Origin of the sequence: Cryobacterium lactosi, assembly GCF_004403945.1 — a bacterium.
Lineage (GTDB): Bacteria > Actinomycetota > Actinomycetes > Actinomycetales > Microbacteriaceae > Cryobacterium > Cryobacterium lactosi.
The window spans coordinates 1-461,373 of sequence record NZ_SOHM01000031.1; the positions used below are offsets into that span (position 1 = coordinate 1).

The following is a 461,373-nucleotide window of genomic DNA, read 5'->3' on the forward strand; positions in this document are numbered from 1 at the left end:
AAGACTCTTGGAGCTGACCGGTACTAATAAGCCGATAATTTGATAACACTCAGTTTGAATAAGCTGCTATGCGTCCACTATGTGGTTCTCGATGTACGGTCGAGAACAACGCCCTCCACGAGGGGGGTCTATAACTAAAAATATAGATTCGATTCACCATCACCAGGTGTTTCGGCGGCTATAGCAAGAGGGAAACGCCCGGTCACATTCCGAACCCGGAAGCTAAGACTCTTTGCGCCGATGGTACTGCAGGGGGGACCCTGTGGGAGAGTAGGACACCGCCGGACTTAACTTAGAAACACACAGAAAAGCCACCCCACCGGGGTGGCTTTTCTGCGTTTAACCCCCACCCCCGCCTGCACCGGGCCGAGCATGCGCGGGGAGGGCATCCGCGAACCGTGAGAAAAGCACCTAAAAACGCGGGATTTCGGTGCTTAAGTCACAGTTCGCGGGAGGGGGAAGTGGGGTTCTGGGGGTGCGATATTTGGGGAGCTTGGGTCAGGCCTGGGGAGGCGCGGGAGCGCGTTGTTGTGTAGACTTGAGGGATCGAAGCTTGATGGTTCGAAACGACTTGATGGTCGGCACTCCGGTGCCGGCGCATCGCACATTGTTTCGGCGGCCATAGCAAGAGGGAAACGCCCGGTCACATTCCGAACCCGGAAGCTAAGACTCTTTGCGCCGATGGTACTGCAGGGGGGACCCTGTGGGAGAGTAGGACACCGCCGGACTTAACTTAGTCAAATGGCCACCCATTCGGGTGGCCATTTTGACGTTAACGTACGCTGGAGAAGTAGTCCGGTACGTATAGCCACACCTACAGGAGATAAACAGTGACCCCCACGGAACGCAACGGGAACGACGCACGCGACAACGGGAGCGGCGATCGTCGAACCGGCGGCTACCAGGGTGGTCGCGGAGGGTCGGACCGGCCCCGCCAGGACGGCGCACGTCCGCCGCACCGGGGCAACACCGGCGGCAACGACCGTCCGCAGCAGGGCGGCGAGCGTCCGCCGTATCGGGGCAACTCCGACCGTCCCGCGCGCGATGGTGAGCGTCCGCCGTACCGGGGCAACTCCGACCGTCCGGCGCGCGATGGTGAGCGTCCTCCCTACCGTGGGAACAACGACCGTCCGCAGCGTGATGGTGATCGTCCTCCGTACCGGGGCAACTCTGACCGTCCGCAGGGCGGGGAGCGTGCGCCGTACCGCGGCAACGGCGACCGCCCGGGTTACCAGGGCAACAACGACCGTCCCCAGCGTGATGGCGACCGTCCTCCGTACCGTGGCAACAGCGACCGTCCGGCGTACAACTCGGACCGTCCCGCGTACAAGGGCAACTCGGACCGTCCCCAGCGCGATGGCGATCGTCCTCCCTACCGGGGCAACTCTGACCGTCCGCAGGGCGGGGAGCGTGCGCCGTACCGCGGGAACAGCGACCGCCCCGGGTACCAGGGCAACAACGACCGTCCCCAGCGCGATGGCGATCGTCCTCCGTACCGTGGCAACAGCGACCGTCCGGCGTACAACTCGGACCGTCCCGCGTACAAGGGCAACTCCGATCGTCCGCAGCGCGATGGCGATCGTCCCGCGTACAAGGGCAACAGCGACCGTCCGGCGTACAAGGGCAACTCTGACCGTCCTCAGCGTGACGGTGACCGTCCCGCGTACAAGGGCAACAGCGACCGCCCGGCGTACAACTCGGACCGTCCCGCGTACAAGGGCAATTCCGATCGTCCCCAGCGTGACGGTGACCGCCCCGCATACAAGGGCAACAGCGACCGTCCGGCGTACAAGGGCAACTCCGATCGTCCCCAGCGAGATGGCGATCGTCCCGCGTACAAAGGCAACAGCGATCGTCCGGCATACAAGGGCAACTCTGATCGCCCCCAGCGCGACACGGAGAACAAGCCGTGGCTGAAGGACAGCGCCCGCGGCGGTTCGCCGACCCGCGCAGGTGCCCCGCGCGACGCCGGCAAGAAACTGTGGACCCGCGACGGCGCCCCCGCCCGCAATGACCGCGATGCCCGCGTCGTCGAAGAGGAGATGACCGAAGAGCAGCGCATGCAGCGCGAGCTGCGTTCGGTGCGCCCGCGTCACGACGACCCCGAGCTGCCCGACGACATCACGTCTGAGGACCTGGACCGCATCGCGCGCAACGAGCTCAAGACCCTCACCAAGGACAACGCCGAGGCCGTTGGCCGTCACCTGGCGATGGCCGCCCGGGTCATCGAAGACGACCCCGAACTGGCCCACCGTCACGTGATGAGCGCCGCACGTCGTGCCGGCCGCATCGCCGTGGTGCGCGAGAGCCTCGCCATCACCGCCTACGCCACCGGCGACTTCGCTCTGGCGCTGCGGGAACTGCGCACCTACCGCCGCATCTCGGGCTCCAACGCCCAGCTGCCCCTGATGGTCGACAGCGAACGCGGCGTGGGCCGCCCCGACCGCGCCCTCGAGCTCGGCCGCTCCGTGGACCGCTCAACCCTGCCGGCCGGCGTGCAGGTGGCCCTGGCCATTGCGATGTCCGGTGCCCGCCTGGACCTGGGGGAGACCGAAGCCGCGCTGAGCGAGCTCGAGATCGCCCAGCTCGACCCGAAGACCGCGTTCTCCTACAGCTCCGAGCTGTTCGCCGCCTACGCCGAGGTGCTTGAAGAACTCGGCCGCACCGACGAGGCCGACGTCTGGAACGAACGGGCCTCCCGTGCCGACGCCGCCCTGAACGGCGACGTCGACGAGACCATCGAGATCGTGGAACTTGACGACGAAGAGTTCGATGAAGACGAGGACGACACCGACGACGAGACCGATGAGGTCAGCACCGACGAAGCAGCCGCCGAGGCTGACGACGCCGAGGCCGACAACGCCGATGTGCCCGACGAGCTCGAGACCGCCGACGACACCATCACCATCACCGAGACCGAGGACGCTGCTTCAGCCGATGACGAATCCACCGACGGCGCCGAGGGCGTGGACGAAGATCCTGAAACGACGCCCGTTGACTGAGCCGGCCACACCGCTGGCCGGCATCGACGTCGTCCTGGCTGACCTCGACGGCGTCGTGTACGCCGGACCGCACGCCATCCCGTACGCGATTGACGGCCTCAACAAGGCCGCCGAGAGCATCCGGGTGGGCTACATCACCAACAACGCCTCACGCACGGATGCGTCCGTGGCCGGCCACCTGACCGACCTCGGTCTCACAGTGGCGCCGTCCGACGTCGTCACCTCGCCCCAGGCAGCCATGCGGCTACTCGTGGACCAGGTGCCGGCCGGCTCGCGGATCCTGGTCGTGGGCGGCGACGGGCTCGTCGACGAACTGCAGAAGCATGGCTTCACGGTCACCCGCTCCGCCGAGGACTCCCCGGCCGCCGTGGTGCAGGGCTTCGCGCCCGACGTGGGCTGGACCCAGCTGGCCGAGGCCTGCTTCGCGCTGAACGCCGGCGTCACCCCCGACGGCGACTACCCGGGCATCCCGTGGATCGCGACGAACACCGACTGGACCATTCCGCAGGCCCGCGGCATCGCGCCGGGCAACGGCACCCTGGTGTCGGCGGTGCACACCGCCGTCGGCCGCCTGCCGCTGGTGGCCGGCAAGCCGGAGATCCCGATCTTCCAGGAAGCCGTCAAACGCTTCGAGGCCACCGCGCCGCTGTTCATCGGCGACCGGCTCGACACCGACATTCTCGGCGCCAACCGCGCCGGCATGCCGTCGGTGCTGGTACTCACCGGCATCGACAAGGCCAAGCAGGCCCTGGCGGCCGGCCCCGCCGAGCGACCCACGTTCATCCTGGAGGACCTGCGCCAGCTGCACGAGCCCTACCCGGTGACGGTGTTCTCCAAGGACAAGTCCCAGGCGACCGTCGACGGCGCGAGCGTGCGCATCCACGGCGCCGACGTTCAGATCATGGCCGTGGGCGACGACGGCATCAACCTGCTGCGGGCCGCCTGCGCGGTGATCTGGGCATCCGGACGACCGATCTACGGCCTCAACGTTCCGGAGAGTCTGTATCTCGGACGGTAGCCTAGGAAGCGTGAGTGCAGACGGAGTAGATGCGGTCGGGCCGCCCAGCGTGCCGACCCCGGCTCGTCCGGGGCCGCGCCCCACGCCGTCTGCGCCGGCGCCCACCGGAGACGCACCCGCACCGCCCGTGCTGGACGGTGAGCTCGATGCCCGCCTCGCGGCCGTCGAGGCCCTGCCGCTCGAGGACCGGGCCACGGCATACGTCCAGCTGCACGACAGTCTGCGCGACCACCTCGAAGGTGGCGACGTGCCCCGATCGAAGGCCGAATGACCACCACGAGCACGGAACAGCCAGACCCCGAGATGGGGACCCAGCACGAGCACACTCCAGAGCGGCCGGCGCCACAGCCGACCAGCGTGCCGATCACCACACCGCCGGCGCCCGCCGCTGAACCCCTGATGTCGCCCACGGGGGAGCAGCGCCTGGACTCCGCCCTGTCCGACCGCGGTCTGGTGCGCTCCCGCACCGTCGCCGCCCGGCTCATCGCCGAGGGCTTGGTCACCGTGGACGGCACCGCGGTGGTCAAGGCATCCGCCAAGGTGCGCCCCAACCAGGTCATCGCCGTGGCACCCACCGACCACTACGTGAGCCGCGGCGCGCACAAGCTCGTCGCCGCACTCGACGCGTTCGAGCTGCCGATCACCGGCCGCACCGCGATGGATGCCGGCGCCTCCACCGGCGGCTTCAGCCAGGTGCTGCTCGAACGCGGCATCGGCCGGGTCATCGCGGTGGATGTGGGCCACGGCCAGCTGTCGCCGACCATCAAGGCCGACCCGCGAGTTACCCTCGTCGAGGGCTGCAACCTGCGCTACGCCACCGCGGAGTCCATCGCGGCCGCGTCCGGCGTCACCGAGCGCCCCGACCTCGTCGTCGGCGACCTCTCGTTCATCTCCCTCACCACGGTGCTGCCCGCCCTTGTGGCCACCGCCGCCGAAGGCGCCGACTTCGTGCTGCTGATCAAGCCGCAATTCGAGGTGGGCCGGGGCGGCATCCGCGAGGGTGTCGTGCACAACGCCGGCCTCCGCGCCGACGCCGTGTCCGGCGTGCTCTGGGCGGCCTGGGACCTGGGCCTGGGCGTGAACGGGCTGATCGCGTCGCCGATCGCCGGCGCCGCGGGCAACCACGAATATCTCGTGTGGTTGAGACGTGGAACCGGCACCAATCCGACAGAATGGATCGATCGGATAACCGTCCTGGTGGGAGCGTGACGAGCATGACCGCAACACCCAGGCACATCCTCGTCGTCGCGCACACCGGCCGCCAGGACTCCCTCCAGGCCGCGGCCACGGTGTGTGAGCAGCTCATCGCCGCCGGCGCCGTGCCGGTGCTAGCCGCCGAGGAGCGCGCCGACCTGCTGGCGTCCTGCCCACAGCTGAACGGCAGCACCGCCGTACTCGGCGAAACCGTGCAGGCCACCGACCTCGAACTCGTGATCGTGCTCGGCGGCGACGGCACCATCCTGCGTGCCGCCGAGATCGTGCGCGGCTGCTCCGCCCCGCTGCTGGGTATCAACCTGGGCCACGTCGGGTTCCTCGCCGAAAGCGAGCGCGACGACCTGGGCGAGGCCGTGCGCCGCGCCCTGCTGCGCGACTACCTCGTGGAGGAGCGCATGACGCTCTCGGTGCGGGTGAAGGTGGACCACGAGGTGGTCTACGAAACCTGGGCGCTCAACGAGGCCACCGTTGAAAAGGCCAGCCGGCAACGGATGATCGAGGTCATCATCGAGGTCGACGGCCGTCCGCTCTCCGCCTTCGGCTGCGACGGCGTGGTGCTGTCCACCCCCACCGGGTCCACCGCCTACTCGTTCTCCGCCGGCGGCCCCATCGTGTGGCCGAGCCTGGACGCCCTGCTGCTCGTGCCGCTGAGCGCACACGCCCTGTTCGCCCGCCCGCTCGTGGTGGGACCGGACTCCTCACTCGCTGTGGAGGTCCTCGCCCGCGGCGACAGCACCGCGGTGCTCTGCGCCGACGGCCGCCGGGTCTCCGACCTGCCGCCGGGCGCCCGCGTGATCGTGCGACGCTCACCGGTTCCGGTGCGCCTTGCCCGGCTGCACAGCGGACCGTTCACCGACCGGCTGGTGAACAAGTTCAACCTGCCCATCACGGGCTGGCGCGGCCCGGTCGGACACGAGTGATGACCGCATGATCGAAGAACTCGTCATCAGGGACCTCGGCGTGATCAAGGAGGCCACCCTCCCGCTCGGACCCGGCTTCACCGCCATCACCGGCGAGACCGGCGCGGGCAAGACCATGGTCGTCACCGCCCTGGGCCTGCTGCTGGGCGAACGCGCCGACCCGGGCACCGTGCGGGCCGGCCAAGCCCAGAGCTGGGTCGAGGGCCGCTGGCTGATCGCGCCCGACGGCGCCGTCGCCCAGCGGGTGCGGGATGCCGGGGGAGACCTGGACGGCCCCGAACTGCTGCTCAGCCGCTCGGTCTCGGCCGAGGGCCGCAGCCGCGCCGTCGTCGGCGGCCGCAGCGCCCCCGCCGGGGTGCTCGGCGACCTCGGCGGCGACCTCGTCGTGGTGCACGGCCAGTCCGACCAGGTGCGCCTGCGTTCCACCGCCGCCCAGCGCGACGCGCTGGACCGCTTCGCCGGCACCGACCTCACCGAGGCCCTGAGCGCCTTCCAACACGTCTACCACCGCTGGCACGCCAACCAGGCCGAACTCGACCTGCTCATCGCCGAGCAGGACCGCCGGGCCCGGGAAGCTGAAGACCTGCGCCTGCGGATCGCCGAGATCGAACTCGCCGCCCCGCAGCGCGGCGAAGACGACGAACTCACCAGCCGCGCCGAACGGCTCGGCAACCTCGAAGAACTCCGCCTGGCCGCCGCGTCGTCGCGGGAACTGCTCTCGGCCGAGGAATCCGGCGATGAGTCGCCCGACGTCGTCGCCCTGCTCGAGTCCGCCCGCCGCCAGCTGGAGCGCGCCGCCGAGCACGACCCGACCCTGCCGCCGCTGGCCGAGGCCCTCGCCAACGCCGGATTCCTCGTCGCCGACATCGCCGCGCAGCTCTCCAGCTACCTCGCGGGCCTGGACGCCGACGGCGCCAGGGAACTCGAAGTGGTGCAGGACCGCCGCGCCGAACTGAGCGTGCTGTCCCGCAAATTCGTCGGCGGCCTGGACGAGGCCATTGACTTCCTCGACACCGGCAGCAGCCGGCTGCTCGAACTAGATAGCGACTCCGACCGGATCGACGCGCTGCGCGCGGACACCGTCGCCGACCGGGACCTTGTGCAGCGCCTCGCCGAGGCCGTCACCGGCATCCGCACCGCCGCGGCCGCCGCACTCGGCGCCGCCGTCACCACCGAACTGGCCGCGCTGGCCATGCCCGACGCCCGCCTCGTGGTGGAGATCGACCGGCTCGACGAGGTCTCGGTGACCGGACTCGACCTGGTGCGGATCATGTTGCAGCCCCACGCCGGCGCTGAGCCGCGGGCGTTGGCGCGCGGCGCATCCGGCGGCGAGCTGTCGCGGGTGATGCTGGCCATCGAGGTCGTCATCAACGCCACCGACCCCGTGCCCACCTTCGTGTTCGACGAGGTCGACGCCGGTGTGGGCGGAGCAGCCGCGATCGAGATCGGCCGGCGACTCGCCCGGCTGGCCGAAACCGCGCAGGTGATCGTGGTCACCCACCTCGCCCAAGTGGCCGCCTTCGCCGGCAACCACCTCAGCGTGGTCAAGGACAGCCACGGATCGGTCACCGCGAGCAGCGTGCGCCAGCTCACCGGCGACGATCGCGCCGCCGAGATGGCCCGCCTGCTCTCCGGTCTGCCCGATTCCGCCAGCGGCCTCGAGCACGCTCGCGAGCTCATCGAACTTGCCCACTCAACCAGCTCCAACGGAGAGGCCCCCGCTAGGTGATAGGATCGAAGCCCGTGGTGAACAATATAAACGCGGACAAATCAGACGACATTACGAAGCACATTTTTGTGACCGGTGGTGTCGTTTCTTCATTGGGTAAAGGCCTGACGGCGGCAAGCCTCGGCAACCTGCTCACCGCTCGCGGACTGCGCGTTGTGATGCAGAAACTCGACCCCTACCTCAACGTCGACCCTGGAACGATGAACCCGTTCCAGCACGGCGAAGTCTTCGTCACCGACGACGGCTCCGAGACCGACCTCGACATCGGCCACTACGAGCGCTTCCTCGACATCAACCTCACCCAGGCGGCGAACGTCACCACCGGTCAGGTCTACTCGCAGGTCATCGCCCGCGAACGCCGCGGCGAGTACCTCGGCGACACCGTGCAGGTCATCCCGCACATCACCGACGAGATCAAGCGACGGATGCGCCTGCAGGCCAGCGATGAGCCCCGCCCCGACGTGATCATCACCGAGGTCGGCGGCACGGTCGGCGACATCGAGTCGCAGCCGTTCATCGAGGCCGCCCGCCAGGTGCGCCACGAACTCGGCCGCAAGAACGTCTTCTTCGTGCACGTGTCGCTGGTGCCGTTCATGGCCGCCTCCGGTGAGCAGAAGACCAAGCCCACCCAGCACTCCGTCGCCGCGTTGCGCTCGCTGGGTATCCAGCCGGATGCCCTGGTCCTGCGCAGCGACCGGACCGTGTCCGAGTCGAACAAGCGCAAGATCGCGCTGATGTGCGACGTGGACGAAGACGCCGTGGTGAACTGCAAAGACGTGCCCAGCATCTACGAGATCCCCGCCGTGCTGCACGAGCAGGGCCTGGACAAGTACATCACCGACGCCCTGAACCTGCCGGTGAAGGACGTGGACTGGACCGCCTGGCAGCGAGTGCTCGACGCCGTGCGCGAGCCCAAGCACGAGGTGACCATCGGCCTGGTCGGCAAGTACATCGACCTGCCCGACGCCTACCTCTCGGTGACCGAAGCGCTGCGCGCCGGCGGTTTCGCCCAGCAGACCAAGGTCAAGATCGAGTGGATCGCCTCCGACACCTGCGAGACCCCCGAAGGCGCCGCCGCGATGCTCTCCGAGCTCGACGGCATCTGCGTGCCTGGCGGATTCGGCGTGCGCGGCATCGAGGGCAAGCTCGGCGCCCTCAAGTTCGCCCGCGAGAACGCCATCCCGGTGCTCGGCCTGTGCCTCGGCCTGCAGTGCATGGTCATCGAGTACGCCCGCAACAAGGCCGGCCTCGAGGGCGCCTCGTCGAGCGAGTTCGACCCGGAGACCGAGTTCCCCGTGATCGCGACCATGGAAGAGCAGGTCGAGATCATCGCCGGCGGAGACCTGGGCGGCACCATGCGCCTGGGGCTGTACCCGGCCAACCTCGCCTCCGGTTCCATCGTTGAGGAGCTGTACGGAGCCCCCGTCGCCTCCGAGCGTCACCGTCACCGCTACGAGGTGAACAACAACTACCGTCAGCAGATCGCCGACGCCGGCCTGTGGTTCTCCGGCGTCTCGCCCGACGGCCACCTGGTGGAGTATGTGGAGCTGCCCCGCGCCGAGCACCCGTTCTACGTGGGCACCCAGGCCCACCCCGAACTGCGCTCGCGCCCCAGCCACGCGCACCCGCTGTTCCGCGGCCTGATCGGCGCGGCCCTGGACCGCCAGCAGGCCAGCCGCCTGTTCGAGGTCAAGGAAGATGCCTAAGACCCTCGCCGCGCGCGCCGAGGCCGACGCGCTGCTGCCCCGCATCGAGGATGAGCCGGCACCCACCGCGCTCACCTCGAGCGCGGTGCGCTTCGACGGTCACGTGTGGAACATCCGCCAGGACGCGTTCGACTACAACGGTGCCGAAATCGTGCGTGAGTACGTCGACCACCCCGGTGCGGTCGCCATTCTCGCCCTCGACGACCAGGACCGGGTGCTGCTGATCCAGCAGTACCGGCACCCGGTGCGGATGCGGGAGTGGGAACTGCCCGCCGGACTGCTCGACATCGACGGCGAACACGCCCTTCTCGGCGCCCAGCGTGAGCTGGCCGAGGAGACAGACGTCGTCGCATCCGAGTGGAACGTGCTGACCGAGTTCTACACGTCTCCGGGCGGCAGCAACGAGGTCATCCGCATCTACCTGGCCCGCGGCCTGTCGCCGGCCACCGAGGCGTTCGAGCGCACCGACGAGGAGGCCGACATGGTCACCCGCTGGGTGTCCCTGGACGACGCCGTCGACGCCGCGCTGGAGCGCCGGGTGCAGAACCCGTCGCTGGTCGTGGGTGTGCTGGCCGCCGCCGCCTCCCGCTCACGTGGCTGGGCGTCGCTCGCGCCGGCGGACCTGCCCTGGCCGCGGCATCCGAACAACTGGGACCACACGGTGTGACCGGCCCCGCGTTCGTCGAGGAGACCGTGCACTCGTATCTGCGGCACGTCTCGATTGAACGCGGGCTGAGTGCCAACACCGTCGCCGCCTACCGGCGCGACCTGGTGATCTACGCCGGCTGGCTGACGGATGCCGGTGTCACCGACCTGCGCACCGTCACCGCGGCGCAGGTGAGCGCGTTCGTGCAGTTCCTCAGCGGCCGGGTGGAATCACCGTTGACCGCGGCGTCGGTCGCGCGCATCCTCTCCACCGTGCGCGGTTTTCACCGGTTCCTGCTCGAGGAGTCGGTGGTGGATGTGGACGTGGCGCACGAGACGAAACCGCCCAAGCTGGGCCTTCGGCTGCCCAAGGCCATCTCGATCGAGCAGGTGAACCAGCTGCTGGCCGCCACCGACGGTGACACGCTGCCGCAGCTGCGCGACAAGGCGCTGTTGGAGCTGCTCTACGCGACCGGGGCGCGGGTGTCTGAGGTGGTGAACCTCAACGTGGACGACATGCTCGAAGGCGACGTGGTGCGTCTCACCGGCAAGGGCAACAAACAGCGCATCGTGCCGGTGGGCAGCTTCGCCCGTGCCGCGGTGGATGCCTACCTGGTGCGGGCCCGGCCGGTGCTGTCGGGGCGGGGCAAGGCCACCCCGGCGCTGTTCCTCGGCGTGCGCGGACACCGGGTGAGCCGGCAGAACGCGTGGTTGATCATCCGCGCCGCCGCCGAACGGGCCGAGCTGGGCATCGAGGTGTCGCCGCACACGCTGCGGCACTCCTTCGCCACCCACCTGCTCTCGGGCGGCGCCGATGTGCGTGTGGTGCAGGAGCTGCTCGGCCACTCCTCGGTGGCCACCACCCAGATCTACACCCTCGTGACCATCGACACCCTGCGCGACATGTACACCACGGCGCACCCTCGCGCCCGCTGAGCCGCACCTTCGCAGGTCGAGCCTGTCGAGACCTCCGGAAGTGCCTCGAGGCCTGCTCGCGGGGTCTCGACAGGCTCGACCAACGCAGGGGTGTGCTCCGCGGGCCGCATCCGTGACAATGGGGGAGTGACCCGCACCTCTACGACACCGCCGGCAGCGACGCCGGCCGGCCGCTTCGGCTTCCGCCGCAACCTGCTGCGGCGGGATGACTCGGAGAGCGCCGACCGCGTCACCTACGTGGAACTGTTCTTCGACCTGATCTTCGTCTTCGCGCTCACCCAGCTCTCCCGCTACCTCTACGAGAATCAGTCCTGGGAGGGTGCCCTCGAGTCGGCGATGCTCGTGCTCGCGCTGTGGTGGCTGTGGGTGTACACGACCTGGGTGACCAACTGGCTCGACCCGGCCAAGCTGCCCGTGCGCGGAGCCGTGCTGGTCCTGGCGCTGGTGGGCTTCGTGGTGAGCGTCTCGATCTACGAATCGTTCGGCGACCGGGGCATCGTCTTCGCGCTGGCCTACTCGGTGCTGCAATTGGGCCGCACGTTGTTCATGCTGCTCGCCGTGGCCCGGCACGACCCGGCGCTGCGGCGCACCTTCGTGCGGATCCTGGCCTGGCTGGCCCTCTCCAGCGTGTTCTGGATCGTGGGGGCGCTGTTGCCGCTGCAGTACCGGCTGCCGCTCTGGCTGATCGCCCTGGCCATCGAGTACCTCTCCGCCGGGGTGGGCTTCCGGGTGCCCGGGCTCGGCGCCTCCGGCGTCGACCAGTGGGACCTCTCCGGCCCCCACATCGCCGAGCGCAGCGCCCTGTTCGTGATCATCGCCCTGGGCGAATCGCTGCTGGTCACCGGGTTCGCGTTCGTCGACAAGGAATCGTCGGCGGAGACCATCCTGGGCATGCTGCTCGCGTTCGGCGCGAGCGTGGCGATGTGGTGGTTGTACTTCGACCACAGCGAACGAGCCGGGGCGAAGGCGATCGCCGCGGCGGCCGAGCCCGGCCGGATCGCCCGGCTCGCCTACACCTACGTGCACGCTGTGATCATCGCCGGCATCGTGCTCACCTCGGTGGCCGACAAGGAAGTGCTCTCGCATCCGCACTCGGCGATGACCCTGTCGAGCGCGGTGGTGCTGGTCGGCGGCCCGCTGCTCTACGTGCTGGGGATGCTGCTGTTCCGGCTGGTCGTGGCGCGGGAGCTGCTCGTGTCGTACCTGGTGGGCCTTGGGGCGCTGCTGGCGGCGTTCGCGGCGGCATTCGTGCTCACCCCGCTGCAGCTGGGCGCTGTGACCACCGCGGTGCTCGTGCTCGTGGCCGGCTGGGAGACCGTGGTGCGGGTGCGCGCCGGCACCGACGACGAGAAGGCCGGCTGAGCCGTTGAACCCCCGTCGTTGGTCGAGCGTGTCGAGACCTCGTGACGTGCCTCGAGACCGGCTCACCGGGTCTCGACAGACTCCACCGACGGGAGGGAGCGGCAGCGAGTAGCGGCAGCGAGTGACGGCACACCGGGGATCTTGGCGGGGGCGGGCGTGGCGGCTCGGTACAATCGACCAAGTGAACTGCATGACGGATCGAGGACAGCCCAGTGGCGCGTAAGACGGATAGCCGGACGCAGCTTCCCGGACTCGAAGAGCTGCCGACCGGTGCGACCGGCCGCCCCATCCAGGTGTTCGACGAACCCGCGCCGCTGAAGAGCCACGGCCCGGCCCGCATCGTCTCGCTGTGCAACCAGAAGGGCGGCGTCGGCAAGACGACGACCACCATCAACCTGGGTGCCGCCCTGGCCGGCTACGGCCGCCGCGTGCTCGCCATCGACTTCGACCCGCAGGGCGCCCTGTCGGCCGGTCTCGGCGTGCCCACCCACGACGTCACCACCATCTACGACCTGCTCCTGAGCGGCTCCAAGGACCCGCACGAAGCCATCCAGCAGACCTCGGTGGAGGGCCTGGACATCATCCCGGCCAACATCGACCTCTCCGCCGCGGAGGTGCACCTCGTCAACGAGGTCGCCCGCGAACAGATTCTGGCCCGGGTGCTGCGCAAGGTCTCCAACGACTACGACGTGATCCTCATCGACTGCCAGCCGTCGCTGGGCATCCTCACCGTGAACGCGCTCACCGCCAGCCACGGCGTACTCATCCCGCTGGAGTGCGAGTTCTTCGCCCTGCGCGGCGTGGCCCTGCTCATCGAAACCATCGACAAGGTGCGCGACCGGCTCAACCCGGCCATCGAACTCGACGGCATCCTGGCCACCATGTACGACTCCCGCACCCTGCACTCCCGTGAGGTCCTCGAGCGCGTCGTCGACGCGTTCGGCGACCGGGTGCTCGACACCGTCATCGGCCGTACCGTGAAGTTCCCGGATGCCAGTGTCGCCGGCATCCCGATCACCGAGTTCGCGCCGGAACACGCCGCCGCCAAGGCCTACAAGCAGGCGGCGCGGGAACTGATCCAGCGTGGCGCGGTCGCCTAAGCGGCTTTCGGCTCCGGCCTCCGCCCTGGCGACCACCGCCAGGGCCACAACCGGCACGGCCGGCACCGACTCGCTCGACGACGCCGGCACCGCGGCGCCGGGCTTCTCCGTGGCCCTGCAGAACTTCGAGGGCCCGTTCGACCTGCTGCTCTCGCTGATCGGCAAGCACGAACTCGACATCACCGAGATCTCGTTGAGCCGGGTCACCGACGAGTTCATCTCCTACCTGCGCGGGCTGGATGCCGCGGAGGAGCTCGACCAGGCCACCGAGTTCCTGGTCGTGGCGGCCACGCTACTCGACCTCAAACTGGTGGGCCTGCTGCCGCAGGGCGAGCTGGTGGATGCCGAGGACGTGGCGCTGCTCGAGGCCCGCGACCTGCTCTTCGCCCGGCTGCTGCAGTACCGCGCGTTCAAGACCGCGTCGGCCTGGTTTCTCGAGCACCTCGACCACGAGGCCACCCGGCACGTGCGCTCGGTGCGGCTGGAGGAGAAGTACCGCACCACGACGCCCGAGCTGGTCTGGACGTTGTCGCTCGGTGACTTCGGCGCGTTGGCCGCCCTCGCGCTGACGCCCAGGGAGCTGCCGACCGTGGGGCTGGAGCATCTGCACGCGCCGCTGGTGAGCATCCGGGAGCAGGCGGCGATTGTGGTGGCGATGCTGAAGGCCAACTCGAGCCTGACGTTTCGGGAGCTGATCGTGGACTGCGCCGAGAAGGGGCTTGTGATCGCCCGTTTTCTGGCCGTGCTGGAGCTGTACCGGCACGGCGCCCTCACGTTCGACCAGCTGGAACCGCTCGGCGAGCTCAGTTTGCACTGGGACGCCGAGGGCTGGTCGGACGACAAACTTGCGAACCTCGGAGGCGACTATGACGCTTGATGCCAGCACTGCCGAGGTAGAGACAGAGGCTTTCGGGGTCTCGACAGGCTCGACCAGCGAACTCGGCTCGACCAGCGAACCAGGCTCGGCCAGCGGCGGGGGAGCGACCAGCGTGCCTGACGTGGCGATTGAGCGGCGGCTCGAGGCGATTTTGATGGTGGCGGATGAGCCGCAGAGCCTGGTGCACCTGGCCAGCGCGGTCGGGCATCCGCTGGTCGACGTGCGCGAGGCCATCCTGCGGCTCGTCGCCGACTTCGACGGCGTGCACGGCACCGTGCGGCGGGGCTTCGAACTGCGTGAAGTGGCCGGCGGCTGGCGTATCTACGTGCGCGCCGAGCACGACCCGGTGGTGGCCGATTTCGTCTACACGCAGAACCCCAGCCGGCTCTCGCAGGCGGCCCTGGAGACCCTCGCGGTGATCGCTTACAAGCAACCGATCAGCCGCGGCGCGGTAGCCTCGATCAGGGCCGTTAACGTCGACTCGGTCGTGCGCACCCTCCTGGGCCGCGGATTGATCACCGAGGCCTTCACCGATAGCGAGACCGGCGCGATCAATTACGCCACCACCGACCTGCTGCTTGTGCAGCTGGGAATCAATTCGCTCGACGAGTTGCCACTAATTTCGCCGTTGCTCGCCGACGGTGCGAACGGATTCGAGGATCTACCATGACCGACCACAACGACGGCTACACCGACACCAGCAGCACCAACCCGGACTTCGCCACCAACCCCGAGGCCGCCGTCGACGGCATCCGCCTGCAGAAGGTGCTCTCCGCCGCCGGCGTCGCCTCCCGCCGGGTCAGCGAAGAAATGATCAGCTCCGGCCGGGTGCGGGTCAACGGCAAGGTCGTCACCGAACTCGGCCGCCGGGTGCACCCCGAAACCGACAAGATCGCCGTGGACAACATCGCCGTTCAGTTGGACACCAGCCGTCGCTACGTGATGCTGAACAAGCCCGTCGGCGTGGTCTCCTCCATGCAGGACGAAAGCGGCCGCCCGGACCTGCGCCAGTTCACCGAAGGCTACGAGGAACGCCTGTTCAACGTGGGCCGCCTCGACGCCGCCACCAGCGGCCTGCTGATCCTCACCAACGACGGTGACCTCGCCCACGTGCTCGCGCACCCCTCCTTCGGTGTGGCCAAGACCTACATCGCCAAGGTCGAGGGCCGCGTCTCGGCGCAGACCATCGGCAAGCTGCAGAGCGGCATCGAGCTGGAGGACGGCCCCATCGCCGCCGACAAGGCCCGTATCCTCACCAGCCCTCCCGGCGACGGCTTCACCCTGGTGGAGCTGACCCTGCACTCCGGCCGCAACCGCATCGTGCGCCGGATGATGGACGCCGTCGGCCACCCCGTCGTGGACCTGGTGCGCCGTCAGTTCGGGCCGCTGCAGCTGGGCACCCTGCGGGCCGGCGCGGTGCGCGACCTCACTAAGGTAGAACTCGGTCAGCTGCTCACGGTGTCTCGCGCCGAGGTGCAGAAGTAGCCCCACCAGCATCCGTTTCACCCTGTCAACCGCGCAAGTTTGGAGCCGAACGTGGTCGAGTCTCGCCTGATCGGGCCGGTGCGTGTTGTCGGCGCCGGGCTCCTGGGAACCAGCATCGGCCTGGGCCTGAGCGCCCGGGGGATCGACGTGATCCTCGCCGACGCGTCGCCGACCAACCTGTCGCTGGCCATCGACTACGGCGCCGGCCGCGCCGCCACGCCCGGTGATGCCCCGCAGCTGATCGTGGTGTGTGTGCCGCCGGATGTCACCGCCGACATCGTCGCCCGCGAACTCGAGGCCTTCCCCGACGCGATCGTGACGGATGTGGCCAGCGTCAAGCTGGCCCCGCTCACCGAGCTGCTCCGGCGCGGCGCCGACGTCTCCCGCTACATCGGCTCGCACCCGCTGGCCGGCCGGGAACGCGGCGGACCGCTCGCCGGCCGCGCCGACCTGTTCATCGGCCGGCCCTGGGTGGTCGCCGCGCACGACGACATCAGTTACCAGCGCGCCACCGCGCTCGACGACCTGATCCTCGACCTGGGCGCCACTCTGGTGGAGATGACCCCCGAGGAGCACGACAAGGGCGTCGCCCTGGTCTCCCACGTGCCGCAGGTGGTGAGCACCCTGATGGCCCGCCGTCTCACCGACGCGCCCGGCTCCGCGCTCAACCTCGCCGGCCAGGGCCTGCGCGACGTGACCCGGGTCGCCGCGAGCGACCCCGAACTGTGGGTGCAGATCCTCGGCGCCAACCCGGAACCGGTGCGCCAGATCCTGCTGGCGCTCCGCGACGACCTGGACCGGTTCATCGGCGCCCTGGCCGACCCCACCGCCCCCGGCGCCCGCCGTCAGGTGGCCGAGGAGATCGCCGGCGGCAACACCGGCGTGGCCCGGTTGCCCGGCAAGCACGGCCAGGACCGCCGCTACGCCAGCCTCACCGTGATGGTGGACGACACCCCCGGCCAGCTGGCCCGCCTCTTCAACGAGATCGGCGAGGCCGGCGTCAACCTCGAGGACCTGCGCCTCGAGCACTCCCCGGGAGCCCAGATCGGGCTCGCCGAGATCAGCATCCTCCCCGAGGCGGTCAGCCGCCTCACCACTGAGCTGGCCGCCCGCGGCTGGCGGATTGTCGGTTAGACGTTTGAGCAAGCACTCCTTCCCCCTGTTCGTCGCCATTGACGGGCCTGCCGGCAGCGGCAAGTCCAGCGTGAGCCGCGCCGTGGCCCGCAAGCTCGGCTACGGCTACCTCGACACCGGTGCCGCCTACCGGGCGCTGGCCTGGCATGTCATCGACCAGGAGGTCGACCCGCAGAACGCCGACGCCGTCGCCGCGTTGCTGCCCGACTTCGACTACACGATCGGCACCGAACCGGATGCCTACTTCGTGCGGGTGGGCCAGACCGACGTCACCGACGCCATCCGCGAGCCGGCCATCTCCGCCGCGGTGAGCGCCATCGCCCGGGTGCCCGCGGTGCGCACCCACCTCACCGAGCTGTTCCGCACGATCGCCCGGGCCGTTCCCCAGCCCGGCGTGGTGGTCGAGGGCCGCGACATCACCACCGTCGTGGCACCCGAAGCCGAGGTGCGCATTCTACTCACAGCGACCGAAGAGGCTAGAATGACTAGGCGCTCTGCGGAAATATCAACCCAATCAGCCCACACCGTGGCGGAACAGCTGCGATCCAGGGATCGTGCCGACTCCCAGGTAGTGGAATTCATGAGCGCCGCAGACGGTGTGACCACCGTCGACTCCACCCATCTCGACTTCGACCAGACCATTGACGCGGTTGTAGAGGTCATCAATACCGCGAGGAACTCGCATGACTAATCAATTCGACGACACGACGATCCCCGAACTCGACCCGGAAATCGCTTCGCGCCTGACCGACCTCGACGAGGACGACGCGCTGATCTCCCAGCGCGCCACCGCGTTGCGCACCGGCCTGAACGAATACGACCTCGATGACGAGGACTTCGACGTTCTCGACCACGTCTCCGAGGACCCCGACGCCATCACGTACCTGCCGGCCCTGCCGGTCATCGCGATCGTGGGCCGCCCCAACGTGGGCAAGTCCGCGCTCGTGAACCGCATCCTGGGCCGCCGCGAGGCCGTCGTGGAGGACACCCCCGGCGTGACCCGTGACCGGGTCACCTACAAGGGCGAATGGCACGAACGCCGCTTCAGCCTCGTCGACACCGGCGGCTGGGAGCCCGACGCCAAGGGCATCGACGCATCCGTCGCCATGCAGGCCGAGCTGGCCATCGAGCTGTGCGACGTCGTCATGTTCGTCGTGGACTCCAATGTGGGCCCGACCTCCACCGACGAGGCCGTCGTCAAGCTGCTCCGTCGCAGCGGCAAGCCGGTCTTCCTCATCGCCAACAAGGTCGACGACATCCGCCAGGAGCCCGAAGCGGCCAGCCTGTGGGCGCTCGGCCTCGGCCAGCCCTGGCCGGTCTCGGCGCTGCACGGCCGCGGCGTCGCCGACCTGCTCGACGCGATCCTGGAAGAGCTCCCCGAGATCTCCAACGTCGCCAAGCAGGAAGTCGGCGGACCGCGTCGCGTCGCCATCCTGGGCCGCCCGAACGTGGGCAAGTCCAGCCTGCTGAACAAGGTCGTCGGCGAAGAGCGGGTTGTCGTCAACTCGCTGGCCGGCACCACCCGCGACCCGGTCGACGAGCAGGTTGAGCTCGGCGGCAAGGTCTGGCGCTTCGTCGACACCGCCGGAATCCGCCGTCGCGTGCACCTGTCCCAGGGCGCCGACTTCTACGCGTCGCTGCGCACAAGCGCAGCGCTGGAAAAGGCCGAAGTGGCCGTTGTGCTCATCGATGTGACCGAGGTCATCAGCGAGCAGGACGTGCGCGTCATCGACCTGGTGCTCGAGTCCGGCCGTGCGCTGGTGCTCGCGTTCAACAAGTGGGACCAGATCGACGACGACCGTCGCCGCTACCTGGAGCGTGAGATCGAGCAGGACCTGGCCCACGTGGCCTGGGCCCCGCGCGTGAACATCTCGGCCAAGACCGGCCGCCACATGGAGAAGCTGGTTCCGGCCCTCGAGCTCGCGCTCGAGTCGTGGGACACCCGCGTCGCCACCGGCAAGTTCAACGCGTTCCTCGCCGAACTGGCCGCGGAGCACCCGCACCCGGTGCGCAGTGGCAAGCAGCCGCGCATCCTGTTCGGCACCCAGGCCTCCAGCCGCCCGCCGACCTTCGTGATCTTCACCACCGGGTTCCTCGACCCGGGCTACCGCCGGTTCATCCAGCGCCGCCTGCGCGAGGTCTACGGCTTCGCCGGCAGCCCGATCAACATCAGCATGCGAGTGCGCGAGAAGCGCAAGCGCTAACCCGACCGCCGGTTCAACCGGCCGGTCACCCAGGCCGTATGCCGCCATCTTCGGATGCCGGCATACGGCTTTTGTGTGTCAGAACGACACCTCGCGCCGCAAGGTTTGCGCAAGGTTGGCGCAAGAGCCGCACCAGGTAGGTGCAATCCGAGCCGGCCGATCCCAGCGCTGGCGCGGAACTGCGGTTTCAACCCCCAACAAGAGGTTGAAGGTGCCCCCGACCGAGGGGCTTCACTGGCCGGCGATATTGTTTTAGGTTTTTCTTGCTGGCAGATTCCACCCGGCTCTTCCGGCACCGACACGTCAACGAGCTTCACCCGGCTCGTGAACCACAAAGCAGTGCTCCACTCAGACGTGCCTCCTTTGTCTCGGGCCTAGGCCCCCGCCCAGCACCGCACCATCCGCTGCACCCGCCGGCCCCGAAGCCGGCGGAATACCCGCCAAGTGATACCGCCAGATAGCCGTCGCACCACCCGACCGGTGCGCTACCACCCGCTCGATTCACCTCAGCGTCCGCTTCCTAGAGCCACGCTGAGCTACGCTCCGTAGCCCTTCCGACATTTCCGTGTCCCGCATTTCGTTGATACCTGGTCCTTACGAGAACCCGAAACTCGCGACCGTTGATCCGAGATCCCTGGCCCTACCCAAGGATGTAGTCACTGTGCCTTCGAAGTCCCTCGCTTCGCCTGCCCGCAAACGTCAATTCGGTGCCGAACGCAGCACCCAACCGCTGCCCACCGTGCACGATATTCCCAGCGATTCCAAGATCACCTGGGGCCGCCTGGCCATCATCGCCACCGTCCTCGCCTGGGTCGCGTACATCATCTACACGATCCTGCGCCAGTTCCTCAACAACGGCACCGAAAGCTTCCGGTTCACCACCGAGGCGGTGTCCTACGTGATCGTGGTGACCTTCCTCAGCTTCTCCGCGCTGATGTACCTGATCGCCAGGCAGGGGGCGCTGCAACGGTTCCGCGACCACGTACGCGTGCCCCGCGCCGAGCTGGACAGTCACTTCAGCTCCCACCAGGGCTCCCTGACCGTGCTGGTGCCGTCCTACAGCGAGGAGCCCGGCGTGGTGCGGGCCACCCTCTGGTCGGCGGCACTGCAGGAGTACCCCGACCTGCGCATCGTGCTGCTGCTGGATGACCCGCCGCACCCCACCGACCCGGTGGTGGCCGCGCAGCTGCAGACCTCCCGCAGCATCGCCCGGGACATCGAACGGGCCCTGGCCGAACCCCGGGCCCGGTTCATCGAGGAGCTGCTCATTTGCGAGCTCGAGCTGGACAGCGTGCCCCAGCCCAGCACCCGCGCCGTGCAACGCCTCGCCGACAATTACCAGTGGGCCGCCCGCTGGCTGCAGGCGATGGCCTCCGCCGAGACCATCAACGACCACGTCGACACGTTCTTCGTGGAGCAGGTGCTCGGCGGGCTCGCCGCCGAGCTGTCCCTCACCGGTGCCGCGCTCAGCGCCGCCGCCAAGGAGGGCACCGCGCCCACCGCCCCCCGGATGCTCGAACTGCACCGGCGCCTGGTCTGGACCTTCTCTGCCGAGCTGGACACCTTCGAACGCAAGCTGTACTCGTCGCTGTCGCACGACGCCAACAAGGCGATGAACCTCAACGCCTACATCGGCCTGATGGGCCGCCGGTTCCAGCGCGAGAGCGGACCGGACGGCACCATCCTGCGCCCGGTCGCCGACGATGCACCCGCCGACTTCGTGGTGCGGGACTCCGAGTACCTGCTCACCCTCGACGCCGACTCGTTGCTGCTGCGCGACTACTGCCTGCGCCTGGTCTACCTGCTCGAACAGCCCGACAACGCCCGGGTCGCCGTCACCCAGACGCCGTACTCCTCGTTCCGCGGCGCCCCCACCCGCATCGAGCGGCTCGCCGGCGCCACCACCGACATCCAGCACATCCTGCACCAGGGCATGTCGCACTACGGCGCCACCTTCTGGGTGGGCGCCAACGCGGTGATCCGCAAGGTGGCCCTCGAGGACATCGTGGAGGTCGAAACCGTGGGCGGCTTCGAGGTGCGCCGGTATGTGCAGGACCGGACCGTGATCGAGGACACCGAGTCCAGCATCGACCTGGGCACCCACGGTTGGTCGCTGGTGAACTACCCCGAACGGCTCAGCTACAGCGCCACCCCGCCCGACTTCGGGTCGCTGATCGTGCAACGCCGTCGCTGGGCCAACGGCGGCCTGCTGATCCTGCCCAAGCTGTGGCGCCAGCTGCGCGAACGCCGCCGGGCGGGCCATCCGATCAGCCTGATCGAACTGGCGTTGCGGGTGAACTACATGAGCAGCATCGCCTGGGCCAGCTTCGGTCTGATCTTCCTGCTCGCCTACCCGTACGACAGCCGGCTGCTCAGCCCGGTCGTGGTGCTCGCCGCGCTGCCGTACTTCCTCGCCATGGGCAGCGACCTGCGCTCCTGCGGCTACAAGTTCAGCGACATCTTCCGCATCTACGGGTTCAACCTGATCCTGCTGCCGGTGAACCTCGCCGGGGTGCTCAAGTCGCTGGAGCAGGCGGTGACCAGCAAGAAGATCCCGTTCGCCCGCACCCCCAAGGTGCGCAACCGCACCGCCTCGCCGATCATGTTCGTCCTGGTGCCGTTCCTGATCGTCGCGTTCTCCGCGCTCACCCTGTGGCGGGATGTCTCGAACGAGAACTGGGGCAACGCCGCGTTCGCCGGATTCAACGCCCTGCTGGCCAGCTTCGCGATTCTCGCCTACATCGGCCTGTGGAACTCGGTCGTGGACGTGGTGCTCGGCCTGACCCAGTGGATGTTCATCGAACGGCCCCCGCGCGGCAGCACCCGCACGGCAGCCGTGCCGCCGCAGGCGGCCGAACCCGTGTTGGACTGGCGGGCCGTGATCTACCACGGCCATGCGGTGGGCGCACTGCCGAGCGACGTGGAAGTGATCACCGGCCCGTTCGTGGGCCAGCCCGCGGCCAAGACCGCCAAGCAGGGAGCCCTCAAATGAGCGCCCCTGACACCACACCCGCCGTACCGCTGATGGCCGAACCGGCCGAAATCGCCGGCCGGGTCGCCCCGCCGCGCCGCCGGCTCTCGGTGGTGCGGGTGTTCCTCGGCATCGTGCTGGTGGTGGCGCTCTCCACCGGCGGCTACCTCGGTGTGCAGTGGTGGGGATCCGCGCAGGCGGCCGAGGCCTACAACCCCTGGTTCGCCGGCTACGTCGACGTGACTGCCACCCCCACCTACGACTTCGAGGCCTCGACCGCCCAGGCCGGCAACGACGTGGTGCTCTCCTTCATCGTCGCCGCCACCGACGACGCCTGCACCCCTACCTGGGGCACCCACTACACCCTCGACGAGGCGTCGGACGAGCTGGACCTCGACCGCCGGCTCGCCCGGGTGAAGCAGCTCGGCGGCCAGGTGGTCGTGTCGTTCGGCGGCCTGCTCAACACCGAGCTCGGCACCTCCTGCACCGACAAGGCGGCTCTCGTGACCGCCTACGCCGACGTGCTGGACCGGTACGAGGTCACCACCATCGACCTCGACCTCGAGGGGGACAACCTCACCGACACGGCCGCCGCCACGCGCCGCGCCGCTGCGATCGCCGAGTTGCAGACCGACCGCCGCGCCGCCGGCGACGACCTCGCGGTGTGGCTGACCCTGCCCGTGGCCACCTCCGGCCTCACCGAAGACGGCACCACCATGGTCAGCGCCATGCTCGACGGCGGCGTGGACCTGGCCGGGGTGAACCTGATGACCATGAACTACGGCAGCAGCAGGGACGCCGACGAGACCATGGCCGAAGCATCCGTGCGCGCCGTCACGGCCGCGCACCGGCAGATCGGCACGCTGTATTCGCGGGCCGGCACCGAACTGACGGCTGCCACCGTGTGGGGCAAGATCGGCATCACCCCGATGGCCGGCCAGAACGACGTGCCGGGGGAGGTCTTCGGCCTCGACGACGCCACCGCGTTGAACGCCTTCGCCCGGGAGCAGAAGATCGGCCGGATGTCGGTGTGGTCGCTGAACCGGGACATCACCTGCGGGTCCAACTACGCGGATGTCACCCGGGTGTCCGACTCCTGCAGCGGCATCGACCAGGGCGACACGAAGTTCGTGGACCTGCTGGGCGAGGGCTTCACCGGTCGCCCGGTCGAAGCGGCGGCGACGGTGACCACCGACGAGGCCAAGCAGATCGAATCGGTCGTCGACAACCCGGCGACCAGCCCGTACCCGATCTGGGCGGAGGAGTCCTCCTACCTCGAGGGCACCAAGGTGGTCTGGCACCGCAACGTGTACCAGACCAAGTGGTGGAGCCGAGGCGACCTGCCCGACAACCCGGTGCTCAACGAGTGGGAGACGCCGTGGGTGCTGATCGGCCCGGTGCTGCCGGGGGAGACCCCGATTCCCAAGCCCACCCTGCCTGCCGGCACCTACCCCGACTGGGACGGTACCGCCATCTACGAAAAGGGCGACCAGATCCTCTTCGACGGGGTGCCGTACGAGAGCAAGTGGTGGAACCAGGGCGAGAGCCCGGATGCCGCGGCGGGGAACCCCGACGGGTCGCCGTGGACGGCGCTCTCCGACGCCGAGGTGAAGAAGCTCCTCGACGCGCTTCCCGAGTAGGTTTTTGGGCGGGGGAGGCCCAAACATAGATATGCCCGGGGGCGGTTGTTAGGGCACCGCCCCCGGGCATTCCTCTGTGCGCTTGCGCGCGGGAGGTGTTAGCGAGCGGTCTTGGGCTCGTCGGTGGGCTCGTCGCCCGTGCCGGTTTCGGCGGGAGCGGCGGGCGCCTGCTCATCGGCCGGCACGGAGGCCGCCGGGGTGAGGTCGGCCGGAGCGGTACCGGCGGCGGCCGTGACGGTGCCGGCCTCGGCAGCGCGCGCCTGCACCGGGGCGGTCTCCTCGGCGTCGAAGTCGGTGTCATCGTCGAAGTCGAAGTCCGGCTCGTCGGTGGCGTTCACCGGCGAAGTGACCACAGCGTTCTTGCTGATCGACCAGGACACGGCGTGCGCGGCGAGGGTGATGATGAAACCGATCACGCCGGCACCGAGCAGGGTGGCGCCCAGGTTGCTGCCGGACTGGGCCGTGAAGTACGCGACGTAGTCGGAGGACTGCGACGTGTAGAACTCGGCCTGGGTGGCGTTCGAGGAAGTGAGGACCAGGTACCCCGCAACGGTCACGACCACGTCGACCAGCCACAGCAGAGCCAGGGCGAGGTTGAACTTGGACAGGGGGCCTGAGCTTTTCTGGGACATAACTTCCTTCGTTGTGGGTGCGGCCGAGAACGACCTCGCGTCACGCTACGCACCGTTCCTATGGACAACCTATGTGTGAGCAGGGAATCGTCGCTGTCCCGCCTGTGCTTGTCTCGCTACTCGAGCCCCGTTCGGTGGTCGAGCTCGTCGAGACCTCGCAACCTCTCGACACCCAACGCACCCGCCGATCGAGCCCTTCTCGCTGGTCGCGCCCATCTCGCTGGTCGCGCTTGTCGAGACCCCGTGACCTCTCGATGACCAACCCGCCCACCCGCTGATCGAGCCTGTCGAGATCCGGTGCCCCGTCTCCGGTAGACACTAAAACCCTCTCAGCCGTTGTCAACCTCTCGCCAACCTCCAAAAGTGAACGCGAGCACTCTCCCGACGCGGTAAGCTAGTCCAGTTGTCTCCGGTAGATGCCCTCACGGGAATCCACCGGGAAACGGCGGGCTGTAGCGCAGCTTGGTAGCGCACCTGACTGGGGGTCAGGGGGTCGCAGGTTCAAATCCTGTCAGCCCGACCAAATGTCCCGGAAACTCAAGGGTTTCCGGGACTTTTTTGGTTAAGAGATTTGATTGTGTCATCACTACGTCATCACTTTCAGCCCATTCCCGCCGCTGAGCCGGCCTTGTCGTGCGAGGTACTGAGGTCGGTTTCGGTTCCTCCCGATCGTCCGGGATTCTCGTGCACACCTTCTGGGTATGAGCATTCACAACGAGAACCCAACCTCTCCTTCCACGGACGACTGGGGCCTGGAGCCCCTGATGGACGTCCACGAACTGGCCGCCTACCTAGGCATCCCGATCTCCACCGTCTACGACTGGAGGGTGCACGGCAAAGGCCCCAGCGCGTACCGGTTCGGCAAACACCTCAAGTTCGCCATCTCCGATGTGCGAGCCTGGATCGCCCAACAGCGAGAGCCCACCAGCGAGCCCAGGCGCCACGATCGGCGGTGAGCTGAGATGCCCCGGCAACGGTTGACCATCGGCACCTTCGGTGACATCACCACCCGCAAGCTACCGTCCGGCCGATTCGCAGCGCGAACCCGCTATCGAGACTGGGACGGTCACGCGCGTCTGGTGCAGGCCAGCGGCGCCACAGCCAAGGCCGCCGAACGGGCACTGAAGGCCAAGATCGCCGACCGGGACCTGTTCCAACCCGCCGACACGTCGCTCACGCCGGACAGCCTGTTCAGCGACCTGGTGACTTACTGGCTGGAGGACATCGACCTGGAGGACCGGATCTCCCGGACCACCCGGAACCTCTACGAGCGCAACATGCGCACCCTCGTCTCACCCGCCTTCGATCACCTGGCGCTGCGGGAGATCGGCGTGGCTCGCTGCGACAAGTTCATCAAGCAGCTGGCGAAGATCTCCTACAATCGCGCTAAGCAGGCCCGGGTGGTGCTGCGGCTCGCTCTCGAGCTGGCGGTGCGGCACGAGGTCCTGCCGCGCAACCCCATGGACCACGTGGCCCGCCTGCACCGCGAGCCGCACATCCCCGCCGCGCTCATGGCCCCGGAGGTCAACGTGATCCGCGCGGCGATCGCCCAGTGGGAAAGCGCCGTCAACCACACGTCCGGCCCCAAACCTGACGGCCAGCTCGGCGCGATCATCGAGGTGATGCTCGGCACCTCCGCCCGGATCGGCGAGGTGCTCGCCATCCGCCGCCGGGACGTCGACATGACCAGCCCCGTGCCCTCCATCCGCTTGGCCGGCACGATCGTCAGCCGAAAGGGGGAGCAGACTTTCCGGCAGGACCACCCCAAAACCGCCAAGTCCACGCGCGTTGTCGCCATTCCTACCTTTACCTCCGACGCGGTCCGCCGGCGGCTCGCCAAGGTCGGGAGCATGGGCTTGGATGACCTGCTGTTCCAGTCCCGGGACGGCACGCCGCTGACGACGGCGAACGTGCGCCGGCAACTGCGACAGGTGCTCGAGGGCGCCGGAATCAACGGGGTGACCCCGCACATGTTCCGCCGCACGGTAGCAACTGCGGTCAACACGAACGCCAGTATCGAACTCGCCGCAGAGCTGCTCGGTCACACGGACACCAGGGTCACGGTGATGCACTACATCCAACGCAGTGAGCTGGTGAACCCGGCCACCGCCGCGCTCCTCGATCGGGCGTTCGCGAAGGACGAAGGCTGAGCACGGTGCTGCCGATGCGGCAGCACCGTGCCATCTGGTCTTTTACTGCTTCGAAGAGAATCTGCGACCCGATCGACGCAGCTGTCCTGACCGGCCGTTCGCGGTACATGCCGACTTGTCACGGTGCCGCCACGGTGGCGGCACCGCCTTATCTGGGGTTTTGTGCTGCAGAAGCAAATCTCACTCCGTCGTCCGCAAACGAGGTTTCGTAGGATCGCGACTGTACGCGGTGATGCCGCCGCGGCCACACCGTGCCATCTGGGGTTATGCCGCTTCGCAGGGAATCCTCGGTTTGAACCGCCGCACACATCGACCGGCGTTGGCGAGAGATGACCACCGTTCACGGTTGTGCCACGGTGGCCCCACCGTTCCATCTGGAGTTTTACAAAAAGCCCGAGAATCAGGTCGTCGATGCAACGCGCGGGCCTTCTAAGATCTACCGTCCATCTTGCGCCGAGGATCGAGCGTTTGCAATCGTTCCATTCTCGAAACCGGAAGCTACGGAGAATCGGGAGACCAGAAAGAGCGAGTTTCGGAAACCGGCTACGGACACGGCCGTGCAACGCCGGCTGAACCCTCCCAGCCGCCATAACGGGCCGCGCAGCCCCTGCGAAAGCTGTTTTCGGCGACGAATCGGTCTTCGCATAGATCGCCAGCCTGCAGCCCCAGCGCGGCATCGCCGAAGCCGTCGACGCTCTGGCGGCCACGACGCTGCCGGAGGTGTGCAAGGTCATTTTGAGGTCCGAGAACGGTCAACTCGGAGTGTGGTACATCTGCATGAGCGCCAGTAAGTTCTCCAAGTTGGAAACACGACTCTCGAGCGCCGACAAATGCGGATGTTCAGCGAGACTCAGATGACTGCCTACTCGTAGGCTACGTTGACCTTCGAGATGAGCAAAGGCGATCAGTGCAGGAGAATTGAATCCCTCCCGCACGCCCGTCACCACACAATCCAATGACAGCTCGCATTCGGGTGTTAGTTCTCGGTCGATTCCCTTTGCAACGAGCGCGATAACACTGACTGCAAAGGTGATCGAAAGAGGGATAGCCTTCGTCACTAAGTTTCGGGCGCGTAGGCAGTTCACATTCTTTCCAGAGGCGTCCGATCCAAGCGCGAGTTCGATGGCATTGAGTGGATCGCCTGATATCCAGGCCTGAACTCCGGACTCGAGCCGCAGCAGGTCCTCCCGGGTGAGCTCGTGTGCGAGCGATTGCCCGGCTGCCTGCGCGAGTGCTCCTGTTTCGCCGCCAAACAGTTGGCGTCGAGTGCGTTCGCTGGCAGCCAACCAGGTGAATGTTAGCGCCACCCACGCGGAAATTGACTGGGGCCAGTCAGGCGCAGCCAAAAGGTCGGTTTCCAGCTCTCGCAGTAGTTCCCCCGTTAAACCGGTTTGAGCAGCAATGACACTTAAGTTCTCATCGAGGGGGGACTCTTCGGCCCGACGTTCCAACAGCGATTTCAGCTGTTGAACCTGTTGAGCAAACGCCCCTTCAATCCCGGCGTGCCTCGCCTGAAAGCCAGCGAGGCTGCGGTCGACAAAACCGATAGAAAGCGCGCTATCGGGTAGGTTCTCGAGGCGAAGCCGATTGAGTAAGTACTCGACGTCCGGGTCCTCAACCATTCCAGTGGTGAGACGATCCAAGATGGACTGAAGCGGGTCCGAGAGTTCGATACTCCGATCATCGATTGGTAAAATGGCCTTCAAGCGTCCTATCAAGTCCGCTCCCAAGGGAGATTCGGGTTCGAAGGTAAGCACGGTTTCGGAGACGAGAACGACCAGACCGTTTGCAACATGTCCGGCTCTTCCAGCGCGTGCGGCTGCATTCATCAGTTCGTGTGCAGCGAGTGGCTCTCGCCCACGAGACATTCCCGCTCGCTTCTCGCTCGCCAGGATTGCAATGTCCGCGGGCAGGTTCATTCCTTGAGCGAGCGTCGGGGTCGCGACAATGATTTGAGCGCCGTCTGGTCGTCTGAAGGACCGCTCTGCCAACATCCGTTCTACGCGTAACATCAGGCCGTTGTGGCATACAACCCCGCCACCCGGAGCATTTAGAGAGTGTTCCAATCCTCCAAGCTCCACCGCGAGGTCATCCCAGAGTTCTTGATCAGCATCCGATACTGTCGCGTTGACCGCAAGAATGCTCCGGAGATCCCTAGCCATTGAGATCGTGTGGCTTTTCACATTGGCAAAGACAATGGATTTGAGACCACTCATTGCGGCAGCGTGAGCGATAGAGACCGCTACGCGGTTCACGCTCGGCGTCGGTAGAACCCGGCGACCTTTGAGCTTTCCAACAATGTTCACCTTTCCGCTAATCATCTGCTGGATGGTGACGTCTGCGGTCGTCTCGTTGAGCCAGTTGTTCTCCAAGCCGAACAGACCGAACGGCGTCAACTGCAACTCAGCCTGGGCCACTGATCGAACTGTCGCGGACCTTGAGCCTACGCGGTCATCTTCCGCGAGATGCGCGGTTGTGGCAGCTTGAAGCGCAGAGTCCAGCTCGGACGATTGATACATGACGACACCCCGAGCTTGCCGACTCGGCTTCCATAGCGGCTCGAAAAAAAGGCAAGGTCGTCCAGTGATTTCCTCAATCCATCCGGCAAGTTGCGAGCCGTTTCGGAGCATTGCAGAAAGCATTAGCAGGTCTGCGTTGGGTACTAGACGTGTCAACATGAGAACGGCCAACATGGCGTCCATGGATCGTCGGGTTCCCGACTCGTTACTTAGCAGGTGAGCCTCATCGAAAACGATCAGCGACACGTCCTCAAACGAATTCGGTTGGAATGACAACAGCGCCAGGCAACGTTCAGGAGTCATAACCGAGATCGACGCGGATCCGACATCACCGGAGGGCGTCGTATCCAGCTCCGGAAAGATCCTCGAAAAGTCCGCCGTGAGCTGTTCTACGAGGGAATGAGTGGGTGCTAGTACCAGAACCCGAGCAGACTGCCCGATAGCAGCGGCAATTTTCATGCTCGCAAGGGTTGTCTTGCCCGCTCCAGTAGGAAGAACCAGTACTGCCGAGACGCCCGGATTCTGAAATCCTCGCCCGATTGCTTCTTCGTGGTTTGGCCAGACGAAGGGTGCCGTCGTGGCCCGATGGCGAACCCAAGAACTCCAATATCGGTCATCTGTCCCCGGTGGAGATGGCACGTTTACGAGCGCGTTGCCATCGAGCGCGTTGAACCCCAGCAAGAGCAACCTCGCTGCTTGCTGATAACCCGGGAAGGTCGAGACCGCTTGCCCTGCCGCCAGCGCCGGTCCGTCGCATAAGTCGATAATTTGAGTTAGCACAGGGCGAGGATCCTCCTCACCGCCGAGTAGCCTGGCCGCCATCGTTTTGACGGCGCGAAGCAGGGCTAGCTTCAGTGTCTCTTCAGACCGGCGGCCTAGGTCCGTAGACGCAACGGCATCTACGTCTTCAAGTCCCACCACCCTTGCGAGCTTTCCACGGGCGAGGAGGCTCACGCTCCTAAGAAGCTGACGTCCAAACGGGTCGATCGCGAACCGAGGAGGGACGATGCTCGTCGCGGCATCGGCCGCATCGGCGAACTGTTTGGATATCAAGAATAGAAGCGGAGCGGCTACTTCGGGAGCCATCGCATCACGACTCACGATCGAAGCGACCCGTGTGCTATTCGGAGAGAGTCGACTCGCTTGCGCCAGTAGCTGTTGCGCAGTACCCGCTACGAATGCCGCGGGCTCGCGCACGCGAGAGTCGTTTGAAGTTGCTGCGATCAATTCGTAAACATCAGCGATCCCGGATAGCGACCAAGTGTCTCCGTCCGGAGCAGGTGCAGATGCTTCGCCGCGCACCCTCGCCGCGATCAACTGGGCGTATGCAGCGGTGAACCGCTCTGGGAGCACCTGAGGGTCGAGTCCCTCGATCGCCGGGGCGCTTCGAAGAAACGCCTCAGACTCGCTGTCAAACATCATCACTCAACTCGGTGGTAGCGAGCTCATGACAGACACGAGCTGCGAATTGTTCGAACCACGGGCGCAGCTCGGCTCCGACGACGAACGCACCGCCCTCACGATTCGCCGGAATCATCCCGGTCAACGCGTCATATCCCTTAAACAGGTTGTGCCGCTTGGGAGAGGAATCGAACCCGGTTTCGATTGCGAGGGACGCCCTGTATCCCCGACGGCCAATGTCCAGGACGGCGGACGCACGCTGGACGGCTCGACTCGGGTCAGGTAGACGACTGAGCAGGCTCGCGGCGGTTGCGACCAAATCCGGCGCTCGGCGGTTGCTGTGATGGTCGAGAAAAGCGGGCACTACGAGCGATTGAAAGGTGCGTCTGGGCCTCTCGGAGCACTTGTCTTCAATGATCACAGTCCGCGTCACCTCATCTCGAGTCGCGTTAAGCTCCAGGAGCAGGCCATCCAACCCTTGGGTAGTCGAACCCAGGTGAGGGTCCCGAACAAGGAACTGACTTCCGGAATGCGTCTCGATCAAGGCGACCCAAGAAATCACTTCAAAGAGGAGACCATCTCTTTGCCAACGTCGGGCATCCACTTGCGCCTGAGTGCCAGGCTGGATCACGATGCTCGATAGCGCCGCATCCCGGAGCTGCTCGGTGTTGAATGCCGGCGCAATAGGATCGAGCGCAGAGATCAGTTCAGCGGCGTGCCTGGCTTGGCCCAAAGCTACTACCGCCACAACACGAGCGAGATGCTCTTCGTCTTCGATCGTCCATCGAACGTCCTCATGGGTCGAAGTGGACGTTCGAACAGGCATGAATCCAACCAAGGCACCTCCAAGATCGTCTCTAGCTTAGGGGGGAGAATCACCCGTTTTTGCCCTCTCATCAGCCTAGGACGTGGTTTCTTGAACAGTCGGGGCATCGAATCGATCGACCTGGTGTCCAATCTCACCCAGCTTGAGAGCTTCTCGCCGATGCTAGCGGCACACCAAGAACTTACGAGTGCAGCAGCCGATGCGCCCCGACCTAAGGCAGGCGGCTGCCGCATGCTTTCCCAAGGCTGTTCTTGCTCCAAAAATCAGTCGCAGATCCGGTTCACGCTTACCTTCGCGCCCAGCCCAGAAGTGCTTCCGATGGAAAGGGCTGCTGGTACTTCCATCAGATTCCCGTCGCCTGAATGTCGGGTTGTCGACGGTCGGTGGATTGCCGGGCCAGTAGCGTTATCAGCGCCGAGCAAAGTGAAACAGGAGACCTACGAGATGGGGCATGCCAGTGCTAGAACCTGAATACTCTTTGAGATGGCCGCGCGAACTCTTCAAGTGGGAAGCCGAACGATTATTGGCCCTGGGGGACGAGGGCTTGGTAATGAGCGCCGTGGGGCAACTTGTCAATGAAGCGTTCGAAGAAGACGATGCTCAGGACAATTTCTTTCGCTCAATGGCGACTGTTCGGAATGTTTTCGACACCCAGAGCGACGTTGCCTCTCGACCTCGGATTGAGAAATGGCTCGCCGCTTTGTTCGCTGACGAGAAGATTGCCAATCAACGTGGAGAGCCGGAGTATTGGGCTCAACGGCATGGGTACAGCGATCCCGTTACGAAGGAAGCAGGTACGTCAGCGGTGGACAGCTTCTCGTCATTTATCGAGGAGATGAGCTATCTGGGATACTTTCCACGAGTGCTTCCCAAACAGTGTGTTGATGATCGTGACTGGAGTGGCGACGCCGCTGGAACAAAGATCTCCCGCAGTGTGCGACTCAAGATCACTTGGCCCATCCCAGCCGACGAGGCCGCGAGTTATCCGGTCGAGAAGCTGTTCAGCCTGATCGAGTATTTCCACGACCAGGCATACCGGCCCCGCCTACCCGGAGAACTTCACCCTTTTGGGGGCTGTGGACCGCACTATTCCGACTGGAATAAGGAATCCGGAACGGCTGTCTATAGGTGGCGGGTCAACGAATTACTTGAGGCACACGGACTTGACGTACGACTAAGTAAAAATCCTGGCGAACAAGGCCGACTAACGAGCGTCCTTCCACAGCCGCTTGAGAAAGTTGTCGAGAAGCAATTGGAATCGCGCCGAGATGACCCTGCGGACGAAGTGGCTCACGCATTGAGGGACTTTCGTGCTCGATCGGCTGGGCGACCGCAAAAAGTCGCAGCACTTGGACTGCTCGCCGGCCAACTAGAACGGCGCCGAGATCTGCTTAAATCATCCCTTCAGAGGGGAGACGAGGCCAGCCTTTTTGACATTGCTAATAACTACGCCATCCGGCACCGCAACGATCGTCAGAAGAGTGAATATGGCGATGAATATCTCAACTGGATCTTCAACCTATACGTCTCCAGCATTCAACTGATCGACGACCTGGATCATCGCCAGTCCGCACGCCCCCACTCTTAGGCAATGGAATGCGATCATTGGCGGCGGTTGGGAAGCGCCGAACATCCCTCATGGACCGAGGTGCCTAGCAAAAGACGACGCTCAGAGAGATCTAGCTCGCGGTCCTGTGCGCGTGACCGGCGTGCGGGTGCCCGTGCTTCTAGGCGGCTGGCGCCTCGTCGGGACCGTCGACCGGCGGCCTGACGCTAAAGTCAGAGCCCTGCGAAATCAGGGTGTTCGACGGCCCGGACCCGTCCCACAAACCCGCAGAGATGAAGGAATCCTTGAAACTCACACCGGCGGGAAATCGCATCCGCACCTGGAACTCGTCGCCCGGCGACAACCTCGTGTTAGCGAGTGCATAGACGAGGAAGTGATCGCCAGCCTCGTTAGAAAGCGGGGCGTCGTGAGCCGTAAAGCCACCGCGAAAACCGCCCTTGATCCAAACGTGGTCATAGGTGAAGACGGGGACGGTGGTACGCATGTAAAAGGAGAGGTTCTCCGCCCAGCTTGCGACCGAGAAGGTCACGGCGCCGACGTTGGGCCTACCAGTCGTGGTGTGCCACTTCGCCCTTAAATTGGCGTTCGGTTCCAATCGGAGTAAAGCGTCCTTGCCGTCGATCGAGGCCTTCATCTCGGCGGTCCACTCTGCGACTGTCTGGCGATGAAGGTCGATGTACTTCTTCTCCTCCAAAAAGGGCGGGACCCTGTCGATATTGCCAAGAAGTACCGGGACGACGTAGTCGGGTTTAGTGCCTTTTATCTCCTGGGTCAGCGCTCGGTTTAGCTCCCGCTGAACCCACGGCTTAGTAACGGAGATTGGCGAGAGGAATACGAAGAATTTGTCGGCGTTATCCATACCTTCGGCGATCTTGTCGAGCAAGCTGTCGCCGCCAACGATCTCATACGTGTCGATCCACGCGTCGAGGTCGGGAAAGTGAGCGATGAGCTCGGAGTGCACGGCTAAAACAGTCGCCTTATCTTCCGAGGCGTGGCTAAAGAAGATCCTTTTGGTCGGCACTTGTATCCAGTCGCTTGGTGTATTGAATATTGGTAGTTCTCAGTCTGGACCCTGAACCGAGTGGGTTGGCTGCGGCACTAAGGCGTCGTTGTGCCCACTAGGCCTATGCGCGTTACACCATAGGCACGGCCCGGCCAATCACTCACAGCTGGACTGTCTTAGCCTCGATCAACCGTTGGTCGGCCGGGATCTCCATGGGCCGGCAGGCAGATCGCCGCACCGGCTTGACTGCGCACATTGGTCCCGAGCGACCCTCGTGCCCGTCGGCTAAGTTGCCACGCCTCTTGCAGATAGAGGACATGCCAGTTTCGTCGGTGACGAAACGGGGCCGCTTGGCGCACCTTTCGACTGTGAATGACGTGAAGAAGACCAGCACCCGACGGATCCCTCCGACCTTGTGCATCCGGTGCGGCGCGACGCTGCCGCCGGCCGCGATCACAGGGCGACCGCGTGTCTTCTGCGGACCTCGCTGCCGCAAAGCAGCGCACGACGACAGACGAGCTCGTAAGCCGGAGGCATTTCAGGTCCGAATTGTCGATCGTGCTGTCGTGAAGACAGTCCAGATCGTCCGGACCGTCAATGAAGGCCACGACATCGCAGAGTGCGTCCGGCGGGTTTGCGGATCACCCCGGGCGATTGCCAACGTCCTCACCGCCTTGAGCGGCCTGGTCCGATCGCGCACAGTGCTCATGGACGGTAAGTGGGCGCCCGTCGTGCGTTCGATTGTCGACCTCAACCGCGCTATTCGGAATGGTGCTGATCGCGATGGTAGGAGCCAGCGTCGCTGAATCCGTCGCAGGACGTATTAGCTACGGGGAGACATCTCACTAAAAGGAATTCGGGGACGATAAGTCCACATTCAGCAATACACAAAACTCGGACTCTCACCTCACGACTCCAAACTTTGGGGCACCGTCGTAGAAACCCCTATGAAGGCGCCCTGAGTCCAACCGATCAAGTAACGGGGCAGTGCCCGTATGGCGATCGCTATTCGCGCATACTCAATGGCCGGTCGGCAAGACCTAAGTCACTTAGCTTCAGAGCGAGCACGTAGCCGTAGCGACAATGTCGACGACGGCTCTCTCTCACAGCGTTCACGACTCAGCGTGCCCACGTAGATGACATCGCCTTGGACGCAACCCTCAGTGCCCACTACTGGCAGTTGGGCGACACCAGGAAGTCCATCGGACAGCAGTTCCGTCGCTTCACGAAGATTGATGTTCTTGAATGATGCTGCGAATAGTCTTCGACATGGATTGCGGGTGTCCTTTTGCCGCCAATATGACGCTAGGTGATTCTGGCCAAAAGACCGGAGTAATGCCCACTGATACAGTCTCGATGTGGCTACTCCCTCACCTTCTCCCACTCCGATCCTTATTGAGCTCGTCAACAATGACGCAGGGTCTTTCGACTGGATCGCAACGCTCTTGCCGTTCGTCACGCTGGCTGTCGGTGCCTACGCTACTTACTTCTTCACCGGGCGCGCAGACCGACTCAAGGCTAAGAGAGATAACGCGATCAGGTGGCACGATGAGGTGCGCACATTTGTGGCGGAAGCAGTTACGTCAGCGCGGGCGATTCACCAGGAGTCTGCGGACCGAGAAGGTCTCGTGAGCGTACCCGATCCTGATGATCAAGATGAAGCAGATCACCTCTACGCGTTGAGCGTGACGCGAGCACAAGAAGAGCATGACAACCTATTGGAGCTTCAGGGTGGTCTGAGTCTGGTCGCACCAGGAACGATCACCGATGCGCTATTCGGAGTCATAAAGGCCAGTACGCAGCTGCGGCTCGCCAGTGATGATCAGGCGGACGAATACCGAGCAAAGCTACGTCCTGCCATTACCGTGCTGGTGGACGCGACTCGAGAGTATCTGGGCATCGAAGAGGTCAAGAAATGATCGACGCGGCTCTGTGGGCAGCAGCCGCTATCACTCCAGATCCAGCCCCTTGGTGGGGTGTCCCCATGGTGGCCGGCTCCTTCCTGCTTGGTGGTGCGGTCTTAGGTTTTCTTTTCAACCGCGCCAACGACAAAAGAAAAGCGAAGCTAGAAGCGGACATCCGCTGGCACGAGCTAGTGAGAACCCTTACTGCGGGCATTCTTGCCCACTCACCGCGTTTGTACGATCTCGCTCAATATAACTATGAACTCGACGGCGAAGGCTTCGATGATTCGGTTCCGGCCAAGGCTCGGGCGAACAAAGCAGTCGCGGACGAGAAGGCCTCAATGTACGACAAGGCCAATGAGATAGCGATCATTGCGCCCGCTTCACTTTCAAGGGCGGTGTTCCAATACGTGTCTGACGTCAATCTGAGTATCCAGCCAAGCGCCAAGGTGGCCGCGAAGGGGATTGCTGGGCAACTCGAGTCGCGAAGAATCATGTTGCAGGAGGTTCGCAAATATCTCGGGTTGTCACCGGATTTCTTTAGATGATGAAGCTATAGATGTTGCCCATACTTGCCCTGAATATCAATGAACGGATAGGAAATGTAGAGCCTACTCAAGCTTGTAACTTACGTTCTTGTCTTCGAGTGCTTCGGCGGCTCTAGCCGCTGCGTTGATGTTGCGAACAACGAACCCTTCAGCCTCAATCAATACCCTTTGAGAGCCCCTAACTTCCATTTCTGTCGGCATGTCCGTCAATACTTCTCGCACTAGCGGCTCCAACAGCTTCAGCATGGCTGCTTTTTCTTCCTCCGCGAGCCGCCTAAGTTCCTCCCCAGTGGGCTCGGCGAGTATCCTCGTATTGGCATTCCTAGCGCGTTTCATACGATCTCTCAGCAATTTGTTTTTGCGTCGTGTATTCGTAACTTCTTGAAGGTTTTTCCAACTCGTCGTTCCGTCCACAAAAATCTTTGCGAGAACGCCGAGGAATATTAGGTAGCCTCCATTAGTCAAGAAGTCGATGACTGGCTTCAGATCAATGACGATTTGAACAGGACTGCCATATCCCATACGACGAACTCGAATTGATTCGCGGAATCGGCTTTCGCGGCTCGGTGACTTTGAGTTGTAGACCTGCTTCAGGGCGTCCTGCGCAGTAGATGCGCTGAACTCAAAAGCGAAAACGACCGCGTTGATGATTTCGATCAGGTCGTCAGCCGTGATGCTCGAAGCGACATTGTCGACGGTCACCACGATCTTCGTTGCAGAACTCGTGCCGACTGCGCTGTCTATGGTCATAAACGCACGATATCGCAAGTGCAGCGAGACGCATCCAATCACCATGAACGTGTCGAACTGTTCGGGTGTCGATCTGCTGCGGCGCTTGGCGGGACGGAGACCCCCGACCCGCTGCTAAGGTCACGACATGACGCCGACCCCTTCTCCCAATTTGGATGTGATTGTGGCAGCGTCTACCCAGCCATGGTGGGGTATTCCGGTGTGACGCACTTGCGGACAAACCCCTGACCGACCTGCAGCGCTCTGTGAAGTGGGTATGGCGTACTAACGTGTCGTCGACGGCTGGTGCTTCAGCCGCGGTGACTTTGCCGGCCACGTCAAGAGCATGTTTATTGACGGTGCCGCGCTGGACCCGGTACCGCCAGCGACGCCGGTGGGGATGGGCAAGTCGACGCGGGGTGTGGAGCTGGTCGTTTCTGACCCTGTTGGCGTGTGTCTAGTCGACAGATGACTTGGCTACTTCGAGGAAACCAGTTGCAAGTTTCCGTCCTGGTCAAATTCAATGTTGTCCTTGAACCATCGGCGCGCTCGGCGACGATCCGAGTGCCAGAACAACAAGCGCGAGTTAGTCGCGGCGGCGACCCTCACACGCTCGGTTCGGTCTGCCCTCGCCAGCGCGTCACTCTGAAGTGCAAGCCAAAACACCATCGGTTTGTCCTTTCGCGGGAGCACCGCGAACAGCCTCATGGCCGAGCTAGCGATCTCGATATCAGGCCGAGAATACATCCGAACGATCACCGGTCGCGCCTCAACGACAGGCACACGCTCGAGCGCATCCTGCACCCGACTCACGGCCTGCGCAACTCGCTCGCGGCGCGCATGGGCACTCTTCACAAACTCTGCCGCGGCGTAAGTCACGGCAGCACCCAACGCGGGTATGCCGGCGGCGATGAGTGCGACAGCAGCAGTATCCATGCCCCGATGCTAGCGGCCGCCAAAATGACTCCCAGCCCGTGCCTGACACCGGCTCACCTTCGAATGGCTAGGCGGCGGGCAAGTACAGCGCCCAGACGCTCGCGATCGTCGAGGCAACAAGGCCAATTCCGACGATCATTGCGTTCCCACCATTCCCTTTGGCAGCGAATCGAAGCGCCCGAATAACGGCACGATCGCCAGTCGGATCCGCATTGAGGCCATTCGGCGTGATGAGCCCCTCAGCCTTGAAAAGTGCATCAAACTTCTCATTCACCTCATTGCGACGCCGGTTTACTTTCTCATTGCGGCTCCCCGCAAGCTCGTAGTGCGACGCTTCTTCGAGCCATTCATCAAACAACCGCGCGCTTGTTGCAAGCCCAGCCTCTTGAACTCGGATAGTTTGATTCGCGCGTCGGACCAACAAGAAGGCGCCGAGCACGGGCAAAACGAGCCCCGCTGCGTAGAGGATGATCACGACAATTCGGGCAAAGTCCATCCCTGGATCATTCCACAGGCGTGGACGCTGAAGCAGCCCCAGAGCGGTGGTCCTCGATCGGGATCTGATGTCTGGCCTGGTCCAGGCCGGCGCCGGGGCGAAAGCACGCGGGCCCGGCCGCAGAGCTCTTACTCCGCCCGTGTCTTAATCTCACTTACCGAATCGAATTAGCACGCGATTAGGGCCTTCAGCGGCAACAGCATCATCCACAAACTTGCGGGTGTCGGCAGAGCCTGCAATTCGTTGCATTTTCCTGGTTGCCAGCGTACCGGCGATAAGCAAGATCAAGGATGTGCCCATGCATAGGACGGAGAGCACAGTGCTCTGCATTGTGCTGAATTCGACACCGCTGATTTTTTCGCCGAACCCACCGATCAGCGTCAAACAAGGCTAGCCGCGAGCATGATTCGTACTGTTTGCAGCCGCAATGGCTTGAGATACCAAAAATAGATCTCCTCAGTCACATCCTCGATGAAGCTGTCCGCGAGCTTCTGGGCACGGGATACATCTGCCATGCCTGCGCGAGTTGCGACGAGTCGTTCGAGAACACGAAGCCACGACCGCTCGCCCACACTGTGGCGCCTGCTGCAAGCGGAAGTCCGAGTACTGCTGCTGATCCTTGCCAATCCATTCGGTCAACCTAGAGGGTCGCCGCCAACAGTCAGCCGCTCGCCAGCACCAACCCTCAAGGTCGACGCAGCGGTCGGCACGGTGTGAACACACCGCGACGCCGGCAACGCACTGCACACGTTGCAAGCGGACGAGTGGCTCCCTACTTCACAAGCGAGATGACCAAGGCGGCCGCGGCAAACGCCAGCGAGGCCACTGTGCACCACAGCGTCCAGACAGCCAGCCTTTGCGTGCGCCTTTCAGACTCAGCTGAACGCACTTCGGCTCGCTCCGCGCTGAGCCGCGTCTGTTCTGCAAGTTCCAAACTCTTGCTCATCGCATCCACAAGCTCTTCAATTCCGGATGCGGTCACCTCAGACGCAAGCGCTGTGCGGCCCTGTGTTGCCAGGCCCTCCTTCCGCTGTGCAGCTGCAGCGCGCTCTCGTGCTACACGCTGGAGGTTGGCAAGGCTTTCGTTACCTAGCCGCATTGCCTCTGCTGCAGCATTTGCTGCCGACTGTCCCGCATTTGTCATGCTTCAAGTCTGCCAATCCCCGGCGCACGATCAAGGCCCAGAAACGGGGGCGCGTAAGAGTGAGCCTGCAGAACAAATCGACCAGAGGAATGACGAAGCTCAGCGCCGAACTCTTTGAAGGCGACTCGAAGCTGAGCGTTGCTCGTTGGTCCAGCAACAAGACAACGTTCGAGTTTTCGCTTGGCCCCTTCGGCGTAGACGTCGACAGCGGCACTATCGGACCACTCGAGGTCGCTGTAGGTTTGAGAGCTTCGTTGCGCAGCTGTACTCGCGGCTCAATCGGACCCGAGCATCATCGTGCTCAACATCGATGAACAACTCCTCGTGGAGCCATGGCAGCGGCCGTTGAACCTCCACCCCGACTGTGGAGGACTCGCGGAGCCACTCGTGTCATCGCCGCCCATATGGGCGCTCTCTCGCAGTGTCGTCAAGGCCGCAGACTGCCTCGATTGACTGCGCGTTGATCCTCAAGCCTGACGGAGGCCGAAGCTACGCTTAGGCCCATGGCCGAGAACAAAGAGATTGAAAATGCTGGATCAAAGTTCACACAGTTACTCGACGCTGCGGCAAGATTGCCAGGCGTGCGCATCAACAGGGCCTCCTACCTGCGTGCCGCGCTAAAGCGGCATTGTTCCGAAGAACAGATCGAGAGGGCGATCGCCGAGAGCCCAGCGGCCGCGGGCATTCCATTCGGAGTCATCACATCGGCAGCCAACGACTCGATCGGGTACGAAACAGCAAAGGTCACCGCGCTCTCAGCCGCTGCCGGGATACCCGGCGGGTTTGCCATGATCGGCACTGTGCCAGCGGACCTTGCGCAGTACTTCGGCCACGTGCTCCGCATCGCCCAGAAACTTGCCTATATCTACAGCTGGCCCAACTTATTTGCCGACGACGGCGAGGGCGACGAACTCGACGACGCCACGGAGGGCATTCTCACGCTCTTCGTAGGGGTGATGTTTGGGCTCCAGATGGCCCAGGGTGGCGTGGCGAAAGTGGCGAACATGATGGCCGCTCAGGCGCTGAAGAAGTTGCCGCAGCAAGCTCTCACCAAGGGGGCTATCTACCCAGTGGTCAAGAAAGTTGCGGCGTACCTTGGAGTCAGAATGACGAAGCAGATCTTTGCTGGCGGTGTAGCCAAGATCATTCCCGTCCTTGGGGCCGTGCTCTCGGGGGGCCTCACCCTTGCAACCTTCTTGCCCATGTCCAAGCGGCTCCAAAAGCACCTTGCCACCTTGGAACTTACGAAGCCAGGCCATCGAGCTGAAGAGGAAGATATCATTGACGCGACAGTTGTCGACGACGTTCCGCAGGACGAATTCGATCAGTCAGAGCTGACAGGCACCGCTGACTCCTCGGAACTGGTGGAACAGCCCTAACGAAGGACTTGCCGGCTGAGCGTTCGAACAGGGCGGCGCCGATGAGCGCGGTCGCTTCCGCCTCTTGATCAGCACGCTGTGAGACATCCTGTCCACGATGTCATGAGATCGTGTGTCCACGAGGTGTTGAGACAGGACACTCAAAACTTGTGAGTGCTTCAGCAGGGTCCATTGGTACACAGTAGGTGCCGACGCCGGGGGTGGTGTCTCATCCTCGTTGGCGTTGTAGCGATAGTCGCGTGGTATTTCTCCTGCAGGAGCTACACGGCCCTGGATGGGAGGCCGCATCGACGGGTACCGCGGGGCGATTCCCGCCCCGGCTTGGGGGTGATGAGTCCGTTGCGGGTGGTGGATGCGCACTGCAATAGTACGGATATGACTTTCACGTTGGCAAAGCAATACGGTACAAAGCATGGGCTCATCGAGCAATCCTCGCGCTTTCCACAAGGCGTGCAAGCGCTCAAAACCTTGGTAGGTGCTGATGTATGGGCAGAGTTTGACTGGAAGGCGCACGACCACAGCGCCTTCGATCACACACGCGTATTCGTAAAGAGTCCCAACGCAAGATTCAAGGCGTGGCGGGTGGGCTTCGGACCGTACCCGCCTACAGCTGACCGGACGGTCCTTCAAGAAGTTGCTGACCTTCTCCATATCAGTGTCTCCCTAGGAGACGAAGCACACCGAACATACTCCGTACCCGCGACCATGCCAGTGATGTACTTTCGCCGGAGTTGACGTTCTCGGGTCCAGCCCGCCAGTATCTCGCTTAGAGGAGCCGGGGTGGACGATCTGCGACGAGTCAAACGAGCGAGAGAACATCCCGGTCGACCACAACGCGGTGAGCTCTACGAAGCCGATCCATGTCTGCTCGCCCTGGGGCACGGCCAGCGCGGGGCAACCTGAACCCGAGCCGTCGTTCCGTCGCGAGGGAGCGGCCACCGGGCCAGGACAATCACGTCAAGCCGCAACTCGCGTGGGCCGGTACCTCAAAGCGACTGCCCCCGACCGGAACTCATGGCGGTCCACTAGTTCGAGTTGGATGTGCTCACGCAGTCCGGCGAGCAACGTCGGCCCGTGTCCGGCCAGGACCGGCTGCACAAGGAATTCGTACTCGTCGATCAACCCCAGATTTGCCAACGCTAGGGGGAGCGTCACGCCACCGACCCACAGGCCCTCGCCTGGCTCCTGTTTGAGCTGCCGAACCGCGTGCCCCAGGTCAACCTCGCACCAGCTCGGCATTCCAATCGACCTCGCTCAGTGTGCTCGACACGACGTACTTCTTCGCCCCGTCGATGGTCTCGGAGAACGGTTTCTGCCATTCATCCATCCAATCAGGCCACGCGCCCGTGGCCGGCTTCTGCCACGCCGATGCCATCATCTCGTAGGTCACCCGGCCGAACAGCAGGGCATCGGCTCGCGCCAGCTGAGCGGTCCAGTAGCGCATCGACTCCTCGTCCGGAGGGAGTCCTGCCTCTTGATGGCAGCAGCCGTCCAGCGTGACGTTGATCGAGTATCGGAGCGGTCTCATCTCGTTGCCCTCCCTTAATGCGCACAGACGGTCAGCCAGGCCACGTCCCAGCTTGAACTGCTCATGGCGAGCGTAATCTGCCCCGCCGTTTAAGGGCAGCGTCAGCGCTGCTCATTGAGGTTCCTTCCGTGGGCAGAAGGCCCAGCTTAGATGGCGGGTTGCCCGAGCTCGGGGTTCTCCCCAGCGGCGGCGAGCCGAGAGTGTTTGAGGAAACGGCTCGGCCGGCAACAATCGTGTGGCGGTATGTGCGACGCGGCCTATCTCAGCGATTTGAGCCCTCGGCCCATGTCGCAAGGCACGAGGGCGCTCGGTGCCACTCTTCAACCGGCGATCCGAATGGAGTCCCCAACCGGGCTCCAGAGCTATGTTGCATATTCAGGTAAAGCGGCAGCGCTGCGCCTATTCATAGCCATATCGACAGGGGCGCTTTGCGGCCAGTAAGTCGCGCCCAGTACGCGTGCCCCAGTGCTAGGCCTACGGATGTGAGGGTCAGGTTTCGGAATCCCGTGGCGTCAGAATCCCACATTTCTACAAGCGGTTTGAGTGCCGGAACGTGCGAGACGGCCTCTGTTGCAATTTCATCTTCCGACATCCGACCAATGCTCATGAGGGGACGCACCATTTCGAGATCCGACTCAAGCCCTGCTCCCTTCAGCCGGTCCGGAAGCTCCTCTTCGGCTATAAGGTTTAGCTGAATATTCTCGGGATTGCGGATGCAAGGCACCACAAGGTTGGCTCCCTGGAGTCTCGCCAACAACTCACCTTCAACAGTTGTCTCTGGGAATCCGTTCGTGAACAAGCCTTCGCTGCCCGAACAGGTCGCCGCACCGAAGCTCACCGAGCTGATCGAAATAGTTCCGACTCCTACGTACTCCATGTGCTGATAGTCCGCGTGACGGTTTGGGACATTAGTCCCAAGCGCCACCACCACCTCTTCGAACCGGGTGTAGAACATTTCAGGAGTCCCGGAGCCAACGTCTCTGGTGTACCGCAAGAAGAACACCCACGCGACCGCTCTTCGTTGTTGCTCTGTCAACTTGGGTGCCGATAGAATCGCCTCGTTAAGGGCGAGCGTCCGAAGGTCACGATCGGTCTGGCCAGCACGTGTCGCCAAGAGATCAATCAGGGCTTCCTTCAAGTCCTCCTCACCTGAGCGGGCGTACTCCTTCTGCGCCTCGAACAGAACGCTCTGCATATCTGGTTCGGCGAGGCTTTCCGCGCTTTTCGGATTGGTGATGCTCAGCTTGTCGAGGAAGTCGTTGGTTATTTCTTCAGCGCGGCTAACGGCTACGGCCTGCGCAAGTCCGCGCAGTTCAAGGGCGTTTGCCGTGAAGACGTCTAGAGCTACTTGGCGCGCCTCCGCCATGGTGAGGCCGTGCAGGTGAACGTCCCTACCGGCCTGTAGGTTCGTTGATCCCTCGCCGCCGGTCTGATCTAGCGGTACTTTACTCATCGTCGCCTCTGACTCCCATGTTAATGTCCCGTCCAGCCTGGTAATTTCTGGACCGACGCCCAGACTTCTGGCGTTGCGTGCCAACAAAACCGTCGTTCGTAAGGGGAAGGACTAGTCCGATCACGACGACCAACAGGCCGCTCCCAGTTATCGCGATCCCCAACCAACCGGGCCAGGTCCAAAAGTCTCCGTCCGCTTCTCTGGTGAGTAGGAAGAATCCAATTGCAAGGGCGCCACCCAGGCTAGCGATGACTCCTCCCACCTGCAGGAGACGATCTGACCACGACATCCCTCCACCATACTGGTGCTGATTAGGACAATTTCAGGATTGACCCCGTTCACGGTTTTGTGTGTGTGTGCTTCTGTGTATGTCTGTCGACTTTGTCGAGGGGGGGACGGCAACTAGGCTCCCAGGGCGATTGGCCAACAGTTTGTTGGCCGATTTGGCTCTGTCATTTCCAGGCTTGCGCGATGCCTGCACGTATTCCTCAATCGGGAGAAACCTTTCATGCCTTGGAATTCGGCTCGCAAGGCATCAGCCAGTTGGTTGAGGGCGGCTGTGCCTGAGCCGCCTCGTGCTTAGCGTAGGTTGCGGGCGTTGCTGATGTTCCAGTACAAGCCGAGGAGGTCTGTGTTTATGCGGCGTTGAGCACGGAGACGGGCGCCGCGGGCGCAGTTGTCTGGAGACGGTCGCATGCTGCCACTGCTGGGTGTGGGATGGTAAGCATATGCACTCTTCAGAGCAGAAGATTGAGCTCTAAACCGATGATTTCCGTGTTGTAGTTTGCTTCGCCGCGGCGGGCCCTCTCGAAGCCCTGTTATTTGTTCCAGCGGAGCCGTCCATGCGATCCGCGACCGGCAGTGGCCGCAGTGAAGGCATTTGCCAATGGCGGACGTCGGTCGAACGTCATCGGGATTGGGGTCAGATGCGATGGAGCGCCAGAAGGATGCCGCTGGTTCGGTCGCGTCTTGGAATGCCACGGCTCACGGCCCGAAATGCTCTCGCGTGATGGATCGCACTGCCGTTTTGACCGATCCAGTAGCGCGTCGATTCTTCGTCCGGGGGAGTCCTTGCCTCGTGATGTCAGCAGCCGTCGAGCGTGACGTTGATCGAGTATCGGAGTGGTCTCATCGCGTTGCTCTCTTTTGATGCGCACCCCGCGTTCGTCGGGCCGTTCTTGACCGATTGTCGGTGCTGTGTCTCAAAATCGCGCCTAGCTCATAGTGCCGCCGTAATGCGAGCCAGACCGAGACCGAGCGCACGACCGATCGCCATCACCGGCGATGCTCGTCACATGCGGCGGCACATGGGGGAAGAGGTTGAGAGGGGGCTCGTGATAGCGCTCAATACGGGGTTCACAAGGTCATCATTTACTCATCTAATTCATCTCTATTTGACCCAAAACGATGACCTACAATTGGAGACAGTGAACCGCCCGGTTCCCTGTAAACACAGGGGAATCCGCGAGTATCCGGACAATTTCGGCTTCAACCGAATTAAGGCTGCAGCCTTCCGGGGGTCGCAGGTTCAAATCCTGTCAGCCCGACATTTAGCCCCGGATTTACGCGCAAGTAACGTAGTCCGGGGCTTTGTCGTTTCAGGCCAGTCAGGATTTAGTCAGGATGACTTCAGGCGGTCAGGACAAACCCTGACCGAGTACTTCGGCTTGCTTGGCTTCCACGGCCCTAGAGGTCGTGAGGATTACAAGAGAAGGTGGCGATCAAGCTGGCTCATGCGGCGTTGATTTGCCGGGTTCGCGTGGCACCTCATTCTCCCTCGCCTTCGACAGCGTAAATATCCCGTAGCGCATCGCACCGGTGCGGTAGGCCAGGATCAGGCGGGGGAAGCTCAGAACGAAGATGCGATTGCGTGCGCCAAAGGCGAGACGACGGGTCTCGCGATCGACGAGCAAGGCCTTCACAAGTAGACGGCCGCAGATCGTCCATGTGCGCGCGACGCGGCGACTGACATCCTCATAGCCAGCGATCGCAAAGCCCGCCGCCATTGCCATCGCCTCATACTCCTCGCGCGTGCCCATCGATGGCAGGCGCCCTTCGCGGCAGATCGGCTCGAGCAGGTGGCGAACCTTCCAACCGCTAGCATCAGTCTCGGCGAGCCACGCGCAGACGACGAAGCGACCGCCGGGCGTGAGCATGCGATGCGCCTCGGCGAAGAACCTGGGTTTGTCGACCATGTGCTCGCTCGACTCGATCGCCCATGCGGCATTGGCCGAGGCATCGGCCAGCCCGTTGACAAGCCAGTCGCGGAGATGGATGTCCACCTCGGGTTCGGGATGCGCGGCAGCATAGTGGGCCTGCTCAGCGGAAAGCGTGAAGCCGGTAACGCGGACCCTGCGCGTTACCGCGAGCTGCCTCGCGGTGGAACCATAGCCGCAACCGATGTCGACGCACGCCTCGCCGGGCATAAGGCGCAACCGATCGCCGACGGTGTCGACAAGCGCCTTGACGGCCTCGGCGGGCGTCTCGCGACCCGTCGCCCAGAGCCCGTGATGAACATGCTCACCCCACACCCGACGATAAATCGGATCGAGCTCGTCGTAGTGATCCGCGACCGCCATGGCGCTCTGGGAAACATTGGGGACGATCACGCCATCAGATTACAACGCCGATCCATGGCATCGGAAGGTCTCATCTCTCGACTCCATAGCTACTAGCGTCGTTGCTGTGAAACGCGGGCGCCGGTGCCCGTGGGGTGTCCGTGCTTGGAAGTGAAACGAAGCCCGAGGGCAGCGTGCCATCGAAGAGGTCACTGTTTTTTGGAGCCACCCTGCGAGCAAGGTGGTGATGGACCGGTCGTCGCTCGTGACGTGGGCAACAGTAAGGCCACCGGTGTCGCCCAATTCGGTCAGTTCAGTGTCAAGGTGCGCGGAAAGAGCCGTCGCCCGGTTCGAGTTCGCGGGGGCACCCGTGGGAAGTGCCGCTGAGTGGCCACTGACGGGTTTCGGCCCTGCTGACATAACCGGTCCTATCGGTCAGTTTGGCTGTGGGAGGACGCCGCTGTCTCTCACGGGGAATGATCGTGCCGCTCATGTGCTCGGCGTTGGCACCTCGTATTGGGGCCTGTACGAGACTAGGGCGAAGCCCGTACGCTCACGACGAACCTTCTCTTCGCGCTTACCCGCATGGGCACCTTTACCCGCTCGTCGACCCTTGGAGCCCCGCCTTCCGATGAATCTCCGCACCGCCGTCGCCTGCGTTTCTCTCGCTCTCGCCCTTACGGGATGTAGCTCGTACTCCGACCTTCAACCCGGTTACCAGGACCACCTCGACAGCCGCGACGACTACGAGCAGTCCGAAGAATACCTGGCGGCAGAGGGTGAGTATTACGCCGACCAGCAGGTGGCCGACGACTTCACCGCGAGCGGGTGGCGGTGCTACTGGGACCCCACCATGAACGACGACTGGCACGACGACTACATGTGTTCCAACGGCGTAGACAACGACCGCCCATACCTCATCCCGGACGACTCGTTCGTGGAGGGGTGGGAGATCGACGCAGCCGCAGCCGACTACGAAGCGACCCTGAACCAGTAGGCGAGGGAGCGCACGGACCAAAGCATGGCCGGGGCGCCATCGGTGGTCTGGATGCGCAGGCCAACGCTGTGTGAGTCTCCGCCTTCAGCCCCGCTCGTCCGCTGACCCCTGACCGATGGCCAACTTGACCGAGATGGAAGGTCGGGCCGCCGGCCGGATCCGGCGCTGGCACCCGGGGCCTGGAGCTCCTGGGTGTCTGCGCCTGCGGGGCAGCTTCGGCTGGCCTATGTGCGGCAGCACCCGGACCGCCGCTAAGCCCACAACGGAATCGAACCTGAGAGCTGAGGAGTGACATTGGTAGACGGCGAGCCTCCAATGGTTCCGACCCGAGGGTCGAACCCCGCCCCGGCTGGCGGGTGGTCGTGGAACCTCACCGACTACGAGGTCGGGTACCTGCGCGCATTCAACGTCCGCCCCGTCCGCGACGGGTAGCCGGGCACAGCGGAAGAAAACTCCCGACTGGACCAGGAAGCGGACGGGGTCCGGCTCCGGCCACTACCGCCGACGCTGCTGCCGCCGCCTCTGATGCGTCCGTGGCGCCGACACCAGTTGGTTCTTTGGGCGTCGGTGGCCGGGGTCATCGTGCTCAGCGGCGCAGCAGCCGCGGTGCTCGGCCAAGCGCGACTGCGCCGGTTGGCGCTTCCCCGATCGTAGCCAACGAGGCAAATCAGGGGAGGCGCGCCGCTACTCGTTGTTACCAAGACTTGATACCGGTGGGATATGACGGTGGCCCCGCGCCGTCCGCGCGGGGCCACCGGATCCTTGCTGGTGCTCGGCTATTCCGCTGAATTCTGCTTCTTCGGACGCATCAGAATGATCCCTATGGCGAATATTGCAGTAACACCGCCGAGAATCATGGTCAGCGCTGCTTGGCTCGATTCGTGCGGACCGAATATTGCAGGGAGCGTCAGGACAAGAGCGGCTCCCGACACGACCAGTCCGATGAACAGTGCAAAGAATGTGCGGGACGGTTTCCAACTCATGGTGACTCCTTAGAAGCAGGTTGCGACGGCTGTGATGGACGCGCCACCGACGGTTGCGAAACCGGCAATGCAGGCGATGCAAAAGGGGACTCCGACACCGACCGCTGCAGCGGCGCAAGCCCCTGCACAGCCGTATGCAATGATGGCTCCAACCACGCCGGTTACGCCGAGCACCGTCGCGATGCAGGCGCCGGTGTTCTTCTCGGCTAGCGGAGCAGGAGCTGCATCCGCTGCCACGCTGCCGCTCTTGGCCTGCGAGGCAACGAGATCAGCCTTAAGCTCGGCGTCCGTCAGGTACACCAGGTCGGTATCCTGGTTGTTCGTCATGACCCCATCGACGTAGGTCTTCACGTTGAAGAAGCCATCGGCGTTCTCGCTGACCAGCATTTCACTGGACTGCAACCGATTACCCGCGCTGTCGAAGACCATGGAGACATTGCTGGTGAAGCTGTAGGAACCGTCAATGGGTATGGTCACCGTAGTGAACGCACCCCCCTCGGCTAAAATCGTATTCACCTTGGTCTCGGCCTCGACCACTGCGCTCAGCGGTGCCTGCAGCGGCATCGCGCCACTGGCAAGGGCGGACATGGCGATTTCGGTCTTCAATGCCGCCTCCTGGTCGCTGACGGCGATCATGGTCAGGGGGTCTGCAGTTGGGGCAACCGACACCGCATTGGCAGCGCCGGAGGAGCTAATCAGTAGCATCAACCCCACCAGGGAAGTTAACAAAGCGGTTGATTTTCTCGTCATGCGCATAGGACTCACATCTTTCTTCATTAACTTTGTGGACTTCATTGTCAAGAAAATCTTTCTTTTTTGGTTAGCAGGAAATGCAGTAGCTTTTTGGGCCTGTCGCAGGGCATAACGTTCCCTGTTCAACGCCCGAACCTTCTTCTGCATGCGCGGCAGCCAACACCAGAACGGAATAGCCCCCAAAAGAAAACCCAGATAGCTGAGACTCTCTGTCAGCAAAGAGACGGCGCCTGCGACGAATTTGGTTTGAGTTCTTGTTTCTCCCCCTATTGGTTGTGCGTGACGAACTGTGGCATTCCAGAGCTACGCGGATGCCTTTGCGGCTCGGTTCGCCGCCCTCATGGCCAGGATGGCAACTGCGACGACAATCAGGAAGCCGCTGACGGCGAGAATGTGGCCGAGAGCTTCCGAGTAGCTACTGAGCTGGACTGTCAGGAGTGCGACTGCGTGGCTACCGGCGATTAGCGCTATGGCGATTAGGTATGGAACGGCAGAGACCTGCGCGGATGACCAAGCCTGGTCGGATGCCGACGTGTACTTTGTCCTGATACCAATGGCCAGATTCCTGCCTAGACCGCCTCGGTGTTGATTGATCACCCAACCGATCATTGCCAGCGATACCACCGCGTAACCTGCGATTGGAGGGTAGAAGATGTCGGGTCCTTTCTAGCGTGGGACTGATCCGAGTCGGTGATTGTTTCCAGCGGGAAACGACCAACTTGACTCAGACCCGCTCTCCTCCGGTTCACCGGAGCTGGATCCTGCAGTAACAAGCATGGGGACACGAGACTTAGGTCACAAGTCGGCATTTGTGCCCCTTGTGCGCATCCAGCCTGTCTGATACCAGCAGAAATGCAGGTTGATCAGCCTGAACAATATAGGACGTCGAGGGGTTCGATCATGAGCGCGATGATGCCTGCCGTGACGCGACCAGTGCGGCCTATACGAGGTCGCGCCGAGACGGCCAGCCACTGTTGCCGGCAATGACGCTAATGGAGGCCCAGGCCTCGGCCGCTGGCCGTGGTCGGCTGCAGCTGCCGTCCGCGGGAACGGACCTAGTGAGAAACGTCCCTAAACCAATGTCACGGATGAGAGGCCGGACCGTACGGGCCGGTAACGCAGGGCGACTGCCCCCGACCGGAACTCGTGGCGGTTCACGACTTCGAGCTGGATGCGCTCGCGCAGACCGGCGAGCAACGTCGGGCCGTGTCCGGCAAGGACCGGCTGCACAAGGAACTCGTACTCGTCGATCAGTCCCAGATCTGCCAACGCCAGGGGGAGCGTCACGCCACCCACCCACAGGCCCTCGCCGGGCTCCTGCTTCAGCCGCTGAACCGCTTGCCCCACGTCGCCTCGCACCAGCTCGGCGTTCCAATCGACCCCGCTCAGTGTGCTCGACACAACGTACTTTTTCGCCCGGTCGATGGTTTCGGCGAACGGTTTCTGCCAGTCACCCAGCCAGCCCGGCCACGTGCCCGTGGCCGGTTTCTGCCACGCCGACGCCATCATCTCGTAGGTCACCCGGCCGAAGAGCAAGGCATCGGCTCGCTCCAGCTGAGCGGTCCAGTAGCGCATCGACTCCTCGTCCGGGGGAAGTCCTGCCTCGTGATGGCAGCAGCCGTCGAGCGTGACGTTGATCGAGTATCGAAGTGGTCTCATCTCGTTGCTCTCCTTTGATGGGTGCCCCACGTTCGTTGCACCACTCTCAGTCGATTGCCGGGTCCGTTTCTGATCGACGCCCTAAATCGCGCCCAGTGTATAGCGCCGTCCCTGATGCGAACCAGACCGCAGCCCCCGAGCGCACGACCGATCGCCAGCACCGCCCGTGCACGATCACTTGCGGCGGCATCCGGAGGAGGGGATGAGAGGGCCCATGGGACCGCCCAAGGCAGCTCACAAGGCCATCATTTACCCATCTAGTTCATCTCTATATATCCCAAAACGATGGGCTACGATCGGAGGCAGCGAATCGCCTGGCTCCCTGTAAACACAATGGAATCCGAGGGTTTTCGGAGACATTCGGTAGCGACTAAATTCAGGCCAGAACCTTCAGGGGATCGCAAGTTCAAATTATGTGAGCCCGACATAACAGAGAGTCTCGGTGGGAGCACTTTTTGCACCGGGACGTTTAATTCTGCTGGTCTTCCAGTGCGGGACGGATCTCGGGTTCCGGATGAATAACCGGTAACAACCGGCGCTTTGCGGGCTGACTCTCCCATGGCTCAGAAACGGCTATCGAGCTGTGCAACGCGGCGCAGATCGACGTGCTTGGGCGCGCGAGCATCGTCGCGCACGCGCAGCCGAACGCGGGTCCCTGAACCCGGTGGGGATCAGGAACCCGCGTCGACTACGGATGCGGCGAAGCCGTCAGCGTCGGATACTCGACCGTCGCTTCGGAGTTGCTACTTTCCGAGCGTGAGCTCGAAGCTGCCGTCTGCAGGTTCGAACTCCGCCGCGGCGAACTGGAGATACAGGTCGAGATACGCGGCGCGGTCGCCCTGGGTTGGAGTGTCATCTGATGGGTTGTCGAGCGGTACCGTCAGCGAGGTGTGGGACAGACGGATCTCCTCGCCGCTCGGGGAATCGATCCAGTCGTTGCTTCGGTGCGGGTTCGCTCCTGAAGGCGCGATCGTGCCGATCTCGATGGCGAGCTGGTGGCCTTCGGCCAGCGTCCAGTCGGTCGACCTCAGTTCGATGGTTCCATCTCCGGGGCGAATGACGGTGGCCTGTTCGTTGATCCAGGTGGCGGTGCCATCGGGGGCCACGTCGTAGAGCCGGATCATCGCGTTGCCGTGTCCCTCGGCGGTGAATTTCAATTCAGGTGTGCCGGTCACTCGCGTCGGCTTCGTGACAGGTTCCGACCAGGTGAGGTAGCTGTTTGAATCCTTGCCAGCGTCGGCCTTCCGTTCGGCGCCGTCATCGATGTAACTGGCGTCGTCGATCTTGACCTCCTGCACACGATCCGTGGACGGCCATGTTTCCTCCCCGCGCCAGGTGCCGGTGTTGTCCTGCACAGCGAACGCCGGCAGGTCGGTTGTTGGCTCGGCGTCTTTGAGGTGCTCGTCGTAGAACGCGAAGACCTCGTCGTACCAGCCCGCCCGGCCCATCTTGAGCGCGCCGGTTGCCGGATCGACATCGTTGCCACGCACGTGGTCCCACGGCCCGACCCAGCCACGCTCCGGTCCCTCATGGTTTTCGAGGTACTCCTGGATTGCTTCGGGCTCGGTGTTCCACTCCGTGAGGCCCTGCGTCAGGAAAAGGGGAGTATCGGTTCCCTTCGCGAGAGTCGCAAAATCGCGCTCGTCCCAGTACGCGGCGTCGGTCGAGCGCAAGTCGCTCTGATATTGGAGAGTGCAGAGGTAGTCGATGTCGGCAGCGTTGTCCTTGTAGCGCTGTTCGTCATCCGGCATGCCCTGTAGGAACGACATCGTCATGTAGATCGTTCCGATGCTGGTGATGGTCTCCCGAGGAATGCCACCTGACCAGAAGTTTCGTTCCATGTCCCAGATGGGCTCCTGGGCGACGACTGCACCGAGCTGGTCGAGATTGAGGTTGTTGCCGATAAGCCCGGTGATCGCGTCATAGGACTTGCCGTACATGCCCACTTTCCCCGTCGACCATGGCTGAGCGGCAGCCCATTCAACTGCGGCGGTTACGTCGGCTCGCTCGCCGGGGCCGCCGAGATCCTGGCAGCCTGTCGAACCGCCGAAACCGCGGCCGTCGACGAGCACCACAGCGTATCCCCGATCGAGAGCTCCACCTTCTGTGATCAGGTCGTTGAACCGGTCGTTTGGTCCCGCTTGCGCGAAGTCACCGTCCTCGAGCGAGCCGATGTGGGCAAAGTACGGCCCGACAGAGATGAGGGGCGTGACCTGGTCGCCCTCTTGAAATCCCTCGGGGAGGAGGACGTCGGCATGCAGTTCGGTCCCCGAGTCGTCGGCAGACGGGAAGTAGTGTTGCGTCCACGACGCGCCCTCCGGAACGCGCGGGTTTTCGTCGTGCGTCACGCCCTCCCCGCCGGTGACCTCGGTGGCCAGCGTGGATCGGCTGGCGTTCGAGCCAGTGGAGATCATCGTGGTAGCGATTTTCTGGTTGGCGAGCGTTGCCAGTCCACGATCCGCAGCCTGTGTCGGGCTGGAGGTACAGCCCGCGATGAATAAGAGGGAAGCTACGGCCGTGACGGCGATCACCGGCCTCCTCCATCGTTTACGGGTGTCGTTGCTGCGTTGACTCTGCTCGATGTCCTCGCTGCGAGTGATCAACGTGCGGCGTCGATCGGGTCGGTGGTGATTTCGACGGTTTCTGTTGGGGGTAGGGCAAGGGTGGCGGGGTCGATCAGCCCTGGGCGGTCCGCATTCATGGTGCACCTTTTGTGTAGGCCCTCGGACGAGCTGCTGGGTTCGCGGCCGTACCGGAAAGGGCGATGACATTGCTTCTGATGTGTCGATGGTTCTTGCGATCCATGACAACTGAATGCAACGCCATGTTGCTGGCACAGGGTCAAGCGATTGAAAGACTCCCACGCCCGCTGCGCGAGGAATATGATCTCGCCATGGACAGCAAGGACATCGGCAAGACCGAAGGCCGGCCACCTGCGACAGGCGCTCCTGCGCAGCGCGACACCGCCTGGACACTGCCAGAAGCCATGACCGGCCGAGCCAGCCCCGCGAAAGCGGCCGTCGGCGACAAGCCGGTCTTCGCCTACATCGCAAGCCTCCCGCAGCCGCAACGCGGCATCGCGCAAGCAGTCGATGCTCTCGCGGCCGAGACCCTGCCCGACCTCCAGCGCTCCGTGAAGTGGGGCATGGCGTACTACGGCGTCGGCGACGGCTGGTGCTTCAGCTGCGGCGGTTTCGCCGGCCACGTCAAGCTCATGTTCATCAATGGCATGGCGCTCGAGCCGGTGCCGCCGGTGACGCCAATCGGGATGGGCAAGTCGACGAGGGGCGTGGAACTCGAGTCCGTGGAGGACATCGACGAACGCCAGATATCCGCGTGGATGACGCAGATCGCATCCGTGCCGGGTGTCGGCGGGAAGAAGCGTTGAGCTCCGGCCCAGCGCATTGAGCACCCTAATCCGAAGCCCCTCGCTCACCTCCAGGTGTGGGGCACTTTGCGTCGGAGGTGAAGCCGGCGGGCTGTTGGAAGGAAACGTGCGCCTGCAATGCTCGCACTCGAACAAAAAAACTTTGCCCGGTGTGTCGAATTCACTCGAACTCGAACGTCCTCTCTCTGTACCGTCTAACAAAGGGAGAACAGATGCGATACATGATGTTTGTGGCAACGGACCCCGAGGGCGACCCGTATTCCGCTGAGGACGACCGGATTGAAGACTGGGGCAAGGAGGTCCAAGAGCGCGGCGTGTGGATCGACGGCAACCGGCTTCGGCCGGTCGAGGATGCCACAACGGTTCGCGTGCGTAACGGCGAACTACTGGTGACCGACGGGCCGTTCACCGAGTCGAAGGAGTGGATTGCCGGATACGACGTGCTCGAATGCGCGGATCTCGACGAGGCGATCGAAGTGGCGTCGAAGCATCCGATGGCTCGATTCGGTCGACTTGAGCTGCGCCCGATCTGGCCGTTCGATTGACGTCACCTCCGCTGGGCGCGGTCCTCGACGACCTGCACCGTGCAGAGTGGGGCGGGCTGGTCGGCGGTCTTGTCAGCATGACCGGCGACTGGGCTCTGGCTGAAGACTGTGTGCAGGACGCGTTCGCCTCCGCACTGGTGGCCTGGCGGTCCGGCGGAGTGCCGGACCGCCCGGCCGCGTGGCTGTATACAGTTGCCCGCAACAAGGCTCGTGACCGCCTTCGTCGCACCATCGTCGAGCGCGAAAAGCTCCGTGACCTTGCCGATCTCGCAGCGCAGGCCGATGAGCTTCCCGAGATCGATGAAAAAACGCTGCCCGACGAGCAGCTGCGGCTGTTGTTCACCTGCTGCCACCCGGCCCTCGCACTGCCGAACCGGGTCGCATTGACCCTAAGGGCAGTCGCCGGACTCACGACCGGCGAGATCGCATCCGCGTTCTTTGTGCAGGAATCCACCATGGCCCAACGTCTCGTGCGAGCGCGCCAGAAGATCACCAATGCGGGCATCCCCTACCGGATTCCGACGGCGGATCTGCTCCCCGAACGCCTCGAGGGAGTACTCGCGGTGCTCTACCTGCTCTTCAACCAGGGCTACAGCGATGCGAGCCGAACCGACCTTGCGGATGCCGCGATCCGGATGACCCGCAACGTGGTGCGTTTCGCGCCCTCCACCGACGAGGCACGCTGCCTTCTCTCGCTCATGCTGCTGCAGTCATCGCGCCGCGCCGCGCGCCGCGACAAGGACGGCCAGCAACTCACGCTGGAGAATCAGGATCGATCGCGCTGGGACCGTCAGTCGATCGACGAAGCCCTGACGCTTCTCACGCCGCTGACGCAGGGCAATAAGCGAGGGTTCTATCGGATCCAGGCCGAAATAGCGGCCTGTCATGCGCAAGCGCCGTCCCCCGGCGCGACCGATTGGCGGCAGATCGTGCACCTCTACGACATGCTCGTCACGATGTCGCCCTCGCCGGTCGTCGAGCTGAGCCGTGCCATTGCCGTCGGGATGGCGACCGGCCCCGAAGCGGCCCTTGAGATTCTCGAACACCTTGACGCTGATCCGCGACTCTCCACCTCGCATCTCCTGCCGGCGGCCCGCGCCGACATGCTCGTTCGGGCGGGGCGCCATCTCGAGGCCGCCACCGCATTCGGGTTCGCCGCCCAACGTGCAACCTCAGACCTCGATCGGCAGCAGCTGCTCCGCGAGGCGGCCGCAGCAATGCGACACAGCGGCACGGCGAAGCCGGCTCAACCAGAAACTGACACTTCGACAAGGAAGAAGGATGACGATGACCCACGCACCCGCTGAACGAAGCTTCACCCTGAGCCGCACACTGCCGGAACCGCGCAGCGTCGTCTTCGATGCCTGGACGATACCGGAACACCTCGACTGGTTCTATAACCCCGCTATGCCCACGCCCACGACACCCATCCACGTCGACCTCAAAGTCGGCGGTATCTGGCGACAACAGATGGTGGTCAATGACGATCTCCAATACCCCACCGGCGGGGTGTACCTCGAAGTGGTCCCGCACGAACGACTGGTTTTTCGGTGGGGAGCCACCGGCGGATGGCCAGAGCTCGCAGGAGATCACGAACATGAAGCACCCATCGTGACCGTCACCCTGCGCGACGACGGGGAAGGAACACACCTCGAACTCACAGTCACCTTCTCCGACCAATTGGCGGATGAGGAGGTGCGCGATCTCATCGAAGGCGGCACCCGAGACGGATGGAGCGCCACAATCGACCGAGTTGCGCACAGCACCGCCATCACCACGTGGAGCATCCACCAATCCATTTCACACGAGTGATGACCAGGTACAGCGGAGTGAATCGGGTCAGCGGATGCGGCGGTGCACCGACTGCACGCTGAGGTACGCGCGCAGACCCTCCGGTCCGAATTCTGCGCCGAGGCCCGAGTCGTGGCGGCCCGCGAAGGGCGCCGCGTGGTTGGACGCAAAAAACCCGAGGCCGACCGAGCCGGTATCGAGCCGCGGGGCGAGGGCGAACGCGGCGTCGGGGTCTTCCGAGAAGATCGTGCCGCCGAGCCCGAAGGGCGTGTTGTTGGCAATCGCCACCGCGTCGTCAAGCGACGAGTACCGCATGATCGACAGCACCGGGCCAAAGATCTCCTCCTGCGCGATGCGCATGCCGGGCGTGACGTCGGCAAACACTGTCGGTGTCACGTAGAAACCCCGGTCAAAGCCGGAAGGCACGTCACCGCCTGTGGTGGCCCGGGCGCCTTCGGCGATACCGCTGCGAATGTACTCGCGCACCACCTGCTCCTGGGCGCGGGTGGCCGAAGGCCCGAAAACCGTCGCCGGGTCCATCGGGTCGCCCTGCGGCGCCACGGCAATGGTCGCGGTGACCATGTCGACGAGCTCGCCGTACCGTGCCGCCGGCGCGAGTATGCGTGTCGAGATGTAGCAGGTCTGCCCGGTATTGCGCAGGCAGCTGCGAATCAGCACCTTCGACATGGCCTCGAGGTCGACATCGGGCAGCACCAGGGCCGACGACTTGCCGCCGAGCTCAAGGGTCACGGGCCGCAGAAGGGAGCCGCAGGCCGCGGCGATGGAGCGGCCTACCGGGGTCGACCCGGTGAAGGCGACCTTGTTGATGCCCGGGTGCTTCACGAGGGCGTCGCCCAAGCTGCCGGGTCCGGTCACGAGGTTGATGACCCCGGCCGGAATTCCGGCGGCAACGGCGGCGTCGAGAATGAGTCGAACTGACAGCGGGGTGGGCGAGGCCGGCTTGATGACCACGGTGCAGCCTGCCATCAGCGCCGGCGCGAGCTTGGCCACGACGAGGTTGATCGGAAAGTTCCACGGCGCGATCAGCGCGCAGACGCCGACCGGGTCGAGGCGCACGACGGTTTCGGCGGATCCGTCGGGGAACGGGCGAATGTCGCTGGTCTCGAGCAGGGGAGCGAGCGAGGCGAAGTAGCGAAAGATCGAGGCCGCGTTCGCCGCGGCCTTCGAGGTCTCCGCAACCGGCGAGCCGTTCTCCCACGTGTTGGTGTGCGAGATGGCTTCGGCCCGAGCTTCCACCTGCGAGGCCAGCCGCAGCAGCAGGCGGGCCCGCTCTGCGGGGGCCACGTCGCGCCATCCGCTGCCGCCGCTCGCGGGCGAGCCGGCGCTGCCGCTGAAGGCACGGCGGGCCGCGGCGACGGCCGCGTCGAGGTCGGCGACGGATGCCTGCGGCACCGAACCCCAGACTTCCCCTGTCGCCGGGTTGGTCACCTCGGTGCGCCCCGCCCCGGTGGAGCGCTGCCAGGTGCCGTCGATGAAGTGGTCATCGGTGTGCGTGTACGGCAGGGTCGCCTGCAGCACACTCATCAGAGCACGCCGATGCGCAGCAGCGATTCGGAGCGTTCCAGCTCGCAGACGGCCATTTCGAGGCCGGCGGCGGTGATCAGCTCCGGCAGGATGTCGGTGCGCAGCCGAGCGCAGTACGACGAGGGCGTCTGCCCGAACCAGCCGGAGGCGAGGGCGATTCCGGCCGTCGTGAAGCGCCACAGCCGATCGGAATCGCGCACCAGAGAGTCCTCGATCGAGTACGACTCGGTCCGGGTGTCGTGGCCGTCGATGATGTCGGTCACGCGGGTGACGAACTCGTCGCTGTAGCCGAGGGCCGGCAGCACTTCGCGGGCGATGTCGCAGCCCCTGGCTTCGTGTTGGTAGCGGATGTCGGCCTGCCGCCAGTTGGCACCGAACCCCTCGGAGATGATCTTGGTCTCGTCGACGCGGGCCCAGCCGGTGTCGTGCAGCAGAATGGCGACCCGCACCACGAGCGCGTCGGCCTCGGGGTAGACGAGGCAGAGCCGCTCGGCAAAGGCGAACGAGATGGGGATGTGGATGTCGTTGCCGCGGGTGCGCATCTCGGTGACCACGGCGCGCCAGAGCGGGTCGAGGTCGGTCAGCAGCGTGTCGGCCTGCCTGATCGGGGAGGTGTCGACCGCGTGGATCGTCTGCAGTGTCATGGTCTTTACTTTCCGGCCAGCGCGGGAACCGCGGACACGAGCTTCTTGAGCGGGATGGTCACGTCGCCGGCCAGGTCGGCCGGCACGTTCTGGCCGTGGTGCAGGGCGCCGCGCGCGGCAATGAAATCGAGGGGCTTGTTGATGCAGTCCGCCGCGATGAGCTGGCCGGCGCGGTAGTACAGCACCGAGAACGTCTCGCTGTCGGGTTCGCCGCGCAGCACGATCTGGTCGTGCCCGCCGCTGAGGCCGGCGATCTGCAGCTTCAGGTCGGCCTGGTCGCTCCAGAACCACGGCACCGTGGAGTACGCCGCCGGCAGACTGAGCAGGGTCGCGGCGGCGATTTTGGCTTGCTCGACCGCATTCTGTACGCTTTCGAGTCGCAACCGGGCCACACCCCCGGGCGTGATCGACGGGTTCGGCAGGTTGGCGCAGTCGCCCGCGGCGACCGTGAGGCCGTCGGAGCAGAGGGCAGTGCCGTCGACGACGATGCCGTTGTCGAGGGCGAGCCCCAGCTGTTCGGCCAGTTCGGTGCGCGGAATCACACCGACCCCGATCAGCACGACGTCGGCCGGCACGACGGTGCCGTCGCCCAGTTCAACCCCGGTGACCCGGTCGTGCTCGCCGAGAAAACGCGCGACCTGGGCGTTCAGCACGACGCGGATGCCGCGGCGCCGGTGCGCCTGCAGGTAGAACTCGCTCGTCTGCTCGCTGACGGCACGACCGACCAGGCGCGGGGCGGCCTCAAGCACCGTGACCGTGAGGCCGGCGGCGCGGGCCCCGGCCGCGACCTCGAGGCCGATGAAACCGCCTCCGACGACGACCACGTTGCGGGCGGCGGCGAGACCCTGCTGCAGCTGCGCAGCATCCGTCGCAGTGCGCAGGTAGCTGACCCCCTCGAGTTCGCTGCCGTCGAACGGAATCTGGCGTGGCACGGCCCCGGTGGTGAGGGCGAGCCGGGCGAACTCGAAGCGGCGGCCGGATTCGGCCACGGCCGTGCCGCCGCTGCCATCACCGTCACGCGTGACGCTGACGATACGTTCGCGGGTGACGAGCTCGATGTTGCGCTCGCGGTAGAACTCGTGGGTGCGGAAGGTCAGCGAATCGGCAGTGACCTCGCCCTTGAGGAACGCCTTCGAGAGCGGCGGCCGCTGGTACGGCGCATGCGGCTCCTCGCCGACGAGCACGATCGGGTCGGTGTCCCCGAGCTCACGCAGCGAACACGCCAGCTGCACGCCGGCCTGGCAGTTGCCGATGATGAGCGTTCCCGCGGAGGTTCCGGTGCCGGTCATCTCTAGACCTGCGTTTCCGGAGTGGTCACGCGAATATCGGCGTCACTGAGCCTGAGCTGGCAGGAGAGCCGCGAGTTCTCTTCGCGGTCGATGGCCGTGCCGTCGAGCATGGCGTCCTCGAGGTCTTCCATGGGGGAGAAAACGCTGTCGGCGCAGACGAAGACGTGGCAGGTGGCGCAGCTGAGGCTGCCGCCGCATTCGGCGACGATGCCGGGAATGCCGTTGCGCACGGCCGTCTCCATGACGGAGTCACCGGCGAACCCTGCGACGGCGGTTTCGCTGCCGCTGGCGGAGATATAGGTTACGGAGGGCATTCTTTTCTCCTTACAGAAACTGTCGGCCACCGTCGACCACGAGGGTCTGGCCGGTGATGTAGCGGGAGCCGGGGCCGGCCAGGAACAGGGCCGCCCCAACGATGTCGTCGGGCTCGCTGGCCCGTTTGATCGAGCCGCGGTCCACGCCGTACTCGGCGGCGCCCTCGATGAGGCCGTAGCTGGCCTCGGTAAGGGTGAAGCCCGGTGCAATCGCGTTCACGGTCACGTCGCGCACGCCGAGTTCCTTGGCGAGCACCCGGGTGAGGGCGATCACCCCGCCCTTGGAGGCCACGTAGTGCGCCCACTGGGCGGAGCCGCTGAGCACAGTTGCGCTCGACAGGTTGATGATCGCGGCGCCGGGCGGGAGGTAGGGGGAGCAGGCGCGGGTGACGAGCCAGGGGCCCTTGAGGTTGACGGCCATCACCCGGTCCCACTCGTCCACGTCGATGTCTTCGAAGGGGGAACGCGTGATGGTTGCGTAGATCGCGGCGTTGTTGATGATGACGTCGATCTGGCCGGCACCGCCGCCGGCCGCACCGGTCTGTGCGGAGAAGGCGGCGGCATCCGCTGCCAGCTGCGTCACCGAATCGAGCGAGGTGACGTTGGCCTGGAGGGCCAGGGCGGTGCCGCCGGCGGCCTCCACAAGGGCAACGGTCTGCTGCGCACCCTCGAGATTGGTGTCCGCGACGACCACCCGGTCGCCCTGGGCCGCGAAGCCCAGGGCGAAGGCACGGCCCAGCCCGCCCGCGGCGCCGGTGATCAGCACCGTTCTGGCGGTGTTCTGCCCCTGAGCGGGCTGGTCCGTGCGCGGATCAGGCATGGCTGCCTTCGAAGACGGTGCCGTCGAGGGCCTCGAGGCCCGCCGGGTCCAGGGCATCCTCGAGCTGGATGGCCGCGTCGCCGGCCAGCGTGAGGTCATGCGCATGGCCTGCACCGGTGTGCCCCTCGACGACCGTCACGGTGCCGTTGTTGCCGTCGACGCGCAGCCACTGGCCGGTCGTGATCTGCGCCGAGGCGGTGCCGGTTCCGGTGACGGCCGGCATGCCGTATTCGCGGCAGACGATGGCCGCGTGGCTCATCATGCCGCCGATGTCGGTGACGGTGGCTCGAATCTTGCCGAAGATCGGTCCCCACGACGGCGCCGTGACCGGGGCGACGAGGATGTCGCCCTCCTGCACCTCGGAGAGTTGGTCGGAGCTGCTGATAACCCGTGCCGGCCCTTCGGCCACGCCGCTCGAGGCCGCCATGCCGCGAAACTCGCCCTCGGGGGCGTCAGAGTCGCCGAGCCAGTTCTTGATCTGGTCGCTCGTGATGCCCCAGAGCATCAGGGTGAAGGGTTCGGTGATCACGGCCGGCGGGGTGTTGAGGGCCGGCTGCGGGCGCTGCTGCTGCAGGGCGTCCACGATCGCGCGGCGCCGTTCGACCTCCTCGGGCCAGTAATCCGGGCCGATCGCGGGGGCGCCGACGGCCCAGCCCGTGACGTAGTCGAAGAGTGCTTCGCGTACCTCGTCGCGGCGCAGAAAGAACATCCCGTCGGCTTCAGCCCAGAAGCCCTGCTGCTGGAGCATCGCCGAGAGCTCGCGGGCCTTGCGCCAGAAGACGCCCATGGTCCAGTGCTCGATGTAGAAGTTGTGGTTTTCGACGTAGGGGTAGACCTGGCGAGCCAGGCCGAGCTTGCCCTCGAAGGCGGCGAGTTGCTCGGGGCTCAGCAGTTCCGAGTACTCCTCGGTGATGCGGTCGCGTTCGGCAATGAGCTCGGCAACCGGGCGGTCAATGGTCTGGCCGGCCTGCAGGCGCCCGATGTAGTCGCGAATGTAGCCGAGCGGCAGTTCGAGGTGGTCGATCCAGTACTTGTCGTGGGCGTAGAAGCCGTTGCCCACGGTGAAGTTGAACCAGGGGTCCTTCGCGTCGTTCCAGGCGGCGATCCATGCGGCGCCAGCGGATGCCGCGGCCAGGCCGGCGAGGGTAGCTTCAGGGTTCTCGGTGTCACCGAACATGCCGGTCAGTTCCAGTTCGACGGCGAGCTTGGCGAGCTTCTTGAGCTCGTCGTCTGGCCGGAAGAGCTCCATGTCGACGCCCTGCACCATCTTGGCAACGGCCTGGTCGGGAATGCCGGGGAAGGCCTCCTTGCAGAAGCTGAAGAAGTCGAGGTAGGCGACGTAGCCGAGGTTGAGAAACTCGAAGTGGTACTGCCACGCGCGGTAGGTGAGCGCGATGAGCTCGTCGTAGCGGGCGAGCAGGTCGTTGTTCGGGCCGGTGCCCTTGCCGCTCGTGACGTCGTCGATATCTACCCGGTCGGGCAGTGCCTCGAACGAGAGAGCGCCGAGCTCGTCGATGGTGCCGCGGATCTTGCCCTGCCACTGCTCGAGCAGGGTCTCCCAGTTCTGAAAGTAGTGTCCGGCGCGGGCCATGAACTCGGGCACGCGCGGGGCGATCTCGGCTTCGGGCACGCCGACCGGGGACATGAAGACGTAGCCGTTGTGGATGCGGAATTCGATGCCGTTCGCCGGCGGAATCAGCAGGTGGCGGGTGTTGTACTGGCCGAGGCAGCTCACGGCGAACTCGAAGCCGATGGTCTCGAAGGGCTTGGTCACGGTCGGCCAGTGCTGGCTGTCGCAGAACCAGAACTTGCCCTCCTCGACCTCGCGGCGGTTCTCCTGGAAGACGAGGTTGTAGGCGTACAGCTCTTTCCAGCTTTCGGCGCCGGCGGCCGGGGCCTGGTCGTAGGGGCTGGGAAATGACTTCTCTGTCATGGGTAAACCATTCTCGAAGTGGTGCACGGGGTAAGCGGAGAGGTGCAGGCGAAGAGAGGGGCGGGTCGGGCGGGTCGGGCGGGAGAATCGGGGTGCAGCGCGTGCGGGTCAGGCCTTGCCGGCCTGCACGAGCAGCGCCTGGGTGATGCTCGCGATACCGAAGTTCCCATTGGATGCGGCGGTCGCCGGGGTGGAAGCTTTGGCAGTGGAGGAATGCACCGTTTCGGGGCGGGACTGCAGCAGCAGCAGATTGGCGCCGTCGGGCAGGTCGCGGTCGAGGGCCCACTCGATGTCTTGCGGGCACCTGAAATGCTTCTCGGCCTTCTTGGCGATGGTCGCGATCGCGGTGATCTCCGTCTCGCTGATCGAGAGCACGTCGCGGCGTTCGGCCGAGACCTCGAGTTCGGTCAGGCCCGCAGCCTCCGGGTCGGGCACGAGTTCGGCGTGTTTGCTGCCGATCGCGCGCTTGACGACCATCAGCATGATCTTGTCGACGGTGACGTTGTCGGGGGTGACGAGGCCGGAGACGACGAGTTCGCCGAGGCCGTAGGACGACTCGATGACGATCTTGGAGCGGTCGCCGGTGGTCGGATCCATGGTGATCGCGACCCCGGCGGCACGGGCGTTGACCATCTTCTGCACGGCGACGGCCATCGAGAGGCCCTCGTTGGGGATGTTGTTCTTGAGGCGGTAGGTGATCGCCCGGGACGTGAACAGCGACGCCCAGCAGCGGCGGATGTGCTCGGTGACGTCCTCGATGCCGGTGAGCCAGAGGTAGGTGTCCTGCTGTCCGGCGAAGCTCGCGTCGGGCAGGTCTTCGGCGGTCGCGGAGGAGCGCACGGCCACGGGAACCGGCTCGGTGAAGCGATCCTGCAGGGCGTGATACGCGGCGACGAAGTCGGCGCGCACATCGGCGGGAACCGGGCGACTCTCGATCTCGAAGCGCAGCTGGGCCGAGACCCGGTCGACTGCGGCCACATCGTCGGCGTCAAGGCCCTCAAGCAGTGAGTGGATGTCGTCCTGGATGCCGGCGGCCGTGATGAAGGCGTCGTAGGAGGCGGTGGTGATGGCGAAGCCGGGAGGCACTGGCATTCCGGCCTGGGTGAGCGCGACGAGCGAGGCGCACTTGCCGCCGAGCAGCTCGTGGCGGTGTTCGCCCGTGCCGTCAAAATCGGGGCCGTCGAAGAACTGGATGTAGGGCGTGGTGGTCACTTCTTGGCTCCCCAGGTAACGGGCACCGAGGTGGGCGCCCTGAACGACAGGTTGTCTCCGAACACGATGTTGTCGGCGTCGACCAGGCGCAGCCCGGGGGCCGCCTTGAGGGTCTCTTCGACGACGATCTTGTCCTGCATCTTGGCGAGCAGGTTGCCGAGGCAGTAGTGGATGCCGAAGCCGAAAGACAAGTGATTGCGGGCGTTGACCCTGTTGATGTCGAAGGTCTCTGGCTCATCGAACGTGCCGGGGTCGCGGTTGGCCGACCCCATCAGCAGAAGAATGTTCGAGCCGGCCGCAATCGGTACACCGCCGATCTCGGTGTCGACGAGGGCCTTGCGGCGCCAGCCGACGATGCTGGGCGAGAAGCGCAGCGTCTCGTCGATCGCAGCCGGGATGCGGCTCGGATCATCGATCAGTTTCTGCCACTCGGCGGGGTGGGTGAGCAGCTCTCGGATCGTGTTGGAGATGAGGGTCGTGGTGGTCTCGTGACCGGCGAAGAGCAGGCTGTAACAGACCGAGGCGATCTCGTGGTCGGAGATCTCGGACCCGGACGACTGCGCCTGCACCAGGTCGAAGACGAGATTGTCACCGTTGTCTCCGGCCGCCAGCTGCTCGTGGGCGTTCGCGACGAGCCGCAGGCATTCGGTCCAGTAGTCCACGAGGTTGTGGGCGTGGGGAATCTGCTCATCGTCGCTGAGGTCGCCCCAGGTCATCGCGGCGCGGGAATCCGACCATTTCTTGTAGGTCGAGACCATCTCCGGACCGACGCCGAGCAGCCCGAGGATCGTGATGGTGGGGATGTCCACCGCGACATCTTTCAGAAAGTCGCCGCGGGCATCCGCATGGGAGAGCATCTGCTGCAGCAGGCGCGCGGTGTTCTCGCGAATCGTCGGCTCGAGCTTCTTGTAGCGGCGGGGCGTGAATTCCTTCTGCACGATGGCGCGCATGCGGGTGTGCTCCGGGGGGATTCGGGCCGACAATCCGGAGTATGCGGTGAAGCCGCCGTCGTTCATGATCTGCGTCGCGGCGGCGCCGCGGGCTCGCACGGGGGCCTGGGCGTTCTCGCTGCTGAAGACCTTCCAGTTGTCGAAGGTCGCCTTGATGTCCTCGTAGCGGGAGACGACGTAGTAGCCGATCTCCGCGTCGAACATGACGGGTTCGTTTTCGCGCAGCGCGGCATAGGAGGGGAACGGGTCCGTCATGGCGAAGGGGGCATAGCCGTGGTGCGCGCCGCCGTCAGTGGATGCCGGGGCAGCGGAGGCCGGGGCGTGGGCGACGGGGCATCCGCTCGCGGCCGGCGGCACCGATTCGAACTCGGCTGCGACCGGCTGGGGTGCGACGGGCTGAGCGTTCACGATTGCTCCTTCTTCTGCGTCCTCGTCTCTGAGGTCTCGCGAGGTCCATCTAAAGCGCCAGGGTCACTCGGCGCTCCTGGCTGTCCCACTGGATGGAAGTGGCTTGGGTTCGGGGGCTGTGCGAGGGGTCGGTGACAGGTGGCCGATGCCGGCCTGCAGGCGCTCTGCGGTGCCGAGCAGGGCTGGCAGATAGCGTTCGAGCTGCTGCATGCGGCTGGTCGGCAGCACGATGCCGACTCCGCCGAAGATGCGGCCGTCGGACTGGAACACCGGCACGGCCAGCGAACAGGAGCCCAGGCGCACCTCCTCCGAGGCCAGGGCGAACCCGCGGGAGCGAATCTTTGCAAGCTCGCGGCGCAGCTCGGCGGGGTCGGTCATCGTCTGGGGGGTGCGCGCGTCGAGCGGGCCGTCGAGTATCGCGCCCTGCACCCAGTCCTCCTCGAAGGCCAGAATCGCGCGCCCCACGGCGGTCGCGTGCAGCGGCAGCCGCCCTCCGACCCGGCTGGCCTGGGGCACACGCCGGCTGCCGTAGACCCGGTCGATGTAGAGCACCTCCGAGCCGTCGCGAATGGCGAAGTGCACAGTTTCCTGGGTCAGGCCGAAGAGGTCCTGCAAGTACGGGCGGGCGACATCGCGCAGCTTGCGGCCGGCGTGCTGGCCGAGTTCCCAGAGACGCAGGCCGATCTGGTAGCGGCCCTGGGCATCCCGTTGCACGGCACCCCAGCCTTCGAGTTCGCCGAGGAGACGGTGGGCGGTGCTCTGCGGCAGCCCGCTCGCCTTGCTGATCTCGGAGAGGCTGCGCGCAGCGGGGCTGTCTTCGAAGGCGGCGAGGATGCTCAGTACCCGGCTCGTGACCGACTGGCCCGGAGCCTTTGTGTGACCTGCCACGGTGCCTCGGCTCACGGATCGTCTCCCGAAACCTCGGGAGACCCCCACTCTAGAGCTGCGGCACGCGCTTCGGGGCCGCCCGGCGCCCCCCATCCGGCCGCGACTCCCCAGTACTCAACCGATGGAAGTGAGGGGCGTGGCCGAGGAGGGGGTTAGCGGATGCGGGCCGGTTCTTGGGGCTCCTGCGCGGATGCGGCGGGCGGGGCAGTCGGGGCGCTGCCCGGGTCGACCCGCAGCGCGACGGCCCCGAGCAACTCAGTGGGAACCCGGTACGTCTCCCGGGCCGTGGCGGCCGCGATGGCCGACAGCACGAGGCAGACGGCCGTGAAAACGGCCACCGGAATCCACCCGTTGATGCCGTCGCCGAGCAGCGCGAAGCCGATACTGGGAGCGAATCCGGCCAGCAGGAACCCGAGTTGGGTGCCGATCGCGAACCCTGAGTATCGCACCGGGGCCGCGAACATCTCGGAGAAGAAGGCCGGCCACAGCCCGTTCACCATGGAGTAGAAGCAGGTCATGTTGAGGAAGGCTCCGAGGAAGATGAGCGGAACAGACCCGGTCGAGATGGCCCAGAAATACAGGAAGACGGTCGCGGCCGTGCCGAGGGTGCCGGTTATCCAAACCGGTCTGCGCCCGATCCGATCCGACAGCGACGACAGCAGGGGGATGGTCACCATCGATCCGGCGATCGACACCGTCGCCACCCAGAGCATGGTCGTGCGATCGATGCCGACCGCGTCGCTCGTGGCGTAGGCCAGGCCGAACACGGTGAAGACGGTCTGGGCCACGGCGAAGAGCGACATGAAGACCACCCGGATGACATCCTGCCACTGGTGCCGGAAGACCTGGGCGGCCGGGAACTTCTCCACGGCGTCCGCTGACTTGGCCTCGTGAAAGACAGGGGTTTCATCGAGGCGCGAACGCACGATGTAGGCCACCACGAGCACGACGGCGCTCAGCCAGAAGGGCACCCGCCAGCCCCAGGACAGCAGGTCGTCCTCTGGCAGGGCCGCGATCGGAATGAAGACGATGGTGGCGAGCACCATGCCCGCGGCGTATCCGGTCATCGTGAAGCCGGAAAAGAATGCTCGTCTGCGATCCGGTGCGTGCTCGATGGCCAGGGTGCTCGCGCCGGCGGCCTCGCCACCCGCCGAAAATCCCTGCGCGAGGCGGCACAGCACAAGAAGGGCAGGGGCCCAGAGGCCGATCTGATCGTAGGTCGGCAGGAAACCGATGGCCAGGCTGGCGATGCCCATGATCATGAGCGTGAGGATCAGCACCCGCTTGCGTCCGATCCGGTCACCGAAATGCCCGAGGACCAGGCCGCCGAACGGCCGAGCCACGTACCCCACCCCGAAGGTAGCGAGGGACGCGATGGTTGCCACGGCTGGATCGTCAGCCGAGAAAAACACGTGGCTGAACACGAGCGCCGCCGCGGCGCCGTAGATGAAAAAATCGTAGTACTCGAGGGCGCTGCCCACGAGGGCCGCTGCTGCGGCCTTGCGAGGCATCCGTTCCGGGGCGGGGCGATCAATGGTGATGGACATGCTGTCTCCTTTGACAAGGTGCCGTGGGTGAAGGGTGCTGAATCGGGTCGATGGCGCTCAGATGGCGGTGTAGCCACCATCGATCACGAGTTCTGATCCGGTGCTGAAGCGGGATTCGTCGGAGGCGAGGTAGAGCACGCCGTAGGCGATCTCGTCCGGTTCGCCCTGGCGGCCGAGCGGGGATCCGGCCACGAGCTGGCGGTAGTACGCTTCTGGGCCGATTGCGCTCATCTCCGCGGCCGTGCGGCTCATGCGGGTGTTCATCGAACCGGGGTGCACGGAGTTCACCCGGATTCCGTATTCGCCGTAGGTGGCGGCATCCGCTTTCGTGAGCAGACGCACGGCGCCCTTGGTAGCGTGGTAAAGGGGCACGCTCTTTCCCCCGGTGAGACCGTGAATCGACGAGAAGTTCACCACGCTGCCGCGACGGGCCGCGATCATGTGCGGCACGACCGACTTGGTCATCAGCCAGGTGCCCTTCACGTTCACGTTGAAGATGCGGTCGAACTCCTCCATCGTCGACTCGTGGGAGGGCGCAGCACGGCCGATGATGCCGGCCGCATTGATGAGGATGTCGGGCGCGCCGATCTCGTCGGCCACCCTCGCCACGGCCCGTTCCACCTGTGCTGGATCGGTGATGTCGAGGTCGATGGAGGTGATCGCCGGGTCGTGCCAGGGTTCGCCAGGGCCGGCCAGGTCGAAGCTGGCCACTCTGGCGCCGTGGCGGGCGAGCAGGCGCACGCACGCGCCGCCGAGATCGCCGCTGCCGCCGGTGACGATTGCGACTTTGCCGGCGACCCGCTGGTTGTCGTGGGTGATCGTCGTCATGTCATCTCCGGGGCTGTGCTGTCGGGGCACTCGTAGTCGACAGACACGATGTGTTCGCAGTGTTGCCCTGACAGCGCGATGAGCGGCAGGTGCAGCGGATGCGTCGCGTAGGCGGCGAGGTGGGCGAGAGTGTCGAATTCCGCCACCAGGGCAAAATCCCACGAGCGCTCGGCGCGGAGGAGGTCACGGCCGATGCTGAGCGAGCGGAGCCCCGGGACCGGCCCCACGAGGGTCTCGAGCCCGGCCAGCCATTCCGTCTGAAGGGGCGGGGTGAAGGTGTCCGCGATCTTGAACATGACCACGTGGCGGATCATCGGGCGCCCACCGTGTCGAGCGTCGACTCGTACGTCGCTGCAACTCCGGCGAGGGTGCGACCGGCGAGGTAGCCCATAGTCATGAGCGGGCCGAGGGTGGCACCGGCGCCGGGATACCCGGCACCATACGCGCTCTCCGTGGTGTTACCGGCCGCGAAAAGGCCGGGGATCGGGGTGCTGTCGACGTCGAGCACGCGACCCAGACCATCTGTCGACACGCCGCCGCTGGTGCCGAAGGCCCCGTTCACCACGGCGAGGGCGTAGAACGGACCGGTCGTGAGCGGGCCGAGGCTCGGGTTGGGAAAGCTGTTGTCGGCGTCGCCCCAGTAGGTGTCGTAGCGACTCTCTCCGCGACCGAAATCAGGGTCCTCGCCGCGCACCGCGAACTCATTGAACCGGTCGACGGTGGCCCGCAGCGCATCACTGGGCACGCTGAGCTTCGCGGCCAGGGTGCCGAGGTCGGTTCCCTCAACGAGCCAGTCTGGGGTGGGCTGCCCGGCGCGGTGGCTCAGCACGCCATAGCGCTCGAGGAAGGACTGGTCAAAGACCACGTGCACGGGGGAGTTGAGCGGCGTTCCGGCGGCAGAGTCCCATGAGTGCAGCGAACGGGCCAGGTCGTTGTAGTTCTGGGACTCGTTCGCGAACCGCTTTCCGTGCTGGTTGATCATGATGGAGCCTGGCCCCTGGCGCTCAAAACGCAGCAGGGTTCCGACCTGCTCGCCGTCGCGGAGGTCACCGGGGATCACGGACATGGGCGCCCACCACGCTTCACGGGTGCCGCCGACACCGGCGCCGACACGCTGCGCCATTTTCAGGCCGTCGCCCGTGTTCGACGGGGGCGAGCAGACCACGTGTAGTCGGCTTTGCAACAGCCCATCGGCGAGCTGGCGGTCCCATTCGAAGCCGCCGCACGCGAGCACGACGCCGGTGGTCGCCGTGATGGAACGGCCATCGACGATGACGCCGGTCACCCGGCCGTGCGCCATCAGGAGGCGCTCGGCCCTGGCGTTCACCGTGAGGGTGACGCCACTACGCAGGCAGCTGGCCAGGAGCATGCCCACGAGGGCCTGGCCCTTCGCCACTGCGCCGGCCGCATCGCGGGCCGCGAGCTCGTGCCACGGAAACTTGGTGAACGCACCCCAGCTCTCGTACTCCTGCATTGTGAAGGGCAGGCGGCCGTCTGTTCGCACGTGCTGGCACAGGTCGCCGAGACCGGCGTGGGCGTCGTAGAGGGCCGGTTCCACGGTACGGCCCCCGTTCTGGGCGCCCGGCAGGTCCATGCGGTAGTCCGGAAAATTCTCGAGCAGCAGGTAGGCGAGGCCAAGCTGCTCGCTCGTGTAGCGCAGCATGTCGTCACCGTGCCCGACGGCGGCGTCGAAGAGCTCCTCCCGGCCACGACCCCTCGATACGGCCCGTACATACCGTGCGGCCCCTTCTGGAGAGTCATCGATCCCGGCCTCGCGAGCCAGGTGATTGGCAGCGACCCACAGCATGCCTCCGGAGACCGCCGACGTGCCGCCCAGCAAATCGGATTTCTCGACCACGAGCACCGATTTGCCCTCGTGGGCCGCCGTGGCGGCCGCCGTCAGGGCGCCGGCTCCGGATCCGATCACCACGACCTCGAAATCGTCGCGCAGTGTGCCGTTCAGAACTCGCATAAACACTCACTCTTTCGTCTTCGTTGACGCTGGTTGCGTAGTTGAAGAGTGCCGAGTGCTCGCGTGAATCGAAACAGATGTTCCGTTGAACGGAAGAGTTCAGGGCAACGACGGCAGAGGCAGACGCCTCACCGTGCCGCGAGGCCGATCAGCGCCGAGGGCGCGGGAGATACCGCGGGCGGCGGTCTTGAGGGCGGGCACCGTGGCGTGCAGGTCTTCGTCACCCCGCGGCACGATCACGTTGAGCGCCGCGATCACCCGGTTGCCGCTCTCAAAGATCGGCACGGCGATCCCGGTCGCTTCGGCCACGATAATGCCGGGAACGCAGGCATAACCCACCGTGCGGATCTCGGCGAGCAGCCGGCGCAACTCCGCGGCATCCGTGACGGTCTCGTGCGTATAACGCACGCGCGTGCGGGCGAGCATCTCGTCCTGCACCTCTGCTGGTGCATGGGCCAGCAGTACGAGACCTGATGAGCAGGCGTCTACCGGCAGGCGGCCCGCAATCTGGGTGATGTTGACCGCCGATCCGTGCGCGGTGAGGCGTTCCACGTAGAGCACATCGTCGCCGTCGAGCACGCCTAGCGTTGTGTGCTGCTGCACCACCGCGTGGAGGTCTTCCAGGAACGGAAGCGCCACCTGCCGCAGGTCTGTTGTTTGCGAGCCGCGTGAGGCAAGTTCCCACAGGCGGCGTCCCAGCCGCAGTTCGCCGTTGTCCGCGCGTTCCAACAGCCGTTCGTCTACGAGCTGGCCCACCAGACGGTGTGTGGAGGCTAGCGGAATCCCCACTCGACGGGAGAGCGCCGAGAGCGTCATCGACGAGCGGTGCGTGTCGAAGGCGTCGAGGATCGTCGCTACCCGAGACACCAGGGAGTCACCCGTCTTCGAATTCGCCATGTGTCATGGTACGTCGGGCACTGTTCAGACGCGCTTCCAGTGAGTGGAATCCCCGACATCGTCGCAGTATCGGGCCCGCACACTGATGCCTCCACCTGTCATCGTCGCTAGGAGAGCCCGTGTCCCCAGAAACCACACCCGTTGCCATCATCGGTGCCGGCCCCGCCGGTCTCCTACTCAGCTGGGCGCTGCGCGACGCCGGCATCAACTCGATCGTCGTGGAGAACCGCTCCCAGGAATACGTGCTCGCCCGCATCCGTGCCGGCGTGCTCGAGCAGGGCTCGGTCGAATATCTCACCCGGCTCGGCCTCGGCGATCGCCTGAAGGTCGAGGGCATGGAGCACGACGGCATCTACCTGCAATACGGCGGAGAGCGCCACCGGGTCGATTTCAACGACCTGATCGGCCGCACCGTCACCGTCTACGGCCAGCAGCAGGTTGTGAAAGACCTGGTCGCGGCGCACGAGGGCGCCGGCTCCACCATCTATTACGAGGCGACGGATGTCGCGGTGCACGACCTCGAATCGGCCACGCCGAGCGTCACCTTCGTGTATGACGGCGAGCAGCACACACTCGCGGCCGACTTCGTGGTCGGCGCCGACGGATTCCACGGCATCTGCCGGGCCTCGATTCCGGCGTCGGCCTTGACGCTGTTCGACCGCAGCTACCCGTTTGCCTGGCTTGGTATTCTCGCCGACGTTGCCCCATCGACCGACGAGTTGATCTACGCGCTGCACGAAGACGGCTTCGCCATGCACTCCATGCGATCACCGGAGGTCTCCCGCCTCTACCTGCAGGTCGACCCAGGCGACGACATCGCCAACTGGTCGGACGAACGCATCTGGCAGGCGCTCCAGACCCGCCTCGGCGTTGCCGGCTGGACCCTTGCCGAGGGTGCGATCACCGACAAGTCGATCACACCGATGCGCAGTTTCGTCGCCTCCACCCTCGCCCATGGCAGCTTGTTCCTGGTCGGCGACGCCGGCCACATCGTGCCGCCGACGGGCGCCAAAGGCCTGAACTCCGCCATCTCCGATGTCACCCAGCTCGCCGAGGCGCTTACGGCCCACTACAAGAACGACGACGCGCTGCTCGGCCGGTACAGCGAGACGGCGCTTGCCCGCCAGTGGCGAGTACAGCAGTTCTCACGCTGGATGACCGACATGCTGCACCGCAGTCCCGGCGACCTGCAGTCAGACCGATTCGACTACCGCAGCCAGGTCGGCCAGCTCGACTACGTCACACACTCGGCTTTTGCGCAGCGGATGCTCGCCGAGCAATACACGGGACTGCGGCTCTGACACCCGTCGGATAGCATGAGCCACGACGGGGAGAGGTGGTATGGCAGGGAAGCCGGCGCGACGCGCGACAGGCGGTGCCGCGCTGCCGCCGGAAGACGCCCGCACGCTGCCCGCCCGGCTGTTCGCCATCCTCGACGCCTTCACCCGCCCCGCGCCGGCGGTGTCGTTGAGTCTCACCGCCATTTCCGAGCGCTCTGGCATTCCGCTGTCAACGACACACCGCCTCGTGGGCGAATGGGTGACCTGGGGAGGCCTCACCAGGCAGGCCGACGGTCGTTATACCCTGGGCCTGCGCCTATGGGAACTGGGCATGCAGACTCCCACCACCCGCACCCTGCGCACGATCGCTCTGCCCTACCTGGAGGACCTCTACGAGGCCACCCGCGAACACGTGCACCTGGCCATTCTTGACGGCCATGACGCTCTCTACCTCGAGAAGCTCTCCGGCCACCGACCGGTTCACGTGATCTCCAGGGTGGGCGGGCGCCTGCCGCTGCACTCCACCGGCGTCGGCCTCGTGCTGCTGGCCCACGCGCCGAACGACGTGATCCACGAGTACCTGTCGCAGGCCTTGCAGCGCTTTCTTCCGGGCACCATCACAGAGCCCGAGGAACTGCGCCGTCGGCTTGCGGGCATTCGCACCCTCGGGATCGCGGTCATGTCAGAGGAGATGACGGCAGGCTCGAGCTCGATCGCCGCCCCGATCCGTGACCGCACGGGCATGGTGGTGGCGGCCGTCTCTGTCGTCACGCGCACCACGGCGGGCGTCGAACACGACCACGAACAGGCCGTGCAGGCCGCGGCACAGGGGATCAGCCGGGCCCTCGGCTATCGCCGCGCCGTGGCCGCTCGCGGCTGAGCGGCCGCTCTGTCGTGATCGGAGCGTGTGATCCTGGAGCAATTTTGCTCACTCTGCACTTCCACTGACTGACAGACTTCCACTGAGTGAAAGTTTTGCCCCGGCGCTCATCCCACTGGATCACACTCGACACATCCACCTGTCACCGTTGCTAGGAGAATCCGTGCCCCACGACACCCTTCCGGCCCCTGCGCGGGGCTCCGGTCAGGAATCTCAGGATTCTGTGACGGCCGAGATCCGAGCCATCGAAGCGGATGCCGCCCGACGCGTGCAGCAGGGCGGCTCGCCCGAGCTGCACCCTCGCCGGGACTACCCGCCGTACCGCAGCTCGCTGCTGCGCCACCCCACCCATGAGCTGGTTCGTGTCGACCCTGAAGAGGTCGAGCGCGTCTCGCCTGCCTTCGGCCACACCGACGTGAACGTGCTGGAGAGCGACCTCACGATTCAGCACGTGGGGGAGCCGCTCGGCGAACGCATGACCGTGAGCGGTCGGGTTCTCGACGGTGAGGGCCGCCCGGTGAGGCACCAGCTCGTCGAGCTGTGGCAGGCGAACGCCGGCGGCCGCTATGTGCACAAGCGCGACCAGCATCCGGCCCCGCTCGACCCCAATTTCACCGGCGTCGGCCGGGTCATCACCGGTGACAACGGCGAGTACAAGTTCACCACGATCAAGCCAGGCGCGTACCCGTGGAAGAACCACGTGAACGCCTGGCGGCCGGCGCACATCCACTTCTCGTTGTTCGGGAACGCGTTCACGCAGCGGCTCATCACCCAGATGTATTTTCCGGGCGATCCCCTTTTCGCTCTCGACCCGATCTACCAGTCGATCGCCGACCCGGCCGCCCGGGCCAGGCTTGTGGGAACCTACGACCACGACCTCAGCGTGTCGGAGTGGTCGATCGGCTACAACTGGGACATTGTGCTCACCGGCCCGAAGGCCACCTGGATGGAAGGCGAAGACGCCCATGACTGACCTGCTCCCCAGCGAGACACGCGCGACAGGGCCCGCAATCGGTACCCCAGCGTCCGGCATCTTCGTGCAGACCCCGTCGCAGACCGTCGGCCCGTTCTACGGCTACGCGCTGCCCTACGACAAGGGCCCCGAGCTTGTGCCGGGCCACCACCCGCATGCCATCCGCCTGCACGGCACTGTCACCGACGGTGCGGGGGAGCCGGTGATCGATGCCCTGCTCGAAATCTGGCAAGCCGACGGAGAGGGCGCCCTCAGCAGCGAGCTCGGCAGCCTCGACCGGGACGGCTTCACGTTCACCGGCTTCGGCCGCGCCGCCACCACGATGGCCGGCCACTACACGTTCACCACCGTCAAGCCCGGCCCGGTCGCGGGCCACGCCCCCTACGTTCTCGTCACTATTTTCGCCCGGGGCCTCACCCACCACCTGTTCACCCGTGTCTATTTCGAAGCGGATACCGCCCTTCTCGCCACTGACACCGTGCTGGCCCAGGTGCCCGCCGACCGCCGCAGCACCCTCATCAGCGTGCAGGACGGACCGGCCTCGTACCGATTCGACATTCGCCTGCAGGGCGAGGGCGAAACCGTCTTTCTCGACTTCGATGCCTGAAACCGGCGTGGACACTGAATCGTGGGGTTGGCCCACCATCGACGCCGGGCTGCTGAACCCGCTCGGCCACGGCAGCCGCGAGGCACAGCTCACGAGCGACGCCGCCTGGCTGCAAGCCCTGGTCGACGCCGAGCTCGCCCTCACCCGCGCACTCATCGACGCCGAGCTCGTGCCAACGTGGATGACCGCCGTCTGTGACGAACTCGCGAACGCGGCACACCTCGACCTCGCCGCGATCGCCGCCCAGGGTCGCGGCGGCGGCAACCCCGTCATCCCGCTCGTGAAGCACCTCGGTGTCGCCGCGGAGGCCGTTCGGGCCGGGGCGTCCGACCACATCCACGTGGGCGCCACGAGCCAGGACATCCTCGACACGGCGGCCATGCTGGTCGCGCACCGGGTGACGGCCGAAATCACGACCCAGCTCACCGACCTGACGAAAACGCTCGCGCTCCTCGCCGACGAGCACCGCGACACGATCATGGCCGGACGCACCCTGGGCCAGCAAGCCTCACCGACCAGTTTCGGCTTTCTGGCTGCCGGCTGGCTAGACGCGGTGCTAGCCGTGCTCCGTCGCCTCGACGAGGTGCACAACGCACTACCCGCGCAGCTGGGCGGAGCGGTCGGAAACCTCGCCGTGCTCACCGAGATCGCCCGGGCTCGACGGACCGGCACGCCCGCCCAGCACACGGTCGACGAGGTGGTGCAGGGTTACGCCCGGCACCTGGGCCTGGTCGCACCGCCTCTCAGCTGGCACACGAACCGACTTTCGATTGCAGAACTGGCCGGCGTTCTCGCATCCGCTGCCGGCGTCGCCGGCGCCTTCGCCCTCGACGTGAGCGTGCTCTCGCGCACCGAAATCGGCGAGGTCAGCGAGCGCCTCGGAGCGGGGGAGGGCGGGTCGTCCGCGATGCCCCACAAACGCAACCCGGTCTCGGCCGTGCTCGTTGTGGGCGCCGCCCGGCAGGCACCGGCACTCGTCTCGACGCTCTTGGGCAGCGTTCTGGCCGAAGACCAGCGGCCCAGCGGCGCCTGGCACGCGGAGTGGAAACCCCTGCGAACTCTCGAAGGCCTCGCGGTGTCCGCCGTGACCGGAGCCGCGTCGCTCGCCGCCCGCCTCGACGTCGACTCCGATCGCATGCGCGCCAACCTCGAGGTCACCGACGGCCTCATCTTCAGCGAACGCGTCACGACGATCCTGGCCGAAGCCCTCGGCAAGACGGCCGCGTTCGACGTTGTGCAGCGCGCCTCCCGCGAGGCGTTCGAGACCAACCGTCCGCTGCAGATCGTGCTCGGCGGAGTGCTGGCTTCCGACGGCCGCGACGACGCGCTGCTCTCCCGAATTTGGACTGCTTTCACCGCTACCGCCACCGCCGACCTGGGCCAGTCCTCGGCCGGCATCGACCGGGTTCTCGCCCGTTACCGCGGCCAGTGCGTTGAAGCGGATGCCGCCCCCGACCCGATAAGGACCGCCCGCTGATGTCAGTTCCCACCACCACCCTCGCCACCACCAGCGTCCCGACCCTGATCGGAACCGTCACCCCCGTGCGCGGCCGGGCCCCCGCCCCACCCCTCGTGGTCCTAGGCCCGTCGCTCGGAACCACCACCTCGCTGTGGAACGGCGTCGTCGGCCCGCTGGCTGCAACCTCGCGCGTGCTGCGCTTCGACCTGCCGGGGCACGGAGCCAGCCCGGCCGCCTCGCACCCGTTCACCGTCGCGCAGCTGGCCGACGCCGTGATCGCCCTCGTCGACTCGGTCGGCGGCGGCGGCTTCCACTACGCCGGCGTCTCGCTCGGCGGGGCGGTCGGCCTCGAGCTGGCCCTGCGGCACCCCGACCGGCTGCTGAGCCTCGCCGTGATCTGCTCCGCCCCCAAGATCGGCACCCCTGAGGGCTGGCACGAGCGTGCCGCCCAGATTCGCGGCAGCGGCACCCCGAGCGTGGTCGTGGGCAGCGCCGAGCGCTGGTTCGCGCCCGGGTTTCTCGAGCGTGACCCGAGCGCCGGCTCGGCTGCGCTCAACGAGCTGAGCGCCATCAACGACGAGTCCTACGCGCTGTGCTGTGAGGCCCTCGCTGGCTACGACGTGACGGATGCCCTCGACGGCATCCGCACACGGACGCTGTGCGTGTCGGGGGAGTTCGATATCGCAACCCCAACCCGGCTGCTTGTTGACCTGGCAGCGGCGATTCCCGGTGCGCGCCACGAGGTCATCGCGGGTGCCGCCCACCTGCCGGCCCTGGAACGCCCGGCCGAGGTGGCCGTGCTGCTGCAGGCGCTGTTCGCTGGGCCGAGCCCGACGGCAGGATCGGCGCGCACCGCGGCATCCGCTTACGCCGATGGCATGACCGTGCGCCGGGAAGTGCTCGGCGACGCCCACGTCGACCGAGCGACGGCGGCGATTACCCCCGAAACCGCTGACTTTCAGGACTTTCTCACCCGGTACGCGTGGGGCGAGATCTGGACCCGCCCGGGCCTGGACCGACGCACCCGCAGCTTTCTCACGATCGCGGCGCTCGTGACCGGCGGCCACGAAGGCGAACTCGCGATGCATGTGCGGGCCGCGCTGACCAACGGGCTCAGCCGTGCCGAGATCAGCGAAGCCATTCTGCACACCGCGATCTACGCCGGTGTGCCCGCCGCGAACGCCGCGTTCACCATCGCCCGCGATACCTTCGCGGGGCTCGACGCCGAGCCCACCAACCCCGCAAACTAAGGACCCGTTCGATGGATAAGACGTACTCTTCGGCCGCATCCGCTGTCGCCGACATACCCGACGGCGCCTCGCTCGCCGTCGGCGGGTTCGGGCTGGTCGGCGTGCCGATCGTGCTCATTCGCGCGCTGCTCGCCGAGGGAACCACCGACCTGCACGTGGTGAGCAACAACTGCGGGGTTGACGGCTGGGGCCTCGGCGAACTGCTGCGAGAAGGCCGCATCAGCCGGGTCATCGCCTCATATCTAGGGGAGAACAAAGACTTCGCCCGCCGTTACCTCGGCGGCGAACTCGAGGTCGAGCTCACCCCCCAGGGCACCCTCGCCGAGCGGATGCGCGCCGGCGGCAGCGGAATCCCGGCCTTCTTCACGGCGAGCGGCGTGGGCACGATGGTCGCCGACGGCGGCCTGCCCTGGCGGTACGGGCCAGACGGCGAGGTGACGGTGTCGAGTCCGCCGAAGGAGACCCGGCTGATCGGGTCGCTCGGCTCTGAGAAGGAGTACGTGCTCGAAGAGGCCATCGTTACCGACTACGCCTTCGTGCGCGCCGCGAAGGGCGACCGGCACGGCAACCTGGTCTTTGAGAAGTCGGCGCGCAATTTCAACCCGGTCGCGGGTATGGCCGGTCGCATCACGATCGCCGAGGTTGACGAGTTGGTCGAGCCAGGGCAGATCGATCCGGACGAGGTGCATCTGGCCGGCATCTACGTGAACCGCATCGTGCAGCTTGGGGCAGCGGATGCCGCCGATCTCCCGATCGAGAAGACCACCACCCGGCAGCGCCCGGAAACTACCCCGAACGGATCGAACTGATGGCCCTCACCCGTAACCAGATGGCGGCCCGCGCCGCGCAGGACCTCGCCCCTGACTCGTACGTGAACCTCGGAATCGGGCTGCCGACCCTCATCCCGAACCTTCTGCCGGAGGGGGTGCACGTGGTGCTGCACTCCGAAAACGGGGTGCTCGGTGTCGGCGCCTATCCGTGGGAGGGCGAGGAAGACCCGAAGCTCATCAACGCCGGCAAGGAGACCGTCACGGTCAATCCGGGCGCCGCGTATTTCGATTCGGCGCAGAGCTTTGGCATGATCCGGGGCGGCCTGATCGATGTCGCAGTACTGGGGGCGATGCAGGTGAGTGTGGCCGGGGATATCGCGAACTGGGCGGTGCCGGGCAAGATGATCAAGGGCATGGGCGGAGCGATGGACCTCGTGCACGGCGCCGATACCGTGATCGTGGTGATGGAACACGTCACCAAGACCGGCGAGCACAAGATCAAAACGGTCTGCGACCTGCCGCTCACCGGCAAAGCCGTGGTCACTCGCATCATCACCGACCTTGCCGTGATCGATATCACTCCAGACGGTCTCGTGCTGCGCGAGCTGGCGCCGGGCGTCACGGTCGATCAGGTGCGGGCCGCGACCGAGGCACCCCTGGTGGTGCCGGTCCCGCCCTTGACCATCAAAACCATGCTTGACGAGGCCACCGTGGGAGCGGCCGCATGACCGCGATGCGCGAGGTCGTCATCTGCGAACCGCTGCGCACCCCGATCGGCCGGTTCGGCGGCGCCTTCAAGACGGTCGCGCCGGCCGACCTCGCAGCGGCGGTCATCGCAGCGCTGATCGAGCGCACCGGCCTCGACGGCGCGCTCGTGGACGACGTGATCTTCGGCCAGGCCTATCCCACGGCCGAGGCAGCCCCGGTTGCCCGTGTTGCCGCCCTCAACGCGGGCCTGCCGGTCACGGTCGGCGGGGTGCAGGTCGACCGCCGCTGCGGCAGCGGCCTGCAGGCCGTGCTCGACGCCGCCATGCAGGTGCAGACCGGCGTCAGCGACCTCGCCATCGCCGGCGGTGTCGACGTCATGAGCCAGGCCCCGTTCTACACGGTCGATTCCCGCTGGGGCGTCGGCGGAACCGCGGGAATGTTGCTGCGCGACGCCCTCGGCCGCGGCCGCGAAACCGCCGGCGGGCGCCGGTTCCCGGTTCCCGGCGGCATGCTCGAAACCGCCGAAAACCTGCGCCGCGACTACGGCATCGATCGGGTCGAGCAAGATGAACTCGCAGTCGAGTCGCAGCGCCGCGCCCTCGCATCCGCTGCCGCGGGCCGCTTCACCGACGAAATCGTGCCCGTCACCGTGCCCGGTCGCAAGGGCCCCACCGTCGTCTCGGTCGACGAAACCCCGCGCGAGACCACTGTCGAGGCCCTCGCCGCCCTGAAGCCGATCCTCGGCAAAGCGGATGCCGCCGCCACCGTCACCGCCGGAAACGCGAGCGGGCAGAACGACGCGGCCGCCGCGTGCATCGTGACCACCCCGGAACGTGCCGCCGAGCTCGGGCTCACCCCGCTCGTGCGACTGCGGTCCTGGGCGCGCGCCGGGGTCGAGCCCTCGCGCATGGGCCTCGGACCGGTTCCCGCGACGAAGCTAGCACTCGAACGCGCCGGGCTGACCCTGGCCGACATCGACCTGATCGAGCTCAACGAGGCCTTCGCCGCGCAGGTGCTCGCCGTGACTCGCGAATGGAAGTTCACCGAGAAAGACTTGGAGCGCACGAACGTGAACGGCTCCGGCATTTCGCTGGGCCACCCGGTCGGCGCGACGGGCATGCGCATCCTCGCCACCGCCGCCCGACACCTGCACCGCACCGACGGTCGGTTCCTTCTCGAAACCATGTGCATCGGAGGCGGCCAGGGCCTCGCCGCCATTTGGGAGCGCGTTTGACGCTCGGCTGAGACCCAAGTTTGCAACCGATTTGCTCAGAGGACGATCACTTCGGCACCGCCGGGCCGGTGGTCGACCAGCGTGACGCTGCGGATCGTGGGGTCGTCGTAGCTGTTCCAGTAGTAGCTCGCCGTGCGCGACGAGAAGAGCCCCGTGTAGATGGTCTTCTCGAACTGGCCCGAGCCCATCTCTGCTGCGCCATCCACCATGGCTACCTGCTGCAGGGTGTGGAAGGCACGGCTCACGTTCTCCTCTTCGCTTGCCTTGTCGGGGTAATGCGCGTTGACGTAGGCCGCGCGCACGAACCGCGACGGCGAGTAGTAGTCGCCGGGAATCCCACGCATGTACGACCCCGAGCCGAATGGGCTCAGGCGCGCACGGCCGAGCGCGCTCTCCTCGGGGAACGCGGGCGAGGTGTTCAGGTAGTTGCGCAGGTTCTCATGGTGCCAGGCGAAGCCGGGTTGGTTCGCCAGGACGTCGACGTCGTCGTCGAAGACGCGCAGGCCGTCAGCCGTGTACTCCACGACGATTGCCCGCGTCGCGTCGCCGATGATCCAGTGCAGAAGGGAGCTCGGGTACTTCTCGTTGATCGGCCGGTCGACGATCACCACGTCGCTGAGTGCCGCCTCGGCGTCGTCGACGCTGTTGAACTGCGAGGCAACCCAGAGCGGGAACTCGAACGCGGCGACGTTAATGGCGCCATCGACGGGCGCCGACGCATACTGGGCGTATCCGGGGAAGTTCAGCCCCGCGACCGCGAGACCGGCGGCGTTGCCGCAGTCGAAGTACAGGGGCGTGCCCTCTTCCACGATGCCCATACCGATGACGGCGTAGCGGATGCCAGCTACTGCACCGAACGGCGACGGGGCAGCGAAACCGGTGGGCGTGATGACGACTCGTTCACCGTACCCGGACGTCCAATCGAGATTGCGCGCCAGGTACAAATGGCCGCTTCCGTCGGAGAATCTGATCGCTGTGCACATGGGATGTCCTTCCCGCGCGATCCGCGCACGTCGCGGTGCCGCACCACAGCTAGTCTGCTCCCCGCGCCATTTGAACGCCAGAGTCGTTGGTCTGTGGTTCGTCCATCCGTCCCGACCTAACCTCGTCGCGAGTCCGGGGTCGCGGGCGGTACAAAACTGTCTGGGCATGGGTACCGAGCTCAGCGACTAAATCCCGCTCAGCGCTTCCTCATCGGCCGCAACATTCTTCTGCACGGCGAACTGGGTCCGGTGCAATTCCTCGTACCGCCCGCCCATGGCCAACAGCTCGTCGTGCGTACCGCGCTCCACGATCGAGCCATCCTCAACCACGAGGATCAGGTCCGCGCTGCGGATGGTCGAGAGGCGGTGTGCGATCACCATCGCCGTCCGTCCCTCGAGCGCCTCGCTGAGCGCCGCCTGCACGGCAGCCTCCGACGTCGAGTCCAGCGCCGCCGTCGCCTCGTCGAGGATGACGACGCGCGGCTGGGCGAGCAGGAGCCTCGCGATGGTCATCCGCTGGCGCTCACCCCCGGACAGTCGGTAGCCACGCTCGCCCACCATGGTGTCCAGCTGGTCCGGCAAGGACCGGATGAGCGGCTCGAGCCGCGCACGGCGGACGGCGTCCCACACCTCGTCGTCGGTCGCCTCCGGCCGCGCGAGGCGCAGGTTGGAGAGGATGGTCTCGTGGAACAGGTGGCCGTCTTGCGTCACCATGCCCAGGGTGTGCCGCATGGAGGCGAAAGTGACGTCGCGGACATCCGTGCCCGCGAGGCGCACGGCGCCGCTGTCGACGTCATACAGGCGCGAGAGGAGTTGCGCGATTGTGGACTTGCCGGCACCGGACGTACCAACGAGGGCGACGGTCTGCCCTGGCTCGATCCTGAAGGACACGCCGTGCAGCACCTCCTCGCCGCCGCGGGTGTCCAGAGTGGCAACCTCCTCCAGAGAGGCGAGGGACACTTTGTCCGCCGACGGGTAGGCGAAGCGGACGTTGTCGAACTCGACGGACACCTGGCCTTCGGGGACGGCTACGGCGTCGGGCTTCTCCTTGATGAGCGGGTCGAGGTCCAGCACCTCGAAGACGCGCTCGAAGCTGACCACCGCGCTCATGATCTCCACCCGTGCATTTGCGAGGCTGGTCAGCGGCGCGTAGAGGCGGGTGAGGAGGAGCGCCAGCGTGACCACGTCACCGGTATTCAGCTGGCCGGCGAGTGCGAGGGAGCCGCCGAGCCCGTACACGAGCGCGAGGGCGAGAGCGGAGACGAGCATCAGTGCGGTGAAGAAGACGAACTGCAGCATCGCGGTGCGCACCCCGATGTCGCGCACGCGGGCGGCGCGCACGCGGAACTCCTCGGCCTCCTCGTCGGGTCGGCCGAACAGCTTGACGAGGGTGGCGCCGGGCGCCGAGAAGCGCTCGGTCATCTGTGTGCTCATGGCGGAGTTGTGATCGGCGGCCTCGCGGCGGAGCGCTGCGAGGCGGCTGCCCATGCGGCGCGCGGGAATCAGGAAGATGGGGAGCATGATGACGGCGAGAACCGTCACGAGCCAGGAGGTGCTGAGCATGACGATCAGGGTGAGGATCAGCGCCACGAGGTTCGTGACCACGCCGGACAGCGTGCCGCTGAAGGCCTGCTGAGCGCCGATCACATCGTTGTTGAGGCGGCTCACGAGGGCGCCCGTCCGCGTGCGGGTGAAGAACGCGATCGGCATCTTCTGCACGTGGTTGAAGACGGCGGTGCGGAGGTCGAGGATGACGCCTTCGCCGATCCGCGCCGAGTACCAGCGCGTCACGAGTGATACGCCGGCGTCGGCCACGGCCACGAGGGCGATGACGGCGGCGAGCCAAACGATTGTGCTGACCGCGCCCTGGGCGACGATGACGTCGACCACCTGGCCGGCGAGGACCGGCGTCGCGACCGCGAGGAAAGCTCCCACGGTGGAGAGGGTGATGAAGATCAGCAGCTGGGACCGGTAGGGCACCGCGAACGTCAGGATCCGCCGAACGGACTCACGGGAGAACCCGTGTTTGCCGTCCCTGGCGGTAGAGATCTTGTACAGCGAGCTCCAGGCCGCGCCTTCCATGCTCATTGAGGTTCCTTCCGTGGGCAGAAGGCCAAGCTTAGATGGCGGCTAGCCCGAGCTTGGGTTCTCACTAGCGGCGGCGAGACCGGCATTCGCCTGGTGAACAGGCAGGAGCCACCGTCCCCCGCCTCACCCGGATGCCCAGCTTCGTGATGCAATCGCAGTAGGTCCGGGCTTTCGGGAACAGAACGGATACCATAACCACAAGATCCATGGAGGGAAGAATGATCTCCGGAAGCGCCGCAGCGCAAGTCCTAGCGCTGAGGAGGGCTTCGATAGTCGATCGGTCCGGCACGTGTGAGACGCGATGAATGGTCGCGTTGGGGAGCGGAGTTTGTGATAGCGAACGAAGCAGAATATTTGATCGGCATTGCCGGCGTTGCCGCCACTTTGATCGGTGCCTTTTTGGTCGGGGTCTTCTTCTACATCGACTCTGAACAGCACCGACACCTCACCGCGTCGGTCGCCGCGGATCTCTACCTCCGGGCCGGCGTCCAATGGATATTCATAGCATTCGCGACGCCTCTGTTCGTGTCGCTCGCCTTGGTGCCTACGGAGCCCCTCTTAGGCGCGTTCGTCTTCATTTTCTTCAGCGTCATCCTGGTTATTTCAACCTTCGACACAGGGCGGCGCATAGTGGCGAGAGGAGCGTCGGGTTCCTCACTGGCCCTCTTGGTAAATCATTGGTTCTGTACCGCGGCCGTGATCGTGATCATCACCCTGCCCTGGATCCTCGGCGGGTGGGCGGCGGCACCCGAGGTCTACGTGCCCTCGATGCTGCTTCTGCTCATCACGGGGTTCTCTAGCACTGCTGCACTGGTCATGTCGCAATTCGACGCGACGATTGGGATGCCGAAAGGCACCGATCGCCGCCGAGGCAAGCGACGCCGTTCGAGCTGACCGTTCCGAGTCGCTACCGGACTGTTTCTTACTCTCGTTGCTGAAGACGCGCGGCTGGCGAGGCCGCGCCGATCGCGGTCTTCAGGTCGGTGAGAACTTTGTTCATGAGATCCGGGAACGCGGATGCCGGCGAGTCCACCCACTCTGCATAAGCAGTCCCAAAGACGGTCACGGCCGAATCGGCGACCAGTGTGGCCTCCGTACTGTGCCGGTCACGCGCCACTAAAGCCGCAGCGATCACCTGGGACAGCGAGGCCATCTTGATGAGGCTGCGCTCGTGGAGCTCCGGAGACGAAGCGATGACATCTTGGCGCAGGCGGGCCACCTCGCTGTAATTCGAGAGCGTCTGGCCGGCGCTCGTCAATGCGGATATCGCGATGTCAATGGCGGGCAGCTCGGCCTCAGACTCGAGGATGTACCGCTCGACCTGCTCCTCAAGCGCGTTCGACCCTGCGAACAGGACCTCACGCTTGTCGGCGAAATGATTAAAGAACGTTCGCTTGGTGAGCCCTGCGCGCCCGGCGATATCGGCGACCGTGACGTCCGAGTAGCCGCGCTCATGAAAGAGCGTCATGGCCGCATCCTGCAGCCTCTCGACAGTGTTGGGTTCCCAGCGGCTCACAGAGACCAGTCTGACAGGCCATTGCGCTTGGTGCAATCACATGCAAGTATTGCGAATGCACAAGGTGCAATCACTGCAATTAGGAGGCTTTCGGATGTCCGCTTCACCTACCAACCTCGCCGCGCGAATCCACAGAAAGCATGGACAGCTAGTCGTCGAATCGGCTCCGTACACCCATCCGGGTCCGGGTCAGATCGTCGTGCGCAATCACGCCGTCGCGATCAATCCTCTGGATTGGATCATTCAGGTCGAGGGTAATCTGCTGTACGGCTGGCTCAAGTACCTCACCGTCCTGGGGACCGACGTTGCGGGTGAAGTTGTTGAACTCGGCGAGGGAGTCACGAGGTTCAGCGTTGGCGACCGGGTGTTCGGCCTCGCCGTCGGCACAGACAGGGACACCAACACCGGCTCAGAAGGTGCGTTCCAGCAGTACACGATCGTGGGCGAGCGGGTGACGTCCCGGATACCCGACAGTATGAGCTTCGAGGAGGCCTCTGTGCTTCCGATGGCGGTCTCAACGGCCGCGGCCGGGCTCTTCCAAGAGGACTACCTGGGTCTCCAACTTCCCACGGCCGAGGCTCGTCCAACCGGCAAGACCGTGCTCGTGTGGGGCGGCTCAACCAGCGTCGGCAGCAACGCCATCCAGCTCGCCGTCGCCGCAGGCTACGAGGTCATCACCACGGCGTCGCCGAAGAACTTCGACTATGTGAAGTCACTGGGCGCGTCACAGGTGTTCGACTACAACAGTCCGACAGTGATCCCGGACATCGTCACTGCACTCGCCGATCGAACAGTCGCGGGCGCGGTCTCCTTCGGCACGACCGGAGCGCCCGCCTGCGTCAAGATCATGGCCAAAACCCGTGGCAAGAAGTTCGTCTCGATCGCCACGCCGCCAGTCGACTTCGCGAGCCTCGCGGATCCGGAGCGCGGCAGGCTCCAACGCGCACGTGTGACCATCCGGCTCATCGCCGCAAACATCGCACTCCAGGTCTCGGCCCGCCCGCACGGCGTCGGATTGAAGTACATCTTCGGTACGGATATCAAGAACAACAAGGTCAGCACCGCGATCTTCCGCGACTTCCTCCCCGCTGCGCTGGCCGAAGGTCGCTACACCGCAACCCCGAAGCCGACCATTGTCGGGCACGCCGTGAGCGACTTCCAGCACGCTATGGACCTCCAAAGGGCCGGCGTCTCCGCCACCAAACTGGTCGTCTTGCTCGACCAGGTCAGCTGAGCTGTCGATGCCCCCACTTCCGTGGACTGCACTCACCGCTCGTGAAAACGGACACGAGCTTGGTCGTGAACAACACGGCAAGTGGATGCGTGCCAGCAGCCATCCCGACACGTCGGTGTGAAATAGTGCTCCTCTTCCCTTGAGCCGAATGGCCCCGTATCTTGAGCGAACTTGCTGTTCATTCTCTCGGAGGGGTTGATCATGGTCTCGGTAAGTGCTGGCGCGATGCGCACGCCGACTCGGGTGTCGGGATGGGGCCGATGATTGCGGGGCCGGAAGCCCACTCGGGGCGCAGAGTCCATTGGCTCGAGCTCTTTTTCGATCTAGTGATGGTTGCGTACGTCAGTCAGATCGCACACGCCCTCCACGGCGACCCGTCATGGGTGGATGGCCTGGTGTTCTTCGCGTTCTTGGCTGCCGCGTGGTGGGCGTGGGTGAATGCGACGATCACCATGAACCTATTCGGTGTTCGCGTCACGCCGTCGATTTGGACAACCGTTTCGGTCGCGATGATCGCGCTCGGCGTCATGGCAGCGGCGGTGCCCGATGCGCTCGGCGACCGGGCAGCGGCCTTCGCAATCGGCAACGCTGCCATCAGAGTCGTGTGGGCGGTGCCGTGGTTCATGAATCGCGGCTCCAGCGGTCAGCCGTGGTGGCAACCGACGTTGTACAGCGTCGTTCCAGCGGCGCTATGGCTTGTCTCACTCGGCGTCATCCAACCCTGGCAATATGTCGTCTGGGCGATCGCCGTCGCGTTCGAGATATTTCAGCTGGCTTTCCTGGGGCCTCGAGACAAGTGGCTCAGCCAGGCTTTCGACATCGAGCACCTGTCCGAGCGCTTGGGGCTGCTCATCGTGATCGTCTTCGGCGAGTCGGTTCTGACAATCGTCGTAGAACTCGACGAGCACTGGACAGCTACCGCGGGAGTGACCGCCCTCCTGAGCTTCGCGGCCGTCTCGATGCTCGGCTGGATCTTCTTCGGTCACGGCAGCTCGGCCACAACGCTCGGCTTGCAACGCCTTCAACTGCGGGGGAGTACAGGAGGAATTCGAGACACCGTAATGTACCTGCCATTCGCACTGGTAGCCGCTATCACGATGTTCGCATCCGCATTGGGAACCGCTGTGGCCGAGGCTGGGCACAGTCTCCCGCAGGGTGCGGCAGTGTGTCTGAGCGGGGGCATCAGCTTGTTCTGCGTTGCCAGTGTCGCAGAGTCCATTCGCTTCGGCGAGCCCCTGCGCGACGTCGTGGTCTGGGCACCAGTGGGCATCGCACTGCCGTGGGTATTGCTCCCGCTCGCCGCCCACCTGCCTTCGGAAGGGGTTGTCGCGGCAGTCGTCGGGATCGTCGCGGTGCTGGTGACGCTCACTGAGATCACCACGCGACGAACGCGGATGCGGCTGCAGTACGTGGTTCAAGGCATTGCCTGAAACTCTCGCACTGCTCATCGCTGCCACTGCCGCTGTCCACTGTCGCCATTCACACAGGTACGAGAAAGTCCGTCACTGTGCTGAAACAGGACACCGACCGCCAGAGTATTCTGTTCGTGTTCTGAGCTGCCACGTTCCAGTCCGCAATTGTTCCAGTCGTCTATGTGCGATCGCCGCCAAGGTGGTCGGCGCCGATCGGAAGGATGTCGAATGACCCTGAGTCTGAATCGAAGGCGTCTTTTCCGCCCGCGGGACGAGAGTGCAGGCCAGAACCGGGTGACGTTCGTCGAGCTGTTCTTCGATCTCATCTTCGTCTTCGCCGTCACCCAGCTCTCCCACACGATCGTGGAGCACCTCAGTATCAGGGGCCTGGTCGAGGCAGCCGTCCTCCTGGTCGCGGTCTGGTGGGTGTGGATGTATACAGCCTGGGCGACGAACTGGCTCGACCCGGAGACCGGCGCGGTGCGCCTGATGCTGATTGTGCTGATGCTTCTCGGCCTCGTGCTCAGCACCTCGATCCCGGGGGCGTTCGGCGACCGGGCGCTGGGATTCGCCGTCGCCTACGTCGTGATGCAAGTCGGTCGCACGGCATTCTTGGCCTGGTGCTACCGGGCGGTCGACCGGTCCAACGCGTTGAATATCACGCGGATCACGATCTGGTTCCTTGCCTCTGCTCCGCTCTGGCTCCTGGGCGCCGTGCTCGGCGGCGACGCGCAACTCGCGCTTTGGGCGGCGGCAATTCTGCTCGAAACCGTCGGGCCGTCGGTGCGTTATTACACGCCGATTCTGGGCGCCTCACCGACATCGTCCTGGTCGGTGTCCGGAGGGCACATCGCAGAGAGAAGCGGACTGTTCATCATTCTGGCCCTCGGCGAATCTGTGCTGGTGACCGGCACCGCCTTCAGTCGCGGTGACATCAGCGCCCCCGCCGTCGGCGGGGTGCTCGCCGCGTTTGTGGGCACGATCCTGTTCTGGCTGCTGTATTTCAGCCATGACGCGGAGCACGGCTCTCGTTTCATCCGTTCGTCGGAGCTGAGCGGACCGATCGCCCGGCTCACCTATGTCTACCTGCACATCCCTATCGTTGCGGGCGTCGTGCTGAGCGCCGTCGGCGATGAACTCGTCCTCGCTCATCCTGAGGACCAGCTGAGTCCGGGTGGCCTCGTGGTTGTGGTGGGCGCCCCGGTGCTCTACCTGATCGGAAATCTGCTGTTCAAGAGGTCGGTCGGCCGCCCCTGGCTAATCTCGCATTTGGTCGGGGTCGCCGCCCTCGTGGCCGTCTATGCGGCCACCGTGACCGTACTTCCACCGCTGAGTGGCCTGGCGCTGCTATGGATCAGCATCTCCATCGTCGCGCTGGTGGTGGTCGCCGATGAAGTAAGCGCCCGTCGCGACGGTTCCAGTCGGCCGGACGGCAAACCCGAGGCCGACACGGCGACGACGTAGCAATGCGCCGCAGTGGTGCGCGCGCCCAGGTTCGTACCCTCTCGATGACTACTGCTGCGACAGCCCGGATGGCCTCCGGAGCCCACGTTCCGGAGCTCTTTACGGTTCTCGCCGGGTGCCTCGACTAGAACGCTCGCGCAGTGCGGGGCTCTCCTCAGCGGCCCGACGCTCCAAGCCCTCCAGCAGTAGCTCCAACCCGTAGTCGAACTCGTCCGCGAACGCATAACCGCCATCGCCGAACAGTTCGGCTTGCGACCGCGCAATGTGCGGATACAGCTCCGACGGCGCCGCGACCTTGGCAGCGAACGCCTCCTCGGCGCCGTCCCCCGGTTCGAACGGCAGGCTCGTCTCGGTCAGCGCGAACCCGTACACGTAGGCGTCGATGGCGGAGAACGCGTGTGTCGCGAGCGCGGCGCTGAAACCGTCGGTCATCAGGACGCCAAGTAGCCGGTCGTGGTGCTGCAGTAGCGCCGGGCCGGGGGTAGGGCGCGATTCCATCATCCCCAGCGCCCACGGATGAGCCGTGAGCACGGACCGTGCCGATCGTGCCCGGGCGGTCAGCGCCTCCCGCCAGGTATTGCCGACCTCGGGCAGCTCGATCCTCTCGAACACCCAGTCGGCGAGGTCGTCGAGAAGTGCCTCCTTGCTGGGGACGTGGTGGTAGAGCGACATCGCCTCAACGCCGATCACCTTCGCGACGCTGCGCATGCTCACGGCGGTGACACCCGCGCGGTCGGCTACTGCGGCGGCCGCGCCAATGATCCGCTCCCTGCTCAGTGGTGTGCGCTGCGTCATCTTTCCATTCTTGCGCACTTACGCCTGTAAGGCTACGCTGGGGACCGGTCCTTACAGCCGTAAGGTTCTACCTCTCGAATCGACCAAGGAGCATTATGATGAGAACGCCTCAATCCCACACCGCACTAAAGAATCCCCCGTCCCAGAGCGCGTTGGAAGATCTGCGCAAGCCCGTGCAGGCCAAGCTTGCGGCAGCCTGGGCGAGCTTCATGTTCCTCGTCATCTACGTCGACTACTTCCACCTCTACCAGCCTGGTGAAATCGACGAAATCCGGGGTGGCGTGATCTTCGAGTTCGACATCAGCGCGACATTGATGTCCATATTCTTCGTGATCATCGCGATCCCGACCCTGATGGTGCTGCTCTCCATGACGCTGCCCGCCAGGGTGAACCGCGCCACGAACCTCGTCGTTGCGTCGCTGTACATCCCCATCTGCGTGTTCAACGTGGCAGGGACCTCCTGGGACTGGGCCCTCTACTACGGCCTCACCATCGGAGTCGAGGTGCTGATCCTGGCCTTCATCCTGCGCTCCGCCTGGACCTGGCCACGCCACGTCACCGTCTGACGACCGCGATGAACATCCGAACCACAAGCCCGACCCTGCTCGACAACCCGCCGGTCATCCGGCCACAACCAAGGAGGAAGAAATGAAATCACCGACGACCACCACCACCACCACGCCAACCCGCAGCGAGTTCGCTCGAGGCCGATTCGTCGGTGCCGCGGCAATCGCTTTCGCGGTGCTGGTGGTGGTAGAGAACATGTTGTTCACGGTGACGGGCGCTCCGGGCTATGACGCTCCCATGGAGGAAGTGCTGGCCTACTACGCGGCCAACCGCGACGCGGTCGCGATCATTTCTGGTCTTGTGGCCCTGTACCTACCGCTGCTGCTGGTGTTCGTGACGGGCCTGCACGGCCTCGTGGAGCGGCGCGGGGGAGCGGGCGCCGGTTGGTCACGACTCGCCGTGGCCGCCGGCGCGACGCTGTCGGCCATCTTCGTGCTGTTCAACGTCACGCAGATCGGGCTCGCGCTCTCCGCCGACGGGCTCGCCAAGCCGACGCACGCTTTCGAGCTCGTCTGGCAGATTCACGCGGCGGCGTTCGCGCTGGCGCTGCCGATGATCGGCACCACCTGCCTCGGCGTGGCTTTCGCCGCGCACGCGAGCGGGCAGACTCGGGCGTGGCAGCGCCTGCTGGGCCTGGTGGGCGGAAGCCTGCTGCTCGCCGCGGGGCTCGGCGGTCTCGCGATCGCCGACGGCTCGGCACTGATCTTCGTCGGGCTCCTCGGGTTCGCCGCCTGGCTAGTCTGGCTGCTCGTAACCGGCGTGCGCCTCATCCGCTCGTGAAAGACATCCGTGCGAGTGCCGAGATGAAGGGAGAGCAGCAGCGCTCGAGGAGCGGATGGTTGGCAATAACCGGCCTCTTGCTGCTCAGCGCACTCCCCGTTCTCGGCGGTGTGCTTCGCCTGGGGGAGGTGGGCGCCGTCCCCGAAAGCAGACCGCCCTTGGCCTCATCGGTGGCGATAGTCGCGCACATTGTGGCGACGAGCGTGTACTGCATTCTCGGCGCGTTCCAGTTCTCTCCGGCACTGCGAATTCGGCGTGGTTGGCACCGTACCGCCGGCCGTGCACTGATCCCCGCGGGATTCCTCTCGGGACTGTCCGCCGTCTGGCTCGCGGTCTTCTTCGGTGGCCCCTCTGATGAACGCGCACTGGCGATGATCCGTCTCGTCTTCGCCGTAGCGATGACATTGTTTCTCGTGCTGGGTGCGCTCGCGATCACGCGGCGCGACTTCACTGGGCACGGCGCTTGGATGACCCGCGCCTTCGCGATCGCTGTTACCGGCGGCACTCAAGCGCTCGTCGTAGTCGTGTGGGCGATCCCGTTCGGTGAGGTCGACGTAGTCGGCGAGACCTGGCTCGTTGCCACGGGCTTCGTGATCAACAGTGTCGTGGCGGAGTTGCTCACCCGGCGACGGTCCGACCGGCTGACGCGCGGGGTGCCGGGCCATGGTGCGCTCCGATGATGACGCCGTGACCAGTGACGCGATCTCCGAAAATTCGGCGCGGTGCGTGCAAGACTTTCGGCGGAGGCGACATATTCAGTAGGTGAGCATCGCCGACCCCCCAGCCACCGCCGACATGAGTGAGAGAGCGGCGATGCCTGACAGCGCGGACCTGCCCACGACGACGGCCGATGTCGACTGGTTCACCGTGATCGTCCGAGCGCACTCGAGTGCGCTCGTGCGTTACTTCGCCCGCCGCGGGCCGCGTCAGGATGCCGAGGACCTGGCCGCTGAGGTCTTCGCGACAGCCTGGCGACGCCGTGACGACCTGCCGCGAGAGGCCGTGCTGCCTTGGCTGTATCGCACGGCGGGATTCACGCTCGCGAATTCGCGCAGGAAGCACATCGATCTTCCCGTCGACGCCGTGCCCGAGTCGCGAGTCGTGCGAGTCGATGGTGATCCGGAGTTGAACCTCCTGTTCGATGCGGAACTCCGCGGCGCGCTCGCCAGCGTGGGGGAGCGCGACCGGCAGATCCTGCTCCTACACGCGTGGGAGGGTCTCGACGGGGCCGAGCTCGCCGGCGTGCTCGGTATCTCCCGATCCGGGGCGGACGCCGCGCTGTCGCGCGCGCGCAAGCGACTCCGGGACGCCTGGGGCGAGCGGATGTCGTTCTAGGGCCTGTGCAAGATTCGGCACGCCCCGCACATATACCAGGTGAACTGAAATTCCGAAAGGCTGATCGATATGAACGACGACGACACACAACAAGACCCGGTTGCCCGGCTGCGTGCCGCCGACCCGGCGGGGGATATCGAAGCGCGTGCCGGGTTCGCCGACGAGGTTGTCGCTCGGATGACCCGCCCTGAGGCTGAACCGACGGGCGGATCGGTGCCGGTGGCCGACCTGGGCACGGAACGAGCAAGACGCCGTCCTCGCTGGCTCCCTTTCGTCGCAGTCGCGGCGTCGATCGCCATCGTGGGTGCCGCGGGATACGGGATCGGAGCGAGTTCGGGCGGGTCAATGAGTCTCGCCGATGGCGCTGCTCGGCCCATAACGCTCCAGGCCAACGGGGGCCCGGAAAGCATCGCGCAAGGCGGAATCGAGCCGTCAGTGGGCGCTGTCGCCGGTGCCGACCAGAAGATGTCTTCGTTGACCTACCCCTATGGATCCGGCCGGAACGCTTTCAGCGCGTCCGGTCTTGGCAGACAGGCGGGCACAGCCGAGGCCTACGCCTACGACCCCCGTTCGGCATCCAACGCAGACACGGTCGCCGCGCTCGCCGCGGCGCTCGGCATCGGGTCATCAGTCGAACTGCGGGACGGCAGCTGGGTCGCCGGCCCGCAGGACGGCAGCGCCCCGAGCCTGTCCGTGAGTCTCGACGGCATGCTGTCCTTCTACTTCCAGAACCCGCAGATTAGCCCGTGGCAGTGCGAAGGTGACCAGGTCTGCGAGCCGACCGGCCAGGCGCCGAGCGAAGACGCTGCGATCGGAGCGCTTCGCGCTGTCCTCGTCGCCGCCGGCCGGGACCCGGCCGCGTTCGAATTCACCTCTCAGGTGTGGGAAGGCTCTCCCACTCGAACCGCCGAGGCAAAACCGGTCATCGACGGGCAGCAACTCGACCAGGGGTGGTCGTTGGAGATGGCAGAAGATGGTGTCGTCAACGCCAACGGGGCCCTCGCCGACGTCGTCGCTCTGGGGATGTACTCGGTGGTGAGCGAGCAAGAGGGCTTCGAACGGCTCTCAGACCCGCGGTTCAGCGGAGCGGCGACGACGCTGCCGATCGCCCTCCGCGATCAGGCGACGACGATCGAGGAGTGGGTGGCACCGACGGAACCGCCTGCAACACCAGGCGCCGGCACCTCGCTCTCATGGCCGGTCAACAATGTCGAGATCGTCAGCGCACGCCTTGGCCTCACCAGTCAGTGGCAGCCGGATGGGAGCGTACTGGTCGTCCCCGCGTACGCGTTCACGGATGCCGAGGGCGGCACCTGGTCGGTTCTCGCCGTCGGGGAATCGATGCTCGACTTCCGGGCTTTCTAGACGATCGCTCACCGCTGCACTGGCGTATGGATGGCGCTCGCTTGCGCTTAGTTGGCGCGAAGACCGCGCAGCGCGAGTTCGACGAAGCGAGCCGAGGCGGGCATTTCGTTCCCGGGCGAGTGGGCGATCACTCCCGCGTTCCCTTGGAGGATGGCGAGCACGTCGCCCAAAGTGACGTCCGGACGCAGCATTCCGGCGTTGGTCGCCTGCTGGGCGATAGAGGTGAACATCGAGCCGATGTGTCCGGCGGGGCCCGTCAGAGTTGCGGCGCTCACGCTTTCAGCGATCGCGCCCGCAAGACCAGGGTGCAAAGCCTGATGAGCCGCGCAGGTGCGAATCGACGTGGTGAAGGCCTCCCACGGGTCGCCTGCTGAAGCAGGGTCGGTAGCCGCTTCCTGTATCCCGGAGAGCTCCTCAGCGATAATTTCGCGAAGCAGGTGGTCTTTCGTGGGGAAGCGGCGCTGCGCTGTGGCGAATCCGACACCAGCGCGCCGCGCAATCTCGGCCATCGAGACGTCAATTCCATCGCTGGCAAATGCCGCGCGCCCGGCATCCAGAATCAGCTGGCGGTTGTGCGCGGCGTCCGCTCGCAATCGACGTTCGGCAACAGTCATGGCCAACTCTTCTCTTCAGGGGACGATACCGATCGGGCGACATCCGTAAGTGGTGAACCCTGTCCAGATACATGCTATCGTCTGCAAGTGGAGAGGCCACACCACTTAGTGGTCAATTATCGCAAGGAGCACATCATGGAGAGCATGCAGGCAGTCCTGTTCAATCGGTACGGAAACCCGGAGGAACTTCACCAGGGGACTCTTCCGATGCCGGAGGCGCGAGCAGGAGAGGTCCTTGTGCGTGTCGACGCCGTCTCAGTCAACGGCGCGGACCTGTTGCTTCGGTCGGGCAAGCTTGGTCTTCTCACCGGCCGTCGTTTTCCAAAGCAGCTGGGAATCGATTTTGCCGGAACACTCATCGCCACCGATCCTGGAGCCGATCTTGGTGGACTATCCATCGGCGACCAGGTCTGGGGCATAGTCGATGAGAAGGGAGGGCCCCGCTCACTCGCCGAGTTCCTGAGCGTTCCCGCGATCCAGATCGCACGGGCACCGAACAATCTGACTTCGGAGGAAGCGGTCACGCTCCTCGCTGGCGGCACGACTGCCTATACCGGTCTCGTGGAAAAAGCAGGCGTGCAGCGCGGTGAGCGAGTGCTGGTGCGAGGTGCGGCAGGTGGCGTCGGCAGCGTGGCCGTGCAGCTCGCGAAGATGCTCGGGGCGCACGTGACGGCGCTCGCGGGTGCGTCCGGCCAAGACTTCGTGAGGGGGTTGGGAGCTGATGCGGTGTACGACTACCGGGTAACGCCGATTGAGGAGCTGGGCAGGTATGACGTCGTCTTCGACACGCACGGGAGTGACCTGCTCGCGTTTCGCCGCCTGCTGGCGCCGGGCGGAAGAATGGTGTCGATCGCGTTCGACAAGGAGGCGCCCATACGCAGCCTTGCGACCATCGCAGCCAGCGCGGCTTTCGGCACTCGACGCATCCGCTTCTTCAGGGGCAAGCCTGAGCGGCGCGACTTCCAGCGGCTCACTGCGCAGGTCGAGCGGGGAGAGATCCGCTCCGTACTCGATCGGGTCTTTCCGCTGGCCCGTTCCGCGGACGCACATGCCGCACTTGAAACCCACGGCGTGCAGGGCAAAGTGGTCATCTCGATCTCAGAGTAGGCCTCAACGGTCAGACGGTCGACGTGGATGCTGACCGCCCTTGACTCTGTGGTGGGAATATGGTTTTGAGTGGTCCCATGACTACACAACCAGGTATCCGAACGACCACACGACGCACCAACGTCCTTCTCAGACCATTTCAGGTCATTCGGGAAAACCGCCGACCGTTTGTCGTCCTGAACGTTGCGCTGTTCGGGCTGTTGGTGGCGGGTTTCGTTGTGGGGATGCTTGTGCCAGAGCTGAGCGCTGGGCAGGTGAACGGGCTCGTCGAGGACGGCACGTTAGACCAAATCGCGCCGCTTCTCGGCAATGTCTGGTTCTTCGCGCTGGCAATTCTCTTCAACAACGCAGTAAACGTCGGCGCCGTAATCGTCTTGCCCTCCCTTATCGTGCCGTTTGCCGGCATTGGATATTTCGGCTATAAAGTGGCCGAGATCGGCCTGACCCTCGCCGCAAGCGGATCGGACCTCTGGGGCGCGATGCTCCCACATCTCGTGACTGTGGTCGTCGAGATAGAGGCCTACGTACTCCTCGCCCTCGGCGCCTACGTGCTCGGTCGGTCCTGGATCTTCCCCCGAACAGTCGGTGCCTCCAACCGTCGCCGGGGCTACCTACGTGGACTCCAGCAGTTCGGCTGGCTGATCCTGCCCGCTTTCGTGCTGCTGGTCATCGGCGCGCTCTACGAGGCGGTCACGTTGATCTACGTCATCCTGCCTCAGCTGGCCGAACTCGCCGGATAGTGGTCGGGCCGTTAGCCCCGCCGCTCTCGTTGAAGCGAGGGCGGCGGGGTGCCTACGTTGGGGGAAGTCAGCCAGCAGACACAAGCACCTTGGGACCAGTTGCGCTACGTTTCTTGCGCTCGATCAGCCAGACCGTGCCGAGTACTGCGACGTTCATAACCATCAGGATGATTAGTGACGCTCCAGGTCCGGAGCCAGCGGCGCGGTCGACTACGGTCGCGTCGTTGCCCGCGAAAAGTGCATTTATGATGCCCACGAGGACGTTGTTTGCGACATGGAGCGCCATCGCGGCTTCGAGCCCGCCGCTGATCAGACCCATCAACACAGTGCAAGCAGAGAAAACAAACAGGTAGCTGACAAACCACGGGTCGATCGACACATGGACGAGGGCGAACAACGCACCCGAAAGGATGATGCCAAGGACGATCGCTGGGCGCACACCGCGAAACCACGACCCGGCCGCAGGAACGACTACCCCTCTGAACGCGACTTCCTCGCCAGCGGCCTGCAGGGGAATAGCCAACAGAGTCACGAGAATGATGCCAATCGTGGTGGCCCCGACGTCGAAGCCGCCCCAACCTGCCGATTCGGGGGCGATGAGGGCAGTGGCAACAACACTGAGCCCGACAAGCAGCACTGAAGCGGCGAAGTAGATTCCTAGACGCCGCCAATCAAACTTGCGATTGTGGCTAAAGACGCTCCGCCACGAAACTCTTGCTAGCCGAGCCACCAACATCGTTGCGATGAGGGCCGTGATGGCAGTACTGATTCCTGACGCCAGGATTGTCAACGGCGTAAGTCGAGGCTTCAGCGGATCCGCAGGACCTTCAATCATTACGACCGCTTGAAACACTAGGATCTGCACAAGCAGCAATAACACGGGCACGGAGATCAGAACAATTAGCGACTTCCACCGGGGGAGGCGGAAGTGAACCCCAAAGGGTCGGTCGGACAGGGTGGTGTGAAGCGGGCTGGTCATATCTGTCTCCTGAAAGAAATTGTGATCGCGCACCAGCGGGCCGCGCGCGTCTCGTCTCCCACGAGTAGACACCTTGTGCTTACAACACGGTCAAGCAAAGAATCTTGCCGCCAGCGGAACACATCTCCTTTCCCCGCTCGCATTCCCACCTCGAGCGGTGGGCAGAAAACGGTGAATGGTCACAGGTAGCGGTCCGCGGTGACGTGTTGGATGGATGATTGTGCGATCTCTCGCCAGTGCACCGCACTGTATGCGTCGGTAGCTGGAATTTGGTCAGCGCGACATCGAACGCGATGGGCGAGAAGTCTCGGGTCGTCGCACCCGGTTACGACGATGTAGGTGATGACCACGTAGATTCCGCAGATCTGTTCAATCATTCGATGAGTCGCTTCTGCAGCGATGTCGCATTGGTCGAGCACCTCCTCGTCAGCGAGGCTCGCGGCCGCATCGACGATCACCATGATGTGACGAAGGGTTGTCCAGTGCTTGCAGACAGCGACGGACGCCTGGGCTTGGCGCCGCATCGCCGTTTTGAATGCCCGCCGTGTTGTGGCGGAGGTAGCATTCAACCCGATCACCGCAGCGTCGGTATACCGCCCTGCGGTGTCGGTCAGCAGTAGAGCCGCTGGATCGAATTGCAGCGCACCGAGACACTGGAGCGTGTCTCCGAGCACCACAATCACGGGCCTTGTTCTGCCAGACCCTGGCACGTCACGCACAACTCGGCGTGCGGCACGACGGCGAGGCGGTCCTTCGCAATGGGTTCGAAGCAGCCGGTGCAGATTCCGAAGGTGCCCGTGGCGATGCGGCCCAGCGCACGGGTGATTTGTGCAACGACTCGCTTGCTGGACTGAGTCGTGGACCAGGCCACGACATCGAGGTGCGGTGCCGCTCGCGGGTCCAGCTCACCGATGAGGGCTTCGCGCTCGCGAAGTTGGTTCAGAAGGATCCGACGGAACGCGTCTACGTCGATCGGGCGCACTCGGCGCGCACGGGAAAGGGAAGGCTGAATAGTCATGGATGCTCCTACGCGTTAAAGAAAAAACGCGCCGCAACTGCGACGCGCTACTGCCAGCTGAACTGACCAAATACCTGGGGGTCAGTGCGGTGGCGCGCGCGTACGGGAACGGAAGGGCACAACACGCCCCGCGGAACTGAGGTGCCCGCCCGGAGTGACCAAGCCGCGCTGAGCGCAGAGGGTGGTCATTCGAGACGTGGACATAGCCTCACCATAGCCAGTGCCACAGGAAAGGCAAGTCGGCAGCTACTGCACACGCGCATGTATCGCAAAAGCCCGGCACCACAAAACGGGACGACCTTCTGTGTGGCGGCGAAGACAGAGTACGTCCTGGCCAGACGGATAAATGACTTCCCTCACCTCAGGGGCTATGGTTGCCAGTTACGCCAACTAGAAGTAGGGAAGCGAGGTGAATATGGCCATGAAGAGCCCTGCTGCTTCGAACGGGAAGAAACAACCGTTGAAGTCGCTGAAAGAAAAGCGCGCTGACAAGCGCGACAAGACTGATGAATCGGTTGTCAAGTCTCGCAAGGGACGCTAGTTGAGTACTCCTCCTCCGCTCGTGCGGTGTCGCGCATGGCTCGACACCGCATTGGAGCAGTCCGACATTCGTTCCCACGCCAATGTGGCCGTGAACATAAAACGTTGTGCTTTCAGGGGTTATGCCCGAGGTCGCAGGTGATCGTGTGACTAATATTCCGCTTGACTCAGTTGTTGGAACACGTCGTTCGATGGGACCATGACCCACAACAGATCGTCGCAAAGAAGACCGAAGCGCCAGTCCCGCACCCTCGCTGCAGCTGCATTGGTAGCAATGATGCTCGGGCTCAGCGCGTGCGTCCCAACACCGAGGTCCGAATCCCAGGCGAACGCATCGGACGAGCTGGATGAGTTCTACGGGCAGAAACTTGAGTACCGCGATTGCATGGAGTTCGCAGAAACTGAGTCCGCAACGCAGTTCTTCGAGTCCGAGACCAATGAGTGCACGTACGTTGATGTGCCGATGGACTATTCTTCTCCGGCAGACGATGCCATGCAGATCGCCGTTTTGCGAGTGCCCGCCCAGGGCGACCCCGAACAGCGGATCGGATCGCTGGTCATCAATCCCGGCGGGCCTGGAGACTCCGGCATGCTGATCGCGGCCGCGCTCAGCGTTCGGCTCGCTGGGTCCCCACTGCTGGAACGATTCGACCTCATCGGCTTTGACCCTCGAGGTGTAGGCGCGTCCACGCCGGCGATTCGCTGTTTCTCTGATTCCGAGCGTGATGCCGGCGAAGCGAAAACGACCTTGCTCGGCACATCCGGTGCGTGGACGGAAGAGGACACCTCAGCGCTGGTAGACAACTGCGCCGCGGCCTCAGGGGGCGACAAGGTCCTCGCCGCCGTCGGCACGCGCGATGCGGCGCGCGACATTGATGTGCTGCGCGCGGCGCTCGGTGATGATGAGCTCACCTTCCTCGGGTTCAGTTACGGAACCCGGCTCGGTGCCGTCTACGCCGAACAGTTCCCGGAGAACGTTCGTGCAATGGTTTTCGACGGAGCAATCGACCCTCGTGCAGATGGCGAGGGGCAGCGCCTGGCGACCTTCGAGGGGCTGCAACGATCGTTCGAGCAACTCGCTGCCCATTGTGCGCAGAGTGCGGACTGCCCGCTTGGTACCGACCCCAAGTTCGCGACGGAAAATTTCCAGCAACTCGTGCAGCCGCTCGTGCAAGCTCCCGTACCAGCGGGGGACGGGCGCACCGCAGACTTTGCTCAGGTGACTGGCGGCGTGGGGGTCAGCCTGTACACCCAAGAAGGTTGGGATGCGGCGATCGCGGGTCTCGCGCAGCTGAAGAATGAGGGCCGTGCGGATCAACTCCTGGCTCTCAACGATCTCTACACAGGACGCGGGACTGACGGAGTGTGGTCCACGTTCCTTGATGCAAACTTCGCGGTGAACTGCATGGATGAGGAGCGCCGCACGCCAGAGGTCGAAGCTGACCTGCGGGAACGCATCGCGGCGGCGGGTCCCTGGCTGGACTCCGGAGAGAGTTTCTCCGGTAGCTCGCGGCATTGGCTGCGAGAATTGGCCTGCCGAACCCACTCTGGGGTTCCCCTACGCGCAGAACATATCGGGGCTGCCGGAAACGATGGTCATCTCCATCACCGGAGACCCCAGCACTCCTTATGAGGGCGGTGTGAGTCTCGCTGATTCCCTCGGGTCTGCCCTGCTTACCGTCGAAGGTGAGCGCCACACAGTCGCATTACAGGGCATCAGTACTTGCGTCGATCAAGCGGTTGCTGCGTACCTGATCGATCTCACTTTGCCGCTTGAAGACGCACGCTGCAGCCTGTGAGCCACGAGCTAACGCACGTGTTTGACTTAGTTCCAACAACACGGTGTCGACTGGTTGGGATCAGGCGCAACTGCCTGGCGTAATCAGACAGGCACCGACACATCATGAAATCGCTGGATCTCGTTCTCAACGCGGTAATCGTATTGCCCGCTGCCCTCTTCCTTGCCTACATCGGGTACTACTACTTCGACTTTGGCCTGTTCATGATGCTTCCCAACGGCATCACGGAATTCTTTCTCGGAATTCCAGCCATCCAATACGTCGCGTTGGCCGTCGCGCTGGCGGCCATAGTCGCGAAGATTGCCCTGCGTGGCAGCATCAAACGACAGGAGATGGAGAACCACATCTGACATTTCATGTCCCTCGTGTAGTCGCTTCCTCGCGTTCGACGGGCCGGGTCCGGGTGGCACAAGGGATGCGGTCAGCGTGAGCCTGTGCCGCGACCGACAGTTGGCACGGGCTCTGCGTCGTAACGGTTCGCGCAGCGATTCACCGAGGGGGGTCAGGGCGTATTCGACGCCGATCGGGGATGTGGGGATGACCCGGCGGGTGATCATCCCGTTCCGCTCGAGACGCCGGAGCGTCTGGGTGAGGACGGGCTGGGTCACCCCAGACAGTTGGCGTTTGATCTCGTTGAACCGGGTCGACCTACATGCTCAACTCATACCAAAGAAAGGCCCTCATGCCACAAAAGTATTCAACCTTGCGGGTGACCGTCGCTGACGGTGTCGCCGACATTGTGCTCGATAACCCTCCCGTGAACGTCATCAGCGCGATGATGATGAAGGAGCTCGACAGCATCCTGGGGGACCTTCGCGGAGACGAATCGGTGCGCGTGATCGTGTTCTCCTCGGCGAACCCCGAGTTCTTCCTCGCTCACGTCGACATCCATATCCTCGACCAGGAAGACCTCTTCAACGAACTCACGGCCGCCACCCCGCCGGGAGTGAACGTGTTCCAGGCCATTGGCGAACTGCTCCGCAACCAGCCGCAACCGATCATCGTCAAGCTCGCAGGCAAGGCCAGGGGCGGCGGTGCCGAATTCGTCGCGGCCGCCGACATGGTCTTCGCCGCGACTGAGACCGCCGGGATCGGGCAGATCGAGAGCCTCATGGGCATCGTGCCTTCCGGCGGCGGAAGCCAGTATCTCCTTGAGCGTGTTGGCCGCAACCGGGCCCTGGAGATCATCCTGACCGGAGATCTCTACGACGCGACGACCGCGGCTGCCTATGGGTGGATCAACCGCGCGGTGCCCGCAGCAGAGCTTGATGCGTTCGTCGATCGCGTTGCGCGCAACATTGCCGACCTCTCAGCCGGCGTCGCCCTGCGTGCGAAGGAGGTGCTCTCACCCGCTCGTCCGCTCGAGGGCTACGCGCGCGAGGAGAGGGCCTGGTCGAGCCTGATCGCGGGGCCGACCGCGCTCGCGCTGATGAGCAGGGCGCTGGAACACGGCGCGCAGACCCCCGAGGGCGAGGCTGACTTGGAGCAGCTCATGCGATCCATGACCCGCTGACGGCGCCCGTCACAGTCCCTTTCGAGCCCGGAGGTCCCGCCCATCCGGCCATGAGGATTCCTTGCGCCCCAGTGATGTATGCGCTTACACTCGTCAGAACGTGCTTCAAAGACGACACGAAGGAACACACTGTGAAACGAACACCGAAGTTTGCCGTCATGTGCGCCGCACTGGTCGCGGGAACGTTCATCATCGCGCCGAGCGCCGCCGCCGACACATCGACGGGGCCAACGAAGGGCGATTCCGCGGGAGACGACACGGTCCTCAAGGGCTATGCCGTCGATACCTGGGCCTCCCTCGACGCCATGACCGACAAGAAGACCGGGCTGCCGGCAGACAAGCTGCAGGGCGACCTGTCCGATCCGAGCGACAACACCAGCCCGACCAATATCGGCGGCTACCTGTGGTCGGTCGTGTCGGCGCGGGATCTCGGCATCATCAGCAAGCAGGATGCCTTCAAGCGCATGAAATCAACCCTCAAGACCCTCGAGCAGATCGAGCGGCACGAGCCCAGTGGCATGTTCTACAACTGGTACTCGCCGAAGGATGGGCACAAGCTCACGACCTGGCCCGGCAGCAACGACCCTGTCGACCCCTTCCTGAGCTCGGTCGACAACGGCTGGCTCGCCGCATCCTTTCGAATCGTCGCCGAGGCCGAACCTCGCCTCGCCCGATCGGCCGATGCTCTCTACGCCAGTATGGACTTCGGCTACTTCCACAATCTCGAGGGCGGAGCGAACGCCGTCAACGGCGCCGGGCTCAACCGGGGCGGTTTCTGGGTGACACCCCCTCCCGGCTGCAGCGTTCCCGGCAACTACGGTGATGACGGCTCTGAGCTCTACTACACCTGCCACCACTACGACACGAGTGTGAGCGAGGCGCGAATCGTGAACTACCTCGGCATCGCCAACGGACAGATTCCCGCTGAGGCCTACTACGGAACCCTGCGCACCATGCCCGATCAGGGCTGTGACTTCGCCTGGCAGGAACAGAAGCCCACCGGCGAAACGAGGGAGTACCTCGGTGTGCCCGTCTACGAGGGTGTCTACGAGTACCGAGGCATGAAACTCGTACCGGCCTGGGGCGGCAGCATGTTCGAGGCGCTGATGCCAGACTTGCTCGTGCCCGAAGCCGACTGGGGGCCGCAGTCCTGGGCCGTGAACCACCCGGCGAGTGTGCGCGCCCAGATCGAGCACGGTCTTGACGAGGCCGGCTACGGCTACTGGGGCTTCTCCCCGGCGAGCGATCCCTTCGGCGAGTACGCGGAGTACGGAGTTGAGGGAGTGGGCATGAGCGCCGACGGCTACGCCTCCGACCGGGAGCGCACCAACGTCGATGCCGGCTACGACGGATGCCGCGAGGCCAGTAACCCGACCCCCGAGTTCGGTGATGGGGTGGTGACGCCGCACGCATCATTCCTCGCGCTTCCGTATGACAAGTCGGCCGTGCTGAGCAACCTCGCGGGTATCAAGAACGACCTGGGCGCCTATGGCCCCGGCGGCTTCTACGACGCCGTCGCGACGCAGAGTGGCACCATCGCCGACCGGTATCTCTCCCTCGACCAGTCGATGATCATGGCCGCGGTCGCCAACGAACTCCTCGACGACCGGCTCAAGGACTACTTCGTCGACGACGACTTCGAGGCGGCCGTGCGACCGCTCGTCGAAGCGCAGATCTTCGGTTCCAAGCTGGAGTAGAAATATATGGCGGTTACTGCCACAACTTGATACGGTGACTGCATGATATCTTCTGGAGAACGACCAAGGCCTGAGACCATGCTCGAGGCCAGAAATCTGACCAAGTGGTACGGCAAGGGCGAGGGGAGGTTTCAAGCCCTCGACGATGTGACGATGCAGGTACGCAGAGGCGAGTCGATCGCGATCGTCGGTAAGAGCGGCTCGGGGAAGTCGACGCTTATGCACCTTCTCGCCCTGCTGGACGAGCCGGACGGTGGCTCTGTTCTCGTCGAGGGGAACGAGGCGTCCGGTCTGCACGCCAAGGCGGTGAATGAGCTGCGCAATCGCCGGTTCGGTTTTGTCTTCCAGCAGTTCTTCCTCACGGCGAGCACGTCCGTGCTCGACAACGTCACGCTGCCCCTGAAGATCGCAGGGGTGCCGGCCCGCGAGCGGCGTGTGCGCGGTCTGGCCGCGTTGAAGAAGTTCGGGCTGGAAGACAAGGCGAAGAACAGGGCGAGCGACCTTTCGGGTGGCCAGAAGCAGAGGGTCGTCCTCACGCGCGCGCTCGTCGGGGAGCCCGACGTCATCTTCGCCGACGAGCCGACGGGAAATCTGGATTCCGCGACCGGCCGGGTGGTCGAAGAGGAACTCTTCGAACTCAATCGAGCCCGTGGGATCACCCTGGTCATCGTCACGCACGACGAAGACCTCGCCGCGCGGTGCGACCGTCAGATCCAGGTGCGCGACGGCCGCATCGTCGACAGTTCGGAGGTGGCAGCATGAAAACCACTGATCTTGTCCGCACAGCCTTCGCCAACACCTTCCGCAGCAAGTTGCGCACCACGCTGACCGTTCTCGCACTGTTTATTGGCGCATTCACACTCACCATCACGACCGCACTCGGTGCCGGCGTCTCGGACTACGTCACCAAACAGGTTGCTTCCCTCGGCGCGAACGACGTCTTTCTCATTTCGCGGGCCTCAACCACTACAGCCACCGACAGCGGCCCCCAGAAGTACGACCCCGCGACCTCCAGCCCTGGAACCGGAACGAGCAACCCACTCACAGGTTCTGCGGGTGCGCTAACCGACGCCGATATCACCACCCTGCACAACATCCAGGGCCTGCGAGACGTCGCCCCCATCTCCACAGTCGCCATCGACTGGATCGAACAGGCCGGCGGCGGGAAGTACCAGTTCACAATCGCGCCGACGTCATCCATCGCCCAATCGGACCTCGCGGCCGGGAGCCAGCTGGACTCCTCCAGCTCCGATTTTCAAGTCGTCTTGCCTGAGGACTACGTGGAACCGCTTGGTTTGGGGAACACCGCAGACGCTGTGGGCGCAACGGCTACCCTCGGATTCACTGATGTCGCCGGCGGAACGCACACCGTGACGGCTACGGTCGTCGGAGTGTCGAACACGAGCCTGCTCAACGCCGGCGCGGGTGCGAACTCGGCGCTGGTCGATGCGGTCGCCGAGCAGCAGAAAGCCGGATCCGCAGCCCCGAACCGTTATCAGGTGGCAGTCGCCCACTTCCCCACGGATGCTTCCGCCGACGACATCGCCCAGCTGAAGAATGACATCGCCGCCGCCGGGATGTCGGCCCAAACCATAGAAGATCAGCTGGGGACAGTGCAGACGATTATCACCGGCATCACGGGCGTACTCAATGCGTTCGCCATCATCGCCCTGCTGGCAGCTGCGTTCGGCATCGTCAACACCCTTCTGATGAGCGTCCAGGAACGCACCAGAGAGATCGGTCTGATGAAAGCGATGGGAATGGGCAGCGGGCGCATCTTTGCCTTGTTCAGTCTCGAAGCCATTGTCATCGGCTTCCTCGGCAGTGCGCTCGGCATCGTTGTGGCGATCGCCGTGGGTCTTCCTCTCAACGAAGCGCTCGCCAGCGGTCCGCTCTCGGGACTGTCCGGCCTTGACCTCCTCCTGTTTCAGCCCTCGGGACTTATCGGCGTGATCGCGTTGATCGTGGTCATCGCATTCCTTGCGGGCACACTTCCCGCCCGCAGGGCAGCGAGGAAAAATCCTATCGACGCTCTACGCTACGAATAGACCATGAACGAGACGATGAGCACGCGCGGGAGCAACGCCAGGGGTCGAGCGACCGCTCGCGCCATCGAATCCGCGGTAGTGCGGCTTGCCACCGAACACGGCGCAGCCGCACTGACCGTCGACCAAATTTGCACAGAAGCCGGTATCGCGCAGCGAACGTTCTTCAATCACTTCGACACCAAAGAAGACGCCCTGCTGGGCAAGGAACTGCCCCGGATCGACGAGCAGCGCACCCGTGAGTACCTCAGCTCGCGCAGTATCGGGGTGCTCTCCGGCGCACTCCATCTCGTGCGGATCCCCGCGGTCGACGATGTCGACCAGGAACTTCTGCGCGCCCGGATCGCCATTCTCAGAACCTCACCCGCACTCGCGGAGCGACAGGCGATGCGGATGCTACCCCTCGCAGACGAGGTGCAGAGCATCGTCAAGCTCAAACTCAAAGACCTCGACCCGAACCGATCCGATGGCGAACTCGACACGTCGGCCGCGCTCATCACCCAAATGGCGTCGGCGCTCATGCTCAGCTCGGCGCTTCCGGCGACTGACGGATCATCACCGCGGACCGTGCACGACCTCGCTTGGATTTGGCACCGGCTGCTCTGATCGCCAGCGGGCTAGGTCAGTCCTTCCAGACGTCGGAGTAGTCGTCGACGAACTGTTCCAAGGTGATTGCGGGCAGGCCGGTGAGCCTGTGGATGGAGCGGTTGGGGAACGCCGAGATGTTGAGTCTTACGATTTTGTGGATCATTTTCTGCACGGCGATGTAGTCCTCGGGGGCGCCGTCTGCGGCGAGCTGGGCCAGGTACGCGTCTTCGCCGGGTCTGTCGTAGCGAATGGGTTGACCGAGGACGTCGGTCATGACCTCGGCCACTTTTCGGTAGCTGAGGCTCTGTGGACCCGAGAGTGTGTACGCCTTCCCGATGTGCCCGGGATGAGTGAGGGTTGCCGCTGCGGCCCGGCCGACATCGCGCGCGTCGATGAACGCGGTCCGGGACCTGCCGGCGGGCACAAAGATCTCGCCGCGTTCACGGATTGGTCTGGCGTACGTTGTGGACAAGTTCTGCATGAAGAAGTTCGGCCGCAGGAAGGTGTACGGGCTCCGCACCGAACGCATGTACTTCTCGACGGCGTGATGCGGCGTGTTCCGGTTCACCTGCACACCTTGCAGTGAGAGGAAGGCGATCTGCCGGATGCCGCGGTGCTGCGCCGCGTCGATGACGGGGAAAAGCTTCGTCTGCACATCCGCTATGGCCGGCGGTCGCATGAGGAACAGCCGATCCGCCCCCTCGAGCGCCTGCTCGATGGTCTCCGGCGCATCATCGAAGGAGAACTTCCGCACCTCTGCCGCGCGCGGTACACGGTCGGCGTCGTGTGGGTCTCGGACTCCCGCGATCACCGACTGCCCGAGTTCGAGCAGGTGTGTCACGACTGCTGAGCCGACTGTGCCGGTCGCGCCGGTGACGAAGACTGCTCCCATCACGCGACCTCGACCCGGCTGATCAGTGCCGCGAGCGTAGCCAGCTCATCGGGGGAGAGAGAGGTGAACCATGGAGACGTTCGCAGAACCGTTGCCGCCTCGAACGCAGCGACCTGGGCGGTCGCGGTCTCGGTCAGTCGCCACACACGAACGCGCCCGTCGAGGTCGGAGGGCGACTGGTCGACAAGATTCTTCTCGCGCAGCTGGTCCATGGTCTGGGTGATCGCACCCGGCGTGACTCTCACCGTCGCAGCGAGCCGACCGGGGGCTACTGGCTCGTTCTCGTGGGCTAGTACAAACAAGATCTCGAGCTGGGTGCGGGTTAGAACCGCGTCACCAAACGGCGTCATCCGGGGGCTGGCCAGCGCGCGAGAAAGCGTGAAAATCGACTCCAGCACGCTGCCGATCTGTGTGGCGCGGTCGACGGTCGAAGTGTGCATCACGCGCTCACGAGAGGTAGCCGGCCATTGCAGGTATTCGGTTTCTCGGTAAGTCGCGCCCAGTTCTGCCTGTGGCGCCGAAGATGCTGATAACGGTCATGAAATTAGTTTAGCTGCTAAATCTTTGGGATGATGGACTGCACCCGGGAGCTCGGTTGACGATCTCCTGGAGGAACCAGCCGTCGCCGCCTGCGTCCACTCGCGGAAGAAGGGCGGGGCACAGTTGCCGTGAAACCCAAAGATCTGGATCCAGACCGGGGCGCGGCGTGGCCGAAGCTGGGAGTCCACGGCGCCAGGTCTTTAGTCACTACGGCGGTCGAACGAATGCGCCCACGCTGGAGGAATGCTCCCCTCGAAGACTGCGGCAAGCCTCGCCGCCCTGACTCTGCTCCTGTCCCTCACCGCCTGTGCCGCCGCCGGCGGGACGGACACCGACCCGACGGGCTCCGGCGCATCCGCCGGGCTCGGCGCTGAGGCGGACGCGATGCTCGCGAACTATGACATCGAGGCTCCCGCCTCCCCGACCGATCTCATCGATCAACTGCAGGCGCAGCCCCTCGCCGAGCGCCCGGACGGCCTGATGGCATCCGTGCGCGTCGACGCACTCCTGCTTTCCGTCGGGGACGACGAGATCAGCCTGGCGCTGCCTCAGGACGAATTCCACCTATCGATCGCACCGTACCTGACCGACACGCACGAGTGCTTCTACCACTCGCTCACCACGTGCGTCGGCGAGCTCGGCGGCGAGGATTTCCACCTGACAGTCACCGATGACGCGAGCGAGAAGGTGCTATTCGACAGCGACATCACCACCTTCGAGAATGGGTTCTTCGACGTGACACTGCCGGCTGGGTTGGACATCACTGTCCTCATCGACGATGGTGAGCGCTCCGTCGAGTTGCCGCTGGGCACTCGCACGGAGGACCCGACCTGTGTGACGACGGCGCAACTGAGCTAAGCGGGCGTCTCGGGGCCGAAGCCTGTCGGCCCCACTGAGAAGCTCCTAGCGCGTGGTTTTCGCACCAAGGCCATCCGTCGGGGTCTGAGCCCGTGGAATGAAGGCGGCGATGACGATGCAGACGACCGCCGCTGCCAGCCCTAGGGCAAGGGCGAGCATGAACCCTGACTCCGTCGGGCCGGTATCGCTGCCGCCGGTCATTGCGGACTGTGCCAGCACTGCTCCGATTACTGCAGCTGCGACGCTCGTGCCCAAGGATCGCATGAGCGCGTTGAGCCCGTTTGCGGCTCCGGTCTCGCTCGCGGGAACGGCCTGCATGATCAGGGCCGGCATCGCAGCGTAGCCGAGACCGATCCCCACACCAACGAGAGTGTTGACGATAAGGATCTGCCACAGAGTCGCGTGGAATAGTAGTGCGCCCCCGTAGCTGATCGCGATGACCACGGCTCCGGCGATCAGCAACGGCTTCGGGCCGTGTACGCGCTGAATGCGCCCGGCGACGGGGGCCATCGCCATCATCGCAAGGCCCGACGGGGCGAGCACGAGTGCGGCAATGAGCAGGGACAGTCCGAGCCCGATTCCGGTCGTGGTCGGCAGTGCGAGCAGCTGCGGGAAGACGATGTTGGAGGCGAACAAGGCGAACCCCATGGCAATGGACGCGAGGTTGGTGAGCAACACCGGTCCGCGGGCGGTGACCCGGAGGTCGACAAGTGGGTCGGTGGTGCGGAGCTCGAAGACGCCCCAGGCACAAAGAACGACGATGCCGCCGATGAGCAGGGTGAGGGTGCGCGGGTCGGCCCAGCCCCATTCTCCGCCGCGAGACACGGCGATGAGGGATCCGACCAGTCCGACCGTAAGACCGGCTATCCCGATGATGTCGAGCCTGCCGGCTGTGCGGGACGTGTTGGCAGGCACGAGAACGGCATACAGAACCAGGCAAATTGCGGTGAGGGCCGCGGCGATCCAGGACAGGGCATGCCAATCGAGGTTGTCGGCGACCAGCGCGCTGATGGGGAGGCCGAGCGCTCCGCCGACCCCGAGGGTCGCGCTGACGAGTGCGATGGCCGAGCCGAGGCGACGCGGGGGCAGGACGTCGCGAAGGATGGCGATTCCTAGCGGGATGACGCCGGCAGCCATTCCCTGGAGGACCCGGGCGATGATCATCGGGGGGAGGGTGTCGGACAGCGCTGCGAGGATCGCTCCGAGGAGCTGGAGCACGAGCAACACCATTGCGATGCGTCGTTTGCCATACAAGTCGCCGAGCCGACCGGCGATGGGACTGCTGATCGCGGCGGCGACCAGGGTGGCGGTGATGACCCAGGCGGTGCCTTCGCTCGTGGCGTTGAGCAGCTGGGGCAGCCGGGGCTGCAGGGGGATCAGGATTGTTTGCATGAACGCAGCGCTCACGCCCGCCAGCGCGAGGGCGGCCACCACGAGATTGGGATTGGCGGTGCGCGTCAGTAACGTTCGGTCTGTCATTGTCTGAGTCCTTTTAAAAGAGTGCGTAAATGAGCGCGCGCGAGCGCGCCGAAGAGGTCGCCGTGCCAATCGGTCGTGACGATCGTGGCCGGCGATGGAAAATGGGGACTAAGCGGGTGTCAGCTGGGCGGCCAGTTGCTCAGCGTGGTGTGCAGCGCATCGAGGACGCGGTCCCACGATGCACTGGAGGATCGGGCACCACGGCTGAAGCCGCCGCCGCGTTCAAGCAGGACGAAGCCGTGAAAGGTTGCGTGCAGCAGTCGCACCGCATCCGTCTCATCGGGTTCGTTCAATGCGTAGCCGCGCAGGATCGCCCTGGTCATAGCCGCATGGCGTGCGGCGGCGCTGTGCTCGGCGACCTCGGGCTCCAACGTCATTTGTGTCGCGGCGTACCGGCCGGGATGACTCGTCGCGTACGAGCGGTACGCGTTGGCGAAGGCGATGAGTGCGTCGCGTCCCGCTCGGCCGGCAAGGGCCGCGCCGACCTGGTCAGCAAGTTCGGCCAAGGAAAGCACCGCCACACCGGACCGCAGTTCGTGCAGGCTGCGGACGTGCGCGTACAGGCTGGCGTCTTTGACCTCGAAGAGCCGCGCGACAGCGGACATCGACACGCTCTCGAAGCCGTCCTTATCAGCCAAGTCGGCAGCGGCGTCGATAATGCGAGCGGGCGTGAGTCCTGCACGAGCCATGAGGTAACCTTTCTCTTTTCCTAGCGCCATACTAGAGTTACCTAGGAGTCCTAGGCAACTGGTTTTCACACCGATTGCGCAAACCATCAGGAAAGGCAGTCATGACCGAGTGGATTACGACCGAGATCGATGAGGACCTGGTGCACGGCGCTGTGGAACTCGAGCGCACCCCCGGAGGAGTGCTGCCCCATCGGCTTCCCTCCTGGGCGCGCCGTCAGTTCGCTGATGAGTACCTCGCGCGCGTGGAGAGCCAGCCGTCGGGTGTCCGCCTGATTTTTCGAACGCGCGCCACGGCAATCGAGCTGGACCTGATGTCGACGCGAACGGCGGTCAAGGGCGGCCCAGTCCCCGCGGATGGAAAGCTCGACCTGTATGTGGACGGACTGCTCGTCGCCCAGGCAGCCGTGCGCGCGGGCATTCTTCACGTCGTCGACATGATGACGCAGGAAACTGAAACCCAGGCCGGACCATCGTCGACGTCGTCGTTCCTGGGATTGCCGGCATCCGACAAGGAAATGCAGATCTGGCTGCCTCAGACGGAGACGACGGAGATACTCGAACTGCGCACGGACGCCCCGATTCGCAGCGGGCTGGACCGCCCCCGACGCGTCTGGCTGCACCATGGAAGCTCGATCAGCCACGGGTCCACTGCCGGGAGTCCCAGCGCGACCTGGCCCGCGATCGCATCGACGATGGCCGATACGGACCTGATCAACCTGGGATTCAGCGGCAACGCGTTACTCGACCCGTTTGTCGCTCGCACCATGCGAGACACAGCCGCCGATGTGATCAGCGTCAAGATCGGAATCAACCTGACGAACACAGACATCATGCGCGTACGTGCCTTCGTGCCGGCCCTCCACGGATTCCTCGACACGATCCGCGACGGGCACCCGACCAGCCCACTCCTCGTGGTCTCTCCGATCTTCTGCCCGATTCAGGAAGACACGCCCGGTCCCATCGCTCCGGATTTCAGCGGTGGACAGCTCAGTTTTCAGGCCACAGGGGATCCGGCTGACCGTACCCGCTTGACGCTGAAAATGATCCGCAGCCTCCTGGTGCAGGTCGTGGCCGAACGCGCAGTCGACGATCCGAATCTGCATTACTTGGATGGCCGTGAGCTGTTCGGGGAACAAGACAGCCTCGAAATGCCTCTCCCAGACGGGCTTCACCCGAACCCGGCGGGGCACCGCAGGATCGGCGAGCGCTTCGGTGAATACGTCTTCGGGAACGCGGGCGTGTTCGCGGACCGGTAGCGACTCGGATCAGGTCGGCCGGTCGCGCAGAACCTCCAGCTTTCTCGGCCTCGCTACGCATCGGTTGGTCGCGCGAGCCATCCTCTGGCTGCGGCGGCAAGCGCTGCGACACCGTTGTCCAGGGTCGGCTGGATCACCGGGGCGTACGTTGGCGAGTGGTTCGACGGCTGTTGGTTGACAATCCTGATAGTTTCTTCGACGGTGGTAGCTGAGGCGAACAAGGCGGGATCCGAACCGCCGAGTAGCCAGAAACTGCAGGCTGCTCCGGCGGCATCCGCGAGGACGCCGATGTCTTCACTTCCGGTCACGGCTCCCGAGGTGATGACGGCTCCGGGGCCGAAATGCTCGATTAGGGATGCGCGTGTGCGTTCGGCGGCGGCGGGCTCATTGACGACGCACGGGAAGCTTTCGTAGACATCGACGGCGGCCTCCTGCGGGGCGCCCGCCGCTCTGGATTCTCCTACGGCGATCCGACGGATGGCGGTGATTGCCCTGTCGCGCACATCGGTGTCGAATGATCTCATGCTGATGAGGAGTTCGGCGGTGTCGGGAATGATGTTGTTCTTCGTCCCGGCGTGGAGCGATCCGATGGTTAAGACCAGTGATTCGGTGGCCGCGATCTCACGGGAAACAACGGTCTGGAGACGCAGGACAGTGGCAGCCGCCATCACGATCGGATCGACCGTGGTCTCGGGGCGTGACCCGTGGCCGCCGCGACCGTGAAAAGTGATTCGGATTCCGTCGGCTGCAGCGAAGGCGAGACCGGGCTGGATGGCAACGACCCCTGCAGGCAGAGGGGACACATGTTGTCCCAGCACGACTGCGGGGCGCGGAATGCGCTTGAAGAGGGAGTCCTCTGCCATGGCTCGCGCACCGGCTCCGAGTTCCTCGGCGGGTTGGAAAAGGATCTCGAGGGTTCCGCTCCATGATCCACGGTCCTGTGAAAGGTGCCTTGCGGCCCCGATGAGGCAGGTGACGTGCATGTCATGCCCACAGGCGTGCATGACCGGGACCTCGTTGCCATCCTGATCATTTCCGAGTGTGTTGCTTGCGTATTCGAGCCCGGTCTGTTCCGCGACTGGGAGGGCGTCCATGTCGGCTCGGAGTAACACCGTCGGGCCGTCACCGTTGCGGAGTACACCGACGACGCCGGTGGTACCTATGCCGGTGAGGACGTCGAAACCGAGTTCTCGTAATTCCGCTTCCACCAGAGCCGCCGTGTTGTGCTCTTGGAAGGACAACTCAGGGTTCATATGAAGGAACCGGTAGATGTCTTCGAGAGCTGTTGGGTTCGAACCTGACGATGACATCTGACACCTGGTCTCTACGTATCCAGCTCTGAGGACTCGCGCTCAGTATTGCATGGGCACCAGCGCGTCCGCGGAGCTTCGCTCAGACTTTCGTGCCAACCTGCTGCCAGGTGCTGTCAGGGTCGCCGTGCTGTGCAGGGCGCGAAACTGCCTCTTTCCGCCGGCGCCGACCTCACGCACAATGAAGTGTGGACGCAGAACACAACCTCGTCAGAAGGGTTCACTACACATGACCACCTACACCGCGACGATCAGCCTTCCGCAGTCGCTTGATGATTCGTTCGCCTTCATGGCCGATCCCCGCAACCTTCCGTACTACTTTCCTCGAATCACCTCTGCCGAGCTCGTCGGGCCGGAGCTGGTGCGCACGACCGCGGTCATCAACACGGACGGTGCTGACGATGCCAGCGGTGAACCGGTCACTGCCGACGCGTGGTTCCGTTCCGACCCCGCCAAGCACGAAATCTCCTGGGGATCGCCCGACAACGACGAGTACCACGGGACACTTGTCGCAGAACAGGGCGAGAGTTCAACTCGCCTGCATCTCACCCTTGCAACCTCGGCCAGCTACCCGGGAATCCAGGACAGCCTCGATGAGGCCTTGACATCGATCGCGGCCAAGCTCGCCGACGGTTAGGTCAACCATGGCCAGCCCGACCACAGCACCGCGGGTCCACGCAGAAACTCGTGCGCAGTGGCGCCGTTGGTTGCTCGTCAACCATGAACTCGAACGCTCCGTGTGGCTGGTGTCCTGGAAGAAGGCCACAGGAAAACCCTCTGTCAGCTACGACGACGCCGTATCGGAGGCTCTGTGCGTGGGCTGGGTAGACAGCAAACCCCAGAAGCTCGACGATGAGCGAACGATGCTCTATTTTTCTCCCCGGAAACCGACAAGTGCGTGGTCTAGGCCGAACAAGATCAGGGTCGAAGCCCTGCGCGCAGCAGGACTCATGCTGCCCGCCGGCGAAGCGGTGATCGCGCAAGCGATCAGCAACGGTTCATGGGCTTTGCTGGATGAGGTCGAGGACCTCATTGTCCCGGCGGACCTTGTCGAGGCTTTCGACGACAACCCGCCAGCCCGGGCAAACTGGGACCAGTTCCCGCCCTCTGCCCGTCGCGGCATCCTCGAATGGATCGTCCAAGCCAAACGACCCCAAACCCGAGCCGCGAGAATCCTCGAGACCGCACAGCTCGCCTCCCAAAACCAACGCGCCGCCCAATGGAAAAAGGCGACCGATGGCAAAGGAAACGATTGACTCGGAGGCGGAATCGGATCAGGCGGCGGCGACTTCAGCCCGCGGGGCGTGAGCACGGCATCCGCGCTGGCAGCGATTCCCGTTGCCACCGCCCTGATGGCTCGGGCTGAGGTTCATTTCAAGCACGCGCGGGTGAAGGGAAGATCGTCTGGTTCGTCGGGCCACTCGTCTACGCGATGACCCGGGTAATTGCTGTGTCGACGGACGTCGCTGAGAGGGATGGCTCCTTCGCACGGTATGGCGATCAGATCACCGACAACCACATTGGCCGGCAGCCAAACCCACTGCATGTCATCTACAGGCCGGGGCCGGAGCTGCATGCGCTTGAGGTGAGCGACACTACGGCGTCCGACAACGCGAGCTGCCGACAGAATGGGGCGGCAATGGTCCAGCTCGGCGTCGACCCATACGACCTGGCGCCGGTGCGAACCGGTGAAACCGGTCTCCTCCACTCGGGTCAACAGAACGGTGATGAATCGTTCCGGAGCGGCAGCGGGCCGCTCCCCGGCGTCGGCAGCCGCGCCGATTCGTACCGCGGGAGTCCGGTCGTGGCTGGCGCGCACCAGGGAGAGCCCGTTGATGACGAGGTCGTCGTCGGTGTGGACGGTGCCGACCGGCCAACTGCCGACATCTGCTGGTCGGTGCGTCAGGGGTGTCCGGGCCAGGATGCTGGACATGAGAGTCATGAGTGCTCCTTCATGGGGTTCTGGTGGCCTGTGGGATGGGTCATGCGAGTTGCGCCAGCCAGGTGAATTCGGCGGCGCTGTCGGCGGGGCTGTCCGACGTGTCGGTGTGTACGAGCGGCCGGGCACGAATGTCCCGGAGGGCAACGACACCGGTGCAGGGGATGGCGAGCAGGTCGCCTTCTCGCAGATCGTCGGGCAGGTCCATCACGCCGCGGCCGATGCTCGGTGTTTCATGGGATTCGCCGGAGAGCAGGATCGCCGCGGTGCTCTTCACCGTGGAGGCTCGTCCGATAAGTCGGGTCTCTCGCCAGGTGGCGTTGACGGTGTCCAGGCACGCGTCGATGAGCACAACCCGCGCCGCATCGAAGTTCTTCAAGACCGCGGTGACTTGCACAACGACCACGGCGGCGTCCTGGTAAGGCGACCTGCGCCCATGCGTTCCGGGGATGACAGCGGCCGCGGTGTGCACACACGGTGTCTGGCACACCTCGACGAGGCGGGTCATCGAGACACCGCACACGATGACGTCGGTCGTGGTGACCTGAGAGGACTCCGGCCAGGAATCGATGCGCAGGGGGTCGGGAATTGAGCGCCGGAGGGAGGGCATGATCGCGGTGAGAGTCATGAGCGCGAGCCCGTGCCACGGTTGCTCGGTTTGAGGGGATCCGATGTGGTGCGCTCAGGTGTTGTCATGCTTCAGTCCTACTGGCCCGGCGACGGGAATCCTTGCCCCCTAACGGAAAGCAGACGGGTTTCTCACGGAACCGCTACGGAGCGGCTCGGCGGGATACGGCCGCACCGGACCCCGGAACCTCTTTAATGGTCAAGAACTGACGTCGATACCGGGGCCCGATACTACTGTTGCCCTATGTCGACAACCGATCCGCTGCCCGACCGTCCCGCCCCGGATAACCCGTCCGGGAAGCTTATTCTCGTGCGCCACGGGGAGACGGAGTGGTCGAAGAGCGGCAAACACACGGGGCTCACGGATGTTCCGCTCACCGCCCGGGGAGAGGACCTTGCCCGCGGCGCGGGCAGTTTGGTGGACTGCTACGATTTCTCGCTCGTGCTGACGTCACCGCTGCAGCGTGCGCGGCGGACCGCAGAGCTCGCCGGCCTGGATGCCGAGGTCGACCCGCTTCTCGTTGAATGGGACTACGGCGGGTATGAGGGGCGCACGACGCGCGAGATCCGCCGCGAGCTCGGCTACAACTGGAGCGCTTTCACCCACGGCGTGATTCGTGGGGAGACGCCTGGTGAGACTGTCGAGGAGGTCGCCGGCCGCGCATCGCGGGTGCTCACGCGGGTGCTGCCTGCGATGGAGACGGGAGATGTCGCCCTGGTCGCGCACGGCCATTTCTTGCGCATCCTCACGGCCGTGTACCTGCGAATGGCCCCTCGATTCGGCGCTCAAATCACCCTGGATGCCGGATCGGTCTCCGTGCTCAGCTTCTACCGTGAGCAGCCGGCCATCTTGTCGTGGAACTACGGAGCCGAGCTGCCCATGGTGCCCTCAGAGTCCTGAGGCGGACCCCGAGCTGCTGGAGGACTTGGGATCCGCCGGTGGAAACCGAGGAGATCAGCCGTGGGTGGGGAGTTTCGCACCTGTCACATCGACCTGTTCCGGCATCGCCGGGACTTTGAACGACGCGCGTTTGTGAAGCGCGGCCACGACGAGGAACACAACCAGCCCGAGCACAGTGAGCCCCGCGCCAACGAGTGGCAAGGCGTTGTAGTCGTACCCGCGGCGGAGCACCTCCCCGCCTATGGCGGAGCCGAGACTGACACCAGCCATGAACGATGCCGAGGCGATGGCTGAAATGAACGGCGATGTGACGTTTGCGACCTCGACCGCGAAGGATTGCAGTGGCGGGACCATCCCGAATCCGGCGGCGCCGAGCACGCCGAGCAACACGATGACCGCGAAGATATTCGTGTCGAGAAAGGAGAAGGCGACGAGAGCGGCGGCCAAAACGACCATCGCGGTGACTGTCGTGCCGCGGATGGACTTGTCGGCGAAGACCCCGGCGTAGTGGGTTCCCACTACAAGGCCAACCCCGAACACGAGGAGCAGCCAGACGACTGCGCCGGATGAGGCACCGGTTCGCTCCTGGAGCATCGGCTCGATATAGGTGAACATGATGAACAGGCCGCCGTAAGCGAGTGCCATCGCGGCGTACGTCAGCCAGAGCCGCACGGTGCGAAGGGCGGCGCCGACGCTACCGGAGGCGGCAACGACTGCCTCGGCACTGCGAGGCAGCACCGTGATGAGACCGATCAGGGATACCACGGCGAGCACCGTCACGAACCAGAAGACGCTTCTCCAGCCCCAGGCGTTGCCGGCGAGGTTGCCGATGACAACACCGAGGACGTTGGAGATGGTGAGGCCCGAAAAGACCAGCGCGATGGCGCGGCCGCGTCTCGCGGTTGTGACAAGGTCGCTGGCGATTGTGATCGCCACTCCCATGAAGGCGCCGAGCATGGCGCCGGCGAGCGCGCGGGTCAGCACGGCGAGGAGGAGCGTGGGCGACAGCGCGGTACCGATGTTGGCGACGAGGAACACAGCCACGAGAATAATGGTGAGTAGCTTGTGTGGAACCCGAAGCGTCGCGGCGGCGATCAGCGGCCCGCCGATAACCCCGCCCAACGCGAATCCAGTGGTGATCAATCCCGCGTCGGCAACGGGTACAGCGAATCCGTCAGCGACTGACAGCAGTTGGCCGTTCGGCGCGAACTCGGCGGTTCCGAGAGCGAATGACGTCAGCGCGAGGGCATAGAGGGGAAGCGGAGAGGATCTCATCCCTCTATCGTCGAGCGGCTAGCAGGCGGCTACCAGATACCGCTGATTCATACCCATCACAGGGAATGGTTAGCCCGGAACGATGGACGTAGCGTTAAGCCATGAATAGTCCAGGCCCCCTCGCCGAGTATCTGCGCGCCAAGCGCGCTGACCTACTGCCGGACCGCACGCAGCTGGCCGGCTATGGCGCCCGGCGGCGAGTGCGAGGGCTTCGGCGCGAGGAGGTCGCGCAGCTCGCCGGCGTGAGCATTGGCTACTACACGCGTCTGGAACAGGGTCACAGCCGGCACGCCTCCGATGAGGTTCTGCTCGCGATCGCGATCGCATTGCAGCTGACCGTGACCGAGACCGAACACCTGCTGGATGTTTCACAGGCGCGAATGCCGTTACGCGGCCCTGCTGCCCCTCCCATCGAGGTCGCCAGCCCCACAGCGCTCAAGATGCTCGGCTTCGTCACGGACCGTCCAGCCGTGCTCCTCGGTCGCCGCGACGACGTACTCGCCTGGAACCGGCTCGGGCACGCGCTCATCGCCCCCTACCTCCCGTTCACCGCTCCGGGTATAACGAGTGAACGCCCGTCGCTGCCACGCATGCTTTTTCTCGACGCCCCAACCCGAGCTCTGTATCCGAACTGGATGAAAGAGGCCGGGCAAGTCGTCGCGTACCACCGAATGGTCAGCGGTAAACATCCCGACGACACGGCGCTCATCGCGCTCGTCGGAGAACTCGTCATGAAGGATCCCGCGTTCGCGACGCTGTGGTCGGAGGGTCGCGTCGGCGAATGCATCTCCGGCAGCAAACAATTCCACCACCCGCTGGCGGGGGACTTCACCGCCACCTACGACCTCTGGGCGCAAGCCAGCTACCCCGAGCATCGTCTCGAAATCTACGACCCCGAGGAGCCCGACCGGGTCATTGCAGCGTTGCGGCGCGTACCCGAGGCCGGACTCGGCGCGCACGACGTACCAGAGGCGCACACCGTCTCCTAGACGGGAGGCGCTTCAGCTCGACCGGCGGGCAGCGTTGATCTTGTCCACCTGTCCGAGGGGATCGTCGACGGTGAGGACCAGTCGGTCGAAACGTTCGGCAGGGTCGAGCTCTATGACGATGGCGGCCTCATAGCCGACGATGTTCCAGAACTGCCGCTTGCCGTTCGTGTAGAACGTGCCCGCCACTTTGCGTGGAAGGTGCAGGCCGGGAAAACGGATGCCTGTGGGATCGTCGATCACGGTCGGGTCGAAGAAGGCGCCTCTCACCTGCTTCAGCGGAATCTGGATGCGTCGGGTGAACGACCACAGCCTGTCGAGGCCTCGGGGTTCGATCACCAGCTGATCGCCGGCGATGATCAGGTGGTTGCCGCTCATCTCCGGTTGCCTGCACCGCGGGCGGACACCGCCAGGTCGGGTGCCGGCGGCTTAGCTTCGGCTGCGGTTTGCGCGACCGCGGGGCGGCGAAACTGACCGGTGGCGACGAGGACGATCACGAGTGCGAGCGGAACGATCCAGCCGGTCCAGCCCAACGGAGTCGCCTGCGTGGTGTCGATGTACTCGCCCGCCATGGAGAAGATCATGATGGTGCCGGCAGCCCCGTTGAACGCAGCGTGTGCGAGGGCTGCGGGCCACACCGAGTTGGAGCGAAGGCGCAGCCAGCCGAAGACCGCACCAACGAGGATGCACATGCCGACCATCATGGTGAGGCCGAGCCAGCCCGGCGCGTCGGGGTAGTTGTATCCGAGGAGGACCATCGGTGCGTGCCAGAGTCCCCAGATGACGCCCGAGATCACAATCGCCGGTACCGTTCCGAGCGGCATGAGTTTCGGGAGAAGCCAGCCTCGCCAGCCGAGTTCCTCTCCGAGTGCCGGAATGAGGTTGAGGAACGCCGCCACGGGGAGCATGAGCAGCTGGATGGCGACGAGCATGCCGAGATCAATGGTCAACTCGCCCGTGCCCGCAGCCTGTGCCCGTTGGGCGAGGTCCTGCTCAAATCCCGAGAAATTCACGAAGTCGGCCGGATACACCCCCAGCAGCGCACCAATTGGAAGCGAGACGAGAACGAGCGCGATCGGCACGAAGATTCCCAAGAGGGAGTATTTGACCAGTCGGCGCACGGGCTTCAACGGCCAGAGCCCGAGCAATCTGGCTTTCTGCCGATCCCGGTCGACGAAGAACACCATGATCAGCGCCGCGATCGCGGGCGTCGCCATGGTCGCGACTGCGACGGTCGCGATCGTGCCCGTCGGGCTATCGATTCCGTCGCCGAACCAGAGCGGGAGCGCGATAATCCACGCGAGCACAAAGGCGATCGACAGAAAGATTGTGATGGAGCGGATGTCCCGGCCACTCAGCCGAGAACGTGCTGGCGTGTCATGCATGAAATCTCCTCCGGAGGTGTGGACGGTCACGGCGTCTCCTCGGGGAGAATGTGCAGGCCCGCGATGGTCCGGTCGTCGCGGAACGCGATTCGCACGGTGTAGTCGCCTGCCTCCATGGAGAGTGGAGTGTTGGTCACCGTCACATCGCCGGCCCGCGTCACGACAGGTTCTCCCTGTCCTTCGAACCCCCCGGACAAGCCCACGATCTGCGACCACGCCGCCGCTAGGGCATCCTCGGAGAGGCCGTCCCGCATCGCTGGATCGAATCGCTCGGTGACGAGCTCCCATCGACCGGCCGCAAGGTCGTGAACGACCGATCGGGCCAATTCTGCGGCGTCGTTGAGGGGCGTGGTATTCATGAGTTCTCCTGTTCGTGGGTCAATCGGTTTGCCGTAGCGCTGGAAGGCTGCTTGACGACTCACGCCAAGGGCGTCACCGATGGTCTGCCACGTAGCACCGCGCTCACGCGACTGCTGGACGACCGAGCGAACGACCTCCTCGGCAGCCGACTGGATCCTGAGCGAGTACCCGATCGCGCCGGCAAAGTCGTCGCTGTCTGTCAGAACGCGGGCCGCGAGGAATGCGTCTGCGTGCCGCTTGAGGTCTTGCATTGCTGTTGTCAAGTTATTTTGCATGTGTAAAGCTTAGCTTTACAACGCTCGCAATTGCAACACTTGAGTCGCTCGAATCGTCTGCTCGCGTCGCACGCTTCAACGCGCTCAGACCCGACCTGGGGGAGCGGAGGCGGAGCGGTTAGTGCCCGGTCAGTTTTGAGCGTCGAACCGCTTGCGCGAGAGCTCGACCTCGGTCATGTTCTGCGTGGTCCACTGAAGAAGCGCATCGACGAGTTGGTTGAGGGTGTCACCGACGGGGGCGACGCGGTATTCCACGGCGACTGGGCGCACTGGGAGCACGAGCCGTTCGATCATGCCGTTGCGCTCGAGACGACGCAGGGTGGTCGTGAGGGACTTCTGCCCGATAGCTGGGATCGCCCGCCGGAGCTCGTTGAAGCGGAGCGGTCGGCCGCAGAGCTGGTCGAGTACTTGGAGTGACCATTTGTCGAGTACCTGGTCGAGGAGTTCGCGGTGCGGTTCGGTGACCTGCAGTAGGTCGGCGCCAGCGTGCGCGGTGTCATTCATAGCACCTAGTCTCGTTGAAGTTCCCTCGGTGCACCTAGTAGAAATGAGAAACCAACGAAGACTCTAACAAAGGAAGAACCATGACTGTCCGCACTTTCTCGCCTGACAATATGTTCCAGCCCGTGCCCTACCACCACGTCGCCGTCGGGACCGGCACCCGCCACGTTCACGTCGCCGGCCAGATCTCCCGCGACGGCAATGCCAACCTCATCGCCACGGGCGATCTTGCCGGCCAGGTCGCCCAGGTCCTCCGCAACACCGCACGTGGCCTCGAAGGAGCCGGAGCGACGTTCGCCGACGTGGTGCGCCTGCGTTTCTTCCTGACCAACTCGACACCGGATATGTTCGGCGAATTCATGGCCGGAATCGAGTCGGTCGCAGAGGAACTCGGTTTGCCGAGTCCGCTTCCTCCTCTGTCGGCCATCGGTGTCGACTTCCTGTTCGAGCCCGACGTCCTGGTGGAGCTTGAGGCCTACGCCATCCTCGACTGACGTTCGCTGGTCCCTCGTGGAGGGCACGCCCGTGCGGGATCAGGTACCGAGTTCAGGAGGGCGGCCAGTGCAGGAGTGCCGCGTCGACAACGCTCCGTAGCGCCGCTGAGGATGCTCCACCTGTCGCCTGAACCGACACGCCGTCGGCGATCGTCGTCAGGTACCGGGCGACCAGGTCGACATCGGTGTCGGCAGGGAGGTCGCCCTCGTCGGCGGCGCGCTGGAATCGCTCACGCAAGTCGGCCTGGCTCTTGGCCCGCCACGTTGTGAGGATGTCCTGCACGCTCTGCCCGGTCGCGCCGACGGAGAGGGCGGCGCGCACGCCCAAGCAGCCGGCGGGGCGGCCTGGCTGAGTGCCGGCGTGCACCGCGCCGTCGAGGTAAGCCCTGGCGACCTCGCTCGCGGTTGGGGCGAGAACCGATTCCCGTGCGTACGCGCCCGGCCCGCGTTCGTAGCGCTGCAAAACCTTGAGAAACAACTCTTCTTTGTTGCCGAATGCGGCGTACATGCTCTTGCGGGAGATGCCCATTGCCTCGGTGAGCATGGTGAGGCTGGCTCCCTCGTAACCGTGTTCCCAGAAGACGATCAGCGCCTGCTCGAGTGCATCATCGGCCTCGAAGGACCGTGGCCGACCGAGTTTCACTTGCTCCATAACGCCACTCTAGCACTTCGATACCGGTCGGTGCAGATGTGTGTTAGTTTTGCGATCTGCACCGATCGGTGTCGAAAAGATCAGGAGATCACTTGTGAACAGGTTCGAAGGCAAGACCGCAGTTGTTACCGGGGGCGGTACGAACGGCATCGGCCGCGCCACCGCGGCACGGTTGGTGGACGAGGGGGCATACGTCTTCATCACAGGTCGCCGCGAGCACGAGTTGAACGAGGCCGTCGCCGCGATCGGCCGCAACGTGACGGCTGTTCAAGGAGACATCACCAACCAGGCGGATCTTGATCGCCTATACGAAGCAGTCGCTGCTCGCGGCCAAGGCCTGGACGTGCTTTTCGCGAACGCGGGCATCGCAACCTTCGCGACGATTGACGATCTCACGACGACTGACCTCGAACGCGTCTTCGGCATCAACGTGACCGGTACCGTCCTGACGGTGCAGAAGGCGATCCCGCTCCTCAACAAGGGCGCCTCAATCATCATCAACGCGTCGACCTCCGCAGACCGAGGCGCACCGAGCATGGGTGCCTATGCGGCCTCGAAGGCGGCCCTGCGCAGCTTTGCGCGCACGTGGGCGAACGAGCTCAAAGATCGAGGAATCCGCGTCAACGCGATCTCGCCCGGCCCAACCGATACCTCCGGCGTCACAGAGCTCGTCGGCGCCGAGAATGCGGACGGATACAACCAGACCATAGGCTCCAGCCTCCCCATCGGCCGCATTGCGGGTCCGGAAGAGATGGCGGCCGTCGTGGCCTTCCTCGCATCGTCTGACAGCAGCTTCATGCTGGGAGCGAATGTGGTTGTCGATGGTGGTGTGAACCACATCTGAGCCGCCCACGGCACGTGCTGACAGCAGCGGGCGCCGCTTCCGGCTTCACCGGCCAGGGAGCGGCGCGGCCGCGCGCCTCCCGACGTCCATGCCTGCCGGATCGGCCGGCGGTCAAGCGGACAGGCTGATTTTTTGCTCTGAGGCGAACTGGCGAGCCCGGCTGAGGACATCCTGCTGGGCAGAGTTGTACAGTTCGAGCAGTGCCTCGGAAATCGTTCGCCGCGCATCGCGCTCGCTCCACCATCGGCCTGGCTGGGCTGACCATGGGCGGTCGGGGGATCGCCACGTCCCCCTCAAGGTGACGATTCTGTGCGCCACGCGCTCTCGTGTGGCTTCGTCTGCATTGCTGGGCAGACCGTCGAACTCCAGCCTGACCGCGTCAGGCTCCGAGAGCACCATCTGCCTCAGCCCGGACATGGATTCGCCTGCGGAAAGCCTCGCGAAGATGTGGATGAGCGCCTGGTCTGCCTCCGACAGTCGCGACGCCAGGGCTTCGAAGCCTCGTGGCGTGTGGGCGGGTGCGTGATCGCGCAGAATCGCCGCCATGTCTGATCGGGCGCGATGCAGACGCTCGATCTCCTCCTGCACGCATTGATCGAGCTGCTGCAGCCCGCCCAGCACAACGACGCCATCCTTATCTGCGCGCACGTGCGACAGCGGAACTCCTAGTTCGGCAATCCGCCGTACTTGAATCAGCCGCACGAGGTGATGCACTCGGTACTGCTTATATCCGTTGTATTTGCGCTCGGGGGCTTCGAGCAGCCCCAGCGAGTGATAATGCCTAATCGCATTGACCGTCGTTCCCGCGAGATCCGCGAGTTCACTCGTGCTCCACGTCACGAAATTCTCCTTCGTATGCTCAAAAAGACTGTCGATATCCGTTACGTTCGTGCCGGTCGGGGCAGTGTCGGCAATCGCCGCCACTGCCCGATCGAGGGTGCTTACGGTTCCCGGCGCGCTGTCCTCCACAGGCCGATCGAGAGAGGGATTCCGATCCACACCAGGACTGAGACCAGCAGCTTCGCCCAGGCGTCCGCCGTCATCAGACCGCTCATAAGAGTGCCCAGAGTATTGGTCATGTCCAGCCACTCAGCAGGTCCGCTCAGCGGCTCGATGGCAAAACTGAGGATCGACCACACCGTCGGCAGACCGAGGTAGGCCACGATCGCCACCGGTGTGCTCAAGAAGGCAAGCCCGAAGGCGATGCCCTGTGCCACAAGCAAGATGAGCGCAAAAGCGGTACCGAGAATGATCGGCCTATCGATCTCCCACGAGCCACCCGTGTCAAGCCACACGATGCCGATGAGGTTGAACACAGCGGCGACCGCAAGAGTGACCACCATGAGCACCATTCCGAGGTAGCTTGCCGAGGCGAGCTTGGCCAGGTTGACACGTGTGCGCCGCGGTTCGAGGGTGAATGTCGTGAGCGCCGTGCGGGCTGACCATTCGCTGGTCGCCGCCATCACTCCGATAAGTGGCAGCAGAAAGAGCTGGCCCGAGGAGGCTGCCGACACGAAGTTAGTGAACGTCAGGCCGTCGGCTGTGCCCGTGACCAGCGGCAAAGTGATCAGACCAGCACTGATTATCGCGATTGTGACAAGCAGCCAAACCCCGGCGCGAGTGTCTACCTGCTTTCGAAGTTCGACGGACGCGAGGCGTAAAAACGGCACCCTTCCAATCGGGATGGTGCGCGCGGCCGGCGGGAACGGGTTGTCTACCGAGGCCGCCTGTGAGTGGCTTATAACGTCTGGATTGGTCATGCGGGTACATCCTCTCGCCCGTGCTGGGCGGTCATTGAGAAGAACAGTTCTTCGAGTCCGGCGTTCGAGGCCGGGTGGAGGTCGATGACGACGATTGCAGCCTCGAGGGCGAGCCGACCGACATCGGCTACCGGGGCAGACGTCGACAGCCCGTCCGAAACACGGGTGACATCGAAACCGGCGATGGTCAAGGCTCGACTGAGTGCGTCATCGTCCAGGCTGCGGACCGACGTGCCTTTCGTGGCGAGCAGCTCGGCAGCGCTTCCCTTGGCCAACACCTTGCCCCGCCCGATGATGACGAGGTCGTCGGCAACGGCTTCGACCTCGAGTAGTAGGTGCGAGGAGAGCAGCACCGTGCCTCCCGAGGCAGCGAACGACGTGAGAACGCCCCGCATCCACCGAATACCCGCGGGGTCGAGTCCGTTCGACGGTTCGTCGAGAATGAGCACAGCGGGGTCACCGAGTAGGGCACTAGCCAGGCCAAGCCGCTGGCGCATGCCGAGGGAGTAGCCTCGGATGCGCCCGCCGCCCTCCTTCGCGGTCAGCCCCACGATCTCAAGCACCTCGTCGGCCCTGCCGTCCGGCATGCCCATGAGCTGTGCCGAAAGCGCGAGCGATTCCCGGCCAGTGCGGCCCGGGTGCTGGGCGCCCGCATCGAGCAGCACGCCGACGTGGCGGCCCGGGTTCTCCAGGGAATGGAACGGAACACCGAGCACGCTACTACTGCCGGAAGTTGGTGTGGCGAGCCCCACCAGCATGCGCATCGTCGTCGACTTCCCGGCACCATTGGGGCCGAGGAACCCCGTGATGCGGCCAGGCTCGGCGGAGAACGAGACGTCGTCGACCGCGATCGAGTTTCGGTAGCGCTTAGTGAGATTGGTTGCGGTAATCATGTTGCCAAGACTCGCTCAGCACGCTCCCACACAAATCAGCGCATGGTCTCGTCTCCCTCCACCTTTGGGTTGAGGCGGTAGAGCGTTAAAGAGGAGTGGCGCCGGGATGCAACCACCTACGCTGGAAAACGTGACCAACAGCCAGCGTTCCGGCCCCGCCGCTCAGGCGGCTGCGTTTTCCGCGGCCTCCAGCGCGCGCGGAGTGCCGACCGCGGTCCCCGGCGCTCCGCACCTCGCACCGTGGTCGCGAATCTGGCGGTACCTCTTGGCCGGGGGAATCGGTCTGACCCTGTGGTGCACCGTCATCCTGACCTATAGCAGGCCGAGTGCCGAGTTCACCTCCGGCGAGGAGGCCGTCGTTCGCGGCTTCATCATCCTCGATCTCCTAGTCGGTCTCGTTGCGCTCGCGGTACTGCCGTTGAGACGCCGCCACCCGGTGATCACGTCGGCAGTGGTCGCGGGCCTCACGGTGGTCTCTAGCTTCGCGGTCGGCGCGGCAGCGCTCGCCGTCGTGTCGATGAGCACTCGTCGGCGCTGGAAGCCAGCCGTTGCCATCGGCTTCGTCTGGGTCGCGGGCACCATGCTCTACGCGATGGTGCTACGACCACGCGTGCCCGGCACCACCTCGGATCTTGCTTTCACCTGGGCTGGAGGCGGCTTGGCCGTCGCCATCTACGCGGTGTGCGTGTCCACCGGCTACTACATCGGCGCGCGACGCGAACTGCTCCTCTCCCTCCGGGAGCGAGCGGAAAATGCCGAGCGTGAGCAGAACCTCCGTGAGAACTCGGCGCGGGAGTCGGAACGGACCCGGATCGCACGCGAGATGCACGATGTGCTCGCGCATCGCATCTCGCTCGTGAGCCTGCACGCCGGAGCGCTGAGCTACCGTACTGACCTCTCCCGCGATGAGACCGCGGAGGCGGCAACGGTCATCCAGAACAACGCACAGCTCGCGTTGACCGAACTTCGACAGATCCTCGGTGTCTTGCGGTCCAGTGATGGAGACACGCATGCCGAGCCGCCCCAGCCCACCCTCGCCGAGCTTCCAGCCTTGCTTGCCGATTCCCGGGAGGCCGGCATGGACATCACTTTGACAGCTGTTGAGATCGATCTGAGTGATGGTGCGTCGGGATGGGGGCACAATGGGCTGTCCGATTCTGTGTCTCGAACTGCATACCGAATCGTTCAAGAAGCCCTCACAAACGCTCGTAAGCACGCGGGGAGTGCACCCGTGGATCTTGTGCTCGAGAAGCGCGTCGACCAGTTGCTGGTCGTTGTGCGCAACCCGCGCGGGCGGGAAATGGCGACCGCACGGGGAGAGACCGAACTGCGCGGCAGCGGTGTCGGCCTCTTGGGCCTGCGGGAGCGCGCCGAGCTTTCCGGCGGCAGTCTCGACTACGGGATTGACCGCGGGGATCGCTTTGTCGTGACGGCGAGGCTGCCGTGGGCGTGACGACGCGCGTCGCGATCGTGGACGACGACGCTCTTGTACGTGCGGGCCTGCGGATGATCCTGGGCGGTGATCCCTCGCTCAGCATCGTGGGAGAGGCATCCGACGGTCGCGAAGCGCTCGACATGATCGCGACCGCGTCCCCCCACGTGGTGCTGATGGACATCCGGATGCCAGTGCTGGATGGCCTCGAGACCACGAAGGCCTTGACGCGGCGTGGCGACCACGTTCGAATCATCGTTCTGACTACATTCGACACGGACGAGCTCGTGGTCACGGCTCTGCGACACGGTGCGGTCGGCTTTCTGCTGAAGGATACGTCGCCAAGCAATATCGTCGACGCGGTGCGACGTGTGGCCGCGGGGGAGTCGATACTGTCACCGAGCGTCACTGCCCAGCTCATCGCCAAGGTGACAGGCGGCTCGGACGCCCAACGCGAGCGCGCTGTTGTGTTGCTCGAGGGACTGACTGATCGCGAGCGTGAAGTTGCGATTGCCGTCGGTCGCGGACTCTCGAACACCGAGATCTCAGCGGAACTCTTCATGGGCGTCGCGACAGTCAAGACCCACCTCGGGCACGTTTTCGTGAAGCTGGATGCCACCAACCGAGTTCAAGTTGCTCGCGTGGTGCACGACGCCGAACTCGCGAGCGATTAGAGGTTCGGGCCGCGTGTCACCGGGACGTGCGCGGTGGCAATACCTTGACGCAATCCTCCCGCAACGGCGTCAAGACGGCCTCCGCGATATCTTCCAAACCGTGAGTTTGTGCCGGCGTCAGGTGAGCGAACACATTGCGGCGCACCTCCGCGCAATACCCGGGCTCCGTCACGGCTACGACATCCGCCCCGGCATCGGTCAATCTGGCCAGGGTCCGGCGAGCGTCGCGGGGATCGCTGCTGCGGGTTATCCATCCACGCTCCTCCAGCCGGGCCACTATCCGTGAGAGATGCGATGGGGTGACGCTTGCGGTCGCGGCTAATCGAGTCATGTGGATTTCGCGTTCTTCACTGAGCGACAGCCATCGGAGGACCTGATACTCCGCATGACTCAACTTCGCGACGCGCTCCAAGTAGGCGTCCAGTTCGGCGGGCAGCCACATCATGACTCCCACGAGCAAAGACCAGGTTCGGTCCTCGTGACTGGATAATCGCTCTTCAGTGGCCATGTCTGAATTCTATCAATGTTTGCCACGGCAAGCATTCCCGCCTAGTGTTGCTTGCCATGGCAAGGAAAACCTTGCTCAATCGAACAGGAGATATTCATGCAGGCTGCGCTTTATCACAATTTTGGGGACCCGGATGTTCTCGTCGTCGAGGAAGTCACCGAACCTCACGCATCAGCAAACTCGGTTCGGATCGCCGTGAAAGCCGTGAGTGTCAACACCATCGACTACCTCTTCCGTGCCGGCACCCTGCAAGACGTGCTTCCTCTAACGCTTCCTGCGATTCCTGGACGCGACGCCGTCGGAATCATCGATGAGGTCGGGGAGGGGGTGACGGACTCGAAGGTCGGCGACCTCGTATTCGGACTGGGTGGCGTGAGCGATACAACGGCGGAGTTTGCGGTGCTGACGGCTTGGAGCGCGGTGCCTCCGCAGTGGTCCATCGAGCAGGCCGCCGCCGCGGGGCTCGCGTCCGCCACCGCGGCAGGCGCGATCAACGCTCTCGGCGATCTGAACGGTCGGACGCTCCTGATCGAAGGCGCATCCGGTGCTGTAGGAAGTGCCGCGACCGCCCTGGCGATCGCCGCCGGAGCAACGGTGATCGGCACGGCGCGACCCGCGAACCATCATCACGTCACTGCCCTCGGGGCGGCTGTGACAACCTACGGGCCCGGCTTGGCCGAGCGAGTTGCGGCCTTGGCGCCGGAGGGGGTTTTCGCGGCTCTCCATGCTGCGCCGTCACCCGCCCTGGTGGATCTGGTGAGCATCGTCGGCGACAAGTCCCGCGTGGTGTCGGTCGTAGGCACGGGGGAGGCCGTGCAACACGGGGTCGTTATCGTGAACGCTGTGAACGACTCGACACTGCTCGAGCAGACGGCCGGTCTCGGCAGGCGTGGCTTATACACGCCTCGCGTGGACCGCGTGGTACCGCTCCGATCCATCCGAGAGGCGCATGAGCTGGCCTCGGGTGGCGCTGGCAAAGTCGTGGTGATTGTGAGCTGACGGCGACTGCGGACGCGGCTGGATGCTCGGACGCTCGGAGCGGCGCGATGGCGCCCGCATCATCGAAGCCGGTCGACCCGGACTTGACCTTGTGGTCGCAACACGGTGTGAACTGAGCGAAGAGCACAGCGGACGTCGATGGACCCGATCGCGGTGCTCGAAAAGTGCGAATAGCAACGAAATCACCCCAACGAAAGCTGGCGACAATGACAGACCTGGATGCGCTCACCAAGCTCGAGGCAGCAATCAACTCCCATGACGCCAACAGCGTCGCAGCATGCTTCTCCGCCGACTATGTTTCAGAAACCCCTCATCACCCGTCTAGGAATTTCGAGGGTCGCGCAACCGTGCTGCGCAACTGGACCGCGATTCTCAGCCGGTTCCCAAATCTGACGGCGCGAGTTCTTCGTCGCGCGATCACTGGCGACGAAGTCTGGTCGGAATGGGCGATGGACGGCACCGCGGGAGACGGCACTTCGGCAGGAATCGTCGGCCCCGTAATCTGGCGCACCGATTCCAACGGCCTGGTGACCTGGGCGCGGTTCTACCTCGAGCCTGCAACCGATGAGCCGATCAGGCCGTCCTGAAATACCACCCAGTAGAAACGAGACGACATGCTCAGAGTGACTGGAACGATTCTTCTTGCCATCGGCTTCCTAATGCTGGCCGGCGCGTGGGCGATCACCGACCCTTTCGCCACCGATGCGAATATCGGGGCCGGCGGGCTCATCCTGCTTGGCCGGCCGGCAGGAGGGGTCGGCCTGTTGATTCTGCTCGTCGACGGAATCCTCAGGCTGCGCAGGCGTGACGCTTGACCGAGCTCCGGGCACAACCAATCCGACCGACAGGAAGAAGCACACACACAATGCGCGCATGGATAACCGACCAGTCAAGCCACGCAGGACTATCCTTTCGCGAAGTGCCCGATCCGCCCCAACGCGAAGATGAAGCTCTGATCCAGGTGCAGGCCTTCGCTCCGAACCCGGGAGATCTCGCAGCGCTCGCCACGGCGGAACCCGGATCAGTCCCCGGCTGGGACGGCGCCGGGACCGTGCTTCGAAGGGCGCCGAACGGAAGCGGGCCCGAGGAAGGCCAGTCCGTGATCTTCCTCGGGAGCCAGGGCGGCTGGGCTCAGATGCGGAGCGTTCCGACAGCGACGATCGCCGTGACACCGAACGGTGCAGACCCGGCGCTGATGAGCGCGATCCCGGTCCCGGTCACCAGCGCACTCCGGGCGCTTCGAGGGCTCGGATCGCTGCTCGGGCGGCGTCTGCTCGTGGTGGGTGCCAACAGCGCCGTGGGAGCGGCCGCCGTTCAGCTGGCGGCCAGGTCAGGCGCGCACGTCGTCGCGATCGCGCGGGACCAGGCGGCCCACGAACGAGTAAGGCAGCTCGGGGCTGCGGAGGTGCACGCGACGATGGACACAGTATCGTTGCCGGTCTTCGCTGCACTGGACGTCGTGGGCGGACCGCATCTCGTCGCCGCGTATTCTCTGCTGGCGCCGGGAGGTACGGTCATTGCGCTGGGACATGCCGCCGGTCACGACGAGCACTTCCCGTTCGGCGCGTTTGTCGCCGGCCCGACAAACTTCGACAGAACGATCTCGACCTTCTTCCTTGGTAGTCAAAACGGGCTTGGATCCGAAATGGAGTATCTGGCAGCCGAGGTCCACGCCGGGCGCCACACGATCGGTGGCCTCGACCAGAGGTCATGGACAGCACTCGGATTATGGGTCGGCGATGACAGTGTGCGGTCACCGAACAGGACCGTCTTCCTCGTCGACTGATCCGCGACACCTGCGCAACCGCGCAGTGGCCCGGGCGGGAGCCCGGGCCACTGACATGCGCCTGCGCGATCGAACCGGTCAGTCGCAGTGCTTAGGCAGCACGTTGTCGGGTGGCGAGGGTTTGTCCGTGCTCTCGTGCCCGCTGTTCGGCGTCGGATTTGATGTGCTCGGCAACGTCGGCGAAGGCGTCGAGGGCGGGGTTGACGCCGACGAGGGTGAACTCGCGGGAAACGATTCGCAGATCGATATGCCAGACGTCTTCGAGGATGCGGCGCATCCAGTCGGTGGCGTGGTCCCAGCCTGCCTTGGGGGTGCCAGGGGAATAGTTCCCGCCTTGAACCGTCACGAGGACGCCTGGTTTGCCTGCGGTAACGGATGCGACGCCGGGGGCCATCCGGGGATCGGTGGTGACGAGGTCGACGTAGGTCTTGAAGTGTTGCGATGGTCCGAAGTTGTACAGCGGCACGGCAAACAGGTACGCGTCCGCTTGGTCGAGCTCGTCGATCAGAGTGCCGGCCAGCGTGAGGGCCTGGCGCTGGTGATCGGTGCGGTCGCCGTCGGGGGTGCCGGCCGCGGTGAGCGCGGTGGCCCACGCATCGCTGGGCAGCGGATTCACCCCGATATGGCGGCGGCTCACGGGTGCGTCGGGCGCGGTGCCTTGCCAGTGCTTTTCGACGAGGTCGGCGAGGGCACTACTGGCGGAGCCGTGTTCGCGGATGCTGGCATCAAGACGGAATAAAGACATGGATCTCCTAGAAATTGTGATGAAACGTGCTGGTCGGGTGGATGAAGAAGTTGTCGCGGAACAGTCCGGTCGGGTCCCACGTGCGTTTGAGGGCGCGGAGGCGTTTCAGATGTGCCGGTGGGAAGGCTCGGGCGAGGACGTCGGGGCCGGTGTCGGTTTCGAAACTGAGATACATGCCCTCGAAATGGGGGAGGAGCTGGTTCCAGCGGGCTTCGAAGTCAGCGGAGCCGCCACCGAGGGTAGCGATGAGGAAATTCGCGTTCCGCCAGGCGTAGGCGGTGGCATCCGCCGGGGTATCGGCGACCGCACCACCCGCGGATCGCACGGTGAGGAAGAACGAGCTGTTCGACGTGAGCAGGTGGGCAAGGCCCTCGGAGACGGCGGGGGTGAGGTGACGGGCGAGGCTTGAGTGGCCATGGGGTTCGCCGTGGTCGTGCTGTTCTGGCGGCTGGGACAGGAGGGTGTGGTAGGGCATGAGCTGCACAGACTGGTTAGCCACAGGCGCCAGCGCTGCGAGAGGTTGGAGCCGCTCGACAACCGTGTCGGGGTCATCGGCGTCTACCACGATGAGCGCTTGCACGGTGGGGGTTCCATGCCCACTGGAGCTGAGGATCAGGGTCCCGGTCACGGTCGGGTGGGAGTGTTCGATTGTCGTTCCCCACGCCTGCAGGAACGCGGCGATGTCGTCTGGGGCGTAGACGAGCATCGCGAAACCGACCTGGGGCCCGATGGGGTCCAGGTCGAACTCGAACGACACGGCGATACCGAAGTTCGCGCCCGCGCCGCGCATCGCCCAGAACAAGTCAGGATTCTCCGCGGCGGAGGCTCGCACGAGTTCGCCGTTGGCGGTGACGACATCGACGGATAGGAGGTGGTCGATGGTCAGCCCGTGTTCGCGGACGAGCCAGCCGATCCCGCCAGCGGTAGCAAGGCCGCCCACTCCGACACTGCCATAGTCGCCCGCGGTGAGCGAAAGACCGTGCGGTGCGAGTGCGGCCGCCACGTCTCCCCAGCGGGCGCCGGGACCGAGACGGGCACGGTTGCCGTCCAGCAGGGTGATGTCGTTCAACGCATCGACGGCGATCACGATGCCGCCATCGTTCAGGGATCTGCCTGAGATTCCGTGGCCGCCGCTCAGGATGCCCAGCGGAACCTGGCGGTGTCGGTCGGCGTATAGCACCGCGTCTTGCACCTCGGCAGGTGACTGCGGTCGGAGTACCAAGCCCGGGCGACCGCTCCGGAAGAATCCGGCCGTGTACCGGGAATAGCCCGGGTCCCCGGGCAGGAGAGCTCGTGCCACCAGAGAGCGCGGCAACGGATCACCCGCCAAGCCCAGGTTCACAGTGTGACCGCGCTGGTGCGTGCCTCAGCGCGCGCCGCGCCCACCCGGTCGCGAATCTCCGCCGCCGTGACCGTTGCGAAGCGACGGATCTCCTGCGGGTCATCGCTGCCCAGGATGAACACCGACACCCCGTCCTCAATGGCCAGGCGAGCCATCTGCTCCGCCGACACCGGGGGAACGATGTTCATCATCCGCACGATCTCGCTCGGGTCGCGGCCAGCGAGGCGAGCCGACGCATCGATGTTCTGATTACCCCGGGCGATAGCGCCCGGTTGCATCCAGGGGAGGCTCGGGAGCCAGCCATCTCCCTTGCGGCCGATGATCTTCTGCATCCGCGGCTTGTATGCACCCACCCAGATCGGAATTCGGTGAGCGGGTGCGGGACCGCGTTGTGCCCCGTCGACCCGATGGAACCGCCCGTCAATACGCAACGGGCTTCGGTCGGCGACATCCCACATCCCGCGGATGATGTCCAACGCCTCATCCAGCCCGCTGACCGCATCCGGTGGGCTCAGCAGCGGAGCACCCATGGACGCCATCGCATCGAAATAGCCCCCCGTTCCGATGCCGAGCTCCGCGCGGCCCTCGCTGAGCAGATCGAGACTCGCCATTGCCCGAGCAAGGACCGCGGGCTGCCGCAGCGGAAGATTCAGCACGTTTCCGGAGACATGGATGCGCGACGTTCGCGAGGCAACCCACGTCAACAGTGTCCAGGTGTCATGGAACACCGCCTGGTACGGATGATCCTGGAACGTCACCAGGTCCAGCCCGACGTCCTCGCTGAACATCGCAAGATCCACCGGATGATGGGGTGGTTGATTCAGAGGAGTGATGAAGCTGCCGAAACGCAGCGGGTGATTGTAATCAGGCATGACTCCATGGTTGTTGCCGGACCTCAGAGCCACAACTGACGGGTAACTCACTTACTATAGGTAACCAAGTTTTTCTCCAATCCACCCGATTTTGCAGTAAGTCACTTACACTAGGTAAGTGCAATCATCCCGTGCCCTGAGATCGCCTGCTGAGTGGAGCCAAGTCAATGAGGACCAGTGCCGCCACGCCAGCGCAGTCCTCGAGATCGTCGGACAGCGGTGGTCGCCCAGCATCCTCCTTGCCCTCGCGCGGGGTGCCGAACGATTCACCGACATCACGGCGGTCGTGGCCGGTCTTTCCGCGAGGATGCTCACTGTGCGCCTGAAGCAACTGGAGGCAGCCGAACTCGTGCACAGGAGCGTTGTGCCCACCACGCCTGTCATGGTCCGCTATCACCTGACACCCCGCGGCGTTGACCTCATCACCGCGCTACGGCCGATCGCGGGACACGTTCAGCGCTGGGAGGGTGAGGGCGGCCCGATCGGGTCATAACCGACACGTTTCGTCAGCCGGAGGGGTCGTGAGATCGACAAGGTAAGCGGCGACGACGGAGTCGATACACTCGCTTCCCGAGATCACTGACCCGTGCTGCGCCCCCTCAACGGTCAGCAGGCTTCCACCCAGCGTTTCGGCGAGGCTGATGCCACCCTGATGCGGAGTGACCGGGTCACCCGTCACGGACACTGTCAATGTTGGAGGCAGACCCTCGATATCGGTCGCGTAAGGGAAACCCAGCGTCGGCTCAACCGGCCAGCCCTCACACAGGGCAGGCGCGCCCTTCACAGGCGTCCCCGGATCGAGGAACGGGGCGGCGGTGAGTGCGGCGCCGACGAGCTCAGCCTGACCCGCCGGGCTGAAGCGGTCCTCGTCCAGGCAGTCGATGGCCACCGTGGCCTCCGCGGAATTGGCATAGCTGCCGTCGGGGGACCGTTCGTGGTACAGGTCTCTGAGCCAAAGAAGGGTGTCACCACGACCCGCAGCGAGTTCCGTGAGGCCCGCGATGACGAGAGGCCAGAATTCGGCGCTGTACAGCCCCATGACAACGCCGTCGTTGGCTGCCGTGTAGCTCAGCTCACGACCTTCGCCGGCTGGTAGCGGTGTCTCGAGGAGGGGACGCACGAGCTGCTGGTATGTCTCGGTCGCGGTGTCAGCGTGCGTGCCGAGCGGGCATTCGCCCTGTGTCGCGCAGAATTCCGCGAGTGACTCGAAGCCGTGCTGCAGCCCCGCCCATTGCGAGACGTTTCGTTCTTGAGTTCCCGTATGCGGGTCCATCGCACCGTCGAGTACCAGGGCTCGCACGTTCTCAGGGAACATTTCTGCGTACACGGCACCCAACCTGGTGCCGTAGCTCACCCCGAGGTAACTGAGACTGTCGTCGCCGAACACGGCCCGCAGAACATCCAAGTCCTGGGCCGCATCCCTCGTTCCCAGGTGCGCCAAGACGTCGACGCCGCCGACGCTGTCGGCGCAGGCGTCGACAAGAGGGCGCGAATCTGGAAGAGACAACAGACTCGCGGCCAAGGCGTCATCGTCACGCTCTCCATCGGTGTAGCAGTCGATCGCCGGTGTACTGGTGCCGGTTCCGCGTGGATCAAACCCGACGAGATCGAATTGCTCGGTGACGGGACTGTTCACCCACGCGTGCGCAACATCAGCCGAGTACCCGATCCCGGGTAGTCCGGGACCCCCAGGATTGATGAAGAGCGATCCGATCGGCTCCGTGCCTGTCGCGGGGATGCGGAAGACAGCGATTTGCGCGGTACCAACGTCGGGGTTCTCGTAGTCGATAGGAACCTCGACGTGCCCACACTCACCCGGAATGAGGACATCGCCAGTTTGGACGGGCGTCTCGCAGGGCTCGAGAGCGAGCTCTTGATCGTAGAAGCTCTCGAGGGACACCTCTGGTTCCTGCGACTGGGGCGGGGTAACACACGCGCTCAACAACAGCACCACCGGCACCATTGCGGCGAGCGCCCGGAGGCGACTTCGGACTGGACCTATTGGTCGGTAAACATTATTCCGCGACATAGAACGAGCAGACACTATGTGGTCGGCACCGGGTCAAGTGCGGAGGTATCCATAGCGGGATTTCCCCTCGCTGTACCCGGCGGCCCGGTTTGACTCTGTTCCGACAACATGGTGTCTCCTCGACGTCACCGCCTTGAAAACTTTCACCTCCTTGGAAGGAGAACCAAAGTGACCTCTCGCCTCGCACTCGGCTCGGCACAGCGCTGGGCCGTCATCGACACACTGAGAGGGTTTGCGCTCTGCGGAATCCTGCTCGTCAACATCCCCGATCTCGTTCAACTCGGTTACGGATTGGGCGTCGACAGTGCTGGCGTCCAAGGAAGAGAACCACTGGAATGGCTGGTCCAAACCCGGTTCGTTCCCATTTTCACTTTCCTCTTCGGGATGAGCATGACCTTTGTTGTGCACGGGGCGCGTCGTCGTGAGCGCAGGCCGTGGCCGGCACTGGTTATGAGGTTCGTGGCGCTGTTCGTCATCGGCCTTCTGCATTCACTCGTGTATCCCGGAGAAGTGCTGCGTGAGTACGCCATCTCGGGGCTGTTGGTTCTGCCGGTCGTGCTTTTCGCGCCACGAGTCGTTCAGCTTCTCCTCGGCGTCGTGTTCGTCGTCGCCGCCTACGTCGTAGCGGGTGGCGGACTCGCCGCCACGCCTGGACTGATGTTGCTGGGGGCCGCTCTCGGGGCTTATGACCTCGGGCGAGCGCTCGACAGCAGGTCGCGGGCAGTGCTGGTCACGTTCGCCGTTTCGCTGGTGCTGCTGATTCCTGCCCTGTTGTGGCAAGGGAGTGCGCCCGGTGATCCTCGATTCTCGACCCCAGGCGCAGTCGCTGGGCTCGTCATGGCCGTCGTCTACGTGACCGGACTGTCGTTTTTGTGGATCTCGCCCGCGCGAAGAGCATTGAGAATGCTCTTCGAACCTCTGGGGCGGATGTCGCTGAGCAACTACCTGGGAGCATCCGTCATTGTCTTCTTCATCAGCACGGTCGTTGACTTCACCACCATGACCACGATCGGGCCTGCTCTCCTGCTGGCGCTGGGTATCCTGCTCACGCAGAACATTGCCAGTCGCCTGTGGTTGCACTATTTCAGGTACGGACCGGTCGAATGGATCTGGCGCATGATCACCTGGCGCGAGCCGGTATCCCTCATCTCGCCCCACCGCCGGGCGGCTGTCAGGGCGCGATCCGCTCTGCGATGAGGTGCAGTGCCGTCAATGACCGCAAGACCCCGGCCTTCAGCGGATCGGTCCGTTGTAGTGGAGCCAGAAGTCGATCGCTGCAGGCCGCGGTCGCGGGGACACAACGCTGCCATCCGGCCCGAATTCCAAGACGTCGTCGGAGGCTTGCGCAACTGTCGGCCATGCGGGCAGGCCAGCTCCGTTCGGGTTGCCCGTATGCACGAAATTGAGCCAGTACCCGCTCATCTGGTCGCGGAGTCTGTAGTCGGCCTTCTGGTACACACTGTTGTTGTCGGCACCAAGGTTGTCGTACGCGTAGGCGACCTCGGCGCCGTGGTACGCGCCGAACTTCTCGAGCCCCTCGTCCGGAGGCACGTGGGAGAAGTAGTACAGGTACGCGTCCTCCGTTCCGGTATCTGTTTGTAGTTGTGCCCAGCGGAGCATCGCGCGGGTCATGACGCTGTCGGTCTGGGCTTTCAGAGACGAATCGAGGACCTGCTGCTCGGTATCGCCCGGGTAGAGGCGGAGGAAGCGCTCCGATTCGTTGCCGTAGGTCTGTTGGACGGACGCCTGATACTCGGACACGCTGATCTGTGGCGGGCTTGCGAGGGCCAGCGACGCTTCGTCTGCGTTGCTTCCCACGAGAGTCGGAACATCCAGCTGCTCTCCCGAGGCGTAGATCTCCGCGGCTGCCTTTTCGAGTACGTACCCGTCGACGGACGGCCGCCAGTGACCGGCAAGTGAGTCCGATGCAGCGAGGATCTGCTCGACGGACATTTCGCGCATGTCCTGCAGGGACGCGTTGCCGAGTGCCGTGCTCACGCGCTGCCCTGCGGCCTCCGCCGCCTCACGGGTATCGAACTGGTCGCCGGCTTCTGTGTCGCCCGTGGTGCCCAGGCACGCGCCGCTGCCGCCGATGATGCCGTCGACCAGGCCTTCGGCGAGCGGGGTCGCCCCCAATGTGCATACGCTCTCGCCTCCTGCGGACTCTCCAGCGATGGTCACACGGTCCGGGTCGCCGCCGAAGCCGGCGATGTTGTCCCGAATCCACTGCAGGGCGGCGATTTGGTCGAGAAGACCATAGTTGCCTGAGGCGCCATAGTCGGACTCGGCGGCGAGATCCGGATGCGAGAGGAACCCGAGTACACCCAACCTGTAGTCGAGAGTGACGGTGATCACGTCGCCCCGAGAAGCCAAGGCTTCGCCATCGTACAGAGGCAGCGCGGCGGATCCGGTGGCGAAGCCCCCGCCAGGGATGTAGACGAGGACTGGACGTGGCGCAGCGGTCGATGCCGAGCTGCGCCAGATGTTGAGCGAGAGGCTTTCCTCGCTCACGGGATACGGGTTGAGGAACGTGTCCTCGAGCGGCATATCGACGACCTGCGAAAGCGCGCGGGTGAAGAACTTGGACGTGCCTTGGACGGGTGCGGACGAGAATCGGTCCGCGGTGAAGACTTCCGTGCGCGCCGTGAGCGGCTGCGGAGCCCGCCATCGCAGATCACCTACCGGAGGCTGGGCATAGGGGATCCCGGCGAAGATCTCCACCGAACGGTCGTCATTGGTCACACCACGAACGGGGCCGTCGTGCGTTGTTATAACGTCGGTGAGCTGTGGGTCTGCGCCCCCGGCCTCGCGGACCGTCGGCGACGGGTAGGCAAAGACCGCAGTTGTGAAGACGATCACCGCGGTGAGCAGCCACGCGCCCGCCTGAAGCAGAGCGTGGCCTCGAAGCCATTTTCGGGCGGCGGCGGCCGCCGCCACAATCATGACGCCTACCAGCGCCCACCCCCACCACGGGCTCCGATTGAGCCACAGCAGTACGAGAGCGACGGCCGTGAGGGGGATGAGCGGCAGCCAGAACCTCAATAGCCGTGGCATCTAGTCCGACCCGGTCCACATCGTGTCGATGTCGATCAGCCAGTGCCTTCGCAGGGTCAGTGCTCGCTCGATGGCCGCCAGTGTGGTCATGATCACCAGCGTGGTATTGGCCCAGGCGGGGAGGTCAATCGGTGATGTGAAGCTGCCGATTCGCCCTCTGACCAGGTCTAGTTCTGTCACCGTCTCGAGACCTTGGGGGAGCGTCAATGCGAGACCGGCCAAGAGCACCACGGCAGCAATCCGCCCGACCGCGCGGCTTGCACGCGGTGCGCGCCGCGCAAACGACGCGCGCAGGCCCTCCGGCGAATGCGGGTGCGGGCGCAACACGTGCGCCTCCCCGCCGTCGGGCACAAAGTGCATCCTACTGAGGCCGTACAGGGTCGTGGCGACCTCAATTCGCCCTCCGGGGACCGGAAAGACGGCGGGAAGGTCGGATCGATGAACTTGAACTCCATCGCGATAGAGGGCGACAGGGCTGGCGGCTTCTTCGCGAAGGCCAGAGTCCTCTTCCTCGTCCGGTTCCCGTTCGGAGAGTTCATCGGCGTCGTAATGCACATCAACTGCGTATCGCCCGATCCCGCCCCTCGGCTCGGTGAGTTCTACAAAGAACAGAGTGCGGGAGAAGACTTGCTTGAGGCTGTACCTCGGCAGTGGTCTTCCGTCGCCCGGTACGGCGGTCAACGTCTTGCTACTAAACCGCACAGATGGCGGTGTCGATCAGACCGCGGAGTCGGGCATCCGCTTCTACCGACGTGGGGTTCTGAGTGACCGCGATGGCGGCGGCGCGGCCGTCTTCAGTCGCTGCCACCCGGCTGACGGTGCCGGGCACGTCGCCGCCGTGGCCCCACGCGGTCACCCCACAGGAGAGCTCAAAGGAGATCAGTCCCAAGCCATAGGCGGCACCCTGCCACAGCGATTCGGCCGGGATTGTCTTTCGCATTTCCGCGAGCTGTGCATCGGCGACGACGTCGCCTGTTGCGAGCGCGGAGTAGAAAGCGGTCAAGTCCTCGGTGGTCGACACCATTGCGCCGGCCGCGTATCCCCAAGAAGGATCGAAGTCTGTGTAGTCGACGGGGTCATCGCCCAGAGGAATGTAGCTGTGCGGGTGATCGCCTCGGATGATTTGTTCGCCCTGGTCGGGGAAGTACGTGTCCTCGAGCCCGAGGGGGGTGATGATGCGTTCGTCGATCACCTCGGCCAGTGGCCTGCCGGCGACGGCCTCGATGATCAGCCCCGCCAGAATGTAGTTTGAATTGCTGTACTCGAAGGCCTCCCCAGGCGCGTTTGAGACTGGATGTGCAAGGGCGAGGTCGAGTGAGGCTCGCGGCGAGATGTAACGGTGCTGCCATTCCAACAAGTGGTCGCCGATGTCGCCGTCCATGTCGGGCAGTCCACTCGTGTGCTGCAGCAGCTGACGGATGGTGATGTCTTGTCCGGTTACCTGGGGGTGCTGGATTACTCCCGGGAGGTATGTCTCGACGGCTTCGTCGAGAGAAATCGTGCCCTCCCCGACCAGCTGCATGACAAGTGCGGAGGTGAACGTTTTGGTGTTGCTGCCGATCCTGATCTGGCTGTCCGCCCGCACCTTCTCGGGCGAGCCGAGTTCCATCACGCCGGAAGCGTAGGTGCGGATCTCCTCGTCGGTGTCGCGAACGGCGACCAATCCTGCGGGCCACACGTCGACAGCCATGGTGTGCGCGAGAGCGGCGCGCACGGGGTCGCCGGCTGTCGGGTTCGACGTGGCCGCAGAGGGAAGGCCGGACAGGATGACGAACAAGGCGGTTGCCGCAGCGATCGGGTGTGCAGTATTCATGATGGTCCAATGAGACTCCATGTGGTCAGCACAGGGTCAAGTGATTGCGCCGATTCCTCCGGATGCCGTCGCGTTCTTCACGAGGCGCTCACCAACGAGTGCTCCGTCTCACTCGCGTAGACGTCGGCCCTGCGGACGACATCGTGCTGGGCTGAGTTGTACAACTCCTGTAGTACCGCGGAGAGAGTCTCGTAGATGTCGGCTGCTCCCCTGAGACCGACAACCGATTCGATCGACCAGGGCGGGTCGGGGGAGCGCCAGTTCGCGTCTTCGGCACTGATTCTGTGCACGACTCGCTGACGCGTGACCCCATCAGAGTCCACGGGGAGATTGTCGAAATCTCTCCTGAGATCCTCGGATTCCGCGGCCACCATCTGCTTCAGGTTGGCCATCGATTCTGTGTCATACAACCGCGCGAAGACGTGGATGAGCGCTCGGTCTGCCTCCGATAGTCGGGAGGCCATCGATTCGAAGCCCCGCGGTGTGTCAACGGGGGCGTTGTCGCGGAGGATGGCCGCAATATCCGCTCGGGCCACGTGCAGCCGTTTGATCTCCGCTTGGACTTGGGTGTCCAGTTCACCGAGGCCGCCAGGGACAGCGAGGCCGCTCGGTCCGGCCGCCTCCACATTCGCGAGCGGGACACCCAGTTCGGCGAGGCGGCGCACTTGAATCAGCCGAACAAGATGGCCAACCCGGTAGCGTTTGTACCCGTTGTAGCTGCGCTCCGGAGCTTGGAGCAGTCCGATTGAGTGATAGTGCCGCACAGTGTTGACAGTCGTTCCGGCGAGATCTGCGAGTTCACGAGTGCTCCACGTCACGATGTTTTCCTTCACTTCTGACGAGACGGTTGTCGGCGGTAGCTGCCGTTCCGCAAGACTCGCAGCAAAGATGATGCCTTCGCGTCGGTGAACACTACGTAGATGGTATTCCCGCCACCGCCAACTACCCTGTGGTAGGCACTTACTTTCGAGGACGTGGACGGGGGCGGAACTGGCCAATCTCTTGGGACGACGCGCAGAGCGTGCGGTCGTGGAAAACCTGCTCACCAAAGCACAGGTCGGTCGCAGCGGGTACCTCGTGGTGCGCGGGCAAGCTGGTATCGGGAAGACCGCCCTGCTGGAACACACACAGGACTCCGCTGAGCGGCTTGAATTTCGCGTGACGGGTTGTTGCGGGGTGGAGTCAGAGACTCAATTCGCGTTCGCCGGACTGCATCAGCTGTGCGCGACCATGCTTGACCGAGCGGACATCCTTCCGGACCCCCAGCGGCTGGCCCTCGGGGTTGCGTTGGGATTGCGCCATGGTGAAGTGCCGGATCGTTTTCTGGTCGGACTCGCCACGCTGAACCTCCTGGCCGAGGTAGCCGAGGACAGGCCACTTCTCTGCCTGATCGACGATGCTCAATGGTTGGATGAGGCGTCGGCGCAAGTTCTGGCGTTCGTTGCACGGCGGTTGGCCGCCGAAAGAATTGTCCTGGTGTTCGCGATTCGCGAACCCGCCGCGGAGGATGACGTCTTCGCGTTCGCGCCCGAAATGCGACTGACCGGGCTCGATGACACAGACAGTCGGATTCTGCTCGACGACGGGATCCACTCTCCGCTGGATGCTCACGTGCGTGACCGGATAGTCGCCGAGGCGCGCGGGAATCCGCTGGCGCTTTTGGAACTTCCTCATGGTGCGCAAACGACCGAGCTCGCCGGCGGGTTTGAGCTGCCTGATGTGCTGAGCGTGCCGCGGCGCATCGAGGACAGTTTCCGTCGACGATCCGCTGGTCTGTCTGCCGACACACAGTCGTTGATGTTGCTCGGCGCGGCAGAGCCGACTGGAGATGCCGCGCTGCTGTGGCGTGCGGCCGAGATCCTGGGTACCCTCCCGGTGGCCGCCGCTCTGGCGGAAGCCTCAGGACTTATGGAAATCGACGTCGGCGTACGATTTCGTCATCCGCTTGTGCGCTCGGCCGTGTATCGAGCTGCCTCGCCGGCCCAGCGTCGTCGCGCGCACCGCGCCCTGGCCGAAGCCACCGACCCACAGATTGACCCGGATCGGCGCGCCTGGCACGGTGCGCAAGCGGTGTTCGGCACCAACGAGGACGCAGCCGCGGGCCTGGAGCGCACAGCCGCGCACACGCGCGCACGCGGTGGCGTGGCGGCGGCGGCCGCATTCCTGGAGCGGGCCATGGAGCTGACCCCGGATTCCGATTCGAGAGCTACCCGGGCGCTTGAGGCCGCGCACTCAAAGCATGACGCCGGAGCGTCTGAGGCTGCAGAGCGTCTCATGGACGTTGCGGCGGCCGGTCCGCTCGACGACTTGCAGCGGGCCCGCCTCGGGCTGCTCCGTGCCCGGGCTGCCTTCCACGTGACACAGGGGAGCGACGTGCCGCGCAAGCTCCTCGATGCCGCCGAGACCCTCGCCCCGTTGGATGCCGCGCTGAGCCGCGAGACGTATCTGCACGCCCTGGAAGCGGCCATGATTATCGGCGGGGCCGGCGCCGTTACCGGTGTGCGGGACGCAGCGGAGGCAGCTCGTGCGGCACCGGCGGCACCCGGGCCACCTCGACCTGCCGACCTGTTATTGGACGGACTGGTTGCCACCTTCACCCAGGGATACGCGGCGGGTGTTCCCGCGCTGAGGGACGCACTGAAAGTCTTCGTCGATCGCGGGTTTGGCGGGGAGGATCTGGGGGACATGGGCAGCAGGCGCTGGCTGTGGTTGGCGACCCGCATCGCGGGGGGAACGTTCGATAGCCAGAGAGGTCGGGTGCTGGCTTTTCGGAACGTTCAGCTTGCGCGCGAGGCCGGCGCGCTGGCGACGCTCCCTGGGGCACTCGTCGCCCTATCCGTCATCCACGTGTTCACCGGTGAGATACCGCAGGCCATCGAGCTCGCAGCCGAAGAAGCGGAAATCTCCCGGGTGACCGGCGCGGTCCCGCTGCGATATGCGCAACTGGTCGTTGCCGCTTGGCGTGGCCGGGAAACCGATGCCGCGTATCTGTCTGACGCCAGGCTGGAAACCAGCTCAAGCGCCCGGCAGGGGGCCGAGTCGACCACGGTGCACTACTCACTATCGGTGCTCAACAACGGACTCGGCAATTACCCATTGGCATTGGATGCCGCCACGCGCGCGTACACACCGGTCGGGCTCTGGAACAGCGCGGTCGGACTGCCCGAACTGGTTGAGGCGGCCGTGCGCACGGGTCAGCCCGGACAGGCTGCCGCCGCGCTGGAGGAGTTGGATGCTCGCGCCCGAGCAAGCGGAACCGATTGGGGGCTCGGGCTGCTTGCCCGGTCTCGGGCGCTTACGAGTGTTGGCGTCTCGGCCGAGGACGACTACCGTGAGGCGATTCATCGGCTCGAAGCCTGCGGAATGGGCGCCTACCTGGCTCGCACGCACCTCGTCTACGGCGAGTGGCTTCGCCGGGAGGGTAAGCGTCAAGCCGCCCGCGCTGAGCTTCGCCTGGCTCACGAATTGCTGTCGGATATGGGCGCTGAGGCGTTCGCCGAGCGTGCCGCCCGAGAGCTGCGCGCCACCGGCGAGCATCCCAGGAGGCGGTCCGTGCAATCGACGAACGTACTGACCGATCATGAACTGCAGATCTCGCGGTTGGTCGCCACCGGGGCGACATCGCGGGAAGTCGGCGCGCAGCTGTTCCTGAGCCCGCGCACGATCGAAGCCCACCTGCGCAACATCTTCCGCAAGTTGGGCATCAGCTCTCGTCGGCAGCTTTGAGCAACTCAGGCTGCCGTGAGTTCGAGGCCCGCCATTTCACAGCCGCGAGTCGCGGTCCGCGTTTGACTATGCGCCGGGAACACAGTTTTGAATGCTCTTATGAAAAGAACTCTCGGCTCCACATCTCCACGCCTACGGCCCAGGGTCTGGCTCGGGATAGCAGCCTTCCTCGCATATCTCGCGGTCTTCTACGCCATCTGGATAGTCAACGGACTCGACTACACGCGTGTAGGTGAAAGCGAGCAGACCCTTCTGAGGTGGTACGTAGCGCCGCTAGCCGGCGGTCTCGTCGTGGTCCTGATCGCTGTTTCACTGTTCGGCTGGTGGCGTCCGACTCTCAGAGATCAACGACCGCTTTCGAGGTCCGCTGTCGTGCTTCCGGCAGTGATGGCCATGGTCGCGATCGTCAACATGTTCTTCGGCGACCATTCCACAGTGACTCCCACCATGTGGCTCTACCTCGTGGTCGGCAGCGTTCTTGTGGGATTCAACGAGGAAGTGATCGCACGAGGCCAGCTTCTCGTGGCCCTCCGGGCCAGATTCGGCGAGACGGGTGTGTGGTTCATCTCGACTCTGCTCTTTTCTTTGCTGCATCTCCCGAATGCGTTCTTCGGCCTTGGCTCGGTGGCGATCCTTCAGGTCGTCATCCAGTTCGGTCTGGGATCTGTCTACTACCTGGCACGTCGCTACAGCGGTTCCTTGGTGCCGGCGATGATCCTGCACGGTCTGTGGGACTTCTCGACCTTCTCGTCCAACGTGCCCTACGCCGGAATGGCTGCTCCGTTCATCGGAATAGCCGCGGTCATCGTGGTCTTGGTCCTTCTCCGCCGGGATCGGCGCAGAGGTGTGAGCAGGACGACGGCTTCCTCCCGCATCACGATGTCGTAGGACACGCACCACGCGTCGCCCACTGAATAGCCCCTATCCGTGCAGGCCGCGCGGCCGGCGTGAGGCTCGTATAGTCAAGACTGTGTGGCCGCCACAGGGTCAATCGACCTCAACAACACCGATCGCGCTTGACCCTGTGGTGGGCACATCGTTTTCAATGGTTAGAACAAGCCCAGCGGGCGTTCCCGGCCGCTGGCAAACGAATGGAGTCTGTGATGGCGTGGAGCACACGCGAGGTGGCAGACCTCGCCGGAACGACGGTGAACACGGTCCGTCATTACCACCAGTCCGGGCTGCTCGAGCAGCCAGAGCGCAGGTCAAACGGGTACAAACAGTACGGTGCCCGCCATCTCGTGAGGCTGCTGCAGATCCGGCGGCTCCGCGACCTTGATGTGCCGCTCGCGCAGATCGAGTCGATGGATTTCGGTGGAGAGACACCGGCGGCGGCCCTGATGGCGGTTGACGCCGACCTGACCGTGAGCATCAATCGACTCACGCGTGCTCGTGCCGAGATCCGGGCGATCCTGGAGGGGACCACGGCCACCGACGTGCCGTCGGGCTTCGAACACCTCGCCGGCCGGTTGTCCGGCTCGGAGCGTGCCCTCATGCTCGTGATGTCGCAGCTCTACGACGAGTCAGCGATGGACGACCTGAAGAAGATGGTCGAAGCGGAGGCGGAAGACGCCGGAGCCGAATTCGATTCGCTACCTCCCGACGCCGATGACGCCACGCGGCAACAACTCGCCGAGGCGCTTGCCCCACAACTCGCTCAACACATCACCGACTACGCATGGCTGACCGATCCGAAGGCGCATTTTCCCAAGGGCTCGCGGGTCACGCAGGAGACTCTCCTGGAGACCGCCGTGGAACTGTACAGTGCATCCCAGCTTGACGTCCTCGCACGTGCGAGCGTCATCGCGACCGGGCTGGCCGCCGAGAGCAGTGACCCGATGTCGAACACTCTCGATCGTGGAGATCACGATGACCGATGATCTCGGCGTCCCCTCCGGGGGAGGCGAGAGCGCGCGGTTGAACGATGATGCCCTGCTCTTCGAGGATGTGCTCCTCCTCCTGTTCCAGCCTGAGTCCGGCACCATCGCGGGCGAGAACATCTTGTTCTACGTGTTGGGTGGTGCGGTACTCGCTGAGCTCGCGCTCACGGAATTGGTGGAGGTGCGCAAACACGGCTCGTTTTCCAACCGGGTGCACGCCGTCGACGGCGCTTCCACTTCCGACGAGATACTTGAGTCTGCCTTGTCGTACATTGCGGAGAAGCCACGCAACGCGCAGACCGTGCTCGCCGCGGTCGGACCTTACCTGCGCCAGCCGGTGCTCGATCGGCTCGTAGAACGAGGCGACGTCAGCCGTAAGAAGGGCAAGACGCTTGGCATCTTCCCGTCCACCAAGCTCACCCTCGCGAGCCGGCGCCGAGCGGGACTGATTGGTCAAGTCCGGGCCGCACTCATCGACGGCGACACACCGGTTCCGCGTATCGCCGCCAGTATCGCCCTCATCTCGGCGAGCGGCACGCTCCCTCAGTTCTATCGCGAGATCCCCTGGAGCGGCGCCGTGTATACGCGGGCCAAGGCAATCGAGCAGGGCGACTGGGGCGCATCCGCTGCGGGGGATGCGGTCACGCGCACAATGGCAGCGGTCGTCGCGAGTTCGATAGCCGCGGCTATGAACTTGCCGCGCGGGTAGACGTGACGAACCCGCCGCATTCGTGGCAACGAAGGCGGCGGGTTCGTTCTACCTGACGTGCTTACAGGGAGCAGCGCGCCCCTTCCTCAGGAAGCTCGAGGTTGACCAGGTAGTCCGCCACGACCTCGTCGACACAATCGATTCCGGAGGCGATCGTGCCGTGCTCGTTGGCATCGACGGTCAACAGGCGAGCATCGAGGGTTTCAGCGAGGCTGATCCCGCCGTCATGAGGCGTAACCGGATCTCCGATGGCGGAGGTCACGAGTACCTGGGGAAGTCCCTCGATGTCCGTGGCGTACGGAAAACCGAGCGTCGATTCGCCGGGCCATTCCGCGCATCCGTTCAGTGACGCAGGGTCGGTTCCCGAGTCAAGGAAAGGTGCTGATTCGTTCATCTCGTTGCCGAGGTCGCTCATCTCCTTCTCAGTGAGGCGTTCCTCGTCAACGCAGTTGATCGCGAATGTCGCCTCAAAGTTATTGGTGTACTCCCCGGTCGCTAAGCGGCCGTGGAGGCCGTCTCTCAGCGCGAGAAGCGCATCCGGCCGGCCTGCTTGCAGCTCGGTCAGGCCGTGGGCGATGCCAGGCCAGAGGCTCTCCGAATACAGTCCGGAGAGGATTCCGTCGGCCGCGGCGAGGAAGGTCAGCTCACGGCCGTCGGCTGCCAGGAGCGGCTCCTGGACAAGCGGCTGCAGAAGCCCCTGCACCGCAGCGGATGCCTGTGCGGGGTCGGTCCCGACGGGGCACGGGTTTTGTGTTGCACAGAACTCCGAGAAACGGTCGAAGGCGGCTTGTATGCCGGCGGCCTGTTGTAGCTGGCGTCCCTGAGTGTCTTGGAGCGGGTCGACAGCACCGTCGAGAACGAGCGCGCGAACCTTGTCGGGGAACATCTCGGCGTAAACAGTGCCGAGGCGCGAGCCGTAGCTGAGGCCCGCGTAGGTGAGCTTGTCGTCGCCGAGCGCGGAGCGAAGAACGTCCATGTCGCGCGCGACATCGCGGGTTCCCAGATGCGCAAGCATGTCTTCGCCACCGGAACCTTCAGCGCACTTTTCGACGATCGCGCGGGTGGACTCTTCCGTCCACGTTCCGAAAGCAGAGATGGGCTCGTTGGCGTCGCGCTCCTCGTTTGTGTAGCAGTCGACTGAGGGACTGGATAGCCCAACCCCACGCGGGTCGAAACCAACCACGTCAAAGTTCTCCGCGATGGGTCCGTCAGCCCACAAAGTAGCGACAATGGGGGCGAAGGTCGTCGCAGGGAAGCCGGGTCCGCCTGGATTGATCACGACGGAACCCAACCGGTCATTGCTATTGCCACTGGCAGCGATGCGCGACAGCGCGAGCTGGATCTTTTCGCCGCCGAGGTTCTCGTAGTCGAGCGGAACTTCCAGCGTGGCACAATCCGCGCTTTCCGCGGTCTCGATGACCTGGGGCACTGGGGGCTGATCGTTCACAATCATGGGGTCGCATGCCCCGAATTCGAGGTCCTGCTCCATGAACTGCTCGAGGCCTGCGCCAACCGCGCTTTCGTCCTCGGTGGGGACGGTGCAGCCCGCGAGGAACAAGAGGGAGACCACCGCCGCGGCGGCAAGTGCCGCTGTCGTCCATCGGCGGGGGGGGGGGGGGGGGGGGNCATTCTGGCGGCTCCATCTTTCGCCGGCCAGATTCTTCACTGTCCGGGATCCTTCTGGTGGGAGGCAATATCAACGCTCTCTGTGGGCGGGAGGGCGAGCGCTGCGGGGTCGATTGGCTCTGTACGGTATGCGTTCACGGCTGTCCTTCTTGCTTCAGTGATGGTGTCTTGCAATCAACGTGTCAACTGAATGGACGCCCCTGTTCCCGGCACAGGGTCAACTGGCTGCCGGCCTTGACCCTGTCCCTAGGACATGGCGTTGACTTGTCTATCGACAGATCGTTGACAGCGAAGGGTACAAAGAAATGGAGAAACCGGTGGCGAAGCAACCGTTGCCTCGGCGGAGCCGTCATGGTCGTTGACGTGCCCAAGCGATCACGGTGGGCCACCATCGTCGACGGCGTCGATTCCTCAACTGAACGAGCGCGAGAGTCCCTGTCCCTCGGGGCCGGCGTGATCGCTCTGACGGTCGTATCCCTCGTCACACTTGCGGTCTTTCGGTTGCAGTCGTTGCCGATCGCGGGGGAGGCATCGATCGGGCAGCACGGCGCCGTAGCCTCCGCCTTTGTTGCCATCGTCGCGTTCGCCGCCGGCCGCTGGATCATGCCGCGCCCACACGGCGCACGACAATTCCTGAACGTGCTCGATGGCGTGGCGCTGGCCGTGGCCCACTCGGTGATCGCGCTGCTGACCTGGACGCTGGCGGTCGAGATCCTCGACCGCGCTCTGATCGGCGCGATGGTTTTCGGGATACCTGGAGTGATCTCGGCCGGGGCGATGGGTGGTATCACCGCCTACATCGTCTTCCAGTCCGCTACGCGTATGCGGCCGGCATCGATGGCTCGGGTGCTTGTCCTCTTTTTCGTCGAAGGGGTTGTGGCCAGCATGCTGGCGGCGAGCGACCCGCAGTGGTGGAACGATGATTTCAGCGCGCTCGGCGTGACCGGCGACGCGTCCGCTCTGACGTTCAATCTGACGCTGATTGTGGCCGGGCTCATCATCACCACGCTCGGGCGGTGTGCCCCACTCGGAATCCCGACCACTCACGAGCACGGTATCGCCCGCGTGCGGCTGAGCCTCGTCGTCATCGGGATCTTGCTCGCGCTCGTCGGGGCGTTGCCCGCCGATACGTTCTATTGGTTGCATACCGCTTTCGCGGTCGGCATCGCCGTCGTTTTCGGGGTGCTCGTCGTTCTGCTGCCGCGCTGGATCCCCACGATGCCGGCCGCTTTTGTCATGCTCGGACGGATGGGCATCGGCATCCTCGCCGTGCTCTTTGCACTGTTCGGCGTCGGCTACTACACACTGACCGCCGTTGAACTGGTAGCGGGCTTCCTCATACTGGCGTGGATCAACCTGTTCATCCGCAGTGCGGCGGCAATCCGGCGGGACTTCGCGGATGACTCGGCCGTGCAGAGACAACACCAGGGCTGCTCAGCATGAGTCGATTGGTGGCCGTTCTCGTGGCCACACCGTTAGCGCATGCGCTGGGCGGAGAACTGCATGCGCGGATGAGCGTATGAGTTTTGAGCCTGCACGAGCTGCAGTTCTCGCTCACCCGACTGATACGTCAGCTCGATGAGATCGAATACGCTCGACGCGGTCCGTTCCAGCGCCAGGGCAGCGTCTCCGGTCGCGCGGTAGTGCGCCGAGAAGAGCGCCGCGGTGACGTCGCCCGATCCGTTCGCCTTGAACGGCAGATGGGGAGTCTGCACGATCCACGCACCCTCAGCATCCACGGCGAGCATCTCGATGGTGCCGGGCTCGCGGTCGGGGCGTTCCACACTGGTCACGAGCACGGTGCCCGGCCCCATCATTCGGGCGAGGTCGACGGAGTCGAGGGTCGAGTCCAATGTGGAGGGCTCGGTTCCGGTGAGGAAGCCCAACTCGAACTGGTTTGGAGTGATGATGTCGGCCACGGGCACCACACGATCCCGAAGCAGGTGCGGGATCTCGGGCGCCACGAAGCAGCCGGACTTCGCGTTGCCCATCACGGGGTCACACGCGTAGATGGCCGAGGGGTTCGCCGCCTTCACCCGCTGCACCGCATCCACGATGACGTCGCCGATGCCGGTGCCGCCCTGGTATCCCGAGAGCACGACGTCGATCTGGGGGAGCACACCACGTTCCTCGATGCCGAGGATCACGTCGTGCACATCCTCGGGGGTGATGAGGGATCCGCGCCACGCTCCATAGCCCGTGTGGTTGGAGAAGTTCACCGTGTTGACCGGTAGCACCTCGACCCCGATGCGCTGGAGGGGGAACACTGCCGCCGAGTTGCCAACGTGGCCGTGAGCGACGGCCGACTGAATCGAGAGAATCTTCACGGGATCAATCTTCCTCCCTTCTTCGCCACGAGTTTCCCCACAAGCATGATCGTCGACCGGGCGCGCTATCCGCCTTTCGTCCTTCAGGTACGGCCCGCCGGCTTAGTCGTGGTCGCGATCCTCGGCCAGGGGGCGAGCTGGAGCCGGGACTTGATAGAACCCCCGCCCGTTCCGGCGATCACGTAGAGCGACCACGCCCTGGAGCGCTCCAAGCGCGAGCCAAATTGCCCCGAGGGACACCCTCGCGACGTTGGGTCCTTCCACCACCGCAACGAGGACCCATGCCAGTCCGACGCAGAACCAGACAACCCCTACCCCGAGTCGGGGTTCACCGACTATTCGACGTGCCAGTCCTGGTTTCGCAATCCCCGCCTGTGCCATGGGGCCACGCTACCCGCCTGCCGCTCACCTCTCGGGATTCAGCGGCCGCGCGGCGGCACGGGCACGGCAAAGAGTCCCGGAAGCCGGTTGGCTTCCGGGACTTTCTGAGATGCCGCGCGCTCAGCCGAACGGCACGGCGCCGACGAGCACGCCCACGAGGAGCATCACCAGCGAGACCACGCAGGCGCGCCAGAGCACCTTCTTGTGGTGGTCGCCGAGGTTGACGCCGGCGAGGGAGACGAGCAGCAGAATCGCCGGCACCAGCGGGCTCTGCAGGTGCACGGGCTGGCCGATGATTGAGGCGCGGGCCATCTCCACCGGGTCGATGCCGTAGGTCGCCGCGCTCTCGGCGAGCACGGGCAGGATGCCGAAATAGAACGCGTCGTTGGACATGAAGAAGGTCATCGGAATGGAGAGCACCCCGGTGATGACCGCCAGGTACTCGCCCATCGAGGCCGGAACGACCTGCACGACCCAGTCCGCCATAGCCGTGACCATGCCGGTGCCGTTCAGCACGCCGACAAGGACGCCGGCGGCGAGCACCATCGAGACGACGCCGACGATGCTGGGCGCGTGTGCGACGATCTCGTCGGCCTGGCTGCGGAGCTTCGGGAAGTTGATCACGAGCGCCAGCGCGGTGCCGACCATGAAGATGTAGGCCAGCGGCATGACATCCAGCACCAGCAGCACCATCACGGCGATGGTCAAGACGAGGTTCACCCAGATCAGCTTGGGCCGCAGTGTCGGCCGGTCCGCGCTCAGCATGGTGTCGGCCATCGCGGTGTCGCGCTCGTCCTCCAACACCAGCTGCTCGGCCAGGGTTGTCGGCCCGGCCGGCATCCGCTGGCCCGGGCGTACCGTGAGGATTCCGGTGGTGGAGAGGGTGGCGGCGGCTCCCGGCCGCACATCCGTGCCGCGCACGATGCGGTTGCCGCCGAAGAGCTTGCGCCCGAAGCTCTGCGTGGCCGACGGTGCGGCATCCGCCTGGGCGGCGGGGGAGTACTCGAGGGAGCCGATGCGCTTGCGCTCGCTCAGCCCGAGGAACCAAGCGAAGGCCAGCGCAATGATGATGCCCGTCGCCAGGGAGGGGAGCATCGGCACAAAGATGTCGGTCGGCGAAACCCCGAGCGCCGACGCGGCCCGCACGGTGGGCCCGCCCCACGGCACGATGTTGAGAGTGCCGTTCATGAGACCGGCCACGCAGGTGAGCACCACCGGGCTCATGCCCATGCGCAGGTAGATCGGCAGCATCGCCGACGTGGTGATGATGAAGGTCGTGGACCCGTCGCCGTCGAGCGACACCGCACCGGCCAGGATCGCCGTGCCCAGAACCACCTTGGCCGGGTCGTTGCCGAGGAAGCGGGTGATGAACCGGATGAGGGGATCGAACAGCCCGACATCGATCATGATGCCGAAGAACATGATGGCGAACATGAGCAGCGCCGCCGTCGGGGCGAGATCGCCGATCGACTCGATGATCATGTCGCCGAGACCCAGCCCGGCGCCGGCGAAGAGGCCGAAGATCGTGGGAACGAGGATGAGGGCGACCATCGGCGTGAGCCGCCTGGTCATGATGAGCACCATGAAGGTGAGGATCATGGTGAATCCGAGTATGACGAGCACATCGACTCCTTTGTCTATGTCTGGATGGTGCGTGTGTCTGGATGGTGCGGCCGAGCCAGGAGATCCCGCTCGGCGGTGTCCGCCGAAGCGGATGACGATGAGTGTGAAGCCTAGACAGGCCGCACCCGCCGCCTCCGGTATCTCGCTTTGACGCACGTATTGCGCATATCGTTACTTGTGCGCATTTTGCTCGATGCGCCGCAAGGAGGCGGACGATGCGGTTCTCAACGCAGATGCTGCTGCTCCAACTCGCCTGCGTGACCGTCGTCGTCGCGATCTGCACCGGCGTGTTCGTGGGGATAGGCGTGCAGCAGCTGCGCGCCGAGGCCGAGACCTCTGCGCTGTCGATTGCGCGCACTGTGGCCGCCGACTCCGATGTGCGCGCCGGTGTCGCCCAAGCGTCGGCCGACGCCGGTACGCCGACGAACGCGAGCCTCCTTGACGGTCCGCTCTCCGTTCTCGCGGCCGCGGCGGAGGCGAACACCGGCGCGCTGTTCATCGTTATCACCGACGACCACGGCATCCGGCTCGCGCACCCGGAACCGCAACTGCTCGGCGCGGTGGTGAGCACCGAGTTCGCCGAGGCTCTGGCCGGACGCGAGACGGTGTCGTGGGAATCGGGCACCCTGGGCGCCTCGGCGCGCGCCAAGGTTCCGGTGCGCGACCCCGACACCTCGGTGCCGGTGGGGGAGGTGAGTGTCGGGTTCGCCCCGAGCAGCGTGTTCCAGGAGCTTCCCCTGCTGCTGGGCGGCGTCGCGCTCGCTGCCGGCGCGGCCCTGGCCCTGGGCGCCGTCGTGTCGTTAATCATCCGTCGCCGCCTCGAGCGCCTCACCCTCGGCCTGCAGCCCGAGGAGCTCTCGGCGCTGGTGGCGAACCAGGCGGCGGTGCTCGACGGCGTGGGGGACGGGGTGCTCGCCTACGGTCCGGACGATGTGGTGACCGTGGCCAACACCACGGCCGCCCGGCTGCTCGGCATCTCCGACCTGGTCGGACGCCGCATCCACGACCTCGTACTGCCCGGCCCGGTGATCGCTGCCCTGACCGGTGAACCGACCGAACCGTCGGCCGGGCGACGGAGCGCGGATGCGGCCGATCCGGTCGTACTCGCCGACCACATCGTCTACATCGACACCCACCCGGTGTCGCGCGCAAATCGGGACCTGGGCGTGATCGCGGTGATCCGCGACCGCACCGACATCGTCACCATCACGGATCGCCTGGAAACAGTGGCGTCGATGACCGAGGCGCTGAGGGTGCAGCGGCACGAGTTCGCGAACCGTCTACACGTGACGGCCGGTCTGATGGACGCGGGGCGTGTGCCCGACGCCCGGGACTACCTCGACGACGTGCTGGACGCGGCCCGCACCCCCGGCGGCCCGTTCGCCGGCGAGCATCTGACCGAGCCGTTCCTGCTGTCGCTGGTGCAAGCCAAGGCTGAGCAGGCCGGTGAGCGCGGGGTGGTACTGACGGTGGGCCCCGATTCCCTGGTGCGCGGCGTCGTTTCGGCGCCCGCGGACGTGGCCACGGTGCTCGCCAACCTCGTCGACAACGCCGTGAGCGCGGCCGTGTATGGCGCAGAGCCCCGGTGGGTGATCGTGGAGCTGCTCGACGACGGCGACACGCTCGTCATGACCGTGTCCGACTCCGGGCGGGGCGTGGCGAACGAAGCACAGGTATTCAGCGACGTACACCGATCGGACGTGGACCCGGATGCTGTGCACGGGCGGGGGATCGGCCTGCCGCTCGTGCGCGACGTTGCGGCGCGTCTGGGCGGAGACGTGTGGCTGGCCGATGCCGGCGGCCCAGGCGGAAGCGGAGCAGTGTTCTGCGCGCGTCTGCCCGGCGTTATGCGGGCACCGGCCCATCCAGCACAAGGAGAAGAACGATGACCGACACCATTACCGTGCTCGTGGTCGACGACGACTTCCGCGTCGGCGGTCTGCATCGCGACATCGTCGACGGGTGCCCCGGCTACACCTCCCTCGAGCCGGTGCGCGGAGTGCGGGCCGCACGCGCGGCGGTGCGCGACCTACGGCCAGACCTGGTGATCTGCGATGTCTACCTGCCCGACGGCGACGGGATCGCCTTCGTCGCCGAAATCGACGTCGACGCGTTCATGATCAGTGCGGCCGCTGACGGCGCCACCGTGCGCAGGGCGCTCCGCGCCGGCGCCCTGGACTACCTCATCAAACCGTTCGAACCCGCCCGGCTCAGCGACCGGCTGGATGCCTATCGCCGGTTCCGCGCCCTGGCCGCTGAGGACCGTCAACTCGACCAGGACGCCATCGAAAAGGCCCAGCGGGTGCTGCACGGCCGGGACAGTTCAGTCGCCTCCGGGTCGCGGTCCACGACCGAGAAGCTACTCATCGAGCTACTCCAGGACGGTGAAACCTCGGCGAGCCTGATCGCCGACCGCGCCGGGCTGTCTCGCGCGACGGCGCAGCGGCACCTCGCCACCCTCGCCACCCGCGGTGACGTGGACGTGACTCTGCGATATGGATCGATGGGTCGCCCTGAGCACCGTTACAGCGTCCGACGCTGATTCGCCTCGCCGTCTTGCGGTGTGGCGAGACCTTCGACCGGTCAGGCCTCGAACCGAAGCAGTCGAACTCCATGGGCCTGAACCGCGAGTGTGAGGAATCCGTCGTCGACGCTCAGCAGGGCGCCGTCCCACACATCGCGCGTCTCGCGCCATTCAGGGCACCCCAGGTCGGTCAGGGAGGCTCTGTATGTGGTCGGCTCCGCCCCGAGCCAGAACACCGCGCGCCACTGGATACCATCGCGTTCCGCCTCCCAGACGACCAGGTTGCCGTCACGCACGATCTCCCGGCTCGAGTCGCTCTGGAGGAGGGCAAGCACCTCGTCGTTCGAGAGCAGCGCCAGTGTTTCCGGTGTTGTGTCGGGTAGGTGCCCGCCGAACATCAGCGGAGAACGCAGGAGGCACCACAGTGTCATCAGCGTGCGCTGCTCCGCCGGTGTGAACCGGCTCTGGCGGTCATCGCCGACATGCGCACGGATCCCGATGCGGCCGAGGGGAAGCATGTCGGCGTCGGCCCAGGCGCCAGGGCGCTGGTGTGGAGCCCAACGAGCGGCCCGCTGGAATTGCTCGAGGAGGAGCGCCCAATCGTCCCAGAAATCGTCGGAGATCCGCCACAGCTGGGCGGTGTCGCGCAGGAGGTCGAGGTTCTTGAGCGAGAGCTGTTTGCCGGGAGAAAGGCTCAGGGTCATCGGGCGACCTGTCGCATCGATCGCGCGGGAAATAGCGGCGATCTCGTCGGCCTGGATCGGCGGGTACAGCACGTCGTCGAGCTTGACGAAGTCAACGCCCCATGAGGCCAGTTGCGCCATAACCGAGTCGTAGTACGCCTGCGCGCCAATCGCGGACATGTTGATGCCGAAATTGTCCGGGTTCCACGAGCACGTGTTCGTTCGATCGGCGATGTCCGCGCAGGTAGCGGTCGAGCCGAGGACCGGCAGGCCCTGGTCCGCGGCGCGGCGCGGAACCCCGCGCATGAGGTGCACGCCGAAGCGGAGGCCGAGGGCATGCACCCGCTGTGCCAGCTGGGTAAAGCCGTCGTGTTCTGCCGAGGGGAACCTTGTGAGTGCAGGCTGAGGCCGACCCCAGCGGTCCAGGATGGGCGCCGACTCGGTGCGGTAGTCGCTCGTGCCGGGGTTCGGTTCGTACCACTGGATGTCGACGACGACCGTATCCCACCCGTGTTCAAGCAGGTGCTCCGCCAGGTACTGCGCGTTCGCGAGCACCTCCGCCTCTGTGACGGAGCCGCCGAAACAGTCCCAACTGTTCCAGCCCATCGGCGGCGTCAGCGCACTCTGTCCTCGTTCGGGCCTCACGCGGCGTCGAGACGGAGAGTCAGCGTGGCGAAGGAGTGCGGGGGCAGTGTGAGCCGCAGGCCCGTGGGGGTGACCTCGAAGTCGTCGAAGGTGATGGGGCTGACCACGTCGGCCGCTCCGGGACGGTTGTGTGCGTCGGGGCGGTCGGCGGAGAGCAGACGCCCGGTCGCGTCGGTGGCCGTACCGCCGCGGAACTCGACGGTGATCTCGAGGGGGGTGTCGAGGTCCACGTTCGTGAGCGAAACCAGAACCTGGCCGTCTTTTGTGCTTGCGGATGCGGAGGCGACGGGGATTTCCCGGCCGTCGGCGGTGTGGGCGGGTCCGACAACGGTTGTGGGGAGCACTGTCGCGTCCTGGTGGCCTTTGTTCATCTCGAACACGTGATACGTGGGCGTCCGCACCATCTCGCCCCCGTCGGGGTCGGTCAGCAGCATCGCCTGCAGCACATTCACCGTCTGCGCGATGTTCGCCATCGTCAGCCTGTCGGCGAAGCCGTGGAAGACGTCGAAATGCCAGGCGGCGACCATGGCATCGCGGATCGTGTTCTGTTGGAAGAGGAAGCCGGGGTGGGTTCCCGGCTCGACTTCCCACCAGGTGCCCCATTCGTCCAGGACCATCCCGTACTTCTTCTCGGGGTCGTAGACGTCCATGACGTCCGCGTGCGAGCGAAGCAGCCCTTCGATGCCTTGGGCTGCGACGATGGTGCTCCAGTAGGACGCGTCGTCGAACTCGGTCGCGCTGCCCTTAGCGTGCCAGCTGCCGCCGATGGTGTAGTAATGCACCGAGACCGATTCCCACGGCACGGTGGAGAAGGGGTGCGCCCCGATCTCGGGGATGACCTCCATCAGGGTCTTCGTCCAGGCGGTATCGGCACCGTCTGCGCCGGCGGCGACGCGGTGGAGCGGGGTGTCGTTGCCGCTCTGGCAGAAGGTGCCGAATTGGCGGGCGAGGTCGGCGTAGGCACCGGCGCGCATGTTGCCGCCGCAGCCCCACGTCTCGTTGCCGAGGCCCCAGAACGCCACGGTCCACGGCTGTTCCCGACCGTGTGAGCGGCGCAGGTCGGCCATTGGGGACTTGCCGGTACCCGTGAGGTACTCGACCCAGTCGGCCATCTCCTGCACCGTGCCTGACCCGATGTTGCCCGAGATGTAGGCGTCGGCGCCGAGCAACTCGCACAGGGCCATGAACTCCGGCGTGCCGAAGGAGTTGTCCTCGGCCACCCCACCCCATTGCGTGTTGATGAGGCCAGGGCGCTCGGCGCGGGGGCCGATGCCGTTGGTCCAGTGGTATCGATCGGCGAAACAGCCGCCTGGCCAACGCAGGTTCGGGATGTTCAGGGCGCGCAGGGCCTCGACGACGTCGAGGCGGATACCGCCGATATTGGGCACAGGCGAGTCCTCGCCGACCCAGAAGCCGTCGTAGATACACCGCCCGAGGTGCTCGGCGAAGTGGCCGTAGAGGTGCTTGCTGATGGTGGCGCCGGGCCGGTCAAGGTCGACGGTGACGATGGTGTTCACGAGGGCTCCAGGGTGGTGGTGGTGGTGGTGGGTGGCGTATGGGCGCGGCGGACCGCGTGAGGTCAGGCGTCGATGCGAACCAGTCGCAGGACGAGTACCCGGTCGGGGTGGAAGGTGAGCAGGTCGAGTCCAGCTTCCACAAGGAGGCTCCCCGAGTAGGACGGCGCCTCGGCGGGGGAGTCGAGGGCTGCGGACGCGTCCAACCACGACGGGCTCAACCACCAGGGGCCGAGTGACCCGGGCCGGGCGGACTCGACGCGATACCTGGCCTCGGCCAGGAGCCCGGGCAGGCGGACCCTGCATCGCGAATCCGCGGATAGTTCCGGTGTAACGATCGTGTAGATGGCCTCCGAACCGTCGGGGGCGACGACACCGCGCAGGGCCGGCGCATCCGGGTCGAAGTCGCCGTCGGCGACGACCCGGCCGGTGCTGATGAGCTCTCGATGCAGCTGGTAGGCGGAGATCCAGCGGGCCAGGACGACCGCGTCCTCGTCGCTCAGCTCCCGGATGTCCCATTCGATGCCGAAATGACCAAGGAACGCGATTGCGCAGCGGGTGTGCAGATCGCTCGTGCGCCCGGTGACGGAGGACACCGGTGAGGCGACGTGCGAGCCGAGCATCTCGGGCGGCACCAGGAGCCCGGTCCAGCGGAGCATTCGGGAGCGATCGAGGGGGTCGTGATTGTCGGAGGTATGCACCCGGTCGGTGCGCTCGAGGATCCCGAGGTCGACACGTCCTCCTCCCGACGCGCAACTTTCGATCTCGAGCTCGGGGTGTCGCAGGCGCAGCTGATCGATGAGCTCATAGACCGCGAGAGTTTGTTCGTGCACGGCCGGTGCTCCCGTCGCAGGATGGCCCGCGTCGATCAGGTCGCGGTTGTGGTCCCACTTGAGGTAGGCCACGTCGAGGTCGGTGACCAGCCCGTCGAGAACGGCGAGAATGTGCGCAAAGGCCTCGGGGTCGGCCAGGTTGAGCACCTGCTGGTTGCGGAACCGCGGCGGTAGCCCCGCACGCGCTCGGAGGATCCACTCGGGGTGCGCGCGGGCGAGGTCGGAGTCCTCATTGATCATCTCCGGCTCGACCCAGAGGCCGAATTCCATCCCGAGGCCGCGGACGTGCTCGGCGAGGGGGGCGAGACCGTGTGGCCAGGCCGTCGGGTCGGGGATCCAATCGCCCAGACCGGCGGTGTCGTCGGTGCGGCCCAGGAACCAGCCGTCGTCAAGGACGTAACGCTCGACTCCGAGGGCGGCGGCGCGCGTGGCCAGCTCTGCCAGGGTGGTGAAGTCCTGGTCGAAGTACACGGCCTCCCACACATTGAGGGTGACGGGGCGCGGACGACGCGATGACCGTGAGCGCTCCCTCACGAAGCCGTGGTACCGGGCCGAAGCGGCATCCAGGCCGATCCCGAAGCTGCCGTACACCCAGGGGGATCGATACCTTTCCCCGCCCGCCAGGCGCACCTCGCCGGGTAGGAGAAGTTCGCCGCCGCGGAAGGCCAGATATCCGTCGCTCCGCTCGACAGCGTGCTCGTGGTTGCCGCCGATACCGACATGGCAGAGCCACACCCGGCCGGAGCCCGCGTCGAAGCCCGGCGACCCGATCGCGATGAGCGTCGTGGCATCCAGCCCGGTGCGCCCGCGGCGCGACTCGCGCGCATGCGTCCCGACGACCACAGGGTGCCGCTGCGGGATTTTCTCGGTGCCCCACCGGCCGGAGAAATCCAGGATCTCGCGTGCGTCAGTCGGCATCCGCAGGGCCGGGTCCACGCCGATGACGTCGAGGTGTTCGGGCCCCTCGCCGTCATTGCGCACGCTGACGCGGGTGCGGAGCAGCCCAGAATAGGAGAGATCGATCTCTATACTGGCCCCGATAGCGGCCGATTCGTCGTGCGCATCAATGCTCACCAGACCGCTCTCCCGCTGCGCCACCGCGCCCTCCGCGAGCGTTTCGCCGTTCACGGTGACCGACGTCACGGTGAGGCGAGGGGACCATGCGGCGCCGGCACGGTGGGCCCGGATGCCGGGCAATCCACCCCATCCGTACGAGTGCTCCGGCAGGATACCGGGCTCGTACGGCAGGTCCGATAGCCCGTCAATTCCTGTGCGGACGCTGGTACCCGCGTATTCGGAAAGGTCACGATCACTCGCTTGGATCCGTGGGCCCCAGTGCACAATCACGGGCGGAGCGGCGTTGATTTGAGTGAGCAGGACGGACACTTCTTCAGTGAAGAGGTGAATCACCCGAGGGAATTCCATAAAGACATTCCTATCGTCAATCCTCATGTGAGTAAAGTAAGAGATCGATCTCAACGACGAGGAGTCCTCATGACGATGTTCCAGCTCGCGCCGAACGACACCCGTCTCGAGGGCGGCGTTTTCGATGATCGCCGCCGGCTCAACCGGGCCTATCTCCTGTCGTTGACCGACGAAGCGCTCCTGCAGAATTTCTTCCTCGAAGCAGGCATCGGCGACCAGAACTGGCACCTCCAGCCGTCCCGGGACTCGGCCGTGTCACGCGGCCTCGAACGCCACTGGGGCTGGGAAACACCCGGTGCGCTCTTGCGAGGCCACTTTCTCGGCCATTGGCTCTCGGCCGCAGCGCGCGAGGTTGCGGTCACGGGAGATCGGCTGCTCCGGGCGCGGATCGACTCGGTACTGGACGGACTCGAGCGCTGCCAGCAGGAGAACGGCGGAGGATGGATCTGGGCCATCCCACCTGCTTTTCTCCGCCGCCTCGCGGAGGGCCGAGCGGTGTGGGCGCCGCAGTACGCGATGCACAAGACGCTGATGGGTCTCGTCGACGTGCACCGTGATCTCGGTGACGATCGAGCCTTGCAGCTGGCCCGGAACGCGTCTATCCCGATCCTCGAGTGGGTGCGGGGCATCGACGACGACGCGTTCCAAACAATTCTCGAGGTCGAGACCGGCGGGATGCTCGAAGTGTGGGCTGATCTCCTGGCGGCGACCGGCGACGATATCTACCGGGAACTGCTCAAGCGTTACTACCACCGTTCCCTGTTCGAGGGGTTGCTGGCGGGTCGGGACATGCTGACCAATATGCACGCGAACACCACCATCCCCGAGGTGCTCGGTGCCGCGCGTGCCTACGAAGTGACCGGCGATGAGCGCTGGCGCGGCATCGTCGAGGAGTACTGGACCCAGGCCGTCACCCGCCGCGGCACCTTCTGCACGGGCGGTCAGACCTCGGGTGAGATCTGGACGCCTCCCTTCGAATTCGCCTCTCGTCGTGGCGAAAAGACGCAGGAGCATTGCGTCGTGTACAACATGATCCGGCTCGCCGACGCTCTGATGCGGTGGACAGGCGATCTCTCCTATGCCGACTACATCGAGCGGAACCTCTACAACGGGATCCTCGCCCAACAGAATCCCCGCACGGGAATGGTCGCCTATTTCCTGCCGCTCGAGGGCCGGGCCCGCAAGAATTGGGGGACCGCCACAGAGGACTTCTGGTGCTGTCACGGCACACTGGTGCAGGCTCACACCCGGCACTCCGGGCTGGTCTTCTTCCTGGGGGAGGACGGCGAACTCACGATTGCGCAACACATCGGCGCTCGGACCAGGGTCGCGACGGCCGCGGGCGACGTGGCGGTGCGGGTCACTGTTCTCGGCAACGCCGGCTACGTCGGTCCGGACTCCAATGCGGGCGAGGCCGGTGACGCGCACAGGCCCTCGGCAACCCGGGTGCGCGTCGAGGTCACCTCGGCCGAGGGCGTCCCGCTGAGGGTTCGTGTGAGAGTGCCCGACTGGGTCGTCGGGGAGCCCGCGCTCGCGGGGGACGAGCACGTGGAGCGCGCAGCCGGCGCCCTCGTCATCGCCCACCCCGGTGTTCGGACCAGTGTGGACATCGCGTTCCCCTTCGCTCTCCGGGCTGTACCGATTCCCGACGAGCCCACCACAGTCGCGTTCGTCGAGGGGCCGGTGGTCCTTGCCGGTCTCGTCGACAGGGAGGTGAGCCTGAACGGTGACCCATCGTCGGCCGCCTCGCTTCTGACGCCAGACAACGAGCGCCAGTGGACGGAGTGGCTTCGCGGCTACCGCTCCGTCGGCCAGCCCTCCACCATCCGCTTCCGCCCGGTCCACGAGATCGTCGACGAGCCGTACTCGCTCTATTTCCCGATCAACGCGGCCGGAAACTGACAGACAGGACCTTTTACCCCATGCCCTCCCGACCGGTACGTCCATGACCGCTGCCGGCGCCGGACCATCGTCCGCCCGGCTCCTTCTGCCGGTATTCGCAATGCTCATCGGGTTCGGGCCGCTGACGATCGACCTTGTCCTGCCCTTCCTCCCCACGCTGACAACCGATCTCGGCATCACTGCCTCGACCGCTCAACTCGTGGTGACCGGGGCAACCTTCGGCTTTGCTGCCGGTCAGCTCCTCGCCGGCCCGCTCAGCGATGCGATCGGACGGCGGTGGCCGCTTGGCGTCGCCGCCGTGCTGCACATCGTGGCCAGCGTGGTCGCGGCGACGACCTTGGACACAGCGGTCCTCCTCGCCGCCCGTTTTGTGCAGGGCGCCGCCTGCACCGCCGCAGGGGTCGTGGTCATCGCGATCGTGCGCGACCTGTACAGCGGGAAGAGGCTCGTGACGATGCTCGCGAACCTCGCGGTCATCATCAGTGTCTTCCCCCTTCTCGTCCCGTCACTGGGAGCACAGCTGACGAAAATCATCGACTGGCGTGCGTCCTTCCTCATCGTGGCCGTCTGGGGCGCGCTGGCGACGGCCGCCGCGCTGATCGTGCTGCCCGAGACCCTACCGCCGGAGCGACGGCACACAGGCGGGCTGCTACCCTCGCTGCGGAACTCCTTCGGGCTACTCCGCCGACCGAGGATCCTCGCCCTCGCTGCCGCATCCGCCGCGGGGTGGTCGGTCGGATTCGGTTACCTCGCGACCGCACCGTTCCTCTACACCCGGGTCTACGAGGTGAACGCGGATGGCTATGGACTCCTCTTCCTCGGTACGTCCGTCGTGACGATCTGTGTGGGTCAGATGACCGGTCGGGTGCTGATTCCGCGACGTGGCGCCCAGTTCGCGCTGATGGCGTCGGCTGTCGTGACGGCTTTCGGTGCCGTCGTCGTCGTGGTCCTCGCGCTCCTCCAGGCCCAACCGCTACTCGTCGCGGCGGGCACCCTCACCTTCGCGCTCGCCGGGCGGTCGATCGGCGCGCCGGCGGTGCAATACCTCTCGCTCCAGGGCCCGGCCAGCGAGGCCGGAAGTGTCACAGCCATCCTGGGTACCGTCAGCTTCACCGCGGCCGGGCTCGTCATGCCGGTCATGGGCGGCTACGCCGAAGTGTCGCTCGTTCCGTTCGGGATCCTGGTGTTCGTGGCGGCCGTCATCCAGGGTGTCGTCGCCCTCCTGTTCTGGCTGCGCTCGCGCCGCAACACCGTCGGGTGGTGACCGCCTAGACGGGCAGCCAGGTCGCGTCGACGTGGAGAGGCCGCTCGCGGATGTCGAGCCGGTGATTGCCCGTTGGAACACCGTCCACGAGGAGCGTCGCGGCGCGGGGAAGTCGAATCAACGTGCCCTCCGGGGGCGCGAGCCACCCCGCCCCGGGAAGGCGACGAATCGTGCACGAGGCACCGTGCGGACTCCACTCCAACCGGTCGACCACGAGGCCGCCGCGAGCGCGCAGTCCGGTCACGGCGCCACGCGGCCAGGCGGTGGGCACGGCGGGAAGCACCGACAGCGAGTCGGTGCCGGACCCCAGCAGCATCGAGGCAACGAGGCCGGGAAGCCCCCCGCTCGCATCCAGGTTGAAGATTCTTCCCGCATCGTGCGTCGTCGCCAGGGTGGGGCTCCAGTGCTCGACAGCAAGCCAGTTGACGCACGTTTCGGCCGCCGCCGCATCGCCGAGCGCTGCGGCCGCCAGGCCGATCTGCACGAGGCCGAAGGCCATCTCCATCCGGCCGGGCGGTGCCGACGGCGCAGCCGCACGCCACGCGATCTTGTCACGCACGGTCGCAACGGCGGCTGCGCGCAAACGCGTCGCCGCCTCACCGTCACCGGCGAAGGCCGGATCGATCTCGTACCACAGCGGGTAGAGCTGGGAGGCGTGACGGTGCGCGATGTTCTCACTCCAGGGCCCGGTGACCCACTCCGCGAGGGTTCCGTCGTCAGCGACGCGATAGGGCGGCAGATCGTCGAGTACACGTGCCCAGCGTTCGTCCAGGGAGTCATCACCGCGGGCCCGGCCGAGCAGCGCCGTTGCTCTCGCGGCATCGCGGAGGATGGCGACGTCGATCGTTGCATCCGTGGCGAGGGGCACCCGAGCGCCTCCCGGCGTGTTCTCGGGCGAGTACGAGGGAACGATCCGGCGCACGCCGTCGACATCGATCCAAGCGGTCTCGGCAAAGCGGAGCACGCCTTCGGTCAGTTCCCACACCCTGTCATCGACGATCGATCTGTCGCCCGTCGTGGAGACGGCGTCGGCCACGACCCGCAGAACCCAGCCGCCGCATCCGGTCCAGAACAGGTGGGGGTAGTCCTCGGAGAAGTGGTTGGCCCGACCGTGATTCGACATACGGGACGGTAACAGCATCCCTTCGGCTCCGAAGATGAGACGTGCGTTGTCGCGGTAGTCGTCGAGGTGCGGGAGCACGAGGTTCAGGAGGGAGAGGGTCAGCTCTGGCGTACCCGTGGCAGTCATACCGGCCATCGCGCCGTTTTGCACGTTGCCGTTCAGGGTGTAATCGGCAGACCAGGCGGGGCGCCAGGTACCCTGCCAGACGCCCTGCAGAGTGGGCGGGAATGCGCCCGTCGAGGCGATGATGTTCGCCCGGCCGCTCAGATAAGCGGTCTCGACCACGCGGCGGCGAGCGCCGTCGTCGCCGGCGCGGGCGGAGGTCCAGAGGTCTTCTGTGCGCGTCGTAGACGAAGCGCCAGCCAGGTCCAGCAGGGAAGCGCCGGTCAGAGGTAGCCTGGTGCGCCGCTCGGCGTGGCGGGCATCGTCCCATGAAGCCGGTAGGCCGCGGGACACGCCAACGCTGAGAGCATCAGAGCGCATCGAGACGTCGACCCGGAACAGCAGTGCCGCCTCGGGCCCGGTCGCCACGTTCGATCGTGTGACGCCGGCATCAACCTGCCACGGCGTGCCGGTGAAGACCGTCACGGCAGCGCGGACGGCGGTGGGAGCGTGACCCGCGGTGGCCTCGAGAATGCCACGATCTCCGCCCGCCACACTGGCCGTGACCGCCGCGGAGCCGTCGGGACCACCGGTGTCCAAGGACGTGGTGCCGCCGGCGCCCAGACCGAGCTCGATGCTGCTCGTACTCGGGGAGTCCGCCTCGACCGATACCAGCACTGACTCACTTCCGTACGGAGCGAGGAGGCGAAGCACGTGTCGTCTGCGTTCGAGATCGGTCCATTCCACCGCGACCTCGCCGCGGAGCGGGTCGATGATCCGCCGCGATTCCACGACGCCGCCAGGGGTCCTGATGGTCAGAGTCGCGCAGAGACCGAGCGGATCGGTCCAGATCAGAGAATCGTCGTACCCGGTTGCCCGGGCTCCCCGGGACAGCGTCCGGCTCGCGGCGTCGGCGTCACCGCGGAGGAGCGCTTCACGCAAGCTCTCCCGCACCGGAGCGAGGTCGGGCGCATCGGGGCGAGGATTGACGGGGAGGAAGTAGCGCTCGTGGGAGAGGGAAACGCTGATCGCGTCGGCCGGACCATGAACGACGGCGCCGACCCGACCGCTGCCGACGATCAGCCCGTCTTCCCACGAGTGAGCGACGGTGGATGTCACAAAGACCGGGTCAGTCATCGGCGTGGGCCCGTCGCACGTCAGCGGGAGAGGCCCGCGTGGACCGTGCCCCAGGACACGAGTGCCTGACGAACCCTGTCGTCGCGTGCCGCACCCAACGCCTCCTTATATGCATCCTCCAGCACATCATCGATTCGCACCCGCGCGCCCTGTGCGGAGGAGCGCACTGCCGCCTCCACCATCGCCAGGCTGAGCACATTGCCGTGCACCTCGCCTGACGGCACCCGGCCGGTGCGAAGGGCGTCGATGAACTCGGTGAGTGAGCCCGCGATTTCCTGCGGGACCGGCTCCAGCTGGGCGCGCAGAACCTCGCTGGATTCCCTGGCTTGCCATTCCGGGGCGCTGTCGCCGTCCCATCGGGCGGTTCCGCCGGCACCATTGACACGCCAGGAACCGTTCCACGAGGTTTCCAGTCCGTCCGCGCACCAGCTCCCCGTGTAGGTGAAGCGCACGCCATCGGCGAATTCAAAGACCGCCACCGCCGCGGCATCGCTCGTGTACCAGCTCCAGCCCGGGTTGTATTCCTCGCAGTAGACGGCGACGGGGTCGCGGTCGAGGACGTAGCGTGCGGCGTCGAACGCGTGCACCGCCATGTCGAGGAGAAGCACATGCGCCATCTCGTCGCGGAAACCACCGAACCGGGGTGCCTTGGCGAATTCGACGGAGGCGGTGCCCACCTGCCCGAGGCCGGCGACCTGTTCACGGAACGCCGCGATCGATGCGTAGTAACGGCGCGACTGGCTGGTCATGAGAAGGCGCCCGGCGACCTCCGCCGTCGCCGCCAGGACGAGCGCCTCCGCGACCGTCGGGGCGATCGGCTTCTCGGACAGCACGGGCAGTCCCGCGAACAGGGCCTCGGAACTGACCGGCAGGTGTGCGCGAGGAACGGTGACATTGACAACAGCCTCGGCGCCGGCCCGTGCGGCCACCTCGGCGACCGATGTTCCGACGGCGAGCGGCAGAACACCCTCCTCCTCGGCGGCGTGCTGAGCGAGTGCCACATCCAGGTCGACAAGACCGACCAGCTCGACCTCGGGGGAGTCGCGGAGGGTGCGGATCCAGGCCCGTCCCATCGCACCAGCACCCACCTGCACGATGCGCACGGGGGCGGTCATCGGACGAGCGCTCCTTCGTAGTCCTGGCCGCTGTAGAAATCTTCAGTCTCGTAGCGCTGCAAGACGGGAAGCCGGCGCGTTGGCAGCGACGTGCGAGCCCACTGCACGCCGTTCGCAATGACCCGGCGCACATGCTCGTGGTGGTAGACGGGATAGTCCTGATCGCCGGGGGAGAAGAAGAAGATGCGGCCGTGGCCGCGTTTGTAGGTCATGCCGGACCGGAAGACCTCGCCGCCCGAGAATGTCGAGAGGAAAATGAGCTCGTCGGGCGCTGGCACGTCGAAGAATTCGCCGTACATCTCCTGCTGCGGAATCACGAACGGCTGCGGCACTCCTTGGGCGATGGGGTGCGTCGGGTCGACGGTCCACACCAGCTCCCGGTCCTCCTCCGAGCGCCACCGCAGCGTGCAGGTGGTGCCCATCAGCTTGCCGAAGATCTTCGACCAGTGGCCGGAGTGCAGCACGAGCAGCCCCATGCCGGCGAGAACGTGACGGTGCACGCGCTCAACGACCTCGTCGGCGACCTCGCCGTGGGCGGCGTGACCCCACCAGACAAGCACGTCGGTGGCGTCCAGAACCTCCTCGGTGAGCCCGTGCTCGGGCTCATCCAGGGTCGTGGTGGTGACCTGGGCGCGTTCACCCAGGTTCTCGACGATGCCCTTGGCGATCGTGGTGTGCATGCCGTCGGGATAGATCGCGCGCACCTTCTCCTCGATCTGCTCGTGGCGGTTCTCACCCCAGACGAGAACGCGGACGGGGGAGTTGGCAGTAGTCATGAGGGGTCCTTCTTCGTTGAGGGGGTCTGGAAAGTTGGCGAGCCATCGGTGGCCGGCCCGGTCGTTGCGGTCAGCCGGCTCTCGTCGGCAGCGCTGCGCTCGACGGCGTCCAGCACCTGCTGCACCTGCACGGCCTCGGCGAACGTCGGCGACGGCTGCGTTCCCGCGGCGATCGCGGTGACGAGGTCGACGACCTGGTGGGTGAACACGTGCTCGTAGCCGAGACCGTGTCCGGTCGGCCACCAGGCGCCGGTGTACGGGTGCGACGGCTCGGTGACCTGGATGCGTCGGAAGCCCTGAGCATCGTCGGGGTCGGTGCCGCCGTAGAACTCCAACTCGTTCATGCGCTCGAAGTCGAAGGCCACGGACCCGCGCTCGCCGTTGATCTCGATCCGGTTGGCGTTGCGGCGGCCGAGCGCCATCCGGGTGGACTCGAAGACGCCCATCGCCCCGCCGCTGAACGATGCGGTGAACGCGGCGGCGTCGTCGACCGTGACCGGGCCGCGTTCCGCTCCCTCTTCGGCGTGACCGCCCAGCCCGGACTGATGCGCCAGAACCGGACGATCGGTGACAAAGGTGCGGAGCATCGCCGAGACTTTGTCGATGCTCTGCCCGGTCAACCACTGGGCGGTGTCGATGCTGTGCGCTCCGATGTCGCCCAGGGCACCCGAGCCGGCCCGCTCCTTGTCAAGCCGCCAGGTGAGCGGCGCTTCGGACGAGCTGAGCCAGTCCTGGAGGTATTGAGCGCGCACGTGCCGGATCTGCCCGAGCCGGCCTTCCTCGATGAACCGTTTGGCCAGCGCAAGGGCCGGGGTGCGGCGGTAGCTGAAGCCGCACATCGCGAAGACGCCCGAGTGGGCGGCGGCGGCTGCGTCCGCCATCAGGCGGGCCTCGGGCACCGAGCGCGCCAGCGGCTTCTCGCAGAGAACGTGTTTTCCGGCCTGCAGAGCAGCGATGGCGATCTCGGCATGCTGGTCACCCGGCGTGCAGATGTCGACCAGGTCGATGTCGTCGCGGGCGATCACCTCCCGCCAGTTCATCGACCACTCCTCGGCCCCGAAGTTCTCGGCGGCCGCCCTGGCGCGACCTTCGTCGCGACCGACGACCACCGCGAGTACCGGCTGGAGCGGGAGAGGAAAAAAGTGCGGGGCGGTTCGCCACGCCTGGGCGTGGGCACGGCCCATGAAGGCGTGACCGATCAATGCCACGCGCAGGCGGGGAGTTCCGGGCGTGCCGGCCTGCTGCTGCAGGGGAGCGGAGTCGTGGGCCATCACGTCAGGCCCGGCTTCCAGCGGTTGTACCCGTCGGACTGGCCTCGGTTGTGGTCCGCAACGGCACGATCTCGGGCCGATCCGCGACGCTATCGATCGTGATGACGGCCTTCTCCTGGCTGGAGCGCAGGATGGCGTCCATGATCTCGAGAACGTGCAGCGCGAGGCGGCCGGATGCGCGGTGTGGGCGGTTCTCGGTGATCGCCTCGGCCAGGTCGGCGAGGCCGACTCCGCGGCCGGTGTCGATGTAGCCGGCGGAGTCGGGGATGCGCTTCCAATCCTGATCGCGAACGGCGGCCTCGACCACATCCGAGAACATGTTCGGGTCAGGCACGGTGATGGTGCCCTCCGTGCCGTACACCTCGAACTTGGACGCGCGGCTCTTCCACACCTCGAAGCTCACGGTGACCGTGGACGTGACACCGTTGGCGTGTTCGAGCAAGGCGCTGACATGGGTATCCACCGACACCGGCACTGGTGTGCCGGCTCGGGGGCCTGACCCGATTGTGCGCACACGGGAGGAGCGGGTGGCGATGCCGGTCACCCGGGTGACGGATCCGAAGAAGTGCACAAGCGCGCTGAGGTAATAGGGGCCCATGTCCAGCAGCGGGCCGCCACCGGGCTGGTAGTAGAACTCTGGCGCGGGATGCCAACGCTCGTGGCCGGGAGCGGTCCACTGAACCTGCGCGGCGATCGGTTCGCCGATCAGGCCCGAATCGAGTGTCTGCCTGGCCGTCTGGATGCCGGTGCCGAGAACCGTGTCCGGCGCGCTGCCCAAGCGGAGGCCGAGCTCTTCGGCGAGCTCGACCATGGGTCGAGCCTCTGCGGGCGTGAGACCGAGCGGCTTCTCCGTGAAGACGTGTTTGCCGGCGCGCAGGGCCCGGGTGCTGATGTCGACGTGGGCTGCGGGGATGGTCAGGTTGAGCACCGCGTCGACCTCGGGGTCGGTGAGTAACTCGTCGACGGTGAGGACTCGGACGCCGTACTCCTCGGCGACCTGCCGGGCGCGCTCCTGATTGAGGTCAGCCACCGCGACGAGGCGCAGCCCAGGAAATGTCGGGAAGTTCGCGAGGTACTGCTCGCTGATCTTGCCGACTCCGACGATTCCGACGTTCAGCGGGATGCCCACAGCAGTCCCCTTTCGATGATGGTCTTCACGTTGGTGTCCTGGAGAATCTCGACGCGGTGGCCCGGGGTCGAAACAAAAATGCGTCCTGCTCCCCACTGACGAGTCCAGATCGCCGGGGACGTGACGGGGCGGGTCCAGGGATCCCAGGGGCGGACCGCCTGAGTGGTGGTGGCGAGCACATCGTTGTAGTCGTCGTGCAGCACCCAGTACTGCTCGGTGACCAGTTCGAAATCTGTGATGCCCTGCGTGATGGGGTGCTCCGCCGCGGCTGCGGTCATCTGGATGACGTGAGGGACATAATTGTCCGACTGCTCGCCAGAACGCTCGTCCGGATGTCTGCCCGGGTGCGCGGCGAATTGGCCACCGATGAGCTGCAGGTAGTCGGAGTTGTTCCGGTAGGAGTCGGCGATACCCCCGTGCCACCCGGCGAGGCCGGTGCCGTTCTCAACGGCGGCGCGCAGGCCCAGGAATTCAGGCCCCTCGATGGAGGTCATGGTGTTCGCTTGGACGATCAGGTCGACAGTTCGCAGATAGTCCGCGTCGGCGTAGACGGCGGTGGACCCCTCGACACGCACCTCGAAGCCGTTCTCCGTAAGGAACGGGATGAACAGCTCGGTCGCTTCGACCGGCTGGTGCCCATCCCACCCTCCTCTGACGACGAGCGCTTTTTTTGCGGGGGCAGCTGGGGGCATTTTGGTCATCATTGTCCTTGGTGTGCTGAGCGGATCTGGCATTCGTATCGATGTTCACATCGACGGAAGTTGCGCAAGTTTTACTATCACAAAAGAATTCCCAGCCAGCCTATATCGGCCAAACTCGGTAAATCAAGACTGACTAGTGATTGCATTGGCCCATAAGTTGCGCAAGTCGATGGCGCTAGGATGGCCACATGGTCCCCACCGACGCGTCAGCGAAGCCCACGATGGCCCGGATCGCCGAGCGCGCCGGAACAAGCGTCCCGACTGTTTCCAAGGTGCTCAACGGGGGTACCGACGTCTCGGAAGCCACGCGGGCGAGGGTGATGCAGGCCGCTCACGAGCTGGGCTACCGCCGTCGCCCCCGGCTCGGTCCGGTCGCCGAGGATCCACGCGGTGCCCGCATTGTGGATGTCGTGGTGGGGCACATCGGTGGGAGCTGGATCGGCCCGGTACTCGGGGGGATCGAGGACGAGGCCGAGAGGGCGGGAATCGACCTGGTTCTGACGCGGGCACGACCGGATGGCGGTTGGGTGGGCCGTCTGCTGCGGCGCCCGTCTCTCGGGGTCATCCTGGTTCTCGTTGAGGCCTCGGCGCCGCAGCTGCACCTGCTGACCACCGCCGGGGTGCCCGTGGTGGTGGTCGATCCCAGCAGTCGTCCGCCGGCCGACGTGGCCAGTGTCGGTGCCACCAATTGGGACGGCGGGCGAATAGCCGCTGAGCACCTGCTCGGCCTCGGCCACACGCGACTCGGGATCGTGGCCGGCACCCGGTCGCATCTGTACAACGGCGCCAGAATCGACGGCTTCACGACGGCCCTCCGCTCCGCCGGTCTGGATGTGCCTCCGGGACATCTGGTGTACTGCGATTGGGATAGGGAGGGCGCGCGGGCGGCGGCCCGCGTCATGCTGGCCGAAGAGGCCCAGCGGCCGACGGCGGTCTTCGCCTGCTCGGACATGATGGCTCTGGGCGTCTACGATGCGGCCGGTGACGCGGGCCTGCGCATTCCGGATGACCTCAGCGTCGTCGGCTTCGACGACGTCCAGGAGTCCGCCTGGGCGACCCCGCCGATGACGACGGTCCAACAGCCCATCGCCGAGATGGGTGCTGCTGCGTTCAGGATGCTGCAGCAAGCTTCCCCTGCGACGACCCTGCCGTCGTCGGAACGGACGGCGTCGAGGATCGAGCTGGAGACCCGCCTGATCCGGCGCCGATCGGTCGCCCCCGTCCCTGGCGGATCCGGTCAGTCGGCGACCGGCGCCCTGAGGTAATTCACGCCCCGAACTCGCGCAGTTTGGCGAACATGTCCTCGATCAGCCAGCGGGTGTCGACGCCGTCACAGACCCGGATCTTGCGATCCACCCGACCCGGTTCGAGATCGCCGGCCGCCGAGAACCGCGGGGCCTGGCGTGCTCGCCACCGGGCGCCGGCCGGATTGATGACGGCGCCGATCGCGGGGCTGTCGCCGAGAGACCGAAAATCCAGTGGGCCGTACTCGATGGTGGTGTTGAAGACGATGAGCTGATCAACTAGGTAATCGCCGAGTGGGCTGGTTCCGCCCAATCGCGTGCGCAGTTCGGCATGGCCGACGCCGACCATGGAGTAGACCGGCATGGGGATCTGCCACACTGCGATGCCGGATTCCATCACGACGTTCGCCGCGGCGACGTCGTTGATGAGGTTGAACTCGGGATGGTATGCCGCGATCTCTTCGTAGGGAGGGCCGCCGACCCAGACGACGACGACATCGCGGGACGCGATCTGGGGAGCCTCAAGAAGCGCGGAGGCGACATCGGTGAGGGGGCCGAGGACGGCGACCCACAGCCTCCCGGCATCGCGCAGGGCTTCCGCCACGATCAGCGACGAGCCCGGCGACGGCGACGGCGTGGACTCGCCGGCCAACGCATCGGGTGACCCGTCGAGAATGCGCACGGCAGAACCGGCGAGGGCCACGACCCTCTCGAGCTCGAGCCGAGAGTCAGCCATGCTGCCGGCCCGACCGAAGTGGGCGGCCACCAGACCACGGATGTCGAGAGTGGGGCTGAGGAGGGCCTGGGCGATCGCGAACTGGTCGTCGGCCTCGTTCGCCGCATCCGTGCTGACGATCAGCCGATGCGGAGGTGGCGGGGTCTTCGCGGTCATGCCGACTCTCGTTGGACGAGGGTGGTTGTCAGGATGGGTCGGCGGTCGACTGCGCGTCCCTTCAGAACCGCGAGGAGAGTCTCCGCGGCAACCCTTCCCATGTCCTCCAGCGGTTGGCGCACTGTCGTGAGCGTCGGATTCATGGTTCCCGCGATGACGACGTCATCGAAGCCGATCACGGCAACGTCGGTCGGAACCTGTCGACCTGCGGCCTGGAGGACTCGGATCGCCCCGCTGGCCATGAGGTCAGAGGAGGCGAAGACGCCATCGAGGTCCGGATGCCGTTGGAGCAGGCGGGCCATAGCCGCAGAACCGCTGACCAGGGTGAACTCACCGTGCACAATCGGGCTCTGGTCGAGACCGAGCTCGGTGAGCTCGTCTCGCCACCCCCTGACCCGGTCACGAGCGGGCTCCATGTCCTGCGGACCGGCGATGATGCCGAGCCGGCGGCGCCCGGCTTCGACCAGCGCGCGCGCCGCAAGCCGGCCGCCGCCATAGTTGTCCGAGTCGACGACGATGGCATCGGGGGCGAGTTCCACGCGCGGCCGGCCGACCCAGGCGATCGGCACGGGGGAGTCGGCAAGCGCCTGCGCGAGGTGCGTGATCTCGTGCTGCAGGATGATGATCGCACCGTCCACCGCGCCCGATCGCAGGAACTTGGGGATGCGATTTCCGTCGTCGTTGTCGGCCGGCAGCAGCACGGGCTGGATCTCGTCGGCGTAGAGGCCCTTCGCGGCGCCCTTGAGCACTGAGGTGAAGAAGGTTCCCGTCAGGCTGTCCAGCTCGTTGAAGGCGACGATGAGCGCGATCGCACCCGCCCGTCCGCCGCGTAGCACCCGAGCCGCGCTGTTTGCTTCGTAGCCCAGCTGCGTGGCGGCCTGCAGAACCGCCGCCGTCATTCTGCTGTCCACCTTCGTCTCGCCCGCTAGTACTCGCGCTGCCGTGGCGCGGGACACACTCGCAAGCCGGGCAACATCCACCAAAGTGGGTCGTGTCATTGTGAATCTCCCTGAGGATTGGGATGGCGATCGGCTGGTCCGGGTGCATTAAGACTTCGATCTCTAGGCTCCCACGATTCTCTGAACCGGGGGATGGATAACGGGATATTTGCGAAACTTTTCAGGGACATATGGGAGAGATCGATATCTGGCGTTGGCGGCGACGATTGTTAATCCGCTCTTGCACCGCATCAAACCGCAAGCTACGTTTATGCCCAGAGATCGTTCTCTAGGCCGGAGTGTGACACTCCGAGGTCCCATGCAAGTCCCCAACGAAGAGGAATTGTCGTGAAAAAGAGCTTGACGGCGATAGTCGCCACAGCAGCAGCGCTCACCGTCGCCCTGGCCGGATGTTCGTCCGGCGGCGGGGGCGGAACATCGGATGACCCGAACGCGGAGGTCTCCTTCTGGTCCTTCACCGGGATCAATGCGAAAGACAACGTCGCGGATTACCTCGAAAAGATGCCTGACGCAAAGATCAAGCTGACCGAGGTCGGCAGCACGACCGAGACCGCTACCGCGCTCACGGCCGCATTGGCAGGCGGCAAGGTGCCCGACCTCATCATGATCCAGAACGACGATCTGCCGAAGTTCGTCGAGAGCAGTTCCAACTTCCTGGACCTGCGCACACTGGGCGGCGACGACATCGCCGACGACTACCTCGACTGGGCGGCCAGTGCAGCCACCGCAGAGGATGGTTCCGTTATCGGTATCCCGACCGACGTCGGAGGATTGGGCTTTGCGTACCGCGCTGACCTCTTCGCTGAGGCGGGCCTGCCGACAGAGCCCGACGAGGTCGCCGCCATGTGGAAAGACTGGCCCTCTTTCATCGCGATGGGCGAGAAGTACACGGCTGCCACCGGCATGCCGTTCGTGGACAACATCGAGACCAGCGTCTTTTTCTCGACCGTCAATCAGGTCAGTGAGAAGTACTACTCGCCAGAGGGGGAGCTCGTCTACGACACGAACCCACAGGTGAAGGATGCCTTCGACGTCGCTGTGGATACCTACGACGCGGGCATCAGCGCGGGCATCGCGGCGTGGTCGTCTGGCTGGGCTCCTGGGCGGGCGAACGGGGCCTTCGCGGTGACCGTGGCCCCGTCCTGGATCCTCTCGGGAATCAAGACCGATGCTCCCGACACCGCGGGCGACTGGCGCATCGCCAGCGTGCCGGGTGTCGGCGGCAACTGGGGCGGGAGCGTCATCGCCATCCCGGCGCGCGCCGAGCACCCCGAGGCGGCGTGGCAGTACATCAAGACGATGTTGTCGGCCGAGGGCCAGGAGGAGCACTTCGCGCAGTCCGGTACCTTCCCGGCCGCGACATCGGCCGTGGCAAGCCAGGCGGTCCTCGACTACACCGACCCCTTCTTCGGAGACTCGAAGATCGGCGAGGTCATGGCGACCTCCGTTCAGCAGTTCCCGTCGTTCTACAACGGCCCTGACACCACCCCGATCAATGGTGCCCTCCTCAACACTCTCGTCGAGGTGGAGTCCGGCAACGTCACCGCGGGCGAAGCGTGGAAGACCGCCCTCACAACGGCCAAGCAGGCCATCGGCGGCTGATCGTCCCACCAACCCGAGTGGCCCGGCGCGTGAATCGCGCCGGGCCGCCCTTTCGACGGAGGTATCCCTGTGTCATCGGCGACAGCCACACTCTCGCGCATGAAGCGCAAAGCTCCAGTGCAGAAAACCATCCGAATCCGCAACTCGGTCGCCGAGCGGATCGCCCCCTACGCCTACATCGCCCCCTTCTTCATCATCTTCCTCATCTTCGGACTCTTTCCCCTTCTCTTCACTTTCTATGTCTCGCTGTTCGACTGGAATCCCATCGGGGAACAGACTTTCATCGGCTTCGGGAACTTCGAGCGTTTGTTCGACGACGGACGGTTCTGGAATGCGCTGCTCAACACATTCGGGATCTTCCTGATCTCGACGATCCCGCAGTTGCTCTTGGCGCTCTTTCTCGCGCACCTGCTCAACCACGCGCGCCTGCGCTGGGCGAACTTCTTCCGGATGGCACTTCTGGTGCCCTACATCACCTCGGTTGCGGCGACCGCGATAGTCTTCGCGCAGATCTTCGACAAGAACTTCGGCTTTGTCAACTGGGTTCTCGGGTTGGTCGGGCTCCCGTCGGTGAACTTCCTGGCCACCAACTACGGGTCCTGGATACTCATCTCGGCGATGGTCATGTGGCGCTGGTTCGGCTACAACACCCTGCTCTATCTGGCGGGGTTGCAGTCGCTGCCCCGCGAGATGTTCGAGGCAGCCTCCGTCGACGGCGCGTCGAGCTGGCAGCAATTCCGGCATCTGACGATCCCGGCACTGCGCCCCGTCATCGTCTTCACGGTCATCATGTCCACCATCGGCGGGCTGCAGATCTTCACTGAACCGCTGCTCGTGTCGCCAGAGTCTGGCCTCACCTGCGGCGCGGGTCGACAATGTCAGACGCTGGCGCTCTTCCTCTATGAGCAGGGCTTCGGCCAGTTCCAGTTCGGCTACGGCTCGGCGATCGGTGTCGTTCTGTTCGTGATCGTCGTTCTCGTGTCGCTGCTCAATTTCTACCTGTCCACACGTACGAGAAAGGCCAACTGATGTCAGAAGTGATCGATCAGGCCATCCCGCAGGTGCCGGTCGCACCAGAGGTGAAGCCGGCCCGGGTGCCGAAGCGGCGAGGCTCCGGCGGCAGGGTCAGCCGGTCCGCGTACGTGTTCCTCGGCATCGCTGTCGTCATATCGGTGTTCCCGCTGTACTACATGTTCGTCATCGCGTCCGCCGGTGCCACGGCCGTGACCTCGATCCCGCCACGGCTGTATCCGGGCACGCAATTCTTCGAAGTCGCCGCCAAGGTGTTCGACACCGTCCCGTTCTTCGCCGCCCTGATGAACAGCGTGTTCGTCTCGCTCACGGTCGCGGTGGTGTCCGCGATCATGTGCGCGATGGCAGGCTTCGCCTTCGCGAAGCTGCACTTCCCCGGCCGGAATCTGTTGTTCCTCATCGTCATCATGACCATGACGGTTCCGGCTCAGCTCAGCGTGATCCCGCAGTACTTGATCATTTCCCAACTCGGCTGGGTCGACACGCTGCAGGCCATCATCGTGCCGGGGCTGGCGAGCGCATTCGGAATCTTCTGGATGCGGCAACACATGTCGACCACGGTCAGTGACGAGCTCATCCAGGCTGCCGTGCTCGACGGCGCCAATTCCTGGCAGATGTTCTGGGGGATTGCCTTCCCAGTGGTGCGCCCGGCCGCGTTCGTGCTCGGCCTGATCACCTTCACGGGAGTCTGGAACGACTTCATGTGGCCGTTCATCGTGCTGAAATCACCGGAGTTGTTCACCGTGCAGATCGCGCTGAAGCAACTCCAGGCCAACCGCACGATCGATGTGGCACTGGCCATGGGCGGATCGTTCCTGGCGACCCTGCCGCTTCTGATCGTGTTCTTCTTCGTTGGACGTCGCATGGTCTCGGGGATCATGGACGGGGCATTCAAAGGCTGATACCGCTCGACTCATCGTCGGCCGACCGATCACCGTCGCCGGGACCGGTCGGGGCGGCCTCCGCGACCGGTGCCGGGCCGGGTGAGGCGGACCAGGTGGCCCGTGGTCGCAATGCCTCGGTCGATAGAGGAGGGGCACACGTGACAGAATTCGCAAATGACCGATCAACATCCCGCTCCGGGGCGCGTGCTGCAACGTAAAGTCCTGGCCGACTACGTGTATGAAGAAATCCTCTCCTCTCTGATCGATGGGCGCCGGGAGCCCTCCGCGACGATCAGCATCGACGGCCTGGCGCGCGAGCTCAACGTTTCACAGACGCCGGTGCGCGAGGCCCTGGCCCGGTTGGAGCACACCGGAATGGTGCGGCGTATCGCACTCAAGGGGTACACCGTCGCCCCGCTGTCGACTCCGAAGGAGCTGGCCCAGCTGGTTGACGCCCGCATCGTGATCGAACCGACGAACGCCGAGTGGGCGTGCAAACGCGCTACGACCCAACTCTGCGACGCGTTGCAGGAAACCATTGACCGTCTCGGGGCGTCGCACACCGGCGCCACCTTTGCGGAGTTCCGTGACTACTGGCAGGCAGATGAGGATTTTCACCGCATCATTGCCGAGAACGCCGACAACCCTTTCGTGCTGGCCGCCTTCAAGACCCTCGGGGGCCAGATCCAGCGGTTCAGGTTCTTTGCCGGCAAGGGTGTGACGGATGCCGACAGCGCGATCCGCGAGCACACCGCCATTCTGCAGGCCTTCCTCGACCGTGATCCGGAGCGGGCGCGAGTGGCAATGGTGGAGCATTTGGTGGGTGTTCGCGAGCGGTCCGTGCGCGACAGCGGGGGAGTCGAGTAGGCCTGAGCCGCCGCCGTCGGCTTGACAAGCGCTCTTTGATCGTAGATCGTATAGGAAATACGATCTACACAACGGAGTGATGTATGCGCTACACAGCCCAAACCTGGCCCATCACTGCAGCACTGCTGCAGTTTCCCGGAACCGATGCCCACGGCACCTCGACGCAGGACGCCGATGCAGGCGTCTGGGCGGAGGTCTTCACCGAGGTGAAGGAGGCCGGCTTCGCCAACGTCGACCTCTTCGACACCTGGATTCGCCCCGGGGATCTTTCCAGCGATCGGCTGGATGAACTGGGGGCCACCGCCAGAAGCGTGGGCGTGGGCGCGCCGTCGATCTCCGCCATCCGTCGCAGCGTCATCGACGAGGCCGGCTGGCAAGACAACCTCGCCTACAGCCATCGCACCCTCGAGGCGGCCGCCCACCTCGGCTGCGAAGTCGTCTCGTTCGGCCTGCACCAGGCACTGACCCCGGAGCAGAAGAGGCAGCTGTGGTTCTGGACCGTCGAAGGCCACCAGGATCCCGTCGGCGACGCCGAGGTCTGGGGCAAAGCCGTCACGCGCCTGCAGGAACTCGGCCGCCACGCCGCCGAGCTGGGGCTGCTGATGTCGCTGGAACTCTACGAAGACACCTACCTCGGCACCGGAGACTCCGCCGCACAGCTGGTGCAGGACATCGGGTTGACCAACGTGGGGTTGAACCCCGACATCGGCAACCTGGTGCGTCTGCACCGTCCGATCGAAGCCGTGCAGGAGATGATCGCGAAAACGGTTCCCTACGCCAACTACTGGCACGTGAAGAACTACAGCCGAGACGAGAACCTGGCCCGCAACCAGTTCACCGCCGTGCCGGCACCGCTGGAGAGCGGCGTGATCAGCTACCGGGAAGCCTTCCGCACGGCACTCTCCTTCGGCTTCCAGGGCATCATCTGCACGGAGCACTATGGCGGCGACGGCCTCAGCGTCTCGGCCACCAACCAGGCCTACCTGCGAGAGAAGATCCTGCCGAAGACCGAGAACTACGTTCTCGGCACCCCGCTCGTGGCCCAGGGACGGCAGACGCCGAACGTCGCTTCCGCCTAGGCCGGGCACATCCGGCGCGCCTAATGACAACGGCCCCGCTCTACCTCACTGCGCCTTCGGCGCCGCTTACGCTCGAACGCGGCCGCCGGCGCCCAACCTGTTCAACGGAGAATAATGACACGGATATTTGACGATCCCGCCGCATTCGCCGACGACGCCTTGACCGGATTCGTCGCAGCCCATCGGCGCTATGTCGCCCGCGTGGACGGTGGCGTTGTGCGGGCCACCGAAATGACCCCCGGGCAAGTCGCTGTCGTCATCGGCGGTGGTTCGGGACACTATCCCGCCTTCGCCGGCCTGGTCGGCCAGGGTCTGGCCGCCGGTTCGGCCTGCGGCAACATGTTCGCCTCGCCGGCGGCCGCCCAGATCTACCGGGTCGCCAAGGCGGCCAACGCCGGAGGCGGAGTGCTGCTGAGCTACGGCAACTACGCCGGGGACGTGCTGCACTTCGGTCAGGCCCAAGACCGCCTGAACGCGGAGGGTATCCCCACCCGCACGGTTGTCGTCACCGATGACATCGCCAGCGCCCCCGTGGCCGACCTCGACAAACGGCGCGGAATCGCGGGTGACCTGACGGTCTTCAAAATCGCCGGCGCTGCAGCGGAGGCCGGGCACGATCTCGCCGACATCGAACGGCTGGCCCGCGCGGCCAACCTACGCACCCGTTCCCTCGGGGTGGCCTTCGACGGCTGCACCCTGCCGGGGGCCGACGAACCCCTCTTCAGCGTTCCCGCCGGCCGGATGTCGCTGGGGCTGGGCATCCACGGTGAGCCGGGGATCTCCGACCACGACCTGCCCAGCGCCAGCGAGCTGGCCGGACTCCTCGTCAGCCGGCTCCTCGCCGAGAGACCTGCCGGTGCCGGAAACCGGGTCGTGCCCATCGTCAACGGTCTCGGCACGGTCAAGTACGACGAACTCTTCCTGCTCTTCGGCAAGATCGAGACCCTGTTGCAGAACGCCGGTCTCGAGGTCGTCGAACCCGAATGCGGGGAGCTGGTCACCAGCCTGAACATGTCGGGCCTCTCGCTCACCCTGTTCTGGGTCGATGACGAACTGCTCGAGCTCTGGACGGCGCCGGCCGACACTCCCGCGTTCCGCCGAGGCAACACCACCGCCCGGGCACAGCGCACCTTCGAGCACTCCGCGCCTGACGAAGAAACGGCGACGCCACCGGCCACGGATGCCGCCACCAGGCTCGGCGCCGGCGCCCTCACCCTGCTGCGGGCCGCCCAGGCGGTCGTGCTCGAGCACGAGCAGGACTGGGGCCACCTGGATGCAATCGCCGGCGACGGCGACCACGGTATCGGCATGCGTCGAGGCGTCGACGCCGCTGCGCAGGCCGCGACCGTGGCCGTTCAGGCAGGCGCCGGTGTCGATCGGGTGCTCGGCCAGGCCGGCGAGGCCTGGGCCGAGAAGGCCGGCGGCACCTCTGGTGCGCTCTGGGGAGCGGCACTATGCGCCACGGGTCGCTCGCTCGGTGACCGGGAGGGTTACGCCACCGCCGACGCCGTCGACGCGGTCGAATCGTTCAGTTCCGCGATCATCGAGCTGGGCAAGGCCGAACTCGGCGACAAGACGATGGTGGACGCGTTGCTTCCCTACGTCGCGGCGTTCACGGCCGAAAGCCGTGCCGGCGCATCCATCGTCGACGCCCTCACGGCAGCGGCCGCGGCAGCGGAGACGGCGGCCGCCGACACGGCCGCGCTGAGCCCACGGCGCGGGCGGGCCCGTCCGCTCGCCGAGCGCAGCATCGGACATCCCGACCCCGGAGCCGTCTCGTTCGGGCTGATCGCCGCCGGCGTGGCCCGTGCGCACGCCGCTCTCGCGACCCCGGACACCAGCACAACCGACACAGAAGCACCGACAGCAGAGGACGTGAGCGCATGAGCACCAAGTGGCGCATTGTCATCGGCAACGATGAAGCCGGTGTCCAATTCAAGACCGCCTTGAAACAGCTGCTCGAAGCGGACGACCGCGTCGAGACCGTCACCGATGTGGGCGTGGGAGAGAAGGACACCACCGCCTACCCGCACATCGCCGTCACCGCGGCGCGCAGGGTCGCTGCGGGGGAGTTCGACCGGGCATTGCTGATTTGCGGCACCGGGCTGGGCGTGGCCATCTCGGCCAACAAGGTTCCGGGCATCCGCGCCGTCACCGCCCACGACAGCTACTCCATCGAGCGATCCGTGCTGAGCAACAACGCCCAGGTCCTCACGCTCGGCCAGCGGGTCATCGGCCTCGAACTGGCCAAGAAACTGGTCACCGAGTGGCTCGGTTACCGGTTCGACGAAAGTTCCGCCTCGGCCGACAAGGTCGCCGCGATCGCATCCTACGAAGTGAAAGAGAGCTAAACCCATGACACACACCATCGCAATCGTCGGATCCGGCTACATGGGCGGCGGCATCGCCCAGGTTCTGGCCCTCGCCGGCAACCAGGTCTACCTCGCCGACATCTCGCTCGAGGTGACCGAGAAGAACTACCAGCGTCTCATCGCCGAATCGCGGGATTTCGTCGCGGCCGGCCTCTTCGCCGAGGGTTCCACCGCCCTCCTCGAGGCCAACCTGCACGTGGCCGCGACTGTGGAAGACGCCGTCGCCGGCGCCGACTTCATCGAGGAGGCCGTGCCAGAGGTGCTCGCGATCAAGCACGACATCCTCGCCCGTATCAGCGCCGCCGCGCGCCCCGAGGCCATCATCGGCTCCAACACCTCCACCATTTCGATCGGCGACATGGCGTCAGCGGTGATCCACCCCGAGCGTTTCCTCGGTGTGCACTTCTCCAACCCGTCTCCGTTCATCCCCGGCGTCGAGGTCATCCCGCACACCGGCACCGCCGCGGACGTCGTCGACCGGGCCCGCGAGATCGTGCATTCCACGGGCAAGCAGACCGCCGTGGTGAAAGACGTCACCGGATTCGTGCTCAACCGCCTGCAGTACGCGCTCTTCCACGAAGCCACTCAATTGGTCGAAGAAGGCGTTGCCACGCCCGACGACATCGACACCCTGGTGCGCACCACCTTCGGGTTCCGCCTGCCGATCTTCGGCCCCTTCGCCATCGCCGACATGGCCGGACTCGACGTTTACAACTTCTGCTACGCATCGCTGCAGACCGGGTTCCCTGAGCGGTTCGCGACACCGAAGATCCTCACCGATCTGGTGGATGCGGGAAAGCTCGGCACCAAGTCGGGCGGCGGCTTCCTCGACGTTCCCGCGGAGCGCACGGCGGACCTCATCGCCTACCGCAACAAGGCCTATGTGGCCATGCAGAAGCTCATCGACGACCTCGGCCCGGCCCCGCTGCACTAGACCCCGGTCACCCGGAGGCCTCGACCTTGCCAGCACCGACCATGCCAGCATCAACCCCTGCCACGACGGGGCAACAGCACTGCGTTATCGGAGTCAGCACCAAAATGTACCTGGGCTACCAGGCCAGCCTGGACTGGCTCACGGCAGTGCGCGCCGTCGTGGCGGCTCGCGCGCCGCTGCCGGCCGCACTGACGGTCTTCGTCGCCCCCTCGTTCCCCGTGCTCGAGAGCGCGCACCGTATTCTGGCCGGCAGCGGGGTGGTGCTCGGCGCCCAAAACTGCAGCACGGCGGCAGGCGCCCTCACCGGTGAAGTCAGCCCCGCCCTGCTCGCGGAAATGGGTGTGGAGCTTGTCGAGATCGGCCACGCCGAACGCCGTCGGCTCTTCGGTGAGACGGATGCGGTCGTCGCAGCCAAGACGGCGGCGGCCGTCTTGGCCGGGCTCACGCCGTTGCTCTGTGTGGGGGAGACCGTGCGTGACACCCCCACCGCCACGGCACAGTTCTGCTACGAGCAGATCACCAACGCGCTCGGCCGGGGTGTGCACCTGGACAGCGTGATGGTCGCCTACGAACCCGTCTGGGCGATCGGCGCCGCCGAGCCGGCCGAGCCCGCCTATGTGAACGACGTCGTCGGTCGACTGCGCGAGTCACTTCGCCCGCTCTCTGCGGCCGGGGGCCCGCAGATCATCTACGGCGGAAGCGCCACGGTGGGTCTCCTGCCACGGCTGGTGGCCGTGGACGGGCTGTTCCTCGGTCGGTTCGCTCACGATCCAGCCGCGTTCGGCCGAATACTCGACGAGGCCATCCACCGCGTCAGCCGGTGATCCCTGCGCTCGCTGCCCCTGTTTTCCTTGAATCAATGACGTTTCGTAAGGACATTGCCCATGCTCACCCTTCAGACGGCGACCGAGCTCGCCCTCCCCGTCCCCGCATTGCTCGGCATCGCCGTCGGCGCGGTCGTGGTGCTCTTGCTGTTGATCATCAAATTCCGCATGCACGCCTTCTTCGCGCTCATCATCGTGAGCATCGTCACCGCCGCCGTGGCTGGCGTCAACGCCGATGAACTCATCGACACCCTCGTGGGCCCGTTCGGACGTACCCTGGGCAATGTCGCCCTGCTGGTCGGGTTCGGTGCCGTTCTCGGTCGCATCGTCGAGACCTCAGGCGGTGCCCAGGTTCTCGCCGACAGCCTGCTGCGAGTCTTCGGCGAGAAACGCGCCCCGCTCGCCCTGTCGGTCGCGTCACTCCTGTTCGGGTTCCCGATCTTCCTCGATGCCGGGTTCCTCGTGATGCTGCCCATCATCTACACCGTGGCCCGGCGCCTGGGTGGCGGACTGCTGCTCTACGCTCTCCCGGCAACGGGCGCGTTCCTGATGATGCACGCCCTCGTGCCGCCGCACCCCGGCCCCGTCGCCGCCGCCGGAATCATCGGCGCCGATGTCGGTCTCGTGCTGATGGTCTCCCTGCTCGTCGGATTGCCGACCTGGTACGTCGCCGGCTATCGGCTCGCGCTCGTGCTGGCCAAGCGCCATCCGGCCCTCGCTGTTCCGGAACTGCTCGGCCTGCCGCCCAAGACGGTGGTCAACCCGCCCAAGTTCGGCGTCGTCCTGCTGGTGCTGCTTCTTCCGCTGGTGCTCATCTTCATGAACACCGGTCTCTCCACTCTGGTCGCCACCGGGACCATCGGCGACGACCAACTGTGGGCGCAGATTCTCATCTTCATCGGCAACACGCCCATCGCACTTCTCCTGTCGACACTGCTGGCCATGTACCTGCTGGTGATTCGGCGTACCCGCGGTCGGCTGGGCGGGGCTCTGGAAGACCTCGTCGACGATGCCCTCGCGCCCGTCGTGTCGATCATCCTGATCACCGGGGCCGGCGGCATGTTCGGCGGCGTCCTGACCGCGACGGGTATCGGCGGTGCGATGGCCGAGAGCCTCGACGCCATCGGGTTGCCGCTCATTCTGGCGGGATTCCTCGTGGCCGTCATCATGCGCGTCGCTCAGGGCTCGGCCACCGTCGCGGGCACAACCGCAGCTGGTCTGATGGCGCCGGCAATCCTGGCCTCGGGGGAGACCAACCCCTTCGCGCTGGCCTGCATCACCGTCGCCATCGTCGCCGGTGCCATCACGTTCTCGCACGTGAACGACTCAGGCTTCTGGCTGGTGAGCCGATTCCTCGGTCTCAGCACGTCGCTCGCCCTGCGCACCTGGAGCGTGCTCGCCACCGCGATCGGGTTCATGGCTTTCGGTCTGGTCTGGATCCTGTACTCATTCGTGTGAACAACCTCGGGGTGAGACCAAGGGGGACCGCAGGACACGGGGGCTGGTTCAGTCTCCCTGATTCGGCTACCGTGCTGCCCAGGCGGGTCGGCAGGACACCCCGCACGATCTCGGCACGAGAACGCGTCGGAAAGGACGAGGAACATGAGCTTCACTCCCGAGGAGAGCGCCACCCCCGAGGAGATCGCGCAAGCGTTCTCCAGCCACCGCTTCGAGGTGGCCCTGCCGTATCTCGCCGACGACATCGTGTGGAGCGTCGTCGGTGACGAGCCGGTGCTCGGGCGCGACACCGTAGAGAAACTCTGCCGACGGAGCGCCGAGGACCTCGTGCAGGTGACCACCGAGTTCCAACGCTTTCGCACGGTCGTCGGCGGTGACAGCGTCGTGGTCGACAGCCTCGCTCGGTACACCGAGGCCGGCGGCGACGTTTCGGTGGTGGCGTCCTGCGACATCTTCGATTTCGTCGACGGTCGCGTCACCGAGATCGTCTCGTACACGATCGAGATCGACGGCTGACGGCCGCTCCAGCGTTCTCGAGCCCGGTCTGAGCACCATTGCAGTATTTGAGCGTGGTGGCGCGGGCGCCTGTGACCCTGACAGGCTGGAACGATGACAAACGTGATGACGGCAGCCGTGTTGACCAAATTCGGTGGCCCCGAAGTCGTGGAACTGCACCACGACTGGCCGTGTCCTCGCCCGCAGAACAACCAGGTCCTGGTGAAAGTGTCTGCGGCAGCGGTGAACAACACAGACATCTGGACCCGGCAGGGCGCCTACGGATTGCCCGAGGATCCCGCAGCTCAGGCCGGCTGGCTGGGCACCTTTGATTTTCCGCGAATCCAGGGTGGAGACATCGTGGGTGTCGTCGCCCTGGTGGGGGCCGGTGTGACCGAAGACATGATGGGTCGACGGGTGCTGGTGGACCCCGCCCTGTACGGCTCCGAGGACGACAACGCGTCACCGGTGGGGTACCTGGGAAGCGAGGCCGACGGCGGGTTCGCGCAGTACGTGGCCGTGGACGCCTCGCATGCCCACGACGTGCAGGACTCGCCACTGTCAGACGAGCAGCTGGCGTGTCTGCCCGTCGCCTTCGGCACAGCGATCGGGATGCTCGAACGTGCGCGGGTGCAGGGCGGCGAGACCGTGCTGGTGACAGGGGCATCCGGGGGAGTGGGCCTCGCCCTGGTGCAGCTGGCCGCGGCGCGCGGCGCGCGGGTGCTGGCGATCACGAGTGGCTCCAAAGAGGATGCCGTACTCGCGAACGGGGCAGCTCGAGTCTTCAACCGGGACTCAGCCGACATCCAGGCCGAGATTGCCGCCGCCTCGCCCGGCGGACTGGACGTTGTTGCGGACATCGCGGGCGGACCGGGAGTCTCGGCCCTGATGCCCCTGCTTCGGGACAACGGTCGATGGGTCATCGCCGGTGCCGTTGCGGGGCCGGTGATCGAATTCGACCTTCGACGTCTGTATCTGCACAATGTGCAACTGATCGGATCCTCGATGCACACCCGTGTTCATTTCCGACGTCTTGTCGAGTTGGCCCGCCGTGGGGACGTGCGCCCCCAGGTCAGCGGCACGTTTGCTCTGACCGAGATTGCGGAGGCCCACAGGGAGTTCTCCGCACGACGACACATCGGCAAGATTGTCATCCTGCCGCGCTGAGCGCGCTCTGTACGCTCTCGGTACGGCACGCTCTCGAAGTATTTTCTCGGAACTGTTGCGCTAATACGTATAACCAGTTAGCTTTTCGAAAGCACGGTAATACGCATTAGCAGTTGCCCGTGGCAACGTCTCACCGCCGAGAAAGAGAATCCTGCAATGTCGCACACAAAGTCGCAACGAGTCACCCAGCGCACCATCGCTGAGCTGGCCGGCGTGAGTCAGGCCACGGTCTCGCTCGTTCTCAACGGCAAAGCAGATTCGACCTCGCGGATTCCGGAGGCAACACGCCGACGAGTGCTCGACGCGATCGCCGAAACGACCTATGTGGCGGACCCCGCCGCACGAAGCCTCGCCGGCGTCGGCAACGACCTCGTTGGCATCTTCACCTACGAGCCGGCCTTCCCGCAGGAAACCTCGGACTTCTACGCGCCCTTGCTGATGGGCATCGAAACCACTGCAGAGTCGCTCGGTGTGGACCTGCTGATGTTCACCAGCGCGCCCATAGTCGATGGGCGCCGCCAGCTCTTCCACGAGAAGAACCGCCTGCGACTCGCCGACGGATGCCTGCTGCTCGGCCAGAAGATGGACACCGGAGAACTCAACCGCCTCGTCGACTCCGGCTATCCCTTCGTGGCTATCGGCCGACGGGACGATCCCGCTGGGCGCATCCCATACGTCGGTGTCGACTACGCGAATGCCACGTCGACCCTCGCGGAACTCGCCCTTGCCCGAGGACACACTCGGTTCTATTCACTGCACGTGCCGACCGATGCCGAGTCCACCCGCGACCGCCAGTCCGGATTGGTGCGCGTGCTCGACGAGGCCCGAGTCGAGTTGACCAGCGCAACCACCGACGGCTCCGACCTCGAGGCCGCGTGGCGAGCCATCCGAAAAGCTCAGCCCACGGTGCTGATCGTCGAGGACGCCACCCATGCCCACCGCCTCGTCGATATCGCTGTCGCGGACGGCGTCGATGTCCCGAACGACCTATCGATTGTGGTGCTCGGCGAGCGCACTCGTCCCAGCGAACGCGGCCTCGACTTCACCCGGCTCGCCGCTCCGCGGCCGCAGCTCGGCTCGAATGCGATCACCCTCCTGCACCAGATCATGAACGGCTCATCCGATGCCGTTGAACCACTACCGCACCGGCAACTGCTCGAGTGCGTCATCATCGAGGGCGCCACACTGGGCGCCCCGAGAATCGGGAGCAATCTGTGAACCGCACGTCTCTCAGCACCGAAGTTCTCGTGGTCGGCGGTGGCATGGGCGGCGTCTCCGCAGCCCTCGCTGCGCTACGCGGCGGCAAGCGCGTCATCCTCACCGAGGAATACCAGTGGCTCGGCGGGCAGCTCACCAGCCAGGCCGTGCCGATGGACGAGCACACCTGGGTGGAGCAGTTCGGGGTGACGGCGTCGTACCGGGAGCTACGTGAAGGCATCCGCGACTACTACCGCGACAACTACCCTCTACTCCAGAAGGTGAAAGACCGCGCCGATCTCAACCCGGGTGCCGGCCTCGTCAGCCGACTGTGCGCCGAACCTCGGGTGGCCGTCGCCGTCATCGACGCCCTGTTCGCGCGGTACCTCGGATCACAGCAGCTCACCATCATCAAGTCCGTCGTGCCCCTTTCGGCCGAGGTCGACGGCACCCGGGTGACCTCGGTGACGCTCGCCTCCCTCACCGGTGACACCGAGACGACGATCACCGCCGACTACGTGCTCGACGCCACCGAACTCGGCGACCTGCTGCCCCTGACCGGTGCCGAGTACGTCACGGGCACCGAGGGCCGCGACGAGACAGGCGAGCCCAGCGCACCCGAGGTCGGCGACGCCGAGAACGTGCAGGCCCTGTCCTGGTGCTTCGTACTCGACCACGTCGACGGCGAAGACCACACCATCCAGAAGCCCGCGAGCTATGACTACTGGCGCAACTACGCCCCCGAATTCTGGGGCGCGCCACTTCTGAGCCTGACGGCACCGCACCCGCGCACGCTCGAGATCGTCACCCGGTCGTTCAACCCTCTCGTCAACGACGACCCGACGACGCAGCTCGCCGACCAGCGTGCCGGCGGTGGCGATGAGGAACTGTGGGTCTTCCGTCGCATCCTGGCCAAGGGCAACCTCACTGCCGGTCACCTGCAGGGTGACCTCGTACTCGTGAACTGGCCCATGATCGACTACCTCGACGGCAACATCATCGATGCGGATGCCGCCTCGCGGGCGCGCCACCTGGAAGCCTCCCGCCAGCTCAGCTACTCCTTCTTCTACTGGCTGCAAACTGAAGCGCCCCGCCCCGACGGCGGGACCGGCTGGCCGGGGTTGCGGTTGCGCGGCGACATCACCGGTACCGAGGACGGACTCGCCATGGCACCCTACATCCGTGAGTCGCGCCGCATCCGTGCCGAGTACACCGTCGTCGAAGGTGACCTGTCGATCGCTGCCCGCGGACATGGCCGCCCGGCCACGTATCCCGACACCGTCGGGGTCGGGATGTACCGCATCGACCTGCACCCGTCAACGGGTGGGGACAACTACATCGACGTCGCTTCGGCGCCGTTTGAGATTCCGCTCGGAGCGATGATCCCGGTTCGCCTGGACAACCTCCTCCCCGCGGGTAAGAACGTCGGCACCACCCACATCACCAACGGGGCCTTCAGGCTCCACCCGGTGGAGTGGAACATCGGCGAGGCAGCGGGCTGGCTAGCGGCCTTCTGCCTGGACCACGCGGTGGATCCCCGCGTGGTCCGCAACACACCTCGGTTGCTCGAGGAATTCCAATCCCTTCTCACAACCCGGGGTGTCGAGCTGCACTGGCCCGACGTCACCGGCTACTAACCAAGGAGAACCGCTCATGAGATCAGCAAAGATGCTGACCGCCGTAGGTCTGCTAGCAGGGACATCACTTCTGCTCGCCGGGTGCGCGTCATCAACCCCGGCAGCAGAGCCTAAGAACGTCGAATTGCGCATGACCGTCTGGACAGCGAACGAAGACCAGCTCGCCCTGTTCGACGACATCGCGGACCAATACATCGCAGAACACCCGGAGGTGAAATCCATCACCTTCGAGCCGCTCCCGTTCGAGGACTACACCACAACACTCACAACGCAGGTGGCCGGCGGCAAAGCGCCCGACCTGGCCTGGATCCTCGAGAACGCAGCACTTGACTTCGTCGACAGTGGAGCTCTCGCACCGATCCAGGACACCCTGGAAAAGACCGACGGCTACGAGTTCGATGACCTCAGCGACGCGGCGACGGCGCTCTGGCAGAAGGACGGCGAGCTCATCGCCTATCCATTCTCCACGTCGCCGTTCGTGATGTTCGCCAACGATGACCTCCTCCGCGCGGCAGGCCAGCCGACGGCTGCGGAACTGCAGGCCGCCGGCAAATGGAACTGGGAGGGCATCTCCGAAGTCGGAGCGGCCGTCAACGCGGCGACCGGCAAGGCAGGTTTTGTCGTGCGGGACTTCGACTACACCTCCTGGGACAACCTCGCGTCGGTGTGGATGGGGTGGGGAGCCGAACCGTGGGGTGATGACGGAGCCTCCTGCGAATTCGACTCACCGGAGATGGTGGACGCGTTCACTTTCCTCCACGAGGCCGCGTTCGACAAGAAGTCGATGCCCGGCCCGGGCACGACGGCCGATTTCTTCGCCGGGGAATCGGCATTCACCGTCACGCAGATTTCGCGGGCATCCGTTCTGCCTGACTCCGGATTCGCCTGGGACCTCCTGCCCCTGCCTGAGGGCCCAGAAGGCGAGTACTCGATGGTCGGCCAGGCTGGGATCGGCGTGATGGCGACAGGCAAGAACGCTCCCGTCGCCGCCGACTTCCTCGCGTTCTTCAGCAACCCGGAGAATTCGAAGAAGCTCGCCCAGTGGTTCCCGCCGGCTCGAACATCACAACTCTCGACCGAGACCCTCGCCGCAGCAAACCCGGTCCTCAGCGCCGATCAGATCGAAAACGTCGTCATCCCGGGCATCGAGACCGGAGTGGTCCGCCCCGGCCACACCGACTCCGCCAAGGTCGGCCAGACCGTGCGCGCCGCACTTGACGCGATCTGGACCCCTGATGCCGACATCGAAGAATCCCTCATCGGTGTGTGCGACGCCGTCGAGCCGCTTCTGGGGAAGTAAGCACGTCGTGACCACTCTCATCAAGTCACCGGTGGGGCGGGCTTCGGCTCGCCCCGGCGGTCGCCGCCCCCTCACTCACCTGCAGCGTGATGCGCTGGCCGGCTACCTGTTCGTCGCACCACAGGTGCTCGGCATCGCAGCCTTCGTGCTCGTGCCTCTCGCGCTGGTCATCTACTTCAGCTTTCACGAATGGAACGTGCTCGCGAACACCTTCACCTTCGTGGGTGTGGCGAACTTCGAGCGGTTCCTCGCCGACCCGCAGGTCGCTCCCGTCATGCGGACAACCGGGATCTTCTCTGTCGCCCTGGTCTTCTTCAACATCTCCCTGGCCCTGCTGCTGGCGGTGATGCTCAACCGTTCTCTCGCCGGAATCACCTTTTTCCGCACCCTCTTCTTCTCTCCGGTTGTCGTCTCCCTCGTGGCCTGGACGATCGTGTGGGGATTCCTGTTCCAGGACAACGGCGGCGTCAACGGCGCGCTCGAACTGGTCGGTGTGGACGGCCCGAACTGGCTTCGTGAAGGGCCAACGGCCATGGTCGCCGTGGTCATCGTGCAGGTCTTCAAGAACGTCGGACTCAACATGGTGTTGTTTCTGGCCGCGCTCCAGGGGGTGCCGCAGGAACTCCAGGAAGCGGCACGTATGGACGGCGCCGGCCCGCGCACGATCTTCACCCGAATCGTCATGCCACTGATCTCGCCCACCATCCTGCTCACCTTCATCATCACCATCGTCGGTTCGCTGCAGGTGTTCGCGCAGATCGCCGTGCTCACGCAGGGCGGCCCAGGCATCTCGACCACTGTGCTCGTGTATTACCTGTTCCAGCAGGCCTTCCTGTTCGGAGAATTCGGCTACGGCTCCGTGCTCTCCCTCGTCCTATTCCTCATCGTGCTCGTGCTGACGGTTGTGCAGTGGCAGCTCCGCAAGAAGTGGGTGTTTTATGAGAACTGACTCGGCAATCGAAACCCGCCCGGCAGAGACGCTGGGCCAAGGGGCCTCGGCGCCCGACCCCCACACGGTGGCAGGGCGCGCGGCCATCCTGAAGAAGAACAGTGACCGGTCCCGGACCGGGCGACGCGTGCTCTTCTACCTGGCGCTCGCGGTGATGTCCATTCCATTCGTGATGCCCACCTGGTGGATGATCATCTCGTCGCTCAAACCGATCAGCGAGATCTTCGCCTCGCCGCCCACGCTGTGGCCGGCGAACCCCACCTTCGACGGCTACGTCAAAGCCTTCGAGATGCAGCCATTCGCTCAGCAGTACTTCAATTCGCTCTACATCTCCGTGCTCGTCACCGCCGGAACCATGCTGATCGCCTCGCTCGCCGGATACGCCTTCGCCCGCATCCGTTTCCCCGGACAGAACGCGCTGTTCATGGTCGTGCTGGTCGGGCTTCTCATCCCCAGTGAGGTCACGATCGTGCCGTTGTTCCAGATTTTCAACACCATGGGCCTGATCAACACGCACTGGCCGATCCTGCTCGTGTCGACCTTCGGGGCGCCCAGCGTGCTGGCGACATTCATCATGCGACAGTTCTTCCTGTCGCTGCCGATCGAACTCGAGGAGGCAGCCCGGCTCGACGGGCTTGGCCGGTTGCAGATCTGGTGGCGCATCGCGATGCCGCTTGCCGGCAGTGCCCTTGCGGCCGTGGCGATCTTCACCTTTCTCCACATCTGGAACCTCTACCTCGAACCGACCGTGTACCTGCAATCGCCCGAACTCTTCACCCTGCCGCAGGCGCTGACGCGCTACACGGATGCGTACGGCGGGCAACTCTGGAACGTTCAGCTGGCAGCGGCCACGATGACCGCGCTTCCAGTGCTGGTCGTCTTCGTCCTGGCGCAGAAGCAGTTCGTCGAGGGACTCGCCCAGAGCGGCCTCAAGGGCTGACCCGGGCAAGCCTCTCCGAGCGGGCACGTGGTCCCTCAGTCAGGGAGTGGCGGCTTGTATAAGGCTTGACTTATAGAAGCGACGGCGCGACCATGGGGTCATGCACGCATTCGATGTTCTCGGCGATCCGATCCGCCGGCGCATCCTCGAGGTGCTCGCGGATGGCGAAGGATCCGCCGGCGAACTCGGTCGCGTCATCCAGAGCGAATTCGGCATCTCGCAGCCCGCCGTGTCCCAGCACCTGCGCGTGCTCCGGGAGACCGGGTTTGCGACCGTGCGATCAGAAGGCGTGCGCCGGCTCTACGCGGTCAATCCGGCGCCACTGGCCCAGGCTGACGCGTGGTTCGACGCCTTCCGCCGATTCTGGGAGCCGAAGCTCGACGCGCTCGGCACCGAGCTGGCGCGCGGACGACTCACGCAAAAGAAGGACGCCGCGAAGGCATCCGCTCACGACGAAGAGACCCCGGAAACCCACGAATGAGGAGACGACTGATGGATGTGAACGCCCAGCTCAAGGCTGTAGCGCGCGGTATCGAGACGAAGGAGGTTGATGGTGTGCGCTCCTTCGTGCAAACTCTCGCTCAGACCTACCCGTCGTCGATCGACGATGTCTGGGACGCGGTGACGAGCGCTGAGCGCATCCCGCGCTGGTTCCTGCCGGTGAGCGGTGACCTGCGCCTCGGCGGGCACTACCAATTCGAGGGCAACGCCGGCGGGGAGATTCGCAGCTGCGCTCCGCCGAGCGCGGGCTCCGCCGGCTACTCGGTGACCTGGGGCAACGGCATGGGGGAGCCGGCGATCGTGAACGTGCGGCTCACCGCGGTGGATGCGTCCTCCACCCGCTTTGAGCTGGAGAACGTTGCCGCGGTCGACGCCATCCCCGAAGGCTTCTGGGAACAGTTCGGACCGTCCGCCACTGGTCTGGGCTGGGATTCGGGCTTGCTTGGCCTTGCGTCGTACTTCGGCGGAGGCGAAGGCGGTATCTCGCCCGAGGAGGGCCAAGCGTGGCTGGCCACCGACGAGGGCAAGTCATTTCTGCGCGGCTCGGCCGACGCGTGGGCGGCGGCACACATCCAGGATGGCGCAGCTCCCGAGGTGGCGAACGCCGGCGCAACGACGACCTACAACATGTACATCGGAATGTAACCTATTGACACGATGGGGCATGGGTGCGAAACTTTCTTACATGCGGCACCGCCGCAGTCGCACTGCATAGGAGGCTCCATTGGTATCCCAGGACGCTCAACCGCCGGGCCCTGGCGATGAGGCGATGGCCGGCCCCCAGCGCGAGCTTGCGGGACCGAATACGCCCAATGTGGTTGCCCGGCTCAGTGCGATGCTGCCTGGACTGACGCCGGCCGAGGCCCGGATCGGGCGGGTTCTGCTGTCTGACACGACGGGCGCATCCGCTCTGACGGTCAACGAACTCGCTGAGCGTGCCTCGACAAGCACCGCGAGTGTAATTCGCACCGCACGTCGCCTCGGATTCGACGGATACCCCCAACTCCGGCTCGCTCTAGCTGCACAGGGCGGCGCGAACCATGACAACGCCGTTCCGGTGGGAGCCGACATCGCGGACGGAGACGGCATCGGCGTGGTCCTGACCAAACTGGCGGCATTCGAGGCCGAGCAGCTCCGTGCCACTGCCGAACTGGTCGATCTCGTCGCCCTGGCGACGGTGATCGATCTTATCCGGAGTGCGCGCCGGATCGACGTCTACGGTATCGGCGCATCCGGGCTGGTCGCAGAGGACCTCACCGCGAAGCTGAACCGGGTGGGATTGTTCGCCAGGGCGTACACCGAGCACGACGCGGCGATGGTCAGCGCCTCTCTGCTGGGGCCCGACGACGTGGCCATCGGCGTGTCCCACGCCGGGGAGAACCCGGGCACTGTCGCGCCACTGCAGTCGGCCCGGTCGACCGGTGCGGGGACCGTGGCCATCACGGCCGCGACCCGGTCCCGATTGGCAGCGCAGGCACAACACGTTCTCGTGACTGCGGGTCGCGAATTCGGATTCCGTTCCGCAGCGATGGCCAGCCGCACCGGGCAACTCCTGCTCGTCGACGCCATCTTCGTCGGAGTTGCGCAATCGCTGCCTGCGGCCCGCGCCGCCCTCGAACGCACCTATGCCGCCGTCAGTTCCCATCCAGGACGAATACGGCAACCATGAACAGCTTCAACGACACCAGGGAGAGTGACGTGGGACTAGCCACACTGGGAACCGAGACCGCGAACGACCGCACCACAGACCTGGACACGATGTCGGTCGCCGACCTGCTCACCGTGATGAACCAGGAAGACCGAACCGTTCCGCTCGCGGTGGCGGCGGCCCTGCCGGCCATCGAGAACGCGGTGTATGCCATTGTGGCCGCGCGCCGCCGTGGCGGCAGGCTCATCTATTTGGGTGCCGGCACCAGCGGCCGACTCGGTGTGCTGGATGCCGTGGAGTGTCCACCAACGTTCGGCACCGACCCTGGAGAAGTCCTTGGTCTTATCGCGGGAGGTGAGCGGGCGTTCCTCCGTGCTGTGGAAGGCGCCGAAGACAATCCGGACTTCGCCGTGGCCGACCTGATCGCAGTCGGGCTCACCGTCGATGACGTGGTCGTCGGCATCGCCGCCAGCGGTCGCACCCCGTACGTCATCGGCGGTCTCGACCATGCCCGAAGCATTGGTGCGTCCACCGTCTCGGTCTCCTGCAACCTCGGTGCCGCGATCAGCCAGCACGCCGACGTCGCCATCGAGGTCGACACCGGACCGGAAGTGCTGACCGGTTCGACCCGTCTCAAAGCGGGCACGGCGCAGAAGCTGGTCTGCAACATGCTCTCCACCGCCAGCATGATCCGCACCGGCAAGGTCTTCCACAACCTGATGGTCGACGTGCAGCCCACCAACGCCAAATTGGTCGACCGGGCCCGGCGCATCGTCAGTGCGGCCACCGGGGTGGACGAGGACACGGCCGCCGCCGCAATCGATCAGGCCGGCGGACGCGCCAAGACCGCCGTGGTCATGCTGATTACCGACACCGATTTCGCCACCGCCAGCGCTCGCCTCGAAAACGCAGACGGCGACGTTCGCACCGCCATCACACTGAGCTGAGCCCCCGCGGCCGGCCACGATCGGTCAACAGTCACCCCGACCCCACTCCTAGGAGAATCTGCCATGCCCGAAAACATCCTCAGCCCCGTGCGCGGAACCGTGGTGCCGCTCGGCGACGTGCCCGACCCTGTTTTCGCCCAAGAAATCGTCGGCGGGGGACTGGCGCTTCAACCGTCGCGTCGTGCCGGCTCGGTGACCGCCGGCGCGCCGGTGAGCGGCACCATCGTTCAGATCCAACCGCATGCCTTCGTCATCCAGTCAACGGAAGGAACCGGGGTTCTGGTGCACCTCGGTATAGACACCGTCCGCCTGAACGGCGAGGGCTTCGAGGTGCTGGTGACCAAGGGTTCCACGGTGCAGGCCGGCGACCCCGTAGTCCGGTTCGACCAAGCGGTCATTGCCGCGCACGGCTACTCCGACATCTGCCTGGTCATCGTTCTCCAGAGTCCGCCTGGCTCGGTGCCCGCACCGACGGACACCCGGACCATCGACGCCGCCGAGGTGCTGTTCTCCTGGCCCAGTTGACGGACTCGTCCACTGCATGAATGAAACTATCTCTCCCGCGCAACGTGCGCATCTTGCTCGAAAGGAAAGCAGTCATGGCCGACTCCCGACTCATCGCAGACCAGTTGCTCGTTGGTTTGGGTGGCGCCGATAACATCATCGACGTCGAGAACTGTATGACCCGGCTGCGTGTCGGTGTCCGAGACCAGGACCTGGCTGATGTCGTAGCGCTGCGCGCGATCGACAACGTCATCGCCGCGTTGCCCGGTGAGAACTTCCAGATCGTACTGGGCCCTGGTCTGGTCGACCGAGTGGCCATCGATCTGGAGGCAGCTCGCGGCGCGGCACTGTCGGCGGACTCCGGTCCCTCGACTGCTGATCAGCTGGCCGACAAGGGCTCCGCCATCCGGCAGCAGAACAAGCAGCGCAACAACACCCCAGTCAAGAATGTGCTGAGACGCGTCTCCAATATCTTCGTGCCGCTGATCCCCGCACTGATCGCCTGCGGTCTCATCGCCGGGATCAACGGCATCCTGAGCAACCTGGCCACCAGCGGCTCAGTGCCGTGGCTTGCCAGCCTGTCGCCGATCTTCGGCGTCATGTCGAGCGGGTTCTTCGCGCTGCTCGCCGTGTTCGTCGCAATGAACGCGGCCAGAGAATTCGGCGGCACGCCCATCATCGGCGGTGTCATCGGCGGAATCATCGTCGCCCCCGGCGTCGTGAACATCGTCGTCTGGGGTCAGCAGCTGGCCCCCGGCCAGGGTGGCGTACTCGGTGCCATGGCGGCGGCCATCCTCGGCGCGTACATCGAACGGTGGGCCCGCAGGTGGTCGCCCGACGTACTCGCGTTGTTCATCGTGCCCACGCTGACGGTGGTGCTCACCGGCCTCGCCACTCTGTTCCTCCTGATGCCGGCCGCCGGCTGGGTGTCCGTACAGATCGGCATCGGCGCCACCGGGCTGCTGACCACGGCGGGCGCCTTCGCGGGCTTCGTTCTCGGCGGTCTGTTCCTGCCGCTGGTGATGACCGGCCTGCATCAGACTCTCACTCCCATTCACACCACGCTGATCGAACAGGTCGGCTACACGACCCTGCTGCCGGTCCTGGCCATGGGCGGAGCCGGTCAGATCGGTGCAGCGATCGCGGTGTTCTTCAGGCTCCGCCGCAACACGAGCATCGGACGCACCATCAAGGGCGCACTTCCGGCCGGCTTTCTCGGAGTCGGCGAACCGCTCATCTACGGCGTCACCCTTCCGCTGGGCCGGCCGTTCATCACCGCCTGCATCGGCGGCGCCTTCGGCGGCGCGGTCGTGGGACTGTTCGACCAGCTCGGCTACACCGTCGGCGCCATCGCCATCGGCGCCAGCGACCTGTCGCTGTTCCCCCTGCTCCAGGGTAGCCATGGTTGGGGTGTTGCCGCCCTGGGGTACGCGTCGGGCTTGATCGTCGCCTACGTCGTGGGGTTCGTCACCACCTGGTTCTTCGGGTTCTCCCGCGACCAGTTGATCAGCCTGAACAGTGACGACACGATCGATGCGGGACTGGTGCCAGCCGCCGACGTTGCGGCGACGGGAGGACCCGACGTCCGGGCCCCTGCGCTGGCCGATTCACGCGACCGTTCCTGAGGGGGCGACCGCACACCCGTGTCATGCGGTAGAAATAGGTGCAATGCCCATTCTCACCGCACTCCAGCACGGGGCCGAGGCGCAGCCCCTGCAGCTCGCCGTTGAGGTCGGCGACGACCGGCTCAGCTACGCGCAGTTGCGTGAGGCGGTGCTCGAACGGCTCGGCGGAAACCCGACCGGAACGCCCCTCCGGACCGGACCCACCCTCATCAGCCAGCCCAACGGTCTCGAGTTCGTGCTGCAGGTGCTCGCCGGCGTCGCCGGCACCGGGAGCGTCGCCGTCCTCGACCCGGGCTGGCCCCAGGAGCAACAGCTCGAGGTGACGGGCCGCCTGGGCCAACTGGAGCTCACGCCGGACGCACCAGGCACATCACCACCCCCTGGCGCTCTGGTTGATGGTCCGCCCGAGTCCACGTTCCTCTACGGCTTCACCTCGGGCACGACGGCGTTGCCGAAGGCGTTCAGTCGGACTCGACGCTCGTGGCAGCACTCGTTCCGACGCAGCGCCGAAATGTTCGGCCTCACCAGACACGACCGCACGCTCGCCCCTGGGCCGCTCAGCGCCAGCCTCAACCTCTACGCGCTGGCGGAATCCCTCCACGTCGGGGCGGCGTTTCACACACTGCCGGGCTTTGACGTTGCGGCGGCCCTGGCGAGCATCGAAAACCACGACATCACCCGGCTGGTGGCCGTTCCGGCCGTGCTTCGGCTGCTGGCCCAGCGCGGGCTCACGGCGAACCAAAGCTGCCCAGGAATCTCCTGCATCGTCAGCGGTGGGGCCAAGCTCGACCTCGACACCACCCGCCTGCTGCAGCGCTGGGCGCCTTCGGCGACCCTGGTCGCCTACTACGGAGCAGCAGAGCTCGGGTTCGTCTCCGCAACGGTCCTGGCCCCTGGCCAGGCGCCGCAGGCTGACGAGACGGCTGTTGGCCTGCCCTTTCCCGGCGTGCGCATCCGCATCGTCGACCAAGACAACGCGCCCGTTGTGACCGGCGTGGCCGGGACCATCCAGGTGGCCAGCGACCTGGTCTGTGACGGCTATCTCTGGGGAGACGACGGCGCCGCTTTCCAGCAGCACGGCGACTGGTGCACAGTGGGGGACCAGGGCTTTCTGGACACCGCCGGGGTGTTGCACCACTTGGGCCGCGGCCACGACATGATCGTGAGCGCGGGCAGCAACGTCTACCCGCAGGAGGTGGAGGCGGCGCTGCAGGCGCTGCCCGGGGTGCGGGCCGCGGTGGTGACCGGCCTGTCTGACCCCGGTCGTGGCCTCCGGCTGGTCGCCGCCGTGCTCGCCGACACCGACCTGGATGTCGCCGACCTGCGTGCCGCGAGCAGCGCTGTCCTGGCATCCCCGAAGCGACCGCACGACTATTACCGATTGCGCGAACTGCCCCTCACCGCTGCCGGCAAGGTCAGCCGCAGCGTCCTCCGCCGCTGGATCGACCAGGGAGACTCCCGTGCCATCCGACTTCACTGATCCCGCTGACAGGCCGACCACGGCTGACGATCGGCAGCCGGTGATCCTGCTCGGCCGGCGCACAGCGTTCGCCCGCCGCAACGGGGCACTGCGAACCGTCACCCAGGACAAACTGCTGGCGCCGGTGCTGGCGGCGGTGCTGGCCGACGGGGGACTGCCGGCGGCTGCGGTGGATGACGTGATCATCGGCAACGCGGTCGGCGGAGGTGGCAACGTGGCCAGGCTGGCTCTGCTCACGGCGGGCCTACCGGTCTCGGTGCCAGGGCAGACCATCGATCGCCAGTGCGGATCCGGACTCGAGGCCATCGTGCTGGCCTGCCGGCTGGTGCAGGCCGGCGCCGGCAGCCTCTATCTGGCCGGCGGGGTCGACAGCACAAGTACGGCGCCCCTTCGCGCCCATCGGCTCAGTTCCACGGCGGATGCGCCCGATTTCTATGACCGGGTGAGCTTTGCACCGCACGAGCTGGGCGACCCGGACATGGGCGTCGCCGCCGACACCGTCGCGGCGCGGTACGGCATCAGCCGCGATCGCCAGGATGCGTTCGCGCTGCGCAGCCATCACCTCGCGTCCGCTGCGATAGCGGCGGGCGCCTTCGACACCGAGATCGTGCCCGTGCAGACCCCGGCCGGGCCGGTCGCGGGCGACTCCGGTCCCCGGCCGGGACTGGCAGCGAGCTTGCTGGCGCGCTTTCCGGCCGCCTTCACGCCGGACGGCTCGGTGACCGCCGGGAACTCCTGCGCTGACGCCGATGGCGCGGTCGTGGTGGCGGTGACGAGCCGCGCCCGGGCCGACGCCTGGGGCGCCACCGGGTACCTGGCCTTTGTGGACGCGGTTCCGGCGGGCGTCGACCCCACCCTGCTCGGCATCGGGGGAGCAATGGCCGGCCGGGCGCTCTTCGCCCGCACCGGAATCACGGCCGGTGACCTCGGCCGGGTCGAGTTCACCGAAGCCTTCGCCGCCCAGGTGCTGGCCTCGCTCGACCTGATGGGCCTGCCGGCCGAGAACACCAATCGTCAGGGTGGGGCGCTGGCCCTCGGGCACCCCTATGGCGCCTCCGGGGCCTTGCTCGTGCTGCGGCTCCTGCAGCAGGCCCGCACCGCCGCGCCCGAGGGGGAATTGTCCTTGTCGGCGCTCAGTATCGCCGGCGGGCTCGGCCTGGCCGCGCTCTGGCGGTGGCAGACGCCGACGCGGTGATGGAGGTTCGCCTCGACGAACCGACGAAAACAATGTATGTTTCATAAACGCGATTAATTCGCCCCAGTCATCGGGATTGTAACTTACGGCAAAACTCGAGACGAAAGTCCACGCACTGCTCTGTGCCTGAACTTTTCCGTCTTCCAGTGACCGAGGTGCATCCATGACAAGCTCCATCCTCCTGAACCGCCTACGCGGCGGTCTCGTCGTCTCGTGTCAGGCGCTGCCTGGTGAACCGCTCTATGTCGAGCACGGTGGAGTGATGCCGCTACTGGCCGAGGCCGCGGCCCGAGCAGGTGCGGTGGCGATTCGCGCCAACTCCGCACGAGACGTCCGTGAGATCAAGGCAGCTGTCGGGCTTCCCGTGATCGCTCTGATCAAAAAGCAGTACCCCTCGTTCGAGCCCTACATCACGGCGACTATGGCCGAGGTGGACGAGCTCGTAGCTGCGGGCGCGGACATCGTGGCTCTGGATTGCACCGCCCGCGAGCGCGTCGACGGTCTGCGCCCCGCTACCTTCATTGCTCAAATTCGGGCCGAACACCCGGGTCTGGTCCTCATGGCGGACATCGCCACCTTCGATGAGGGCCTGGCGGCGGCAGACGCTGGAATCGATTTCGTGGGAACCACCCTCAGCGGCTACACGCCTCAGTCCCACGGGGCTGCCGCTCCGAATTTCGGTCTCGTCGAGCAGCTGGTGGCCGGGACTGCGGTGCCCGTCATCGCTGAGGGCCGAATCCGTACGCCGGCCCAAGCCCGCCAGATGATCCATCTCGGCGCCTTCTGCGTCGTGGTCGGCGGTGCCATCACCCGGCCGCTGGAAATCGCTTCGGAGTTCGTCGACGCTCTCGCCTGAACCACATTCTTCCGCGCCACACCTCACCCCTTCTTCCTGCGCGACCACGTCGTCGTGCCTGAAATGAGAGCAGTCATCATGTTCAAGCAATTCCAGAAAATCGGCAAGGCGTTCATGCTGCCGATCGCCATCCTGCCCGCCGCGGGGCTCCTGCTCGGCGTCGGCGGGGCGCTGTCCAATCCGAATACGGTCGTGGCCTTCCCTGCCCTGGACAATACGATTCTGCAGGGAATCTTCGGGGTCATGTCCGCCGCCGGAGCGACCATCTTCAACAACCTCGCCCTTCTGCTGTCGATCGGTCTCTGCATCGGCCTGGCTAAGCGGGACAAGGGCACCGCTGCTCTGGCCGGAATCGTCGGATACCTGGTCATGACCGCCACCATCACCGCCATGCTGGACATCTTCAAGCCCGGTGCCGAACCTGTCGACACCGGTGTCGTCGGCGCCCTCGTCATAGGTGCCACGGCCGTCTTCCTGCACAACCGCTACCGCAACATCGAATTGCCGGCCGTACTCGGATTCTTCGGTGGTTCCCGCTTCGTGCCGATCGTGACGGCGTTCGCCGCGATCTTCGTGGGCATCTTCTTCTTCCTCACCTGGCCGCCCATTCAGCAGGGAATGGTGTCCGCCGGCACGTGGATGGCCGGTCTCGGGCCCCTGGGCACGTTCTTCTACGGTTTCGGCATGCGCCTCAGCGGGGCCGTGGGCCTGCACCACATGATCTACCCCCTGTTCTGGTTCACCCCATTGGGCGGAACCGAACTGGTCAACGGAGTATCGGTGTCGGGCGCGCAGAAGATCTTCTTCGCCCAGCTGGCCGACCCGAACCACGTCGGCTTGTTCACTGAGGGCACCCGCTACTTCTCCGGCCGCTTCGCGACCATGATGTTCGGCCTTCCCGCAGCATGCCTCGCGATGTGGCACTGCATCCCCAAGGGTCGTCGCGCCAAGTACACGGGCCTGTTCCTCTCTGTTGCACTGACGTCGTTCATCACGGGCATCACCGAACCCATTGAGTTCATGTTCCTGTTCGTCGCACCCCTGCTCTACGTCTTCCATGCGTTCCTGGACGGCGTCTCCTTCTTCCTCGCCGATATCCTGGACATCCGTCTCGGCAACACCTTCTCCGGCGGTGCGATCGACTTCACGCTGTTCGGCATCCTGCAGGGCAACGACCAGACGAACTGGCTGCTCGTGCTGCCCATCGGCGCGGTCTGGTTCGCCCTGTACTACTTCTCTTTCCGCTTCGCTATCAAACGGTTCAAGATCGGCACTCCGGGCCACCTGGAGGACACCATCGGAGCCGTTGCGCCGGACGCCCAGGACGACCCCGCTCTCGTGCCGGCCACGATGGGCGGCGCGGGCCAGACCGTCATCCAGAAGGAAGCCGCCAAGGTTCTGGAAGCCCTCGGTGGTGCCGCCAACCTCGAAGAGGTGGATGCCTGCATCACCCGCCTGCGCGTGTCAGTGAAGGACCCGACGAAAGTCGACAAGCCGGCGCTGCGAAAGCTGGGTGCCACGGACGTGTTCGAGGTCCGCGGTGGGGTGCAGGCGGTCTACGGCGGCAAAGCCATTTTGTACAAGAGCGCAATCAATGAGAGCCTCGGCCTCGACGACTAAAGGAACACACACACCATGCTCAACCCATTCAAGAAGAAGAGCGAGTCCGTCTACAGCCCAGTGTCCGGGCGGATCGTCTCACTCGACGGAGTTCCGGACCCGGTCTTCGCCCAGCGCTCCGTCGGTGATGGTTTTGCCGTCATGCCCACGGACGGCTCCTTCCGCAGTCCTGTCGACGGTGAACTCGTCCTGGTGGCAACGACAGGACATGCCTTCGCCGTCCGCACCCACGAAGGAGCGGAGATCCTGGTCCACATCGGAATCGACACCGTCACCCTCAAGGGCGAAGGATTCACGGTGCATCGGCAGGCCGGTGAGACGGTCTCTCGCGGTGACGTCATTGTCAGTTGCGACGTGGAAGCCATGAAGTCCAAGGTGCCGTCCATGGTCACTCCCGTGCTGCTGACGAACGGGGCCAAATTCACTATGACCGCGCCGGACCTTTACGGCAACGGTGCAGCAGTGATCACGGTCCGCAAGAAATGAGGCGCGACTCATGGACCTGACGGGACCGGTGCCGGCCAGTATCAAACGGGTCTACAACAACAACGTCGTGCTCGCCGTCGAAGGGGACAGCACCGAGGTGGTGCTACTGGGCAAGGGAATCGGCTTTCAGCGCCGCCCCGGAGAATCCATTGACACGTCGTTGGCGGATCAGCGCTTCATGGCTGAGGGGCTCTACCGAGCCCCTCAGCTGGCCGGGCTGCTCAGCGACGCACCCTCCGAGCACATAGCGATAGCCCGCACGATCACCGAGCTTGGTCATGCCACGCTGGGGCTGGAGCCGCGCCAATCTCTGATGATCCCCGTCCTCGACCACCTCACGTTTGCCGTGCGTCGGGCGCACGAGGGCACTCACATTGACTTTCCGCTGCGGTGGGAGGTGGCCCAGCTCTATCCAGCAGAAGCCGCTTTGGGGCGACAGGTGGTGGCTTTGGTGAATGAGACGCTCAAGGTGGAGCTGCAGGATGACGAGTGGGTCGCGTTCGCGCTGCACTTTGTCAACCAACAGTGGACGAAGGGCGACTTTTCGAAGACCGTCGCCATGACGGAGACCATCAGCAGGGTGTTCCTGCGACTGTCGGAGCGGTGGGGCCGAGCGGTCGATGAGAACGCGAGCAGTGCGGCGCGTTTCGTGACGCATCTCCGTTACGTGTTCGCCAGGGCCGCGTCAGACACGCAACTGCAGACGTCCCGTGTGGACGTGCTCGGTGCCGTGAAGCTGGCCTATCCCGAGGCCGCCGAGGCCGCCGTGGATATCGGCGACCTGATCGGCCGGGCGATCAAGCGCGTCATCACAAACGACGAGATCTCCTATCTCGCCCTGCACACATCGCGGCTCTACGCCGAGATGAACGATCCACGCTGACCAGGAAACCATCGAGCCCATTCCAAGAGGGGTTGCGTGACGCGTCTCCGCCGAATATCATACAATCAAATGGTTGTATTAGAGCTTTCAGATCAGGACGTCAACCGCCTCTTCCGTGCCCTGGCGGATGCGACGCGGCGCGATATCGTGCGCCGCACGCTGGTCGCCGGTGTCACGGTGTCGCAGTTGGCGGAGTCCTACGCGATGTCGTTCGCGGCCGTGCAGAAACACGTTGCAGTTTTGGAGGAGGCGAGGCTCGTGACTAAAGAGCCACGTGGTCGTGAGCGGATGGTGCGGGGCAATCCCGATCGCATCCGCGAGGCGCAGCGCCTGCTCGACAGCTTCGAGGAGCTCTGGCGTTCGCGCATCGATCGTCTCGACGTTCTGCTTGCCGAAGACGACGAACCGGCTTCAACCGACACCTGACCGACTAACCGAAAGGAAGATCATGCCTGTCTCCTCCGTCGAGAAAGACCTCGACCAGCTCACGATCACGATCGTCGCCGACTTCACGGCGCCTCTCCGCCGGCTCTGGGATGCCTACACCGATCCGCGCCAGATCGAGCGGTTCTGGGGCCCGCCGACGTACCCGGCCAAGTTCTTCCGGCACGACGCCACCGCCGGCGGGCGCAGTGTGTACGCGATGACCGGACCAGAGGGGGACACCCACTACGGCTGCTGGGACTGGACCGCAGCCGACGCCCCCCATTCCTTCGAAGTCATCGACCAGTTCGCCGACGAGGCGGGCGTGCCGAACACCGACCTCCCGGCCACCCGGATGGACTTCGCCTTCGAAGAGACAAGCAGCGGCAGCCGCTTGACGACCACCTCGCACTTCGACTCGGTCGAGCAGATGCAGCAGCTGCTCGAGATGGGCATGCTCGAGGGCGCCAGCGAGGCCATGGCCCAGATCGACCAGGTCCTGGCCGATCTCGCGACTTTCGCTGCCGATCGCGGGGCCCAGGCGGAGATCCTCACCGACACCCAGGTGCGCGTGGCCCGGGTCATCCGCGGCAGCGTCGACCAGGTCTGGCGGGCCCACAACGACGCCGACCTGATGAAGCGGTGGCTGCTCGGACCGGACGGCTGGTCGATGCCGGTCTGCGAGATCGCGACCTCCGTCGGCGACTCGTACCGCTACGAGTGGCAGCGGGATGGCGGCGACGAGCGATTCGGCTTCACTGGGGAGCTGCTCGAGTCGGCGGCACCGCACCGCGCTGTCACGACCGAGGCGATGATCGGGATGGACTTCCCGGCCACGCTCAACGAGATGACCCTCACGGAAGTCGAGGGTGGCACCCTGCTCTCCCTCGTCATCACCTACGCCAACGCCGAGCAGCGCGACGCGGTGCTGGCCACCGGCATGACCGACGGCATGGAGACGAGCTACCAGCGCCTCGAGGGGCTGTTGCAGCCGGCTCGGGCGTAGTTCATCGGGCGTTGACTCCGGCGGTGGTGGTCACCACACCGCCGGAGGTATGCCCTACAAGCACGACTACGAGCTGGATGGCGCCGCGTGACGACCCACGCGGGTGAGAGCACCATCGCTGATGTGAAGGATACGGTCGGCCGAGCCCTGCACGGCCTGGTCGTGGGTGGCGATGAGTGCCGTGGCCGACTCGGCGTGTACCACCGCCCGAATGAGGTCCATGATCGCGGCTCCGGTCTGCGCATCCAGTTGGCCGGTGGGTTCGTCGGCGATGAGCAGCCGCGGCGAATTGGCCAGTGCCCTGGCGATAGCCACGCGCTGCTGCTGCCCGCCGGAGAGCTCATCGGGCCGGGCGCGGCCCCTGTTGCCCAGTCCCACCAGGTCGAGCAGGTGGGCCACGCGCTCCTCACGACGATCGGGGTCTTCGCGCCGCAGCCGCAGCGGAAGGCCCACGTTCTCCGCGATCGACAGGTGTGGGAGCAGGCCGAAGGTTTGGAAGACGAACGCCATCGAGTCCCGGCGCATTGCGGTGCGCGCGACCTCGGTGAGACCGGTCACCGGTTGCCCGTCGAGGAGTACTGAACCTGAACTGGGCACGTCGAGGCCGCTCACGCAGTTCAACAGGGTGGTCTTGCCCGACCCGGACCGTCCCGACAGCGCGACGATCTGCCCGCGCGGGATGCTGAACGACACATCGCTGAGGGCGGTGACGTCGCCAGCGGATGTGCGGAAGGTGCGGGTGAGGTTCGCCACCTCGAGCACGTTGTTCATCGGCCATCCTCCGCATCCACGGCGGCGCTGTGTTGCGGCCACACCCCGACATGGTCGCTCTCCAGGGTGAGCCGCACCCGGTCGTTGAGGCTCAAGGCATGCCGGAACTCGTTGGGTATCTGCAACCGGCCGACACGATCGAGCACCGCGAATTCTTCCTCCGACGACGTCGAGACCCCCTCCGCATCAAGTTCGTCCCTGCGCAATGTCTCGGACGAGATCCTGCCGTCGCGGATGGCCACCGCCCGGCGCACCTGTCCGGCCACGGTGGCGTCGTGGGTGACAATCACCACCGTGCAGCCGAAAGTCTCGTTGACCGAGCGCAGGGCCGCGAAAACCTCGTCGCCGGTGCGGGCGTCAAGTTGGCCGGTGGGCTCGTCCGCGAGGAGCACCTGCGGCGAGCCGGCCAGCGCGACGGCGATCGACACGCGCTGCTGCTCGCCCCCGGACAGCTGGGCCGGCCGGCGGTCGGCACGGTCCGCGAGGCCCATGGTGCCGAGTAGCTCGGCGGCTTTGCCCGTTCGCTCGCGCTTGCCCGCGCCGGCCAGCGCCAAGGGAAGGACCACATTCTCCCGGGCGGTGAGGTTCGGCAGCAGGTTGTGTGAGGACTGCTGCCGCACGAATCCCACGGTCGAGCGCCGGTAGCGCACGAGTTCCTCACCTCGCATCGCGGTGAGGTCGTGTCCGGCCACCCTGGCACGCCCGGCGGTGGGCGCGTCGAGACCGGACAGGATGCCGAGCAACGTGGACTTGCCCGATCCGGACGCCCCGACGATGGCGAGCATGTCACCCTCCTGCACCAGAAGGTCCAGGCCCTGCAAGGCCTGCACTTCGACCCCGCGGCCGCGGAAGACCCGCACCACGGAGTCGCAGGCGATGAGTGCTCCCGACCCGAACTCGGCTGCCGTGCCGTGAGAGAGTGCGCTGGTGAGCGTCATGATTCTTCCCCTGTTCGCAGGATGTCGGCCGTTCTGACCCGACGGGAGAGCGGTGTGTCTATGGCTATGGCCAGCGCGAGGGCTGCCGCGGCGGCGGCCAGAACGGAGAGCGGCAGCCATCCCGACACGGTCAGGGGAGCGGCGCCGCCGGCCAGGATCTCGGAGGCGAATGCGTCTCCGGCCAGGGTCAGCACCGCGGCGGAGGCGAGGCATCCGCCCACCACTCCGCTGACCACGAGCGGCGCGAGCTCGCCGACGGCGAGGGCCACGCCGGTGCGCTTGGGCACCCCGAGCGCGCCGAGCAGGGCGAGCACCCGGCCGCGCCGCTGCACGCCGATGACCGTGGTGGTGACGAGCGCGAGCACCGCCAGCAGTGCGGTGCCCAGGAGCGACAAAGCGGTGGCCGAGGCGACACCGGCGACGAGTGCGCCGTCGCGGAGCTGGGCGAGCACGTCGCTGCGCAGAACAATCTCGTCCGCCCCAGTCGCTGTCGCCGACGCTGCAACCCTGTTGGCGCCGCTGCCGACCGCCAGCACGGTCTCGGCGGGCGGCTGCGCGCCTGACCCGGCGGGGGCGGCTGGGGCGGTGTTGGTCTCGAGGTACGCGTCCAGACGCGCCCGGTCGACCACGGCCGTCGGCTCGGTCGCCGTGAACGACCCGACCACGGTGACCGGTACGAGCACGCCGCCGATGTCGAAGGTGACACTGTCGTCGCCCGCCTGGGCGGCCAGGCGCCGGTCGGCGAGAACCGGTAGCGGGTCCTGGCCCTGCACGTCGCCGACCGCGCTCTGCTGCAGCAGCTGCTCTACCGCGACGGCGTCCGTGCTCGGCTCGGCGCCGGGCAGCGCGGAGAGCAGGCGGGCGTAGTCGTCATCTACCTCCAGCAGGGTGGCCCGGGTCGTTGCGGTGCGGCCCTCCAGGGTGAGGCCCCGGCGCTCGACCACGGCCGCCGCTGTCGCGCCGGCGTCGGCGAACTCGCGCACGAGCGCGGTCGGGTCAGGTGCCCCCTCGACGCGAACGTCGGCGCCGACCGCCCGCCACGATGCCGCCTCCTGACCGGAGGCCACGGTGTGAAGGAGTACCAGCGACGTGACCCCGACGCTCACCGCGAGCGTGAGGGCGACGAGCGTCACCAGTGCACGGCCGTCCCGTGCGCTCGCGCCGGCGAGAAGCGTGGCCGGTCCGCGCGTGCGTGCAGTGAAAGCCGAGGTGAATCGCAGCACCACCGTGGGCAGCGGGGCCAGGGCCAGCGCCACCACTCCGGCGCACAGTATCGGAGCGGCGAGCGAGAGCGGATCGATGCTGCCATCGGCTTCACCGGCGCCCGACCGGAGCGCAACCACGGCGGTGACCGTCGTGGCCACCAGCGCCGAGACACCGGCCACGCGCAGGGCACCCGCGAATCGCCTCGACGGCGAGGCGAGGGCGTGGCTCAGAGTGCTCAGTACCGGCGTGAGGGCGAACACGCCCGCCGTGACAGCCAGCAGCAGCGGGGAGCCGGCGCGAAAACCGAGCAGTGCGGCGACGGTGACTCCGACACCCGTGCCGAGCAGTGTCACCGCGATCGATTCCCCCGCCGAGTGGCTCACGATGAGCGGGAGGGACGCTCCGCGGGAGCGCAGGAGCTCAATCTCTGCGTGCCGACGCCGGGTCAGGGCCGTGCTGGCCAGAATCGTGACCAGAACCGCGACACCGAGCAGACCCGCCGCCAGCGTCGACAGTTGCGCCCGTGCCGCCGCGGCGGCGGCCGGAAATGCCTCCAGCACCCGCTCGTAGTCACTGGACACGGACACGCTGACCGGGGAGCTCTCCGTGAGACTGCCCGACGAGGTCTCGAGCGCGTCGATGCTCTCCCGAACGTCGATGAAACGCTGGAGATCGAATCGGGAGGGGTCGAACGACGTGCGCAACGTGGCGGCGGCGGTCTCGGGGAAACGGGCCGACACGCTGTCGAACCCCGCGGCATCGGTCAGTACCGTGAACCGCTCGCCCGTTTGCATGCCCTGGGAGGTCAGCGCCTGCGGGTCCCAGAGCCCTGGCAGGTCGGTCCACGCCTGGTCCGTGGTGTCGACAGTGTCGACCACGGCGACGACAGTGAGCAGGATGTCTTCGTCTAACGATGCCTCGCCGACTGTGAAGCTGTCGCCGACGGCGAACGCGGTCGCGTCGGCCGCGGCCGCCGATATGACGACCGGTAACGTCGCCGTCGCCGGCACGGGCTCGGTGCCCACCGGTGGGAGGTCGCCGCTGACCACCTGCAGCGCAGACGTGGTTGCCGGATCGAGAACACCGATCCGCACACGGGCGGTTCCCACAGCGATGCGCCCGGCCACTTCGGGGCCGATGATGCCGACACTCAGCTGCGACGCCACCTCGGACAGCGTGGTCGGCCACAGGTCGGGCACTTCGGTTGAGAAGGTGAGAAGTCGCTCCGCGGTGTTCGGATTGCCACCCGCCGCGTCTCCGGTTGTGGCGAGCAGCCGCAGATCCGCGTCGGCTCCCGCCGCCGCGACAGCCTCCCGGGCGGCTTGGTCGAGTGTGGCGGTGATGTACGACGGCACCATCACCGCGAGCACCGCGGTGAGGGCGATGAGGGTGGCGATGCCCAGGACGGCGACCAGGTCGGTGCGCACCCGTCGGAGCACGAGCAGGGCGGATGCGCCGATGGCGCCGATTTCGCGTCGGATCGGGCCACCGCGTGCGCCGGCGGGGGAGCGGAGCCGTGGCCGGGTCATCCGTCGGCTCCGGTGCGGAGTAGGTCGGCGAGCGGCAGTCTTCGTTGCCCCACGGCGATGCCGAGGGAGATGACAGCGAGAACGGCCAACAGCCCGAGTGGAAGCAGGGTGACCGCGTGCCAGGGCACGACCACGGCGCTGGCCGTCGCGCCGCCTCCGGAGGCGATGCGGGCCCCGACGATGACGAGAGTCGCCACGCCCCCGGCGAGACCGACGACGATGCCGGCCGCGGCGACCGTGAGATTGTCGATCGCGGAGATGCCGACCATCCCGCGGCGAGAGAGGCCGACCGCGCGCAGTTGGGCTGCCTCCAGGCGACGTGACCGGCTGACCGCCGCGGCCCGGGCACCGAATCCGGCGAGGGCGAGGAGGAGGCTCGCCACCGCCGCCACGAACGTTGCCGCGAGGATTTCGGCTCGTAAGGGGGCCTCGAGCATTCGCTGGGCAACATCGGCGGAGCCGATGACGACCGCGTCTGCGGGCGCCGAGGCGCCGGCTGGGGCGGCGGCCAGCCAGAGCTCATCAACCAGGGGACCGGTCGCGGAACCCTGCACAAGCTGGTGGGCGAGGCCGCGGCCGTCGACCACGATCGTCGTCGTACTGCGGGCGAGCGACGGCAGTCCGGCTTCGAGCGCCCGGAGGTCGTCGACGGTTGCGGCCCCCGGCACGGCAGTCGTGTCGCCGACCACTGTGAAGTTCACCGTGGCGCCGCTGAAGAAGCCGGCCAGCCGGGCGCCGGACAGCACGTCGAGGTCGTCGGCCAACGTCTCTGGGATCACGGCACCCACGGATGCCCGCGGGTTCCACCCGACGGCCCCGACTGTGGTGGGCGACGTGCCCAATTGGGCCTCGGCCGACAGCTGAATCGTGGACTCGGAAACCTCAACCAGCGGCGAGTCCGCGAGCTCGTCATCGATCGACCCGAGCCATTCGCCGGCGTCGGCCACCGACACCGGTTCGGCGGGCGTGCCGTTCTGCCGCACGGCGGTCACTCCGGTGACCGATAGTGTGACGGACACCGGATCGGGGAACTCCGCGGCGTCACTGAGCTGCATGGTGACGGCCACCAGCCGGGCGGCGTTGTCGTCGCCGACGGAGGGGAACCCGTCGGCTGAGGCCACAGCGGTAGTGCCGGGGCGCACGGTTGCCAGCGGCACCACGGTCAGCGCTCCCACCCGGTCGGCCAGGACCATCGAGACCCGGGCCTCCACGCTCTCGGGTGCGGAAAGAGCGACCTGCGCCTGCACCCCGGTGGTGCCGGGCGGCAGCAAGGGGCCGGTGTCGTCGGGGTCGGTGCCGGCCAGCTCTGCGGTGATCGCCGACCCGCCGGCCGCCGCGACGGGCGCCCGATCGAGCAGGGAACGTGCCCGGGCATCGGGGCCGAGTACCTGAACCGGTAGCGCCGGTGCGTCGCCCGGCGTATCGGCATACAGCTTGCGCAGAAGGGTGTCCCGCCGGATGACCGGCGCCGCGTCCCCGTCGGCTGTGGCGCCGGGGTCTGGCGTGATCCGGACAGGCGCGCCGACCGCCACCGCGCTGGTATCACGCACCGCCTGCTGCCAGGTCGCGGCCGTTCCCAGGACCACGACCGACGCGCCGACCGCGAGCGCGATCAGCGTGATACCAGCGGAACGACCGGGTGCGCGGGAAGCGAACCAGCCGACCAACGGTGCTACGGCGCCGCGGCTGCGCCCAGCCAGGGCCGCGATCGGGTGCGCCGCCGTTGACGCCAGGCGACTCCCGATCAGCGCCGTGGCGATGAGCAGCACGGCTGGGGTCGCGGCGAGGAGGATATCGCCCGGTGGCGGTTCCGTCGCCGTCGCCCGCCAGACCAGCAGGCCGGACAGCACGACCACAGTGGAGCCCGCGGCGACCGCGATCGTTCCGGCAGGCATGCTGTCGCGCAGACGCCGAGGAATCGACGCCGGAAGGCAGAGCAGGCCAGCCACGGTGACGGCGACCACGGCGGCGACCAGCCACGTCGCCGCATCCGGGGCCACCCACGGCGCCAGACCCACGGCGGCCAGCGGTGGGAATCGCACCACGATCGCGTGCAGCAGTACACCGCCCCACGGGCTGACTGCAGCGATGATCACCGAGACCACCGCCGCGTCGAGTGCCACGGTGCCCGCGGTCTGCAGCCGCGACGCCCCGCGGGCTGTGAGGAGATCGAGTTCGCCCGCCCGGGAGACGATGAGCAGGCGCGCGACCGCGGAGGCCGCCGAGGCGGCGACGACGAGCAGGATGATCGCGATGATGAGGGCTACCTCTCGGGTGGCGCTGAGCCCCGCGGTCACATCAGCCAGCGCCGCTGCGATCTCCGTGTCAACGAACAACGACCCGTCGGGAAATGAGATGCCCTGTGCGATGCCGGTCTCGGCATCGTCGATCCTGTCCTGCAACGGACCCAGCCCGGCGACGTCGATCCCGGTGAAGGTCGGGTGTTCAACGGCCTCCAGCTGGGCCGGCCGGATACCCGACGCATCCACACCGCCTCGGGCCACCAGCAGCGGCCCCACCGCGTGAACCGGATTAAAAATGTACCTGTCCGGTTCGGGAAAGTTGGGGTCGTTGCCTGACGCGGCGAGCGGGTCGTTCTCCCAGAACACGCCGGATTCGGGCTCGGCCTCGTACAGCCCGTCGACGCGTAGCGCGACTGGGGCATCACCCACAGCTGCGGTGAACGTATCGCCGACGGCGAGCCCGAGGGAACGGGCAGCGGCCTGCGGCATGGCCACACCCTCCGGTGACGACGGCCACCCGCCCTCGGTGAGGGTGGCAGCGGCGGCCGGGTCATCAAGCTCGGCGAGATAGGCGTAGACGCCGTCGGTCGTCGTCGCCCACGCGCTGGTCACCCAACCGCTGCTCGACCAGTCAACGCCCGCTCCGTAGGCCTGTTCGGTCGCCCGGTCGATGTCGGCCCTGGCATCGGTGACCGGGCTCCCGGGGTTGAGGACGCGGATGTTGACGTCGACCCGATCCGCCGTCATCGACGCGAGGCCGTGACGCACACCGGCTTCCTCGGCGGACCGCACAAGGAGCAACGAACCGGTCAAAACGGTTCCGGCGATCACGGAAACGGCAAGTACGAGGGCGAAGAGTTTGGATTGGGCTTTCCACCGGCGGATTGCCAGGGTGCTGAGCCAGCTGCGCAAGGACCCGGAACGCGGCATGACCCTTCACCTCCAGCAGTGGAAACGCAGACGGCCGCGCCGCAAGATGACTCTATCGGGGCGGTGGGCGCGGCGGGATGCGGCCCGAAGTATGTGCTGAATTCTCCCGATCGACGGCTGCCGCCGGGAACGGGTCAGCGCCGCAGCTGCGCCTCGGTCGTTGCATCCGGCTCGGCGTCGGCCGGAACGGACTCGGCCTGGTCGAGGTACTGCTCGGAGATGCGGTGGTAGGACTTGGTGAAGAATGCCGCGGTGGCCGCCAGCGCCATGACGATCCCCGAAATGAGGAACACGAGTGCGATCCCGCGTGCCTGGCCCTCGCCCAGCAGAGCGCCGAAGTCGGACCGGCCGGCATCCGAGTTCATGAACGGGATGATGATGAACTCGGCGATCGGTGCAATGAGGAACGCGGTGACCGGGGCGGCCGCCGACTCGAACGCTGCGGCGAATCCGAACACGCGGCCCTGCTCCCGGAACGGCACCACCTTCTGGATGACGGTCTGCTCGGCCGCCTCGACGGCGGGGATGAGGGTCATGTAGAGCCAGATACCCGCGGCGTACAACCACCACCACTCGCGGATCGTGAACAGCGCACCGAGCACCCCCATGAGGATCACCAGCAGCAGCATGGTGCGGATCGGGTTGCGACCCAGGCCGAACTTCGCGATCAGCAGACCGCCGATGATGAACCCGGTCGACGTGACGCCGAGCACGATGCCCCACAGCTCCACCGGGAACAGCTCGAGGCCGTACGGGTCCATCAGCGCCATGTAAACGCCGCCGATGAGATTGTTGAAGGTGGAGAAGATGATCAGGGCGAACAGCCCGGTCGCTGCTCGCACCGCGGTGATGCTGCCGCGCAGGTCGACCAGCGGGCGACGCTCTCCATCCTGCTGCGGTTTGGCTTCGGGGATGCGCAGGAACAATAGGTGCAACAGCGCCGCCGCCGAGAGGGAAATGGCGATAAGGAGCGTCCAGCCCATGCCCAGCAGCCCGATCGCGAGTCCGCTGAAGACACTGGTCACCATGAATGCGAGCCCCTGCACGGTGCCGACGAGGCCGTTCGCGTTGGCGTGTCGCTCGACCGGGATCAGCAGCGTGACCACCGTGGACAGTGCGATGTTGCGCATGTTCTCGATTACCGCGCCGAACAGGATGATGCCGCTGAACAGCCAGAACCATGGCCCGCCCAGGTCGAGCAGGGTGGACTCGGGGAACAGAAGGTACAGCCCGCCGCCGATGCTGAACGCGATCAGGGTGGCCGCGCCGGCGAACACCATCACGAGGTGCTTGCGGTGCCTGTCCACGATGGTGCCGAACGCCATGGAGAACACGGCGACGAGCAGCATGTAGGCGCCGCCGATGATGCCGGTGGCGAGCACCGAGCGGGTCTCCAGATAGACCCAGAAGGTGAGGGCGAACCAGAGAAAACTCGTGGTGACGTTGGCGACAGCCGTGTTGACCAGCACCTGCGCGAAGGTGCGGGCCCCGCCGGGTGTCGGCTCTGTCTGAGACTCGGATGCGGCGGGCGCGTCGTTCGTGTGGCTCATATGGTCGTCCTCCCTAGGCGCTCGCGCGGCGTGGCGAGTTGGAACGGCGCCGTTCCAATCGACGGCCCCAGCCGAGCCAAGACCGTTGAATCAGTGTACGAAGCCGCACCCGACCTTGTCTGCTCATATTTGCTCTGCCCGTTGACATCGGCCGCTCGCGGGGAAAACGATAGGGAGCACTCACTTCCACGTCTCAAGGAGCACTCATGGTCGTCCGCGTTGACCTCAACATTTCCCTCGACGGCATCGGCGCGACCGCCGACCAGACGCCTGAGAACATCTTCGGCGAGGACTGGGGTCGCCTGGTCGCCCCCTATGTGGCCACCCGCACCTTTCGGGAGCGGGTGCTGCACGAGGACACCGGCGAGGGAACCACCGGGGTCGACGACCGCTACGCGCGGGCCTACTTCGAGGGCGTGACCGCCGAGATCATGGGTGCAGGCATGTTCGGCCTGCATACCTTCCCGGACAAACCGGACTGGCGCGGCTGGTGGGGCGACGAACCGCCGTTCGCGTATCCCGTTCTTGTGCTGACGCACACCCCGCGCCCTCCGATCGAGTTCCCCAACGGCACCCGGTTCGACTTCCGCAGCGTGAGCCCGCAGGAAGCACTCGAGGAGGCGCGCACCCTGGCCGGCGATGGTGACATCCGGGTCGGCGGGGGAGTGAGCGTGGCGCGTGACTTCCTCCGCGCAGGCCTCGTCGACGAACTGCACGTCGGGATCACCCCCATCGTCCTCGGCGTCGGATCGCGCCTCTGGGACGGCCTGCACGGCCTCGAAGACGGCTATGAGGTGACCTCCGAGGTCGCGGAGAGCGGCGTCATCCACGTCACCTTTCGCCGCTGACCGCCGACCGGATCGGCGTTCTCACCCGTCGTGTCGCTCCTGGCGGGGACTGCTCTGCGCCGTCCGACATGCGTTCTCTGCGCGACTGTGCAACCATTGCTGGCTGATGCAAATCGATTTGCATGTTCATCTCAAGGAGTACTCAGCAATGCATTCTCTCCAGAAGCGCCCACGGCGCCTCTTGGCCGCCGCGGGCACCACGGTCGCCCTCACTACAGCCGCGCTCCTCGGGCTGCCCTCCGCCGCAACGGCACTGCCCGCAGTGCAGGACGGCCCCGAACCCACTCCACATACCCAGGAGGCCCACGCCCCCGAAGATGATTTCACCGCGAAGTGGACCCGTGCTGACGCCCGGCAGCTGCAGCGCGTGTCCGACCCCACGACGCCTCCCCGCGAGAATTCGATGCCGGCATCGCAGACCATGCCCGAGGTTCCGCAGGACTTCCCCGACATGTCCAACGACGAGGTCTGGGTGTGGGACAGCTGGCCCCTCACCGACGAAGACGGCAACCAGTACTCGGTGAAGGGCCAGGAGATCATCTTCTCGCTGGTCGCCGACCGCAGCCTGGGCTTCGACGAGCGTCACCAGTACGCCAAGATCGGTTACTTCTACCGTGAAACGGGCGTGCCTGCCGATGAGCGGCCCGAGAACGGCGGCTGGACCTACGGCGGCCTCGTCTTCGACGAAGGTGTGACGGATCAGATCTTCGAGGACAAGTCGTTCAGCCACCAAACGCAGTGGTCAGGTTCGGCGCGTGTGTTCAAGGGCGGCGAGGTCAAGCTGTTCTTCACCGACGTCGCGTTCTACCGCGATGCGCAGGGCCAGGACGTCAAGCCCTACGACCCGCGTCTCGCGCTCAGTGTCGGCAAGGTGCACACCACCGGCAAGGACGTGAAGCTGACCGGCTTCAACAAGGTCGACGAACTGCTCAAGGCCGATGGTGAGTACTACCAGACCGGCGAGCAGAACCCGTCCTTCAACTTCCGCGACCCGTTCACCTTCGAAGACCCGGCACACCCCGGCGAGACGTACATGGTCTTCGAAGGCAACACCGCGATGCCCCGCGACGAGGCATATTGCACCGAGGAGGACCTCGGCTATCAGGCCGGCGACCCGTTCGCCGAGACGGCCGAAGAGGTCAACGCCTCGGGTGCGACGTACCAGATCGCCAATATCGGACTCGCGAAAGCGAAGAACGACGACCTGACCGAGTGGGAGTTCCTCCCGCCGATCCTGTCGGCGAACTGCGTGACCGACCAGACCGAGCGCCCGCAGTTCGTGTTCAAGGACGGTAAGTCCTACCTGTTCACGATCACCCACCGCGGCACGTTCGCGGCCGGGATCGACGGACCTGAGGGTGTCTACGGATTCGTCGGCGACGGCATCCGCTCGGACTTCCAGCCGCTCAACGGTTCAGGTCTGGCCCTGGGCAACCCGACAAACCTGAACTACCAGCAGGGGCAGCCGTTCGCGCCGAACGTCGATCAGCACCCCGGCGCGTTCCAGGCCTACTCGCACTACGTGATGCCCGGCGGCCTAGTGCAGTCGTTCATCGACACCATCGGCACGAACGACAACTTCGTGCGGGGCGGCACCCTCGCCCCCACGGTGAAGATGGACATTGCGGGCGATACGACGAGCGTCGACTACTCGTACGGAAACGGCGGGCTCGGCGGCTGGGCCGACGTGCCGGCAAACATCAACATCAACCCGGGCGGCCAGGTGAAGCCGCTGCGCTGATCCGACCTGCCTTGCCGTGGGTGCCCCGCTCCGATCTCGGTCCGGGGCACCCACCCCTCATGGCGCGGCGTCTGCCCACAGCGCCCCCGCGCCGACCTACCCGAAGGACTTCACTGTGACCGATCAGGATGCCACTGCCCCCGCCGTGCCGCGGCGCAAGCCGCGCCGCCGCACGCTCATGATCATCGCCCTCGTCGTGGTCACACTGATGGTGGCCGCCACGGCAGTGACCCTCTCCTTCCTCGGGGGGAGCGGCACGAATCAAGCCCCGAGCCCGACCGAACCCTCGCCGGCCGCGTCGAGCCCGTTCCAGCGCCCGGCCGACTGGTCGCCGCACCGTCCGGCGGTGCACATGACCCCCGAGAAGAACTGGATGAACGACCCGCAGAAGCCGTTCTTGCTCGACGGCGTGTGGCACTACTACTACCTCTATAACGCCGATCACCCCGACGGGAACGGCACCGCGTGGTACCACTCGACCTCAACCGACCTCGTGCACTGGGAGGACCAGGGCGTCGCGATCGACAAGTACACCAACGGGCTCGGCGATATCTGGACGGGCACCGCCGTCGTCGATTCCGAAAACACCGCGGGTTTCGGAGCGGGCGCGGTCATCGCCCTCGTCACCCAGCAGGTTGACGGTGTGCAGCGTCAGTCGCTGTTCGCCTCCACGGACGGCGGCTACTCGTTCGAGTCCTACGAGGGCAACCCTGTGATGGACAACCCAGGCGTTGCCGACTGGCGAGACCCGCGCGTGTTCTGGGACGACAACGCCGGGCACTGGGTGATGGCCCTCGCCGAGCACGATCGCATCGGCTTCTACACGTCGCCCAACCTGCGCGACTGGACCTACGCATCCGACTTCGTCACGACAGGCCTCGGCGTGCTGGAGTGCCCCGACCTCTTCCCGATGGCGGTCGATGGAGACCCAAACAACGTGCGTTGGGTGCTGCTCGCCGGCGCCAATGGCGCCGCCGAGGGGAAGACGACCGGCACGACCTACTGGGTCGGCGACTGGGACGGCACGACGTTCACCGCCGACGAGACCGGGCACCAGTGGCTCGACCACGGGGCGGACTACTACGCCGCCGTCACGTGGGACGACACCCGGCTCAGCGCCCAGGAGCGCCTCAACTCGCGGTACAGCATTGCCTGGATGAACAACTGGGCCTACGCCGACGACTTCCCGACCGGTGACTGGCAGGGCGGCTCCGACTCCGTCGTGCGCAGTATCCGGCTCGGTTCGGACGGAGACACCGAGACGCTCTATTCGGCTCCCGCAGAGGAGTTGCGATCGCTGGAGGGAGAGCCAGAGCAGATCGACCCCCTTCGCCTGGATTCGGGAAGTGCGACGGAACTCACTACTCCCTCATCCGATGCGTATCGCCTGACACTTGACGCCAGCGTCGAGGACAGAACCGGCGAGGTGCGCGTGAAGGTGCTCAGTGCCGATGGCACGTACGCAACCGTCGGCTACGACTTTGACACCGAACTCGCCTTCGTCGCGCGGGATGCCGATGCCATCGCCTCCAAGATGCCCGCGGAGTATCGCGCCGTGCGAACGGCACCCGTCCCGTCGGAGGACGGACGTGTGCGGCTAGACATCGTCGTGGATGTGGCCTCGATCGAGGTATTCGCAGGAGACGGCGAGGCCTCCATCACCATGGCGACCTACGGCTCGCCCGGGGCACGTCAGCTGAGTGTGGACGCCCCCCGCGGCGCGGTCGAGATCACGGATGCGACGCTGACGCCGCTGCGTGTCGCGCCGGTCGTGCGGGAATCGGCGGCGGAGTGAATCTACGAGGCGGGCGGCGCCGCGACTGAGCCGCGCTCGACGAGCCAGCCCGTCAGCTGCTGCACACTGTGATCGGTGACTGGCCGGGGGCCCTCGATGCGGTCAAGGAGGCGCGTCATCGCCCGCGCACCCATCTCGGCGTGCGGCAGCGCCACGGTGGTGAGGCCGGGATCGAGAGCGTCGGCGACCGGATGCAGGTCGTCGATGCCCATCACCGACAGCCCCTCAGGGACGGGGATGCCGCGCCTCGCCGCGGCCTGCATCACCCCCATCGCGATCTGGTCATTGAAGCAGATGATCGCCGTGGGGCGATCGTCCTGGTCGAGGAGCTCCCCACCCGCCTGGCGTCCGCCCGCAGCATCTGACGAGCAGAAGGCAACACGCCGGTCACTGAGCGCAATACCGGCATCGCCGAGCGCCGAGCGCACGCCGAGCAAGCGGCCGTGTGCCGCACGACTCTCATCCGTGGTGCCCACGTAGGCGATCTCACGGTGTCCGGCCCGGGTGAGCCGCTCGCACGCGACGGCAGCGATCTGGGCTTCGTTGGGCACGATCGCGTCCACCGGCCATCCCATCTCCGGTGCGGCGTCAACAAGCACGACCGGCAGATCATCCGGCACGGACGGGCGCGGGACACGCTGGTGGTACATGCGCGCGATGAGCAGGCCGTCGACACGCTGAGCGAGGAAGAGCGCGATGAGGTCGGCTTCGATGCCGGGGTCCCCGCCGCTCTCGCCCACCATCAGAAGGACATCACGCTCGAGTCCCGCCTGGCGGGCGCCCTCGATGATGCGTCCGGCGAACGGGGTGGCGGCGATGTTGTCTCCGACAAGGCCGACGACGCCCGTGCGCCGACGCCGCAGTCCGCTCGCCACACGGTCGGGCACGTAGCCGAGGTCGTGTGCGACCGAGAGGATCCGCTCCCTGGTCGCGGCATTCACCGTGCGGGCACCGCTGAGCGCGTGCGACACCGTTGTGGGGGAGACGCCGGCGGCCGCGGCAACGTCGCTCAAGCGCGCGCGTCGTGCTCCCAACATTCGGCCACTGTCCATCCACCCAGCCTATGGCTGGCTCGTCCAGGCTGAGAGTCAAAAACACGGCACCCCACCCGTTCAGGGGTCAACGTGCAAGACTGGTCCCCTGCCCTCACCAAAGGCCCCTCAGCCTGCGTCCCCATCCAGTACGGTGTCCGCGCTTCCAATAGCGCCCATGCCGGTGGCGGTGAACCGATGTGCGATCGACGCGAAGAGGTTTTAATGTGTGGGATTTTCTAGGGGATCAGTATGAGCAGATCCTGTTCAGCAGCTGGCAACATTTCAGCCTCGTGGTGCAGTGCCTGGTTCTGGCGACCGTCATCGCCGTGCTGCTGGCGGCCCTCGTCTACCGCAACTCCGCGCTGACCTCGATCGCCAACTCGGTGTCGGCCATCGGCCTGACCATCCCGTCGTTCGCGTTCATCGGGCTGCTCATCGCACCGCTGGGCTTCGGGGTGTTGCCCGCCGTGATCGTCGTGGCGTTCTTCGCCACGTTGCCCATCCTTCGGAATGCGGTCGTGGGACTGTCGGGCATCTCACCGTCGATCGTGGAATCCGCACGGGGCATCGGCATGAGCCGGTTCCGCACGCTGCTGCAGGTGGAACTGCCGATGGCGTGGCCGATCATCCTCACCGGCGTACGGGTTTCCGCCCAGATGGTCATGGGGGTCGCCGCGGTCGCCGCCTATTCGCTAGGCCCGGGCCTGGGCGGATTCATCTTCTCCGGACTCTCCAGGCTCGGCGGTGCCAACTCCCTCGAGTCGGTGCTGACCGGCGTCATCGGCGTCGTCGTTCTCGCCGTCATCCTTGATCTTCTTCTCGTCGGCCTCGGCCGCCTGACCACACCGCGAGGTATCCGTGTCTGAACTCAATGCAACCAACCGAGCTGACTCCACCGACGAGCCCATCACCCCCACCGGCATCACCGGGGCCAGCATCCTGCTGGACGGCGTCACCAAGAGGTTCCCCGGTCAGACCCGCCCCGCCGTCGACGGTCTCACGATGGAGATCCCGGCCGGCAAGATCGTGATGTTCGTGGGCCCCTCCGGCTGCGGCAAGACCACCACGCTCAAGATGATCAACCGGCTGATCGAACCGACCGAGGGACGCATCGTCGTCGACGGCGACGACGTGACCGACATGAACGGCGACACCCTGCGCCGCGGCATCGGCTACGTCATCCAGGCCGGGGGGCTGTTCCCGCACATGACGGTCGCCACCAACATCGGCATCGTGCCGAAGATGCTCGGCTGGGACAAGGCCCGCATCGCCGCCCGCGTCGACGAACTCCTCGAACTCGTCTCCCTCGACCCCGCGCTGTACCGCGACCGCTACCCCAAGGAACTCTCCGGCGGCCAGCAGCAGCGCGTCGGCGTGGCCCGCGCTCTCGCGGCCGACCCGCCCGTGCTCCTGATGGACGAGCCGTTCGGCGCGGTCGACCCGATCACCCGGCTGCGCCTGCAGGACGAACTGCTCAACATCCAGGAAGAACTGCAGAAAACCATCGTCTGCGTCACCCACGACTTCGACGAGGCCGTGAAGCTCGGCGACTGGATCGCAATCTTCAACGAGGGCGCCCAGTTGGAGCAGTACGACACCCCCGAACGCATCCTCGGTCACCCGGCCAATGAGTTCGTCGAGAACTTCATCGGCTCCGGCGCCGGCCTCAAACAGCTCACCCTCACCCGGGTGGCCGACGTGGGCCTCAGCGACGCGATCGTAGGCGTTGCCGGCGAACGAGCGGCGGATGTCCTGGCCCGGGTGACCGAGGCCGGGCACGGCCACGCGGTCGTCGTCGATGCGCGTCACCGGCCCGTTCAATGGCTCTCTCGGCGCCAGCTCGGCCGGCTCGACGTGATCAGCGATGGGGCCGACCCGAAACTGCCCGTAGTGGGCATCCACGCCACCCTCAACGACGCGCTCGACACCATGCTCGTCTCGAGCGCCGGGGCCGCGCTGGTCACCGGACGCCGCGACACCTTCAAGGGCGTCATCGACGTGAAGACCGTCATGGATGCCATCACCCGGTCGCAGGGCGCGGCCGTGCTGGAGTCCGACCAGGCGCCCGTGGGACTGAACACCGGCGTGTTCCAGGCGCAGGCATCCGCCGAGGCCGATCCGAGCGACACCGCGGGCCACGGCGCGGATGCCCAGGCCGTGCGATGAGCCCCCGCGGCCTGAGCACCGAAGCCGGCATCGCCGGCGGGGACTCCGCCGTCGAGGCGCCGGGCAACCCGACGGCGCCGTCCGTGCCGACCAGTCGCGTCCGCGCACGGTGGAACTCGTGGAAGGGACTGGTCTACCAGCTGGCCGGGATCCTGCTCGCCTTCCTCGCGCTGATGTTCTGGCTGCAGACGGCGGACCTCTCGCCGATCGAGCTCACCACCCTGGCCCCGGCCGCGCTCTGGGTCTACACCGTGGAGCACATCCAGCTCACCCTGCTCGCTGCGGCGATCGTGCTGGTCATCGCGATACCCCTGGGCATCGCGCTGACCCGTCGGCCCCTGCGGTTCCTCACCGCTCCCGTGCTCGTCATCGCCAACTTCGGCCAGGCCGCGCCGGCGATCGGCGTGGTCGTGCTGCTCGCGTTCTGGGTCGGCTTCGGCTTCTGGGCGGCAACGCTGAGCCTCGTGCTCTACGCGATGCTTCCCGTGCTGCGCAACACCATGGTGGGCCTGCAACAGGTCGACGCCCACCTGGTCGAGGCCGGGCGCGGCATGGGCATGAGCTCGGCCGCGGTGTTGTTTCGGGTGGAACTCCCACTCGCCGTGCCGGTCATGCTCTCGGGCGTCCGCACCGCGCTCGTACTGCTGGTGGGCACCGCCGCCCTGGCCACGTTCGTCAACGGTGGCGGACTGGGCATTCTGATCACCACCGGTGTCAATCTCAGTCTCACCTCCGTACTCGTCACCGGGGCGCTGCTGGTGGCCCTGCTCGCACTGCTCATCGACTGGCTCGGCCGCGTCGTGGAACACGTCGCGCGCCCGAAGGGACTCTAGATGTACCGCTCCTCCTCTCGTATCCGCCGCGCGCCCCTGGGCCGTTGGGGGGTGGCGACGGGTATTCTCGCCCTATCCGCCCTCGCCCTGACCGGCTGCGGGCTCAAGCCGGCGACAGCGTACGTCCCCGCGGTCGGACCCGGATCGATCAGCCCGCTCGAGGACGCCGACGGCGTCGGCCTCACTGTGACGTCGAAGAACTTCACCGAGCAGCTGCTGCTCGGCAAGATCGCGGTGCTCGCCGCAACCGCGGCCGGATTCGACGTCACCGACCTCAGCAATGTGCCCGGCAGTCAGCCGGCCCGCAATCTGCTGGTTTCCGGTCAGGCCGATGTGCTTTGGGAGTACACCGGTACCGCGTGGCTGACCTACCTCGGGCAGGAGGAGGCCATTACCGACCAGACCGAGATGTGGGAGGCCGTGTACGACATCGACCTCGACAACGGAGTCACCTGGGGCGCTCCGGCGCCGATGAACAACACGTACGCGCTTGCCGTGCGCAGCGAAGCGATCGCTGACCTGGGCGGCATCACGAAGATGTCCGAGCTGGCCGCCCTGCCGGTCGAGGACCGCACCTTCTGCGTCGAGTCCGAGTTCAACTCCCGGCCCGACGGCATGAACCCCATGCTCACCCACTACGGCCTTGAGCGTGCCGCCGCCGACGGGGTGCCCGACGAGAACATCGGGATCTATGACACGGGCGCGATCTACAGCGCGACCGATGCCGGGGCCTGCAACTTCGGTGAGGTCTTCACGACAGACGGTCGCCTCGACGCGCTGGATCTCACGGTGCTCGTCGACGACCTCGCGTTCTTCCCGGCCTACAACGTCGCGCCGACGTTCTTCACCGAGACGCTTGACGCCCACCCCGGCCTGGAGGAGGTTTTCGCCGAGATCTCGCCGAAGCTCACCGATGAGGTGCTGCGCGACATGAACCGCCAGGTGGATGTCGACGGAGGCGAACCCGCCGACGTGGCGTTCGCTTGGATGGTCGCCGAGGGATTCATCACCGATCCGGCCGGGTAGCCGAGTTCGGGCCGTCACGAGGGGTGACGTTACGGCCGAGCCCGGCCAGGCGGCACTGGCCGCCGGGGTCGTTCTCGCTGTGGTACACAGCGTGAGCGGTCCGTAGTACCGTCTCGGCAAGCGCTGGCAACCCACAAGCGAAAGGACTCCCATGCTGAAGCAGGTCGCGGACGGTGTGCTGGTGCACCAGAGCGAGTTCATCCAGAGCAATTCCGTGGTCGTGCAAGGCCGCGCGGGTGTGTTGCTGATCGACCCCGGCATCACGCGGAACGAGATGGTCGACCTTGCGACCGACCTGCGCGAGCTGGGCCAGCCCGTCGTAGCCGGCTTCTCGACGCATCCGGATTGGGATCACGTGCTCTGGCACGCGAGCTTCGGCGTCGTGCCCCGCTACGGCACCGCCCGCTGCGCGGCGTCGATGCGTGATCTGCTGGCGACGGCGAATTGGAAGGACCGCGTGGCCGAGATACTCCCACCGGAATACGTCGACGAGATCCCGATGGACCTCCTCGGCTTCATCACCGGGCTGCCCGCCGGGGCCGCGCAGATTCCCTGGGACGGTCCCGAGGTGCGCATCCTCGAGCATCAGGCCCACGCCACCGGCCATGCGGCGCTGTTCATCAAGGAGCGGGGCGTGCTCGTGGCCGGCGACATGCTCTCGGACATCCTGATGCCGTTCCTCGACCTGGAGGCCAAGAACCCGATCGAGGACTACCTCAATGCTCTGCTGCTGTTGCAGGGTGTGGCCGACGGAGTCGATGTCATCATTCCGGGTCACGGGTCCGTTGGTGGAGCGGAGCAGTTACGGGCGCGGATCGAGCAGGATCGTGTCTATGCGCAGGTCCTGCGTGACGGCGGGGTTCCCGAGGACTTTCGGGTGGGACCGGCCGCCCCGTTGGAGTGGCTGCCCGACGTGCACCGGTGGCAGGTCGAGCGGCTCGCCCAGAAATAGGGCAGTCATCAACTGGTGGGGGAGCCACCAAGGCTGAGCCACAGTTCGAGTCCGTCCAGGATGAGATCGAGCCCGAGCGAGAACTCGTCGCCGTAGTTGTACCCCGGCTTCAGAACGTGCTCAGCGGTCAGTTCGGCGAGATAGGGGTACTCGGTGGCGGGCAGCTGGGCGAGCATGAGGTGAGCCATCGCGGCCGTCTCCTCTTCGGTCGTGAAGGGCAGGCTCTTCTCTTGCATCGCGAATCCGTAGATATAGCTGTCCAAGGCGGAGAACGCGTGCGCGGCCATGGCTACCGAGAACCCGGCGTTCCGGAAGGTGCCGATGACCCGGTCATGATGACGCAGGGTGGAGGGTCCCGGATTCGTGCCCGAATCCGTCAACCCGGTAGCCCAGGGGTGGCGCGACAGCATGTCCCGGAACGAGACCGACCGCTTGCGCATCGACGTCTTCCAGCCCTCGCTGTGCGACGGCAGCTCGATTTCGCCGAAGATGGCATCGACCATGCCGTTGAGCAGGTCTTCCTTGTTGGCCACATGGTTGTACAGCGACATGGCTTCAACCCCGAGCTCGACGCCGAGCCGGCGCATGGTCAGCGACTCGATGCCGCCGTCGTCGGCGAGCGCGATGGCCGTGGTCAAGACCACGTCCCGGCTCAGTCGACCCCTTGGCGACCCATCCGCCTTGCCCGCCGGCTTCGCCATGGTTTCCCTTCGCCGTTATCTTGACAACCTTACCTCGTAGTCGTACGGTACTTACAACATAAGCTTACGACGTAAGGATGCTCCGTGAATGAGACAACCGTCCACTCCCCGGCGATTGCCCCGGCTCGGCGACCGGGGGTCTTCACCGCCTGGCCGCCACGCACGGCGGCCCTGGTCGCCGGAGTCGGCCTGGCCGTCATGGCCGTGCTCGGCGGCTTCGCCAACTTCGCCGCCATCGTGAGCCTGATCGTTCCCGGGGACGCCGCGCGCACCGCCGTCAACATCGCCGCCGCGCCCGCACTGTTCTGGGCGGGTGTCGCGAGTTTCATCATCGTGGCGATGCTCGATGTCCTCGTGGCGGCCGCTCTCTACGTCCTGTTCAGGCCCGTGAGCCCACGGCTGTCGGCGCTGACGGGCTGGTTGAGAACCGTCTACGCCGTGCTGCTCCTGGTCGCCGTCGGTCAGCTCGTGAAGGGGTTCGCTCTCCTCGGTGATCCCGCCGCCGCCCAGCCTGTCCTGGAGTCGTTCACCACCATCTGGGTTCTGGGCCTGGGACTGTTCGGCGCCTCGCTGATCCTCGTCGGCTACCTCGCCTATCGGTCCGGTTTCGTGGCCAGGGTCTTCGGCGTCCTGCTCGCCCTGGCCGGCGCGGGCTACCTGGCGGATGCGATCGGCGTGGCCACGATCCCCGGCTTCACCGCCGTGTTCGCCCAGTTCCTCTTCGTGGGTGAGGTGGCCCTCATTTTCTGGCTACTCATCAGGGGGCGCCGGCTCCCGTCCCACTGAGCGCTGATGAAACGGGAGACCGACCTCCTCCGGGCCTTGGTGAAAGGAGAAGATCATGCCGGCCTGTCGAGAGGCACCGCGGCGCCACGGGCCAGCCCTAGTCTGCCGACGTCTCCACCACCCGCACCTCGCCCGCCGGAACCTGGATCGAACCGTGCACCTCGGTGTCGGTGAGCAACTCGCGGCCGGTGACGTCGGCGCTCACGGTGCGCTGGCCGTGGTTGATGAGGAACACGAACCGGCGGGTGCCGGCTTCGCGAACGCCGATTTCGAGGTCGGGGTCGGGCGCGCCGACCAGGGAATCCTGGGCTGGGACGAGGAGCGCCAGGAGGTCGCCGATCGACTGGTTGTCCAATCCCGCCGCCACATAGATGGCCCGACCGCCCCCGTCGAGCGTGCGGAGGGTGATGGCCGGTTCTCCGGCGAGGGGACCGTGACTGAAATGGGCGAGCGGTGCCGCGGAGACCGTGTGCAGGTGCTCGGTCCATTCCGATCCGGTCCACCCATTGTCCAGCTCGAACGTCTCACCGTCCTGCAATGGATAGAACTCCTCGCCCCACACGCCGAGCACGTCCCTGAAAGCGCCGGGATAGCCGCCGAGTCGAACCTGGTTGTTCTCGTCGACGATGCCGGAGAAGGCCGTCACGATGAGGGTTCCGCCCGCGGCGACGAAGTCACCGAGTCTGGCGGCGGTCTCATCGGAGACGAGGAAGAGTTGCGGCACGATCAGGGTTTTGTAGCCGGAGTAGTCGTTCCACGGCGGAATGACGTCGATGCTCTCGCCGCGGCGCCAGAACGCCGCGTGCCAAGCCCGCACCGCCGGTCCGTACGGCATGAAGTTGTTGGGCTTGACGCCTTCGCGCATCGCCCAGCCCGCCTCATTGTCGAAGAGGATGCCGATCGTGGCCGGGCGCACCCTCGAGCCCATCACTGGGGAAAGCCGGTGCAGCTGCGCGCCGAGAGCGGTCACCTCCCGGAAGATCTTCGTGTTTGCGCCGGCATGCGGCACCATCGCCGAATGGAATTGTTCGGCACCGGCGCGGGAGGCCCGCCACTGGAAGAACATGACCCCGTCCGCCCCGTGGGCGATGTGGCTGAGAGCGTTGCGGCTGAGTTCGCCTGGGTTCTTGGCGCGGTTGCGTGGCTGCCAGCTGACGGCGCTCGTGGAGTGCTCCATCAGCAGCCACGGCCGCCGGTCGGTGGTGAGAGAACGCATCCGGTCGCCCGAGAACGCGACGTCCTGCTGCGGGAGGAGGTCCGAGGATCTGGTGTAGTGATCGTTGGCGAGGACGTCCATGTGCGGTGCCCAGCGGGCATAGTCCGTGGCGTCGGCTTCGGCCCCGACCATGAAATTCGTGGTGATGGGAGTGTCGGGGGTGATCTGCTGCAACACAGCCCGCTCAGCCAGGTAGTGCGCCAGGAGCTCATCTGAGCTGAACCGATCGAAGTCCAGCATCAGCGACGGGTTTTTCGAATCGTTGCCGCGCGGGGGGATGATCTCGGAGAAGTCGGTGAAGTTGTGCCCCCAGAATGCGGTGCCCCAGGCTGCGTTGAGGGCGTCGAGGGTGCCGTACTTCTCGGCCAGCCAGCGCCGGAAGGCTTCGGCCGAGACGTCGCAGTAACAGTGCCCGTTGCCGCCGCCGAATTCGTTGCTGACGTGCCACATGACCACATGCTCACGCGAGCCGTACCGTTCGGCGACAGCACGGACAATGCGCAGCGCGTGGGTGCGAAATTCCGGGTTACTGGGGCACCACCCGAGCCGGGCTCCGGCCCAGTGCCGGGTCATGTCACGGTCGACGGGAGGGAACTCGGGATGGGCCGCGAGCAGCCAGCTCGGCGGCGCCGCCGTCGGAGTCGCCAGGTCGATGGTGATGCCGTGTTCTTCGAGGAGGTCGACGATCTCGTCGAACCATTCCCAGTCGTAGTGACCCTCTGCCGTCTCGAGGAGTCCCCAGGCGAAGATGCCCAGCGAGACGATGTTGACGCCGGCCTGCTTCATTAGTTCGACGTCCTCACGCCAAACGGCGCGGTCCCACTGTTCGGGGTTGTAGTCGCCGCCGAAGCTGAGGCCTGTCGTGGGCCATGCCTGATCGGTGTGTGATCTTGTCATCCTTTTACTCCTCCGGAGATTAGGTCGAGTCGCCAGAAACGCTGCAAAAACAGCACGAGGGCGATGAGTGGAATGATCGCAACGGCGGCGCCGGTGATCGCGAGTGAGTAGAGGGCCGGGGATCCGGAGCCCTGAGTGAGCAAGGAACTCAACCCCACTGTGAGAGGGAACGTGGATTGGTCCGCCAGCATGATGTACGGCAAGAGGAAGTTGTTCCAGATGCCGACGAACTGCAGGAGGAAGACGGTGACCATTCCGGGCACCATCAGCGGGAGCACGATGTTCGAGAAGATGCGCCATTCGTTCGCGCCGTCGATCCGGGCGGCCTCCAACGCTTCGTTGGCTATCGCGCCGTCGGCGAAAACCTTGCAGAGGTAGATCCCGAACGGACTGATGATGCTGGGCAACAGCACCGACCAGCGAGTACCCGCCAGTTGCAAGTCGGACAGAAGCAGGTACTGAGGCACCGCGAGGGTGATGCCCGGAATCAGCAGGCCGGCCAGCAGCGCGCCGAAGAAGAACTTCCGGCCCGGGTAGTCGAACTTCGCCAGCGCATAACCCGCCGCGGCCGACACCAGCGTTGAGAGCAGGCCGCCGACCCCGGCATACAGCAGTGAGTTGAGAGCCCACATGCCATACGCGCCGCCGTTGTGCGTGAACAGGTCACCCAAATTGCCGAGCAGCCCGGACCCTGGAGCGAAGCTGAAGGAGTTGAACAGTTCGCCAGGCGCCTTGGAGGCGGCGATGAATACCCACGCCACCGGAACAAGGCAGTAAATCGCGCCGATAAGGAGCAGCACCGTGGGAAGGACTTTCGTGCGCTGCGACGACAGACGCGCAGGCCGACGGGACAGAGCGGGCGCCGTGAATGAGCGTGTGGCCGTCATGCGAGACCTCTTCGGTTCATGCGCCGAACAATTGCGAGAACGAGGAGCGAGATCGCGGCCGTTCCGAACGCCAGGATCATCGACGATGCGGCCGCCGAGGATAGGTTGTCGAGGATGAACGCGTCGCGGTAGATGGACATCAGCGGTGCCCACGTGGTGGAGATGCTGTTGGTGAGCGGCATGAGCATCGCCGGTTCGCCATAGAGCTGCAGTGCTCCCAGAAGCGAGAAGATCGCGGTGAGGATGAGGGCCGGGCCCACCAACGGGATCTTCACATGCAGGGCGATCTGGGTCTCAGTGGCCCCATCGATCCGAGCCGCCTCGACGAGTTCACTGGGGATGCTCCGTAGCGCGGTGTAGATGACGAGCATGTTGAAGCCGATGCCGCCCCAGATCGTGATGTTGGCGATCGACCCGTAGAGTCCCTCCGGCTCGAGGAACGGGATGGACCCGAGGCCGAGCGATTCGGTGACGTAGGAGAACGGGCTGGTGCTGGGCAGGTACATAAAGCCCCACATCAGCGCCGCGACCACTCCGGGGACCGCGTACGGGATGAAGATCGCGGTGCGGCCGAAGCGGGTGAAGCGGGTGCCCTGGGCGTCCAGGAGAAGCGCGAACACGAGCGCGAGTCCCAGGGTCAGCGGCACGGCGATGATGCCGTAGATCGAGAGCCGGCCCAGACCCGCCAGCAGGCTGGCGTCGGCGAACACCTTTGCGTAGTTCTCGAACCAGACGAAGATGGTCTCCTTGGTGCCCAGGATGCCGCCGCCGGTGAGACGTTGGGCGAAGAAACTCGAGCCGAAGGCGTATCCCAACGGGATGATCGTGAACCCGAGGTACAGCAGCATTGCCGGCGCGGAGAAGAAATACGGTGCGCTCCGGGAGCGCAAAGCCGAGCGGCGCCTTGGCCGAGAGGCGCGCCGCAGTGGCACGGCAGCGCCTCCGGCAGGGTCGGTCAGATGGAGCATGGAAGGTGTCGGGCCAGGATCTGCCGTGCGCGGTGTGGTGGCCGGGCTCACTTCCCCTGCTCCACGGTGAAGCCCTGCTCTTTCATGTCGGCCACGACGGCATCTTGAGTGGCGGTGAGCGCATCGGCCCAGGACGTGCCGTTTTGCACAGCGGCGTTCATTGCGTCGGTGAAGGCCGCCGCGGCGACATCCGTGTTCGGGCCCCAGGTGACGGGCTTGGTCGTCTTGGCGATCTCGGCCACCACGTCGTAGTAGTCGGTCTGCTGCGGCATCAGCGCGGGCGGGTCCTGGGTGGTGGCGAGTTCCTGGCCGGACAGAGCGGCGGGGTAGCTGTTCTGCACGTTGAGGATCATCTCGGAGCCCTCTTCGCCGGCGTTGAGCCAGGTGGCGAACTCCGCGGCCTCTTCGGGGTGCTCGCTGGTAGAGGTGACGACAATGGACGAGCCGCCCTGGAACGAGACTGTGGGGTCTTCGGCGTTCCAGCGGGGGAGTGGGGCCAGTTCCCACTTGCCGACGGTGGACGGGGCGACTCCCTCGATGACACCGGGTGCCCACACGGCGGATGGCCAGGACAGCATCGTGCCGTCGTTGAGTTGCTGGTTGTACGTGGGCGTGAGGATCGGGTCGGCGGCGATGAGGCCGTCGTCGTACATGCCCTGGAAGAATTCCAGCACGTGGCGCGAGTTGGCGCCATCGATGTTCACTGTCCAGGTGTCACCGTCGAGTGACCACCAGTCGTCGCCGGCCTGAGCGGCGACGGGGGCGTACCAGCCCCAGCCGTCGGTGCTGAGGGAGGCCAGCGTGAGGCTGGGGTCTTGTGCCTTGATCGTCTCCGCCGCAGTGCGGAAGTCGTCCCAGGTGACGGGGGCGGCAACGCCGAATTTGTCGAAGATGTCGGCCCGGTAGACGAGGGCCATCGGTCCGATGTCCTGCGGTACGGCGAAGGTGTGGCCGTCGAAAGTCGTCTGTTCCCAGGTGCCCGCTGCGAAGTTGTCCTCGACGTCCGAGACGTACTCGGTGATGTCCAGCGGTACACCGGCCACGATCATGCGGGGCAGGGCTGTGTTCTCGACCAGGGCCAGGTCGGGGGCGTTGCCGGCGCGGAGGGCGGTGACCAGTTTGGCAGACGACGTTTCACCGCCGCCGGCGTCGGTGTACTTCACCTGGATATCGGGGTGCGCGTCGTTGAACGCATCGACCTCGGCCTGGGAACCGGGTGCCCACGCCCAATATTCCAGGACAACAGGGTCCCCGTCCGCGCTGCCCGGTGACGAGCACCCGGCGACTGCGATGGTCGAAAGTCCAACGGCGAGGGCCGCTGCAGAAATGCGTGAAATCTTCACAGAGTCTCCTTTGACAGAAAGCTGTTCGGGTTCACATCCGAACGGCTGAGATCAGCTTTCCCGCTCGCGCCCAGGTTTGTCAAGCGACAGAACAAAGTGCGTCGGTGGCCTGTCTAGAAGGGGATAGGGCTTAAACAGCGGTAGAGCGCCAGTGCCGCGGCCGCGCTGGCCCACTCGACAAAATCGAAGTCCGGCATGTCCACTTCGATGTCATCGGCGCCCAGGTGGGTGGCGCGAAGAGCAGCACGGAACGTGTCCATGCGGCCACGGAGCACGGTGTGGCTTTCCCCCGTCAGCACGAGCTTGTCGGGGTCGAGGAGGTTCACGAGGTGTCCCGCAGCGGTGCCGAGCCCCGCTGCCGCGCGCTCGAGGATGAACGCGCAGAGCTCGTCGCCGGCGTCGGCTCGGTCGGCGATCTCGGCGGTGCTGCCGCCGCCGGGAACCGCGCGGGTGAGCGCGATCGTCGAGGATACGCTCCAGAGGCAGCCGCGGTGTCCGAGTGGGCACTCCGGCCCGTCGGCGATGACCGGAATGTGATCGAACCGCCCGGCCGCCCGTCGGGCTCCGCGCATGATTCGACGGTCCGTCACGATACCGAAACCGATCTCTTCACCGACAGAGATCAGCACCATGCTGTCTTGGCCCTCCGCCAGCCGAGGCCATTGCTCGAACGCAGTCAGGGCCACGACGTCGTCATCGACCCAGAGCGGGATCGACCACTGGCTCTCGAAGCGTTCGCGCAGCGCGTCGTCGATTGCGCGGATACGTGCCGAGCCCGGGTCGAGCCCGACTCTGGCGAGTGGACCGCAAATGGCTACGGCCGCGACCCGGAACCCGATTGACGCCTCCCGCAGCATGCCTCCGGCACACTCCAACAGCTCCTCGGGACACTCCGTTGTGAGGGAGGCGTTGGACTTCCAAGCCACACTGCCATCGAGGTTGATCAGGGCCGCGATGACCTCGTTGCCATGAAGGTGAAGGCCGAGGAACTGGTATGCGGTAGTGGCCGCATAGAGCATTTCCGCCGGCCGGCCGGTGGTGGAGCGCTGCTCCCGTTGACCCTCGACGATCAGCCCCGCCTCCTCGAGGCTGCGGGTGACCGCGGTGAGGCGGGCGCGGGTGACTCCGAGCTTGCGTGCGATCTCGATGCGGGGCAGTCCGCCACGCCAGAGGACCTGGTTGAAGGCCGCCTGGGTGGTGGGGTGCAGCTCCGGCCAGCGCTCAAGGCCGCTGTGCCGCTCCAATGCTCCGGCCACGCCCGGCGCCGGCGGGTGGGCGAGGGGTCCACTCGCGCTCGTTTCCCCCGGGGGCACGCTCACCGTGGCCTCCTGCTGCTGTGCTCAACGGGACTCTCGATGGTCGCCAACGAGACCAAGGCCGGTGTTCCCCGGCTCACCTTGAGCGCCACGCTGAGACGGTCGGTCACGACCGGGGTGTCGAATCTGAGGATTCGGCGGTATCCGATGGAGCGTGCCCTGGCCACCTCGACGAGTCCGTCGGCGGTGTCGGCGTGCACTGTCACGTGCTCGAGTCGTTGGCCGAGCCGGATGTCCTCACTGAGCACAACCGCCTCGATGGATCTGGCCTCCGGAAGCCGCACGGCGATCGTCGGGTGCGGGTCCAGAGGATCCGGCTGCCACGTTCGATCCGGGGTGGGGCCGAATTCCGCGGATAGGGCTGCCGCGTCCTGGCCGTCTCGACCGAGTGTGGAGGAGGGCGTGAGGGCGGCGGGAATCGTGCGTGCGCGAAAGTCGGAAATGAGCTGCCCCAACCTCTGCAGCTCGTGCACGTCAGGGTCTGCCACCAGGCCCCTGGCGGTGGGTGGAATGTTCAGGAGGAAGGTGGCGTTGCCGCCCGCTGAGGAACACCAGATCTGAAAGAGCTCGTCGGCTGAGCGCACCTTCTGGTCTTCGGACGGGTGGTGGAACCAGCCCGGCCGGATGGACGTGTTCACCTCGGCCGGATACCAGACCAGGTCATCCAGCTTTCCCTTCAGCGCGTCCCGGCTGCCCAGATCGTCATCGTTGCTCCGGACGAGTGAGGCGAACACGCCGTCGTCGACCTGCTGGGATTGTTCGGCGATGCGCTCAGCGTCGCGGAGCGATCCGGGTACGACGCTCCATTCGTCGGCACGAGTGTGGCCGGCTTCGTTGCCGCACCATCGAACGTCCGGACCGCACACACTGATCACGGCTCCGGGCTGCAATCGACGAATCACGGCGTAGTACCGATCCCAGTCATAGGTTTGAACCCGACCGTCGGGCCCTTCACCGTTGGCGCCGTCGAACCACACTGAGAAGATCGGGCCGTATTGCGTCAGCACCTCGGTGAGTTGGGCGATGAAGAAGTCGTCGTATGCGCGCCCGGAGCCGTAGCTGCTCTCGGTGCGATCCCAGGGGGAGAGGTAGATGCCCACGCTGAGCCCGTGACGCCGGGCCGAGTCGGCCACCTCCCCGAGGAGGTCACCGGTGCCGTCTCGCCACGGGGACGCGGCCACGGTGTGCCCGGTGACCTTGCTCGGCCAGAGGCAGAATCCGTCGTGGTGCTTCGCGGTGAGGATGACGCCCGTCATTCCGGCGCTCAGGGCCGCCCGCATCCACTGGTCGACATCGAGTTCGTCCGGATCGAACAGGGCCGGGTCCTCGTGGCCGAGGCCCCATTCGCGATCGGTCATCGTATTCATACCGAAGTGAATGAATGCGTAGAACTCCAGGGCCTGCCAGGTGAGTTGCCTCGCACTGGGCTTGACCGAGGACAGCGCGGCCACCTCATCGTTGCTCATGGTCGCCACGTTCACTCCTTTGTGTTTGTATTGCCGAGTAACAAACGTCAGCATAACCGATGTGCGAAGTGAAAGCCCAGACCCAACCGGTCTGTTGTGGAGGATAGACAACCCTCACGCGGCGGAGGAAGGTTCCGCGTCAGTCCCCGGGTCAGTGCGCGGCGGCATCCGCCCGGTTGCGGGAGAACAACCGCGACACCCCGGTGACGATGACGACCACGAGTATGCCCAGAACGAGCCCGAACACTGCAGACATCGCCGTGTCGGCAAGCCAGACCACAACGGGCCCGGCGGCTTCGACCGCGTGGGTCACCACGTGCAGCAGATCGTAGGGGCCGTGCCAGAACGTCTCGGCCAGGTTCGTGATCACGAGGTGACCACCGACCCAGAGCATGGCGACTGTGCCGATGATGCTGATCACCGTGAACACGCCGGGCATCGCGGCCACGATGCGCGCGCCGGTGCGCCGCACCTGCCGGGCTGAGTTCTTCATCATCGACAGCCCGATGTCGTCGATCTTCACCAGCAGGGCCACCGCTCCATAGACCAGCAACGTCATGCCCAGGCCGATGACCACCAGGGCGCCGAGCGTCATCCAGATGCCGAAGTCGGGATCGAGGCTGGCCAGCGCGATGAGCATGATTTCGGTGCTGAGGATGAGGTCGGTGCGGATGGCGCCGAAGATCAGCTTGCCCTCGTCCCTGACGTCGGTCTCTTCGACGGCGTGATGCACGCCGAACCACTCGGTGACCTTTTCCGCACCCTCGAAGCACAGGTACGTGCCGCCAAGGATCAGCAGGAACGGCAGCACCCAGGGCGCGAACGCCGAGAGGAGCAGAGCGAGAGGGATGATGATGACGAACTTGTTGAACAGGCTGCCCAGCGCGATCCGCCACACCACGTGGAGTTCTCTGGCCGGCGTGAGGCCCTGCACATACTGCGGGGTGACTGCAGCGTCGTCGATGACGACGCCGGCGGTCTTCGCGCTGGCTTTGAGGGCTGCGGTCAGAATGTCATCGACAACGGCAAGTAGGCCGACCGACATGCGGTTCTCCTCGGATCGGGGCGTCGTCCTCTTGCACGGCGACGGCAATGGTGTCCAGAGTACCGTGCGGCCGGGACGGTATTTCGTGCGAATTCCGTGGTACCCGGCCCGACCCTGCCGGTTACCCTGTGGGCATGTCATTGATCTGGGAAGAAGTCGTCGTGGACAGCCGTGACCCGAAAACGCTCGGGCTGTGGTGGCGGGACGCCTTGGGTTGGGTTGTGGTCGGCGAGAGCGCCGACGAGGTCGAGATTGCGCCGGCGGCGGGTGCCCACCCGACGCTGCTCTTCGGTGCTGTGCCCGAGGAGAAGCGGGTCAAGAATCGGCTCCACCTCGATTTCGTCCCCGACGACCAGGCCGCCGAGGTCGACCGCCTGATCGCCCTGGGCGCCGGCCGAGCGGACGTCGGCCAGATTGACGTTCCCTGGGTGGTTCTCACCGACCCCGAGGGCAACGAATTCTGCGTCCTGGCGGCCCGCCCCGCGTAGCAGCCAGGCTGTGTCCCCAAGCGGCCGATACTGTAATCCGCTGGATGCGCTGTGCGACTCAGCTGGGATGAGGGCCGCGTCGTCATATACGGCGCTAATTGGCCACTAGGTGCGCCGGGACGAGTCCTGGTGCCCGGCCACGGGTCTGTCGGCGGGGCTGACGCGGTGTAGGGCTTCCCTGCCCACTCGCACTCGACCGACCTCGATTCGGGTGCCAGATGACACTTGTGTCATAAATGGCCGGTTTCCGGAAGGAAGTGCGCATCATCGTCGCATAAGTCCGCAGCTCGCGCTCCGAGTGATAGGGGAACCACCATGTACCCATCTGCCCACCCACCCTTCCGCCGGGCCCAGAGGCGTCGTCTGGCCGGGCCGGCCGTGATCGGGGCGCTGGCGCTGCTGATCTCTGGCCTCGTCCCCATGGGGGGACTGGCCAATCCGTTCGGGGCCGATGTCGCACAGGCGGCAGTCCTCTGGAGCGCCACCGACGAGTCGAAGGTGCCCCACTACTTCGGTCCGTACCCGAACTGGGCGAACAGCCCGCAAACGTTGGCGGATGCGATGGTGACCTTCAGCGTCGGAACCCCGACGCCGATGCTGTACGGAAACCCGCTGACCGAACGCAGGTATGCGACCGATTACGCGAAACCGACCGGTGAGATGGGTCCGGTGCTGGTGGTGCTCGATCACAACAAGTTGCCTGACGGCACCCTCAACGATTTCCAGAGCTGGAACCAAGGCATCGCAGGAAACAGCCCGACCACCTCGGCGGGGAACACTTTCCATGCGCTCGTGCTGCGACCCACCGGCACCGCCGGTGAGTACGGCGTGGTCTATGCCAGTGACGAGCTGAAGGTGCCGACACCGACGGTGGCCACAGGCGAGGTCGAGACCTATGCGGTACCGGCGGTGGCAGTGAAAAAGAACGACGTGATCGGCTTCTACGGCCAGGGTATTCCTGTCGACATCGACATCCCGGCCAACGGTGACACCCTGAGCACACCGGCGAGCGGTGACCCCACGATGGCCGTCAACGTCGCTCCGGCCACGGACAGCACGATCAAGCTCGGCGCCGCGAACTACCCGGATTTCTCGCACGATCGCACGTACTCTTTCGGTGCAGACGTCACACCGACCGTTGCCGATCCGGGCAATGGAGCCGAGGCCACCGCCACGGTCGACCCGAAAACGGGCGCCATTTCCGGTGTCACGGTGACCAGCCCGGGTTCCGGCTACGCGGTCCCGCCGACCGTGCAGATCACCACCGGTGGGGTTGTTCCGACCGCCGTGGCCAAGGCAACCGCCAAGATCGCCACAGGAGTCATCACGAGCGTCAAAGTCAATGAGACCGGATACGGGTTCACCGCTCCAGCAGTGACCCTGACGGGTGGGAACCCCACTGCCGGCTCCGAAGCGCACGCGCTGGCCAGCGGGACCGTCGATAATCTCACACTGACCGACGGAGGCAAGGGCTATCAGGCCCAGCCGCTGGTGACCATCTCCAAGCCTGACCTCCCGGACGGCGAGCAGGCCACCGCCAGCGCGACGATGGACGCCAACGGCACCGTCACCGGTGTCGACCTGGCGAACGCCGGTAGCGGATACACCTCGGCCCCGACCGTGACCGTCACCGACGCCAGCAAGAACGCTCCCGACCAAGAGGCCAAGGTCGAGACCACCATCGGTGTCACCCGCATCGACGTGATCGACGGCGGCGCAGGCTACGACTCCGCCCCGACGGTGACGATCGCCGATACCGTGGGCACAGCCGACAAGGGGGCCAGTGCCACCGCCACCGTCGCGGTGAAGGGCTCGGTCACCGATGTCGTGGTCACTACCCCCGGCGCGGGCTACCTCACCCCCGGGATCAAGAAGTTCGTCGACACCCTCCCAGGACAGGGCGAGGCCAACGCCAACGACCTCGGCCAGTACATCCCGGTTGCGGTACCGGACACCACCACCTACCCGGGCACCGACTACTACGAGATCGCCGTTGTGCAGTACCGGATGAAGTTCCACCGTGACCTGCCCGCCACTCTCCTGCGGGGTTACGTCCAGCTCTCGACCAGCGTGGTCCCGGGCAAGAAGGTCGCCCTCGGCAACGCCAACCTCGACCCCGCCCTGCCCGACAGCCCGATCAGCTTCGCCGGGGTGGACAAGCCGCACTACCTCGGCCCGACCATCGTCGCGTCGAAGAACAAGCCCGTCCGAGTGCTGTTCCGCAACTTGCTGCCCACCGGCGTGGCCGGCGACCTGTTCCTCCCGGTCGACACCTCGGTGATGGGTGCCGGCGCCGGCCCCGACATGATGACTCTTGATCCGACCACCAAGGTTCCGATGGATATGGCCACGGACGAGAAGAGCGTGCTGGACGGTGTTCGCAACCCGATGTGCGGCCAGACGCCGAAACCGACCACCTGTTACTCGGAGAACCGGGCCACTCTGCATCTGCACGGTGGGATCACTCCCTGGATCAGTGATGGCACGCCGCACCAGTGGGTGACCCCCACAGGTGAGAACACCGCATATCCGAAGGGTGTCAGCGTCAGTAACGTGCCGGACATGCCCGACCCGGGCCCCGGTGCCGAGACCTTCTTCTACACCAACCAGCAGAGCGCGCGGATGATGTTCTACCACGACCACTCCTGGGGAATCACCCGGCTCAACGTGTACGCCGGTGAAGAAGCCGGGTACATGATCACCGACGACACCGAACAGAAACTGATGGCGCCCGGTGGCGCCCTCGAGGGCCTCGGAATGGGCACGTCGCTGACCATCCAGGACAAGACCTTCGTGCCGAGTGCGACGCGGATGGCCCAACTCGACCCGACCTGGGACGCGAGCAAATGGGGCGGAGAGGGCAATCTCTGGCAGCCGCACGTCTACATGCCCGCGCAGAACCCGGGCGACCCCAGCGGAATGAGTGCCTTCGGCCGCTGGTTCTACGGCCCCTGGTTCTGGCCGCCGGCGAAGGATGCCAAATACCCGCCCATGGCCAATCCTTACTATGACCCCACCTGCGACCCGAACAAGGCAGACTTCTGTGAGCCCGCCTTGATCCCGTCGACACCGAACAACTCCGTGGGTATGGAAGCCTTCCACGACACTCCAATCGTGAACGGCACCGCCTACCCGACCACGACGATGGACCCGAAGTCATACCGGTTCCGTATCCTCAACGGTTCCGACGACCGGTTCTGGAACCTGTCCTGGTACGTCGCCGATCCCGCTACCGGCACTGAGGTCGCCCTCAAGGCCAGCGAGGTCTCCCAGGCGCAGACCGACCCGGTCGTCACGCCGACACCGGACACCACGAAGAGCCCCAAGGGTCCGGACTGGATCCAGATCGGCAACGAGGGCGGATTCCTGCCGACGCCGGCAGTGGTGCCCGCTCACGAGACGACGTGGATCACCGACGCGACCCGGTTCGACGTCGGCAACGTCGATCAGCACTCCCTGCTGCTCGCACCCGCCGAACGTGCCGACGTGATCGTCGACTTCTCCGCCTACAAGGGCAAGACGCTGATCCTCTACAACGACGCTCCGGCGGCATTCCCCGCCCGTATCCCCGGCTACGACTACTACACCGGCGGGCCGGACATGTCACCGGCCGGAGCTCCAACAACTCTGCCCGGCTACGGCCCCGACACCCGGTCGGTCATGCAGGTCAAGGTCTCGAACAGCGCACCCGCGTTGGCCTTCGACCGCCCCAACACCACGGCCGACCAGATGGGCAAGCTGATGGCGGCCTTCGACCACCACACCGACGCAGCCGGCAAACCCGCCGGTGTCTTCGAGTCGAGCCAGAACCCGATCGTGGTGGGCCAATCCGCCTACAACCAGGCCTACGGGACAGGCTTTGTCGGCAGCGGGTACTGCAACACCGCCACCAACCCCACCGCCAAATGCGACGGCTTCGCCCGGATCAACGAGCAAGGAGGAGACAAATTCAAGTTCGACACCCTGTCTGGCACTCAGCTCAGCATTCCCATCGAGGGCAAGAGTGTGCACGACGAGATGAACTCGGCGAACTTCGATGAGTGGGGGCGGATGAGCGGCAATATCGGGCTGGAAGGGCCGGGAGCGACCCCGTTGCTGCAAAACGTCATCCTCTACCCGTACGTCAACCCCGCCACGGAGAAGCTGGATGGAACCAAGGGCACAAACAGCCTCAACGTGACTCCGATCTCCACCAACGCCGACGGCACCCAGATCTGGAAGATCACCCACAACGGCGTGGACACCCATCCGTTGCACTTCCATCTCAACGACGTGCAGGTGTTGAACCGGGTCACCTGGGACAACATCATCATTCCCCCCGACCCGACAGAACTCGGCTGGAAAGACACCGTGAGGGTCAGCCCACTCGAAGACACGATCGTGGCGGTCCGGCCCATCCTGCCGAAACTCCCGTTCGCCATCCCGGACAGCAACCGACCACTCAACCCGATGATGCCGCTGGGTGCAAAAGGTTCAACGACCGGTCCGAACGGGTCCGAAGCCGGGTTCAACAACACCGACGCCACGGGCAACCCGATTGACCCGATTACCAACGTCATGACCAACTTCGGCTGGGAGTACGTGTGGCATTGCCACATTCTCAGTCACGAGGAGATGGACATGATGCGACCGATCACGGTCAGCGCACCGCGCACGCTCCCTGACAGCTCGGTACTGAAGTTCACCCGACCCGCGAGTGACGTGCTGCTGAGCTGGACCGATGGAACCCCGGTGTCGATCACCGATCCCACCACATGGGGCAACCCGAAGAACGAGATCGGCTACAAGATCGAGCGCGCACCGTTGACCAACGGTTCGCTCGGGGCCTACGCCCAGATCGCCACCGCCCTGGCGAACGTGACGACCTTCGCCGACACAACGGCGGGGACCGGCCAGTACGCCTACAGGGTCACGGCGTGGAACGCGGCCGGCAACATGGTGTCCGCAGTTGTGCTCACCGCGGCCACCACACCCAAGGTGACCGCCCAGACCCCCGCAGCAGGGGCTACGGGGGTGGCCACCAGCATCCATCCGACCGTCACGTTCAGTGAAGCGGTCACCGGGGTCAACACCAGCAGCGTCACGCTGAAGCAGGGCACTACGACCGTTCCGGCCGCGGTGACCTACAACGCAACGACGCGGACGGCCACACTCGCCCCGTCGGCGGCGCTCGCCGCGGACAAGGTGTACACCCTCTCGGTGACCCCGGCTATCAAGAGTGTGTCGGGCGGATCGGTAGCCGCGACGAGCTGGACCTTCACCACCGGCCCAAGTCCGACGGTCAGCAGCACCAACCCTGCCGCCGGAGCAACCGGTATCGGCTTGGGAACGACAACGGCGAGGACCCCGCTGAGTGCAACGTTCAGCGAGGCCGTGAGCGGCCTGCCCACCACGGCGGCCAGTACGCCCAACTTCACCCTGAAACTGGGGACGGCGATCGTCGCCTCGAAGGTTGCCTATAAGGCCTCTAACCGGGTCGTCACGCTGACTCCAGATGCCCCGTTGGTCGCTGACAGCACCTACACACTGACGCTGACCAGCTCGGTCACGGACGTGGTCGGGAACCCGCTGACCGCCAAGTCGTGGACCTTCATCACCGGTCCGGCGCCCGTGATTACGGCTCGGACCCCGGCGGTGAATGCCACCAGGGTGAGTCGCACCGCGAACATCACGGTGACCTTCAGCGAGCCTGTCACGGGTCTGCCGGCCGCGGCTGCGGCGAGCGCGAATTTCACGCTCAAGCGCACGTCTAACGGATCCGCCGTCACCGCGGCGGTCAGCTACTCCGCCGCGGCGAAGCTCGCGACGCTCAACCCCGCCGGCACACTCCGGGCCAACACTCAGTACACCGTCACGCTCAGTAACGGCATCAAGGACGCCGCCGGCAACCTCTTGGCACCCGTCACCTGGACGTTCACGACGGGCCCGTAGCGCCACCCCATCCACACCGCCGCCCGCTGACGGGACCGGGCGGCGGTGTGCCACACCCCGTGATGACACCGGCACGAGCAGGAGGAGGCAGTTGTGTTGAGCACACCGACCTACCGATTACGGAACCAGGGCCCTCGGACTCAGGCAGCGTTTTCGTATCGGCCCGTTTCTCACCGGCTGGTCGGGGTACTGTTCGCCGTGCTCGCACTGACCCTGGCACTGCCGGCGGCGCCGGCCTCGGCGCATGCCGAGCTGGTGTCGACGACACCAGCCGAGGGCGAGGTGCTCGTGAAGGCACCGAGTTCGGTCGAGTTCACCTTCGACGAGCCGGTGTTTCTCGTCCCCGATGGCTTTCAGCTCTACGACGGGAGCGGCGGTCACCACACTGTGTCGACCAAGATGGTGGATGCCACGGTGCGGGCCACCCTGCCGGCCAACCTTGCCGACGGCAGCTATCTGCTCGGCTGGCGAGTGGTCTCCGACGACTCCCACCCCGAATCCGGGGTGCTGTCGTTCGCCGTGGGACAGGCCAGTGCCTCGGCACCGATAGTCGTTGAGACAGACACCGGGCCGGTGGACATCCTGTATGGGATCGTGACCGCTCTGGGCTATATCGGCCTCTTCTGCCTCGTAGGGCTCACGGTATTCGACCTGTTCATCGCTCGAGCGCCGGTGGCGGGACGGCGGCTGCCCCGGCTGGCGGCACTCGTCGCGGTCAGTGCCTACATCGTGTTGGTACCCCTCACCGTGGTGCGGGAACGCGGGTCCGCTCTGAGCGCTCTGGTCGATTCAGCCGTGACGTTGGCGGGGTTGTCGGCGGGGGCCGTCATGACGCTGGTTTTCGCAGCGGCCGGCAGCGCGCTCATGCTGCTCCGGGCTCGGCTGTTGCGCCGGCAGGCCGTGTGGGTTGGAACGGCAGGAGCCGCTCTTGCGTTGGCCTCGGTACTTCCCGTCGGCCATACCCGCACCTTCGGTCCAACCTGGCTCGTGATGGGCGCCGACCTGGTTCACGCGGCCTCGGCAGCGATGTGGCTCGGCGGCCTCATCGGGCTGCTCCTGTATCTCAGCCGCGCCCGCCGTCGGCAGGGCAACCCCGCCGAGGCTGCCGTCGTTCTGGGTAGGTTCTCCGTTGCCGCCGGTGGGCTGGCCGTCATGCTGGGGGTAACCGGCACCATCCTGGCCGTGGTGATCGTCGGCTCGGTTCCTGCCCTCGTCGGGAGTGCCTATGGGCAGCTTCTGCTGGTCAAAGTGGGCATGGTCGTTATGATCGGCGGGCTCGCAGGATGGAACAGGTTCGGGCTCGTGCCACGGGTATCACGCCAGGAGCTCACGGGGCGGGCCTGGCGCCTGCTGACGTTGGTTCTGCGCCTGGAGGCAGTGGGAGTGGTACTGGTTCTCGGGCTCACGTCGGCCCTGACTCTGCAGAACCCCCGGGCGACAGATACTTCCCTCGGGGCCGCCCCGGCCGCGGCCCACGTGCTCTCCGCGGGCGGCACCCCCGTGCTCGCCGAACTCGGCACCGGGCACCTGAACGGCCGGTTTCGCCCAGGAGAGTCAGGGGCCAGCGTCATCACCTTCGATCTCTCGGATGCCGGCGGCTCACCCATCGTTCCTCTGGGCCTTCCGCAGGTGAGCGCGGCCGAGCCCAACCTGAGCCTGGGTCCGGTTCTCGCCGAGGTGGAACCCGGTCAAACGCCCGGCAGCTACCGAGCCGTGATGGTGCTGCCCGAGCCGGGGCAGTGGAAGATCACCGTCGCGGTGCGGGTCAACGAACTGGAACGGCCCGCGGCCGTGATCGATGTGGCGGTGTCGGGGTGACTCACACCGGCAGGGTGTGTGCGTCAGCAGCTGAAGCGCCTATCTCGGCACGGGCGGCGTGACCGGCCGCATCGGAGACCGAACCGTCCAGTGGGCCAACCGATACCGCCAGCAGTGGTATTCGCAGAGTGAAGGTGGTGCCGCAACCCAGTGTGCTGGCCGCCGAGACGGTGCCGCCGCGGGCTTGCATGGCTGCGCGGACGATGGCCAGACCCAGCCCGCTGCCGGCCCGCTCGCCCGCCGTCGACGACGTGTGGAAGATCTCAAATACTGTGTCCAGATCGGCGGCGGGGATTCCTGCCCCGGTGTCTCGCACTGTCAAGATCAGCTCGTCGTCGCCGTCGACAACCGCCGTCATAGCGATGGTGTCGCCCGGTCCGGTGAAGCGCACCGCATTCTCGAGCAGGCAGTCCAACACGGCCTCGAGGCGTTCGTGGTTTCCCTGCACTGTGCCCACTGCGCTCCGTGCGCTCCAGACTCTGTCTGCTGTGACCGACCAGCGGCGCAGAATCTCGGCCAACATTTTGTCGAGATCGATGGGACCGAGGACCGAGACGTCCGCGACCCGCACCAGAGTGAGCAGGTTGGTCGCCAATGCAGATGCCTTGACGAGTTCGGCTACCACCAGCTCGGCATCTTCCCGCACGGTCGGCTCTGCGGATTGGTCTGCGATGAGTTGCGCATAGCCCCTGGCGATAGTCAGGCGCGTGCGCACCTCGTGTGAACCGAACCGGGCTGCGTTTTCCCGCTGTTCGCTGCGGTCGCGTTCGGCTTGCTGCAGAGCACGCAGTTGGGCCTGTGCGCTCCATTGCCGATTCACGTGCCAGATCAAGAGCCAGATGACGGCGCCCATGAGAACGATTTCGCTGCATTCTTCCCAGCCGATGATCTCTGCCGCCGCGTGCCGGAGCAGCGCGACCCCGGTCACCGCCGTCACGACCGCGAATGCAATTGCGGTGGCACGACGAGGCCACGGGCACAATCCGTACAGCAGCGCGAAACTCGCCCAGACGAGGTGATAGGGGATGGTCTCACGGCCAGGCAGCGCGAACATGAGGTAGCAGTTCACACCCGCGAACAACGCCCACGCGACAGCAAGGGCTGATTTAGGCCGAAATCCGATATCCAACATTGCGCACCGTTTCAATCGTGTCGTTCGACAGTTTCCAGCGCAGCCTGCGCACACAAACGTCGACAACGTTTGTTCCCGTGTCGAACCTCGTTCCCCAGACCCGCTCGAGCAGTTCTGCCCGGCTGCAGGGCTCTGGCGCACGCTGGAGGAGATAGAACAGCAGCATGAACTCCCGGTGGGTCAACGAAATGCGATGCCCGTCGACCACGATCTCTCGTTGTTGCACGTCGACTTCAACGCCGGTGCTGCGAAGATAGCGGGCGGCTGTCGCGTTGAACGCCGGGGACGACGAGGGAGTTCGGATGCGGGTGCCGATCCGGGCCAACAGCTCGGCGTTGGCGAACGGTTTGGCCAGGAAATCCACCGCACCCCCATTCAGCACCCCTACCCGGGTCGCCACTTGGGTCATCGAGGACAGCACCAGGACCCGACTTGCCGGACGGAATACCATCAGGTCGGCGAGGACGTCCTCGCCGCGACCGTCCGGCAGCACGAGGTCTAGGACGATCAGGTCAGGGTCGACCGTACGAATCGTTGTGAGAGCGTCGGCCGCCGTGCCCACCACGGTGACCGCGTAGCCGGCACCCTCGAGCATGCGCCCCAGGAGTCGGGCCAGCAGCGGCTCGTCTTCGACGACCACGATGCGATTCACGTCGGTGTCCGTTCCTGCCGCCTCGTGCACGTGCGGCGTCTTCGCCACTCTGGGTGATGAGTGCACACCACGTCAGCCGTTGAAAGCGCCGCAGACTCTCCTGGGCGCATGGGCACCCTAGCGCCGTTTGTGCTCATCAAGGAGGACAGCCTTCCCCCCCAGAAGGGAGGTCATGGCACAGCATGGGTAAATCCCATCTCGTCTGACGCGTGGAAGCAGCTCGCCGGCATCGCCAACGGCGTCTCGCCGGATCTGCGCGGGTGGTCCGTCGCCGACGCCGCCCGCTTCACCCTGCAGGCAGCAGACTCAAGCCGCACGTACAGGCCGACCTCGAGATCTCCTTCGTTTCGAACTTCGACCCGACCGACATTTACGAGAAGTCGGCGCGCCGAGGCTATCAAGGAGTCCGTCGTGCCGGCCCGTGCCCGCGTCGGCAACCGGAAGGCACTATTCGGGGCGAGTTGGGCCGCGGGCCGCCGCGCGGGCATACTTGCTGATGACGCGGGCATCGGTGCCCCGACCTGCGAGGAGAACATGCGACGCGGCTCGAACCTTCACGCGCTGGGCGGGTTCAATCAGACGGTGGTGCTCGACACCATTCGCCGCACCCCGGCGGGCCTCAGCCGTGTCGAAATTGCCGAGCAGACCGGGCTCAGCGCCCAGACGGTGTCGAACGTGTCCCGTCGGCTGCTCGACGCCGGGGTCATCCGCGAGGCCGGCATCCGCAACCTCGGAGTGGGAAAGCCCCGCACAATTCTGCAGCTGGACCCATCGGGGTACTACGCCATCGGCGTGCACATCGACCCTGCCGTGATCACCTACGTGCTCCTGAACATCGAGGGCCACGTTCTAGCCCACACCACCACACGCACGCCCTCCGCCGCCGATCCCGGCGTGGTGATCACCGAGATGCAGGACTCCGTGGAGGCGATCATCGCCGCGGCGGGCATTGACCGCCAACGGGTGCTCGGGGTGGGCATCGCCTCACCCGGTCCCATCGACATGAACCGGGGTGTGGTGCTGGATCCTCCGCTTCTCAGCAATTGGCACGGGGTGGCACTGCGCGACGAGCTGGAGCGCGCCACCGGCCTCTTCGTGCTCCTCGAGAAGGATGTGACGGCCGCCGCGGTCGGCGAGCTCTGGAAGAGCACCGGCGCCGATCACGACGACTTTCTGTTCTTCTACTACGGCACCGGGGTGGGCGTCGGCCTGGTGCTCGGCCGTGAGGTGGTGCGGGGCCCGACCCAGAACGCGGGTGATGCCGGCCACATCGTGGTCGATCCCACCGGGCCGCTGTGCCGCTGCGGGCGCCGCGGATGCCTCGGCGATGCGATCAGTCCCGTCACCATCGTGAACTCGGCCGTTGAGCGCGGCCTGATTGAGATGCCGGGGGAGACCCCGGACACCTCGGCCATCGATGCCGGCTTCAGTCAGGTGGCGGCGCTGGCCCACGTCGGCAACCCGGCGGCGATCGAGTTGCTCGACGAGGTGGCCCGATACATGGCGGAGGCGATCGTGACCATCGTCAACCTGCTCGACCTGAATCGGGTGGTATTCGGCGGCCCCTACTGGGAGCGGGTCGCCGATCTTCTGCTGGATCGGGTGCCCGCGGTGATCAACCGCTCTACCGCCCTGGTGACCTTACGGCCCGTGACGGTGACCAGCTCGACCATCGGCGCTGACGTGGCCGCCGTCGGTGCCGCCTGCCTGGTCCTCGACGCCACTCTGTCGCCGCGGTCGGCGACTCTTTTCATCTCGAGCTAGCGGCCGAGCCGGCGGAGGCGTCGGAATCTTTCTCGGCTGCGCCTGACGGGAAATGCTTGACTCTAATTACTCCATTTGTTTTAGTTATGGGGCGTGGTGTCGTCGGCAACGGTGTCGGGGGGAACCGCGTCAGGGGTTCAAAGGAGAATTCAATGAAGAAAACACTCTTATCGGTTGTGTCGTTGGGGGCGGTGGCGGCGCTGGCTCTGTCCGGGTGTTCGGCGGGAGGCTCCGAGACCGAGTCCCAGACGATCAAGGTGGCGTACCAGAAGTTCGGCTCCTTCGTGCAGGTGGACAACCACATGAAGGCCGTCAAGAAAGCCTTCGAAGCCGCGAACGAGGGACTCACCGTGGAGCTCGTGCCGATCGAGGCGCAGGAGAACGACTACGCCACCAAGCTCGCTCTCATGAACAAGTCGGCAGCCACCGCGCCGGATGTCATGTACGAAGACACCTTCCGGGTGCAGTCCGACAGCGACGCCGGATACCTGGCACCGCTCGACGAATACACCTCGGAGTGGGAGGACTGGGACAGCTTCTACGACAATGCCAAGAACGCCGGTCTCGGCAGCGACGGCAAGACCTACGGCATCCCGATGGGCACCGACACTCGGGCAATTTGGTACAACAAGGACCTCTTCGCCGAGGCCGGGCTCCCCGTGCCCTTCGAGCCGAAGACCTGGGAGGACGTGCTCGATGCCGCCGCGACGGTGAAAGCCGAACTGCCAGACGTGATTCCGCTGAACGTGTACTCGGGCAAGGCCCAGGGCGAAGCCGCCTCGATGCAGGGCTTCGAGATGCTTCTCTACGGCACCGAAGACACTCTGTACAACACCGACGACCAGAAGTGGATCACCGGCTCACAGGGCTTCGTCGATTCGCTCGGCTTCATCGAAGACGTGTACCAGGGCGACCTGGGCCCCACCCCCGAGCAGGCCCTCGACAAGAACGTGGGCAACCTCGTCTCCGGCGAATGGTTGCCCCAGGGCAAGCTCGCGATGGGCATCGACGGGTCCTGGCTCAGCGGAACCTGGCTCGAAGAAGGCACTGCACCCTGGGCCGAATGGGACACGGTGATGGGCCAGGCCTCCATGCCCACCCAGGACGGCGCTGAACCTGGAGCCACGAGCATGTCGGGCGGCTGGACGCTGGCCATGGGGTCCAAGTCGACCAACAAGGATGCCGCCTGGGACTTCATCTCCCTGGCACTGAACAAGGACAACTCCCAGGCCTACGACATCGCCGCCAGCCAGATCGCCGTGCGTGACGACGTCTCCCAGGACCCGGACTACCAGGCGGCGAACCCCACCTTCGGGTTCTTCTCCGAAATCGTGGCGACCACGCACTTCCGTCCGGCCACCAGCGACTATGCGCAGATCTCCAGCGCGATCACCGTGGCCATGGAAGCCGTGATGACGGGTCAGCAGAGTCCCAAGGACGCGGCAGCGGCCTACGACCAAGCGGTGGTCGGCATCGTCGGTGAAGAGAACACCGAGAGCGCGGAGTAGCCGTGTCCGCGCCGACTCTGGCGCGACCTGATGAACGGCCCGGCCGAGGGACATCCCCTCGGCCGGGCCGGGCACGGGCCGCGACCCACCGTTCCCTGGTTCGGAGCATCCCGCTGCTGCCCGCGGTCGTGCTCCTCGCGATCTTCCTTCTCGGGCCGGTGATCAGTTCCTTCTACGGTTCCTTCACGAACGCGTCACTGTCCGGGGCATCCGCTCAGGACTCGGCGTTCGTGGGCTTCGACAACTATGCGGCGCTTTTTGCCGACCCGGACTTCCCCAAGTCGGTGATGCTCACCTTGGTGTTCCTGGTCGCCTCGGCGATCGTGGGGCAAAACGTTCTCGGGCTGGGGCTGGCCCTGTTGATGCGATCCTCCAACCGCTTGGTCCGTTCCCTCGTGGGCACCTTCGTGGTGACGGCGTGGGTGCTACCGGAGATCGTGGCCTCCTTCGCCGCCTACGCATTCTTCAACGACACCGGAACGCTGAACAACCTCCTCGCGGCCGTCGGCATCGACGGGCCGAACTGGCTGTACGCGCTGCCGATGCTCTCGGTGATCCTCGCCAACATCTGGCGGGGCACGGCCTTCTCGATGCTCGTCTACTCGGCGGCCCTGCAGGATGTGCCGCAGGAGATCACCGAATCGGCCGAGGTCGACGGCGCCCGCGGCTGGCAGCGGCTGGTGTTCATCACCATCCCGATGATCCGCCGCAGCATCTCCACCAACCTCATGCTGACCACCCTGCAGACCCTGTCGGTCTTCACCCTGATCTTCGTGATGACCGGCGGCGGACCCGGCACCGACAGTTCGACCTTGCCGGTGCTGGCATATCAGGAGGCTTTCCAGTTCGGGCAGCTCGGTTTCGGAACCGCGATTGCCACCATCATGCTGCTTGTCGGCGCGGCCTTCTCGGTCGCGTACATTCGGGCGCTCAAGCCGGAGGTTGATTGAGATGGGGATGACCTCACCGAGCAGGCGGGTCATGAAGCTGGCCTCCAACGGGGTGCTTCTGCTCGTCACCGTCGCTTTCGCGCTGCCGTTGATCTGGCTGGTCCTCGCCTCCGTCGACACCCGGGCCACCCTGTCGATCAAACTGCCGGAGACGTTCTCGTTGCAGAACTTCACCGATGTGATGACGCCGGAAACGGCGTTCATCCCGCTGCTGAACAGCCTGTTCCTGGCCGGCGGCTGCGCCGTGATCACGGTGACCGTTGCCGTGCTGGCCGCGTACCCGCTGTCGCGTTACAAGATGCGGGTGAACAAGCCCTTCCTCTACGGGGTGCTGTTCGGAACCTGCCTGCCGATCACGGCCATGATGGTTCCCGTTTATGCGCTGTTCGTGGCGTTCAACCTCATCGACTCGCTGCCCGGAACTACCCTGTTCCTGGCGGCGACGAGCCTGCCGATCGCGATCTACATGACCAAGAACTTCATGGACAGCGTGCCAGTCAGCCTCGAGGAGGCCGCCTGGATGGATGGCGCATCCATGTTGACCACCCTCACCCGGATCGTGATTCCGCTCATGCGGCCTGGCCTGGCTGTGGTGTTCATCTTCGTGTTCATCGGCGCCTGGGGCAATTTCTTCGTGCCTTTCGTGCTGCTGCTCTCACCCGACAAACTTCCGGCGGCCGTGAGCATCTTCTCGTTCTTCGGGCAATACGGAACGGTCGCCTACGGGCAGCTGGCCGCATTCTCCCTTCTCTATTCCCTCCCGGTCATCACGCTGTACGTCTTCGTATCGCGTGTCCTCGGCGGTTCATCGGCCATGGCCGGTGCCATCAAGGGCTGACCCCACCACGCAAGGAGCACCACCGTGCACGACACCACCACCCTCATCCGCGCCCGCATCCGTCGATTCGTCAGCGAACGCATCACCCCCGCGCTCTACTGCACCTCCGCGCCCCTCACGATCTCGGCGTGGGAAGTCCCCGATGAACCCGTGCCGTTCGCCGACGCCGTCGACCAGGAGTTCACCCCGTTCGCCATCGGTTCACCGTGGGGCAAGCCGTGGGGCACCACGTGGTTCCATGTGACCGGGGTCGTACCCGAAGAGTGGTCGCGGTTCGCCCACCTCGACACCCGCACCGAGCTCCTCGTCGACCTGGGGTTCCTCTCCGGTCAGGCCGGATTCCAAGCTGAGGGTCTCGTCTACGACCCCGAGGGGCGCATCGTGAAGGCCGTGGAGCCGTTCAATAACTACGTGCCCCTCCAGGTCGGACCCGGCGGCGTGGTCGACGTTTACGTCGAGGCCGCCTCCAACCCCGACGTCGGCAGCGACTGGACCTTCAAGCCCACCGCGGTAGGGGACAAGGCCACAGCGGGAACCGACCCGATTTACCGGCTCCGCCGCATGGACGTGGCGCTGCTGGACAACCAGGTCTGGCAGCTGGACCGGGACATCTGGACACTTGTCGGCCTGATGGAGGAACTGGGCGCCGACCTGCCCCGCACCGCGGAGATCATGCGCGCGCTCGAAGCCGTGACCGACGCGATGGACCCCGACGACGTCAGCGGAAGCGCGCACCTGGGCCGCGGCATCCTCGCACCGATTCTGGCCCTGCCGGCGTATGCCAGTGCCCACCGTGTGGTGGCCGTCGGTCACGCGCACATCGACTCGGCCTGGTTGTGGCCGGTGCGGGAAACCGTGCGCAAGTGCGCACGCACCTTCTCGAACGTGCTGCACCTCATGGACGAAGACCCGAACTTCATCTTCGCGTGCTCGTCTGCCCAGCAGTACGCCTGGATGAAGGAGCACTACCCGCAGCTGTTCGAGCGCATCCGCGAACGCGCGATCGAGGGCCGGTTCGTGCCGGTCGGCGGGATGTGGGTGGAATCAGACACCAACATGCCCGGCGGTGAAGCTCTGGCCCGCCAACTGCTCGCCGGCAAATCGTTCTTCATGCGGGAGTTCGATGTGGAACCCCTGGAGGTGTGGCTGCCCGACTCGTTCGGCTACACGGCCGCCTTCCCGCAGATCGTGACCGCGGCAGGTTCCAAGTATTTCCTCACCCAGAAGATCAGTTGGAACGAAACCAACACCATGCCGCATCACACCTTCAATTGGGAAGGCATCGACGGCACCCGGGTGTTCACCCACTTCCCGCCGGTGGATACCTACAACTCCCTGCTGTCCGGCGAGGAGCTGGCCCGAGCCCAGCGCCAGTACTCAGAGAAGGGCGCGTCGAACGTGTCGCTGGTGCCCTTCGGGTACGGCGACGGTGGGGGAGGACCGACACGCGAGATGCTCGCTGCCGCTAAGCGCACCGAATCGTTGGAGGGCTCACCCAGTGTGCGGATCGCCTCCCCACGGGCGTTCTTCGAGGAGGCCGAGGCGTCTTACCCGCACCCGCCGGTCTGGTCGGGGGAGCTCTACCTCGAGTTCCACCGCGGCACCTACACCTCACAGGCCAAAACCAAGTCCGGCAACCGGCGCAGTGAGCACCTGCTGCGCGAGGCCGAGCTCTGGGCGACCGCGGCGACCCTCCGCACCGGAGCGGACTACCCTCACGAGCGCATTGAGACGGCCTGGCAGACCGTGCTGCTGAACCAGTTCCACGACATCCTGCCCGGCAGCTCCATCGCCTGGGTACACCAGGTCGCCGAGGCGTCCTATGCGGCGGTGCGTGGGGAGCTCGAGGACGTGATCTCCCAGGCACTCGCCGCGCTGGCGGGGCCGGATGCCGCTGAACCGGTGGTGTTCAACGCCTCACCGTTTGCCGTGTCAGGGGTGCCCGCGCTCTCCGCGGCGCCCCGCACCGAACCAGGGCCGCTGCGGGCTGAGGCACGGGACGGCGGGTTCGTGCTCGAAAACGAGACCGTGCGGGTTGTCATCGACGCCCGGGGCCTGCTCACTTCGCTGGTGGAGCTCAGCACGGGGCGGGAGGCTGTCCCGGCCGGCGAACCGGGTAACGTTCTGCAGCTGTTCCGGGACACCCCGACCCAGTGGGACGCCTGGGACCTCGACGAGCACTACCAGCGCAGCGGCGTGGAACTGCTCGAGGCCGATTCGGTAGTCCTGGCCTCGCAGGAACCCGGACGGGCGACAGTGCGGGTGACCCGAAGCTTCGGGTCTTCCACGGTGTCGCAGGACCTTACCCTGCTGGGCGATCAGGCGACGCTGGACATCGTCACGACGGTGGATTGGCACGAGCGGCAGAAGCTCCTCAAGCTGGCCTTCCCGCTGGATGTGCACGCCGACCGGGCGGCATCCGAGATTCAGTTCGGGCACATCTACCGGCCCACCCATGTGAACACCTCGTGGGATGCCGCGCGTTTCGAGACCTGTGCCCACCGGTGGGTGTTCGTGGGCGAGCCGGGCTTCGGGGTGGCCGTGGCCAACGACTCGACCTACGGCCACGACATCGGCCGGCGCACCCGCACCGGCGGTGGAACCACGACCACGGTGCGCGAGTCGCTGCTCCGAGCGCCGACCTTCCCGGACCCCACCGCCGACCAGGGGGTGCACGTGTTGCGCACCTCGATCGGCATCACCCCCGACGTCATCGGTGCTGCCGAGCAGGGCTACCGCGTCAATCTGCCGCTCCGCGAGGTGTCGGGAGCGGCCGTGGAACCCGTGGTGACGACCACGGCAGCGTCGATCGTGATTGAGGCCGTGAAACTGGCCGAGGACCGGTCGGGCGACGTGATCGTGCGGCTCTATGAGGCGCGCGGATCCCAGGCCACGGGTACAGTGCAGTTCGGATTCCCGGTGGAACGGATTGTGGAGACCGACATCCTCGAGCGCGCCGTCGAACCCGTCGCGATCACGGCAGCGGCGGACAACGGAGTGCAGCTGGGCCTTCGTGCCTTCCAGATCGTCACCCTGCGGGTATCCCGGCGCGACGAGGGCTAGGGCCGGCAAGGCGCGGCGGATACCCGCTGTCGCCGTTCAGGCCGGATGGAGATCGCTCCTGAGATTCTCAGGAGCGGTTTCCTGTTTCCGCGCGCGGCTCACAATGCACCACGCCAAGACAGGGGGGGGGCAGGCAGGCCGGCCTCAGTGAATGACCGCCAGCAGCACGCCCACTCCCACGAAAAGCACGCCGAACACGCGGTTCAAGACCCGCTGGCCGCGCGCATCCCGAGTAAATCGCTGAAACGAACGAGCGGCCACCGCGAAGAAGAACCACATCACCGCGATGTCGATCACCACGACTGTGGCCGCGACGATCAGATACTGGGCCGCCAACGGCCGGTCGACCCGGATGAACTGGGGCAGGAACGCCAGGAAGAACACAATCGCCTTGGGGTTGAGCATGTTCACCCACAGGCCGCGCTGGAACATCGACCAGCGCGGCTCATCGCTCAGGGCCCTGACCCGCTCGGCATCGAGCTCAGGCTTGGCGAGGAACTGCCGGATGCCCAGGTAGACGAGGTAGGCGGCGCCCGCGTAACGAATGACGCTGAACGCGATCGGCGAACTGGTCACCAGCAGGCCGACCCCGAGCGCCACGACGACGATGTGGATGAGCAACGCGGCCTGCTGGCCGAGGATGCCCCAGATCGAGCGGCGAAAGCCCGCGTTGAGGGCGTTGCTCATGGTGTTGATGGCCCCGGCGCCCGGCGTGAAACTGATCAGGGTGCCCGCGCCGACCAGGGCCACCCAGAGGGAGAACTGCATCCGCTCATCTTAGTTTCTTGGCGTTTGACGACAGTTCGCTGAGAGTAGTGGTCGGGACCCGGCAATCCCTTTCGATCGCGCGCGCCTGACTATATCGTTGAGTATCGTTAGCGAGTCATTGAGGAGATCATCATGGGCACTTCATTCCCCACCAGTGGGTTCGGCAGCGGCATGAACGCCGACGGCATGTGGCAGGCGATGGATCAGCTGCGTTCGAAGTTCGAGAAGCGCGTGGGCAGCCGCATGGGGCGCGGTGACGTGCGCCAGGCCGTGCTCGCGCTGCTCGCCGAGCAGCCGATGCACGGATACCAGATCATCCACGAGATCGAGGAGCGCAGCGGCGGCCACTGGAAGCCCAGCGCCGGCTCGGTCTACCCGACCCTGCAGTTGTTGGCCGACGAGGGCCTCATCAGCGCGGAGGAGTCGAACGGTCGCAAGACGTACTCGCTCACCGACGCGGGCCGCGAGGAAGTGGCCGGTTCGGCCGGATCGTCGCCGTGGGCGCCGGAGAGTGACACGGAGGACGCCAAGTTCACCGCGCTGCCCAAGGCCGGCATCGAGCTTGCCCAGGCCGCCGCGCAGGTGGGCCGCACCGGCTCTCCCGAGCAGGTCAAGCAGGCCGTGGCCGCGATCGACGAAGCACGTCGGCGGATTTACTCGATCCTCGCCCAGGACTGACGGGTGCCATCGGTTCGCCGGGAATCACCGAGCGTGAATCCCGGCGCGGGGGACACGCGAGCCCGTTACCGTCGCATCCTGCGTTTCGCCGGCTGGAATCTCGCCGTCACCTGGTTCTACGAGCTGCTGCTTCCGCGCATCGGGCTCGCAAAGGTCGCAGAGCGCACCCGGGCGAAGCGGATGACCAGATTCGCTAAACGTTTTCACGTGCTCGCAGTGGACCTGGGCGGGCTGATGATCAAGGTCGGCCAGTTCATGTCGTCGCGCCTGGACGTACTGCCGCCGGAGATCACCTCCGAGCTCGAGGGTCTACAGGACGAGGTGCCGCCGGTGCCGTTCGCGGCGATACGGGTGCTCGCCGAGGCCGAGCTGGGCATGCCGCTGGAGCGCGCGTTCACGTGGGTGGATGAGACGCCGCTGGCGGCCGCATCCCTCGGCCAGGCGCACCGCGCCATGCTCGCCCCGCAAGACTCCGCTGACACCGGCCTCGAAGCCGTGGTGATCAAGGTGCAACGGCCCGGCATCGACACCATTGTCGACGTCGACCTGGCGGCCCTGCGCAAGGTGGGCGGCTGGCTCAGCCACGTGCGCCTGGTCTCAAACCGGGTGGATGCGCCGGCGCTGGTGGAGGAGTTCGCGCTGACCAGCCTCGAGGAGATCGACTACCTGCACGAGGCCGCCAGCTCGGTGCGATTCGCCGAGGAATTCGACGGCGACGACAGGGTGAGCGTGCCTGCCGTGGTGTGGGAGCGCTCGACACGGCGTGTTCTCACCCTCGAGGACGTGACCGCGATCAAGATCACCGACACCGTGGGGCTCGGCCTGGCCGGCATCGATCCCGATGAGGTGGCCCCGGTCTTCGCCTCGGTGATGTTCGACCAGCTGTTCAGCAGCGGGTTCTTCCACGCCGACCCGCACCCGGGCAACATCTTCGTCACCCCGGTGCCAGATGACCCGAGCGGTCGCGGTTGGAAACTCACCTTCATCGACTTCGGCATGATGGGGGAGGTACCGCCGACCACCCGGGCGGGCCTGCGCAAGATGCTCATCGCGGCCGCGTCGCGCGACGGCACGGGCATGGTCAACGCCGCCCGGGACCTGGGCGTGCTGCTGCCCTCGGCCGAAACCTCCGAGCTGGAAAAGGCGATGAAGCAGCTCTTCGCCCGCTTCGGCGGCATGGGCTTCGCCGAGCTGCGCGAGGTGGACCCGCGGGAGTTCCGCGACTTCGCCATCCAGTTCGGGGACGTCGTGCGGGCGCTGCCGTTCCAGCTGCCGGAGAACTTCCTGCTGATCATCCGGGCGATGTCGCTCACTTCAGGGGTCTGCAGTTCGCTGAACCCGGCGTTCAACCTCTGGGATTCGGTGGAGCCCTACGCGTCGCAGCTGATCCGCGACGAGGGCGGCAACGTGGTTCAGGACTTCGGCAAACAGGCCCTGGAGAACGCCGGTATCGCCTGGCGCCTACCCAAGCGGTTGGACGGGCTGGTCACCCGCTTCGAGGACGGCACCGTAGCCGTGGCGAGCCCCACCCTTGAACGACGGGTCGCCCGGCTCGAACGCACCGTGGGACGAGCGGTGTCGGCGCTCCTGTTCGGGGCGCTGCTCATCGCCGGTGCGGTGCTCCGCGCGGACGACACGGTGCTCGGAAGCGTGCTGATGATCGGGTCGGCCCTGCCGCTGCTGCACGCTCTGCTGTCCGGCCGCACCGGTCGCTGAGACGGTTCATCCGCGGCGGCTGATTTGGCACGAAACCGACCGCTAGGCGTTGCTGCCATCCAGCCGACCGGCGCAGCACCGGGTCAGACCCGATGGTGGGTCAGGATGCGTCTGGAGTGCCCGCAGGAGCAGGGGGCTCGCCGGTGGGCTGCTCGGTGCTGGGCTGCTCGGTGTCGGGCGCGCGGCGTTCGACGCCCACGGTGACCTGGGCGAGCAGGGCGGCAATGGCGCCGACGTCGTCGGTCATGGAGGCCTCGGTTCAGGTTGGGGGCGTGTTTTCGATGGGGTGTTGGCGGCTCACCATCTCGGTGATCCAGGCCGGAGCGAACGGCGAGGTGCAGCCTGGGGGAGTCGGGTAGTCCTTGAGCACCTGCAGACGTTCACCGATGGCCAGGGCGCGGGCGCGATACTCGGCGTGCTCGATCCCGATCTGGGCGAGGCAGTGGTTCATGGCCCATTGCAGGCGCCCCGGCGCATCCTTCATCTCGGCCTCGATGAGGTCGAGCAGCCCGGCCAGGTCGAGGCCCTCGGGGGATTTGGCCACGCGTTCGGTGGTCAGGGCCCAGCCGGCGCTGGCGACCACGGCGTCGGGATCGGCGAACCAGGCCACGCGGAGCTCTTCGGCGTGCGGGTTCTTCTTCACCACGTAGTTCACGAGCCAGTCCTGCACCTTGGGGGTGCCAGCCTCGCGGATCATCCGGTCCAGGTCGTCACGGTCGAACGCCTTCGGGCGGCAGATCAAGATCGCCAGCAGGCGCGCCGCGGTGTCCCCGGTCTGCCAGAGGTCGCGGGCCAGCTCCGGTTGGGCTTTCAACCGCTTCGCGACGGCGCGCAACTGGGTGAGATTGACGCCGTGGTCGTCACCGTGGTTGGCGTTCACCGCGCGGACCTTCGGGTTCTCCAGCGCAGCCAGATCGGCCATCACCTCGCCAACCGTCACGCCGGCCAGTGTCGTCTCGGCCATCGTGGCCTCCCGTTCCTCAGCTGTGGGTTCCAGCCTACGACGCGGGGCGCAACTGGTCACCCGGCGGCGGCGAGCACCCGACGAGCTCACGCACGCACTAGTCGGCGGTCGGCCCGTTGGCCAGGGGTGCCGGGGTGAACCGCTGGTGGCCGAGCACGGCCAGGAGCGCCAGCTTCTCGGCGGCCTCGCTGCGCGGCGCCGCGGTGAGGATGAGCAACGCCTGCCCGTGGTCCTCGGTGAAGAGCGTCTGGCAGTCGAGTTCGATCGCGCCCAGTTCCGGATGGATCAAGGTTTTGTGATCTTCGAAGCGGGTGGCCACATCCTGCAACTCCCAGATCTCGGTGAACTCGACGCTCACCCGGCTCAGTTCCCGCACCAGGGCGCCCGCGCGGGAGTGTTGCCCCGCCGCGCCGAAGGCCGCGCGGAGACCGGCGACCTGGGCCCGGCTCTGCCTGGGCCGGTCGGCAACCGGGTAGATCTCCCGTTCGGCAGGGTCGGTGAACCACCGGTACACGCTGCTGCGAGCCAGCCCGGTGTGCCTGGAATGGTCGCCGAGCAGCGCCGCGCCCAGCCAGTTCTGGGCCAACGTCTCGCCGAGGCTGGAAAGGATCAGCGCCGGGGTCTCCTCGAGCCGGTCGAAGACCCGCATCAGCGAGGGGGCAACGTGGGTGTCCAGCGGGGTGCGGGCGGGCACGTTGTGGCCGGCGAGGCGGTAGAGGTAGTCCCGTTCGTCGTTGCTCAGGCGCAGTGCCCGGGCCAGTGCTGCGAGCATCTGCTCGGAGGGTTGCGGGCTGCGGGCCTGCTCCATCCGCACGTAGTAGTCCGCGGACATCCCGGCCAGCGCGGCAACCTCTTCACGGCGGAGGCCCGGCACCAGGCGTCGCGGTCCCTCGGGGAGCCCGACGTCCTCGGGGCGGAGCCCGCTCCGGCGGGAGCGGAGAAAATCGGCGAGGGCGGTGTGATCCATGCCTCCATCATCCGCCACCCGCGCGCCGCTCTCCAGGGACCGGCAGTCCTACGACAACGGCTCCTCTCCCGCATCCGCTTGTCGCCGCGCACACTCGAGGCATGAACATCACCGGAAACACCATTTTCATCCCCGGCGCCACGTCGGGCATCGGCCTTGCCCTGGCCCTGCGTCTGCAGGCCGCCGGCAACACCGTCGTGATCGGCGGCCGCCGCTCCGACGTGCTGCAGCGCCTCGCCCTCGAGCACGGCCTTTCGACCGTGACCATCGACACCACCGATCCGGCCTCGGTGCTGGCCGCCCGCGACCAGGTTCTGGCCGAGCACGCCGACCTGAACGTGCTCATCGCCATGGCCGGGGTGATGGACGCCGAGGATGTGCGCGGGGCCGGGTTCCTGGCCCTAGCCGAGCGCATCGTGGAGACCAACATCAACGGTCCGCTGCGCCTGGTCGCCGCTTTCATCGAGCACCTCCAGGCCCGCCCCGCAGCCACCCTGATCACAGTGTCCTCCGGTCTGGCGCACACTCCGCTGGCGCACACCCCCACGTACAACGGCACGAAGGCGTTCATCCACCGGTACAGCGAGACGATCCGCATGCAGCTCGCGGGCACCTCGGTGCAGGTCATCGAGCTCGTTCCGCCTGCCGTGCAGACCGAACTCATGCCCGGCAACTCGGTGAACGAGCACTTTATGCCCCTCGACGCCTTCACCGACGAGGTCATGGCCCTGCTGGACGCCCAGCCCGACGCCCAGGAGATCCTCGTCGACACCGTGAAGTTCCTGCGCTTCGCCGAGGTCGAGGGTCGGTATCCCGCCGCCGTCGCGGCGCTGAACCCGGCGGCGTAGCGCGGCAGGGTCAGGCGGAGCGCCGGCCCGGCCGCGACACGATGCGGCCATCGTGTAACTCGATGACCCGGTCGGCCCGGTCGGCCAGGTCAAGGTCGTGGGTGGCCACGACCACGGCGATGCCCTCAGTGCGCACCAGGTGCAGCAGCAGGTCCATCACGATCGCAGCGTTGGCGGCGTCGAGCTGGGCCGTGGGTTCGTCGGCGATGAGGATGCTCGGTGGCACGGCGAGAGCCCGGGCGATGCCCACCCGCTGCTGCTGGCCACCGGAGAGTTCGTCGGGCAGCTGCGCCGCGTGGTCAGTGAGGCCGACCAGCTCGAGAACCTCGGCCACCCGGGCGTCGCGGGCGTCGGCATCCGTGGCTTTCATGCGCAGGGGCAGGCTCACGTTCTGGCCGGCGGAGAGCACCGGGATGAGACCGAAGTCCTGGAAGATGAATCCCAGCTCGTCTCGGCGCAGCTGAACGGTCTGCTCCTCGGTGAGGCCCGCGAAGGGCACCCCGCGTACCCAGACGGCACCGCTGGTGGGGGAGTCGAGACCGCCGAGCAGCCGCAACAGGGTGGACTTGCCGGCCCCGGAGGCGCCGCGGACCACCACGAGTTCGCCGGCGAAAATCTCCAGGTCGATGCCCTCGCAGCCGATCACGGTGCCGGCCCTGGTGCTGAAGACCCGGCCCAGTCCTTCGGCGCGCAGCACCGATTCGCGGACCATCCGCACGGAGGAGGTGTGCGCTCCCGGGGTCATCGTTCTGCTCCCACGGCCGGTTCCGCGGTCGGTTCGGGCTTGTCGGCGGCCCGGCGCACCCCCACGTGATCGGACTCGAGGGTGAGCCGCACCCGGTCGCGCAGGTCGAGACTCTCGGTGAAGGTGGCTGGCAGTTGCATCCGGCCCACCCGGTCCAGCACGGCGTACTCCTCGGCCACGGCGTACTCGTCGCCGAGTTCGTCAACCCGGGTACTGCGCACCACCTCGGTGGACGTACGGCCGTCACGGATCTGCACGGTGCGGCGCACCTGGTCGGAGACCGTGGCGTCGTGCGTGACGATGAGGGTGGTGACGCCGCGTTCTTCGTTGACGCGCCGCATCGCCCCGAGCACCTCCTCGCTGGTGGCTTCGTCGAGCTCGCCCGTGGGTTCATCCGCCAGCAGTACAGCGGGGTCGTTCGCGATGGCCACGGCGATGGCCACCCGCTGTTGCTGGCCGCCCGACATCTCGGCGGCGGTGCGGTCGCGCATGTCTCCGACCCCCAGCAGATCGAGCAGTTCGTCAACCCGGCGGGCTCGCGCGGCCCCGCGCGGTCCGCCGGCGATGGCGATGACCGCGGCGATGTTCTGCGCCGCGGTGAGATAGGGCAGCAGGTTGCGCGCGGTCTGCTGCCAGACGAAGCCCACGCTGGTGCGCTGAAACCTGACGCGCTCGGCCCGGCCCATGGTGACCATGTCATGGCCGGCCACGGTGGCGCGCCCCGCCGAGACCTGGTCGAGACCCGACAACACGTTGAGCAGGGTCGATTTGCCCGAGCCGGATGCGCCGATCACCGCGACCATGTCGCCGCGCTGAATCCGCAGGGTCAGGCCCTGAAGCGCCTGCACCTCCACGTCTTTGGTGCGGAAGATGCGCACCAAGTCGACGCAGTCGATGTCGGGCGCATCCGTTCGCACCGACTCGGTGACTGAGCGTGGTGTCATCGGGAGTGTCATGAGGTCCGTCCTGGGTTCTGGGGGGAGGTTCCTGCGAGGGCTGTGGTCGACGCGTCCGTCGGAGACGGCGCACGGTCGCGCCGGGTGGCGTGCCGGGAGGCCGCGGCGCCGGTGAGGAGGAAGACCGCGGCAAAAAGCGCGATGGAACCGCCGGTGAGCCAAGGATTCACGGCGATCGTCGGTTGGGCGAACCCGCCGGTGAACGGTCGAAGGTCCACGATGGCCAGCACCACCAGGGAGAGCGCCCCGCCCAGGACCGCGCCGCCGACCAGGCCGGCGATGCCCAGCGGTGCGATTTCCCACCTCACGATCGCGGCACCCTGGCGCCTGCTCAGGCCCACCGCGGAGAGCAAGGCCACGGCACCGCGGCGCGCGGGCCCGTCCAGCAGCAAGGTGAGAACGAGGGCGAGGGAGGTGATGAGCGCGGCCCCGCCGATGGCGGCGCCGGCCGCCGTGTGCACATCCCGGATTGCCGGGTTGGCCGACAGCGCGGCCACGGTGTCCGCCGCCGTGGTGAATCTGACCGAGGCTGTGGTCGGCGTTGTGGCCGTCACGGGCAGCGCGGCGCGCAGCCGGTCGACGACCGCCGGGATGCTCGCCGGATCGGTGACCCGCACCAGCGCCCGGGTGGATGTCTCCTGGGAGATGAAGTTGATGGCGTCGGCACGGGACCGGTCGAGCAGCACCCAGTTGCCGTCCAGAGCGAGCGGCCCGCCGTCGATGGGATCGGCGACCACCTCGACCGGCCGGCCGTCGAGTTCGGCGACCCGCGTGCCCTCTAGTGCCTCACTCAACCGGGCCGACACCATGACCGGTGCGCCGTCACCGGCGGTTCCCAGCAGCTGGTCGTCCAGCGGCAGCCGCCCCGGCACGCCGGCCTGCACCGCCCTCAGCTCAGCGGAGTCCACGAGCACGACGGACGCGGTCGTTGCGGCATGGCCGGCGAACTCGACCTTCTGCGACCTGTCGACGGAGACGCCGGCCACGTCCGCGACCCCGTCGATGGTGCGCAGCTCCTGTAGCGCCGCAGGGTCCAGGCGCACGTTCTCGATCAGGATGTCGGCACCGACCGTCGCGCGTGCCGCCGTGTCGAGGCCCGTCGTCATGGTCGCCGAAAGCAGCCCGGAGAAGACGGCTACCGAGACGCCGAGGACCACAGCGAGTAGGGGCAGGAGGCCTGCCGTGCCACCGCGGATGGCGCGGGCGATCCCGACGAACGCGCCGATTCCCCGGGCCTGCTGTGCGGCAGCCAGCCAGCGCCGCACGAGCACCGGGTAGACCCGAAGCATGACGATGCAGCCGAGAAGGGAGAGCAGCAGCGGGATCGAGGTGGCGAGCAGATCGACGGACGTGCCGCCGCTCTCTGCGCTGCCGATGCTGCGCTGAACGGTGGCCAGCAGGGCGGCGACGGTGCCCAGCACGACCAGCAGCTCACCGGCCAGCCTGAGGAGGCCGGGCAGACGGCTCCGGTCCGCGTTTCCCGACCTGTCGACCTGGGTGGTGAAGGCCACAAGCAGGACCGCGGGTGCCACGGCGCTGACCCCGACGGCGATGAGGGCGGCGGAACCGAATTCGCCCCCGGGCAGTAGCGCACCGACGGCGCAGCCGGCCGCCGCGGCCAGGAGGCCAAGGAGCAGCGCCGGCACGCCGACGACGGTGAGGCGTTGCCGCCTGGAAGCCCCGCGTGCGGCCAGCAGTGCCAGGCTCTGACGCAGACGCTCGGCTGCCAGGCGGGCCACCAGCACCTCGAGCACGAGGGCGAGACCAACCGGGCTGACCATGATGAGCGTGAGAACACTCTGGGTGGAAATGCTGCGCGCCAGCGATTCCTCGAGCACCTCCGGCAGACCGCTGGTGAACACCAGTCTGGGCTGCAGGGAGTCGCCCAGTTGATGGTCGACCGTGGTGAGCTGGCGGATCTGCCTGGCGATGGTCGGCACGGCCTCGGCGGATACCGCATCCGCCCGGGCCGGGAACCAGACCGAACTTGTGATCGGCAGGCCGCCCGCAACCGCCGCCGGGAAGCCGTCCGGGTTCACGAACAACAGGGCCTGCACGGTGGGTGGGGTTCCCGGCAGAACCGCGGGCCGGTGGGTCGAGGTTGCCTGGGTCCAGTAGCCGGCGTCGGCGTCTACCGGCGTGAACGTGCCGACGAGGACCAGCTGCTGGGTCGCGCCGTTCAGGAACAGTGGGCGTTCCTCACCGATCGCCCAGTCGATCTTCAGCGCCGTCGCGTCGGCGGCGATCACCTCGAGGGGCGTCTCACTGGGCACTCGCTCGGGCACTCCCGCTGGTGCCCGGCCCGCGGTCATCGTGATGCGCGAGAGGTACCGGGGGTCATAGCGCAGCCCGAGGCTGGCGGGCAGGATCCCCGCGATCCAGCTCTCCGCGGGCACTGTGGCGACGGTGAAGTCTGCCGCGCCGATCGTTTCGCGTAACGGCGCGGGCAGGGTGTCGTGGAATTGGCCGAGCTGATCGTCGAGTCGACCCCAGACCGCGGCGCTTTCCGCCGTCATCCCCGCGGGTGTGCCGGCGACGGACGGGCCGAGGTCGTAGCGGCCCTGACCGGCCGAGATGACGTCCCGGTTCACCGGCGCGGCGTTGCCGACATCGTGGCGCACGATATCGCTGATCACGCCGTCGACGGCCCGGGGGAGGACCGTGGCCGAGACGGAGAGCCCCACGGTGACGAGGGCAATCATCGTGAGCACGGCCGGGAAAGCCCAGAGCGAGCGGGTGAGCAGCCGGAGGGAGCCCAAGTGGCGAGACGTCACGAGCGCACCTCCGGACCGGATCCGTTCAACCGCTCCAGAGCAACGCCGATGACGAGCAACGCGCCGGCCACGACGGCGGTGGAGAAGCCGAGCCAGGGCAGCGGGTCCAGGGCGGGGACGACGGAGAGGTAGCCGCCCGAGCCCGGCACCGCCGCGGCGACGAACGGAGCGACGGCGATGAGGGTCGCGCCGATGCCCGCGACCGCACCCGCGATCAGAGCGAAGACGAGGACGAACAGCAACTCCCGCGCGCGAGCACGGGTCAGCTGGGCCGAAGACAGGCCGAGCGCGCGGAGCACCGGGATGCCGGTTCTGCGCAGGCGGGAGTCGTCGGCTATGAAGGCGGAGAACGTGATCAACGCGAGCAGGCCGGCCGCTGCGGCGGCGATCCAGAACGCGTCCATGGCCGGCTGGAGGATCGGCGCGGCCGTCGTGGTCCGGTGCGAGGACAGGACGGCGGTCGAGGTGGCGACCGTCGTCGCGGTTGTCGACACCGTGTCCGGGGTGTCGGTGTCGAGCCAGATGTTCCCGGCGAGCACGGGGGACCGGCCCTGCTGCAGGGTGGCGTTGTTCAACGCCGCCAGGTCCGTGGCGATGCCGAGGCGCGACCCGCTGCCGGGCAGGCTCTGGACGATCGCGGAGACCTGCGCATCCAGCAACGCCCCGCTGGCGCCGAACCCGAAGGCGAGAGGGTCGCCGACGGAGACGCCCACCCTGTCGGCCAGGGCCGTCGTCACCACGACCGGCAGCGCAGCCGGGCCCTGGGAACCGATGACGGCGCGGGACCGGGGGAGCGCTGCCGCGATATCGAGCGAGACCGCCATGGACGGATCGAGTGGGCTGGCGGCACCGTCGGCGGTGCCGGCGAACCGGTCAACCAGGAGTGTCGGCACCGCGGCGTCGGGCGGACCGGACCGTTCTGCCTCAACGGCGACCAGGCGCCAGGGCCGGGTGCCGGCCGGCAGCACGCCGCTGTACACCGATCCGGGCCCCGCCGCTCCCGCCGGCTCGGCGAGCGGGATCCTCGCCAGCGACCCATCCGCATCCGATGCCCAGATCGACACCGCGAAGCTCGCGGCCGGTGGCGTCTCGCCGAACGAGACCGAGGCTTGGACCCCGGTCGCGGTGGCGGGCAACTCCAACTGCACACTCGAGGGGCTGGTGGTGCGCAGAGCGGCGGCGAACTCGCCGCCGGCGTCACCGAGCAGGGTCTCGGCCGCGTCGGGGCGGATGCTCACGACGGGGACCGAATCCGAACCCAGGCGCACCCGGCTGACGACCACGGCGGCGGCGGCGCGCACGCCGTCGATGGCGGCGTACCGGGTGGCGTTCACCGGCTCGGTGGCGGCCGGCGCGGTGGCGTCGCTGTGGAGATCGATGTCGACGGTGGGGCCGGTGCCGATCAGCTGGGCCTGCACTTGGGCGTTCTGCCACGTGGTGGCGATGCCTGTGGCGAATGCGGCACTGGCGATGGTGATGGCCAGGGCCAGGATGGGCACGAGGTACCGGGTGGCCCGTGAGCCGAGTTGGCTGTCGGCCAGGAGCGAGACCACGGACCCTCGACGGACCGCTCGGGCGGCGCGCAGGGGAGCGAGCACCACAAAGCCCATCGTGCCCAGGGCCGCGATCGCGATCAGCGCCAGGGCCGGGCTGGTCGCGGTCACCAGGTCCGCGCCACCGTCGCCGCCGGCGCGGACCGGTGACCCCTGAGCGTGCAGCTGCCAGATCGCCAGGACGGCGGCCGCGCCGATGATGCCGAAGCTGACCGCGAAGGTGGCCAGTGACCGCCGAGGACTCCGGCCCGGACCGGCCGGCTCGCTGAGCACGGTCACGGCGAGCACAACGACGCCGGCCACGGAGACCCCGAGCGCGAACGGGACGGCGCCCGACGCCGGACCGGACGGGTCGGAACCTGTGACGGCGGCTACCAGCACGCCCGTGGCCACGAGGCCGATGAGACTGCCGGGAATCGTGACCAGGAGACCCTCGGCGATGACGAGCACCCCGTGTTGGCCCAGAGCAAGCCCCCGGGCGCGGAGCAGTGCGGTCTGCTCGCGCCGGGATCCGACCAGGACCGTGCTCACCTGCATCAGCGCGACAATGCCGAGCATTCCGATGATGAAGATTGCGGTGATGCCGATGGCCGTGGCGCCGCGCCCGGCAGCATCGATGCGTTGCAGGGTGCCGGCGAGGTCGCCCTCGGTGGTGGAGGAGGAGACCGTGAGACCGGGCGCGGCATCGACCCGTTCACCCAGGTGGCGCAGGCCGGCGAGTACTGCCGCCCGGTTCTGGTCGCCGGCCGCGGCCGGTGTCGCCGAGAGGGTCCACACCGCGAAGTGCTGGGTCGGCAGCACGGTGAGGTCCTGCTCCACAACGAAGAGTCCGGATGCCCCGCCGGCGCGCCCGGCCGTCACCGCGGAGTCGGCGAACCAGGTGGGCGAGGTGGGGTCGGTGGCCCGCCAGAGTGCGGCGACCTCAAACGACACCGGAATGGCGGCGGTGCCCACGGTCAGGACGTCGCCGACTCCGAGGCCGAGGGAAGCCGCCGCATCGGCTTGCACCGCGACGGGCGGAGCCTCGGCAGAGGAACCCGAGGCCGGCCAGGCGCCGGCTGTGATCGTGACCCGATCGGCGAGGTCGGGCAGGCGGGCGAACAACGCGGTGGATTCCGGGCCGGCGGTGCCGCCGGCGAGCATCGGAACGGCGAGACTGACCTCCGACCTGTGCACCGTGAACGTGCCCTGCGGAAACAGGTCGCCGAACAGGCCGGTGGCGGCGGCATCCTGGGCGGTGGCATCCTCGGCAAGGTGCGTGGTGACGCGCACGGCGGCGGACTGCGCCGCCGCATCCGCGAGTGTGACGGCTGCCCCGGCGGCGACCCGGTGCTGGACGAGGCCGGTCGTGGTGCCGAGAGCGGTGACGGCGACAACCACAATCAGCAGCAGCGCGAGGAGTGCCGGCACCGCGGCGCGCACACGCGATGCCGCCAGCCCCAGCGTTGACATCCGCCCCCCACTACAGCCTCGTCACCCCCAGTCGCAGGAAGCGGTGCAATCCCCCCGATGGGCTATGTCACTAGTGACATGTTCACTGGTTTGTTCGACGGGGTCAATTTGCCCGGGGGATCGGCTCAGCTCGGGGCGGCGCCGCGGAGCGCGCGGATGATCTGCGCCAGTGCCAGTCCGGCGGCCGTGACCACGGGCACGGCCACCACCATCAGGGCGATCAGGTTGGGCCGGAACTCCAGGCCGTCCGGACCGCCGACGTAGGCTCCGATCGGCACCGAGTAGCCGCCGCCCCCGCCGCCCCGCCCCTCACCGACGCCCATGCCGGTGCCCATGCTGGTCGGGCCCAGTCCTCCCTCGGGCATCTCGCTGGAGCCCTCGCCCGCGCCGAAGCCGAAGCCGACCAGCGCGACGGGGATCAGATCATGCCCGCCCAGCGTGGTCTTCTCGCCATATGCCAACTTCGCGCCCCAGGAGGGCACCGATTCCGCTAGTTTCTCGATGAGGTTCGCCATGGAGCGACCGTACGCGGGTTCGCGGGTTCCGGCTAGCCGCCGAGGTGGAGCCGTGCGGAGGACTTCAGGCGGAAGGGTGGTCTCGGGGGAGGATCGAGCCGCGCGGTTCCAGAACCGAGGCGACGATGGCCTCGATCGCGAACTCGCTCGCCTTCGCGAGGTCGACGTCGCTGGGATCCAGCAGCCACTGCACCTGCAGGCCGTCCATCACCGCCAGGATCGCGGCGGACGCCAGGGCAACGGTGTCCGGCGGCACCATGCCGCGTTCGGCACAGATCACTTCGAAGGCATGCCGGGCCTCGGCCCTGAGGGTGCGGTACCGGTCCATGAAGAAGTCGCGTGCCGGGTGGTCGTCGGTGACCGACTCGGCCGACAGCACGACGAAGGCCTGCACGATGCCGGCGCGCTGCGCGTTGGTGAACGCCGTCGTGACCAGGTGCCTGAAGAAGTCGATGCCGTCCGGGATGTGCTGCCCGTCCAGGTTCTGCACGTCGGTTTCGTCCCGGAAACGCAGCACCTCCATGAGCAGCTGATCCTTCGAACCGAAGTGGTGCAGGATCCCCGGGTGGGTCATATTGACCTGCTCGGCGATGTCGGAGAGCGTGCCGTTGGTGTAGCCCTTGCTGCCGAAGATCTCGGCGGCGGCTTCCAGGATCTCCCGGCGGCGCGCGAGGGTCTGCGGGCGGGGGTGTGACTGTCGTCGTGCCGTAACCATCCGGGTCATCACCTATGCCGTCTTTTCGAGTCTGTGTACCGAATTCTACGCACTGCGCCGCTCGCCCAAAGCTGCTCTTGTAATACTTACTGACAAGGCGGTAAGTTTTACCTGCTACCAACTCAAGGGTGAGAAAAGTTGCCTGCCGGACTCCCGGCGCCCCTGGGTTCTTGCATTCACATAGCGCTATCCGTGTCGCGGCAGGTTTGCCAGGCACCTAATCTCGAAGGAGAGATTCATGAGGGTGAAAACCACATTGGTCGCCATGGGGCTGGTGGCCGCGTTCGCGGTCACGGGCTGCTCAGGCGCCAACAACAGCAGCACTCCCGAAAGCGGAGCATCACTGACTATCGCGAAGCCCGACGGCGCGATCGCCACCGAATCCAACAACCCGTGGATCGGCGAGTCGTCCGGCAACAAGCTCGGCTACATCAACGCGATCCTCGAGCCGCTGGGCATCGTCAACCTGATCAGCCCCAGCGACGACGTGAAGCCCTGGTTGGCCTCCGAGATCACCTGGGCGGATGACTACAAGTCGGTCACGCTGGTGGCCCGCGACGGCGTGAAATGGAACGACGGGGAAGACTTCACCGCCGCCGACATCGAGTTCACCTTCAACATGTTCAAGGACAACCCCGAGCTGGACACCGCGGCCCTTGGCATCACCGATGTGACCCTGGACGGCTCCAGCGTGACCATCGGCTTCACCGGCTCGATGTTCTCCAAGCAGGACAAGGTGCTGCACAAGCTGATCGTTCCCCAGCACATCTGGGAGAGCGTGGACGACCCGGCGACCTACGAGAACCTGGAACCTGTCGGCACCGGACCCTACGTTCTGAGCCAGTTCGACACCCAGAGCGTCGAGCTCACCGCCCGCGACGACTACTGGGGCGGCGAACTCGCCGTTCCCACCCTGTACTACGTGTCGTACAACGACAACACCGCCCTCACGACGGCCCTCGCCAACGGCGATGCCGACTGGGCGCAGGCCTTCATCCCGAACGTCGATTCGGCGTACGTGAACAAGGACCCGGAGCACAACGTCTATTGGGCCGCAGCCGGGTTGGCCGTTGACACGATGTTCGTCAACACCCAGACGAAGCCGTTCAACGACGTCGCCTTCCGCCAGGCCATGAACCTCGTGATCGACCGCCAGCAGTACGCCGACATCGCCAGGGAGGGCAGTGTTCCGGTCGTCAGTTCCGTCACCGGGCTGCCGACTCCCGTCGGCGATTCCTTCATCTCCCCGGAGTACGAGGGCGTCAGTTACGAGGTCGACCTGGATGCGGCCACGGGCATCCTGAAGGACGCCGGCTACACCTGGAGCGGCGACGACCTGGTCGACCCGTCCGGCGCACCGGTCAGCTTCGCCCTGTCTGTTCCCCAGGGCTGGAATGACTATGTGACCGGCATCAGCCTCATCGCCGACGCGGCCAAGACCCTCGGCGTGGCGGCCACTGTCGACACCCCGGACTCCGACAGCTGGTGGGAAGCCAAGGGAACCGGCGACTTCCAGGCGATCCTGCACTGGACCGACACCGGCGCCACCCCGTACGACCTCTACAGCGACATCATGGACGGTCGCTGGCTCAAGCCGCTCGGCGAGAGCGCGGACTTTAACTTCGGCCGCTTCGACAGCCCGGAGGCCACTCTGGCGCTGAGCGAATACACGAACGCGGCCGACGACGCCACCCGGGCGGCATCGCTCGCGACGGTGCAGAAGATCTTCGTGGACGAGGTTCCGTCGATGCCCGTGGGAACCCGGCCCTTCATCGGTGCCTACAACACTCGCAGCTACGTCGGCTGGCCCGGCGAGGACAACCCCTATGTGCCGGCTGACCCGACTCAGCCCACCTCCGTGCTGATCCTCACCGAGCTCGAAGCGGCCAAGTAGCCAGGCGGCCACCGGGCGGGGGAGGGCACTCCTTCCCCGCCCGGTGCCGACCGGGCGTTCCCCTCACCATGAAAGAGCCGCAATCACCATGACTACCGACGATCTCCTGACGGTCTCCCAGTTCAGTGTTTCGTACGACGTGACTCCACCCGTCGAGGCCGTGCGAAACGTATCCCTCACCGTGCGCCGAGGCGAGATCCTTGGTCTCGCGGGCGAATCCGGCTGCGGCAAGACCACCCTCGCCTACGGCATCCAGCGACTGCTCAAGCCGCCCGCCGTGATCACCTCCGGCTCCGCCGTCTTCCACGACGAATCCGGCGAGGACTTCGACATCAACACGATGGACGAGATCCAGATGCGCGCCTTCCGGTGGGAGAAAGCCTCCATGGTCTTCCAGGGGGCGATGAACGCGCTCAACCCGATCATCACCATCGGGGCCCAGCTGCAGGACGTCTTCTCCACCCACCGCCCGGCCATGACCCGAACCGAACGGCGGCTGGAATCCGGCCGGCTGCTCGACCTCGTCGGCGTGGGCAGCAACCGGCTGCGGTCCTACCCCCACGAACTGTCCGGCGGGATGCGCCAGCGCGTGATGATCGCGATGGCCCTGGCCCTCAAACCCCAGCTGATGATCATGGACGAACCCACCACCGCGCTGGACGTTCTTGTGCAGCGAGAGATCATCGAGCAGATCTCCGAGCTCCGTGCCGAGTTCGGCTTCTCCGTGATCTTCATCACCCACGACCTCCCGCTGCTCCTGGAGATCTCCGACCGCATCGCCGTGATGCGCGACGGCCGCATCGTCGAGATCGACACGGCCCGCAAGCTCTACGAGAACCCCACCCACGACTACACCCGCCGGCTACTGGCCTCGTTCCCGAGCCTCACCGGCGAGCGCGGCGGCTTCGTGCGCCGCCCCGGCGAGCCCGCGCTCGACGAAGAAGCAGGGAGCATCCGATGACCACCCTCGAGTTCAAGAATGTCTCGAAGAAGTACCGCGTGCGAGGGTCCGGTGAACTGCTCGCCCTCGACAAGGTCAGCTTCACCCTCACCTCCGGCCAAACCATCGCCCTGGTCGGCCAGAGCGGCAGCGGCAAGTCCACCATCGCGAAGATCCTCACCCAGCTGGAACGGGTCAGCTCCGGCGAGGTGCTGCTCGACGGCACCCCGATCCCCACCTGGGGCCGGCCGTTGCGGCGCTACCGGCAGAGCGTGCGCATGGTGTTCCAAGACCCGTTCGCCTCGCTGAACCCGGCCCACACCATCCGACACCACATCGAACGGCCGCTGCGGCTGGACAAGGTGGTTCCCGCCGACCAGGTGGAGGAGGAGGTGTTCAGACTGCTCAACCGGGTGCGGCTCTCACCCGAGCAGACCATCGACCGGCGCCCGCACGAACTCTCCGGCGGCCAACGGCAACGCGTTGCCATCGCCAGGGCCCTCGCATCGCGGCCCGCACTGCTCATCGCCGACGAACCCGTCTCGATGCTCGACGTCTCCATCCGGCTCGAGGTGCTCAACCTGCTCGCCGAACTACAGCGCGAAGCGAACCTGGGTGTGCTCTACATCACCCACGACCTCGCCACCGCCCGGCACTTCAGCGACGAGATCATGGTGCTGCACCACGGCACGGTCGTGGAGCGCGGCAAAGCCGACGACGTCATCCTGCGACCCCAGCACCCGTACACCCGCGCCCTCCGCGACGCCTCTCCCGACCCGGAGAAGCACTTCGCGGTACCGACCACTCCAGGAGCCACCTCGTGAGATTCTTCTTGCGCCGCGCCGCGTTCTACGCCTTCACGGCCTGGGCGGCGATCACGATCAACTTCTTCCTGCCCCGCATGATGAAGGGTGACCCGGTCTCCGCCTACCTGCAGAAGAACCAGGGTCGGATCAGCCCGGAGGCCATCGACTCGCTGCGTACGCTGTTCGGCCTGGACTCGAACAAGAGCCTCCTCGAGCAGTACATCGACTACTGGCAGTTGCTGTTCTCCGGCGACCTGGGCCGCTCGTTCTCCAAGGGCCTGGCCCCGGTGACGGATGTGATCGCCTCGGCCATCCCGTGGACCGTCGGTCTGGTGGGCATCGCGACCGTGATCTCGTTTGTGGTCGGCACCGCGATCGGTGCGTTCATCGGCTGGCGCCGCGGCAGCCGGGCGGACGGCATCGTGCCCGTCGCGACCTTCTTCTCCACCGTGCCGTACTTCTGGATGGGCCTGATCGCGATCGCGATCTTCTCCACCACACTGGGCTGGTTCCCCGCGTCGCACGCCTATGACAAGGGCACCCAACCCAGCTTCACCCTGGAGTTCGCCGGCCAGGTGATCCAGCACGGCTTCCTGCCCGCGCTGACCCTGGTGATCGGCTCGCTCGGCGGCTGGATCCTGGGCATGCGCAACATGATGATCACCGTCCTCGACGAGGACTACGTCACCGTGGCGCAGGCCAAGGGACTCAGGCCCTCCCGGGTGCTGGTGAACTACGCAGCCCGGAACGCCTCCCTGCCGCAGCTGTCGAGCTTCGCGATGTCGCTCGGCTTCATCGTGGGCGGCACCCTGGTGATGGAGCTGGTCTTCTCCTACCCGGGCGCCGGCAAGCTGCTCCTGGACGCGACGACAGCCAAGGACTACCCGCTGATGCAGGGCCTGTTCCTGGTGATCACGTTGACCGTGCTCGTGGCCAACATCCTCGCCGACGTCGCCTACGCGATCCTCGACCCGCGCACCCGCCAGATGGAGGCCTGAGCATGACGTTCCCCAACACCGTGGCCGCAGCGGTTCCCGCTGTGCCCCCGGCGCAGACCAGAAAGCGCGGCACACTGAGCCGGCTCGGCCAGACCTTCGCGATGTTCCGCAACGGCAAGTCCATCGCGGGCCTGAGCATCCTGGGCGTCTTCGTGCTGATCGCGATCTTCGGCGACTGGATCGCCCCGTACGGCCCGCTCGACAAGGACTTCACGGCCCTGCGGCAGCCGCCGTCCTGGGTGCACTGGCTCGGCACCACCCACATGGGCGAAGACGTGCTCAGCCAGATCATCTACGGCACCCGCGGGGTACTGGTGGTGGGCTTCACCGCGGGGGTCATCGCCACCATCATCGCCGTCGCGATCGGTGTCACCGCCGGTTACGTCACCGGCTGGCGCAGCGAATCGCTCTCGGCGCTGACCAACGTGTTCCTGGTCATCCCGGGGCTGCCGCTGATCATCATCATCGCCTCACAGTACGAGAACCCCAGCCTGCTGCTGATCTCCTCGGTGCTGGCCATCACCGGCTGGGCCTGGGGCGGACGGGTGCTGCGCGCCCAGACGATGTCGCTGCGCAACCGCGACTTCATCCAGGCCGCGCGCGCCAACGGGGAGCCGCTGTACCGCATCATCGCGGTGGAGATGCTGCCCAACCTCACGGCGATCATCGCGTCGAGCTTCGTGGGCACGGTCATCGCCGCCGTGCTGGGCCTGACCACCCTGGCGTTCATCGGGGTCATCCCGATCACCAACCTGAACTGGGGCACGATCCTGTTCTGGGCCCAGCAGAACGGCGCGTTCCCGGACTTCTGGTGGTGGTACGTGCCGGCCGGCCTGTGCATCGCCCTGCTCGGCATGGCACTGTCGCTGATCAACTTCGGCATCGACGAGTACGTCAATCCTCGTCTGCGCTCGGCCGGCGAGCGGGCCAGGGCCATGCGCAAGAAGGGCTTCAAGCTTTCCGACACCGCGACCGCCGTGCGCCCCCGCCCAGCAGCCGCCGGCACGTCAGGGCCCGGCACGTCATCCGATCCCGGCACGTCATCAGATCCAGGCGTGACCAACGCCGGCATCAAGTAAGTAGGAGATTCATCGTGAGCGCAGTCGCCACCCAATCCGTCCCGTACCTCGACCCGGCCATGCCCATCGTCGCTCGTGTCGCCGACCTCCTCGGCCGAATGAGCGTGGAGGAGAAGGTGGGGCAGATGATGCAGTTGGATGCCCGGGACGACATCGACGACCACGTGCGCGCCAAGCACGTCGGCTCGATCCTGCATGCCTCCCCGGAACGGCTGATCCAGGCGCAGGAGCTTACCGCCCAGACCCGGCTGCGGATCCCGCTGATCGTGGGGGAGGACTGCATCCACGGGCACTCGTTCTGGATCGGCGCCACCATCTTTCCCACCCAGCTGGGCATGGCCGCGTCCTGGGATCCGGGCCTGATCGAGAGGGTGGCCAGGGCCACGGCGGTGGAGGTCGCGTCGACGGGCATCCACTGGACCTTCTCGCCGGTGCTCTGCATCGCCCGCGACCTGCGCTGGGGCCGCATCGGTGAGACCTTCGGCGAGGACCCGTTCCTGATCGGCGAGCTGGCTTCGGCGATGGTGCGCGGCTACCAGGGCGACGGGCTCAGCGACCCGACCGCCATCCTGGCCACCGCTAAGCACTTCGCCGGCTACTCGGAAACCCAGGGCGGCCGCGACGCCAGCGAAGCCGACATCTCCCAGCGGAAGCTGCGCTCGTGGTTCCTGCCGCCGTTCGAACGGGTGGCGCGCGAAGGCTGCCGCACCTTCATGCTGGGCTACCAGTCCATCGACGGGGTGCCGATCACCGTGAACGACTGGCTGCTGGGCGACGTGCTCCGCGGCGAATGGGGCTACACCGGCACCCTGATCACCGACTGGGACAACGTGGGCCGGATGGTCTGGGAACAGCAGGTGCAACCCGACTACGCGCACGCCGCCGCGGCCGCCGTGAAGGCGGGCAACGACATGGTGATGACCACCCCGGGGTTCTTCGCCGGCGCTCTCGAGGCCATCGAGTCGGGCCTGCTGGCCGAGGCCGACCTGGATGCTGCCGTGTCGCGCATCCTGACCCTCAAGTTCGAGCTGGGCCTGTTCGAGAACCCCCGGCTGCCCGACCCGGACGCGCAGCGCTCAGCCATCGCCAGTGCCGCGCACACCGAGCTGAACCTCGAGATCGCCCGCCGCTCGGTGGTGCTGCTGCGTAACGACGGTGTTCTGCCGTTGCCCATCGGCGGGTCCGCGGCGAAGAAGGTCGCCGTGGTCGGTCCGCTGATCGATGACGCCCAGACCCAGCTCGGCGACTGGGCCGGCTCGAGCGGTCAGGCCGGCTGGCTGCCGGATGGTCACCCGCGGCAGATGATCACGACAGTACTCGACGGGCTGCGCGAGCTGCTGCCCGCGGAGTGGGACCTCAGCCAGGCACGCGGCGCAGACATTCTGCGACTGGCCCCGAACCCCGAGGGGGAGTCGTTCCCGGACGGCCAGCCTCGACCCCCGGTGGTCATCCCGTGCGAGCCCGATGCCGAGCTCATCGCCCAGGCCGTGGCCGCCGCTCGCGCCGCCGACTACGTGGTGGCCGTGGTCGGCGACCGCATCGAACTGGTCGGCGAGGGCCGGTCCACCGCGACGCTCGAACTGATGGGCGGCCAGATCGCCCTCCTCGATGCCCTGGCGACGACGGGCACCCCCATGATCGTGGTGCTGATGGCGTCGAAGCCGCTGGTGCTGCCGGCATCCGCCCTGAACGCCGCCGCGGTGATCTGGGTCGCCAGCCCGGGAATGCAGGGCGGCCGGGCCATAACCGAGGTGGCGCTGGGACTGGTCGAGCCATCCGGCCGGCTGCCGATCTCGTTCGCGCGGCACGCGGGCCAGCAGCCCACCTATTACAACCAGATTCGCGGGCAGCACGGCGACCGGTACGCGGACCTGACCCAGGATCCCGCCTACGCGTTCGGCGAGGGCCTCTCGTACACGCGGGTCGAGTACTCCGACCTGCGGGTGCGGTTGGCCGAGCTGACTCGCGCCGACACCGTGCACGCCGAGATCACCCTGCGCAACACCGGCGAGCGGCCGGTGGTGGAGACCGTGCAGGTCTACCTGAGCGACCGGGTCACCTCGGTGAGCTGGGCGGAGAAGGAGCTCAAGGCCTTCACCCAGGTGAGCCTGGCCCCGGGGGAGACCGTCACCGTGCGCATCGATGTGCCCGTGGCCGACTGCAGCCTGGTGGATGCGCGCGGTCACCGGGTGGTGGAAGCCGGCGACTTCGCGCTCCTGGTGGGCCCGTCGTCCCGCGCCGAGGCGCTGCTGAGTGTCCCCTTCCGGGTGGCCGACTGACCGCGCGCCGCCCCGCGCGGCGCCGTGCCGCACGGAAATAAGGACGAAGTGCGCAAAAAAGGACGATAAGCCAAATTCCGTCCTTTTTAGCTCACTTCGTCCTTTTTTCGAGGCGCGGGGTGCGGGCGTCGGCCGCGGGGCGGTGTGCACAGGGGCGGGTTCGGGGGCAGTTGTGTACAGGCGGGGAGATTCTGGGCGGGCGGGGGATGTGGGCTACGACACTGGGCGCATGGAATTTGGCACCTGGCTCGCCCAGCACGGTGGTATCGCGCACTCCGAGCAGGCCGTACGCGCCGGCTTCACGCTTCATGCGATCAGGCACAGTATCGCCAGCGGTGAATGCGCCCGTGTTCGGCGGAACTGGCTGGCTCTGCCTTCAGCCCCGGCCGATCTGCGTGCCGCGGCTGCTCTGGGCGGGCGGGTGGCGTGCCTCAGCGTGGCCCGGCGACTCGAGCTGTGGAACCTCGCCGACGGGATGAACCACGTCAGCGTGCCGAGAAACGCGATCGTGCCGGCATCCAGCACTCTGCGCGTGCATTGGAGTGCCGGACCTATCCCGGTGGCCCGGTTCGTTCTGGTGGAACCGGTCGTGAACGCCCTCGTGCACATTGCCGAGTGCCAGCCGTTCGAGAACGCTCTCGTGGTCTGGGATTCCGCCCTGAACAAGAAGCTGACGAACCCGGCCGAACTGGCGAGGCTGCATCTGCGCAGTGCCGCGGCCCGCGCCGTGAGAGCAGTGTCGTCGGGGCTCGCAGATTCTGGCCTGGAGACGCTGCCCGTGTCCCGGCTCGCGGCCAGCGGCATCCGGGTCAGCCAGCAGGTCATGCTCGACGGGCACCGAGTCGACGGGCTCATCGGGCACCGGCTGGTGCTGCAGACCGATGGCTTCAGCTTCCACTCCACGGCCGGGCAGCGGCGGTCTGACATCGCTCACGATCGCAGGCTGGTTCTGCTGGGTTACACGGTGCTGCGCTACGACTACCGGCAGATCCTCTTCGACTGGCCACGAGTCGAGGCCGAGATCCTCCACGCGATGGCCCAGGGCCTGCACCTCGCCCCGCCGCAACTGAGGAGATAGCGAGGTTTCTAGGATGCGCGCGGGATACGGCGTCCGCGAAGCCTCACGACGTCCTTCCGAACGTGCGCGCACCTAGGCTGTAGCCATGGCCACAGTCATCCTCGTGCGGCACGGCCGCACCACCGCCAACGCGACCGGCCTGCTGGCCGGGCGCACCGCCGGCGTTCTGCTCGACCAGATCGGCCGCGATCAGGCCGCCGTCACGGGGGAGCGGCTCGCCGCGGTCCCTCTGGTCGGGGTGGTCTCCAGCCCGCTGGAACGCTGCCGGCAAACCGCCACGCTGATCCTCGACCAGCAGACCGGGTCGCCGGTGACGCCGGTGGAGAATGACCTCACGGAGTGTGACTACGGCGACTGGCAGGGCCGCACGCTCAAGGACCTCGCGCAGGAGAAGCTCTGGTCGGTGGTGCAGACCCAACCGTCCGCCGTGACCTTCCCTGGCGGCGAGTCGATGGCCGCCATGCAGGCCCGCTCGGTCGCCGCGATCCGGCGACTGGATGCCGCCTTCGAAGCCGAACACGGACCGGGCGCCGTGTGGGTGGCCGTGAGTCACGGCGACATCATCAAATCGGTCCTCGCCGACGCCCTCGGGATGCACCTTGACCTGTTCCAGCGCATCAACGTGGGCCCGGCATCCGTCTCGATCGTGAACTACGGTGCCAGCCGGCCAACGGTGCACGCCTCCAACACCGACTCCGGCGACCTCTCCTGGCTGGCCGCCGCAAGTCGTGTGGACGACGCGCCGGTCGGGGGCGGGGCCGGTCATCCGGCGCCGGCCGCATCCCGCGCCTAAAATACCTCCATGCCTACAATCGTCCATGAGTTCGCCTGGCCGGATCGGGTCGTCATCGGCACGGTCGGTATGCCCGGCTCCCGCACCTTCTATCTGCAGGTGCGCACCGGGCCGCGGATCGTCAGCATCGCGCTGGAGAAGCAACAGTCGGGTCTGCTCGCTGAGAAGATCGACGAGGTTCTCGACCAGCTGATGGCCCACCAGGGCAACCCGTTCAGCATCCCGACCAGCACCCCCATCGAACTGGTCGACAACGACCCGCTCGAGCAACCCGTTCAGGAAGAGTTCCGCACGGCCGCCATGAGCCTGGGCTGGGATCCCTCGACGGTGCAGATCGTGCTGGAGGCGTACTGGTACGACGAAGAAACCGCCGAGCTGGACACCGAGACACTCGAGCCGGCCGAGACGCTGGTGGTGCGGATGCCCGTCGGCACCGCCAGGGCCTTCGCCAAACGCACCCGCGAAGTGGTGGGCGCCGGCCGGCCGATGTGCCCGCTCTGCGGCGAACCTATCGACCCGGACGGGCACACCTGCGCCTTCCCGAGCCTCTGACCGTGCCCGACCTCGTCGAGGGCGAGCTCGAGCTCACCGGGCGGATCACGACGGCCTCCAACGCCACCTTCCTCGGCGAGATCGACGGTGTGAGCGTGGTGTACAAGCCCATCGCCGGCGAGAGCCCGTTGTGGGACTTCCCCGACGGTGACCTCGCCAGCAGGGAGGCCGCGGCGTACCTGGTGTCGCAGTGCTTCGGCTGGAACGTCGTGCCGCGCACCTGGCTGCGGGACGGGCCGATGGGCCCGGGCATGGCGCAGCTCTGGCAGGACGCGGACCCCGAGCAGGACGCCGTGGACCTCGTCCCGGCCGATGCCGTGCCCGCTGAGGGCTGGCGGCGGGTGCTCGAGGGACGGGACCAGGACGATCGCCTCGTCGCGCTCATCCACGAAGACTCCGATGCGCTCCGCAGGATGGCCGTTTTCGACATCGTCGTGAACAACGCCGACCGCAAGGGCGACCACATCCTCGCGATGCCTGACGGCCACCGGCACGGCGTCGACCACGGCCTCACCTTCCACGCCGACCACAAGTTGCGCACCGTGCTGTGGGGCTGGATCGGCGACGAGCTCACGGCCGACGAACTGGCCGGCATCGACACGGTGCGTGCCGCCCTCGACGGTGACCTCGGCGACGCACTGGCCGAGTTGCTCACACCGGCCGAACTCACGGCGCTGGCCGCCCGCTGCGACCGGCTCCGCACCGACGCACGCTTTCCCGCCCCGGAGGGGGCGATGCCCGCGGTGCCCTGGCCGCTGTTCTGAACATCCCGGCGGGGCAGCGGCGCCGGTGGAGACCAGATCGTGGGACCCTTGGAGCATGGATCTGGAGATATCACCCGCACTCACGATTCCGGCGACGGAACTCGGCTGGCGGTTCTCCCGGTCGTCCGGCCCCGGCGGGCAACACGTGAACACCTCGGACAGCCGCGTGCAGGTCTCCTGGAGTATCGCCGAGTCCGCGGTGTTGACCGACGAGCAACGGACGCTGCTGCTCACCCGGCTGGATCGCCGCCTGGTCAACGGGGTGGTCACCATGGCCGCCTCCGAACAGCGTTCCCAGCTGCGCAATCGTGAGATCGCCCTGGTCAAACTCGCCGAGCTCGTGGCCGCGGGGCTCGCCCCCGACGGGCCGCGCCGCCGGGCGACCAAACCCACCAAGGGCTCCGGCCGAAGGCACCTCGCAGCCAAGCAGCAGCGCTCGGCGACGAAGGCGCAACGGCAGCGGCCATCCGCTGAATAACGCCGGTTACACGTTGGCGGCGCGCACGAACCCGGCAACGACCGGAGCCAGCGCGGCGCCCACCTCGACGGCCGGGCGTTTGGCTCCCCGAACCTCGAACGAATGGTTCGCGCCGTCGATCAGCCGAAGGGTCGCCGTGCCGATCCGGTCCACCACCGGGGCGAATTCGTCCGGGCTGCCGAACGGATCACGCGTTCCCTGCACGAACAGCATCGGCCGGTCGATCCCGTAGAGGTGCTCATCACGCAGCTTGTCCGGCTTGCCCGGCGGATGCAGCGGGTAGCCCAGCAAGACCAGGCCTGCTGCCGGCATCCCCGCGGCCACCGCCATGGAGGCCATCCGTCCGCCGAAGGACTTACCGCCCGCCCAGACGGGTCGACCGGGGGACAGAGCGGCAGCAGCAGCCATGGCCGCCCGCCACGCGTCGATCGCCTTCGGAGCCCGGTCGGGGAGCCGGCGGCCGGCCTCCCGGTACGGGAAGTTGAACCGCAGAGTCGCCAGCCCGGCGTCGTTCAGCGACTCGGTGAAGCCGACGAGGAACGGGTGGTCGAAGCCGGACCCGGCGCCCGGCGCCACCACCAGCGTGGCGACGGAGTCGGCCGGCCGGGCGAACGCTCCCGACACGGTGCCGTCGCCGACCGCGATGCGGATGTTCTCCGTCGATGCCATCCGGGCTCCTAACCGGCCACGACAACTTTGCCGAGCGCGCGTCCCTCGCCGAGGTAGCTCAGCGCCTGTGCCGCCTCGTGCAGCGGAAAGGTGCGGTCGATGTGGATGCCCAACTCGCCGGCGGCACACTGCTCGGCGACGGGCTCGAAGTATGCCGGGCCCTCCCTGGCAATGAGCAGCCCCAGCCGGCGCCCGGTGACCAGGCCGAGCGCCGCGCCCACGGTCACGACCCGCAGCACGCTGCGCACGGTTCCGCCGACGCAGAGGTAGCGGCCGCCACGCGCCACGGCCCGCCGGTAGGCGAACACCGACCGGTGTGCCACAAGGTCGAGGATCAGGTCGAACGGTTCGAGCCGGGTGAAGTCCGAGGTGGTGTAGTCGACGACCTCGTCGGCGCCGAGCCCGCGCATGAAATCGAGCTTCCTTGCGTTGTCGACGCCTGTCACATGCGCTCCGGCCCGTTTGGCCAGCTGAATCGCGAAGGATCCCGACCCGCCGCCTGCCCCGTTGATGAGCACACGCTGGCCGGCGCGAGCGGTGGCGGTGCCCTGCAGCGCGATCGCTCCGGCCTGGGGCAGCGTCGAAGCCTCGGCGAAGCTCAGCCCCGCTGGCTTGAGGGCGAGGGCCGCGAGCGGCGCCACCGCGTACTCGGCGAAACCGCCCAGAAGGCCCATGTTGTCGCCGTACACCTCATCATCGACGCGGAACTTAGTGACGCCGGGGCCGACGGCGGTGACCCGTCCGGCGATGTCGGAGCCCAACACCCGGCGCCGGGGAGCGCGCAGCCCGCCGAGCCGGGCGTACCCCGGGGTGCCGGTCAGTCCCTCCCAGTCGGACAGATTGAGCGAGGTCGCGGCGACCTTGATCAGCACCTGGTTCGCGCCCGGCGAGGGTGTGGGAATCTCTTCGACCCTGAGTACGTCGGGCTGCCCATACCGGTCGTAGACGACGGCCTTCACACTGAGCGGCGTTCGGGTGCGGGGTGGGGGCGACGGCACATGCGGGCCAGTGTACGCGGGGCTGCCCGTCACCGGGAGGCGAACGTAGGCTGGTGTCATGACTGGCTCACGCGAACCCAGCGATACCCCGCTCAATGTGGCGCGGTACAAGATCAACCGCGAGATCCCCGCATCCGAGAGGCCCGAAGCGGCCGAGCCGGACACCAACGAGGCCGGCCAGGCGATGATGGATGCCCGCGCGCAGTACGTGGAGATCTCGATCCAGCAGGCCATGCGTCGCGGCGACTTCGACAACCTGCCCGGCACCGGCAAGCCGATCCCCGGACTCAACGCCCCGTACGACCCGGATTGGTGGATCCGACAGAAGATCGAGCGCGAGCAGATCACCGGACTGGGCCCGCCCGCCCTCACTCTGCGCTCCGAGGACGCCGGGCTCGACGCCCGCCTCGATGCCGTGGTGTCCGAGCGAGCGGTGCGGGAGATCCTCGACGACTTCAACCGGCGGGTGGTCGAGGCCCGCCGGCAGCTGCGCGGCGGCCCGCCGGTCGTCACGGCGCTGCGTGACACGGATGCGGAGATCGCTCGCTGGCAGGAGCGCCGCGAGGCCGCCCGCCGCGAGAGGGACGCCGCACGCGACCGTGAGGCCGCGGCCCGAGCCGCGATGACCTGGCGGCAACGTCGTCAAGCCAAACGCGGGCGATGAGAGCGGTCCCGCGAACTGTGAGCTAAGCACCCAAAACGTCGAGTTTTCGGGGCTTTACTCACAGGTCGCGGAAGGTCACTCGGGTCTGAGGGGCACGCCTACGTCGGCCCCGCCCTCCCGGGTGAGACGCGGACCCATGCGCACCATGGTGGGGGCGGGAACGAAACCGCCGGCGAAGAGGGCTTCGCCCTGCGTGAACCGCGACGCCCGGGCGAGCATCGCGGGTGGCACAAAACCGAAGATGGTGGCGAGCTCATCGAGGTCCACCGGAGACGTCATCTTCATGAGCGCCAGATTGTCGCACTGCGAGATGATGCTGGGATGCACCCGGGACGGCCGCTGGGTCGACAGCAGCAGCCAGAGACCGAACTTGCGCCCTTCCGCCGCGATCTGAACGATCCGCTCCCGCACTGCCACGTGCAACGGGCTGGTCTGGTCGGGTGAGCAGAAGTTGTGCGCCTCGTCGATGACGATCAGGAGCGGACGGCGCTGCTCCCGCTTGTCCCACAGATCGTCGAGAACCGCCAACGCCACGACCAGCGACTCCTCCGGGAATGCGAAGCCGCCGAGGTCGAGCACCGTCGCATCCGGCCGGGTGTCCAGGATGTCGGTGACGGCGGTCAGGCCCTGTGCCCAGACACTCCAATCGGTCACCCGGAGGTTCTCGGTGCGCGCCGCCAGCTCCCGCGCCGCCGGGGTACCCCGTTCCACCAGTCCAGGGATGACCCTCGTCGGATCGATCAGACCCACGGTGTCCTCGATGTGCATCAGTTCGTTGTGCTCGGCACGATCCTCGAGCGGATCGAGCCGAAACACCGCCGCCTTCGCCCGCAATGACAGGTCCAGGAATCGCACCCGGAGCGGATCCGGGCTCGACGCCGACGGGCGCAGAATCCGGATATCCCGGCTTGCCAGCGCCTTCTGCGCCTCTGTGGCGGCACCCGACGGGTGAGCCTGCCGCATGTGCACGAAGTCCGCGTTCGGGTCGAAGATCACCATGGGCAGCGCCGTGTGAATCAGCAGCTGTTCAAGCGCCACACCCAGAGCGTAGGTCTTGCCCGATCCGCTCTGCCCGCACCAGAAGGTGTGCCGGTTGAAGCGCGTCGCGATCAGCCGGGCCGGGATGTGCTGGGAGGCCAGGAAGGAGCCGATGGGCAGGGACCCCGTGGTGTCGCCGTAGAGCACCTCGGTCGTGCGGGCGTCCGCCGGCTGCAACGTGGCCGATCCGAACGCGACGGGGCGCCGTCCATCGAGGTGGTGTCCATCCCCATTGAGCAGGCCCAGGATGCGGCCGGAACCGTGCGGGGCGCCGCCGATCGTGACGCTGACCTCCTCAACCTGGCCGAGCTGGTCCGTCTCGGCCTCACCCTCATCCGTGGTTCGCAGGACCACCAGGCTGCCCGGCTCGAATCGGGAGCCGGTCGCACCGACGAACTGGAAATGCCGGCCGTCGATCGATACCGCGGCGGCCTTTTCGAGTGTTGCGCTCTCAACTTCACTCATGGTGTGACCCTTCATCAGAATTCCGGGGGACAACCGCGTCCGTTCAGCGGCAGCGTAGTGCCGTTTCTCAGCTCTGGCACCTTGCCGGTCCTGGAGCAGAACGCTGGAGCCTAGCCATCCGCCCCTCCGAGGTCGATGATGAGTGGTGTGACGGGATGGTCTGAGGTGATCGGACCCGGGTCGTGAACCCGGCATCCCGGCGTGTCCAGCGCATCTACCTCGTTCTGCTGCTCGGCAATACCCTGGCGGCCTCGTTCATCTGGGGCATCAACACGCTGTTCCTGCTCGACGCCGGGCTGAGCAACTTCGAGGCGTTCGCGGCGAACGCGTTTTTCACCGCCGGCATGGTGATCTTCGAGATCCCGACCGGCGTGGTCGCCGACACCGTGGGCCGCAAGGCCTCCTACCTGCTGGGCACCATCACGCTGTCGGTGACCACCGCGCTGTACTGGATGCTCTGGCTCTGGCAGGCGCCGTTCGTCTGGTGGGCCATCGTGTCGGTGCTGCTCGGCCTGGGCTTCACCTTCTTCTCCGGCGCGGTGGAGGCCTGGCTGGTCGACGCGCTCACCTCGACCGGGTACACCGGCAGTCTCGAGGCGGTGTTCGGTCGGGGCCTGGTCGTGACCGGGATCGCGATGTTCGCCGGCTCGGTGCTCGGCGGGGTGATCGCCCAGGCGACCAATCTCGGAGTGCCGTTCCTGGTGCGGGCCGGGGTGCTCGTGGCTATGTTCATCTACGCGTTCGTGGTGATGAAAGACCTCGGCTTCACCCCGGACCACTCCCGCGGCCCGGTGAAGGCGACCCGCCTGGTGCTGGCGGAGTCGATCGAGCACGGGCTCAAGCGTCGGTCGGTGCGCTACATGATCCTCTCGGCGCCGTTCGCGTCCGGGGTCGGCATCTACGCCTTCTACGCCTTGCAGCCCTACCTGCTCGAGCTCTACGGCGACCCGTCCGCATATTCCATCGCCGGGCTGGCCGCGGCGATCCTCTCGTTGGCGCAGGTGGTCGGCGGGGTCGTCGCGCCCCGCATCCGCACGCTCTTCGCCAAGCGCACCAGCACCGTGATCGGGGCCTCGCTGCTCAGCGTGGTCTCGCTCATCGTGCTCGGCCTGAACAGCCTGTTCTGGCTCGCGGTGGTGTTCCTGCTGCTCTGGGGCTTCGTCTTCGCTGTCGCCGAACCGGTGCGCCAGGCCTATCTGAACGACATGATCCCGTCCAAGCAGCGCGCTACGGTGCTCTCGTTCGACTCGTTGTTCGGCAGCCTCGGCGGTGTGTTCATCCAGCCAGCCCTCGGCCGTGCCGCCGACCTCTGGGGCTACGGCGCCTCGCTCATGATCGGTGGTCTCGTGGAACTCATCGGCGTTCCGATCATGCTCGCCAGCCGACGCCAGAACGACCCGGCCGATAGCAAGACCGTTCAAGCGGATGCCGCCGCGCCCGACGCATCCTGACAGTTCAACCAGGCCCGGCCGCGGCGTCACCGACCGTTCACTACGGCGTCACGGGTGACAGCGACACTGTGCGCATGAACCCCCGCACGTCGCTCGATCCGGTCACCGTCGACCTTCGCCTCCTCTCGTCGCTCGACGTGGCCACGCTCGACACCGTGGGCGGCACGCTGGGGGAGCTGGACTATCCGGTCGCGGGCGCGCCCACCGGCCGAGCCCTCGTGGATTCGTATCTCCGCCGCGCTCCCGACAGCGCCTGGGCGCTCTTCCGGGGCGGCGCACCGGCGGGCGTCTTCGCGGTGGTCCCCTACCTCGAGCTGGCCGGGACCATGCAGACCTCCACCTATCTCGCCCATGCAGCCCGGGGCACCGGGCTGAACACGGCGGTGAAGCGGGCGGCGATCACGGCTGCCCGGACCGGCTCCCTCCCGCTCTATTCGTCGGTGCACCACGCGAACACGCGGTCGCTGGCGGCAACCCGCCGGCTGTTCGTGTCGATCGAGCCGGTGCAGGTGGCGGAGCGCATGACCGGTCGCCTTGCCTGGCGCTTCGAACTGAGCGATCCGTGGGCCCAGCTGACGAATGGCCCGGTGCACCAGGGCCTCATCGACCAGCTCGGCGCAACGTTCCGGCGGCCGGCGCTCCAGGCGGCCTGACCGGCTGCGGGTTGCCGGGCACACCGGACGCGCGTACCGTCGGCTGCGGCATCCACCAGCCGGTCGGGAGGGGCCTCGTCATGCACACCGTGCTCGAGCGCTATGGGGTGTTCGCGGCCAGCCATTCTTGGCGGGTCATCGTGCTGTTTCTTGCGGCCGTGGGACTCGTGTCCGGTTTCGGCCTGGGTATCGGGCAGACCACCGACGACACCGTCACCCTGCCGGGCAGCGAGAGCACCGCGGCCCAGGACCTGCTGCAATCGGCGTTCCCGAAGAGCGCGAAAGGCTCCGGCACGATCGTGTTCTCCGGCGACGCCGGGGCGTTCTCCTCGCCGGACGGCACCGCCGCGCTGCAGTCCCTGGCCGCCAGCATTGCCGCCGACAAACATGTGACCCAGGCCGTGCTACTGCCGACGGCCATCAGCTCCGACGGCAGCGTCGCCTACATCAGCGTGTCATTCGACGTGGAAACGCGGGACGTCACGCCCGCGATCGCGCAGCCCGTGCTGGACACCGCGACCAAGGGTGCGCCGTCCGGGGCGACGGTGCTGCCCGGGGGCCAGATCGCCAAGACCCTCGCGGCCGAGCCCACTCACGGAGCCGAGGTGGTGGGGCTGGTCGCCGCCGCGATCATCCTGCTGATCTCCCTCGGCACCGCCGTGGCGATGGCCCTGCCGATCCTCTCGGCGCTCATCGGTCTGCTGTTCGGACTGGGCGCCATCGCACTGCTGAGCCTGCTGGATGCCATCCCGACGGTGTCCGGCACCATCGCGGCGATGCTCAGTCTCGGGGTGGGCATCGACTACTCCCTCTTCCTGGTCACCAAGTTCCGGTCGGTGCGGGCAACGGGAGCTTCGGTTCCCGTGGCGGCCGGGCGCGCGATGGCCGGCTCCGGCTCCGCCATCGTGTTCGCCGGGGTGACCGTGATGGTCGCCCTGGCCGGACTTGTCCTCGCCGGGGTGCCGTACCTCAACTCGCTCGCCTGGGTCGCCGCGACCGGGGTCGCCTGCGCGATGCTCACCTGCCTGCTCCTGCTGCCCGCTGTACTGGGCCTGCTCGGCGATGGCATCGAGCGCCTGGCCCTGCCCACCCGCACCGCCAGGCGGGAGAAGCCCGGCGTGTGGCACCGAGTCGGCGCCGCGACCTCGAAGAGGCCGTGGCTGTCCCTGGTCGGGAGCCTGGTGGTGCTCGCGGCTCTGGCGTTCCCGGTCACCTCCCTGCAACTCGGCCAGACCGACGACGGCAACGCGCCCACCAGCCAGGTCACCCGGCAAAGCTACGACGTGCTCAGCGACGCGTTCGGGGCGGGGGTCAACGGTCCGTTGCTGGTGATCGCCGCCCTGCCCACGCCGGAGCCGAGCGGCCAGTCGGTTCCGCCCGATCCTGCCCTGGCCGCGCTCACCACCGCGTTCGGCTCCACCGACGGCGTGGCCAGTGTGGTCGGGGCGACGGTCAGTGACGACGGCACGGCCGCTCAATGGTCGGTGATCCCCACCACGGCCCCCAGCGATCCGAAAACCGCGAAACTGGTCGACACGCTGCGCACCTCGGTGATTCCCGGAGCCGCGGGCGACCTGGATCCGCTTGTCGGCGGGCAGACGGCGGCCAAGGCCGACTTCGCCGGCATCATCGACGCCAACCTGCTCACGGTGATCATCGTGGTCATCGCGGCCAGCGCCGTGTTGCTGTTCTTCGCCTTCCGTTCCGTGGCGATCCCGCTCACGGCGGCGGCGATGAACGTGGTTTCGATCCTGGTGGCCTACGGGGTGCTCGTGTTCGTCTTCCAGCAGGGCAACGGCATCCAGCTCACCGGCCTGGACGCCCCAGTGCCGATCGAGGCCTACGTGCCCCTGCTGCTCTTCGCCGTGCTGTTCGGCCTGTCGATGGACTACGAGGTGTTCCTGCTCAGCGCGATCCAGGAGTCCTGGCACAGCTTCGCTGACAACCGGCGGGCCGTTGTGCACGGTATCGGCAGCACCGGCCGGGTGATCACCTCGGCCGCGCTGATCATGGTGAGCGTGTTCATCTCCTTTGTGCCCAACCCCGACCCCGTCGTGAAGATGTTCGGTGTGGGCCTCGCGGCAGCGGTGCTCGTCGATGCGACACTGGTGCGCGGTGTGCTGGTTCCCGCCGTGATGACGGTGCTGGGGCGGGCCAACTGGTGGTTGCCGGCGTGGCTCGACAAACGGATGCCGCACCTCACCATCGAGGGCTGAACCGGCCTGGTCGGGCGACCGCGGGTCAGTCGGCGGCGACGCTGGTGGCCGCCCAGCTGGCCAGCAGGCGCAGCCGTTCGGCGCTGGGCGAACCGGGTTCGGCCGTGTAGATCAGCAGCACGGTGCCGGGGTCGGCGGTGATGGCGAGTTCCTCATAGGCCAGGGTGAGTTCACCGACCACCGGGTGATTGAACCGCTTCGTGCCGGACCCGTGCGTGCGCACGTCGTGAGCGCCCCAGAGGGTGCGGAACGTGTCGCTTCGCGTGGACAGCTCGCCGACCAGGTCCTGCAGGGCCTTGTCGTTCGGGTCGCGACCGGCCTCGGCGCGCATGATCGACACACACATCTCGGCGAACACCTGCCAGTCCGGGTAGAACTCGCGCGACGCCGGGTCGAGAAACTGGAACCGGGCCAGGTTGGGGATGCGCCCGCCGTCGCCGATCACGGGCGAGTAGAACGCTCGGCCCAGGTCGTTGGTCGCCAGGAGGTCCTGGTGCTGGTCGCGCACGAACGCGATCCCCTCGGTGATCGTGTCCAGCGCCCACTGCAGGCTCGGCCGGCTCGCCGGGTTCCGGGTCGCGCGGCGGCGGATGCGCCCGGACACCGGGATGCCGTCGGCGGCACGGGCGAGATTGAACAGGTGGGTGCGTTCGGTGTCGTCCAGCTGCAGGGCCCTGGCGATGGCGTCGAGCACCGACGAGGACGCTCCGGCGATCGCACCGCGTTCGATTTTGGCGTAGTACTCCACACTCACTCCGGCCAGCGACGCCACCTCGGTGCGACGCAGCCCGGACACCCGCCGGTTGGCACCGGCGGGCAGACCGGCCCGCTCCGGGGTGATCTTCGCGCGCCGCGACATGAGGAATTCGCGCACTTCGGCCTGATTGTCCATATCCACGACAGTACGTCGCCCCGACGCGGTGTGGGGTGCTCTGCCGGTACACCCCACGGCAGGGACTCCCGCCCGGCCCGGTGCACCGGTTCACTTGAGGACGTACCACCAGCAACCGAAGGAGCATCCACATGCGTTCAGTCATCATGTACGCCCCCGGCGACGTCCGGGTCGAAGACCGTCAGGACCCGACGATCATCCTGCCGACCGACGCGATCATCCGGCTCACGGCGACCTGCATCTGCGGGTCGGACCTGTGGCCGTACCGGGGCGTCGAGCCCGTCGACCACAGCCAGATGGGCCACGAGTACGTCGGTATCGTCGAGGCGATCGGTGATGCCGTGCAGAGCGTCAAGGTCGGCGACTTCGTCGTGGGATCGTTCGTGATCTCCGACAACACCTGCGAAATCTGCCAGGCCGGATTCCAGTCCAAGTGCGAGCACGCCGAGTTCGCGTCGGGTATGCAGGCGGAGAAGGCGCGGATCCCGCTCGCGGACGGCACCCTCGTCGCGACCCCCGGCCAGCCGGATGCCGATCTGATCCCGTCTCTGCTCGCCGCCTCCGATGTGCTCGGCACCGGGTGGTACGCCGCCGTGGCCGCCGAAGCCGGCCCGGGCAAGACCGTCGCGGTCGTCGGTGACGGAGCCGTGGGTCTGATGGCGATCCTCGCCGCGAAGCAGCTCGGCGCCGAACGCATCATCGCGATGTCGCGGCATCCCGAACGGCAGAAGCTGGCCCGGTTCTACGGCGCCACCGACATCGTCGAGGAACGCGGTGACGCGGGGGTGGCGAGAATCAAGGAACTCACCAATGGGCTCGGCGCGCACTCCGTGGTCGAGGCCGTCGGCACGCAGGAATCGTTCATGCAGGCCGTCGGCGCCACCCGCGGTGGCGGACACCTGGGCTACGTCGGGGTCAACCACGACGTGCAGATCCCCGGCATCCAGTTGTTCTTCGCCGGTATCCACACCCTCGGCGGGCCGGCCCCGGTGCGCCGGTTCCTGCCCCAGCTGATCCAGCTGATCTGGGACCGCACCATCGACCCCGGCAAGGTCTTCGACCTCACCCTCCCCATCGAAGAGGCCGCCGCAGGCTACGAAGCCATGCACGAGCGCCGCGCCACCAAGGTGCTGCTCACCTTCTGATGAACACCACCACGACAGTGCCGGCCTCGACGGCGACGGCGACAACTCAGCGACTGCCGATCTTCACCCTGACCGTGCTGGCCGCCATCGGCTTTGTGCTTGTGGCCATGGAGACCATGCCGGCGGGCCTCTTGCCGGTGATCGCCAGCGGCCTGGGCACCAGCGAAGGCACCGTCGGCCTGTTCGTCAGCGCGTACGCGCTCGGCACGGTCATCGTGACCATTCCGGCCATCACACTGACCCGGAGGATGCGCCGGAAGCCTCTGCTGCTCGGCGCCGTCCTCGGACTCATCGTGGCCAACACCGTCACCGCGGTCTCCAGCGACGTCGTTCTGTCGCTCGGGTCACGATTCGTCGCCGGCGCGTTCTCGGGAATCGTCTGGGGGATGCTCGCCGCCTACGGGCGGAAGATCAGCCCGCCCCGGCAAGCCGGCCTGTCGTTGGCGATCGTCTCCGCCGGGGCGCCGGTCGGCTTCGCGCTCGGCACCCCGCTCGGGTCGTGGCTGGGCACCACATTCGACTGGCGCTGGGCCTTCGCCGGTCTCACCGTGGTGGCGGTCGTCGCCGGTCTGCTGATCGCGCTGATCGCGCCGGATGCCGACGGGCAGCCGGGAACGGCCAGGCTGCCGCTGACCCGGGTGCTGAGGATCCCCGGCATAACCGTGATCCTGGCCGTGATCTTCACCTGGATGATCGCGCACAACACCATCTACACCTACATCGCCCCCTACCTGCGGGCCACCGGCGGCGACCTCTCGGTCGAGGTCCAGCTGTTCATCTTCGGGGTGGCCTCGATCGTGGGCATCGTTCTCACCGGGGCGCTGTTGGACCGGTACCCGCGCGCACTGCTGCACGGCAGCGTGGCCCTGTTCGTGGCCGCCGGAGTGATCCTCGGGGCCGGCCACGCCTCGACGCCGGCCGTCGTGGCCGCCACAGTGCTCTGGGGGCTCACCTTCGGCGGGGCATCCGCGCAGCTGCAGGCCGCGCTCTCCAGCAGGGGCGGGGCCGACTCGGATGTCGCGAACGCCTTCCTGCCGGTGGCCTTCAACCTCGCCATTTTCGCCGCAGGGATCCTCGGTGCCGCGCTGCTCACCCCGTTCGACGGGCTCGTGCTGCCCATTGTCATGATCGTCTTCGGCCTTCTCGCCCTGTTGCTGACCGTTTACGGGCGCCGATCTGCATTTCTCGCCCGACTGTGACCACTCATCCGTTCCGCCGCGGCCCGCGTTCCGCCACGGCGGTGTCCGCGCACGAGGTGAGAGTGGTCCTCACCGCCGCCTGCCGAATCGGCGACCGCACCCTGCAGATGCACATCACAAACGTCCAAGCCGCCCGAGCAGACCCCGACGAAGCCCGGTGGATGCGTGCTCGCCTCTGGACCGCGCGTAGCGAAGCGCGAGCCGAACTCACCGCGGCGCTGGAACCGAGCTGGTGGGACGGGGCGACCCCCGAGTCCATCGAGGCAACGTACCAAGCGGCACGGGTATGGAGTCCATCAGACCCTGTCTGCGCCGAGCTTGAGGACTCATTCGCGGCCATGGTTCACATGCTCTATGGCGTGTGCATCAACGAGATCACCGCCCTCGCCGACGCCCGATCCTGACGGCCACGCCACCAGCCCTGCCCCACGTGAAAGGTGAAACGCTGCGCCGGCCGCCCGGCACCGGTATCGTGCCATACAGTGCGGCGCCGCTGCCGACACCCCGACGAAAACGGACCTTTCTATGTCGCTAGCCCCCGACCCCGCTGCCCAGGCGCTGCTGCCCCTGCTCGAGGAACAGAACTCTCGCATCAGTTTCGCCGCCTTCGACTACGACGATGCCTACAGGCTGGGCAGCACGATCATGGCCAAGGCGACCGCCGACGACCTGAAGATCACGGTGACGATGTCCTTCGGCGAGCAACGGGTCTTCCACGCCGCCAGGCCGGGCACGACCGCGGACAACGACGACTGGCTGGCCAGGAAGTTCCGCGTGGTGGCGCGGTACAACGTGCCGTCCTTCCTGATCAGCACCAAATACCGGGCGAGGGGACTCGACTTCAACGAGGCCACCGGACTTCCCGTCACGCAGTACGCGGCCGCCGGCGGCGCCTTCCCGCTCAGGGTGAACGGATCCGTGATCGGAGCCGTCGGGGTGTCCGGCCTGGTCGAGAACCTCGACCATGACCTGGTCGTCTGGGCGCTCGAGGCAGCCCGGGCCGCCGCCGTCTGACGGGCCTGCTGACATGGACTTCCGGCGCCTGGGGACCGGCCAGACCAGCCGGGTGCACATCGGTCACCGTGACGGACGCGCGCCCGAGGTCGTCTTCGAGACCGACACCATCCTGATCGAAGCCCCCAATTGGACCCTCGACGGCGCCGACCTCATCGTCAACGGTGACGGGCAGCTCTGGTCCCTCACCGCGGACGGCAGCGGCGGCCTGGTGCAGATCCCGCTCGAGGGAGTTCCGGCGCTGAATAACGACCACGTGCTGGCGCCCGATGGTGAGCACATCTTCGTCTCGGCCAACGACTGGCACATTTACCGGGCCAGCCTGTCGGGCGGGCCCACCCGGCGGGTCACCAACCCCGGCGACCGCATGCACTTCCTGCACGGCGTCAGCCCCGACGGGCAGACCCTCGCCTACATCGGGTTGGAGCCCGGCGGGGCAGACCTGTGGGCCAGCGGGAACGTGTTCAGCATCCCGGCCGACGGCGGCGCCGACCGGCAGCTGACCACCGGGAGCCGGCCCGCCGACGGCAGCGAATTCTCACCCGACGGTGCCTGGATCTACTTCAACACCGAGTTCTTCGAGCCGGCGGCCGGGCACGCGCAGATCGCCCGGATGCGCACTGACGGCTCAGACCTGCAGCAGCTGACCGCCGACGAGCGGGTGAACTGGTTCCCGCACCTGTCACCGGATGGCGCCAGCGCGGTGTACCTGTCATTCCCGCCGGGCACCGAGGGACATCCGGCGGACCGCTGGGTCGACGTGATGCTGGTGGACGGGCCCGACTGGGCGCATCCGCGCACCGTGCAACGGCTCTTCGGCGGCCAGGGCACCCTCAACGTGAACAGTTGGGCGCCCGACAGCGAGCGGTTCGCCTACATCAGCTATCCGATCGCCGGTAATGTCGATGATTCGCCGTCCACTCGGCGTTGATTGTCTGCCCAGTGAGGACCCCATGACCGAGTACACCCGTCAGAACATCTCGTCCGGCTCCGCCTGGGAGCCCGTGGTCGGCTACTCCCGCGCCGTGCGTGCCGGCGCGTTCGTGTTCGTCGCCGGCACCACTGCCAGCTCGCCCGACGGGGCCGTCGGCGGGGCGGATGCCGCGGCGCAGGCCCGGGAGATCTTCGTGCGTATCGGCGCTGCCCTTGAACAGGCCGGAGCAAGCTTCGACGAGGTCGTGCGCAGCCGGGTGTACCTGAAGGACATTGCCGACTTCGACGCCGTCGGGGCGGTGCACGGCGAGGTTTTCGGGGCCATCCGCCCGGCTCTTGTCGCTGTGGCCGTCGGCGCGCTGGCCGCGCCCGACCTCCTGGTGGAGATCGAGCTCGACGCCATCGTCGGCGCGGCCCTCCCCGCCGCGTAGTCGCCGCCCCAGCATCCGCCGTCGCGGCACAACTCCTGCATTTCTCGCGAACTGAGTCGGTTCACCGGCGGTTTGGGCAGGATTCTGGAGAATTGCAGGAGTTGTGCGGTGGGAGGCGACCGGTGTGCTGGCAGACCGGTGGGCCGGCAGGCTCGCGGCTGCCCGTACGATCGGGGGATGCCCCCACGCTCGCCCCTCCCGCAACGGCACGGGCTCGATGCGGCCTGGGTGTGCACCCCGGAACGCGACCGGCCCGGCGCCCCGAAGCCGACCTGGCCGTCCATGAGCGCCTGGTTGCAGGAACGGGTAAGCGAGTCCGTTGACGTGGTCGGCTTGCTGGATCAGCGCAGATTCGTCTACGAAAACGGCACGCCGGTCGCCGGGGCGGACCCCTACCGGCCCACGACGTTCGTCTGGTTCCACCGCGACCTGGCCGACGAACCGGTGGTGCCCGGCGCTTTGCACCTGATCTATCGGGACGAGCGGATCGTCGTGATCGACAAACCGCCCTTCCTCTCCAGCATTCCGCGAGGCAGGCACGTGGTGCAAAGCGTCGTGGTCCGCCTGCGCGCCGAACTGGGGCTGCCCGAGCTCTCCCCGTTGCACCGCCTGGACCGGGTGACCAGCGGCCTGCTGGTTCTGGCCACCGAACGCCGCTGGCGAGGGGCCTACCAGACGCTCTTCCAGCGCGGCGAGATACACAAGGTGTATCGGGCCTTGGCGCCGCTCCGCCCCACACTCGAACTGCCCGTCACCGTGCGCAACCACCTGGCGGCCCGGCCAGGTCTCTGGCAGGGCGAGGCGGTGCCCGGCGCCCCGGTCAACGCGGAGTCTGTGATCGAACTGGAGGGCCGACTCGGGGATGCGGGACGGTACAAGCTGACCCCCCGCACCGGGCGCACCCACCAACTGCGCCTGCACATGCTGGGCCTGGGCATCCCGATCATCGACGACCCGCTCTACCCCGTGGTTCAGGATGTGTCGGTGCACGATTTCCGACGGCCGCTGCAGCTCCTGGCCAGTGAACTGGCCTTCACCGACCCCATCGACGGTGGGGCCCGGCGGTTCGAGAGCAGGCGACGGCTCCCGCTCCCGGCGGAGGCCGCCACGGCGGAATGAGGCAGGTCGCGACTCAGCGGGCCCGATGAGCCGCGTGCCTAGCCGAGGCCGTCCCGGCTGACCCGGCCGGAGGTCACGAGCACGGCCGTCGAGCTCGCGAGCTCTGACCAGGGCCCCGATAGGCCGAGCACGGCCAGCGCCGAGGTCGACAGCGTGACGCTCTCGCCGGTGAGCGCGGAGACCAGGCCCTCGAGTCCGGGATTGTGGGCCACCAGAAGCACCGTCCGCAGCTGGTCGGGCAGTTCCCGCACGATCGCGAGCAAATCATTCACGGATGCGGCATACGCCCGGTCATCGACTCGGGCCTCGGGGCTCACGCTGAACTCGGCCGAGGCCAGCGCCCAGGTGGCGCGGGCACGAGTGGCGGGGGAGACGACGGCCAGGTCGATGGCCGGGAAATGCTCGGCGAGCCAGCCGCCGGCATCCGGTGCCTGGCTCTGGCCGCGGGCGTTGAGGGTGCGATCGATGTCGGCTTCGCCGCCTGACCAGTCGGATTTGGCGTGCCGGAGCACGATCAGGGTTCGCTCACTGGACTCGGACATCGCGGGGGTCACTTCGTGACACCGTCGGGCCAGGTCGGCTCGCACCAGCGCATGACGAGCACGATGATCCCGGCGCGGGTGGCCCGGCCGTCGAACGTCGCGAACTTGCGGAAGGCCGTGCCGATCGCCGTGCCGATCGCCGTGCCGAACGGCATCGGAGGCATGACCTCGGCTGCTGCAGGTGGTTGTTCCATACCGCCAGCCTAACCAAGCGACGATCTTCAGTCTCGACGCCGCGGCGCGCTCCCGCGACCCGATATTTTCGGGTGATGCGCCCGGCCGTGGTCGCGGTGGAAGTCGGTGCCCTGGCCGCCCCGGCCCTCCCCGTAGAGATCGAACTGGACGCGAGTCCGAGGCCGCACCGTCCGCCGGTCGGCTGGCGCGACTCACTGCCTGGCCATGATGATGCGGAATCGCTCCTCCGGGTCGATGAAGTGGTCGTTGTTGTCGTCGCCCAGGTCGATCTGCACCCAGTTGATTCGGCCGGTGAAACGGCTGTCTCTCGTGGTGTAGTCGGATGAGACCGCGGTGCCGGACTCGTAGCCCACGTCGGTGGTCTCGTCGGCCGAGAAGACCATCGCTTGGGTGGCGCCCACCCGGCCGGTGCCCACGGGATTGCCGTCGTAATAGAGCGACACGTCACCGCCCTTGCCCAGCCCGCCGCCGTCGTAGCCGAACTCCATCCGCACCTGGCACTTTCCCGCGGGGATCGGCAACTCCGCCTCGGTCCTGAACGTCTGGATGCCGAGGACGTTGTACACGAATACGGCACGGCCTCCGATGGCATACAGGCTCCAACCGCCGAACCGGCCACCCTGGGCGATGATCACGCCATCCGCCCCGCCCTCGGGGATGACCAGTTCGGCCGTCACCGAGAACGACTTGTTCTTGATACTTACCACGCTGTTCTCCGACAACCGGCCCATGCCGGAGAACAGCAGCTGGCTGGTCCCCCTGATCAGGGTCGGCCGGCCGGCTGTCTCGGGGGTGGCCCGTTCTATGCCGCGGTCGTCGATCGGCAGCACGTTGTACTTGGTGGCCTCGATCAGCCAGAGCCTTTGCAGTTTGGCGAGCATCTCCGGATTATCGGCGGCCAGGTTCCGGGCCTGGCTGTAGTCGGTGCGACCGTCGTAGAGCTCCCAGACATCGTCGTCGAAGGCGGGAATCTCCCCGCCGATCATCACCCAGGGGGTGCGGTGCTTGGTGACGGCGCTCCAGCCCTTGTAGTACAGGCCTCGGTTGCCGAACATTTCGAAGTACTGCAGGTCGTGACGTTCCGTGGCCGCTGGGTCGTCGAAGGTGTACAGCATGCTCACGCCCTCCATGGGCGTCTGCTGCACACCGTTGACCATCGTCGGTTCGGGCAGCCCGGCGGCCTCGAGAATGGTCGGGGCGATGTCGATGCAGTGGGTGAATTGCTCCCGCAGCCCGCCTTTCTCGGCAATCCCGGCCGGCCAGTGCACGATGGTGCCGTTGCGGGTGCCGCCCCAGTGTGACGCGACCTGTTTGGTCCACTGGAAGGGGGTGTCCATCGCCCACGCCCACCCCACCGCGTAGTGGTTGTAGGAGGTCGGGCTGCCGAACTCATCGACCTTGGCGGCCATGAACTCCGGCGTCTCCAGCGCCGCCATCCCGTTGAAGTTCGCATCTCGTTGAAGGCCCCGTTGACGGTGCCCTCCGCGGAGGCCCCGTTATCCCCGATGATGTAGTAGATGATCGTGTTATCGAGGATGCCCAACTCGGCGACGGTGTCGATCACCCGGCCGACGTGGTGATCGGTGTGTTCCATGAACCCGGCGTAGACCTCCATTTCACGTTCGAGCGCCGGCTTGAGCCCGGCGGGCATGTCGTCCCAGGCGGGGATCTCCGCGTGCCGCGGGGTGAGGAGCGCGTCGGCGGGGATCACCCCGAGTTCCTTCTGCTTCGCGAAGGTGCGCTCGCGCTGCACGTCCCAGCCGTCGGCGAACTTCCCGGCGTACTTGTCCGCCCACTCCTTGGGGACGTGGTGGGGTGCGTGCGTGGCGCCGGGCGCGAAGTACACGAAGAACGGTTTGTCGGGCATCAGGGCCTTCTGCGAACGGATCCAGTTGCAGGCGTGATCGGCCAGGTCCTCGGTGAGGTGATACCCCTCCTCAGGGGTGGCGGGGGGTTCCACCGGGGTCGTGCCGTTGTAGAGCGCGGGATCCCACTGGTTGTTCTCCCCGCCGATGAAACCGTAGAAGGTCTCGAAACCGCCACCGGCCGACGGCCAGGCGTCGAACGGGCCCATCGGCGACGATTGCCACACGGGCACCTCGTGGCACTTGCCGAACTGGGCGGTGGAGTAGCCGTTCAACTTGAGCGTCATCGCCAGCGGCGCCTTGGTGTTCGGCCGCAACGAGCTGTTTCCCGGCGCCGAGGTGGCCGTCTCGGTGATGCTGCCCATCCCCACCGAGTGGTGGTTGCGGCCGGTCAGCAGCGCCTGGCGAGTGGGTGCGCACAGCGCCGTGGTGTGAAACCGGTTGTAGCTGAGCCCGTTGGCGGCGAGTCTCTCGGCGTTCGGCGTGGCACACGGCCCGCCGAAGGCGCTCGACGCACCGAAGCCGGCGTCGTCGATCAGGATGATGAGCACGTTCGGTGCCCCCGCCGGCGGAAGCAACGGCTCGATCGGCGGGTAGTGCGTGTCGGGGTCCTTCGCGTCGTAGGTGGTGAGTCCGGGTGCCGCGCGGTCGGGAACCGGCAGCATCGAACGGGCGTGGCGGTCGGGATTCATCACGGGGCCTCCTGGCTCTCTCGGGCGAAGGTAGCCGCCAGGCTTCCCGGCGGCATCACCCGCTAGGGATGAGGTCACGTCGTCCGTCCGGTCATCCGGCGGTTGGTCGGGACGTTCGCCGAGGAGTGGGGAGAGTGCGGTGATCCTCAAGGAGCTGCGGCAGTGGCAGCGGTACTGGGTGAATTCCTTTCAGCCGTGGTCGATCGCCGCTTCGTCGCGCCGCCGTTCGGCCTTGATCAGCCGCGTAGCCGCGTCGATCAGGGCCAGGTGTGTGAAAGCCTGCGGGAAGTTGCCCAGGTGCTGCCCGGTGGTGGCATCGATCTCCTCGGCGTAGAGCAGCAACGGCCCGGCGAACGAGAGCAGCTTGAGGAACAGGGCCTCGGCGGCGTCGTGCTCGCCGATCATCACCAGGGCGGACACGAGCCAGAACGAGCAGATGCTGAAGGTGCCTTCCTCGCCGCTCAGGCCGTCGTCGGTGCTGTCGACCCGGTAACGCAGCACCAGGCCGTTCTGGGTTAGTTCGTCGGCGATCGCCAGCACCGTGGCCCGCACCCGCTCGTCACCCGGCGGCAGGAAGCCCATGATCGGCAGGAGCAGCAGCGAGGCATCCAGGTCGGTGGTGTCGTAGTGCTGGGTGAACACGCCGCGGTCACTCACACCGCGTTCGCAGACCTCAGCTTTGATCCGGTCGGCGGACGCGCGCCAGGATTGGGCGCGGGGCGCATCGCCGCGGCTCTCGGCGATGCGGGCGGCGCGGTCGGCGGCGACCCAGCACAGCACCTTAGAGGCGACGAAGTGCCGCGGCTGCCCGCGCATCTCCCAGATGCCCTGGTCGGGTTCCGCGGAACGGGCGATGGCCGTGTCGACCAGCTCGGAGAGCCGTTCCCACGCGGCAGGGGCGATCTGTCCGCCGCCGCGAAGGTGCTCCTCGACCGAGTCGAGCAGCATGCCCCAGACGTCGTGCTGGTGCTGATCGAAGGCCCCATTGCCGATGCGCACCGGACGGGATCCTCGGTAACCGGCCAAATGGTCCAGGGTCTGCTCGGTGAGGTCCCGTTCGCCGCCGATCCCGTACATGATCTGCAGGTCCCACGGCGAGTTGGGTTTTCCGGTCGCGACAGCGTCGAGGATGAAGGCGAAATAGTCGAACGCTTCGCCGTTGAAGCCGAGGCCGTGCAGGGCGCGCAACATGAAGGCGGTGTCCCGGATCCAGGTATACCGGTAGTCCCAGTTGCGTTCGCCTCCGGGGGTCTCGGGCAGCGAGGTTGTCGCGGCGGCCATGATCGCGCCGGTCGGCGCGTAGCTCAGACCCTTCAGGGCCAGGGCGCTGCGCTCGATGTACGGGCGGAACCGGTGATCGGGGAACGTGGCCATGCTCATCCAGTTGCGCCAGTACTTCTCCGTCTGCTCAAGCTGACGGGTCGCGTCTTCGAGGTCCTCCGGAACATTCCCGTCCCAGGCCAGGGCCACAAACGCCGACTCCCCGGTCTCGAGCGTGGTTCGGCCCGTGCATCGACCGCCGACCACTCCGAGCGGCACGTTGCCGCCGAGGGTGAGGGAGACGTTGCCGCTGGCGACGGCGGCCCTGGTGTACCCGGGACCGTCGAACCTCCACGCGGCCTGGTCCCTGGCATAGTCGAACAGCGGGAAGCAGTTGACCTGAAGCTCCACCCGACCGTCGAAGCAGGTCGCGATGCGTAGGAGCGTGCGCTGCGCTATCGAGTCGCCGGGGGAGCGCCGGAAGCCTTCCCTGCGCTCGTCGGCCAACGGGCCCATCACCAGGACGTCCTTGACGGTCAACCAGCCGGTGGGCGTGTGCCAGGTGGTCTCCAGCACCATCGTGCCGGGCAGGTACCGGCGCTGCTCCGGCACTGTGGAGTTGGTCGGGGCAAACCTGAAGAGGCCGGCCGTGCGGTCGAGCAGCGCCGCGAAGACACTCGGGCTGTCCGGCCGGGGCAGGCACAGCCATTCCACGGCGCCGTCCGGGGCGATGAGGGTGCTGACCTCGCAGTCGGAGAGGAAGGCGTAGTCGGCGATCGGTGGAAATCTCATGAGTGGTCCTCCGGTGGGGCGATCGTGGCCGGTGCGGAACAACTGCCACCAGAGTCGACCCCGACTGTGTCGCTGTCAACGACCGGGCCGGCGTGCGCATCCCACCGAGGGCTTTGGTGCTGTTGCATCTGTTCGTCGTGGCCAGGAGTGTCTGCGAAGGGGTGCGGCTGACCGGCCGACGGCATCCGACGGCATCCGGCGTCGTCATGCGGCAGAGGGCGCCGGGGGAGACCCGCCGTAGTCTGGGGGGATGCCCGCCACCACCGATGATGCTCGCGCCGATCTGGCTGCGCTCTGCGCGCGCGGCCTGGATTGGGGCTTGGGGCGAAGTCGGGACCTGCCCGATCTGACCCGGGCCCGGCACGCGGCGGTACTCGTGCTTTTTGGCGTGCTCGATGCGGTGCCGGCCCTGGTTGCCGGTTCCGGTGCTGCACCCGTGCCGCGCGACCTGGACGTTCTGCTGCTGCGCCGTGCATCCACCCTGGGCAGTCACCCAGGTCAGATCGCTTTCCCCGGCGGCCGGCTCGAAGCATCCGATGCGGGCCCGGTCGCCGCGGCCCTGCGGGAAGCCGTCGAGGAGACCGGCCTGGATGTCGCCGGCCTCGAGCCGTTGGGCACTCTGCCGGCCATGCCGGTGCCCGTGAGCAACCATCTGGTCACCCCGGTGCCGGCGTGGTGGACTCGCCCATCGCAGGTGGCGGCGATGGACCACGCCGAAACGGTGGACGTGTTTCGGGTTCCCGTGGCGGAACTCCTTGACCCCGCCAACAGGGCGAACACCGTGCACACCGTCGGCGCCACCGACTACCGGGCGCCGGCCTTCACGGTGGGCGCCCGGCTGGTCTGGGGCTTCACAGCAATCGTGCTCGCCCGGATGTTCGACGAGCTCGGCTGGGCCGGGCCCTGGGACCACGACCGGATCGTGCAGCCCGAGCTCTGACGGACGTGCGCCTGCTTCTTGTGTTGGGGCGCTCTGCTTCTCGGTAGACCTCGTGTGGCCCGGCGCCCCCGATAGCGGGGGCGCCGGGCCAGGAGGGGCGCAGTGACCGTGGTCGGTTAGTGCGAGTCCTTCGCCTTGGTGATCGGCTGGCCCTCGACCTGGCCGCGGTCGGCCTTGGCGGCGTCACCGCGGGTCTTGGCCAGGCTCGCGACGGTGGCCACGGCAACTGTCGCGGCGATGAAGACCAGTGAGAACCAGATCGGGATCTCGGGTACCCACAGCACGGGCTCGCCGCCGTTGATGAACGGTACCTCGTTGACGTGCAGGGCGTGGAAGACCAGCTTGAGGCCGATGAAGCCGAGGATGACGGCCAGGCCCTGGGAGAGGTAGACCAGGCGCTCGAGCAGCCCGCCGATCAGGAAGAACAGCTGGCGCAGGCCCATCAGAGCGAAGGCGTTAGCGGTGAAGACGATGTAGGCCTCGGAGGTGAGCCCGTAGATCGCGGGGATCGAGTCGATCGCGAAGACCAGGTCGATGAAGCCGATCGCGATGATGGTGAGCAGCATCGGGGTGACGAAGCGCTTGCCGTTGATCTTGGTGGTGAGCTTGTCGCGGTCGTATTCCTCGCTGACCGGCAGCACCCGGCGGGCCAGGCGCACGAAAAGGTTGTCGGCGGGGTTGCCCTCGTGACCGCGCACCTGCATGTAGGCCAGCACGAACAGCAGGGCGCCGAAGAGGTAGAACACCCAGGAGAAGTTCTCGATCAGGGCCGCGCCCACGGCGATGAAGCCACCGCGCATGATCAGCGCGATGATGATGCCGAACATCAGCACCTTCTGCTGGTACGCCTTGGGCACCGAGAACGCGGCCATCACGATGAGGAACACGAAGAGGTTGTCGATCGACAGGGCCTTCTCAGTGAGGTAGCCCGCGAAATATTCGCCGCCGTAGCGCCAGCCGGACACGATGCCGATACCGACACCGAAGAGCAAGGCAAGGCCGATGTAGAAGGCCGACCAGCGGGCCGACTCACCCACGGTGGGCTCGTGGGGCTTGCGCACGTGCGCGAAGAACTCGTACGCGAAGAAGGCGATCGTCACGGCGATGGTGATGATCCAGATGGTGGGAGTGATATTCAAGAAGAGCTCCAGGGCAGGGGGAACGGACGGAGTTCAAGGTCTCTTCCACCCGCAGCCTGTGGAGCTGCCGAGCCGGCGTCCCGGGACTCTTCATTAAGTCCGTACTGACGGGTGCGCCGCGTGGGAGTACTCCCCTTGCTTGCTCAACAGTAGAGCAGTTTTCCTGAGATGTCGCCCCGAGAGCTTCGCCGGCGGCGAAAACCTCGAAAAACCCTTGTCGCGACGGTCCGGTGGCCGGCTTTCGACGGCTCAGGGCCGGGGGAACAGAGCTGCGCGGGCAAGGCGCCGCTGTGCGGGTGGCACGCCACCCGCATAACGGCGCCTGACCCGCGCAGCGGTCAAGCGGTTGGAGCTAGTAGCGGCGCGGCGGGCGCTCGGAGCGGTCGCCCTGCTGGGGACGGTCGTTGCGGCCGGCCGAGGCACCGTTGTCGGCGTGGATCTCGATCAGCTTGCCGCTGATGCGGGTCGCGGAGAGGCGGCCCAGCACGTCGCCGGACAGGTCGGCCGGCAGGTCTACCAGGGAGTACTCGGGCAGGATCTGGATCGCGCCGAAGTCCTCACGGCTGAGGCCTCCCTCGTTGGCCAGGGCGCCGACGATCTGGCGCGGTTCCACCTTGTGACGCTTGCCCACCTCGATGCGGTACGAGGCCATAGCGCGGTTGCTGTCGCGTGAGCGGCGCTCGGGGCGTTCGCTGCGCAGCGGGCGGTCATCCCGGCTGCCGCGGTCGTCGCGGCGCTCGCGCACGGGACGGTCACCCCGGTCACGGTCGCGGTGCTCGGTGCGCTCACGGTCGAAACGCGCCGCGGCGCGCACATCGTCGGCGTTCAGCAGCAGCGGGGTCTCACCCTGGGCGACCACAGCGAGGGCGGCGGCCACGTCGGCCTCCGGCACGTCGTGGTGCTCCACGTAGTGGCCCACGATGTCGCGGAACGCGGCGATGCGAGCGGTCTCCTCGAGGGCGGCGGTGATGGCGTCGTCGAACCGGGCCAGCCGGGTGACGTTGACGTCTTCGACGCTCGGCAGCTGCATCTGGGTGAGCGGCTGGCGGGTGGCGCGCTCGATGGCGTTGAGCAGGTGACGCTCGCGCGGGGTGACGAAGCTGATCGCGGCCCCGCTCCGGCCGGCCCGGCCGGTGCGGCCGATGCGGTGCACATACGACTCGGTGTCGATCGGGATGTCGTAGTTGATCACGTGGCTGATGCGCTCCACGTCGAGACCGCGGGCGGCGACGTCGGTGGCGACCAGGATGTCCAGCTTGCCGCTCTTGAGCTGCTCAACCGTACGCTCACGCTGCACCTGCGGCACGTCGCCGTTGATGGCGGTGGCGGAGTAGCCGCGGGCGCGCAGCTTCTCGGCGAGGGTCTCGGTCTCGTTCTTGGTGCGGGTGAAGACGATCATGCCCTCGAAGTTCTCCACCTCGAGGATGCGGGTGAGCGCGTCGACCTTCTGCGGGTACGAGACCAGCAGGTAGCGCTGGGTGGTGTTGACCGAGGTCGTGGTCTTGTTCTTGACCGTGATCTCTTCGGGGTCGTTGAGGTACTGCTTGGAGATGCGGCGGATCTGCGCGGGCATCGTGGCCGAGAACAGGGCCACCTGCTTGTCGTCCGGGGTATCGGCGAGGATCGTCTCGACGTCCTCGGCGAAGCCCATCTTGAGCATTTCGTCGGCCTCGTCAAGCACCAGGTACTTGAGCTGGGTGAGGTCGAGGGTGCCCTTTTCGAGGTGGTCCATGATGCGGCCGGGGGTACCGACGACAACATGCACGCCACGGCGCAGCGCGGAGAGCTGGATGCCGTAACCCTGTCCGCCGTAGACGGGCAGCACATGCACACCCTTCATGTGGGCGGCGTACTTCTCGAACGCCTCGCAGACCTGCAGGGCGAGTTCCCGCGTGGGAGCGAGGACCAGGGCCTGGGGGCTCTTCTGGGACAGGTCGAGGCGGGAGAGGATCGGCAGCGCGAAGGCAGCGGTCTTGCCGGTACCGGTCTGGGCGAGGCCCACGACGTCGCGGCCGTCGAGCAGCGGGGGAATGGTGGCAGCCTGGATGGCCGACGGAGTCTCGTAGCCTACGTCTTTGAGGGCCTTGAGTACGGAGTCACTGAGCCCAAGCTCGGAGAACGTGATGGTCGGGCGGGCAGTGGCTGCCTCGGTCGGTGCAGTTGAATCAGGAGGCGTCATACTACTACGGTAGTCGGTCGAAGTGCTCACCCCGTTCGGGAGCGTGAAATCGGTTGCCCGGCAGTCCGCCGACAGGGGCGATTCGGCGTCGGCGAGGACCGCCGCCGCATCAGCCGAGCGCCCGGCCGCGGTACTGGCGGACGGGGACCGGCGGGCGCACAATGACCCGTAGACGGTGGAGGCGCGCCGAGGTGTCCCGTCGCATGGAAGGTGTTCCCGATGGTGGCGTTCTGGGTGCTGCTGGCACTCGCGGTGATTCTGTTGATCGTGCTGCTGGCCCTGTCGATCAGGGTGGTGACGCAATATGAGCAGGGCGTGCTGCTGCGGTTCGGCCGGCTCGTCGGCACGCTGAAGCCTGGCCTGCACATCATCATCCCGCTCATCGATGTCATGCACCGGGTGTCCCTGCGCATAGTGACCCTTCCCATCGAGTCGCAGGGCATCATCACCCGCGACAACGTGAGCGTCGGGGTCTCGGCGGTGGCCTACTACCGGGTGATCGACTCGGTGAAATCGGTGGTGGAAATCGAGAACGTGCAGGCTGCGATCGATCAGATCGCCCAGACCACGCTGCGCAAGGTGGTCGGCCAGCACGCCCTGGACGAGACCCTGACCAACACCCAGGTGCTCAACGTGAGCGTGCGCGAGATCCTGGATGCCCAAACCCTCGGCTGGGGTGTCGAGGTGACCCTGGTCGAGCTCAAGGACATCCTGCTGCCCGAAAGCATGAAACGCTCGATGGCCAAGCAGGCGGAGGCCGAGCGGGAGAAGCGGGCCAAGATCATCAACGCCGAGGGGGAGCAACAGGCCGCCGCGACCCTCGGTCAGGCTGCGGACATCATGCTCGCGCATCCGATCGCGCTGCAATTGCGCAATCTGCAGACCCTGGTCGAGATCGGCGTCGACAAGAACACCATCGTGGTGTTCCCCGCCCCGCTCATGAGCACCATCAGCGAGCTGGGCACCTTCCTGGCCAGGGAAACCAGGGACGCGGCCGCATCCGTCGCCGACACGGACTGATTCTCGCGGCGGTGGAGCGCCGACGGGCCGGTACTATTCGTATCTGCCCAGGCCCAATCCGAAAGACAGGCGCACAGTGATGTTGGAGATGCGACCGAATTGCGAATGCTGCGACCGGGACCTCTCGGCGTCCGGTGACGACGCGTTCATCTGCTCGTTCGAATGCACCTGGTGCGCCGACTGCGTGCAGACGTTCCCCGGCGGCGCCTGCCCCAACTGCGGTGGCATGCTCCAACTTCGACCGCGCAGGGCCCCGCACAAACTGGTGACGTCCCCCGGCTCCACCATCCGCGTCGTGACACCGGGATGCCGGACCGACCTGGCCTGAATCAGCCCGGCAGGCTCGCGTCCAGGGTCTCGTGCAGTGCGCCGGCGAGCACGGCGAGGTCCACATCGTGGCTCTGACCGGGCAGCTCCACGTGCCGGCCGTACTCCAGGGCGGTGGCCAGGGCCCTGGCGGATTCACGGATGAACTCCGGCGCGAATTCGCCGCTGAGCACCACCGCCGGAATCCGGACGGCGTCGATCCGCTCATAGGGGAGCAGGCCGTCACCGAGTACCGCGTCGTCGTAGGCGAGAGTGGGGGCGATTGCCTCGTAGCCGGCCCACATCGGCGCCTGCCGCATCCCCGCGATCTGCTCGGCCGGTATACCCACCCGGGCCAGGAACAGTGCCATGGCGTCGCTGCGTCGCCCCGCGGCCAGGGCCTCGGCGAGGTTCCGGGAGTACGCGATGGCGACGGGATCACGCTCGATGCTCACCGGCACCTCATAGACCGCCAGTTCGCTGACCGATGCGCCCAGCCGCGCGGCGGCGGCGATGGCCAGCGCCCCGCCGCTGGACATGCCGAAGAGGGCCGCCCGGCCGCCGGCCGTGTCGATCAGGGCGGCGATGTCGTCGATCTCCCGGTCGACCGAGAAGGGCAGGGTGTCGGTGCTGGCGCCGCGTCCACGCCGGTCGTAGACGTACACGGTGAACCTGTCGGCCATGAGCGCGGCCAGGGGGCGCAGGGGTCCGGCGTCACGATAGCAGGTGGCGCCGTCGACGAGGACGAGGGCCGGCCCGGTGCCGAGGCTGTCGAAGGCGATCCTGGTGCCGTCGTGTGACGCAACCGTGGGCATGGTGTCTCCTTCGTGGGCTATCGCTTCACAAATGTTCGCTGACACCGTGGCACCGGATGACCACGGCGGTCAACCGCTGAGGCGGGAACATCCGCGCGGACCTGCACGGACGTGCTCCGCCCGGCGCCGTGTTGCGCCCCCACACTGGAGCAGTTCGCGGGAGTATGGCTGCATGGCCATTACTGAGCAACAGCCCTGGGTTAAGCACTACCAGCCGGGCGTGCCCGCAGAAATCGACTACCCCACCACCTCGCTCGTCGAGATGCTGGAGCACGCGGTCGCGGAGGCCGGTGACGCCCCGGCGCTGGAGTTCTTCGGGCGCCGCACCAGCTATGCGGAACTCGGCGCCCAGATCGACCGGGCGGCGGAGGGACTGCGCCTGCTCGGCGTGCGCGCCGGCGACAGGGTCGCCCTGATCCTGCCGAACTGCCCGCAACACGTTGTGGCGTTCTATGCGGTCCTCCGCCTGGGCGGCATTGTCGTGGAGCACAACCCGCTCTACACCTCGCCCGAACTCCGGCACCAGTTCGAAGACCACCAGGCCCGCATCGTGATCGCCTGGGACAAGGTCGCTCCCACCGTTCGGGCATTCCCTGCCGACATCGAGATCGACCACATCGTGTCCGTCAACCTGCTCCAGGCGTTCCCCACCATCAAGAGACTGGCCCTCTACCTGCCGGTCAAGAGCCTCCGCGAATCCCGTGCGGCGTTGACCGGTTCGGCGGCCGGCACCACCCCGTGGAAGGACCTGTTCACCCACGGCGCCATCGACCCGACCCACCCGCGGCCCGCGATGCACGACCTGGCGGCCATCCAGTACACCTCCGGCACCACCGGCCGCCCCAAGGGCGCGATGCTCACGCACTACAACCTGCACTGCAATGCGTTGCAGGGCGAGGCCTGGATGCACGGCGCCGAGTACCGCAAGGAGGTCTTCTACGCGATCCTGCCGATGTTCCACTCCTTCGGACTCACGCTGTACCTGACCTACGGCATCCACAAGCAGGCCCTGATCGTGCTGTTTCCCAAGTTCGACCCGAAAACCGTGCTCGACACCATGAAGAAGACCCCGGCCACGGTGTATTGCGCGGTGCCGCCGATCTACGAGCGCACCGCGCTCGCCGCGAAGGAACGCGGCATCTCGCTGCGCTCCTGCCGGTTCTGCATCTCCGGGGCGATGAATCTGCCCGACCACGTCGTGGAGCTGTGGGAATCCGTCTCCGGCGGGCTGCTGGTGGAGGGCTTCGGCATGACCGAGGCTTCCCCGGTGGCGATGGGCAATCCGTTCTATCCCACCCGTCGGCCCGGCACCGTCGGCATCCCGTTCTCGTCGACCCTGATGAAGGTCACCGATCCCGATGACCCGACCGTCGAGGTCGAGAAGGGGCAGCCGGGCGAGCTGCTGCTCAAGGGCCCGCAGGTATTCCAGGGCTACTGGAACAACCCGGAGGAGACCGCCAAAACCCTCACTCCCGACGGCTGGCTGCGCACCGGCGACATTGTCACCGTGGACGAGGACGGGTTCTCCACCATCGTCGACCGGGCCAAGGACCTGATCATCACCGGTGGATTCAACGTGGCGCCCACCGAGGTGGAGACCGTGCTGCGTCTGCACGCTTCGGTGATTGACGCGGCCGTCTTCGGCAAGACGCTGGAGCGCGGCGGCGAGATGGTCGTCGCCGCCGTCGAACTCGAACCCGGCGCGACCCTGGACGAGAAGGCTCTGCAGGATCACTGCCGGGAGCACCTGGCCGCCTACAAAATTCCGCGCCGGATCGTGCAGATCACCGACACCCCGCGCACGATGCTGGGAAAGGTGCTGCGCCGCAAGGTGCGCGAACAGGTGCTGCCGACGCTCTGACCTGCCTTCACCCGTCGCGGGTGACGCGAGCGCTGCCGGAGGGTTGGACACTGACACCTCCGGCAGTCGGAGCCGACGGCGCACGCTCGTGCCCGTCGTTCGCATCATCTCAGCGAAGTGGAGTGGGTTATGACGGACACCATCGATGAACTCGGGCCGGTCGACTGGATAGTCGTGGAGTTTCCGGGCAGCACCTTCAACGGGTCGATCGCTCCGGAGATCACCTCCCTCGTGGACCGCGGCCTGGTGAAGATCCTGGACCTGCTGATCCTCAAGAAGGACGCGGACGGCGCGCTGGAGATCGCCGAACTGTCGGATGTCGACGACGGCGAACTCGGCGAGTTGCGCGCCTTCGAAACCGAGCTGGCCACTCTCCTCAGCGAGGACGACGTGATCTCGGCAGCCGAGGCCATCGAGCCCGGCAGCAGCGCCGCGCTCCTGGTCTGGGAGAACCTCTGGGCCGCCCCGTTCGGAGCGTCGGTGCGGCACGCCGGCGGCCAGCTAGTCGCCAGCGGGCGCATCCCGGTGCAGGCCCTCGCCGCCGCCATCGAAGCCGATGACTCGGCTGCACACACCGGGGAAGGAGCCTGACATGCCTATTGCACGCAGAAGGGTCGGCCGGCCAGGGGTGATCGGGGCTCCCGTGGCCCGCACCGCCGCCACCGTCGGCACGGCGGCAGTCGTGGCCCACGGGGTGCGACGGCGCGGCGACCGCAGGGACGAGAGGCGCGACCGCCGCTGAGCCAGAGCCTGAGCCACGAAAGGGCGACTCCCCGAAGGGAGTCGCCCGGTCGTTCAGTGCAGGGAAATCCTGCCGGAAGGCCTAGTCGCCCAGGACGGCGCCCAGGTCGAGGTCGCCGAGGTTGACGTCGCCGAGGGAGTCGTTCACTGCCGAGTCGACAGCGTCGTTGATCTCGGCGCCGAGGTCGCCACCGGTCACGTCGCCACCGGTCACGTCGCCACCGGTGATGTCACCCAGGTCGGCCTCGTTCGCCGAGCCGACCGGTGCATCCACCGGTGCGGTCACGGGCGCGGTGACCGACGTGTCGTTGCCCGAAGCCACCGGTCCGTTCCCGGACGCGATCGGGGCGTCGATGCCGTTGGCGATGTTGTTGCCGGAGGCCACGTCACCGATGTCGCTGTTCAGCGAGTCCTCAACGAGCGGGCCGTTGACGAGCGGCCCGGTCGAGATGTCGCCCTCGTTGACGGAGGTGTCGGTACCGGAAACATCGGTACCGGAGATGTCGGCACCCGAAACCACGGGGGCCAGGATGCCGGTGCCGGACGCGCCGTTGCCGGCTACGGCGTCACGCAGGATGTCATCGATGAGATCGGTGTTGCTGGCCGACGAGGAGCTGTCGGTCACGGTGGCTGCTGCATTGTCGAGCTCAGCGGCCTGGGCGGGAGCCACGAGGCCTCCCACGATGAGGGCGGATGCTGCTGCGCCGGTGATGCCGAATGCGGTGATGCGCTTAGTGATGGTCTTCATTTTCGTAGCTCCAATTCATTAGTTTCGCTCCGGCCTCGGTGTGAACCGGGCCGCATAGGTGGTCCGGAGCGCGTGCACTCCTGGATTGGTCCGGCCGCGATTGTTCGCCTGCGATGGGCCGGAATAACGTCGGTGTCCGGGGTCTCAGCTACGCGCCGTTCCCAGTCGTGGCGGGCGATGGCCGCCGCACCGAGCACAGTCGAAAGGATTCTCGAAAACTTTCCTCCCCACCCGGCAATCATTGACATGCCGACACGTAGCGATATATCGTTGAGTATCGCGGAAGTTCCGCGGCGTATCGGCACGGAGGCACCCCAGCGGGCCGATGTGAGACGCGCAACGTGAAAGGAATGCGACCATGAAGCGCTTTCACCACACCCACCATCCAGACTCCGGCGCCGCTGCCTTCGGCGGGACGGAGTTCGGCCCGGGCATGAACCGTGCCCACCACGACTCCCCGCAGGCTCACGGCCGCGGCTTCGGCCGGGGCTTCGGTCCGGGAGGTCCCGGCTTCGGCGGCTTCGGCCCGGGGTTCGGCCCCGGCGGACCGCGCGGCTCCCGTCGTGCCAACAAGGGCGACGTTCGCTCGGCGATCCTCTCGCTCCTGGCCGACGGCCCCTCCAACGGGTACGGACTGATCCGGGCCATCGAGGAGAAGACCGGCGGGGCCTGGCGCCCCAGCCCCGGCTCCATCTATCCCACGCTGCAGCAACTCGTCGACGAAGAGCTCATCGCGCCGACCGGCACCGAACGCCGCACCGACTATCAACTCACGGATGCCGGCCGGGCCTACTTGGCCGAGCACGCCGACGACCTCAAAAAGGCGTGGGAGGCCACCCCCGGTCAGTCGGATGCCGACGCGGCCTTCCACGAGAGCGTCGGCAAGCTCTTCGGCGTGGTGCACCAGTTCCGTTCCGCAGCCACCGATGCCCAGCGCGCCGCCGCGACCGAGAAGCTCGACGAGGTGCGCCGCGCGCTGTACCTCATCCTCGCCGACTGACATAGGGCAGCGACCAGTCGCCGACGGCCGGCGACCGGGACAGAATGGCGGCATGTCCATCGTTCTCAGCCTGGTCCGCTCGGCCGTGGCGCCACTGACCCGCACCCGGCTGTTCCGGGCGACCGCGCCGGTGCTGCTGCCGCCGCTCGAGCGCGCCCTCGACCGGGTCAGCAGGGGACGGGTGCAATTGAGCGCCCTTCTGGTGCCCTCGCTGGTGCTGCGCACGACGGGAGCCCGGTCCGGCCTGGCGCGGGAGAGTCGACTGATGTACACGCCGGACGGGCAGGGCCGGGCCATCGTGGCCGGCACCAGCTTCGCCCGTGCGCGTCATCCGGCCTGGACCTACAACCTGATGGCGCATCCGGACGCGGATATCGTCGTGCGCGGCCGACGGCTGTCGGTGCGGGCGAGCATGATCGGCCCCGCCTGCCGGGATACGGCGTGGGAGCGGATCGAGCGCCAGTGGCCGGGATACCGTGCCTACGAACGCGACTCCGGTCGCATCGTGCGCATGTTCCTGCTGCGCCCGGTCGTCGAGGGCGGCGGCACATTGAACGCCCAGAGCCGAGCGGGGCAACGGGTCACCGAAGATCACCGAGAGGGCGCAACGACATGACGACCGACGATGAGACAGCACAGCCGCGGCTGGTGCCCGGCGAGCGCGGCCCTGACCTCATCCTCAGCCGCAACTTCGCGGTCGGTATCGACGAGGTGTGGGCGACCCTGACCGACCCGGCCCGCACCACCGGTTGGTTCGGGCCCTGGGAGGGCGAGGGCACACCGGGCGGAACCATTCGGGTTCAGATGCGCTTCGAAGAGGGCGACCCGTGGGTGCCGATGCGGATCGACGCCTGCGACCGTCCCGCCCGGCTGGCCGTCTCCATGCTCGAAGACCAGGGCGACTGGCGGCTGGAGTTGGTGCTCGCCGAGACGGCCGGGGTCACCCGCCTGAGCCTGATTCACCACCTCACCGGGGTCGACGGCCTGGGGGAGATCGGCCCGGGCTGGGACTTCTACCTGGACCTCTTCGGTGCGGCCCTGCGGGACGCACCGTCAGGCGCGGGAGCCGTGCCTGTGTTCACTGACTACTATCCGGCCCGATCGACGGTCTTCACGGCGTTGGCCGAGACCTACCCACGGCGCTCCAGCTGAGCCGTCACGCAGACATTCTTGCGGTGAGGCGCGCGACGTCCGCGCCCATCTGCTCGCGCATCGCGCAGCGTTCGAAGCCGCTCTCGGCGCGTATGACCTGCACGTTACCGATACGGGAACGGCCTCACGGCTGAGTTTTCAAGGGGGTTGCGAGTTTTTTTTGAACTGTTTTTGACCCGCCCCCCGCCGCTTCAAACGACGGAATCGGTCGGCATCCGAGCCTGGAATCAGCGTCTCATCTGGCATTGAGAAGTGATCCTGTTCATGCGCTTCGATACAACAGGGGTACACGCATTGGGGGGATCTTCCCGGCAAAAGGTGAGGATCCATTCAGAAACGTGCTGCAGGGTGGTCACTTCGCCCGGGCGGGCCCCCGCCCGTGGAACGTTGAACAAGAACCGCTCTGCGCCCGCGTACCTGCGTTTCGCTCAGTGAGAGACATACATAACTGTGACTTCCCCGATTTCCAGCACTCCAGCAATACCCGAAACCTCCGCAACAGCCGTCATCTCCGCGCAGCCCCAGTCCCCGCCCCTGGAGACCCGGGCGTCGAAGACCCACCGCACCCGGGTCACCCGCCGGTCGGCGGCGGCCCTGGCTGTCCTCACCATCGGCGCGATGGCCGGAACCGGCTTCGTGCTCGAGCCGGCCATGGCAGCGCAGAACGACCGCGTCGCCGCTTCAGCGTCCCTCGCGTCCGGCTCCGGCCGGCACGCTGAGCAGCTCGACGCCTACAGCGGCATCGCGGCCGCCCATGCCGAGAAGGCCGCCGCAGGCACCCTGGCCGGCGCGACCGCCGTGATCACCGCCGCCCAGAACAAGACCGACGCCACCGAGCTGGCCACCCCGGTGGCGATGCTCAGCAACTACGAGTACCTCGCGCCGGCGCGGATCTATGAGCTCGTCGACCTCACCAACGCTGCGGTGCCGCCTGTGCAGGCCGCAACGGCCGAGGCCGATCGTGTCGCCGCCGAGCAGGCCGCGGCTGCCACCGCTGCCGCCGAGGCCGCCGCAGCCCAGCAGGCCGCCGATGCGAAAGCCGCGGCCGATGCGAAGGCAGCGCAGTCCGCGCAGTCGGCTCCGAAGGCCAGCACAGCGCCGGCCCCGTCGGCCCCGGCCAACCCGAGCGGCGCCCAGGCCATCGCCCGCGACATGATGGCCGCCAAGTATGGTTGGGGCTCCGATCAGTTCGGCTGCCTCGTCAGCCTGTGGGACAAGGAGTCCGGCTGGAACGTGAACGCCTACAACGCCTCCAGCGGTGCCACCGGAATCCCGCAGGCGCTGCCCGGCAGCAAGATGGCCACGGCTGGTGCGGACTGGCAGACGAACGCCGCCACGCAGATCTCGTGGGGCCTGGGCTACATCTCAGGCAGCTACGGCACTCCGTGCGCGGCCTGGGCTAAGTCCGAGTCCGTCGGCTGGTACTAGCCAACCTCGTATTCGACAGAACCTGGAACGGCCCGCGGGCAGCAGGTCAGGGCATGAGCTCCTGGCCGCTGATCCGCGGGCCGTTCTGCGTACAGGCTGGGAAGAGCGCCGGGACCTGCCCAGCACGGTAAGGCGGGCGTACTCTCGGGGCATGAAACGTGCGCTCGCGTCCGGCTTGGTCGTCGTGCAGATCTTTCTGCTGGTCGCCCTCCTTCTCTCGCCGCATGGCACCGTCTGGCCGGTGAATGGCTTTGTCGTGGCCACCGCTATCGCCCTCATCGCGGTGGGGGTGACCCTGGCGGTCCAGGGCTCCACCACCCTCGGCCCGGCAATGACGGCGAGCCCGATACCGCGCGAGGATGCCCCGCTGGCCACGAACGGGGTGTACGCGGTGGTGCGCAACCCCATTTACACCGGGCTGATGTCCGGCGGGCTGGGCCTGGTCTTGATCGGCTCCTCCCTGCTGCACGTGGTGGTCTGGGCGGCACTGGTCGGCCTCCTGGCCGGGAAGACCCGGTGGGAGGAGCAGATGCTCGTCGAGGAGCATCCGGCCTACTCGGACTACGCGGCCAGGGTCGGCCGGTTTCTGCCCGGTGTCGGCCGAATCCGCTGACGCGGGTAACGATTCGCCCGCGAAAACCGTTACGCCCAATATGACGACACCGCTTTCCATTCTTGACCTCGCCCCCATTGCCCCCGGACAGAGCGTGAGGGAGAGCTTCGCGGCCAGCGTTGCCCTCGCCCAGGCCGCCGAAAAGCACGGGTACGAAAGGGTCTGGTATGCCGAGCACCACAACATGCCCACGATCGCCTCGTCGGCTACGAGCGTGCTCGTAGGCCATGTCGCCTCGCAGACGTCCACCATCCGGCTCGGATCCGGCGGCGTGATGCTGCCCAACCACTCGCCGCTGACCATTGCCGAGCAGTACGGCACCCTCGCGGAGCTATACCCGGGCCGCATCGACCTCGGTCTGGGCCGGGCGCCCGGCAGCGACCAGACCACCGCCAGGGCCATGCGCCGCGACCCGCGCGCCTCCGACCAGTTCCCGCAGGACGTGATGGAACTGGCCGCCTACCTGCGCGACGAGTCGATCATCCCGGGGGTACGAGCAGTTCCGGGCGCCGGCACCAACGTTCCCCTGTACATCCTGGGGTCCTCCCTCTTCGGCGCCGGCCTCGCGGCGGCGCTGGGCCTGCCGTACGCGTTCGCGTCGCACTTCGCCCCCGACTCGCTGTTCGAGGCCGTCTCCCTCTACCGCCGCGATTTCACGCCGTCCGCGCAACTGGCCGAGCCCTACCTGCTGGTGGCCGCCAACGTGATCGCGGCCGACGAGGGGGCGGATGCGGCGGGGCAGTTCGAGATCATGCGCCGCTCCAGGGTGCGCAGCATGATCGCCCGTGGACCGGCGTCACCGGAGTACTCCGACGAACAGATCGACGCGTTCCTGACCACCACCGAGGGGCGTCGCCTCGCCGACATGATGCGGTACACGGCCGTGGGCACGCCCGCGGACGTGCGCACCTTCCTCAACGACCTGGTCGCATCCACCGGAGCCGACGAACTGATCCTGGCCCACGCCTCGCAGCAGATCGGTGACCGGCTGCGTTCGGTGGAGCTGACCGCCGGCGCCATGGCCGGCGTCCTGGCCTAAAGCGCAACGGCCCGGGGTGCGCTCGGCGGGGAAGAGTCGGTAAGGTCCCAGTTATGACACCTGATTCCCTCGTCGAGTTTTGCCTGAGCCTGCCACAGGCCGCCGAGACGTTTCCGTTCGGCGAGGAGATCAGCGTCTTCAAGACCACCGGGAACGGCAAGGTCTTCGCTCTCAGCGCGCTGGAGGGCGACCCCCTGAGCGTGTCGCTGAAGTGCGATCCCGAGGAGGGCCGGGCGCTGCGAGAGGAGTTCCCCGATCACATCACTCCGGGCTACCACCTGAACAAGAAGCACTGGATCACCGTCGTGCTCGACGGCTTCGTGCCCGACGAACTCGTGGAGAACCTGCTGCGCGACAGTCACGCGCTGGTGCGCCCGAAGGTGCCGCGCGCGCCCCGGGGGAGCGCCGGGTAGTCACCGCCGCCGGATCCGCCAGCGACCGGGACGCCCGGCTCGCCAGTCCCAGGTCAGTTGATGGCGCCTGGCAAGCACGATCGCGATCGTGATGGCCGCTGTGGCCGGCACGAGGCCGGAGACCATCATGCCGGTGTGCGCGCCGTAGTGCTCGATCAGCCATCCCATCAGCGGGCTGCCGAGAGCCTGGCCGCCGAGCAGAACCAGTACGTAGACCGACATCACCCGGCCGCGGATGAGCACGTTCGAGGAGAGCTGGACCAGCGGGTTGCAGGCCATGAAGAAGAACTGATTGGCGATGCCGGAGGCCACGAGCACCAGGCCGAAAGCCAGCTGGGTGGGCATAAGTCCCAGCGAGGCCTGGATGAGAGCCCACACCCCGCCGCAGAAGATGACGGTGCGCAGCCGGATGGTGACCCGCCTGGTCGACGCCAACGCACCGACCAGCGCGCCCACGGCGACCAGGCTGTTGAACAGCCCGTAACCTCCCGCCCCTGCGGCAAAGACGTCACCGGCGAAGGCCACGAGCAGCACGGGCATGTTGAGGGCGAAGACCGAGAGGAACGACATCATCACGAGCGGCCAGAGGATGGTGGGGGTGGCGACGACGTAGCGCAGTCCCTCCCGCAGCTGGCCTTTGCTGCGGGGCGTGGGCGGCTTCCGATGCAACGCCGTGGTGTCCAGGAGCAGAAGCGCGAGCACAGTGACCAGGCAGGCGATCCCGTTGATGGCAAATGACCACCCCGCACCGACGGCCACGATCAGCAGGCCGCTGACCGCCGGGCCGACCAGCCCGCCCAGCTGGAACGCCGAGGAATTGACCGTGATGGCGTTCCGCAGGAACTGCGGACCCACCATCTCGTTCACGAACACCTGCCGGGTGGGGTTGTCGATGACGGTGACGAGCCCGAGCACGAAGGCGATCACCCACACCTGCCACACCTCGACGACACCGCTCAGGGTGAGCACAGCGAGGGTGAGGCTGAGCACGGACGCGGCGGACTGCGTGATCAGCAGCAGCATCCGTTTGGAATAGCGGTCGACGACGACCCCGCCGAGGAGGCCGAAGAGAAGCATCGGGGTGAACTGCATGGCCACGGTCACACCGACGGCCGCGACGCTGTCGGTCAGCTGCAGCACCAGCCAGCCCTGGGCGATGCGTTGCATCCAGGTGGCGGTCATGGCGATCACGTTGGAGATCGTGAACAGCCTGAAGTTGGGCACGGTGAGGGAATCCAGAGTGATTCCCCACCGACGGCGGCCGGGTGGCGGGGGAGGCGGGGTGCTAGTCGACAGGCGGTGCCGCCGTCGATCCGCGCACGATCAGCTCAGGTCGAAGGAGCACCGACCGGCCCGGTTCGCCGGTGGTGAGGCCGTGGTGAGAGACGATCTCGGCAATGGCCAGCCGGGCCATCTGGCCGATCGGCTGGCGCACCGTTGTGAGCGGCGGGTCGTAGAGATCGGCCAGGATGATGTCGTCGAAGCCGACCACGGACACGTCGCGGCCGACCTGGAGACCGAGGTCCCGCAGGCCCCGGCAGACGCCGAGGGCGGTCATGTCGTTGATGGCCACCACGCCGGTCGGCGGGTTCGCGGCGGCGAAGATCTCGTGGGCGGCGCGGCGGCCCACATCGGCCGCTTCGACGTCACCGAAGGGCGCCTCGTCGGCGCCGGCCCAGAGGGTCATGTCCGCCACGGCGAGTCCGGCGGCCTCGACGGCCGAGCAGAACCCCTCGTACCGCCCGGTGCGGTTGACCGAACGGAGCGAGCCGGAGACGAAGGTGAGATTCCGGTGGCCGAGGCTCGTGAGGTGAGAGGCGGCCAGATGGCCGCCCACCACATTGTTGATGCTGATGCTGACAACGGTGGACGGGTCGTCGGCCTGGGTGGGCCGGTCTAAGGTGATCAGGCGCAACCCCTGCTCGATGATGTGGGCCAGGTGCTTCAACGATGGCAGTGACGTGCACAGCACGATCTCCCGTACACCGTCGTCCCACAGCTCCTCGACATAGCGGCGTTCCCGGTCGGGGTCGCGCTCGCTGTTGCAGAGCAGCACGTTGTAGCCCTCGGCGAGAGCGGCGTGCTCGAGTTCCCGGGCGAACGCGCCCCAGAACGGATTGCCCACTGACGGCACGATGAGGCCGACGGTGCGGGTGCGGCCGGTTCGCAGCTCGCGGGCCGCCCGGTTTGGCCGGTAGCCGAGCTGGCTGATCGCTTCGGTGATGCGGTCCCGCGTGGCGGGCAGCATGCGACCCGAGCGGCCGTTCAGCAGGTTGGACACCGTGCTCGCCGAAACACCGGCGGCCCGAGCGACCTGTTGGATCGTAACCTTCTCCATCATTGTCCGTTCACGTGGCGGTCGAGGTATGGGGGATTCCAGCAGTGTAACGATCTACCGGCAGGTTGGCAATGTTGGGCACGTCTCGTGCCCGGCGAGGGCCGGTTGCCCCCTGGCCTGCCAGGCTGAAGATTGCTTGACGAATCAAAAAACGCCAGTTATGGTCAGTAAATCGTTACACCAGTCAGACGGGCCAGAGTCACGAGCTTGGCCCCCAACGGCGGTACGACGACGACGAAGACGTCTGAGTTTGCGGCAGCGTCGCCACCAACTAATTCACTCCCCGTGAAGGGAAAATGCTCATGAACTTTCGGACAGCACGAACGACTTCCACGAGACAGGCTGTGACAGCCAGCGGCGCAACACGGCGCCACGTGGCCCTGCGGTATTCCGCCCTCGGCACCGCGGCGGTCCTGGCCCTGGCCCTGTCTGCATGCTCCGCCGAGGAGGGGTCGGCGACTGAAGACTCCGATACGGTCAGCGGCGACATCACCCTGCTCACGCCCATCTACGAAGGCGCGGCCGGCCAACGCCTGCTCGAGGACGAACTGCTGCCGCAGTTCTACGAGCAGTACCCGGATGTGACCGTCACCGTGGACTACACCAACTTCGCCCGGCTGAACGAAAAACTCACCACCGGGGTCGTCTCCGGCCTGGTGCCCGACGTCATGATGATGGGTGTCGGCTGGGTCGAGGCCTTCGCCGACAAGGGTGTGCTGGCCAATCTCTCCGAGTCCGGTATCAGCGTCGCCGACCTCGAGAAGTCGACCACGCCGGAGATCGTTCAGGCCGGCGTGTGGGAGGGCGACGTCTACGGCGTGCCGATCATGCTCGATGCCCGTTTCGGCGTCGCCCGGATGGACCTGTTGCGGGAGGCCGGCTACGACGCCCCGCCCAGCACCTGGGCCGAACTTGTGGAGATGGCCGAGGCCCTCACGGTGCGCTCGGACAGCGGCTCCCTCGAACGGGCCGGCTTCGACGTACTCTCGCTGGATGCCCGGCAAATGTACGAGACCATGCTGTTCTCCTCGGGTGGCACACTGTTCAACGACGACAACACCGCGCCGGCGTTCAACTCCGACGAGGGTATCGAGGCCCTGGAATCCGTGGTCGACCTCATCCACACCAGCAAGGTGGAGGACACCGGTTTCTCCTCGACCAAGGAAACCGTCAACCCGCTGATCAACGGCCGCGCGGCCATGGGTATCGCGCACAACAACCTCTGGACCCAGACCCTGGAGGCCGCCCCTGAGCTGCTGCCGGAGCTTGAGCCATTCCTGATCCCCGGAGACGCGCCGGGCATGTTCGTCGGCGGCACCCTGGCCACGATGTCGAAGGGCTCCGAGCACCCGGCGGCCGCCCAGGCCCTGCTCGAATTCCTCGCCAGCCCCGGACCGGCCCTGGCCGCGAACGAACAGCGTGGCAACATCCCGGCCCTTACCGAACTGCTCGACAGCGATTACGCCCAGGGCAACCGGTTGGTGCAGTTCTCGATGGAGAACCTCGACGTGGCCAAGCGTGAGGGCGGACCCAGCGAGTGGCTCGGACTGCGCGGCGAGATCGCGCCCGCCATCGAGTCCGCCCTGTTGGCGCAGAAGACCCCGAAGCAGGCTCTGGACGACCTCGCCGACCTGTTCACCTCCAAGATGGGCGGTTGACCATGAGCGCATCCACGCGCCCCGCCCCAACGACCAGACTTCTCCGCCCGGCCCGGGCCCTGCCGAGTGCACCCCGGCGGCCCGACCGGTCACGGTCCCAGCGCAAGCTGAGCCGGGCCGGCTGGCTGATGGTGACGCCGGCCGTCGCTCACATCGGGCTCTGGACCGCCCTGCCGGTGCTGGCGACCTTCGCCCTGAGCCTGACCGACTACAACATCTTCGACGCCCCGCGTTGGATCGGGATCGACAACTACATCCAGATCTGGAACGATCCCACCTTCCGCCTGGCCACCTGGAACACCGTCGTCTACACGTTCTGGACGGTGCCGGTGTCGATGGCCATCGCCATGGTCATCGCTGTGGCGCTCAACCAGAACCTCTGGCTGCGCACCTGGTACCGCACCGCGTTCTTCCTGCCGCAGGTCACGGCCACGGTCGCGATCGCGATGGTGTGGCTGTGGATCTACAACCCGCAGCAGGGACTCCTCAACGCGGCGCTGTCGGTCATCGGCATCCCCGGGCAGGCCTGGCTGGCCAACCCGGACTGGTCCCTCTGGGCCGTCATCCTGGTCGGGGCCTGGCAGGGCATCGGCATCAAGATGCTCATCTATATCGCCGCCCTGCAGAACGTGGACAACAGCCTGTACGAAGCGGCGTCCGTGGACGGGGCCTCTGTGGTGCGCAAGTTCTTCGCCATCACGCTGCCGATGCTCAAGCCGGCCACGTTCTTCGTGCTCGTCATCTCGATCATCGGAGCCTTCCAGGTATTCGACCAGATCTACGTCCTCACCGACGGCGGCCCGGCGAACGCGACGACCATGATGACCTACGAGGTCTACCGGTCCGCCTTCCAGAACTTCCAGATGGGCCTCGCCTCGGCGCAGTCCGTCTGCCTCTTCGCCTTCCTGCTCGTGATGACCTTGATCAGCCGACGTGCGACCCGAGGTGATGACGAATGACCACCACACGGATGCAGCCGGGCACGACCCCGGCAGCGGTCCCGAAGCCGCGCATCAAGCGGCGGCGGCCGTGGAAGGGCAGGCTGCTGCTCAACGTGATCCTCAGCCTCGGCGCGTTCACCATGATCATCCCGTTCCTCTGGATGATCGCCACCTCGCTGAAGTCACCGGCTGAGCTGGCGCAGTTCCCGCCGACACTGCTGCCGCAGGTCTGGCAGTGGAGCAACTACAGCGAGGCCCTGCAGGCGGCTCCGTTCCACCTGTACTTCCGCAACAGCTTCCTGATCTCGGCGGGGCACACCATCATCACCCTGGTGCTGGGCTCGATGGCCGGGTACGCGCTGGCCCGCATTCCGTTCCGCGGGCGGGAATGGGTGTTCATGGGCTTTGTCGCGATGCTGATGATCCCCACGTACACGAAGATCGTGCCGCAGTTCCTACTGGTGAAGTTCATGCCGCTCTTCGGCGGCAACGACATCTTCGGCCAGGGCGGCACGGGCTGGCTGAACACCTGGTGGGCACTCATCATCCCCGGCGGGCTCAGCGCCACGGCGATCTTCCTGTTCCGGCAGTTCTATCTCTCACTGCCGCGCGAACTCGAAGAAGCAGCCCGGCTCGACGGCCTGAACGAGTTCCGCATCTACGCCCAGATCTACACGCCGCTGATCAAGCCGGCGCTGGCCACCGTGGCCCTGCTCACCTTCCAGGAGAGCTGGAACAACTTCCTCTGGCCGTTGCTGGTCACCACCAGGGACGACCTCCGGGTGATCCAGGTGGGGCTGGCGGTCTTCCAACAGCTCGACAGCACCTCGTGGCACTACCTGATGGCCGGCACCACCCTGGCCACCGTTCCCATGGTCGTGCTGTTCCTCTTCTGCCAGAAGTATTTCATCCAGGGATTCACCCATGCCGGCATCAAATAGTGCGGCATCCGGAACGACACCACTACACCCCACCAAAGGACTCACCATGCCGAACGACACCGCACCCCGTACCCCCTCGCCGCTCGGCGGCCTGCAGCTCGACCTCACCGGCCGACGCGCCCTGGTCACCGGTGGCGGCAGCGGTATCGGCGCCGCCATCGCCAGGGCCCTGGGCGCTCGGGGCGCCGATGTCGCCGTGCACTACGCGAACAGCAAGGACGGCGCTGAGGCCGTCGCCGGTGAGCTGATCGGAGCGGGGCGGCGCGCCATCGCCATCGGCGGCGACCTCACCGACCCGGCCCAGGCATCCGCCGTGGTGGCCGCCGCGGCCGCGCACCTGGGCGGCATCGACATCGTGGTGAACAATGCCGGCCACCTCGTTGGACGAGCCACCGTGGCCGAAATGTCCGACGAACACTGGGCGAGCGTGCTCTCGGTGAACGTCTCGAGCAGCTTCTACGTCACCCGCGCCGCCGTGCCGTACCTGGCCGAATCGGCCGCGGGGCGCGTGGTGCTGATGTCGTCGCTGGCCGGCGAGAACGGCGGCGGCGCCGGGTCGGTGGCCTACGCCACCGCCAAGGCCGCCGTCGTGGGGTTCGCCCGCGGACTGGCCAAGGAACTCGCCGCCGACAAGATCACCGTCAACGCCCTGGCGCCCGGCTTCATCGAGGACACGGCCTTCCACAACACCTTCACCCCGACGGCCGCACAGCAGAACATCGTCGCCGGCCTGCCCCTGCAACGGCCGGGGACGGTCGACGATGTCGCCGGCGCCGTGCTGTACCTGGCCTCGGATCTCTCGTCGTTCGTCACCGGTCAAGTGATCGACATCAACGGCGGGGCGAACTTCCGGTGACCGGCGTGCAGCACGCTAGGGGCGGGTGGTGGCACGACTACGTCTGCCCCACCCACGGCACGGAACTGGAACCCCGCTCAGGCGACGCCTACCCGTGCCGGTACGGCTGCCGGCTCACCGGCGAACCGTTCGCCTCGGCCTGGACCGTCTACACGCATCAGGCCGGGGCCCGCCGGGCCCGGCTGCTCGCTCACCGCCACACCAGCGCCCGGGCTCGCGGAGTCGTCGACACCGCTGACCGGGACGAGGCCGTACGCGTCGTGAGGGAGTTCGCCGAGGTCTACGCCGACATCGCCGCGGCCGGCTGGAGCACCCAGAGCGAACCGTGGATGCTGCGCGGCAAGCTCTTCGCCCAGGCCCTGACCGAGGCGATCTGGGCGGTGCAACTGGCGGATGCCGTGGCCGAACTGGCCACCGACGACGCGGCCAGGCCCGCCCTCGGCGCCCCGGTGGTGAGCCTGCTGACCGGGCTGCTGGCCACGATCACGTCGGCCCGGCAGACCCTGGTGGTGCACAAGAACGACCCGACCAGCAACTACGTGGCCTGGATCGATGCCGCCGGAACCACCCTGAACCGGGCCCTGGTGGCCCTCGGCCACGCCGACGACGGGCAGAACTGGGTCGGCCGCACCATCGAGCATGCCCGGCTCGCGATCGGCGCTGACGGTTGGGAGTGGGAGGGATCCACCTACTATCACCTGTTCGTGCTGCGGGCCTACCTGCTTGCGCTCCGCGGCACCGAGCCGGCCGCGCTGCCCGCCGACGCCGCCGAACGGCTCGCCGACATGGTGCGGGTGCTGGCCGACCTGGCCGCACCGGACGGTACCCTGCCGATGCTCCACGACGGACCGTACGACCGGGTGCCTGCCCACCTCGAGGTGCTCGAGGTATGCGTGCTGGCCGGCCAGCTCTGGGCAGATTCCCCCCTCGACGCGGTGGAAGCGGCGACCCGCCGATCGCTCGGGACCGCCCACGACGGACTCGAAGACCTCCTCACCGGCTGGTTCGGCGGCCCGGCGCTGCTCGCGCCCACCCGCGAGGCGGTACCGGCCGGACCGCGGCCATCCGTGCTCTTCGCGAACGCCGGCTACGCGGTGCTCCGCGACCCGGGTGACACCTGGCAGGCCGTACTCGACGCCGGTCCGCACGGTGGTTCGCACGGCCACCTCGACAAGCTCGGCCTCTACCTCTACGGCACCGGGGTGGCCTGGCAGCCCGCACCCGGTGTGCCGCCGTACGCCAGCACCCTGCGCCGCGGCTACTACGCCCGCACCCTGGCGCACCCCACCGTGCGGGTCGACGACCTCGACCAGCTGCCCGCGACGGGCCAGGTGGAGGACTTCTCGGCAACCCGCGTCGTGGCCAGCGCCGGCGACGCCATCGCCGGGGTCTCCCTGCGGCGCGAGCTCGTGATGACCGACGACTACCTGCTCGACATCGTGCACGCGGTCGTGGACGACCCCACCGGCGACACCGACACCACCGGCGGGCGCCGGATGACGCTCGCCCTCCGGCCGGCGGTGCCCCTCACGATCACGGCTGAGGGCAGTGCCTGGCGCACCAGCTGGGCGGCCAGCCGACACGGCGACCCGACGCGGCGCCCGGCGCCCGGCGCCGCCGAGCTGCACGGCTTCCACCGCGCCACGGCGCCGGCGGTGCTGCTGGCCGCACCCGGCCGCGGGCCCTCCGACGACCCGGCCCGGAGCCTCACGAACGCGGACTGGACCGTCACGGGACACGAGGCCTGGTTCGTCTCGGTCTACTCGCCCGGCACCGCCGTCGTGCGCGATGTGGTTCTGCACTCCGGCGCGGCCGGCCTCACCGCCGTCACGGTCCTCCGCGCTGACGAATGCTCCACCGTCCACGAGGTGACCCGATGAGCGCCGCACCGATCACCGTCGTGAGCCGGCCGCTGCTGCTCGCCGGGCACGAAGACCGGTTGCGCGCCGAGATCCTCACGGTGAAGGCCGCGCAGTTCCGCCGGCTGGTCGACGAGTGCGAACGGTACCGGGCCCTGCCGCTGGCGCCCGCGCATCCGGATGCGTCGATCACCTACCTCGGTGCCGCCGCAGCCAACCTGGCGCTGGCCTACCGGCTGACCGGCCAGGAGCACTACCTCACCGAGCTGCGCCGCTGGCTCGACGTGGCCGTGGGCTACCCGCACTGGGGCAAGGCGCACCTGCCCGACCACGACCTCGACGCGGGTTGGCTGCTGCACGGCCTCGGCCTGGCCTATTCCTGGGCGGGCGACGCCCTGCCGGAACCCGAACGGGCGCGGCTGCGGGACAAGCTCATCCTGCAGGGCGGCCGGCTGCACGAGTTCGCGGTCGCCTCAGAGGGCGGCTGGTGGGCCTCGTCGTACTGGCAGAACCACAACTGGATCTGCTTCGCCGGCCTGGCCACGGCTGCCTACGCCGTCGCGGCCGAGCATCCTGACGCTCGGGCCTGGTCCGACCTGGCCAAGGCCAACTTCGACACCGTGCTCGACCTGCTGCCCGATGACGGCTCGAACAACGAGGGTGTCGTGTACTGGCGCTACGGCGTGCCGTGGCTGGTGAGCTACCTCGATGTGCTGCGCTGGGCGGAGGGAACCGACTGGTTCGCCCGCAGCGCCTACCTGAGGGAGACCTTCTGGTACCGGCTCTACCAGGCCGCGCCGGACCTCGAACGCATCGTCAACCACGGCGACTGCCACGACCGGCGCAGTGGCCACTCCGTCGCCCTGTACTACAAGCTGGCCGCCGAATACGGCATCGGGCAGGCCCAGTGGCTGGCGCGCCAGGTGGCCGACGGATTCTTCTGGCGGGAGGCCTACGAGAGCGGCGTCCGGCCCGGTGTGCGCGCCGAGGCCTACCAGGAACTGCTCTGGTTCGACCCGACCGTGGCCGAGGCCGACCCGCAGAGCCTCCCGACCAGCCGGTTCTTCCCCGACCTCGGACTGGTGGTCGGGCGCACCTCCTGGCAGCCGGATGCGACGCTCGTCTCTGTGAAGGCGGCCCCTGGCGGCGGTCACACGGCCTGGACCGCCTCGGCGAAGCTCGACCGCGAACACGGCTGGACCACCCTCAACGCCGGCCACCAACACCCGGATGCCGGCAGTTTCGTGATCCTCGGGCACGGCTCCTACCTCGCCATCGACGAGGGCTACTCGAGCCGCAAACGCACCGCGCACCACAACGGGGTGCTCGTGGACGGTCACGGCTTCGTGAACGAAGACCGCTACCACGTGTTCGAGAACCTGGACCGGCAGCACACCGCCGAGGTCCTGACCACCACCCTCGACGGCGGCTGGGTGCACACCGTGAGCGAGATCGGCGCGATGTACGACCCCGCCCTCGGCGTGCAGCGGCTGCGCCGGCATCTGGTGATGTCACCGGCAGGAACTGTCTTCACCGTCGACGAGTGCGTGGCGCGCGACCCGAGCGCCTTCACCTGGTTGCTGCAGACCGACAACCCGCCCGCGGCGCACGGCGACGGCCGCTATCTCGCCCAGGCTGGCAGCGGATGCCTGCTCGTCACGCTGCTGGAACCGGTCGACGTCCACACCGACGTCATCACGAGCACGGTGCAGGCCAACCCCACCTCGTCGACGCCCGCGTTGGCGATCGTGACCGAGCAGCACACCCTGCGCCGCACGACCGGACCCGTCACGGCCGCGGTCTTCGTCACCGTGCTCGAACCGCGCGCCTGGAACGACACCGAGGCCGGGGTCTCGACCGCGAACATCCGCGGCCGGACGGTGCACCTGGCCCTCGGCCGGGCCGGGCGCCAGGAACACGTCGCCCTGCACCTCGACGGGCAGAGCATCGAGCTGGCCGCCGCTGCCGGCGCGGCTCAGGTGCGCGGGGCGGGATTCGCCGCCCGGACCGGCCCCGACGAGATGAGCACCCCATGACCGCCGCAACCCGGCAGCCACGAAACCGACCCGCCCCGGCCGCCACCCGCGGATGGGAGCAGAGGCTGCTGGCCGCCATGGCCTACCCGGCGAACCTCGCGTTCGTGGGAGTGGCCGCGCTCATCCTGGCCCTGCCGGTGGTGACCATCCTGCCTGCCTCGGTGGCGGCGGCGCGCGCCCTGCGCCTCTGGCTGCAGGACGGCGAGACCGCGGTGTTCACCGCCACCTTCCGTGAGTTCGGCGCCACCTGGCGGCGCACCCTGCCTCTGGGCGTCACCAGCGTCGCCGTGGTGCTTCTGCTCCTGGTCGACAGCGTCTTCCTCGGCCAACAGCTCAGCACGGCCGGCGCAGGCGCGAGCCCGGTGGCGCTGGTCCTGGCCGCAGCCACGGTGCCCGTCGCCCTGGCCGTGGCCCTGCTGTTGCTAGCCCTACCGGTGGCCGCGGCCCGAAGCCGCGAGGGCACTCGACGCCAGTGGCTGCTGGAAGCGGGTTACCTGATCGCCCGCCGGCCCGTGCAGGCGCTGCTCATGCTCGCGATCGTCGTTGCCTTCGCCCTCACCTGCTATCTACTGCCCACCCTGGTGCCGTTCTTCGGCCTTTCCCTGCCCGTCTACCTCGCCCTCGTCACCCTGGGCCGGGACACGGGCGGCACACCCTCATGACCGGAGCATCCGTGAACCTGACCTCCACCGCGCCCGCAGCAGCAATCGAACGGCGCACCCCCTCGGACCTGCTTCGGCAGAACCCGCTGATTGCCGTGCTGCGCGCGGCGCGCGCCACCGACTACGACCGCGTCGTGGAGGTGCTCGCCGACGCCGGGGTGCGCTCCATCGAGCTGACCCTCAGCACGCTGGGCACCTTCGAGCACCTGCCCGCCCTGCAGGCGAGCCTGGGCGAGCGGGTCGAGATCGGCATCGGCACCATCGTGTCCGCCGATCAGGCCCGCCGCGCCATCGATGCCGGTGCCGATTACCTGGTCACGCCGGTCGTCGACCTCGAGGTCATCAACCTGGCTGTTGGCGCCGGGACCCCGATCTATGCGGGCGGTCTCACCCCGACCGAGCTCTATTCGGCCTGGGCCGCCGGCGTCACCGCGGTCAAGATCTTTCCGGCCCAGACCGTGGGCAGCGCCTACGCCACGCACCTGCGGGGCCCGTTCCCCGACCTGCAATTCCTGCCATCGGGTGGGGTGGGCCTGGCCGACGTTCCTGCATGGCTGCGAGCCGGAGCCGTGGCCGTGAGCCTCGGCGGCCCGCTGCTCGGTGACGCCCTCGACGGTGGATCCCTGGTCGCGTTGGCCGACCGGGCCCGGCGTGCCGTGGACGTCGTGCGGGAAGCCCGCGACGGCGGCCGGTCATGAGCGGCGTTCGCGGCGGCGGTGTGGTCACCCTCGGCGAGACCATGGCGCTGATGAGTTCGGACACCTGGGGGCCGCTGCAGCACAGTCGCGCCATGACCATGGGCATCGGTGGGTCGGAGAGCAATGTGGCCATAGCCCTCCGCCGTCTCGGCCTGGACGTGACCTGGATCGGCCGGGTCGGCGAGGACTCGCTCGGCGACCTGGTGGCCCGCGAAATCAGCGCGGAGGGTGTGTCGGTGCGCGCGATCCGGGACCCGGACGCGCAGACGGGCGTGATGATCAAGGAACGGCGCACCAGCCGGCAGACCCGGGTCTGGTACTACCGCAGCGGCAGCGCCGGATCCCGGCTCTGCCCGGCCGACATCGACCCGGTCACCATCCGGTCGGCGGCTCTGCTGCACGTCACTGGGATCACCCCGGCCCTGTCGGCATCCGCCGCCGACGCCACCTTCACCGCGGTGAACCTGGCCAGAGAAGCCGGTGTGCCGGTGTCGTTCGACCTGAACTACCGCAGCAAACTCTGGTCGGCAGCCGAGGCCCGTGCGGTCTACCGCCGGCTCATCCCACTCGCCGACCTGGTCTTCGCCGGTGACGGCGAGGCCGAGGTCGCGCTCGGTGACGGCACACCCGCCCTGGGCGTGGGCGGGATGGCCCTGGCCCACCGGCTGGTGGATGCCGGCGCCGGGCAGGCGATTGTGAAGCTCGGCGAGCACGGTGCCGTGGCCGTGGTCGACGGGGTGGAGTACCAACGCTCGGCCATCGCGGTGGAGCCGCTGGACACCGTCGGCGCGGGCGACGGCTTCGTGGCCGGCTACCTGGCGGAGTACCTGGCGGGGGAGAGCGTGGCAGACTGCCTCACGACCGCCGTGACCGTGGGCGCGTACGCGTGCCTGGTGCCCGGAGACTGGGAGGGCATGCCCCGCCGCAGCGAACTGGCTACCCTGGCCGCGACCGAACCGGTCTCACGGTGAGCGACAGCGCGGGGCCGGGCGCCGGACTCATCGTCGGCGCCTACGCCAGTTCACCCACCGCGCACCGGTGGGACCCGGCGGTCGAGAGCAGCTATCTCGGCGGGCTGGCCGAGGTCGCCGGCATCCGGGGCCTCGAGCTGCCGTGGCTGGGCAGCCTGCACGCGCACGACGAGCCGTGGCTGCTGGCGACCCTGCCGGCCCGGTGGCAGGTGGTGCTCACCTCGGTGGGCTACACCGTCGCCGCGGTGGCCGGGGACCCCCGACACGGCTTGGCCTCTGAGGATGCCGAGGGCCGCCGCGCCGCGGTGGCGAATGTGGCCGCGATGCTCGCCGGTGTCCGCCGTCTCAACGACTCCGCCGGGACACCCGTGGTCATCGCCGTAGAGCTGCAGGCCGGCCCGGGGCCGCACCCGACGTCGTCGGCCGGCGCGGCCGCCCTGGCCGCCTCCCTGGCGGAGATCGGCGCGTGGGACTGGGAGGGGACCGCGGTGCTGCTCGAGCACTGCGACGCCTGGGTGCCCGGCCAGGCGCACGCCAAGGGGTTCCTCCCGCTCGGGGACGAGATCGCCGCCATCCGCATGTCGGGTGTCGAGGTGGGCATCGTCGTGAACTGGGGACGGTCGGCGATCGAACTGCGCGCATCCTCCCGGGTTCTCGAACACGTGCAGGCGGCACGGGACGCCGGAGTGTTGCGCGGGCTGATGTTCTCCGGCGTCGCCGACCAGGCGAGCGCCTACGGAGCGGCCTGGGCGGATGCGCATCTGCCGTTCGCCCCTGAACCCGGCGCGGTGGGCCACGCGGCGTATTCGGAGCCTGCCTCGATGCTTAAGGTGGGCCTGGCCCGCAGTGCCCTCGACGAGGCCGGCGAGCTGCTCTACTCCGGGATCAAGTTCTCGTGGCGGCCCGAGGAGGCCTCGGTCGACCAACGAGTGGCGATGCTTCGGCGGAGCGTTTCCCTCCTCACCGAGGCGGCCCCGGTGGGCCCTCGACCCTGAGCCGGCCGCCTCTCGCACCGCGGCTCGAGCGACGGCGGTTTATCAGGACACAGGCTGGAAAGAGGACGCAGTGCGCGATTTCGTCCTTCCCAACGCACTTCTTCCTGACAACCAGGAGCATCTGGCTCAGGAGGCGTCGAGCGCCTCGCCGGTCGGGTCCACGGCATCCGCGTCGACCAGGGGCATGCCGCCCAGCGGCACTCCCGCCCAGGAGAGCAGGGTCCAGCCGGTATCGGGGGAGCCCGACAGCTCGACCACGCCGGTGTTGTCCAGGTCGTGCAGCCCGGCGAACATCGGTGGCACGTTCCTGGCGCGCGCCGCCGCCCAGACCCGGATGGCCGCGCCGTGGCTGAACACCGCCGCCGTCGCCCCGCTGGCCGCGGCCACGGCGATGTCGGCGTCGAACCGGGCGAAGAACGCGTGGCCGTTCGGTCCGCCGGGCATCCCCACATCGAGGTTGCCGGCGCCCCAGGCGAACACGGTCTCCATGTAGGTGCGGATGGAGGCGTGGTCGCTACGTCGTTCGAGGGTGCCGGCTTCGATCTCGTGCAGGCCGTCGGCCACCTGGATGTCCAGGCCCCGGTCCACCGCGAGCGGCCTGGCCGTGAGCTGGGTGCGGTGCAGCGTCGACGCAAAAATGGTGTCGATCGAATCGAACCGGAGCGCCTCGGGAATGACGGCGGCCTGACGTTCGCCGAGCTCGGTGAGGCCAGGGCCAGGGTGGGCGGTGTCGAGTTGCCCGAGCACATTGGCGGGGGTCTGGCCGTGGCGGATCAGCAGGAGTCGCATGGTCCATCCAGCATAGGCACGAGGTGGTCCAAGCAATAGCCGATGTACCCTTGCCGATTGCGCGAAGGCCTTTTAGTGTCGTCGGCGAACACCTGCATGGGGCTATCTGGGTGGAGGCGAGCGTGGACGACGGGCGGGCCGCGCGGGAGTCTGCATCCCTCGTCGTGATCGGCGCGATCTGCGGGCTCGCCTGGGCGGCGGGTCTTCGCGCGTATATGGCCGAGCTTGTCGGATTCGCATCCAGGTTCGACTGGGTCGGAACTTTCGGCGTCATTCTGCTACCCGGCGCCCTGACCGGTGGGCTGCTGGGCTGGGCGGAATCACTGCGGCGGGCCGGGGGAGCGCCGCACTGGCGGTGGCTGGCCCTGGCGCCGCTGGTGCTCGCGGTCGTGCCGCTCTTTCGGCCCGGCGCGTTCATTGAGCTTGTCACCACCGGAATCGGCGGAGCAGCGGTGGGCGTGGCCCTGATCGGCATCGGCGGCGGCTACGCCGTCTCCGGCCGCGGACGGCTGTGGGGGCGAATCGCGGCCGGTGTGTTGATCGGGGCGTCGCTGGCGGCGACAGCGTTCACGCCTGCCGCAATCGGTGGTGAGATGCTCACCCTCACCGAACCTCGTGGGGCCTGGGTCGCCGTCCTGGGCGTGTCGTTCCTGCTCGTGCTGGTTCTCGCGTCGTCGATCCCGTTCCGCCGGGTGCTCCCGCAGTCGGCAGAGTGACGTTCGTTCCCCGTTAACCGGGTGTTTCCCCGGCGTCGCCACAGTGGACCGGGCCCGTCCGCGGCCCATCACCCACAGCCTCGAAGGGGCATCCCTGTGCGCACAAACTGGCGTCGGCCAAGCCTGGCCGCCATTCTCACCCTCGCCCTGGCGGTTCCGCTCGCCGCGTCCCTGAGCCCGGCGATGGCCGCCGAAGCGCCCGGGGTTCGCATCAACGAGGTCGAATCCAACGACGGCACCCCCGGCGACTGGATCGAACTGACCAACACCGGCCAGACGGCGGCGGATGTCTCCGGCTGGGTAGTCAAGGACGACAAGGGCGAGCGCACCTTCGCGTTGCCCGCGGACACCGTCATCGAGCCCGGCGCGTTCCTCGCTGTGGACGTGGACGGCTCCGGCGCCACCAACTTCGGCCTGGGCAAGGCCGACATCGCCCGGCTCTTCCTGCCCGACGGCAGCACCCTGGTCGACTCCTACTCCTGGACCGCACACGCCGCCACCAGCTGGGGACGCTGCCCGGACGGCACCGGAGAATTCCGCGAGACCGCGGCATCCACTCGCGGCGCCGCCAACGCCTGCGTCACGTCGGCCGCCGCCACCGTGCGGCTCAACGAGGTGGAGTCCAGCGACGGCTCGGCCGGCGACTGGATCGAACTCGTCAACACCGGCACGGTGTCGGTGGATGCCTCCGGCCTGGTTCTGAAGGACAACGACGACAGCCACGCGGCCCTCCTGCCGGCCGGCTCGACGATGGCCGCCGGCGGCTACCTCCTCGTCGAGGCGCCGATCCTGGGCTTCGGCCTCGGCGGCGCCGATAGCGCCCGGCTTTTCGACACCGACGGGGTCACCCTGGTCGATTCCTATGACTGGACCGCCCACGCCGGCGTGACCTTCGGCCGTTGCCCCGACGGTGTCGGCGCCTTCGCCGACACGGCGACGGCCACCAAGGGCGCCGCAAACGACTGCATCGTGCCCGTCACGGCCGACGTGCGCATCAACGAGACCGAGTCCAGCGGCGGCACCCCCGGTGACTGGGTGGAGCTGGTGAACCCCGGCACGGTCGACGTGGACCTCAGCGGCTGGATCGTGCGCGACAACGACGACACCCACACCGCGGTGCTCCCGACCGGCTCCATGATCGCTGCCGGCGGCTTCTTCATCGTCGAGGAGGGCATGCTCGGCTTCGGCCTGGGCTCGGCCGACTCGGCCCGCCTCTTCGCGCCCGACGGATTCACCCTCGTCGACTCGGTGACGTGGCCCACCCACGCGGCCACGACCTGGGGCTTCTGCCCCGGCGGCACCGATCTGGTGCAGATGACCTCGTCGACCAAGGGCGCCGCAAACGACTGCGGCTCACCCGTGCGGCTCAACGAGGTCGAGTCCAGCGGCGGCACGCCCGGCGACTGGGTCGAACTGCGCAACAACGGTGCCGGCACTGCGGATGTCTCCGGCTTCGTCCTGAAAGACAACGACGACAGCCACGCCGTCATGGTCCCTGCCGGCAGCGCCATCTCGGCCGGCGGCTACCTCGTCGTCGACGTCGACGTCGCGGGCGGCTTCGGCCTGGGCGGCGCCGACAGCGCCCGGCTCTTCGCCGCCGACGGCAGCACCCTGCTGGACAGCCACTCATGGACCGCTCACGCGGCGACCAGCTACGGCCGCTGCCCCGACGGAACGGGCGATTTCGCCGCCACGACCGCGAGCACCAGGGGGACCGCCAACAGTTGCACCGGGGATCTGGTCACCGCGGCCTGGCCCGGCTCGGCCACCGTGCAGACCGTTGACCCGGCCGGTGTGCTCGGCGGCAACATGAGCGGCCTGGCCTACGACGAGTCCGGCGAGTCCGGCGACGCCGGCACCGCTGGAGACGTGCTCTGGGCAGCCAAGAACGGCCCGGGCGCGCTCTACAGGCTTGTCTCCGACGGCGCAGGCTGGGCGCCGGACACCAGCAACGGCTGGGCTGCCGGCAAGCTCCTGCACTACACCGACGGCAACGGTGACGTTGATGCCGAGGGTGTGGCGACGACCGCGGCCGGGGCCGAGGGCGGGCTGTACATCGCCAGCGAGCGCAACAACGCCGTGAGCGGCGTCAGCCGGCCCGCGGTGCTGCGCTACGACACATCCGCCGCCGGCACCGAGCTCACGGCGTCCATGGAGTGGAACCTCACCGCCGACCTGCCCGTCGTGGGCGCGAACGCCGGCCTCGAGGCCATCGCCTGGGTGCCGGACAGCTTTCTGGTAGCCCAGGGGATGCTGGACGAGCACACCGGCGCCGCCTACGACCCGGCGGTCTACGCCGGCCACGGCAGCGGCCTGTTCTTCGTGGGCCTGGAGGCCAACGGTGCGGTCTACGCCTACGCGCTGGACCAGACCACCGGCGGATACACCCGTGTCGCCACCATCGCCAGCGGGTTCACCGGTGTGATGGACCTGGAGTTCGAGGCCTCCACCGGGCGGTTCTGGGCCGTGTGCGACGACACCTGCGACGGCCGGTCCGCGGTCCTGCAGGTCGCGCAGTCCGGTGCCACCGACGGGCGCTTCGGTGTCACGACCGTGTACGAACGCCCGGCGTCGATGCCGAACATCAACAACGAGGGCTTCGCCCTGGCCCCGCAGAGCGCCTGTGTCGCCGGAGCCAAGCCCGTCTTCTGGGCAGACGACTCCAACACCGGCGGCAACGCGATCCGGGTGGGCAGCATCGACTGCACCGCGCTGACGCCGACGGAGCCGACGCCTGTGCCCACCCCGGGGCCCACGGGCGAACCGACCCCGGTACCGACCGCCGAGCCGACACCGGTGCCGACGGATGCGCCGACGCCGGTCCCGACGACGGCCCCGACCGGAACACCGGCACCGGTGCCGAGCGGCGAGCCGACCCCGCTGCCGACTGCGGCACCGACCCCGACCGCCCCGGTCCCGGTGGCGACGGCCGCTCTGATCGACTCCGCGCGCGGACCGGTGTCGGTGCCTGCAGCCGCGAAGCCGGGGGACACCGTCACGGTCACCGTCGGCCGCAGTCTCGCGAGTGACCTCGTGAACGTCTGGCTACACTCCACGCCGACGCTGTTGGCGTCCACGACGGTCACCGCCGCGGGCACCGTGCAGGTCGTCATCCCGGCCGGTACGGCGCCGGGAGCGCACCGCATCGTGGTGGTGGCCGAGGACGGCACGCTGATCGGCTGGGACGACATCCGCGTCGGCTCCGAGACGGCGGCGTCCCAGATCCCCGGCACGCTGGCGAGCACCGGCGCGAACCTCGCCCTACCCGGACTCCTCGCGCTGCTTCTGGTGCTGGCGGGCGGGACTGTGCTGGTGCTCCGCCGTCGTGGTGCGACGGGGTAGCAGCCGCGCCGAGCAGCAGCATCCGTCCGGCGGCCGCACCCACGAGGGGCGGTCGCCGGACTTCGTTGCGTCGGCGGAGACGCATCCGGTCACGCCGTCGACTTGCGGATACCCCCTGGGGTATAGCAGACTGGTGTTATGACCCAGAATCGATACGTCATCATCGGCGGCGTCGCCGGCGGTATGTCCGCCGCCACCCGCCTCCGCCGCCTCGACGAGAACGCCCAGATCATCGTGTTCGAACGCGGCGGCCACGTCTCGTTCGCCAACTGCGGCCTGCCGTACTACCTCGGTGGTGTCATCGAGGAGCGCTCCAGCCTGCTGCTGCAGACGCCGGCCACGCTCGGAGCCCGGTTCAACCTCGACGTGCGCGTGCGCACCGAAGTGATCGGCATCGACAGCGCGGCCAAGACCGTCACCGTGCGCGACCTCGCCAGCGGCCAGGAGACGACCGAGTCTTACGACGCGCTCGTGCTCTCGCCCGGCGCCTCGCCCGTGCGCCCGCCGCTGCCCGGCGGCGAGCGGATGCTCACCCTGCGCGACATCGACGACGTCGACGCGGCCATGCGCGCCCTCGAGGTGGCGCCCCAGAGCGCCCTCGTGATCGGCGCCGGCTTCATCGGCCTCGAGATGGTGGAGAACCTGGTGCACCGGGGCCTGGACGTCACGCTGGTGGAGCTCGGCGATCAGGTGCTGCCGCCGCTCGACCCCGAGATGGCCGGCCCCGTCGCCGAGCGGCTGCGGGCCGCGGGCGTCAGCGTGCGCCTGGGCACCCAGGTCGCCGAAATCGGCGAGAACACCGCCACCCTCAGTGACGGCAGTGTCGTCGCCGCCGACTTCGTGCTCGCCGCCATCGGTGTGCGGCCCGACACCGCCCTGGCCAAGGCCGCCGGCCTCACCCTCGGCGAACGCGGCGGCATCGCGGTGGACGATCAGCTGCGCACCAGCGACCCCGACATCTACGCCATCGGCGACGCGGTGGAGAAGACCGACGCGATCTCGGGCGAACAACGCCTGGTGGCCCTCGCCGGTCTCGCCAACCGCCACGGACGCCTGGTCGCCGACGTCATCACCGGCAAGAGAATCCGGGTGCGTCCGGCCCTCGGCACCGCCGTGGTGGGCATGATGGGCCTCACCATCGCCGCCACCGGCTGGAACGAGAAGTTGCTCCGCGCCCGCGGGCGCAACATCCGGGTGTTCCACACCCACCCCGCCTCGCACACCGGCTACTACCCCGGCGCGGAGTCGATGGCGCTGAAACTCGTCGTGGACGCCGACACCGACGCCATCCTCGGCGCCCAGGGTGTGGGCGGTGGCGGGGTCGACAAGCGCATCGATGTGATCGCGACGGCCATGGCCGGCGGCATCACGGCATCCGAGCTCGCCGACCTCGAACTGGCTTACGCCCCGCAGTTCTCCTCGGCCAAGGACCCGGTGAACATGCTCGGCTACGTGGCCCTGAACGCCGCGGAGGGCCTGACCCCCTCGGTGCAGTGGCACGAACTCGATGCCGCCCGCGCGGCCGGCGCCACGCTGGTGGATGTGCGGACGGCGGGGGAGTACGCCGAGGCCGCCATTCCCGGCTCGGTGAACATCCCGCTCGATGACATCCGCGCCCGCCAGGCCGAGCTGCCCGCGGGCCGACTGATCGTGCACTGCAAGGTGGGCCAGCGCGGCCACACCGCCGTGCGGCTGCTCGCGCAGCTGGGCCGCGACGCCGTCAACCTCGACGGCGGCTATCTCACCTGGGCCGCCGGCACGGATGCGGCGCAGAGCGACCGCGAGCGCGCCGACGCAGCGCTGATCCCTGCCTGAGCCTCACCACCATTACCGATCCATACTGAGGAGCAACTCATGTGTAGCGCAGTCCGATGCAACACCTGCGGCAAGATCACCTGGGCCGGCTGCGGCGAACACGTCGCCAGCGTCATGGCCGATGTGCCGCCCGCCCAGCGGTGCACTTGCAAGTAGCGCGTCGAACCCATCCGTAACGCGGTGAGTTGCCGCTAGGCGCCCCTGCGCCGAGAAGGCAGTTGGGGGCAGTGTGGCGCGTCAAGACTGACCCCAACTGCCCTCTCGCGGGAGCCCCCTCTGCTGAGAAGGCAGTTGGGGGCACTCTGGGGCACCAGAACTGGCCTCAAGTGCCCTCTCGCGAAGGATGACCCGGGTGCGAGGGCATCAGCCGGCGACGGACCAGCGCACCGGCACGGCCAGCTTCGCCGGCGCATCCGCGTGTTCGCCGGGGGAGCTGAGCCGTTCGAGCAGGCGCTGCATGGCCAGGCGGCCGAGCTCCTCGCCGTCGACCTCGATCGAGGGCGCACCCAGCAGGCCGAGGGCCGCCACGACGCCGTCGTCGGCGCTCACCACCACGTCGCCGGGCACCTTGAGACCGCGAGCGTTCAGCCCGAAGATGAGCCCGAGCGAGATCGACGCCGCATAGGAGATCACCGCGGTCGCCCCCGAGGCGACGACGGCCTCTACGGCCTCGACCCCGGAGGCGACGGTGGCCGGGTAGGGGCCGAGCACGGTGAGAGCAGAGCGGCCGGCAGTCGCATCCTGCACCGCCGTGATGCGTTGCGCATTCTGCCAGGACCGGTCCGGGCCGCCGACGAACGCGATCGAGGTGTGCCCGCGGTCGATGAACCCGCGGGCCAGCTCGCCGAAGGCCGTGGCCGTATCGGCGGAGACCGAGGGCAGCCCGTCGATCTCCCGGTCGATCAACACGCTCGGGATGCCGGTCGCCGCCGCCGTGACGACGTCGTCATCTCCGCGAGGCGCTGCGATGAGGAACCCGTCGACCTGCCTGGACAGGGTCTCCAGCGCGGCGATGTCGGCGGGGGAGTCCAGGCCGTGAACCGCGATGGTGAGGTGCAGGCCGGAGGCGGCTGCCTGTTCCTGGGCGCCACGGATGATGGGGGTGAAGAAACTGTTCTCCAGGGTGGGCACCACTATGGCCACCAGTCCTGTGCGCCCGCCGGCCAGGGCCTGGGCGGTGCGGTTGGGCACGAAGCCCAAGACTCGCGCCGAGTCGAGGACCCTCGCTACGGTGGCCGGCGACACCAGCGACGGCTTGCTCAGGGCGCGCGATGCGGTCGCCTTGGAGACTCCGGCGTGCTGCGCGACGTGGTCCAGAGTTGCCACTGAGGTCCTGCCTAACTGATCGAGGTGACCTGGAGGTTTTACGTGGTCGTAACATTCGCGGCCCAAACGGGGGTGCTGTCTGCCCTAGGTTGGAATGAAACCGGTTGCACAACCGGTTTCATTCCCTCTTAGTATGCCGAAGGTTATCCCTGTATGTCTCGAAAACCAGCACTACTGCTCATACCGGGTCTGGTGTTCATTCTGTTCGGTTTTGCCATCCCATCGGCAATCATGCTGCTGGCGCCGCCGTCGACGGACACTGCTGACGTCTTCTTGCGGTTCGGCGCGATGCTCACCGATCCGTATGACCTGGCGATCATCTGGCGCACCGTGCGGATCGGCCTCATCGTCACCGCCGCCTGCGTGGTGCTGGGCTTCCCGATCGCGTACCTGCTGGCCCGCTCCACCTCCCGTTTCGCCGGGATGTGGCTGGCGCTGGCGATCTTCCCGCTGCTGCTGAGCAACGTGGTGCGCACCTTCGGCTGGCTCGTGATCCTCGGCAGCCAGGGCGCCTTCGGCCAGCTGCTCGTGGTGCTCGGCATCACCGACCAGCCGCCGCAACTGCTCTACACAGAGCTGGCCATCGTGCTCGGCCTCATCCAGCTGTTCCTGCCCCTGGCCGTGATCTCCTGCTACTCCGCGGTGGCCCAGGTCGACGCCGGTCTCGACCACGCCGCCCGGGGCCTGGGCGCCACCAAATCGCAGACCCTCTGGCAGATCGTGATCCCGCTGTCCCGCCCCGGCATCCTCATCGCCGGCACACTGGTCTTCGCCGGCGCGACGACCGCGTACACCACGCCCTACCTGCTCGGCGGTTCCAGCCAGCGGATGCTCTCCACCCAGCTGTTCTCCTACGCCAGCGTCAGCGTCGACTGGGCTGCCGCATCCGCCACGGCGCTGATCATGACCATGTTGGTGTTCCTGGTCTCCGGGCTCTCGTCGCTGATCTCCCGCAAGGCGGGGGTGACCTCGTGAAGGGACGCCCGATCCTCGGCACCCTCGCGGTGCTCGGCTACGTCATCATGATCGTGCCGATCCTCTTCGTCGTCTCCACGGCGTTCACCGCCGGCGACGCCCTCACCTTCCCGCCGCAGGGCGTGTCGCTGCGCTGGTTCGGCGAGGCCCTGGCCTACCAGCCATTCGTCGGCGCGCTACTGTCGAGCCTGCAGCTGGCCGTGGTGTCCACCGCGCTCGCGCTGCTGCTCGGCGTGCCCGTCACCCTGGCCATCCAGCGCGGCAAGATCCCTGGCAAGTCGCTCGTCGAGGGCCTGTTCCTGTCCCCGCTCGTGGTACCGGAGCTCGTGGTGGGCCTGGCGCTGTACCAGCAGATCATGATCGGGCTGCACCAGACCTCGTTTGTGGCGCTGCTCGTGGGCCACACCGTGCTCCTGCTGCCCTACGCGGTGCGGGTCACCGGCGCTTCGCTGGCCCTCGCCGATCCTGCCGTCGAAGAGGCCGCCCGCGGGCTCGGCGCCTCCCCGTTACGCACCTTCTTCTCGGTGACGCTGCCGCTGCTGCGCCCGGGCATCTTCTCGGCCGGATTGCTCAGCTTCGTCACCTCGTTCAACAACGTGCCGCTGTCGCTGCTGCTGCAGAGCCGGCAGTTCCGCACCCTGCCCGTCACGATGCTCGATTACGTGCAGCAGTCCTACGACCCGATGATCGCGGCGATGTCCACGCTCATCCTCGCGGGCACCGTCGTGATCGCCATCGTCGCCGAGAAAACCCTCGGTTTTGCCAAGATCTTCGGAGGAATCAACAAATGACCAGTGCGGCCGAATTCACCGGGGTCACCCAGTCGTACGGCGACACCGTCGCCGTGGAAAACCTCAACCTTGAGATCGAGGAGGGCAAGCTCACCACCCTGCTCGGCCCCAGCGGCTGCGGCAAGACCACCACACTGCGGATGCTGGCCGGCTACATCACCCCGAGCGCCGGCACCATCACCATCAACGGCGCCGACGCCACCCGGCTGCCGCCGGAGAAGCGAAACCTCGGCATGGTCTTCCAGTCCTACGCCCTCTTCCCACACCTCACGGTGGCCGACAACGTGGGCTTCGGGCTCAAGCTGCGGAAGGTCCCCACGGATAAGCGCCGAGAGCTGGTCATGGCGAACCTCGACCTGGTGGGCCTGGCCCACCTGGCCGACCGCAAGCCCAAGGCCCTCTCCGGCGGCCAGCAGCAGCGAGTCGCCTTGGCCCGCGCCATCGCGATCAGCCCGTCGCTGCTGCTGCTCGACGAGCCGCTGTCCAACCTTGACGCCAGGCTCCGGGTGCAAATGCGCAGCGAGATCCGCCGCATCCAGGGCGAAACCGGCCTCACCGTGGTGCTCGTCACCCACGACCAGGAGGAGGCCCTGGAGATGAGCGACACCATGGTCGTGATGCGCGCGGGCAAGGTCATGCAGACCGGTGCCCCCGCCACGGTGTTCACCGCCCCGGCCAACCGGTTCGTGGCCGACTTCCTCGGCTACGAGAACTTCCTCAGCCAGAGTGACGGCAGCCTGCTCACCGTGCGGCCCGAGCATCTGCGGGTCTCCGCCGCCGGCCTGGAGCCGTCGACCGCCGGCCTCACCGTGTCGGCCGTGGTCAGGGAGTCCGTCTACCGCGGGGTCGACCATATCGTCACCATGACGGCCGCGGATGCCACCGGCACACCGATCACCCTCGTCTCGACCACCCGGCGGGACACCCTCACCGCCGACGCCGGCTTCCTGCCCGGCGACCTCGTCGTAGCCCAGGCGCGCGACCACGAAATCGTGCGCCTGAGCGCCGACAACTAACTCACAGCACCCCCGAATCCCCCCACCAAAGGAATCCCCATGTCCCACGCATCCCCTCGCCGGCGCACCGCGGTTCTCGGTCTCGCCTTCGTCGCCACGGCCGCCCTGCTGGCCGGTTGCTCCGCCACCCCCGCGCCCACGGCCACCCTCGAACCCGGCGAGACCGCCAGCGGCAGCATCGTCGTGAGCACCTTCCCGTTCGGCGTCGAGGAGTTCCAGCAGGCCATCGTCGACCCGTTCGAAGAGGCCACCGGCATCACCGTCGAACTGGACACGGGCAGCAACGCCGACCGCCTGTCCAAGCTTGAGCTCAACGGCGACGCCTCCGGCATCGACGTGATGCTGATCTCCGACTACTACGCGGCGCTCGGCCAGTCCAAGGACCTCTTCGCCCCCGTCGACGAGGCCGAGGTGCCCAACCTCGCCGAGATCAGCGACTTCGCCAAGGAGGCCCAGTACGACGGCCCCGCCTACAGCTACCAGCTGAACGGCACCCTGTACCGCACCGACCAGATGACCGCGGAGCAGGCCGCCGACTGGGAGACCTTCGGCGACCCGGAGTACGCCGGCAAGATCGCCATGCCCGACATCTCGGTGACGGCCGGGCAGCTCACGGTCTCCGGTATCGCGGATGTCTTCGGATCGGACCCGTACGACGTCGATGAGGCGTTCAGCACCATGGCCTCCTGGAACGACAACGTGCTGCAGTACTACACGTCCTCGACCGAGGTCTCCAGCCTGCTCAGCCAGGGTGAGATCGCGGCGGCGCCGGCACTGAGCGGCTTCGCCACCAGCCTGGTCGCATCCGGCGCGCCCATCGCCTGGACCGCCCCGGCCGAGGGCAAGTTCATGGCCACCAACCGGGCCATGATCCCGGTGGGCGCACCGAACACCCCCGCGGCGAACGCGTTCATCGACTACCTGCTCTCGGTCGAAGCGCAGACCTCCTCCGCCGCGATCGTCGGCGACCTGCCGGTCAACCCGGGCGCCACAGTTCCCGCCGAGCTCACCGAGATCGCAGGCGAAGCCGCGACCGACCCGATCGGCGACGGCTACAGCACCCTCGACATCGACACGATCGTCAAGAACCGCACCGCATGGGTCGACAGGTTCGCCCGCGAGGTCTCCTCGCGCTAACCCGGCGACACCCCAAGCAGCGGCGGCCGCCCGACCCCCCGGCGGGCGGTCGCCGCCCCATCGCCCGCACCACCGCCCGATCACCCCGTTCCAGTAATCACCGTGAAAGCCATGACGCTCATCGACACCCCCGCAGCCACCGCCGGCTACCTCGCCCGCCTGCCTAAAACCGACCTGCACTGCCACCTGATCGGTACCGTGCGAGCCTCGACCTTCGCCGAACTCGCCCGCCGAGAGAAGTTGGTGCTGCCCGATAGCGCCGAGACGATCTTCCGGGACATCAACTCCCTGCCGCCGGACCCGGCGCTCTACGCCGACACCCGCATCCCGGTGCCGATGGGGCGAAGCGCCGACGAACCGGCCACGTCCTACTCGCTGTTCAAGGCATCCGAGTGGGTCGTGTCGGTGCTGCAGAGCGCCGAGGACCTCACCCGGATCACCTACGAGGCCTTCGAGAGTGCCCACCGCACCAGCGCCACGCGGCACCTCGAGTTGTTCTTCGACTACCTGCCGCCGCACCTGGAGAAGCTGGGCTACCGCGGAGCCGTCGAGGCCTACGCCGATGGCATCCGCATGGCCGAACGTGACTTCGGCATGACCGGTCGGATGATCGCCGGCATCGACCGCAGCAAGAGCGGCGAGCACGCCGTGCACCTGGTGCAGCAGATCGTGGACAACCCGCACGAATACGTGGTGGGCATCGGTCTGGACAACCTCGAGACCGCCGGGCCGCCGGAGCGTTTCATCGACGCCTACACCCTCGCCGGTGCCGCGGGGCTGAAGCGCACCGCGCATTCCTCCGAGCACGCGCCGATCGCCGCGAACACCATCACCTGCCTGGATGCGCTGGGCTGCGACCGCATCGACCACGGCTACTTCGTGCTCGAAGACGACGCCGTGGTGGAGCGGGTGCGCGCCGATCAGACGCCGTTCATCGTGGCGTTCACCACCTCACGCCGGTCCTGGCGGCCGTGGCGCCAGGCGTCGATCAAGGCCATGGTCGATGCCGGCCTCAACGTGATCCTGTCTTCCGACGACCCGGGAATGTTCCCGACCACCCTGGCGCAGGAGTACGAGATCGCGTCGACCTCACTGCAGCTGGACACGTCGACTCTGCGCTCGATGTCGCTGGCCGGGGTCGAGGCATCCTGGCTGCCCGAGCCCGAAAAGATTCTCCTCCGCGAGCGCTTCGTGCGCGAGTTCGACGCCCTCTAGCTCGCGGTCTGTTAGGTGAGGTCGCGGAGTCGGGCCGAGAGCCCGCCCTCTGTGGCGCCCTTCCTCTCGGAGGTGATCGCGATCACGAGCATCACCGCGCCGATGGTGGCCAGGGTGATCCACCAGAGCAGCGGGTTGATGGTCTGGCCGATCTGCACCGTGAACACCACGATCACCTCGATGGGCAGCACGGCCAGGCTGATCAGGAACGGCGCGGCGAGGCGCCGGGTCGAGCCGATCAGGATCGCCGTGAGCGCGAGCGACATCACCAGGATGGCGCGCCAGGTCTGCGGGTCGGTGCCGGTGGCCAGCACCGACGGCAGGAACGTGACGATGATGCCGGGCGCCAGCAACCGCCATGAGCCGGCGAAACCGGCCGGCCACGACCCGAGTCGTGCGGGCACGGTCCGGGCACCCGGGCGCATCCCGATGATGCCGGCACCGAGCAGCGCCAGCCCGAGCGGCAGTGAGAACGCCTCGACGCGCAGCTCCCGTTCGCTCCAACCCGCCACCGCCGCGCACCAGGCGAGAAGGAACAGGAACCAGACCGGGGGCAGCGACGTCGCCGTGCTGCGGCTGCGCGCGGCGACCACGAGCATGAAGCCGAGCAGGGCGACCATCAACAGGGTCAGGGTGCCGATCGAGAAGGCATCGGCACGGATGGCTGTGATCGGCCCGGCCACCAGGAATGCGGTTGCTGCGGCGAAACGCCACCGCGACGGTGTTCTGTCGCGGGGCGTCGCCGCCTCGCCGCGTGGAAGCCCGCCGGCGAGCGCCGCGAGCACAGTGGCCAGAGCGCCAAGAGCCAGCACGGGCAGCATGACACCGGTGGTCGGGCTGCCGGCCAGGGCGTCCAGGCCGAGTCCCCAGCGCATGGCCTGCGCGGCACCCGCCGCCGCAGCCAGGGTGGCCACCACGGCTGTGGAGCCGAGCAGGCTACCCAGCCCGGTCGCCGCACCCGGACCGGTGGCCCTGGCGGCGGCGCGGGCGATGGCGTAGCCGACCAGCACCAAGAGCAGCGCGGCCGCGAGCAGTCCGTAGGCCCGCCAAGGGATGGCCGGGCCGAACTGCGCGAGGCCGTACCGCACGGAGCCGAGCTGCGCGGCGCCGAAGCCTGCGGACCCGTTGGTGACGAGCACCGCCAGGCTGGGCACCACGGCCAGGGCGAGGCCGGTGGCGGCCAAGGTCTGGCCGGCGCGGCCCCTGGCCACCAGGATCGCACCCACGATCACCATCGCGAGCGCCGGTGGCAGCAGATACGGTTCGATCACCTCGATGCCGCGGCTGGCCCAGACGCACCAGAGCGCGCCGGTCCAGCTGGCGCCGGCCGCCCACCAGGCCAGCTGCCGGCCGGTGCGTAGAGCGTTGACGGCAGCTCCCACACCGAGGATCACGAGCACCAACACGGTTGTCGACAGACCTGCCGCGGTGCGCACCAGGGCCAGCAGCACCGCCAGCACGCCGGTGAGCGCGGCGGATGCCTCGATCCACCGGCGGCAGGCATCCGCTTCGAGGGCCGTCAGGCCGCGGTTCTGGAGCGCCCGGGTGATCGGGGCGGTGGCCGCGAAGGTGCCGGCGACGAGAAGCGCGATGAGCGGCAGCACCACCGGCGATCCGCTGGTGGCCAGCAGCTGAGCGCCGAGGCAGACCACGACCACCGCGAGCGAGGGCACCAGCAGAGCGGCCGCGAAGGAACGCAGGGCAACCGTCATGCCCGGGCGACGCACGGTCATCAGGGTCAGGGCAAGAGCGAAGGCCACGCCGGTGGACAGCGCCGTCCAGCCGCTGCGCACCAGGAGCACCGCCACGACCCCGGCCAGGAACGGTACCGCACTGACCAGGAGCACGGCGTACCAACTGCGCGGGGTGAGCCAGGTGGTGAGGGTGGCGGCAAGCGCGCAGAGCAGGCCAAGGGTGGTGGTGAGGCAGAGCACGGCGATGCCGTCGACTCCCACGATGGTGAGGGCGGTGGCCACGATGACCAGAGCGTAGGCGTAGCCGACCGCCAGGTACAGCGGACGCCACCGTGCCGGCAGGGTGCGGGCGAGCGCCGTGAGGGCGAGCACCGCGGCCGCGCCCACCCACACCGTGGTCGACTGCTGCAACCATCCGGTGATGGCCGCCAGGAGCAGCAACAGGTGCGCTCCGCCGCCCACCGCCCGCCGCACAGCCGGGGGTGCCGCGACGAGTGCGGGAACGACGAGCAGACCGGCGATGAGTGCAGCCGTCAGGACCAGGCCCACGACGGCCTGACCTGTGACCGAGAAGCCGGCCCAGCCGGAGATGGTGACCAGGGTGAACACGCCCAGCCACAGGGCCAAACGGTTTGGTGCCGACACTCCCGTCGCTGACCCGGCCGGCGTCGGTGCTGCCGTTCTGCGGCTCACCTGAGCGACCGCCCAGGCCGTTGTGGCGAGCGCCGCCAACGCCACGATCGACGCCAGGCCGACGTTCTGGGCGACGAGCCCGGCGCCGTACGACGGGGTGGCTCCGGCGACAAACGCGAAGTCGCCGCTGGCCGGGACGGGCGAGGTGCCGCCAGGATAGCCGCCGGCGACCGATCCGGCCCAGCGCAGCGGAGCGAACAGCGCGCCCGACAACTGCACGACCGCGGTCACCAGGGCGGGGGTCGCGGCCAGGATCAGCACCGTGACCGCGCCGGTGCCCAGAGCAGCGCGGCTGGCGGCCGGGCTCGAGGGCAGGGCGGCCAGCCCCACCAGGGCGATCCCGCCCGCGACCGGCATCAGCGCCAGGTACCAGGCCGAATCGTCGAACGACACGGCCAGCGGCAGGATGGCCACCGCCGCCACCGCGAAGGCTCCAGCGGCGAAGCTCCACTGCCGCGGCAGGCCGTTGCGGCTGCCGAGCGCCGCCACCGCCGCCAGAACGGCGAGGATGCCGGCATACCCGGCGATGTCGGTGCTGGTCGTGCTGATCGAGCGCACCAGCAGCTGCAGCAGGGCGGCGAGCACGGCGACGGCCTGGAGGGCGGTGGCCGTGTATCGTTCGACCCCCAACGCGGAACCCAGCCCGGGGGAGAGGCGCGCGAGCACGGGGTGCAGGCCGAGTGCGACAACGGCCACGCCCAGGCTGCCGAGGATCGCACCCCAGGCGTCGCCCCCGCTGCCGAGCAGCCCGGGCGAGAGGGCCAGCCCCACGACGGCCGCCCACAGCCAGACCCGCACACCGGAGCGGGCCCCCAGCCCGAACAGCACGGCCGAGCCGGCCAGCGTGCCGAGAGCGGCGAAGACCCACCCGCTCGCGGAGGACGGCGCCAGCTGTGTGAACGCCCATACGTCGAGGCCGACGAACACCACGCCAAGGGCCGCCACGGACTCGGCGGAGAACCGCAGACCGCGACGGGCGAACCACCAGGCACCGCCGAGGAAGACCAGCGTGATCGCCCCGATGATGCTCGTGCGCACGGCGAAACTCGTGAGGTCGGGGTTGAAGAATGTGAAGACCAGTGCGGCCACGGCGAGCAACGCGGCACCGGCGAAGGCCAGCACCGACTGCACGCTCACCTGGGCGCCGGCATCCGGGGCAGCCGAAAGAACCGCAGCCGGCACGCCGACAGGTTCGCCCACACCCTTTGGTGCCGCAGGTCGCTGCGGCACAGTCATGCTCTGCACCGGGGGAGTGCCCACTGCGGCCGGGTCCACCGCAGAAGGGCCCATGGCCGCTGTTTCTCGTGGAGGAGTGCCCGTCGCAGGCGTGCCCAGCGCAGGCGCGCCGGAGCGCCACACCGTCGGTATCCGCTCGATCAGGCGGTCCCGCCCCCGCAGTGCCTTGACCACCCGATCGGTCGACGATTCCAGCGCGCCGCCGAGCGGGCCGCTCAGGTCGGCCCCGCAACCCGGGCACCACTCGTCGGTCAGACGCGCATCGCATCGGGGGCAAATCCGCCGGTCCTGCAGATATCGAACGGCAGCATCGTTCCAGATTTTCCCCATTGCCGCAGTCTAGGGGCCCCTCCTTCCCCCGCGAACTGTGAGCAAAGCCCCAAAAATGGGCGATTTCAGGGGCTGAAGTCACGGTTCGCGGGATGGGTAAAATGAAGTTGTGACGGATGCGACGCAGCACGCCCGGGTGCCGATTTCGCGCATCGTCGATGAGGGGGTGCTCATCGCGCTCTCCTCGGTGCGGATGGCGGTCAAGAACGACATCATCGTCGCGGGCCTCGCCGAGCACGCGGACTACGACAAGGCCAGATTCGCCGATGCCACCCGTCGGGAGCTGCGGAGCCTGGCCGAGGAGAACCAGGAATCCAGCGACCGGGTACGGCTCCAGCGCAAGGAACTGACCTCGTTGACCTGGCGCTACGACCTCTCCCAGGACCAGCTGATGGATCTCCGCCAGCTCAAGCTGCGCCGTCGGGTGCACAAACGCCTCGCCCTCGCCCTGCGCGCGGTGGCCGACGACGAGGAGCAGGTCGGTCGACTCGTGTCGGATGCCCAGCGCGCGGCCAGCAACGAGGTGCAAGACGCCATGCACACCCGCCTGATGCGCCTCTCGATCGACCCCCTCGACCCGGAATATCAGCGCCGCAGGGCCGAACGCACCGAAATGTTCCTCCTCATCGATCTGGCCCTGCTCCAGCTCAAGGCCGACGAAGCCGCCGGTCAGAGCCAGGGCGAGTACTGAGCGTTCGGGCGCGCCGCCGCCCGGGACTGCACAGCACGTCCCCCGCGCCGTTTCCCGGTCGCCGGGGCGACTACGGTTGAGGAGGCCCTCAGGCGGGCCGGCGAGAAAGGAACGAGCACGAGTGAGCGACATCGCGGGTGAATTAGCGCGGGTGCACAGCGCCTTCGACCGACCCACCCTGCGGCTCCTCGACCGCAAATGGGCACCGTTCGTTCTCGCGGTGTTCAAGTCGTCGTTCAGCCGTGACCGCCGCAGTGTCCAAGCCGACCGGCTGCACACCCAGGTGGATGCCTACCTGGCCGACCTCCGCTCCATCGGCAGCGAGGTGCCCGGCAAGAACGGGCGCGCGCTCTGCGTGCAGTGGATGAACGACCAGTGGCTCTACCGGGAGACCGGCGACGACGATGAGGAACAGTACTCGCTCACCTCGCACGCCCTCGAGGCCCTGCTGCTGGTCGAGGGGCTCTCCCGCGATCGCGCGCTGATCAGCGAATCCCGGCTCACCACCATCGTCGACACCGTGCGGCACCGTGCCACCCAGGCCAACCCCGACCGGGACGAACGCATCCGCCGGCTCGACCTGGAGATTGACGCGCTGACCGCCGAACGCGACCGGCTCGCCGCCGGCGGCGACATCGCCGCGGCCTCGAACGATCAGATGCACGAGGGCTACGCCAACCTGATCGACCTGATCACCCAGCTGCCCAGCGACTTCAAGCGTGTCGAAGAGTCCGTCGCCGGCATGCACCGGCAGATCGTGAACGACTTCCGCGCCGAGGAACGCCCGATCAGCGAGGTCCTCGACGAGTACCTCTCCAAGACGGATGCGCTGATGTCCTCGACCGCCGAGGGCCGGGCCTTCGAGGGCGCCATTGTGCTGCTCCGAAACGACGACCTGCTCGCCAAGCTCAAGAACGACCTCGAGTCGATCATGCTGCACCCGTTCGCCTTGGAGCTCAGCGCCGCCGACCGGCGCAGCTTCATGGGCACGGTCAGCCTGATCCGCAAGGGTGTCGACGACGTGCTCACCCAGCGGAACGGCCTGACCACCACCCTGCGCGAACACATCGTGAACCACGACGTGGTCAAGGACCGCGAACTCGAACGGCTGCTGCGGGAGATCAACAAGGAACTCGCCGTGTGGATGGAAACCGCCGGCCCCCGGTCGACGGTGACCGCGGAGCTGATGCCGGGCACCCTGGAGCTCGAGCACCTGCGCGAGAGGTTCTACGACCCCGGCGCGCACAAGGCGCCGCCGCCGCTCGAGGACGTCTCGGCCTTCGCCCCCGAACCGCCCACCCTGGATGCGATGCGCACCCAAGGCGGCCCGCTGCTCGCCGAGCTCCGCGACGCCATGGTGACGGCCTTCGGCGCCAACGGTGCCGCATCCGTCGGCGACGCCTTCAACAGCCTCGAGCCGGCCATGCGCCGCCCGGTCGAGATTCTCGGCCTGCTGCAGCTGGCCACCCAGGTCGACGCCTTCGACCGCACGGATGCCGCAGCCTCGACAGCGGGCTCAGACACCGAGCCGTTCGAGACCGTACGACCCGACGGCTCCCGCCGCACCTTCCGGGTGCCGCGCATCACCTTGACCGACGACAACACCGCGGCGCTGGCCGCCCTGAACTATGGATCTGATCATGACTGACGACGTGACCACCGAAGCGCTCACCGACGCGACCGACGAGGGCGTGGAGGGCACCGAGAGCACCGAGAGCACCGACGACGGCGCCCAGAGCTTCTCGCTCTTCGAGGGCGACGAGGGCGGCCTCACGGTGGAGCAGCGCCGCACCCTGGTGCTGCTGCTCAAGCACCGCTACATCTCCGCGGCCCTGCAGCCCGCCGAATGGCGCACCCTGCTCGCCTCGCAGAGCCTGCTGAAGTCCCGCCTCAACGACCTGTTCCTCGATCTGCACGTCGACCTGCACTACGAGGTGGCCTTCAAGCGTCAGGCCGTCGGCGAGGGCGGGGAGCGGTTCCCGACCCTGCTGCACGACGTGGCGTACACCCGTGAGGAGACCATCCTGCTGGTGCTGCTGCGCCAGCGGTTCCGCAGCGAACGGGCCAGCGGCGTCGACATCGTCATCGTGGATCGCGACAACCTGGTCGAGAACGTCGCGCACTTCCGGCCCGAGCACGCCACCGACAGGTTCGGTGACGCCCGCCGCGCCACCGCGGCCGTAGACAGCCTCGCCAAGGCCCGGGTGCTGCTGAAGACCAGCGACCCCGACCGGTTCCGGATCTCCGCGGTGATCGAGGTGCTGCTGCCGATCGAACGCCTCGGCGAGCTCTGGGAGTGGCTGGTGGAGCAGAACGGCCAGGAGCCGCCGGAGCCCACCGGCTCCGACACGCTCGACGCTGACATTCTCGCCGCCGCCGCACCGGACAACGGTGCCGAACCCGCTCCTGTCGAACCTGCCGACCCCGCCCTGGAGGCCGTTTCATGACCGATTCCCCGCTGTTCCACATGGACGGCGCCACCGAGGGAACCACCCAGTGGCGCGCCGAATCCTTCCAGATGGTCAACTGGGGTGGCTTCCAGGGTCACCACGAGGTGGACTTCGCCGCCAGCGCCACCCTGGTCTCCGGCGCATCCGGCACCGGCAAGTCGAGCCTGCTCGACGCCTACCTGGCGCTGATGATGCCCTCCGACACCCCGTTCAACGGTGCGTCCAACGACGCCGGCTCCGGCCGGGCCCGCAGCGTGGACCAGCGCAACCTGATGACCTACCTCCGCGGCAAGACAGACTCCAGCCGAGAGGCCGACACCGGAGCAATGCACGATCAAGTGCTCCGCGGCGCCGACTCGGCCACCTGGGGCGCCGTGGCGATGACCTTCATCGACGACAACCAGCGCCGGTTCACGGTGCTGCGCGCCTACTTCGTGCCGCGCGGCGCGACCAAGTTCGCCGATGTGACCATGAAGATGGCCACCCGCGACGGCCGGCTCGACCTGCGCGAGCTCGCCGACGTCACCGAGGCCCGCTTCGACAAACGTGCCCTCAAGAACCGGTTCAGCGACCTGGACGTCTTCGACACCTACGCCGCGTTCTCGCAGACCCTGTACACCCGGCTCGGCATCGGCGCCAACGGCGAGGGCGGCAAGGCCCTGCGGCTGCTCGCCCGCATCCAGGCCGGCCAGCAGGTGAAGACCGTCGACGGCCTGTACAAGTCGATGGTGCTCGAAGAACCTGCTACCTACGCCGCCGCCGACAAGGCCGTGGACCACTTCGAAGACCTCGAACGCTCCTACGGCGCCATGGTCACCGAGGCGCAGAAGGCCAAGGTGCTCGAACGACTGCCCGAGCTGCACCGCGACTACGAGAGCGCCACCGAGAAGGCCGACCTGATCGACCGGTTCGGGGTGCACCGCGAGGGCGACACCCCCTTCGTGCTCTGGCAGCTGCTCACCGAGCACGGCCTGCTCGACGCCGCCGCCGACACCAACCGCGGCGCCCGGCGCGAGAACCAGACCGCGTTCCTCGCGGCCCGGGATGCCGAAACCGAGCTGAAGGGCCGGGTCGCCGACCTGCAGCACCAGCAGCGCGACAACGGCGGCGACGTTCTTGCCGCCCTGCAGAACGACCTCGACGTGCTCGCCGCCAAGCGTGACGACGTGGCGGCCGAACGCGACAGGTTCAACGACCGCATCTCCCTGTTGGGCGCCGTCGCCGGCAGCGCTGACGAGACCGCCGATGACGCTGCCGACGACGCTGCCGACGGCGTCGCCCGTGCCGTCGCCATCACCTCGGCCGACGACTTCGCCGCCGCGCAATTGGCCGCAGAGGGGTTCATCGCCAGGTTCGCCGCCTCCGAACAGGAGCTTGATCTCGAGCGGGTTTCCCTGCAGCGCACCGCCTACCCGGTCGAAGAGAAGATCCGCACCCTCAAGCAGGAGCACGCCTTCCTCAAGGGACGCGCCAGCCTGGTTCCCCAGCACCTGCACAACGCCCGTCTGATGATCGCCGAGGCGGCGGGAATCCCCGCCGAGGAGCTGCCTTTTGTGGCCGAGCTCATCGACATCGCCCCCGGTGAAGACGATTGGCGCCAGGCCGCCGAGGTCGTCCTCGGCTCGGTCGTGCGGGTGCTGCTCGTCGACGAGAACCGGCTGGCCGCCCTCGGCCGGGCCATCGACCCGTTGCACATCCCGGTGCGCATCCACTTCGAAGGTGTCGCCCTGCACCCGCACCAGCAGGTGCAGCACGACCCGCGGTACGTCTCGGGCAAACTGACCTTCAAGGACTCGCCGTTCAGCCGCTGGGTGCAGGACCGCGTGCAGGCGCCCGCCATCGACGCGCTCTGCGTCAACAGTGCGGCCGAGCTCGCCGGCGAGGGCTCCAGGGTCACCCCGAGCGGCCAGATCCGCCAGGGCAAGCGTGGCGCTCACGGGTGGAACAAGGAGCAGCGGGCCATCATCGGCTTCTCCAGCACCGTCCGCCTGGCCGAGATCGACGAGGAGCTGCGGGCACTGAAGGCCTCCGCCGACTCCCTCGCGCAGCAGGCCTCCGCCAAGGCCGGGCAGATCATCGCCCTGCGCCGCCTGAAGGATGCCCACCAGCACCTGATCGACACCGCCTGGGCGGCCATCGACGTGGCCGGCGCCAAGGCCAGGATCACCGCCAAGGAAGCCGAACGTGAACGCCTGCTCGCCGGTAGCGACGTGCTGCGCGGACTCCAGGACGAGGAAGCACGCCTGGCGGCCGAACTCGAGGCCGCCCAGAAGCTCAAGCACGAGACCGAGCGGGAAGCGTCCGCGCTCAGCGACGAGCACGCCTCGATCGTCGACAGGCAGGACATCGTGAACGTTCGGCTGGAGCGTATCCAGGCCGACGAAACCGTGACCCTGACCGACGAACACTCCGCCCACCTCGACGCCCAGTTCGCCGCCGTGGGCGACAGCACCGACCTTGCCACCTTCGCGAACGGCGTCAAGCGGCTGCGGGAGCGGCTCACCGAGCAGTCCAGCCAGGACCGCGACACCGCCCGAAGCGCCAGGGACACCCTGATCGGTATCTTCGAGACGTTCCAGAGCCGCTGGCCCGACCCCAACATCGGTGTCGCAATGGAGTCCTACTCCAGCTACAGCGACATCCTCGACGCCGTCTACACGCTCGGCCTCTACGAGCGACGTCAGGAGTGGAAGCGGCGCCTGTCCGCGTGGAGCGGGCAGGACCTGGTTCCCCTGGTCGGCGCGTTCACCACCTCGATCGAAGAGATCGAAGACCGGTTGCGGCCGATCAACGACATCCTGCGCACGCTGCCGTTCGGGGCCGGCCGGGACCGGTTGCAGATTTCGCTGCGCCGCTTGCACCGGGACGACGCCACGGCCTTCCGTAAGGAGCTCAAGCTGCTCTCCTCCGGCTCCACCGAGGAGTTCACCGACGAGCAGACCGAGAGCCGGTTCACCCGGCTGCAGGCGTTCATGAACCTGATCCGCCGGCCGGACGAGCTGGACATCGCGGGAGCGGGCCGGACCACCGGCCGCCAGGCCGCCAAGGCCGAATCAGATCGCGACCTGCTCCTGGACGTGCGCCGGCACGTGGAGATCACCGCGGTGCGCACCACCCCGGACGGCGTGGAAGTGAGCACCTACTCCTCGCTCGGCGGCAAGAGCGGCGGCGAGTCACAGGAGCTCGTCGCGTTCGTCGTCGGCGCCGCCCTGCGGTTCCAGCTCGGCGACGAGAGCCGCACCCGGCCGCGCTTCGCGCCGGTCTTCCTTGACGAGGGTTTCGTGAAATCGGACTCCGAATTCGCCGGGCGAGCCGTCGCGGCCTGGAAGGGCCTCGGCTTCCAGCTGATCGTGGGATCGCCGCTTGACAAGGTCACCGCCCTCGAACCGCACATGGACCTCGTGCTGTCGATGACCAAGAACACCGTCACGGGCTTCTCCTACATCACCCCGTTGATGTCGCCGGAGCCGACGACGACCGGGCCGGCGGAGCCGGAAGACGCCACGTCTGAGAGAAGCGTGGCCTGACCCGCGCGCCGGTCTGGCAGGTCACCTGAATCCGGCTTACGCTGGCCCGATGGTGTCAGTCCCGATGGTGTCAGTGCAGGATCTGCGACTGCCGGATGGCCGCGTGCTCCGGGTGCACGACAGCGCTCCAGTCCCCGGTGTCGCCGGGGACTCCGGTGCGACCGGGGAATGGGGCGATCTGGGCGGGTACGACCCGCACGGCGAACCGGCCCCGGCCCGGCTCACGGTGCTCTGGCAGCACGGCTCGCCGCAGACCGGCGCCCTGCTCAACCCCCTGCTGGTGGCGGCGGCACAGCGGGACATCCGGCTGGTCTCGTACGGGCGGCCCAGCTACGGCGGGTCGACGCCAATGCCCGGTCGCACCGTCGCGTCGGCGGCGGCGGATGTGGCGGCCGTTCTGGACGCCCTGCAACTGGACCGGGTCGCGGTGATGGGTGCCTCGGGTGGCGGCCCGCACGCCCTGGCCTCTGCCGCGCTGCTCCCGGACCGGGTGATGGCCGCCGCGTGCCTGGCCGCTATCGCACCCTTTGACGCCGACGGGCTCGACTTCTTCGCCGGGATGGCCTCGGATGGCGCGCTCCGGGCCGCCCGCGCGGGCCGTCCGGCTCGCGAGCACTACCAGGCCACCGCGGAGTTCGACCCGGCCAGTTTCGTGGAACGGGACTACGCCGCGCTCAAGGGCGATTGGGCGTCGCTCGGGGCCGACGTGGGGGAGGCCTCTGCGGCCGGGCCCGACGGCCTGATCGACGATGACATGGCCTTCGTAGTGCCGTGGGGGTTCGACGTGGCGACGATCCGTGTGCCCGTGCTGATAGTGCAGGGCGGCCGTGACCGGGTGGTGCCGCCCGGGCACGGGGCCTGGCTGGCCCGGGCCATCCCGAACGCCCAGCTCTGGGACTGCGCCGACGACGGCCACATCTCCATCCTCACCGAGTGCGCTCCCGCGCTGGACTGGCTGCTCGCGCACTCCTGAGCCAGGCGGCGCGTGCGCAGGCCGTAGTCTGTGCAGATGATCGGGAGAAGCCGCGGTACAGTCCAGGCCGAGAACGCGGATGCCGCCGTCGACGCCATCGTCCAGGGCCCGCACGGCCCCATCCCTGTGCGCCGGTACACGCCGCCGGCCGGCACTGCGCCGCTCGAGGCCGCGCTGGTCGGGACCGCACCGATCGTCTGGGTGCACGGGGGCGCATTCGTCAAGGGTGACCTCGACCTCCCGGAAACCCACGAGGTGGCCCTGGCGCTGGCCGGCGCCGGATTCACCGTGATCACCGTCGACTACAGGCTCACCGCCGTCCCGGGGCTGAGCCGGTTCGGGCGGGCGACCCGCGGCACCCACTACCCGGTGCCGGTTGACGACGTCGTCGCAGTGGTGCGGGCAGTGCAGGCTGAAGCCGGCGACGGAGTGATCCTGGGCGGCGCGAGCGCCGGCGCCTGTCTGTCCGCCGGCGCCGTGCTCCGGTTGGGAAGCGACGCCGCCGCGGCCCTGCGCGGAGTCTTCTTCGCCTATGGCATCTTCCACGCGAGCCTGCCGGAGCGCTCCCGCGAGGTGCGCAGCCGGCTGCGCGGCCGGCGCAAATTCACCCACACGCCGCTGCTGCTCAACGCGGTGAACCGGGTTTACGCCGGAAGCCGATCCGCGTTGGCCGATCCGCACGCGTTCCCCGGCGGCCACCCGCTGCTCGGCTTCCCGCCAGCGCTGCTGATCGACGCCGAAAGCGACTCGATGCGGGCCTCCGGTGAACAATTCGCCCGGGAGCTCGACGAGGCCCGGGTAAGCGTCGAGTACCACGTGCTGCCCGGCACCGCCCACGCCTTCCTCAACCGGCCGGGCGAGGCCGGCTTCGCCGCGGGCATCCGCCTGATTGTGGACTGGGCCCGTCGACTCTGAAAACAGGAGATAGTGAGGTTGGCAGGACTTATGCCGGAAAAACGTCCTGAAGATCTCACGGAATCCTTCTATCGTGCTCACTATCCCGCCCCATCCGAACCTGGAGGCACATCATGAGGGCCATCGTCCACGACAGCTACGGCTCGGCCGAGGTGCTGCGCCCCGCCGAGATCGACCGGCCGGGCGTCGGCGACGACGACGTGCTCCTGCAGGTGAAGGCCGCCAGCCTCCACATCGGCGACTGGCACCTGATGGCCGGCCTGCCCCTCATGGTGCGGCCCGCTATCGGCTGGCGCGCCCCGAAAACCCGGGTGCGGGGCATGGATGTCGCGGGCCGGGTGGAGGCAGTCGGCGCCAACGTCACCCGATTCAGCCCGGGCGATGAGGTCTTCGGAGTCTGCGAGGGTTCCCTGGCCGAGTACGCCGTCGCCCGGGCCGACACGCTCGAGACCAAACCGGAGACACTGAGCTTCGAGGAGGCCGCGGCCGTGCCCACCTCGGCCGTCACCGCCCTGCAGGCCCTCGCCTCCGTGCGGGATGCCGGGCCGGGCGAGCGAGTGCTCATCATCGGCGCCTCAGGTGCCGTCGGCGGCTATGCGGTGCAACTGGCCAGGGCATTCGGCGCGCACGTGACCGGTGTCGCCAGCGCCGCCAAACTCGACTATGTGCTCTCGCTCGGGGCGGATGCCGTCGTGGACTACGGCCGGGGCGACATCACCCGGTCGGGGGAGCGCTACGACGTCGTGGTCGACACAGCCGGAAACCGGTCGGTCTCCGCACTGCGCAGGCTCCTCGCCCGCCGCGGCACGCTTGTGATCGTCGGCGGTGAGGGCGGCGGCCGGGTCACCGGCGGTTTCGGGCGGGCCCTGCGCGCCTTGCTCCTGTCCCCGTTCGTGCCCCAGACACTCACCGGCCTGGTGTCGACGATGCGCCAGGAAGACCTGCAAACTCTCGCCGGGCTTCTCGCCTGCGGTACGATCCGGCCCGTCATCGACGCGGTGTATCCGCTCGCCGAGGCCGCGACGGCTATGCGCCGTCTCACCGATGGCAGCCTCCGCGGGAAAGTCGTCATCACTCCCTGACACCGGCCCGCCGAGGGCACGACCCCAACCGCAACCCCGCCACAACAAAAGGACACCACCATGGACATGCGACTCGAGCTCGTACCCCTGCCCTCCACCGACGTCGACCGCAGCAAGGCCTTTTATGCCGATCGAGTGGGTTTCCACGTCGATCACGACGTGGAGCCGGGCAACGGCATGCGCGTCGTACAACTGACCCCGCCCGGATCGGCGTGTTCGGTCGTGATCGGTGTGGGTATCAGCGCCCCGGATGCGCCCCCGGTGCAGAACCTGCACCTGGTCGTGGCTGACGTCGAGGCCGCGAGAACCATGCTCGTGGCCAACGGCGTGCCGGTGTCTGACGTCAGCGACATGGGCGGGGGCGTGCGCTACGCCTATTTCAGCGACCCGGACGGCAACTCCTGGGCCCTGCAGCAGATCTCGTTGCCCTAACGGCCGTTTTCGTTCAGTTCCTCGTCGGCGACGCCCAGCAGGCCGGCCGCCCGGCGAAGGCCCGCGCTTGGGTCGTGCGCCCACCGGCCGAGCACGATGTTCGCGCGACCGCGAGCCGGGCCGGTCAGGGCGTCGATCAGCGGCCTGACCACATCCGTCGTGAGCGGGTCGACGAGCGCCGGCAGTCGTGTGGTGCGCAGGAACCCCTCGATGCGGGTGAGGTCGGAGGCCCTCAGCATCCGCACGTGGGACTGCAGCAGCACCACGGCCGCCAGACGGCGCTCGAAGACCGGCTCCGTCCAGAGTTCTGAACTGAGCGCCGTGATGTCATCGTGGTCGAGGCCGGGGTAGCGGCGGCCGGCATCGCGGACGGTGCCGCGGATTGCGCCCACCGATGCGCCGTAGAAAGTGAGACCCACGCCCAGCCGGGCCCGATCGGCCTCGGCGCGCTCCCAGGAGCTCTCCCGCTGCAGGGTGGCGTCGATGAACTCGCCGGCAGCACTCATCCGTCTATTCTCCTGCTATCCGCGCCGGTGGGATCGTTGTGCACTCACCCCGCGGTCTGGGAGGCTGGTCGGCATGACTGACGCCGACCTGAAAGCACCCCTCCGCCGCTACCTGGAGGAGGGCCGGGAGGCCCTGATCTGGAAGCTGGAGGGGCTCAGCGAGTACGACATCCGCCGACCGCTGGTGCCGACCGGCACCAACCTGTTGGGTCTGGTGAAGCACATGGCCGGCGTCGAGGCTGGTTATCTCGGGGCGACCTTCGGCCGGCCGTTCCCTGAGCCGCTGCCGTGGATGGACGACGACACCGAGTACAACGCGGACATGTGGGCAACCCTCGATGAGACCCGCACGGGCCTCGTCGACCTGTACCGGCGGGTCGGGGAGCACTCAGAGGCCACCATAGACGCGGTGCCGCTCGACGGCCTCGGGCGAGTGGGGTGGTGGTCGGAAGGCCGGGACGTGGTGCCCCTGCAGCTGATCCTGGTGCACCTGATCGCCGAAACCCACCGGCATGCCGGCCATGCCGACATCGTGCGCGAACTGATCGACGGGGCGGCCGGGCTGCGGGCCGGCAACGACAACCTCCCTCCGGCCGGCCCGGACTGGTGGGCCGGCTATCGCGACCGGCTGGAGCAGACCGCCCGCCAGGCCTGAGGCCGACCCGGCGCCCCGACTGCGGTCTTGGCCGTTCGGACGCCTAAAGTGGACTGCGCCTGAAAAGGCCACGCTGTTTACGCGCCCGAAACCGCGCCCGAAATCGAAGGACGATGCCACCCGTGTCGAGAATCTCTGCCCGCCGGACCCTCATCGGCGCGAGCGCCGGCCTCGCCCTGCTCGCCCTCACCGCCTGCACCGGCCAGCCCGTCACCGGTGCGGCCGCCGGCGCGTCGGCAGCCGACGGTTCCGGCCGAACCTACGCCCTCGTGGTGCACTCGGTGCCCGGCGACGCGTTCTGGGACGTCGTGAAGACCGGCGCCGAGGCCGCCGGAGACGGCTACGGCGCCACGATCACCTACCAGGGTGACCCTGACGTGCAGAAGCAGAGCCAGCTCATCGAAACCGCGATCGCCGCCAAGGTCGACGGCATCATCGTGTCGATGGCCAACCCCGACGGCCTCCGCGGCGCCATCGCGGATGCCGTCGCCGCCGACATCCCCGTCATCACCATCAACTCCGGGGCCGAGGAGTCCGCAGAGGTCGGCGCCATGACCCATGTCGGCCAGAGCGAGTACCTGGCCGGCCAGGGAGCGGGCACCCAGCTCACCGAGGCGTCGGCGAAGAAGGTCATCTGCGTCATCCACGAGGCCGGCAATGCCGGGCTCGAGGACCGGTGCCGCGGAGCCGCCGACACCCTCGACGGCAGCCTGACCAACCTGCAGGTGGACATCGCAAACGTGGCGGATGCCCAGAGCACGATCACGAGCGCTCTGCTGGCCGACCCGAGCATCGACGGAGTGCTCACCCTCAACTCTGCCGTCGGGGTCGCCGCCGCGCAGGCCGTCGCCGAGGCCGGCAGCGATGCCCAGATCGGCACCTTCGACGTGTCCGCCGACGTCACGAGCCTCATCGCGGACGGCAGCATCCTCTTCGCCGTCGACCAGCAGCCCTACCTGCAGGGCTACCTCCCGGTGGACTTCTTCGAGCTGTTCTACACGAACGGCAACGTCGTCGGCGGCGGCCAGCCCGTCTACTCCGGACCGGGCTTCGTCACCAAGGAGAACGCCGACCAGGTGGCGACGTTCGCCGGCAACGGCACCCGATGACGGCGTTGACCACCCCGAGCGAGGCGCCCGGCGCCGCCTCGGCCCCGGCGGACGAGCGGCTGGCGCGCACCCACCCTCTCGTGCGGCTGCTGCGCCGCCCCGAGATGGGCGCCCTGGTCGCCGCGCTGGCCATCTTCGTCTACTTCTCGGTGGCCACCAGCGCCTTTCTCTCGCCGGCCGGCGCGGCCACCTGGCTCTACTCCGCATCGCTGTTCGGCATCATGGCCGTCGCCGTGGCGATGCTCATGATCGGCGGCGAATTCGACCTCTCGGCCGGTGCCATGACCGGCACCACGGGCCTGCTTGTCGGCGCCTTCACCACCCAGTGGGGCATGAACCTCTGGCTGGCGATGCTGCTGGCCCTGCTGATCGCCCTGTCCGTCGGCGCCTTCAACGGATTCCTCGTTGTACGCACCGGCATCCCGAGCTTCATCGTGACGCTGGGCACCTTCTTCATCCTGCAGGGTCTCAACCTGGCCGGCACCAAGCTGGTCACCGGCCAGGTCGCCATCCAGGGCATGACCCTGGTGCCCGGTTTCGACGCCGGCAAGGTCATCTTCGGCTCCACCATCCCGGTGGCGGGCGTGAACCTCAAAGTGTCCGTGTTCTGGTGGCTCGGCATCACCGCCGTCGCCAGTTGGATCCTGCTGCGCACCCGGTACGGCAACTGGATCTTCGCCATCGGCGGGCAACTGCAGAGCGCCGTGCAGACCGGCGTGCCGGTCAAGCGCACCCGAATCGGCCTGTTCATGGGCACGGCCGCGGCCGGTTGGCTGGTCGGCATGCTCTCGCTCTTCGACGTGGCCACCGTGCAGGCCACCACGGGCATCGGCCAGGAATTCATCTACATCATCTGCGCCGTCGTCGGCGGCTGCCTGCTCACCGGCGGGTACGGGTCCGCGATCGGCGCCGCCCTCGGCGCCCTCATCTACGGCATGATCCTGCAGGGCATCGTGTTCGCCCAGTGGGACAACAACTGGCTCAAGGCTTTCCTGGGCGGGATGCTGCTGCTCGCGGTGCTGGTGAACCTCTCGGTGCGCCGCCAGGCGGGGGTGCGCGCATGAGCGCCGGCGTGGCAGCGCCCATCCTCGAGGTGCGCGGCGTCGGCAAGGTCTACGGCTCGGTCATCGCGCTCAGCGGCGTCTCCACCTCGGTGGGCGCCGGTGAGGTGCTCTGCGTGCTCGGCGATAACGGAGCGGGCAAGTCGACCCTGCTCAAAATCCTCGCGGGCGTGCACCCGCACTCCTCCGGCGAGCTGCTGCTCGACGGGCGCCCCGAACACTTCACCGGCCCGCGCCAGGCGCTCGACGCCGGCATCGCCACGGTCTACCAGGACCTGGCGATCGTGGCGCTGATGCCGGTCTGGCGCAACTTCTTCCTTGGCGCAGAACTCAGCGCCGGGTTCGGCCCGTTCTCGCGTCTGAGGGTGGCCGAGATGCGGGCGATCACGCTGGAAGAACTGGGCCGGATGGGCATCGACCTTCGTGACGTGGACCAGCCCATCGGCACCCTGTCCGGTGGGGAACGGCAGTCCGTCGCCATCGCCAGGGCCATCTACTTCGGCGCCAGGGTCGTGATCCTCGACGAACCCACCTCGGCGCTGGGCGTCAAACAGGCCGGCGTGGTGCTGCGCTACGTGGCTCAGGCCCGCGACCACGGCCTCGGTGTGGTGTTCGTCACCCACAATCCGCACCACGCGTACCCGGTGGGCGACAGGTTCCTGGTGCTCAACCGCGGGGCCAGCCTGGGCGAGTTCGACAAGGACGGCATCAAGATCGACGAGCTCACCCGGCTGATGGCCGGCGGAGCCGAGCTGGACTCACTCGCGCGGGAACTCGAGCGGGGCTGACCTACGGCTGCGGTCTGGGAATCAGCCGTTCTGCCAGGAACTCGACCGTGCGCTCAAGCGCGGCCCGGGTGGGGTGCCCGGGCTCGTCGACGAGGCTGACCGTGAGCACGCAGTGCGCCGATGACGGGATCCCGGCCGCGTTGCCCGGCGACGAGTCGATCTCGATGCTCTCGAAACCGGCACCGAACTCCGTGCGCAAGGTCTGAAACCGCTCGGGCGGGCAGCCGCGGTCGTCGGTGAACCGCAGCCCCAGGATGCCAAGCCCCGCCGGGCCGTCGATGGTGCGTGCCTTGAGGGTGTCGATGTCCTGGGGCGCCAGGCCGATCGAGGCTCGCCCTGCGCCGAGGGGGAGGGGCAGCGCCGGCTGGCTCAGCACCGCGGCCAGTACCGCCGGCTCCAGGGCCGTGGCCAGGGCGAAGCCGCCGGTGAGGCACATGCCGATCACCCCCACCCCGGCGCCGCGACCCGGGTCGCCGCCATCCGCGCCGGCGCCAGCCGTGCCCACGCCAGCCATGCCCGCGCCGTCGGCCCAGGCCTGGCGCACCAGCGCCCGCAGCCATCCCGTGGCGCCAGCCGGCTGGCGGGTGAGCCCGCGGAACTCCTTGGACACACAGATGCGGCCGATGGTCCGCAGCATCGCGCCCGTCGTGACGTCCGCACCCGGCGTCCCGAACAGGCTCGGCAGGTACACCCTGAAACCGCGGTCGACCAGGCGGCGGGCCAGGTCGACCACACCGGGATGGAGCCCGGGGATTTCGTGGATGAGCACCACGGCCGGTCCGCTCCCGGCCGTGAAAACCTGGTGCGAGTAACCATTGTGGCTGAAGGTGTACTCGGTGAAGCCCGTAAGCGCTGGGGGTGGCTGGGTCATGGCTTTGAAGATAGCCCCCTCCGGGCGGATGAACCCACTCGGCGGCGTCTCATCCGTTTCGGGGGAATCCGAAATGGCACCATCGGCGGGACGCAGATTGATTGCTACCGTCTGCGGCGAGAGGGAGGCGTGCCGATGCGGTGCGACTGCCGAACACCGCAAAAACCGAACACCGACAGGGCCCAGCCCTGGAAATGGAGCGATACCCATGGCCACAGGAACAACACCCATATTGGATGCGGCGGCCGAGATCAACGCTGTCTCGCTGGCTCGCACCGACCTGGACCCGCGCACGCTGATGATCGCGAGGATCGCGGCCTTGGTGGCCGTCGATGCACCGGTCGGATCGTATTTCATGCACGTCGGACCGGCAGTGGAGGTGGGGCTGACCGCCGATGACATCGAGGACGTCCTGGTCGCCGTTGCGCCGATCGTGGGCACCCCGCGGCTGATGTCGTCGGCGCGCAAGATCGTGGAGGCCTTCGACCTCGCCATCCAACTCGACTCAGAAGGCGACACCCAGTAACGCCGGAGTCCAGAGCGGCCGCTCCGTGCGGCCCGTCCAGTGAGGAGCGCCACCAGTGAAAAAGCCCGTTGTCGTCCTGACCCTGCTGGTGCTCCTCGCCGGATGTTCCGCCGTCGACGGCACCGATCCGTCGCCGAGCAGTTCCGCGCCGTCAGGCTCGTCCACCCCGTCGGCGGGGGAGACCGCATCGCCGCCGACCGATGAACAGGTCACGTGGGCCGGCACGGTCTGCAGCGACACATCAACCCTGAAGGCCGACGTTCAGGCGCTCGCGGAGGCGCCGGCTACCGACGTTGACGAGGTGGGTGCCGCGGTGGCCAAACAGATGGACACCATTTCCGCCTCGGCGAGCACGCTGGTCGAGACCGTCAAGTCGCCGCCGGAGAACCTGGGCGACGATCCCGAGCTCCTGTCCGTGCAGGACTCGATCGACACCGCTGACCAATCCCTGAAGACCCTCCAGGCCAGCGCCAGCGCGGTGCAGGGCGCCACCGGGGCCGACCTGGTCGGTGCGTTGGCCACCCTCGTCGTCGACACCGGCACCGTACTCTCGGCTGTCGCGGCGACCGTGCAGACCATCAGCACGGCGACCCGGGACACCTCCAGCACCCTCGGCCAGGCCTTCCGCGCCGCCCCCGAGTGCGCCACCCTCACCGCCTAGCCGCGACCCCGTCCGTTGGGTGATCTCGACAGGCTCGATCAGCGGGTGAGGGCGCCTGCGGGAGGTCGTTTGGGGTGGACTCAGGGGAATCTCAGGATGGCGCGGGAATGAAACGAGGGCACAGGCGTTGAGTTGAGTCGAGGGCGCTCAAGTTTGGGTTTCGTCCTCGTATCGATTCCCCAGGAGGTTTCCTTGCCTACATACTTCGGCCCGACCGGTTCCGAAAACGGTTCGTTCGACGAATTCCTGGCCCGCTACCTGCAGGGCCAGCGCCAGGCGCAGTCCGGCCGTCCCATCGAGATCACCCGGCTGCTCAGCCGCCGCACCCACGAGCTCCTCGTGCAGGCCGCTCAGTTCGCCGTCGACCACGGCCACGCCCACGTGGACGCCCTGCACCTGCTTCGGGTCATGGTGGAGCAGGAACCCGCTGCCTCGGCCATCCGCCGGGCCGGTGGCGACCCCGCCGCGATCGTGACGGCCGCCGACGAGCGTCTCCCGGAGTCGAGTGACCAGCAGGCCACGTCGGCGCCGGCCCTCACGCCCTCCGCTCAGCGTGCCCTGCTGGATGCCCACCAGGTCGCCCGCGCCTTCGGCTCCACCTATATCGACCCCGAACACCTGTTCTTCGCCTTCGTGGTGAACCAGGACGCCCCCGCCGCCCAGGTGCTCGCCGCCGCCGGCGTCACCGCCGAGTCTCTCCAGGCCGGTGCCCAGGAGGCAGCGAACGAGGATGCGCAGACCGGAAGCGGCGTCGCGAAGAACGGCGAGGCATCCGACACCCCGATGCTCGACACCTACGGCGTCGACCTCACCGAGCGCGCCCGCTCCGGAAAGCTCGACCCGGTGATCGGCCGCAGCGACGAGATCGAACAGACCGTGGAGATCCTCTCCCGGCGCACCAAGAACAACCCGGTTCTGATCGGCGAGGCCGGCGTGGGCAAGACCGCCGTCGTCGAGGGCCTGGCCCAGGCCATCGTCGACGGCCTCGTGCCCGAGCAGCTGCGCGGCAAGCGGGTCATCGCGCTCGACCTGCCCGCCATGCTCGCCGGCACCCGCTACCGCGGCGACTTCGAGGAACGCCTCACCACGACCATGGATGAGATCAGCGAACGCAGCGACGAGATCATCGTCTTCATCGACGAGCTGCACACCGTCGTCGGTGCCGGCGGCTCCGGCGAGGGTGGAATGGACGCCGGCAACATCCTCAAGCCGCGCCTGGCGCGCGGTGAGCTGCACGTGGTGGGTGCCACCACCCTGAACGAGTACCGCAAGGTCGAGAAGGACCCGGCGCTCGAACGCCGTTTCCAGCCCGTGCGGGTGGGCGAGCCGAGCATCGAGGATGCCGTGCAGATCCTCGCCGGCCTGCAGGAGCGTTACGCCGAGCACCACTCGGTGCGCTACACGGATGCCGCGATCCGCGCCGCCGTGGAGATGAGCGCCCGGTACATCCCCGACCGGTTCCTGCCCGACAAGGCCATCGACCTGATCGACCAAGCCGGCGCCCGCGCCCGCCTGGCGCTCGGCTCCCGCGTGGACGTCACGGGCTTGCGCGAGAAGCAGTCCGCGCTCGAGTCGGCGAAGGCCCAAGCGGTCGCCGACGAGCAGTACGAGGAGGCATCCCGGTTGCGCGACGAGGCCGAGACGATCGCGGCGACCCTCGACGCGGCCGTCATCAGCCAGGGCGGTGAGGACTCCGGTCCGTCCGCCGTGGTGGACGAGGCCGAGATCGCCGCGATCATCGCCAGGGCCACCGGCATCCCGGCCAGCCGCCTCACCGCGGGCGACCGGGAACGCCTGGCCACGCTCGAGGACGACCTGCACCAGCGGGTCATCGGGCAGGACGACGCGGTGACCGTGATCGCCAAGGCCGTGCGGCGCAACCGCACGGGCATGGGCGACGCCCACCGTCCGGTCGGCAGCTTCCTCTTCCTCGGCCCCACCGGTGTCGGCAAGACCGAGCTGGCCAAGTCCCTGGCCCAGTCGCTGTTCGGTGACGAGAAGGCCATGCTGCGCTTCGACATGAGCGAGTTTAGCGAGCGCCACACCGTCAGCCGTCTGGTCGGTGCCCCTCCCGGCTACGTCGGCTACGACGAGGCCGGCCAGCTGACCGAACACGTGCGGCGGAACCCGTACTCGGTGGTGCTGCTCGACGAGATCGAGAAGGCGCACCCGGATGTCTTCAACCTGCTGCTGCAGGTGCTCGACGACGGCCGTCTCACCGACGGCCAGGGTCGCACGGTGGACTTCCGCAACACCGTCGTGATCATGACCTCGAACATCGGTTCCGAGGTGCTGGCGAGCCGGAGCGGCGCGCTCGGCTTCACCGCCGACCTGGACGGCGCCGGCAACGGCTTCGGCTCGGAGAAGGCGCTGCGCGACCGGGTGATGGCCAAGCTCCGCGAGGCCATGCGGCCCGAGTTCCTCAACCGCATCGACGAGGTCGTGCTGTTCCGCAAGCTCGATCAGCCGCAGCTCCGGCAGATCGTGCGGCTGCTGCTGAACCAGACCGAGGCCAGGCTCGCCGCCCAGGGTCACGCGCTCACCGTGAGCGACGCGGCCGTGGACTGGATCGCCGAGAATGGCTACGAGCCCGAGTACGGTGCCCGGCCGCTCCGCCGGGTCATCCAGCGCCGGCTCGACGACAAGATCGCCGACCTGCTGGTGGCCGCGGAGCTCGGCACGGGGGGAGTCGTGGCGGTGACAGTCGTCGACGGCGCACTGCGCGTGGCGGCTGAACCCGCGCGGATGCCACTGGCGGCGTAGCCGCACGGCACAACGCCCCGACCGGACCTGCACGTGGTCCGGCCGGGGCGTTTGTGCGTTCGGCTGCGGGCTGGTCGGCCTACAGGATGAAGAGCATCTCCTGGTACGTCGGCAGCGGCCAGAGGTCATCGGCGACGATGCCCTCCAGCACATCGGCCGCGGCGCGTACCGCGGTCATGGCCGGCAGCAGGGCGTCCCTGGCGTGTTCGGCCTCGGCCAGCGCACCGGCCTCGTCGGCAGAGTGCCCGGTCTCGGCGGCCAGGGCCTCCTTGAGTGCGGCCAGGGCGGTGCGCAGCTGGGAAATCGGGCCGCTCACCTCCAGCAGCGCCGCGACGTCCGCTTCCCCGCCTGCGGCCTTGACGGCGCCGACGTTGATCGCGACCTCGGTCTGGTGCCGTACCGCGGCCGGCAGGATCTGGGTCGAACCCATCTCCAGCGTGAGCCGGGCCTCGACACCGATGGTCAACGCGTACTGCTCCAGGCCGATCTCATAGCGGCTGTGCATCTCGCGGTGGTTGAACACCCGGTACTTCTCGAACAGGTCCATGGCCGAGTCGGTGATCAGCTCGGGCAGGGCGTCCAGCGTGGTGCGCAGGTTCGCCAGCCCGCGCTTCTCGGCCTCGATCGGCCAGGAGTCCGCGTAGCCGTCACCGTTGAACACGATGGCACCGTGATCGGTGATGATCTGGGTGAGCAGGGCCTGCACGGCGGTGTCGAAGTCGGTGCCGGCCTCGACGGCCGCCTCCAGGTCGGTGGCGATGTAGTCCAGCGACTCCGCCATGATCGTGTTGATGGTGACCATCGGGCCGCTCACGGTCTGCATCGAACCGGGCGCGCGGAACTCGAAGCGGTTTCCGGTGAACGCGAACGGGCTGGTGCGGTTGCGGTCGCCCGGGTCGGTCGGCAGCTGGGGCAGCGTGTCGACGCCGATGATCATGGTGCCCCTGTCCTTCGAGGAGGTCGCCGGGCCCTTGGCTATCTGGTCGAACACATCCGCCAATTGGTCGCCGAGGAAGATCGAGATGATCGCCGGCGGGGCTTCATTGGCGCCGAGACGGTGGTCGTTGGTCGCCGAGGCGACCGAGACCCGCAGCAAGCCGGCGTACTTGTGCACGGCCCGGATCACGGCGGCGCAGAAGACCAGGAACTGGGCGTTGTCGTGCGGGTTGTCGCCGGGCACGAGCAGGCTGCCGAGCTGGTTGTTGCCCAGCGAGAAGTTCACGTGCTTGCCCGAGCCGTTGACGCCCTGGAAGGGCTTCTCGTGGAAGAGGCACTCCATGCCGTGCTTCTTGGCGATGGTCTTGAACGTGGTCATCAGCAGTTGCTGGTGGTCGGCGGCGATGTTGCCGCGTTCGAACATCGGCGCGATCTCGAACTGGCCTGGTGCCACCTCGTTGTGCCGGGTCTTGGCGGGGATGCCGAGTTTGAACAGCTCCCGTTCGGTGTCCATCATGAACCCGAGCACCCGCTCGGGGATGGCGCCGAAGTAGTGGTCGTCGAACTCCTGGCCCTTGGGCGGCTTGGCGCCGAACAGGGTGCGGCCGGAGTTCAGCAGGTCCGGGCGGGCCAGGAAGAAGTGCCGGTCCACGAGGAAGTATTCCTGCTCAGGGCCGCAGAACGAGACGACCTTGGCCGGCTTGTCGTGACCGAACAGGCGAAGGATGCGTTCGGCGTGTTCGCCCATCGCCTGCTGCGAGCGCAGCAGCGGCGTCTTGTGGTCCAGGGCCTCGCCGGTCATGGAGACGAAGACCGTGGGGATGCACAGGGTGTTGCCGTTCGGGTTCTCCAGCACATAGGCGGGACTGGTGACGTCCCAGCCTGTGTAGCCGCGGGCCTCGAAGGTGTTGCGCAGGCCGCCGTTGGGAAAGCTGGAGGCATCGGGTTCGCCCTGCACGAGGGTCTTGCCGGCGAACTCGGCCAGGGCCGTGCCGTCGCCGACGGGTTCGAGGAAGCTGTCGTGCTTCTCCGCGGTGAGGCCGGTCAACGGGTAGAACACGTGCGCGTAGTGCGACGCGCCTTTCTCCATCGCCCAGTCCTTCATGGCGCTGGCGACAGCATCGGCGATCAGCGGATCCAGCATGGCGCCGTGCTCGATGGTGGCCATCACCGACTTGTAGACGAGTTTGGGCAGCCGCTTCTGCATGACGACGCTGCTGAACACGTTCTCGCCGAAAATCTGGCCGGGCGTTTCAGCGTCTGTGAAGCTGACCGCCGGTGGCACGTAGGCCTCGACATCCCTGATCGCCTGCAGGCGCATGGCATTTCCACTCATTTACTACCCCTTTGATTCGGGCTCTTTCCGCGACTAGTTACGGAATCCGGTGCTCCAAATGTAGGGAGCTTCTATGCCGGTCACATTTCGGCCGCGTGACAGGCTCGGTCTCCGCCCTCTCCCGATCGGGGGACGAAACCCGGCCGCGCCACCAGCGGCTAAACTGGTCGTTTGATTTGAGGGGTGTTTGAGTGGTTGATCAGGAGCTCGCGCGCGAACAGGACTATGTCGCCACGCTGTACGCGCGCCTCGACGCTTTACAGCGGGAGGCCGAGGCGCAGCTGAAGGCCGTGCGGATGCTCGACGTCGGCGGAAACCACCAGTCCAGGTCCGAGCGCGACACCTTCGCCCGCACCTACGAGGACCGTATCGTGCAGCTGCGTGAGGTCGACGACCGCCTGGCGTTCGGCCGGCTGGAGACCGCCCCCGAAGACGACGACGACAGCCCGGTCTACAGGTACATCGGGCGGGTGGGCCTCCGCGACGAGAACCTGCAGCCGATCCTGCTGGACTGGCGGGTGCCGCAGGCCAGCGCCTTCTACCAGGCCACCGCGGCGACGCCCCTCGGCGCCCGCTCCCGCAGGCACCTGCTCTCCAGCGGTCGCCGCATCATCCGCATCGAAGACGAGATCCTGGATGCCGCACTGCTGGACGGCGACACCGCCAACCTGCACCAGGGCGAGGGGGCGCTGCTCTCCGCGTTGACCGCCCAGCGCACCGGACACATGAGCGACATCGTCTCGACCATCCAGGCCGAACAGGACCGCATCATCCGCTCGGAGCTGAACGGGGTGCTTGTCGTTCAGGGCGGCCCCGGCACGGGCAAGACCGCCGTTGCGCTGCACCGCGCGGCCTACCTGCTCTACACGCACCGCGACCGCCTGCAGAACTCCGGCGTGCTCATCGTCGGCCCGTCCACCTCGTTCCTTCAGTACATCGAGGCCGTGCTGCCGTCGTTGGGCGAAACCGGGGTGGTGCTCGCGTCGGTGGGCCAGCTGTTCCCCGGCGTCGAGGCCAGCCACGAGGATGCGCCGGCCGCGGCAGCGCTGAAGGGCCAGACCTTCATGGCCGACCTCATCGCCCGGGCCGTGAAGAGCCGGCAGAAGGTGCCCGCCACCAGCCAGAAGCTCCTGGTGAACGGCGACACCCTCGTACTCAAGCCCCAGCTGATCGAGTCCGCCATCCACCGCGCCCGCTCCGGCGGAAAGCCGCACAACGAGGCCCGCGTGGTCTTCGTCAAGCACGCACTCAACTCCCTGGCCAGGGAGTGGCTCGAGCAGCTCAAGAGGCAGGGCCGGTCGATGGACGACACCGACCTGCCGATGCTGCGCGAAGACCTGCGCCTGGCCGACGACGTGCGGGTGGCACTGAACACGGCGTGGTTGCCGCTCACCCCGCAGAAACTCGTGCAGGACCTCTATGCCAGGCCGCAGTGGCTCGAAGAACTCACCCCGCGCTGGCGGGCCGCCCAGCGCGCGCTGCTCTACCGGGCCCGCGACGCCGAGTTCACCATCGCCGACATCCCGCTGCTCGACGAGGCCGCCGAGCACCTCGGCGAGTACAGCGCCGTCGACGCTGCGCAGAAGCGCGAGGCCAAGGAACAGCGCAAGCGCGACGTAGAGAACGCCGAGCTGGCCATCAAGAACATGGACGTGAAGGGGCTCGTGAACGCGAAGGCTCTCGCCGACAACTTCGCCGAACTCGGCGACCGGGCCACCACCGCCGAACGCGCAGCCCTGGACCGCAGCTGGACCTATGGGCATGTGATCGTCGACGAGGCTCAGGAGCTCTCACCGATGCAGTGGCGGCTGCTGATGCGCCGCGGCCCGCGCCGCTCGTTCACCATCGTGGGCGACATCGCCCAGGCCGCCGCGGCCGCGGCCGCCGACAGCTGGCGAGAAGCCCTTGCACCCGTGCTCGAGGCCTCGTTCGAGGCCGACCGGTGGCGCCTCGAGGAACTCACGGTGAACTACCGCACCCCCAGCCAGATCGCCGAGGCCGCGGAGAAGATGGCCGTGGCGCACGGCCTGCCGATCACGGCGTCCCGCACGGTGCGCGCCAGCGACTGGCCGGTCGAGCTGCTCACGGATGCGCTCGACGCGGTGCGCCGCGAACGCGCGCTGGGTGTGGGCGGCACCGTGGCGGTGATTGTGGTGGAGGAGCGTATCGACGCCCTCGCCGCGACTCTCGGCGCCGAATTCGGCGATGTCGTCGGCCGGGGGGCGCTCGGCCTGTTGCGGGAGGTGGCCCTGCTCACCCCGCAGGACTCCAAGGGCCTGGAGTTCGACGCCGTGATCGTCGTCGACCCCGCCGCCATCGTGGCGGCATCCGAGCGCGGCGCCGGTGCGCTCTACGTGGCCATGACCCGCGCCACTCAGCGGCTCTACCTGGTCAGCGCGGGTCCGCTGCCCGCCGGCCTGACCGACCTGCCCTAGCGGCGGCTCGGTCTGGCAACTCGAGCGGCCTATGGCCTCTCGGCGGGGCGGGGCCGCAGGGCCAAGACCGTCGCGAGCAGCGCATCCGGGTAGACGGAGGCCGGATTGCGGATGGCCTGGATGGAGGCGCCGTGGATGAGCGCCACGACCGTCGAAGCGAGATCGTCGCCCGAGACACCGCCCACGCCGGTGCTTGCGCCCGAGACGCCGCCCGGGCCGGCCACCTCCTGGCAGACCGGCAGGAATGCCTCCAGATAGCGGCCGAAGGAGGCCTCGATGCGGGTGCGGAACAGATCGTCGGGGCGGGAGAAATAGAACGCGAAGAGAAGTTCGACGCCCGCGTGGTACTCGACCAGGCGGTCGAGCTCGACCCGGATCATCCGCTCGAGGCGGTCCCACGGGGCCAGTGCCGACAGCGACGGGTGTGTGAGCGCATCGAGAGTGCCGTTCAGCAGCACATCGAGCAGGGCCTGGAGCAGGCCGTCCTTGGACTGGAAGTGGAAGAACACCAGGCCGGGGGAGATGCCGGCCGCGGTGGCGACGCGGCGCGCGGTGACGGCATCCAGACCCTCGGTGAGGGCGATCCGGTAGGCGGCGGCCAGGATGGCGTCGGCGCGTTCCTGCTCGGGCAGCTTCGGTCCGCCCATGGGTCAGTCCGTCGGCCCGGTGGGGCCGGAGCGGTTCCGGTCGCGCTGGTCGGCACGGTACTCACGGAACGCCTTCCACGCGCCGGTGGACCAGAGTGCCCAGAGCACCAGGACGGGCTGGAAGAGCAGTCGGATGCTGCGGTCGAGGTCGGTGTCCAGCCCGAAGGAGTCGGTGTGGGTGACCAGCTGAGAGATATTGCCGGGGAAGATCGCCACGAAGAACAGTGCCACCACCACGCCGACCTGCACGCGGTACCGGCCGAGCGCGAGCAACGCCGCGCCGAGGACCATCTCCACGACGCCTGACGCGACGACCACAAAATCACCCTCGAGGGGCAACCAGGTTGGCACCTGGGCGAGGAACGCCTCACGGTTCACGGCGAGGTGGCTGATGCCGGCCAGGAGCAGGAACGCGCCGAGCACCAGGCGGAAGATGGTGCGGAGGACTGTGCTGCGGGTTGTCTGTGGAGCCAGGAGGGTCATGCCTTCCACCCTACATTGATCACCGGGTCAATAGGCCGGGCCGGTAGGTCGGGTCAGGGCACGGAGGCCGCGACGAGTGCGGCCACTTCGGCGTCGGTCCGGGCCTCGAACACTCCCCACATCATGTGGGTCGGACCGCTGCCGTCGCTGCCCGCTCTGGCGGGCCGGCTGATCCAGCGGTTGGCCGAGGCCGCGGCGCCCAACGCGGCGAGGGAGGGGGCAACGGTCAGCTTGCGCAGGGTGCCCGCGACCACGCTGCCATCGCTGCCCAGCCGCCAGCCGCGACTGTGGGCCAGGACCTGACCCACCTCCTCATCGGTCAACCAGCGGGAAAAGCTCCGATCAGGCGGGTCGATCTTGATCAGCTTCATGAGGTCAACTGTAATCTCGACGTCCGGTTACGGGGCGGCCCTGGTGTGCCGGGTTCACACCGGCAGCAGGGCGAGTTCGGCCTCCAGTCGCTCGACGTCGATCCGATGGCAGAGCTCGGTGGCCGGGGTCATGGCCGTGGCGCTGCCCGCGGCCACGGCGGCGCGGAAGGCCGCCTGCGCGTCGTGGCCCTGCGCGATGCGAAGCACGAAGGCGCCGAGGAAACTGTCCCCGGCGCCGACGGTGCTCTGCACCTGCACTTGGGGGACCGGCAGCCGGATGACGCCGGCCGCCGAGGCGAGAACGGCGCCCTCGCCGCCCAGGGTGAGGGCCACGAACTCGGCGGAGCCGCGCTCCACGAGGGTGCTCGCCGCATGGATCTGGCTCTCCGCGGTGTCGAGTTGTGCGCCCACCAGTTCGCCGAGTTCGCGTCCGCTGGGCTTGACCAGGAAGACTCCTTCGGCCAGGGCCGCCGCCAGGGCCGGACCGGACGCATCCACGATGCAGCGCGCGTTGTGCTCGCGGGCCAGTCTGGCCACCCGGGCGTAGAAGTCGTCGGGCGCGCCCGGCGGCAGGCTGCCGCTGGCCACGACGTACCCGTCGTGCGGGATCGATGCCGCGACCCTGTCGAGGCAGGCCCGCCACTCGGCCTCGGTGGCCTCTGGGCCCTGCAATACGAAGCGGAACTGTTTGCCGGTGGACGTCTCGTCGACGGTGAAGCTCTCTCGCGTGCTGCCCGCGATGGGCACGACCACGGTGGGGATGCCCTCGGCTTCGATGAGCTTGCGGTAGGCCTCGCCGGTCGGCCCGCCGGCGGCATAGATGGCCAGGGTCTGGCCGCCGAGACGCTGGATGACGCGGGAGACGTTGACGCCCCCGCCACCCGGGTCCAGCCTGGAAAGTCCGCAGCGCATCTTGTGCTCACCGACCACGTTTTCCGTCGAGGTGCTGACGTCGAGGGCGGGGTTGATGGTGAGTGTGAGTATCGGTCGCACCGGTGTCGACCTGGAAGCATCCATGACCCCAGCGTAGGACTGCGCGCGGAGTGGCGGCGCCGGATGCGGCCGTGCCGCAGCCCGCACGAGCCGGGATCAGCTCCGGGAGAACAGTCGGGCGAAGAATCCGCCGGACAAGGGCTCTTTCGGGTGGCCGGCGCAGCGATCGTTGCGGGACACGCCTCGCATGACCTGGTCGACGTGCTGACCGCAGCCGGCCCAGGTGGTTTTTCCGCAGGTCCTGCAGGTCACGGCTCGGCACATGGGGTCTCCTTCGAGGTAAGTGGAGTTCCCCACAATACCCCATGGGGTATACCCGGGGCTGACCGGACGCTGATGGCGCAGCGTCGAGTGGCCCCGCGCGGCGTAGGGTGGCGGCGTGCAGAACCCACCGGACCAGGACCCACCGGACCAGAACCCACCGGACCAGCACCCACCGGACCGGCCCGGCCCGCAGACCTACACGGCTGCCCAGGTGCGCGAGGCCGAGGCGCCGTTCCTCGACCGGGGGGTACCGCTCATGGCCAGGGCGGCCGGGGCTGTGGCGACCGCGGCGGCCACGCTCCTCACCGCGCGCCGCGGCGCCGCTGGGGGAGTACGGGGTGCGCGGGTGCTGGTCCTGGCCGGTTCGGGCAACAACGGTGCTGATGCCCTGTTCGCCGCGAGGCTGTTGGCCGACCAGGGTGCCGCCCTGTGCATCCTGCCCACCAGCGACCGTCTGCACCGCGAGGCGCTCGAGGCCGCCCTCGCGCCGGGCGCCGACCTGCGCCCCGTCGACGAGCTGCCCGAGGTCGTCACCGGACTCGCCCGGGCGGCCGACTTGATCCTCGACGGCATCCTGGGCACCGGAACGACCGGCAACCCCGCCTTGCGCGGGGCGGCGCGCGGCACCGTGGCGGCGATCCTGCCCGCCCTCTCCGGCGAGCACCCGCCCCTGGTCGTGGCCGTCGACCTGCCCAGCGGCATCGGTGTGGATGACGGTTGTGTGCCCGATCCGACCGTTCTGCGGGCCGACCTCACCGTCACCTTCGGCGGCTGCAAGGCCGGGCTGATGCGGCGCCCGGCGGCCGACTTCGCCGGGCGGGTGGTCGTGGCCGACATCGGCATCGGCGACGAGCTCGAACGCATCCGGCGCCGCGACCTTGCCTCGGCCTGACGGACGCGTGTGAACGCTCGCGCATCCGGGCAGCGGGCCGACTAGGCGCTGAGCAGGCCCGACCGCGCGCGGCGACGACGGGTGCCGCGCAGCTGCTTGAGCGCGGCATCTGCCAGCACCAGCAGTAGGGCGGCCAGCAGCGGGAACACCCAGGCGGCCGGCGGCGGCCAGTCCCCGCCGAGCAGTGCGCTGACGAACGGGATACCGAGGAAGCCGACCAGGAGCGCCACCTCGGCGGCCACGGCAGCCAGGAGCGCGCGGTTGCCGCCGAACCGCAACCGCCAGACCGGCACCGTCTCGCTGCGACAGACGAAGGCATTGGCCATCTGTGCCACGGCGATGGTGGCGAACGCCGTTCCCGACGCGGCCGCGAGCAGCCCGGGCCCGGCCGTTTCGCCCCACGACCAGCCGCCGGCCAGGAGCACCGCGGCGAAGCCCGCGAGCGACACCACGGCCTCGACGGGGCCGAGCAGGCCGAACGCCCGCCCGAGCAGCGCCCGGTCGACGAGATTGCGGGTGCGCGCCGCACCCTGCATCACCCGTTTGCTGGGTGGCTCCACTCCGAGCGCGATCGCCGGCAGCAGGTCCGTGCCGATGTCGAGGGCGAGAACCTGCAGCACCCCGATCGCCAACGGGAACTGGCCGCCGGTGAGCGCCCACACGGCGAACGGAGCCAGCTCGGCCACATTGTCGGTGAGGTGGTAGGTGAGAAACCGGCGGGCGTTCGCAAACGTCGCCCTACCAAGGCGGATGGCGGCCACGATGGTGCCGAAATGGTCGTCTAGCAGCACCAGGTCGGCGGCCTCCCTGGCCACGTCGCTGCCGCTGAGGCCCATGGCCACCCCCACATCGGCCTCACGCAACGCCGGGGCGTCGTTGACCCCGTCGCCGGTCATGGCGACGACGTGGCCGCGGGCCTGCAGGACGTGGGTGATCCGCAGCTTGTCCGCTGGCGTCACCCTGGCCACCACGGCGCCGTCCGGGTGGTCGAGCAGAGCACCGAGTTCGGCATCGGAGTCCGGCAGCCCGGGTCCGAGCACCGTCCCATCCGGCCCCAGCAGTCCCACCTGACGGGCGATGGCCGCGGCTGTGTTCGGGTGGTCGCCCGTGACCATGATCACCCGGATCTCGGCCTCGCGGCAGGCCACCAGGGCCTCGTGCACGTCCGGGCGCGGGGGGTCTTCGAGGCCGAGGAGGCCCCACAGCACCAGCCCGGACTCGTCGGCTCCCGTCAGGGGCTTGGCTGCGGAACCGGTGGGGTACTCCCGACCGGCCACCGCCATGACCCGTTGGCCGGCCGCGGTCATCCGGGCCAGTTCACGATGGGCGGACTCCGGCACGTCCAGGCAGCGCGTGAAGACGCTCTCCGGCGCGCCCAGCGTGCTCAGCCGGCCGGCGATCAGGGCCGAGCTCATCATCCGTTCGGCTGTGTAGGGCAGCCGGCGCACCACCTGGTGCAGGTCCTCGGTCCAGCCGCTTCGGTGGGCCAGCGCCGTGAGGGCAGCGTCCAGCGGGCCGCCCTCCGGGCGCCACTGGTCGTCACGCAGCACGGCGCGGCCGGTGACGCAGTTCACGGCCGCCGTCGCCACCGCGCCCAACAGGGCGGTCGCCTCCGCTGGCCCGGTGATGGTGGCGGTGGGGCCGTAGCCCGAACCCTCGACGCCGACCACGCCGCGGGGAGTCCACACCTCCACCACTGACATCTGGTTCTGGGTGAGGGTGCCGGTCTTGTCGGTGCAGATGAATGTGGTGGCTCCAAGCGTCTCGACGGCGTCCAGGCGCCGCACCAGGGCCTGATTGTTCGCCATCGTCTGGGCCCCGCGGGCCAGCGACAGCGTCACAGTGGGCAGCAGCCCCTCCGGTACCAGGGCCACGGCCACGCCAACGCCGAACAGGAACGCCTCGGCCGGTCGCAGCCCGATGCCGAGGCCCGCCAGACCCAGGCCGACGCCCGTGGCCACGGCGATAACGGCGACGACGCGCACCACGCGGTTCAGCTGCTGGGTCAGGGGGCTGGTCGGCCGGATCGCCGATCGGGCCAGAGTGTTGATGGCGGCGAGGGTGGTCTGGCCTCCGGTGGCGGTGACCTCGGCCTCGGCGTCGCCCTGCACCACGAAGGTGCCGGCGCGCAGGAGCTGCCCGGACTCGTGCGGCACGGCCTCGCTCTCCCCGGTCACCATGGATTCGTCCACAGTGAGGGCGTGGGCATCCCGCAGCACCATGTCGGCCGCGATGCGGTCGCCCAGGCGCAGGAGTACGACATCGCCCCGCACCAGCTCGGCGGCATCAACAATGCGCTGCAGGCCGTCCCGGCGCACCCGGGTCTCGGTGGGGAGCAGGTCACGCAGCCGTTCCGCCGAACGGTCCGCGCGATGCTCCTGCCAGAACGCAAAGAGGGCATTGAGCACGATCACCACGACAATCGCGATGGCCAGGGCCGGCGTGCCCGCCAGCAGCGCGAGCGCGGCCGCGGTCCACAGCAGCAGGGCGAGCAGATGGGTGAACTGGCGAACCAGCGCCCGGAGCGCCGACGGACGCGCCAGACGAGGCAGTACGTTCGCTCCGTCGGTCGCGAGCCGACGGGCGGCCTCCGCCGAGCTGAGCCCGAGCGGGCGCTCCATCGGCACTCCTTCCCTCGGCTCGTTCTGCGGGCTACCGGGGAAACTACACCCCGGCCGAGGAATCCGACGAAAGGTCGACCGCGGCGATCACCCGGGTCCGCAGGGTGTTGCTCCGCTCGGTGAACCCGCGCTGACGTCGCACGTATTCGGCCTTGCCCGCCGGGGTTTCGATTGCGACGGGGCGGTATCCCCAGGCGGTGAGATCGTACGGGGATGCCTGCATGTCGAGTTCCCGGATGTCGCGGGCGAGGTCGAAGCAGTCCAGCAGGAGCTCGCCGGGTACCAGCGGGCCCAGCTTGATCGCCCATTTGTAGACGTCCATGCCCGCGTGCAGGCAGCCGGGTTGCTCGAGCTGCGGCTGGTTCTCCCGGCTGGGCAGCACGGGAAGGGCCTGCGCCGAGTTGAGGTCGACGGCGGCGGGGGTGAAGAAGCGGAACGCGTCGAAGTGCGTGCAGGCGATCCGGTGGGTCTCCACGACGCTGTCGGTGTCGTCCTGGCTGAGCCGGAGCGGGGATCCGTGGCGATGTACCCCCTGTCGGTAGACCATGGCCCACTCGTGCAGGCCGAAGCAGCCGAAGTTGCCGGCCCGCTCCGCGGTGCGTCCCAGCAGGCTCACGATGAAGCGGATGCTCCGCGAATTCTTCAGGGCGAACGCGGCGTGATCCACGATCACGTCGTCCCCGTCCACGCGGTACCACTTCCAGGCGGCGCGCTCGTCGGCGGCCGCGCCCTGCAGCAGGATGTTCGCCCCCGGGTGCCATCGTCGCAACAGCCCCGGACGGAACGGGTAGTAGGTGAACAGGAAGTCCTCGACCGGATGGGTGTTCTCGGTGCCGGCGCGTTCGCGGCGTCCCCGCGTCGCGGCGTCGGCACGATCCTGGTGGCGGCGCTCCAGTTCACGCCAGTCCTCGGCAGCGAGCACGGTGGGCTCGGTCGGGGCGGAGGTTGGCACCCTACGAGGGTACTCGCGGCACGCCGGTGCCGCCCAGCCGGGTGGAGCCGGTCGCGCTACGGCCGGATCAGCCGTAGAGTAGTCACTAGGCGGAACAGTGTTCCGCCGGGCAGAACATTGTGTGATCGGCCCGATCCGTCCCATCCGCCAGACCCAGAGGAGCACCACCATGACCGCGAACCCCTTCGACCTCACCGGCAAGGTGGCCATCGTGACGGGTGCCAGCAGTGGCATCGGGCTCGCCATGGCGGAGGGGCTGGCCGCGGCCGGCGCCGACATCGTGGGCGTGAGCGTCAACATGCCCATGACCGGCAGCGAGGTCTCCCAGCGGGTCGAAGCCCTGGGCCGCAGCTTCACCCCGTACGACACCGACTACGCCGACCGCGCCGCGATCACCGCCCTCGGTACCGAACTGGCCGCCCTGAACGCCGACATCCTGATCAACAACGCCGGCACCATCCGCCGGGCGCCTGCCGCCGTGCACTCCGACGAATTCTGGGACGAGGTGATCGCCGTGAACCTGTCGTCACAGTTCGTTCTGAGCCGCGCCGTCGGCGCCAATATGGTCGCCCGCGGCCACGGCAAGATCATCTTCACCGCTTCCCTGCTGAGCTTCCAGGGCGGCGTGAACGTGCCCGGCTACACCGCATCCAAGTCGGCCATCGTCGGCCTGGCGAAGGCGCTGGCAAACGAATGGGCCGTCTCCGGCGTCAACGTGAACGCCATCGCACCCGGCTACATCGCCACGGCGAACACCAAGGACCTGAGGGCGGACGGCGAGCGGTCCAAGGCCATCCTCGACCGCATCCCGGCCGGCCGTTGGGGCGAGGCGTCCGACCTGGTCGGCGCCGCGGTGTTCCTCTCCAGCAGCGCCTCCGACTACGTCAACGGCATCACCCTGCCGGTCGACGGCGGTTGGCTCGCCCGCTAACCAGCATTCAGGTGCGCAAAATCCCCCCTTCGTTGTCGAAACGACGGGGGGATTTTGCGCAACTGAAGCGCTGAAACTTCCGGCAGCCTAGATCGCGGGCACGCGCTCGCTCTCGAGCGGCGCCTCCGGCGGGGTGCCGTCGCCGAACGGCCGGCCGCCCAATGACTCACGGCCGTGCGCGGTGAGCCAGACCGAGGCATCCGGGCCCTTCGGCACGATGCCGGTGGGGTTGATGTCGACGTGCGTCACGTAGTAGTGCTTCTTGATCTGGTCGAAGTCGATGGTGTCGCCGAAGCCCGGCGTCTGGAACAGGTCCCTGGCATAGGCCCAGAGCACCGGCATCTCGCTGAGCTTGTTGCGGTTGCATTTGAAGTGGCCGTGGTAGACCGCGTCGAACCGCGCGAGGGTGGTGAACAGGCGGATGTCGGCCTCGGTGATGGTGTCGCCGACGAGGTAACGCTGGTTCGCCAGGCGCTCCTCCAGCCAGTCCAGCCGGGCGAACAGGGTGTCGTAGGCCCGCTCGTAGGACTTCTGGCTGCCGGCGAAGCCGCACTTGTAGACGCCGTTGTTGACGTCGTGGAAGATCAGCTCGGCGACCTCGTCGATCTCCCTGCGCAGGGCCACCGGGTACAGGTCGGGGGCGCCGGGCCGGTGGTAGTCCACCCACTCGGTCTCGAAGTCCAGGGTGATCTGGGGATAGTTGTTGGTCACCAGCTTGCCGGTGGGCACATCCACGATCGCCGGCACCGTGATGCCGCGCGGGTAGTCCGGAAAGCGGGCGAAGTACGCATCCTGGATGCGTTCGATGCCCAGCACCGGGTCGACCCCGTTCGGGTCGAGGTCGAAGGTCCAGCTGTTCTTGTCGTGGGTGGGGCCGGGCAGGCCGAGGGAGATGACCCGCTCCAGACCGAGCAGCCGGCGCACGATGGCGGTGCGGTTCGCCCAGGGACAGGCACGAGCGGCCACCAGTCGGTAGCGACCGGGTTCCACGGGCCAGCCGTCTCGGCCGTCGCGGGTGATGCGGTCTTCGATGTAGTTCGTGTCGCGATCGAAGTCCTTGCCGGGCTCCACGTAGCTGGGTCGTAGCGTGCTGGGGGTCGAATTAATCATGGCACCACGCTACGGGAAAAACCCGTGCGTACGCATGGAGTTATCCGTCGTGCAGGGCTCAATCGCGGAGTTCAGTCGTGCAGGTGGTGCAGCGGCCACGCCGTAGCGCCGGAGAGCAGCTCGAGCAAGGACTGCGCCGCTGTGCGGGCCTCTGCCTCGCCGCGCGGATCGTGCACGTCGATGGCGAGGGGCGGGGCTTCCCCGAACTTGGGGATGTCCACCTCGACCCGGCCGCCGTGCGGCAGTGCGACAAAGGCCGAGGCGGTGTGCGCGCCTTGCACCGACGCATCCAGGGCCGCGGCGATGATGCCGAGCGCCTCCGGTTTGGTGGCGTGGATATCGGCGACGATGGTGGCGACGTGGTCCATGGTTGTCCTTCGACGGTGGGGCGGTTGACCGTCAGCGTAGTCCAAACCGGAGCGCCGGCCCCGCAGCCATGGTGCTCAGCGAGGACGCCGCCCGCGCCCGGACTCCGGGGATGGAACGGTACGCTCACCGAACGACCTGTCGGCCGTTCTGGGGGTACAACGCACCTTAACGCGAGGCAAACAGCGGCGAGCGGGTTTGGTGACGCCCGCGGGCTCCGGTAGTCATCTTGTATGAGCAAAGTAACGCAGACGGTGAACCGGGAACTGGGGGTTGACCGGCCCGTCAGCCTCGGCGAACTGGCCTCGCCCGCCCGTCTGATACCGGCCGACACCCCGCTGGCCGACATCGATCGCACCTTCCGGGCCGAGCGTGCGCTGCGGTCGCTGGTCGTGCACGACGGCAACCGCTACACGCTCCTGACCCGTGAGCACGTGGAATACACGCTCACCGGGCGACTCGGTTACGGGCGGGGACTGCACGTGCGCTCGACGGCCGCGCAGATGGTGTCGGGGAGTTCATTCTCGCTGCCGGGACACCTGGAGCTCGGCCACGCCGCCCAGCGCATCCTCACTCTGCCGGAGGAGTCGCGCTACCGTGATGTGCTCGTGCTCACCGATTCGGGACCGGGTGTTGTCTCGGTTTCTCAGCTGTTCGAGCGGCTCTCCGCCGACTTCCGGTACGCAGCCCTGCACGATTCCCTGACCGGCCTCGCCAACCGGCGGCAGCTCGAAGAACGGGGGTCGACATTCAGCGCCGCCGACCTGGCCGGAGTGGCCGTGCTGTTCATCGACCTGGATGGGTTCAAGGCCGTGAACGACACCTTCGGCCACCGTGCCGGGGATGAGGTGCTGGTCGGTTTCGCCGACCGGTTGCGGGGCCTGATGCGTCCCACGGATATTCTGGCCCGGCTCGGCGGCGACGAATTCGCGGCGTTGCTGGTGAATGTGACCGAGGCGCAGGCGCTCGACGTCGCCAACCGGGTGGTGCTCCACGCCGCCGCTCCGTTCGCGAGCGATGGCCATCTGCTGCACCTGTCCGCGTCGGTGGGTGTCTCGATGGCCGTTGATGTGGTTGACGAGCTGGAGCTGAGCCAACTCGACGCGCTGCTCAGGCACGCCGACGGTGCGATGATCAAGGCCAAGAAGGCCGGCAAGCGCCAGGTGGCCAGGCTTGACGGGAAGGGCGCGGCGCCGATCACCCGCAACGCGCTGATCCGGCGCCGGCTGACTGCGGCGTTTGAATCCGAGACCTTCGCGCTGAACTACCAACCCCAGCTGGACCTGGTCACGGGGGAGTGCACCGCAGTCGAGGCGCTGCTGCGCTGGCACGACAAAGTGCTGGGCGAAGTGTCACCGGCGGAGTTCATTCCGATCTTCGAGCTGTCCGGCGACATCCACCGAATCGGTGAGTGGGTGATTGACCAGGCCTGTGCGCAGGCGCGCCGCTGGCTGGATGCCGGTGAGCCACGCAGCATCGCGATCAATGTGTCGCCGCTTCAGCTCGCCGCTCGTACCGTGGTTCCCCAGGTTCTCGCCGCGCTCACCGCCCATCGGGTGCCCGCCGGGCTGCTGCAAGTGGAGATCACCGAGGGATCCGAGATCACCGACCTGCCGCGGGCGATCGGGCAGCTGCAGGCGTTGCGGGACGCGGGCCTGAGCATCGCCCTCGACGACTACGGCACCGGGTACTCATCCCTGGCCATGCTGCGCGACCTCCCGCTGACCACGGTGAAGATCGACAAGACCTTCATCGACACGATCGAGGACTCACCCCAGGATGCGCTCCTGGTCGGCGGAGTCATTGACACGGCCCACGCCTTGGGTCTGAGAGTGACCGCGGAAGGGGTGGAACGGGCCGGCCAGTTGCATCTGCTGCGGGCGATGGGCTGCGACACCGCGCAGGGCTACCTGATCTCGCGACCTGTGCCTGCGCATCTGCTGCCGACGGGGCAGCGGTGCTGAAATTAGGCGTATACCTCGCGCATCCGCGCCGACCGGTCGATAATCGGCAGGGTAGGCAGCAGACAGCACTTTTCAGACAGCACCTTCATGAACCGACGGCACGGGCAGTGAGCCCGGGCAGCAAGGAGAGCGAGCATGAGCACGAAGCTGAACCCCTATCTCAGTTTTCGCGACAACGCCAAGGAGGCGATGGAGTTCTACCACTCGATCTTCGGCGGCGAATTGACGCGCAGCACGTTCGCGGAGTTTCAGGCCAGCGAGGACCCGAGCGAGCAGGACAAGACCATGCACGCGGCGCTCACCACCCCGGCCGGCCTGTCACTCATGGCGGCGGACACCCCCAATGCCATGGAGTACAAGCCCGGCAACAACTTCTCAGTTTCACTCAGCGGTGACAGTGACGACGCCGCCGAAATGCGCGGCTACTGGGACAAGCTCGTCGACGGCGGATCGGTGACGATGCCGCTGGAGGTCGCGCCGTGGGGTGACAGTTTCGGCATGTGCGTCGATAAGTTCGGAGTGGCCTGGATGGTCAATATCGCGGGGGCGCCGCAGTAGGTCCTGGCCCGCCGCAGCGGTGCTCCTCCCCGAACTGGGGTGGTCGGCCCTGGTCATTGGAGGGTGGACCTCACTAGCGTCAGAATATGAGTACATCTCGGGGGAGATCCATAGTTCGTGCCTGTAGCTTCGTGCTGGTCGGGGCCCTCGCGGGGGCGCTGGCTGGTTGCGCCGGTGAGGGATCGGCGGGCACCACAGCGTCGCCGACAGCGGCCGGTCCGTCCTCAACCGCTGCGCCGTCGGAGACTCCGACCGTCGCCCCTGTTGTCGCCGTCACCGGACTCGTTCTGACGCCTGAGGCTGTGCAATTGACCTCGAGCGACGAGAGCGTGGTGTCCTTCACCTACTACGACCCGATTGAGGGCGTCGTCGGCGCCCTGACCGCAGCGTTTCGCACCGACCCCGTAGTGAGCCGAGAGACGCCCACAATCGAGCCCGGCCCGCAGACTGTATATGACTGGCCGGGGCTGCGCATCGTCGACGAGGACTGGCCCGCCCTGGCGCCGCTGGACTCGAACTTCTATGTCGTTGTCGAGGAGCCGGAACTGAACGGTGTGACCCTGGCGACGGTAGAGGACATCACGATCGGCGACCCGGCGCTCCCTCTTGCCGAGCAGAATCCCAATAGCGGCACTGATGCGGACGGATTCAATGTCCTCATCGGGCAGATCGATGTCCCCAGAAGCGATGCGAACCCGCGGGACGGTTCGTCTATCTCAGTGTCGGTGTGGACCGACAATCCTGACCGCACGATCACCAGCATCACGGCACCGTGGGAGGACTACGGCGTCTGACCTCAGATGAACAGCGTCGTGGTCGACTCGGCGGCCTCACCGAGGAAGGTTGCCACGCCGCCGAGCTCGACGCCGGGCATCAGGTCTGTTTCGGCGATACCCAGCAGGTCCATCGTCATTGTGCAGGCGATCAGGCGTGCCCCGCCGGCCTGAGCGGATGCGATCAACTCGGGCAGTGGCGCTACCTTGTTGTCTCTCATGACCTTCTTGATCATGGCGGCACCGGCACCGAGCATGTTCATCTGGGAGAGCGGGAGGCTGCCGGCGCCCGAGGGCATCATCGTGGCGAACATCTTGTCCATCAGCTTGCGTTCCCGTTTGGGGGCGTCGGCGCGGCGCAGCGAATTCAGCCCCCAGAAGGTGAAGAACATCGACACCTCCTCGCCCATGGCCAGGGCGCCGTTGGCGATGATGAAGGCTGCGAGCACCTTGTCGAGGTCGCCGGAGAACACCACGAAGGAGGTCTTGCCCGGTCCGGCCGGTGCGGCGTTCGCGCCTGAGGCGGCCGGGGCGACGGCGCCGCCCTTGCGCATCGTGGCCACATAGCCGGGGCCCTCCGGCTCGATGGCCACCAGCTGGTGGCCGTTACGCCTCGCCCAGGCGGGGGCGTCGCTTGCGAAGCCGGGGTCGGACACGTGAACGACCACCTCGTCGCCGGGGGTGAGAGCCTTCATCCTCTCGGAGAGTTTCATGATCGGGCCCGGGCAGGCCAGGCCGGAGCAGTCCAGATCGACCCGCACGCCTGAGCCCTGGGCCAGAGCGGTGCTCGCGACGGCGGCGGCCCGGAACGGAGCCGCCTCGGCGTATGCGGTCATCGGCTGCGGCGGTTCGTCGCTCTCCGGCGCCACCTCATGCCAGGAACGGAAGGTGTCCGAGCCGCCCGACAGGGTGGCGACATCCGTGAACCCACGCTGCACGAGCGCGCGATGGGCGAGATAGCTGCGGAAACCGACCGCGCAGTAGAGCCGCAACGGCACGGTGTGGTCCCAGCCAGCGGTCGCCTCGCGGATGCTGCCCAGCGGCACGTTCTCGGCACCCGGGAGGTGCCAGATCGAGAATTCCTCCGGAGTGCGCACGTCGATCAGGCGCGCACCGGCGGTGGCGTCCGGGTAGTCCTGGGCGTACCAGAGGGTGAGGTCGCCACGCAGTACGTTGCTCGCCACGAAGCCGGCCATGATCACCGGGTCTTTGGCCGAGCCGAACGGTGGGGCGTAGGCGAGTTCGAGCTCCTCGAGGTCGTAGACGCTCTGGCCGGCGCGGAGTGCGGTGGCGAGCACGTCGAGGCGTTTGTCCACGCCGTCGAAGCCGGCGGCCTGGGCGCCGAGGATTCGCCCGGTGTCGGGGGAGAAGAGCACCTTGAGCTGCATCATCGCGGTGCCGGGGTAGTAGCCTGCGTGCCCGGACGGGTGCACGTGCACGGCGCGGTACGGCAGGTTCGCGGCCAGGAGCTGGCGTTCGGTGGCACCGGTGCCGCCGGCCACCATGTCGAAAACCTTGACGATCGAGGTGCCCTGGGTGGAACGGTACTCGGTGGTGCGGCCGCAGATGTTCTCGGCGGCCACCCGGGCCTGCCGGTTGGCGGGGCCGGCCAGGGGAGCGAGCCACTGGCCGGGCAGCACGGTGTGCGGGGTCTCGACGGAGTCGCCGGCAGCCCAGATGTGCGGGTCGGAGGTGCGCATGTGGGTGTCGACGGTGATGCCGCCGCGGGCACCGATGTCGAGTCCTGCGGCCACCGCGAGGGCGGTGTTGGGCCGCACGCCGGCGGAGAGGATGACCAGGTCGGCGGGCAGCACCGTGGAGTCGGTCAACTCCACGTTGAGTCCGCCGTCGGGCCGGACTGTGAACGCAGCGGCGGCCGTGGACAGGTGCAGGCTGATACCGCGGCTGCGGAGGTGGTGTTCGACGGGAACCGACAGCTCGTGGTCAAGCGGCGGCAGGATCTGGTCGCTCATCTCGACGACGTCAACGATGGCACCGCGGTGCTTGAGGTTCTCGGCCATTTCCAGGCCGATGTAGCCGGCCCCGATGACCACGGTGCGCACCGGGCCGCGGTCTCCCGCGGAGGCATGGGCGAGCGCGGCATCCAGTTGCCCCTTGATGGCATCCATGTCGCCGATGCGGCGGAGCACCTGCACGCCGGGCAGGTCGATGCCGGGCAGCGGCGGGCGGAGGGCCTCGGCGCCCGGGCACAGGGCGAGAGCGTCATAGCTTTCGGTGTACTCACGGTTGGTGTCGACCTCGCGCACCGTGATGGTCTGCGCGGCGCGGTCGATGGCCGTCACCTCGTGACCGATGCGCACGTCGATGTCGAGGGATTCGCGCAGGCTCTCAGGAGTCTGCAGCAGCAGGCGGCTTCGATCCGCGATCACCTCACCCACGTGGTAGGGCAATCCGCAGTTGGCGAAGGACACGTGGTGGCCGCGTTCGAGAACGATGATGTCCGCGAACTCGTCCAGTCGACGGGCTCGGGCGGCGACGGACGCGCCGGCAGCGACTCCTCCAACGACGACGATTTTCATGGGATGCCTTCCGTTGGCCTGGACGGTCTCACGGCCAGCCGGGCAGATACCCCGGCGGGTATATGTCGGGGCTGTTTTGACAGTACACCCCGGCCCCTCCGGTGACTCGGGACTTTAGGCCTGCCGGATGACCGTTCGATGAGGGCGGCCTGCGGGTGGCCGTGCCGAAAGCCATCGCCGCGATTGTGTGCCTGTCAGCTCACCTCATCTCTCCCGACGACCGCATCCCCGAACGTCACTAGAACGGCGGGTTCTCGGGGACCGGTGGTGTGGGTGTCCGGGTTGGCCGGTGCCGGGGAGGCATCAGGTGGCTCTCCTCCGCGGGTCGCTTCCTGTTTTTGGGCCCCGCCACGGGTGGGAGCGGTCGGGGTGGTCCCATCATCGGGTTGGCTGGGTCGGTGCGGTAGCTGCGTTTGCCCGGTGAGGTCCAGAGCAGGATTCCGCCTGGTTCCTGGGTGACTCGCCAGTGGGAGAGGTGTTTGAGTCGGTGGTGGGGTTCGCAGAGGTGGGCGAGGTTGTCGCAGTCGGTCTTGCCGCCGCCGGCCCAGGGGTCGGTGTGGTCGACGTCGGACTTCACCGCGGGCCGGGAGCAGCCGGGGAAGCGGCAGGTTTCGTCGCGTACCCGCAGCCACTTTTTCATGGCTTTGGTGTTCTTGTGCTGGGTTTTGCCCAGCGAGAGCACGACCCCGGTTTCGGGGTGGGTGAGTAGCCGGGTGAAGCTGGGGGCGTGTCCGGCGATCTGCCGGGCGATCTCGGGGGAGATCGGCCCGTAGCCTTCGAGGGTGGCGGGTTCCTCGTCCAGGCCGAGCAGGGTGAGCACGGGCACGGTGATCATTACCTTGCCGCGGATCCCGGCGCCCATTCCGTCTGGGGTGATGCCGTCCAGCAGCAGGGCACGGGTGATGTCGGCGCGGAGCTGGTCCAGGGTGCGTTTCTTCTCCTCCGCATCCACATTCACCTCCGCATCCAGGTCCATAGGGGCGGGGTCGCCGGCTTTCTTCAGGTTCCCCGCCATGGAGTTGATCCGGTCGTAGGCGGCTTTGGTGTCGTGGGCGGTGCCGTACCAGTGCAACCAGCCCATCCCGTCCGGGGCGGCCTCCCAGCGGCTGTGGCGTTCGGCGAGGGCGTTAGTGGTGCGGGTCACGATCGACTCCGGGTGCAGCCTCTCCCGGAGTCGGCGGGCCCGGTCTTTGAACCGGCTGACCGGCAGTCGTTTCGCATCCGGCAGCACCTTGTCTTCGAAGGCCTCGTGGTCTTCGGCGGGCAGGGTGCGCATCTGGTCGATGAGCACGGTGGCGTGCCGGTAGCTGATCTCACCACTGGAGAGCGCCTCAAACGTCGCGGGGGCCGACAGCAGCCAGAGGGACTGCTCCATCAGGTGTTCCACGGTGCGTTCGTGCATCCGCAGCAGGCACGCGGTTTCGCTCACGATGGTGCGCCGGGCCACCTCCCGGTCCTCCCACCGGCCATAGAAGGCTGCGCGGGCCTGGTCCTCGGTCAGGGTGGCCGCGTTCAGGTCGGCCAGCCGGATGCTCTCCGGGTTGCCGTGCAGCCGGGAAGACACTTGCGGGTCCTCGCTCCAGCACTGCAGCTCCACAAGGAACTCCGCCTGCCGGGCCTGCGCGTGGGCGATGGCCCGGGCCTCGGCCGCGATCAGTTCGGTGCGGCGGGCCAGCTCCGTGCAGACCAACTCGTCCAAGGTCGGATTGGGAACGTATGGCTCGGCCGGTTCGGCCGCGGTGGACTCCGCCGACCCAGCGTGCACCGGCTCGACAGGAGCGGGGGTGTTGCCAGGTGGAGCGGACTCCGGAGAGTAATGGTCATCATCCGGAGCGGGCGGTGTTGCCTGGTCGGGGTTACTCATAATGAGATCGTCTCACCTACCACCGACACTGCCGCCGCCCGCGGGCGCACCCCACCCGACGCATCCGCGAACCGTGAGAAAAGCACCAAAAATCGCGAAAATAAGGTGCTTAAGTCACAGTTCGCGGAAGGGGATTAGGTTGGGGAGATGGCGAGCGAATCGACGGAGTTGACCGTACCCGGGCCCCACGGCGACCGGGTCATGCGCATCTCGAGCCCGAGCCGCGTGCTCTGGCCGGAGCTGGGCATCACCAAGCTCGACCTGGCCGAGTATCTCGTGGCCGTCGGGGAGCCTTTCGTCGCGGCGAACGGTGACCGCCCGGTATCCCTGCAACGGTTTCCGGGCGGCATCGACGGTGAACAGTTTTTCTCGAAGAACCCGCCCAAGGGCGCCCCGGAGTTCATGCGGGCGGTGCCGGTGGTCTACCCGAGCGGGCGCACGCATCCGCAGCTCGTGATCGACGAACCGGCAGGCGCGGTCTGGGCGGCGCAGATGAACACCGTGGTGTTTCACCCCTGGCCGTCCCGGGCGGAGAACACCGACAATCCCGACCAGCTGCGCATCGACCTCGACCCGCAGCCGGGCACCGACTTCGACGACGCGATCCCGGTGGCCATCGAACTGCGCACGGTGCTCGCCGAGGCGGGCCTCACCGCGTTCGTCAAGACCTCCGGCAACCGCGGCTTGCACGTCTTCGCCCCCATCGAGCCGACCCGCGAGTTCCAGGTGGTGCGGCACGCGGTGATCGCGGCCGCCCGTGAGGTCGAACGGCGGATGCCGAAAGCGGTCACCACGAACTGGTGGAAGGAGGAGCGCGGAGAGCGCATCTTCGTGGACTTCAACCAGGCGAACCGGGACCGCACCATGGCCGGCGCCTACAGTCCACGAGCGCTGGCGCATGCCCCGGTGTCGTGTCCGATCGGCTGGGACGAACTCGAGGAATCAGACCCCACGACGTTCACCATCCTGACCGTGCCCGAGCGGCTGGCCACGACCGGCGATCCGTGGGCCGCCATGAGCGCCGAGCCGGGCCGTATCGACACGCTGCTCGACTGGTGGGAGCGCGATCTGGCCGCCGGCCTGGGCGAGCTGCCGTTCCCGCCCGACTATCCCAAGATGCCCGGCGAGCCGCCCCGGGTGCAGCCGAGCCGCGCCCGCCACGACCCGTAACGGCATCCGCGGGCCCAGCACTCCGCCTTGTGGGGGATGACCGGCGGGACAGGGGTCGTTAGCGTGGGAGGCATGAGCGCATCGATCCACAGCGACCCAGTCTCCGCACCCGAGACGGACACACTCGTGCCGAACCGGGTGCCCTGGACGGCCGTGACGATCTTCATCGTGATGGCCTGCGGCCTCGCCTGGCTCGTGGCCCTGCCGCTGTGGTTGGACGGCAGCGGACTCGCCAACCCGATCGCCGGCCTGCTGCTGCCGGTGATCATGTTCACACCCGGCATCGCCGCCCTGTTCGTGGTGTTCATGGTGCAGCGCCCCAAGCCCCGCCCGGTCGCCGCGTACCTGGGGCTGTGGCCGCTCCGCCCCGTGGGACGCACCATCTGGATGAGCGTGTTCGGCATCTTCGGCAGCGCCCTGTTGGTCATCCTCGGCGTCTTCCTGGCCGGGGCGCTCGGTCTGGTACAGCTCGACCTGGTGAACTTCTCCGGCTTCGCGCAGGTGCTGCAGGCGGCCAGCCCCGTCGAATCGCCCGTTCCGGTGGGGCTGATCGTGCTGCTCCAGCTGCTGATGATCCCCGTCGCGGCGATCTTCAACGGCCTCTTCGCCCTCGGTGAAGAGCTCGGCTGGCGCGGCTGGCTGCTGCCGAGCCTGCGCCCGCTCGGCACCTGGCCGGCCCTGCTCATCTCCGGCGCGGTCTGGGGCTTCTGGCATAGCCCGTTGATCCTGCTCGGCTACAACTTCGGGCAGCCCAACCTGCTCGGCGTCGGCCTCATGATCGGCGGCTGCATGCTCTACGGGGTGCTACTGGGCTGGCTGCGCCTGCGCACCGGATCGGTCTGGCCGGCGGTCTTCGCGCACGGGGCGTTCAACGCGGCCGCCGGGTTCCTGCTGCTGGTCGTCGCCGCCAACACCTCCGCCGACCCCGTGGCCACCGGCCCGCTCGGCTGGGTCACCTGGATCGTGATGGCCCTGGTGATCGTGGTCCTGGTGCTGACCGGGCAGTTCCGCACGCAGCCGGCCCTGCAGCGCCGGGCGCTCCGGTAGGGCGGATGCTTGTCTTCAGGCCGTGACGCGCTCGTAGCTCACGAAGCGGTAGCGCAGCCCGGTGCGGGAGGTGAGCCACTCGGTGACGGCGGTCTGGGCGAATGCCGCACCGGGGATGGGGGCGACGGTATCGCCGCCAGCGTCGAGGTCGACCTCGGTCACCTCGAGGTGGTCGGCCAGGTCCATCGCCTGGCGGTAGATCTCGCCACCGCCAATGACCCACACGGCGGCGGGAGCCGCGGCGGCCAGCGCGTCGGTCAGGGAGTGCACGGCAGTGGCCCCATCGGCCGCCCAGTCCGGCTGCCGGGTGATGACGATATTGTGCCGGCCGGCCAGGGGACGGAACCGCTCCGGAAGTGAGTCCCAGGTGCGGCGGCCCATGATGACGGCGCCGTCCAGGGTCAGTTCCTTGAAGTGTGCGAGGTCTTCCGGGAGCCGCCACGGGATGGTGCCGGCGTCGCCGATGACCCCGTTCGTCGCTTGAGCCCAGATCAGGCCGATCGGCGCGGCGGGCGCATCCGCTGACGGCCGCGCCTCAGACGGCAACTGGAGCCTTGATCGCGGGGTGGTGTACGTAGTCGACGACCTCGAGGTCCTCGAACGTGTAGTCGAAGATGCTGTCGCGCTGGGTGGTGATCTTCAGCTGCGGCGCCGGGAACGGGGTGCGGCTGAGCTGTTCGGTGACCTGCTCGAGGTGGTTGGAGTAGATGTGGCAGTCGCCGCCGGTCCAGATGAAGTCGCCCACCTCGAGGCCGGTCTGGGCCGCGACGAGGTGGGTGAGCAGCGCGTAGCTGGCGATGTTGAACGGCACACCGAGGAACAGGTCGGCGCTGCGCTGGTAGAGCTGGCAGGACAGCTTGCCGTCGGCCACGTAGAACTGGAAGAGGGCGTGGCAGGGAGCGAGCGCCATCTCGGGGATGTCGGCCACGTTCCAGGCCGACACGATGATGCGGCGGGAGTCCGGGTTGGTCTTGAGGGTCTCGATGACCTGGGCGATCTGGTCGATGTGGCCGCCGTCCGGGGTGGGCCAGGAGCGCCATTGCACGCCGTAGACCGGGCCGAGCTCGCCCTGTTCGTCGGCCCACTCGTTCCAGATGCGCACGCCGTGCTCCTGGAGCCAGCCCACGTTGCTCTCGCCGCGCAGGAACCAGAGCAGCTCATAGGCCAGCGACGGAAAGTGCACCCGCTTGGTGGTGATCAGCGGGAAACCCTCGCTGAGATCGAAGCGCAGCTGGGCGCCGAACACGCTGAGCGTGCCGGTGCCGGTGCGGTCGGCCTTGGTGGCCCCGGTTTCCAGAACCAGGCGAAGCAGGTCTTCGTAGGGCGTGGCAATGGAGCTGGGCTCGGCTGCAGTGTTCATCGAATCAAATCTACAGCGTGCGCGGCCGCTGCCAGAAGGCAACCGTCACATCCGATGCCGAGGCCGCCATCCTCGATAACATGGGGCGGTGAAGCCCTTTCTGCTGCTGGCGACCCGTTCCGAGGATGAAGCCGCCGACGACGAGTACGCGGGGTTCCTGGCGGCCGGCGGGCTGCTCCCCGAACAGCTGCACCGGGTGCGCCTCGAGGCCGCGCCGATGCCGCCGATCGCCCTGGCCGACTACTCGGGTGTGATCGTGGGCGGCAGTCCGTTCAACGCGAGCGACCCCGACGAGACCAAGTCGGCGGTGCAGCAGCGCGTCGAGCGCGAACTCGCCGGCCTCCTCGAGGAGGTTCTCACGCAGGACTTCCCGTTCCTCGGCGCCTGTTACGGCATCGGCCTGCTCACCAGCTACCTCGACGGCGTGGTGGACGACACCTGGTCGGAGGTGGCCGGTCCCATCGTGGTGAGCCTCACCCCCGACGGCGCCGCCGACCAACTGTTCGGCCGGGTCACGGCCACCTTCGAGGCCTTCGTGGGGCACAAGGAGGCTTGCACGGTGCTGCCGACCGGCGCCGTGCTGCTGGCGACCGGGGAGGCCTGCCCGGTTCAGGCGTTCCGGATCGGCCGGAACGTCTACGCCACCCAGTTCCACCCCGAGCTCACCCAGGCCGGCATCCTCACCCGGCTGCGGGTGTACCACGACAACGGATACTTCGCACCGGATGCCTACGACGAGGTGATCGCCGCCATCGACGCCTCGATGGTGACCGAGCCGGCCACCATCATGAAGGCGTTCGTAGAGCGGTTCGGCACTGCCTGATACCGTCAGTCCTCGGCGGTGAAATACTCGGCGATGGCGGCGGCTTCGCTCTGCAGCGTCTCGGCCGAGACCAGGTCACTCGCCTGCTCCTCCAGCAGAGCGCTCCAGCGGTCGAGTACGGCCTGGGCGTCACCACTGTCGTAGAGGTCGGCTGTGAGCGTGGCCGTCTCGGCGTCGACGAGGGCCGAGAAGTCGCTGTTTGCGAGGAATCGGGTCGCCAGGATATTGCCGCCGCCCGGTGCGCCGGCCATGTCTGCGCCCGGGCCGCCCGCCGCCCAGTCGGGCACGGTGCCGTCGGGAGCGAAACCCTCGGGCATTCCCTCGGGCATGCCCTCGGGCATGTCTTCTGGGGCGCCCTCCGGCGGGGTGCCCGTGCCGCCGCCCGGGCCGCCCGCGCCGGCCATGGTGCCGAACGAGAGGTTGGCGTCCCAGGCCACCACGGTCATCAGGCTCGTCGTACTGTCGTAGCGCAGGTAGGAGTTGTTGCCAGGACCGTCGATGTCGTCGATATTGGCGGTCAGGTCCTGCATCGCGAGGTAGCCGGCGAAGGCATCGACGTCGAGGTAGTCGCCCAGCTCGGCGGCGAAGGTGGCGTCATCGGAGTTGTTGATGAAGTCGAGGAACGAGGTCAACGGGGCGAGGTCATCCTCACCGGTCTTCTGGTCGAAGACGTCGGTGTACTCCGCCGGGTCCTCGTCCCGGTAGCTGTAGTCGCCACCGGCGTCGGCCTTGTAGGTGATGCCGTCGGCGCCGAACGTGTCGAAGTTCCAGAGGTCATCGTCGATGCTCTCCATCACCAGGCGCAGGGCCTCGTCGCCTCCGTTCACGCTCAGCCGCACCGCCGATGATTTCTCGGTGACGAGCCCGCTGAGGCCGATGAGTTCGAGGGCAACGGCCTCGTTGAGCGAGGACTCCGTGGTGTTGCCGCGCACAACGAATTCGGAGCGGTCCTGGTACGACTGGTCGTCGACGTACTTGTCGAGATGGATCAGCCAGGGCAATGTCTCTGGATCGTCGGCGTTCGCGGAGCCGTCGCTCGCGTCGGCGGGGGCGTCAACGTCGGGGTCAGCGCTGGGCTCCGTGCTCGGGTCGGTTTTCGGCTCCGTGTCGTCGCCGATTCCCATCAGGCTCGAGTTGCCCTTGAGCCGCAGACCCACCTGCTCGAAGACCGTGCCGTCGATGGTCACGGTGGCCGAGATCCAGCTCTTGTCACCTGTCTCGGTGTAGTCATCGAGCATGGCTTGATAGTCCGTCTCGTCGTAGTCGATCGAGATGGAGTGCACGAGGCTCGTGTCGTAGAAGTCCGCGCCGACCAGCACCGCGGCCTGCTCCTCCGTGAGGGAGGACGAGGTGTCGGCCGCGGTCGAGTCGCAGGCGGCGAGACCGCCCAGCGCGAGGGCCCCGATCAGCACGGCGGCAACCGGTTTGGCGGCCGCTCGGGCGCCGCGGGACGCACGAGGAGAACGGCCAGGCCGGCTCCGGGGATGAGGCTGACGCATGGGTGCCTTCCGGTAGGGAGTTCCCACTCCAGCAGGCCGATCTATGCGTGGACTATCAGGCGCTCAAGCATCCGCCATGCGTAGCCGCAGGTCTCAGAGCAGTTTGCGCGCGGTGGCCCAGGCGGTCAGCTCGTGCCGGCTGGACAGCTGCAGTTTGCGAAGCACCGCCGACACGTGGGTCTCCACGGTCTTGGGGGAGATGAAGAGCGCGGTCGCCACCTCCTTGTAGGCGTAGCCGCGGGCGATCAGCCGCATCACCTCCTGCTCCCTGGCCGACAGCCTGTCGAGTTCGTCGGTGGTCGCCGCGATCTCGCCGGCGACAGCGCCGAAGGCATCGAGCACGAAGCCGGCCAGCCGAGGCGAGAAAACGGCGTCCCCGCCCGCCACACGGCGGGCGGCGTCGGAGACCTCTGCGCCCGATGCGCTCTTGGTGATGTAGCCACGGGCACCGGCACGGATGACGGTGACCACGTCGTCCGCCGCATCCGACACGCTCAGGGCCAGGAACAGGGTCGACGGGGCCAGCGGCGCGGCGGCGTGGATCACTTCGGCGCCGCCACCCCCGGTGCCGCCGGGCAGGTGCACGTCCAGCAGCACCACCCGCGGCTGGGTGGCGACGACCACCGTGATCGCCTCGTCGACGGTCGCGGCCTCGCCGAGCACGTGCAGCGCGGGGTCGAGCTCGGAGCGCAACCCGGACCTGAAGATCGAATGGTCGTCGACGATCACGACGGTGAGGTCGCAGGGCGTGGCGGAGGTCGGGTCGGTCATGGGGTGTCTTCCTGGGTGTCGAGGGGGAGGGAGAGCCGGATCTCGGTGCCGGTGCCACCCGGGCCGGGGCGCACGGAGGCTGTACCGCCGGCCCGTTGCATGCGCGCCAGGATCGACTCCCGCACGCCCATCCGGTCGGCCGGGATGTCCCCGATGGAAAAGCCCGGTCCGCGGTCGGTGACGCTGACCTCGATGGCCCTCGGTGACGACTCCACGTAGACGGAGACGCTGCCCCCTGCGTGCCTGGCGGCGTTGAGGATGGCTTCCCGTGCGGCCGCGAGCAGGGCGTCCGGCACCTCGCGGTCGACGGAGCCGACCGCGACGACATCCACGTGAACCGCAAAATCACGCTCGACGGTGGTCGCAATGCCGCGGAGCTCGGCGGCCAGGTCGACGGGACCGTTCGTGGCGCCGGTGAACAGCCAGTCCCGCAAGTCCCGTTCCTGGGCGCGGGCGAGCCTGGCGGCCTCCGAGTGCGGGCCGGCCTTCTGCTGGATGAGTGCGAGCGTTTGCAGCACCGAATCGTGCAGGTGTGCCGCCATCTCGGCCCGGCCGGCCTCCCGCTCCCTGGCCGCCCGTTCGTCGGAGAGATCGCGAGTGAGTCGCACCGCCCACGGGGCGACGACCACGGCCACGCCGACGAGCACCGACAGTGCCGCCACGACAACGGTCCAGACGTTGGGGTTCTCACTGGTGACGAAGAACAGCAGGATGCCCAGAGCCACCAGCACCAGCGCCCCGAGAGCCCGCACGAGCATGCCAGAGCTGCGGGGACCGGCGCCGCTGCGCAGCTCGGCGAACTGGCGCCAGGCCAGCCCGGTGCCCGCCAGCGCCACGATCGCGGGGATGATGGCGTCCAGAGGCAAGTCGGCGCCGAGGCGGTCGGCGATCAGCGCTCCGGCCGTGCCGACCAGCGCGAGCCCCAGGAGGATCTCCGTGACCGGCGCGCGACGGGGCTCCCCGGCGGGGGCATCCGCCGCTGCCGCGATCCCCGCTCCCGGGCCGGCCCCTGCGCCGGCGGGCAGGTCGCCCGGCACCGTCCGCGGGTCGGATGGGGCCGGGCCGGAGCCGGTGAGGGCGGCCTTGGGCAGCCGGTCCCCGCGCAGGTCGCTGACGGCAGCGCCATCCGCCGCTTCGTCGGGTGTCGTGGCCCAGAGCCAGCCGTAGAGCAGCACGCCCGCCCCACCGCAGAGAGCCAGCACGAACGTGACGGTGCGCACGAAGGTGACCGGCAGGCCGGAGTGCCGGGCGAACCCGGCGCACACGCCCGCCACGATGCGCAGGCGCGGCCGCACAAGGTGCCCGGTGAAACGGGGATCGGTGGGACGCAGGAGGGTCACAGCACCATCCAAGCACCCATGACCGTGCAGGTCGCACCCCGAATCGCAACGTCAGGGTGCAATCAGGGTCTTCCCCCATGGCCGGGTGCCAGGCGCGGCAGCAAGATGGAGTCATGACCGAGACACCGTCCTCCAACCCGCCGACTACACCGTACGGCGCCCCCCACACCACCGGGCAGCCCAAGGCCCCCGGCGGGGCCGCGTTCTTCGACTGGGTGCGCGGCCTCGGCTTCGTGCGCGGTCAGGATCGTTGGCTGGCCGGCGTGTGCGGAGCGATCGCGGCACGCACCGGACTGGACCCGCTGATCGTGCGCGGTATCGCCGTCGTGATCGCCATCCTCGGCGGGCCGATCTTCTTCCTGTACGCGGTGGGCTGGGCGTTGATGCCCGACGAGTCCGGCCGCAGCCTGGTGGAGAAGGCCGCCCGGCAGATCTTCGAACCGGCCATGATCGTCGTCGGTGCGCTGCTGTTCTTCACGTTCGTCCCGTGGATGCAGGGCATCTGGTGGCAGGGACCGCCCGAGGTCTGGGGAATGCCCGGCTGGCTGGAGGTGCTGTTGCGCACCAGCTGGGCCATCGGACTGACGGCGGGCATCATCGTGCTGGTGATCTACATCGCCAAGCGAGTGCCGTCACCGCGGAACCAGGCGTCCGGCTACCCCGCCGGGCCTGCGGCCGGGGGGTACCAGCAGGGCGCGGCTCCTCAGCCCGGTCAGTCCGGCACCACCGCTCAGTCGAACGCCGCGTCACAGCCGACAACAGCGTCCCAGCCGGCCGGCCCAGCCGAGCCCGCAGCGACCGAGTCGGTAGCGACCGAGTCCGCACCGACCTCCCGGCCGGCCCCGACCGCAACCTTCGTGCCGCCGGTCCCGCCCGTTCCGGAGCCGCCGGCCTCCACCGGCGCCTCCCTCTGGGACGACCTGACGGGTAAGCCTTACGGCTCTGCGCCCTACGGCTCTGCGCCCTACGGTTCTGCTCCGACCGGCCCCGCCGCTCCCACTCCCGCCGCCTTCGACCCGGGTCGCTACCGGGCCTTGCGCCGCCGCAAGCAGTTGGGTGCAGGGTTCGTCGCGGTCGTGGCCGGACTCGCCCTCAGCGTCGGCGCCGTCGCGGCATCCTTCGTGGCCGACGGAGCCTGGTCCACCAGCACCTTCCTCGTCGGGGCATCCGCCGCGCTCGCCGTGATCGCGGTGGGCATCGTGGTGGCCGGTGTGCGCGGCAAGGAGGGCGGCTGGCTGAACTTCTTCAGCATCGTCCTGGCCGTCTCGATGGCCTGGAGCGCCTTCATTCCCGCGGGAACCGACGTGGTCACCTTCGGCGATCCCACCTGGCGGTACAACGCGACCAGCGTCAGCAGTTCAAGCACCGACAGCCCGACCGGCTTCCTGATGATCGCCGGCGCACCCGTCATCGACCTCACGGATGTCGACAACGCGCCGTCCAGCGCCGACCACAGCGTCGACGTCTGGATCGCGTTCGGCGACGTGGAGCTGGAGCTGCCCGACAACCGCACCGTGGCCGTGGAGACCAGCATCCTCGCCGGCGGGGTCGACTACACCGGCCAGGAAGACCTTGATCGGGGCGGGGTGTTGTTCCACGACTCCCGCGTCGTGGCCGACGGCCCAGGCACCGGCGTGACGACAGTCAGGGTCTGGACGCTGTTCGGCCAGGTCACCATCAACGAACCGGCACTGCGGTAGCCGACGGCTATCTGACAACGCGCTAGGAGAACACATCATGACTGATCAGAACAGCCCAGCAACCGGCCCCGACAACGAACCGACGGTGCCACTCGCCAACAACCCGCTGAATACGACCCCGCTGAATACGACCCCGCTGAATACGACCCCATTGAACTCGACCCCACTGAACTCGACCCCACTGAACACGACCCCGCTCGAGTCGACCCCGCCGGCAGCAGCAGACCCGCTGCCCCGACGCCGGCCGCTCTTCGCGACGATCTTCTGGGGTGCCCTGATGCTCGCCCTCGCGGCCTTCATGGCGGCCCGCGAACTGGTCCCGGGGGGATTCGACCTGGTCACTTGGCTGCTCACGGCGATCGTGGGCATCGGGCTCCTGCTCGTCGTCGCCGGGATCGCCGCCGCCTCCCGTCGCGCCGGATGAGCCGAACCGAGCCGCACCGGGCCGCTTCGGGTTATTCGGCGATGAACGCCAGGATGTCGGCGTCCAGGGCAGCCTGGTAGTCGCCGTAGATACCGTGCGGGGCCCCCGGGTAGACCTTGAGGGTGCCGTGCCTCACGAGTTCGGCCGACTTCAGCGCGGCATCGGCGATCGGCACGATCTGGTCGTCGTCACCGTGGGCGATCATGATCGGCACGTCGAGGGCCTTGAGGTCCTCGGTGAAATCGGTCTCCGAGAACGCCTTCACACAGTCGTACGCGGCGGCCAGGTTCACCAGCATGCCCTGCCGCCAGAAGTCGTCCTTGGCGCCCTGCGACACCGCGGAGCCCTCGCGGTTCGCCCCGAAGAAGGCTTCGGTCAGGTCCTTCCAGAACTGCGAACGGTCCCTGAGCACCCCGGCGCGGATGCCGTCGAACGCCTCGATCGGAGTGCCCTCCGGGTTGCTCTCGGTCTTCAGCATCAGCGGCGGAACGGCTCCGGCGGTGATGACCTTCGCGACCCGGCCGGCACCGTGCTGGGCGGCGTACCGCACCACCTCGCCACCGCCGGTGGAGTGCCCGACCACGACGAGGTCGTGCAGGTCGAGGGCCTCGACCAGCTCGGCCAGGTCCTGGGCGTAGGTGTCCATGTCGTTGCCGGTGTAGGTCTTCGACGACCGGCCGTGCCCGCGGCGGTCGTGGGCGATGGCGCGGTAGCCGGCATCCGCCAGCAGTTTGAGCTCCACCTGCCAGGCGTCGGAGGACAGCGGCCAGCCGTGGCTGAACAGCACGGGCTTACCGGTGCCCTGCTCGGTGTAGTAGATCTCGGTTCCGTCGGTCGTTTCGATGTACGGCATAGGTGGCGTATCCGTTTCTCGTCAGGGAGCCGGATCCGGATTCGGCCGGCGCTTGCGATGATGCCTCAGGTCCACGCCGAGTTCCAGCCCGGCGCCGAAGGTTTCTACTGAAACTCGTCTGCCGTTCACCCTGCCGTCACCGCGCCCCGGAGTGCCTAGACGACGCGGAAGACCTTGCTGATCACGGGTTCGGCATCCGTCAGCTGCCAGTCGGGCTGGCCGAGGTGCACACGGATGGCGGGAACCAGCGTTTGCCAGTAGTCGCGGTGTACGGTGCGCCAGTGCTCGAGAGTGGGAGATTCGTGACGGGCCAGTTCGAGGGTGACCTCTGGCACCGTGGTCTCGACAACCTCGAGGATCTCGATCACGGCGACCCGGGTGTTGCCGGAGTCGACGAGGGCGTAGAGCGTGCCCACCGTGGGCAGCGCCTCGCCGGTCATCTCGTAGGCCACGCGCAGGTTGGACGATCCGGTCTTCGCCCCCGACATGATCAGGGCCACCATCAGCTCGCGGAACTCGCTCGGTTCGCCGAATACAAGCGGGGGCAGGGTGGTGATGTCGACGATCATGGTGGCTTTCTTACGCGGGCGCCCGCGTCTGCGCGCGCGAGAGGGGAACACCAGCATAAGCGGACTGATACCGTCGATTGTTCAGCCGAAACGCCCGGGAGCTTCACCATGTCACAGCACGTAGATTCGCCACGGTCGATCGCCGTCATCGGAGCGGGCTTCCACGCCACCACCAACATCCTGCCCTCGTGTGTGCGCGCCGGTCTGGCCATCGACGCCATCGCCACCCGCGATGCGCGGCGTTCGGCGGATGCGCTACAGCGCTTCGGGTCCACCGGGCGGGCGTTCGGCAGCGCCGAGGCCCTGCTCGCGGAGGCCGGCGTTGCCTCTGTCGTCGTCGTCGCCCAGCCACGAGACCAGGCGGCCCTCGCCCTGCTGGCCATTCGCGCCGGCAAGAACGTCTTCGTCGACAAGCCCCTCGGCTGGACCGCCGACGAGGCCCGAAGGATCAGCGACGAAGCCGACGCGCGCGGCGTGACCCTGATGGTCGGTTTCATGAAGCGGTACGCGCCCGCCTACGAACAGCTGCAGGAACTGGTCGCCAACGGTGAGCTCGGCCGGCTGCGGTCCTTCCACCTGGCCTTCGGCTGCGACAGCACACCGTTCTGCGCCGATGCGGAGGAGTTCATCAAGCTCGCCGCCATCCACGTGATCGACCTGGTGCGCTGGCTCTTCGGCGAGGTCGTCGACGTCACCGTGGCCTCGAACGGCTCCGGCAATCACGTGGCCCTCGCCATCCTGCTCCGGTTCGAATCCGGCGTGGTCGGCACCCTCGACCTGTCCGGCTTGCCCGGCTACTCCAGCGAATCCGAGCACCTGCGGGTCTCCGGCGACGAGGGGTATGCGATCGTCGAGGACCTCGTGAGCCTCACCGTGCACCGCACGGCACCGGATGACCAACCGAGCTGGAAGCACCTGACGGAACGCACAACGGTGTTCACGCCCGCGGAGAGCGCGATGTCGGGCACCGACCGCGACCTGTACCTGCGCGGCTTCGTGGGCGAGATGGCCCACTTCGCCGACGCAGTCGAGACCGGCACCCCGCCGCGCAGCAGCGGCCGTGACAATGTGCTCACCATGGCGCTCTGCGACCGGATCGTGCAGAACCCGCACACCGGCGACTGAGGGCCGCGGCGTTCGGGCTCAGCTCAGCCTGACGCTCATCGCGCGAGCGCGGTGCCGGTGGCATGATGCGACTACCGCGCGCCGCCGATTCCGGTGCCTGCGCGACAACGATGGGAGAGAACCATGGCATCACGGAAGTGGAGCGAGATGAACGGCGGCCAGAAGTTCGGCGTGGTGGCCGGGGCCATCGTGCAGCTGGTGCTCGCGGGTCTCGCCTGGAGCGACCTGGCGCACCGGCCGGCGAAGAAGGTCAACGGGCCCAAGGGGGTCTGGGCGGCCGTGATCGCGATCAACTACGCCGGCCCCATCGCCTACTTCCTCGCCGGCCGCAAAGACTAGCGCGCGCAGAGCAAGCGGTCAGGTGTACCAGCTGGGCTTGGGCACCTCGTTCAGCAGCACGTACTGGCCCACCTCGCGCTTCTTGTATGCGGCGGGGTCGTGCAGGCTGTGCGTGCGCAGGTTGCGCCAGAAGATGTCCAGGCCCACCGAGTTGGCGGATGCGCGGGCTCCGGTGAGCTCGTAGATCTTGCTCGTCGTCTCCAGGCCGTCCTCGATGGCCCTCAGCTTGGCGGCGGCGATGAGCACCGCGATCTCGCCCCGGCGCCGTTCGGTGAGTTCCTCCCGGGGCGCGTGCAGAACCAGGCTGATCTCGGCGCCGGCCCTGTCGGCGATGGCCTCGTCGGCCCAGAGCTTGGACTGCAGTTGCCCGTAGCCTTCGAGCAGGTACCACTCGTCGGTGGCGCGCTCCTTGTTGTCGCCGCCGTACGGCCAGGCCCGGGTTGACGTGCGGGTGTACGCCGAGGCCGTCTCGATGGCGCCCTGGGTGATGCCCAGGTAGAAGTTCGTGAAGACCAGTTGGATGGCCGGCACGTTGAGGGTGTTGTAGATCAGCGGCTGGAAGACCTTCTCCACGAACCCGGCTGCGGCGGCCCAGGGCACCCGCACATCGCGGATCTCGACGGAGCCGGACTCGGTGAGGCGCTGACCGAGGTTGTCCCAGTCGTCGCCGAACACGATGCCGGGCTGGTCGGTGGGCACGATGGCGAAGATGTGGGTGTCGGTGCCGTTCAGCACACCCTCGAGCACGGTGAGGTCGGCCACTTGGCCGCCGGTGGAGAACGACTTGCGGCCGCTGAAGACCAGCTCGTCGCCGTCCTCGGTCACGGTGAGGTCGGAGTCGCGCGGGTTCACCGCACCGCCGAAGAGGAAGTTGTTGGCGGTGTAGAGCTCCTCGACAGCGAGGATCTGCTCATCGGTGGCCACCAGACGGGCCGCCCAGGCCCACAGGTAGTGGTAGCCGAGCAGCTGCCCGATCGAACCGTCGCCGCGGGCGACGACGCGGATGACCTGGTACGCGGTCTCCCAGCTCTGCCCGCCGCCGCCGTGGGCGAGGGGGCCGAGCAGGGTGACCAGGCCGGCGGCCTTGAGCAGGCGTACCTCGGCCTGCGGAGCCAGGTTGGCCCTGTCCCGGTCGACGGCGTCCACGATGAGAATGTCGGACACCTCCCTGGCGCGCTCGAGCCAGCGTTCCGGCGTGGTGGGGGCGGGCGCATCCGCCCAACGATCATCGAACGCGCGGGTGTCTGGTGCGGCGGACGATACGGGGGTGTTGAGTGCTGTGTCGGTCATCGGAGGTCCTATCGTGGTCGGCAGCGGTCCTCGAGGCGGCGTTCAGGCACGGCAGAGCAGCGGCACAGGTGCTGCCGCTTCGGTCGTTCCAGCACGTTTGCTCGAGGTGATGCAACCCTAGGCACGCCGTGGGCGGCCCCGTGGAATACGACCCGAGGTTACGTCACACCCCGTCATCCTCCTGGTCGGTCAATCCAGAACGCCACCGAGGTCGTACGCTATCGGCCGCTCCAGCTGGTCGAAGGTGCACGATCGGGCGTCCCGGTCCGGGCGCCACCGCTCGAACTGCACAGTGTGCCGAAACCTCTCGCCCTCCATGTGGTCGTATCGCACCTCGAGCACCCGGGTGGGTCGCAACCGCACAAAAGAGGTGTCTTTGTTCGCCGAGAACCGGTTGCGCTCGGTCTGGCCGGTGACCACGGCGCCCTCATCGTCGTGCATCACCAACGGTTCCAGCTCGTCGATCAGCCGCAGCCGCCAGGCGTCGCTGAACGCGGATGCGCCGCCGACGCTCCGCAATTCGCCGGCGTCGTCGTACAGGCCGAGCAACAACGATCCCACCCCGGTGCCGCTCACGTGCGTGCGGTAGCCCAGCAGCACGACATCCGCCGACCTGTGGTGTTTCACCTTGAACATCGACCGTTTGCCCGGGGCGTACACGGCCGCCAGCGGTTTGGCGACGACGCCGTCCAGGCCGGCGCCCTCGAACTCGACCAGCCAGCGGCGGGCCACGGTGACGTCCCGGGTGGTGCGGGTGAGGTGGATGGGGTCACCGAGCGCGCCGACCAGGTCTTCGAGGGCCGCGCGGCGTTCGGCGAACGGGGTGTCGAGCAGGCTCCGGCCGCCGCGGGAGAGCAGGTCGAAGGCGACGAAGGTCGCCGGGGTCTCGTCGGCGAGCCGGCGCACCCGGGTGGCCGCCGGGTGGATCCGCTGTGACAGCATCTCCCAGGAGAGGTGTTCGGAGCCGGGGTCGCCCGTGCGCAGCACGATCTCGCCGTCGAGCACACACGGCTCCGGCAGCAGGTTTTCGAAGGCGAAGGTGAGCTCGGGAAAATACCTGGTGAGCATCTTGGAGCCGCGGCTGGCGATGGCACTGACCTGTCCGTCGAAGGAGACGATGCTGCGGAACCCGTCCCACTTGGGCTCGTAGCTGAGCCCCCCGGGCACGCTGTCTTGCTCCGGAACCGTGTCGACGGCCCTGGCGAGCATGGGGGAAACGGCTGCTGCGACTGCCATGCCCGCAGTCTGGCCCGCTTCACGCCCGTCGAACACCCTCGCTGCACATATTCCCAGCCGGTGACGTGTCCATGCCCCTGGAGGCATCCGGTGGTGAGGAAGATGGGAGCATGACTGAGCGCCCGAGCACGACCAACTTCCGCAGCGCCCGCGACCAGCTCCTCGAGCTGCGCAGCGACCACGCAGGTGCCTCCGCCGCCTTCGTCTGGCCGGACGTCGGCGACAGCTTCAACTGGGCGACGGACTGGTTCGACCAGATCGCCACCGGCAACGACAAGACCGCCCTGTGGATCGTCGAGGAAGACGGCCGAGAACTCAAGGTCAGCTTCGATGCGATGGTCACCCGCTCCGACCAGGTCGCCACGTGGCTGGTGCAGCAGGGCGTCGCCAAGGGCGACCACGTCATGCTCATGCTCGGCAACCAGGTGGAGCTCTGGGAGACCATGCTCGCCATCATGAAGGTGGGCGCGGTCATCCTGCCCACCTCCACGGTGCTCGGCACCCATGACCTGGCCGACCGGGTGCTGCGCGCCGGCGTACAGCACGTGATCGCCAACGCCGAAGACACCGGCAAGTTCGAGGGTGTGGACGGAGCCTTCACCCGCATCTGCGTCGGCCAGTCGACCGCGGGCTGGACCGGCTACGCCGAGTCCCACCAGGCCGGCACCGGCAAGGTAGTCGTCCCCGTGGCCTCCACGGACCCGTCGCTGATCTACTTCACCTCGGGCACCACGAGCAAGCCCAAAATGGTGGTGCACAGCAAGACCTCGTACCCGGTCGGGCACCTCACCACCATGTACTGGCTGGGCCTTCGCCCCGATGACGTGCACCTGGCGATCAGCTCACCCGGCTGGGGCAAGCACGCCTGGAGCTGCTTCTTCTCACCGTGGATCGCCGAAGCCACCGTGTTCATCTACAACTACTCGAAGTTCAACCCGGCGGCGCTGGCGCACCAGCTGCACCGCGCCGCCGTGAGCACCTTCTGCGCGCCGCCGACGGTGTGGCGGATGCTGATCCAGGCGGATGTCGGTGCCAAGCCGGAGAGCCTGCGCGAGATCCTCTCGGCCGGGGAGCCGCTGAACCCCGAGGTGATCAGAGCGATCCAGCGCGCCTGGGGCCTGACCATCCGGGATGGCTACGGTCAGACCGAGACCACCGCGATCGTGGGCAATGTGCCCGGTTCGACGTTGTTGGCAGGCTCCATGGGGCAGCCGCTACCCGGCGTGGCTGTGGTGCTCGTAGATCCGATCACCGGTGAGCTCACCGAGGAGGGCGAGATCTGCCTGGACCTTGGCACCCTCGCGGTGAACCTGATGTCCGGCTATCACGGCGATGCCCCGCGGAGCGCCGAGGCGCTCCGCGACGGCTACTTCCACACCGGCGACGTCGCCAACCGGGACCGGAACGGCTATCTCACCTTCATCGGCCGCACCGATGACATCTTCAAGTCCTCCGACTACAAGGTCTCGCCGTTCGAGGTGGAAAGTGTTCTGATCGAGCACCCCGCGGTGATGGAGGCCGCCGTCGTGCCCGCCCCCGATGCCACCCGGTTGAACATCGCCAAGGCCTATGTGGCCTTGGCCGCCGGTTGGGCACCGGACGCCGAGACGGCTCTGGCCGTGCTGCGGCACGCGCGGAACGGCCTGCCGCCGTACATGCGGGTGCGCCGGGTGGAGTTCTTCGAACTGCCCAAGACGAACTCGGGCAAGATCCGCCGGGTGGAGTTGCGGGCCCGGGAGAACGAGGCCGCGGCCGCCGATGTGCGCCTGGCGGACGAGTGGCGCGACGACCAGTTCCCGGAGCTGAAGAAGCGGTCGTAGCCTGCGCCTCGCCGGGTCTCAGCCTGCGGTGCTGCCGCGCGCGGCGTGGGCTTCCTCGGCCAGGCGCCGCACGGCGCGCAGCGGGATCGGCAGCCAGGACGGCCGGTTGCGGCTCTCGTAGATGCTCTCGTAGATGGCCTTGTCGAGTTCGAACGCGGCCAGGAGGGGCTCCTGGCCGGCCAGGGCGGAGCTTCCCGGACCGGTGCTGCCCTCCTGGTGGTAGCCCTGCAGGAACGCCGCACGGGCGGTCGTGGCCCAGTCGATCGCAGCGGGACCTGCCGCGGGGTCCCGCATGGCGATGGTCGCGCCCACGTAATCGAATGAGCGGAGCATGCCGGCCACATCGCGCAGCGGGATGTCCGGCAGCGAACGTTCGGCGAGCGGGCGCAGCGGCTCGCCCTCGAAATCGATCAGCACCCAGCCGCGACCGGGCACATCGAGCACCTGTCCGAGGTGGTAATCACCGTGGATGCGCTGCAAGTGCGGCCAGGAGGCCGCCTGGGCCCTGGCGAAGACCGCCTCGATCGCCGCACTGTGCGCGGCCAGCTCCGGTACCTCCCGCGCGGCCAGGCGGTACCGTTCCCGCATCGTCAGGCACAACTGGTCGATCACGTCGCCCGTGGAGGCCAGGGTGGGGAACACTCGGGCGAGATCCCGGTGCACGGCGGCGGTCGCGATGCCCAGGGCGTGCGCGGGCACACTGAAGTCGGTGCCGGTCGCGGCGGCGTCCAGGGCCACCCGCCAGGCGTCCTCGACCCCGGGCAGGAACTCCTGGACGAACACGAGGTGGCCGCTCTGGCGTGCGGGGGAGAGCGGGCTCGTCCACTCGCCGGACACCGCGCCGATCGGCTGGGGAACGAACCTGGATCCAGCGCCGGCCAGGGCCGACTGCACCGAGACATCCGGGTTCGAACCGGCGGCGACCACCCTGAACACCTTGACGATCACCGGGCGGCCGTGCCGGCCGGTCTCGTCGACGAGGTCGATGATGATCGAGGTGTTCGACTGTTCGCCACTCAGCACCCGGCTGGCAATGACTGTGAACCGGCTCAGGTCGACGGGCTCCTCGGCCGGCGCCTGGCCCACCCGCAGCAGCTCGCCGTGCGCCGCGACGCCGGCCGGGTCATCGGACGGCGTCGATGCGCCTGTGACGATGAACCCGTGCAACGCCGCGGCGTAGGCGGGATCGTGCGGGGCGTCGTAGAGGTAGCGGGGGAGTCCGTCGTGTCCGAGCGTCCGCTCGATGAGAGCCGACGAGTCCGGCAGCGGCTCGGTGCGCTCGGTCACGGGCAGCTGGTAGAGCGTGGAGAACCTGCTGGCCGTGTCGAGCACCAGATGGCAGGCGATGCGCACCCCCGACTCGCCCGTGGGCAGGGACCACTGGCCGATGCTCCGCAGAACCGGGCTGTGCGCCTTGCCGGCAAACCAGCGCTGGGCGCCGACCCAGCCGTCGACGGCCGGCGTGAGGTCGATGCCGGTGCCGGCGCTGGCGTGCTTCATGTGGTTCAGCGTAGCCGGACCCGCTACCGCCCCGGTGCCGACCGAACCCCCGAAACGGGTGCGCTCAACAGGGAGACCACGACGGCGTCGTTCTTGGTGCTCTGCTGCCCGATCTCCGAGAAACCCAGCCGTTTGTGGAACGCCAGCGATTCCGGGTTGGCCGGTCGCAGGTTGACCTCGCAGAACACCACGTCCACGGGCAGGGCGCGTGCCGCGTCGAAGACCGCCGAATAGAGCCGGGCGCCGAGGCCCCTGCCGCGGTGGCCGGCCGCCACGACGATGCGGTCCACGTAGAGAAATGACTCGGCGCGACCGGAGAAATACCGGTAGTTCTCGCTGGCATAGTCCGCGCCGGCCGCGAACAGGATCGCGAAGCCGAGAACTGTGTCGGGCTCGGCATCCGACACCACCGCGATCGCGCTGTGGCTGGTGGCTATCAGTGCCGCCAGCTCGTCGGGGCCGAGGTCGTTGACCGCTGGCACCGCGGCGCTGTTGAGTGCGAGCAGCTGGGCGGAATCGGTGGTGCGGACTGGACGCAGGGAGAGCAACGGGGTCATCGTCATCCTCCGACGCTAGCCGATGGGGCGGCGCCGGCCGCCTAGCCGCGGCCGGTGGAGAGCAGTAGGTTGCGGCTGCAGGAGTCAGCGTCCCACAATGTCAGGAGGAGTCATGCGTGGTCGTGAAGTGGTCTGGTTCAATTCGATCGGACTGACTGATATCCCTCAGGTCGGCGGCAAAAACGCCTCCCTGGGCGAGATGGTGCGCTCGCTCTCGGCTCGGGGTGTGCGGGTGCCGAACGGCTTTGCGACCACCGCGGATGCCTACCGCGCCTTCATCGCCGCCAACGGGCTGGAACCCGTGATTCGCGAGCAACTCGACCGGTACCACTCCGGCGACGCGTCGCTGCGGGAGACCGGCCAGAACCTGCGGGAGGCCTTTCTGGCCGGCGAGTTCCCCGCGGCCATCGCAGAGGACATCAGGGTGTACTACCGCACCCTGTCCAAGGACGCCGAGGTGGCCAATCTTCCGGTCGCGGTGCGCAGCAGTGCCACCGCAGAGGACCTGCCCGATGCCAGCTTCGCCGGCCAACAGGAGACCTTCCTCAACGTCAGCGGTGAGCGCGACCTGCTCGACGCCTGCCGGCGCTGCTACGCGTCCCTGTTCACCGACCGGGCGATCAGCTATCGCGAGGTGAAGAAGTTCGACCATCTCGACGTGGCCCTGTCCATCGGCGTGCAGCGGATGGTGCGCAGCGACCTGGCCGGGTCCGGCGTGATGTTCTCCATCGACACCGACACCGGGTTTCCGGGGGCCGCCGTGATCAGCGCCGCCTGGGGGCTGGGTGAGACCGTGGTGCAGGGCGCCGTCGACCCCGACAAGTACCTAGTCTTCAAGGCACTGCTCGACGAACCGGACTGCGAACCGATCATCGAGAAGACCCTGGGCCGGAAGAATCGCAAGATGACCTACGCCGAGGGCGGCAGCGCCCGCACCCGGGTGATCGACACCCCGGAACGCGAGCGCCGGGCCTTCGTTCTAGGCAACGCCGAGATCGTGCAGCTGGGACGCTGGGCTGCAATCGTCGAAGACCACTACGGCCGGGCGATGGACATGGAATGGGCCAAGGACGGCCTCACCAATGAGCTGTTCCTGGTGCAGGCGCGGCCGGAGACCGTGCACTCGCAGAAGAGCCTGACCCGGTTCTCGGTCAGCCGCCTCATCGAGAGCGGACCGCTGCTGGTCTCCGGTGTGGCCATCGGCGACAGCATCGCCTCCGGAACGGCGTGCGTGATCCGGGACCCCGCCGACATCGAGAACTTCCGCGACGGCGCCATCCTGGTCACCGAGATGACCGACCCGGACTGGGTGCCCATCATGAGCCGGGCGTCCGGAATCATCACCGACCACGGCGGCCCCACCAGCCACGCCGCCATCGTGAGTCGCGAGCTCGGAGTGCCGGCGGTGGTGGGCACCCGCAACGCCACCGAGGTGCTTGCCGAGAACACGCCCATCACGATCTCCTGCGCCGAGGGCGACGAGGGGTTCGTGTACGCGGGAATCCTCGCCGCCGAGACCGAGCAGATCGACCTCGGGGCCGTACCGATCACCCGCACCCAGGTGATGGTCAATATCGCCAGTCCGGCCGCCGCCTTCGAGTGGTGGCGGCTGCCCACCGCCGGGGTGGGCTTGGCGCGGATGGAATTCATCATCAACAACCTCATCAAGGTGCACCCGATGGCGCTTGTGCACCCGGAGCGGATCACCGACCCGGCGGTGCAGCGGCAGATCAGTGAGCTCACCCGCGGCTACGACGACCTCGGTGAGTACTTCGTGAACACCCTGGCCCTCGGCATCGCGAAGCTGGGCGCGCCGTATTACCCGAACCCGGTGATCGTGCGCCTGAGCGACTTCAAGTCGAACGAGTACGCACACCTCATCGGCGGAGACGTCTTCGAGCAGGCCGAGGAAAACCCGATGCTCGGCTTCCGCGGGGCGTCCAGGTACTACGACCCCAAGTACGCCGAGGGTTTCGCGCTGGAATGCCGGGCGCTCAAGCGCGTACGCGAGCGGATCGGCTTCAGCAACGTGATCGTGATGGTGCCGTTCTGCCGCACCACAGCGGAGGCCGACAAGGTGCTTGCTGTGATGGCCGAGAACGGCCTCGTGCGCGGTGAGAACGGGCTGCAGGTGTACATGATGTGCGAGATCCCGGCCAACGTCATTCTGGCCGAGCAGTTCGCCACCAGGTTCGACGGCTTCTCGATCGGCTCCAACGACCTCACCCAGCTGGTCCTCGGCGTCGACCGGGACTCCGGCGACCTGGCGGCGCTCTTCGACGAACGCAACGAGGCCGTGACCCGGATGATCAGCGAGGCCATCGAGAAGGCCCACGCGGCCGGCATCAAGATCGGTATCTGCGGGCAGGGGCCGAGTAACTACCCCGACTTCGCCGAGTTCCTGGTGGGCGAGGGCATCGACTCCATCTCGCTCAACCCGGACTCGTTCCTGAAGACCGTGCACCTGATCAAGGAAGCCGAGACGGCGGGGGCGGCCGGCGAATGGCCCCGACCCACCCGGGTGACCATGTGAGGCGGGGCGCCGCCGCTTAGACCGTGTCCTCGTCTGGGCGGGGTGCGGTGCCGTCGGCCTCTGGGCCGTCGAGCACCGCACGTTCGTAGTCGGACTCCGCGGCGTCGGCGACCTGCCTGGCCGCGATGACCCGCTCGCTGATCCGGTGTTCGACGGCCTCGACCATCGCTACTTCCTCGGGGGAGGCATTGGCCAGCAGATCCTCGAGATTGTCGGGATCACGGTGCATGGCCTCGATGGCGGAGACCTCGGCCCTGGCCACCGCCGCACGGCTCCGCAGGAACGTGATGTGCGCTTCCCACGTGCTCTGCTGCCCTGTGCTGTCCTGCCGGCCTTGGCCGGTCCCAGTCTTGCTGGACTCGTTCTTGTTGCCGCTCACGGCGCCTCCCTTGTCGGTGGGAGCCTAGCGCCGCATCCACCCCCGCGTAATGCGTGCGCGCCTTCACGAGAGTGCGCAGCCGGGGGAGTCAGTCATAGGCGCGCAGCAGCTGCCAGCGCGCGCCGCTGTCGTCGTGCTGGATGTCGAAAACCAGCGAGGTGCCGTCGTCGGCGGTGCCCTGGCAGCGCCAGGCGGCCACGGGTTTGGGCGGGTGGGTGAGAAAGTGCAGCAGCTCGTCGGGCAGCGACGCGGACGCCGTCAAGGGCGTGGGAGTGTCGGTCACCCTGAACCGGCGGGCCCGCCAGACCAGGCGGACCGGAGAACCTTCCGGGGAGACCCAGACCGCGACGGTTTCATTTATCAGACTCATGGCACATCACCTCAACAGATAGAACATATGTTCGAAGTTTACTCCGCGAGGTCTGACATTGCGAGAAAAATGACGTGCTCACCGAACCCGGGGCAGGGGAGGAGCCCTAGGCCGAGGACGACGCGTGAGCCGACTCAGCAACGGCTGATAACTGCGCCATAGCCGCCTCATAGGAGCGCCCGGCTAGATGGACATCGTTGCGTTACCGATTGTTCATTTGGAGGACACCATGTTGCAGGCCGCGATCATCCTGATCGATCTGCTCTTCATCAGCCTGCTCACGTTCGGGCTGTATTTCCCACGTCACCGGCGTCGTGACCTCGTTGTCGCGTACCTCGTCGTCAATGTCGGCGTCCTGGCCGTTGCCCAGGTGCTCGCGTCCAGCACCGTCGGCGTCGGCCTCGGGCTCGGCCTCTTCGGCGTGCTGTCGATCATCCGGCTGCGCTCGAGCGAGATCGAGCAGCACGAGGTGGCGTACTACTTCGCAGCGCTGGCCATGGGCCTGCTCGCCGGCCTCAGCACCGAACCCACCGTGCTCACCGTGGTCCTGATGGCCCTGATCCTGGCCGTGGTCTACTTCGGTGACAGCCCGCGCCTGTTCCGCAGCTACCGCCAGCAGACGGTGGTACTGGATGCCGCGTTCGCCGACGAGTCCGCCCTCATCGCCCACCTGGAGGGACTGCTTGGCGCCCGGGTGCACGGCGTTCATGTGCGCAGCCTCGACCTCGTGAACGACACCACCCTGGTCGACGTGAGGTACCAGGTGAGTGCCGCACGCTCCGCCGCCGCGCTGCCGGACTCGGCGGGCACGGCCGGCACCGCGGTGCTGCAGGAGTCGGGCCGATGAGCGCCGTACCGATGAGTGCAGTACCGATGAGTGCCGTGTCGACGGCCCCAGTGCCGGTGGTGGACGTTCCACTTCCGGGCCTGGCCACCATCGACCTGGCCGAGCTCACCGAGCGGGCCGGCCTGCTCACCCGCGTCGACCGCAAGTACGTGTTGCCCCGTTCCGGACTGCACGCCGTCCTCGACGACCTCGACCCCTCGGTGCGAGTGCTCGACATCGACGGGGTGCGCTCCAGCGCCTACGAATCGGTGTACTTCGACACCCCCCGCCTCACCAGCTTCCTGATGGCGGCGCATCCGCGGCGGCGCCGCTTCAAGATCCGCACCCGCACCTACGTCGACTCCGCCCAGAGCTATCTCGAGGTGAAGACCCGCGGCGGTCGGGGTGCCACCGTCAAGGACCGGCTGCCGTATGCGCTGGACGACAGGGCCACGCTCACCACCGAGGGTCGTCAGTACGCCGACTACGTGCTCGACGAGGCCGACATCGAGGGGGCCAAGGGGCAGGACCTCGTGCCCACCCTGATGACCAGGTACCTGCGCACGACACTGTTCGTGCCGGAGTCCAGCAGCCGGGCCACCATCGACACCGGACTGTCCTGGGCCATGCTGCCCGCCGGGCGGCGAGCCGCGCCGGCCACGCCCGAGTCCCGGCTGGACCGGCCGCAGCTGGTGATCGTGGAGACCAAGTCGGGGGCACGGGCATCCGCCGTCGACCGGATTCTCTGGGCACACGGCCACCGCCCCGCCACCATTTCGAAATACGGCACGGGCATGGCCGCCCTGCGAGGCGACCTGCCCGCCAACAAGTGGGCCCCGGTCCTGCGCCGATATTTCCGCTAGCCCTGCCCGCTGGCCCTGCCCGCCGCGCCCACCCACCCTGCTGATCCACTCTCCTGATCCGCTCTCCGACCCGCTCTGACACCCCATCGATTGTGAGTACCCCATGAAGAATTCGCCCCATGACCCCGGCACTGCCGGGCCCCGCCAGCGCCGCTCCGGCGTGAAGGCCTGCACCTACACGGTGCTGCCGTTCCTGGTGACCGTCGCCCTGCTGACCGGATGCGCGGCCGTCGCCTCGACCACCGACTCCACCGCCACCGGTTCGTCAGCGGACACCGCCGCCGGGGTCGCGATCGACGACTCCACCACCGCCGCCGAGGTGTTGGCCGCCAACCAGGAGACCCACGACGACGCCGCCGACTACGAGTGGGACGCCGCCGACGTGGTGCAGATCGCCCTGGACGGCGACAACGCCACCGTCGACAGCTCGTCAGGGAGCGACGCCGTGACCATCTCCGGCAGCACCGTGACCATCACCGCGGCGGGCACCTAAGAGCTGAGTGGGGCCCTGGACGACGGCCAGATCGTGGTCGCATCCGCCGGGGAGGGCACGGTGCGCCTGATCCTCAACGGCGTCGAGGTCACCAACTCCACCGGTGCGGCCCTCGTCGTGACCGAGGCCGACGAGGCCATGATCGTGCTGGCCGACGGCTCCAGCAACTCCCTGGCCGACACCGACAGCTACGCCGAGGACGCTGACGCGAACGCGGCGCTCTACAGCGCGGCCGACCTCACCATCACGGGTACCGGCTCGCTCGACGTGACCGGAAACGGCAACGACGGCATCACCAGCACGGATGGCCTGATCATCAACTCGGGCACCGTCACGGTGACCGCGATCGACGACGGCATCCGCGGCAAGGCCTACCTTTCGCTCGCCGGCGGCACCGTCACCGTGACCGCAGGCGGCGACGGCCTCAAGTCCGACAACGAGGAGGACAGCACCCGCGGCTACATCTCGCTCGCCGGTGGGACCGTCGACGTGACGGCCGCCGGCGACGGTCTGCAGGCGTTCACCGATGTGGTGCTCTCCGGGGCCGATGTCACGGTCGAATCCGGCGGCGGCCACACGGCGACGGTGTCGGAGGACATCTCGGCCAAAGGCGTCAAGTCGGGCGTGGTCACCGTCGTCGACGGCGGCACGCTCACCGTCGACGCGGCGGATGACGCCCTGCACTCCGACGGCACCGTGCGGATCGCCTCCGGCACGGTGACCCTGGCGGCCGGAGACGATGGTGTGCACGCCGACACGGCGCTGGACGTCATCGGCGGTGACACAACCGTCACGACCTCGTATGAGGGCTTCGAGAGCACCGCCATCAGCATCGGCGGCGGCACCGTCTCGATCACCGCGGACGACGACGGCATCAACGCGTCCAGCGGCACCAGCACCGCTGCCCAGGGTGGCGGCATGGACGCCGACGGCGGGGAGACCGTCACCATCACCGGTGGCAGCACGGTCATCAACGCCGACGGGGACGGGTTCGACTCCAACGGCTCGGCGACCATGAGCGGCGGCATCCTCGTGGTGAACGGTCCGACCAACAGCGGCAACGGTGCTCTCGACGTGAACGGCACCTTCTCCGTGACGGGAGGAACCCTGTTGGCGGCAGGCAGCGCCGGAATGGCCGTGTCGCCCGACTCGGGATCTGCGCAGTCGTTCGTGGCGGTCTCGTTCGACTCGGTGCAGGCCGCCGGAGCCACCGTGCAGCTGGTGAACAGTGCCGGTGACGTGGTGATGGCCTTCGCGTCGACCAAGGACTTCCAGTCCGTGGTGTTCTCGTCCGACGAACTTGTCGACGGCGAGAGCTACAGCGTCTACGTGGGCGGAACCGCCAGCGGCGAGATCGCCGACGGGGTCTACTCCGACGGCGACTACTCCTCGGCCGCCAAGACCAGCAGCGTCACCGCCGGGGTGGCCGTCACCGGAACGATGGGCGGTGGCGGGGGAGGCGGACCCCGCTGACCGGTGATCGCGGTCACCCGGTGGTCGGGGAGTGCGGCGGGGATGACGCGGCCGGGCGGCGGCGCTACCATCGCGGCATGATTCGCATTCTGTTGCGCGCGCTGATCTTTCTGCTCTCCGCGGCCCTGGGGCTCTGGGTGGCATCGCTGGTCCTGCCGGACCTCACGGTGACCGCGAGCGGGTTCGTCACCGCGGCGGTCGTGTTCGCCGTGACCCAGAGCGTGCTCTCGCCGTTCCTCGCCAAGGTCGTCGCACGGGGTGCGCCGGCGTTCCTGGGTGGCATCGGCCTGCTGTCGACGTTCGTCGCGCTGTGGATCGCCTCGCTGTTCCCCGGCGGGCTCACCATCACGGGGTGGCAGACCTGGATCCTGGCCGCACTGGTGGTCTGGCTGGTCACGGCCGTGGCGACGCTGCTGCTCCCGTTGGTGTTCCTGCGCGAGGCGAGGGGCAAGCGCGCCGGTGTGACGCGCCCGATACCCTGACGCCGGATGCCGGCGGCGGGCTCAGGGGCGGCGCAGGCCCACCGCGGTCAGCACCAGGCAGCCGGCGCAGGTCGCCGCCAGCAGCGAGAGCATCAGAGGGTAGCTCGCGAACTCGGTCAGGCTGGCGAAGAGCACCGGGAGCAGGAAGCCCACGTAGGTGAGGCTGTAGTACACGCCGGTGATACCCGCCAGGTCGGTGGGAGTGGAGATCCGCTGGATCTCGACGAGGCCGGCGACCACGGTGATGCCATAGGCGGCCCCGAGCACGATTCCCGTGATCAGGGCGAGCACCGGGGACAGGGTGACGGCCGTGGCGACGGCGCTGAGCACGCCGACGAGCATGACGCCCATGCCCACGAGGATGGCGCGGCCCCGGGTGAGCGAGTTGAGCCTGGAAACCTGAGGCTGCACGAGGGCCCCGGTGCCCAGGGTGACCACGGTCAGGAGGGTGGCGAAGGCCAGGTTGAGGTCACCGAGCTGCGACTCCACGAGCTTGGGCATCATGGCGTAGGCGATGCCGGCGGCGCCGAACACCCACGGGGCGGTCGGCAGCACCACACGCAGGAAGCGGCGGTGGCCGGCCAGCGGTACCTTGAGGTCACCCCAGAGTGAGGCGTGAACCCTGCTGCGTGGCACGGTCTCCGGGGTGCGCATCAGGCGGGGCAGGATCAGCAGGCTCAGCAGGATGTGCACCGCGTAGGGCAACAGCGTGGGTAGCGGGCCCCACTGGGCCAAAACGCCGGACACCCCGGCGCCCAGACCGAAACCGACGGTCAGGGTGAGGGCCGGCCGGCGCGCCCCGGCGGAGGGACGGGCCACCAGATCGTGTGGGGCGCTGGAGAGCTCCTTGATCCACGCGGTGCCGACAGACATCGCCACGCCCACGCTCAGGCCGGCCAGGAACCGGCCCAGGCAGATGACAACCTCGCTGGAGAAGCCGAGGCCGAGCAGGACGCTGGCCAGAATGCCGGCCAGGACACCCGCGACCACGAGAGGTTTGCGCCCGTAACGGTCCGAGAGGGTGCCGGCCAGCAGGAGACCGGGAACCAGTCCGACGACGTAGAAGCCGAGGAACAGGTCGGCGGTCACGGTGGAGTAGTGGCCCAGGGTCTCGTACATGTGCAACAGCGGGGTGAAGTGGTTGCCACCCCACGCCATCACGAACAGGGCGGGAGCAGCGAGGTGCCAGGGGGCAGTGGTGCGGTCAGTCATGGTGCTTTCCGGTTGGTCAGAGCATCCGGGGCACGCGGTGCCCCGATTCCAGGTGGGCCCGCAACAGCTGGTCGTAGGCGGCTGTGTCGCCGACTTGCAGGTGTTCGGCCAGCAGGCGGTGCTCGGCGATGAGCCTGTCGATGGTGTCGGGGTCGCGCACGGCCACCCTGTGCACCAGCCGTTCCAGCCGGGGGCCGAGGCGGGAATAGATCTCGTCGATGACACTGTTGTGGGTCTCGTCGACGATGCGGGAGTGGAACCTGTGGTCGGCTCGGGCGTAGGCCAGGAGGTCGCCGGCGGCGGCGGCATCCGTCTGCGCCTGGATCAGGGACTGCAGCTCGGCATCGACGGCGTCGATCCGGCCGGGGCGGTCGCCGAGGAGCTGCACGGCCTTGGTCTCGAGCAGTATGCGCACCTGCAGGAGCTCGGCGGTCTCGATGTCGTCGACCGCGGTGACGATGGCGCCCTTCTTGGGGAAGAGCCTGAGCAGTCCGGCCGACTCGAGCGTGAGGAACGCCTCCCGGACCGGTGTGCGACTGAGCCCGAGCGTGGCGGCGACGTCCCCTTCGGTGATGAGGGCACTTGCCGCGAGTTCGCCCGAGATGATGGCGTCGGCCACGTGGGAGTAGGCACGCTCTGCCGCGGAGGGGCCGGTGCCACGGGAACTGGAGGCCCGGGAACTGGAGGCCGGTGAGAACTGCATTCCCCCAGCGTACCGAGAAAACCGGTTGATAAATGCATCAATAACCTCAACATGGTTCATGGGCGGCCGCTCGGGGCGCTGGCAGTAGAGTGCAAATGTCGTGAGCCGATGATGCCTCGCCCCAAAATCTGCCGACGCGACCCGTGTCGAACCCCCGGCCCGAGTGGAAGAGCATCTGATGAGCGAACGAACCATTGTGATCACCGGCGCCAGCGACGGCATCGGTGCGGCGGCCGCGCGAGCGCTGGCTGCGGCCGGTGACCGCATCGTCGTTGTCGGGCGCTCGCCGCAGAAGACCGAGGCGGTCGCCGCCGAGATCGGCGCCGATCACTTCATCGCCGACTTCAGCAGACTCGCCGAGGTGCGCACCCTCGCCGCCGAACTGCTCAAGCGCTACCCGCGCATCGACGTGTTGGCCAACAACGCCGGCGGAATCCTGGGTGACCGTGAGGTCACGGTCGACGGCCACGAGAAGACCTTCCAGGTGAACCACCTGGCGCCTTTCCTGCTCACCACCCTGATGATGGACCGGCTCCTCGCCAGCCGGGCAGCGGTGATCAACACCTCGAGCGCCGCCAACCGGTTCGGCCACATCGACCTGGATGACCTCGAGAACGAGCGCAAGTACTCGCCCAACAACGCCTACGGTGACGCGAAGCTGGCGAACATCCTCTTCACCAAGGAATTGCACCGGCGTTACAGCTCGCAGGGACTCGTCACGGCGGTGTTCCACCCGGGCATCGTGGCCACGAGCTTCTCCACCGAATCCACGAGCATCATGCGGCTGCTGTATCAGACCGCGCTCAAGCGCATGCTCATCACGCCGGAGAAGGGCGCAGACACCCTGGTCTGGCTGGCGAGCACGACCGCGGGGGTCGACTGGCAGTCGGGGGAGTTCTACGAGAAGCGCCGGGTGCACTCCACGAACCGACAGGCCTCGGATGCGGGCCTCGCGACGGCGCTCTGGGAGCGCAGCATCGACATGGTCGCCTCCGACCTGCTGCCGCAGGGCAGCTGACCCCGCTCAGCCAACTGTTCCCTGTGCGGACATCTGCGCCTGGTGTGCCTGGACCACTTGTCCGCAGCGGCAACAGGTGCGCCGGGGAAGGCCGGGGGAGGCCGGCTCAGGCGATCTTGGTCAGGGCCGTGAACGACATAGTGGCCGACTGGCCGTTCTGGCAGGTCTGGTACAGCAGGTCGTAGCCGCGGGGGAGGTCGGCTGTGCTGTTGCGGTCCGCGTTGAGCATGGCCACGATGCCGTCCACCCGGTAGGTTCCCGCGTGCACACCGGTGAGGGTGATCACGGTTCCGGCGTCGTCGGGGAAGTCCTTGCCGCCGCACGACCAGTGCTCGGCGATGGTCGGCACGTCCTGGTAGTACGCGGTCACGTCCACGGAACCGATGCACTCGTCGAGCTCCGGAGTCCAGCCGGTGGCGTGCACGTTGTTGGAGTAGCGCTCGCGGAGGATCCGGTCCTGCTCGGCCTGCCACTCGGCCATGGCCGCCGTGACGGCCGCCACGGGAGCGGCCAGGTCCCCGGCGACGCCGTGGACGCCCTCGGCGGCACCGAAGTCGAAGGCTGACAGGGCGCGGGCATTCTCGCGGACCCCGGCGCCCAGCTCGAAGAGGGCGGGTGCAGCACTCCCGGTGGCCGCTGCGCTCTGGGCCGCCGTGAGCTCCTGCGCGGCCGCGCTCAGCCGGGCGGTCGCGGAGTCGATCGCGTCGGCCAGCTCGAGTCGGGGCTGTTCGGTGAGTACCTTGCCCTCGCTCGCGTCCAGGAGGGCGATCGCCTCGTCGAGGGAGGTCTCCCCGTCGGTGACGGTCTGCGCCGCCCGCGCCTGGTCGCTCTGGAAGAGGGCGGCCGCGGCAGCGTACTCACCCTGGGCCGCCGCCAGTGACACCCCGCGCACGACCAGGACGACGACCAGCAGGAGTATGACGGCGGCCGCGGCCACGATCATCCGGGCCCGGGTGCCCGAGGGCCGCCATGCCGACGACAGGCGCGGGCGAGGCGAGTGTGGCGTTTCTGCTGAAATTCGTGCCACCCCCGGTGCATGTGTGTGCCGGTCGTGTTGCCGTCACCTGATCTGAAATACTACCGACTGGGTGTTGCCAACACCTTGATGATTCACATCGGTACCTCGGGCTGGAGCTACGACCACTGGGAGAACGTGCTCTATCCCTCCGGCCTGCGGGTTGTGTGACGAGCTGGGCGAGAGGCGCTGAGTGCGGAGCTCGGGGTATGACAAAAGGCGCAATGGCCCCTGGCGTTCGGAGCGAGGGTGAGATATGCAAAGCGGTGCCAGCGTGCGGAAATACTACGTGGAGCTTGTCAAAGCGCAGGTCACCGTGAAATCACCCGCATAGAATTGTGGCCCCGGGCGCGATCTGACGAGTCAGCGTGCCACTGAGGCACCGGCAGAAGGTGCGTTTCAAACAGAGGTAGTCATGACCGAGACCCACGTCGCGTCCGCAGTTGTCGCCGAACTCACCGCCGTGCTCTCCAGCGCACAGATCGTGACGGGGCCCCGCACCGAGAGCAACCGGCGCGACCAGTCGGAGGGCACCCTGAGCGGCGAGCCTCTCGCCGTGGTCTTCCCCGCCAGCACCGAGGAGGTCGCCGCCGTCGTCACGATCGCGGCCGCCCACCGCATCCCGATCGTGCCGCAGGGAGCCCGCACGGGCCTGGCCGGCGGGGCGAACGCCATCGAGGGCGCCATCGTGCTCAGCACCACCAGGCTCAAGAAGATCCTCGTCGTCGACGCCGCGAACCAGACCGCGACAGTTCAGGCCGGTGTACGCACGATCGCGCTGGCCCGTGCGGCCGAGGCCGTCGACCTGTTCTACCCGCCGGACCCCGGCTCGTGGCGCGCCTCGACCATCGGCGGCAACGTGGCCACCAACGCCGGCGGGATGCTGTGCGTCAAGTACGGCGTGACCGGCAACTTCGTGCGCCAGCTCACCGTGGTTCTTGCCGACGGGTCGATCGTGCACACCGGCCAGCGCACCATCAAGGGCGTCGCAGGCTACAACCTCACCGCACTGCTGGTGGGCTCGGAAGGGACGCTCGGGATCATCACCGAGATCACCGTGGGCCTGCTGCCCAAACCCGGCAGTCCCTCCGGCGTCGCGGCGACGTTCGCCAAGGTCGAGGATGCCCTGGCGGCCGCTAATGCCATCGTCGCCGGTGATCGCCGGCCGAGCGTGTTGGAGTTTCTCGACGGTGCGTGCATCGCCGCCATCAACGCCTTCGATCCGGCCTCGACTCTGCCCGCCGGCGCCGGCGCGCTGCTGCTCGTGCAGTCAGACCAGATCGGTCAGGCCCACGACGACGTCGAGGTCTACGCCGGGATGTTGCGCGCCGGGGGAGCCGTGGAAGTCACCATCGCGCATGACACCGAGTCGCTCGATCAACTCATGAGCGCACGACGACTGCTGCACCCGGCCGTGCAGGCCGTGCGAGGCGGCTGCCTCAACGAGGACATCACGGTGCCGCGCTCCCAGCTGCCCGCCCTGCTCGCGGGCCTGGCCGAGATCTCCCTGGAGCTCGATGTGCCGATCAGCACAGGCGGTCACATCGGTGACGGCAACCTGCATCCAGTGATCGGCTACGACCCCGAAGTGCCCGGCGAGATCGACAAGGCCCATGCGGCGTTCGCGCGGGTGATCGACCTGGCCATCTCGCTCGATGGTTCGGCCTCGGGGGAGCACGGCATCGGGGTGCTCAAGCGGGCGCACCTCGACGACGAGCTCGGCCCGGTGCTGCGCGACCTGCAGCTGCGCGTGAAGGCCGCCTTCGACCCGCACTCGATCCTCAACCCCGGCAAGAAGCTCTAGGTCCGCGGGCCCGGCCCGCTCGCTCGCGTGGCGTGGCGTGGCCCGGCCCGGCCTGGCCTGGCTCGGCCTGGCCTGGCTCGTCGCCGTCGGACACTCCTGTCGCCGCCGCCCTGATCCTGTCGAGGTAGACCCAGTGCGCCAACACTGGGAAGGCGCCGTCCCGCTGCTCGAGCTTGCCGAGACGTCGTGGGCCGAGCCCGACAACGCCCCATCCCGCTGGTCGAGCTCGTCGAGACCCCGTGAGCCGACCCTGCAAGCCGAAGAAATCTCTGAAACTGCCCTGTGCAAAACTTGACATTAACTCACATTTATCTCTGATTCGTGAGAGAATGGGGTTATGGATGAAGAGCTACTCGGCTCCACCGCACCGACGGGAACTCCTCCCACCGGTCCGAATCTCCACGACTGGAACACCGCTCTGGCCGCTCCGGCTCCGGATGTCACTGGGCTGGATGCCACTGGCCGAGACGCCGCCAGCCTACGAGGCAGTACCGACATCGGGGTCGGTGCTGCGGGCGGCACTGAGTCCGAAGTCGCCACCTTCACTCTGGGCCGCACCCGGGCACGGGGTTCCCGCGGAACACACCCCGGTCCGTCGCGGAGTGGCCCGAGCGTGGGGCAGCCCGTGTGGCGGGATCCGGCCGAACTCCCCGGGGTTCAACGCGCCCACACCGGTGCGTTCGGTGACAAACTCCGAGTCCTCGAGGACGCGGCGGGGATGGTGCAGGCCGTACTGGCGTCGATCGACCTGGACGCGCTCAGCGACGCGGAGGTGGTGGCGTTCACCCAGATGGTCGAACACGCCGGGCGTCCCGTGGACGCGGCCCGGATCGGTGCCGCGACGGTGGTCGGCTACCGGTCCCGGCCCGGGTTGGGCCGGGACTCGATGGCCTGGCGGCTGGGCGCCTCGCACCAAAACGACCTTCTGACCCGGCTGACCCTCGCCTCCCGGCAGGAGATGAAACGACGACTGGCGTTGGGCGAGAAGGTTGCCCCGAGGGTGCTGGGCGGGCAGGTCATCGAGCCGGAGTTCCCCGCGGTCGCCGCCGCGTTGAAAGCCGGCGAACTCGGGGTTGATGCGGCCGAGAACATCGTGAAGGGGCTGACCGATTTCAAGGTGCACGGCCGCTTCGATGCCGACCAGGCTGATGTGGAGTCCGCCGAGGTCATCCTGGTCGAACGGGCGACCGGGTCGGTCTTTGACCGCATCCCCGGCCCTGGCGACACGGACACCGGGAGAGAGGCCGGCACGGGGTTCACCGGTCCGATCCGCCGGCTCCGCGACTCGGACGGCTTCACCTACCCGGCTGATGACCTCCGGCCCCTGGCCGTGCGGATGCAGGCGTTACTCAACCCCGACGGGCTCGCCCCGAATGAGACCACCCTCGAAGCTACATCCACCATCTCGTTCGGTGAGCTCGCCCGGGGCCTCCACCCCTTGCGCGGTGGCGTGACGCCGGAGTTGAAGGGGGTGATCCAGAACCTGTTCAACACGTTCCAATCCGCCCGCTCGGCACCCGCCTTCCCCTCCGCCGAGGAACAGCAGCGCATCGAGTCCGGCGAATTGGTCCCGGGCGAGGTGATCGACGAACGCACCGGCGGCGAGAAACGCGCCGACATCCTCCGCGGCATCCTCGTGCAGGACGCCCAGGACCCCCGCACCCCGACCATGGGCGGCATGCCACCCACGGTGATGGTCCACGTGAACGCGGCCGACTTACTCGCACAGGCCGGGGTGGGCTGGATCGACGGCATTGACGGGCCGATCTCGATGAGAACCATCAACCAGATGATCGACAACGGCGGCTTCCAACCCATCTTCTTCGGCGGCACCGGCGCCGTCCTCGGCCTGGGCAACAAGGCCCGCTGCTTCAGCGCGATGCAACGCAAAATGATCACCGCCAGGGACGGCGGCTGCATCATCCCGGGCTGTGACTGCCCACCCCAATGGACCGAAGTGCACCACGTCATCCCCTGGCAAACCGGCGGGACAACCAATGTGTCCAACGGGGTCCTGCTCTGCTGGTACCACCACCACACCATCGACACCGCCGGCTGGACAATCCGGATGGTCAACGGGCTACCGCAGGTGAAAGCACCACACTGGATCGACCCGACCGGACGATGGCGCACACCCGACAAACACCGGGCCCACGACCGGGAGACCCACCGGCACGACGAGTAGCCCCTGCGGTAGGGCGGGTGGACCCGATGGCAGGACGAGTAGACCCGGCGGTAGGGCGGGTGGACCCGACGGTAAGACGAGAAGACCCGCCGGCACGACGCGCAGACGTCCCGCTGCTCCCCGGGCGGTTTCTGGGCCGCCAGAGGGCATTTTCGGCTGGAGTATTTCGGGCTGGAGTACTGCCATCAGGGCCGCCCGCGACGTACTATCGCCTTGGGTGTCAGCCGACGCCCGGTTACGGCTACGGAGGTACGCAGTGGGCATCAATGACGACGACATCACCACATCCGGCGCGGATTCGAACGAGGGCACGGCGGATGGCGGTGCCAACCCGGCAGGCCACGACGGCGGTGCGGACGGCACCGCGGACGCCGGAGAGGGCACCGCTGACGGCGGCGCCAACCCGGCGGGCCACGACGGCGGTGCCGATGGCTCCGCCTCGAGCGAGGGCACCGCAGACGGCGGCGCCAACCCCGAAGGCCACGACGGCGGCGCCGACGGAACTGCCTGATGACGAGCGAGGGGCGCGGGACGAGAGATCGTCCCGCGCTCGCGCGCTTGCTGGCGGTGTCCCCGGATACCTTTGCCGCAGACAACTGGGACCGTCAGCCGCTCTTCACCCGAGCGGCCGCACTGCCAAGCCACTTCGATGACCTGTTCACTGCCGAGGCCGTCGACGAACTCGTCACCCACCGCGGACTGCGCACCCCGTTCGTGCGCATGGCGCGGGAGGGCACCGTGCTCGACCCCGGCCGCTACACGGCACCGGGCGGGCTCGGCGCAGAGATCGGCGACCAGGTCAGCGCCGACAAGGTACTCGACGAGTTCTCCGGCGGAGCCACCCTGGTGCTCCAGGGGCTGCACCGCACCTGGCCGCCGTTGGCCGACTTCACCCGGCAACTCATCACCGACCTCGGCCATCCCGTCCAGGTGAACGCCTACATCACGCCCGCGTCCGCCCGCGGCTTCGACCCTCACTACGACGTGCACGATGTCTTCGTTCTGCAGATCACGGGGGAGAAGCGCTGGCGCATCCACCCGCCGGTGCACCCACAGCCGCTCCGCGACCAACCGTGGACCGATCATCGGCGCGCCGTGGAGCTGCAGGCGCAGGCCGACCCGGCCATCGACGAGGTCTTCAGGCCGGGCGACGTGCTCTACCTGCCGAGGGGCTGGATCCACTCGGCAACCGCACTCGGGGGCACCTCGATCCACCTCACCCTCGGCGTTGCAGCCCTCACCCGCCACGACGTGTTACGCGAGGCCATCGCCCAGGCCGCGGTCGACACCAGCCTGCGCAGCGCCCTCCCACTCGGCATCGACCTCACGGATGCGGCGACAGTCGGCGCCCTGCTGGCCGACGTCGTGCAGGACCTGGCCCGCTACACGGCCGGCGACGACACCGGCGACGACAAGACGGCCCAAGCCCGGTCCCAGGCTCAGGCAGTGTCCGGTCGGCTGGCCCGCCGGGTGCGGCCCGGCGCCGAACCGATCGCGCCCCTGGCGACGACGGCCGCCGCCGCCGCACTGCACGAGGTCACCACGGTAAGCCTCCGCCGGGGACTCGATGCCCGGCTGCGGCAGGGTCTGGATCAGGCCGATGTCGCGCTGCTGCTGCCGGGCAAGACCGTGACGCTACCCGCGGAGGCCACCGACGCGCTGACCCAGATTCTCAGCGGACATACCTTGCAGGCCGGCGACCTGACCGGCCTTGACCCGGCCTCATCCCTCGTGGTCGCCCGGCGCCTGGTGCGCGAGGGTGTTCTGGTCGTGCGGTGAGCCTGCCCGACCTGCCCCACGCGCAGAGCGCAGCTCCCGGCTGGCTGCCGTGCAGCGATCGCTCGCTTGAGCGGGGCGATCCCCTCCTGGGCACGGCCGGTTACGGCGAACGGTGGTTCCTCGTCGAGATCGACGGGGCCTGGGGCGCGCACGCCTTCCTGCAGTCACCGCTGGACCCCGCGCTTGCCCGGGCCCTGGTCACCCGAATCGAATCCGCCGGCATCCGCCCGCTCGCCATCCGCCGCACCGGCCGCACCTCGCTACAGCGCCGCGCCCAGGCCGAGTGGCGTTGGGCGGCCGTGGACGCCAGGGTCGGCCATGAGAGAGTGCACTGGGGAGTGGTGTCCGACCCCGCCGAGCTGATGCGGGTGCCGCTGGACGGGTCGAGCGGCACACCGTCGACCGAGCCGCTCATCTGCGTGTGCACGCACGCCAGGCACGACCAGTGCTGCGCCGTGAAAGGGCGCCCGGTGGTCACCGCCCTTGCCGAGGTCTACCCGGCCGCCACCTGGGAGTGCTCGCACCTCGGTGGAGACAGGTTCGCGGCCACCATGATCCTGTTCCCGCACGGGCTGTACTACGGCCGGGTGAACGGTGCCGAGGCCCCCGGCCTGGTCGACGCCTACCTCCACGGCCGCATCGAACCGCGCTTGTTCCGCGGCCGAAGTTCACTGCCCAACGTGGTGCAGGCGGCGGCCGCGTTCGCCCGCGCCAATCGGGGCGACAACCGCATCGACGCATTCGAATACGAGTCCTGGACGGAGTCAGGGGGAGTGCACACCGTGAGCTTCAGGCACCCCGGAGAACACGCCGGAGAACACCTCGTGGTGAGGCTCGGCGAGACCCGGTCGGAGCCGCTTCTCAGCACCTGCGCAGCCGGCTCCGCCCAGCCGGTTCGGGAGTTCGAACTGCGCTCGATAGCTTCCCGGTGAGACCCCCCAACTGGAGGTGAATACGGGACCAAGGTCCCGGTTGGCGGACTCGCTCGAAGGGTAGTGTTCAGAACAGAGGGCGAACCACCGGCACCGTGGCATTAGCTGGTACCTCGTGGTCCTGCTCTCGTGGCCCGACTGGTGGGTGAAACACCCAGTCAGCGGGAAAGCCTCGATCCTACAAGGAGAGCACACCATATGACCGTCACAGATGGCATCAGAAGCGACCAGCACGGTCTCGCAGAAACCGGCCCGGCCGAATTCGTCAGCGGCCCGTGGCAGGACTCGATCAACCTGCGCGACTTCATCCAGCGCAACTACACGCCGTACCTCGGCGACGCCAGCTTCCTCGCCGGCGCCACCGAGCGCACCACCGGAATCTGGGCAAAACTGTCCGCGATGTTCCCGGTCGAGCGCGAAAAGGGCGTCTACGACATCGACGCGACCACCCCGTCGTCCATCACCGCGCACAAGCCCGGCTACATCGACAAGGACAACGAGGTCATCGTCGGCCTCCAGACCGACGCGCCGCTCAAGCGCGCGATCATGCCCTTCGGCGGCTGGCGCATGGTCGCCACCTCGCTCGAGACCTACGGCTACCCCGTGTCGCCCGAGCTCGAGACGATCTTCACCGACTACCGCAAGACCCACAACACCGCGGTCTTCGACGTCTACCCTCCCGGCGTGCGCCGTGCGCGCAGCAGCCACCTGATCACGGGCCTGCCGGATGCCTACGGCCGCGGCCGCATCATCGGCGACTACCGTCGTGTTGCCCTCTACGGCATCGACGCCCTGATCGCCGGCAAGAAGAACGACCGCGCCGAGCTGGACATGGAGCCCTCGACCGAGGACATCATCCGTGCCCGCGAGGAAAACTCGGAGCAGATCCGGGCCCTCAAGGAACTCGCCCAGATGGCCGCCAGCTACGGCTCGGACATCTCCAAGCCCGCCACCACCGCCAAGGAAGCCGTTCAGTGGCTGTACTTCGCGTACCTCGGTGCGGTCAAGGAGCAGAACGGTGCGGCAATGTCGTTCGGCCGTAACGCGGCCTTCCTCGACGCTTACATCGAGCGCGACCTCGCCGCAGGCACCCTGAACGAAGAGGGCGCCCAGGAGCTCATCGACGACCTCGTCATCAAGCTGCGCATCGTCCGCTTCCTCCGCACCCCGGAGTACGACGAGATCTTCGCCGGAGACCCCACCTGGGTCACCGAATCGCTCGCCGGCATCGGTGAAGACGGTCGCCCGCTCGTCACCAAGACCGCGTTCCGCTTCCTGCAGACCCTGTACAACGTGGGCCCCGCACCCGAGCCGAACCTGACCGTGCTGTGGAGCGACAAGCTCCCCGAGGGCTTCAAGCGCTTCTGCGCCCAGGTCTCGATCGACACCTCGGCCATCCAGTACGAGTCCGACGAACTGATCCGCAACGAAATGGGTGACGACGCCGCAATCGCATGTTGCGTCTCCCCGATGCGGGTCGGCAAGCAGATGCAGTTCTTCGGAGCCCGCGTCAACGCCGTCAAGGCGCTGCTGTACTCGATCAACGGCGGCAAAGACGAGGTATCCGGCAAGCAGATCGCGCCGGCCACCGCCCCGAACACCGACGAGATCCTCGACTACGAGACCGTCTTCCCGGCCTACCTCGAGACCCTCGAGTGGCTCGCCGAGACCTACGTCACCGCGCTGAACTGCATCCACTACATGCACGACAAGTACGCGTACGAGCGCCTCGAGATGGCACTGCACGACAAGGAAATCATCCGCACCCTGGCCTGCGGCATCGCCGGCCTGAGCGTGGTTGCCGACTCGCTGTCCGCCATCAAGTACGCCACGGTCCGTCCGGTCCGCGACGAGACCGGCCTGGTCGTCGACTACACCGTCGAAGGCGAATTCCCCACCTTCGGCAACGACGACGACCGCGTCGACGTCATTGCGGTGGACGTCATGGAACGCTTCATGACCATGATCCGCAAGCACCCGACCTACCGGGACGCCATCCACACCCAGTCGATTCTGACGATCACGTCCAACGTGGTCTACGGCAAGGCCACCGGCAACACGCCCGATGGTCGCCGCAAGGGTGAGCCGTTCGCACCGGGTGCCAACCCGATGAACGGCCGCGACACGCACGGCATGCTCGCGTCGGCGCTCAGCGTCGCCAAGCTTCCGTACAGTGAAGCGCAGGACGGCATCTCGCTGACCAACACCGTCGTTCCGAGCGGCCTCGGCCACACCAAGGACGAGCAGATCACCAGCCTGGTCGGCCTGCTCGACGCCTTCACGTCGGCCACCGGTTACCACCTGAACGTCAACGTGCTCAACAAAGAGACGCTCGAAGACGCGATGCTGCACCCGGAGAACTACCCGCAGCTGACCATCCGTGTTTCCGGCTATGCCGTGAACTTCGTTCGCCTCACCCGCGAGCAGCAGATGGATGTCATCAGCCGCACGTTCCACTCGCACTAAAGAACACCCTTAACAGATGACCGGCAACGCTAGGTAGGACGAGACCATGACCGCGATCAACCTCGGCTTCCCTAGCGTTGCCTGTCCTGTTGTAGAACTTTCCGGAGAGCACGTCGACTTGTCGGCGCCCGTCTCCGACGACGTCAGCGCCCTCAACGACGCCGACCGCAAGGCCGAGCTGCACACCCTCGAGATGAAGGCGATCCGAGAGGGCACCGTCGCCAGTGTGCACTCCTGGGAGCTGGTGACCGCCGTCGACGGCCCCGGCACCCGCATGACCCTGTTCCTCTCCGGCTGCCTCTTGCGCTGCCAGTACTGCCACAACCCCGACACGTGGAAGATGCGCGACGGCCTCGTCACTCCCATCGAGGAACTCGTCGCCCGGATGACCCGATACCTGGGCGTCTTCAAGGCCACCAACGGTGGCCTCACCATCTCCGGCGGCGAACCGCTGATGCAGCCCGCCTTCGTCAAGCGGATGTTCAAGGAGGCCCACGCCCTGGGCGTGCACACCACCCTGGATACCTCCGGCTACCTCGGCAAGAGCGCCTCTGACGAGATGCTCGACAACATCGACCTCGTGCTGCTCGACGTGAAGTCGGGCCTGCCCGAGACCTACAAGAAGGTCACCGGCCGCGAACTCGCGCCCACCATCGCGTTCGGCGACCGTCTCGCCGAGCGCAATATCCCGGTCTGGGTGCGCTTCGTGCTGGTGCCCGGGCTCACAGACGCCGTCGACAACGTCGAAGCCGTTGTCGACATCGTGAAGAGCTGGCCCAACGTCCAGCGCGTCGAAGTGCTGCCCTTCCACCAGATGGGCGAGGACAAGTGGGACCGTCTGAGCATCCCCTACCCCCTCCACGGCGTGCACCCGCCCGAGAACGAACTGCTGAACCGGGTGCGCGGCCAGTTCGAGGCGCGCGGTCTCACCGTCTTCTAAAAATCAGACACACCGACCGATACCGGCCTTACGCATATAAATGTGTAAGGCTGTTTTCGCTTTGACCAGCACTTTTGCCTACGCGAAACCGCGGCCAGGGACTTTGTACCCTGACTGGGAAAACCGGACGCTGCCAGACTGTGAGTATCTTCAGAATCACAACGAAAGGCAACACCGTGTCAACAGCAACAGTTCCGGCCACCACCCTGGGCGACACCAAGGTCAAGGTCCTCAAGCTCATCGGTTGGGCCGGAATTCTCGGCGCCGTCGTCATGATCATCGGCGGAGGCGTGGTCTGGGGCGTCGTCTCCTCGCAGCTCGCTGCCGAGAAGATCACCGTCGCCGAGGATGCGTCCTTCCTCGCCGGTGCCCCGGTCGTCGGACCGTTCTCCGCGTACGCGCAGGCCGACATCATCAACCACCACGCCCTCGCCATGGCCGGAGACAAGACCTACGCCGAGCTCGACAAGGAAGACCCGCTGCGCGCGACGGTCATGAACGCGTCGTTCCTGCGTACCTCGCTCTTCACCTCGGTCGTCTCCTTCGGTGTCTCGGCCTTCGCCATCGGCATGGGCGTGCTGTCCGGCCTGTTCGGCTGGGCCATCCTGACCCTCGCTCCGGCCTGGCCCAAGAAGACCACCGCCACGGGCGTCCGCGCGTAGTCGTCACCCCTCAGAACGACCCGGCAGCCAGCTGCCGGGTCGTTCTTTCGTTTCCGGGCGGTTACAAAACGGGCCGCACGTAGCCGGGGGCACGACGCTGGCCCTAGTGTGAGCCCGGGGCCGGAAAAAACTCACGGCGCCCACCTACATGGGGGACAGATGAGCGCGCACCTTTCGTCACGCATCCGACGTGCAATAGCGGGACTCGCGCTCGTGGCGCTGCTGGCCGGAAGCGCCGCGGCAGTGCCGGCAGAGCGTGCGGCGGCGGCACCCGTGGCATCCGTGCTGAGCGCCGCCACGGCACCGACGCCGGCCGGATGGTTGCACACCTCCGGCGGCAGCATCGTCACCGCCTCCGGTGCTCCTTACGTGGTCAAGGGCGTGTCCTGGTTCGGCCTGGAGACCTCGAACTGCGCCCCGCACGGCCTCTGGACCATTTCGCTGGCCGCCGGCCTGGCGCAGATCAAGTCGATGGGCTTCACCACAGTACGAGTGCCGTTCTCCAACGAGTGCCTGGCCGCCGCCTCGACGAGCTCGATCAACTACGCGGTCAACCCCGACCTGGCCGGCAAGACGCCGCAACAGGTGCTCGACGTCCTGATCAGCAAGGCCGCCGCCGCCGGGCTGAATGTCATCCTGGACCGGCACCGCCCGGATTCCGGCTCGCAGTCCGAACTCTGGTACACCGCCCAGTACAGCGAGGCGCGCTGGATCGCCGACTGGACCGCGCTGGCGACCCGGTACCTCAACGACCCCACCGTGATCGGCTTCGACCTGCACAACGAGCCGCACGGGCCGGCCTGCTGGGGCTGCGGTAACGCCGCCACCGACTGGCAGGCGGCCGCCACCCGCGGCGGTAACGCCGTGCTGGCCGTCAACCCGAAACTCCTGATCCTGGTCGAGGGCATCGAGAACCAGGCCTCGGGCTCGTCCACCTGGTGGGGCGGCGGATTGAGTGGCGTCGCGGCCAAGCCCGTGACCCTCAAGGTGGCCAACCAGGTCGTGTATTCACCGCACGACTACCCCGCGTCGGTCTACCCGCAGACCTGGTTCGGCGCGGCTGACTACCCGGCGAACCTCACCGGCGTGTGGGACGCCAACTGGGGCTACATCAGCAAGCGGGGCATCGCGCCGGTGCTGGTGGGCGAGTTCGGCAGCAAGCTCGAGACGACCTCGGACGCCCAGTGGATGAACTCCCTGGTGGGCTATCTGTCGGCCAACCAGATCAGTTTCGCCTACTGGTCGTTCAATCCCAACAGCGGCGACACCGGCGGCATCATCGCCGACGACTGGGTCACGCCGCAGACGGCCAAGCTCGCCGTGCTGGCACCGCTGCTGTCCGGGGGTGTGACGCCGACGCCGACGCCGGTGCCGACGCCGACTGCGACGCCCAAGCCGACCGCGACGCCCACGCCCACTGTGACGCCCAAGCCGACGGCCACGCCGACGCCGACTGTGACGCCCAAGCCGACCGCGACGCCGACGCCGACGGCGACGCCGAAGCCGACTGTGACGCCGAAGCCGACCGCAACGCCCAAGCCGACCGCAACGCCGACGCCGACCGCGACTCCGGTGCCGGCCGCCGGCGCGACGGTCGCCTGGAAGCTGCAGAGCTCCTGGAGCGCGGGCTACGTCGCCGACATCGTGGTCACCGGCACCACAGGGGTGACTGGCTGGACCGTGACCTGGCCGGATTCGACGGCGACCGGGATCGTGAACGCCTGGGGGATGACCTGCACGCTCAAGGCCAAGGTCTCGATCACCTGTACCGGCGCCGACTGGGCCGGCCGGGTGGCCTCAGGCCAGACCGTGCGCGTCGGGCTTCAGGTGGCGGCCAGCGCTGCCCCGGCGTCACCGAAGCTGACGGTCACGACCAGGTAACCGTGTCGAGGTCGCGTTTGGAGGTCGCTAGTACTCGGTCGCGGCTTCGGCGTCTTCGCCCCAGCTCGCGATGCGCGGCGGCATGGGGTACTCGTGGGTGCCGCTGGCGGCCAGCACCTCGACACTCACAACACGGGGAGCGGTCGTGCCGGCCTGGCTCACGAACCAGCCGCCGACCAGCACCACATCGCTCACCGTGGACGCCACTCCGACTCCGGTGACGGTGAACGCCCCGTAGGCCGGGTCGGTGAAGTTCACCGAGACGAGGTCGCCGTGCGCTACGACGGGGGCAGTACCGCCCGCGCCGGGCGCGGCGTCGTCGTCGGGCTCGAGCTGCTGCAGGGCTTGCAGGGACTTGTGCGGCTTGAGATTCTGCTCGATGGACCGGCCGCCGATGGTGAGGGTCTTCACCGACGCTGAGATGAACGCGGCGCCGTCGATCGTGAAGGCCCCGTACCGCTTGGTCAGGAACATGGCTGAGATGGGCGTTCCGGATTCCACGGTGGCGATCGCATCCGTGAGCGCCTTGACGTTGCGCCTGCTGGGCACATTGGGCATAACCGGTCCGGCCATTTTTCCTCCAGAGAACGTGACACGCAACTCTAACGCCGCGGGCAGGCGCGCTGCTCGAACCGGCCCGTCCGCGAGACGGCGCACTGCCCCTGTTCGAGGGTCTCGGCAAGCCCCTAGCGGAGCCGACTTCGGCGGCATTGAGTGGGTTACCACCGGTGCGATCCGGCGTACCGGCATGTGTGGAGGGGTGGGCATTCCAGCGATGGTGAGCAACGGCACAAACGGCATGAACGGAACTGGAGTCACCCCGGCGCGGTCGTTCGGTGGCGTCGTCGTGGGCCTGCTCGGCCTGGTCGCGACAAGCGCGATCGCCGGCCTGCTCGTCACGGTGAGCCTGGCCCCCGTCGTGGCGCTCACCGGCGTTACGACGAGCAGCACGATCAACGTCTTCGAGACCCTGCCGGACTACCTTGAGATCGAGCCGCTCGCCCAGCGCAGCAATATCTACGCCACCCAGTCGGACGGCTCACCCGTGCTGCTGGCGACTCTGTACGACCAGAACCGCGTCGAGGTCGGGTGGGACGACATCGGACAGAACGTCAAGGACGCGGCAATCGCCGGCGAAGACCCGCGGTTCTACGAGCACGGCGGCGTCGACCTGCAGGGCACCATGCGCGGTGCGCTGACCACGGCGTTCAAGGGAAGCGTGCAGGGTGGTTCGTCAATCACCCAGCAATACGTGAAGAACGTGCTGGTGCAGAAGTGCGAGATGCTGCCCACCGAGAAGGAGATCTCGGACTGCTACGAGGCGGCCACGGTGACGACGCCAACCCGCAAGCTCAAGGAGATGCGGCTGGCGATCGGCGTAGAGAAGAAATACGCGAAGATCGACATCCTGCGCCAATACCTCAACATCGCCGGCTTCGGCGGCCGGGTCTACGGCATCGAGGCCGCGGCCTCTTACTACTACGGAAGCACGGCGGCCGACCTCACACTGGCGCAGGCGGCCAGCCTGCTCGCAATCGTGAACAACCCGGGCAAGTTCAGGCTCGACCGGCCGGCCAGCGAGACCAATGGTGCGGCCAACGGTTACCAGGACAACCGACTGCGGCGCGACTACATCCTCGGCTCGATGCTCAAGTACGGCAAGATCACGCAGGCCGAGTTCGACGCGGCCGTCGCTGCACCCATCGAGCCCAACATCAACGAGCCCAGCACCGGATGCCAGACCGCCGGCGCGAACGCCTACTTCTGCGACTACGTCATCCACGTCTTGGCAGGCGACCCGGTCTTCGGCGACGATGAGGAGGCCCGGATCACCAACATCCGCCGGGGCGGTTTCGACGTGTACACGACCCTGGACCTCGACCTGCAGAACGCGGCGATCACGACGATGAACGACAACGTGCCGAAGTCCCTCGCCGGCTGGGACGTCGGCGGAGTCATTTCCAGCGTCGAGGTCGGCACCGGCCGGGTTCTCGCCATGACGCAGAACAAGGACTACAGCCAGGACCCGGAGGTGCAGGCCACCGGGGACAACTGGAGCAGTGTGAACTACAACACCGACTTCGCCACCGGCGGGTCCCGCGGCTTCCAGCCCGGCTCCACTTACAAGGTTTTCACCCTCGCGGAATGGCTGAACACCGGCCATTCGCTGGATGAGCGTGTCGACTCCGCGCCCCGATCCCAATGGGGCACCTTCAACGACAGTTGCCTCGGCCCGCAGAACTACGATTCGGAGGGGTGGAGCCCCAAGAACGACGCCAATGAATCCGGCGGCAACTACAGTGCCCTCGAATCCACCATCGGCTCGATCAACACCGGCTTCATCGGCATGGCCAAGCGGCTCGACCTCTGCGGGATCCGGAAGATGGCGGAGGCGTTCGGCGTGCACCGCGCCGACGGCGACCCCCTCAGCCAGAGTGCCTCGGCCGTGATCGGCACCAACGAGATCGCCCCGTTGAGCATGGCCGTGGCGTTCGCGGGAATTGCCAACCAGGGCGTCACCTGCAGCCCCATCGTGATCGACAAGATGATCGATTCCGACGGCACCGAGGTCCCGATCCCGGAGTCGAAATGCGCGCAGTCCGTCAGTCCGGAAGTCGACCGGCAGATGATCACCGCACTGAGCCAGGTGCTGACAAAGGGCACCGCCGTGCAATCGCACTCCGCGACGGTACCGAATGTGCCGATGTTCGGCAAAACTGGAACCACCGACGGCGCCAAGGACACCTGGATGAGTGGGGCGAGCAGCAAGGTCGCCACCGTTGTCGGAGTCGTGACCGTCAACGGAGACGCCAATCAGCGCGCACGCAACTTCTTCAGCGGGCCCGCCGCCACTGCACGGCACCGGATGTGGCCCGTCGTGATGTCGGTGGCGAACGCCAAATACGGCGGTGACCCGTTTCCCGGGGTGCCCATTGCCCCTGTGCCGCAGGATGAGGCCGACGAGGAGGATCCCGGCCAGGATGTTCCGGCCCCGGATGTTCCCGACGAGAACGACTAGGCGCTCCGCGTCGACCACAGGTCGAACGGTGGCGTTCCGGAGCCGGCCGCCCGCCGCGGACGGGGCGTGCTGATCGGTGCCCTCTCCGCCTGGCCGTCGGCTGCTTTGGCCGCCTTGGCCTGGGCCCTGGTGCGTTCCCTGGCCACCGTGACCAGGTCCCACATGCCCTCACCGGTCACCGACACCCCGCGGGCGCCGGAGCGCCTGGTGCGGCCACGCACCAGCATCAGCTCGGTCTGGAATACCCCGCCGCCGATGCGCTCCTGGGCGTCGTGGAAGAACACGACGTTGGCCACCGGACCGGTGCCGTCGTCGAGGCTGACGAACACCACCCGCCGGCCGCCCCGCATGGGCGGTGTGTTCGTGGCCCGGCGCACGCCGGCCAGGAGCACGTCGGTGCCGCCGGGCAGGTTGGCCAGCCGTGAGGCCGGGGTGACGCCGAGTTCGGCGAACAGCGGGTAGTACTTGCGCATCCGGTGGTCGGAGACGGCCAGCCCGGTGTCGAGCAGCTCGAGGTCGGACTGGGTGCGGCCGCGCAATTGCAGCGACGTGACGGCATCGAAGCGCGCACCCTCATACTCCAGCACCGGCAGCGGCACCTCGAAGGCCAGCTGGTCGTCGGCGATGGTGATGGCCGTGCCGCGCAGCGACTGGATGTGCGCAAGCAGCTCGTGCCGGCGGGTGCGGTCATGGCCGATGAAGCTGTCGAGCGCGCCGATCCGGGCGAGGGCCTCGAAGGTGCGCCGGCGCGGGCGCACCCGATCGCGGAAATCCTGCAGCGACGTGAACGGCTGGTGCCGCACGATGCGGGCCCGCTCGGCGTCGCTCGAGCCGTTCAGCTCGGGCAACGGCATCCGGATGCCCTGGCCGGCGCCGACGGACTCCACCCGGTAGTCCAGGGCGCTGTGCTGCACGTCGAGGCCCAGCACCGGCACGCCGAGCACCCTGGCCTCGGCCACGAGGAGGTCCTTGGGCCACATTCCCGGATCGTGGGTGAGCAGGCCGGCCAGGAACGCCGCCGGGTGATGGGTCTTCAGCCAGGCGGACTGGTAGGTGGGCAGGGCGAACGCGGCCCCGTGCGCCTTGGCGAAGCCGAAGCTGCCGAAGCCTGCCAGCACCGTCCAGACCCGATCTATGGTGCCGGCGTCGAACCCGCGCGCCAGTGCGTTCTCGCGCACATACGCCTCGATCACGTCCAGCTGTTCCGGCCGGCCCAGGTGTCGGCGCAGCACGTCGGCGTGGCCGAGCCCGCAGCCGGTGAGCTCGTCGAAGAGTCGCATCACCTGTTCGTGGAAGATGACGACGCCGTTGGTCTCGCGCAGGATCGGTTCGAAGCGGGGGTGGATGTAATCGGGGGCGACCTCGCCGTGCCGGGCCTCGAGGTAGCGCAGTGGCATGTTGTTCTTCATCGGACCGGGCCGGAAGAGCGAGATCTCCACGGTGAGGTCGTTGAACACCTCCGGCTGCAGTTTGCCGACCAGTTCCATCTGGCCGGGGGATTCGATCTGGAAGATGCCCAGGGTGCGGGTGGAGCGGATGAGCTCGTAGGTGGCCGGGTCGTCCAGCGGCACCCGGTCCAGGTCGATGTGCTCGCCGGTGAGCCTGTGGTGTTCCTCGACGGCGTGGGCCATGGCCGATTGCATGCGCACGCCGAGGATGTCGAGCTTGATCAGGCCCATCGGATCCATGTCGTGCTTGTCGAACTGCGACATCGGCAGGCCCATCCCCGAGGCCTGCACCGGGGTGCGGTCCAGCAGCGAGGAATCGGAGAGGATGACACCGCACGGGTGCACCGAGATGTGCCGGGGCAACCTGTCCAGCCTGGCGGTGAGGTCCACCAGCAGATCCAGCTGAGCGGACTCCCGCACCTCGGCGGCCAGTTCCTCCAGCTCGGGCTTCTCGGCCAGGGCGGCCCGGAAGTCGCGAGCGTTGAACCGCCACATCTGCTTGGCGATGGTGGCGACCTGGGTGTCCGGCATGCCGAGGGCCAGTCCGGCGTCTCGGACCGCACCGCGACCCCTGTAGGCGTTGGTCATCGACATCAGCGACACCCGGCTGGCGCCGAACGTGTCGAAGACCTTGCGGTAGATGTCGTGCCGTCTGGCCGATTCCACATCGAGGTCGATATCGGGCAGTGTCTGTCGTTCCGGGGAGAGGAATCGCTCCCAGAGCAGGCCGTTGCCGAGGGGTTCAACCGACGAGGTGTGCAGGGCATAGTTGAGTACCGAGCCCACGCCGGAGCCGCGTGCCTGGATGCGGATGCCCATGTCCCGCACGATGTCGGCGACCTTGGCGACAGTCAGGAAGTAGCTGGCGAAGCCGAGCGACTGCACTGTAGACATCTCGTGGGCGAGCCTGTCGTGCGCCGCCGTGAGCAGCGGCCGGCCGGCCTCGGCGTAGCGCTCGTCGATGCCGTGGCGGGCGCGGGCCCACAGCTCGGCGAGCGGGTCGCGGGTGACTCCGATCACGCTGGCCTCCGGCATCCGTGGCCGGCCGAGCCCGATGTCGGCGGCCGGGTCGAGCGCGCAGCGTTCGGCGAGTTCGTGGGTGTCTCGCAGCAGCCGCGCCAACGCGCCGTCGCTGTGCTGCCCGGCGTCGACGACCATGCGGGCCACCTGCCGCATGGCCGCCGCCGGCTTGAGCCAGGCCTGGCCGTTCACCTGCAGGCTCGTGGCCTCCTGCAGTTGGGCGAGCGGCGTGAGGTGCCTGGCCGCATCGGCGAGGTCGGCGGTGACCGCCTCGTCGGCCGTGCCGTAACGGACGGCGTTGCTGAGCACGGCGGGCAGCCGGGTGTGCTCGGCCAGCGCGAGCATCCGCGTGGCCGGAGCGACGCTGCCCGGCATGCCCGGTTCGGCAAGATGGCAGACGATCTCGAGAGCGATCGACTGCGGCGGCATGACCCGTTGCCAGTCGGCCAGGTTCGCCCTGGCCTGCAGGTTGTCGCGGCGGTCGACGGCACGACCGACATCAGAGGCCGGGCCGAGCAGCACCGTCAACGAGTTCAGGCCGGCGAGTTCGGCCAGGCGACCGCGTGGAATACTCGGCGGGTGACCGTTCAGGCGAACGGTTGTCTCGTGGGCGCTGGAGACCGCCCGGCAGAGCGCCGCGTAGCCGCGGCCGGCGCTACTGGGATCAGAACCGCCGCCATGCGCCAGGACCACGATCCGGCCGAGCGGGGTGAGAGTGTCGTCGTCGTGCACCTCGAGGTCGGCGCCGAGCCCCGGGCGGATGCCGGCCGCCTGGCACGCGCGCACGTGCTTGACGGCCCCGTACAGGCCGTCCCGGTCGGTGACGGCCAGGAATGTGGCCCCATCGGCCGCAGCCTGCTCGGCGAGAGCCTCCGGCAGGGTCACGCCATAGTGCGTCGAGTAGGCGCTGGCGACATGCAGGTGCGGAAAACTCATCGTGACGACGTCACCCCCAGTCGAGAGCGAGCACCCAGGTGCCGTCGGCGTCGTGGCGCAGGTCATACCGGTGCTGGTCCTCGTCGCCCTTCGCGGCATCCACCCGCCACAGCTCGGTGTCGATGCGGGTGGGCGTGCCGTTGTTCTCCCACCAACGGGTTCGGCTGAAAACGGCCTGGGGCTGCCCGATGATGGTGTGTTCGAAACGGTCCCAGACGAAGGCTCGGGGGTCGCCGTCAGCGGAGAGCTCGACCTGCACCGCTGCGTCGATGATCTGGGGCATGAGGGTCACCTTCCACGCTTCATTTCGAACAAATGTTCGAGATTCGAAAGTGTACGTCACTCCTCCGACAGGCGCCAGCGGAGTGGCCGGACCAGGTTGGTGGGGGAGCCGGGGGTAGACCACACGACGGTGCGGGGGCACTCTGGTGTTCCATGTCGACGAATCCGGAGTTCACGCAGATCAATCCGCTCTTCGCCCGCCCCGGTGAGGATGCCAGGGTTCCCCGCCACACACTGGCGCCGGGCTCGATGGGGCCCGAAACGGCCTACCAGATCATCCACGATGAGATCATGCTGGACGGAAACTCCAGGCTCAACCTGGCGACCTTCGTGGGCACCTGGATGGACGAGGCGGCACGCAAGCTCTATGCCGAGGCCTTCGACAAGAACATGATCGACAAGGACGAGTACCCGCAGACCGCGGCCATCGAGGACTACTGCTGGCACATCATCGCCGACCTGTGGCACGCGCCGGAGCCGCGAGCGACCATCGGCACGTCGACCATCGGGTCGTCAGAGGCCTGCATGCTCGGCGGGCTGGCCTTCAAACGCCGCTGGCAGCAGGCCCGGCGCGCTGCCGGGCTGCCCACGGACAAGCCCAATCTGGTGATGAGCAGCGCCGTACAGGTCTGCTGGGAGAAATTCTGCAACTACTGGGAGGTCGAGGCGCGCCTGGTGCCGGTGACCGATGAGCACCCGTGCCTGGACGGGCACGACCTGGCGGCGTACGTCGACGAGAACACCATCGGGGTGGTGGCGATCATGGGCGTCACGTACACCGGCATCTACGAGCCGGTGCAGGAGATCGCGGCAGCCCTCGACGCGATCCAGGCGAGGACGGGGATCGACGTGCCGATCCACGTCGACGCGGCGTCAGGCGGCATGATCGCGCCGTTCCTGCAGCCGGAGGTGGTGTGGGACTTCAGGTTGGAGCGAGTGCACTCGATCAGCACCTCCGCCCACAAGTACGGCCTGGTGTACCCCGGGTTGGGTTGGGTGGTCTGGCGCAGCCGGGACCTGATGCCCGAGGAACTGATCTTCAACGTGAGCTATCTCGGCGGAGACATGCCGACCCTGGCGCTGAACTTCTCCCGGCCGGGCGCCCAGGTGCTGCTGCAGTACTTCCTGTTCCTGCGGCTCGGTTTCGAGGGCTACCGCATCGTGCAGCAGACCTCGCAGGACGTCGCCAAGTTCCTGTCGAAGGGCATCGCGGACCACGGTGCCTTCACCCTTGTCAGCGACGGATCCGACATTCCGGTTTTTGCCTGGAGCCTTGCCGACGGGCACACCGACAAGTGGAATCTGTACCATCTGTCCGACCGACTCCGTGCCAGAGGGTGGCTGGTGCCGGCGTACCCGATGCCGGACAACCTGTCCGATCGCACTGTGCAGAGGATCGTGGTGCGGAACGGGTTGAGCCTGGACCTCGCATCAAGGCTGCTCACCGCGATCACCGAGGAGACCGCGTATCTCGACAAGCTGGAAAGCGCGATGCCGATTGAGGACCAGCACCCGGGGTTCTCGCACTGAGCCGGGTGGTGGCACTCGGCTGAGTAGTCGGTCAGAATGACCGGCGATTTTCGCAATGTGAGCCGGCCGAGCGTAGCATTTCCCTGGGACGCATTCCCTAGGCGGACCCGTGAGAAGGTACCAATGACGCTCAACGTCGAGCCTGAGATCGCCACGCAGGCAACGCCAGAATCGGCCCCATCGGATGCATCGGGATCCCAGGCCTTTGAGTCTCAGGCGGGGGAGGCAGCCAAGGCCGAAACGCCGGTCGCGTTGGTGACCGGAGCGGGCTCGGCTCTGGGGAGGGCGGTCGTCGCCAAGCTCCTCGCGAACGGCTACGCGGTCACCGGTATCGACGACAGGGAAACCGACCTTCTCGGCGAACAGCACCAGGTCTTGGTGAGTGACATGGGCACAGAGGACGGCGCCCGGTGGGCGGTCTCGGAGGTCGTCGACACCTTCGGCAGGCTCGACTCCGCCGTTCTCCTGGCGGATGTGGGCGGGTCCCGGGCCATCCACGTGCCCGGAACCGCCGCAGAAGGGGAGCTCCTCCTCGCTCGCAATTTGAACAGCATCGCCCTGGGCATCAAGTCGGCCGTCGAGGGGCTGTCCCTCGACGGGCACCGCAGCATCGTGGCCACGGCATCCGTTGCCGGTCTGCTCGCGGACCCGGGCAACTGGGCCTACCACGCCTCCAAGATCGCCATAATCGACCTGGTGCGCTCCTCCGCGCTGACCTATGCGGCCAGGGGCATCAGGATCAACAATGTGGCGGCCGGCCTGCTGAGGGCAGACGATCTGAGCGACACTCCGGCCGATCAGACCTTCGGACGGGACTTCTCCCGCCGGATCCCGCTGTTCAGACTGGCCCAGCCCGAGGAGATCGCGTCGGTGATCGCCTTTCTGTTGTCCCCGGCCGCGTCGTACGTGACGGGCACCACTCTCGCCGTCGACGGCGGGCTGACGGCATCCGCCGGGCTGGTCTTCTGAGCACGATGCGTCCGCACTAAGCTGCGAATGCCCTGACCAAATAGCCGCGGTCCGTGGACGGGTTGACCGGCATGGCAGAATGTCGCTCCGGGGCAATTCCAGGGGCAATCTCTCGTGGCGTCGGCTCCGAAGTACCAACGGGTCATTCAAACACGACAGTCGGCGTATCCGCCGCGAGGGAGGCACTGTGGGCACTCACACGACGCTGGACGAGATTCGGCAGGCCGGCAGCATTCTGGCCGGCATCCGCTCGGCAGACGACCTGACCATCGCCGCCAGCCGGGACGGCGGCAACCGTGCCGTGCGGCTGCTCACCCAGGCGGCGCTCGACCCCACCGACCAGCTCACCGCTATTGCCGCCGTGCACGCGCTGGCCCAGGTCTTCGACGAGTCGGCCGATGACGTCCTGGTCGCGCTGCTCGAAAACGACGCGGCGTTCCTGCGCGAACACGCCGCCTGGGCGTTCGGCACCAGGCTCCCGCGTTTCGACGCCGTCGCCGGCCTGCTGCGCATGGTCGTCGCCGGGGGGTTCTCGGGCATGATCGCCCAACGCACCCTCGAACAGTGGGCTTCGTCGGCGCCCGAGCATGTGGCGTTGGCCACCGAGGGCGCCATGCTCGGCGTTGCCGACCCCGCCGCCCGCGCCAGACTCGTCGAAACCCTTGGCCTGATCTCCGGCCGCATCCCCGACCGGATGCTGCGACGCATCGCCGCGGATACCGCCGAAGCCCTCGACCCGCGCGCCGCAGCCGTGGCCGCCCTCGGCGACCGACCGGCCACCGAGGCCGCCATCGGCCTGGTGACCGGCCTGGCCCGCGGCGACGACGACCTGGCCGACGTGGCCAGGCTGGCGCTGCTCGACCTCACGGTTCCCAGCTACCCGCGTGCGCCGTGGAGCCAGGGCCAGACCGTGGCCCAGCTGTTCCTGCACGCCGACATCGACCGTGAACTCAGCCAGGTGGGGGCCGGCGACAACGGCGGCATCGCCACCCTGCTCGTGCGACTGGGCGACGCCCTCGTCGCCGGCGACGACAGCGCGGCGGATGCGTTCTCGCCGGCCGTCGACCGGGTGCTCACCCTGTCGCGCGGCGGCCCAGACGCCGCCCTGACCTGCCTGCCGGAGGTCAGCTCCACCCTCTCCGGTCACGCCTTCGCGACGGTGCCGTTCCTGGGTGCCCCGGTCTCCTCCGCCGAATCCTGGCCCCGCCGGGTGGCCGTGCAGCGCGGCATCCGCCGGGTTCTGCGCGCCGCAGGCACCGTGGACGTGCTGCACCTGCGGATGGCCGATGTCGGCACCCTCGCCGCCTCGACCGTCGCCCGCGAGCTGGAGATCCCGATCGTCTTCACCGTCGCCCCCGACCCGCACAGTGTCATCAACGCCATGGACGCCTCCGGGGCCCTCACCCGGGCCAACTTCGGCACCGTCGACGAGGTCGAGCACTTCTGGTTCCGGGCCCGGCTCGTGCAGCGGATCGCGGCCGACGCCGCCCACACGGTTCTCTTCCCCCGCCCCCAACTGGAACGCGACATGCGTGACCTGGTGGGCATCGACATCACGGCGCACCCTGAGCGGCACTCCGTCGTGGCCGAAGGCATCGACTTGACGGTGATCGAACGCTCGGTCGAGACCGCGCTGAAGGCCGACCCGGCCGACTTCGCCGACCTCGACGCCCTGCTGGCGACCCTGCCGGCTTCCCGCCGGCACCTGCCGCTCGCGGTGACAGTGGGCCGGTTGCACAGGGTGAAAGGCATGGCCACCCTGGTGCACGCCTGGGCTGACGACGCCGCCCTGCGGGAGCGCTGCAACCTGCTGATCGTCGGGGGAGACCTGCTCACCCCGTCGGTCGACGAACGCGGTCAGCTCGACCTGATCGGCACGGCGGTCCCGCTGGACACTGCCGCCGAGCACGGCCTGCTGCTGGCCGGACACCGCGCCAACGATGCGGTCGCCCGCTGGCTGGCGGCCGCCAGGCACGGCCGTCCGGGCCTGGCCGCACCACGCGGCGTCTACGTCTGCGCGAGCATGAAGGAAGAGTTCGGCATCGCACTGCTCGAGGCCATGGCGACGGGGCTCACCGTCGTCGCCCCGAACGCCGGCGGACCGGCGACCTATGTCGAGGACGGCACCACCGGGTTCCTGGTGAACACAGCGGATGCCGGCAGCCTCGGCGCCGGTATCGCCGCAGCCCTCGACCTGGCCTCCGGCCCGTTCGGCGACGAGTTCGCCCAGCGCGCCGCCGACATGGTCACCGGCACCTTCGCCATCCAGGCCATGGCGGGCACCCTCGCCGGCGTCTACAAGTCCGTCGCCGAGGCGCAGGAAGCACTCAACTGGGCGTTGAGCGCCTCATGACGCTCCTCATCATCAGCCCGGACTACGCCTCGCACCTGTTTCCACTCGCTACCCTCGGCGCCGCCTGGCGGGCCGAGGGCGAGCGGGTCGTCGTGGCCTCTGGGCCGGCCACAGCCGGCATCGTCGCCGATTTCGGCTTCGAGCGGGTGAACCTGCAGCTCGGCCGCGGATCCAACCCCGGCACCATCCGCGCCGAGGACCAGCCCACCGGGGAGGACGACGCCCTGCGCGGCTTCTTCGACGCCACCAGGGTCGGCCTGGTCGAGACGCTGAGGTTCCAGGCCGAGGCCCGCAGCAGCGACCTGCTGTGGAACCCGGTTGTCGTGGCCCGCGAGGTGCAGCGGATCGTCGCCGAAATCCAACCGGACCAGGTGATCGTCGACCACTTGGCCTTCAGCGCCCGGCTGGCCCTTATCAGCGCCGGAGTCCGACACGCCGACGTGGTGCTCGGGCATCCGTCGGCCCTGCCCGTCGGCGACGAGGTCTACGGCTACCCGGGCGCCTGGCCCGCCGCGTTCACGCCGGACCCGCACGAGCTGGTGCAGCTGCGACTGCTCTGCGAGCGGGTGCGCGACGACTTCACCCTGCAGTGGAACGACGCCCTGCTGCAGCTGGACCCGGCCGCTCCGCCCAGCGGCGACGCGTTCACCGAAACCGGCGACGTGCTGCTGCTCAACTACCCGGCCGAGCTGCACTCGCCGGCCCGCACGGCGCTGCTGCCGGAGCACGCCTTCCTCGGCTCCGCGGTGCGCAGCGAGGCCGACGACCCCCAGGTGACCAGCTGGCTGGCCGCCGCCGACGACCGTCCCATCGTCTACGTGAGCTTCGGCAGCTTCCTGTCGGTGCGCGGCGATGTGCTCGCCCGGGTGGCCGAGGCCCTGCGCGGCCTCGACGTGCGGGTCGCGATAGCGGTTGGGTCCACCGACCCCGCCGAACTCGGACCGATCCCCGGCTCCTGGCTGGTGCGGTCGTTCCTGCCGCAGGTGAGCGTGCTGGCCCGCTCGGCGCTGGCCGTGACCCACGGCGGCAACAACTCCGTCACCGAAGCCATGACGGCCGGCGTCCCGCTGCTGGTGCTGCCGTTCTCGACCGACCAGTTCGCCGGCGCCGCGGCGCTCGACGACGCCGGTTTCGGTATCTCCCTCGACCCCAATACCGCGGGTGCGGATGCGCTGCGGCAGGCCGCGGAGACGCTGCTCGGGTTGACCGGGGAACCGCGTGACCGGCTGCGGGCACTGAGCGCCTCGCTCGCGAACGGCGCGGGGCCCAAGCGTGCGTACGCGGCGCTGCAGGACGTGCAGAACGACGCACGGCCGGCGGCCTGATAGCGGTCGGACAGGGAGGGGCGCTACGCGTCGATCGCGTAGACGAGCGACTCCTGCACCATGCCCAACCAGTTGTAGATGTCGTTCACGACGTGGGATTCCTCGTCGTCGAGGTGTGGCATGCCCTCCGGGTCGATCTGCAGGCGGTCCGCCACAACCAGGCGCAGGTCGGTGAGGGTGCGCAGCCACGACTGAACCTGCTGTTCGTCGAGCACAATCGGCACCGGCAGCGGGTCGTGCACCGGAACATCCAGGCGGCCGGCGCTCTGCTCGTCGTCGCCGAGCGCGCCGAGCACCGAGGCAGCGTTGGCGAGCTTGCCCTCGAGGAGTCCGTCGGCCGTGAAACGGCGAAACTCGGCAGCGGCCTCCGGGTCGTCTGGGTAGGCGTCGGGCAGCAGCCGTCGGACCGCGGGTTGGGCGAGCATGACCGCGTCGTCGGCGTCAATGGACCCGAGCAACTGCAACAGCTGCGAGGTGACCTGGCGCAGCAGGTCGACCTCGATGGGTTCGAACATCGCCGAGACCGTGCCGGAGTCTTCGCGGCGGAAATCCATCATTCTTCTGCGCTCATTCTTCGGTACTCATTCTTCGGCCCGGTCCAGGGTCGCCCAGAGGCCATAGCCGTGCATCGCCTCGACGTGCCGTTCCATCGATTCCCGGTCACCCGTGGCCACGATCGCGCGCCCGTTGTTGTGCACCTGCAGCATGAGACGCTCGGCTTCGGCAGCGGGCACGCCGAAGTAGCTGCGGAACACGTAGGCGACATAGGACATCAGGTTCACCGGGTCGTCCCAGACCACGGTCACCCAGGGGCGATCGAGGGAGATCGCCTCTCGGACACGGGTGGATTCATCAATCTGGGGCACCGGTTAAGCCTCACACGCCCGCGCTGATCCTGCCACCACCGCATGGCAGGATGGGGAGATCGTGAGACCTGTACTGAGCCGTATTCAATGAGCCGCCGCCCGCCGTATCGTTCCCGGTCCACCCGCACCCGGCGTCCAGTGCTCCTGATCATCGTGATCCTGGCCGGAGCGCTGGTCGCCGGCGTCGGCTACTTCTCGCCCGGCTCAATAGATGTTCCATCAGGTGCCCCATCCGGTGACCCGGCCGGTGACCCGGCCGCCGTGCCGGCAACCGTACTCACCAGCGCCGAGGCGCTCGCGCTGGTCGCCGCGCTGCCGGATGCCGTCTACACCGACAACGGCAGCTACGCGGGCAACCGCCAGGAGCTGTTCGGCGATGCCTGGGCCTTCGACTTCGACCAGAACGGCTGCGACACCCGCAACGACATCCTCACCCGCGACCTCACCGGCACCGACATCGACCCGGCGACCTGCCGGGTCTATACGGGCATCCTCACCGACCCGTACACGGGCGAGACCATCGACTTCGTGCGTGGCCAGGACACCTCGGCCGACGTGCAGATCGACCACCTGCTGCCGCTGAAGGCCGTGTACGCCACCGGGGCAGAGGCCTGGCCGGCCGAGAAGCGCGAGGCCCTGGCCAACGACCCGGTCAACCTGCTGGCGGTGAAGGGCACCGAGAACTCGTCGAAGTCCGACTCGCTGCCCAGCGAATGGCTGCCCGGCTTCTACCCCGATGTCTCCGACCGGCACGACCTGGGCCAGCGGGTGGTCTGGGACGACCTGCCGGCGGACACCGGCCTGCAGTGCTGGTACATCGACAAACTGGTGCCGGTCTTCGTGGCCTACGACCTCGGCGTCACCCCGGAGGACCGCGCCGCGATGACGGCCGTGCTGGAGTCCTGCCTGGACTGATCTGCGTGACGACTCAGGCCAGGAGCGGGGCGAGGGTGAGGGCGGCCTGCCGGAGGAGGACCAGGTGCTCGCCGGGCTGCTCGATGCGTGCCCGCGGCGCGGCCAGGCAGAGGGCGGCGACGAGAGTGCCGTCCCGGTCCCGGATCGGCACGGCGAGGCAGCCGGAACCGGGGCTCACCGCATCGAACTGGCGGGCGAAACCCAGCTCCTGCACCTCGGTGACTGCGGGGGAGCGCTGCTCGGCCAACAGCAGCCGTCCCATTGCCGATTCGTGCAGCGGCCGGCTGCCCGCGGCGGCGAGTGTCGGCGGAAAATCCGGATCCGGGTCGATCACCGCCAGCCCGTCGCGGTCGTACCGCACCAGGTGCACACCACCGCGGATGCGTTCCCGCAGGTCGGTGACGATGAGCCGCACAGCCTCCGGCGGCCGGGACGGTGCGACCAGCTTGGCCAGCTCGGCGACCTTACGACCGAGCGCGAAACCGCGCAGGTCCGGCATCCGCACCAGGTATTCGTCTTGCACAAGCAGGTTGAGCAGCCGGTAGGTGGTCGCCCGTGGCAGGGCCAGATTGTCGGACACCTGCCGCGCCGTCACGCCGGCGCCGCACCTGGCGACCTCCTCGAGCACGGTGAGGGCGCTGTGGATGGCCTTGGGCTGACGCGCTCTCAGGTCGCCCGCCTCGCCGCTCACGGAGCGGCCCGGTCCTCGGCGAGAGCAGTGCCGAGGACGTCCGCCGATACCGGCACATCGTAGATGCCGACGGTGTCGCGCAGCCATGGCCGGCGGACGCGGCGGATCACGGCGAACACCGTGCCCAGGAGCATCACTGCCAGGAACACCCACACTCCGGCGAACCGCGCCGAGCCGCTTTCCACGGCCATGTACACCACCAGCACAGCGCTCAGCAGTACGGCGGCGACGCCGGCCCGCACCAACGGCCAGGGGGTGAGCTCGCCGATCCGCCAGAGGAACACCGGCGCCGCGACACAGGCGAGGACGTAGGCGGCGATGTAACCGCCGGCCGCGCCGACGATGAAGATCTCCATGGCCCGCCAGACGCTGCCGGTGACCAGGATGGTGCCGATCAGGCCGGCCGTGAGCACCGGAACCGTCACCACGATGGCGACGAACGGGGTGCGGTGCCGCCGGTGGCTCTGCCCGAACGCACTGGGCAGCAACCCCTCCCGGCCCATCGAGAACAGAACTCGAACGAGCGCCGTGATCGACGCGATCGCGCAGGCCAGGAACGACGCGGCGATGCTCACATCCAGCAGCAACCCGAGCGCATCGATGCCGTACGCGGCGGCGAGATCGTTGACCGGCGATGCGCTGGCCGTGATGCTGCCGCCCACCGAGGCGAACCCGACGAGCTGGCTGAGCGCGGCCAGCAGGTACAGGACGCCTGAGCCGATCACGGTCCAGGTCACCGCCCGGGGGATCGTGGCGTACGGGCGCCGGGCCTCGACGCCCAGCGTGGCGGAACTCTCGAAGCCGACGAACGCGGTGAGCGCCAGGGCGGCACCGACGGCGAAATCGGATGGCCGTACGCCCGACATGTCCAGAACCGACCAGTCCAGTGCCGGGCCCTGCACCACCAGCAGCGCCACGACGAGCGCGAGGATGATCACCACCGACACACACTCCACCAGCACCGTGGCCCTGGTCGACACCCGGATGCCCCTGGCCAGCAGGACCAGGCAGGCGGCGGCCATGGCCAGGATCAGGAACACCGGCACCGACAGGCTCCCGGTGAGGGCGGGCCAGAGGCGCGCCGCGAGGATTGCGAGGTAGTAGCCCGCGCCGCCGAGGGCGAACATCGCCACGAAGCCGTAGCCGATCAGCAGCGCCGTTCCGGTCACGAACGAGGCCGTGGTGCCCAGGCCGTGGGCCACGAAGGTGTACAGCGACCCGGTCGCGGCGATCCGGCGGGTGAACTGGTTGACGGTGGTGGCCACGAGCAGGGCCAGGAGCATCGCCGCGCCGAGGGCCCAGACGGTGGCGCCGCCCGCGACGGTGGCCACGAGCAGCGGCATGGTCGTCGCAGCGGCCGACGGCGCGACCGCGGACACCGACTGCGACAGCACGTCGATGAAACCGACGCTGCGCCGGTCCAATCCGTCGACCGGGGACCGGGACTGGATCCCGGCCACCGGCTGCGGGTTCTCGATCGCCCGCTCCAGGGCCGACTTGTGCATGGCGGCCATGCCTCACCGTCGCTTTCTTCTCTGAGAGCCCACGGTAGTCAGCCGCGATTGCCGCGCGGCGACGCGGGTGTTTCGGGGGTGTGTCAGCCAAATGAGACAGCCGGCCCGGGCGGTCTCATTCGCACCCTCTCTGGCTTTTACCTCCGGGTGACGAGGCGGCAACAGGCCGTCGGCAGGCTGGGGACACCCGCATCCGTCCCGTTTGGAGCCGACATGACCGCCACCCAAGAAACCACCGCCGGAACCATTCCGCCGCGAGCTCTCACCGGCTCGCTGGGCGTGACCGCCATCGTGCTGATGGTCGTCGCCGCCGCGGCACCGCTGACCGTGATCGGGGGAGCGGCGCCGCTGGGCATCCTGCTCGGCAACGGCGTCGGGTTCCCGGCGATGTTCGCGATCGCCGCAATCGTGCTGCTGTTCTTCGCCGTGGGCCTGGCCGCGATGACCCGGCACGTGCCCAATCCCGGCGCCTTCTTCACCTTCGTCAACTACGGCCTGGGCAAACCCGCCGGCCTCGCCACGGCGTTCCTGGCCCTTTTGACCTACACGACCATCCAGGTGTCTGTGCACGGATACGTCGGCTACATCCTCTCGGTCACCGTCACCGGGCTCGGCGGGCCTGACCTGCCCTGGTATCTGTACTCCCTGGCCGTCGTGGCCCTCGTGGGTGTGCTCGGCTACCGCCACATCGACCTGAGCTCCAAGGTGCTCGGCGTGCTGCTGATCGGCGAGGTCGGCATCGTGCTGGTGCTCGTGGCCGCCGTGGTGATCGCCGGCGGCGCCGACGGCCTCTCACTGGCCCCGTTCGAACCGAACAACGTGCTCAGCGGCTCGCCGTCGGTGGGCCTGATGTTCGCCATCGCCGCCTTCATCGGCTTCGAGTCCACCGCGATCTTCCGCGACGAGGCCAAGGACCCGGCCCGCACCATCCCGCGGGCCACCTACGTGGCCGTGATCGGCATCGGCGTCTTCTACACGCTCGCCTCCTGGGCCCTCGTGATGGCCTGGGGCCCCGACGGAGTGGTGGCCCAGGCCGCTGAAGACCCGGGCGCGATGATCCTGATCACCACCCTGGCCTACCTCGGATCGGTCGGCGAGCTCGTCATGAACGTGCTTCTGATCACCAGCATGCTCGCCTGCGTGCTCTCCTTCCACAACGTGATCACCCGGTACCAGCACTCCATGTCCACCGCCAAGGTGCTGCCGGACGTGCTCTCCTCCGTGCACCCCAAGCACTTCGCCCCGCACGTGTCCTCGGTGGTGCAGACCGTCACCGCCGGCCTGCTGGTGCTGCTCTTCGCCCTGCTCGGCCTCGACCCGATCCTGCAGGTGTTCACCTGGTTCTCCGGCGTCGCCACCCTCTCGGTGGCGCTGCTGATGGCCGTGACCAGCATCGCCGTGGTGGTGTACTTCGCCCGCACCAGGCAGGACCGCCGGCTGTGGAACACCGTCATCGCGCCGACCCTCGGCTTCATCGGCCTGCTGGTGTCAGCCATCATGATCGGCCTGAACTTCCCGTTCCTGATCGGCGACGTCAACGCCGCCGGCGAACCCAGCTTCGGGGCGCTCACCGCAGTGCTCCTGGGCCTGATCGTGCTCTTCCCGCTGGCCGGACTGCTGCAGGCGTTCTGGCTGAAGCGCAACCGGCCCGCCGTCTACGACCAGATCACGGATGCCATCGGCGCCTGAGCGTCCACTCTCACCTCGACCACACCCACCTGACAGGACACCCGCAGATGACCCTCACCGACGTTTCAGTCTCCACCTTGGCCGCGCCGCATCCGCTCGGCAGCCTCAGCACAGCCGAATTCACCGCCATCCGCGACATCGTCATCAACGCGGACGGTTTCACCGACACGACCAGGTTCGCCTATGTGGGCCTGGCCGAACCGCACAAGCGGGAGGTGCTCGCCTGGCAGGCCGGCACCGGGCCGCTGCCCGACCGCAAGGCCCGGGTGATGCTGCTGGACATGGCGACCGGACGCTCCACCGACAACATCGTGTCGCTGGGCGGCGGCGCGGTCGGCGGCGGCGTGATCGAGAGCACCCACGTGCTGGACGGCTCGGCCGGGCAGTTGCCCATTCTCGACACCGAGTTCGAGGCCATCGCCGGCATCGTCAACGCCGACCCGCGCTGGGTGGCCGCACTGGCCGAGCGGGGCACGACCATCGACGAGGTCGTCGTCGTGCCGCTCTCGGCCGGCTACTACGACCTGCCGGAGGAGATCGGCCGCCGCATCGTGCGGGTGCTGGCGTTCCGGCAGGACTACCCGACAGACCACCCGTGGGCGCACCCCGTCGATGGCCTCTGCGCCTACGTGGACACCGCGGCGGGCACCATCACCCGGCTGATTGACGCGGCCACCGTGGCCATTCCGGCCGAGGGCGGCAACTTCAACGACCCGGCCGTGCAGGGCGAACCGCTCACCACGCTCAAGCCCATCGTGATCAGCCAGCCGGAGGGGCCGAGCTTCGCCGTGGACGGCGAATGGGTCACCTGGGCGAACTGGAAATTCCAGGTGGGCTTCGACACCCGCGAGGGACTGGTGCTGCGCCAACTCTCGTTCACGGACGCCGGCGAGGAACGCCCGATCATCTACCGGGCGTCGATCAACGAGATGCTGGTGCCCTACGGCGACCCGTCGCCGGTGCGGTTCTGGCAGAACTACTTCGACACCGGCGAGTACCTCTTCGGCCGGTACACCAATTCGCTCGCGCTCGGCTGCGACTGTGTGGGCGAGATCAGATACTTCGACGCCGTGCTGGCCGACGAACTCGGCAACCCGTTCACCATTCCCAACGGCATCTGCATGCACGAGGAGGACGTGGGAACGCTGTGGAAGCACAGCGACCTCTTCACCGGCGCCCACGAGGTGCGCCGGCAGCGCCGCCTGGTGATCAGCTTCTTCACCACCGTGGGCAACTACGACTACGGCTTCTACTGGTACCTGTCGCTTGACGGCACCATCGAGTGCGAGGCCAAGCTCACCGGGGTGCTGTTCACGTCGGCGTACCCCGGCATTGCCGCCCCTGGCGCCACGCACGATGCGGGAGCAGACTACCCGTATGCCAGCGAGGTCGCCCCGGGGCTCGGTGCCCCGTACCACCAGCACCTCTTCAGCGCGCGGCTGGACATGACGGTCGACGGCACGGCGAACGCCGTCGACGAGATCGAGGCCGTGCGGCTGCCGATGGGCCCTGGCAACGAACACGGCAACGCCTTCACCATGAAGAGCACCAGGCTGGCCAGCGAGGCCGCCTCGGGGCGGCTCGCCGACGCATCCGTCGCCCGGTCATGGCACATCGTGAACACCGAGAAGACCAACCGGATGGGCCGGCCCACCGGGTACGCCCTGCTGCCCGAGGCCAACCCCACGCTGATGGCCGACCCGCAGTCGTCGATCGCCAAGCGGGCCGAGTTCGCCACCAAGCACCTCTTCGTGACGCAGTACGATCCGTCGGAGAAATACGCCGCCGGCGACTTCGTACACCAGAACCCGGGCGGCGACGGCATCACCAAATACATCGCGGATGACGCCTCCATCGATGGCGAGGACATCGTGCTCTGGCACACCTTCGGTCCGACCCACTTCCCGCGGGTGGAGGACTGGCCGGTGATGCCGGTGGACTACGCCAAGTTCACCCTCAAGCCGTACGGCTTCTTCGGCGCGAACCCCACCCTGAACGTGCCGGCGAGCGAACCCGTGGCGCACTGCTCACACGGCGGTGAGCCGGAGGTGCACGCGGCGCATGCGTCGCCTGCTGCGGCTTCGGCGGCTTCGGCTGCCGGCGGCTCTGCGTGCGCGGGCCACGCGGACCACGCGTAGCCAACACCGGACGGAGGCGAGCCCGGATGATTCCCACCCTGCACCTGATCATGATCGTCGCGGCGGCGTCGAGCCTGTGCTGTGTGCTCGGCAGCCGGCGCACCCGGTCGGTCACGGCCGTGGGCGGCACGGTGCTCATGGCCGCGGCCATGGCCGACCTGGCCCTCGGGCTGGTCGGCCTCGCTCCGCTGGCCTGGACCGTGATCCTGTTGGCCTGGGCAATGGTGTCCGCCGGTGCCGCCAGGTGGCGGCACGGCCTGCCGACGGCGGTGCACACCCTGTCGGCGCACGCTGCATCCCCCGCCGCGGCGGTGGGCCGTCGGCACCTGCACCTGCTGCACCAGCTCGGGCTGGTGGTGGTAGCCGGGCAGATCGCCCTGGGCGGTGCAATGACCGGCGGGGCCATGACCGGGGGCGCGGGCGCGGGCGACATGACGCATCCGCACTCGGTGTCGATCTTCGTCGCCGTGGTCTGTGTCGCCGGGGCCTTCTTCGTGCTCGCCGCCGCCGCCATGGTGCTCGTCGGCCAGCGCAGCACGCCGGAGCGCGGCAACCTGCTGAGCATGTCGGTCATGACGGCCGCGATGGCCGTGATGCCCTTCGGGTGAGCGCAGGCTCCGGCGCCACGCGCACGGTTAGAGGGAAATAGTGAGTTTTCTAGGCCGCAATTGCACTTGGGTTCAAGACAAACTCACTATTTCCTTGTCTGCTCGCGGCCCGACTCCCACCGCACCTCGCCGTCGTGCACGTGGGCGGTGGGGTGCAGGTGCTGGTGACGGGCCACCGTCTGGGATGCGACGTGGTCGGGGTGGATGAACGCTGCGAACCCGGTGATGCCCTGGCCGCGCAGGAACCGCATCATCCTGCGGGTGGCTTCGGATGCGAGACCCTGGCCCTGGTTCGCGCTGCCGATGAGCCAGGCCAGGTCGGCCACCACGCCATCCGGTGCCGGAAGCCCAGCGTTCGGAAGCACAGTGCCCGGAAGCACGGTGCCCGGAAGCACAGTGCCCAAGTGGACCGTGGCCTGCACGAATCCCACGGGCACAGCCGCATCCCGCCGATTCACGATCCAGTTCAACCACCGCTGCGTGCCGTCCTGCGTGCCGCCGACGACCTGGGCCGCGTACCGGTTCCGCAACTGCTCCAGCGTCGGGGGTTCACCCCCGGTGAAGCGGTAGAGCGCGTCGTCGGCCAGCACGCTGACCATCGGAGCGGCATGGTCCACCGAGAGCGGCGTCAGAGTCAGGCGTTCGGACTCCAGCCGAGAGGCGACGGGCCACGGCGTGCGCGCGAGCATAACTCCTGCAATTCTCGGCCGGTTGGTCCCGATTGGCCGGTTGTGGGCCTGTCGGGGGAATCTAGCAGGAGTTACGGACTCTGCCGGGGTTGAGGCGCCGGCGCGGGTCAGGCCTGCGCCACCGGGGCGTGGTGCGGGCGGCCGGCGGCGTGGCCGATCGCGGTGACGGCGAGGGTGATCACCGCGGTGAGGGCGATGCCCCAACCGATGTGCACCATGAGCAGCAGGGCGCCCACACCGGCGCCGGCCAGGATCAGCACGATAGCGGCCAGACGGCGGAACCAGGGCTGGTTCTTGGCGCCGCCGAAGCGGGAGTCCGCGGCGAAGCCGGTGATGGTGGAGGTGACGACGACCGTGGTGACGTCCTTCACCGCGATGTGGCGGGCCACGGCGGCCTGCAGGCCCATCACGGCGGCCAGGAACCCGGTCACGATCAGGTCGAACGGTGCCGGGGGCGTGCCGCCCACTGCGAACAGGAACACCGCCAGAACGGCCATGATCACGCCGACCGCGCCGAACAGCACGGTTGCCTCTGTGGTCCAGCCGAACTTCACGTGGCGCAGCACCCGGCCGCCGACCGCGGCACCGATCATGAAGGTGAACAGGGCGATGAGCGGGCCCACCACGGGCAGGTCATCGGCGCCGGCGATGGCCATGCCCAGGATGACGACGTTGCCGGTCATATTGCCGGTGAACACCTTGTCCAGGCCCAGATACCCCACCGCATCCGCCACCCCGGTGGAGAAGGTGAGAGCGAGCATCAGGCCGAGGTGCAGGTGATCCGGCTTGCTGCGCAGACGGTGGATGACGGGAGTGGAGGGCACGGCGGTCCTATCGGCTCGGGAATTGTCACGGTAGTGGCTGGTCGTGCCTGGCGCAAAACTGGCGCTACTCTCGACCAACGGGGATGCGCCGGCCAGCCGGCGACGATCCGGTTCCCGCCCCACGATCCGAAAAGGCGCGTCATGCCATTCGACATCCTGCAGCCCGGCACCGGGCCCATCCGCGCCGCGCACTACCTGCCCGCCACCCCGGCCACCGTGCTCTGGGGCCGGTTGCCCTGTGCGACGGATGCCCCGGCCCTCACGATCGACGCCGGCACCGAGGTGACCATCGACACGATCAGCCACGAGGGCGTGCTCGAAGACCAGGGCCGCGACCCGGTGGCCTTCTTCGCCGGCCACGGTGTCGACCGGGCGGGGGTGCTCGACGACGCCGTGCTGCTGGCCGGCTCGGACAGCCCGCGCGACCCTCGGCTGGACGGCCCGCACCTGGTCACCGGCCCGATCCACGTGCGGGGCGCGAAGCCGGGCGACCTGCTCAAGATGACCGTGCTCGAGGCCACCCCGCGGGTGCCGTACGGCGTGATCTCCAACCGGCACGGCCGCGGCGCCCTGCCTGGCGAATACCCCCTCGGCGAGGGCAACGTGAGCGTCTTCGCCGCGCTCGAGGACACCGAGTCCGGCCAGGTCGGCACCCTGCCGCTCGTGCCCGGCGGCCCGCGCAGCGTGCACTTTCCGCTCAACCCGTTCTTGGGCATCATGGGCGTCGCCGTCGCCGGCGCTGAACGCCCGCACTCGGTGCCGCCCGGCGCGCACGGCGGCAACATCGACATCAACCTGCTCACCGTGGGCTCGGCGCTGTACCTGCCCGTGCAGGTGCACGGCGCGCTGGCCTACGTGGGCGACCCGCACTTCGCCCAGGGCGACGGCGAGGTGGCGCTCACCGCCATGGAGGCGTCCCTGCGGGTGACCATCCGCTTCGACGTGGTGACCCAGGCCGATGCTCTCGCGGCATTCGGCGAACTGGTCGGGCCGCTGGCCGAGACGAGCGAGTTCCTGGTGCCCACCGGCATGGACGCCGACCTCGACGAGGCCGTGCGCCGGTGCGTGCGTGCCGCCATCGACCTGCTCGCCGCGCGCTACGGGATGGATCGCACCCTCGCCTACGCGTACTTGAGTGCCGCGACCGACTTCAACATCTCCCAGGTGGTCGACCTGGTGACCGGCGTGCACGCCCGCATCCGGGTGGCGGACTTCGATGTCTGAGCCGCTGGCTGTGCCCGATTCGGCTGTGCCCACACCCACCACGGTGGCCGGCGACCTGCCGGATGGCCTGCTGGCCGCGTTCGCCGGGTACGAGAATGCCCTGGCCACGAACGACCTCGCCGCGCTCGACGCCTACTTCGCCGCCGGCGAGCACACCCTGCGCGGCGACGCCACCGGTCTGCTGGTGGGCCACGACACGATCAGCGGCTTCCGCGGCGCCCGCGCCGGCACGGTGGCCAGGGGCATCCGGTCGCTGCACGTGCGGGTGATCGACCCGCGGCACGCCGTGATCGTCTCGGTCAACACCCCGGATGCCGGCGGCGCCGGCCTGGTCACCCAGCTCTGGGCTTTCGGCGAAGAAGGCACCTGGCAGGTGGAGGTGGCCCAGGTGGCCGCGCCGCCGGCCGCGATCAACCCCACGGTGTGGCGGCTGGTGGGCACCCCGCTGGTGGCTGCCCCCGACGACGCCTCGGACACCCTGGCCGGCGAGACCGTCGCCGTGAAGGACCTCTATGACATCGCCGGCTTCACAGTGGGCGCCGGCAACCCTGCCTACCTGCGCGAGGCCATGCCTGCCACCCGGACCGCCCCGGCCGTCGCGGCGCTGCTCGGCGCCGGCGCGAGCGTCACCGGTATCGCCCGGACCGACGAGTTCGCGTACAGCATCGCCGGCGACAACGAGCATTACGGCACCCCGCCCAACGTGCGGGTGCCCGGCGCCCTGCCGGGCGGCTCGTCGAGCGGACCGGCCGCCGCCGTGGCCCTGGGCCAGGCCAGCATCGGCCTGGCCACCGACACGGCGGGCTCCATCCGGGTGCCCGCGTCGTACCAGGGCCTCTGGGGGCTTCGCAGCACTCACGGCGCCGTGGACCGCACCGGACTGATGCCGTTGGCTCCCTCGTTCGACACCGTCGGCTGGCTCACCCGCACACCGGGCGTGCTGCGGGCCGCCGCCGCCTCCTCACTCGACCCCGCTTTGCAGATCACAGCGCAGCAGGACACGGAGCCTGCCAGGTTCGCGGTGTCCGGTGCGCTCGTCTTCGCCGCTGACGAGGACGTGCAGACGGCCTTCGTCGCCGGGCTGGACCGGCTCACCGACACCGCCCTGTTGCCGCCGCCGGACCTGGTCGACCTCGGCGATCTCGCCGAACTGCTGCGCATCTTCCGCATCGTTCAGGCCGCGGAGGCCTGGCGGGCCAACGGGGATTGGGTCACCGCCCACCCCGGCGCACTCGGGGCCGCCGTCGCGAGCCGGTTCGAGACGGCCTCCCGGAGCGACCCGCAAGCCGAGGCCGAGGCACGCACCGCTCTGGCCGCCGCCCGGGAGCGTCTGGACACGGTGTTGGACGGGCGCATCCTGCTGCTGCCGTCGGCGTCGTCGACGGCCCCGGCGCGGCAGACGAGCGCGGCCGCCATCGACGCGACCCGCACCGCGACGCTGACGATGACCAGCCTGGCCGGGATCGGCGGTTACCCGGCGCTGTCGGTGCCGCTCTTCGAGGCTCAGGGCAAGCCGGTCGGGCTCTGCCTGGTGGGGCCGCGGCACACCGACCTCGCCCTCATCGATATCGGGGCGGGATTCGACCGGGGACTCGCGGCCGGATTCGCGCCGAGGACGTGAACCGCGCGAAACACGACTGAAACACCTGTTGCGTAAACTGGGCACCTGAAACACATGATTCAGAACAGCCGAAGGGTGAAACAGTCATTTCCAGTCTGCCGATCAATCCGCCGTCCCGTCTGCTGATGGGCCCGGGCCCCGTGAACGCCGACCCGCGGGTGTTGCGCGCCATGTCCGCCCAGCTGGTGGGCCAGTACGACCCGTCGATGACGGCGTACATGAACGAGACCATGGAGCTCTACCGGGGCGTCTTCAAGACCACGAACGAGCAGACCCTGCTCATCGACGGGACCTCCAGGGCCGGCATCGAGGCGGCTCTGGTGTCGCTGATCAGCCCCGGCGACCGGGTGCTGGTGCCCATCTTCGGCCGGTTCGGCCACCTGCTGCGCGAGATCGCCGAACGTGCCGGCGCCGAGGTGCACGTGCGGGAGGTCGAGTGGGGCACGGTGTTCACCCCCGCCCAGATCGAGCAGGCCATCCGCGAGACCAAGCCGGCCCTGCTGGCGATCGTGCACGGCGACACCTCCACCACCGTGGCCCAGCCGCTCGACGAGCTCGGCGACATCTGCGCCAGGCACGGTGTGCTGTTCTACACCGACGTCACCGCGTCGCTGGCCGGCAACACCTTCGAGGCGGATGCCTGGGGCCTGGACGCCGTGACCGCCGGCCTGCAGAAATGCCTGGGCGGCCCCTCCGGCTCCGCCCCCGCCACCTTCTCGCCCCGCGCTGTCGAGGTGATCAATGCCCGTAAGAGCATCGAAGCGGGCATCCGCGAGGCCGGCGACGCCGTGAGCGCGCACCCGATCCGCTCCAACTATTTCGACCTGTCGATGATCTTCGACTACTGGGGCCCGAAACGGCTGAACCACCACACCGAGGCCACCACCATGCTCTACGGCGCGCGGGAGTGCGCCCGGCTGCTGGTGGACGAGGGGATCGACGCGGCCGTTGAGCGGCACCGGCTGCACGGTGCCGCGATGCTCGCGGGTGTGCAGGGCCTGGGCCTGGCCGTCTTCGGCGACCTCGAACACCGGATGAACAACGTCGTGGCCGTGCGCATCCCCGAGGGCGTCACCGGCGACGCCGTGCGCGGCGAGCTGCTGAACGACTTCGGCATCGAGATCGGTACCTCGTTCGGCCCGCTGCACGGCAAGGTCTGGCGCATCGGCACCATGGGGTACAACGCCCGCAAGGACACCGTGCTCACCACCCTGGCCGCCCTCGAGCAGGTGCTGCGCCGCTCCGGCGCCACCGTGACCGGCGGCGGCGGAGTGGGCGCCGCATACGAGGTGTACCAGGACGCCGCCGGCTCATGACTGCGCTCACCGACAGCATCCACCGCACCGGCGCCGCCGCGGTACTCGACCGCTGCGACGAACTCGCCACCCACACCAGTGCGCCCGACGGCCTGATCGAGCGGGTCTACCTCTCGCCGGAGCACGCTGCCGTGAACGCCCTGGCCGCCGGGTGGATGAGGGACGCCGGCATGGCCACCTGGCAGGACGCCGCGGGCAACCAGTGCGGCCGCCTCGAGGGAGCAACCCCCGGGCTGCCCGCGCTGCTGCTCGGCTCGCACCTGGACACCGTGCCCTCGGCCGGCCGGTACGACGGCATCCTCGGCGTGCTCACCGCCATCGCCGTGGTCGACCGCATCCAGGCCAGCGGTCGTTCCTTGCCGTTCGCGCTGGAGGTCGTGGCCTTCGGCGACGAAGAGGGCACCCGGTTCGGCACCGCGCTGCTCGGTAGCCGGGCGCTGGCCGGCACCTGGCTGGATGCCTGGTGGGAGCTGACAGACGAGGCGGGAACCACCCTGCACGACGCGTTTCTGGCCTTCGGCCTCGACCCGGCCGCCATCACCGCCGCCGCCCGCACCTCCAACGACTTCGTCGGCTACCTCGAGACCCACATCGAGCAG

At 67.2% G+C, this 461,373-nt stretch carries 403 protein-coding genes, 1 tRNA gene, 2 rRNA genes and 3 pseudogenes (1 of these 409 only partly in view); 248 read left to right on the forward strand and 161 right to left on the reverse strand.

Annotation, left to right across the window (positions count from 1 at the left end; all coding sequences use genetic code 11):
- Positions 1–170: 170 nt before the first annotated feature.
- From rrf (E3T61_RS13680) to E3T61_RS13780, 21 genes are all read left to right on the forward strand, one after another.
- Positions 171–287, forward strand: a 5S ribosomal RNA gene (gene rrf, locus E3T61_RS13680).
- A gap of 324 nt (positions 288–611) precedes the next feature.
- Positions 612–728, forward strand: a 5S ribosomal RNA gene (gene rrf, locus E3T61_RS13685).
- 102 nt (positions 729–830) lie between these two features.
- Complete coding sequence (locus tag E3T61_RS22095) at positions 831–3,002, forward strand: primosomal protein (protein WP_174777025.1); 2,172 nt, start codon at positions 831–833, stop codon at positions 3,000–3,002.
- Positions 2,938–4,020 carry an HAD-IIA family hydrolase gene (locus E3T61_RS13695; protein WP_134641415.1) on the forward strand — a complete coding sequence of 361 codons (1,083 nt, stop codon included), beginning with the start codon at positions 2,938–2,940 and terminating at the stop codon, positions 4,018–4,020. Before E3T61_RS22095 ends, E3T61_RS13695 begins: the two co-directional genes overlap by 65 nt.
- 10 nt (positions 4,021–4,030) lie before the next feature.
- A complete protein-coding gene (locus tag E3T61_RS13700; protein WP_134641416.1) occupies positions 4,031–4,291 on the forward strand; it encodes a hypothetical protein in 261 nt (86 codons plus the stop codon).
- Between the two features lie 128 nt (positions 4,292–4,419).
- Positions 4,420–5,229: a TlyA family RNA methyltransferase gene (locus E3T61_RS13705; RefSeq protein ID WP_134641807.1), complete on the forward strand. Its 810-nt coding sequence runs from the start codon at positions 4,420–4,422 to the stop codon at positions 5,227–5,229.
- A 5-nt stretch (positions 5,230–5,234) separates the two neighbouring features.
- The gene (locus tag E3T61_RS13710; protein ID WP_134641417.1) at positions 5,235–6,155 is read left to right on the forward strand and encodes an NAD kinase; all 921 of its coding nucleotides are present in this window, start codon (positions 5,235–5,237) and stop codon (positions 6,153–6,155) included.
- Positions 6,156–6,162: 7 nt separating this feature from the next.
- Positions 6,163–7,884 (forward strand): DNA repair protein RecN, encoded by a 1,722-nt coding sequence (recN, locus tag E3T61_RS13715; protein ID WP_134641418.1) that lies wholly within the window; start codon positions 6,163–6,165, stop codon positions 7,882–7,884.
- Positions 7,885–7,898: 14 nt separating this feature from the next.
- Positions 7,899–9,590, forward strand: a complete 1,692-nt coding sequence (locus E3T61_RS13720; RefSeq protein ID WP_420898488.1) for a CTP synthase — start codon at positions 7,899–7,901, stop codon at positions 9,588–9,590.
- Positions 9,583–10,257 carry an NUDIX domain-containing protein gene (locus E3T61_RS13725; protein ID WP_134641419.1) on the forward strand — a complete coding sequence of 225 codons (675 nt, stop codon included), beginning with the start codon at positions 9,583–9,585 and terminating at the stop codon, positions 10,255–10,257. Before E3T61_RS13720 ends, E3T61_RS13725 begins: the two co-directional genes overlap by 8 nt.
- Positions 10,254–11,171, forward strand: a complete 918-nt coding sequence (gene xerD, locus E3T61_RS13730) for a site-specific tyrosine recombinase XerD (protein WP_134641420.1) — start codon at positions 10,254–10,256, stop codon at positions 11,169–11,171. The genes E3T61_RS13725 and xerD overlap by 4 nt, the downstream gene beginning before the upstream one ends.
- Before the next feature lie 126 nt (positions 11,172–11,297).
- Positions 11,298–12,533: a low temperature requirement protein A gene (locus E3T61_RS13735; protein WP_166793235.1), complete on the forward strand. Its 1,236-nt coding sequence runs from the start codon at positions 11,298–11,300 to the stop codon at positions 12,531–12,533.
- Positions 12,534–12,745: 212 nt separating this feature from the next.
- Positions 12,746–13,633, forward strand: coding sequence for a ParA family protein (locus E3T61_RS13740; protein ID WP_130179286.1), 888 nt, complete (start codon positions 12,746–12,748; stop codon positions 13,631–13,633).
- Complete coding sequence (locus tag E3T61_RS13745; protein ID WP_420898489.1) at positions 13,617–14,510, forward strand: segregation and condensation protein A; 894 nt, start codon at positions 13,617–13,619, stop codon at positions 14,508–14,510. Before E3T61_RS13740 ends, E3T61_RS13745 begins: the two co-directional genes overlap by 17 nt.
- Positions 14,500–15,180 carry an SMC-Scp complex subunit ScpB gene (scpB, locus tag E3T61_RS13750; RefSeq protein ID WP_134641422.1) on the forward strand — a complete coding sequence of 227 codons (681 nt, stop codon included), beginning with the start codon at positions 14,500–14,502 and terminating at the stop codon, positions 15,178–15,180. The genes E3T61_RS13745 and scpB overlap by 11 nt, the downstream gene beginning before the upstream one ends.
- A complete protein-coding gene (locus E3T61_RS13755) occupies positions 15,177–15,995 on the forward strand; it encodes a pseudouridine synthase (protein ID WP_134641423.1) in 819 nt (272 codons plus the stop codon). The genes scpB and E3T61_RS13755 overlap by 4 nt, the downstream gene beginning before the upstream one ends.
- Positions 15,996–16,046: 51 nt before the next feature.
- The gene (locus E3T61_RS13760) at positions 16,047–17,129 is read left to right on the forward strand and encodes a prephenate dehydrogenase (protein ID WP_241992572.1); all 1,083 of its coding nucleotides are present in this window, start codon (positions 16,047–16,049) and stop codon (positions 17,127–17,129) included.
- A gap of 4 nt (positions 17,130–17,133) precedes the next feature.
- The gene (gene cmk / locus E3T61_RS13765; RefSeq protein WP_134641424.1) at positions 17,134–17,820 is read left to right on the forward strand and encodes a (d)CMP kinase; all 687 of its coding nucleotides are present in this window, start codon (positions 17,134–17,136) and stop codon (positions 17,818–17,820) included.
- Entirely contained in the window at positions 17,813–19,333 is a 1,521-nt protein-coding gene (gene der, locus E3T61_RS13770; RefSeq protein ID WP_134641425.1) for a ribosome biogenesis GTPase Der, read from the forward strand. Before cmk ends, der begins: the two co-directional genes overlap by 8 nt.
- A 661-nt stretch (positions 19,334–19,994) precedes the next feature.
- Entirely contained in the window at positions 19,995–22,325 is a 2,331-nt protein-coding gene (locus E3T61_RS13775; RefSeq protein WP_134641426.1) for a glycosyltransferase family 2 protein, read from the forward strand.
- A complete protein-coding gene (locus tag E3T61_RS13780) occupies positions 22,322–23,944 on the forward strand; it encodes a chitinase (protein WP_241992573.1) in 1,623 nt (540 codons plus the stop codon). Before E3T61_RS13775 ends, E3T61_RS13780 begins: the two co-directional genes overlap by 4 nt.
- A gap of 98 nt (positions 23,945–24,042) precedes the next feature.
- Here E3T61_RS13780 and E3T61_RS13785 read toward each other — a convergent pair whose 3' ends face one another.
- Complete coding sequence (locus E3T61_RS13785; protein ID WP_134641427.1) at positions 24,043–24,576, reverse strand: hypothetical protein; 534 nt, start codon at positions 24,574–24,576, stop codon at positions 24,043–24,045.
- 446 nt (positions 24,577–25,022) lie between these two features.
- Here E3T61_RS13785 and E3T61_RS13790 point away from each other — a divergent pair.
- The 3 genes from E3T61_RS13790 to E3T61_RS13800 all read left to right on the forward strand — a co-directional run bounded on the left by E3T61_RS13790 (position 25,023) and on the right by E3T61_RS13800 (position 26,726).
- Positions 25,023–25,099: transfer RNA gene (locus E3T61_RS13790), tRNA-Pro, on the forward strand.
- Positions 25,100–25,277: 178 nt separating this feature from the next.
- Positions 25,278–25,532 carry a helix-turn-helix transcriptional regulator gene (locus E3T61_RS13795; protein ID WP_241992574.1) on the forward strand — a complete coding sequence of 85 codons (255 nt, stop codon included), beginning with the start codon at positions 25,278–25,280 and terminating at the stop codon, positions 25,530–25,532.
- Between the two features lie 6 nt (positions 25,533–25,538).
- Complete coding sequence (locus E3T61_RS13800) at positions 25,539–26,726, forward strand: tyrosine-type recombinase/integrase (protein WP_134641428.1); 1,188 nt, start codon at positions 25,539–25,541, stop codon at positions 26,724–26,726.
- 752 nt (positions 26,727–27,478) lie between these two features.
- Here the strand turns inward: E3T61_RS13800 and E3T61_RS13810 are convergent.
- Both E3T61_RS13810 and E3T61_RS13815 read right to left on the reverse strand, forming a co-directional pair.
- Entirely contained in the window at positions 27,479–30,298 is a 2,820-nt protein-coding gene (locus tag E3T61_RS13810; protein ID WP_166793236.1) for a DEAD/DEAH box helicase, read from the reverse strand.
- A gap of 358 nt (positions 30,299–30,656) precedes the next feature.
- Positions 30,657–31,472 (reverse strand): hypothetical protein, encoded by an 816-nt coding sequence (locus E3T61_RS13815; protein WP_134641430.1) that lies wholly within the window; start codon positions 31,470–31,472, stop codon positions 30,657–30,659.
- 451 nt (positions 31,473–31,923) lie between these two features.
- Here E3T61_RS13815 and E3T61_RS13820 point away from each other — a divergent pair, with 451 nt between their 5' ends.
- Complete coding sequence (locus tag E3T61_RS13820; RefSeq protein WP_134641431.1) at positions 31,924–33,060, forward strand: hypothetical protein; 1,137 nt, start codon at positions 31,924–31,926, stop codon at positions 33,058–33,060.
- Positions 33,061–33,199: 139 nt separating this feature from the next.
- On the opposite strand, the gene E3T61_RS13825 is transcribed toward E3T61_RS13820, so the two are convergent.
- The gene (locus tag E3T61_RS13825; RefSeq protein ID WP_166793237.1) at positions 33,200–34,060 is read right to left on the reverse strand and encodes a toll/interleukin-1 receptor domain-containing protein; all 861 of its coding nucleotides are present in this window, start codon (positions 34,058–34,060) and stop codon (positions 33,200–33,202) included.
- A gap of 1,340 nt (positions 34,061–35,400) precedes the next feature.
- On the opposite strand from E3T61_RS13825, the gene E3T61_RS13830 reads away from it, so the two are divergent.
- A complete protein-coding gene (locus E3T61_RS13830) occupies positions 35,401–35,961 on the forward strand; it encodes a hypothetical protein (protein ID WP_134641433.1) in 561 nt (186 codons plus the stop codon).
- Positions 35,958–36,494, forward strand: a complete 537-nt coding sequence (locus E3T61_RS13835) for a hypothetical protein (RefSeq protein WP_134641434.1) — start codon at positions 35,958–35,960, stop codon at positions 36,492–36,494. The genes E3T61_RS13830 and E3T61_RS13835 overlap by 4 nt, the downstream gene beginning before the upstream one ends.
- Positions 36,495–36,557: 63 nt before the next feature.
- Here E3T61_RS13835 and E3T61_RS13840 read toward each other — a convergent pair whose 3' ends face one another.
- From E3T61_RS13840 to E3T61_RS13865, 5 genes are all read right to left on the reverse strand, one after another.
- Positions 36,558–37,244, reverse strand: coding sequence for a hypothetical protein (locus E3T61_RS13840; protein ID WP_134641435.1), 687 nt, complete (start codon positions 37,242–37,244; stop codon positions 36,558–36,560).
- A gap of 456 nt (positions 37,245–37,700) precedes the next feature.
- Positions 37,701–38,159 carry a hypothetical protein gene (locus E3T61_RS13850; protein ID WP_134641436.1) on the reverse strand — a complete coding sequence of 153 codons (459 nt, stop codon included), beginning with the start codon at positions 38,157–38,159 and terminating at the stop codon, positions 37,701–37,703.
- A 67-nt stretch (positions 38,160–38,226) separates the two neighbouring features.
- Positions 38,227–38,655: a hypothetical protein gene (locus tag E3T61_RS13855; RefSeq protein WP_134641437.1), complete on the reverse strand. Its 429-nt coding sequence runs from the start codon at positions 38,653–38,655 to the stop codon at positions 38,227–38,229.
- 150 nt (positions 38,656–38,805) lie between these two features.
- Positions 38,806–39,039: a hypothetical protein gene (locus tag E3T61_RS13860; protein WP_134641438.1), complete on the reverse strand. Its 234-nt coding sequence runs from the start codon at positions 39,037–39,039 to the stop codon at positions 38,806–38,808.
- A gap of 388 nt (positions 39,040–39,427) precedes the next feature.
- Complete coding sequence (locus tag E3T61_RS13865; protein WP_134641439.1) at positions 39,428–39,799, reverse strand: hypothetical protein; 372 nt, start codon at positions 39,797–39,799, stop codon at positions 39,428–39,430.
- 503 nt (positions 39,800–40,302) lie between these two features.
- Here E3T61_RS13865 and E3T61_RS13870 point away from each other — a divergent pair.
- Positions 40,303–41,178 carry a hypothetical protein gene (locus E3T61_RS13870; protein ID WP_134641440.1) on the forward strand — a complete coding sequence of 292 codons (876 nt, stop codon included), beginning with the start codon at positions 40,303–40,305 and terminating at the stop codon, positions 41,176–41,178.
- Positions 41,179–42,135: 957 nt separating this feature from the next.
- On the opposite strand, the pseudogene E3T61_RS13875 reads toward E3T61_RS13870, so the two are convergent.
- The 3 genes and pseudogenes from E3T61_RS13875 to E3T61_RS13890 form a co-directional block, all read right to left on the reverse strand.
- Positions 42,136–42,706, reverse strand: a pseudogene (locus tag E3T61_RS13875) (dihydrofolate reductase family protein).
- A gap of 403 nt (positions 42,707–43,109) precedes the next feature.
- The gene (locus E3T61_RS13880; protein WP_134641441.1) at positions 43,110–44,159 is read right to left on the reverse strand and encodes an LPO_1073/Vpar_1526 family protein; all 1,050 of its coding nucleotides are present in this window, start codon (positions 44,157–44,159) and stop codon (positions 43,110–43,112) included.
- A 1,721-nt stretch (positions 44,160–45,880) separates the two neighbouring features.
- The gene (locus E3T61_RS13890; protein ID WP_134641442.1) at positions 45,881–46,768 is read right to left on the reverse strand and encodes a class I SAM-dependent methyltransferase; all 888 of its coding nucleotides are present in this window, start codon (positions 46,766–46,768) and stop codon (positions 45,881–45,883) included.
- Between the two features lie 580 nt (positions 46,769–47,348).
- On the opposite strand from E3T61_RS13890, the gene E3T61_RS13895 reads away from it, so the two are divergent.
- Positions 47,349–47,714, forward strand: coding sequence for a hypothetical protein (locus E3T61_RS13895; protein ID WP_134641443.1), 366 nt, complete (start codon positions 47,349–47,351; stop codon positions 47,712–47,714).
- A 776-nt stretch (positions 47,715–48,490) separates the two neighbouring features.
- On the opposite strand, the gene E3T61_RS13900 is transcribed toward E3T61_RS13895, so the two are convergent.
- The 5 genes from E3T61_RS13900 to E3T61_RS13920 all read right to left on the reverse strand — a co-directional run bounded on the left by E3T61_RS13900 (position 48,491) and on the right by E3T61_RS13920 (position 53,640).
- Positions 48,491–48,697, reverse strand: coding sequence for a hypothetical protein (locus E3T61_RS13900; RefSeq protein ID WP_130177221.1), 207 nt, complete (start codon positions 48,695–48,697; stop codon positions 48,491–48,493).
- A gap of 9 nt (positions 48,698–48,706) precedes the next feature.
- Positions 48,707–49,669, reverse strand: coding sequence for a hypothetical protein (locus E3T61_RS13905; RefSeq protein WP_134641444.1), 963 nt, complete (start codon positions 49,667–49,669; stop codon positions 48,707–48,709).
- 84 nt (positions 49,670–49,753) lie between these two features.
- Positions 49,754–50,059 carry an SdpI family protein gene (locus E3T61_RS22690; protein WP_420898492.1) on the reverse strand — a complete coding sequence of 102 codons (306 nt, stop codon included), beginning with the start codon at positions 50,057–50,059 and terminating at the stop codon, positions 49,754–49,756.
- Between the two features lie 462 nt (positions 50,060–50,521).
- The gene (locus E3T61_RS13915; protein WP_134641446.1) at positions 50,522–51,109 is read right to left on the reverse strand and encodes a dihydrofolate reductase family protein; all 588 of its coding nucleotides are present in this window, start codon (positions 51,107–51,109) and stop codon (positions 50,522–50,524) included.
- A gap of 743 nt (positions 51,110–51,852) precedes the next feature.
- On the reverse strand, positions 51,853–53,640 hold the full coding sequence (locus tag E3T61_RS13920) for a CocE/NonD family hydrolase (RefSeq protein ID WP_166793238.1): 1,788 nt from the start codon (positions 53,638–53,640) through the stop codon (positions 51,853–51,855).
- Positions 53,641–54,002: 362 nt separating this feature from the next.
- Between E3T61_RS13920 and E3T61_RS13925 the strand changes: the two genes are divergently transcribed.
- From E3T61_RS13925 to E3T61_RS13940, 4 genes are all read left to right on the forward strand, one after another.
- On the forward strand, positions 54,003–54,497 hold the full coding sequence (locus E3T61_RS13925; RefSeq protein WP_241992575.1) for a DUF1801 domain-containing protein: 495 nt from the start codon (positions 54,003–54,005) through the stop codon (positions 54,495–54,497).
- 212 nt (positions 54,498–54,709) lie between these two features.
- Positions 54,710–55,042, forward strand: coding sequence for a YciI family protein (locus E3T61_RS13930; RefSeq protein WP_134641448.1), 333 nt, complete (start codon positions 54,710–54,712; stop codon positions 55,040–55,042).
- Positions 55,039–56,349: an RNA polymerase sigma factor gene (locus E3T61_RS13935; RefSeq protein WP_134641449.1), complete on the forward strand. Its 1,311-nt coding sequence runs from the start codon at positions 55,039–55,041 to the stop codon at positions 56,347–56,349. Before E3T61_RS13930 ends, E3T61_RS13935 begins: the two co-directional genes overlap by 4 nt.
- Positions 56,330–56,854 carry an SRPBCC family protein gene (locus tag E3T61_RS13940; protein ID WP_166793239.1) on the forward strand — a complete coding sequence of 175 codons (525 nt, stop codon included), beginning with the start codon at positions 56,330–56,332 and terminating at the stop codon, positions 56,852–56,854. The genes E3T61_RS13935 and E3T61_RS13940 overlap by 20 nt, the downstream gene beginning before the upstream one ends.
- 27 nt (positions 56,855–56,881) lie before the next feature.
- Here the strand turns inward: E3T61_RS13940 and E3T61_RS13945 are convergent, their stop codons facing one another.
- From E3T61_RS13945 to E3T61_RS14010, 14 genes are all read right to left on the reverse strand, one after another.
- A complete protein-coding gene (locus E3T61_RS13945) occupies positions 56,882–58,378 on the reverse strand; it encodes an aldehyde dehydrogenase family protein (protein ID WP_134641451.1) in 1,497 nt (498 codons plus the stop codon).
- Positions 58,378–59,022, reverse strand: a complete 645-nt coding sequence (locus tag E3T61_RS13950; RefSeq protein ID WP_134641452.1) for an HD domain-containing protein — start codon at positions 59,020–59,022, stop codon at positions 58,378–58,380. Before E3T61_RS13950 ends, E3T61_RS13945 begins: the two co-directional genes overlap by 1 nt.
- A 5-nt stretch (positions 59,023–59,027) precedes the next feature.
- Positions 59,028–60,311, reverse strand: coding sequence for an NAD(P)/FAD-dependent oxidoreductase (locus E3T61_RS13955; protein WP_134641453.1), 1,284 nt, complete (start codon positions 60,309–60,311; stop codon positions 59,028–59,030).
- A 2-nt stretch (positions 60,312–60,313) separates the two neighbouring features.
- Positions 60,314–60,625 (reverse strand): 2Fe-2S iron-sulfur cluster-binding protein, encoded by a 312-nt coding sequence (locus tag E3T61_RS13960; protein WP_134641454.1) that lies wholly within the window; start codon positions 60,623–60,625, stop codon positions 60,314–60,316.
- A gap of 10 nt (positions 60,626–60,635) precedes the next feature.
- Positions 60,636–61,445 carry an SDR family NAD(P)-dependent oxidoreductase gene (locus E3T61_RS13965; protein ID WP_134641455.1) on the reverse strand — a complete coding sequence of 270 codons (810 nt, stop codon included), beginning with the start codon at positions 61,443–61,445 and terminating at the stop codon, positions 60,636–60,638.
- Positions 61,438–63,378, reverse strand: coding sequence for a PEP-utilizing enzyme (locus E3T61_RS13970; protein ID WP_134641456.1), 1,941 nt, complete (start codon positions 63,376–63,378; stop codon positions 61,438–61,440). The genes E3T61_RS13965 and E3T61_RS13970 overlap by 8 nt, the downstream gene beginning before the upstream one ends.
- Positions 63,379–63,486: 108 nt before the next feature.
- Positions 63,487–64,590, reverse strand: a complete 1,104-nt coding sequence (locus E3T61_RS13975; protein ID WP_134641457.1) for a PEP/pyruvate-binding domain-containing protein — start codon at positions 64,588–64,590, stop codon at positions 63,487–63,489.
- A complete protein-coding gene (locus tag E3T61_RS13980) occupies positions 64,587–65,948 on the reverse strand; it encodes a cytochrome P450 (protein ID WP_241992576.1) in 1,362 nt (453 codons plus the stop codon). The genes E3T61_RS13975 and E3T61_RS13980 overlap by 4 nt, the downstream gene beginning before the upstream one ends.
- A 63-nt stretch (positions 65,949–66,011) precedes the next feature.
- A complete protein-coding gene (locus E3T61_RS13985; protein WP_134641458.1) occupies positions 66,012–66,836 on the reverse strand; it encodes an IclR family transcriptional regulator in 825 nt (274 codons plus the stop codon).
- Between the two features lie 152 nt (positions 66,837–66,988).
- Positions 66,989–68,383: an MFS transporter gene (locus tag E3T61_RS13990; protein WP_134641459.1), complete on the reverse strand. Its 1,395-nt coding sequence runs from the start codon at positions 68,381–68,383 to the stop codon at positions 66,989–66,991.
- 57 nt (positions 68,384–68,440) lie between these two features.
- The gene (locus E3T61_RS13995) at positions 68,441–69,211 is read right to left on the reverse strand and encodes an SDR family NAD(P)-dependent oxidoreductase (protein ID WP_134641460.1); all 771 of its coding nucleotides are present in this window, start codon (positions 69,209–69,211) and stop codon (positions 68,441–68,443) included.
- Positions 69,208–69,525: a Dabb family protein gene (locus E3T61_RS14000; RefSeq protein ID WP_134641461.1), complete on the reverse strand. Its 318-nt coding sequence runs from the start codon at positions 69,523–69,525 to the stop codon at positions 69,208–69,210. Before E3T61_RS14000 ends, E3T61_RS13995 begins: the two co-directional genes overlap by 4 nt.
- A complete protein-coding gene (locus tag E3T61_RS14005) occupies positions 69,522–71,183 on the reverse strand; it encodes an FAD-dependent oxidoreductase (RefSeq protein WP_134641462.1) in 1,662 nt (553 codons plus the stop codon). Before E3T61_RS14005 ends, E3T61_RS14000 begins: the two co-directional genes overlap by 4 nt.
- Positions 71,184–71,282: 99 nt before the next feature.
- On the reverse strand, positions 71,283–72,080 hold the full coding sequence (locus E3T61_RS14010; protein WP_134641463.1) for an IclR family transcriptional regulator: 798 nt from the start codon (positions 72,078–72,080) through the stop codon (positions 71,283–71,285).
- 119 nt (positions 72,081–72,199) lie between these two features.
- Between E3T61_RS14010 and E3T61_RS14015 the strand changes: the two genes are divergently transcribed.
- From E3T61_RS14015 to E3T61_RS14055, 9 genes are all read left to right on the forward strand, one after another.
- A complete protein-coding gene (locus E3T61_RS14015; RefSeq protein WP_134641464.1) occupies positions 72,200–73,381 on the forward strand; it encodes a 4-hydroxybenzoate 3-monooxygenase in 1,182 nt (393 codons plus the stop codon).
- Between the two features lie 40 nt (positions 73,382–73,421).
- Positions 73,422–74,240, forward strand: coding sequence for an IclR family transcriptional regulator (locus E3T61_RS14020; protein WP_134641465.1), 819 nt, complete (start codon positions 73,422–73,424; stop codon positions 74,238–74,240).
- Between the two features lie 163 nt (positions 74,241–74,403).
- A complete protein-coding gene (gene pcaH / locus E3T61_RS14025; protein WP_241992577.1) occupies positions 74,404–75,213 on the forward strand; it encodes a protocatechuate 3,4-dioxygenase subunit beta in 810 nt (269 codons plus the stop codon).
- Entirely contained in the window at positions 75,206–75,820 is a 615-nt protein-coding gene (gene pcaG, locus E3T61_RS14030) for a protocatechuate 3,4-dioxygenase subunit alpha (RefSeq protein WP_134641467.1), read from the forward strand. Before pcaH ends, pcaG begins: the two co-directional genes overlap by 8 nt.
- Positions 75,821–75,827: 7 nt before the next feature.
- Complete coding sequence (locus E3T61_RS14035; protein WP_166793241.1) at positions 75,828–77,297, forward strand: lyase family protein; 1,470 nt, start codon at positions 75,828–75,830, stop codon at positions 77,295–77,297.
- The gene (pcaDC, locus tag E3T61_RS22595) at positions 77,297–78,529 is read left to right on the forward strand and encodes a bifunctional 3-oxoadipate enol-lactonase/4-carboxymuconolactone decarboxylase PcaDC (RefSeq protein WP_134641469.1); all 1,233 of its coding nucleotides are present in this window, start codon (positions 77,297–77,299) and stop codon (positions 78,527–78,529) included. Before E3T61_RS14035 ends, pcaDC begins: the two co-directional genes overlap by 1 nt.
- A gap of 11 nt (positions 78,530–78,540) precedes the next feature.
- Positions 78,541–79,338 (forward strand): CoA transferase subunit A, encoded by a 798-nt coding sequence (locus tag E3T61_RS14045; RefSeq protein WP_134641470.1) that lies wholly within the window; start codon positions 78,541–78,543, stop codon positions 79,336–79,338.
- Complete coding sequence (locus tag E3T61_RS14050; protein WP_134641471.1) at positions 79,338–80,027, forward strand: 3-oxoacid CoA-transferase subunit B; 690 nt, start codon at positions 79,338–79,340, stop codon at positions 80,025–80,027. Before E3T61_RS14045 ends, E3T61_RS14050 begins: the two co-directional genes overlap by 1 nt.
- A complete protein-coding gene (locus E3T61_RS14055; protein WP_241992578.1) occupies positions 80,024–81,241 on the forward strand; it encodes an acetyl-CoA C-acetyltransferase in 1,218 nt (405 codons plus the stop codon). Before E3T61_RS14050 ends, E3T61_RS14055 begins: the two co-directional genes overlap by 4 nt.
- Positions 81,242–81,276: 35 nt before the next feature.
- On the opposite strand, the gene bsh is transcribed toward E3T61_RS14055, so the two are convergent.
- Together bsh and E3T61_RS14065 are read right to left on the reverse strand one after the other, a co-directional pair.
- On the reverse strand, positions 81,277–82,224 hold the full coding sequence (gene bsh / locus E3T61_RS14060) for a choloylglycine hydrolase (protein ID WP_134641472.1): 948 nt from the start codon (positions 82,222–82,224) through the stop codon (positions 81,277–81,279).
- A 186-nt stretch (positions 82,225–82,410) separates the two neighbouring features.
- Positions 82,411–84,312, reverse strand: a complete 1,902-nt coding sequence (locus E3T61_RS14065; protein ID WP_134641473.1) for an ABC transporter ATP-binding protein — start codon at positions 84,310–84,312, stop codon at positions 82,411–82,413.
- A gap of 330 nt (positions 84,313–84,642) precedes the next feature.
- On the opposite strand from E3T61_RS14065, the gene E3T61_RS14070 reads away from it, so the two are divergent.
- Positions 84,643–85,206, forward strand: coding sequence for a hypothetical protein (locus E3T61_RS14070; RefSeq protein ID WP_134641474.1), 564 nt, complete (start codon positions 84,643–84,645; stop codon positions 85,204–85,206).
- Positions 85,207–85,234: 28 nt separating this feature from the next.
- Here the strand turns inward: E3T61_RS14070 and E3T61_RS14075 are convergent, their stop codons facing one another.
- A complete protein-coding gene (locus E3T61_RS14075; protein WP_134641475.1) occupies positions 85,235–85,828 on the reverse strand; it encodes a TetR/AcrR family transcriptional regulator in 594 nt (197 codons plus the stop codon).
- A gap of 94 nt (positions 85,829–85,922) precedes the next feature.
- Between E3T61_RS14075 and E3T61_RS14080 the strand changes: the two genes are divergently transcribed.
- The 3 genes from E3T61_RS14080 to E3T61_RS14090 all read left to right on the forward strand — a co-directional run bounded on the left by E3T61_RS14080 (position 85,923) and on the right by E3T61_RS14090 (position 89,938).
- On the forward strand, positions 85,923–87,062 hold the full coding sequence (locus E3T61_RS14080) for a zinc-binding alcohol dehydrogenase family protein (protein WP_134641476.1): 1,140 nt from the start codon (positions 85,923–85,925) through the stop codon (positions 87,060–87,062).
- A 260-nt stretch (positions 87,063–87,322) separates the two neighbouring features.
- The gene (locus tag E3T61_RS14085) at positions 87,323–88,492 is read left to right on the forward strand and encodes a low temperature requirement protein A (protein ID WP_255455694.1); all 1,170 of its coding nucleotides are present in this window, start codon (positions 87,323–87,325) and stop codon (positions 88,490–88,492) included.
- A gap of 210 nt (positions 88,493–88,702) precedes the next feature.
- Positions 88,703–89,938 (forward strand): low temperature requirement protein A, encoded by a 1,236-nt coding sequence (locus tag E3T61_RS14090; protein ID WP_134641478.1) that lies wholly within the window; start codon positions 88,703–88,705, stop codon positions 89,936–89,938.
- Positions 89,939–90,037: 99 nt separating this feature from the next.
- Here the strand turns inward: E3T61_RS14090 and E3T61_RS14095 are convergent, their stop codons facing one another.
- On the reverse strand, positions 90,038–90,733 hold the full coding sequence (locus E3T61_RS14095) for a TetR/AcrR family transcriptional regulator C-terminal domain-containing protein (protein ID WP_134641479.1): 696 nt from the start codon (positions 90,731–90,733) through the stop codon (positions 90,038–90,040).
- 98 nt (positions 90,734–90,831) lie between these two features.
- On the opposite strand from E3T61_RS14095, the gene E3T61_RS14100 reads away from it, so the two are divergent.
- The 5 genes from E3T61_RS14100 (at position 90,832) to E3T61_RS14120 (ending at position 94,780) form a co-directional block, all read left to right on the forward strand.
- The gene (locus tag E3T61_RS14100; protein WP_134641816.1) at positions 90,832–91,299 is read left to right on the forward strand and encodes a DUF6326 family protein; all 468 of its coding nucleotides are present in this window, start codon (positions 90,832–90,834) and stop codon (positions 91,297–91,299) included.
- An 82-nt stretch (positions 91,300–91,381) separates the two neighbouring features.
- The gene (locus tag E3T61_RS14105; RefSeq protein WP_134641480.1) at positions 91,382–92,080 is read left to right on the forward strand and encodes a hypothetical protein; all 699 of its coding nucleotides are present in this window, start codon (positions 91,382–91,384) and stop codon (positions 92,078–92,080) included.
- A 59-nt stretch (positions 92,081–92,139) separates the two neighbouring features.
- Positions 92,140–92,760, forward strand: a complete 621-nt coding sequence (locus tag E3T61_RS14110; RefSeq protein ID WP_166793244.1) for a DUF2306 domain-containing protein — start codon at positions 92,140–92,142, stop codon at positions 92,758–92,760.
- Positions 92,761–92,893: 133 nt separating this feature from the next.
- Entirely contained in the window at positions 92,894–93,415 is a 522-nt protein-coding gene (locus tag E3T61_RS14115) for an RNA polymerase sigma factor (protein WP_134641482.1), read from the forward strand.
- Positions 93,416–93,484: 69 nt separating this feature from the next.
- Positions 93,485–94,780 (forward strand): hypothetical protein, encoded by a 1,296-nt coding sequence (locus E3T61_RS14120; RefSeq protein WP_134641483.1) that lies wholly within the window; start codon positions 93,485–93,487, stop codon positions 94,778–94,780.
- 47 nt (positions 94,781–94,827) lie between these two features.
- Here E3T61_RS14120 and E3T61_RS14125 read toward each other — a convergent pair whose 3' ends face one another.
- Positions 94,828–95,394, reverse strand: a complete 567-nt coding sequence (locus tag E3T61_RS14125) for a TetR/AcrR family transcriptional regulator (protein WP_134641484.1) — start codon at positions 95,392–95,394, stop codon at positions 94,828–94,830.
- A 135-nt stretch (positions 95,395–95,529) separates the two neighbouring features.
- On the opposite strand from E3T61_RS14125, the gene E3T61_RS14130 reads away from it, so the two are divergent.
- Entirely contained in the window at positions 95,530–96,501 is a 972-nt protein-coding gene (locus tag E3T61_RS14130; RefSeq protein ID WP_174777026.1) for an NAD(P)-dependent alcohol dehydrogenase, read from the forward strand.
- A 77-nt stretch (positions 96,502–96,578) separates the two neighbouring features.
- A complete protein-coding gene (locus E3T61_RS14135; RefSeq protein WP_134641485.1) occupies positions 96,579–97,241 on the forward strand; it encodes a stage II sporulation protein M in 663 nt (220 codons plus the stop codon).
- A 67-nt stretch (positions 97,242–97,308) separates the two neighbouring features.
- On the opposite strand, the gene E3T61_RS14140 is transcribed toward E3T61_RS14135, so the two are convergent.
- The 3 genes from E3T61_RS14140 to E3T61_RS14150 form a co-directional block, all read right to left on the reverse strand.
- Positions 97,309–98,220 carry a CPBP family intramembrane glutamic endopeptidase gene (locus E3T61_RS14140; RefSeq protein ID WP_134641486.1) on the reverse strand — a complete coding sequence of 304 codons (912 nt, stop codon included), beginning with the start codon at positions 98,218–98,220 and terminating at the stop codon, positions 97,309–97,311.
- 179 nt (positions 98,221–98,399) lie between these two features.
- Positions 98,400–98,903, reverse strand: a complete 504-nt coding sequence (locus E3T61_RS14145; protein ID WP_134641487.1) for a hypothetical protein — start codon at positions 98,901–98,903, stop codon at positions 98,400–98,402.
- Positions 98,900–99,238, reverse strand: a complete 339-nt coding sequence (locus E3T61_RS14150; protein ID WP_134641488.1) for a TraR/DksA family transcriptional regulator — start codon at positions 99,236–99,238, stop codon at positions 98,900–98,902. The genes E3T61_RS14145 and E3T61_RS14150 overlap by 4 nt, the downstream gene beginning before the upstream one ends.
- 739 nt (positions 99,239–99,977) lie before the next feature.
- Between E3T61_RS14150 and E3T61_RS14155 the strand changes: the two genes are divergently transcribed.
- From E3T61_RS14155 to E3T61_RS22365, 3 genes are all read left to right on the forward strand, one after another.
- Entirely contained in the window at positions 99,978–101,411 is a 1,434-nt protein-coding gene (locus E3T61_RS14155) for an alpha/beta fold hydrolase (RefSeq protein WP_198418694.1), read from the forward strand.
- Positions 101,350–101,577 (forward strand): alpha/beta hydrolase, encoded by a 228-nt coding sequence (locus tag E3T61_RS22695; protein ID WP_420898493.1) that lies wholly within the window; start codon positions 101,350–101,352, stop codon positions 101,575–101,577. The genes E3T61_RS14155 and E3T61_RS22695 overlap by 62 nt, the downstream gene beginning before the upstream one ends.
- 104 nt (positions 101,578–101,681) lie before the next feature.
- Positions 101,682–101,927, forward strand: a complete 246-nt coding sequence (locus E3T61_RS22365; protein WP_134641489.1) for a hypothetical protein — start codon at positions 101,682–101,684, stop codon at positions 101,925–101,927.
- A 132-nt stretch (positions 101,928–102,059) separates the two neighbouring features.
- On the opposite strand, the pseudogene E3T61_RS22490 reads toward E3T61_RS22365, so the two are convergent.
- Positions 102,060–102,212: pseudogene (locus tag E3T61_RS22490) on the reverse strand (winged helix-turn-helix transcriptional regulator); the annotation flags it as partial.
- Between the two features lie 47 nt (positions 102,213–102,259).
- On the opposite strand from E3T61_RS22490, the gene E3T61_RS14170 reads away from it, so the two are divergent.
- The 5 genes from E3T61_RS14170 to E3T61_RS14190 all read left to right on the forward strand — a co-directional run bounded on the left by E3T61_RS14170 (position 102,260) and on the right by E3T61_RS14190 (position 107,438).
- Complete coding sequence (locus E3T61_RS14170; protein ID WP_134641490.1) at positions 102,260–103,090, forward strand: enoyl-CoA hydratase/isomerase family protein; 831 nt, start codon at positions 102,260–102,262, stop codon at positions 103,088–103,090.
- Between the two features lie 131 nt (positions 103,091–103,221).
- Entirely contained in the window at positions 103,222–104,787 is a 1,566-nt protein-coding gene (locus E3T61_RS14175; protein WP_241992579.1) for a glucoamylase family protein, read from the forward strand.
- A 78-nt stretch (positions 104,788–104,865) separates the two neighbouring features.
- On the forward strand, positions 104,866–105,549 hold the full coding sequence (locus tag E3T61_RS14180; RefSeq protein ID WP_134641491.1) for an ABC transporter ATP-binding protein: 684 nt from the start codon (positions 104,866–104,868) through the stop codon (positions 105,547–105,549).
- Complete coding sequence (locus E3T61_RS14185; RefSeq protein ID WP_134641492.1) at positions 105,546–106,835, forward strand: ABC transporter permease; 1,290 nt, start codon at positions 105,546–105,548, stop codon at positions 106,833–106,835. Before E3T61_RS14180 ends, E3T61_RS14185 begins: the two co-directional genes overlap by 4 nt.
- A 3-nt stretch (positions 106,836–106,838) precedes the next feature.
- Positions 106,839–107,438 carry a TetR/AcrR family transcriptional regulator gene (locus E3T61_RS14190; RefSeq protein WP_134641493.1) on the forward strand — a complete coding sequence of 200 codons (600 nt, stop codon included), beginning with the start codon at positions 106,839–106,841 and terminating at the stop codon, positions 107,436–107,438.
- A gap of 16 nt (positions 107,439–107,454) precedes the next feature.
- Here the strand turns inward: E3T61_RS14190 and E3T61_RS14195 are convergent, their stop codons facing one another.
- On the reverse strand, positions 107,455–108,312 hold the full coding sequence (locus E3T61_RS14195) for an SDR family oxidoreductase (RefSeq protein WP_134641494.1): 858 nt from the start codon (positions 108,310–108,312) through the stop codon (positions 107,455–107,457).
- Positions 108,312–108,752: a MarR family winged helix-turn-helix transcriptional regulator gene (locus E3T61_RS14200; RefSeq protein ID WP_241992620.1), complete on the reverse strand. Its 441-nt coding sequence runs from the start codon at positions 108,750–108,752 to the stop codon at positions 108,312–108,314. The genes E3T61_RS14195 and E3T61_RS14200 overlap by 1 nt, the downstream gene beginning before the upstream one ends.
- A 343-nt stretch (positions 108,753–109,095) precedes the next feature.
- Between E3T61_RS14200 and E3T61_RS14205 the strand changes: the two genes are divergently transcribed.
- Positions 109,096–109,710, forward strand: coding sequence for a CueP family metal-binding protein (locus E3T61_RS14205; RefSeq protein WP_134641496.1), 615 nt, complete (start codon positions 109,096–109,098; stop codon positions 109,708–109,710).
- A 45-nt stretch (positions 109,711–109,755) separates the two neighbouring features.
- Here the strand turns inward: E3T61_RS14205 and E3T61_RS14210 are convergent, their stop codons facing one another.
- Together E3T61_RS14210 and E3T61_RS14215 are read right to left on the reverse strand one after the other, a co-directional pair.
- On the reverse strand, positions 109,756–111,189 hold the full coding sequence (locus tag E3T61_RS14210) for an MFS transporter (protein WP_134641497.1): 1,434 nt from the start codon (positions 111,187–111,189) through the stop codon (positions 109,756–109,758).
- Positions 111,190–111,308: 119 nt separating this feature from the next.
- Entirely contained in the window at positions 111,309–111,878 is a 570-nt protein-coding gene (locus tag E3T61_RS14215) for a TetR/AcrR family transcriptional regulator (protein WP_134641498.1), read from the reverse strand.
- A gap of 101 nt (positions 111,879–111,979) precedes the next feature.
- Here E3T61_RS14215 and E3T61_RS14220 point away from each other — a divergent pair, with 101 nt between their 5' ends.
- Positions 111,980–113,134, forward strand: a complete 1,155-nt coding sequence (locus E3T61_RS14220; protein ID WP_134641499.1) for an SGNH/GDSL hydrolase family protein — start codon at positions 111,980–111,982, stop codon at positions 113,132–113,134.
- Between the two features lie 53 nt (positions 113,135–113,187).
- On the opposite strand, the gene E3T61_RS14225 is transcribed toward E3T61_RS14220, so the two are convergent.
- Positions 113,188–114,444, reverse strand: a complete 1,257-nt coding sequence (locus E3T61_RS14225; protein ID WP_134641500.1) for an amidohydrolase — start codon at positions 114,442–114,444, stop codon at positions 113,188–113,190.
- A gap of 229 nt (positions 114,445–114,673) precedes the next feature.
- Here E3T61_RS14225 and E3T61_RS14230 point away from each other — a divergent pair, with 229 nt between their 5' ends.
- Both E3T61_RS14230 and E3T61_RS14235 read left to right on the forward strand, forming a co-directional pair.
- Entirely contained in the window at positions 114,674–115,081 is a 408-nt protein-coding gene (locus tag E3T61_RS14230; protein ID WP_134641501.1) for an SRPBCC family protein, read from the forward strand.
- A gap of 7 nt (positions 115,082–115,088) precedes the next feature.
- Positions 115,089–115,700, forward strand: a complete 612-nt coding sequence (locus E3T61_RS14235; RefSeq protein WP_134641502.1) for a YdeI/OmpD-associated family protein — start codon at positions 115,089–115,091, stop codon at positions 115,698–115,700.
- A gap of 113 nt (positions 115,701–115,813) precedes the next feature.
- Here the strand turns inward: E3T61_RS14235 and E3T61_RS14240 are convergent, their stop codons facing one another.
- Together E3T61_RS14240 and E3T61_RS14245 are read right to left on the reverse strand one after the other, a co-directional pair.
- Positions 115,814–116,386, reverse strand: a complete 573-nt coding sequence (locus E3T61_RS14240) for a hypothetical protein (protein ID WP_134641503.1) — start codon at positions 116,384–116,386, stop codon at positions 115,814–115,816.
- 40 nt (positions 116,387–116,426) lie between these two features.
- The gene (locus E3T61_RS14245) at positions 116,427–117,011 is read right to left on the reverse strand and encodes a hypothetical protein (RefSeq protein ID WP_134641504.1); all 585 of its coding nucleotides are present in this window, start codon (positions 117,009–117,011) and stop codon (positions 116,427–116,429) included.
- 243 nt (positions 117,012–117,254) lie between these two features.
- Here E3T61_RS14245 and E3T61_RS14250 point away from each other — a divergent pair, with 243 nt between their 5' ends.
- Positions 117,255–117,911, forward strand: coding sequence for a histidine phosphatase family protein (locus E3T61_RS14250; protein WP_134641505.1), 657 nt, complete (start codon positions 117,255–117,257; stop codon positions 117,909–117,911).
- A gap of 54 nt (positions 117,912–117,965) precedes the next feature.
- On the opposite strand, the gene E3T61_RS14255 is transcribed toward E3T61_RS14250, so the two are convergent.
- Positions 117,966–119,186, reverse strand: coding sequence for an MFS transporter (locus E3T61_RS14255; RefSeq protein WP_134641506.1), 1,221 nt, complete (start codon positions 119,184–119,186; stop codon positions 117,966–117,968).
- A 101-nt stretch (positions 119,187–119,287) separates the two neighbouring features.
- On the opposite strand from E3T61_RS14255, the gene E3T61_RS14260 reads away from it, so the two are divergent.
- Positions 119,288–120,175 carry a helix-turn-helix domain-containing protein gene (locus E3T61_RS14260; protein WP_134641507.1) on the forward strand — a complete coding sequence of 296 codons (888 nt, stop codon included), beginning with the start codon at positions 119,288–119,290 and terminating at the stop codon, positions 120,173–120,175.
- A gap of 12 nt (positions 120,176–120,187) precedes the next feature.
- On the opposite strand, the gene E3T61_RS14265 is transcribed toward E3T61_RS14260, so the two are convergent.
- From E3T61_RS14265 to E3T61_RS14280, 4 genes are all read right to left on the reverse strand, one after another.
- Positions 120,188–120,550 carry a hypothetical protein gene (locus E3T61_RS14265; RefSeq protein WP_134641508.1) on the reverse strand — a complete coding sequence of 121 codons (363 nt, stop codon included), beginning with the start codon at positions 120,548–120,550 and terminating at the stop codon, positions 120,188–120,190.
- Complete coding sequence (locus E3T61_RS14270; protein ID WP_198418695.1) at positions 120,547–121,557, reverse strand: CPBP family intramembrane glutamic endopeptidase; 1,011 nt, start codon at positions 121,555–121,557, stop codon at positions 120,547–120,549. The genes E3T61_RS14265 and E3T61_RS14270 overlap by 4 nt, the downstream gene beginning before the upstream one ends.
- 26 nt (positions 121,558–121,583) lie before the next feature.
- Positions 121,584–122,192, reverse strand: a complete 609-nt coding sequence (locus E3T61_RS14275; protein WP_134641509.1) for a DUF3887 domain-containing protein — start codon at positions 122,190–122,192, stop codon at positions 121,584–121,586.
- Between the two features lie 129 nt (positions 122,193–122,321).
- A complete protein-coding gene (locus E3T61_RS14280) occupies positions 122,322–122,696 on the reverse strand; it encodes a winged helix-turn-helix transcriptional regulator (RefSeq protein ID WP_134641510.1) in 375 nt (124 codons plus the stop codon).
- Between the two features lie 80 nt (positions 122,697–122,776).
- On the opposite strand from E3T61_RS14280, the gene E3T61_RS14285 reads away from it, so the two are divergent.
- Positions 122,777–123,187 (forward strand): Rid family hydrolase, encoded by a 411-nt coding sequence (locus tag E3T61_RS14285; protein ID WP_134641511.1) that lies wholly within the window; start codon positions 122,777–122,779, stop codon positions 123,185–123,187.
- A 52-nt stretch (positions 123,188–123,239) separates the two neighbouring features.
- Here E3T61_RS14285 and E3T61_RS14290 read toward each other — a convergent pair whose 3' ends face one another.
- Complete coding sequence (locus E3T61_RS14290; protein ID WP_134641512.1) at positions 123,240–123,839, reverse strand: TetR/AcrR family transcriptional regulator; 600 nt, start codon at positions 123,837–123,839, stop codon at positions 123,240–123,242.
- 94 nt (positions 123,840–123,933) lie between these two features.
- Between E3T61_RS14290 and E3T61_RS14295 the strand changes: the two genes are divergently transcribed.
- Entirely contained in the window at positions 123,934–124,683 is a 750-nt protein-coding gene (locus tag E3T61_RS14295) for an SDR family NAD(P)-dependent oxidoreductase (RefSeq protein ID WP_134641513.1), read from the forward strand.
- A 111-nt stretch (positions 124,684–124,794) separates the two neighbouring features.
- Here E3T61_RS14295 and E3T61_RS14300 read toward each other — a convergent pair whose 3' ends face one another.
- From E3T61_RS14300 to E3T61_RS14310, 3 genes are read right to left on the reverse strand one after another with little or no spacing between them, the layout of a single operon-like run.
- On the reverse strand, positions 124,795–125,607 hold the full coding sequence (locus E3T61_RS14300; protein ID WP_241992580.1) for a MerR family transcriptional regulator: 813 nt from the start codon (positions 125,605–125,607) through the stop codon (positions 124,795–124,797).
- Between the two features lie 17 nt (positions 125,608–125,624).
- Positions 125,625–126,443, reverse strand: a complete 819-nt coding sequence (locus tag E3T61_RS14305; RefSeq protein ID WP_134641514.1) for an ABC transporter permease — start codon at positions 126,441–126,443, stop codon at positions 125,625–125,627.
- The gene (locus E3T61_RS14310; protein WP_134641515.1) at positions 126,440–127,336 is read right to left on the reverse strand and encodes an ABC transporter ATP-binding protein; all 897 of its coding nucleotides are present in this window, start codon (positions 127,334–127,336) and stop codon (positions 126,440–126,442) included. Before E3T61_RS14310 ends, E3T61_RS14305 begins: the two co-directional genes overlap by 4 nt.
- 130 nt (positions 127,337–127,466) lie before the next feature.
- Between E3T61_RS14310 and E3T61_RS14315 the strand changes: the two genes are divergently transcribed.
- The gene (locus E3T61_RS14315) at positions 127,467–128,789 is read left to right on the forward strand and encodes a sensor histidine kinase (RefSeq protein WP_166793246.1); all 1,323 of its coding nucleotides are present in this window, start codon (positions 127,467–127,469) and stop codon (positions 128,787–128,789) included.
- 17 nt (positions 128,790–128,806) lie between these two features.
- Complete coding sequence (locus E3T61_RS14320; RefSeq protein ID WP_241992581.1) at positions 128,807–129,442, forward strand: response regulator; 636 nt, start codon at positions 128,807–128,809, stop codon at positions 129,440–129,442.
- A 16-nt stretch (positions 129,443–129,458) separates the two neighbouring features.
- On the opposite strand, the gene E3T61_RS14325 is transcribed toward E3T61_RS14320, so the two are convergent.
- Positions 129,459–129,950, reverse strand: a complete 492-nt coding sequence (locus tag E3T61_RS14325; RefSeq protein WP_134641518.1) for a MarR family winged helix-turn-helix transcriptional regulator — start codon at positions 129,948–129,950, stop codon at positions 129,459–129,461.
- A 96-nt stretch (positions 129,951–130,046) separates the two neighbouring features.
- Here E3T61_RS14325 and E3T61_RS14330 point away from each other — a divergent pair, with 96 nt between their 5' ends.
- From E3T61_RS14330 to E3T61_RS14345, 4 genes are all read left to right on the forward strand, one after another.
- Entirely contained in the window at positions 130,047–130,949 is a 903-nt protein-coding gene (locus E3T61_RS14330; RefSeq protein WP_134641519.1) for an NADP-dependent oxidoreductase, read from the forward strand.
- 206 nt (positions 130,950–131,155) lie between these two features.
- Entirely contained in the window at positions 131,156–131,536 is a 381-nt protein-coding gene (locus tag E3T61_RS14335; RefSeq protein WP_134641520.1) for a nuclear transport factor 2 family protein, read from the forward strand.
- A gap of 27 nt (positions 131,537–131,563) precedes the next feature.
- The gene (locus E3T61_RS14340) at positions 131,564–131,764 is read left to right on the forward strand and encodes a hypothetical protein (RefSeq protein WP_134641521.1); all 201 of its coding nucleotides are present in this window, start codon (positions 131,564–131,566) and stop codon (positions 131,762–131,764) included.
- Positions 131,765–131,868: 104 nt separating this feature from the next.
- Entirely contained in the window at positions 131,869–132,735 is an 867-nt protein-coding gene (locus tag E3T61_RS14345; RefSeq protein ID WP_166793247.1) for a zinc-binding dehydrogenase, read from the forward strand.
- A gap of 91 nt (positions 132,736–132,826) precedes the next feature.
- On the opposite strand, the gene E3T61_RS14350 is transcribed toward E3T61_RS14345, so the two are convergent.
- The 3 genes from E3T61_RS14350 to E3T61_RS22380 all read right to left on the reverse strand — a co-directional run bounded on the left by E3T61_RS14350 (position 132,827) and on the right by E3T61_RS22380 (position 135,694).
- Positions 132,827–133,480 carry an FMN-dependent NADH-azoreductase gene (locus E3T61_RS14350; RefSeq protein WP_134641523.1) on the reverse strand — a complete coding sequence of 218 codons (654 nt, stop codon included), beginning with the start codon at positions 133,478–133,480 and terminating at the stop codon, positions 132,827–132,829.
- 7 nt (positions 133,481–133,487) lie between these two features.
- On the reverse strand, positions 133,488–134,672 hold the full coding sequence (locus E3T61_RS22375) for an FAD-binding oxidoreductase (RefSeq protein ID WP_166793248.1): 1,185 nt from the start codon (positions 134,670–134,672) through the stop codon (positions 133,488–133,490).
- 146 nt (positions 134,673–134,818) lie between these two features.
- Positions 134,819–135,694, reverse strand: a complete 876-nt coding sequence (locus E3T61_RS22380; RefSeq protein ID WP_134641525.1) for an LLM class flavin-dependent oxidoreductase — start codon at positions 135,692–135,694, stop codon at positions 134,819–134,821.
- Positions 135,695–135,812: 118 nt separating this feature from the next.
- Between E3T61_RS22380 and E3T61_RS14365 the strand changes: the two genes are divergently transcribed.
- The gene (locus tag E3T61_RS14365) at positions 135,813–136,187 is read left to right on the forward strand and encodes a winged helix-turn-helix transcriptional regulator (RefSeq protein WP_241992582.1); all 375 of its coding nucleotides are present in this window, start codon (positions 135,813–135,815) and stop codon (positions 136,185–136,187) included.
- Here the strand turns inward: E3T61_RS14365 and E3T61_RS14370 are convergent.
- The gene (locus tag E3T61_RS14370) at positions 136,182–137,594 is read right to left on the reverse strand and encodes an alpha/beta hydrolase (RefSeq protein ID WP_198418696.1); all 1,413 of its coding nucleotides are present in this window, start codon (positions 137,592–137,594) and stop codon (positions 136,182–136,184) included. The genes E3T61_RS14365 and E3T61_RS14370 overlap by 6 nt on opposite strands.
- A 297-nt stretch (positions 137,595–137,891) precedes the next feature.
- Between E3T61_RS14370 and E3T61_RS14375 the strand changes: the two genes are divergently transcribed.
- The gene (locus E3T61_RS14375) at positions 137,892–138,920 is read left to right on the forward strand and encodes a DUF418 domain-containing protein (protein WP_166793249.1); all 1,029 of its coding nucleotides are present in this window, start codon (positions 137,892–137,894) and stop codon (positions 138,918–138,920) included.
- A 36-nt stretch (positions 138,921–138,956) separates the two neighbouring features.
- Here E3T61_RS14375 and E3T61_RS14380 read toward each other — a convergent pair whose 3' ends face one another.
- From E3T61_RS14380 to E3T61_RS14395, 4 genes are all read right to left on the reverse strand, one after another.
- A complete protein-coding gene (locus E3T61_RS14380; protein ID WP_241992583.1) occupies positions 138,957–140,666 on the reverse strand; it encodes a carboxylesterase/lipase family protein in 1,710 nt (569 codons plus the stop codon).
- Positions 140,667–140,777: 111 nt separating this feature from the next.
- On the reverse strand, positions 140,778–141,332 hold the full coding sequence (locus E3T61_RS14385; protein ID WP_198418697.1) for a hypothetical protein: 555 nt from the start codon (positions 141,330–141,332) through the stop codon (positions 140,778–140,780).
- 136 nt (positions 141,333–141,468) lie between these two features.
- A complete protein-coding gene (locus tag E3T61_RS14390; protein WP_166793250.1) occupies positions 141,469–142,590 on the reverse strand; it encodes a serine hydrolase domain-containing protein in 1,122 nt (373 codons plus the stop codon).
- A 77-nt stretch (positions 142,591–142,667) separates the two neighbouring features.
- Positions 142,668–143,408: a MerR family transcriptional regulator gene (locus E3T61_RS14395; protein ID WP_166793251.1), complete on the reverse strand. Its 741-nt coding sequence runs from the start codon at positions 143,406–143,408 to the stop codon at positions 142,668–142,670.
- 184 nt (positions 143,409–143,592) lie between these two features.
- Here E3T61_RS14395 and E3T61_RS14400 point away from each other — a divergent pair, with 184 nt between their 5' ends.
- The 4 genes from E3T61_RS14400 to E3T61_RS14415 all read left to right on the forward strand — a co-directional run bounded on the left by E3T61_RS14400 (position 143,593) and on the right by E3T61_RS14415 (position 148,905).
- Positions 143,593–146,316 carry an ATP-binding protein gene (locus tag E3T61_RS14400; RefSeq protein WP_134641532.1) on the forward strand — a complete coding sequence of 908 codons (2,724 nt, stop codon included), beginning with the start codon at positions 143,593–143,595 and terminating at the stop codon, positions 146,314–146,316.
- A 99-nt stretch (positions 146,317–146,415) separates the two neighbouring features.
- Entirely contained in the window at positions 146,416–147,204 is a 789-nt protein-coding gene (locus tag E3T61_RS14405; RefSeq protein WP_134641533.1) for a CPBP family intramembrane glutamic endopeptidase, read from the forward strand.
- 128 nt (positions 147,205–147,332) lie between these two features.
- Positions 147,333–148,196 carry a MerR family transcriptional regulator gene (locus tag E3T61_RS14410; protein WP_241992584.1) on the forward strand — a complete coding sequence of 288 codons (864 nt, stop codon included), beginning with the start codon at positions 147,333–147,335 and terminating at the stop codon, positions 148,194–148,196.
- A complete protein-coding gene (locus E3T61_RS14415) occupies positions 148,174–148,905 on the forward strand; it encodes a GOLPH3/VPS74 family protein (RefSeq protein ID WP_241992585.1) in 732 nt (243 codons plus the stop codon). The genes E3T61_RS14410 and E3T61_RS14415 overlap by 23 nt, the downstream gene beginning before the upstream one ends.
- 61 nt (positions 148,906–148,966) lie before the next feature.
- On the opposite strand, the gene E3T61_RS14420 is transcribed toward E3T61_RS14415, so the two are convergent.
- Positions 148,967–150,463, reverse strand: a complete 1,497-nt coding sequence (locus E3T61_RS14420; protein WP_198418699.1) for an alpha/beta fold hydrolase — start codon at positions 150,461–150,463, stop codon at positions 148,967–148,969.
- A gap of 419 nt (positions 150,464–150,882) precedes the next feature.
- Between E3T61_RS14420 and E3T61_RS14425 the strand changes: the two genes are divergently transcribed.
- The gene (locus E3T61_RS14425) at positions 150,883–151,974 is read left to right on the forward strand and encodes a hypothetical protein (RefSeq protein WP_134641534.1); all 1,092 of its coding nucleotides are present in this window, start codon (positions 150,883–150,885) and stop codon (positions 151,972–151,974) included.
- A 32-nt stretch (positions 151,975–152,006) separates the two neighbouring features.
- Here the strand turns inward: E3T61_RS14425 and pdxY are convergent, their stop codons facing one another.
- Both pdxY and E3T61_RS14435 read right to left on the reverse strand, forming a co-directional pair.
- Positions 152,007–152,858 (reverse strand): pyridoxal kinase PdxY, encoded by an 852-nt coding sequence (gene pdxY, locus E3T61_RS14430; protein ID WP_134641535.1) that lies wholly within the window; start codon positions 152,856–152,858, stop codon positions 152,007–152,009.
- Between the two features lie 501 nt (positions 152,859–153,359).
- A complete protein-coding gene (locus tag E3T61_RS14435; RefSeq protein WP_241992621.1) occupies positions 153,360–154,838 on the reverse strand; it encodes a CitMHS family transporter in 1,479 nt (492 codons plus the stop codon).
- Between the two features lie 239 nt (positions 154,839–155,077).
- Here E3T61_RS14435 and E3T61_RS14440 point away from each other — a divergent pair, with 239 nt between their 5' ends.
- Both E3T61_RS14440 and E3T61_RS14445 read left to right on the forward strand, forming a co-directional pair.
- Positions 155,078–156,751, forward strand: a complete 1,674-nt coding sequence (locus E3T61_RS14440) for a sensor histidine kinase (protein ID WP_174777027.1) — start codon at positions 155,078–155,080, stop codon at positions 156,749–156,751.
- Complete coding sequence (locus tag E3T61_RS14445) at positions 156,748–157,404, forward strand: response regulator (protein ID WP_134641537.1); 657 nt, start codon at positions 156,748–156,750, stop codon at positions 157,402–157,404. Before E3T61_RS14440 ends, E3T61_RS14445 begins: the two co-directional genes overlap by 4 nt.
- 41 nt (positions 157,405–157,445) lie before the next feature.
- Here the strand turns inward: E3T61_RS14445 and E3T61_RS14450 are convergent, their stop codons facing one another.
- The 3 genes from E3T61_RS14450 to E3T61_RS14460 all read right to left on the reverse strand — a co-directional run bounded on the left by E3T61_RS14450 (position 157,446) and on the right by E3T61_RS14460 (position 162,486).
- Positions 157,446–158,675, reverse strand: coding sequence for a glycoside hydrolase family 27 protein (locus tag E3T61_RS14450; protein WP_134641538.1), 1,230 nt, complete (start codon positions 158,673–158,675; stop codon positions 157,446–157,448).
- A 35-nt stretch (positions 158,676–158,710) separates the two neighbouring features.
- Positions 158,711–160,231, reverse strand: a complete 1,521-nt coding sequence (locus E3T61_RS14455; protein WP_134641539.1) for an alpha-N-arabinofuranosidase — start codon at positions 160,229–160,231, stop codon at positions 158,711–158,713.
- A gap of 62 nt (positions 160,232–160,293) precedes the next feature.
- Positions 160,294–162,486 carry an alpha-galactosidase gene (locus E3T61_RS14460; protein WP_134641540.1) on the reverse strand — a complete coding sequence of 731 codons (2,193 nt, stop codon included), beginning with the start codon at positions 162,484–162,486 and terminating at the stop codon, positions 160,294–160,296.
- A 69-nt stretch (positions 162,487–162,555) separates the two neighbouring features.
- Here E3T61_RS14460 and E3T61_RS14465 point away from each other — a divergent pair, with 69 nt between their 5' ends.
- Complete coding sequence (locus E3T61_RS14465; RefSeq protein WP_134641541.1) at positions 162,556–164,388, forward strand: beta-L-arabinofuranosidase domain-containing protein; 1,833 nt, start codon at positions 162,556–162,558, stop codon at positions 164,386–164,388.
- 43 nt (positions 164,389–164,431) lie between these two features.
- Positions 164,432–165,652: an MFS transporter gene (locus E3T61_RS14470; RefSeq protein ID WP_134641542.1), complete on the forward strand. Its 1,221-nt coding sequence runs from the start codon at positions 164,432–164,434 to the stop codon at positions 165,650–165,652.
- Positions 165,653–165,656: 4 nt separating this feature from the next.
- Here the strand turns inward: E3T61_RS14470 and E3T61_RS14475 are convergent, their stop codons facing one another.
- The 6 genes from E3T61_RS14475 to E3T61_RS14500 are packed head-to-tail and all read right to left on the reverse strand — an operon-like array spanning position 165,657 to position 173,006.
- Positions 165,657–167,996, reverse strand: coding sequence for a glycosyl hydrolase family 95 catalytic domain-containing protein (locus E3T61_RS14475; RefSeq protein WP_166793252.1), 2,340 nt, complete (start codon positions 167,994–167,996; stop codon positions 165,657–165,659).
- Positions 167,997–168,034: 38 nt separating this feature from the next.
- Positions 168,035–169,129: a Gfo/Idh/MocA family protein gene (locus E3T61_RS14480; RefSeq protein ID WP_134641544.1), complete on the reverse strand. Its 1,095-nt coding sequence runs from the start codon at positions 169,127–169,129 to the stop codon at positions 168,035–168,037.
- Positions 169,126–169,905, reverse strand: coding sequence for a ThuA domain-containing protein (locus E3T61_RS14485; RefSeq protein WP_134641545.1), 780 nt, complete (start codon positions 169,903–169,905; stop codon positions 169,126–169,128). The genes E3T61_RS14480 and E3T61_RS14485 overlap by 4 nt, the downstream gene beginning before the upstream one ends.
- On the reverse strand, positions 169,902–171,176 hold the full coding sequence (locus E3T61_RS14490; protein WP_134641826.1) for a Gfo/Idh/MocA family protein: 1,275 nt from the start codon (positions 171,174–171,176) through the stop codon (positions 169,902–169,904). The genes E3T61_RS14485 and E3T61_RS14490 overlap by 4 nt, the downstream gene beginning before the upstream one ends.
- A 4-nt stretch (positions 171,177–171,180) precedes the next feature.
- On the reverse strand, positions 171,181–172,305 hold the full coding sequence (locus E3T61_RS14495) for a Gfo/Idh/MocA family protein (RefSeq protein WP_134641546.1): 1,125 nt from the start codon (positions 172,303–172,305) through the stop codon (positions 171,181–171,183).
- Positions 172,290–173,006 carry a ThuA domain-containing protein gene (locus E3T61_RS14500; RefSeq protein ID WP_241992586.1) on the reverse strand — a complete coding sequence of 239 codons (717 nt, stop codon included), beginning with the start codon at positions 173,004–173,006 and terminating at the stop codon, positions 172,290–172,292. Before E3T61_RS14500 ends, E3T61_RS14495 begins: the two co-directional genes overlap by 16 nt.
- A gap of 188 nt (positions 173,007–173,194) precedes the next feature.
- On the opposite strand from E3T61_RS14500, the gene E3T61_RS14505 reads away from it, so the two are divergent.
- Complete coding sequence (locus E3T61_RS14505; protein WP_198418700.1) at positions 173,195–174,271, forward strand: LacI family DNA-binding transcriptional regulator; 1,077 nt, start codon at positions 173,195–173,197, stop codon at positions 174,269–174,271.
- Position 174,272: 1 nt separating this feature from the next.
- Here E3T61_RS14505 and E3T61_RS14510 read toward each other — a convergent pair whose 3' ends face one another.
- Entirely contained in the window at positions 174,273–175,142 is an 870-nt protein-coding gene (locus E3T61_RS14510) for a nucleoside hydrolase (RefSeq protein ID WP_134641548.1), read from the reverse strand.
- Positions 175,139–176,140 carry a LacI family DNA-binding transcriptional regulator gene (locus E3T61_RS14515; RefSeq protein ID WP_134641549.1) on the reverse strand — a complete coding sequence of 334 codons (1,002 nt, stop codon included), beginning with the start codon at positions 176,138–176,140 and terminating at the stop codon, positions 175,139–175,141. Before E3T61_RS14515 ends, E3T61_RS14510 begins: the two co-directional genes overlap by 4 nt.
- Positions 176,141–176,428: 288 nt before the next feature.
- Here E3T61_RS14515 and E3T61_RS14520 point away from each other — a divergent pair, with 288 nt between their 5' ends.
- The 31 genes from E3T61_RS14520 (at position 176,429) to E3T61_RS14670 (ending at position 208,012) form a co-directional block, all read left to right on the forward strand.
- The gene (locus tag E3T61_RS14520; protein ID WP_134641550.1) at positions 176,429–177,703 is read left to right on the forward strand and encodes an extracellular solute-binding protein; all 1,275 of its coding nucleotides are present in this window, start codon (positions 176,429–176,431) and stop codon (positions 177,701–177,703) included.
- Positions 177,704–177,802: 99 nt separating this feature from the next.
- On the forward strand, positions 177,803–178,732 hold the full coding sequence (locus E3T61_RS14525; RefSeq protein WP_134641551.1) for a carbohydrate ABC transporter permease: 930 nt from the start codon (positions 177,803–177,805) through the stop codon (positions 178,730–178,732).
- The gene (locus E3T61_RS14530) at positions 178,732–179,637 is read left to right on the forward strand and encodes a carbohydrate ABC transporter permease (protein ID WP_134641552.1); all 906 of its coding nucleotides are present in this window, start codon (positions 178,732–178,734) and stop codon (positions 179,635–179,637) included. Before E3T61_RS14525 ends, E3T61_RS14530 begins: the two co-directional genes overlap by 1 nt.
- A gap of 156 nt (positions 179,638–179,793) precedes the next feature.
- Positions 179,794–180,486 carry a GntR family transcriptional regulator gene (locus E3T61_RS14535; protein ID WP_134641553.1) on the forward strand — a complete coding sequence of 231 codons (693 nt, stop codon included), beginning with the start codon at positions 179,794–179,796 and terminating at the stop codon, positions 180,484–180,486.
- A gap of 83 nt (positions 180,487–180,569) precedes the next feature.
- Positions 180,570–181,565: a sugar phosphate isomerase/epimerase family protein gene (locus tag E3T61_RS14540; RefSeq protein WP_134641554.1), complete on the forward strand. Its 996-nt coding sequence runs from the start codon at positions 180,570–180,572 to the stop codon at positions 181,563–181,565.
- 114 nt (positions 181,566–181,679) lie between these two features.
- Entirely contained in the window at positions 181,680–183,452 is a 1,773-nt protein-coding gene (locus tag E3T61_RS14545) for a dihydroxyacetone kinase family protein (protein WP_134641555.1), read from the forward strand.
- Positions 183,449–183,916, forward strand: coding sequence for a ribose-5-phosphate isomerase (locus E3T61_RS14550; RefSeq protein ID WP_134641556.1), 468 nt, complete (start codon positions 183,449–183,451; stop codon positions 183,914–183,916). Before E3T61_RS14545 ends, E3T61_RS14550 begins: the two co-directional genes overlap by 4 nt.
- Before the next feature lie 4 nt (positions 183,917–183,920).
- On the forward strand, positions 183,921–184,871 hold the full coding sequence (locus E3T61_RS14555; RefSeq protein ID WP_134641557.1) for a 3-hydroxyacyl-CoA dehydrogenase family protein: 951 nt from the start codon (positions 183,921–183,923) through the stop codon (positions 184,869–184,871).
- 41 nt (positions 184,872–184,912) lie between these two features.
- On the forward strand, positions 184,913–185,695 hold the full coding sequence (locus E3T61_RS14560) for a triose-phosphate isomerase (RefSeq protein WP_134641558.1): 783 nt from the start codon (positions 184,913–184,915) through the stop codon (positions 185,693–185,695).
- A gap of 60 nt (positions 185,696–185,755) precedes the next feature.
- Positions 185,756–187,153: a GntP family permease gene (locus E3T61_RS14565; RefSeq protein WP_134641559.1), complete on the forward strand. Its 1,398-nt coding sequence runs from the start codon at positions 185,756–185,758 to the stop codon at positions 187,151–187,153.
- 144 nt (positions 187,154–187,297) lie between these two features.
- A complete protein-coding gene (locus E3T61_RS14570; RefSeq protein ID WP_134641560.1) occupies positions 187,298–187,669 on the forward strand; it encodes a nuclear transport factor 2 family protein in 372 nt (123 codons plus the stop codon).
- 93 nt (positions 187,670–187,762) lie between these two features.
- Entirely contained in the window at positions 187,763–188,815 is a 1,053-nt protein-coding gene (locus E3T61_RS14575) for a zinc-binding dehydrogenase (RefSeq protein WP_198418701.1), read from the forward strand.
- Between the two features lie 156 nt (positions 188,816–188,971).
- A complete protein-coding gene (locus tag E3T61_RS14580; RefSeq protein WP_134641561.1) occupies positions 188,972–190,033 on the forward strand; it encodes a LacI family DNA-binding transcriptional regulator in 1,062 nt (353 codons plus the stop codon).
- Entirely contained in the window at positions 190,030–191,649 is a 1,620-nt protein-coding gene (locus tag E3T61_RS14585) for an FAD-dependent oxidoreductase (protein ID WP_255455688.1), read from the forward strand. Before E3T61_RS14580 ends, E3T61_RS14585 begins: the two co-directional genes overlap by 4 nt.
- 130 nt (positions 191,650–191,779) lie before the next feature.
- Positions 191,780–192,949, forward strand: coding sequence for an ABC transporter substrate-binding protein (locus tag E3T61_RS14590; RefSeq protein WP_241992587.1), 1,170 nt, complete (start codon positions 191,780–191,782; stop codon positions 192,947–192,949).
- Positions 192,950–192,956: 7 nt separating this feature from the next.
- Entirely contained in the window at positions 192,957–193,898 is a 942-nt protein-coding gene (locus E3T61_RS14595) for a carbohydrate ABC transporter permease (RefSeq protein WP_241992588.1), read from the forward strand.
- The gene (locus E3T61_RS14600) at positions 193,888–194,838 is read left to right on the forward strand and encodes a carbohydrate ABC transporter permease (protein ID WP_134641564.1); all 951 of its coding nucleotides are present in this window, start codon (positions 193,888–193,890) and stop codon (positions 194,836–194,838) included. Before E3T61_RS14595 ends, E3T61_RS14600 begins: the two co-directional genes overlap by 11 nt.
- Before the next feature lie 100 nt (positions 194,839–194,938).
- Positions 194,939–195,319, forward strand: a complete 381-nt coding sequence (locus tag E3T61_RS14605) for an ArsR/SmtB family transcription factor (RefSeq protein ID WP_134641565.1) — start codon at positions 194,939–194,941, stop codon at positions 195,317–195,319.
- 11 nt (positions 195,320–195,330) lie between these two features.
- The gene (locus tag E3T61_RS14610) at positions 195,331–195,984 is read left to right on the forward strand and encodes an SRPBCC domain-containing protein (RefSeq protein ID WP_338145531.1); all 654 of its coding nucleotides are present in this window, start codon (positions 195,331–195,333) and stop codon (positions 195,982–195,984) included.
- A 79-nt stretch (positions 195,985–196,063) separates the two neighbouring features.
- Complete coding sequence (locus E3T61_RS14615) at positions 196,064–197,008, forward strand: MurR/RpiR family transcriptional regulator (protein WP_198418702.1); 945 nt, start codon at positions 196,064–196,066, stop codon at positions 197,006–197,008.
- Positions 197,005–197,934 carry an N-acetylmuramic acid 6-phosphate etherase gene (gene murQ / locus E3T61_RS14620; protein ID WP_134641566.1) on the forward strand — a complete coding sequence of 310 codons (930 nt, stop codon included), beginning with the start codon at positions 197,005–197,007 and terminating at the stop codon, positions 197,932–197,934. Before E3T61_RS14615 ends, murQ begins: the two co-directional genes overlap by 4 nt.
- A 63-nt stretch (positions 197,935–197,997) precedes the next feature.
- Positions 197,998–198,459 (forward strand): PTS sugar transporter subunit IIA, encoded by a 462-nt coding sequence (locus E3T61_RS14625; protein WP_134641567.1) that lies wholly within the window; start codon positions 197,998–198,000, stop codon positions 198,457–198,459.
- Positions 198,460–198,479: 20 nt separating this feature from the next.
- Positions 198,480–200,063: a PTS transporter subunit EIIC gene (locus E3T61_RS14630; protein WP_241992589.1), complete on the forward strand. Its 1,584-nt coding sequence runs from the start codon at positions 198,480–198,482 to the stop codon at positions 200,061–200,063.
- Positions 200,064–200,106: 43 nt separating this feature from the next.
- A complete protein-coding gene (locus tag E3T61_RS14635; protein WP_134641569.1) occupies positions 200,107–201,543 on the forward strand; it encodes a class I adenylate-forming enzyme family protein in 1,437 nt (478 codons plus the stop codon).
- Complete coding sequence (locus E3T61_RS14640) at positions 201,524–202,738, forward strand: thiolase family protein (protein WP_134641570.1); 1,215 nt, start codon at positions 201,524–201,526, stop codon at positions 202,736–202,738. The genes E3T61_RS14635 and E3T61_RS14640 overlap by 20 nt, the downstream gene beginning before the upstream one ends.
- 163 nt (positions 202,739–202,901) lie before the next feature.
- Entirely contained in the window at positions 202,902–203,594 is a 693-nt protein-coding gene (locus tag E3T61_RS14645) for an N-acetylmannosamine-6-phosphate 2-epimerase (protein ID WP_134641571.1), read from the forward strand.
- A gap of 78 nt (positions 203,595–203,672) precedes the next feature.
- On the forward strand, positions 203,673–205,214 hold the full coding sequence (locus tag E3T61_RS14650; protein WP_134641572.1) for a PTS transporter subunit EIIC: 1,542 nt from the start codon (positions 203,673–203,675) through the stop codon (positions 205,212–205,214).
- A gap of 15 nt (positions 205,215–205,229) precedes the next feature.
- The gene (locus E3T61_RS14655) at positions 205,230–205,700 is read left to right on the forward strand and encodes a PTS sugar transporter subunit IIA (protein ID WP_134641573.1); all 471 of its coding nucleotides are present in this window, start codon (positions 205,230–205,232) and stop codon (positions 205,698–205,700) included.
- A gap of 10 nt (positions 205,701–205,710) precedes the next feature.
- A complete protein-coding gene (locus E3T61_RS14660) occupies positions 205,711–206,583 on the forward strand; it encodes a PRD domain-containing protein (RefSeq protein ID WP_134641574.1) in 873 nt (290 codons plus the stop codon).
- Positions 206,584–206,652: 69 nt separating this feature from the next.
- On the forward strand, positions 206,653–207,009 hold the full coding sequence (locus E3T61_RS14665) for an ArsR/SmtB family transcription factor (RefSeq protein ID WP_134641575.1): 357 nt from the start codon (positions 206,653–206,655) through the stop codon (positions 207,007–207,009).
- Between the two features lie 22 nt (positions 207,010–207,031).
- Positions 207,032–208,012 (forward strand): SRPBCC family protein, encoded by a 981-nt coding sequence (locus E3T61_RS14670; protein WP_134641576.1) that lies wholly within the window; start codon positions 207,032–207,034, stop codon positions 208,010–208,012.
- Between the two features lie 66 nt (positions 208,013–208,078).
- Here the strand turns inward: E3T61_RS14670 and E3T61_RS14675 are convergent, their stop codons facing one another.
- The 5 genes from E3T61_RS14675 to E3T61_RS14695 form a co-directional block, all read right to left on the reverse strand.
- Entirely contained in the window at positions 208,079–208,783 is a 705-nt protein-coding gene (locus E3T61_RS14675) for an ABC transporter ATP-binding protein (RefSeq protein WP_134641577.1), read from the reverse strand.
- Positions 208,780–209,721, reverse strand: coding sequence for an ABC transporter ATP-binding protein (locus tag E3T61_RS14680; RefSeq protein ID WP_134641578.1), 942 nt, complete (start codon positions 209,719–209,721; stop codon positions 208,780–208,782). Before E3T61_RS14680 ends, E3T61_RS14675 begins: the two co-directional genes overlap by 4 nt.
- Complete coding sequence (locus tag E3T61_RS14685) at positions 209,718–212,456, reverse strand: FtsX-like permease family protein (protein ID WP_134641579.1); 2,739 nt, start codon at positions 212,454–212,456, stop codon at positions 209,718–209,720. The genes E3T61_RS14680 and E3T61_RS14685 overlap by 4 nt, the downstream gene beginning before the upstream one ends.
- The gene (locus E3T61_RS14690) at positions 212,453–215,629 is read right to left on the reverse strand and encodes an FtsX-like permease family protein (protein WP_134641580.1); all 3,177 of its coding nucleotides are present in this window, start codon (positions 215,627–215,629) and stop codon (positions 212,453–212,455) included. Before E3T61_RS14690 ends, E3T61_RS14685 begins: the two co-directional genes overlap by 4 nt.
- Positions 215,630–215,763: 134 nt before the next feature.
- A complete protein-coding gene (locus E3T61_RS14695) occupies positions 215,764–217,179 on the reverse strand; it encodes an MFS transporter (RefSeq protein ID WP_134641581.1) in 1,416 nt (471 codons plus the stop codon).
- Positions 217,180–217,385: 206 nt separating this feature from the next.
- Here E3T61_RS14695 and E3T61_RS14700 point away from each other — a divergent pair, with 206 nt between their 5' ends.
- The 3 genes from E3T61_RS14700 to E3T61_RS14710 all read left to right on the forward strand — a co-directional run bounded on the left by E3T61_RS14700 (position 217,386) and on the right by E3T61_RS14710 (position 221,563).
- Positions 217,386–218,027, forward strand: coding sequence for a dihydrofolate reductase family protein (locus E3T61_RS14700; protein ID WP_134641582.1), 642 nt, complete (start codon positions 217,386–217,388; stop codon positions 218,025–218,027).
- A 148-nt stretch (positions 218,028–218,175) separates the two neighbouring features.
- On the forward strand, positions 218,176–219,768 hold the full coding sequence (locus E3T61_RS14705) for a glycoside hydrolase family 68 protein (RefSeq protein WP_134641583.1): 1,593 nt from the start codon (positions 218,176–218,178) through the stop codon (positions 219,766–219,768).
- 115 nt (positions 219,769–219,883) lie between these two features.
- Positions 219,884–221,563: a glycoside hydrolase family 32 protein gene (locus E3T61_RS14710; RefSeq protein ID WP_241992590.1), complete on the forward strand. Its 1,680-nt coding sequence runs from the start codon at positions 219,884–219,886 to the stop codon at positions 221,561–221,563.
- 2 nt (positions 221,564–221,565) lie between these two features.
- Here the strand turns inward: E3T61_RS14710 and E3T61_RS14715 are convergent, their stop codons facing one another.
- Positions 221,566–222,600, reverse strand: coding sequence for a LacI family DNA-binding transcriptional regulator (locus E3T61_RS14715; RefSeq protein WP_166793253.1), 1,035 nt, complete (start codon positions 222,598–222,600; stop codon positions 221,566–221,568).
- 221 nt (positions 222,601–222,821) lie between these two features.
- On the opposite strand from E3T61_RS14715, the gene E3T61_RS14720 reads away from it, so the two are divergent.
- The 5 genes from E3T61_RS14720 to E3T61_RS14740 all read left to right on the forward strand — a co-directional run bounded on the left by E3T61_RS14720 (position 222,822) and on the right by E3T61_RS14740 (position 227,574).
- Positions 222,822–223,463 carry an ABC transporter permease gene (locus tag E3T61_RS14720; protein ID WP_134641585.1) on the forward strand — a complete coding sequence of 214 codons (642 nt, stop codon included), beginning with the start codon at positions 222,822–222,824 and terminating at the stop codon, positions 223,461–223,463.
- 40 nt (positions 223,464–223,503) lie between these two features.
- Positions 223,504–224,763 (forward strand): ABC transporter ATP-binding protein, encoded by a 1,260-nt coding sequence (locus E3T61_RS14725; protein ID WP_241992622.1) that lies wholly within the window; start codon positions 223,504–223,506, stop codon positions 224,761–224,763.
- 173 nt (positions 224,764–224,936) lie between these two features.
- On the forward strand, positions 224,937–225,596 hold the full coding sequence (locus E3T61_RS14730; protein WP_134641833.1) for an ABC transporter permease: 660 nt from the start codon (positions 224,937–224,939) through the stop codon (positions 225,594–225,596).
- Positions 225,597–226,622, forward strand: a complete 1,026-nt coding sequence (locus E3T61_RS14735) for a glycine betaine ABC transporter substrate-binding protein (protein WP_134641587.1) — start codon at positions 225,597–225,599, stop codon at positions 226,620–226,622.
- A 151-nt stretch (positions 226,623–226,773) separates the two neighbouring features.
- Positions 226,774–227,574 (forward strand): MBL fold metallo-hydrolase, encoded by an 801-nt coding sequence (locus tag E3T61_RS14740; protein ID WP_134641588.1) that lies wholly within the window; start codon positions 226,774–226,776, stop codon positions 227,572–227,574.
- An 8-nt stretch (positions 227,575–227,582) separates the two neighbouring features.
- Here E3T61_RS14740 and E3T61_RS14745 read toward each other — a convergent pair whose 3' ends face one another.
- Entirely contained in the window at positions 227,583–228,275 is a 693-nt protein-coding gene (locus E3T61_RS14745; RefSeq protein ID WP_134641589.1) for a TetR/AcrR family transcriptional regulator C-terminal domain-containing protein, read from the reverse strand.
- Between the two features lie 84 nt (positions 228,276–228,359).
- Here E3T61_RS14745 and E3T61_RS14750 point away from each other — a divergent pair, with 84 nt between their 5' ends.
- Positions 228,360–229,061 (forward strand): DUF4386 domain-containing protein, encoded by a 702-nt coding sequence (locus E3T61_RS14750; protein ID WP_134641590.1) that lies wholly within the window; start codon positions 228,360–228,362, stop codon positions 229,059–229,061.
- A 97-nt stretch (positions 229,062–229,158) separates the two neighbouring features.
- On the opposite strand, the gene E3T61_RS14755 is transcribed toward E3T61_RS14750, so the two are convergent.
- The 7 genes from E3T61_RS14755 to E3T61_RS14785 form a co-directional block, all read right to left on the reverse strand.
- Positions 229,159–231,174 carry a beta-galactosidase gene (locus tag E3T61_RS14755; RefSeq protein WP_134641591.1) on the reverse strand — a complete coding sequence of 672 codons (2,016 nt, stop codon included), beginning with the start codon at positions 231,172–231,174 and terminating at the stop codon, positions 229,159–229,161.
- Entirely contained in the window at positions 231,171–231,974 is an 804-nt protein-coding gene (locus E3T61_RS14760) for a carbohydrate ABC transporter permease (RefSeq protein WP_338145532.1), read from the reverse strand. Before E3T61_RS14760 ends, E3T61_RS14755 begins: the two co-directional genes overlap by 4 nt.
- An 83-nt stretch (positions 231,975–232,057) precedes the next feature.
- Positions 232,058–232,909 (reverse strand): carbohydrate ABC transporter permease, encoded by an 852-nt coding sequence (locus E3T61_RS14765; protein WP_241992591.1) that lies wholly within the window; start codon positions 232,907–232,909, stop codon positions 232,058–232,060.
- A 167-nt stretch (positions 232,910–233,076) separates the two neighbouring features.
- Positions 233,077–234,372 carry an ABC transporter substrate-binding protein gene (locus E3T61_RS14770; RefSeq protein WP_241992592.1) on the reverse strand — a complete coding sequence of 432 codons (1,296 nt, stop codon included), beginning with the start codon at positions 234,370–234,372 and terminating at the stop codon, positions 233,077–233,079.
- 113 nt (positions 234,373–234,485) lie between these two features.
- On the reverse strand, positions 234,486–235,691 hold the full coding sequence (locus tag E3T61_RS14775) for an ROK family transcriptional regulator (RefSeq protein ID WP_134641594.1): 1,206 nt from the start codon (positions 235,689–235,691) through the stop codon (positions 234,486–234,488).
- A complete protein-coding gene (locus tag E3T61_RS14780; RefSeq protein ID WP_134641835.1) occupies positions 235,688–237,154 on the reverse strand; it encodes an alpha-L-fucosidase in 1,467 nt (488 codons plus the stop codon). Before E3T61_RS14780 ends, E3T61_RS14775 begins: the two co-directional genes overlap by 4 nt.
- Positions 237,155–237,305: 151 nt before the next feature.
- Positions 237,306–238,199 (reverse strand): DUF808 domain-containing protein, encoded by an 894-nt coding sequence (locus E3T61_RS14785; RefSeq protein WP_134641595.1) that lies wholly within the window; start codon positions 238,197–238,199, stop codon positions 237,306–237,308.
- Between the two features lie 134 nt (positions 238,200–238,333).
- On the opposite strand from E3T61_RS14785, the gene E3T61_RS14790 reads away from it, so the two are divergent.
- The 3 genes from E3T61_RS14790 (at position 238,334) to E3T61_RS14800 (ending at position 246,436) form a co-directional block, all read left to right on the forward strand.
- Positions 238,334–238,687 (forward strand): VOC family protein, encoded by a 354-nt coding sequence (locus tag E3T61_RS14790; RefSeq protein WP_134641596.1) that lies wholly within the window; start codon positions 238,334–238,336, stop codon positions 238,685–238,687.
- 315 nt (positions 238,688–239,002) lie between these two features.
- Positions 239,003–244,618, forward strand: a complete 5,616-nt coding sequence (locus E3T61_RS14795) for an Ig-like domain-containing protein (protein WP_134641597.1) — start codon at positions 239,003–239,005, stop codon at positions 244,616–244,618.
- Positions 244,619–244,816: 198 nt separating this feature from the next.
- The gene (locus E3T61_RS14800) at positions 244,817–246,436 is read left to right on the forward strand and encodes a copper resistance CopC/CopD family protein (protein WP_166793254.1); all 1,620 of its coding nucleotides are present in this window, start codon (positions 244,817–244,819) and stop codon (positions 246,434–246,436) included.
- Between the two features lies 1 nt (position 246,437).
- On the opposite strand, the gene E3T61_RS14805 is transcribed toward E3T61_RS14800, so the two are convergent.
- Both E3T61_RS14805 and E3T61_RS14810 read right to left on the reverse strand, forming a co-directional pair.
- Positions 246,438–247,634, reverse strand: coding sequence for a sensor histidine kinase (locus E3T61_RS14805; RefSeq protein WP_166793255.1), 1,197 nt, complete (start codon positions 247,632–247,634; stop codon positions 246,438–246,440).
- Complete coding sequence (locus E3T61_RS14810; RefSeq protein WP_198418703.1) at positions 247,543–248,268, reverse strand: response regulator transcription factor; 726 nt, start codon at positions 248,266–248,268, stop codon at positions 247,543–247,545. The genes E3T61_RS14805 and E3T61_RS14810 overlap by 92 nt, the downstream gene beginning before the upstream one ends.
- Positions 248,269–248,631: 363 nt before the next feature.
- On the opposite strand from E3T61_RS14810, the gene E3T61_RS14815 reads away from it, so the two are divergent.
- The 5 genes from E3T61_RS14815 to E3T61_RS14835 all read left to right on the forward strand — a co-directional run bounded on the left by E3T61_RS14815 (position 248,632) and on the right by E3T61_RS14835 (position 256,343).
- Complete coding sequence (locus tag E3T61_RS14815) at positions 248,632–249,984, forward strand: ROK family transcriptional regulator (RefSeq protein ID WP_241992593.1); 1,353 nt, start codon at positions 248,632–248,634, stop codon at positions 249,982–249,984.
- A 152-nt stretch (positions 249,985–250,136) separates the two neighbouring features.
- Positions 250,137–251,492 carry an extracellular solute-binding protein gene (locus E3T61_RS14820; protein ID WP_134641600.1) on the forward strand — a complete coding sequence of 452 codons (1,356 nt, stop codon included), beginning with the start codon at positions 250,137–250,139 and terminating at the stop codon, positions 251,490–251,492.
- Between the two features lie 2 nt (positions 251,493–251,494).
- Complete coding sequence (locus tag E3T61_RS14825; protein ID WP_174777028.1) at positions 251,495–252,442, forward strand: carbohydrate ABC transporter permease; 948 nt, start codon at positions 251,495–251,497, stop codon at positions 252,440–252,442.
- A gap of 1 nt (position 252,443) precedes the next feature.
- Entirely contained in the window at positions 252,444–253,280 is an 837-nt protein-coding gene (locus E3T61_RS14830; protein WP_134641601.1) for a carbohydrate ABC transporter permease, read from the forward strand.
- 24 nt (positions 253,281–253,304) lie between these two features.
- Entirely contained in the window at positions 253,305–256,343 is a 3,039-nt protein-coding gene (locus tag E3T61_RS14835; protein ID WP_134641602.1) for an alpha-mannosidase, read from the forward strand.
- A gap of 144 nt (positions 256,344–256,487) precedes the next feature.
- On the opposite strand, the gene E3T61_RS14840 is transcribed toward E3T61_RS14835, so the two are convergent.
- Positions 256,488–257,111, reverse strand: a complete 624-nt coding sequence (locus tag E3T61_RS14840) for a LysE family transporter (protein ID WP_134641603.1) — start codon at positions 257,109–257,111, stop codon at positions 256,488–256,490.
- Positions 257,112–257,243: 132 nt separating this feature from the next.
- Here E3T61_RS14840 and E3T61_RS14845 point away from each other — a divergent pair, with 132 nt between their 5' ends.
- Both E3T61_RS14845 and E3T61_RS14850 read left to right on the forward strand, forming a co-directional pair.
- Positions 257,244–257,789: a PadR family transcriptional regulator gene (locus tag E3T61_RS14845; protein WP_134641604.1), complete on the forward strand. Its 546-nt coding sequence runs from the start codon at positions 257,244–257,246 to the stop codon at positions 257,787–257,789.
- A 3-nt stretch (positions 257,790–257,792) separates the two neighbouring features.
- The gene (locus E3T61_RS14850) at positions 257,793–259,505 is read left to right on the forward strand and encodes an ABC1 kinase family protein (RefSeq protein ID WP_134641605.1); all 1,713 of its coding nucleotides are present in this window, start codon (positions 257,793–257,795) and stop codon (positions 259,503–259,505) included.
- 100 nt (positions 259,506–259,605) lie between these two features.
- Here E3T61_RS14850 and E3T61_RS21935 read toward each other — a convergent pair whose 3' ends face one another.
- From E3T61_RS21935 to E3T61_RS14860, 3 genes are all read right to left on the reverse strand, one after another.
- Complete coding sequence (locus E3T61_RS21935; RefSeq protein ID WP_166793256.1) at positions 259,606–259,752, reverse strand: hypothetical protein; 147 nt, start codon at positions 259,750–259,752, stop codon at positions 259,606–259,608.
- 12 nt (positions 259,753–259,764) lie between these two features.
- Complete coding sequence (locus E3T61_RS14855) at positions 259,765–260,469, reverse strand: DNA alkylation repair protein (protein WP_134641606.1); 705 nt, start codon at positions 260,467–260,469, stop codon at positions 259,765–259,767.
- A 97-nt stretch (positions 260,470–260,566) separates the two neighbouring features.
- On the reverse strand, positions 260,567–261,436 hold the full coding sequence (locus E3T61_RS14860) for an MmyB family transcriptional regulator (RefSeq protein ID WP_134641607.1): 870 nt from the start codon (positions 261,434–261,436) through the stop codon (positions 260,567–260,569).
- Between the two features lie 101 nt (positions 261,437–261,537).
- On the opposite strand from E3T61_RS14860, the gene E3T61_RS14865 reads away from it, so the two are divergent.
- Entirely contained in the window at positions 261,538–262,284 is a 747-nt protein-coding gene (locus E3T61_RS14865) for an SDR family oxidoreductase (protein WP_134641608.1), read from the forward strand.
- A 10-nt stretch (positions 262,285–262,294) separates the two neighbouring features.
- On the opposite strand, the gene E3T61_RS14870 is transcribed toward E3T61_RS14865, so the two are convergent.
- From E3T61_RS14870 to E3T61_RS14895, 6 genes are all read right to left on the reverse strand, one after another.
- The gene (locus E3T61_RS14870) at positions 262,295–263,029 is read right to left on the reverse strand and encodes an ABC transporter ATP-binding protein (protein WP_134641609.1); all 735 of its coding nucleotides are present in this window, start codon (positions 263,027–263,029) and stop codon (positions 262,295–262,297) included.
- The gene (locus E3T61_RS14875) at positions 263,026–263,973 is read right to left on the reverse strand and encodes an ABC transporter ATP-binding protein (protein ID WP_241992594.1); all 948 of its coding nucleotides are present in this window, start codon (positions 263,971–263,973) and stop codon (positions 263,026–263,028) included. The genes E3T61_RS14870 and E3T61_RS14875 overlap by 4 nt, the downstream gene beginning before the upstream one ends.
- Before the next feature lie 8 nt (positions 263,974–263,981).
- Positions 263,982–266,759 (reverse strand): FtsX-like permease family protein, encoded by a 2,778-nt coding sequence (locus E3T61_RS14880; RefSeq protein ID WP_134641611.1) that lies wholly within the window; start codon positions 266,757–266,759, stop codon positions 263,982–263,984.
- Complete coding sequence (locus E3T61_RS14885; protein ID WP_134641612.1) at positions 266,756–269,764, reverse strand: hypothetical protein; 3,009 nt, start codon at positions 269,762–269,764, stop codon at positions 266,756–266,758. The genes E3T61_RS14880 and E3T61_RS14885 overlap by 4 nt, the downstream gene beginning before the upstream one ends.
- A 125-nt stretch (positions 269,765–269,889) precedes the next feature.
- Positions 269,890–270,279: a hypothetical protein gene (locus tag E3T61_RS14890; protein WP_134641613.1), complete on the reverse strand. Its 390-nt coding sequence runs from the start codon at positions 270,277–270,279 to the stop codon at positions 269,890–269,892.
- Positions 270,280–270,343: 64 nt separating this feature from the next.
- Positions 270,344–270,994 carry a TetR/AcrR family transcriptional regulator gene (locus E3T61_RS14895; RefSeq protein WP_134641614.1) on the reverse strand — a complete coding sequence of 217 codons (651 nt, stop codon included), beginning with the start codon at positions 270,992–270,994 and terminating at the stop codon, positions 270,344–270,346.
- 238 nt (positions 270,995–271,232) lie between these two features.
- Between E3T61_RS14895 and E3T61_RS14900 the strand changes: the two genes are divergently transcribed.
- From E3T61_RS14900 to arfB, 11 genes are all read left to right on the forward strand, one after another.
- Entirely contained in the window at positions 271,233–272,888 is a 1,656-nt protein-coding gene (locus tag E3T61_RS14900; RefSeq protein ID WP_134641615.1) for an ABC transporter substrate-binding protein, read from the forward strand.
- 88 nt (positions 272,889–272,976) lie between these two features.
- Positions 272,977–273,849 (forward strand): ABC transporter ATP-binding protein, encoded by an 873-nt coding sequence (locus E3T61_RS14905; RefSeq protein ID WP_134641616.1) that lies wholly within the window; start codon positions 272,977–272,979, stop codon positions 273,847–273,849.
- On the forward strand, positions 273,846–274,652 hold the full coding sequence (locus E3T61_RS14910; RefSeq protein ID WP_134641617.1) for an ABC transporter ATP-binding protein: 807 nt from the start codon (positions 273,846–273,848) through the stop codon (positions 274,650–274,652). Before E3T61_RS14905 ends, E3T61_RS14910 begins: the two co-directional genes overlap by 4 nt.
- The gene (locus tag E3T61_RS14915) at positions 274,649–275,632 is read left to right on the forward strand and encodes an ABC transporter permease (protein ID WP_134641618.1); all 984 of its coding nucleotides are present in this window, start codon (positions 274,649–274,651) and stop codon (positions 275,630–275,632) included. The genes E3T61_RS14910 and E3T61_RS14915 overlap by 4 nt, the downstream gene beginning before the upstream one ends.
- Positions 275,633–275,634: 2 nt before the next feature.
- Positions 275,635–276,711, forward strand: coding sequence for an ABC transporter permease (locus E3T61_RS14920; RefSeq protein WP_174777029.1), 1,077 nt, complete (start codon positions 275,635–275,637; stop codon positions 276,709–276,711).
- A 14-nt stretch (positions 276,712–276,725) separates the two neighbouring features.
- Positions 276,726–278,990: an exo-beta-d-1,3/1,6-glucosidase gene (locus tag E3T61_RS14925; RefSeq protein WP_478213451.1), complete on the forward strand. Its 2,265-nt coding sequence runs from the start codon at positions 276,726–276,728 to the stop codon at positions 278,988–278,990.
- A 229-nt stretch (positions 278,991–279,219) separates the two neighbouring features.
- On the forward strand, positions 279,220–280,068 hold the full coding sequence (locus E3T61_RS14930; protein ID WP_134641619.1) for an endonuclease domain-containing protein: 849 nt from the start codon (positions 279,220–279,222) through the stop codon (positions 280,066–280,068).
- Between the two features lie 85 nt (positions 280,069–280,153).
- Positions 280,154–280,861, forward strand: a complete 708-nt coding sequence (locus tag E3T61_RS14935; RefSeq protein WP_134641620.1) for a histidine phosphatase family protein — start codon at positions 280,154–280,156, stop codon at positions 280,859–280,861.
- A gap of 9 nt (positions 280,862–280,870) precedes the next feature.
- Entirely contained in the window at positions 280,871–281,413 is a 543-nt protein-coding gene (locus tag E3T61_RS14940) for a DUF3090 domain-containing protein (RefSeq protein WP_134641621.1), read from the forward strand.
- Complete coding sequence (locus E3T61_RS14945) at positions 281,410–282,177, forward strand: SCO1664 family protein (RefSeq protein WP_134641841.1); 768 nt, start codon at positions 281,410–281,412, stop codon at positions 282,175–282,177. The genes E3T61_RS14940 and E3T61_RS14945 overlap by 4 nt, the downstream gene beginning before the upstream one ends.
- A gap of 55 nt (positions 282,178–282,232) precedes the next feature.
- Positions 282,233–282,655: an alternative ribosome rescue aminoacyl-tRNA hydrolase ArfB gene (gene arfB / locus E3T61_RS14950; RefSeq protein ID WP_134641622.1), complete on the forward strand. Its 423-nt coding sequence runs from the start codon at positions 282,233–282,235 to the stop codon at positions 282,653–282,655.
- A 6-nt stretch (positions 282,656–282,661) separates the two neighbouring features.
- Here arfB and E3T61_RS14955 read toward each other — a convergent pair whose 3' ends face one another.
- Positions 282,662–283,324 carry an alpha/beta hydrolase family protein gene (locus E3T61_RS14955; protein ID WP_134641623.1) on the reverse strand — a complete coding sequence of 221 codons (663 nt, stop codon included), beginning with the start codon at positions 283,322–283,324 and terminating at the stop codon, positions 282,662–282,664.
- A gap of 8 nt (positions 283,325–283,332) precedes the next feature.
- Complete coding sequence (locus E3T61_RS14960; RefSeq protein WP_241992595.1) at positions 283,333–284,322, reverse strand: NAD(P)-dependent alcohol dehydrogenase; 990 nt, start codon at positions 284,320–284,322, stop codon at positions 283,333–283,335.
- 58 nt (positions 284,323–284,380) lie between these two features.
- Between E3T61_RS14960 and E3T61_RS14965 the strand changes: the two genes are divergently transcribed.
- Positions 284,381–284,986 carry a DnaJ family domain-containing protein gene (locus E3T61_RS14965; RefSeq protein WP_134641624.1) on the forward strand — a complete coding sequence of 202 codons (606 nt, stop codon included), beginning with the start codon at positions 284,381–284,383 and terminating at the stop codon, positions 284,984–284,986.
- Positions 284,987–285,061: 75 nt separating this feature from the next.
- Here the strand turns inward: E3T61_RS14965 and E3T61_RS14970 are convergent, their stop codons facing one another.
- Positions 285,062–286,489, reverse strand: coding sequence for an ATP-binding protein (locus tag E3T61_RS14970; RefSeq protein ID WP_134641625.1), 1,428 nt, complete (start codon positions 286,487–286,489; stop codon positions 285,062–285,064).
- A 182-nt stretch (positions 286,490–286,671) separates the two neighbouring features.
- Here E3T61_RS14970 and E3T61_RS14975 point away from each other — a divergent pair, with 182 nt between their 5' ends.
- The 3 genes from E3T61_RS14975 (at position 286,672) to E3T61_RS14985 (ending at position 290,809) form a co-directional block, all read left to right on the forward strand.
- Entirely contained in the window at positions 286,672–287,940 is a 1,269-nt protein-coding gene (locus E3T61_RS14975; RefSeq protein WP_134641626.1) for an MFS transporter, read from the forward strand.
- Positions 287,941–288,014: 74 nt separating this feature from the next.
- Positions 288,015–288,593 (forward strand): GNAT family N-acetyltransferase, encoded by a 579-nt coding sequence (locus E3T61_RS14980; protein WP_134641627.1) that lies wholly within the window; start codon positions 288,015–288,017, stop codon positions 288,591–288,593.
- A gap of 80 nt (positions 288,594–288,673) precedes the next feature.
- Positions 288,674–290,809, forward strand: coding sequence for an MMPL family transporter (locus tag E3T61_RS14985; RefSeq protein ID WP_134641628.1), 2,136 nt, complete (start codon positions 288,674–288,676; stop codon positions 290,807–290,809).
- A 25-nt stretch (positions 290,810–290,834) separates the two neighbouring features.
- Here the strand turns inward: E3T61_RS14985 and E3T61_RS14990 are convergent, their stop codons facing one another.
- Positions 290,835–291,701: a helix-turn-helix transcriptional regulator gene (locus E3T61_RS14990; RefSeq protein WP_134641629.1), complete on the reverse strand. Its 867-nt coding sequence runs from the start codon at positions 291,699–291,701 to the stop codon at positions 290,835–290,837.
- A gap of 131 nt (positions 291,702–291,832) precedes the next feature.
- On the opposite strand from E3T61_RS14990, the gene E3T61_RS14995 reads away from it, so the two are divergent.
- The 7 genes from E3T61_RS14995 to E3T61_RS15025 all read left to right on the forward strand — a co-directional run bounded on the left by E3T61_RS14995 (position 291,833) and on the right by E3T61_RS15025 (position 297,542).
- On the forward strand, positions 291,833–292,846 hold the full coding sequence (locus tag E3T61_RS14995; protein ID WP_174777030.1) for a zinc-dependent alcohol dehydrogenase family protein: 1,014 nt from the start codon (positions 291,833–291,835) through the stop codon (positions 292,844–292,846).
- Positions 292,846–294,045, forward strand: coding sequence for an MFS transporter (locus tag E3T61_RS15000; protein ID WP_134641630.1), 1,200 nt, complete (start codon positions 292,846–292,848; stop codon positions 294,043–294,045). The genes E3T61_RS14995 and E3T61_RS15000 overlap by 1 nt, the downstream gene beginning before the upstream one ends.
- Positions 294,042–294,449 (forward strand): hypothetical protein, encoded by a 408-nt coding sequence (locus E3T61_RS15005; RefSeq protein ID WP_134641631.1) that lies wholly within the window; start codon positions 294,042–294,044, stop codon positions 294,447–294,449. Before E3T61_RS15000 ends, E3T61_RS15005 begins: the two co-directional genes overlap by 4 nt.
- A 121-nt stretch (positions 294,450–294,570) precedes the next feature.
- Positions 294,571–295,059, forward strand: coding sequence for a heme-degrading domain-containing protein (locus E3T61_RS15010; RefSeq protein WP_134641632.1), 489 nt, complete (start codon positions 294,571–294,573; stop codon positions 295,057–295,059).
- 13 nt (positions 295,060–295,072) lie between these two features.
- Positions 295,073–295,990, forward strand: a complete 918-nt coding sequence (locus E3T61_RS15015) for a TolB family protein (protein WP_134641633.1) — start codon at positions 295,073–295,075, stop codon at positions 295,988–295,990.
- Positions 295,991–296,012: 22 nt separating this feature from the next.
- Positions 296,013–296,423, forward strand: a complete 411-nt coding sequence (locus E3T61_RS15020; RefSeq protein ID WP_134641634.1) for a Rid family hydrolase — start codon at positions 296,013–296,015, stop codon at positions 296,421–296,423.
- A 177-nt stretch (positions 296,424–296,600) separates the two neighbouring features.
- Positions 296,601–297,542, forward strand: coding sequence for a pseudouridine synthase (locus E3T61_RS15025; RefSeq protein WP_134641635.1), 942 nt, complete (start codon positions 296,601–296,603; stop codon positions 297,540–297,542).
- Between the two features lie 38 nt (positions 297,543–297,580).
- On the opposite strand, the gene E3T61_RS15030 is transcribed toward E3T61_RS15025, so the two are convergent.
- The 4 genes and pseudogenes from E3T61_RS15030 to E3T61_RS15045 all read right to left on the reverse strand — a co-directional run bounded on the left by E3T61_RS15030 (position 297,581) and on the right by E3T61_RS15045 (position 302,888).
- Entirely contained in the window at positions 297,581–298,084 is a 504-nt protein-coding gene (locus E3T61_RS15030; RefSeq protein ID WP_134641636.1) for a SixA phosphatase family protein, read from the reverse strand.
- Positions 298,085–298,092: 8 nt separating this feature from the next.
- Positions 298,093–298,278: a hypothetical protein gene (locus E3T61_RS15035; protein ID WP_134641637.1), complete on the reverse strand. Its 186-nt coding sequence runs from the start codon at positions 298,276–298,278 to the stop codon at positions 298,093–298,095.
- Positions 298,279–298,470: 192 nt separating this feature from the next.
- A pseudogene (locus E3T61_RS15040) lies at positions 298,471–300,836 on the reverse strand (arylsulfatase).
- A 189-nt stretch (positions 300,837–301,025) separates the two neighbouring features.
- The gene (locus tag E3T61_RS15045; RefSeq protein ID WP_174777031.1) at positions 301,026–302,888 is read right to left on the reverse strand and encodes a glycoside hydrolase family 15 protein; all 1,863 of its coding nucleotides are present in this window, start codon (positions 302,886–302,888) and stop codon (positions 301,026–301,028) included.
- Between the two features lie 250 nt (positions 302,889–303,138).
- Here E3T61_RS15045 and E3T61_RS15050 point away from each other — a divergent pair, with 250 nt between their 5' ends.
- Positions 303,139–303,828, forward strand: a complete 690-nt coding sequence (locus tag E3T61_RS15050) for an NUDIX hydrolase (protein WP_134641638.1) — start codon at positions 303,139–303,141, stop codon at positions 303,826–303,828.
- A gap of 116 nt (positions 303,829–303,944) precedes the next feature.
- On the opposite strand, the gene E3T61_RS15055 is transcribed toward E3T61_RS15050, so the two are convergent.
- Positions 303,945–304,967: a TerC/Alx family metal homeostasis membrane protein gene (locus E3T61_RS15055; protein WP_134641639.1), complete on the reverse strand. Its 1,023-nt coding sequence runs from the start codon at positions 304,965–304,967 to the stop codon at positions 303,945–303,947.
- A 352-nt stretch (positions 304,968–305,319) separates the two neighbouring features.
- Positions 305,320–307,146, reverse strand: a complete 1,827-nt coding sequence (locus E3T61_RS15060; protein WP_134641640.1) for a DEAD/DEAH box helicase — start codon at positions 307,144–307,146, stop codon at positions 305,320–305,322.
- Between the two features lie 219 nt (positions 307,147–307,365).
- On the opposite strand from E3T61_RS15060, the gene E3T61_RS15065 reads away from it, so the two are divergent.
- Both E3T61_RS15065 and E3T61_RS15070 read left to right on the forward strand, forming a co-directional pair.
- Positions 307,366–308,166 (forward strand): slipin family protein, encoded by an 801-nt coding sequence (locus E3T61_RS15065; RefSeq protein ID WP_198418704.1) that lies wholly within the window; start codon positions 307,366–307,368, stop codon positions 308,164–308,166.
- A gap of 88 nt (positions 308,167–308,254) precedes the next feature.
- Positions 308,255–308,494: a DUF1272 domain-containing protein gene (locus E3T61_RS15070; RefSeq protein WP_241992596.1), complete on the forward strand. Its 240-nt coding sequence runs from the start codon at positions 308,255–308,257 to the stop codon at positions 308,492–308,494.
- Position 308,495: 1 nt separating this feature from the next.
- On the opposite strand, the gene E3T61_RS15075 is transcribed toward E3T61_RS15070, so the two are convergent.
- Entirely contained in the window at positions 308,496–309,287 is a 792-nt protein-coding gene (locus E3T61_RS15075; protein ID WP_134641642.1) for an alpha/beta fold hydrolase, read from the reverse strand.
- A gap of 172 nt (positions 309,288–309,459) precedes the next feature.
- Between E3T61_RS15075 and E3T61_RS15080 the strand changes: the two genes are divergently transcribed.
- From E3T61_RS15080 to E3T61_RS21940, 3 genes are all read left to right on the forward strand, one after another.
- The gene (locus E3T61_RS15080) at positions 309,460–311,148 is read left to right on the forward strand and encodes a long-chain-fatty-acid--CoA ligase (protein ID WP_134641643.1); all 1,689 of its coding nucleotides are present in this window, start codon (positions 309,460–309,462) and stop codon (positions 311,146–311,148) included.
- Positions 311,149–311,277: 129 nt separating this feature from the next.
- Positions 311,278–311,739 (forward strand): DUF6325 family protein, encoded by a 462-nt coding sequence (locus tag E3T61_RS15085; RefSeq protein ID WP_134641644.1) that lies wholly within the window; start codon positions 311,278–311,280, stop codon positions 311,737–311,739.
- A gap of 1 nt (position 311,740) precedes the next feature.
- The gene (locus E3T61_RS21940; protein ID WP_166793257.1) at positions 311,741–311,890 is read left to right on the forward strand and encodes a hypothetical protein; all 150 of its coding nucleotides are present in this window, start codon (positions 311,741–311,743) and stop codon (positions 311,888–311,890) included.
- 81 nt (positions 311,891–311,971) lie between these two features.
- Here the strand turns inward: E3T61_RS21940 and E3T61_RS15090 are convergent, their stop codons facing one another.
- Positions 311,972–312,637 carry a hypothetical protein gene (locus E3T61_RS15090; protein WP_134641645.1) on the reverse strand — a complete coding sequence of 222 codons (666 nt, stop codon included), beginning with the start codon at positions 312,635–312,637 and terminating at the stop codon, positions 311,972–311,974.
- A 358-nt stretch (positions 312,638–312,995) separates the two neighbouring features.
- On the opposite strand from E3T61_RS15090, the gene E3T61_RS15095 reads away from it, so the two are divergent.
- The 7 genes from E3T61_RS15095 (at position 312,996) to E3T61_RS15125 (ending at position 318,282) form a co-directional block, all read left to right on the forward strand.
- A complete protein-coding gene (locus tag E3T61_RS15095; RefSeq protein WP_134641646.1) occupies positions 312,996–313,637 on the forward strand; it encodes a PadR family transcriptional regulator in 642 nt (213 codons plus the stop codon).
- 52 nt (positions 313,638–313,689) lie between these two features.
- Positions 313,690–314,253 (forward strand): nitroreductase family deazaflavin-dependent oxidoreductase, encoded by a 564-nt coding sequence (locus E3T61_RS15100; RefSeq protein WP_134641647.1) that lies wholly within the window; start codon positions 313,690–313,692, stop codon positions 314,251–314,253.
- Complete coding sequence (locus tag E3T61_RS15105) at positions 314,250–314,789, forward strand: SRPBCC domain-containing protein (protein ID WP_134641648.1); 540 nt, start codon at positions 314,250–314,252, stop codon at positions 314,787–314,789. The genes E3T61_RS15100 and E3T61_RS15105 overlap by 4 nt, the downstream gene beginning before the upstream one ends.
- A 450-nt stretch (positions 314,790–315,239) precedes the next feature.
- The gene (locus E3T61_RS22100; protein ID WP_174777032.1) at positions 315,240–316,217 is read left to right on the forward strand and encodes an aggregation-promoting factor C-terminal-like domain-containing protein; all 978 of its coding nucleotides are present in this window, start codon (positions 315,240–315,242) and stop codon (positions 316,215–316,217) included.
- Between the two features lie 151 nt (positions 316,218–316,368).
- Positions 316,369–316,830 carry a methyltransferase family protein gene (locus E3T61_RS15115; protein ID WP_134641649.1) on the forward strand — a complete coding sequence of 154 codons (462 nt, stop codon included), beginning with the start codon at positions 316,369–316,371 and terminating at the stop codon, positions 316,828–316,830.
- Between the two features lie 40 nt (positions 316,831–316,870).
- Entirely contained in the window at positions 316,871–317,869 is a 999-nt protein-coding gene (locus E3T61_RS15120) for an LLM class flavin-dependent oxidoreductase (RefSeq protein ID WP_134641650.1), read from the forward strand.
- A gap of 53 nt (positions 317,870–317,922) precedes the next feature.
- Complete coding sequence (locus E3T61_RS15125) at positions 317,923–318,282, forward strand: MmcQ/YjbR family DNA-binding protein (RefSeq protein WP_134641651.1); 360 nt, start codon at positions 317,923–317,925, stop codon at positions 318,280–318,282.
- Here E3T61_RS15125 and E3T61_RS15130 read toward each other — a convergent pair whose 3' ends face one another.
- Both E3T61_RS15130 and E3T61_RS15135 read right to left on the reverse strand, forming a co-directional pair.
- On the reverse strand, positions 318,283–319,506 hold the full coding sequence (locus E3T61_RS15130) for an MFS transporter (protein ID WP_241992597.1): 1,224 nt from the start codon (positions 319,504–319,506) through the stop codon (positions 318,283–318,285).
- 61 nt (positions 319,507–319,567) lie between these two features.
- Positions 319,568–320,623, reverse strand: a complete 1,056-nt coding sequence (locus E3T61_RS15135) for a LacI family DNA-binding transcriptional regulator (RefSeq protein ID WP_241992598.1) — start codon at positions 320,621–320,623, stop codon at positions 319,568–319,570.
- A 371-nt stretch (positions 320,624–320,994) separates the two neighbouring features.
- Here E3T61_RS15135 and E3T61_RS15140 point away from each other — a divergent pair, with 371 nt between their 5' ends.
- Genes E3T61_RS15140 through E3T61_RS15185 form a run of 10 tightly spaced genes read left to right on the forward strand, consistent with a single transcriptional unit; the run spans position 320,995 to position 332,237 of the window.
- Positions 320,995–322,278 (forward strand): ABC transporter substrate-binding protein, encoded by a 1,284-nt coding sequence (locus tag E3T61_RS15140; RefSeq protein WP_166793258.1) that lies wholly within the window; start codon positions 320,995–320,997, stop codon positions 322,276–322,278.
- A 2-nt stretch (positions 322,279–322,280) separates the two neighbouring features.
- Entirely contained in the window at positions 322,281–323,237 is a 957-nt protein-coding gene (locus tag E3T61_RS15145; protein WP_134641654.1) for a carbohydrate ABC transporter permease, read from the forward strand.
- Positions 323,234–324,160 (forward strand): carbohydrate ABC transporter permease, encoded by a 927-nt coding sequence (locus E3T61_RS15150; RefSeq protein WP_134641655.1) that lies wholly within the window; start codon positions 323,234–323,236, stop codon positions 324,158–324,160. Before E3T61_RS15145 ends, E3T61_RS15150 begins: the two co-directional genes overlap by 4 nt.
- A 46-nt stretch (positions 324,161–324,206) precedes the next feature.
- On the forward strand, positions 324,207–325,016 hold the full coding sequence (locus tag E3T61_RS15155) for an SDR family NAD(P)-dependent oxidoreductase (RefSeq protein ID WP_241992599.1): 810 nt from the start codon (positions 324,207–324,209) through the stop codon (positions 325,014–325,016).
- Positions 325,017–325,021: 5 nt separating this feature from the next.
- Entirely contained in the window at positions 325,022–326,896 is a 1,875-nt protein-coding gene (locus E3T61_RS15160; RefSeq protein WP_134641656.1) for a heparinase II/III domain-containing protein, read from the forward strand.
- Positions 326,893–328,911 carry a DUF4962 domain-containing protein gene (locus E3T61_RS15165; protein ID WP_241992600.1) on the forward strand — a complete coding sequence of 673 codons (2,019 nt, stop codon included), beginning with the start codon at positions 326,893–326,895 and terminating at the stop codon, positions 328,909–328,911. Before E3T61_RS15160 ends, E3T61_RS15165 begins: the two co-directional genes overlap by 4 nt.
- On the forward strand, positions 328,908–329,573 hold the full coding sequence (locus E3T61_RS15170) for a DUF624 domain-containing protein (protein ID WP_134641658.1): 666 nt from the start codon (positions 328,908–328,910) through the stop codon (positions 329,571–329,573). Before E3T61_RS15165 ends, E3T61_RS15170 begins: the two co-directional genes overlap by 4 nt.
- A complete protein-coding gene (locus tag E3T61_RS15175) occupies positions 329,570–330,271 on the forward strand; it encodes a bifunctional 4-hydroxy-2-oxoglutarate aldolase/2-dehydro-3-deoxy-phosphogluconate aldolase (RefSeq protein WP_134641659.1) in 702 nt (233 codons plus the stop codon). Before E3T61_RS15170 ends, E3T61_RS15175 begins: the two co-directional genes overlap by 4 nt.
- Complete coding sequence (locus E3T61_RS15180; protein ID WP_134641660.1) at positions 330,268–331,242, forward strand: sugar kinase; 975 nt, start codon at positions 330,268–330,270, stop codon at positions 331,240–331,242. The genes E3T61_RS15175 and E3T61_RS15180 overlap by 4 nt, the downstream gene beginning before the upstream one ends.
- Positions 331,239–332,237 (forward strand): DUF4862 family protein, encoded by a 999-nt coding sequence (locus E3T61_RS15185; protein WP_166793259.1) that lies wholly within the window; start codon positions 331,239–331,241, stop codon positions 332,235–332,237. Before E3T61_RS15180 ends, E3T61_RS15185 begins: the two co-directional genes overlap by 4 nt.
- A 126-nt stretch (positions 332,238–332,363) precedes the next feature.
- On the opposite strand, the gene E3T61_RS15190 is transcribed toward E3T61_RS15185, so the two are convergent.
- On the reverse strand, positions 332,364–333,026 hold the full coding sequence (locus E3T61_RS15190; RefSeq protein ID WP_134641662.1) for a histidine phosphatase family protein: 663 nt from the start codon (positions 333,024–333,026) through the stop codon (positions 332,364–332,366).
- Positions 333,027–333,148: 122 nt separating this feature from the next.
- On the opposite strand from E3T61_RS15190, the gene E3T61_RS15195 reads away from it, so the two are divergent.
- The 3 genes from E3T61_RS15195 to E3T61_RS15215 all read left to right on the forward strand — a co-directional run bounded on the left by E3T61_RS15195 (position 333,149) and on the right by E3T61_RS15215 (position 338,899).
- Positions 333,149–333,742, forward strand: coding sequence for a hypothetical protein (locus E3T61_RS15195; protein ID WP_134641663.1), 594 nt, complete (start codon positions 333,149–333,151; stop codon positions 333,740–333,742).
- A 96-nt stretch (positions 333,743–333,838) separates the two neighbouring features.
- Positions 333,839–337,084: a lamin tail domain-containing protein gene (locus E3T61_RS22170; protein WP_198418705.1), complete on the forward strand. Its 3,246-nt coding sequence runs from the start codon at positions 333,839–333,841 to the stop codon at positions 337,082–337,084.
- A 138-nt stretch (positions 337,085–337,222) separates the two neighbouring features.
- A complete protein-coding gene (locus E3T61_RS15215; protein WP_134641664.1) occupies positions 337,223–338,899 on the forward strand; it encodes an FAD-dependent oxidoreductase in 1,677 nt (558 codons plus the stop codon).
- A gap of 363 nt (positions 338,900–339,262) precedes the next feature.
- On the opposite strand, the gene E3T61_RS15220 is transcribed toward E3T61_RS15215, so the two are convergent.
- Entirely contained in the window at positions 339,263–340,225 is a 963-nt protein-coding gene (locus E3T61_RS15220) for a LacI family DNA-binding transcriptional regulator (RefSeq protein ID WP_166793260.1), read from the reverse strand.
- 153 nt (positions 340,226–340,378) lie between these two features.
- Here E3T61_RS15220 and E3T61_RS15225 point away from each other — a divergent pair, with 153 nt between their 5' ends.
- The 5 genes from E3T61_RS15225 to E3T61_RS15245 all read left to right on the forward strand — a co-directional run bounded on the left by E3T61_RS15225 (position 340,379) and on the right by E3T61_RS15245 (position 345,359).
- Positions 340,379–341,200, forward strand: coding sequence for an ABC transporter permease (locus E3T61_RS15225; RefSeq protein ID WP_134641666.1), 822 nt, complete (start codon positions 340,379–340,381; stop codon positions 341,198–341,200).
- Positions 341,197–341,991 (forward strand): ABC transporter permease, encoded by a 795-nt coding sequence (locus E3T61_RS15230; protein ID WP_241992601.1) that lies wholly within the window; start codon positions 341,197–341,199, stop codon positions 341,989–341,991. Before E3T61_RS15225 ends, E3T61_RS15230 begins: the two co-directional genes overlap by 4 nt.
- On the forward strand, positions 341,988–343,007 hold the full coding sequence (locus E3T61_RS15235) for an ABC transporter ATP-binding protein (RefSeq protein WP_134641667.1): 1,020 nt from the start codon (positions 341,988–341,990) through the stop codon (positions 343,005–343,007). Before E3T61_RS15230 ends, E3T61_RS15235 begins: the two co-directional genes overlap by 4 nt.
- 39 nt (positions 343,008–343,046) lie before the next feature.
- Positions 343,047–344,144 carry an ABC transporter substrate-binding protein gene (locus E3T61_RS15240; protein WP_134641668.1) on the forward strand — a complete coding sequence of 366 codons (1,098 nt, stop codon included), beginning with the start codon at positions 343,047–343,049 and terminating at the stop codon, positions 344,142–344,144.
- 111 nt (positions 344,145–344,255) lie between these two features.
- A complete protein-coding gene (locus E3T61_RS15245; protein WP_241992602.1) occupies positions 344,256–345,359 on the forward strand; it encodes an adenosine deaminase family protein in 1,104 nt (367 codons plus the stop codon).
- An 11-nt stretch (positions 345,360–345,370) separates the two neighbouring features.
- On the opposite strand, the gene E3T61_RS15250 is transcribed toward E3T61_RS15245, so the two are convergent.
- On the reverse strand, positions 345,371–349,036 hold the full coding sequence (locus tag E3T61_RS15250; RefSeq protein ID WP_134641669.1) for an SCO7613 C-terminal domain-containing membrane protein: 3,666 nt from the start codon (positions 349,034–349,036) through the stop codon (positions 345,371–345,373).
- Positions 349,037–349,421: 385 nt separating this feature from the next.
- Between E3T61_RS15250 and E3T61_RS15255 the strand changes: the two genes are divergently transcribed.
- From E3T61_RS15255 to E3T61_RS15290, 8 genes are all read left to right on the forward strand, one after another.
- Complete coding sequence (locus E3T61_RS15255) at positions 349,422–350,003, forward strand: hypothetical protein (protein WP_134641670.1); 582 nt, start codon at positions 349,422–349,424, stop codon at positions 350,001–350,003.
- 121 nt (positions 350,004–350,124) lie between these two features.
- A complete protein-coding gene (locus E3T61_RS15260; protein ID WP_134641671.1) occupies positions 350,125–351,651 on the forward strand; it encodes a DUF3375 domain-containing protein in 1,527 nt (508 codons plus the stop codon).
- Positions 351,644–352,450, forward strand: coding sequence for a DUF4194 domain-containing protein (locus tag E3T61_RS15265; protein WP_166793261.1), 807 nt, complete (start codon positions 351,644–351,646; stop codon positions 352,448–352,450). Before E3T61_RS15260 ends, E3T61_RS15265 begins: the two co-directional genes overlap by 8 nt.
- Positions 352,447–355,980 (forward strand): ATP-binding protein, encoded by a 3,534-nt coding sequence (locus E3T61_RS15270; protein WP_134641673.1) that lies wholly within the window; start codon positions 352,447–352,449, stop codon positions 355,978–355,980. The genes E3T61_RS15265 and E3T61_RS15270 overlap by 4 nt, the downstream gene beginning before the upstream one ends.
- 49 nt (positions 355,981–356,029) lie before the next feature.
- Positions 356,030–356,953, forward strand: a complete 924-nt coding sequence (locus E3T61_RS15275; RefSeq protein ID WP_166793262.1) for an alpha/beta fold hydrolase — start codon at positions 356,030–356,032, stop codon at positions 356,951–356,953.
- Positions 356,954–356,989: 36 nt separating this feature from the next.
- Positions 356,990–357,868 (forward strand): alpha/beta hydrolase, encoded by an 879-nt coding sequence (locus tag E3T61_RS15280; RefSeq protein WP_134641674.1) that lies wholly within the window; start codon positions 356,990–356,992, stop codon positions 357,866–357,868.
- Positions 357,869–357,981: 113 nt separating this feature from the next.
- Positions 357,982–358,950: an NAD(P)-dependent alcohol dehydrogenase gene (locus tag E3T61_RS15285; RefSeq protein WP_134641675.1), complete on the forward strand. Its 969-nt coding sequence runs from the start codon at positions 357,982–357,984 to the stop codon at positions 358,948–358,950.
- A gap of 60 nt (positions 358,951–359,010) precedes the next feature.
- Complete coding sequence (locus E3T61_RS15290) at positions 359,011–359,382, forward strand: VOC family protein (RefSeq protein ID WP_134641676.1); 372 nt, start codon at positions 359,011–359,013, stop codon at positions 359,380–359,382.
- On the opposite strand, the gene E3T61_RS15295 is transcribed toward E3T61_RS15290, so the two are convergent.
- Positions 359,379–359,888: a DNA alkylation repair protein gene (locus E3T61_RS15295; protein ID WP_134641677.1), complete on the reverse strand. Its 510-nt coding sequence runs from the start codon at positions 359,886–359,888 to the stop codon at positions 359,379–359,381. The two genes, E3T61_RS15290 and E3T61_RS15295, sit on opposite strands and share 4 nt — an antisense overlap.
- A gap of 73 nt (positions 359,889–359,961) precedes the next feature.
- Between E3T61_RS15295 and E3T61_RS15300 the strand changes: the two genes are divergently transcribed.
- The 4 genes from E3T61_RS15300 to E3T61_RS15315 all read left to right on the forward strand — a co-directional run bounded on the left by E3T61_RS15300 (position 359,962) and on the right by E3T61_RS15315 (position 363,501).
- The gene (locus E3T61_RS15300) at positions 359,962–360,543 is read left to right on the forward strand and encodes a DinB family protein (protein ID WP_134641678.1); all 582 of its coding nucleotides are present in this window, start codon (positions 359,962–359,964) and stop codon (positions 360,541–360,543) included.
- Positions 360,544–360,656: 113 nt separating this feature from the next.
- The gene (locus tag E3T61_RS15305) at positions 360,657–361,652 is read left to right on the forward strand and encodes a substrate-binding domain-containing protein (protein WP_134641679.1); all 996 of its coding nucleotides are present in this window, start codon (positions 360,657–360,659) and stop codon (positions 361,650–361,652) included.
- On the forward strand, positions 361,649–362,716 hold the full coding sequence (locus tag E3T61_RS15310; protein ID WP_134641680.1) for an ABC transporter permease: 1,068 nt from the start codon (positions 361,649–361,651) through the stop codon (positions 362,714–362,716). Before E3T61_RS15305 ends, E3T61_RS15310 begins: the two co-directional genes overlap by 4 nt.
- Positions 362,713–363,501, forward strand: a complete 789-nt coding sequence (locus E3T61_RS15315; RefSeq protein WP_134641681.1) for an ATP-binding cassette domain-containing protein — start codon at positions 362,713–362,715, stop codon at positions 363,499–363,501. The genes E3T61_RS15310 and E3T61_RS15315 overlap by 4 nt, the downstream gene beginning before the upstream one ends.
- A gap of 1 nt (position 363,502) precedes the next feature.
- Here the strand turns inward: E3T61_RS15315 and E3T61_RS15320 are convergent, their stop codons facing one another.
- On the reverse strand, positions 363,503–364,372 hold the full coding sequence (locus E3T61_RS15320; protein WP_134641682.1) for a dienelactone hydrolase family protein: 870 nt from the start codon (positions 364,370–364,372) through the stop codon (positions 363,503–363,505).
- Positions 364,373–364,580: 208 nt separating this feature from the next.
- On the opposite strand from E3T61_RS15320, the gene E3T61_RS15325 reads away from it, so the two are divergent.
- From E3T61_RS15325 to E3T61_RS15335, 3 genes are all read left to right on the forward strand, one after another.
- Positions 364,581–364,898: a carboxymuconolactone decarboxylase family protein gene (locus tag E3T61_RS15325; RefSeq protein ID WP_134641683.1), complete on the forward strand. Its 318-nt coding sequence runs from the start codon at positions 364,581–364,583 to the stop codon at positions 364,896–364,898.
- Between the two features lie 55 nt (positions 364,899–364,953).
- Positions 364,954–365,559 (forward strand): lipoprotein, encoded by a 606-nt coding sequence (locus E3T61_RS15330; protein ID WP_134641684.1) that lies wholly within the window; start codon positions 364,954–364,956, stop codon positions 365,557–365,559.
- 192 nt (positions 365,560–365,751) lie between these two features.
- On the forward strand, positions 365,752–368,322 hold the full coding sequence (locus E3T61_RS15335) for an ATP-dependent Clp protease ATP-binding subunit (RefSeq protein ID WP_134641685.1): 2,571 nt from the start codon (positions 365,752–365,754) through the stop codon (positions 368,320–368,322).
- Between the two features lie 79 nt (positions 368,323–368,401).
- On the opposite strand, the gene E3T61_RS15340 is transcribed toward E3T61_RS15335, so the two are convergent.
- On the reverse strand, positions 368,402–370,594 hold the full coding sequence (locus E3T61_RS15340; RefSeq protein ID WP_134641686.1) for a glutamine synthetase III family protein: 2,193 nt from the start codon (positions 370,592–370,594) through the stop codon (positions 368,402–368,404).
- Positions 370,595–370,785: 191 nt separating this feature from the next.
- Here E3T61_RS15340 and E3T61_RS15345 point away from each other — a divergent pair, with 191 nt between their 5' ends.
- Positions 370,786–373,029 (forward strand): HelD family protein, encoded by a 2,244-nt coding sequence (locus E3T61_RS15345; protein ID WP_134641687.1) that lies wholly within the window; start codon positions 370,786–370,788, stop codon positions 373,027–373,029.
- A 29-nt stretch (positions 373,030–373,058) separates the two neighbouring features.
- Here the strand turns inward: E3T61_RS15345 and E3T61_RS15350 are convergent, their stop codons facing one another.
- From E3T61_RS15350 to E3T61_RS15365, 4 genes are read right to left on the reverse strand one after another with little or no spacing between them, the layout of a single operon-like run.
- Positions 373,059–373,676, reverse strand: coding sequence for a TetR/AcrR family transcriptional regulator (locus tag E3T61_RS15350; protein WP_134641688.1), 618 nt, complete (start codon positions 373,674–373,676; stop codon positions 373,059–373,061).
- Between the two features lie 3 nt (positions 373,677–373,679).
- A complete protein-coding gene (locus E3T61_RS15355; protein ID WP_134641689.1) occupies positions 373,680–374,159 on the reverse strand; it encodes a DoxX family protein in 480 nt (159 codons plus the stop codon).
- A gap of 53 nt (positions 374,160–374,212) precedes the next feature.
- The gene (locus E3T61_RS15360) at positions 374,213–374,530 is read right to left on the reverse strand and encodes a hypothetical protein (RefSeq protein WP_134641690.1); all 318 of its coding nucleotides are present in this window, start codon (positions 374,528–374,530) and stop codon (positions 374,213–374,215) included.
- Between the two features lie 54 nt (positions 374,531–374,584).
- On the reverse strand, positions 374,585–375,547 hold the full coding sequence (locus E3T61_RS15365) for a 1-phosphofructokinase family hexose kinase (RefSeq protein ID WP_174777033.1): 963 nt from the start codon (positions 375,545–375,547) through the stop codon (positions 374,585–374,587).
- A gap of 355 nt (positions 375,548–375,902) precedes the next feature.
- Here E3T61_RS15365 and E3T61_RS15370 point away from each other — a divergent pair, with 355 nt between their 5' ends.
- On the forward strand, positions 375,903–376,679 hold the full coding sequence (locus tag E3T61_RS15370; protein ID WP_241992604.1) for an NAD(P)H-hydrate epimerase: 777 nt from the start codon (positions 375,903–375,905) through the stop codon (positions 376,677–376,679).
- 41 nt (positions 376,680–376,720) lie between these two features.
- Here the strand turns inward: E3T61_RS15370 and E3T61_RS15375 are convergent, their stop codons facing one another.
- A complete protein-coding gene (locus tag E3T61_RS15375) occupies positions 376,721–379,300 on the reverse strand; it encodes a cation-translocating P-type ATPase (RefSeq protein ID WP_134641691.1) in 2,580 nt (859 codons plus the stop codon).
- Between the two features lie 43 nt (positions 379,301–379,343).
- Entirely contained in the window at positions 379,344–380,252 is a 909-nt protein-coding gene (locus E3T61_RS15380; RefSeq protein ID WP_134641692.1) for a 3-methyladenine DNA glycosylase, read from the reverse strand.
- 169 nt (positions 380,253–380,421) lie between these two features.
- Between E3T61_RS15380 and E3T61_RS15385 the strand changes: the two genes are divergently transcribed.
- Positions 380,422–381,183 (forward strand): SDR family NAD(P)-dependent oxidoreductase, encoded by a 762-nt coding sequence (locus tag E3T61_RS15385; protein ID WP_134641693.1) that lies wholly within the window; start codon positions 380,422–380,424, stop codon positions 381,181–381,183.
- An 87-nt stretch (positions 381,184–381,270) separates the two neighbouring features.
- Here E3T61_RS15385 and E3T61_RS15390 read toward each other — a convergent pair whose 3' ends face one another.
- Positions 381,271–382,293: a glutathione S-transferase family protein gene (locus E3T61_RS15390; protein WP_134641694.1), complete on the reverse strand. Its 1,023-nt coding sequence runs from the start codon at positions 382,291–382,293 to the stop codon at positions 381,271–381,273.
- Between the two features lie 71 nt (positions 382,294–382,364).
- Positions 382,365–382,661 (reverse strand): hypothetical protein, encoded by a 297-nt coding sequence (locus tag E3T61_RS15395; protein WP_134641695.1) that lies wholly within the window; start codon positions 382,659–382,661, stop codon positions 382,365–382,367.
- Positions 382,662–382,892: 231 nt separating this feature from the next.
- Here E3T61_RS15395 and E3T61_RS15400 point away from each other — a divergent pair, with 231 nt between their 5' ends.
- The 3 genes from E3T61_RS15400 (at position 382,893) to E3T61_RS15410 (ending at position 385,975) form a co-directional block, all read left to right on the forward strand.
- On the forward strand, positions 382,893–384,623 hold the full coding sequence (locus E3T61_RS15400; protein WP_134641696.1) for a putative bifunctional diguanylate cyclase/phosphodiesterase: 1,731 nt from the start codon (positions 382,893–382,895) through the stop codon (positions 384,621–384,623).
- Between the two features lie 135 nt (positions 384,624–384,758).
- The gene (locus E3T61_RS15405; protein ID WP_134641697.1) at positions 384,759–385,181 is read left to right on the forward strand and encodes a VOC family protein; all 423 of its coding nucleotides are present in this window, start codon (positions 384,759–384,761) and stop codon (positions 385,179–385,181) included.
- A gap of 308 nt (positions 385,182–385,489) precedes the next feature.
- Entirely contained in the window at positions 385,490–385,975 is a 486-nt protein-coding gene (locus E3T61_RS15410) for a hypothetical protein (RefSeq protein ID WP_206751530.1), read from the forward strand.
- A 2-nt stretch (positions 385,976–385,977) separates the two neighbouring features.
- On the opposite strand, the gene E3T61_RS15415 is transcribed toward E3T61_RS15410, so the two are convergent.
- Positions 385,978–388,494, reverse strand: coding sequence for an FAD-dependent oxidoreductase (locus E3T61_RS15415; protein ID WP_134641699.1), 2,517 nt, complete (start codon positions 388,492–388,494; stop codon positions 385,978–385,980).
- Positions 388,495–388,732: 238 nt separating this feature from the next.
- Positions 388,733–390,358, reverse strand: coding sequence for an HNH endonuclease signature motif containing protein (locus E3T61_RS15420; protein ID WP_134641700.1), 1,626 nt, complete (start codon positions 390,356–390,358; stop codon positions 388,733–388,735).
- A 147-nt stretch (positions 390,359–390,505) separates the two neighbouring features.
- Between E3T61_RS15420 and ligD the strand changes: the two genes are divergently transcribed.
- Together ligD and E3T61_RS15430 are read left to right on the forward strand one after the other, a co-directional pair.
- Complete coding sequence (gene ligD / locus E3T61_RS15425; protein ID WP_134641701.1) at positions 390,506–391,528, forward strand: non-homologous end-joining DNA ligase; 1,023 nt, start codon at positions 390,506–390,508, stop codon at positions 391,526–391,528.
- A gap of 72 nt (positions 391,529–391,600) precedes the next feature.
- On the forward strand, positions 391,601–392,575 hold the full coding sequence (locus E3T61_RS15430; RefSeq protein WP_134641702.1) for a CPBP family intramembrane glutamic endopeptidase: 975 nt from the start codon (positions 391,601–391,603) through the stop codon (positions 392,573–392,575).
- 15 nt (positions 392,576–392,590) lie between these two features.
- On the opposite strand, the gene E3T61_RS15435 is transcribed toward E3T61_RS15430, so the two are convergent.
- Together E3T61_RS15435 and E3T61_RS15440 are read right to left on the reverse strand one after the other, a co-directional pair.
- Positions 392,591–393,121, reverse strand: a complete 531-nt coding sequence (locus E3T61_RS15435) for a dihydrofolate reductase (protein ID WP_241992605.1) — start codon at positions 393,119–393,121, stop codon at positions 392,591–392,593.
- Positions 393,111–393,935: a thymidylate synthase gene (locus E3T61_RS15440; RefSeq protein WP_134641703.1), complete on the reverse strand. Its 825-nt coding sequence runs from the start codon at positions 393,933–393,935 to the stop codon at positions 393,111–393,113. The genes E3T61_RS15435 and E3T61_RS15440 overlap by 11 nt, the downstream gene beginning before the upstream one ends.
- Before the next feature lie 88 nt (positions 393,936–394,023).
- Here E3T61_RS15440 and E3T61_RS15445 point away from each other — a divergent pair, with 88 nt between their 5' ends.
- Positions 394,024–394,758 (forward strand): glutamine amidotransferase, encoded by a 735-nt coding sequence (locus E3T61_RS15445; protein WP_134641704.1) that lies wholly within the window; start codon positions 394,024–394,026, stop codon positions 394,756–394,758.
- A gap of 5 nt (positions 394,759–394,763) precedes the next feature.
- Here E3T61_RS15445 and E3T61_RS15450 read toward each other — a convergent pair whose 3' ends face one another.
- From E3T61_RS15450 to E3T61_RS15460, 3 genes are all read right to left on the reverse strand, one after another.
- Positions 394,764–396,170, reverse strand: a complete 1,407-nt coding sequence (locus E3T61_RS15450) for a CotH kinase family protein (RefSeq protein WP_166793263.1) — start codon at positions 396,168–396,170, stop codon at positions 394,764–394,766.
- A 180-nt stretch (positions 396,171–396,350) separates the two neighbouring features.
- Positions 396,351–397,028, reverse strand: a complete 678-nt coding sequence (locus E3T61_RS15455; RefSeq protein WP_134641706.1) for a LuxR C-terminal-related transcriptional regulator — start codon at positions 397,026–397,028, stop codon at positions 396,351–396,353.
- Complete coding sequence (locus E3T61_RS15460) at positions 397,025–398,368, reverse strand: ATP-binding protein (protein ID WP_241992606.1); 1,344 nt, start codon at positions 398,366–398,368, stop codon at positions 397,025–397,027. The genes E3T61_RS15455 and E3T61_RS15460 overlap by 4 nt, the downstream gene beginning before the upstream one ends.
- Positions 398,369–398,481: 113 nt before the next feature.
- On the opposite strand from E3T61_RS15460, the gene E3T61_RS15465 reads away from it, so the two are divergent.
- Complete coding sequence (locus E3T61_RS15465) at positions 398,482–400,068, forward strand: PspC domain-containing protein (protein ID WP_166793264.1); 1,587 nt, start codon at positions 398,482–398,484, stop codon at positions 400,066–400,068.
- Positions 400,069–400,113: 45 nt separating this feature from the next.
- Here the strand turns inward: E3T61_RS15465 and E3T61_RS22700 are convergent, their stop codons facing one another.
- The 3 genes from E3T61_RS22700 to E3T61_RS15480 all read right to left on the reverse strand — a co-directional run bounded on the left by E3T61_RS22700 (position 400,114) and on the right by E3T61_RS15480 (position 401,914).
- Positions 400,114–400,437, reverse strand: a complete 324-nt coding sequence (locus tag E3T61_RS22700) for a pentapeptide repeat-containing protein (RefSeq protein ID WP_420898490.1) — start codon at positions 400,435–400,437, stop codon at positions 400,114–400,116.
- A gap of 86 nt (positions 400,438–400,523) precedes the next feature.
- Complete coding sequence (locus tag E3T61_RS15475) at positions 400,524–401,345, reverse strand: alpha/beta fold hydrolase (RefSeq protein WP_134641709.1); 822 nt, start codon at positions 401,343–401,345, stop codon at positions 400,524–400,526.
- 155 nt (positions 401,346–401,500) lie between these two features.
- Positions 401,501–401,914 carry an ASCH domain-containing protein gene (locus tag E3T61_RS15480; RefSeq protein WP_166793265.1) on the reverse strand — a complete coding sequence of 138 codons (414 nt, stop codon included), beginning with the start codon at positions 401,912–401,914 and terminating at the stop codon, positions 401,501–401,503.
- Between the two features lie 108 nt (positions 401,915–402,022).
- Here E3T61_RS15480 and E3T61_RS15485 point away from each other — a divergent pair, with 108 nt between their 5' ends.
- Both E3T61_RS15485 and E3T61_RS15490 read left to right on the forward strand, forming a co-directional pair.
- A complete protein-coding gene (locus E3T61_RS15485; RefSeq protein WP_134641711.1) occupies positions 402,023–403,039 on the forward strand; it encodes a Gfo/Idh/MocA family protein in 1,017 nt (338 codons plus the stop codon).
- Between the two features lie 123 nt (positions 403,040–403,162).
- Positions 403,163–403,378 (forward strand): PLDc N-terminal domain-containing protein, encoded by a 216-nt coding sequence (locus E3T61_RS15490; protein ID WP_130177927.1) that lies wholly within the window; start codon positions 403,163–403,165, stop codon positions 403,376–403,378.
- An 18-nt stretch (positions 403,379–403,396) separates the two neighbouring features.
- Here the strand turns inward: E3T61_RS15490 and E3T61_RS15495 are convergent, their stop codons facing one another.
- Together E3T61_RS15495 and E3T61_RS15500 are read right to left on the reverse strand one after the other, a co-directional pair.
- The gene (locus E3T61_RS15495; RefSeq protein ID WP_134641712.1) at positions 403,397–404,668 is read right to left on the reverse strand and encodes an acyl-CoA dehydrogenase family protein; all 1,272 of its coding nucleotides are present in this window, start codon (positions 404,666–404,668) and stop codon (positions 403,397–403,399) included.
- A 189-nt stretch (positions 404,669–404,857) separates the two neighbouring features.
- Positions 404,858–405,904 carry an ATP-dependent DNA ligase gene (locus E3T61_RS15500; RefSeq protein ID WP_134641713.1) on the reverse strand — a complete coding sequence of 349 codons (1,047 nt, stop codon included), beginning with the start codon at positions 405,902–405,904 and terminating at the stop codon, positions 404,858–404,860.
- 110 nt (positions 405,905–406,014) lie between these two features.
- On the opposite strand from E3T61_RS15500, the gene E3T61_RS15505 reads away from it, so the two are divergent.
- Entirely contained in the window at positions 406,015–407,724 is a 1,710-nt protein-coding gene (locus E3T61_RS15505; protein WP_134641714.1) for an AMP-binding protein, read from the forward strand.
- An 18-nt stretch (positions 407,725–407,742) separates the two neighbouring features.
- Here E3T61_RS15505 and E3T61_RS15510 read toward each other — a convergent pair whose 3' ends face one another.
- Positions 407,743–409,224, reverse strand: a complete 1,482-nt coding sequence (locus tag E3T61_RS15510) for a maltokinase N-terminal cap-like domain-containing protein (RefSeq protein WP_134641715.1) — start codon at positions 409,222–409,224, stop codon at positions 407,743–407,745.
- A 23-nt stretch (positions 409,225–409,247) separates the two neighbouring features.
- Positions 409,248–409,787 carry a GNAT family N-acetyltransferase gene (locus tag E3T61_RS15515; RefSeq protein ID WP_134641716.1) on the reverse strand — a complete coding sequence of 180 codons (540 nt, stop codon included), beginning with the start codon at positions 409,785–409,787 and terminating at the stop codon, positions 409,248–409,250.
- 106 nt (positions 409,788–409,893) lie between these two features.
- Between E3T61_RS15515 and ppsA the strand changes: the two genes are divergently transcribed.
- A complete protein-coding gene (gene ppsA, locus E3T61_RS15520) occupies positions 409,894–412,314 on the forward strand; it encodes a phosphoenolpyruvate synthase (RefSeq protein WP_134641717.1) in 2,421 nt (806 codons plus the stop codon).
- 16 nt (positions 412,315–412,330) lie between these two features.
- Here the strand turns inward: ppsA and E3T61_RS15525 are convergent, their stop codons facing one another.
- Positions 412,331–412,693, reverse strand: coding sequence for a hypothetical protein (locus E3T61_RS15525; protein WP_134641718.1), 363 nt, complete (start codon positions 412,691–412,693; stop codon positions 412,331–412,333).
- A gap of 88 nt (positions 412,694–412,781) precedes the next feature.
- Complete coding sequence (locus E3T61_RS15530; RefSeq protein WP_134641719.1) at positions 412,782–413,063, reverse strand: hypothetical protein; 282 nt, start codon at positions 413,061–413,063, stop codon at positions 412,782–412,784.
- A 229-nt stretch (positions 413,064–413,292) separates the two neighbouring features.
- Between E3T61_RS15530 and E3T61_RS15535 the strand changes: the two genes are divergently transcribed.
- From E3T61_RS15535 to E3T61_RS15550, 5 genes are all read left to right on the forward strand, one after another.
- A complete protein-coding gene (locus E3T61_RS15535) occupies positions 413,293–413,910 on the forward strand; it encodes a DUF4956 domain-containing protein (RefSeq protein ID WP_134641720.1) in 618 nt (205 codons plus the stop codon).
- Positions 413,907–414,752 carry a polyphosphate polymerase domain-containing protein gene (locus tag E3T61_RS15540; protein ID WP_241992607.1) on the forward strand — a complete coding sequence of 282 codons (846 nt, stop codon included), beginning with the start codon at positions 413,907–413,909 and terminating at the stop codon, positions 414,750–414,752. The genes E3T61_RS15535 and E3T61_RS15540 overlap by 4 nt, the downstream gene beginning before the upstream one ends.
- Positions 414,753–414,855: 103 nt before the next feature.
- Positions 414,856–415,245, forward strand: coding sequence for a hypothetical protein (locus tag E3T61_RS22175; RefSeq protein ID WP_198418706.1), 390 nt, complete (start codon positions 414,856–414,858; stop codon positions 415,243–415,245).
- A gap of 15 nt (positions 415,246–415,260) precedes the next feature.
- Positions 415,261–416,718 carry a carbohydrate-binding domain-containing protein gene (locus E3T61_RS15545; RefSeq protein ID WP_255455695.1) on the forward strand — a complete coding sequence of 486 codons (1,458 nt, stop codon included), beginning with the start codon at positions 415,261–415,263 and terminating at the stop codon, positions 416,716–416,718.
- Positions 416,719–416,795: 77 nt separating this feature from the next.
- Positions 416,796–417,200, forward strand: coding sequence for a phage holin family protein (locus E3T61_RS15550; protein ID WP_134641721.1), 405 nt, complete (start codon positions 416,796–416,798; stop codon positions 417,198–417,200).
- Positions 417,201–417,221: 21 nt separating this feature from the next.
- On the opposite strand, the gene E3T61_RS15555 is transcribed toward E3T61_RS15550, so the two are convergent.
- A complete protein-coding gene (locus tag E3T61_RS15555) occupies positions 417,222–418,412 on the reverse strand; it encodes an MFS transporter (protein WP_134641722.1) in 1,191 nt (396 codons plus the stop codon).
- Between the two features lie 16 nt (positions 418,413–418,428).
- Complete coding sequence (locus E3T61_RS15560; protein ID WP_166793266.1) at positions 418,429–419,115, reverse strand: GntR family transcriptional regulator; 687 nt, start codon at positions 419,113–419,115, stop codon at positions 418,429–418,431.
- Between the two features lie 178 nt (positions 419,116–419,293).
- On the opposite strand from E3T61_RS15560, the gene E3T61_RS15565 reads away from it, so the two are divergent.
- Complete coding sequence (locus E3T61_RS15565; protein WP_134641724.1) at positions 419,294–420,133, forward strand: SDR family NAD(P)-dependent oxidoreductase; 840 nt, start codon at positions 419,294–419,296, stop codon at positions 420,131–420,133.
- Positions 420,134–420,239: 106 nt separating this feature from the next.
- Here E3T61_RS15565 and E3T61_RS15570 read toward each other — a convergent pair whose 3' ends face one another.
- Positions 420,240–421,076, reverse strand: coding sequence for a hypothetical protein (locus tag E3T61_RS15570; protein ID WP_134641725.1), 837 nt, complete (start codon positions 421,074–421,076; stop codon positions 420,240–420,242).
- A 487-nt stretch (positions 421,077–421,563) separates the two neighbouring features.
- On the opposite strand from E3T61_RS15570, the gene E3T61_RS15575 reads away from it, so the two are divergent.
- From E3T61_RS15575 to E3T61_RS15615, 9 genes are all read left to right on the forward strand, one after another.
- Positions 421,564–422,952, forward strand: coding sequence for an FAD-binding oxidoreductase (locus tag E3T61_RS15575; protein ID WP_134641726.1), 1,389 nt, complete (start codon positions 421,564–421,566; stop codon positions 422,950–422,952).
- Between the two features lie 337 nt (positions 422,953–423,289).
- Positions 423,290–425,137, forward strand: coding sequence for an HNH endonuclease signature motif containing protein (locus tag E3T61_RS15580; protein ID WP_134641727.1), 1,848 nt, complete (start codon positions 423,290–423,292; stop codon positions 425,135–425,137).
- Positions 425,138–425,393: 256 nt separating this feature from the next.
- Positions 425,394–425,648, forward strand: a complete 255-nt coding sequence (locus E3T61_RS15585) for a BatC protein (RefSeq protein ID WP_134641728.1) — start codon at positions 425,394–425,396, stop codon at positions 425,646–425,648.
- Entirely contained in the window at positions 425,648–426,916 is a 1,269-nt protein-coding gene (locus tag E3T61_RS15590) for a cupin domain-containing protein (RefSeq protein WP_134641729.1), read from the forward strand. The genes E3T61_RS15585 and E3T61_RS15590 overlap by 1 nt, the downstream gene beginning before the upstream one ends.
- Positions 426,913–427,848 carry a sucrase ferredoxin gene (locus E3T61_RS15595; protein WP_198418708.1) on the forward strand — a complete coding sequence of 312 codons (936 nt, stop codon included), beginning with the start codon at positions 426,913–426,915 and terminating at the stop codon, positions 427,846–427,848. Before E3T61_RS15590 ends, E3T61_RS15595 begins: the two co-directional genes overlap by 4 nt.
- A gap of 198 nt (positions 427,849–428,046) precedes the next feature.
- Positions 428,047–430,314 (forward strand): formate C-acetyltransferase, encoded by a 2,268-nt coding sequence (gene pflB, locus E3T61_RS15600; protein ID WP_134641730.1) that lies wholly within the window; start codon positions 428,047–428,049, stop codon positions 430,312–430,314.
- Between the two features lie 46 nt (positions 430,315–430,360).
- Entirely contained in the window at positions 430,361–431,254 is an 894-nt protein-coding gene (pflA, locus tag E3T61_RS15605) for a pyruvate formate-lyase-activating protein (protein WP_198418709.1), read from the forward strand.
- A 176-nt stretch (positions 431,255–431,430) separates the two neighbouring features.
- Positions 431,431–431,916 (forward strand): aromatic ring-opening dioxygenase LigA, encoded by a 486-nt coding sequence (locus E3T61_RS15610; protein WP_134641731.1) that lies wholly within the window; start codon positions 431,431–431,433, stop codon positions 431,914–431,916.
- A gap of 159 nt (positions 431,917–432,075) precedes the next feature.
- Positions 432,076–433,797, forward strand: coding sequence for a glycoside hydrolase family 5 protein (locus tag E3T61_RS15615; RefSeq protein WP_134641732.1), 1,722 nt, complete (start codon positions 432,076–432,078; stop codon positions 433,795–433,797).
- Between the two features lie 27 nt (positions 433,798–433,824).
- Here the strand turns inward: E3T61_RS15615 and E3T61_RS15620 are convergent, their stop codons facing one another.
- The gene (locus E3T61_RS15620) at positions 433,825–434,370 is read right to left on the reverse strand and encodes a hypothetical protein (RefSeq protein ID WP_166793267.1); all 546 of its coding nucleotides are present in this window, start codon (positions 434,368–434,370) and stop codon (positions 433,825–433,827) included.
- Between the two features lie 187 nt (positions 434,371–434,557).
- Here E3T61_RS15620 and E3T61_RS15625 point away from each other — a divergent pair, with 187 nt between their 5' ends.
- On the forward strand, positions 434,558–436,816 hold the full coding sequence (locus E3T61_RS15625; protein ID WP_166793268.1) for a transglycosylase domain-containing protein: 2,259 nt from the start codon (positions 434,558–434,560) through the stop codon (positions 436,814–436,816).
- Here E3T61_RS15625 and E3T61_RS15630 read toward each other — a convergent pair.
- The gene (locus tag E3T61_RS15630; RefSeq protein ID WP_166793269.1) at positions 436,813–440,220 is read right to left on the reverse strand and encodes a DNA polymerase III subunit alpha; all 3,408 of its coding nucleotides are present in this window, start codon (positions 440,218–440,220) and stop codon (positions 436,813–436,815) included. The genes E3T61_RS15625 and E3T61_RS15630 overlap by 4 nt on opposite strands.
- Before the next feature lie 10 nt (positions 440,221–440,230).
- Positions 440,231–440,503: a hypothetical protein gene (locus E3T61_RS15635; protein WP_130177403.1), complete on the reverse strand. Its 273-nt coding sequence runs from the start codon at positions 440,501–440,503 to the stop codon at positions 440,231–440,233.
- Between the two features lie 152 nt (positions 440,504–440,655).
- Here E3T61_RS15635 and gad point away from each other — a divergent pair, with 152 nt between their 5' ends.
- The 4 genes from gad (at position 440,656) to E3T61_RS15655 (ending at position 446,679) form a co-directional block, all read left to right on the forward strand.
- A complete protein-coding gene (gene gad, locus E3T61_RS15640; protein ID WP_134641736.1) occupies positions 440,656–442,032 on the forward strand; it encodes a glutamate decarboxylase in 1,377 nt (458 codons plus the stop codon).
- 123 nt (positions 442,033–442,155) lie between these two features.
- On the forward strand, positions 442,156–443,001 hold the full coding sequence (locus E3T61_RS15645; protein ID WP_166793270.1) for an SDR family NAD(P)-dependent oxidoreductase: 846 nt from the start codon (positions 442,156–442,158) through the stop codon (positions 442,999–443,001).
- Between the two features lie 187 nt (positions 443,002–443,188).
- Positions 443,189–445,354: a glycosyltransferase gene (locus E3T61_RS15650; protein ID WP_134641738.1), complete on the forward strand. Its 2,166-nt coding sequence runs from the start codon at positions 443,189–443,191 to the stop codon at positions 445,352–445,354.
- Complete coding sequence (locus E3T61_RS15655; protein ID WP_134641739.1) at positions 445,351–446,679, forward strand: nucleotide disphospho-sugar-binding domain-containing protein; 1,329 nt, start codon at positions 445,351–445,353, stop codon at positions 446,677–446,679. The genes E3T61_RS15650 and E3T61_RS15655 overlap by 4 nt, the downstream gene beginning before the upstream one ends.
- Before the next feature lie 23 nt (positions 446,680–446,702).
- On the opposite strand, the gene E3T61_RS15660 is transcribed toward E3T61_RS15655, so the two are convergent.
- Together E3T61_RS15660 and clpS are read right to left on the reverse strand one after the other, a co-directional pair.
- On the reverse strand, positions 446,703–447,236 hold the full coding sequence (locus E3T61_RS15660) for a DUF2017 domain-containing protein (RefSeq protein ID WP_134641740.1): 534 nt from the start codon (positions 447,234–447,236) through the stop codon (positions 446,703–446,705).
- Between the two features lie 24 nt (positions 447,237–447,260).
- The gene (clpS, locus tag E3T61_RS15665) at positions 447,261–447,545 is read right to left on the reverse strand and encodes an ATP-dependent Clp protease adapter ClpS (RefSeq protein ID WP_241992608.1); all 285 of its coding nucleotides are present in this window, start codon (positions 447,543–447,545) and stop codon (positions 447,261–447,263) included.
- Between the two features lie 87 nt (positions 447,546–447,632).
- Between clpS and E3T61_RS15670 the strand changes: the two genes are divergently transcribed.
- Entirely contained in the window at positions 447,633–448,460 is an 828-nt protein-coding gene (locus E3T61_RS15670) for an HNH endonuclease family protein (protein ID WP_134641741.1), read from the forward strand.
- 13 nt (positions 448,461–448,473) lie between these two features.
- On the opposite strand, the gene E3T61_RS15675 is transcribed toward E3T61_RS15670, so the two are convergent.
- Both E3T61_RS15675 and E3T61_RS15680 read right to left on the reverse strand, forming a co-directional pair.
- A complete protein-coding gene (locus tag E3T61_RS15675) occupies positions 448,474–449,151 on the reverse strand; it encodes an IclR family transcriptional regulator (protein WP_241992609.1) in 678 nt (225 codons plus the stop codon).
- Positions 449,148–450,665, reverse strand: a complete 1,518-nt coding sequence (locus E3T61_RS15680; RefSeq protein WP_241992610.1) for an APC family permease — start codon at positions 450,663–450,665, stop codon at positions 449,148–449,150. The genes E3T61_RS15675 and E3T61_RS15680 overlap by 4 nt, the downstream gene beginning before the upstream one ends.
- 213 nt (positions 450,666–450,878) lie before the next feature.
- Between E3T61_RS15680 and E3T61_RS15685 the strand changes: the two genes are divergently transcribed.
- From E3T61_RS15685 to E3T61_RS15695, 3 genes are read left to right on the forward strand one after another with little or no spacing between them, the layout of a single operon-like run.
- Positions 450,879–452,354, forward strand: coding sequence for an APC family permease (locus E3T61_RS15685; RefSeq protein WP_134641743.1), 1,476 nt, complete (start codon positions 450,879–450,881; stop codon positions 452,352–452,354).
- Positions 452,355–452,401: 47 nt separating this feature from the next.
- Entirely contained in the window at positions 452,402–454,492 is a 2,091-nt protein-coding gene (locus E3T61_RS15690) for a primary-amine oxidase (protein ID WP_134641744.1), read from the forward strand.
- Between the two features lie 26 nt (positions 454,493–454,518).
- Positions 454,519–455,100: a hypothetical protein gene (locus E3T61_RS15695; protein WP_134641745.1), complete on the forward strand. Its 582-nt coding sequence runs from the start codon at positions 454,519–454,521 to the stop codon at positions 455,098–455,100.
- A gap of 86 nt (positions 455,101–455,186) precedes the next feature.
- On the opposite strand, the gene E3T61_RS15700 is transcribed toward E3T61_RS15695, so the two are convergent.
- A complete protein-coding gene (locus E3T61_RS15700; RefSeq protein WP_134641746.1) occupies positions 455,187–455,789 on the reverse strand; it encodes a GNAT family N-acetyltransferase in 603 nt (200 codons plus the stop codon).
- Positions 455,790–455,896: 107 nt separating this feature from the next.
- A complete protein-coding gene (locus E3T61_RS15705; RefSeq protein WP_241992611.1) occupies positions 455,897–456,613 on the reverse strand; it encodes a YoaK family protein in 717 nt (238 codons plus the stop codon).
- A 141-nt stretch (positions 456,614–456,754) separates the two neighbouring features.
- Here E3T61_RS15705 and E3T61_RS15710 point away from each other — a divergent pair, with 141 nt between their 5' ends.
- From E3T61_RS15710 to E3T61_RS15725, 4 genes are all read left to right on the forward strand, one after another.
- Positions 456,755–457,837: an acetamidase/formamidase family protein gene (locus E3T61_RS15710; protein ID WP_134641747.1), complete on the forward strand. Its 1,083-nt coding sequence runs from the start codon at positions 456,755–456,757 to the stop codon at positions 457,835–457,837.
- The gene (locus E3T61_RS15715; protein ID WP_134641748.1) at positions 457,830–459,458 is read left to right on the forward strand and encodes an AtzH-like domain-containing protein; all 1,629 of its coding nucleotides are present in this window, start codon (positions 457,830–457,832) and stop codon (positions 459,456–459,458) included. Before E3T61_RS15710 ends, E3T61_RS15715 begins: the two co-directional genes overlap by 8 nt.
- 125 nt (positions 459,459–459,583) lie before the next feature.
- The gene (locus E3T61_RS15720) at positions 459,584–460,774 is read left to right on the forward strand and encodes a pyridoxal-phosphate-dependent aminotransferase family protein (RefSeq protein WP_134641749.1); all 1,191 of its coding nucleotides are present in this window, start codon (positions 459,584–459,586) and stop codon (positions 460,772–460,774) included.
- Positions 460,771–461,373 carry the 5' end (the start) of an allantoate amidohydrolase gene (locus E3T61_RS15725; RefSeq protein WP_134641750.1) on the forward strand. It continues 705 nt past the right edge of the window, so 603 of the gene's 1,308 nt are visible here — the first part of the coding sequence; its start codon is at positions 460,771–460,773; its stop codon lies off the right edge, out of view. Before E3T61_RS15720 ends, E3T61_RS15725 begins: the two co-directional genes overlap by 4 nt.

Coding starts and splice junctions, on each gene's coding strand:
- E3T61_RS13695 (WP_134641415.1), top strand. CDS start 2,938: ATGACGAATCCACCGACGGCGCCGAGGGCGTGGACGAAGATCCTGAAA.
- E3T61_RS13705 (WP_134641807.1), top strand. CDS start 4,420: ATGTCGCCCACGGGGGAGCAGCGCCTGGACTCCGCCCTGTCCGACCGC.
- E3T61_RS13710 (WP_134641417.1), top strand. CDS start 5,235: ATGACCGCAACACCCAGGCACATCCTCGTCGTCGCGCACACCGGCCGC.
- recN (WP_134641418.1), top strand. CDS start 6,163: ATGATCGAAGAACTCGTCATCAGGGACCTCGGCGTGATCAAGGAGGCC.
- E3T61_RS13725 (WP_134641419.1), top strand. CDS start 9,583: ATGCCTAAGACCCTCGCCGCGCGCGCCGAGGCCGACGCGCTGCTGCCC.
- scpB (WP_134641422.1), top strand. CDS start 14,500: ATGACGCTTGATGCCAGCACTGCCGAGGTAGAGACAGAGGCTTTCGGG.
- E3T61_RS13755 (WP_134641423.1), top strand. CDS start 15,177: ATGACCGACCACAACGACGGCTACACCGACACCAGCAGCACCAACCCG.
- der (WP_134641425.1), top strand. CDS start 17,813: ATGACTAATCAATTCGACGACACGACGATCCCCGAACTCGACCCGGAA.
- E3T61_RS13780 (WP_241992573.1), top strand. CDS start 22,322: ATGAGCGCCCCTGACACCACACCCGCCGTACCGCTGATGGCCGAACCG.
- E3T61_RS13785 (WP_134641427.1), bottom strand. CDS start 24,576: ATGTCCCAGAAAAGCTCAGGCCCCCTGTCCAAGTTCAACCTCGCCCTG.
- E3T61_RS13795 (WP_241992574.1), top strand. CDS start 25,278: ATGAGCATTCACAACGAGAACCCAACCTCTCCTTCCACGGACGACTGG.
- E3T61_RS13800 (WP_134641428.1), top strand. CDS start 25,539: ATGCCCCGGCAACGGTTGACCATCGGCACCTTCGGTGACATCACCACC.
- E3T61_RS13815 (WP_134641430.1), bottom strand. CDS start 31,472: ATGCCTGTTCGAACGTCCACTTCGACCCATGAGGACGTTCGATGGACG.
- E3T61_RS13820 (WP_134641431.1), top strand. CDS start 31,924: ATGCCAGTGCTAGAACCTGAATACTCTTTGAGATGGCCGCGCGAACTC.
- E3T61_RS13835 (WP_134641434.1), top strand. CDS start 35,958: ATGATCGACGCGGCTCTGTGGGCAGCAGCCGCTATCACTCCAGATCCA.
- E3T61_RS13840 (WP_134641435.1), bottom strand. CDS start 37,244: ATGACCATAGACAGCGCAGTCGGCACGAGTTCTGCAACGAAGATCGTG.
- E3T61_RS13850 (WP_134641436.1), bottom strand. CDS start 38,159: ATGGATACTGCTGCTGTCGCACTCATCGCCGCCGGCATACCCGCGTTG.
- E3T61_RS13855 (WP_134641437.1), bottom strand. CDS start 38,655: ATGGACTTTGCCCGAATTGTCGTGATCATCCTCTACGCAGCGGGGCTC.
- E3T61_RS13865 (WP_134641439.1), bottom strand. CDS start 39,799: ATGACAAATGCGGGACAGTCGGCAGCAAATGCTGCAGCAGAGGCAATG.
- E3T61_RS13870 (WP_134641440.1), top strand. CDS start 40,303: ATGGCCGAGAACAAAGAGATTGAAAATGCTGGATCAAAGTTCACACAG.
- E3T61_RS13880 (WP_134641441.1), bottom strand. CDS start 44,159: ATGAGTAAAGTACCGCTAGATCAGACCGGCGGCGAGGGATCAACGAAC.
- E3T61_RS13895 (WP_134641443.1), top strand. CDS start 47,349: ATGAATCTCCGCACCGCCGTCGCCTGCGTTTCTCTCGCTCTCGCCCTT.
- E3T61_RS13900 (WP_130177221.1), bottom strand. CDS start 48,697: ATGAGTTGGAAACCGTCCCGCACATTCTTTGCACTGTTCATCGGACTG.
- E3T61_RS22690 (WP_420898492.1), bottom strand. CDS start 50,059: ATGATCGGTTGGGTGATCAATCAACACCGAGGCGGTCTAGGCAGGAAT.
- E3T61_RS13915 (WP_134641446.1), bottom strand. CDS start 51,109: ATGAGACCACTTCGATACTCGATCAACGTCACGCTCGACGGCTGCTGC.
- E3T61_RS13925 (WP_241992575.1), top strand. CDS start 54,003: ATGGACAGCAAGGACATCGGCAAGACCGAAGGCCGGCCACCTGCGACA.
- E3T61_RS13930 (WP_134641448.1), top strand. CDS start 54,710: ATGCGATACATGATGTTTGTGGCAACGGACCCCGAGGGCGACCCGTAT.
- E3T61_RS13940 (WP_166793239.1), top strand. CDS start 56,330: ATGACCCACGCACCCGCTGAACGAAGCTTCACCCTGAGCCGCACACTG.
- E3T61_RS13945 (WP_134641451.1), bottom strand. CDS start 58,378: ATGAGTGTGCTGCAGGCGACCCTGCCGTACACGCACACCGATGACCAC.
- E3T61_RS13950 (WP_134641452.1), bottom strand. CDS start 59,022: ATGACACTGCAGACGATCCACGCGGTCGACACCTCCCCGATCAGGCAG.
- E3T61_RS13955 (WP_134641453.1), bottom strand. CDS start 60,311: ATGACCGGCACCGGAACCTCCGCGGGAACGCTCATCATCGGCAACTGC.
- E3T61_RS13960 (WP_134641454.1), bottom strand. CDS start 60,625: ATGCCCTCCGTAACCTATATCTCCGCCAGCGGCAGCGAAACCGCCGTC.
- E3T61_RS13965 (WP_134641455.1), bottom strand. CDS start 61,445: ATGCCTGATCCGCGCACGGACCAGCCCGCTCAGGGGCAGAACACCGCC.
- E3T61_RS13970 (WP_134641456.1), bottom strand. CDS start 63,378: ATGACAGAGAAGTCATTTCCCAGCCCCTACGACCAGGCCCCGGCCGCC.
- E3T61_RS13990 (WP_134641459.1), bottom strand. CDS start 68,383: ATGTCCATCACCATTGATCGCCCCGCCCCGGAACGGATGCCTCGCAAG.
- E3T61_RS13995 (WP_134641460.1), bottom strand. CDS start 69,211: ATGACGACGATCACCCACGACAACCAGCGGGTCGCCGGCAAAGTCGCA.
- E3T61_RS14000 (WP_134641461.1), bottom strand. CDS start 69,525: ATGATCCGCCACGTGGTCATGTTCAAGATCGCGGACACCTTCACCCCG.
- E3T61_RS14005 (WP_134641462.1), bottom strand. CDS start 71,183: ATGCGAGTTCTGAACGGCACACTGCGCGACGATTTCGAGGTCGTGGTG.
- E3T61_RS14010 (WP_134641463.1), bottom strand. CDS start 72,080: ATGGCGAATTCGAAGACGGGTGACTCCCTGGTGTCTCGGGTAGCGACG.
- E3T61_RS14020 (WP_134641465.1), top strand. CDS start 73,422: ATGGCAGGGAAGCCGGCGCGACGCGCGACAGGCGGTGCCGCGCTGCCG.
- pcaG (WP_134641467.1), top strand. CDS start 75,206: ATGACTGACCTGCTCCCCAGCGAGACACGCGCGACAGGGCCCGCAATC.
- pcaDC (WP_134641469.1), top strand. CDS start 77,297: ATGTCAGTTCCCACCACCACCCTCGCCACCACCAGCGTCCCGACCCTG.
- E3T61_RS14045 (WP_134641470.1), top strand. CDS start 78,541: ATGGATAAGACGTACTCTTCGGCCGCATCCGCTGTCGCCGACATACCC.
- E3T61_RS14050 (WP_134641471.1), top strand. CDS start 79,338: ATGGCCCTCACCCGTAACCAGATGGCGGCCCGCGCCGCGCAGGACCTC.
- E3T61_RS14055 (WP_241992578.1), top strand. CDS start 80,024: ATGACCGCGATGCGCGAGGTCGTCATCTGCGAACCGCTGCGCACCCCG.
- bsh (WP_134641472.1), bottom strand. CDS start 82,224: ATGTGCACAGCGATCAGATTCTCCGACGGAAGCGGCCATTTGTACCTG.
- E3T61_RS14065 (WP_134641473.1), bottom strand. CDS start 84,312: ATGAGCATGGAAGGCGCGGCCTGGAGCTCGCTGTACAAGATCTCTACC.
- E3T61_RS14080 (WP_134641476.1), top strand. CDS start 85,923: ATGTCCGCTTCACCTACCAACCTCGCCGCGCGAATCCACAGAAAGCAT.
- E3T61_RS14085 (WP_255455694.1), top strand. CDS start 87,323: ATGATTGCGGGGCCGGAAGCCCACTCGGGGCGCAGAGTCCATTGGCTC.
- E3T61_RS14090 (WP_134641478.1), top strand. CDS start 88,703: ATGACCCTGAGTCTGAATCGAAGGCGTCTTTTCCGCCCGCGGGACGAG.
- E3T61_RS14095 (WP_134641479.1), bottom strand. CDS start 90,733: ATGACGCAGCGCACACCACTGAGCAGGGAGCGGATCATTGGCGCGGCC.
- E3T61_RS14100 (WP_134641816.1), top strand. CDS start 90,832: ATGAGAACGCCTCAATCCCACACCGCACTAAAGAATCCCCCGTCCCAG.
- E3T61_RS14105 (WP_134641480.1), top strand. CDS start 91,382: ATGAAATCACCGACGACCACCACCACCACCACGCCAACCCGCAGCGAG.
- E3T61_RS14115 (WP_134641482.1), top strand. CDS start 92,894: ATGCCTGACAGCGCGGACCTGCCCACGACGACGGCCGATGTCGACTGG.
- E3T61_RS14120 (WP_134641483.1), top strand. CDS start 93,485: ATGAACGACGACGACACACAACAAGACCCGGTTGCCCGGCTGCGTGCC.
- E3T61_RS14125 (WP_134641484.1), bottom strand. CDS start 95,394: ATGACTGTTGCCGAACGTCGATTGCGAGCGGACGCCGCGCACAACCGC.
- E3T61_RS14130 (WP_174777026.1), top strand. CDS start 95,530: ATGGAGAGCATGCAGGCAGTCCTGTTCAATCGGTACGGAAACCCGGAG.
- E3T61_RS14135 (WP_134641485.1), top strand. CDS start 96,579: ATGACTACACAACCAGGTATCCGAACGACCACACGACGCACCAACGTC.
- E3T61_RS14140 (WP_134641486.1), bottom strand. CDS start 98,220: ATGACCAGCCCGCTTCACACCACCCTGTCCGACCGACCCTTTGGGGTT.
- E3T61_RS14150 (WP_134641488.1), bottom strand. CDS start 99,238: ATGACTATTCAGCCTTCCCTTTCCCGTGCGCGCCGAGTGCGCCCGATC.
- E3T61_RS14155 (WP_198418694.1), top strand. CDS start 99,978: ATGACCCACAACAGATCGTCGCAAAGAAGACCGAAGCGCCAGTCCCGC.
- E3T61_RS22365 (WP_134641489.1), top strand. CDS start 101,682: ATGAAATCGCTGGATCTCGTTCTCAACGCGGTAATCGTATTGCCCGCT.
- E3T61_RS14170 (WP_134641490.1), top strand. CDS start 102,260: ATGCCACAAAAGTATTCAACCTTGCGGGTGACCGTCGCTGACGGTGTC.
- E3T61_RS14180 (WP_134641491.1), top strand. CDS start 104,866: ATGCTCGAGGCCAGAAATCTGACCAAGTGGTACGGCAAGGGCGAGGGG.
- E3T61_RS14185 (WP_134641492.1), top strand. CDS start 105,546: ATGAAAACCACTGATCTTGTCCGCACAGCCTTCGCCAACACCTTCCGC.
- E3T61_RS14190 (WP_134641493.1), top strand. CDS start 106,839: ATGAACGAGACGATGAGCACGCGCGGGAGCAACGCCAGGGGTCGAGCG.
- E3T61_RS14195 (WP_134641494.1), bottom strand. CDS start 108,312: ATGGGAGCAGTCTTCGTCACCGGCGCGACCGGCACAGTCGGCTCAGCA.
- E3T61_RS14200 (WP_241992620.1), bottom strand. CDS start 108,752: ATGCACACTTCGACCGTCGACCGCGCCACACAGATCGGCAGCGTGCTG.
- E3T61_RS14205 (WP_134641496.1), top strand. CDS start 109,096: ATGCTCCCCTCGAAGACTGCGGCAAGCCTCGCCGCCCTGACTCTGCTC.
- E3T61_RS14210 (WP_134641497.1), bottom strand. CDS start 111,189: ATGACAGACCGAACGTTACTGACGCGCACCGCCAATCCCAATCTCGTG.
- E3T61_RS14215 (WP_134641498.1), bottom strand. CDS start 111,878: ATGGCTCGTGCAGGACTCACGCCCGCTCGCATTATCGACGCCGCTGCC.
- E3T61_RS14220 (WP_134641499.1), top strand. CDS start 111,980: ATGACCGAGTGGATTACGACCGAGATCGATGAGGACCTGGTGCACGGC.
- E3T61_RS14225 (WP_134641500.1), bottom strand. CDS start 114,444: ATGTCATCGTCAGGTTCGAACCCAACAGCTCTCGAAGACATCTACCGG.
- E3T61_RS14230 (WP_134641501.1), top strand. CDS start 114,674: ATGACCACCTACACCGCGACGATCAGCCTTCCGCAGTCGCTTGATGAT.
- E3T61_RS14235 (WP_134641502.1), top strand. CDS start 115,089: ATGGCCAGCCCGACCACAGCACCGCGGGTCCACGCAGAAACTCGTGCG.
- E3T61_RS14240 (WP_134641503.1), bottom strand. CDS start 116,386: ATGACTCTCATGTCCAGCATCCTGGCCCGGACACCCCTGACGCACCGA.
- E3T61_RS14245 (WP_134641504.1), bottom strand. CDS start 117,011: ATGACTCTCACCGCGATCATGCCCTCCCTCCGGCGCTCAATTCCCGAC.
- E3T61_RS14250 (WP_134641505.1), top strand. CDS start 117,255: ATGTCGACAACCGATCCGCTGCCCGACCGTCCCGCCCCGGATAACCCG.
- E3T61_RS14255 (WP_134641506.1), bottom strand. CDS start 119,186: ATGAGATCCTCTCCGCTTCCCCTCTATGCCCTCGCGCTGACGTCATTC.
- E3T61_RS14260 (WP_134641507.1), top strand. CDS start 119,288: ATGAATAGTCCAGGCCCCCTCGCCGAGTATCTGCGCGCCAAGCGCGCT.
- E3T61_RS14265 (WP_134641508.1), bottom strand. CDS start 120,550: ATGAGCGGCAACCACCTGATCATCGCCGGCGATCAGCTGGTGATCGAA.
- E3T61_RS14270 (WP_198418695.1), bottom strand. CDS start 121,557: ATGCATGACACGCCAGCACGTTCTCGGCTGAGTGGCCGGGACATCCGC.
- E3T61_RS14275 (WP_134641509.1), bottom strand. CDS start 122,192: ATGCAAAATAACTTGACAACAGCAATGCAAGACCTCAAGCGGCACGCA.
- E3T61_RS14280 (WP_134641510.1), bottom strand. CDS start 122,696: ATGAATGACACCGCGCACGCTGGCGCCGACCTACTGCAGGTCACCGAA.
- E3T61_RS14285 (WP_134641511.1), top strand. CDS start 122,777: ATGACTGTCCGCACTTTCTCGCCTGACAATATGTTCCAGCCCGTGCCC.
- E3T61_RS14290 (WP_134641512.1), bottom strand. CDS start 123,839: ATGGAGCAAGTGAAACTCGGTCGGCCACGGTCCTTCGAGGCCGATGAT.
- E3T61_RS14305 (WP_134641514.1), bottom strand. CDS start 126,443: ATGACCAATCCAGACGTTATAAGCCACTCACAGGCGGCCTCGGTAGAC.
- E3T61_RS14310 (WP_134641515.1), bottom strand. CDS start 127,336: ATGATTACCGCAACCAATCTCACTAAGCGCTACCGAAACTCGATCGCG.
- E3T61_RS14325 (WP_134641518.1), bottom strand. CDS start 129,950: ATGGCCACTGAAGAGCGATTATCCAGTCACGAGGACCGAACCTGGTCT.
- E3T61_RS14330 (WP_134641519.1), top strand. CDS start 130,047: ATGCAGGCTGCGCTTTATCACAATTTTGGGGACCCGGATGTTCTCGTC.
- E3T61_RS14335 (WP_134641520.1), top strand. CDS start 131,156: ATGACAGACCTGGATGCGCTCACCAAGCTCGAGGCAGCAATCAACTCC.
- E3T61_RS14340 (WP_134641521.1), top strand. CDS start 131,564: ATGCTCAGAGTGACTGGAACGATTCTTCTTGCCATCGGCTTCCTAATG.
- E3T61_RS14350 (WP_134641523.1), bottom strand. CDS start 133,480: ATGTCTTTATTCCGTCTTGATGCCAGCATCCGCGAACACGGCTCCGCC.
- E3T61_RS22380 (WP_134641525.1), bottom strand. CDS start 135,694: ATGCCTGATTACAATCACCCGCTGCGTTTCGGCAGCTTCATCACTCCT.
- E3T61_RS14380 (WP_241992583.1), bottom strand. CDS start 140,666: ATGATTGTGGCGGCGGCCGCCGCCGCCCGAAAATGGCTTCGAGGCCAC.
- E3T61_RS14390 (WP_166793250.1), bottom strand. CDS start 142,590: ATGAATACTGCACACCCGATCGCTGCGGCAACCGCCTTGTTCGTCATC.
- E3T61_RS14405 (WP_134641533.1), top strand. CDS start 146,416: ATGAAAAGAACTCTCGGCTCCACATCTCCACGCCTACGGCCCAGGGTC.
- E3T61_RS14425 (WP_134641534.1), top strand. CDS start 150,883: ATGGTCGTTGACGTGCCCAAGCGATCACGGTGGGCCACCATCGTCGAC.
- E3T61_RS14435 (WP_241992621.1), bottom strand. CDS start 154,838: ATGATCCTCACCTTCATGGTGCTCATCATGACCAGGCGGCTCACGCCG.
- E3T61_RS14440 (WP_174777027.1), top strand. CDS start 155,078: ATGCGGTTCTCAACGCAGATGCTGCTGCTCCAACTCGCCTGCGTGACC.
- E3T61_RS14445 (WP_134641537.1), top strand. CDS start 156,748: ATGACCGACACCATTACCGTGCTCGTGGTCGACGACGACTTCCGCGTC.
- E3T61_RS14450 (WP_134641538.1), bottom strand. CDS start 158,675: ATGGGCTGGAACAGTTGGGACTGTTTCGGCGGCTCCGTCACAGAGGCG.
- E3T61_RS14460 (WP_134641540.1), bottom strand. CDS start 162,486: ATGGAATTCCCTCGGGTGATTCACCTCTTCACTGAAGAAGTGTCCGTC.
- E3T61_RS14465 (WP_134641541.1), top strand. CDS start 162,556: ATGACGATGTTCCAGCTCGCGCCGAACGACACCCGTCTCGAGGGCGGC.
- E3T61_RS14470 (WP_134641542.1), top strand. CDS start 164,432: ATGACCGCTGCCGGCGCCGGACCATCGTCCGCCCGGCTCCTTCTGCCG.
- E3T61_RS14480 (WP_134641544.1), bottom strand. CDS start 169,129: ATGACCGCCCCCGTGCGCATCGTGCAGGTGGGTGCTGGTGCGATGGGA.
- E3T61_RS14485 (WP_134641545.1), bottom strand. CDS start 169,905: ATGACTACTGCCAACTCCCCCGTCCGCGTTCTCGTCTGGGGTGAGAAC.
- E3T61_RS14490 (WP_134641826.1), bottom strand. CDS start 171,176: ATGGCCCACGACTCCGCTCCCCTGCAGCAGCAGGCCGGCACGCCCGGA.
- E3T61_RS14500 (WP_241992586.1), bottom strand. CDS start 173,006: ATGACCAAAATGCCCCCAGCTGCCCCCGCAAAAAAAGCGCTCGTCGTC.
- E3T61_RS14505 (WP_198418700.1), top strand. CDS start 173,195: ATGGTCCCCACCGACGCGTCAGCGAAGCCCACGATGGCCCGGATCGCC.
- E3T61_RS14510 (WP_134641548.1), bottom strand. CDS start 175,142: ATGACCGCGAAGACCCCGCCACCTCCGCATCGGCTGATCGTCAGCACG.
- E3T61_RS14515 (WP_134641549.1), bottom strand. CDS start 176,140: ATGACACGACCCACTTTGGTGGATGTTGCCCGGCTTGCGAGTGTGTCC.
- E3T61_RS14525 (WP_134641551.1), top strand. CDS start 177,803: ATGAAGCGCAAAGCTCCAGTGCAGAAAACCATCCGAATCCGCAACTCG.
- E3T61_RS14530 (WP_134641552.1), top strand. CDS start 178,732: ATGTCAGAAGTGATCGATCAGGCCATCCCGCAGGTGCCGGTCGCACCA.
- E3T61_RS14535 (WP_134641553.1), top strand. CDS start 179,794: ATGACCGATCAACATCCCGCTCCGGGGCGCGTGCTGCAACGTAAAGTC.
- E3T61_RS14540 (WP_134641554.1), top strand. CDS start 180,570: ATGCGCTACACAGCCCAAACCTGGCCCATCACTGCAGCACTGCTGCAG.
- E3T61_RS14545 (WP_134641555.1), top strand. CDS start 181,680: ATGACACGGATATTTGACGATCCCGCCGCATTCGCCGACGACGCCTTG.
- E3T61_RS14550 (WP_134641556.1), top strand. CDS start 183,449: ATGAGCACCAAGTGGCGCATTGTCATCGGCAACGATGAAGCCGGTGTC.
- E3T61_RS14555 (WP_134641557.1), top strand. CDS start 183,921: ATGACACACACCATCGCAATCGTCGGATCCGGCTACATGGGCGGCGGC.
- E3T61_RS14560 (WP_134641558.1), top strand. CDS start 184,913: ATGCCAGCATCAACCCCTGCCACGACGGGGCAACAGCACTGCGTTATC.
- E3T61_RS14565 (WP_134641559.1), top strand. CDS start 185,756: ATGCTCACCCTTCAGACGGCGACCGAGCTCGCCCTCCCCGTCCCCGCA.
- E3T61_RS14570 (WP_134641560.1), top strand. CDS start 187,298: ATGAGCTTCACTCCCGAGGAGAGCGCCACCCCCGAGGAGATCGCGCAA.
- E3T61_RS14575 (WP_198418701.1), top strand. CDS start 187,763: ATGACAAACGTGATGACGGCAGCCGTGTTGACCAAATTCGGTGGCCCC.
- E3T61_RS14580 (WP_134641561.1), top strand. CDS start 188,972: ATGTCGCACACAAAGTCGCAACGAGTCACCCAGCGCACCATCGCTGAG.
- E3T61_RS14590 (WP_241992587.1), top strand. CDS start 191,780: ATGACCGTCTGGACAGCGAACGAAGACCAGCTCGCCCTGTTCGACGAC.
- E3T61_RS14600 (WP_134641564.1), top strand. CDS start 193,888: ATGAGAACTGACTCGGCAATCGAAACCCGCCCGGCAGAGACGCTGGGC.
- E3T61_RS14605 (WP_134641565.1), top strand. CDS start 194,939: ATGCACGCATTCGATGTTCTCGGCGATCCGATCCGCCGGCGCATCCTC.
- E3T61_RS14610 (WP_338145531.1), top strand. CDS start 195,331: ATGGATGTGAACGCCCAGCTCAAGGCTGTAGCGCGCGGTATCGAGACG.
- murQ (WP_134641566.1), top strand. CDS start 197,005: ATGAACAGCTTCAACGACACCAGGGAGAGTGACGTGGGACTAGCCACA.
- E3T61_RS14625 (WP_134641567.1), top strand. CDS start 197,998: ATGCCCGAAAACATCCTCAGCCCCGTGCGCGGAACCGTGGTGCCGCTC.
- E3T61_RS14630 (WP_241992589.1), top strand. CDS start 198,480: ATGAAACTATCTCTCCCGCGCAACGTGCGCATCTTGCTCGAAAGGAAA.
- E3T61_RS14635 (WP_134641569.1), top strand. CDS start 200,107: ATGCCCATTCTCACCGCACTCCAGCACGGGGCCGAGGCGCAGCCCCTG.
- E3T61_RS14645 (WP_134641571.1), top strand. CDS start 202,902: ATGACAAGCTCCATCCTCCTGAACCGCCTACGCGGCGGTCTCGTCGTC.
- E3T61_RS14650 (WP_134641572.1), top strand. CDS start 203,673: ATGTTCAAGCAATTCCAGAAAATCGGCAAGGCGTTCATGCTGCCGATC.
- E3T61_RS14655 (WP_134641573.1), top strand. CDS start 205,230: ATGCTCAACCCATTCAAGAAGAAGAGCGAGTCCGTCTACAGCCCAGTG.
- E3T61_RS14660 (WP_134641574.1), top strand. CDS start 205,711: ATGGACCTGACGGGACCGGTGCCGGCCAGTATCAAACGGGTCTACAAC.
- E3T61_RS14665 (WP_134641575.1), top strand. CDS start 206,653: ATGGTTGTATTAGAGCTTTCAGATCAGGACGTCAACCGCCTCTTCCGT.
- E3T61_RS14670 (WP_134641576.1), top strand. CDS start 207,032: ATGCCTGTCTCCTCCGTCGAGAAAGACCTCGACCAGCTCACGATCACG.
- E3T61_RS14675 (WP_134641577.1), bottom strand. CDS start 208,783: ATGAACAACGTGCTCGAGGTGGCGAACCTCACCCGCACCTTCCGCACA.
- E3T61_RS14680 (WP_134641578.1), bottom strand. CDS start 209,721: ATGACGCTCACCAGCGCACTCTCTCACGGCACGGCAGCCGAGTTCGGG.
- E3T61_RS14685 (WP_134641579.1), bottom strand. CDS start 212,456: ATGACCCGGCCACGGCTCCGCTCCCCCGCCGGCGCACGCGGTGGCCCG.
- E3T61_RS14690 (WP_134641580.1), bottom strand. CDS start 215,629: ATGCCGCGTTCCGGGTCCTTGCGCAGCTGGCTCAGCACCCTGGCAATC.
- E3T61_RS14695 (WP_134641581.1), bottom strand. CDS start 217,179: ATGAGCCACACGAACGACGCGCCCGCCGCATCCGAGTCTCAGACAGAG.
- E3T61_RS14700 (WP_134641582.1), top strand. CDS start 217,386: ATGGTCGTCCGCGTTGACCTCAACATTTCCCTCGACGGCATCGGCGCG.
- E3T61_RS14705 (WP_134641583.1), top strand. CDS start 218,176: ATGCATTCTCTCCAGAAGCGCCCACGGCGCCTCTTGGCCGCCGCGGGC.
- E3T61_RS14715 (WP_166793253.1), bottom strand. CDS start 222,600: ATGTTGGGAGCACGACGCGCGCGCTTGAGCGACGTTGCCGCGGCCGCC.
- E3T61_RS14730 (WP_134641833.1), top strand. CDS start 224,937: ATGTTCTGGCTGCAGACGGCGGACCTCTCGCCGATCGAGCTCACCACC.
- E3T61_RS14735 (WP_134641587.1), top strand. CDS start 225,597: ATGTACCGCTCCTCCTCTCGTATCCGCCGCGCGCCCCTGGGCCGTTGG.
- E3T61_RS14740 (WP_134641588.1), top strand. CDS start 226,774: ATGCTGAAGCAGGTCGCGGACGGTGTGCTGGTGCACCAGAGCGAGTTC.
- E3T61_RS14745 (WP_134641589.1), bottom strand. CDS start 228,275: ATGGCGAAGCCGGCGGGCAAGGCGGATGGGTCGCCAAGGGGTCGACTG.
- E3T61_RS14755 (WP_134641591.1), bottom strand. CDS start 231,174: ATGACAAGATCACACACCGATCAGGCATGGCCCACGACAGGCCTCAGC.
- E3T61_RS14765 (WP_241992591.1), bottom strand. CDS start 232,909: ATGCTGCTGTACCTCGGGTTCACGATCATCCCGTTGGGATACGCCTTC.
- E3T61_RS14780 (WP_134641835.1), bottom strand. CDS start 237,154: ATGAGCAACGATGAGGTGGCCGCGCTGTCCTCGGTCAAGCCCAGTGCG.
- E3T61_RS14785 (WP_134641595.1), bottom strand. CDS start 238,199: ATGTCGGTCGGCCTACTTGCCGTTGTCGATGACATTCTGACCGCAGCC.
- E3T61_RS14790 (WP_134641596.1), top strand. CDS start 238,334: ATGTCATTGATCTGGGAAGAAGTCGTCGTGGACAGCCGTGACCCGAAA.
- E3T61_RS14795 (WP_134641597.1), top strand. CDS start 239,003: ATGTACCCATCTGCCCACCCACCCTTCCGCCGGGCCCAGAGGCGTCGT.
- E3T61_RS14820 (WP_134641600.1), top strand. CDS start 250,137: ATGAAGAAAACACTCTTATCGGTTGTGTCGTTGGGGGCGGTGGCGGCG.
- E3T61_RS14830 (WP_134641601.1), top strand. CDS start 252,444: ATGGGGATGACCTCACCGAGCAGGCGGGTCATGAAGCTGGCCTCCAAC.
- E3T61_RS14840 (WP_134641603.1), bottom strand. CDS start 257,111: ATGCAGTTCTCCCTCTGGGTGGCCCTGGTCGGCGCGGGCACCCTGATC.
- E3T61_RS14845 (WP_134641604.1), top strand. CDS start 257,244: ATGGGCACTTCATTCCCCACCAGTGGGTTCGGCAGCGGCATGAACGCC.
- E3T61_RS21935 (WP_166793256.1), bottom strand. CDS start 259,752: ATGACCGACGACGTCGGCGCCATTGCCGCCCTGCTCGCCCAGGTCACC.
- E3T61_RS14855 (WP_134641606.1), bottom strand. CDS start 260,469: ATGGCCGAGACGACACTGGCCGGCGTGACGGTTGGCGAGGTGATGGCC.
- E3T61_RS14860 (WP_134641607.1), bottom strand. CDS start 261,436: ATGGATCACACCGCCCTCGCCGATTTTCTCCGCTCCCGCCGGAGCGGG.
- E3T61_RS14865 (WP_134641608.1), top strand. CDS start 261,538: ATGAACATCACCGGAAACACCATTTTCATCCCCGGCGCCACGTCGGGC.
- E3T61_RS14870 (WP_134641609.1), bottom strand. CDS start 263,029: ATGACCCCGGGAGCGCACACCTCCTCCGTGCGGATGGTCCGCGAATCG.
- E3T61_RS14875 (WP_241992594.1), bottom strand. CDS start 263,973: ATGACACCACGCTCAGTCACCGAGTCGGTGCGAACGGATGCGCCCGAC.
- E3T61_RS14885 (WP_134641612.1), bottom strand. CDS start 269,764: ATGTCAACGCTGGGGCTGGCGGCATCGCGTGTGCGCGCCGCGGTGCCG.
- E3T61_RS14890 (WP_134641613.1), bottom strand. CDS start 270,279: ATGGCGAACCTCATCGAGAAACTAGCGGAATCGGTGCCCTCCTGGGGC.
- E3T61_RS14895 (WP_134641614.1), bottom strand. CDS start 270,994: ATGGTTACGGCACGACGACAGTCACACCCCCGCCCGCAGACCCTCGCG.
- E3T61_RS14900 (WP_134641615.1), top strand. CDS start 271,233: ATGAGGGTGAAAACCACATTGGTCGCCATGGGGCTGGTGGCCGCGTTC.
- E3T61_RS14905 (WP_134641616.1), top strand. CDS start 272,977: ATGACTACCGACGATCTCCTGACGGTCTCCCAGTTCAGTGTTTCGTAC.
- E3T61_RS14910 (WP_134641617.1), top strand. CDS start 273,846: ATGACCACCCTCGAGTTCAAGAATGTCTCGAAGAAGTACCGCGTGCGA.
- E3T61_RS14920 (WP_174777029.1), top strand. CDS start 275,635: ATGACGTTCCCCAACACCGTGGCCGCAGCGGTTCCCGCTGTGCCCCCG.
- E3T61_RS14930 (WP_134641619.1), top strand. CDS start 279,220: ATGGAATTTGGCACCTGGCTCGCCCAGCACGGTGGTATCGCGCACTCC.
- E3T61_RS14935 (WP_134641620.1), top strand. CDS start 280,154: ATGGCCACAGTCATCCTCGTGCGGCACGGCCGCACCACCGCCAACGCG.
- E3T61_RS14940 (WP_134641621.1), top strand. CDS start 280,871: ATGCCTACAATCGTCCATGAGTTCGCCTGGCCGGATCGGGTCGTCATC.
- arfB (WP_134641622.1), top strand. CDS start 282,233: ATGGATCTGGAGATATCACCCGCACTCACGATTCCGGCGACGGAACTC.
- E3T61_RS14955 (WP_134641623.1), bottom strand. CDS start 283,324: ATGGCATCGACGGAGAACATCCGCATCGCGGTCGGCGACGGCACCGTG.
- E3T61_RS14965 (WP_134641624.1), top strand. CDS start 284,381: ATGACTGGCTCACGCGAACCCAGCGATACCCCGCTCAATGTGGCGCGG.
- E3T61_RS14970 (WP_134641625.1), bottom strand. CDS start 286,489: ATGAGTGAAGTTGAGAGCGCAACACTCGAAAAGGCCGCCGCGGTATCG.
- E3T61_RS14980 (WP_134641627.1), top strand. CDS start 288,015: ATGAACCCCCGCACGTCGCTCGATCCGGTCACCGTCGACCTTCGCCTC.
- E3T61_RS14985 (WP_134641628.1), top strand. CDS start 288,674: ATGCACACCGTGCTCGAGCGCTATGGGGTGTTCGCGGCCAGCCATTCT.
- E3T61_RS14990 (WP_134641629.1), bottom strand. CDS start 291,701: ATGGACAATCAGGCCGAAGTGCGCGAATTCCTCATGTCGCGGCGCGCG.
- E3T61_RS14995 (WP_174777030.1), top strand. CDS start 291,833: ATGCGTTCAGTCATCATGTACGCCCCCGGCGACGTCCGGGTCGAAGAC.
- E3T61_RS15000 (WP_134641630.1), top strand. CDS start 292,846: ATGAACACCACCACGACAGTGCCGGCCTCGACGGCGACGGCGACAACT.
- E3T61_RS15010 (WP_134641632.1), top strand. CDS start 294,571: ATGTCGCTAGCCCCCGACCCCGCTGCCCAGGCGCTGCTGCCCCTGCTC.
- E3T61_RS15015 (WP_134641633.1), top strand. CDS start 295,073: ATGGACTTCCGGCGCCTGGGGACCGGCCAGACCAGCCGGGTGCACATC.
- E3T61_RS15020 (WP_134641634.1), top strand. CDS start 296,013: ATGACCGAGTACACCCGTCAGAACATCTCGTCCGGCTCCGCCTGGGAG.
- E3T61_RS15025 (WP_134641635.1), top strand. CDS start 296,601: ATGCCCCCACGCTCGCCCCTCCCGCAACGGCACGGGCTCGATGCGGCC.
- E3T61_RS15030 (WP_134641636.1), bottom strand. CDS start 298,084: ATGTCCGAGTCCAGTGAGCGAACCCTGATCGTGCTCCGGCACGCCAAA.
- E3T61_RS15035 (WP_134641637.1), bottom strand. CDS start 298,278: ATGGAACAACCACCTGCAGCAGCCGAGGTCATGCCTCCGATGCCGTTC.
- E3T61_RS15045 (WP_174777031.1), bottom strand. CDS start 302,888: ATGAGATTTCCACCGATCGCCGACTACGCCTTCCTCTCCGACTGCGAG.
- E3T61_RS15050 (WP_134641638.1), top strand. CDS start 303,139: ATGCCCGCCACCACCGATGATGCTCGCGCCGATCTGGCTGCGCTCTGC.
- E3T61_RS15060 (WP_134641640.1), bottom strand. CDS start 307,146: ATGACGCCTCCTGATTCAACTGCACCGACCGAGGCAGCCACTGCCCGC.
- E3T61_RS15065 (WP_198418704.1), top strand. CDS start 307,366: ATGGTGGCGTTCTGGGTGCTGCTGGCACTCGCGGTGATTCTGTTGATC.
- E3T61_RS15070 (WP_241992596.1), top strand. CDS start 308,255: ATGCGACCGAATTGCGAATGCTGCGACCGGGACCTCTCGGCGTCCGGT.
- E3T61_RS15075 (WP_134641642.1), bottom strand. CDS start 309,287: ATGCCCACGGTTGCGTCACACGACGGCACCAGGATCGCCTTCGACAGC.
- E3T61_RS15080 (WP_134641643.1), top strand. CDS start 309,460: ATGGCCATTACTGAGCAACAGCCCTGGGTTAAGCACTACCAGCCGGGC.
- E3T61_RS15085 (WP_134641644.1), top strand. CDS start 311,278: ATGACGGACACCATCGATGAACTCGGGCCGGTCGACTGGATAGTCGTG.
- E3T61_RS21940 (WP_166793257.1), top strand. CDS start 311,741: ATGCCTATTGCACGCAGAAGGGTCGGCCGGCCAGGGGTGATCGGGGCT.
- E3T61_RS15090 (WP_134641645.1), bottom strand. CDS start 312,637: ATGAAGACCATCACTAAGCGCATCACCGCATTCGGCATCACCGGCGCA.
- E3T61_RS15095 (WP_134641646.1), top strand. CDS start 312,996: ATGAAGCGCTTTCACCACACCCACCATCCAGACTCCGGCGCCGCTGCC.
- E3T61_RS15100 (WP_134641647.1), top strand. CDS start 313,690: ATGTCCATCGTTCTCAGCCTGGTCCGCTCGGCCGTGGCGCCACTGACC.
- E3T61_RS15105 (WP_134641648.1), top strand. CDS start 314,250: ATGACGACCGACGATGAGACAGCACAGCCGCGGCTGGTGCCCGGCGAG.
- E3T61_RS15115 (WP_134641649.1), top strand. CDS start 316,369: ATGAAACGTGCGCTCGCGTCCGGCTTGGTCGTCGTGCAGATCTTTCTG.
- E3T61_RS15120 (WP_134641650.1), top strand. CDS start 316,871: ATGACGACACCGCTTTCCATTCTTGACCTCGCCCCCATTGCCCCCGGA.
- E3T61_RS15125 (WP_134641651.1), top strand. CDS start 317,923: ATGACACCTGATTCCCTCGTCGAGTTTTGCCTGAGCCTGCCACAGGCC.
- E3T61_RS15135 (WP_241992598.1), bottom strand. CDS start 320,623: ATGATGGAGAAGGTTACGATCCAACAGGTCGCTCGGGCCGCCGGTGTT.
- E3T61_RS15145 (WP_134641654.1), top strand. CDS start 322,281: ATGAGCGCATCCACGCGCCCCGCCCCAACGACCAGACTTCTCCGCCCG.
- E3T61_RS15150 (WP_134641655.1), top strand. CDS start 323,234: ATGACCACCACACGGATGCAGCCGGGCACGACCCCGGCAGCGGTCCCG.
- E3T61_RS15155 (WP_241992599.1), top strand. CDS start 324,207: ATGCCGAACGACACCGCACCCCGTACCCCCTCGCCGCTCGGCGGCCTG.
- E3T61_RS15165 (WP_241992600.1), top strand. CDS start 326,893: ATGAGCGCCGCACCGATCACCGTCGTGAGCCGGCCGCTGCTGCTCGCC.
- E3T61_RS15170 (WP_134641658.1), top strand. CDS start 328,908: ATGACCGCCGCAACCCGGCAGCCACGAAACCGACCCGCCCCGGCCGCC.
- E3T61_RS15175 (WP_134641659.1), top strand. CDS start 329,570: ATGACCGGAGCATCCGTGAACCTGACCTCCACCGCGCCCGCAGCAGCA.
- E3T61_RS15180 (WP_134641660.1), top strand. CDS start 330,268: ATGAGCGGCGTTCGCGGCGGCGGTGTGGTCACCCTCGGCGAGACCATG.
- E3T61_RS15190 (WP_134641662.1), bottom strand. CDS start 333,026: ATGCGACTCCTGCTGATCCGCCACGGCCAGACCCCCGCCAATGTGCTC.
- E3T61_RS15215 (WP_134641664.1), top strand. CDS start 337,223: ATGACCCAGAATCGATACGTCATCATCGGCGGCGTCGCCGGCGGTATG.
- E3T61_RS15225 (WP_134641666.1), top strand. CDS start 340,379: ATGTCTCGAAAACCAGCACTACTGCTCATACCGGGTCTGGTGTTCATT.
- E3T61_RS15235 (WP_134641667.1), top strand. CDS start 341,988: ATGACCAGTGCGGCCGAATTCACCGGGGTCACCCAGTCGTACGGCGAC.
- E3T61_RS15240 (WP_134641668.1), top strand. CDS start 343,047: ATGTCCCACGCATCCCCTCGCCGGCGCACCGCGGTTCTCGGTCTCGCC.
- E3T61_RS15245 (WP_241992602.1), top strand. CDS start 344,256: ATGACGCTCATCGACACCCCCGCAGCCACCGCCGGCTACCTCGCCCGC.
- E3T61_RS15250 (WP_134641669.1), bottom strand. CDS start 349,036: ATGGGCCCTTCTGCGGTGGACCCGGCCGCAGTGGGCACTCCCCCGGTG.
- E3T61_RS15265 (WP_166793261.1), top strand. CDS start 351,644: ATGACTGACGACGTGACCACCGAAGCGCTCACCGACGCGACCGACGAG.
- E3T61_RS15270 (WP_134641673.1), top strand. CDS start 352,447: ATGACCGATTCCCCGCTGTTCCACATGGACGGCGCCACCGAGGGAACC.
- E3T61_RS15275 (WP_166793262.1), top strand. CDS start 356,030: ATGGTGTCAGTCCCGATGGTGTCAGTGCAGGATCTGCGACTGCCGGAT.
- E3T61_RS15280 (WP_134641674.1), top strand. CDS start 356,990: ATGATCGGGAGAAGCCGCGGTACAGTCCAGGCCGAGAACGCGGATGCC.
- E3T61_RS15285 (WP_134641675.1), top strand. CDS start 357,982: ATGAGGGCCATCGTCCACGACAGCTACGGCTCGGCCGAGGTGCTGCGC.
- E3T61_RS15290 (WP_134641676.1), top strand. CDS start 359,011: ATGGACATGCGACTCGAGCTCGTACCCCTGCCCTCCACCGACGTCGAC.
- E3T61_RS15295 (WP_134641677.1), bottom strand. CDS start 359,888: ATGAGTGCTGCCGGCGAGTTCATCGACGCCACCCTGCAGCGGGAGAGC.
- E3T61_RS15300 (WP_134641678.1), top strand. CDS start 359,962: ATGACTGACGCCGACCTGAAAGCACCCCTCCGCCGCTACCTGGAGGAG.
- E3T61_RS15305 (WP_134641679.1), top strand. CDS start 360,657: ATGCCACCCGTGTCGAGAATCTCTGCCCGCCGGACCCTCATCGGCGCG.
- E3T61_RS15310 (WP_134641680.1), top strand. CDS start 361,649: ATGACGGCGTTGACCACCCCGAGCGAGGCGCCCGGCGCCGCCTCGGCC.
- E3T61_RS15315 (WP_134641681.1), top strand. CDS start 362,713: ATGAGCGCCGGCGTGGCAGCGCCCATCCTCGAGGTGCGCGGCGTCGGC.
- E3T61_RS15320 (WP_134641682.1), bottom strand. CDS start 364,372: ATGACCCAGCCACCCCCAGCGCTTACGGGCTTCACCGAGTACACCTTC.
- E3T61_RS15325 (WP_134641683.1), top strand. CDS start 364,581: ATGGCCACAGGAACAACACCCATATTGGATGCGGCGGCCGAGATCAAC.
- E3T61_RS15340 (WP_134641686.1), bottom strand. CDS start 370,594: ATGAGTGGAAATGCCATGCGCCTGCAGGCGATCAGGGATGTCGAGGCC.
- E3T61_RS15350 (WP_134641688.1), bottom strand. CDS start 373,676: ATGGGCGGACCGAAGCTGCCCGAGCAGGAACGCGCCGACGCCATCCTG.
- E3T61_RS15355 (WP_134641689.1), bottom strand. CDS start 374,159: ATGACCCTCCTGGCTCCACAGACAACCCGCAGCACAGTCCTCCGCACC.
- E3T61_RS15360 (WP_134641690.1), bottom strand. CDS start 374,530: ATGAAGCTGATCAAGATCGACCCGCCTGATCGGAGCTTTTCCCGCTGG.
- E3T61_RS15365 (WP_174777033.1), bottom strand. CDS start 375,547: ATGGATGCTTCCAGGTCGACACCGGTGCGACCGATACTCACACTCACC.
- E3T61_RS15375 (WP_134641691.1), bottom strand. CDS start 379,300: ATGGAGCGCCCGCTCGGGCTCAGCTCGGCGGAGGCCGCCCGTCGGCTC.
- E3T61_RS15385 (WP_134641693.1), top strand. CDS start 380,422: ATGACCGCGAACCCCTTCGACCTCACCGGCAAGGTGGCCATCGTGACG.
- E3T61_RS15390 (WP_134641694.1), bottom strand. CDS start 382,293: ATGATTAATTCGACCCCCAGCACGCTACGACCCAGCTACGTGGAGCCC.
- E3T61_RS15395 (WP_134641695.1), bottom strand. CDS start 382,661: ATGGACCACGTCGCCACCATCGTCGCCGATATCCACGCCACCAAACCG.
- E3T61_RS15400 (WP_134641696.1), top strand. CDS start 382,893: ATGAGCAAAGTAACGCAGACGGTGAACCGGGAACTGGGGGTTGACCGG.
- E3T61_RS15405 (WP_134641697.1), top strand. CDS start 384,759: ATGAGCACGAAGCTGAACCCCTATCTCAGTTTTCGCGACAACGCCAAG.
- E3T61_RS15415 (WP_134641699.1), bottom strand. CDS start 388,494: ATGAAAATCGTCGTCGTTGGAGGAGTCGCTGCCGGCGCGTCCGTCGCC.
- E3T61_RS15420 (WP_134641700.1), bottom strand. CDS start 390,358: ATGAGTAACCCCGACCAGGCAACACCGCCCGCTCCGGATGATGACCAT.
- ligD (WP_134641701.1), top strand. CDS start 390,506: ATGGCGAGCGAATCGACGGAGTTGACCGTACCCGGGCCCCACGGCGAC.
- E3T61_RS15430 (WP_134641702.1), top strand. CDS start 391,601: ATGAGCGCATCGATCCACAGCGACCCAGTCTCCGCACCCGAGACGGAC.
- E3T61_RS15440 (WP_134641703.1), bottom strand. CDS start 393,935: ATGAACACTGCAGCCGAGCCCAGCTCCATTGCCACGCCCTACGAAGAC.
- E3T61_RS15455 (WP_134641706.1), bottom strand. CDS start 397,028: ATGACCGACCCGACCTCCGCCACGCCCTGCGACCTCACCGTCGTGATC.
- E3T61_RS15465 (WP_166793264.1), top strand. CDS start 398,482: ATGACCGAGACACCGTCCTCCAACCCGCCGACTACACCGTACGGCGCC.
- E3T61_RS22700 (WP_420898490.1), bottom strand. CDS start 400,437: ATGCCCACGATCGCCGTGAGCAGCCAAGTGACCAGGTCGAATCCCCCC.
- E3T61_RS15475 (WP_134641709.1), bottom strand. CDS start 401,345: ATGCCGTACATCGAAACGACCGACGGAACCGAGATCTACTACACCGAG.
- E3T61_RS15480 (WP_166793265.1), bottom strand. CDS start 401,914: ATGATCGTCGACATCACCACCCTGCCCCCGCTTGTATTCGGCGAACCG.
- E3T61_RS15485 (WP_134641711.1), top strand. CDS start 402,023: ATGTCACAGCACGTAGATTCGCCACGGTCGATCGCCGTCATCGGAGCG.
- E3T61_RS15490 (WP_130177927.1), top strand. CDS start 403,163: ATGGCATCACGGAAGTGGAGCGAGATGAACGGCGGCCAGAAGTTCGGC.
- E3T61_RS15495 (WP_134641712.1), bottom strand. CDS start 404,668: ATGACCGACACAGCACTCAACACCCCCGTATCGTCCGCCGCACCAGAC.
- E3T61_RS15500 (WP_134641713.1), bottom strand. CDS start 405,904: ATGGCAGTCGCAGCAGCCGTTTCCCCCATGCTCGCCAGGGCCGTCGAC.
- E3T61_RS15505 (WP_134641714.1), top strand. CDS start 406,015: ATGACTGAGCGCCCGAGCACGACCAACTTCCGCAGCGCCCGCGACCAG.
- E3T61_RS15510 (WP_134641715.1), bottom strand. CDS start 409,224: ATGAAGCACGCCAGCGCCGGCACCGGCATCGACCTCACGCCGGCCGTC.
- E3T61_RS15515 (WP_134641716.1), bottom strand. CDS start 409,787: ATGACGATGACCCCGTTGCTCTCCCTGCGTCCAGTCCGCACCACCGAT.
- ppsA (WP_134641717.1), top strand. CDS start 409,894: ATGCGTGGTCGTGAAGTGGTCTGGTTCAATTCGATCGGACTGACTGAT.
- E3T61_RS15530 (WP_134641719.1), bottom strand. CDS start 413,063: ATGAGTCTGATAAATGAAACCGTCGCGGTCTGGGTCTCCCCGGAAGGT.
- E3T61_RS15535 (WP_134641720.1), top strand. CDS start 413,293: ATGTTGCAGGCCGCGATCATCCTGATCGATCTGCTCTTCATCAGCCTG.
- E3T61_RS15540 (WP_241992607.1), top strand. CDS start 413,907: ATGAGCGCCGTACCGATGAGTGCAGTACCGATGAGTGCCGTGTCGACG.
- E3T61_RS22175 (WP_198418706.1), top strand. CDS start 414,856: ATGAAGAATTCGCCCCATGACCCCGGCACTGCCGGGCCCCGCCAGCGC.
- E3T61_RS15550 (WP_134641721.1), top strand. CDS start 416,796: ATGATTCGCATTCTGTTGCGCGCGCTGATCTTTCTGCTCTCCGCGGCC.
- E3T61_RS15555 (WP_134641722.1), bottom strand. CDS start 418,412: ATGACTGACCGCACCACTGCCCCCTGGCACCTCGCTGCTCCCGCCCTG.
- E3T61_RS15560 (WP_166793266.1), bottom strand. CDS start 419,115: ATGCAGTTCTCACCGGCCTCCAGTTCCCGGGCCTCCAGTTCCCGTGGC.
- E3T61_RS15565 (WP_134641724.1), top strand. CDS start 419,294: ATGAGCGAACGAACCATTGTGATCACCGGCGCCAGCGACGGCATCGGT.
- E3T61_RS15570 (WP_134641725.1), bottom strand. CDS start 421,076: ATGATCGTGGCCGCGGCCGCCGTCATACTCCTGCTGGTCGTCGTCCTG.
- E3T61_RS15575 (WP_134641726.1), top strand. CDS start 421,564: ATGACCGAGACCCACGTCGCGTCCGCAGTTGTCGCCGAACTCACCGCC.
- E3T61_RS15580 (WP_134641727.1), top strand. CDS start 423,290: ATGGATGAAGAGCTACTCGGCTCCACCGCACCGACGGGAACTCCTCCC.
- E3T61_RS15590 (WP_134641729.1), top strand. CDS start 425,648: ATGACGAGCGAGGGGCGCGGGACGAGAGATCGTCCCGCGCTCGCGCGC.
- pflB (WP_134641730.1), top strand. CDS start 428,047: ATGACCGTCACAGATGGCATCAGAAGCGACCAGCACGGTCTCGCAGAA.
- pflA (WP_198418709.1), top strand. CDS start 430,361: ATGACCGCGATCAACCTCGGCTTCCCTAGCGTTGCCTGTCCTGTTGTA.
- E3T61_RS15615 (WP_134641732.1), top strand. CDS start 432,076: ATGAGCGCGCACCTTTCGTCACGCATCCGACGTGCAATAGCGGGACTC.
- E3T61_RS15620 (WP_166793267.1), bottom strand. CDS start 434,370: ATGGCCGGACCGGTTATGCCCAATGTGCCCAGCAGGCGCAACGTCAAG.
- E3T61_RS15630 (WP_166793269.1), bottom strand. CDS start 440,220: ATGAGTTTTCCGCACCTGCATGTCGCCAGCGCCTACTCGACGCACTAT.
- E3T61_RS15635 (WP_130177403.1), bottom strand. CDS start 440,503: ATGCCCCAGATCATCGACGCAGCGGTGCAGGTCGAGCTCTCCGCTGAC.
- gad (WP_134641736.1), top strand. CDS start 440,656: ATGTCGACGAATCCGGAGTTCACGCAGATCAATCCGCTCTTCGCCCGC.
- E3T61_RS15645 (WP_166793270.1), top strand. CDS start 442,156: ATGACGCTCAACGTCGAGCCTGAGATCGCCACGCAGGCAACGCCAGAA.
- E3T61_RS15655 (WP_134641739.1), top strand. CDS start 445,351: ATGACGCTCCTCATCATCAGCCCGGACTACGCCTCGCACCTGTTTCCA.
- E3T61_RS15660 (WP_134641740.1), bottom strand. CDS start 447,236: ATGATGGATTTCCGCCGCGAAGACTCCGGCACGGTCTCGGCGATGTTC.
- E3T61_RS15670 (WP_134641741.1), top strand. CDS start 447,633: ATGAGCCGCCGCCCGCCGTATCGTTCCCGGTCCACCCGCACCCGGCGT.
- E3T61_RS15680 (WP_241992610.1), bottom strand. CDS start 450,665: ATGGCCGCCATGCACAAGTCGGCCCTGGAGCGGGCGATCGAGAACCCG.
- E3T61_RS15685 (WP_134641743.1), top strand. CDS start 450,879: ATGACCGCCACCCAAGAAACCACCGCCGGAACCATTCCGCCGCGAGCT.
- E3T61_RS15690 (WP_134641744.1), top strand. CDS start 452,402: ATGACCCTCACCGACGTTTCAGTCTCCACCTTGGCCGCGCCGCATCCG.
- E3T61_RS15695 (WP_134641745.1), top strand. CDS start 454,519: ATGATTCCCACCCTGCACCTGATCATGATCGTCGCGGCGGCGTCGAGC.
- E3T61_RS15700 (WP_134641746.1), bottom strand. CDS start 455,789: ATGCTCGCGCGCACGCCGTGGCCCGTCGCCTCTCGGCTGGAGTCCGAA.
- E3T61_RS15710 (WP_134641747.1), top strand. CDS start 456,755: ATGCCATTCGACATCCTGCAGCCCGGCACCGGGCCCATCCGCGCCGCG.
- E3T61_RS15715 (WP_134641748.1), top strand. CDS start 457,830: ATGTCTGAGCCGCTGGCTGTGCCCGATTCGGCTGTGCCCACACCCACC.
- E3T61_RS15720 (WP_134641749.1), top strand. CDS start 459,584: ATGGGCCCGGGCCCCGTGAACGCCGACCCGCGGGTGTTGCGCGCCATG.